This window comes from Streptomyces sp. NBC_00691, assembly GCF_036226665.1.
Taxonomy (GTDB): domain Bacteria; phylum Actinomycetota; class Actinomycetes; order Streptomycetales; family Streptomycetaceae; genus Streptomyces.
In genome coordinates, this window is the sequence record NZ_CP109007.1 from 6,005,343 (window position 1) to 6,466,715 (window position 461,373).

General features: G+C 71.7%; 389 protein-coding genes, 6 pseudogenes and 1 riboswitch (2 of these 396 running past the window's edge). Of the genes and pseudogenes, 200 read left to right on the forward strand and 195 right to left on the reverse strand.

The window, feature by feature from the left end:
- Window positions 1-916, reverse strand: partial view of an MFS transporter gene (locus OG392_RS27220; protein WP_329283776.1) — the 5' portion only. Its footprint begins 638 nt before the window's first position; only the first 916 of its 1,554 coding nucleotides appear in the window; the start codon lies at window positions 914-916; its stop codon lies off the left edge, out of view.
- Window positions 917-1,049: 133 nt separating this feature from the next.
- Between OG392_RS27220 and OG392_RS27225 the strand changes: the two genes are divergently transcribed.
- The 3 genes from OG392_RS27225 to OG392_RS27235 all read left to right on the forward strand — a co-directional run bounded on the left by OG392_RS27225 (window position 1,050) and on the right by OG392_RS27235 (window position 3,244).
- On the forward strand, window positions 1,050-1,667 hold the full coding sequence (locus tag OG392_RS27225) for a TetR/AcrR family transcriptional regulator (protein ID WP_329283777.1): 618 nt from the start codon (window positions 1,050-1,052) through the stop codon (window positions 1,665-1,667).
- Window positions 1,668-1,794: 127 nt separating this feature from the next.
- Complete coding sequence (locus OG392_RS27230) at window positions 1,795-2,505, forward strand: ribonuclease HII (RefSeq protein ID WP_329283778.1); 711 nt, start codon at window positions 1,795-1,797, stop codon at window positions 2,503-2,505.
- A gap of 106 nt (window positions 2,506-2,611) precedes the next feature.
- Entirely contained in the window at window positions 2,612-3,244 is a 633-nt protein-coding gene (locus OG392_RS27235; protein ID WP_329283779.1) for a hypothetical protein, read from the forward strand.
- Between the two features lie 59 nt (window positions 3,245-3,303).
- Here OG392_RS27235 and OG392_RS27240 read toward each other — a convergent pair whose 3' ends face one another.
- Window positions 3,304-3,933, reverse strand: a complete 630-nt coding sequence (locus tag OG392_RS27240; RefSeq protein WP_329283780.1) for a hypothetical protein — start codon at window positions 3,931-3,933, stop codon at window positions 3,304-3,306.
- Window positions 3,934-4,161: 228 nt separating this feature from the next.
- Complete coding sequence (locus OG392_RS27245) at window positions 4,162-6,345, reverse strand: RecQ family ATP-dependent DNA helicase (protein WP_329283782.1); 2,184 nt, start codon at window positions 6,343-6,345, stop codon at window positions 4,162-4,164.
- Between the two features lie 141 nt (window positions 6,346-6,486).
- Between OG392_RS27245 and OG392_RS27250 the strand changes: the two genes are divergently transcribed.
- From OG392_RS27250 to OG392_RS27280, 7 genes are all read left to right on the forward strand, one after another.
- A complete protein-coding gene (locus OG392_RS27250; RefSeq protein WP_329283783.1) occupies window positions 6,487-7,902 on the forward strand; it encodes a DUF4192 domain-containing protein in 1,416 nt (471 codons plus the stop codon).
- Window positions 7,903-8,017: 115 nt separating this feature from the next.
- Window positions 8,018-10,114 carry a glycogen debranching N-terminal domain-containing protein gene (locus OG392_RS27255; protein WP_329283784.1) on the forward strand — a complete coding sequence of 699 codons (2,097 nt, stop codon included), beginning with the start codon at window positions 8,018-8,020 and terminating at the stop codon, window positions 10,112-10,114.
- A gap of 109 nt (window positions 10,115-10,223) precedes the next feature.
- Window positions 10,224-11,072, forward strand: a complete 849-nt coding sequence (locus OG392_RS27260) for an NUDIX hydrolase (protein ID WP_329283785.1) — start codon at window positions 10,224-10,226, stop codon at window positions 11,070-11,072.
- Window positions 11,073-11,194: 122 nt separating this feature from the next.
- Window positions 11,195-13,048: an ABC transporter ATP-binding protein gene (locus tag OG392_RS27265; RefSeq protein WP_329283786.1), complete on the forward strand. Its 1,854-nt coding sequence runs from the start codon at window positions 11,195-11,197 to the stop codon at window positions 13,046-13,048.
- A gap of 160 nt (window positions 13,049-13,208) precedes the next feature.
- On the forward strand, window positions 13,209-14,096 hold the full coding sequence (locus tag OG392_RS27270; protein ID WP_329283787.1) for a FadR/GntR family transcriptional regulator: 888 nt from the start codon (window positions 13,209-13,211) through the stop codon (window positions 14,094-14,096).
- 379 nt (window positions 14,097-14,475) lie between these two features.
- Window positions 14,476-16,023 carry an RNA polymerase sigma factor gene (locus OG392_RS27275; protein WP_329283788.1) on the forward strand — a complete coding sequence of 516 codons (1,548 nt, stop codon included), beginning with the start codon at window positions 14,476-14,478 and terminating at the stop codon, window positions 16,021-16,023.
- Window positions 16,024-16,192: 169 nt separating this feature from the next.
- Window positions 16,193-17,011, forward strand: a complete 819-nt coding sequence (locus OG392_RS27280) for a S1 family serine peptidase (RefSeq protein WP_329283789.1) — start codon at window positions 16,193-16,195, stop codon at window positions 17,009-17,011.
- A gap of 114 nt (window positions 17,012-17,125) precedes the next feature.
- On the opposite strand, the gene OG392_RS27285 is transcribed toward OG392_RS27280, so the two are convergent.
- Entirely contained in the window at window positions 17,126-17,356 is a 231-nt protein-coding gene (locus OG392_RS27285) for a DUF7455 domain-containing protein (protein WP_015036683.1), read from the reverse strand.
- 432 nt (window positions 17,357-17,788) lie between these two features.
- Between OG392_RS27285 and OG392_RS27290 the strand changes: the two genes are divergently transcribed.
- From OG392_RS27290 to OG392_RS27310, 5 genes are all read left to right on the forward strand, one after another.
- The gene (locus OG392_RS27290; RefSeq protein ID WP_329283791.1) at window positions 17,789-19,906 is read left to right on the forward strand and encodes a DNA gyrase/topoisomerase IV subunit B; all 2,118 of its coding nucleotides are present in this window, start codon (window positions 17,789-17,791) and stop codon (window positions 19,904-19,906) included.
- 97 nt (window positions 19,907-20,003) lie between these two features.
- On the forward strand, window positions 20,004-21,218 hold the full coding sequence (locus OG392_RS27295; protein WP_329283792.1) for a sensor histidine kinase: 1,215 nt from the start codon (window positions 20,004-20,006) through the stop codon (window positions 21,216-21,218).
- Window positions 21,215-22,012, forward strand: coding sequence for a response regulator transcription factor (locus tag OG392_RS27300; RefSeq protein ID WP_329283793.1), 798 nt, complete (start codon window positions 21,215-21,217; stop codon window positions 22,010-22,012). Before OG392_RS27295 ends, OG392_RS27300 begins: the two co-directional genes overlap by 4 nt.
- A 98-nt stretch (window positions 22,013-22,110) precedes the next feature.
- Window positions 22,111-22,596: a DUF485 domain-containing protein gene (locus tag OG392_RS27305; RefSeq protein WP_443054894.1), complete on the forward strand. Its 486-nt coding sequence runs from the start codon at window positions 22,111-22,113 to the stop codon at window positions 22,594-22,596.
- Window positions 22,593-24,185 carry a solute symporter family protein gene (locus OG392_RS27310; RefSeq protein WP_329283794.1) on the forward strand — a complete coding sequence of 531 codons (1,593 nt, stop codon included), beginning with the start codon at window positions 22,593-22,595 and terminating at the stop codon, window positions 24,183-24,185. The genes OG392_RS27305 and OG392_RS27310 overlap by 4 nt, the downstream gene beginning before the upstream one ends.
- A gap of 125 nt (window positions 24,186-24,310) precedes the next feature.
- On the opposite strand, the gene OG392_RS27315 is transcribed toward OG392_RS27310, so the two are convergent.
- Both OG392_RS27315 and OG392_RS27320 read right to left on the reverse strand, forming a co-directional pair.
- Entirely contained in the window at window positions 24,311-25,000 is a 690-nt protein-coding gene (locus OG392_RS27315; RefSeq protein WP_329283796.1) for a DUF7342 family protein, read from the reverse strand.
- The gene (locus tag OG392_RS27320; protein ID WP_329283798.1) at window positions 24,997-26,721 is read right to left on the reverse strand and encodes a sensor histidine kinase; all 1,725 of its coding nucleotides are present in this window, start codon (window positions 26,719-26,721) and stop codon (window positions 24,997-24,999) included. The genes OG392_RS27315 and OG392_RS27320 overlap by 4 nt, the downstream gene beginning before the upstream one ends.
- Window positions 26,722-26,831: 110 nt before the next feature.
- On the opposite strand from OG392_RS27320, the gene OG392_RS27325 reads away from it, so the two are divergent.
- Window positions 26,832-27,917: a CobW family GTP-binding protein gene (locus OG392_RS27325; protein WP_329283799.1), complete on the forward strand. Its 1,086-nt coding sequence runs from the start codon at window positions 26,832-26,834 to the stop codon at window positions 27,915-27,917.
- 133 nt (window positions 27,918-28,050) lie between these two features.
- On the opposite strand, the gene OG392_RS27330 is transcribed toward OG392_RS27325, so the two are convergent.
- A complete protein-coding gene (locus OG392_RS27330) occupies window positions 28,051-30,510 on the reverse strand; it encodes a DNA gyrase/topoisomerase IV subunit A (protein WP_329283800.1) in 2,460 nt (819 codons plus the stop codon).
- 181 nt (window positions 30,511-30,691) lie between these two features.
- Here OG392_RS27330 and OG392_RS27335 point away from each other — a divergent pair, with 181 nt between their 5' ends.
- From OG392_RS27335 to OG392_RS27350, 4 genes are all read left to right on the forward strand, one after another.
- Window positions 30,692-32,050, forward strand: a complete 1,359-nt coding sequence (locus tag OG392_RS27335) for a M16 family metallopeptidase (RefSeq protein WP_329283801.1) — start codon at window positions 30,692-30,694, stop codon at window positions 32,048-32,050.
- A 26-nt stretch (window positions 32,051-32,076) separates the two neighbouring features.
- On the forward strand, window positions 32,077-33,444 hold the full coding sequence (locus tag OG392_RS27340; RefSeq protein ID WP_329287485.1) for a M16 family metallopeptidase: 1,368 nt from the start codon (window positions 32,077-32,079) through the stop codon (window positions 33,442-33,444).
- Window positions 33,445-33,644: 200 nt separating this feature from the next.
- Window positions 33,645-33,810, forward strand: a riboswitch (cyclic di-AMP (ydaO/yuaA leader).
- A 12-nt stretch (window positions 33,811-33,822) separates the two neighbouring features.
- On the forward strand, window positions 33,823-34,593 hold the full coding sequence (locus OG392_RS27345) for a M23 family metallopeptidase (RefSeq protein ID WP_329283802.1): 771 nt from the start codon (window positions 33,823-33,825) through the stop codon (window positions 34,591-34,593).
- A 212-nt stretch (window positions 34,594-34,805) separates the two neighbouring features.
- Entirely contained in the window at window positions 34,806-35,489 is a 684-nt protein-coding gene (locus OG392_RS27350) for a GntR family transcriptional regulator (RefSeq protein ID WP_329283803.1), read from the forward strand.
- Window positions 35,490-35,634: 145 nt separating this feature from the next.
- Here OG392_RS27350 and OG392_RS27355 read toward each other — a convergent pair whose 3' ends face one another.
- Window positions 35,635-35,916: an HPr family phosphocarrier protein gene (locus OG392_RS27355; RefSeq protein ID WP_015036698.1), complete on the reverse strand. Its 282-nt coding sequence runs from the start codon at window positions 35,914-35,916 to the stop codon at window positions 35,635-35,637.
- A 243-nt stretch (window positions 35,917-36,159) separates the two neighbouring features.
- On the opposite strand from OG392_RS27355, the gene OG392_RS27360 reads away from it, so the two are divergent.
- From OG392_RS27360 to OG392_RS27385, 6 genes are all read left to right on the forward strand, one after another.
- Window positions 36,160-39,279 carry a bifunctional acetate--CoA ligase family protein/GNAT family N-acetyltransferase gene (locus OG392_RS27360; protein ID WP_329283804.1) on the forward strand — a complete coding sequence of 1,040 codons (3,120 nt, stop codon included), beginning with the start codon at window positions 36,160-36,162 and terminating at the stop codon, window positions 39,277-39,279.
- A gap of 40 nt (window positions 39,280-39,319) precedes the next feature.
- Window positions 39,320-39,916, forward strand: coding sequence for a DUF5998 family protein (locus OG392_RS27365; protein WP_030325407.1), 597 nt, complete (start codon window positions 39,320-39,322; stop codon window positions 39,914-39,916).
- Window positions 39,916-41,121, forward strand: a complete 1,206-nt coding sequence (locus OG392_RS27370; RefSeq protein WP_329283806.1) for an alkaline phosphatase family protein — start codon at window positions 39,916-39,918, stop codon at window positions 41,119-41,121. The genes OG392_RS27365 and OG392_RS27370 overlap by 1 nt, the downstream gene beginning before the upstream one ends.
- Before the next feature lie 59 nt (window positions 41,122-41,180).
- A complete protein-coding gene (locus OG392_RS27375; RefSeq protein WP_055603965.1) occupies window positions 41,181-41,828 on the forward strand; it encodes a thymidine kinase in 648 nt (215 codons plus the stop codon).
- A gap of 103 nt (window positions 41,829-41,931) precedes the next feature.
- Window positions 41,932-42,369: a hypothetical protein gene (locus OG392_RS27380; RefSeq protein WP_329283807.1), complete on the forward strand. Its 438-nt coding sequence runs from the start codon at window positions 41,932-41,934 to the stop codon at window positions 42,367-42,369.
- A 220-nt stretch (window positions 42,370-42,589) separates the two neighbouring features.
- Window positions 42,590-43,006: a hypothetical protein gene (locus tag OG392_RS27385; RefSeq protein WP_329283808.1), complete on the forward strand. Its 417-nt coding sequence runs from the start codon at window positions 42,590-42,592 to the stop codon at window positions 43,004-43,006.
- 107 nt (window positions 43,007-43,113) lie between these two features.
- On the opposite strand, the gene OG392_RS27390 is transcribed toward OG392_RS27385, so the two are convergent.
- Window positions 43,114-46,161, reverse strand: a complete 3,048-nt coding sequence (locus tag OG392_RS27390) for an AfsR/SARP family transcriptional regulator (RefSeq protein WP_329283809.1) — start codon at window positions 46,159-46,161, stop codon at window positions 43,114-43,116.
- Between the two features lie 195 nt (window positions 46,162-46,356).
- On the opposite strand from OG392_RS27390, the gene OG392_RS27395 reads away from it, so the two are divergent.
- Both OG392_RS27395 and OG392_RS27400 read left to right on the forward strand, forming a co-directional pair.
- Window positions 46,357-47,745: a helix-turn-helix domain-containing protein gene (locus tag OG392_RS27395; RefSeq protein ID WP_329283810.1), complete on the forward strand. Its 1,389-nt coding sequence runs from the start codon at window positions 46,357-46,359 to the stop codon at window positions 47,743-47,745.
- Window positions 47,746-47,828: 83 nt separating this feature from the next.
- Window positions 47,829-48,752 (forward strand): ornithine carbamoyltransferase, encoded by a 924-nt coding sequence (locus OG392_RS27400; protein WP_329283811.1) that lies wholly within the window; start codon window positions 47,829-47,831, stop codon window positions 48,750-48,752.
- 88 nt (window positions 48,753-48,840) lie between these two features.
- Here the strand turns inward: OG392_RS27400 and OG392_RS27405 are convergent, their stop codons facing one another.
- Together OG392_RS27405 and OG392_RS27410 are read right to left on the reverse strand one after the other, a co-directional pair.
- The gene (locus tag OG392_RS27405; protein WP_329283812.1) at window positions 48,841-49,053 is read right to left on the reverse strand and encodes an MbtH family protein; all 213 of its coding nucleotides are present in this window, start codon (window positions 49,051-49,053) and stop codon (window positions 48,841-48,843) included.
- A gap of 157 nt (window positions 49,054-49,210) precedes the next feature.
- Window positions 49,211-49,480, reverse strand: coding sequence for a hypothetical protein (locus OG392_RS27410; RefSeq protein WP_329283813.1), 270 nt, complete (start codon window positions 49,478-49,480; stop codon window positions 49,211-49,213).
- Between the two features lie 261 nt (window positions 49,481-49,741).
- On the opposite strand from OG392_RS27410, the gene OG392_RS27415 reads away from it, so the two are divergent.
- From OG392_RS27415 to OG392_RS27470, 12 genes are all read left to right on the forward strand, one after another.
- Window positions 49,742-50,248, forward strand: coding sequence for a cobalamin B12-binding domain-containing protein (locus OG392_RS27415; protein WP_329283814.1), 507 nt, complete (start codon window positions 49,742-49,744; stop codon window positions 50,246-50,248).
- Window positions 50,245-51,630 carry a methylaspartate mutase gene (locus OG392_RS27420; RefSeq protein WP_329283815.1) on the forward strand — a complete coding sequence of 462 codons (1,386 nt, stop codon included), beginning with the start codon at window positions 50,245-50,247 and terminating at the stop codon, window positions 51,628-51,630. Before OG392_RS27415 ends, OG392_RS27420 begins: the two co-directional genes overlap by 4 nt.
- Window positions 51,627-52,649 (forward strand): asparagine synthetase A, encoded by a 1,023-nt coding sequence (locus OG392_RS27425; protein WP_329283816.1) that lies wholly within the window; start codon window positions 51,627-51,629, stop codon window positions 52,647-52,649. Before OG392_RS27420 ends, OG392_RS27425 begins: the two co-directional genes overlap by 4 nt.
- Window positions 52,646-53,941, forward strand: a complete 1,296-nt coding sequence (locus OG392_RS27430) for a glutamate synthase-related protein (protein ID WP_329283817.1) — start codon at window positions 52,646-52,648, stop codon at window positions 53,939-53,941. Before OG392_RS27425 ends, OG392_RS27430 begins: the two co-directional genes overlap by 4 nt.
- Before the next feature lie 137 nt (window positions 53,942-54,078).
- The gene (locus tag OG392_RS27435) at window positions 54,079-62,283 is read left to right on the forward strand and encodes a non-ribosomal peptide synthetase (RefSeq protein ID WP_329283818.1); all 8,205 of its coding nucleotides are present in this window, start codon (window positions 54,079-54,081) and stop codon (window positions 62,281-62,283) included.
- On the forward strand, window positions 62,280-72,632 hold the full coding sequence (locus OG392_RS27440) for a non-ribosomal peptide synthetase (RefSeq protein WP_329283819.1): 10,353 nt from the start codon (window positions 62,280-62,282) through the stop codon (window positions 72,630-72,632). The genes OG392_RS27435 and OG392_RS27440 overlap by 4 nt, the downstream gene beginning before the upstream one ends.
- Before the next feature lie 283 nt (window positions 72,633-72,915).
- A complete protein-coding gene (locus OG392_RS27445) occupies window positions 72,916-73,833 on the forward strand; it encodes a GHMP family kinase ATP-binding protein (protein ID WP_329283820.1) in 918 nt (305 codons plus the stop codon).
- Window position 73,834: 1 nt separating this feature from the next.
- Window positions 73,835-74,959 (forward strand): PLP-dependent cysteine synthase family protein, encoded by a 1,125-nt coding sequence (locus OG392_RS27450; protein ID WP_329283821.1) that lies wholly within the window; start codon window positions 73,835-73,837, stop codon window positions 74,957-74,959.
- Window positions 74,956-76,275: an ATP-grasp domain-containing protein gene (locus OG392_RS27455; RefSeq protein ID WP_329283822.1), complete on the forward strand. Its 1,320-nt coding sequence runs from the start codon at window positions 74,956-74,958 to the stop codon at window positions 76,273-76,275. The genes OG392_RS27450 and OG392_RS27455 overlap by 4 nt, the downstream gene beginning before the upstream one ends.
- Window positions 76,272-77,834, forward strand: a complete 1,563-nt coding sequence (gene argH / locus OG392_RS27460; RefSeq protein WP_329283823.1) for an argininosuccinate lyase — start codon at window positions 76,272-76,274, stop codon at window positions 77,832-77,834. Before OG392_RS27455 ends, argH begins: the two co-directional genes overlap by 4 nt.
- Window positions 77,831-79,282, forward strand: coding sequence for an MFS transporter (locus tag OG392_RS27465; RefSeq protein WP_329283824.1), 1,452 nt, complete (start codon window positions 77,831-77,833; stop codon window positions 79,280-79,282). The genes argH and OG392_RS27465 overlap by 4 nt, the downstream gene beginning before the upstream one ends.
- 55 nt (window positions 79,283-79,337) lie before the next feature.
- Window positions 79,338-80,138 (forward strand): 4'-phosphopantetheinyl transferase family protein, encoded by an 801-nt coding sequence (locus tag OG392_RS27470; RefSeq protein ID WP_329283825.1) that lies wholly within the window; start codon window positions 79,338-79,340, stop codon window positions 80,136-80,138.
- A gap of 101 nt (window positions 80,139-80,239) precedes the next feature.
- Here the strand turns inward: OG392_RS27470 and OG392_RS27475 are convergent, their stop codons facing one another.
- From OG392_RS27475 to OG392_RS27485, 3 genes are all read right to left on the reverse strand, one after another.
- A complete protein-coding gene (locus tag OG392_RS27475) occupies window positions 80,240-80,713 on the reverse strand; it encodes a hypothetical protein (protein WP_329283826.1) in 474 nt (157 codons plus the stop codon).
- Between the two features lie 7 nt (window positions 80,714-80,720).
- Window positions 80,721-80,975, reverse strand: a complete 255-nt coding sequence (locus OG392_RS27480) for a hypothetical protein (RefSeq protein WP_329283827.1) — start codon at window positions 80,973-80,975, stop codon at window positions 80,721-80,723.
- Between the two features lie 88 nt (window positions 80,976-81,063).
- A complete protein-coding gene (locus tag OG392_RS27485; RefSeq protein WP_329283828.1) occupies window positions 81,064-81,753 on the reverse strand; it encodes a TetR/AcrR family transcriptional regulator in 690 nt (229 codons plus the stop codon).
- A 134-nt stretch (window positions 81,754-81,887) separates the two neighbouring features.
- Between OG392_RS27485 and OG392_RS27490 the strand changes: the two genes are divergently transcribed.
- From OG392_RS27490 to OG392_RS27510, 5 genes are all read left to right on the forward strand, one after another.
- Complete coding sequence (locus tag OG392_RS27490; RefSeq protein ID WP_329283829.1) at window positions 81,888-82,772, forward strand: MBL fold metallo-hydrolase; 885 nt, start codon at window positions 81,888-81,890, stop codon at window positions 82,770-82,772.
- Between the two features lie 113 nt (window positions 82,773-82,885).
- Window positions 82,886-83,488: an isochorismatase family protein gene (locus OG392_RS27495; protein WP_329283830.1), complete on the forward strand. Its 603-nt coding sequence runs from the start codon at window positions 82,886-82,888 to the stop codon at window positions 83,486-83,488.
- A 221-nt stretch (window positions 83,489-83,709) separates the two neighbouring features.
- Complete coding sequence (locus OG392_RS27500) at window positions 83,710-86,352, forward strand: YfhO family protein (protein WP_329283831.1); 2,643 nt, start codon at window positions 83,710-83,712, stop codon at window positions 86,350-86,352.
- Between the two features lie 142 nt (window positions 86,353-86,494).
- Window positions 86,495-87,460 carry a glycosyltransferase family 2 protein gene (locus OG392_RS27505; RefSeq protein WP_329283832.1) on the forward strand — a complete coding sequence of 322 codons (966 nt, stop codon included), beginning with the start codon at window positions 86,495-86,497 and terminating at the stop codon, window positions 87,458-87,460.
- A 3-nt stretch (window positions 87,461-87,463) separates the two neighbouring features.
- Complete coding sequence (locus OG392_RS27510) at window positions 87,464-88,855, forward strand: polysialyltransferase family glycosyltransferase (protein ID WP_329283833.1); 1,392 nt, start codon at window positions 87,464-87,466, stop codon at window positions 88,853-88,855.
- Between the two features lie 110 nt (window positions 88,856-88,965).
- On the opposite strand, the gene OG392_RS27515 is transcribed toward OG392_RS27510, so the two are convergent.
- Window positions 88,966-89,739, reverse strand: a complete 774-nt coding sequence (locus tag OG392_RS27515; protein WP_329283835.1) for a VOC family protein — start codon at window positions 89,737-89,739, stop codon at window positions 88,966-88,968.
- 172 nt (window positions 89,740-89,911) lie between these two features.
- Here OG392_RS27515 and OG392_RS27520 point away from each other — a divergent pair, with 172 nt between their 5' ends.
- Window positions 89,912-90,739, forward strand: coding sequence for a sulfurtransferase (locus OG392_RS27520; RefSeq protein WP_329283837.1), 828 nt, complete (start codon window positions 89,912-89,914; stop codon window positions 90,737-90,739).
- 103 nt (window positions 90,740-90,842) lie between these two features.
- On the opposite strand, the gene sepH is transcribed toward OG392_RS27520, so the two are convergent.
- Entirely contained in the window at window positions 90,843-91,877 is a 1,035-nt protein-coding gene (gene sepH / locus OG392_RS27525) for a septation protein SepH (RefSeq protein ID WP_329283838.1), read from the reverse strand.
- A gap of 497 nt (window positions 91,878-92,374) precedes the next feature.
- Between sepH and OG392_RS27530 the strand changes: the two genes are divergently transcribed.
- Entirely contained in the window at window positions 92,375-93,277 is a 903-nt protein-coding gene (locus OG392_RS27530) for a hypothetical protein (RefSeq protein WP_443054897.1), read from the forward strand.
- A 3-nt stretch (window positions 93,278-93,280) separates the two neighbouring features.
- Here OG392_RS27530 and OG392_RS27535 read toward each other — a convergent pair whose 3' ends face one another.
- Together OG392_RS27535 and OG392_RS27540 are read right to left on the reverse strand one after the other, a co-directional pair.
- Complete coding sequence (locus OG392_RS27535; protein WP_329283840.1) at window positions 93,281-94,621, reverse strand: D-arabinono-1,4-lactone oxidase; 1,341 nt, start codon at window positions 94,619-94,621, stop codon at window positions 93,281-93,283.
- Window positions 94,560-95,822, reverse strand: a complete 1,263-nt coding sequence (locus OG392_RS27540; protein ID WP_329283841.1) for an MFS transporter — start codon at window positions 95,820-95,822, stop codon at window positions 94,560-94,562. The genes OG392_RS27535 and OG392_RS27540 overlap by 62 nt, the downstream gene beginning before the upstream one ends.
- A gap of 226 nt (window positions 95,823-96,048) precedes the next feature.
- On the opposite strand from OG392_RS27540, the gene OG392_RS27545 reads away from it, so the two are divergent.
- The gene (locus tag OG392_RS27545) at window positions 96,049-97,176 is read left to right on the forward strand and encodes a ferrochelatase (RefSeq protein ID WP_329283842.1); all 1,128 of its coding nucleotides are present in this window, start codon (window positions 96,049-96,051) and stop codon (window positions 97,174-97,176) included.
- A gap of 48 nt (window positions 97,177-97,224) precedes the next feature.
- Window positions 97,225-98,043, forward strand: a complete 819-nt coding sequence (locus OG392_RS27550) for an inositol monophosphatase family protein (RefSeq protein WP_329287486.1) — start codon at window positions 97,225-97,227, stop codon at window positions 98,041-98,043.
- 120 nt (window positions 98,044-98,163) lie between these two features.
- Here the strand turns inward: OG392_RS27550 and OG392_RS27555 are convergent, their stop codons facing one another.
- Complete coding sequence (locus OG392_RS27555; protein WP_329283843.1) at window positions 98,164-98,337, reverse strand: hypothetical protein; 174 nt, start codon at window positions 98,335-98,337, stop codon at window positions 98,164-98,166.
- Window positions 98,338-98,701: 364 nt separating this feature from the next.
- Here OG392_RS27555 and OG392_RS27560 point away from each other — a divergent pair, with 364 nt between their 5' ends.
- From OG392_RS27560 to OG392_RS27575, 4 genes are all read left to right on the forward strand, one after another.
- Window positions 98,702-99,355, forward strand: coding sequence for a response regulator transcription factor (locus tag OG392_RS27560; RefSeq protein WP_030146958.1), 654 nt, complete (start codon window positions 98,702-98,704; stop codon window positions 99,353-99,355).
- 5 nt (window positions 99,356-99,360) lie between these two features.
- Complete coding sequence (locus OG392_RS27565) at window positions 99,361-100,599, forward strand: sensor histidine kinase (protein ID WP_329283844.1); 1,239 nt, start codon at window positions 99,361-99,363, stop codon at window positions 100,597-100,599.
- Between the two features lie 396 nt (window positions 100,600-100,995).
- Window positions 100,996-101,292 carry a DUF4193 domain-containing protein gene (locus OG392_RS27570; RefSeq protein ID WP_003955561.1) on the forward strand — a complete coding sequence of 99 codons (297 nt, stop codon included), beginning with the start codon at window positions 100,996-100,998 and terminating at the stop codon, window positions 101,290-101,292.
- Between the two features lie 11 nt (window positions 101,293-101,303).
- On the forward strand, window positions 101,304-102,365 hold the full coding sequence (locus tag OG392_RS27575; RefSeq protein WP_329283846.1) for a hypothetical protein: 1,062 nt from the start codon (window positions 101,304-101,306) through the stop codon (window positions 102,363-102,365).
- A gap of 36 nt (window positions 102,366-102,401) precedes the next feature.
- Here the strand turns inward: OG392_RS27575 and OG392_RS27580 are convergent, their stop codons facing one another.
- Complete coding sequence (locus OG392_RS27580) at window positions 102,402-102,905, reverse strand: DUF3093 domain-containing protein (RefSeq protein ID WP_329283847.1); 504 nt, start codon at window positions 102,903-102,905, stop codon at window positions 102,402-102,404.
- A gap of 58 nt (window positions 102,906-102,963) precedes the next feature.
- Between OG392_RS27580 and OG392_RS27585 the strand changes: the two genes are divergently transcribed.
- The 8 genes from OG392_RS27585 (at window position 102,964) to OG392_RS27620 (ending at window position 110,578) form a co-directional block, all read left to right on the forward strand.
- Window positions 102,964-103,548 (forward strand): PaaI family thioesterase, encoded by a 585-nt coding sequence (locus OG392_RS27585; RefSeq protein WP_329283848.1) that lies wholly within the window; start codon window positions 102,964-102,966, stop codon window positions 103,546-103,548.
- Window positions 103,548-104,060, forward strand: coding sequence for a dUTP diphosphatase (gene dut / locus OG392_RS27590; protein ID WP_055601374.1), 513 nt, complete (start codon window positions 103,548-103,550; stop codon window positions 104,058-104,060). The genes OG392_RS27585 and dut overlap by 1 nt, the downstream gene beginning before the upstream one ends.
- A gap of 1 nt (window position 104,061) precedes the next feature.
- On the forward strand, window positions 104,062-104,826 hold the full coding sequence (locus OG392_RS27595; protein ID WP_329283849.1) for a DUF3710 domain-containing protein: 765 nt from the start codon (window positions 104,062-104,064) through the stop codon (window positions 104,824-104,826).
- 187 nt (window positions 104,827-105,013) lie between these two features.
- Window positions 105,014-105,766 (forward strand): ABC transporter ATP-binding protein, encoded by a 753-nt coding sequence (locus tag OG392_RS27600; protein WP_329283850.1) that lies wholly within the window; start codon window positions 105,014-105,016, stop codon window positions 105,764-105,766.
- A 122-nt stretch (window positions 105,767-105,888) separates the two neighbouring features.
- Window positions 105,889-108,435: a sensor histidine kinase KdpD gene (locus OG392_RS27605; RefSeq protein WP_329283851.1), complete on the forward strand. Its 2,547-nt coding sequence runs from the start codon at window positions 105,889-105,891 to the stop codon at window positions 108,433-108,435.
- Window positions 108,436-108,694: 259 nt separating this feature from the next.
- Complete coding sequence (locus tag OG392_RS27610; protein WP_329283852.1) at window positions 108,695-109,381, forward strand: response regulator; 687 nt, start codon at window positions 108,695-108,697, stop codon at window positions 109,379-109,381.
- 57 nt (window positions 109,382-109,438) lie between these two features.
- Entirely contained in the window at window positions 109,439-109,837 is a 399-nt protein-coding gene (locus tag OG392_RS27615; protein WP_073906407.1) for an OB-fold nucleic acid binding domain-containing protein, read from the forward strand.
- Between the two features lie 3 nt (window positions 109,838-109,840).
- Complete coding sequence (locus OG392_RS27620) at window positions 109,841-110,578, forward strand: DUF3159 domain-containing protein (RefSeq protein ID WP_329283853.1); 738 nt, start codon at window positions 109,841-109,843, stop codon at window positions 110,576-110,578.
- Between the two features lie 61 nt (window positions 110,579-110,639).
- Here OG392_RS27620 and OG392_RS27625 read toward each other — a convergent pair whose 3' ends face one another.
- Both OG392_RS27625 and OG392_RS27630 read right to left on the reverse strand, forming a co-directional pair.
- Complete coding sequence (locus OG392_RS27625) at window positions 110,640-111,317, reverse strand: potassium channel family protein (protein WP_329283854.1); 678 nt, start codon at window positions 111,315-111,317, stop codon at window positions 110,640-110,642.
- Window positions 111,317-111,985 (reverse strand): potassium channel family protein, encoded by a 669-nt coding sequence (locus OG392_RS27630; RefSeq protein ID WP_030321520.1) that lies wholly within the window; start codon window positions 111,983-111,985, stop codon window positions 111,317-111,319. The genes OG392_RS27625 and OG392_RS27630 overlap by 1 nt, the downstream gene beginning before the upstream one ends.
- Window positions 111,986-112,219: 234 nt before the next feature.
- On the opposite strand from OG392_RS27630, the gene OG392_RS27635 reads away from it, so the two are divergent.
- Both OG392_RS27635 and OG392_RS27640 read left to right on the forward strand, forming a co-directional pair.
- Entirely contained in the window at window positions 112,220-114,271 is a 2,052-nt protein-coding gene (locus tag OG392_RS27635; RefSeq protein WP_209497244.1) for an APC family permease, read from the forward strand.
- 109 nt (window positions 114,272-114,380) lie between these two features.
- Window positions 114,381-115,709 (forward strand): class I SAM-dependent RNA methyltransferase, encoded by a 1,329-nt coding sequence (locus tag OG392_RS27640; protein ID WP_329283855.1) that lies wholly within the window; start codon window positions 114,381-114,383, stop codon window positions 115,707-115,709.
- Between the two features lie 283 nt (window positions 115,710-115,992).
- Here OG392_RS27640 and OG392_RS27645 read toward each other — a convergent pair whose 3' ends face one another.
- The 3 genes from OG392_RS27645 to OG392_RS27655 form a co-directional block, all read right to left on the reverse strand.
- Window positions 115,993-117,075: a hypothetical protein gene (locus tag OG392_RS27645; RefSeq protein ID WP_329283856.1), complete on the reverse strand. Its 1,083-nt coding sequence runs from the start codon at window positions 117,073-117,075 to the stop codon at window positions 115,993-115,995.
- 674 nt (window positions 117,076-117,749) lie between these two features.
- Window positions 117,750-119,792 carry an ATP-binding protein gene (locus tag OG392_RS27650; RefSeq protein WP_329283857.1) on the reverse strand — a complete coding sequence of 681 codons (2,043 nt, stop codon included), beginning with the start codon at window positions 119,790-119,792 and terminating at the stop codon, window positions 117,750-117,752.
- A 253-nt stretch (window positions 119,793-120,045) separates the two neighbouring features.
- Window positions 120,046-120,429, reverse strand: a complete 384-nt coding sequence (locus OG392_RS27655; RefSeq protein ID WP_443055104.1) for an ATP-binding protein — start codon at window positions 120,427-120,429, stop codon at window positions 120,046-120,048.
- Between the two features lie 777 nt (window positions 120,430-121,206).
- Here OG392_RS27655 and OG392_RS27660 point away from each other — a divergent pair.
- The 7 genes from OG392_RS27660 (at window position 121,207) to OG392_RS27690 (ending at window position 141,828) form a co-directional block, all read left to right on the forward strand.
- Entirely contained in the window at window positions 121,207-122,085 is an 879-nt protein-coding gene (locus OG392_RS27660) for a DUF5655 domain-containing protein (protein WP_329283858.1), read from the forward strand.
- Window positions 122,086-122,849: 764 nt separating this feature from the next.
- Window positions 122,850-127,517, forward strand: a complete 4,668-nt coding sequence (gene pglW, locus OG392_RS27665) for a BREX system serine/threonine kinase PglW (RefSeq protein WP_329283859.1) — start codon at window positions 122,850-122,852, stop codon at window positions 127,515-127,517.
- 63 nt (window positions 127,518-127,580) lie between these two features.
- Complete coding sequence (gene pglX, locus OG392_RS27670) at window positions 127,581-131,306, forward strand: BREX-2 system adenine-specific DNA-methyltransferase PglX (RefSeq protein ID WP_329283860.1); 3,726 nt, start codon at window positions 127,581-127,583, stop codon at window positions 131,304-131,306.
- Between the two features lie 23 nt (window positions 131,307-131,329).
- Window positions 131,330-135,223, forward strand: coding sequence for a BREX-2 system ATPase PglY (gene pglY, locus OG392_RS27675; protein WP_329283861.1), 3,894 nt, complete (start codon window positions 131,330-131,332; stop codon window positions 135,221-135,223).
- Window positions 135,223-138,141, forward strand: a complete 2,919-nt coding sequence (pglZ, locus tag OG392_RS27680) for a BREX-2 system phosphatase PglZ (RefSeq protein ID WP_329283862.1) — start codon at window positions 135,223-135,225, stop codon at window positions 138,139-138,141. The genes pglY and pglZ overlap by 1 nt, the downstream gene beginning before the upstream one ends.
- 121 nt (window positions 138,142-138,262) lie before the next feature.
- Complete coding sequence (gene brxD / locus OG392_RS27685) at window positions 138,263-139,615, forward strand: BREX system ATP-binding protein BrxD (RefSeq protein WP_443054902.1); 1,353 nt, start codon at window positions 138,263-138,265, stop codon at window positions 139,613-139,615.
- A 53-nt stretch (window positions 139,616-139,668) separates the two neighbouring features.
- The gene (locus tag OG392_RS27690; RefSeq protein WP_329283864.1) at window positions 139,669-141,828 is read left to right on the forward strand and encodes a DEAD/DEAH box helicase; all 2,160 of its coding nucleotides are present in this window, start codon (window positions 139,669-139,671) and stop codon (window positions 141,826-141,828) included.
- A 370-nt stretch (window positions 141,829-142,198) separates the two neighbouring features.
- On the opposite strand, the gene OG392_RS27695 is transcribed toward OG392_RS27690, so the two are convergent.
- A complete protein-coding gene (locus OG392_RS27695; RefSeq protein WP_329283865.1) occupies window positions 142,199-142,609 on the reverse strand; it encodes an endonuclease domain-containing protein in 411 nt (136 codons plus the stop codon).
- A 353-nt stretch (window positions 142,610-142,962) separates the two neighbouring features.
- On the opposite strand from OG392_RS27695, the pseudogene OG392_RS37570 reads away from it, so the two are divergent.
- The 3 genes and pseudogenes from OG392_RS37570 to OG392_RS27705 all read left to right on the forward strand — a co-directional run.
- Window positions 142,963-143,042 (forward strand): annotated as a pseudogene (locus OG392_RS37570) (NUDIX hydrolase); the annotation flags it as partial.
- On the forward strand, window positions 143,039-143,452 hold the full coding sequence (locus OG392_RS27700; RefSeq protein WP_329283866.1) for an NUDIX hydrolase: 414 nt from the start codon (window positions 143,039-143,041) through the stop codon (window positions 143,450-143,452). The pseudogene OG392_RS37570 and the gene OG392_RS27700, both read left to right, overlap by 4 nt.
- A 169-nt stretch (window positions 143,453-143,621) precedes the next feature.
- Window positions 143,622-143,933 carry a DUF6087 family protein gene (locus OG392_RS27705; protein ID WP_329283867.1) on the forward strand — a complete coding sequence of 104 codons (312 nt, stop codon included), beginning with the start codon at window positions 143,622-143,624 and terminating at the stop codon, window positions 143,931-143,933.
- Window positions 143,934-144,041: 108 nt separating this feature from the next.
- On the opposite strand, the gene OG392_RS27710 is transcribed toward OG392_RS27705, so the two are convergent.
- Entirely contained in the window at window positions 144,042-144,869 is an 828-nt protein-coding gene (locus OG392_RS27710; protein ID WP_329283868.1) for an SDR family oxidoreductase, read from the reverse strand.
- A gap of 179 nt (window positions 144,870-145,048) precedes the next feature.
- Here OG392_RS27710 and OG392_RS27715 point away from each other — a divergent pair, with 179 nt between their 5' ends.
- Window positions 145,049-145,888 (forward strand): hypothetical protein, encoded by an 840-nt coding sequence (locus OG392_RS27715; RefSeq protein WP_329283869.1) that lies wholly within the window; start codon window positions 145,049-145,051, stop codon window positions 145,886-145,888.
- On the opposite strand, the gene OG392_RS27720 is transcribed toward OG392_RS27715, so the two are convergent.
- The 16 genes from OG392_RS27720 to OG392_RS27795 form a co-directional block, all read right to left on the reverse strand.
- Entirely contained in the window at window positions 145,876-146,685 is an 810-nt protein-coding gene (locus tag OG392_RS27720) for an aldo/keto reductase (RefSeq protein WP_329283870.1), read from the reverse strand. The two genes, OG392_RS27715 and OG392_RS27720, sit on opposite strands and share 13 nt — an antisense overlap.
- On the reverse strand, window positions 146,595-147,806 hold the full coding sequence (locus tag OG392_RS27725; protein WP_329283871.1) for a JmjC domain-containing protein: 1,212 nt from the start codon (window positions 147,804-147,806) through the stop codon (window positions 146,595-146,597). Before OG392_RS27725 ends, OG392_RS27720 begins: the two co-directional genes overlap by 91 nt.
- Window positions 147,807-147,815: 9 nt before the next feature.
- The gene (locus tag OG392_RS27730; protein WP_329283872.1) at window positions 147,816-147,992 is read right to left on the reverse strand and encodes a hypothetical protein; all 177 of its coding nucleotides are present in this window, start codon (window positions 147,990-147,992) and stop codon (window positions 147,816-147,818) included.
- A 251-nt stretch (window positions 147,993-148,243) separates the two neighbouring features.
- Window positions 148,244-149,533: a DUF317 domain-containing protein gene (locus OG392_RS27735; protein WP_329283873.1), complete on the reverse strand. Its 1,290-nt coding sequence runs from the start codon at window positions 149,531-149,533 to the stop codon at window positions 148,244-148,246.
- A gap of 13 nt (window positions 149,534-149,546) precedes the next feature.
- Window positions 149,547-150,692, reverse strand: coding sequence for a DnaB-like helicase N-terminal domain-containing protein (locus tag OG392_RS27740; RefSeq protein ID WP_329283874.1), 1,146 nt, complete (start codon window positions 150,690-150,692; stop codon window positions 149,547-149,549).
- Window positions 150,692-151,972, reverse strand: coding sequence for a DNA cytosine methyltransferase (locus tag OG392_RS27745; protein ID WP_329283875.1), 1,281 nt, complete (start codon window positions 151,970-151,972; stop codon window positions 150,692-150,694). Before OG392_RS27745 ends, OG392_RS27740 begins: the two co-directional genes overlap by 1 nt.
- Window positions 151,969-152,856, reverse strand: coding sequence for a hypothetical protein (locus OG392_RS27750; protein WP_329287490.1), 888 nt, complete (start codon window positions 152,854-152,856; stop codon window positions 151,969-151,971). Before OG392_RS27750 ends, OG392_RS27745 begins: the two co-directional genes overlap by 4 nt.
- Before the next feature lie 451 nt (window positions 152,857-153,307).
- Window positions 153,308-155,104: a type IV secretory system conjugative DNA transfer family protein gene (locus tag OG392_RS27755; RefSeq protein WP_329283876.1), complete on the reverse strand. Its 1,797-nt coding sequence runs from the start codon at window positions 155,102-155,104 to the stop codon at window positions 153,308-153,310.
- A gap of 34 nt (window positions 155,105-155,138) precedes the next feature.
- The gene (locus OG392_RS27760; RefSeq protein ID WP_329283877.1) at window positions 155,139-155,891 is read right to left on the reverse strand and encodes a DUF317 domain-containing protein; all 753 of its coding nucleotides are present in this window, start codon (window positions 155,889-155,891) and stop codon (window positions 155,139-155,141) included.
- Window positions 155,891-156,301, reverse strand: a complete 411-nt coding sequence (locus OG392_RS27765) for a hypothetical protein (protein WP_329283878.1) — start codon at window positions 156,299-156,301, stop codon at window positions 155,891-155,893. Before OG392_RS27765 ends, OG392_RS27760 begins: the two co-directional genes overlap by 1 nt.
- Window positions 156,302-156,502: 201 nt before the next feature.
- A complete protein-coding gene (locus OG392_RS27770) occupies window positions 156,503-157,321 on the reverse strand; it encodes a DUF317 domain-containing protein (RefSeq protein ID WP_329283879.1) in 819 nt (272 codons plus the stop codon).
- Window positions 157,322-157,347: 26 nt separating this feature from the next.
- Complete coding sequence (locus OG392_RS27775; RefSeq protein WP_329283880.1) at window positions 157,348-158,172, reverse strand: DUF317 domain-containing protein; 825 nt, start codon at window positions 158,170-158,172, stop codon at window positions 157,348-157,350.
- Window positions 158,169-158,324 carry a hypothetical protein gene (locus tag OG392_RS27780; protein ID WP_329283881.1) on the reverse strand — a complete coding sequence of 52 codons (156 nt, stop codon included), beginning with the start codon at window positions 158,322-158,324 and terminating at the stop codon, window positions 158,169-158,171. Before OG392_RS27780 ends, OG392_RS27775 begins: the two co-directional genes overlap by 4 nt.
- A 281-nt stretch (window positions 158,325-158,605) precedes the next feature.
- Complete coding sequence (locus OG392_RS27785) at window positions 158,606-159,007, reverse strand: hypothetical protein (protein WP_329283882.1); 402 nt, start codon at window positions 159,005-159,007, stop codon at window positions 158,606-158,608.
- Window positions 159,008-159,036: 29 nt separating this feature from the next.
- Window positions 159,037-159,777 carry a hypothetical protein gene (locus OG392_RS27790; protein ID WP_329283883.1) on the reverse strand — a complete coding sequence of 247 codons (741 nt, stop codon included), beginning with the start codon at window positions 159,775-159,777 and terminating at the stop codon, window positions 159,037-159,039.
- A 20-nt stretch (window positions 159,778-159,797) separates the two neighbouring features.
- Window positions 159,798-160,487 (reverse strand): hypothetical protein, encoded by a 690-nt coding sequence (locus tag OG392_RS27795; RefSeq protein ID WP_329283884.1) that lies wholly within the window; start codon window positions 160,485-160,487, stop codon window positions 159,798-159,800.
- Window positions 160,488-160,555: 68 nt separating this feature from the next.
- Here OG392_RS27795 and OG392_RS27800 point away from each other — a divergent pair, with 68 nt between their 5' ends.
- Window positions 160,556-160,846: a hypothetical protein gene (locus OG392_RS27800; protein ID WP_329283885.1), complete on the forward strand. Its 291-nt coding sequence runs from the start codon at window positions 160,556-160,558 to the stop codon at window positions 160,844-160,846.
- Entirely contained in the window at window positions 160,847-161,038 is a 192-nt protein-coding gene (locus OG392_RS27805) for a hypothetical protein (protein ID WP_329283886.1), read from the forward strand. It abuts the gene before it with no gap.
- A gap of 284 nt (window positions 161,039-161,322) precedes the next feature.
- Here OG392_RS27805 and OG392_RS27810 read toward each other — a convergent pair whose 3' ends face one another.
- The gene (locus OG392_RS27810; protein ID WP_121827781.1) at window positions 161,323-161,742 is read right to left on the reverse strand and encodes a hypothetical protein; all 420 of its coding nucleotides are present in this window, start codon (window positions 161,740-161,742) and stop codon (window positions 161,323-161,325) included.
- Window positions 161,743-161,870: 128 nt separating this feature from the next.
- A complete protein-coding gene (locus OG392_RS27815) occupies window positions 161,871-162,143 on the reverse strand; it encodes a hypothetical protein (protein ID WP_329287699.1) in 273 nt (90 codons plus the stop codon).
- A 60-nt stretch (window positions 162,144-162,203) separates the two neighbouring features.
- Between OG392_RS27815 and OG392_RS27820 the strand changes: the two genes are divergently transcribed.
- The 3 genes from OG392_RS27820 (at window position 162,204) to OG392_RS27830 (ending at window position 167,227) form a co-directional block, all read left to right on the forward strand.
- Window positions 162,204-163,739, forward strand: coding sequence for an ISL3 family transposase (locus OG392_RS27820; protein WP_443054903.1), 1,536 nt, complete (start codon window positions 162,204-162,206; stop codon window positions 163,737-163,739).
- Between the two features lie 484 nt (window positions 163,740-164,223).
- A complete protein-coding gene (locus OG392_RS27825; protein ID WP_329283888.1) occupies window positions 164,224-166,536 on the forward strand; it encodes a molybdopterin-dependent oxidoreductase in 2,313 nt (770 codons plus the stop codon).
- A 139-nt stretch (window positions 166,537-166,675) separates the two neighbouring features.
- On the forward strand, window positions 166,676-167,227 hold the full coding sequence (locus tag OG392_RS27830) for an EF-hand domain-containing protein (RefSeq protein WP_329283890.1): 552 nt from the start codon (window positions 166,676-166,678) through the stop codon (window positions 167,225-167,227).
- A gap of 647 nt (window positions 167,228-167,874) precedes the next feature.
- Here the strand turns inward: OG392_RS27830 and OG392_RS27835 are convergent.
- The 27 genes and pseudogenes from OG392_RS27835 to OG392_RS27965 form a co-directional block, all read right to left on the reverse strand.
- Window positions 167,875-169,155, reverse strand: a complete 1,281-nt coding sequence (locus OG392_RS27835; protein ID WP_443054904.1) for a low temperature requirement protein A — start codon at window positions 169,153-169,155, stop codon at window positions 167,875-167,877.
- 144 nt (window positions 169,156-169,299) lie between these two features.
- On the reverse strand, window positions 169,300-170,622 hold the full coding sequence (locus OG392_RS27840) for a cytochrome P450 (protein WP_329283891.1): 1,323 nt from the start codon (window positions 170,620-170,622) through the stop codon (window positions 169,300-169,302).
- On the reverse strand, window positions 170,619-171,599 hold the full coding sequence (locus OG392_RS27845) for a terpene synthase family protein (protein WP_329283892.1): 981 nt from the start codon (window positions 171,597-171,599) through the stop codon (window positions 170,619-170,621). Before OG392_RS27845 ends, OG392_RS27840 begins: the two co-directional genes overlap by 4 nt.
- 112 nt (window positions 171,600-171,711) lie before the next feature.
- Complete coding sequence (locus OG392_RS27850) at window positions 171,712-172,971, reverse strand: cytochrome P450 (protein WP_329283893.1); 1,260 nt, start codon at window positions 172,969-172,971, stop codon at window positions 171,712-171,714.
- 192 nt (window positions 172,972-173,163) lie between these two features.
- On the reverse strand, window positions 173,164-173,712 hold the full coding sequence (locus OG392_RS27855; RefSeq protein WP_329283894.1) for an EF-hand domain-containing protein: 549 nt from the start codon (window positions 173,710-173,712) through the stop codon (window positions 173,164-173,166).
- 608 nt (window positions 173,713-174,320) lie between these two features.
- Window positions 174,321-174,632, reverse strand: a pseudogene (locus tag OG392_RS27860) (hypothetical protein); the annotation flags it as partial.
- Between the two features lie 226 nt (window positions 174,633-174,858).
- Window positions 174,859-176,655 (reverse strand): hypothetical protein, encoded by a 1,797-nt coding sequence (locus OG392_RS27865; protein ID WP_329283895.1) that lies wholly within the window; start codon window positions 176,653-176,655, stop codon window positions 174,859-174,861.
- Window positions 176,652-177,794: an AAA family ATPase gene (locus OG392_RS27870; RefSeq protein ID WP_329287493.1), complete on the reverse strand. Its 1,143-nt coding sequence runs from the start codon at window positions 177,792-177,794 to the stop codon at window positions 176,652-176,654. Before OG392_RS27870 ends, OG392_RS27865 begins: the two co-directional genes overlap by 4 nt.
- 193 nt (window positions 177,795-177,987) lie before the next feature.
- Window positions 177,988-178,209, reverse strand: a complete 222-nt coding sequence (locus tag OG392_RS27875) for a hypothetical protein (protein ID WP_329287495.1) — start codon at window positions 178,207-178,209, stop codon at window positions 177,988-177,990.
- Window positions 178,210-178,246: 37 nt separating this feature from the next.
- Window positions 178,247-179,518 carry an MFS transporter gene (locus OG392_RS27880; RefSeq protein ID WP_329283896.1) on the reverse strand — a complete coding sequence of 424 codons (1,272 nt, stop codon included), beginning with the start codon at window positions 179,516-179,518 and terminating at the stop codon, window positions 178,247-178,249.
- 63 nt (window positions 179,519-179,581) lie between these two features.
- The gene (locus tag OG392_RS27885; RefSeq protein ID WP_329283897.1) at window positions 179,582-180,757 is read right to left on the reverse strand and encodes a hypothetical protein; all 1,176 of its coding nucleotides are present in this window, start codon (window positions 180,755-180,757) and stop codon (window positions 179,582-179,584) included.
- On the reverse strand, window positions 180,754-181,665 hold the full coding sequence (locus tag OG392_RS27890) for a hypothetical protein (protein ID WP_329283898.1): 912 nt from the start codon (window positions 181,663-181,665) through the stop codon (window positions 180,754-180,756). The genes OG392_RS27885 and OG392_RS27890 overlap by 4 nt, the downstream gene beginning before the upstream one ends.
- A gap of 142 nt (window positions 181,666-181,807) precedes the next feature.
- The gene (locus tag OG392_RS27895) at window positions 181,808-182,227 is read right to left on the reverse strand and encodes a hypothetical protein (protein WP_329283899.1); all 420 of its coding nucleotides are present in this window, start codon (window positions 182,225-182,227) and stop codon (window positions 181,808-181,810) included.
- Window positions 182,224-182,952: a hypothetical protein gene (locus OG392_RS27900; protein WP_329283900.1), complete on the reverse strand. Its 729-nt coding sequence runs from the start codon at window positions 182,950-182,952 to the stop codon at window positions 182,224-182,226. Before OG392_RS27900 ends, OG392_RS27895 begins: the two co-directional genes overlap by 4 nt.
- Window positions 182,949-183,230 (reverse strand): hypothetical protein, encoded by a 282-nt coding sequence (locus OG392_RS27905; protein ID WP_329283901.1) that lies wholly within the window; start codon window positions 183,228-183,230, stop codon window positions 182,949-182,951. Before OG392_RS27905 ends, OG392_RS27900 begins: the two co-directional genes overlap by 4 nt.
- A gap of 172 nt (window positions 183,231-183,402) precedes the next feature.
- Window positions 183,403-183,849: a hypothetical protein gene (locus OG392_RS27910; protein ID WP_329283902.1), complete on the reverse strand. Its 447-nt coding sequence runs from the start codon at window positions 183,847-183,849 to the stop codon at window positions 183,403-183,405.
- A gap of 22 nt (window positions 183,850-183,871) precedes the next feature.
- On the reverse strand, window positions 183,872-184,294 hold the full coding sequence (locus OG392_RS27915) for a hypothetical protein (RefSeq protein WP_329283903.1): 423 nt from the start codon (window positions 184,292-184,294) through the stop codon (window positions 183,872-183,874).
- A gap of 80 nt (window positions 184,295-184,374) precedes the next feature.
- Window positions 184,375-185,244, reverse strand: a complete 870-nt coding sequence (locus OG392_RS27920; protein ID WP_329283904.1) for a hypothetical protein — start codon at window positions 185,242-185,244, stop codon at window positions 184,375-184,377.
- A complete protein-coding gene (locus tag OG392_RS27925) occupies window positions 185,245-185,757 on the reverse strand; it encodes a hypothetical protein (RefSeq protein ID WP_329283905.1) in 513 nt (170 codons plus the stop codon). It abuts the gene before it with no gap.
- On the reverse strand, window positions 185,754-186,536 hold the full coding sequence (locus tag OG392_RS27930; protein WP_329283906.1) for a ParB/RepB/Spo0J family partition protein: 783 nt from the start codon (window positions 186,534-186,536) through the stop codon (window positions 185,754-185,756). Before OG392_RS27930 ends, OG392_RS27925 begins: the two co-directional genes overlap by 4 nt.
- Before the next feature lie 74 nt (window positions 186,537-186,610).
- Window positions 186,611-188,122: a VirB4 family type IV secretion system protein gene (locus tag OG392_RS27935; RefSeq protein WP_329283907.1), complete on the reverse strand. Its 1,512-nt coding sequence runs from the start codon at window positions 188,120-188,122 to the stop codon at window positions 186,611-186,613.
- Window positions 188,123-188,152: 30 nt separating this feature from the next.
- Complete coding sequence (locus OG392_RS27940) at window positions 188,153-188,563, reverse strand: DUF6238 family protein (protein WP_329283908.1); 411 nt, start codon at window positions 188,561-188,563, stop codon at window positions 188,153-188,155.
- Window positions 188,564-188,613: 50 nt separating this feature from the next.
- On the reverse strand, window positions 188,614-190,062 hold the full coding sequence (locus tag OG392_RS27945) for an SCO6880 family protein (protein WP_443054907.1): 1,449 nt from the start codon (window positions 190,060-190,062) through the stop codon (window positions 188,614-188,616).
- Window positions 190,063-190,170: 108 nt separating this feature from the next.
- Window positions 190,171-191,523, reverse strand: a complete 1,353-nt coding sequence (locus OG392_RS27950; RefSeq protein WP_329283910.1) for an SCO6881 family protein — start codon at window positions 191,521-191,523, stop codon at window positions 190,171-190,173.
- A gap of 26 nt (window positions 191,524-191,549) precedes the next feature.
- Window positions 191,550-192,239, reverse strand: coding sequence for a hypothetical protein (locus OG392_RS27955; RefSeq protein WP_329283911.1), 690 nt, complete (start codon window positions 192,237-192,239; stop codon window positions 191,550-191,552).
- Window positions 192,239-192,541, reverse strand: coding sequence for a DUF6112 family protein (locus OG392_RS27960; protein ID WP_329287497.1), 303 nt, complete (start codon window positions 192,539-192,541; stop codon window positions 192,239-192,241). The genes OG392_RS27955 and OG392_RS27960 overlap by 1 nt, the downstream gene beginning before the upstream one ends.
- A 156-nt stretch (window positions 192,542-192,697) precedes the next feature.
- Window positions 192,698-193,822 (reverse strand): C40 family peptidase, encoded by a 1,125-nt coding sequence (locus tag OG392_RS27965; protein WP_329283912.1) that lies wholly within the window; start codon window positions 193,820-193,822, stop codon window positions 192,698-192,700.
- Window positions 193,823-194,326: 504 nt separating this feature from the next.
- Between OG392_RS27965 and OG392_RS27970 the strand changes: the two genes are divergently transcribed.
- The 19 genes from OG392_RS27970 to OG392_RS28060 all read left to right on the forward strand — a co-directional run bounded on the left by OG392_RS27970 (window position 194,327) and on the right by OG392_RS28060 (window position 208,945).
- A complete protein-coding gene (locus OG392_RS27970) occupies window positions 194,327-195,082 on the forward strand; it encodes a DNA-methyltransferase (protein WP_329283913.1) in 756 nt (251 codons plus the stop codon).
- Between the two features lie 126 nt (window positions 195,083-195,208).
- Window positions 195,209-195,835: a DUF4913 domain-containing protein gene (locus OG392_RS27975; RefSeq protein WP_329283914.1), complete on the forward strand. Its 627-nt coding sequence runs from the start codon at window positions 195,209-195,211 to the stop codon at window positions 195,833-195,835.
- The gene (locus tag OG392_RS27980) at window positions 195,832-196,311 is read left to right on the forward strand and encodes a type II toxin-antitoxin system RelE family toxin (protein WP_329283915.1); all 480 of its coding nucleotides are present in this window, start codon (window positions 195,832-195,834) and stop codon (window positions 196,309-196,311) included. Before OG392_RS27975 ends, OG392_RS27980 begins: the two co-directional genes overlap by 4 nt.
- Window positions 196,308-196,691 (forward strand): hypothetical protein, encoded by a 384-nt coding sequence (locus OG392_RS27985; protein ID WP_329283916.1) that lies wholly within the window; start codon window positions 196,308-196,310, stop codon window positions 196,689-196,691. The genes OG392_RS27980 and OG392_RS27985 overlap by 4 nt, the downstream gene beginning before the upstream one ends.
- Window positions 196,672-197,397 (forward strand): hypothetical protein, encoded by a 726-nt coding sequence (locus OG392_RS27990; RefSeq protein ID WP_329283917.1) that lies wholly within the window; start codon window positions 196,672-196,674, stop codon window positions 197,395-197,397. Before OG392_RS27985 ends, OG392_RS27990 begins: the two co-directional genes overlap by 20 nt.
- 20 nt (window positions 197,398-197,417) lie before the next feature.
- Window positions 197,418-198,125 (forward strand): hypothetical protein, encoded by a 708-nt coding sequence (locus OG392_RS27995; RefSeq protein WP_329283918.1) that lies wholly within the window; start codon window positions 197,418-197,420, stop codon window positions 198,123-198,125.
- Window positions 198,126-198,266: 141 nt separating this feature from the next.
- Window positions 198,267-198,707 carry a hypothetical protein gene (locus tag OG392_RS28000; protein ID WP_329283919.1) on the forward strand — a complete coding sequence of 147 codons (441 nt, stop codon included), beginning with the start codon at window positions 198,267-198,269 and terminating at the stop codon, window positions 198,705-198,707.
- On the forward strand, window positions 198,704-199,123 hold the full coding sequence (locus tag OG392_RS28005) for a hypothetical protein (protein ID WP_329283920.1): 420 nt from the start codon (window positions 198,704-198,706) through the stop codon (window positions 199,121-199,123). Before OG392_RS28000 ends, OG392_RS28005 begins: the two co-directional genes overlap by 4 nt.
- Window positions 199,124-199,519, forward strand: coding sequence for a hypothetical protein (locus OG392_RS28010; protein WP_329283921.1), 396 nt, complete (start codon window positions 199,124-199,126; stop codon window positions 199,517-199,519).
- Window positions 199,520-199,551: 32 nt separating this feature from the next.
- Entirely contained in the window at window positions 199,552-200,397 is an 846-nt protein-coding gene (locus OG392_RS28015) for a winged helix-turn-helix transcriptional regulator (RefSeq protein ID WP_329283922.1), read from the forward strand.
- Window positions 200,394-200,819 (forward strand): hypothetical protein, encoded by a 426-nt coding sequence (locus tag OG392_RS28020; RefSeq protein WP_329283923.1) that lies wholly within the window; start codon window positions 200,394-200,396, stop codon window positions 200,817-200,819. Before OG392_RS28015 ends, OG392_RS28020 begins: the two co-directional genes overlap by 4 nt.
- 67 nt (window positions 200,820-200,886) lie before the next feature.
- A complete protein-coding gene (locus tag OG392_RS28025; RefSeq protein ID WP_329283924.1) occupies window positions 200,887-202,161 on the forward strand; it encodes an MFS transporter in 1,275 nt (424 codons plus the stop codon).
- Window positions 202,158-203,663 carry an ATP-grasp domain-containing protein gene (locus tag OG392_RS28030; protein WP_329283925.1) on the forward strand — a complete coding sequence of 502 codons (1,506 nt, stop codon included), beginning with the start codon at window positions 202,158-202,160 and terminating at the stop codon, window positions 203,661-203,663. Before OG392_RS28025 ends, OG392_RS28030 begins: the two co-directional genes overlap by 4 nt.
- Entirely contained in the window at window positions 203,660-204,538 is an 879-nt protein-coding gene (locus tag OG392_RS28035; protein WP_329283926.1) for a DUF317 domain-containing protein, read from the forward strand. Before OG392_RS28030 ends, OG392_RS28035 begins: the two co-directional genes overlap by 4 nt.
- Window positions 204,539-204,551: 13 nt before the next feature.
- Complete coding sequence (locus OG392_RS28040) at window positions 204,552-205,385, forward strand: hypothetical protein (protein WP_329283927.1); 834 nt, start codon at window positions 204,552-204,554, stop codon at window positions 205,383-205,385.
- A 56-nt stretch (window positions 205,386-205,441) separates the two neighbouring features.
- Window positions 205,442-206,428 (forward strand): MSCRAMM family protein, encoded by a 987-nt coding sequence (locus OG392_RS28045; RefSeq protein ID WP_329283928.1) that lies wholly within the window; start codon window positions 205,442-205,444, stop codon window positions 206,426-206,428.
- Window positions 206,429-206,876: 448 nt separating this feature from the next.
- On the forward strand, window positions 206,877-207,983 hold the full coding sequence (locus OG392_RS28050) for a hypothetical protein (RefSeq protein WP_329283930.1): 1,107 nt from the start codon (window positions 206,877-206,879) through the stop codon (window positions 207,981-207,983).
- 41 nt (window positions 207,984-208,024) lie between these two features.
- Window positions 208,025-208,564: a hypothetical protein gene (locus tag OG392_RS28055; RefSeq protein ID WP_329283931.1), complete on the forward strand. Its 540-nt coding sequence runs from the start codon at window positions 208,025-208,027 to the stop codon at window positions 208,562-208,564.
- 51 nt (window positions 208,565-208,615) lie between these two features.
- Entirely contained in the window at window positions 208,616-208,945 is a 330-nt protein-coding gene (locus OG392_RS28060) for a hypothetical protein (protein WP_158767763.1), read from the forward strand.
- Here the strand turns inward: OG392_RS28060 and OG392_RS28065 are convergent.
- Window positions 208,909-209,777 (reverse strand): IS5 family transposase gene (locus OG392_RS28065; RefSeq protein ID WP_401424179.1). Its coding sequence is split into 2 segments (ribosomal slippage): window positions 208,909-209,417 and window positions 209,417-209,777, totalling 870 coding nucleotides; the frame shifts between segments, so codons are not numbered across the junction. The two genes, OG392_RS28060 and OG392_RS28065, sit on opposite strands and share 37 nt — an antisense overlap.
- Window positions 209,778-209,896: 119 nt before the next feature.
- Here OG392_RS28065 and OG392_RS28070 point away from each other — a divergent pair.
- From OG392_RS28070 to OG392_RS28090, 5 genes are all read left to right on the forward strand, one after another.
- Window positions 209,897-210,460: a hypothetical protein gene (locus OG392_RS28070; protein ID WP_329283933.1), complete on the forward strand. Its 564-nt coding sequence runs from the start codon at window positions 209,897-209,899 to the stop codon at window positions 210,458-210,460.
- A 94-nt stretch (window positions 210,461-210,554) separates the two neighbouring features.
- On the forward strand, window positions 210,555-211,220 hold the full coding sequence (locus OG392_RS28075; RefSeq protein ID WP_329283934.1) for a hypothetical protein: 666 nt from the start codon (window positions 210,555-210,557) through the stop codon (window positions 211,218-211,220).
- Window positions 211,221-211,381: 161 nt separating this feature from the next.
- Entirely contained in the window at window positions 211,382-211,744 is a 363-nt protein-coding gene (locus OG392_RS28080; RefSeq protein WP_329283935.1) for a DUF317 domain-containing protein, read from the forward strand.
- A gap of 40 nt (window positions 211,745-211,784) precedes the next feature.
- Entirely contained in the window at window positions 211,785-212,060 is a 276-nt protein-coding gene (locus OG392_RS28085; protein ID WP_329283936.1) for a hypothetical protein, read from the forward strand.
- 73 nt (window positions 212,061-212,133) lie between these two features.
- Complete coding sequence (locus tag OG392_RS28090; protein ID WP_329283937.1) at window positions 212,134-212,811, forward strand: DUF317 domain-containing protein; 678 nt, start codon at window positions 212,134-212,136, stop codon at window positions 212,809-212,811.
- Between the two features lie 339 nt (window positions 212,812-213,150).
- Here OG392_RS28090 and OG392_RS28095 read toward each other — a convergent pair whose 3' ends face one another.
- The 9 genes and pseudogenes from OG392_RS28095 to OG392_RS28135 form a co-directional block, all read right to left on the reverse strand.
- Window positions 213,151-213,846, reverse strand: a complete 696-nt coding sequence (locus OG392_RS28095; protein ID WP_329283938.1) for a hypothetical protein — start codon at window positions 213,844-213,846, stop codon at window positions 213,151-213,153.
- 81 nt (window positions 213,847-213,927) lie between these two features.
- Entirely contained in the window at window positions 213,928-214,161 is a 234-nt protein-coding gene (locus tag OG392_RS28100) for a hypothetical protein (protein ID WP_329283939.1), read from the reverse strand.
- A 268-nt stretch (window positions 214,162-214,429) separates the two neighbouring features.
- On the reverse strand, window positions 214,430-216,139 hold the full coding sequence (locus OG392_RS28105) for a mobilization protein (RefSeq protein ID WP_329283940.1): 1,710 nt from the start codon (window positions 216,137-216,139) through the stop codon (window positions 214,430-214,432).
- 4 nt (window positions 216,140-216,143) lie between these two features.
- Window positions 216,144-216,662, reverse strand: a complete 519-nt coding sequence (gene mobC, locus OG392_RS28110; protein WP_329287498.1) for a plasmid mobilization relaxosome protein MobC — start codon at window positions 216,660-216,662, stop codon at window positions 216,144-216,146.
- 212 nt (window positions 216,663-216,874) lie between these two features.
- Complete coding sequence (locus OG392_RS28115; protein ID WP_041662999.1) at window positions 216,875-217,054, reverse strand: hypothetical protein; 180 nt, start codon at window positions 217,052-217,054, stop codon at window positions 216,875-216,877.
- A gap of 736 nt (window positions 217,055-217,790) precedes the next feature.
- A pseudogene (locus tag OG392_RS28120) lies at window positions 217,791-218,238 on the reverse strand (DUF2637 domain-containing protein); the annotation flags it as partial.
- Complete coding sequence (locus OG392_RS28125) at window positions 218,235-218,918, reverse strand: WhiB family transcriptional regulator (RefSeq protein WP_329283942.1); 684 nt, start codon at window positions 218,916-218,918, stop codon at window positions 218,235-218,237. The gene OG392_RS28125 and the pseudogene OG392_RS28120, both read right to left, overlap by 4 nt.
- 118 nt (window positions 218,919-219,036) lie before the next feature.
- Window positions 219,037-219,789, reverse strand: coding sequence for an ATP-binding protein (locus OG392_RS28130; protein WP_329283943.1), 753 nt, complete (start codon window positions 219,787-219,789; stop codon window positions 219,037-219,039).
- Window positions 219,786-220,826, reverse strand: coding sequence for a hypothetical protein (locus OG392_RS28135; RefSeq protein ID WP_329283944.1), 1,041 nt, complete (start codon window positions 220,824-220,826; stop codon window positions 219,786-219,788). Before OG392_RS28135 ends, OG392_RS28130 begins: the two co-directional genes overlap by 4 nt.
- Window positions 220,827-221,496: 670 nt before the next feature.
- Between OG392_RS28135 and OG392_RS28140 the strand changes: the two genes are divergently transcribed.
- A complete protein-coding gene (locus OG392_RS28140; RefSeq protein WP_329283945.1) occupies window positions 221,497-222,366 on the forward strand; it encodes a helix-turn-helix transcriptional regulator in 870 nt (289 codons plus the stop codon).
- A gap of 122 nt (window positions 222,367-222,488) precedes the next feature.
- Here OG392_RS28140 and OG392_RS28145 read toward each other — a convergent pair whose 3' ends face one another.
- From OG392_RS28145 to OG392_RS28200, 12 genes are all read right to left on the reverse strand, one after another.
- A complete protein-coding gene (locus tag OG392_RS28145; RefSeq protein ID WP_329283946.1) occupies window positions 222,489-223,118 on the reverse strand; it encodes an HAD-IA family hydrolase in 630 nt (209 codons plus the stop codon).
- 273 nt (window positions 223,119-223,391) lie between these two features.
- Window positions 223,392-224,627 carry an MAB_1171c family putative transporter gene (locus tag OG392_RS28150; RefSeq protein ID WP_329283948.1) on the reverse strand — a complete coding sequence of 412 codons (1,236 nt, stop codon included), beginning with the start codon at window positions 224,625-224,627 and terminating at the stop codon, window positions 223,392-223,394.
- A gap of 122 nt (window positions 224,628-224,749) precedes the next feature.
- Window positions 224,750-225,160, reverse strand: a complete 411-nt coding sequence (locus OG392_RS28155; RefSeq protein WP_329283949.1) for a hypothetical protein — start codon at window positions 225,158-225,160, stop codon at window positions 224,750-224,752.
- Window positions 225,161-225,778: 618 nt separating this feature from the next.
- Window positions 225,779-226,327 (reverse strand): NUDIX hydrolase, encoded by a 549-nt coding sequence (locus OG392_RS28160; RefSeq protein ID WP_329283950.1) that lies wholly within the window; start codon window positions 226,325-226,327, stop codon window positions 225,779-225,781.
- Window positions 226,317-226,682: a MazG-like family protein gene (locus OG392_RS28165; RefSeq protein ID WP_329283951.1), complete on the reverse strand. Its 366-nt coding sequence runs from the start codon at window positions 226,680-226,682 to the stop codon at window positions 226,317-226,319. The genes OG392_RS28160 and OG392_RS28165 overlap by 11 nt, the downstream gene beginning before the upstream one ends.
- 15 nt (window positions 226,683-226,697) lie before the next feature.
- On the reverse strand, window positions 226,698-227,498 hold the full coding sequence (locus tag OG392_RS28170) for a PIG-L deacetylase family protein (RefSeq protein WP_329283953.1): 801 nt from the start codon (window positions 227,496-227,498) through the stop codon (window positions 226,698-226,700).
- 29 nt (window positions 227,499-227,527) lie between these two features.
- Window positions 227,528-228,691: an NUDIX domain-containing protein gene (locus tag OG392_RS28175; protein ID WP_329283954.1), complete on the reverse strand. Its 1,164-nt coding sequence runs from the start codon at window positions 228,689-228,691 to the stop codon at window positions 227,528-227,530.
- A 31-nt stretch (window positions 228,692-228,722) separates the two neighbouring features.
- On the reverse strand, window positions 228,723-229,307 hold the full coding sequence (locus OG392_RS28180) for a class I SAM-dependent methyltransferase (RefSeq protein ID WP_329283955.1): 585 nt from the start codon (window positions 229,305-229,307) through the stop codon (window positions 228,723-228,725).
- Complete coding sequence (locus OG392_RS28185) at window positions 229,304-230,602, reverse strand: MFS transporter (protein WP_329283956.1); 1,299 nt, start codon at window positions 230,600-230,602, stop codon at window positions 229,304-229,306. The genes OG392_RS28180 and OG392_RS28185 overlap by 4 nt, the downstream gene beginning before the upstream one ends.
- Window positions 230,599-231,075, reverse strand: a complete 477-nt coding sequence (locus OG392_RS28190) for an NUDIX domain-containing protein (RefSeq protein WP_329283957.1) — start codon at window positions 231,073-231,075, stop codon at window positions 230,599-230,601. The genes OG392_RS28185 and OG392_RS28190 overlap by 4 nt, the downstream gene beginning before the upstream one ends.
- Window positions 231,072-231,956, reverse strand: a complete 885-nt coding sequence (locus OG392_RS28195) for a phosphotransferase enzyme family protein (RefSeq protein ID WP_329283958.1) — start codon at window positions 231,954-231,956, stop codon at window positions 231,072-231,074. Before OG392_RS28195 ends, OG392_RS28190 begins: the two co-directional genes overlap by 4 nt.
- 142 nt (window positions 231,957-232,098) lie before the next feature.
- Entirely contained in the window at window positions 232,099-233,868 is a 1,770-nt protein-coding gene (locus OG392_RS28200; RefSeq protein ID WP_329287500.1) for an ATP-binding cassette domain-containing protein, read from the reverse strand.
- A 413-nt stretch (window positions 233,869-234,281) separates the two neighbouring features.
- Here OG392_RS28200 and OG392_RS28205 point away from each other — a divergent pair, with 413 nt between their 5' ends.
- Window positions 234,282-234,833, forward strand: coding sequence for an NUDIX hydrolase (locus OG392_RS28205; protein WP_329283959.1), 552 nt, complete (start codon window positions 234,282-234,284; stop codon window positions 234,831-234,833).
- A gap of 157 nt (window positions 234,834-234,990) precedes the next feature.
- Here the strand turns inward: OG392_RS28205 and OG392_RS28210 are convergent, their stop codons facing one another.
- The 13 genes from OG392_RS28210 to OG392_RS28270 all read right to left on the reverse strand — a co-directional run bounded on the left by OG392_RS28210 (window position 234,991) and on the right by OG392_RS28270 (window position 244,998).
- A complete protein-coding gene (locus tag OG392_RS28210) occupies window positions 234,991-235,623 on the reverse strand; it encodes a mycothiol-dependent nitroreductase Rv2466c family protein (RefSeq protein ID WP_329283960.1) in 633 nt (210 codons plus the stop codon).
- Window positions 235,624-235,678: 55 nt separating this feature from the next.
- Window positions 235,679-236,341 carry a 3'-5' exonuclease gene (locus tag OG392_RS28215; protein ID WP_329283961.1) on the reverse strand — a complete coding sequence of 221 codons (663 nt, stop codon included), beginning with the start codon at window positions 236,339-236,341 and terminating at the stop codon, window positions 235,679-235,681.
- 88 nt (window positions 236,342-236,429) lie between these two features.
- Window positions 236,430-237,359 carry a phosphoribosylaminoimidazolesuccinocarboxamide synthase gene (locus OG392_RS28220; RefSeq protein ID WP_329283962.1) on the reverse strand — a complete coding sequence of 310 codons (930 nt, stop codon included), beginning with the start codon at window positions 237,357-237,359 and terminating at the stop codon, window positions 236,430-236,432.
- Window positions 237,360-237,429: 70 nt separating this feature from the next.
- Window positions 237,430-238,047 carry an HAD family hydrolase gene (locus OG392_RS28225; protein WP_329283963.1) on the reverse strand — a complete coding sequence of 206 codons (618 nt, stop codon included), beginning with the start codon at window positions 238,045-238,047 and terminating at the stop codon, window positions 237,430-237,432.
- A gap of 77 nt (window positions 238,048-238,124) precedes the next feature.
- A complete protein-coding gene (locus tag OG392_RS28230; RefSeq protein WP_329283964.1) occupies window positions 238,125-238,889 on the reverse strand; it encodes a dTMP kinase in 765 nt (254 codons plus the stop codon).
- Window positions 238,890-238,963: 74 nt separating this feature from the next.
- Window positions 238,964-240,076: a DegT/DnrJ/EryC1/StrS family aminotransferase gene (locus OG392_RS28235; protein ID WP_329283965.1), complete on the reverse strand. Its 1,113-nt coding sequence runs from the start codon at window positions 240,074-240,076 to the stop codon at window positions 238,964-238,966.
- A complete protein-coding gene (locus tag OG392_RS28240; protein ID WP_329283966.1) occupies window positions 240,073-241,107 on the reverse strand; it encodes a radical SAM protein in 1,035 nt (344 codons plus the stop codon). The genes OG392_RS28235 and OG392_RS28240 overlap by 4 nt, the downstream gene beginning before the upstream one ends.
- Window positions 241,097-241,822: a thymidylate kinase gene (locus OG392_RS28245; RefSeq protein ID WP_329283967.1), complete on the reverse strand. Its 726-nt coding sequence runs from the start codon at window positions 241,820-241,822 to the stop codon at window positions 241,097-241,099. The genes OG392_RS28240 and OG392_RS28245 overlap by 11 nt, the downstream gene beginning before the upstream one ends.
- Entirely contained in the window at window positions 241,819-242,640 is an 822-nt protein-coding gene (locus OG392_RS28250; protein WP_329283968.1) for a class I SAM-dependent methyltransferase, read from the reverse strand. The genes OG392_RS28245 and OG392_RS28250 overlap by 4 nt, the downstream gene beginning before the upstream one ends.
- Window positions 242,627-243,160, reverse strand: coding sequence for a phosphoribosyltransferase (locus OG392_RS28255; RefSeq protein WP_329283969.1), 534 nt, complete (start codon window positions 243,158-243,160; stop codon window positions 242,627-242,629). The genes OG392_RS28250 and OG392_RS28255 overlap by 14 nt, the downstream gene beginning before the upstream one ends.
- Window positions 243,161-243,194: 34 nt before the next feature.
- Window positions 243,195-243,818, reverse strand: coding sequence for a GTP cyclohydrolase I (folE, locus tag OG392_RS28260; RefSeq protein WP_329283970.1), 624 nt, complete (start codon window positions 243,816-243,818; stop codon window positions 243,195-243,197).
- Window positions 243,819-243,859: 41 nt separating this feature from the next.
- Window positions 243,860-244,591, reverse strand: coding sequence for a 7-carboxy-7-deazaguanine synthase QueE (locus tag OG392_RS28265; protein WP_329283971.1), 732 nt, complete (start codon window positions 244,589-244,591; stop codon window positions 243,860-243,862).
- Window positions 244,588-244,998, reverse strand: a complete 411-nt coding sequence (locus OG392_RS28270) for a 6-pyruvoyl trahydropterin synthase family protein (protein ID WP_329283972.1) — start codon at window positions 244,996-244,998, stop codon at window positions 244,588-244,590. The genes OG392_RS28265 and OG392_RS28270 overlap by 4 nt, the downstream gene beginning before the upstream one ends.
- Window positions 244,999-245,332: 334 nt before the next feature.
- Here OG392_RS28270 and OG392_RS28275 point away from each other — a divergent pair, with 334 nt between their 5' ends.
- Entirely contained in the window at window positions 245,333-246,742 is a 1,410-nt protein-coding gene (locus OG392_RS28275; RefSeq protein WP_329283974.1) for a Twin-arginine translocation pathway signal, read from the forward strand.
- A 293-nt stretch (window positions 246,743-247,035) separates the two neighbouring features.
- Here the strand turns inward: OG392_RS28275 and OG392_RS28280 are convergent, their stop codons facing one another.
- From OG392_RS28280 to OG392_RS28315, 8 genes are all read right to left on the reverse strand, one after another.
- On the reverse strand, window positions 247,036-248,340 hold the full coding sequence (locus OG392_RS28280; protein WP_329283975.1) for a M14 family zinc carboxypeptidase: 1,305 nt from the start codon (window positions 248,338-248,340) through the stop codon (window positions 247,036-247,038).
- The gene (locus tag OG392_RS28285) at window positions 248,337-248,657 is read right to left on the reverse strand and encodes a hypothetical protein (RefSeq protein ID WP_329283976.1); all 321 of its coding nucleotides are present in this window, start codon (window positions 248,655-248,657) and stop codon (window positions 248,337-248,339) included. Before OG392_RS28285 ends, OG392_RS28280 begins: the two co-directional genes overlap by 4 nt.
- Entirely contained in the window at window positions 248,654-249,091 is a 438-nt protein-coding gene (locus OG392_RS28290; protein WP_329283977.1) for a hypothetical protein, read from the reverse strand. Before OG392_RS28290 ends, OG392_RS28285 begins: the two co-directional genes overlap by 4 nt.
- Window positions 249,092-249,567: 476 nt before the next feature.
- A complete protein-coding gene (locus tag OG392_RS28295) occupies window positions 249,568-251,391 on the reverse strand; it encodes a glycoside hydrolase family 15 protein (protein ID WP_329287501.1) in 1,824 nt (607 codons plus the stop codon).
- 62 nt (window positions 251,392-251,453) lie between these two features.
- Window positions 251,454-251,651: a DUF5999 family protein gene (locus OG392_RS28300; RefSeq protein ID WP_329283978.1), complete on the reverse strand. Its 198-nt coding sequence runs from the start codon at window positions 251,649-251,651 to the stop codon at window positions 251,454-251,456.
- 52 nt (window positions 251,652-251,703) lie between these two features.
- Window positions 251,704-252,504 carry a helix-turn-helix domain-containing protein gene (locus tag OG392_RS28305; RefSeq protein WP_329283979.1) on the reverse strand — a complete coding sequence of 267 codons (801 nt, stop codon included), beginning with the start codon at window positions 252,502-252,504 and terminating at the stop codon, window positions 251,704-251,706.
- Complete coding sequence (locus OG392_RS28310) at window positions 252,501-253,073, reverse strand: GntR family transcriptional regulator (RefSeq protein ID WP_329283980.1); 573 nt, start codon at window positions 253,071-253,073, stop codon at window positions 252,501-252,503. Before OG392_RS28310 ends, OG392_RS28305 begins: the two co-directional genes overlap by 4 nt.
- Before the next feature lie 72 nt (window positions 253,074-253,145).
- Entirely contained in the window at window positions 253,146-253,730 is a 585-nt protein-coding gene (locus OG392_RS28315; RefSeq protein ID WP_329283981.1) for an ATP-binding protein, read from the reverse strand.
- A 482-nt stretch (window positions 253,731-254,212) separates the two neighbouring features.
- Between OG392_RS28315 and OG392_RS28320 the strand changes: the two genes are divergently transcribed.
- The gene (locus tag OG392_RS28320) at window positions 254,213-255,397 is read left to right on the forward strand and encodes an XRE family transcriptional regulator (protein WP_329283982.1); all 1,185 of its coding nucleotides are present in this window, start codon (window positions 254,213-254,215) and stop codon (window positions 255,395-255,397) included.
- A gap of 33 nt (window positions 255,398-255,430) precedes the next feature.
- A complete protein-coding gene (locus OG392_RS28325; RefSeq protein WP_329283983.1) occupies window positions 255,431-256,333 on the forward strand; it encodes a phosphotransferase in 903 nt (300 codons plus the stop codon).
- Window positions 256,334-256,609: 276 nt separating this feature from the next.
- Here OG392_RS28325 and OG392_RS28330 read toward each other — a convergent pair whose 3' ends face one another.
- Window positions 256,610-260,332 (reverse strand): hypothetical protein, encoded by a 3,723-nt coding sequence (locus tag OG392_RS28330; RefSeq protein ID WP_329283984.1) that lies wholly within the window; start codon window positions 260,330-260,332, stop codon window positions 256,610-256,612.
- A gap of 1,017 nt (window positions 260,333-261,349) precedes the next feature.
- Here OG392_RS28330 and OG392_RS28335 point away from each other — a divergent pair.
- Both OG392_RS28335 and OG392_RS28340 read left to right on the forward strand, forming a co-directional pair.
- Complete coding sequence (locus tag OG392_RS28335) at window positions 261,350-261,559, forward strand: helix-turn-helix domain-containing protein (protein ID WP_121827701.1); 210 nt, start codon at window positions 261,350-261,352, stop codon at window positions 261,557-261,559.
- A 312-nt stretch (window positions 261,560-261,871) separates the two neighbouring features.
- Entirely contained in the window at window positions 261,872-262,723 is an 852-nt protein-coding gene (locus OG392_RS28340) for a tyrosine-type recombinase/integrase (RefSeq protein ID WP_329283985.1), read from the forward strand.
- 420 nt (window positions 262,724-263,143) lie between these two features.
- Here OG392_RS28340 and OG392_RS28345 read toward each other — a convergent pair whose 3' ends face one another.
- Window positions 263,144-264,826, reverse strand: a complete 1,683-nt coding sequence (locus tag OG392_RS28345) for an SWIM zinc finger family protein (RefSeq protein WP_329283986.1) — start codon at window positions 264,824-264,826, stop codon at window positions 263,144-263,146.
- 226 nt (window positions 264,827-265,052) lie between these two features.
- Between OG392_RS28345 and OG392_RS28350 the strand changes: the two genes are divergently transcribed.
- Together OG392_RS28350 and OG392_RS28355 are read left to right on the forward strand one after the other, a co-directional pair.
- Complete coding sequence (locus tag OG392_RS28350) at window positions 265,053-266,978, forward strand: GmrSD restriction endonuclease domain-containing protein (RefSeq protein ID WP_329283987.1); 1,926 nt, start codon at window positions 265,053-265,055, stop codon at window positions 266,976-266,978.
- Between the two features lie 469 nt (window positions 266,979-267,447).
- Window positions 267,448-268,491 (forward strand): NAD(P)/FAD-dependent oxidoreductase, encoded by a 1,044-nt coding sequence (locus OG392_RS28355; RefSeq protein WP_329283988.1) that lies wholly within the window; start codon window positions 267,448-267,450, stop codon window positions 268,489-268,491.
- 56 nt (window positions 268,492-268,547) lie between these two features.
- Here the strand turns inward: OG392_RS28355 and OG392_RS28360 are convergent, their stop codons facing one another.
- From OG392_RS28360 to OG392_RS28380, 5 genes are all read right to left on the reverse strand, one after another.
- Window positions 268,548-269,150 (reverse strand): helix-turn-helix domain-containing protein, encoded by a 603-nt coding sequence (locus tag OG392_RS28360; protein ID WP_329283989.1) that lies wholly within the window; start codon window positions 269,148-269,150, stop codon window positions 268,548-268,550.
- A 166-nt stretch (window positions 269,151-269,316) separates the two neighbouring features.
- Complete coding sequence (locus tag OG392_RS28365) at window positions 269,317-270,477, reverse strand: acyl-CoA dehydrogenase family protein (RefSeq protein ID WP_329283990.1); 1,161 nt, start codon at window positions 270,475-270,477, stop codon at window positions 269,317-269,319.
- Between the two features lie 3 nt (window positions 270,478-270,480).
- A complete protein-coding gene (locus tag OG392_RS28370; RefSeq protein ID WP_329283991.1) occupies window positions 270,481-271,236 on the reverse strand; it encodes a thioesterase II family protein in 756 nt (251 codons plus the stop codon).
- Window positions 271,233-272,873, reverse strand: coding sequence for a GMC family oxidoreductase (locus OG392_RS28375; protein ID WP_329283992.1), 1,641 nt, complete (start codon window positions 272,871-272,873; stop codon window positions 271,233-271,235). The genes OG392_RS28370 and OG392_RS28375 overlap by 4 nt, the downstream gene beginning before the upstream one ends.
- On the reverse strand, window positions 272,870-276,193 hold the full coding sequence (locus OG392_RS28380; RefSeq protein ID WP_329283994.1) for a non-ribosomal peptide synthetase: 3,324 nt from the start codon (window positions 276,191-276,193) through the stop codon (window positions 272,870-272,872). Before OG392_RS28380 ends, OG392_RS28375 begins: the two co-directional genes overlap by 4 nt.
- A 264-nt stretch (window positions 276,194-276,457) precedes the next feature.
- On the opposite strand from OG392_RS28380, the gene OG392_RS28385 reads away from it, so the two are divergent.
- Window positions 276,458-277,051, forward strand: a complete 594-nt coding sequence (locus OG392_RS28385) for a flavoprotein (protein ID WP_329283995.1) — start codon at window positions 276,458-276,460, stop codon at window positions 277,049-277,051.
- 137 nt (window positions 277,052-277,188) lie between these two features.
- Here the strand turns inward: OG392_RS28385 and OG392_RS28390 are convergent, their stop codons facing one another.
- From OG392_RS28390 to OG392_RS28430, 9 genes are all read right to left on the reverse strand, one after another.
- The gene (locus tag OG392_RS28390) at window positions 277,189-277,596 is read right to left on the reverse strand and encodes a RidA family protein (protein WP_329283996.1); all 408 of its coding nucleotides are present in this window, start codon (window positions 277,594-277,596) and stop codon (window positions 277,189-277,191) included.
- A gap of 56 nt (window positions 277,597-277,652) precedes the next feature.
- Window positions 277,653-279,116: an NAD(P)/FAD-dependent oxidoreductase gene (locus OG392_RS28395; protein WP_329283997.1), complete on the reverse strand. Its 1,464-nt coding sequence runs from the start codon at window positions 279,114-279,116 to the stop codon at window positions 277,653-277,655.
- 125 nt (window positions 279,117-279,241) lie between these two features.
- Window positions 279,242-279,991 carry a methyltransferase gene (locus OG392_RS28400; protein WP_329283999.1) on the reverse strand — a complete coding sequence of 250 codons (750 nt, stop codon included), beginning with the start codon at window positions 279,989-279,991 and terminating at the stop codon, window positions 279,242-279,244.
- Between the two features lie 85 nt (window positions 279,992-280,076).
- Window positions 280,077-281,351 carry a Cmx/CmrA family chloramphenicol efflux MFS transporter gene (locus OG392_RS28405; protein WP_329284000.1) on the reverse strand — a complete coding sequence of 425 codons (1,275 nt, stop codon included), beginning with the start codon at window positions 281,349-281,351 and terminating at the stop codon, window positions 280,077-280,079.
- Between the two features lie 337 nt (window positions 281,352-281,688).
- Window positions 281,689-282,201 (reverse strand): group II truncated hemoglobin, encoded by a 513-nt coding sequence (locus OG392_RS28410; protein ID WP_329284001.1) that lies wholly within the window; start codon window positions 282,199-282,201, stop codon window positions 281,689-281,691.
- A gap of 74 nt (window positions 282,202-282,275) precedes the next feature.
- Window positions 282,276-283,262 (reverse strand): AfsR/SARP family transcriptional regulator, encoded by a 987-nt coding sequence (locus OG392_RS28415; RefSeq protein ID WP_329284002.1) that lies wholly within the window; start codon window positions 283,260-283,262, stop codon window positions 282,276-282,278.
- Between the two features lie 354 nt (window positions 283,263-283,616).
- Window positions 283,617-284,693, reverse strand: a complete 1,077-nt coding sequence (locus OG392_RS28420) for a class I SAM-dependent methyltransferase (protein WP_329284003.1) — start codon at window positions 284,691-284,693, stop codon at window positions 283,617-283,619.
- Window positions 284,690-285,547, reverse strand: a complete 858-nt coding sequence (locus OG392_RS28425) for a thioesterase II family protein (RefSeq protein WP_329284004.1) — start codon at window positions 285,545-285,547, stop codon at window positions 284,690-284,692. The genes OG392_RS28420 and OG392_RS28425 overlap by 4 nt, the downstream gene beginning before the upstream one ends.
- Window positions 285,544-286,152, reverse strand: coding sequence for a hypothetical protein (locus OG392_RS28430; RefSeq protein ID WP_329284005.1), 609 nt, complete (start codon window positions 286,150-286,152; stop codon window positions 285,544-285,546). The genes OG392_RS28425 and OG392_RS28430 overlap by 4 nt, the downstream gene beginning before the upstream one ends.
- Before the next feature lie 468 nt (window positions 286,153-286,620).
- Here OG392_RS28430 and OG392_RS28435 point away from each other — a divergent pair, with 468 nt between their 5' ends.
- Entirely contained in the window at window positions 286,621-289,644 is a 3,024-nt protein-coding gene (locus OG392_RS28435) for a BREX system ATP-binding domain-containing protein (RefSeq protein WP_329284006.1), read from the forward strand.
- Here the strand turns inward: OG392_RS28435 and OG392_RS28440 are convergent.
- Together OG392_RS28440 and OG392_RS28445 are read right to left on the reverse strand one after the other, a co-directional pair.
- Window positions 289,641-290,327, reverse strand: coding sequence for a response regulator transcription factor (locus OG392_RS28440; RefSeq protein WP_329284007.1), 687 nt, complete (start codon window positions 290,325-290,327; stop codon window positions 289,641-289,643). The genes OG392_RS28435 and OG392_RS28440 overlap by 4 nt on opposite strands.
- Entirely contained in the window at window positions 290,324-291,274 is a 951-nt protein-coding gene (locus OG392_RS28445; protein WP_329284008.1) for a HAMP domain-containing sensor histidine kinase, read from the reverse strand. Before OG392_RS28445 ends, OG392_RS28440 begins: the two co-directional genes overlap by 4 nt.
- Window positions 291,275-291,487: 213 nt before the next feature.
- On the opposite strand from OG392_RS28445, the gene OG392_RS28450 reads away from it, so the two are divergent.
- The 4 genes from OG392_RS28450 (at window position 291,488) to OG392_RS28465 (ending at window position 294,722) form a co-directional block, all read left to right on the forward strand.
- Window positions 291,488-291,958, forward strand: coding sequence for a cation:proton antiporter regulatory subunit (locus OG392_RS28450; protein WP_073906505.1), 471 nt, complete (start codon window positions 291,488-291,490; stop codon window positions 291,956-291,958).
- Window positions 291,959-291,965: 7 nt separating this feature from the next.
- Window positions 291,966-293,225, forward strand: a complete 1,260-nt coding sequence (locus tag OG392_RS28455; protein ID WP_329284009.1) for a cation:proton antiporter — start codon at window positions 291,966-291,968, stop codon at window positions 293,223-293,225.
- A 97-nt stretch (window positions 293,226-293,322) separates the two neighbouring features.
- Complete coding sequence (locus tag OG392_RS28460) at window positions 293,323-293,727, forward strand: BlaI/MecI/CopY family transcriptional regulator (protein WP_329284011.1); 405 nt, start codon at window positions 293,323-293,325, stop codon at window positions 293,725-293,727.
- Window positions 293,728-293,732: 5 nt separating this feature from the next.
- Window positions 293,733-294,722, forward strand: a complete 990-nt coding sequence (locus OG392_RS28465) for a M56 family metallopeptidase (RefSeq protein ID WP_329284013.1) — start codon at window positions 293,733-293,735, stop codon at window positions 294,720-294,722.
- A gap of 66 nt (window positions 294,723-294,788) precedes the next feature.
- On the opposite strand, the gene OG392_RS28470 is transcribed toward OG392_RS28465, so the two are convergent.
- Window positions 294,789-295,244: a tellurite resistance TerB family protein gene (locus OG392_RS28470; protein WP_329284014.1), complete on the reverse strand. Its 456-nt coding sequence runs from the start codon at window positions 295,242-295,244 to the stop codon at window positions 294,789-294,791.
- Window positions 295,245-295,317: 73 nt separating this feature from the next.
- Window positions 295,318-296,565: an SLC13 family permease gene (locus tag OG392_RS28475; protein WP_329284015.1), complete on the reverse strand. Its 1,248-nt coding sequence runs from the start codon at window positions 296,563-296,565 to the stop codon at window positions 295,318-295,320.
- Between the two features lie 189 nt (window positions 296,566-296,754).
- On the opposite strand from OG392_RS28475, the gene OG392_RS28480 reads away from it, so the two are divergent.
- Window positions 296,755-297,444, forward strand: a complete 690-nt coding sequence (locus OG392_RS28480) for a GntR family transcriptional regulator (protein ID WP_329284016.1) — start codon at window positions 296,755-296,757, stop codon at window positions 297,442-297,444.
- 37 nt (window positions 297,445-297,481) lie between these two features.
- Here the strand turns inward: OG392_RS28480 and OG392_RS28485 are convergent, their stop codons facing one another.
- Window positions 297,482-298,144 carry a maleylpyruvate isomerase family mycothiol-dependent enzyme gene (locus tag OG392_RS28485; RefSeq protein ID WP_329284017.1) on the reverse strand — a complete coding sequence of 221 codons (663 nt, stop codon included), beginning with the start codon at window positions 298,142-298,144 and terminating at the stop codon, window positions 297,482-297,484.
- A gap of 71 nt (window positions 298,145-298,215) precedes the next feature.
- Between OG392_RS28485 and OG392_RS28490 the strand changes: the two genes are divergently transcribed.
- Window positions 298,216-299,133, forward strand: a complete 918-nt coding sequence (locus OG392_RS28490) for a LysR family transcriptional regulator (protein ID WP_329284018.1) — start codon at window positions 298,216-298,218, stop codon at window positions 299,131-299,133.
- 144 nt (window positions 299,134-299,277) lie between these two features.
- Here the strand turns inward: OG392_RS28490 and OG392_RS28495 are convergent, their stop codons facing one another.
- Entirely contained in the window at window positions 299,278-299,763 is a 486-nt protein-coding gene (locus OG392_RS28495; protein WP_329284019.1) for a VOC family protein, read from the reverse strand.
- A 176-nt stretch (window positions 299,764-299,939) separates the two neighbouring features.
- Between OG392_RS28495 and OG392_RS28500 the strand changes: the two genes are divergently transcribed.
- From OG392_RS28500 to OG392_RS28515, 4 genes are all read left to right on the forward strand, one after another.
- Window positions 299,940-300,371: a cell division protein SepF gene (locus OG392_RS28500; protein WP_329284020.1), complete on the forward strand. Its 432-nt coding sequence runs from the start codon at window positions 299,940-299,942 to the stop codon at window positions 300,369-300,371.
- A gap of 250 nt (window positions 300,372-300,621) precedes the next feature.
- Window positions 300,622-301,872 carry an ATP-binding protein gene (locus OG392_RS28505; RefSeq protein WP_443054910.1) on the forward strand — a complete coding sequence of 417 codons (1,251 nt, stop codon included), beginning with the start codon at window positions 300,622-300,624 and terminating at the stop codon, window positions 301,870-301,872.
- Window positions 301,873-301,959: 87 nt separating this feature from the next.
- Window positions 301,960-302,352, forward strand: a complete 393-nt coding sequence (locus OG392_RS28510) for a nucleotide pyrophosphohydrolase (RefSeq protein ID WP_329284021.1) — start codon at window positions 301,960-301,962, stop codon at window positions 302,350-302,352.
- A 127-nt stretch (window positions 302,353-302,479) separates the two neighbouring features.
- Window positions 302,480-302,962, forward strand: a complete 483-nt coding sequence (locus OG392_RS28515) for a DUF6099 family protein (protein ID WP_329284022.1) — start codon at window positions 302,480-302,482, stop codon at window positions 302,960-302,962.
- A 166-nt stretch (window positions 302,963-303,128) separates the two neighbouring features.
- Here OG392_RS28515 and OG392_RS28520 read toward each other — a convergent pair whose 3' ends face one another.
- Window positions 303,129-303,365, reverse strand: coding sequence for a hypothetical protein (locus OG392_RS28520; RefSeq protein ID WP_329284023.1), 237 nt, complete (start codon window positions 303,363-303,365; stop codon window positions 303,129-303,131).
- A 249-nt stretch (window positions 303,366-303,614) separates the two neighbouring features.
- Here OG392_RS28520 and OG392_RS28525 point away from each other — a divergent pair, with 249 nt between their 5' ends.
- The 17 genes from OG392_RS28525 (at window position 303,615) to OG392_RS28605 (ending at window position 334,279) form a co-directional block, all read left to right on the forward strand.
- Window positions 303,615-304,538: an LLM class F420-dependent oxidoreductase gene (locus OG392_RS28525; RefSeq protein WP_329284024.1), complete on the forward strand. Its 924-nt coding sequence runs from the start codon at window positions 303,615-303,617 to the stop codon at window positions 304,536-304,538.
- Between the two features lie 13 nt (window positions 304,539-304,551).
- Window positions 304,552-305,469, forward strand: a complete 918-nt coding sequence (gene mmuM, locus OG392_RS28530; RefSeq protein WP_329284025.1) for a homocysteine S-methyltransferase — start codon at window positions 304,552-304,554, stop codon at window positions 305,467-305,469.
- An 81-nt stretch (window positions 305,470-305,550) separates the two neighbouring features.
- Window positions 305,551-307,134 carry a 3' terminal RNA ribose 2'-O-methyltransferase Hen1 gene (locus OG392_RS28535; RefSeq protein WP_329284026.1) on the forward strand — a complete coding sequence of 528 codons (1,584 nt, stop codon included), beginning with the start codon at window positions 305,551-305,553 and terminating at the stop codon, window positions 307,132-307,134.
- Window positions 307,131-309,701 (forward strand): polynucleotide kinase-phosphatase, encoded by a 2,571-nt coding sequence (locus OG392_RS28540; RefSeq protein WP_329284027.1) that lies wholly within the window; start codon window positions 307,131-307,133, stop codon window positions 309,699-309,701. Before OG392_RS28535 ends, OG392_RS28540 begins: the two co-directional genes overlap by 4 nt.
- A 517-nt stretch (window positions 309,702-310,218) precedes the next feature.
- On the forward strand, window positions 310,219-310,944 hold the full coding sequence (locus OG392_RS28545; RefSeq protein ID WP_030322889.1) for a Crp/Fnr family transcriptional regulator: 726 nt from the start codon (window positions 310,219-310,221) through the stop codon (window positions 310,942-310,944).
- Between the two features lie 92 nt (window positions 310,945-311,036).
- Complete coding sequence (locus OG392_RS28550) at window positions 311,037-312,095, forward strand: hypothetical protein (protein WP_329284028.1); 1,059 nt, start codon at window positions 311,037-311,039, stop codon at window positions 312,093-312,095.
- Window positions 312,092-314,524 carry a hypothetical protein gene (locus tag OG392_RS28555; RefSeq protein ID WP_329284029.1) on the forward strand — a complete coding sequence of 811 codons (2,433 nt, stop codon included), beginning with the start codon at window positions 312,092-312,094 and terminating at the stop codon, window positions 314,522-314,524. The genes OG392_RS28550 and OG392_RS28555 overlap by 4 nt, the downstream gene beginning before the upstream one ends.
- Entirely contained in the window at window positions 314,521-316,266 is a 1,746-nt protein-coding gene (locus OG392_RS28560) for a hypothetical protein (protein WP_329284030.1), read from the forward strand. Before OG392_RS28555 ends, OG392_RS28560 begins: the two co-directional genes overlap by 4 nt.
- Window positions 316,267-316,427: 161 nt before the next feature.
- The gene (locus OG392_RS28565; RefSeq protein WP_329284031.1) at window positions 316,428-316,874 is read left to right on the forward strand and encodes a Pycsar system effector family protein; all 447 of its coding nucleotides are present in this window, start codon (window positions 316,428-316,430) and stop codon (window positions 316,872-316,874) included.
- A gap of 8 nt (window positions 316,875-316,882) precedes the next feature.
- Window positions 316,883-319,330, forward strand: a complete 2,448-nt coding sequence (locus tag OG392_RS28570; protein ID WP_329284032.1) for a vWA domain-containing protein — start codon at window positions 316,883-316,885, stop codon at window positions 319,328-319,330.
- Window positions 319,331-319,351: 21 nt separating this feature from the next.
- A complete protein-coding gene (locus tag OG392_RS28575) occupies window positions 319,352-322,849 on the forward strand; it encodes a tubulin-like doman-containing protein (RefSeq protein WP_329284033.1) in 3,498 nt (1,165 codons plus the stop codon).
- Entirely contained in the window at window positions 322,846-325,545 is a 2,700-nt protein-coding gene (locus OG392_RS28580) for a hypothetical protein (protein WP_329284034.1), read from the forward strand. Before OG392_RS28575 ends, OG392_RS28580 begins: the two co-directional genes overlap by 4 nt.
- Entirely contained in the window at window positions 325,542-327,875 is a 2,334-nt protein-coding gene (locus OG392_RS28585) for a hypothetical protein (RefSeq protein ID WP_329284035.1), read from the forward strand. Before OG392_RS28580 ends, OG392_RS28585 begins: the two co-directional genes overlap by 4 nt.
- Complete coding sequence (locus OG392_RS28590) at window positions 327,872-330,205, forward strand: hypothetical protein (RefSeq protein ID WP_329284036.1); 2,334 nt, start codon at window positions 327,872-327,874, stop codon at window positions 330,203-330,205. Before OG392_RS28585 ends, OG392_RS28590 begins: the two co-directional genes overlap by 4 nt.
- A gap of 113 nt (window positions 330,206-330,318) precedes the next feature.
- On the forward strand, window positions 330,319-331,551 hold the full coding sequence (locus OG392_RS28595) for an arginine deiminase (RefSeq protein WP_329284037.1): 1,233 nt from the start codon (window positions 330,319-330,321) through the stop codon (window positions 331,549-331,551).
- 126 nt (window positions 331,552-331,677) lie between these two features.
- The gene (gene argF / locus OG392_RS28600) at window positions 331,678-332,721 is read left to right on the forward strand and encodes an ornithine carbamoyltransferase (RefSeq protein WP_329284038.1); all 1,044 of its coding nucleotides are present in this window, start codon (window positions 331,678-331,680) and stop codon (window positions 332,719-332,721) included.
- A gap of 118 nt (window positions 332,722-332,839) precedes the next feature.
- A complete protein-coding gene (locus OG392_RS28605; RefSeq protein WP_329284039.1) occupies window positions 332,840-334,279 on the forward strand; it encodes an amino acid permease in 1,440 nt (479 codons plus the stop codon).
- Here OG392_RS28605 and OG392_RS28610 read toward each other — a convergent pair.
- On the reverse strand, window positions 334,233-334,775 hold the full coding sequence (locus tag OG392_RS28610; RefSeq protein WP_329284040.1) for an ATP-binding protein: 543 nt from the start codon (window positions 334,773-334,775) through the stop codon (window positions 334,233-334,235). The genes OG392_RS28605 and OG392_RS28610 overlap by 47 nt on opposite strands.
- 246 nt (window positions 334,776-335,021) lie before the next feature.
- Between OG392_RS28610 and OG392_RS28615 the strand changes: the two genes are divergently transcribed.
- From OG392_RS28615 to OG392_RS28625, 3 genes are all read left to right on the forward strand, one after another.
- The gene (locus OG392_RS28615) at window positions 335,022-335,849 is read left to right on the forward strand and encodes an enoyl-CoA hydratase family protein (protein ID WP_229312937.1); all 828 of its coding nucleotides are present in this window, start codon (window positions 335,022-335,024) and stop codon (window positions 335,847-335,849) included.
- A gap of 260 nt (window positions 335,850-336,109) precedes the next feature.
- Window positions 336,110-338,344, forward strand: a complete 2,235-nt coding sequence (locus OG392_RS28620) for a bifunctional salicylyl-CoA 5-hydroxylase/oxidoreductase (RefSeq protein WP_329287504.1) — start codon at window positions 336,110-336,112, stop codon at window positions 338,342-338,344.
- An 89-nt stretch (window positions 338,345-338,433) separates the two neighbouring features.
- A complete protein-coding gene (locus tag OG392_RS28625; protein ID WP_329284041.1) occupies window positions 338,434-338,922 on the forward strand; it encodes an anthrone oxygenase family protein in 489 nt (162 codons plus the stop codon).
- On the opposite strand, the gene OG392_RS28630 is transcribed toward OG392_RS28625, so the two are convergent.
- Both OG392_RS28630 and OG392_RS28635 read right to left on the reverse strand, forming a co-directional pair.
- Complete coding sequence (locus tag OG392_RS28630) at window positions 338,919-339,854, reverse strand: PaaX family transcriptional regulator (protein ID WP_329284042.1); 936 nt, start codon at window positions 339,852-339,854, stop codon at window positions 338,919-338,921. The genes OG392_RS28625 and OG392_RS28630 overlap by 4 nt on opposite strands.
- 103 nt (window positions 339,855-339,957) lie before the next feature.
- The gene (locus tag OG392_RS28635; protein WP_329284043.1) at window positions 339,958-341,580 is read right to left on the reverse strand and encodes an AMP-binding protein; all 1,623 of its coding nucleotides are present in this window, start codon (window positions 341,578-341,580) and stop codon (window positions 339,958-339,960) included.
- A gap of 222 nt (window positions 341,581-341,802) precedes the next feature.
- Between OG392_RS28635 and OG392_RS28640 the strand changes: the two genes are divergently transcribed.
- From OG392_RS28640 to OG392_RS28650, 3 genes are all read left to right on the forward strand, one after another.
- Entirely contained in the window at window positions 341,803-342,960 is a 1,158-nt protein-coding gene (locus OG392_RS28640) for an acyl-CoA dehydrogenase family protein (RefSeq protein WP_329284044.1), read from the forward strand.
- Window positions 342,957-343,370 (forward strand): RidA family protein, encoded by a 414-nt coding sequence (locus OG392_RS28645; protein WP_329284045.1) that lies wholly within the window; start codon window positions 342,957-342,959, stop codon window positions 343,368-343,370. Before OG392_RS28640 ends, OG392_RS28645 begins: the two co-directional genes overlap by 4 nt.
- A gap of 97 nt (window positions 343,371-343,467) precedes the next feature.
- Window positions 343,468-345,018, forward strand: coding sequence for an MFS transporter (locus OG392_RS28650; RefSeq protein WP_329284106.1), 1,551 nt, complete (start codon window positions 343,468-343,470; stop codon window positions 345,016-345,018).
- A gap of 74 nt (window positions 345,019-345,092) precedes the next feature.
- Here the strand turns inward: OG392_RS28650 and OG392_RS28655 are convergent, their stop codons facing one another.
- Both OG392_RS28655 and OG392_RS28660 read right to left on the reverse strand, forming a co-directional pair.
- On the reverse strand, window positions 345,093-346,622 hold the full coding sequence (locus OG392_RS28655; protein WP_329284107.1) for a helix-turn-helix domain-containing protein: 1,530 nt from the start codon (window positions 346,620-346,622) through the stop codon (window positions 345,093-345,095).
- A 51-nt stretch (window positions 346,623-346,673) separates the two neighbouring features.
- A complete protein-coding gene (locus OG392_RS28660; protein WP_329284108.1) occupies window positions 346,674-347,030 on the reverse strand; it encodes a VOC family protein in 357 nt (118 codons plus the stop codon).
- Between the two features lie 432 nt (window positions 347,031-347,462).
- Here OG392_RS28660 and acnA point away from each other — a divergent pair, with 432 nt between their 5' ends.
- Window positions 347,463-350,180: an aconitate hydratase AcnA gene (acnA, locus tag OG392_RS28665; protein ID WP_329284109.1), complete on the forward strand. Its 2,718-nt coding sequence runs from the start codon at window positions 347,463-347,465 to the stop codon at window positions 350,178-350,180.
- 83 nt (window positions 350,181-350,263) lie between these two features.
- On the opposite strand, the gene OG392_RS28670 is transcribed toward acnA, so the two are convergent.
- Window positions 350,264-351,187, reverse strand: coding sequence for a VCBS repeat-containing protein (locus tag OG392_RS28670; RefSeq protein ID WP_329284111.1), 924 nt, complete (start codon window positions 351,185-351,187; stop codon window positions 350,264-350,266).
- A gap of 527 nt (window positions 351,188-351,714) precedes the next feature.
- Here OG392_RS28670 and ngcE point away from each other — a divergent pair.
- The 10 genes from ngcE to OG392_RS28720 all read left to right on the forward strand — a co-directional run bounded on the left by ngcE (window position 351,715) and on the right by OG392_RS28720 (window position 365,098).
- Window positions 351,715-353,160 (forward strand): N-acetylglucosamine/diacetylchitobiose ABC transporter substrate-binding protein, encoded by a 1,446-nt coding sequence (ngcE, locus tag OG392_RS28675; RefSeq protein WP_329284113.1) that lies wholly within the window; start codon window positions 351,715-351,717, stop codon window positions 353,158-353,160.
- Between the two features lie 100 nt (window positions 353,161-353,260).
- Window positions 353,261-354,190 (forward strand): carbohydrate ABC transporter permease, encoded by a 930-nt coding sequence (locus OG392_RS28680; RefSeq protein ID WP_329284115.1) that lies wholly within the window; start codon window positions 353,261-353,263, stop codon window positions 354,188-354,190.
- Window positions 354,190-355,128 (forward strand): carbohydrate ABC transporter permease, encoded by a 939-nt coding sequence (locus tag OG392_RS28685; protein WP_329284117.1) that lies wholly within the window; start codon window positions 354,190-354,192, stop codon window positions 355,126-355,128. The genes OG392_RS28680 and OG392_RS28685 overlap by 1 nt, the downstream gene beginning before the upstream one ends.
- 161 nt (window positions 355,129-355,289) lie before the next feature.
- Window positions 355,290-356,501: an ROK family transcriptional regulator gene (locus OG392_RS28690; RefSeq protein ID WP_329284120.1), complete on the forward strand. Its 1,212-nt coding sequence runs from the start codon at window positions 355,290-355,292 to the stop codon at window positions 356,499-356,501.
- Between the two features lie 122 nt (window positions 356,502-356,623).
- A complete protein-coding gene (locus OG392_RS28695) occupies window positions 356,624-357,688 on the forward strand; it encodes a sugar ABC transporter substrate-binding protein (RefSeq protein ID WP_329284122.1) in 1,065 nt (354 codons plus the stop codon).
- Between the two features lie 308 nt (window positions 357,689-357,996).
- On the forward strand, window positions 357,997-358,791 hold the full coding sequence (locus OG392_RS28700) for an ATP-binding cassette domain-containing protein (protein ID WP_030322939.1): 795 nt from the start codon (window positions 357,997-357,999) through the stop codon (window positions 358,789-358,791).
- Window positions 358,788-360,107 (forward strand): sugar ABC transporter permease, encoded by a 1,320-nt coding sequence (locus tag OG392_RS28705; protein WP_030322940.1) that lies wholly within the window; start codon window positions 358,788-358,790, stop codon window positions 360,105-360,107. The genes OG392_RS28700 and OG392_RS28705 overlap by 4 nt, the downstream gene beginning before the upstream one ends.
- Window positions 360,108-360,362: 255 nt before the next feature.
- On the forward strand, window positions 360,363-362,282 hold the full coding sequence (gene dxs / locus OG392_RS28710) for a 1-deoxy-D-xylulose-5-phosphate synthase (protein WP_329284125.1): 1,920 nt from the start codon (window positions 360,363-360,365) through the stop codon (window positions 362,280-362,282).
- 120 nt (window positions 362,283-362,402) lie between these two features.
- A complete protein-coding gene (locus OG392_RS28715; RefSeq protein ID WP_329284126.1) occupies window positions 362,403-363,917 on the forward strand; it encodes an amino acid permease in 1,515 nt (504 codons plus the stop codon).
- A 110-nt stretch (window positions 363,918-364,027) separates the two neighbouring features.
- Entirely contained in the window at window positions 364,028-365,098 is a 1,071-nt protein-coding gene (locus tag OG392_RS28720; protein ID WP_329284127.1) for a hypothetical protein, read from the forward strand.
- A 248-nt stretch (window positions 365,099-365,346) separates the two neighbouring features.
- On the opposite strand, the gene OG392_RS28725 is transcribed toward OG392_RS28720, so the two are convergent.
- Entirely contained in the window at window positions 365,347-367,485 is a 2,139-nt protein-coding gene (locus OG392_RS28725) for a 3-hydroxyacyl-CoA dehydrogenase NAD-binding domain-containing protein (protein ID WP_329284130.1), read from the reverse strand.
- The gene (locus OG392_RS28730; protein WP_329284131.1) at window positions 367,482-368,696 is read right to left on the reverse strand and encodes a thiolase family protein; all 1,215 of its coding nucleotides are present in this window, start codon (window positions 368,694-368,696) and stop codon (window positions 367,482-367,484) included. The genes OG392_RS28725 and OG392_RS28730 overlap by 4 nt, the downstream gene beginning before the upstream one ends.
- A gap of 307 nt (window positions 368,697-369,003) precedes the next feature.
- Between OG392_RS28730 and OG392_RS28735 the strand changes: the two genes are divergently transcribed.
- Window positions 369,004-370,128, forward strand: coding sequence for an alpha/beta fold hydrolase (locus OG392_RS28735; RefSeq protein ID WP_329284133.1), 1,125 nt, complete (start codon window positions 369,004-369,006; stop codon window positions 370,126-370,128).
- 53 nt (window positions 370,129-370,181) lie between these two features.
- Here OG392_RS28735 and OG392_RS28740 read toward each other — a convergent pair whose 3' ends face one another.
- The 3 genes from OG392_RS28740 to OG392_RS28750 all read right to left on the reverse strand — a co-directional run bounded on the left by OG392_RS28740 (window position 370,182) and on the right by OG392_RS28750 (window position 373,177).
- Window positions 370,182-371,465 carry a ribonuclease D gene (locus OG392_RS28740; RefSeq protein WP_329284135.1) on the reverse strand — a complete coding sequence of 428 codons (1,284 nt, stop codon included), beginning with the start codon at window positions 371,463-371,465 and terminating at the stop codon, window positions 370,182-370,184.
- Between the two features lie 82 nt (window positions 371,466-371,547).
- A complete protein-coding gene (locus OG392_RS28745) occupies window positions 371,548-372,213 on the reverse strand; it encodes a response regulator transcription factor (protein WP_015037008.1) in 666 nt (221 codons plus the stop codon).
- A 262-nt stretch (window positions 372,214-372,475) separates the two neighbouring features.
- Window positions 372,476-373,177 (reverse strand): DUF3000 domain-containing protein, encoded by a 702-nt coding sequence (locus tag OG392_RS28750; protein WP_329284137.1) that lies wholly within the window; start codon window positions 373,175-373,177, stop codon window positions 372,476-372,478.
- Window positions 373,178-373,268: 91 nt separating this feature from the next.
- Here OG392_RS28750 and hemE point away from each other — a divergent pair, with 91 nt between their 5' ends.
- A complete protein-coding gene (gene hemE / locus OG392_RS28755; protein ID WP_329284138.1) occupies window positions 373,269-374,345 on the forward strand; it encodes a uroporphyrinogen decarboxylase in 1,077 nt (358 codons plus the stop codon).
- Window positions 374,346-374,458: 113 nt separating this feature from the next.
- Here hemE and OG392_RS28760 read toward each other — a convergent pair whose 3' ends face one another.
- Both OG392_RS28760 and OG392_RS28765 read right to left on the reverse strand, forming a co-directional pair.
- The gene (locus tag OG392_RS28760; RefSeq protein ID WP_329284140.1) at window positions 374,459-375,832 is read right to left on the reverse strand and encodes an FAD-dependent oxidoreductase; all 1,374 of its coding nucleotides are present in this window, start codon (window positions 375,830-375,832) and stop codon (window positions 374,459-374,461) included.
- Between the two features lie 9 nt (window positions 375,833-375,841).
- Window positions 375,842-376,849 (reverse strand): DUF4349 domain-containing protein, encoded by a 1,008-nt coding sequence (locus OG392_RS28765; protein WP_329284141.1) that lies wholly within the window; start codon window positions 376,847-376,849, stop codon window positions 375,842-375,844.
- Window positions 376,850-377,014: 165 nt separating this feature from the next.
- On the opposite strand from OG392_RS28765, the gene hemG reads away from it, so the two are divergent.
- Entirely contained in the window at window positions 377,015-378,466 is a 1,452-nt protein-coding gene (hemG, locus tag OG392_RS28770; protein WP_329284142.1) for a protoporphyrinogen oxidase, read from the forward strand.
- A gap of 17 nt (window positions 378,467-378,483) precedes the next feature.
- On the forward strand, window positions 378,484-379,197 hold the full coding sequence (gene hemQ, locus OG392_RS28775; protein WP_030322961.1) for a hydrogen peroxide-dependent heme synthase: 714 nt from the start codon (window positions 378,484-378,486) through the stop codon (window positions 379,195-379,197).
- Between the two features lie 214 nt (window positions 379,198-379,411).
- Here the strand turns inward: hemQ and OG392_RS28780 are convergent, their stop codons facing one another.
- From OG392_RS28780 to OG392_RS28795, 4 genes are all read right to left on the reverse strand, one after another.
- On the reverse strand, window positions 379,412-380,155 hold the full coding sequence (locus OG392_RS28780; protein ID WP_329284145.1) for a TIGR04222 domain-containing membrane protein: 744 nt from the start codon (window positions 380,153-380,155) through the stop codon (window positions 379,412-379,414).
- A 48-nt stretch (window positions 380,156-380,203) separates the two neighbouring features.
- Entirely contained in the window at window positions 380,204-381,274 is a 1,071-nt protein-coding gene (locus OG392_RS28785) for a TIGR04222 domain-containing membrane protein (RefSeq protein WP_329284147.1), read from the reverse strand.
- Window positions 381,275-381,281: 7 nt separating this feature from the next.
- The gene (locus tag OG392_RS28790; protein ID WP_329284149.1) at window positions 381,282-382,727 is read right to left on the reverse strand and encodes a DUF692 domain-containing protein; all 1,446 of its coding nucleotides are present in this window, start codon (window positions 382,725-382,727) and stop codon (window positions 381,282-381,284) included.
- Window positions 382,728-382,864: 137 nt separating this feature from the next.
- The gene (locus tag OG392_RS28795; RefSeq protein ID WP_329284151.1) at window positions 382,865-383,572 is read right to left on the reverse strand and encodes a peptidyl-tRNA hydrolase; all 708 of its coding nucleotides are present in this window, start codon (window positions 383,570-383,572) and stop codon (window positions 382,865-382,867) included.
- Between the two features lie 71 nt (window positions 383,573-383,643).
- Between OG392_RS28795 and OG392_RS28800 the strand changes: the two genes are divergently transcribed.
- Genes OG392_RS28800 through OG392_RS28815 form a run of 4 tightly spaced genes read left to right on the forward strand, consistent with a single transcriptional unit; the run spans window position 383,644 to window position 386,052 of the window.
- Window positions 383,644-384,318 carry an AIM24 family protein gene (locus tag OG392_RS28800; protein WP_329284153.1) on the forward strand — a complete coding sequence of 225 codons (675 nt, stop codon included), beginning with the start codon at window positions 383,644-383,646 and terminating at the stop codon, window positions 384,316-384,318.
- Window positions 384,315-385,193: an ATP-binding cassette domain-containing protein gene (locus OG392_RS28805; RefSeq protein ID WP_329284154.1), complete on the forward strand. Its 879-nt coding sequence runs from the start codon at window positions 384,315-384,317 to the stop codon at window positions 385,191-385,193. Before OG392_RS28800 ends, OG392_RS28805 begins: the two co-directional genes overlap by 4 nt.
- Complete coding sequence (locus OG392_RS28810) at window positions 385,190-385,840, forward strand: ABC transporter (RefSeq protein WP_329284156.1); 651 nt, start codon at window positions 385,190-385,192, stop codon at window positions 385,838-385,840. Before OG392_RS28805 ends, OG392_RS28810 begins: the two co-directional genes overlap by 4 nt.
- 14 nt (window positions 385,841-385,854) lie before the next feature.
- On the forward strand, window positions 385,855-386,052 hold the full coding sequence (locus tag OG392_RS28815; protein ID WP_329284157.1) for a hypothetical protein: 198 nt from the start codon (window positions 385,855-385,857) through the stop codon (window positions 386,050-386,052).
- 25 nt (window positions 386,053-386,077) lie between these two features.
- Here OG392_RS28815 and OG392_RS28820 read toward each other — a convergent pair whose 3' ends face one another.
- The 5 genes from OG392_RS28820 to zapE form a co-directional block, all read right to left on the reverse strand.
- Window positions 386,078-386,965, reverse strand: a complete 888-nt coding sequence (locus tag OG392_RS28820; RefSeq protein ID WP_329287506.1) for a polysaccharide deacetylase family protein — start codon at window positions 386,963-386,965, stop codon at window positions 386,078-386,080.
- Window positions 386,966-387,083: 118 nt separating this feature from the next.
- Entirely contained in the window at window positions 387,084-387,986 is a 903-nt protein-coding gene (locus tag OG392_RS28825) for a PPK2 family polyphosphate kinase (RefSeq protein ID WP_443054915.1), read from the reverse strand.
- Between the two features lie 98 nt (window positions 387,987-388,084).
- On the reverse strand, window positions 388,085-389,458 hold the full coding sequence (locus OG392_RS28830; protein ID WP_329284158.1) for an alkaline phosphatase PhoX: 1,374 nt from the start codon (window positions 389,456-389,458) through the stop codon (window positions 388,085-388,087).
- 129 nt (window positions 389,459-389,587) lie between these two features.
- A complete protein-coding gene (locus OG392_RS28835; RefSeq protein ID WP_329284159.1) occupies window positions 389,588-390,019 on the reverse strand; it encodes an OsmC family protein in 432 nt (143 codons plus the stop codon).
- Between the two features lie 34 nt (window positions 390,020-390,053).
- Window positions 390,054-391,139: a cell division protein ZapE gene (gene zapE, locus OG392_RS28840; protein WP_329284161.1), complete on the reverse strand. Its 1,086-nt coding sequence runs from the start codon at window positions 391,137-391,139 to the stop codon at window positions 390,054-390,056.
- Between the two features lie 36 nt (window positions 391,140-391,175).
- On the opposite strand from zapE, the gene OG392_RS28845 reads away from it, so the two are divergent.
- The 4 genes from OG392_RS28845 to msrB all read left to right on the forward strand — a co-directional run bounded on the left by OG392_RS28845 (window position 391,176) and on the right by msrB (window position 394,523).
- Complete coding sequence (locus tag OG392_RS28845) at window positions 391,176-391,961, forward strand: pyrimidine reductase family protein (protein ID WP_329284162.1); 786 nt, start codon at window positions 391,176-391,178, stop codon at window positions 391,959-391,961.
- A 106-nt stretch (window positions 391,962-392,067) separates the two neighbouring features.
- Window positions 392,068-392,550 (forward strand): indole-3-glycerol phosphate synthase, encoded by a 483-nt coding sequence (locus tag OG392_RS28850; protein ID WP_329284164.1) that lies wholly within the window; start codon window positions 392,068-392,070, stop codon window positions 392,548-392,550.
- Between the two features lie 157 nt (window positions 392,551-392,707).
- The gene (gene murC, locus OG392_RS28855; RefSeq protein WP_329284166.1) at window positions 392,708-394,099 is read left to right on the forward strand and encodes a UDP-N-acetylmuramate--L-alanine ligase; all 1,392 of its coding nucleotides are present in this window, start codon (window positions 392,708-392,710) and stop codon (window positions 394,097-394,099) included.
- Window positions 394,100-394,115: 16 nt separating this feature from the next.
- A complete protein-coding gene (msrB, locus tag OG392_RS28860; RefSeq protein WP_329284169.1) occupies window positions 394,116-394,523 on the forward strand; it encodes a peptide-methionine (R)-S-oxide reductase MsrB in 408 nt (135 codons plus the stop codon).
- A gap of 97 nt (window positions 394,524-394,620) precedes the next feature.
- On the opposite strand, the gene OG392_RS28865 is transcribed toward msrB, so the two are convergent.
- The 3 genes from OG392_RS28865 to OG392_RS28875 form a co-directional block, all read right to left on the reverse strand.
- Window positions 394,621-395,406 (reverse strand): SDR family NAD(P)-dependent oxidoreductase, encoded by a 786-nt coding sequence (locus tag OG392_RS28865; RefSeq protein ID WP_329284170.1) that lies wholly within the window; start codon window positions 395,404-395,406, stop codon window positions 394,621-394,623.
- An 83-nt stretch (window positions 395,407-395,489) separates the two neighbouring features.
- Window positions 395,490-395,669 (reverse strand): DUF397 domain-containing protein, encoded by a 180-nt coding sequence (locus OG392_RS28870; RefSeq protein WP_329284171.1) that lies wholly within the window; start codon window positions 395,667-395,669, stop codon window positions 395,490-395,492.
- A complete protein-coding gene (locus tag OG392_RS28875) occupies window positions 395,666-396,511 on the reverse strand; it encodes a helix-turn-helix domain-containing protein (protein WP_443054917.1) in 846 nt (281 codons plus the stop codon). Before OG392_RS28875 ends, OG392_RS28870 begins: the two co-directional genes overlap by 4 nt.
- A gap of 150 nt (window positions 396,512-396,661) precedes the next feature.
- Between OG392_RS28875 and OG392_RS28880 the strand changes: the two genes are divergently transcribed.
- A complete protein-coding gene (locus tag OG392_RS28880; RefSeq protein ID WP_329284173.1) occupies window positions 396,662-397,099 on the forward strand; it encodes an ATP-binding protein in 438 nt (145 codons plus the stop codon).
- Between the two features lie 42 nt (window positions 397,100-397,141).
- On the forward strand, window positions 397,142-397,651 hold the full coding sequence (locus OG392_RS28885) for a DUF3592 domain-containing protein (RefSeq protein ID WP_329284175.1): 510 nt from the start codon (window positions 397,142-397,144) through the stop codon (window positions 397,649-397,651).
- A 46-nt stretch (window positions 397,652-397,697) separates the two neighbouring features.
- On the opposite strand, the pseudogene fusA reads toward OG392_RS28885, so the two are convergent.
- Window positions 397,698-399,715: pseudogene (gene fusA / locus OG392_RS28890) on the reverse strand (elongation factor G).
- 63 nt (window positions 399,716-399,778) lie between these two features.
- Complete coding sequence (locus tag OG392_RS28895) at window positions 399,779-399,910, reverse strand: hypothetical protein (protein ID WP_329284177.1); 132 nt, start codon at window positions 399,908-399,910, stop codon at window positions 399,779-399,781.
- A gap of 269 nt (window positions 399,911-400,179) precedes the next feature.
- Between OG392_RS28895 and OG392_RS28900 the strand changes: the two genes are divergently transcribed.
- Both OG392_RS28900 and OG392_RS28905 read left to right on the forward strand, forming a co-directional pair.
- A complete protein-coding gene (locus OG392_RS28900) occupies window positions 400,180-400,833 on the forward strand; it encodes a DUF6232 family protein (protein ID WP_329284179.1) in 654 nt (217 codons plus the stop codon).
- A complete protein-coding gene (locus tag OG392_RS28905) occupies window positions 400,830-401,168 on the forward strand; it encodes a hypothetical protein (RefSeq protein ID WP_329284182.1) in 339 nt (112 codons plus the stop codon). Before OG392_RS28900 ends, OG392_RS28905 begins: the two co-directional genes overlap by 4 nt.
- Before the next feature lie 70 nt (window positions 401,169-401,238).
- On the opposite strand, the gene OG392_RS28910 is transcribed toward OG392_RS28905, so the two are convergent.
- Entirely contained in the window at window positions 401,239-401,655 is a 417-nt protein-coding gene (locus OG392_RS28910) for a VOC family protein (protein WP_329284184.1), read from the reverse strand.
- 200 nt (window positions 401,656-401,855) lie between these two features.
- On the opposite strand from OG392_RS28910, the gene OG392_RS28915 reads away from it, so the two are divergent.
- On the forward strand, window positions 401,856-402,497 hold the full coding sequence (locus OG392_RS28915) for a nucleoside/nucleotide kinase family protein (RefSeq protein WP_329284186.1): 642 nt from the start codon (window positions 401,856-401,858) through the stop codon (window positions 402,495-402,497).
- A 69-nt stretch (window positions 402,498-402,566) separates the two neighbouring features.
- Here the strand turns inward: OG392_RS28915 and OG392_RS28920 are convergent, their stop codons facing one another.
- Window positions 402,567-403,298, reverse strand: coding sequence for a CTP synthase C-terminal region-related (seleno)protein (locus tag OG392_RS28920; protein WP_329284188.1), 732 nt, complete (start codon window positions 403,296-403,298; stop codon window positions 402,567-402,569).
- Between the two features lie 95 nt (window positions 403,299-403,393).
- Between OG392_RS28920 and OG392_RS28925 the strand changes: the two genes are divergently transcribed.
- The 4 genes from OG392_RS28925 (at window position 403,394) to OG392_RS28940 (ending at window position 407,087) form a co-directional block, all read left to right on the forward strand.
- A complete protein-coding gene (locus tag OG392_RS28925; protein ID WP_329284190.1) occupies window positions 403,394-403,939 on the forward strand; it encodes a tetratricopeptide repeat protein in 546 nt (181 codons plus the stop codon).
- A 19-nt stretch (window positions 403,940-403,958) separates the two neighbouring features.
- Complete coding sequence (locus tag OG392_RS28930) at window positions 403,959-404,840, forward strand: LysR family transcriptional regulator (RefSeq protein WP_329284191.1); 882 nt, start codon at window positions 403,959-403,961, stop codon at window positions 404,838-404,840.
- Window positions 404,841-404,889: 49 nt separating this feature from the next.
- Window positions 404,890-405,849, forward strand: coding sequence for a hypothetical protein (locus OG392_RS28935; protein WP_329284194.1), 960 nt, complete (start codon window positions 404,890-404,892; stop codon window positions 405,847-405,849).
- A gap of 74 nt (window positions 405,850-405,923) precedes the next feature.
- On the forward strand, window positions 405,924-407,087 hold the full coding sequence (locus OG392_RS28940; protein WP_329284195.1) for an aminopeptidase P family protein: 1,164 nt from the start codon (window positions 405,924-405,926) through the stop codon (window positions 407,085-407,087).
- A 21-nt stretch (window positions 407,088-407,108) separates the two neighbouring features.
- On the opposite strand, the gene treZ is transcribed toward OG392_RS28940, so the two are convergent.
- Window positions 407,109-408,860, reverse strand: coding sequence for a malto-oligosyltrehalose trehalohydrolase (treZ, locus tag OG392_RS28945; protein WP_329284197.1), 1,752 nt, complete (start codon window positions 408,858-408,860; stop codon window positions 407,109-407,111).
- Between the two features lie 61 nt (window positions 408,861-408,921).
- The gene (locus tag OG392_RS28950) at window positions 408,922-409,839 is read right to left on the reverse strand and encodes a GNAT family N-acetyltransferase (protein WP_443055105.1); all 918 of its coding nucleotides are present in this window, start codon (window positions 409,837-409,839) and stop codon (window positions 408,922-408,924) included.
- 237 nt (window positions 409,840-410,076) lie between these two features.
- Between OG392_RS28950 and OG392_RS28955 the strand changes: the two genes are divergently transcribed.
- The 4 genes from OG392_RS28955 to OG392_RS28970 all read left to right on the forward strand — a co-directional run bounded on the left by OG392_RS28955 (window position 410,077) and on the right by OG392_RS28970 (window position 413,488).
- A complete protein-coding gene (locus OG392_RS28955) occupies window positions 410,077-410,625 on the forward strand; it encodes a DUF1707 and FHA domain-containing protein (RefSeq protein ID WP_329284200.1) in 549 nt (182 codons plus the stop codon).
- 37 nt (window positions 410,626-410,662) lie between these two features.
- Entirely contained in the window at window positions 410,663-411,595 is a 933-nt protein-coding gene (locus OG392_RS28960; protein WP_329284202.1) for a hypothetical protein, read from the forward strand.
- Window positions 411,596-411,763: 168 nt separating this feature from the next.
- Window positions 411,764-412,897, forward strand: a complete 1,134-nt coding sequence (locus OG392_RS28965) for a cytochrome P450 (RefSeq protein ID WP_329284203.1) — start codon at window positions 411,764-411,766, stop codon at window positions 412,895-412,897.
- 102 nt (window positions 412,898-412,999) lie between these two features.
- Window positions 413,000-413,488 (forward strand): hypothetical protein, encoded by a 489-nt coding sequence (locus tag OG392_RS28970; RefSeq protein ID WP_329287512.1) that lies wholly within the window; start codon window positions 413,000-413,002, stop codon window positions 413,486-413,488.
- A gap of 47 nt (window positions 413,489-413,535) precedes the next feature.
- Here OG392_RS28970 and treY read toward each other — a convergent pair whose 3' ends face one another.
- Entirely contained in the window at window positions 413,536-415,917 is a 2,382-nt protein-coding gene (gene treY / locus OG392_RS28975; protein WP_329284205.1) for a malto-oligosyltrehalose synthase, read from the reverse strand.
- 90 nt (window positions 415,918-416,007) lie between these two features.
- Between treY and OG392_RS28980 the strand changes: the two genes are divergently transcribed.
- The gene (locus OG392_RS28980) at window positions 416,008-417,240 is read left to right on the forward strand and encodes an MFS transporter (RefSeq protein WP_329287514.1); all 1,233 of its coding nucleotides are present in this window, start codon (window positions 416,008-416,010) and stop codon (window positions 417,238-417,240) included.
- Here the strand turns inward: OG392_RS28980 and glgX are convergent.
- A complete protein-coding gene (gene glgX / locus OG392_RS28985) occupies window positions 417,209-419,329 on the reverse strand; it encodes a glycogen debranching protein GlgX (protein WP_329284207.1) in 2,121 nt (706 codons plus the stop codon). The genes OG392_RS28980 and glgX overlap by 32 nt on opposite strands.
- A 138-nt stretch (window positions 419,330-419,467) precedes the next feature.
- On the opposite strand from glgX, the gene OG392_RS28990 reads away from it, so the two are divergent.
- The 4 genes from OG392_RS28990 (at window position 419,468) to OG392_RS29005 (ending at window position 423,986) form a co-directional block, all read left to right on the forward strand.
- Window positions 419,468-420,334 (forward strand): Tat pathway signal sequence domain protein, encoded by an 867-nt coding sequence (locus OG392_RS28990; protein ID WP_329284209.1) that lies wholly within the window; start codon window positions 419,468-419,470, stop codon window positions 420,332-420,334.
- 74 nt (window positions 420,335-420,408) lie between these two features.
- Window positions 420,409-421,779: a copper amine oxidase gene (locus OG392_RS28995; RefSeq protein WP_329284210.1), complete on the forward strand. Its 1,371-nt coding sequence runs from the start codon at window positions 420,409-420,411 to the stop codon at window positions 421,777-421,779.
- A 110-nt stretch (window positions 421,780-421,889) separates the two neighbouring features.
- Entirely contained in the window at window positions 421,890-423,173 is a 1,284-nt protein-coding gene (locus OG392_RS29000) for an SAV2148 family HEPN domain-containing protein (protein WP_329284212.1), read from the forward strand.
- Window positions 423,174-423,260: 87 nt separating this feature from the next.
- The gene (locus OG392_RS29005) at window positions 423,261-423,986 is read left to right on the forward strand and encodes a 3'-5' exonuclease (protein WP_329284214.1); all 726 of its coding nucleotides are present in this window, start codon (window positions 423,261-423,263) and stop codon (window positions 423,984-423,986) included.
- 10 nt (window positions 423,987-423,996) lie between these two features.
- On the opposite strand, the gene OG392_RS29010 is transcribed toward OG392_RS29005, so the two are convergent.
- A complete protein-coding gene (locus OG392_RS29010; RefSeq protein WP_329284216.1) occupies window positions 423,997-424,821 on the reverse strand; it encodes an alpha/beta fold hydrolase in 825 nt (274 codons plus the stop codon).
- 47 nt (window positions 424,822-424,868) lie between these two features.
- A complete protein-coding gene (locus tag OG392_RS29015; RefSeq protein WP_329284217.1) occupies window positions 424,869-425,726 on the reverse strand; it encodes a phosphotransferase in 858 nt (285 codons plus the stop codon).
- A 148-nt stretch (window positions 425,727-425,874) separates the two neighbouring features.
- On the opposite strand from OG392_RS29015, the gene OG392_RS29020 reads away from it, so the two are divergent.
- The 5 genes from OG392_RS29020 (at window position 425,875) to OG392_RS29040 (ending at window position 430,361) form a co-directional block, all read left to right on the forward strand.
- Window positions 425,875-426,819, forward strand: a complete 945-nt coding sequence (locus OG392_RS29020) for a carbohydrate ABC transporter permease (RefSeq protein ID WP_329284220.1) — start codon at window positions 425,875-425,877, stop codon at window positions 426,817-426,819.
- The gene (locus OG392_RS29025; protein ID WP_329284222.1) at window positions 426,816-427,658 is read left to right on the forward strand and encodes a carbohydrate ABC transporter permease; all 843 of its coding nucleotides are present in this window, start codon (window positions 426,816-426,818) and stop codon (window positions 427,656-427,658) included. Before OG392_RS29020 ends, OG392_RS29025 begins: the two co-directional genes overlap by 4 nt.
- Window positions 427,655-428,950, forward strand: coding sequence for an ABC transporter substrate-binding protein (locus OG392_RS29030; RefSeq protein WP_329284225.1), 1,296 nt, complete (start codon window positions 427,655-427,657; stop codon window positions 428,948-428,950). Before OG392_RS29025 ends, OG392_RS29030 begins: the two co-directional genes overlap by 4 nt.
- A 152-nt stretch (window positions 428,951-429,102) precedes the next feature.
- Window positions 429,103-429,660, forward strand: coding sequence for a DUF1697 domain-containing protein (locus OG392_RS29035; RefSeq protein ID WP_329284227.1), 558 nt, complete (start codon window positions 429,103-429,105; stop codon window positions 429,658-429,660).
- Between the two features lie 74 nt (window positions 429,661-429,734).
- Complete coding sequence (locus tag OG392_RS29040) at window positions 429,735-430,361, forward strand: mycothiol-dependent nitroreductase Rv2466c family protein (RefSeq protein ID WP_329284228.1); 627 nt, start codon at window positions 429,735-429,737, stop codon at window positions 430,359-430,361.
- A gap of 106 nt (window positions 430,362-430,467) precedes the next feature.
- On the opposite strand, the gene OG392_RS29045 is transcribed toward OG392_RS29040, so the two are convergent.
- The 18 genes and pseudogenes from OG392_RS29045 to OG392_RS29130 all read right to left on the reverse strand — a co-directional run bounded on the left by OG392_RS29045 (window position 430,468) and on the right by OG392_RS29130 (window position 447,772).
- Window positions 430,468-431,337: a D-alanyl-D-alanine carboxypeptidase family protein gene (locus OG392_RS29045; protein WP_329287515.1), complete on the reverse strand. Its 870-nt coding sequence runs from the start codon at window positions 431,335-431,337 to the stop codon at window positions 430,468-430,470.
- Between the two features lie 633 nt (window positions 431,338-431,970).
- A complete protein-coding gene (locus OG392_RS29050) occupies window positions 431,971-432,450 on the reverse strand; it encodes an RICIN domain-containing protein (protein WP_329284230.1) in 480 nt (159 codons plus the stop codon).
- A 455-nt stretch (window positions 432,451-432,905) separates the two neighbouring features.
- On the reverse strand, window positions 432,906-433,421 hold the full coding sequence (locus tag OG392_RS29055) for an RICIN domain-containing protein (RefSeq protein ID WP_329284232.1): 516 nt from the start codon (window positions 433,419-433,421) through the stop codon (window positions 432,906-432,908).
- A gap of 490 nt (window positions 433,422-433,911) precedes the next feature.
- A pseudogene (locus OG392_RS29060) lies at window positions 433,912-434,071 on the reverse strand (transposase); the annotation flags it as partial.
- Between the two features lie 37 nt (window positions 434,072-434,108).
- Window positions 434,109-434,852 (reverse strand): sirohydrochlorin chelatase, encoded by a 744-nt coding sequence (locus tag OG392_RS29065; RefSeq protein WP_329284234.1) that lies wholly within the window; start codon window positions 434,850-434,852, stop codon window positions 434,109-434,111.
- 11 nt (window positions 434,853-434,863) lie between these two features.
- Window positions 434,864-435,751 (reverse strand): ABC transporter permease, encoded by an 888-nt coding sequence (locus OG392_RS29070; RefSeq protein ID WP_329284236.1) that lies wholly within the window; start codon window positions 435,749-435,751, stop codon window positions 434,864-434,866.
- Window positions 435,738-436,532 (reverse strand): ABC transporter ATP-binding protein, encoded by a 795-nt coding sequence (locus tag OG392_RS29075; RefSeq protein WP_329284238.1) that lies wholly within the window; start codon window positions 436,530-436,532, stop codon window positions 435,738-435,740. The genes OG392_RS29070 and OG392_RS29075 overlap by 14 nt, the downstream gene beginning before the upstream one ends.
- 53 nt (window positions 436,533-436,585) lie before the next feature.
- Window positions 436,586-437,695: an aliphatic sulfonate ABC transporter substrate-binding protein gene (locus OG392_RS29080; RefSeq protein ID WP_329284240.1), complete on the reverse strand. Its 1,110-nt coding sequence runs from the start codon at window positions 437,693-437,695 to the stop codon at window positions 436,586-436,588.
- Window positions 437,696-437,891: 196 nt separating this feature from the next.
- A complete protein-coding gene (locus OG392_RS29085) occupies window positions 437,892-439,235 on the reverse strand; it encodes a sulfate adenylyltransferase subunit 1 (RefSeq protein WP_329284242.1) in 1,344 nt (447 codons plus the stop codon).
- Window positions 439,235-440,170, reverse strand: coding sequence for a sulfate adenylyltransferase subunit CysD (gene cysD, locus OG392_RS29090; protein ID WP_055600886.1), 936 nt, complete (start codon window positions 440,168-440,170; stop codon window positions 439,235-439,237). The genes OG392_RS29085 and cysD overlap by 1 nt, the downstream gene beginning before the upstream one ends.
- Entirely contained in the window at window positions 440,167-440,700 is a 534-nt protein-coding gene (gene cysC / locus OG392_RS29095) for an adenylyl-sulfate kinase (protein WP_063886607.1), read from the reverse strand. The genes cysD and cysC overlap by 4 nt, the downstream gene beginning before the upstream one ends.
- Window positions 440,701-440,729: 29 nt before the next feature.
- A complete protein-coding gene (locus OG392_RS29100) occupies window positions 440,730-441,437 on the reverse strand; it encodes a phosphoadenylyl-sulfate reductase (RefSeq protein ID WP_329284246.1) in 708 nt (235 codons plus the stop codon).
- Window positions 441,434-441,613 (reverse strand): hypothetical protein, encoded by a 180-nt coding sequence (locus tag OG392_RS29105; protein WP_078944884.1) that lies wholly within the window; start codon window positions 441,611-441,613, stop codon window positions 441,434-441,436. Before OG392_RS29105 ends, OG392_RS29100 begins: the two co-directional genes overlap by 4 nt.
- Before the next feature lie 28 nt (window positions 441,614-441,641).
- Window positions 441,642-443,339, reverse strand: coding sequence for a nitrite/sulfite reductase (locus tag OG392_RS29110; RefSeq protein WP_329284250.1), 1,698 nt, complete (start codon window positions 443,337-443,339; stop codon window positions 441,642-441,644).
- A gap of 136 nt (window positions 443,340-443,475) precedes the next feature.
- Window positions 443,476-443,559, reverse strand: coding sequence for a putative leader peptide (locus OG392_RS29115; RefSeq protein ID WP_310591794.1), 84 nt, complete (start codon window positions 443,557-443,559; stop codon window positions 443,476-443,478).
- 209 nt (window positions 443,560-443,768) lie between these two features.
- Window positions 443,769-444,338 carry a GNAT family N-acetyltransferase gene (locus OG392_RS29120; RefSeq protein WP_329284252.1) on the reverse strand — a complete coding sequence of 190 codons (570 nt, stop codon included), beginning with the start codon at window positions 444,336-444,338 and terminating at the stop codon, window positions 443,769-443,771.
- A gap of 125 nt (window positions 444,339-444,463) precedes the next feature.
- A complete protein-coding gene (locus OG392_RS29125) occupies window positions 444,464-445,774 on the reverse strand; it encodes a helix-turn-helix domain-containing protein (protein WP_329284254.1) in 1,311 nt (436 codons plus the stop codon).
- Between the two features lie 309 nt (window positions 445,775-446,083).
- Window positions 446,084-447,772, reverse strand: a complete 1,689-nt coding sequence (locus OG392_RS29130; RefSeq protein WP_329284255.1) for an acyl-CoA dehydrogenase family protein — start codon at window positions 447,770-447,772, stop codon at window positions 446,084-446,086.
- A 17-nt stretch (window positions 447,773-447,789) separates the two neighbouring features.
- Between OG392_RS29130 and OG392_RS29135 the strand changes: the two genes are divergently transcribed.
- Window positions 447,790-448,914 (forward strand): YihY/virulence factor BrkB family protein, encoded by a 1,125-nt coding sequence (locus OG392_RS29135; RefSeq protein ID WP_329284257.1) that lies wholly within the window; start codon window positions 447,790-447,792, stop codon window positions 448,912-448,914.
- A 13-nt stretch (window positions 448,915-448,927) separates the two neighbouring features.
- Window positions 448,928-449,722: a helix-turn-helix domain-containing protein gene (locus OG392_RS29140; protein WP_329284260.1), complete on the forward strand. Its 795-nt coding sequence runs from the start codon at window positions 448,928-448,930 to the stop codon at window positions 449,720-449,722.
- Here the strand turns inward: OG392_RS29140 and OG392_RS29145 are convergent.
- On the reverse strand, window positions 449,650-450,060 hold the full coding sequence (locus OG392_RS29145; protein ID WP_329284263.1) for a VOC family protein: 411 nt from the start codon (window positions 450,058-450,060) through the stop codon (window positions 449,650-449,652). The two genes, OG392_RS29140 and OG392_RS29145, sit on opposite strands and share 73 nt — an antisense overlap.
- Window positions 450,061-450,437: 377 nt before the next feature.
- On the opposite strand from OG392_RS29145, the gene rsgA reads away from it, so the two are divergent.
- Together rsgA and OG392_RS29155 are read left to right on the forward strand one after the other, a co-directional pair.
- Window positions 450,438-451,547, forward strand: a complete 1,110-nt coding sequence (rsgA, locus tag OG392_RS29150) for a ribosome small subunit-dependent GTPase A (RefSeq protein ID WP_329284265.1) — start codon at window positions 450,438-450,440, stop codon at window positions 451,545-451,547.
- A gap of 118 nt (window positions 451,548-451,665) precedes the next feature.
- Window positions 451,666-453,072, forward strand: a complete 1,407-nt coding sequence (locus OG392_RS29155) for a bifunctional transcriptional activator/DNA repair enzyme AdaA (protein WP_443054922.1) — start codon at window positions 451,666-451,668, stop codon at window positions 453,070-453,072.
- On the opposite strand, the pseudogene OG392_RS29160 reads toward OG392_RS29155, so the two are convergent.
- The 3 genes and pseudogenes from OG392_RS29160 to OG392_RS29170 all read right to left on the reverse strand — a co-directional run.
- Window positions 452,993-453,373: pseudogene (locus tag OG392_RS29160) on the reverse strand (PPOX class F420-dependent oxidoreductase); the annotation flags it as partial. The gene OG392_RS29155 and the pseudogene OG392_RS29160 overlap by 80 nt on opposite strands.
- Window positions 453,374-453,467: 94 nt before the next feature.
- On the reverse strand, window positions 453,468-453,950 hold the full coding sequence (locus tag OG392_RS29165) for a DUF456 domain-containing protein (protein ID WP_329284269.1): 483 nt from the start codon (window positions 453,948-453,950) through the stop codon (window positions 453,468-453,470).
- Between the two features lie 169 nt (window positions 453,951-454,119).
- Entirely contained in the window at window positions 454,120-455,103 is a 984-nt protein-coding gene (locus OG392_RS29170; RefSeq protein ID WP_329284272.1) for a helix-turn-helix domain-containing protein, read from the reverse strand.
- Between the two features lie 233 nt (window positions 455,104-455,336).
- Between OG392_RS29170 and OG392_RS29175 the strand changes: the two genes are divergently transcribed.
- The 3 genes from OG392_RS29175 to OG392_RS29185 all read left to right on the forward strand — a co-directional run.
- Window positions 455,337-459,098: a S8 family peptidase gene (locus tag OG392_RS29175; protein ID WP_329284275.1), complete on the forward strand. Its 3,762-nt coding sequence runs from the start codon at window positions 455,337-455,339 to the stop codon at window positions 459,096-459,098.
- Window positions 459,099-459,221: 123 nt separating this feature from the next.
- Complete coding sequence (locus OG392_RS29180; RefSeq protein ID WP_329284278.1) at window positions 459,222-460,682, forward strand: protein phosphatase 2C domain-containing protein; 1,461 nt, start codon at window positions 459,222-459,224, stop codon at window positions 460,680-460,682.
- Between the two features lie 41 nt (window positions 460,683-460,723).
- Window positions 460,724-461,373 carry the beginning of a pyruvate dehydrogenase gene (locus tag OG392_RS29185; RefSeq protein WP_329284280.1) on the forward strand. Its footprint extends 1,093 nt past the window's final position, so 650 of the gene's 1,743 nt are visible here — the first part of the coding sequence; the start codon lies at window positions 460,724-460,726; its stop codon lies off the right edge, out of view.

Consider the following 461,373-nt stretch of genomic DNA (forward strand, 5'->3'; position numbering starts at 1 on the left):
GGACGTTCTGCACCCAGAGAACGATGAAGAAGAACATGCCGAACATGGCCGCCGCCAGGCTGAGCATGATGACGTACGTGCCCGAGCGGTTGCGGTCCGCGAACATCCGGAGCGGGGTGATCGGTTCCTTCGCACGGGACTCCACGACCGCGAAGGCCACGAGCAGGATGACCGCGGAGACGAAGGAACCGATGGTCAGCGCGTCCTCCCAGCCTTTCTCGGACGCGCGGATGAACCCGTAGACCAGCGCCGCCATACCGAGGGTCGAGGTCGCGGCTCCGGCGATGTCGAACCGGCCGGGGTGGCGCTCGGACTCGGCGATGTAGCGCGGGGCGAGGAAGGCGATCAGCAGACCGATCGGCACGTTCACGAAGAGGACCCAGCGCCAGTCCAGCCACTCCGTGAGGACGCCGCCCGCGAGCAGACCGATCGCGCCGCCACCGGCGGAGACGGCGGCGAACACGCCGAACGCCCGGTTGCGTTCGGGACCTTCGGGGAACGTCGTGGTGATCAGCGCGAGCGAGGTGGGCGAGGCGATGGCCCCGCCGACCCCCTGCAGGGCCCGGGCGGCGAGCAGCTGCCAGGGCTCCTGGGCGAAGCCGCCGAGCAGCGAGGCGAAGGTGAAGAGCAGGATGCCGGCCATGAACACCCGGCGCCGCCCCAGGATGTCCCCGGCCCGTCCGCCGAGGAGCAGCAGACCGCCGAAGGTGAGCGTGTAGGCGCTGAGCACCCACGACAGGTCGGTGGTCGAGAAGGAGAGCGCGTCCTGGATGTGCGGCAGGGCGATGTTCACGATGGTGGCGTCGAGGACGACCATCAGCTGGCAGGCGGCGATGACCGTCAAGGCGATACCCGGCCGTCCTCCGGCGCGAGCTGGTCCGTCCTTGGTCTGTGTGTCGACCGGAGAAGTTGTCACTATGGATCCCCCACGGAAGAATTAGTGAACGCACCCGTTCACTGTTCATCACGGTAGTGAGTCCCCCTCAGTGAACGCAACCGTTCACTGAGCACTGCCGACGACATGACACCGCCTCAACGGAGAGATCCTGATGGTTACTTCGCGCTCCACGGCCGCCGCCCGGCCGGCAGGGGTGGCACTGCGACGCCGCGGCCCCGTGCTAGAACGGGCCATCCTGGAGGCCGCGCTCGAGCAACTGGGAAGCGTCGGCTGGAACGGTCTGACCATGGAAGGTGTCGCGGTCGGCGCGCAGACGGGCAAAGCCGCGGTGTACCGGCGATGGCCGTCGAAGGAAGACCTCGTCGCGGACGCGCTCCAGGCCGGACTTCCGGCCCTCGACGAGGCTCCGGATCTCGGGAGCGTGCGCGAGGAGCTCTACGAGCTGTGCCGCCGCGTCCGGGACGTCATGTACTCCAGGCCCGGCTTCGCCTTGCGTGCTGTTCTTCACGAATGCGATGCCGAGGCTGCCGAGAGGTTCCACGGTCTGATCGTCACGGGGGTGGTCGAGCCCTCGGCCCGACTCTTCCGGGAGGTGCTGCGCCGTGGAATCGAAAGGGGTGAGGTGCGCGCGGACGCAAACAATGATCTTGTGCTCGATGTCGTACCCGCGATGATGATGTATCGCTCGAAGGTGTGCGCAAGCGAATGGCCGGACCATGAGATCGCGGATCTGATCGACCGGATCATGGTGCCGCTCCTGCGTGCCTGACCCGGGCCGACCGGTCCCCGAGGGGTGGCGCGCACGGGCCGGGGGGTGCGCCGCGACCGCCCCTCGGGCGTCCGACGGGAATCCGGGTATCGCACCCGGCGCCGAGCGGCGTAACCTGTCAAGCGCCATGCCGTACGAACCACCCACCCACACCGTCGAGCGATCGCTCCGAGCCACCACCGGCGCCAAGATCGTTGCCGGAGTCGACGAGGTCGGACGCGGAGCATGGGCCGGCCCCGTCACCGTGTGCGCCGCCGTCACCGGACTGCGCCGGGCGCCCGAGGGGCTCACCGACTCCAAACTGCTCACCCCCAAACGCCGCACCGCGCTCGCCGCGGAGCTGGAGCACTGGGTCACGGCGTATGCCCTGGGCGACGCCTCGCCGCAGGAGATAGACGAACTCGGCATGACCGCCGCGCTGCGGCTCGCGGCGGTCCGGGCGCTGGAAGGCCTCCCTGTGCGGCCCGACGCCGTGATCCTCGACGGCAAGCACGACTACCTCGGCAGCCCTTGGCAGGTCCGTACGGTGATCAAGGGCGACCAGTCCTGTATCGCCGTGGCCGCCGCCTCCGTGATCGCCAAGGTCCGGCGGGACGCCGTCATGGCGCAGTTGGGCTTCGGCGGCGAGGACTACGCGGCGTACGCCTTCGGTGCCAACGCGGGCTACCCTTCGCCGGTCCACAAAGCGGCGCTCGAAGAGCTGGGGCCCACCCCGCACCACCGTCTCTCCTGGTCGTACCTGGACGCGATGCCCAGGTGGCGCCACCTCAAAAAGGTCCGCCTCTCCGCCGAGGCGGTCGCGCTGGAAAGCGGGGGCCAACTCGGCTTCGACTTCTGAACTTCCGGTCGCGGGAACCTGTCCATGGGTCTCCCACGCGACCGGGGCGCACATGTGTGCCCACCCGCCGGTGCCTCGCGCAGCGGCGTTTGATAGACATCCACCCATGCCTCTCATCCCCGAGGAGCCTCAGATTCACGAGAGCGCCCAGGGTCCCCGCGCCACCGCGGCCGCCGGCCGCCCCGCGTCGACCCCCCGTCCCGTACCCGGCCCGCGTACCGCGGCCTCACCGCGTCCCGGACGCCCCGTTCCCGGCCCTGCCAGGCCCGCGGCGCCGCGCCCGCAGCCCGGTCCCGGGCCGTCTCCGGCGAAAGCCCAGGAGAATCGTTCCGATCAGCGGTCCACGCCGGAACTCCAGCTGATCACGGCCGCCGCCGACGGCGCGCTCGACGCCGCCGAAGAGGCCCTGGACCTGCTCCTGGAGAGTGGCCGGGCGCCTGGCGAGGTCCTGGTGCTGACGACCGGCGACCCGCACCCGTGGGCCACGCACGAGCTGACCTTCGGCGAGGCGTCCTACTGGGCCCAGCAGGACACCGGCGACGACGTGTTCTTCGCGCACGGAGCCGCCGTGGAGCGGGCGGCCGCCCGCCCGGTGGTCATCGTCGCGGTCAACGGCGGGGACGAGGAGACGGCCGCCAAGGCTCTTCCCTCGGCCCTGGCCCGTGCCGGTGCCCTGCTCGTCGTCTGCGGTGACCCGCAGCACGTCACGGCGCTGCTCGGAGCGGGCGCCGGAGTCTGAACGACCGCCCCTCCGCCGGACCGCACCAGGTCCGGCGGGGGCCGACGTCGTCCGCGCGATCAGCGCGCGGCGGCCCGGCGCAGGGGCTCGGTGGCCCCGCTCGCGGTTCTCGGCGTGAGCCGCCCGAGTTCGGCCTGCCCCTCGCCGAGCGGCAGGGGAGTCGAGTCGGAGCTCGGACGCCGTCCGCCGCGGCCGTCACCGAGCACCTGCCAGCCCGCTCGGGTCAGCGTGATGTACGCGCCGCAGCGGAGCCCGTGCAAGGTGCAGGCGTCCCGGAGCCCCCACATCCAGGCTCCGTCCTCCTCGGTCCACCGTTCGTCGCCCTCGCGGCAGTACATCAGCACCGCGGTCCGAACGGGCGTGCGCCTGCGAAGGTCGTGCGGAATGACCCGCCGCAGATGCGCGAGGAGTGCGTTGCGGAACTCCCAGCCGTCCGCCGGGGTCGGGCGACGGACGAACGAGGCGCTGGCAGCGATCCGTTCCTCGTGGTCCAGGATCGCCAGGACCGCCATCGAGGGAGTGGGCGCGTGGCGCGAGTGCAGTCCGCCGACGACCTCGCGCGGATTGGTCAACAGGGGGATCCCCGCCGAAGACCACTCGGCAGGTTCGAGTATCCGAGCGAGGCGGTTGGTGGACTCGGACGACGATCTGAGCGAGGCGGCTGTGGGCGGAGCGAATCCGAGGGTCACGGTCCTCCCTTCGGATACACGCCCGCGAGGCGGGCAAGGTCGGGTGAGGGCGCAGCACAGCACAACCCGTCCGGACCGCTGGCGGGGCGTGCGAGGCGGTTTCCCAATTCTTGCTGCCCCGTGGGCGAGCGGCAACGAGCAATTGAGGCCGCTGACGGGATTGCGTCGGTATGCCTTTCATATCCCTGCCCAGTTGCCCATTGTTCACTCCCCGTTTCCCCTCCTGTTTCACCCCTGGACGGCAAGTACCAGCGGATACACCCCTTCCGCTCCCGCCCGTCGCAGCAGCCGGGCCGCCACCGCCAAGGTCCAGCCGCTGTCGGACAGATCGTCGACGAGGAGGACCGGCCCGCCCGCCGAGGTCAGCCGCCCGCCCAGTTCGGCGGAGACCGTCAGGGTGCGCTGCAGCCCCACCACCCGCTGGGCGCTGTTGGTCCGGGACAGTCGCACATCCTCCGCCTCGGGCGCGTACTCCACCGCTCCGAGCAGGGGCATCCTGCCGATCTCGGCGATCCGCTGACCGAGTGAACCCACCAGGCGGGGCCTCCGGTGGGAGGCGACCGTGACCACGCCGGCCGGCCGGGCGAGCGCGTCCGGCGCCCCGGAGGCCCAACCGCCGGGCCCCTTCGCCCAGTCGGCGAGCACATGCACCACCGCCTGCACGACATCGTCCGGAACCGGACCGTCGGTGGCGGTGTCGGCCAGCAGCGGACGCAGCCGGTTGCCCCAGCCGATGTCCGAGAGCCGGCCGAGGGCACGGCCCCCCGAGGCCTGCTCGCCCGCCGGGATACGACCCTTCAGATCGACCCCCACGGCCGCGAGTCCGGTCGGCCACATCTTCCGCGGCTCGACCTCCACACCGGGCCTGCCCAGCTCGCCCTTGGCCGCGTCCAGCGCCGCGTCGGAGACCTTCGGATCGAACCGGCTCCCCGCGCAGTTGTCGCAGCGGCCGCACGGCGCTGCCTCCTCGTCGTCCAACTGGCGGCGCAGGAACTCCATCCGGCAGCCCGACGACGCCGCGTAGTCGCGCATCGCCTGCTGCTCGGCCGCCCGCTGCCGCGCCACCCAGGCGTACCGTTCTGTGTCGTAGACCCAGGGGCGGCCCGTGCTCTCCCAGCCGCCCTTCACCCGACGCACCGCGCCGTCCACGTCGAGGACCTTGAGCATCGTCTCCAGACGGGTCCTGCGCAGCTCCACCAGGGGCTCCAGCGCCGGCAGGGACAAGGGCCTGCCCGCCTGGGCGAGCACGTCGATCGTGCGGCGCACCTGCTCCTCCGGAGGGAAGGCCACCGAGGCGAAGTAGCGCCAGATCGCCTCGTCCTCCTGCCCGGGCAGCAGGAGCACCTCGGCGTGCTCCACACCTCGCCCGGCACGGCCGACCTGCTGGTAGTACGCGATCGGCGAGGACGGCGACCCCAGGTGCACCACGAAACCCAGGTCGGGCTTGTCGAAGCCCATGCCGAGGGCGGAGGTCGCCACGAGCGCCTTGACCCGGTTTGCCTGGAGATCGTCTTCCGCCTGCTGCCGGTCGGCGTTCTCCGTACGGCCCGTGTACGAGGAGACCGTGTGCCCGCACTGACGCAGATAGGCCGTGACCTCGTCCGCCGCGGCGACCGTCAGCGTGTAGATGATGCCGGAGCCGGGCAGCTCGCCGATGTGATCGGCCAGCCAGGCGAGCCGGTGGGCCGCGTCCGGCAGCCGGACCACGCCCAGGCTCAGGCTCTCCCGGTCCAGCGGGCCGCGCAGCACCAGGGCGTCCGTGCCCGCGCCCGTGCCGAGCTGCTCGGCCACGTCCGCCGTGACCCGGGCGTTCGCCGTGGCCGTGGTGGCGAGCACCGGAACCCCGGACGGCAGGTCCGCCAGCATGGTGCGCAGCCGGCGGTAGTCGGGCCGGAAATCATGCCCCCAGTCCGAGATGCAGTGCGCCTCGTCGACCACGAGCAGCCCGGTGGCGGCGGCGAGGCGGGGAAGTACCTGGTCACGGAAGTCCGGATTGTTGAGCCGCTCGGGGCTCACCAGGAGCACGTCCACCTCGCCGGCGGCCACCTCCTCCTGGACGGTGTCCCACTCCTCCGTGTTCGACGAGTTGATCGTCCGGGCTCGGATGCCTGCCCGCGCGGCCGCCTCCACCTGGTTGCGCATCAACGCGAGCAGCGGGGAGACGATCACGGTCGGGCCGCTGCCACGCTCCCGGAGCAGCGAGGTCGCCACGAAGTACACGGCCGACTTGCCCCAGCCCGTCCGCTGCACCACCAGGGCCCGGCGCCGGTCGGCGACCAGGGCCTCGATGGCCCGCCACTGGTCCTCGCGCAGTCTCGCCGTGCCGGTCGGGTCCGAGACGAGACGGGCGAGCACGGCATCGGCGGCGGTCCGGAGCGCGGCGCGGTCTTCCTGGGGGTCTGCGTGGGTCATGACTCCATGCAACCCGATGCCTCGGACATCGCGCGAATGAGCGCCGAACCTGTGGACAACTCGACAGGCCGACGGAAGCCCCGTTCCGGGAGTTATCCACAGGGGTTTCGGATTTCGGGAGATCACGAGACCGTCCTGACCATGAACGCGAATCACCACGAATCCAGCGACCTCTCCCGTACCCGGATCACCCTGCGCGGCCCGGCGGAACTGGCCGACGCCCTGCCGTTCGTGCTGGGCTTCCACCCCACCGACTCCGTTGTCCTGGTCGCCCTCCACGGCGAGCACGGCCGCTTCGGAGGACGGGTCAGGCTGGGCATTCCCCGCTCGCCCCGCGAGTGGGCGTCCACCGCCGACCACCTCGCCGAATGCCTCGTCGAGGGAGGCAGCAGGAGCGGCGACCGACCTGACGGCATCGTCGTCTTCCTCTGCCAGGACCCGGCGGCGGGCGAGACGGGCCGCAGGGTCATGGAGCGGCTGCGTCCCTTCGCCCAGCGGCTGCGCACAGCGTGCGGCGCTCTCGACATCCCGGTCTACGAAGCCCTGTGCATCTCCGACGGTCTCTTCTTCTCCTACTGCTGCCCCGACGCCCGCTGCTGCCCGCCCGACGGCACGCCGCTCGCCCTCAGCGGTACGACGGTGATGGCGGCGACCGCGGCGTACGCCGGAGTCCAGGTGCGGGGGTCCCTGCGGGACATGGAGCGGCGGTTCCAGCCCTCCGGCGGCCCCCGCGAGGAGGAGCAGCGCGCGGCGCTCGACGCGAGCGCCGCCGCGCTCGTCCCTCGGATCCTCGAGGACGCCGAGGGCGAGGGGCGGGCCGCGGTGCGCGAGACGACGCTGAGCCTCGCGCGGGCGGTCCTCCGCCGGTTCGCCCGTCCGAAGGGGGAGGCCGGGCCGACCGGCGGGAGCGGCGGTCCGACCGGGCCGAGCGCCGTGAGGGGCGGCGTCGCGGGCACCGTCGAGAGCGACGCGGCCGACGACGCTCTGGTCGAGACCGGTGAAGCTGCCGCGCTGATCCTCGGCCTCCAGGACCGCGTCACCCGGGACCGTGCCGCCGAATGGATGGAAGGCTGGGAGGGCACCGCCGCCCTGCGCCTCTGGCGGGTACTGGCCCGGCGCTGCGTCGCCCCCTACCAGGAACACGCGGTCGCACCACTCACCCTCGCGGGCTGGACGGCCTGGTCCACCGGCGACGAGCCGACCGCCCGGGTCGCCCTCGGACTCGCGCTCGACATCGACCCCGAGTACGTCTTCGCCAGGCTGCTGCACCAGGCGTGCAACGAAGGGCTCGACCCCGAGTCGCTCCGCTCCTGCCTGCGGACCGAGCGGGACAGCCGGACCGCCACGGACGAGGCCCCGGGAGCGTCCCCGCGGGTCCGGACGCGCCTCGCACGCCCGCAGAGCAGCCGGCAGACCCTCCGGAAGGCCGGGAGCAGGACCGGCGGAGCGGAGCGCCGCTCCTCGGCCGGAGTCCGACCCGGTGGGCCCGCCGCGGGGAAGCCGCGGAGCGGCAGTCCGAGCCGCGGCGGGCAGCGGGGCACCAGGAGCGGGCGATGACGACCGTGACCCGGCCACCCGTCGGCGCGTTCAGCTCTCTGGCGGAGTCGTCCGAGCCGTGCCGCCGACACATCGCCGGCCGCCCGGTCCGCACAGAGAGCACCCCGTACCCGCCATGGCCCTCAGCCCTGTCCCGGCCTCCGGCCGCCCCACCGGACCACCCAGCGGCCACGTGCCCGGCCGTCCCACCGGGCGTCAACCCGGTACCGGCGCCGGTACCGGCGTCGCGCCACCGCGCGAAGCCCGGCCCATGGAGCTTCCCTCGGTGCACGACGCGCTCCTCTGCGTCGCCCTGCCCGCCCTCGCCGTCTGCTCCGCACACGGCCAGCTCACCGGCGAGGGACCCGAGGGCGTGTACGTGGCGGGGCGACGGCTCCTCTCCCGCTGCGTCCTGCGCGTGGCGGGGCGCGAGCCGGTCGCCCTCCAGGGCCGCATGGCCGCATCGGACCGCGCGGCGTTCCTCGGAGTCCTCCGGGTCCCCGGGGACCCGGGACCCGATCCTGGACTCACCGTCGAACGCACGCGGAGCGCCGACGGCAGCGAGCGGATCACCCTCCGCAGCGCCGTCGCCCGCCCCCTCCGCCTCCCCGTGGAAATCGCTCTGGGGTCGGATCTCGCGCACCTCGGCGCGGTGGCGTCCGGCCGGCCAGGACCCGAGCTCGCCGCGAGCGTCCACGGCACCGGCCTGCGCTGGACAGGCGACGGCGGACGATCCGTCACTGTCACGGCGGACCCGCCGCCCATGGACGCCCTTGCGGCGGCGGGCGTCCTCCGCTGGGAGGCCGAGCTGGCGCCCGGGGGCACGTTCACGGTCCTGCTGCGGGTACGTGACGGTGCGCCGGGCCGCCCCACCGGCTCCCCGGGCGGCGCCGGACGGCCTGGAGGCCACGTCCTCGCCGAGGGCCTCGCAGAGGGCGACGACCCCCGACCGGGGGAGCTCCTCCGCGCCTCCGTCCAGGACCTGCGGGCCCTCCTCCAGCGCGACCCGGCACACCCGGCGGACGTCCACCTCGCCGCAGGCGTCCCCTGGCGCTGCGGACCCGTCACCGCCGAGGCGCTCTGGGCCGCCCGGATGGCCCTGCCCCTCGGCACCCGGCTCGCCGTCACCACCCTGCGCGCCCTCGGGCGCACTCAACTCTGCGGCGATGGAGCCGAGTCCGGCCGCATCCCGGGACCCCTCAGGGACGCCGGCCCGCACCTGCCGCCCCGCTGCACCGGCATCGAGGCCACCCTCGCCTATCCGGTCGTGCTCGCCGAGGCGCGCCGCTGGGGGCTGTCGGCGGCGGACCTGGAAGAGCTGCTGCCCGTGGCGGAGCGCTGCCTCGACTGGCTGCGCCGGACGGCTGGCGCGAGCGGGCTCGTGCCGGACCCGGGCCCCGCCGGACCGTGGCGCGCCGAGACGCAGGCACACGCGCATCGCGCGGCGCTGCTCGGAGCGGACCTGCTCGACGCCTGCGGCAGACCCGGAGGAGACGCACTGCGCGATGTGGCGGGGACGCTGCGCCAGAGCTTCCGGCGGGAGTTCTGGCTCGACGACCTGGCCGGCGGCCGACCGGCCGTCGCCCGCGGACCGGACGGACGGACCTGGCCCCAGCTGGGCGGCTGGGCGGCGCATCTGCTCGACACCGGGCTGCTCGGTGGCGGACGCCTCGCCCCCGGACTGCTGGACAGGACGGAGACCGAACAGGTGGCGAGACTGCTCGGCACCCCCGCCCTGGACTCCGGCTGGGGGCTGCGCGGTCTCGGTGCCAAGGAACCGGGGCACAACCCCTTCGGCCACCGTGCCGGTGCCGTGCGCGTGCACGAGACGGCGGTCGCCGTGGCGGGACTCGCCGCCCTCGGTCACGAGAAGGAGGCCTCCGCCCTGCTCCGTGGCCTGCTCGACGCGGCCGAGGCCTTCACATACCGGTTGCCCGAGATGTACGCGGGGGAGCAGCGCACGGCGGGCGGCCGGCCGGTGCCGCACCCCGCCGCGTGCCGGCCGGCGGCGGTGGCGGCCGCCGGGGCCGTCCACACTCTGCTGGCCCTCGCCGGGATCCGGCCGGACGCGCCGGGCCGGTCCGTGTCGACGCACCCCCTGCGGTCGGCGCCGCTCGGAGCGGTCCGGTTCTCGGGGCTCGTGGTCGCGGGTGAGCCGTTCGCCGTACGGGTCGGCAGGCTCGGTCTCGGTATGGTCGAGGAGGCCGCAGAGGGCCTTCAACTGGGGGTGTGACGGGATGCCGGGCACAGACACGACGGAAGCCTCGCGGCAGGGCGCGGAAGTCAGCGCGGATGCTCCCGAGGGGCGTGCTTATCGTCAGGAAGACGACTATGATCGCGGCATGCCTCCCTACGACCCGTCGGCCTTTCCGCCCTTCGCCGTGACCGTCGATCTGGTCGTGCTCACCGTGCGCCGACATGCGCTCTGCACCTTGGTCGTACGGCGGGGGGAGGCGCCGTACCAGGGGCGTTGGGCCCTGCCCGGCGGCTTCGTGCGCGAGGACGAGGACCTCAGTGGTGCCGCCGCGCGTGAGCTGGTCGAGGAGACGGGCCTGTGCGCCCAGGATCCGGCCGCCCCGCCGCCCGTACCCAGTAACGGCGCGCACCTGGAACAGCTGGCGACGTACGGGGCGCCCGACCGGGACCCCCGCATGCGGGTGGTCAGCGTCGCGCATCTGGCGCTCGCCCCGGACCTTCCCGCGCCGCGGGCCGGTGGCGACGCGAACAGCGCCCGTTGGGCACCCGTCGAGGAGCTGCTCGGTGAGGACGCGCTCGCGGGGGCGGCGCAGGCCGCCGGAGCGGCCCGCGGCGTCGGCGGTGCCGGGGAGCCGTGGCGCGCCGGTGACGCGGCGGGTGACGAGAAGGAAGGCGGCCCGGCGGGGCTCGCCTTCGACCATGCCCGGATCCTCGCCGACGGAGTGGAGCGCGCACGCTCCAAGATCGAGTACTCGTCCCTGGCCACGGCCTTCTGTCCGCCGGAGTTCACGGTCGGAGAGCTGCGACGCGTCTACGAGGCCGTCTGGGGCGTGGCCCTGGATCCGCGCAACTTCCACCGGAAGGTGACCGGCACGCCCGGCTTCCTCGTTCCGGCCGGCGGTACGACGACTCGTCAGGGCGGGCGCCCTGCACAGCTCTTCAGGGCGGGTGGGGCCACTCTCCTCAACCCGCCGATGCTGCGCCCCGAAATCTGACCGACCGGTGCCTCCGGCACTCCTGGAGACCAACCCTGCGCTGAAAGTCCGAAATGTAGCGTTATCTTGCTGCGGTAGCGCCGCCCTGCCGCGGAGCGGTGTCACCTACCGCGAGAGAAGCGATGCTCCAGGCAATCGGACTGACCAGCACTCCCCGCCGCGATCGCCCGCCCGCCGTGGACGATCTGACCTTCGAGGCCCGGCCGGGCACTGTGACCGCTCTCCTCGGCTCCGCGGGCTCGGGCAAGACCACGGCGCTCCGGCTCATGCTCGAACTCGAGCCGGGCCGGGGGATCACCTACTTCCGGGGCCGGCCGCTGCACCGCATCGCCCACCCGCCGCGCGAGGTCGGCGTCCTCCTCGGGGACATCCCCGGGCACCCCTCCCGCACGCTCCGGGGTCAGTTGCGGATGCTCTGCGCCGCCACGGGGGTCCCCGCCGCCCGAGCCGGGGAACTCGCCCGGGCCGTCGGCCTCGACGGCCTGGAGCGCCGACGGATCGGCACCCTGTCGATCGGGGCGGATCGCCGACTCGGCCTCGCCTCAGCACTGTTGGGCGACCCTCACACCCTGCTGCTCGACGAGCCGGCCGCGGGACTCTCCGTACCCGAGAGCGCCTGGCTGTACGAGCTGCTCCGGGCGCACGCGGACGACGGGGGAACCGTGCTGTACACCACGGCGGACCCCAAGGACGCGGCCCGCAACGCCGACCGGGTCGTCGCGCTCGACGGCGGGCGACTCGTCGCCGACCAGGACGCCACCGAGTTCGCCCGTACCCGGCTGCGCCCCCGCGTCGCCGTCCGCACCCCGCAGGCCGCACGGCTCGCCGCCGTCGTGACCCAGGAGGCACGGGCCGCCCGGCGGCCGGTCGAGGTCGTCGCCGAGGACGGCAACCGGCTGTCCGTCTACGGGAGCGACTGCGCGGCCGTCGGTGACACGGCGTTCCGTCATGGCGTACCGATCCACCGGCTCGCCGCCGAGACCGGGGACACCGCTGACAACCGGCCTGCCCGGCGTACCCCGGCGGGAGGCGGCGGCAACGGTTCCGGCCCGGGGAGGGATGCCGTGCCCGGCGGTCCTGTGCCCGGCGGTCCCGTGTCCGGTGATGCCGCGCCCGGCGGCTCCGCGCCCGATGACGCCGCGTTCCGCGCCCCCGTGCCGCGCGAGGGCGTGGCCGGGGAGCCGGGTGGGGCACGGAGGCCCGCTCGCTCGCCCCTGCGGCCCTTGCGGTACGAGATTCATCGGCTCCTGGGGGTGCCGTCCACCCCGCTCGTCGTGGCGGCCGTCCTGATCGGCTCCGTCGCCATCGCCCTGCTGCTCGGGCGGGGCGGGCGCGCCGCCCTGCCCGCCGTCCTGGCCGGCTGGCCGGCGCTCTCGCCGCTGCCGCCCGCGGCGCTCGGCGCCGGCCTGCTCGGCGCCTTCTCCTTCGGAGAGGAGTACCGCTACCCCGCCCTCACCACGGGCCGGGGAGCCGTGCCGCGCAGGCCCGGGCTGCTGCTGGCGAAACTGGCCGTGGCGGCGGCCGTGGCGCTGGTGCTGGGGGCCGCCGTGGTCGTGGTGGATCTCGAGGTTCTGCGGTTCGTCTACGGCCGAGAGTTGATCTCCGTACCGAAGAACTGGCCTACTCTCTGCGCGAGTTGGCTAGGACTGATCGTCGGGTGCGCCTGGGCCGGAGTCCTCGGTGCCGGGGTGTTCCGGGCGGCAGCGGCCGGAGCGGCGGCGGTTCTCGCGGTGCCGGTCGCCCTCGTCCCGCTGCTCCAGAAGGTGCTGAAAGGACCTTCTGTGCGGTCGGCCGCCGGACTCCCCTCGCGACTCCGGGAGTTCGCCGGTCCACAGTGGTCCCCGGCGGTGGATCGCTGGCTGGCGGGAGCGTTGCGGGTGCTGGGGCAGCCCGCGGGAGTGGCGCTTTCGCTGACGTTGACCGGGTTGCTCTGCGCCTATGTGTTCACCGGCCTTCGCCGTAAGGCGCGTTGGTGATCACTTGCGGACCGAAAGGCTCCGTTTCGCGGCCAACTCCCTTGAGAAGTGACTGTTATGTCCGATTAATCGTCAATTGTGTAGGGGGTGCCGATCACCCTTTCGTGTGCTTTTCACCAAAGACCTCAAGGGTCACGGAAGCAACGCCGACAAAGGATGCGTGAGTACCCTTGCGCACACCATGATGACCGCCGCCCGCTCCGTCGACTCCGGCCTCGGCGCCACGGGCGATCTCGACCGCTACCCCTACGCGGAGGCGCCCGTCGCGGGCCGCGTGGGCCCGCCCTCCTGGGAGGGGGTGGACACCGACCTGGGCCGCGTCGGCCGCAGGAGCACCGGCAACCGGGGGCGCGGGCTGCACGGGCAGCTCGTCCAGCAGCTCGGTCAGATGATCGTCTCCGGCGATCTCGGGGCGGACCGCCCGCTCGTCCCCGAGGAGATCGGCCAGCGGTTCGAGGTCTCGCGCACCGTCGTGCGCGAGTCGCTGCGCGTGCTCGAGGCCAAGGGGCTCGTGAGCGCCCGCCCGAACGTCGGCACCCGCGTCAGGCCCGTCAGTGACTGGAACCTCCTCGACCCGGACATCATCGAGTGGCGGGCCTTCGGTCCTCAGCGCGACGACCAGCGCCGTGAGCTGAACGAGCTGCGCTGGACCATCGAGCCCCTGGCCGCCCGCCTCGCCGCCGGACACGGCCGTGAGGACGTGCAGCAGCGACTCGCCGACATGGTCGAGATCATGGGCCACGCGTTCGCCCAGGGGGACGGCATCACGTTCTCCCGCGCCGACACCGAGTTCCACTCGCTCCTGGTCCAGCTCGCCGGGAACCGCATGCTGGAGCACCTCTCCGGCATCGTCGGCGCGGCGCTCCAGGTGTCCGGCGGTCCCGTCACGGGCTGCGACCGTCCGAGCGAGGCCTGTCTCACGCATCACGCGCGGATCGTGGAGGCGCTCGCCGCGGGCGATGCCCTCGGCGCGGAGACGGCCATGCGGGCCCTGCTCACGGTCCACCCCGAGGTCGAGCGCGTCGTCCCCGCCCCCCGCGAACACTGACCCGCGGGCCGTGGCCGGGAGCGTGGAGGCGCGGGCATCGCGTGCCGCCGGGGCCGAGCGGCGCCCGGGGAGCCCGGAAGGGTTTCCCCGGCCGGCGCCAGGATTCCGGCAGAGTGAATGTACGCTTATATATCCCTCTGCGTTGATTTGTCGCACATGAGGTGTGACTCGGGCCACGAAGATTGGGCGTAACACTCCTCCGAGCCGTGCGATGACCTAAGAGGTGACAGCCGAGGAAGGAATACAGCAGCCGATGGAGGCGCTGTGCAGTTCCCCGGTCCAGCCCGCGCCGTCGGCACATTCCCCGTCGACGGTCGTCGGCTCCAGCCCGATCCAGGGCGGGGCCGGAAGCCGTTTCCATCGTTCCGAGAGGTTGTTCGTGTCGGCCAGCACATCCCGTACGCTCCCGCCGGAGATCGCCGAGTCCGAGTCTGTGATGGCGCTCATCGAGCGGGGAAAGGCTGATGGGCAGATCGCCGGCGATGACGTGCGTCGGGCCTTCGAGGCTGACCAGATTCCGCCAACCCAGTGGAAGAATGTTCTGCGCAGCCTCAATCAGATCCTCGAGGAAGAGGGTGTGACGCTGATGGTCAGTGCAGCGGAGTCGCCGAAGCGCGCCCGCAAGAGCGTCGCCGCGAAGAGCCCGGCCAAGCGCACCGCCACCAAGACCGTCACCGCCAGGACGACCGTGACGAAGACGACCGTCACGGCCGCCACGGCCTCCGCGGCAGAGGGCGCCGACCCGGCTGACGAGGCCGGATCCGCCGCCAAGAAGGCGGCCGCGAAGAAGACCGTCGCCAAGAAGACGGTGGCCAAGAAGACCGTCGCCAAGAAGACGGCGGCCAAGAAGACCACGTCCAAGAAGGACTCCGACGAAGCCGTCGAGGGCGAAGAGCTGCTCGAGGACGTCGCGACCGGCAAGGGCGAGGAAGAAGAGACCGAGGGCGAGAGCAAGGGCTTCGTCCTGTCCGACGACGACGAGGACGACGCTCCGGCGCAGCAGGTCGCCGTCGCCGGTGCCACCGCCGACCCGGTCAAGGACTACCTGAAGCAGATCGGCAAGGTCCCGCTGCTCAACGCCGAGCAGGAGGTCGAGCTCGCCAAGCGCATCGAGGCCGGTCTGTTCGCCGAGGACAAGCTCGCGAACTCGGACAAGCTCGCGCCGAAGCTCAAGCGCGAGCTGGAGATCATCGCCGAGGACGGCCGCCGGGCCAAGAACCACCTCTTGGAGGCCAACCTCCGTCTGGTGGTCTCGCTGGCCAAGCGCTACACCGGCCGCGGCATGCTCTTCCTGGACCTGATCCAGGAGGGCAACCTGGGTCTGATCCGCGCGGTCGAGAAGTTCGACTACACCAAGGGCTACAAGTTCTCCACGTACGCCACCTGGTGGATCCGTCAGGCGATCACCCGCGCCATGGCCGACCAGGCCCGCACCATCCGTATCCCGGTGCACATGGTCGAGGTCATCAACAAGCTCGCGCGTGTGCAGCGTCAGATGCTCCAGGACCTGGGCCGTGAGCCCACCCCGGAGGAGCTGGCCAAGGAACTCGACATGACCCCTGAGAAGGTCATCGAGGTCCAGAAGTACGGCCGAGAGCCGATCTCCCTCCACACCCCGCTGGGTGAGGACGGCGACAGCGAGTTCGGCGACCTGATCGAGGACTCCGAGGCGGTCGTCCCGGCCGACGCGGTGAGCTTCACGCTCCTCCAGGAGCAGCTGCACTCCGTCCTCGACACGCTCTCCGAGCGTGAGGCCGGCGTCGTCTCGATGCGTTTTGGTCTCACCGACGGCCAGCCGAAGACGCTGGACGAGATCGGCAAGGTCTACGGCGTGACCCGCGAGCGGATCCGTCAGATCGAGTCCAAGACCATGTCGAAGCTGCGTCACCCGTCGCGTTCGCAGGTGCTGCGCGACTACCTCGACTGATCACTGCCTCGACGGTCCGTGAGCGTGACGGGCGCGAGGCAGGAGCGGTACGCGGAAGGGCCCGGTTCCCCCAGGGGGAACCGGGCCCTCCGGCTGTGTGCGGGGTGCACGGCGCGGCCGCGTGCTGGACTCTGGGTGAAGAGACATCACCGGAGAGTCAGGAGGCTCCATGCGTGGTTCCCTCACCCGAGCGTTGACGGGTGCTCTGGGCCTGATCACGGCGGCGGCGGGGCAACTGGCCACCGCTCCCCCCGTGGCCGCCGACAGCGTCGTGGTGGGCGGCCGACAGGCCCAGATCACGGACGCGCCGTGGGTCGTGGCGCTGTCCAGCCGTGACCGGTTCGGGGGTACGCGCGCGGGCCAGTTCTGCGGGGGCGTGCTCGTGGCGCCGACCAAGGTGCTCACGGCGGCCCACTGCCTGGGTCGTGAGGTCCTCGGTGGTGAGCCGTGGGAGGTGCGCGACTTCGTGGCCATCGCGGGCCGTGCCGCGCTGCGTGGACAGGGCGGGCAGGAGGTGCGGATCTCGGACACCTGGGTCAATCCCGACTACGACCCGACGACGAACTCGGGCGACCTTGCGGTACTGACGCTGGTAAGCGCGCTGCCGCAGTCGTACGTGATCGGCGTGGCCCGCACGGGAGACGCGGCGTACGCGCCCGGCACGGAGGCGGACGTCTACGGCTGGGGCGACACGACCGGCAACGGGTCCTATGCGTCCTCGCTGCGGACGGCGCGGGTCCAGGTGCTGCCGGACAGCGCGTGCGAGCGGGCGTACCCCGGCGGCTTCGGCGTCCCCTACCGGGGCGAGACGATGCTGTGCGCGGGTGACCCGCGCGGCGGCAGGGACGCGTGCCAGGGCGACAGTGGAGGCCCGCTCGTGGCGAACGGGCTTCTCGTCGGCCTGGTGTCCTGGGGCAGTGGCTGTGGGCAGGCCGAGAACCCGGGGGTCTACACCCGCGTCTCGGCGGTGCTGCCGGAGAGTTTCTGATCCACGGCGGACAGTGGCGGTACGAGAACGGGCGGCCACCCCCCTGGGAATGCGGGGGTGGCCGCCCGTTGCCCGGTCATTGGCCGGATCTGGGCTCGTCGTGGATGCGAGACGTCAGTGGTCGTCGCCCTGCGTGCGGGCCGGCACGTCCGTCAGGCGGTCCGTCTCATCCTGTATCTCAACGGCGATCTTCTTGAGTTCCGGCTCGAACTTACGTCCGTGGTGGGCGCAGAAGAGCAAGTCACCTCCGCTGGTCAGGACGACACGCAGGTAAGCCTGGGCGCCGCAGCGGTCGCAACGGTCAGCGGCCGTCAGGGGGCTCGCGGGGGTCAGAACAGTAGTCACGTCGCCTCTTCTCTAGCTCGACGAGCTGTCGTACCAGGGTCAACATCCAACCAGGCCGAAAACGTTCCCGCTCGCGGCTTTTCCTTCAAACATCTTCGCAGGTGGCTGTCTGCTGCCGGTTGGCGGCGAATGAGCCGTATTGCGTCGCACTACGGATTTCGCGTTGCTTGTGTCGGTCCGTCCTCCCGGCGTGGTTGCCGGTTGTTGATGAGGACGTGCCCGGAGCCTAAATGGTTCATGCCTGGAAGGGAACGTGATGTTCGCGTCACCCCATCGAGGGATCGAACATCCATGCGAGGCTGGACTAGCATGAGGAATCGGGGAGGGTGGCGTAACAACGGCTCTACCAGGCATCGGTACCCTCTGACGGGTGACCGACGCCGGGCCTTACCCCACTGGGCCAGATTTCAAATTCAGCGAGGAGCGAACCGCGTGACCGCCGAAACGTCCGTGCCGTCCAGTGCGCTGCTGACCGCAGACCGTGACGCTTCCAATTACACCGCGCGGCACCTGCTCGTACTCGAAGGGCTCGAAGCGGTCCGCAAGCGCCCCGGTATGTACATCGGGTCCACCGACAGCCGCGGCCTGATGCACTGCATCTGGGAGATCATCGACAACTCCGTCGACGAGGCCCTCGGGGGCTACTGCGACCACATCGAGGTCGTCCTCCACGAGGACGGCTCCGTCGAGGTCCAGGACAACGGCCGGGGCATCCCGGTCGACGTCGAGCCGAAGACCGGACTCTCCGGAGTCGAGGTCGTCATGACCAAACTGCACGCCGGCGGAAAGTTCGGCGGCGGATCGTACGCGGCGTCCGGCGGTCTGCACGGCGTCGGCGCCTCCGTGGTCAACGCCCTGTCGGCCCGCCTCGACGTCGAGGTCGACCGGAGCAGCGCCACCCACTCGATCAGCTTCCGCCGCGGTGTGCCGGGCATCTTCACCGAGCAGGGCCCCGACAGCCCCTTCGACCCGGGCAACGGCCTGCGCAAGGGCAAGCGCGTCCCCAAGACCCGTACCGGCACGCGCGTGCGCTACTGGGCGGACCGGCAGATCTTCCTCAAGGACGCCAAGCTCTCCCTGGAGACGCTGCACCAGCGCGCCCGGCAGACCGCCTTCCTCGTGCCCGGCCTCACGATCGTCGTCCGCGACGAGCGGGACCTGGCGGGGATCGGCAAGAGCGAGGAGACCTTCCGCTTCGACGGCGGCATCAGCGAGTTCTGCGAGTACCTCGCGCAGGACAAGGCCGTCTGCGACATCCAGCGCCTCACGGGCCAGGGCACCTTCAAGGAGACCGTCCCGGTCCTCGACGAGCGTGGCCACATGACCCCGACCGAGGTCACCCGTGAGCTCGCCGTCGACATCGCCCTGCGCTGGGGCACCGGCTACGACAGCACGGTGAAGTCCTTCGTCAACATCATCGCCACGCCCAAGGGCGGCACCCACGTCTCGGGCTTCGAGCAGGCCGTGACCAAGACGGTGAACGAGGTGCTGCGCTCCTCGAAGATGCTGCGCGTCGCCGAGGACGACATCGTCAAGGACGACGCCCTGGAGGGGATCACGGCCGTCGTGACGGTCCGCCTCGCCGAGCCGCAGTTCGAGGGCCAGACCAAGGAGGTCCTCGGCACGTCCGCGGCCCGCCGGATCGTGGCGAACGTGGTCGCCAAGGAGCTCAAGGCCTTCCTCACCTCGACCAAGCGGGACGCCAAGGCGCAGGCCCGTGCCGTCCTGGACAAGGCCGTCGCCGCCGCCCGGACGCGCATCGCCGCGCGCCAGCACAAGGAGGCGCAGCGCAGGAAGACGGCGCTGGAGTCCTCCTCGCTGCCGGCGAAGCTGGCCGACTGCCGCAGCGACGACGTGGAGCGCAGCGAGCTCTTCATCGTCGAGGGCGACTCGGCCCTCGGCACGGCCAAGCTCGCCCGCAACAGCGAGTTCCAGGCCCTGCTGCCGATCCGCGGCAAGATCCTCAACGTTCAGAAGTCGTCCGTCTCGGACATGCTGAAGAACGCCGAGTGCGGGGCGATCATCCAGGTCATAGGAGCCGGCTCGGGCCGCACCTTCGACATCGACGCGGCCCGCTACGGGAAGATCGTCCTCCTGGTCGACGCCGATGTCGACGGCGCCCACATCCGCTGTCTGCTGCTGACGCTCTTCCAGCGCTACATGCGGCCGATGGTGGAGGCCGGGCGGGTCTTCGCCGCCGTGCCCCCGCTGCACCGGATCGAGCTCGTCCAGCCCAAGAAGGGCCAGGACAAGTACGTCTACACGTACTCGGACAACGAGCTGCGCCAGACCCTGCTGGAGTACCAGCGCAAGGGCGTCCGCTACAAGGACTCCATCCAGCGCTACAAGGGTCTGGGCGAGATGGACGCCGACCAGCTCGCGGAGACCACGATGGACCCGCGTCACCGCACCCTGCGCCGGATCAACATCGGCGACCTGGACGCGGCCGAGCAGGTCTTCGACCTCCTCATGGGCAACGACGTGGCGCCCCGCAAGGAGTTCATCACCGGCTCCGCGGCGACCCTCGACCGCTCGCGCATCGACGCCTGAGGCGCTCCACCCGTGGGTGGAGCCGTCCGCTCCACCCACGGGCCGATCACACGGCCTTCGACCCTCCGTAGCATTGTTGTGACGGAGGGGGACGGGCATGAACGAGAAGCACGAGCGGGCGGACACGGGGAGCGGCGCGGCTCAGGAAGGCTCCTGGAGCGCCTGGCCGTCGCGGGAGGCACTCACCCGCCTGGGTGTGCCCCGCGGCCGGATCGTCCTGGACTACAGCATGCTCACGGCCCTGAGCGTCTTCCTGCTCGCCGGCTGCTACAGCTCGGGAGGGTTCGGCGGCTGGCACGCGCTGTTCCCTCCCCTCGGTTTCGGGCTGTGCGCGGCCGCGGCGCTCGGGTACCACCACACGACCCTCGACCACCGGGCCGCAGCCTCGATGGGTCTCCTCGGGGTGATCGCCCTGTGCGGTCTCGGGGCCTACGCGGCCGGGGCTTCGACGCCCGCGACCGTGATGTGGATAGCCGTCTCGATCACGGCGATGGAGCGGCTGCCGCTGCCCCTCGGGCTGGCCACCGTGGCCGTGCTCGTCCCCGGCTTCGTGGAGGCGGACGACACCGGGGTCCTGGGAGCGGCCCTCACGACCGGGGCCGTGCTCCTCGCGGGCTACTCGCTCCGGCTCGACGCCCAGGCCCGCGGGGCCGGGTTCCAGCTGCTCGCCCAGGAGCGGCTGGCCCGGGAGGCCGAGGCCGCGTCGGCTGCGCTGGCCGAGAGAGCCAGGATCGCCCGCGAGATACATGACGTGCTCGCCCACAGCCTCTCCGCCCAGATGGTGCACCTGGAGGTCGCACGGCTCCAGATCGAGGCGGGTGCCGACCGGAGCGAGGTCCTCAAGCTGGTGACCTCGGCCCGCTCCATGGCCAGGGAGGGGCTCGCCGAGACCAGACACGCGCTGTCCGCGCTGCGCGGGGACATGGTGCCCGTCGAGGAGTACCTGCGGGAGCTGGCCCGGGAGGACCGCGCCGAGGTGGACGTCCGTGGAGAGCGTCGGAACCTGCCTGCCGAGGCCTCCCAGGCGGTGCGGCGGGTCGCGCAGGAGGCTCTGACGAACGTGCGCAAGCACGCCCCCGGCGCCCGGACACGGATTCGGTTCGCCTACGAGGCGCATGCGATCTCCCTGGAGATATGCGATTCGGGGCCACCTCCCACAGCCGAGGGTGGCGGGGAGGAGTACGGGCTCGGCTCGTCAGGCTCCGGGTACGGGCTGGTCGGCATGAGGGAACGGGCCGAGCTGCTCGGCGGGAGTCTGGACGCGGGGCCGGACGGGCCGGGATTCGCCGTGCGGCTGCGGGTGCCGGCATGAGCGTGGAGAAGAGGCCCGTGGGGCTGCCCCCGGCGGAGGACGTCGATTCCCAGGAGGAGGATCGGGCGGTGCGGGTGCTGGTCGCCGATGATCAGTCCGTGGTGCGCGAGGGGATCGTGATGCTGCTCGGGCTGCTTGCCGGGGTCGAGGTGGTCGGATCCGCCCGGGACGGGGAGGAGGCGGTCGCGCTCACCGCCGAACTCGCGCCCGACGTGGTCCTGATGGACCTGCGCATGCCGCGCTGCGACGGTGTCGAGGCCACGCGCAGGATCCGTGAGCGGCACCGAGGGACGGAGGTCGTGGTGCTCACCACCTACGCCGACGACGACTCGCTGTTCCCGGCCCTGCGGGCCGGGGCGCGGGGGTACCTGACCAAGGACGCGAGCGGGGAGGAGATCGTGCGGGCCCTGCGGGACGTGACCGACGGGCGGGCGGGACTTTCCTCCGCGGTGCAGCGGCGACTGCTGGAGCAGCTGTTGGAGAGGGGGGAGGGGGTCGAGAGGACGGGGCCCTCGGGTGGGAGCGGATCGGGGGCGGTGGAGGTGATGGCGACCGCGGGGTTCGTGGTCCCGGAGGCCGACGGGCTCACCGAGCGGGAGACGGAGGTGCTCGTGCTCGTCGCCGAAGGGCTCTCCAACCAGGAGATCGCCGGGCGGCTGAGGATCTCCACGGCCACGGTGAAGACCCATATCAACAACCTCTTCGCCAAGACGGGGGTGCGCGACCGGGCGCAGGCCGTGCGGTACGCATATCAGCACGGTCTGGTCAGGGCTCCTGGGCGGAAGGTCACCTGATGGGGTGAACAGGGGGAGGAGAAGAGTCCGGGATCTTCCCGCTCTGTCCATCCTTGGGACGCGGCCGAAACGGTTCGCTTGACAAGGAGAGTTGGCCGGTGGAGCAGGTGGACAAGCAGGAGGGGCTCGACGCTTCGGCGGTGCCCTTCGACGACCCCTGGTACGACGCGACGGCCTCCGGCCGGGACGGGCGCGTGGGGGCCGGGGCTCCCGGTGACGGACGCCCCGACGCGGTGCCGCGACAGCGGGTCCACTGCGCGGCGGAGATCTATCTGGAAGTGCAGCGGAGTCCTGCCTTCCAGGAAGTGCGGAGCCGCTACCGGCGGTTCGTCTTCCCGGCCGCCCTGGCGTTCCTGCTGTGGTACCTGGCCTACGTCGTGGCGGCGACCGCCGCTCCCGGCCTCATGGCGCGGCCGGTGGCCGGGGTGGTCAATGTGGCGATGGTCGCGGGGCTCGGACAGTTCCTGACCACCTTCCTGCTGACCTGGGCGTACGCGCGCCACGCGCGGCTGCGCAGGGACCGGGCCGCGCTCGACCTGCGCTGGGACACCCAGGAGATGACCCGAGGGATGGCGCAGCGGTGACCGCGAACCACCAGACCCTGGCGCTCGTGCTGTTCAGCGTCTTCATCGCCGTCACCCTGGGGATCACCACCTGGGTGAGCCGCAACAGGCGCGGTTCGGCGGAGGAGTTCTACGCCGGGGGCAGGCTCTTCTCGCCCCTGGAGAACGGCTTCGCCATCGCCGGCGACTACATGTCGGCGGCCTCCTTCCTCGGCATCTCCGGGCTGATCGCCCTCTACGGCTACGACGGCATGCTCTACTCCGTCGGATTCCTGGTCGCGTGGCTGGTCGTGCTGCTGCTCGTGGCCGAACTGGTCCGCAACTGCGGGCGGTTCACCCTCGCCGACGTGGTCGCCGCGCGGATGGCCGAGCGGCCCGTGCGGATCGCGGCGGGCACCTCCTCGGTGGCCGTGTCCGTGCTGTACCTCGTGGCGCAGATGGTGGGAGCCGGAAGCCTGGTCGCGTTGCTGCTGGGCGGCACCAGCGAGGCGGCCCGCTCCTGGACGGTGATCGGCGTCGGCGCGCTGATGGTGATCTACGTGTCGCTCGGTGGCATGCGGGCCACCACCTGGATCCAGATCGTCAAGGCGGTCCTGCTCATGGCGGGCACGATCGCGCTCACCGTCCTCGTGCTGCTGCGGTTCCACGGAGATGTGAACAGCCTGCTCTCCACGGCGGCCGAACGCAGTGGCCACGGCCTCGACTTCCTCGCCCCCGGTCTCCGCTACGGCGGCGACTGGACCTCCCGGCTCGACTTCATCAGCCTCGGCCTCGCCCTGGTCCTGGGCACGGCGGGACTGCCCCACATCCTGTCGCGCTTCTACACCGTGCCGACCGCCCGTGCCGCCCGCCGCTCGGTCGTCTGGTCCATCGGGCTCATCGGCAGCTTCTATCTGATGACCATCGTGCTCGGCTTCGGCGCGGCCGCCCTGATCGGCCCCGACGAGGTCCGCGCGTCCAACGCGTCCGGGAACACGGCCGTGCCACTGCTCGCCCTCGACCTCGGCGGCGGTTCGGGCTCCACGGGCGGCACCGTCCTCTTCGCGATCGTGGCCGCCGTGGCCTTCGCGACGATCCTCGCCGTCGTCGCGGGGATCACCCTCGCTTCCTCGGCCTCCGTCGCCCATGACCTGTACGCCTCGCTGCGCCGTCGGCACGCGAAGCAGTACAGCGAGGTGACCGTGGCCAGGGTCGCCGCCGCCGGGATCGGTGCCGCCGCGATCGGCCTGGGGCTGCTCGCCCGTGACCTCAACGTGGCCTTCCTCGTCGGGCTCGCCTTCGCCGTCGCGGCCTCCGCGAACCTGCCGGTGCTGCTCTACTCGCTGTTCTGGCGGAGGTTCACCACTCGGGGCGCCGTCTGGTCGGTGTACGGCGGTCTGATTCCGGCCGTGCTGCTGGTCCTGGTCTCGCCGGTGGTCTCCGGCAGTCCCGAATCACTCTTCCCCGGGGCCGACTTCCACCTGTTCCCGCTGCAGAACCCGGGAGCGGTCTCCATCCCGCTGGGCTTCCTCGCCGGGTGGCTCGGGACCGTGACGTCGACCGAGCCGCCCGACGAGGCGCGCCACGCCGAGACCGAGGTCCGGTCGCTGACCGGCGCGGGCGCCGTCTGACCGATCTCGCGCATCCGATCTCGTGACCGGCCTCGGGAACGGGGCCTTCGGGAACCGGCCTCGGAAACGGGGGCCTCGGGAACCAGGCCTCTGTCGTCCGATGGGCAGGCGTCGTCCGACGGGCCTCAGCCCGTTGAGGGTGAGGTCGCCCAGACGTAGCGGTGTTCCGGGCGGCCCGTCTCGCCGTAGCGGAGCGAGAGGCGGACCCTGCCGGTGCGTTCGAGGAGCTTGAGGTAGCGCTGGGCGGTCTGGCGGCTGACGCCGGACCGCTCGGCGATCTCCTGGGCGGAGAGCGGTCCACCGGCGGCGAGCAGCACCTGGCGGACCAGCTCGGCCGTCGTGGGGGAGTGTCCCTTGGGCAGGTCCGGGGCCACGGAGCCCGCCGACAGGACCCCGAAGATCCGGTCGACCTCGGCCTGTTCTGCCTCGCCCCCGCTCTCCAGGGTGTGGCGGAGGGTCGCGTAGGCCTCCAGCTTGGCGCGCAGCCCGGCGAAGTTGAACGGCTTGACCAGGTACTGGAGGGCTCCGTGCCGCATCGCGGCCTGGACGGTGGCCACGTCCCGGGCGGCCGTCACCATGATCACGTCGCACTGGTGGCCACGCGCGCGCAGCTCCCGTACCGCGGCCAGGCCGTTCTCGTCGGGCAGGTAGTGGTCGAGGAGGATCAGGTCCACCGGCCGCTCGTCCAGGGCGGCGAGCGCCTCGGCGGTCGTGTGGGCGAGGGCGGAGACGCGGAAGCCGGGCACCTTGGCGACGTAGGCGGCGTTGATCCGGGCGACCAGCACATCGTCGTCGACGACCAGGACGTCGATCATCGGGCCTCCTCGATCGGCTCGGAGAGTGGCGGCCGCGGCCTCCGCACGGTCGCGTCGGGCTCGGGTTCCGGTCCTCGTACGGCCGCGTCCGGATCGGGCTCGGTCAGGGCGTCCGGGAGGACGACGGTGAACTCCGCGCCCCCGTCGAGCCCGTCGGCCACCCGTGCGGTGCCGCCCCGGCGCTCGGCGAGCCGGCGCACCAGGGGGAGGCCGAGGCCGCGCTTCCCGTGCGAGGGAAGCGCCTTCGTCGACCAGCCCTCGGTGAAGATCAGCGCGCGGCGCTCCTCAGGAACCCCCGGGCCGCTGTCCGTGACCCGCAGCACGACCGTACGCCCCTCGGTGCGGAACGCGACGTCGATACGGGCGCCCGGGGTGCCGGCGAGGGCGTCCAGGGCGTTGTCGACCAGGTTGCCGACGACGGTGACCAGCTCGCGGGGGTCGACGAGCCGGTCCGGCAGCAGCGAGTCGGGGGTGAGCCGCAGCGAGGCGCCCCGCTCGGCGGCGACGGTCGCCTTGCCGACCAGGAGCGCCGCGAGGAGCGGGTCGTGGACCTTCTCCGTGACCTGTTCGGCGGTGGCCCGGTGTACGCCGACCACCTCGGTCACGAACTCCACGGCCTCCTCGTGCATCTCCAGCTCCAGGAGCCCCAGGAGGGTGTGCATCCGGTTGGCGTGCTCGTGGTCCTGGGCGCGCAGGGCGTCGATCAGGCCCCGGGTGGAGTCCAGCTCGCGACCGAGCCGCTCCAGCTCGGTGCGGTCGCGGAGGGTCGCCACGGCGCCGCCGTCGTCGGTCGGCATCCGGTTGGCGATGAGCACCCGTTGCCCGCGGACGGTGAGCAGGTCCTCGCCCGTCACCCGGCCGGCCAGGACGTCGGCGGTACGGCCCCGGCCGAGGACCTCGTCGAGCGGCCGGCCCGCCGCCTCGGGGCCGAGACCGAGGAGCCGCTGGGCCTCGTCGTTCATGAGCCGGACGGAGCCGTTGCGGTCCAGGGCCACGACGCCCTCGCGGATGCCGTGCAGCATGGCCTCGCGTTCGGCGAGCAGCGCCGAGATGTCGGAGAAGGCCAGGTCGTGGGTCTGCCGCTGCAGACGCCGGGAGATCAGGTACGCCGCCAGGGCGCCGGCCGCGAGCGCCCCGCCCGCGTAGGCGAGGAGGCCGGGGATCGCGGCGAGGAGACGGTCGCGGACGCTGTCGTACTCGATGCCGACCGAGACCGCGCCGACGATCCGCCCGTCCGCGTCCCGCAGCGGCGTCTTGCCGCGCGCCGAGCGGCCCAGGGTGCCGCTGTCGATCTCCATCACCTCGTGCCCGGCGAGGACGTCCGTCGGATCGGTGGAGACGCGCCCGCCGATCGCGGCGGGATCCGTGTGCGACCAGCGCACCCCGCGCGTGTCCATCACGACGACGTACTCGGCGCCCGTGGAGGTCCGGATCCGCTCGGCCTCCGTCTGCACCGGCCCGCGCGCCGACGGAGCCGTGCTCGTGAGATCCGCGGCCAGCCGGGGCGACGCCGTGGTTCCCGCGATGGCCAGGGCGCGCCGCATCGCCTGGTCGTCCAGCTGGGCGCTGAGCGGGGCCAGGAAGAGGCCGGTGGCGAGGACGGTGACACCGGTCGCGATGGCCAGCTGCATCAGCAGGACCTGCGAGAAGACCCGCTGCGGCCAGCCGAACCGCCGACGGCGCGCACGCGGGCGCGGGGGGCTGGTCTGTGCGGGGCTCATGCCGGAAACGGTAAGGGGCCACGCGCCGGGACCGGAAACGTCGACGGCCCGGATGCCTATCCTGGGGGTTTCCCACGACCGTGGGTCCGAAGGAACCGGAGGCACGTCCCTTGACCACGCAGCAGATCCCCGTCGTCGTCCTGGCCGGGTTTCTCGGGGCCGGGAAGACCACACTCCTCAATCATCTGCTGCGCGGTTCCCGGGGCACCCGCATCGGCGTCATGGTCAACGACTTCGGCGACATCGGCATCGACGCGATGAGGATCGCCGGCCAGGTCGGCTCCACCGTCTCCCTCGGCAACGGCTGTCTGTGCTGCGCCGTCGACGCGAGCGAACTCGACGAGTACCTGGAGGTCCTCACCCGCCCCGAGTCGCGCCTGGACGTGATCGTGATCGAGGCGAGCGGCCTCGCCGAGCCGCAGGAACTGGTCCGGATGGTCCTCGCCAGCGAGAACGAGCGGATCGTGTACGGCGGGCTCGTCCAGGTCGTCGACGCGGCGGAGTTCTCCGCCACGCGGGAGCGGCACCCCGATACCGACCGGCACCTGCCGATCGCCGACCTCGTGGTCGTGAACAAGGCCGACCGGGTCTCCGCCGCCGAGCTGCTCGACGTCCACGAGGCGGTGCGGGGTCTCGCCGGGAAGGCCGTGGTCGTCGAGGCGACGCACGGGCGGATCGACCCGGAGCTGCTCTTCGACCGGGTCGTGCCCGAGGGGGAGATCGAGGGACAGATGTCCATCGAGGACATCCTTTACGGGGACGGGGACGGGGACGACGGAGGCGCGCACGGGGGCGGGGACGCGCGGGCCCACACCCACACCGCGTACGAGACCGTCTCCCTGACCGCAGCGGATCCGCTCCACCCGCGCCGTCTGATGGCCTTTCTGGACGCGCGGCCCGAGGGTCTCTACCGGATCAAGGGCTTCGTGGACTTCGGCGCCGCCGATCCGGACAACCGTTACGCCGTGCACGCGGTCGGCCGTTTCCTGCGCTTCTACCCCGAGCGGTGGCCCGAGGGTGAGGAACGGCTCACCCAGCTCGTCCTGATCGGCTCCGGCGTGGACGCGGCCGGTCTGCGCAAGGAGCTCGCGGCGTGCGAGCGGAACGGGCCGGGGGACATCCCCGACGAGACGAGCATGTGGGGTGTCCTGCGGTACGTGCAGCGCACGGAGGACGAGCCGGAGGCGTCCTCCTAGGACCCCTCCGCACGCCCCAGGCCGATCCCTCGCCACCAGAGTCACCAGAGTCACCGGGGCACCAGCGACCCCGGGGCCACCAGCGACCCCGGAGGCGTCCTGGTCGCCCAGGACGCCTCCGGTGCGGCTCCGGTCAGACCGCCGGGCTCGCCAGCACGTCCACCGGGTGGGCGAGCGGGGTTCCCGAGCCGTCGCGGCGGGGATCGATCTCCGGGAGTTCCACCGGGGTGCCGGTCTTCTGCGCGGCGCGGGCCGGGGTGGTGCCCGCCCAGGCCAGGATCAGGACGTCCTCGCCCTTCAGGAAGCGCTGGCAGCGGACGCCGCCGGTCGCGCGGCCCTTGCGCGGGTACTGGTCGAAGGGCGTCAGCTTCGCCGACGTGGCCGCCGAGGAGTCGAGCGTTCCCGTGGATCCCGCGACGGTGAAGACCACGGCGTCCGCCGCCGGGTCGACCGCCGTGAACGAGATCACATCGGCGCCGTCCGCCAGTTTGACGCCCGCCATACCGCCGGCCGGCCGGCCCTGGGGCCGTACCTGCGCGGCCGGGTAGCGCAGGAGCTGGGCGTCGGAGGTGATGAAGACCAGGTCCTCCTCGCCCGTCCGCAGCTCGGTCGCGCCGACGATCCGGTCGCCCTCCTTGAGGGTGATGACCTCCAGCTCGTCCTTGTTCGCCGGATAGTCCGGGACCACGCGCTTCACCACGCCCTGGAGCGTGCCCAGGGCGAGCCCCGGCGAGGCCTCGTCGAGGGTGGTCAGGCAGACCACGGTCTCGTCCGCCTCCAGGGACAGGAACTCGGAGAGCGGCGCCCCGCCCGCCAGGTTCGGTGCGGACGCGGTGTCCGGGAGCTGCGGCAGGTCGATCACCGCGATCCGGAGCAGCCGGCCGGCCGAGGTCACCGCGCCGATGTCACCGCGCTGGGTGGCGGCCACCGACGACAGGATCACGTCGTGCTTGACGCGGGTGGCGTCCGGGTCGACCGGGGGCAGCTCCGCCGTCGCCGTGCGGGCGAGGAGCCCGGTCGAGGAGAGCAGCACGCGGCACGGGTCGTCCGCGACCTCCAGGGAGACGGCCGCGACGGGCGCGCCCGCCGACTCGAGCAGGACCGTACGCCGGTCGGTCGCGAACTTCTTCGCGACCGCCGCCAGTTCCGCCGAGACCAGCTTGCGCAGTTCCGCGTCGGAGTCGAGGATCCCGGTCAGCTCGTCGATCTCGCCGTTGAGCCGGTCCTGCTCGGTCTCCAGCTCGATGCGGTCGAACTTGGTGAGGCGGCGCAGCGGGGTGTCCAGGATGTACTGCGTCTGGATCTCGCTGAGCGAGAAGCGCTCGATCAGGCGCTCCTTGGCCTGCGCCGAGTTCTCGCTCTCCCGGATCAGCCGGATGACCTCGTCGATGTCGAGCAGGGCGACGAGCAGGCCCTCGACCAGGTGGAGCCGGTCGCGCTTCTTGGTGCGGCGGAACTCGGAACGGCGGCGGACGACCTCGAAGCGGTGGTCGAGGTAGACCTCCAGGAGCTCCTTGAGGCCGAGCGTCAGCGGCTGGCCGTCCACCAGCGCCACGTTGTTGATGCCGAAGGACTCCTCCATCGGCGTCAGCTTGTAGAGCTGCTCCAGGACGGCCTCGGGCACGAAGCCGTTCTTGATCTCGATGACCAGGCGCAGGCCGTGGTTGCGGTCGGTCAGGTCCTTGACGTCCGCGATGCCCTGGAGCTTCTTGGAACCGACCAGGTCCTTGATCTTGGAGATGACCTTCTCGGGGCCGACCGTGAACGGCAGCTCGGTCACGACGATGCCCTTGCGGCGCGCCGTCACCGTCTCCACGCTCGTCGTGGCGCGGATCTTGAACGATCCGCGGCCCGACTCGTACGCGTCCTTGATGCCGGAGAGGCCGACGATCCGGCCGCCGGTCGGCAGGTCGGGGCCGGGCACGAAACGCATCAGCGTCTCCAGGTCGGCGCCCGGGTGACGGATCAGGTGACGGGCGGCCGCGACGACCTCGCCGAGGTTGTGCGGGGGCATGTTGGTCGCCATGCCGACCGCGATGCCCGACGCGCCGTTGACCAGGAGGTTCGGGTAGGCGGCGGGCAGTGCCACCGGCTCCCGCTCCTGGCCGTCGTAGTTCGGCGAGAAGTCGACCGTGTCCTCGTCGATGGACTCGGTCATGAGCAGGGCGGCCGGGGCCATCCGCGACTCGGTGTACCGCATGGCGGCCGGCGGGTCGTCGTTGCCCAGGGAACCGAAGTTGCCGTGGCCGTCGACCAGCGGGACACGCATGGAGAAGGGCTGTGCCATGCGGACCATGGCGTCGTAGATCGACGCGTCGCCGTGCGGGTGGAGCTTGCCCATCACCTCGCCGACGACGCGGGCGCACTTGACGAAGCCCCGGTCGGGCCGGAGCCCCATCTCGTTCATCTGGAAGACGATGCGTCGTTGGACGGGCTTCATGCCGTCACGGGCGTCCGGGAGGGCACGCGAATAGATCACCGAGTACGCGTACTCGAGGAAGGAGCCCTGCATCTCGTCGACAACGTCGATGTCGAGGATTCGCTCCTCGAACGCGTCGTCCGGCGGCGGTGTCTTCGTGCTGCGGCGGGCCATCGCGGCTGCGGCTCCTTCACCAACAAGGTTGATCTGACGCGGACCATTGTGGACCGTGCCACCGACAACGCCGACCGCGACCCGGAAGAGGGACATCTCCGGGGGGCGGGAACTTCGCCAGGTGTCGGCGCGCTTGCATACAGTGGCAGGACTTTTTCACATCGCGATCGAAGGGACGTACATGCCCATGGGTCACACGGCCACGGCCGAGGCCGGCTCCGGCGGCCTGACAGCGACCGAGCACCGGTTGGCGAACGGCCTGCGTGTGGTGCTCTCGGAGGACCACCTGACCCCGGTCGCCGCGGTCTGCCTCTGGTACGACGTCGGCTCGCGGCACGAGGTCCCGGGCCGCACGGGCCTCGCCCACCTCTTCGAGCACCTGATGTTCCAGGGCTCGAAGCAGGTCCACGGGAACGGGCACTTCGAGCTGGTGCAGGGCGCGGGCGGCTCGCTCAACGGCACGACGAGCTTCGAGCGCACCAACTATTTCGAGACCATGCCCACGCATCAGCTGGAGCTCGCGCTCTGGCTGGAGGCCGATCGCATGGGCTCGCTGCTCGCCGCCCTGGACGACGAGTCCATGGAGAACCAGCGGGACGTCGTCAAGAACGAGCGCCGCCAGCGCTACGACAACGTGCCGTACGGCACGGCCTTCGAGAAGCTGACCGCCCTCGCCTACCCGGAGGGGCACCCGTACCACCACACGCCGATCGGGTCGATGGCCGACCTGGACGCGGCCACGCTGGAGGACGCGCGGAACTTCTTCCGCACGTACTACGCCCCGAACAACGCCGTGCTCTCGGTCGTCGGCGACATCGACCCGGAGGAGACCCTCGCCTGGGTCGAGAAGTACTTCGGCTCCATCCCGGGCCACGACGGCAAGCCCGCGCCGCGCTCCGGCGGCCTTCCCGAGGTCATCGGCGAGCAGCTGCGCGAGGTCGTCGAGGAGGAGGTCCCGGCCCGCGCGCTGATGGCCGCCTACCGGCTGCCGCACGACGGCACGCGCGCGTGCGACGCCGCCGACCTGGCCCTGACGGTCCTCGGCGGCGGCGAGTCCTCCCGGCTGCACAACCGTCTGGTCCGCCGTGACCGTACGGCCGTAGCCGCGGGCTTCGGCATGCTGCGGCTGGCCGGCGCGCCCTCGCTCGGCTGGCTCGACGTCAAGACCTCCGGAGGCGTCGAGGTCCCGCAGATCGAGGCGGCCGTCGACGAGGAGCTCGCCCGGTTCGCCGCCGAGGGCCCCACGCCCGAGGAGATGGAGCGCGCGCAGGCCCAGTTGGAGCGCGAGTGGCTGGACCGGCTCGGCACCGTCGCGGGCCGCGCCGACGAACTGTGCCGGTTCGCCGTCCTGTTCGGCGACCCGCAGCTCGCGCTGACCGCCGTCGACCGCGTCCTCGCGGTCACCGCCGACGAGGTGCGGGCCGTGGCCGCGGCCACCCTGCGCCCCGACAACCGCGCGGTGCTGGTCTACGAGCCCCTGGCGACCGAACAGAGCGACACCGCCGACGGCGACGACGAGGAAGAGGGAGCGGACCAGTGACCGACGCCGCCGCGTCTTTGACGAGCATGGACTTCCACCCGCAGCCGACGCCCGGCGTCGCCCGCCCCTGGGCCTTCCCGGCCCCGGACCGCGGCGCCCTGGACAACGGCCTGACGGTCCTCACCAGTCACCGCCCCGGCCAGCAGGTCGTGGCCGTGGAGATCTTCCTGCCGGCCCCGCTGGACGCCGAGCCCGCCGGGCTCGACGGCGTCGCCACCATCATGGCCCGCGCGCTCTTCGAGGGCACGGACCAGCAGAGCGCCGAGGAGTTCGCGGCCGAGCTGGAGCGCTGCGGCGCCACGCTCGACGCGCACGCCGACCACCCGGGCGTGCGGGTCTCCCTGGAGGTTCCCGTCTCCCGGCTGCCCAAGGCGCTCGGTCTGGTCTCCGAGGCCCTGATCGCGCCGGCGTTCCTCGAGACCGAGGTCGAGCGCCTGGTGCGCAACCGCCTCGACGAGATCCCGCACGAGACGGCCAACCCGGGCCGCCGCGCCGCCAAGCAGCTCTCCAAGGAGCTGTTCCCGGCCGAGGCCCGGATGTCCCGGCCGCGCCAGGGCACCGAGGAGACCGTCGAGGCGATCGACGCCGCCGCGGTCCGCGCCTTCTACGAGGCGTACGTCCGGCCCGCCACGGCCACCGCCGTGGTCGTCGGCGACCTCACGGGCGTCGACCTGGACAAGGTCCTCGCCGAGACCCTGGGCGCCTGGACCGGTGAGCCGGCCGAGGCGCTCCCGATGCCGCCGATCACCGCCGACGACACCGGAAGGGTCGTCATCGTGGACCGTCCCGGGGCCGTCCAGACCCAGTTGCTGATCGGCCGGGTCGGACCCGACCGCCACGACAGCGTCTGGCCGGCCCAGGTCCTGGGCACGTACTGCCTCGGCGGCACCCTCACCTCGCGGCTCGACCGGGTCCTGCGCGAGGAGAAGGGCTACACGTACGGCGTGCGTGCCTTCGGGCAGGTGCTCCGCTCGGACGGCCGGGGGAACGGCGCCTCGATGCTCGCCATCAGCGGTTCCATCGACACGCCCAACACCGGTCCGGCTCTTGACGACCTGTGGAAGGTGCTGCGGACGCTGGCCGCGGAGGGTCTCACCGACGCCGAGCGGGAGACGGCCGTGCAGAACCTGGTGGGCGTCGCGCCGCTCAAGTACGAGACCGCCGCCTCCGTCGCCGGGACGCTCTCCGACCAGGTCGAGCAGCACCTCCCGGACGACTACCAGGCCCAGTTGTACGCCCGGCTGGCCGAGACCGGCACGGTCGAGGCGACCGCGGCCGTGGTCAGCGCCTTCCCCGTGGACCGGCTCGTCACCGTGCTCGTCGGCGACGCGGCGCAGATCGCGGAGCCGGTGCGCGCGCTCGGGATCGGTGAAGTGACCGTCGTGACCGGCTGATTCAGGCCGCCGGCACGGCGACGGAGGACCCCGACGACATGGTTCGTCGGGGTCCTCCTGTTTGTCCGTATTGAGATTAAGGATGGTTGTATGCCCTGTGGCATGTCTTACAAAATGCGTGTCCGGTTGGTGATTGAAAGACGATCCGCATAGCGTCAGGCCGTCTGTTCGTCAGTTGCACGTGCCGCACCCGCGGCATCGGACAGACATCGCCGAGTCCCCGTCAGGCGCGAGCCTGGGGAGCCGGGGACCCACACGTAGTCCCTGGGGTGAATCGGGCGCCTTCGTCTCGTACGGAGGGGCTCGTAGGAGACCTTCCTGCTCCGAACCCGTCAGCTAACCCGGTAGGCGAGAGGGAAGGAAAGGATCAGCCCCTACATGGCGTTCACCCGTGCCACCGGGAAGCATCGTGCTCCGAGCCGGATGGCGCGCCGCGGCGTGGGCTTCGCCGGCGCGGCGACGCTCGCCACCACCGGCGTCATCGGAACCCTCGCTTCCCCGGCGCTCGCCGCCGACACGGACCACCGCTCTCCCGAGGACACCGGTATCACCAAGGTGATCACCGAGGACGACCTCGCCGAGCGGATCGCCGCCCAGGCCGCCGCCCAGGAGCAGGAGGCCTTCGAGGTCGCCGCCAAGGCGAAGGCCAAGGCCGAGGCGAAGCGCAAGGCCGAGGCCCGCGCCAAGGAGATCCGCGAGGCCGAGCAGCGCGCGGCCCGTGAGGCCGAGCGCCGTCGTCTGGCCTCCTTCCAGCTGCCCGTCGAGGGCTCGTACGTGTCCACCGGTTACAAGACCGGCGGCTCGCTCTGGTCCTCCGGCAGTCACTCCGGCATCGACTTCCACGCCGCCTACGGCAGCAGCGTCGTCTCCGTCGGCTCGGGCACCGTCGTCGAGGCCGGCTGGGGCGGCGCGTACGGCAACAACATCGTCATCCGGATGAACGACGGCACGTACACCCAGTACGGTCACCTCTCCTCCATCGGGGTCTACGTCGGCCAGAGCGTCGAGCCGGGTGAGCGGATCGGCATCTCGGGCTCGACCGGCAACTCGACCGGCCCGCACCTCCACTTCGAGGCCCGGACGACCGCCGAGTACGGCTCCGACATCAACCCGGTCGCGTACCTCCGCGCCCGCGGCGTCAACGTCTGATCCAGGACGCCCCTCGCGCGGGGCCGGCGGTCGTCCCGCCCCTCCCTCGCAAAAGCCCCGGCTCGTACAGAGCCGGGGCTTTTCGTCTGTCGCTGCACACCGATATTCCGTCGGGGCATCGGAAATTCCGGCGCGCTGCAATAGAGTCGCAGATCGGGCGCAGAACAGGCGCCGTCGGAATTGACTCGCGCGGACCAAGGCGGAGGTCGGACATGCGCATTCCCGCGCACTCGGTATGCACGGCGATCCGGGACGACATCGTCTCCGGCGTCTACGAGCGGGGCAGTCGGCTGACCGAGGACCAGCTGGCCCGCCGGTACGGGGTCTCCCGCGTCCCGGTCCGCGAGGCCCTGCGCACCCTGGAGTCCGAGGGCTTCGTCGTCTCCCGCCGCCACGCCGGGGCGCATGTCGCCGAGCCCACCGAGCAGGAGGCCGCCGATCTGCTGGACATGCGGGCGCTGCTCGAACCGCTGGGGGCTGCCCGCGCCGCCCAGCGGCGCACGGAGGCCCATCTCAAGGTGCTGCGCGGCCTGGTCAGGCTGGGGCAGGAGCGGGCCAGGCGCGGGCAGGGCGAGGACCTGCGATCACTCGGCGGCTGGTTCCACGAGACGCTCGCGCAGGCTTCCGGGAGTCCGGCCCTGACGGCGCTGCTGACCCAGCTGCGGCACAAGATCGCCTGGATGTACGCGGTCGACCAGCCCGAGCGGCCGGTGGACGCCTGGGCCGAGCACGGCGCGATCGTGGACGCCGTGGCGCGCGGTGACGCCGAGCGGGCGCGGGCGCTGACCGCGCAGCACGCAGAGCGCTCGCAGTCGCTGCACCGCCTCAAGAGGCCGGACCGTTCCCGTGTGAGGGTTTCGCAACACGCAGTCAACACGGCGAGTTCCCGGAATTAACGCACGCATCGTATACATGGAATAGGAATTCGATGCCGCCGCTTCGTGCTGCCCTGAAAGAGGGTGCCGGAAAAGCGAAAGGCCGTGACCTCCGGAATTCCGGCGGGCACGGCCTTTCGGTGTGCTGAGGGGTGTCGACCCCGGGTCAGACGGTCTCGGGAAGCTCGTCCAGGCCCTCGGCGACGAGCTTCGCCAGACGGTCCAGAGCGGCCTCGGCGCCGTCGGCCTCCGAAGCGAGGACGATCTCCTCGCCGCCCTGCGCGCCCAGGCCGAGCACCGCGAGCATGGAGGCGGCGTTCACCGGGGTGCCGTCGGACTTGGCGATCGTCACCGGAACGCCGGAAGCCGTGGCGGCACGGACGAAGATGGACGCGGGGCGGGCGTGCAGGCCCTCGGCCCAGCCGACGTTGACGCGGCGCTCAGCCATGGTGTTGCCCTTCAAGTCTCAAGCGGGTTGTCTAGACCAGTCTCTCACGTGCTGCCACGTGCTCGCGCCGACCTTCGGCCCGGATCGGACCGCCGTTCGGCCCTCCCTCGCCGTGCCCGGCGTGCTCCCTACCTTGCACGGCGGACCCCCGCCGCGCGAGCGGTGTCGCCCCCGTGTCGCGGCCCGTGCCGTCGCCCCGGCGCGACCCGTGCCACCACCGCGCCGCGGCCGTAGGCTGACCCCATGCAGAGCGCGTCGGACCAGCTGCCGGAGCACGACTACCCCGACCACTGGGAAGCGGACGTGGTGCTCCGCGACGGCGGCACCGCGCGCATCCGGCCCATCACGGCCGACGACGCCGACCGCCTCGTCAGCTTCTACGAGCAGGTATCGGACGAGTCGAAGTACTACCGCTTCTTCGCCCCCTACCCTCGGCTGTCCGCCAAGGACGTGCACCGCTTCACCCACCACGACTTCGTGGACCGGGTCGGCCTCGCGGCGACCGTGGGCGGCGAGTTCATCGCCACCGTGCGCTACGACCGGATCGACGACCGGGGCCTGCCCGCCTCCGCCCCGGCCGACGAGGCCGAGGTCGCCTTCCTCGTCCAGGACGCCCACCAGGGACGCGGTGTCGCCTCCGCCCTGCTCGAACACATCGCGGCCGTCGCGCGCGAGCGGGACATCCGCCGCTTCGCCGCCGAGGTGCTCCCCGCCAACAACAAGATGATCAAGGTGTTCACGGACGCCGGCTACACCCAGAAGCGCAGCTTCGAGGACGGATCCGTCCGGCTCCACCTCGACCTCGAACCCACCGACCGCTCCCTCGCCGTGCAGCGCGCGCGGGAGCAGCGGGCCGAGGCCCGCTCCGTACAGCGCCTCCTCACCCCCCGGTCCGTCGCCGTCGTCGGCGCCGGACGCGCGCCGGGCGGAGTCGGCCGCACCGTCCTGCGCAACCTCCTCGGGGCCGGGTTCACCGGACGCGTGTACGCGGTCAACGCGGCGCTCGCCGAGAACGACGGGTCCGTCACGTTCGACGGCGTCCCCGCCCACCCCTCCGTCGCCGCCATCGGCGAGCCCGTCGACCTCGCGATCGTCGCCGTCCCCGCCGAACGGGTGCCTGAGGTCGTCGCCGACTGCGGCGAGCACGGCGTCCAGGGACTGGTCGTGCTCTCCGCCGGATACGCCGAGAGCGGCGCCGACGGGCGCGAGCGGCAGCGCCAGCTGGTCCGCCAGGCCCGCTCGTACGGCATGCGGATCATCGGGCCCAACGCCTTCGGGATCATCAACACGGCCGCCGACGTCCGGCTCAACGCCTCCCTCGCCCCGCAGATGCCCGCCGCCGGGCGGATCGGGCTCTTCACCCAGTCCGGCGCCATCGGCATCGCCCTCCTCGCCGGACTGCACCGGAGGGGCGCCGGGCTCTCCTCCTTCATCTCGGCCGGCAACCGCGCCGACGTCTCCGGCAACGACTTCCTCCAGCACTGGTACGACGATCCCGGCACCGACGTCGTCCTGCTCTACCTGGAGTCGATCGGCAACCCCCGGAAGTTCACCCGGCTCGCGCGCCGCACCGCCGCCGTCAAGCCGGTCGTCGTCGTCAAGGGCGCACGGCACAGCGGCAGCGCGCCGCCCGGACACCGTGTGCCCGTCACCCGCATCCCGCACGCCACGGTCTCCGCGCTGCTCCGCCAGGCCGGCGTCATCCGCGTCGACACGGTCACCGAGCTGGTGGACGCCGGACTGCTGCTCGCCGCGCAGCCGCTGCCCGCCGGGCCCCGGGTCGCGATCCTCGGCAACTCCGAGTCCCTCGGCCTCCTCACGTACGACGCCTGCCTGACGGAGGGGCTGCGCCCGCTGCGGCCGCTCGACCTCACCACGGCGGCGGAACCGGCGGACTTCCGGGACGCCCTCGTGGCGGCGCTCGCGGACGAGACCTCCGACGCGGTCGTCGTGAACGCGATCCCGTGGGTCGGCGAGAACGGCGCCACCGAGTTCGGCGACGGAGAGGTCCTCGCGGCCTCTCTCCGCGAGGCCGTCGCCTCCGCCCAGGCCCCCACGAAGCCCGTCGTCGTCGTCCACGTCGAGATGGGCGGCCTCGCGGAGGCCCTCGCGGTCGCCACGAGCACGCGCCCGGCGGCACCGGGACGGGGCGGGGCCGCCGCCGCTCCGGGATCCCGGCCGGCAGCCGGACTCCCCGCCGGCCCGGTGGCCGGGCCGACCCGGCCCCCGGCCGCGCCCAGTGGCCGGCCAGGGTCCGGACCCCTCGGCCTCCGGCCAGAGGCCCGGACCGCGGGTCCCGGACCGTCCGGCCCGGGAACGGGCGGCGGCATCGTGTCCGCTCCGGGCGACCAGGGGACGACCCCGGCCGCGGCGGCACAGGCCTTCGCGACCGGCCCCGGGGCGGTCCCCGCCGACGAGCACCAGGCCTCCGCGTCCGGCGTCGAGGCCGCCGACGGTGACCCGGCCGCCGCGCCCGTCGCCGTCCCGCCCGCCACCATCCCCTCCTACCCCGCCGCCGAACGGGCCGTGCGGGCGCTGGCCGAGGCCGTGCGGTACGGGCAGTGGCGGCGGCAGGCCGCCGACCCCGGCCGGGTGCCCGAGTACGACGACATCGACGAGGCGGGGGCCGCCGCGCTGATCGAGCGGGTCCTCGGCGCCGGCGACGCCGACCCGCGCGGTGTGACACTCGACACCGCGCAGGCGGGGGAGCTGCTCGCCCGGTACGGCATCGCCGCCCTGCCCACGCAGCCCGCGCCCACCCCCGACGCCGCCGTCGAGGCCGCCGGCCGGCTCGGCTACCCGGTCGCCCTCAAGACGACCGCGCCCCACCTCCGCCACCGCCCCGACCTCGGGGGCGTACGGCTCGATCTCGCGTCCGAGGAACAGCTCCGTACGGCCTACTCCGAGCTGACCGCGGCCCTCGGCAAGCCCGAGGAGCTCCAGCCGGTCGTCCAGGCGATGGTGCCCCGGGGGGTCGACACCGTCGTCCGCTCCGCCATCGACCCCGCCGTCGGCGCCGTCCTCTCCTTCGGCCTCGCGGGCGCCGCGTCCGAGCTGCTCGGAGACACGGCCCACCGGCTGGTGCCGGCCACCGACCGGGACGTCGCCGACCTGGTCCGTTCCCTCCGCACCGCCCCGCTGCTGTTCGGCTGGCGCGGCTCCGCCCCCGTGGACACCCCGGCCCTCGAAGAGGTCCTGCTCCGGGTGTCCCGCCTGGTCGACGACCACCCCGAGGTGGTGGCCGTCTCCCTGGAGCCGGTGGTCGTGGCACCGCGCGGCCTGTCCGTCCTCGGCGCCACCGTCCGGCTGGCCCCGCCGCCGCCCCGCACCGACCTCGGCCCGCGCAGCCTGCCGAGCTACTGAAGGGCCTGAGGGGGCCCCACAGCCCCGTAGGATGGATTCCATGGCGAAGACCGGTACGACGACCCAGGGGCTGCGCGCGGCGATCGAGCGCAGCGGCTACTACCCGGCCCTCGTGGCCGAGGCGGTGGAGGCCGCCGTCGGCGGCGAGGCCGTCGCGTCGTACGTCGTGCACCAGGAGACCACGTTCGACGCCAACGAGGTCCGGCGCCATGTCACCGTCCTCGTCCTGACGCCGCACCGCTTCATCGTCAGCCACACCGACGAGCAGGCCGCCGACACCAGCTCCCCGACGCCGTACGCCACGACGTCCACCGAGTCCGTGAAGCTCGACCGGATCTCGTCCGTCGTCGTCAGCCGGGTCGTCGCCAACCCGGAGTCGTACACCCCGGGCACGCTGCCCCGCGAGGTGGTCCTCACCATCGGCTGGGGTGCCGTCTCCCGCATCGACCTGGAGCCCGCCGCCTGCGGCGACGCCAACTGCGACGCCGACCACGGCTACACGGGCAACGCCACCGCCGACGACCTCAGCCTCCGGGTGAGCGAGGCCGGGGACGGCCCGGACACCGTCCGGCAGACCCTCGTCTTCGCCCAGGCCCTGTCCGAAGCCATCGCGGCCACCGCCGCGCCCACCCGCTGATGGCGCAGCCGACCGCCGTGACGCACGGCTGGCCCGACGACCCGGTTCCGCTCGCCCCGGACACCGCGCCGGTCCCCGAGTACACCTTCGGCTCCCTCGGCGACGTGCTGCCGACGCTCGTCGCCGGCCAGGGCGTGCCCGGGTTCGAAGCCCGGATCGCCGAGCTCTCCCCGGCCGACCGGAACTGCGTCTTCCTGATCGACGGGCTCGGCTGGGAGCAGATCAAGGCCCACCCGGACGAGGCCCCCTATCTGACCTCGCTCCTCGGCTCCTCGCGCGGGGGCACGGGCCGCCCGGTCACCGCCGGCTTCCCCGCCACCACGGCGACCTCGCTCGCCTCGGTCGGCACCGGCCGCTACCCCGGTACGCACGGGCTGCCCGGCTACACCGTGCGCAACCCCGACACCGGCGAGCTGATGAACCAGCTGCGCTGGAAGCCGTGGACCTCGCCGCACGTCTGGCAGCCGTACCCCACCGTCTTCCGGCTCGCCCACGAGGCCGGGATCCACACCGCGCAGGTGTCCTCCCCGATCTTCGAGCAGACCCCGCTCACCAAGGTCGCGCTGAGCGGCGGAACGTTCCACGGGCGGCTCTCCGGCGAGGAGCGCATGGACTTCGCCGCCGAGCAGCTCGGTGCCGGCGACCGCTCGCTGGTCTACACGTACTACAGCGAACTCGACGGCGCCGGACACCGCTTCGGCATCGACTCCGACGCCTGGCGCGGCCAGCTGATGTTCGTCGACCGGCTCGTGCAGCGGCTCGCCGAGCAGCTGCCGCCGCGCTCGGCGCTGTACGTCACGGCCGACCACGGCATGGTCGACATCCCCTTCGACGAGCAGCACCGCATCGACTTCGACGAGGACTGGGAGCTCCGCGCGGGCGTCGCCCTCCTCGGCGGCGAAGGACGCGCCCGGCACGTCTACGCCGTGCCCGGCGCCGAGGCGGACGTCCTCACCTGCTGGCGCGAGGTGATCGGCGAGCAGTTCTGGGTCGCGAGCCGCGACGAGGCCATCTCGCTCGGCTGGTTCGGGGACGAGATCGACGAGCGCGTGTACGGGCGGATCGGCGACGTCGTCGCCGCGGCCCACGACGACGTGGCGATCACCGCCTCCGTGAACGAGCCCCACGAGTCCGCGATGGTCGGCATGCACGGGTCCATGACCCCCGCGGAGCAGCTCGTCCCGCTGCTCGAAGTCCGCTCCTGAACCCTCCGGACATCCCGGACCCCTTCCTCCTCCCTGACCTGAAAGGTCCCCGTCCCGTCATGCCCGAGCTGGTCTTCTTCTCCGGAACCATGGATTGCGGGAAGAGCACCCTGGCACTCCAGATCGCCCACAACCGTGACGCGCGAGGGCTGCAGGGCGTGATCTTCACCCGTGACGACCGGGCGGGCGAGGGCAAGCTCTCCTCGCGGCTCGGCCTGGTGACGGAGGCGGTCGAGGCGCCGCAGGGCATGGACCTGTACGCGTATCTCGTCGCCCAGCTCTCCCAGGGCGGCAAGGCCGACTACGTGATCGTCGACGAGGCCCAGTTCCTCGCCCCCGAGCAGATCGACCAGCTCGCCCGGGTCGTCGACGACCTCGGTCTCGACGTCTTCGCCTTCGGCATCACCACCGACTTCCGGACCAAGCTCTTCCCCGGCTCGCAGCGGCTCATCGAGCTGGCGGACCGCATCGAGCAGCTCCAGGTCGAGGCGCTCTGCTGGTGCGGCGCCCGCGCCACGCACAACGCCCGCACGGTGGGCGGCGAGATGGTCGTCGAGGGCGAGCAGGTCGTCGTCGGCGATGTGAACCGCCCCGCAGAGGAGATCGGTTACGAGGTGCTCTGCCGCCGCCATCACCGGCGCCGGATGACCTCCGCCTCCGCCCGGGCGGGGGCCCTCTCCCCGGACGTGCTGCCGGTCACCGGCTGAGCCTTCGCGGGACCGGGCCCGTACGGCGGGACCGGAGCGGGAGAGAAACGGTATCGGGGCGCCCGACTCTGGCGGAGTAGTTCTCTGCAGGAGGAGTCTTCCGATGAAACATCCCCCGGACCGGATCGACGTGGCCGAGGGGCTGCGCCACATCCTTCATGAGCTGTCCGCCATCGAGCGGTCGGTCGAGGGTGGACGCGCGGGCCTGACGGATGCCCGTACGGACGGAGAGGGGCCCTGGGACGGGCCCGAGTTCACCGTCGAGACCGTCAGCGACAACAGCATGCACACCGTGGTGGACATCAGGGCGCTGCGCGGTCCCGGCCAGCCCCTGCCCGACCGCGCCTCCGGGCCCGACGAGGAAGAGGTCGCCGCGCTGCGCGCGACCGTGCGCGCGCTGCTCGATCTGGCGGACATCGGGTCCGGGCGGGCGTGTACCACCGTGGCCCTCACCAAGCGGGGCCCACGGGTGGTCAGTTGCCGGCTGGGCGGCGGCGCGACGGTGTTCGCGCGCGAGCCGGGAGCGGGGGCGTCCGGCTGAGGGGGATCCACGGGAGGAGAAGGGCCGCCGGGGTCGTCCACGGCCTGCCGGGCGGGCTGCGGCGGAGTGGGTCGTACCCGGGCTGACCTGGCGTTCCCGGGTGCGTTCCCGTGCGGTACCGAAAGGCGGTATCGGTGCGGGAACGGTCCGGGAACGGGTCGCCGGAGAGTACGTGGTGTCGGGAAGCAGAACCGGATAAACCACGTAAAGGGGATACGCCATGGGACGCAAGTCGACTGGACTCGCCGGGATCGTCGTCGTCGCCGCCCTCGCCCTCGGGTTCGGGGCCACGATGGAGGCCGGTCACGAGCAGAGCCGCCCGGTCGGCGTGCAGGTCCAGGCCGACGACCAGGGTCCGACGGTCATCGGTAAGGGCGGGGTCGTCCAGGCGGGTGCCACGGACGACCAGGGTCCGACCGTGATCGGCAAGGGTGGCGTGGTCCAGGCCGGCGCGACCGACGACCAGGGCCCGACGGTGATCGGCAAGGGTGGCGTGGTCCAAGCCGGTGCCACCGACGACCAGGGCCCGACCGTCATCGGTTCCCGGATCGTCCAGGCCGGTGCCACCGACGACCAGGGCCCGACCGTCATCGGCAAGGGCGCGCCCGCGGCCGGTCTGACCGTCTTCGCCGCCTGATTCCCGCTCCGTGCCCCGGCCCCGTCGGCTCCGTCCGCCGCGCGGGCCGCGAGCGTACGCAGGCCGTGAGAGCCGCGCAGCCAGGCCAGATGAGCCGCGACGTCACCTCAGCTACGACGGTGCTCCGCCGGAACGCCCATCTCGCCGAAGAGGTCCTCCGCCGAGCGCTCGTTGCGCGCCGCCTCCTCCGAGAGACCGAGGGCCGCCTGGGCGCGGGCCATGCCGGAGAGGGCGTAGGCCATCTCGATGCGGAAGTCGAGGGAGTGCGCGACCTCGTGGGCGCTCTCGTGCAGGCCGAGCGCCGCCACATACTCCTTGCGCTTGTAGAGATAGCGGCCGACGGTGTTCTCGACCTTCGCCCGGCGCAGTGGAGAAACGTTTGGCCCGATGGTTTCCATGGCCCGGTCGGCGTACCGGACGGCCTGCTCGTCCCGGCCCAGACGCTGGGCGACCTCCGCGAGGAGCGCGAGGGCCAGGGCCACCTGCCCCGGGTCGCTGTTCTCGGTGCACAGTGCCCGCGCCCGCGCGAGACTCGTGTCGGCGGCCTCGTTGTCGCCGAGGCAGGCATGGGCGAACGCCAGGTCCGTGAAGGCGACCAACTTGTTCTCGTGCTGGCCGAGTTCGTCGCAGAGCGCGATCGCCCGACGGGCCGCCGACGCCGCCTCCTCGTGCCGCCCCCACTGCTCGTACAGGGTGCTGAGCAGGGTGAGGCTCTCCGCCTCCGCCCGGCTGGCGCCCAGCTCCCGCTGATGTGCGATCGACTTCTCCAGATGCGACAGCGCCTGCGGGAACCGGCCGAGCAGACTGTTCAGCTGGCCGAGGGCCCCCTCGCTGTGGGCCAGCGTCTGTACGTCACCCAGCCGTTCGGCGACGTCCCGGCCCTCCGTGGCGACCTCGATGCCCTCGGCGAAACGGCCCAGCTTCCAGCACGCCACGCCCAGGTTGGACAGGCTCACCCCCAGCAGCGGCAGTTCGCCGAGCCGGCGCGCGGCGGCCACCGCCAGGAGCCCCATCGAGCGGAACTCCTCCAACTGGCCCCGCGCACTGAGCTGGAAGGCCAGATTGCGGCTCAGGAACACGATGTGGCGGTCGTGCCCGAGCCGGTCGGCCAGGCCCACCGCCCCCAGCAGCGAGCCCTGCTCCCGGGTGAACCACTGCTCCGCCTGCTCGCTCTCCGGGAACCGCGGCAGCCGTGCGGTCCACGCGTCCGTGTCCTCCACCGCCGCCACCCCGGTGGGAATACGGCGGCGGCCAGGGAACATCACCTGGCAGGCCGACTCCGTCGCGGCCAGGTAGTAGTCGAGCAGCCGACGGGTCGACGCGGAGTCGTCCTCGTCCGTCGCCGCCGACCTGAGGCTCTGCGCGAAGCTGCGCACAAGATCGTGGAAGGTGTACAGACCGATCTCCGGCTGCTGCAGCAGATGCACGTCCAGGAGGAGTTCGAGGAGGTCCTCGGCATCCGCCGGACCGGTCTCCAGAAGAGCGGCCGCCGCGTACACGTCGAGGTCCCCGCCGGGGTGGAGCGCCAGACTGCGGAACGCGGTCCGGCAGTCCTGCTCAAGGGCCTGGTACGACAGACGGAGGGTGGCGGCGACACTGCGCTGCCCCGAACTCAGCTCGTCCAGCCGCCGGGTCTCGTCGCGCAGCCGGTCGGCCAGGTAACGCAGCGTCCAGCGCGGTCTGTTGCGCAGTCGGGCGGTCGCGATCCGCAGCGCCAGGGGAAGATGGCCGCACAGCCGGGCCAGCTCTGCCGCCGCCTCCGGCTCCGCCGCGTACCGCCGCTCGCCCAGCGTCTCCGCCATGAGCGCCGCGCACTCCGCGGGCGACATCACGTCGATCGAGATCCACTGCGCCGAGTCCAGGTCCACCAGCCGGGCCCGGCTGGTGACGAGGACCAGGCAGCCGGGGGTGGTCGGCAGCAGCGGCCGTACGCCGTCGGCGTCGGCGGCGTTGTCGAGGAGGAGCAGCAGCCGCTTCCCGGTGACGGTCGACCGCCACAGCGCCGTACGGCCCGCGAGGTCCTCCGGGATGCGCGCGCCCGGCACACCCAGGGCACGTAAGAGGCTGTCGAGCGCTCCGCCGGCGGTCACCGGCTGCTCGCCGGGCGTGTAGCCGCGCAGGTCGATGTAGAGCTGGCCGTCGGGGAACTCGGAGGCCAGCGAGTGCGCCGCGTGCACGGCGAGGGAGGTCTTGCCGCTGCCGCCCATGCCGTCCAGGGCCACGATCCGGGAATGACGCGCGCAGTCCCGGCCGGCCGAGTCGAGCAGCTCCCGCAGCTCGTCGCCGCGGCCGGTGAAGTCCGCCAGGTCGTACGGCAGGGTGCACGGGGCCTCGGTGGGCGCCGTCTCCGACGGGGCGACCGGGGCCGCGACGGGCGGGGGAGCGGGGGCGGCGAGTTCGGGGCTGTCGCGCAGGATCCCCTCGTACACCTTGGTCAGCCGGGGGCCCGGGTCGACGCCCAGCTCCTCCACCAGGAGCTCGCGCACCCGGCTGTACTCCTCCAGGGCCTCGGCCTGCCGGCCCGAGCGGTACAGGGCGAGCATCAACTGGGCGCGCAGTGATTCGTGCAGGGGGTGGGCCTGCACCAGGTCCCGGAGATCGACGACGAGTTCCGCCGTCTCGCCGAGACCGAGGCGGAGGTCGAAGAGCTGCTCCGCCGCCGCGAGCCTGCGTTCCTCGAGCGCGGTGGCCGCCGCCTCGATCACGGGGCCGCCCGCCCCCGACAGGATGGGACCCCGCCAGAGGCCGAGGGCCCGGCGCAGCGCCTCCACCGCGTCGACCGTCCGGCCCTCGCCCGGGGCGTCCCGGGCCTTTTTCACAAGTCCTGCGAACTCCGTCAGGTCGAGCTGCTCCGGAGCGAGCACGACGCGGTATCCGGGGCCGTCGGTGACGATGACCTCGCTGCCCGCGGGGATGCGCCGACGCAGGTCCGCGACCGCCTTGCGGACCTGGTGCGAGGCGGTCGCCGGCGGGTCCTCGGCCCAGGCCGACTCCACGAGCCGGCCGATCGTCAGCACCCGTCCGGGCTCCAGGAGCAGCGTACCGAGCACGCGTTCCTGGATGAGGCCCCCGAGCCTCAGCCGGGAGCCGTCGGCCCAGCCCTCCAGAGGGCCCAGCACGTTGAATCTCAGCCCTTGCTCCTCGGCATCGGTCATGTGCCGCGAGCACCCCCCCAGGTCTCCCGCCCACGCCCTCGGCGTCGGTGTTTGCGGATCCTAGCCCGTTCCCGTGACCCCCGGGAACGAGGCGGTACGGGATCGGTAATCGGCCCCGGCACCGTATGACCCACGAGGCCGACTCCTTCACGGCCCTCGCGACTGAGGACCCCCCATGCAGCAAGGAGACTGGTCATGACCGAACAGGCATCGCCGGACGGGCTCGCCGAGCAGCTGCGGGCGGCACGGCAGTGGGCCGGCATCACCCAGGAACAGCTGGCCGGCCTGTCGACCGTCAGCGTGCGGGCCATCCGGGACCTGGAGCAGGGCCGGGTGCGGCATCCGCGCCGGGAGACGCTCCGGCTGCTCGCCGGGGCCATGCGGCTGAGCGACGCCCGCCGCGCCGCCCTCGAGCTGGCCGTCGAAGGGGCGGAGGCCGGCACGGTGATGCGCGAGGCGTACGGCGCCGAACTGGCTCCGCCGCCGATGCCGTTGCGCAGACTCGTCGGCCGCACCGAGGAACTCCGCTCCCTGACCGCGCTGCTGGCCACCGAGCACGAGCGGCTCCTCAGCGTGGTGGGCCTGGCCGGTGTGGGCAAGACCCGACTGGCTCAGGAAGCGGCCCTGCTGCTCCACGGCCGAGACCGGACCCCCGTCGTCTGGGTCGACATGACCGAGACCACGCCGCCGGTCACCGGGCCCGCCGGGACCCGCAGCCCGCGGTCCGCGCTGACGGGCTGGGCCCGCTCGCTGGCCCTCGGCGGCCGCGGCCTGGACGAACTCGCCTCGGTGATACGCGGCCGGGCCACCCTGCTGGTCCTCGACGGCCATGACACCGGCCCCCACCTCACGCCCCCGCTCCTCGAACTGCTCCACGTCTGCGAGCGGCTCAAGGTCCTGATCACCACGCGCGAGCCGCACCGCACCCCGGGCAACCGGATGCTGCCGCTCGGCCCGCTGCCCGTACCCGACGCGGAGCACGGAGCGTCCGCGGGCACGGCCGGAGCGCCGGGTGCCTCCCTGACGGCCGGGCAGCCCGCCGTCGAGCTCATGCTGTCGTACGTCGGTCACATGCGCCCCGACCTGATGCCCGGCGACTCGCTGGTGCGCACGGTGGCGCGGATCAGCCGGGCCCTCGACGGGGTGCCGCGGGCGATGGAGGCCGCCGCCTCCTGGCTGTTACTGCGCTCGCCCGCGGAACTGCTGCGGATCGCACAGGCCACGCCGCTCGACGTCGTGGACGACGTGACCGCGGGGGACACCGGCGGTGACGCGGACGGCGAGGGACTCGCCGCGCTGCTCTCGGCGGCCGTGACCCGGCTCGACGACGGTCCCGCGGCGCTGCTGGGCGACCTGAGCCTGCTGCCCGACGGCTGGAGCGCCGACCAGGCCGCCACCGGTCTGTCCGCGACGCCGGCCGCCGTGGTGCGCGACGTCCACGCACTGATGCTGCGCGGCCTCGTACGACGCCTTCCCGGTGAGGAGGAGGGGGCCCCGCGGTTCGGGGTGCTCAACCTGGTGCGGCAGCTCGCCGCCGAACGCGCCGCCTCGCTCGTACCGGCGACGGCCCTCGTCCCCTCCTGAACAGACCCCGGCCTCCCGCTCCTTCCCGCTCCTCCTCCTCTGTCGTCTCCTCTTCCTCCCTCCCGATGAAAGGCCCGTCCGCCATGCGCAATCTGATCTCGCTCGCCGACCTGAAGCCCGAGCAGCTCGCCCGTATCGTCGCCCGCGCCGTGGAGTTCGGCACCGGCGGCGTCGACGACAAGCCGCTGGCCGGACGCCAGGTCGGTGTCTACTTCCGCAAGTCCTCCACCCGGACCCGGACCTCGTTCTGGAGCGGCGCCACCCGGCTGGGCGCCGACGTCATCACGTTCGGCCCCGACGAACTCCAGCTGACCACCGGCGAGACCGTGGAGGACACCAGCCGGGTCCTCGGCCAGTACCTCGACGCGCTCGTCGTCCGCACCAACGGCGACGTGGCGGAGATGCGCCGCCTCGGCGGCAGCCCGGACCTCGCCGTGGTGAACGCCCTCAGCCTCGACGAGCACCCGACCCAGGCGATAGCCGACCTGACCACCCTCGCCGAGCACTTCGGGAAGCTCGCCGGGCTCCATGTGCTGGTCGTCGGCGAGGGCAACAGCTCCGGCGCGGCGCTCGCGCTGGCCGGCGCGCTCACCCCCGGGCTGCGGATCACGCTGCTGAGCCCCGAGGGGTACGAGGTGCCCAAGAGCACCATGGACCTCGTCGACGAACTGAGCGGCGGCGACCACCAGGTGCGCCGCATCACCGACCCGGCCGAGGTCGAGGGCCCCGTCGACGCGGTCTACACGAGCCGCTGGCAGACGATGGGCGTATCGAAGGCCGACCCCGATTGGCTGGCGTCGTTCGAGGGCTTCGCCATCGACCGCGCGTTCTTCGAGCGGTACAGCGGCCCGGACACCGTCTTCCTGCACGACCTGCCCGCCGTGCGCGGCCAGGAGGTCACCGACGAGGTCCTCGACGGGGAGCGCAGCCTCGCCTGGCGGCAGGCCCACCACAAGATGACCGCGGCGATGGCCGTACTGGAGTGGTGCGTCGTCGGCGAGAACTGAGGCGCTGGTCCGAAACGGACGGGGGCGGCGTCGGTACGGGTTCGGGGAACCCGGTACCGACGCCGCCCCCGCGTGTGAGCGACGGTCGTCAGCCACCCATCGCGGCGACCACCGAACGGGGCCGCAGATCCGTCCAGTTGGCCTCGATGTAATCGGCGCACTCCTGCTTGCCGCCCTCCTCGCGGACCAGCTGCCAGCCCTCCGGACGGCGGATCCGGGCGGGCCACAGCGAGTGCTGGCCCTCGTCGTTGGCCAGGACGACGAAACGGCCGTCGGCGTCGTCGAACGGGTTGGTTGCCATGGCTTCACCTCTGTGGGTTCCGTGGAACGGGGATCCGGTGCCGCACCGGTCCCTCGACGCTACGAGACCGGGTTCGCCGGTTCGGGCAGCCGGGGCGGCAGTTGGGCGGCAGCCCGCCCGAGGCTCGTGCGCGGCGGCCGGCCCCGCGCGCGAGGTCCTATACGAGGACGCGCGACACGTCGTTGGCGCGCGTGACGGCGATGCCGGTGGCGACCGCGGCGGCCCGCACCGAGCCGAGCGCCTCGCGCAGCAGCTCCGTGCGCAGCTCGGGCCGGTCCGCCAGCTCCGGCCGGTCGGCGTCGATCAACTGCACCGCCGCCTCCAGTACGGCGAACGTGGCTTCGCCCAGGGGCTCGTGACGGTCGGCGTCGGTCATGACGTCGCGCAGGGCCGCGGCCAGTTCCGCGGCGGGGGCGATCTGGGACATGGGTCCACTCCTCAGGGTTCTCGGACGCGCGTGCTCCCGCGTTCCGCTCCGGCGGACGGTGCTTCGGAGCGGCGGATCCCGACTGTAGGGCGGGCCGGGAGGGCGGCGGCGACAGGCAGCGGCAACTGCCGCCCGGCTGCCGCCCGGGGCGCCGGTCGGCGGGGTTCCGCGTTCCTACGATCGATGCCGAAGGGATGTTCCGAGCGATCCAGGACCTCCTTCTCCCACTTGTCATCCCACGATGTGGACGAAGAAGTGATGATGCAGACTGCGGAATGGGCGTCCCGAGAGCGATCAGGGCCGCTGGACGTCGTTGTCACCGGACTGCCGTCCGATGCGCACACCTGGAACCTCGTATTCATCCAGCTGCTGATCGAGGACCTGGGACACCACGTCGTCAACCTGGGCCCGTGCGTCCCCCGGGACGAGATCGTCGAATCCTGCGGCAAGCACCAGCCCGACCTGCTGGTGGTCAGCACGGTCAACGGCCACGGCTACAACGACGCCGACCAGCTCATCCGGGCGATCCGCTCGCGCTGGGAGCTCGCCGGACTGCCCGCCGTCATCGGCGGCAAGCTCGGCGTCCTCGGTGCCGAGGGCCGGGCCGGGCACGGCCGCCGGCTCCTGGAGGCCGGCTTCGACGCGGTGTTCCAGGAGGGCGAGGGCGAGGACCAGGGCCTCGGCGCCTTCGCGGCGTTCGTCGACCGGCTCGCCGCCGAGCGCGTGCCGGTGGCGTCGGCCTCCCCGCTGGAAGGGGTGGCACGGTGACCTCCACCGGACGCGCGACCTCCTTCGGACGGTTCGTGGCCGCCGCCGGGGCCCGCGGGGCCCTCGTGGTCCAGCCCCGGATGGGCTTCTCCGACCCCGCCCGGATGCGGGCCGGACTCGCCGCCACCAAGGGCGCCGCCACGGCGGTCGCCGGCACGCTCACCATCGACAGCTACACCCGGGTCGGCGACGAGCCCTCGGCCGTCCGCGCCCTGGGCGGCGGGGTGCCGCTCAACGGCTACCCCATCACCTCCTACAGCCCGGACACCTCGCGCTGGGTCCTCGACGGCCTCGCCGACGCGGACTTCCCCGTCCAGGTCCGGCACGGTTCGGCGAGCCCGCAGCGGATCGTCGCCGCGCTCGCCCGGCTCGGCCTCACCGCGACCGAGGGCGGACCGGTCTCGTACTGCCTGCCCTACGGCCGCACACCGCTCGTCGACTCGGTCCGCAACTGGCAGGAGACCTGCGAGCGGCTGGCCGCCCTGCGGGCCGACGGCGCGGAGCCGCACCTGGAGAGCTTCGGCGGCTGCATGCTCGGCCAGCTCTGCCCGCCGGGACTGCTCGTGGCCATCAGCGCCCTGGAGGGAGTCTTCTTCCACCGGGCCGGGCTGCGGTCCGTCTCGCTCAGTTACGCCCAGCAGACCAGCCCCGAGCAGGACCGCCAGGCGGTACGCGCACTGCGCCGGCTCGCGGCCGAACTCCTGCCGGACACCGACTGGCACATCGTCGTCTACACCTACATGGGCGTGTACCCGAGGACCACGCCCGGCGCCCACGCCCTCCTCGCGGACTCCGCCGAACTGGCGGTCCGGGCGGGCGCGCAGCGCCTGATCGTCAAGACCGCCGCCGAGGCCCACCGCATCCCGACGGTCGCCGAGAACGTCCGGGCCCTGCGCATCGCGGCGGCCGCGGCCGAGCGCGCCGCGGCGGCGGGCACGACGGAGGCGGACGACGCCGACGACACGGCCGGCAACCCCGTCTACGCCGAGGCCCGCGCCCTCGTCGACGCCGTGCTCGACCTGGACGACGACCTCGGCAGCGCCCTGCTGAAGGCCTTCGAGCGCGGCTACCTGGACGTCCCCTACTGCCTCCACCCCGACAACGCCGGCCGCTCCCGCAGCCACATCGACGCGACGGGCCGGCTCAGCTGGTCGGACATCGGGGCCATGCCCATCGGGCGGGTCACCGGACGGCGCGGCGCCCGGCTCACCGCGACCGGACTCCACGACGCGCTGACCTTCGTCCAGCGCCGCTACGACCAGCCCGAAGCGCGGCTCGACGGCCACCCCGGAGAGCCCGCCGCCGTACACCACCACCGCTACGACCACCCCGAGGACGCCGGCCGGACCCCCGCCGACGCCCTTCTCCTTCAGGAGGTATGACCGTGACCGTCATCATCGCCGAGGCCGTGGACGAGGCACTCCTGCCGTTCCCGGCGTCGCCCGACGCGCATCTGACCGATCCGCTGACCCGGGCCACCCTGCGGGTGCAGAGCCACATGCTCACCGCCACCCGCGCCTTCCTGACCTCCCGCGGATTCCAGGAGCTGCTGCCGCCCATCATCGGCCCGGTCACCGACCCCGGCATCCGCGGCTCCAAGCAGGTGGACGTCGACTTCTACGGCCACAAGTACAAGATGATGACGAGCGCGATCCTCTACAAGCAGGCCTCGCTCCTCGCCTTCGACAAGATCTTCTACATCGCGCCCAACGTCCGGCTGGAACCCCTCGAGACGGCCGTCACGCACCGCCACCTCGCCGAGTTCCACCAGATCGACGTCGAGATCCGCGACGCCCGCCGCGAGGACGCGATGGACCTCGCCGAGCAGCTCGTCACCCATGTCGTCGCCGAGGTCCTCTCCCGCATGCCGGCCGAGCTCGACCTGCTCGGCCGGGACACCGCCGCCCTGCGCGAGATCTTCGCGGCTGCCTTCGGCCGCGTCGGCCACCAGCGGGCCACCGCCGAGCTGATCGGCCTCGGCCACCCCCAGGACCCCGCCGCCGAGATCGACTGGCAGGGCGAGGAGATCGTCTCCGCCCGCGCGGACCGCCCCTTCTTCATCACCGACTACCCGAAGGGCTCCCGCGGCTTCTACGACAAGGAGAACGCCGAACAGCCCGGCGTGCTGCGGAACTTCGACCTCATCGCCCCCGAGGGGTACGGCGAGCTGGCCAGCGGCAGCGAGCGGGAGCACGACTACGCCACCCTCGTCACCCGGATGCGGGAGACCGGCGAGAACCCCGCCAAGTACGGCTGGTACCTGGACCTGGCACGTCGCGGCATCCCCGCCAGCTCCGGCTTCGGCATCGGCCTGGAGCGCTTCACCCGCTACGTCACCGGTCGGCAGGCCGCCTGGCAGGCCAGCGCCTACCCGAAGCTCCCCGGGGTGGTGTCGGCGTGAGCACCGCACTCGTCGCGGACGGCTTCCCCGAGGAGCAGGTCCGGCAGCGCGCCCGGCACGGAGCCGGGGCCGTCTTCCCCGCCGAGGCGGACTACGGCACCGGGCTGCTCGGCGCCGTGCCGTCCTCGTCCCCGGAGGGGGCCGGGCACGACCCGGACGACGTCCTCGAGCGGATCCGGATCGTGCCGCCGGTCTTCATGCCCGAGCGGCTGAAGAAGCTCATCGACCTCGCCCGCGAACCCCTCTACAGCGATGTCGCGCTCGACACCGTCATCGGCGGGTTCACCAGCCGCCTGCCGCTCTACGTGTCGGCGTTCGGATCCACCCGGGTCGCCAGCCACGACCTGGGCGAGGCCGCCGGACGACAGGCCGGGGCGCTCGGCATCCCGCTGGTCATCGGCGAGAACGTCGTCCCCGTCAACGGCTACCGCAGCGCCGGCGAGGCCGGTGCCTCCCCGCTGCTCGGCCGGATCGCCGCCTACGCCGAGGCGGCCGACGACGAGCACGGCGGCGTGGTGGTCCAGCAGTCCACCGAGGACGCCGACGCCGAGGTGTGGAACCTCGTCTACAGCGACCCGGTCACGGAGCCCCTGCTCGCCACCGGCCGCCTCGCCTTCGAGCTCAAGGTCGGCCAGGGCGCCAAGCCCGGCCTCGGCGGGCTCACCCTGCTCGACCGTGAGACCGCGGGCCAGGTCGCCGAGCAGTACTCCCTCGACGAGGTGTTCGGCGCCGGCAGCGGCCAGGTGCTCCGGGTCGCCAGCCCCGGCACCTTCACCGAGGAGATCCTGCGGCAGCAGATCCGCCTCATGCGCAACAACTTCCCCCGCGCCCGGGTGTGGGTGAAGCTCCACCCCGGCCGGGACGTGGCCCACGCCGCGGCCACCGCCTGGGCGGCCGGCGCGGACTCCGTCACCGTCGACGGCGCGGAGGGCGGCACCGCCTGGGCCCCCACCGGCTTCCTCGGCCATGTCGGCCTGCCTCTCGCCGACTGCCTGCGCCGCGTCGGGCGCACCGACCACTGCCTTCTCGCCAGCGGACGCATGTGGGAGGGCACCCGCGCCGTCAAGGCCCTCGCTCTCGGCGCCCGCGCCGTCGGCCTGGGACGCGCCGCACTGCTCGCCGTCGACGAGGACCGCGAAGCGGGTCTGACCCGGCTCGTCGAGGCCCTCGCCCTCGAACTGCGGATGCTGACCAGCGCGGTCGGCAAGTACCACGTGAACGGCTTGGCCCCGGAGGACCTGCTCCTGCCGGACCGGTGGGAGCGGGAGTCGGCGCCACCCGGCGCCGCCTAGCCGGCCCGGCCGGCCCCCGGCCCCGCGCCCAGCGCGCCTCAGCACCACCTACGCGATTCCCAGTCGTGGCCGTACGGGATGTCCGGCACGCCGCGAGACCCGTATCCGCCCGAACCTTCGAGAATGGTGTCGAGAAGATGTCTCACCAGCACTCCGTCCAGGCTCCCGCCGTCGACATCGACGCGTACAACAGCACCGCCGTGCGGCTCCCCGAGGGCGCGCTGCACGAGTTGTTCGCCGCCCAGGCCGCGCGGACGCCGGACGCCGTGGCGCTGGTGTGCGGGGAACGCGAACTCTCCTACCGCGAGCTGGACGTGGCCGCCACGGCCCTGGCGCACCGGCTGCGGGACCGGGGCGTACGGCCCGGCGACGGCGTCGGCCTCTTCCAGGACCGCTCCCTCGCCTACGTCGTCGCGATGCTCGCGGTCCTCAAGGCGGGGGGTGCCTATGTGCCGCTCGACCCGCGTCAGCCGGAGGAGCGGAGGGCGTTCATCCTCGCCGACACCGGGGCCGTCCTCCTCGTCACCGACCGCGAGGAGCCGGAGGTGGCCTTCGCGGGCGGCCTGCCGGTGCTGCGGCTGACGGAGGACGTGACGGTTCCGGAGCGGCACGAGCCGGCCGCCCTCGATGTGGCCGTGCATCCGGACCAGTTGGCGTATGTGATGTACACGTCGGGTTCGAGTGGTGTGCCGAAGGGTGTGGCGAACACGCACCGGAACGTCGTGGAGCTGGCGCTGGATCCGTGGTGGGGTGTGGGTTCGGGGGATCGGCACCGTCGGGTGCTGGCGTATTCGCCGCTGGCTTTCGACTCGTCGACGTATGAGTTGTGGGTGCCGCTTCTGAGTGGTGGGACCGCGGTGGTGCTGCGGGCGCCGAAGGTGGACATCGGTGAGCTGGCGCGGGCGATCGTGGAGCAGCGGATCTCGGCGGTGTACTTCACGACGGCGCTGTTCGACGCGATGGCGTCGGAGGCGGTCGAGTCGCTCGCCGGGCTCGCGGAGATCTGGACGGGGGGCGACGTGCTCTCCGCTCCGGCTCTGCGCCGGGTGCTCGACTCGTGCCCGGACACGTCGGTGGTGCATGCCTATGGTCCGACGGAGTCCACGGTGTTCTGCAGCTATCAGGCGTTCGGTCCTGGTGAGCGGGTGGTGGAGCGTCTGCACCTCGGGGTGCCGATGGCCAACACGTGGATGTACGTGCTCGACGAGGAACTGCGGCACGTCCTCCCCGGGACCGTGGGCGAGCTGTACGTCGCCGGCAGCCATCTGGCCCGGGGGTATGTGGGCCGCCCGGCGCTGAGTGCGGAGCGGTTCGTGGCGGATCCGTTCGGTCCGGCCGGTGAGCGGATGTACCGGACGGGTGATCTGGCCCGGTGGAACGAGTTCGGTGAGGTGGTGTTCGAGGGTCGTGCGGACCAGCAGGTGAAGCTGCGTGGCTTCCGGATCGAGCTGGGTGAGATCGAGACGGTGCTCCTCGCCCATGACTCGGTGGCGCAGGCCGCGGTGATCGTCCGCGAGGACCGGCCCGGCGACAAGCGCCTCGTCGCCTACGTCGTCCCCGCCGTCGACGCCCGCGTCGACACCGACGCCCTCCACGGGCACAGCACCGAACGCCTCGCCGAGTACATGGTCCCCTCCGCCTTCGTCGAACTCGCCGAACTCCCCCTGACCGCCAACGGCAAGCTCGACCGCCGCGCCCTGCCGCAGCCCGTGCTGACCGGCGAGGGCGACGGCCGCGCCCCGCGCAACCCCGTCGAGGAAGTGCTCTGCGGACTCTTCGCCGACGCGCTCGGCGAGCCCGCCGTCTCCATCGACGACGACTTCTTCCGGCTCGGCGGCCACTCGCTCCTCGCCACCCGGCTGGTCGGCCGCGTCCGCACCGCCCTCGCCACCGAACTCTCCCTCCGCGACTTCTTCCTGTACCCGACCGTCGCCGGGCTCGCCCGGCTGATCACCGCCGGCGCCGGGCAGGCCACCCGCCCCGCGCTCACCGCCGCCGGCCGGTCCGACGACGACCTCCCGCTCTCCGCCGCCCAGCGCCGCCTCTGGTTCCTCGACCAGATGGAAGGCCCCTCGGCCACGTACAACATCCCCCTCGCCGTCCGCCTCAGCGGCACCGTCGACCCGGAGGTGCTGCGACAGGCCCTCGGGGACGTGATCGCCCGCCACGAGGTCCTCCGGACCAGCTACCCGGTGCACGAGGGCGAACCGCGCCAGCACATCGCCGCCCCCGAGCAGGTCACCGTGCCGCTCACCGTCGCCACCGTCACCGACGACGAGCTGCCCGCACGGCTCGCGGAGGAGACCGCGCACCTCTTCGACCTCGCCGCCGAACTCCCCCTGCACACGGTGCTCCTGGAGCAGTCGCCGACCCGCAGCGTGCTCGTCCTGGTCGTCCACCACATCGCCTCCGACGGCTGGTCCCACACCCCCCTCATGCGGGACATCGGCGCCGCCTACACCGCCCGCAGCCAGGGCACGGCACCCGAGTGGGAGCCGCTGCCCGCCCAGTACGCCGACTACTCCCTCTGGCAGCGGGACCTGCTCGCCGACCAGGAGGAGAGCCAGCTCGCCCACTGGCGGGAGGCGCTCGCCCAGCTGCCCACCGAGGTCACGCTGCCCACCAGCCGGCCCCGTCCGGTCGTGGCCTCCTACCGCGGCGCCACCCACACCGTGCACTGCCCGGCGGAGACCCACCAGGCCCTCAGCACCCTGGCCAGGGAGCACGGCGTCACCCTGTTCATGGTGGCGCAGGCGGCCACCGTGGCCCTGCTGTCCCGCTCCGGGGCGGGCACCGACATCCCCCTCGGCTCACTCGTCGCGGGGCGGACCGACGAGGCGCTGGAGGACCTGGTCGGGTTCTTCGTCAACACCCTCGTGCTCCGCACCGACGCCTCCGGCGACCCGACCTTCCGCGAACTCCTCGACCGGGTCCGGGAGACCGACCTCGGCGCCTGGGCCCACCAGGACCTGCCCTTCGACCGGCTCGTGGAGACCCTCAACCCCGAGCGCTCCGCCGCCCGCCACCCGCTCTTCCAGGTCATGCTCACCCTGGCCGAGGCCGCCGAGGCCACGCCCAGGCTGCCGGGCGTCCGCGCCGAGACCCGGCAACTGAGCGCGGGCATCGCCAAGTTCGACCTCACCGTCAACTTCTACGAGCACCGCGACCGCGTCGGCCACCCGAACGGCCTCGACATCGTCCTCGAGTACGCCACCGACCTGTACGACCCCGACACCGTCGAGGCGGCCGGCGAGCGGCTGGCCCGGGTCCTGGACGCCGTCGTCGCCGACCCGGACGTCAAGGTCGCCGACATCGAACTGCTCTCCTCGGCCCAGCGCCACGCGCTGCTCGCCGACTACAACGACACCGCCGTGGAGCTCCCCGAGGGCGCGCTGCACGAGCTGTTCGCCGCCCAGGCCGCGCGGACGCCGGACGCCGTGGCACTGGTGTGCGGGGAACACGAGACGACCTACCGCGACCTCGACCGTGCCTCCGGCGCCTTCGCCGCCCGGCTCGCGGCGCGGGGAGTCCGGCCGGGTACCGCCGTGGGCCTCTACCTCGACCGGTCGGCGGAGTTCGTGGTCGCCGCCCTCGCCGTGCTCAAGTCGGGTGGCGTCTTCGTGCCGCTCGACCCGCGTCAGCCGGAGGAGCGGCTCGCGTTCATCCTCGCGGACACGGGCGCGCCTCTTCTCGTCACCGACCGCTCCGCCGAGGACGTGGGGTTCGCCCGGGACCTGGACACGCTGCCGGCTCCCGACCTGCGGGCCCTCCTCGCGGAGACGGGTACCCCGTATCCCGAACCGGCCGTGCATCCGGACCAGTTGGCGTATGTGATGTACACGTCGGGTTCGAGTGGTGTGCCGAAGGGTGTGGCGAACACCCATCGGAACGTCGTGGAGCTGGCGCTGGATCCGTGGTGGGGTGTGGGTTCGGGGGATCGGCACCGTCGGGTGCTGGCGTATTCGCCGCTGGCTTTCGACTCGTCGACGTATGAGTTGTGGGTGCCGCTTCTGAGTGGTGGGACCGCGGTGGTGCTGCGGGCGCCGAAGGTGGACATCGGTGAGCTGGCGCGGGCGATCGTGGAGCAGCGGATCTCGGCGGTGTACTTCACGACGGCGCTGTTCGACGCGATGGCGTCGGAGGCGGTCGAGTCGCTGTCCGGTCTGAGTGAGATCTGGACCGGGGGCGACGTCCTGTCCGCTCCGGCTCTGCGCCGGGTGCTCGACTCCTGCCCGGACACGTCGGTGGTGCATGCCTATGGTCCGACGGAGTCCACGGTGTTCTGCAGCTATCAGCCGTTCGGTCCTGGTGAGCGGGTGGTGGAGCGGCTGCATCTGGGCGTGCCGATGGCGAACACCCGGATGTATGTGCTGGACGAGGGGCTGCGGCCGGTTGTTCCCGGGGTGGTCGGTGAGCTGTATGTCGCCGGGAGTCACTTGGCCCGGGGGTATGTGGGCCGCCCGGCGCTGAGTGCGGAGCGGTTCGTGGCGGATCCGTTCGGTCCGGCCGGTGAGCGGATGTACCGGACTGGGGACCTGGCCCGGTGGAACGAGTTCGGTGAGGTGGTGTTCGAGGGGCGTGCGGACCAGCAGGTGAAGCTGCGTGGCTTCCGGATCGAGCTGGGTGAGATCGAGACGGTGCTCCTCGCCCACGATTCGGTGGCGCAGGCCGCGGTGATCGTCCGCGAGGACCGGCCCGGCGACAAGCGCCTCGTCGCCTACGTCGTCCCCGCGCCGGGAACCCGGATCGACACCGACGCCCTGCGGCGTCACGCCGCCCACCGGCTCGCCGAGTACATGGTCCCCTCCGCCTTCGTCGAGCTCGACGTCCTTCCCCTGACCGCCAACGGCAAGCTCGACCGCCGCGCCCTGCCCGCGCCCCGGCTCGGCACCGGACCCGGCGGCCGGCAGGGCCGTACCCCCGTCGAGGAGGTGCTGTGCGGGCTCTTCGCCGACGCGCTCGGGCTGCCCGCCGTCTCCATCGACGACGACTTCTTCCGGCTCGGCGGGCACTCCCTGCTCGGTACGCGGCTGGTCAGCCGCATCCGGCACACCCTGGGGGCACAGGTGTCCGTCCGCGACCTCTTCCGCTGCCCCTCCGTCGCCGGCTTCGCCGAGTTCCTCGCCGACCCCGGCGCCGACGGGGGACGCCGGCCGGTCCTCGTGGCGGGCGAGCGGCCCGAGCGGGTGCCGCTGTCCGCCGCGCAGCGCAGGCTCTGGTTCCTGGCCCAGATGGAGGGTGCCTCGGCCACGTACAACATCCCCCTCGCCGTCCGGCTCACCGGCGTCCTCGACGCCGACGCGCTGCGGCTCGCCCTGGGCGATGTCGTCGGGCGGCACGAGGCGCTGCGCACCGTCTTCCCCGCCGAGCAGGGCACGCCCCACCAGGTGGTCGTGCCGGCCGCCGGGGCGCGGCTCGACCTGCCGGTCATCCCGGCGACGCGCGACGCCCTGCCCGCGGTCCTGCGCGACCTGTCCGCCACGACCTTCGACCTGTCCCGCGAACTGCCCGTCCGCGCCGACCTGGTACGGATCGCGGACGACGAGCACGTGCTGCTCCTCGTGACCCACCACATCGCCTCCGACGGCTGGTCCAACACGCCCCTCATGCGGGACCTCGGCGCCGCCTACACCGCCCGCGTCGAGGGCGCGGCGCCCGAGTGGGAGCCGCTGCCCGTCCAGTACGCCGACTACGCCCTCTGGCAGCAGGCCCTCCTCGCCGCCGACGAGGAGCGACAGCTCGACCACTGGCGCACGGCTCTCGACCGGCTCCCGGAGGAGGTGACGCTGCCCGCCGACCACGCCCGGCCGGCCACCGCCTCGTACCGGGGCGCCTCCCTCACCGTCCAGTGCCCCGCGGACCTGCACACCGCGCTCACCCGGCTGGCCCGTGAGAACGGCACCACGCTCTTCATGGTCGCGCAGGCGGCCACGGCGGTCCTCCTGTCGCGCTCCGGCGCCGGCCCGGACATCCCGCTCGGCTCACCGGTCGCCGGACGGACCGACGAAGCCCTCGAAGACCTCGTCGGCTTCTTCGTGAACACGCTGGTGCTGCGCACCGACGTGAGCGGCAATCCGACCTTCCGGGAGCTCCTGGAGCGGGTCCGGGCCACTGACCTGGCCGCCTGGGCCCACCAGGACGTGCCCTTCGACCGGCTCGTGGAGACCCTCAACCCCGAGCGCTCCGCCGCCCGCCATCCGCTCTTCCAGGTCATGCTCTCGGTCACCGACGCGGCCGGACCCGTGCCGCACCTGCCGGGTCTGCGGGCCGAGTCGGAGTTCACCGCGCTCGACATCGCCAAGTTCGACCTCACGTTCACCTTCCACGAGCACCGGGCGGCCGACGGCGGTCCGGCCGGCCTCGGCATCACCGTCGAATACGCCACCGACCTCTACGAGGCGGCCAGCGTCTCGGCCGTCACCGCTCGCCTGGTCCGGCTCCTCGAAGCGGCGGCCGGCGCCCCCGACGTCCCGATCGGAGACCTCGATGTCCTGGCGGCCGACGAACGCGCCCAGCTCCTCGACACCTGGCACGGCACATCGCGGTCCCGTCCCGCCGCCTCGCTGCCGCAGCTGTTCGCCGCGCAGGTCGCCCGCACCCCGGACGCCGTCGCCGTCACGCTCGGCGGAGAGCGGCTGACGTACGCGGAACTGGACCGGCGCGCCAACCGGCTGGCCCACCGGCTGATCGCGGAGGGTGTGCGGCCGGGGTCGCGCGTGATCCTCTTCCTGGAACGCTCCCTGGAAGCCGTCGTGGCGATCCTCGCCGTGGTCAAGGCGGGCGCGGTGTACGTACCGCTGGACACCCGCTACCCGGCCGACCGCATCGAGCTGATCGTGCGGATGTCCGGCGGGAGCCTGTTCCTCACCGACCGGGTGCCCGGCGACCTCGAACTGCCGGCGGGCTCACGCACCATGACGATCACCCAGGACGGTTCGCCGGACCTTCCCGACACCGCCCCCGAGGTCGACGTCCACCCCGAGCAGCTCGCCTACGCGATGTTCACCTCGGGCTCGACCGGTGTGCCGAAGGGCGTCGCCGTCACCCACCGCAACATCACCGAGCTGGCCGCCGACACCCGGTTCACGGGCGACGCCCACCGCCGTGTCCTGCTGCACTCGCCGCTCGCCTTCGACGCGACGACGTACGAGCTGTGGGCGCCCCTGCTGTCCGGCGGCACCCTCGTGGTGGCCCCGCCCGGCCTGCTCGACACGGCGGCGCTGGCCTCGGTCCTCGCGGCGGAGTCCATCACCGGTCTGTGGCTGACGGTGGGCCTCTTCCGGCTGGTCGCGGAGGAGGACCCGGGCGCGTTCGCCGGGCTCGGGGAGGTGTGGACGGGCGGCGACGTGGTGCCCCCGGAGGCCGTACGACGGGTCATGGACGCCTGCCCGAACCTGACCGTGGTCAACGCCTACGGCCCCACCGAGACCACGACGTTCGCGACCTCGCACGAGATCCACCGGCCCTTCGACTACCAGGGCGCACTGCCCATCGGCCGCCCCATCGACAACACCCGGCTCTACGTCCTCGACGAGCACCTGGGCCTGCTGCCCGCCGGCGTCCAGGGCGAGCTGTACATCGCGGGGACGGGACTCGCCCAGGGCTACCTCGACCGGCCGGCGCTCACCGCGGAACGGTTCGTCGCCGATCCCTACGGACCGCCGGGCTCGCGGATGTACCGGACCGGTGACCTGGTGCGCTGGTCGCGGGAGGGCGAGATCGAGTACCTGGGGCGGGCGGACCAGCAGGTGAAGCTGCGCGGGTTCCGCATCGAGCCGGGCGAGATCGAGTCGGCGCTCGTCGCCCACGACTCGGTGGCCCAGGCCGCGGTGATCGTCCGCGAGGACCGCCCCGGCGACAAGCGGCTCGTCGCCTACCTCGTCGGACACGGCGGCGCCGCCCCCGACCCCGAGCTGCTCCGCACCCACGCCGACGGCCTCCTGCCCGACTACATGGTCCCGTCCGCCTTCGTCGTCCTGGACGCCCTGCCCCTGACCTCCAACGGCAAGCTGGACCGCCGGGCCCTGCCGGCACCCGCCGCCACACCCGTCAGCAGCGGCCGGCAGCCGCGCAACCCGCGCGAGGAAGTCCTGTGCGGACTCTTCGCCGACGTCCTCGGCGTCCCCGCCGTCACCATCGACGACGACTTCTTCCGGCTCGGCGGGCACTCCCTGCTCGCCACCCGGCTGATCAGCCGGATCCGCACCGCCCTCGGGGCCGAACTCCCGGTCCCCACCCTCTTCGAGAACCCGAACGTGGCCGCCCTGGCCGAGCGACTCGACCGCGCCGAGACCGCGCGACCCAAGCTGCGGCCGATGCGCCGGATGGGAGCCTCCCAGTGATTCCCCTGTCATACGCCCAGCAGCGCCTGTGGTTCCTCGCCCAGCTCGAGGGTCCGTCGGCCACCTACAACATCCCGCTGGCCCTCCGCCTCACCGGCACCCTCGACACCGAGGCGCTGACCCTGGCCCTCGGCGACGTGCTCGCCCGCCACGAGAGCCTGCGCACCGTCTACCCGGAGCGCGACGGCACGCCGTACCAGGAGATACGCGAGGCCGCCGACGTACGGCTCGACCTGCCCGTCCTCGCGGCGACGGAGGAGACCCTCGCGGCCGTCCTCGCCGCCGAGTCGGCCCATGTCTTCGACCTGGCCGTCGACCTGCCGGTCGAGGCGCGACTGATCCGCCTGGACCGGACGGCGGCGCCGGCCGGGGCCGACGCCCCCGCACCCGCCGACGACGAGCACGTCCTGCTCGTCGTCATGCACCACATCGCCTCCGACGGCTGGTCCATCGCCCCGCTGCTCCGCGACCTCTCCCACGCCTACCGGGCCCGCCTCGCCGGCCGCGCCCCCGAGCAGGACCCGCTGGAGATCCAGTACGCCGACTACACCCTCTGGCAGCACGAACTGCTCGGCGAGGCCGAAGCCGAGGACAGCGTCATGGCCCGGCAGATCGCCTACTGGCGCGAGCGGCTGGCCGGACTCCCCGCCGAGGCCACCCTCCCCGCGGACCGGCCGCGTCCCGCCGTCGCCTCGTACCGTGGCGACACCCGCACCCTGCACTGCCCGCCCGCGACCCACGCGGCCCTCGTCGAGCTGGCCCGGGGGAGCGGCGCCACCCTCTTCATGGCGGCCCAGGCGGCGCTCGCCACCGTGCTGGCCGCCTCCGGCGCCGGGACCGACGTCCCCGTCGGCTCCCCGGTCGCGGGCCGCACCGACGAGGCGCTCGACGACCTCGTGGGCTTCTTCGTGAACACGCTGGTGCTGCGCACCGACGTGAGCGGCGACCCGACCTTCCGGGAGCTCCTGGAGCGGGTCCGGGCCACCGACCTGGCCGCCTGGGCGCACCAGGACCTGCCCTTCGACCGGCTCGTCGAGGCCCTCAACCCCGAGCGCACCGGCGACCGGCACCCCCTCTTCCAGGTCATGCTGACCCTGGTGCAGGCGGGAGCGGCCGAAGCGGGGACCTCGTCCGACGGCGCGGACTTCCCCGGCCTCACGACACGCGCCGAGTACTCGCCCACCAGCACCGCCAAGTTCGACCTCACCGTCGGATTCGACGAGCACCTCACCGACGACGGCCGCCCCGGCGGTCTCGACATCACCGCCGAGTACGCCACCGACCTGTACGACCCCGAGACCGTGGAGGCCCTGCTCGCCCGGCTCGGCCGGCTGCTCGCCGAGGCCGTCGCCCACCCCGACACGCCCCTGTCCGGGCTCGACCTGCTCGACCCGGCCGAGCGCACCCTGCTCCTGGACACCTGGACGGGCCGCGCCACCCCCGTGCCGGACGCCTCCCTCGCGGCCCTCTTCGCCGAGCAGGCGGTACGCACCCCGGACGCGGTGGCCCTCACCCAAGCCGGCCGCGGCTACACCTACGCCGAGGCCGACGCCCTCACCAACCGGTTCGCGCACCGCCTCGGCTCGCTCGGCGTGGGACCCGAGACCGTCGTCGCCGTCCTGATGGAACGCTCGGTCGACCTGGTCCTGACCCTGCTCGGCATCACCAAAGCCGGCGGTGTGTACGCCCCGCTGAACGCCGTCGACCCGGCCTCCCGGCTCACCCGCATCCTCGCCGACACCGCCGCGCCCGTCCTGCTCGTCGACCCGGCGCTCGCCGACCACGAGATCCTCACCGCGGCGACCGGCGTACGGACCGTCCTGGTCGACGGGCTCGACCGGGACCCGGAGCTCGACGCCCACCCGGAGACCGCCCCCGAGGTGGTCACGCACCCCGACCAGTGGCTGTACGTGATGTTCACCTCGGGCTCGACGGGGGTGCCGAAGGGCGTCGCCATCACCCACCGCGACGTCGCCGAACTCGCCCTCGACCACCGCTGGACCCGGCCCGCCCACGCGCGCGTGCTCTTCCACTCCCCGCACACCTTCGACGCCACGACCTACGAACTGTGGGCCCCCTTGCTGAGGGGCGGCACCGTCGCGGTCGCCCCGCCCGGCGTCCTCGACACGGCGGCGATGGCCGCGGTCCTCGCCGAGGAGTCGATCACCGGTCTGTGGCTCACGGCCGGTCTGTTCCGGCTGGTGGCCGAGGAGGACCCGGGCGCGTTCGCCGGGCTCGGCGAGGTGTGGACCGGCGGGGACGTGGTGCCGCCCGAGGCGGTGCGCCGGGTCATGGACGCCTGCCCGGACCTGACCGTGGTCAACGGCTACGGCCCCACGGAGACCACGACGTTCGCGACCTCGCACGAGATCCGCCGGCCCTTCGACTACGACGGCGCTCTGCCCATCGGCCGCCCCCTGGACAACACCCGGCTCTACGTCCTCGACGACCACCTCGGCCTGGTCGCTCCCGGAGTCCCCGGCGAGCTGTACATCGCGGGCGCCGGACTGGCCCGCGGCTATCTGGGCCGCCCGGCCCAGACCGCCGAGCGGTTCGTCGCCGACCCGTACGGCTCCGTCGCCGGCTCGCGGATGTACCGGACCGGTGACCTGGTGCGCTGGTCGCGGGAGGGCGAGATCGAGTACCTGGGGCGGGCGGACCAGCAGGTGAAGCTGCGCGGGTTCCGCATCGAGCCGGGCGAGATCGAGTCGGCGCTCGTCGCCCACGACTCGGTGGCCCAGGCCGCGGTGATCGTCCGCGAGGACCGCCCCGGCGACAAGCGGCTCGTCGCTTACCTCGTCGGCAACGCCGGTGACTCCGGAACCGCGAACACCGACGTCGACACCGCCGCCCTGCGCCGGCACGCCGTCGACGCCCTGCCCGAGTACATGGTGCCGTCCGCGTTCGTCGTCCTGGACGCCCTTCCCCTGACCGGCAACGGCAAGCTCGACCGCCGCGCCCTGCCGCAGCCCGTGATGGCCGGCGAGAGCGACGGCCGCGCCGCGCGGGGCCCCGTCGAGGAAGTGCTCTGCGGCCTCTTCGCCGACGTCCTCGGCCGGTCCTCCGTCACCGTCGACGACCACTTCCTGCGGCTCGGCGGGCACTCCCTGCTTGCCACCCGGCTGGTCAGCCGCATCCGCGCCGCCCTCGGCGCGCGGATCACCGTGCGCGACATCTTCCAGCACCCCACCGTGGCCCAGCTCGCCGAGCTGGTCGCGGCGGGCAGCGGAGAGCCGGCCCGTCCCGCACTGACGGTCCAGGACCGGCCCGAGCGGGTGCCGCTGTCGTCGGCGCAGCAGCGCCTGTGGTTCCTCGACCAGCTGGAAGGCCCCTCGGCCACCTACAACATCCCGCTGGCCGTACGGCTCACCGGCCGTCTCGACCCGGACGCCCTGCGCCTCGCGCTCACCGACGTCGTCGTCCGCCACGAATCGCTGCGGACCGTCTTCCGGACCGCCGACGGCGAGGCCCACCAGCACGTCCTCGCCGCCGACGGGATCGACGTACCCCTGACGAGGACGCGGGCCACCGAGGAGGACCTCGCCGGACTGCTCGCCGAGGAGAGCGCGCAGGTCTTCGACCTCACCACCGAACTGCCGATCCGTGCGGCCCTGTTCGAGCTGGCGGCCGACGAGCACGTCCTCATGGTCGTCACCCACCACATCGCCTCCGACGGCTGGTCGAACGCCCCCTTCTTCGCCGACCTCGGCCGCGCCTACGAGGCCCGCGGCGCGGGCGCCGCCCCCGAGTGGGCGCCGCTCCCCGTCCAGTACGCCGACTACACGCTGTGGCAGCGCGACCTCCTGGGCGCCGAACAGCTTCCCCAACTCGACCACTGGCGGGAGGCGCTGGCCGGCCTCCCCGAGGAGGCCACGCTGCCGGCGGACCGGCCCCGGCCGGCCGTGGCCTCCTACCAGGGCGCCACCCTCACCGTGTCCTGCCCCGCCCCGGTCCACCGGGCGCTGACCGGGCTCGCACGGGAGACCGGCACCACCGCCTTCATGGTGGCCCAGGCCGCCGTGGCCACCGTGCTCTCACGGTGCGGTGCCGGCACAGATGTCCCGATCGGTTCGCCGGTCGCGGGGCGGACGGATCAGGCTCTCGACGATCTCGTGGGCTTCTTCGTCAATACGTTGGTCCTGCGTACGGATGTGGGTGGTGATCCCACCTTCCGTGAGGTGTTGGGCCGGGTGCGGGAAACGGATCTTTCCGCGTGGGCTCATCAGGACCTTCCGTTCGACCGGCTTGTCGAGGTGCTCAACCCGGAGCGTTCGGCTTCCCGGCATCCGTTGTTCCAGGTGATGCTCACCGTGGGTGACACGGCGGTGGGCGCACCTGGACTCGGTGATCTGCGGGCGGAGTTCGTGGCTCCGGAGCTGCGGATCGCGAAGTTCGACCTGACGTTCGCGTTCGGTGAGCGGCGTGCGGCCGACGGGAGTCCCGACGGGCTCGACATCACCGTCGAGTACGCCACCGACCTCTACGAGCGCGCCACGGCCGAGGCCGTCGCGCACCGCCTCACCCGCCTCCTCACGGACGCGGTGACCGACCCCGACCGGCCGGTCTCCCGGCTGGCGCTCCTCAGCGACGAGGAGGACGGGAGGCTGGCCGAGTGGTCGGGACCGGCCACCGACGCGCCCCGACTGGGTCTCGACGGTCTGTTCGCCGGGCAGGCGGCGCGGTCGCCGGAGGCGACGGCGCTGGTCTTCGAGGACCAGGTGGTGTCGTACGGGGAGCTGGACGTGTGGTCGAACCGTCTGGCGCGTCATCTGACGGGCCGGGGTGTGCGTCCGGGGGATCTGGTGGCGGTGCATGTGGAGCGTTCGCCGCAGATGGTGGCCGCACTCCTCGCCGTCCTGAAGGCGGGGGCCGGGTACACGATGCTGGACCCGCTGTTCCCCGTGGAGCGGCTGAACGGCGTCCTTGAGCAGGTGGCGCCGGCCGCGCTGATCACCCAGACGCATCTTCCACGACTCGCCACGGAGGCCGTGGTCGTCGACCTGACGGCCGAGACCGCCGAGGTGAGCGGGCTCTCCGGGGCCGCCGTGGAGACCGGCGGGTCGCCCGAATCCGTCGCGTGTGTGATGTTCACGTCGGGCTCGACGGGTCTGCCGAAGGGCGTGATGGCCTCCCACCGGGCGCTGGCCGCGACCTTCGTCGGGCCGGACTACCTGGCCTTCGGCCCGGAGCAGACCTTCCTGCAGTGCTCGCCCGTCTCGTGGGACGCCTTCGCCCTGGAGGTCTTCGGCCCGCTGCTGCACGGCGGAGTCTGTGTCCTCCAGCCCGGCCAGCACACGGACCCGTACCTCATCGCGGAGCTGGTGGAACAGCACCAGGTGACCACGCTCCAGATGTCCGCGAGCCTCTTCAACCACATGCTCGACGAGTACCCGGCGGTGTTCAGGGGGATCCGCGAGGCCATGACAGCGGGCGAGGCGGCCTCACCCGCGCACGTCACCCGCGCCCTCACCGACCACCCGCAGCTGCATCTCCTCAACGGTTACGGTCCGGCGGAGAGCATGGGGTTCACGACGGTGTTCGTGATCGAGCCGGGGGTGGCCGCGGGTGCGGCGAGCATTCCGGTGGGTGGTCCGCTGGCGGGCAAGCACGCGTATGTACTGGATGTGAACCTGGAGCTGGTGGCTCCGGGGGTGCCGGGTGAGCTGTATGTCGCGGGGCATGGTCTCGCGCACGGCTACATCGGGCAGTCGGCGCTGACGGCGGACCGTTTCGTGGCGAACCCCTATGGTCCTGCCGGGGCGCGGATGTACCGGACGGGTGACCTGGCCCGCTGGAACAAGCAGGGTGCGCTGGAGTACCTGGGGCGTGGTGACGAGCAGATCAAGCTGCGTGGTTTCCGGATCGAACCGGGTGAGATCGAGGCGGCGCTGATGGCGCACGGCTCGGTGGTGCAGGCCGCGGCGGTCGTGCGGGAGGACCGGCCCGGCGACAAGCGCCTGGTCGCGTACGTGGTCGGGGAGGCGGTGCCGGAGGAGCTGCGCCGGCACGTCGCCGCCCGGCTGCCCGAGCACCTGGTGCCGTCCGCGTTCGTCGTCCTGGACGCCCTGCCCCGTACCGTCAACGGCAAGCTCGACCGCCGGGCGCTGCCCGCACCCGACGACACCACCGCCTCCGAAGGCGGACGAGCGCCCCGCAACCCCGCCGAGGAGATCCTCTGCGGACTCTTCGCCGACAACCTCGGCCTCGACTCCGTCAGCATCGACGACAACTTCTTCCACCGCGGCGGACACTCCCTCCGCGCCACCAAACTCACCTCCAGGATCCGTGAAGCCTTCGGCGTGCGGATCGGGGTGCGGGAGATCTTCCAGCACCCGACGGTGGCGCGGCTCGCCGAGCTGATCGCGGTGAGCGGCGGCGGCGAGGAAGAGCGCCCCGCGCTGATGGCAGGGGAGCGGCCCGAGCGGCTTCCGCTGTCCTCCGCTCAGCAACGTCTGTGGTTCCTCGACCAGTTGGAGGGGCCCTCTCCCACGTACAACATTCCGCTGGCCGTACGGCTCACCGGCCGCATCGACGTGGAGGCCCTGCGTCTCGCGCTCGTCGACGTCGTCGTACGCCACGAATCCCTTCGGACTTCCTTCCCCTCGGAGGGGGGCTCGCCGCACCAGGCGATCCGCCCTCTCGCGGCGACCGACCTCGCGCTCCCGGTGACCCCGGTGACGGAGGAGTCGCTGCCCCAGGTGCTGGCCGGACTGTCCGGCACCACGTTCGACCTCTCCACGGATCTGCCCATCCGCGCGGATCTGCTGGAGCTGTCCCCCGGGAAGCACGTGCTTCTGATGGTGATGCACCACATCGCCTCCGACGGATGGTCGAACGGCCCGCTCCTGCGGGACCTCTCCACGGCGTACACGGCCCGCTCCGCGGGCGCCGCCCCCGAGTGGGCGCCGCTCCCGGTCCAGTACGCCGACTACACCCTGTGGCAGCGGAGTCTCCTCGCCACCGATGAGGAGCGCCAAGTCGCCTTCTGGCGAAAGCAGTTGGCCGAACTGCCCGAGGAGGCGACCCTGCCCGCGGACCGGCCCCGGCCGGCCGTCGCCTCCTACCGCGGGGCCACCCACGAGGTGACCGCCCCCGCGCGGACGCACGCTGCCCTGACCGGGCTGGCGCGTGAGACCGGAACCACCCTGTTCATGGTCGCTCAGGCCGCTGTCGCCACCCTCCTGTCACGGTGCGGTGCCGGCACAGATGTCCCGATCGGTTCGCCGGTCGCGGGGCGGACGGATCAGGCTCTCGACGATCTCGTGGGCTTCTTCGTCAATACGTTGGTTCTGCGTACGGATGTGGGTGGTGATCCCACCTTCCGTGAGGTGTTGGGCCGGGTGCGGGAAACGGATCTTTCCGCGTGGGCTCATCAGGACCTTCCGTTCGACCGGCTTGTCGAGGTGCTCAACCCGGAGCGTTCGGCTTCCCGGCATCCGTTGTTCCAGGTGATGCTCACCGTGGGTGACACGGCGGTGGGCGCACCTGGACTCGGTGATCTGCGGGCGGAGTTCGTGGCTCCGGAGCTGCGGATCGCGAAGTTCGACCTGACGTTCGCGTTCGGTGAGCGGCGTGCGGCCGACGGGAGTCCCGACGGGCTCGACATCACCGTCGAGTACGCCACCGACCTCTACGGTCCCGGGACGATCGCGCGTCTGCTGGACCGCATGCTGCTCCTCCTGGAGTCCGCTGCGACGGAACCCGACGCCCGCGTCGGCGCGATGGCGCTCCTCCAGGAGGACGAGCGGGAACAGCTCACCGCGTGGGCCGGAGCCCCGACCGACAGTCCGGAACTCGGTCTCGACGGTCTGTTCGCCGGGCAGGCGGCGCGGTCGCCGGAGGCGACGGCGCTGGTCTTCGAGGACCAGGTGGTGTCGTACGGGGAGCTGGACGTGTGGTCGAACCGTCTGGCGCGTCATCTGACGGGCCGGGGTGTGCGTCCGGGGGATCTGGTGGCGGTGCATGTGGAGCGTTCGCCGCAGATGGTGGCCGCACTCCTCGCCGTCCTGAAGGCGGGGGCCGGGTACACGATGCTGGACCCGCTGTTCCCCGTGGAGCGGCTGAACGGCGTCCTTGAGCAGGTGGCGCCGGCCGCGCTGATCACCCAGACGCACCTGTCGGCCCTGTCCACCAGCGCGGCGGTCGTCGACCTGACGGCCGACATCGCCGAGGTGAGCGGGCTGTCGGGCGCGGCGGTGGAGACGGGCGGCTCACCGGAGTCGGTGGCGTGTGTGATGTTCACGTCGGGCTCGACGGGTCTGCCGAAGGGTGTGATGGCCTCCCACCGGGCGCTGGCCGCGACCTTCGTGGGGCCGGACTACCTGGCCTTCGGCCCGGAGCAGACCTTCCTGCAGTGCTCGCCCGTCTCGTGGGACGCCTTCGCCCTGGAGGTCTTCGGCCCGCTGCTGCACGGCGGAGTCTGTGTCCTCCAGCCCGGCCAGCACACCGATCCCCATCTGATCGCGGAGCTGGTCGAGCGGCATCGGGTCACGTCGCTCCAGATGTCCGCGAGCCTCTTCAACCACATGCTCGACGAGCACCCCGAGACCTTCGCCCACGTCAAGGAGGCCATGACCGCAGGAGAAGCGGCGTCCCCGACCCACACGGCGAGGGCGCTGGCCGACCACCCGCGGCTGCGCCTGCTGAACGGTTACGGTCCGGCGGAGAGCATGGGGTTCACGACGGTGTTCGTGATCGAGCCGGGGGTGGCCGCGGGTGCGGCGAGCATTCCGGTGGGTGGTCCGCTGGCGGGCAAGCACGCGTATGTACTGGATGCGAACCTGGAGCTGGTGGCTCCGGGGGTGCCGGGTGAGCTGTATGTCGCGGGGCATGGTCTCGCGCACGGCTACATCGGGCAGTCGGCGCTGACGGCGGACCGTTTCGTGGCGAACCCCTATGGTCCTGCCGGGGCGCGGATGTACCGGACGGGTGACCTGGCCCGCTGGAACAAGCAGGGTGCGCTGGAGTACCTGGGGCGTGGTGACGAGCAGATCAAGCTGCGTGGTTTCCGGATCGAACCGGGTGAGATCGAGGCGGCGCTGATGGCGCACGGCTCGGTGGTGCAGGCCGCGGCGGTCGTGCGGGAGGACCGGCCCGGCGACAAGCGCCTCGTCGCGTACGTGGTCGGGGAAGCGGTGCCGGAGGAGCTGCGCCGGCACGTCGCCGCCCGGCTGCCCGAGCACCTGGTGCCGTCGGCGTTCGTCGTCCTGGACGCCCTGCCCCGTACCGTCAACGGCAAGCTCGACCGCCGGGCGCTGCCCGCACCCGACGACACCACCGCCTCCGACGGCGGACGAGCGCCCCGCAACCCCGCCGAGGAGATCCTCTGCGGACTCTTCGCCGACAACCTCGGCCTCGACTCCGTCAACATCGACGACAACTTCTTCCACCGCGGCGGACACTCCCTCCGCGCCACCCGCCTCATCAGCCGCATCCGCGCCGTCTGGGACACCCGCATCACCATCAGCGACCTGTTCCGGAGCCCCACCCCGGCCCTCCTCGCCGAGCAGATCGCGGCCGGCAGCGGCGACGACCCCCTCGGCACCGTGCTGCCCATCCGGGCCGTCACGGAGGCGAACTCCGCTGAGGCGCCCCTGTTCTGCGTCCACGCCGTCTCCGGGATGAGCTGGGGGTACGCCGGTCTGCTGCCCCACCTCGACCAGGACCGGCCGGTCGTCGCACTCCAGGCCCGCAGGCTCGGCGGCCCGCACCAGGCGCCGTCCTCCATCGAGGAGATGGCCGACGACTACCTGGCCGAGATCCGCAGGATCCAGCCGCACGGCCCGTACCACCTGCTCGGCTGGTCGTTCGGCGGTCTGGTCGCGCACGCCGTGGCGGCCAGGCTCGAAGCGGCGGGGGAGGACGTGGCCCTGCTGGCGCTGCTCGACTCCTATCCGCTGCCCGACGGGTTCCGCGCGCCGGAGATCGACGGCCGGCACGTGCTGACCGCCCTCCTCGGCTCCGCCGGTGAGACGGTGGAGGTGCGCTGCGCCGACACGACACCGGACATCGGCGAACTCGCCGACGCGCTGCGCCGGTCGGACCCGGTGCTCGGCGCCCTGGAGCACGCGCAGGCGGCGGCCGTCGTGGCGGCCACCCTCGACAACCTGCGGATGCGCTACCGGTACGTGCCCGACGTCCGGTTCGGCGGGGACGCGCTGTTCTTCGACGCCACCGGCACGCCCGCTCCCACCTCGGGCGCCGAGGCCTGGGCACCGTACGTGAGCGGGCGGGTCGAGGAGTTCGCCGTCGACTGCGAGCACGCCCGGATGACGGAGGCGGAGCCGCTGCGGGCGATCGGAGGTGTCCTGGCCCGGCGCCTGCGTCCTGCCCGTACCGCCCGCATCTGATCTCGGACGACCGCCCGCCCGGGGCCCGTACGGCAGCCACATCGCCGTACGGGCCCTGCCGCGTCCTGGGGCCTCCGCTCCCCGTCACGTCCGCCCCCACGCGCCGGCCCCACCGCGTCGGCCCCCCTCGCGTCCCCCGGCGGCGGGCCGTGCGCCTAACTGCCCGCATACTGCCGCCCGACCAGCCGGATCCGGGCCCCCGCGCTGCCTAGCGTGTGGGTGTCCGCACGATCGGCCAGGCCCTGTGAGTGGTGCGGTCCGGCCCCCAGAGGAAGTCAAGGACATGGTGGATCATTCCGGTTGGCGGGTCGGCGTCGCCTCGGCCCCGATACATCACGGCGAAATTCTCCAGGGCGTCTTTCCGCACCAGGGCCAGCTCACCCGGGGACTGGTCACCCTGCCGTGCACCGTCTACACCACCCGGGCCTCGTTCATCCCCGCGCGAGGCGAGGAACTGACCGTCCACCCGGCCTGGAAGACCAAGGCGCGGCGGGCGGCCCAGCTCACCGCCGAGGCCTGCGTCCCGCCCGGGGAGGGACCGGTGGGCGGGCATCTCGAACTCACCGGCGACGTACCGCTCTGCCGCGGCTTCGGCTCCTCCACGAGCGACGTCCTGGCCGCGGTCTGGGCCGTACAGGACGCCCTGGTGTCCCCGCTGCCCCCCGAGGAGATCGCCAGGATCGCGGTGCGGGCCGAGACGGCCTCCGACTCCCTCATGTTCAACGAGAGTTCGGTGCTGTTCGCGCAGCGCGAGGGCAAGGTCATCGAGGACTTCGGGTACCGCATGCCGGCCGTGCGGGTCCTCGGCTTCGGCTCGCGGCCCGAGAACGAGGGCAGGGGCGTCGACACGCTGGCCTTCCCGCCCGCCGAGTACGGCAGCGCCGAACTCGAACTCTTCGCCGAACTCCAGGTGATGCTGCGCGAGGCCATCCACACCAAGGACGTCGCCCTCGTCGGCGCCGTCGCCACCGCGAGCACCGACATCAACCAGCGGCACCTGCCCATCTCCCGCCTCGACGGCCTGCGTTCCATCGTGCGCGAGACCGGCGCCCTCGGCATCCAGGCCGCGCACAGCGGGGACATCGCCGGGCTCCTCTACGACCGCGACGATCCCGAGGTCGAGGCCCGCACCGCGCACGCCCAGCGACTCCTGCACAACATCGGCATCCACGAGCAGTGGATCTTCACGACGGGTGACTGACATGACTACGACCACGATCGCGGGCGTCGGCAGGCTGCACGACTCGGTGGTGGACGCCACCGAACTGCCCCGCATCATCCAGGTGACCGACAACCTCTACGCCGCGGCGTTCAGCCTGATGAAGCTGCTGCCGGCCCGTTTCATCATCGACCGGGCCGAGGCCGCCGGAGTGCTGCGGCCCGGCAGCCGGGTCATCGAGACCTCCTCCGGCACCTTCGCGCTCGGCCTGGCGATGGTGTGCCGGCTGCGCGGCTACGACCTGACCATCGTCGGCGACTCCGCCATCGACCGCGACCTGCGCAACCGGCTGGAGATGCTGGGTGCCACCGTCGAGATCGTCGAGTACGCCGGGCAGAGCGGCGGCATCCAGGGCGCCCGCCTCGCCCGCGTCGAGGAACTGCGCCGGCTCCACCCCGACAGCTTCGTGCCCGGCCAGTACGACAACCCCGACAACCCCGGCGCGTACGCCGTGGTCGCCGACCTCATCGGAGAGACCGTCGGCTCCGTGGACTGCCTGGTGGGACCGGTCGGTTCCGGCGGGTCCACCGGCGGCCTCGCCGCCGCCCTGCGCCCGGCCGACCCGGCGCTGCACCTCGTCGGGGTGGACACCCACGGCTCCATCATCTTCGGCTCGCCCGACGGCCCGCGCACCCTGCGCGGCCTCGGCAGCAGCATCCACCCGGGCAACGTGCGCCACAGCGCCTACGACGAGGTGCACTGGGTCACCGCCCCCGAGGCCTTCCACGCCACCCACGAACTCTTCCGCAACCACGGCCTGTTCATGGGCCCCACGAGCGGCGCCTCCTTCCAGGTCGCCTCCTGGTGGGCCGCACGCAACCCGGACAGCAAGGTCGTCATGGTGCTGCCCGACGAGGGCTACCGCTACCAGTCCACCGTCTACCACGCCGAGTGGCTGCGCGAGCAGGGCATCGAGCCGGCGCCGGCCCCCGGCGGCCCTGTCACCGTCGACCACCCGCTGGACGCCCCGTCCTCGTGGAGCCGGCTCGTGTGGGCGCGCCGCGGCTTCGACGACGTGATGACGCCGGAGGTCCACGACCTCGGCGACATGGTGACCCCGGAGGTCCACGACCTCGGCGACGTGACGACGCCGGAGGTCTTGTCGTGACCACCCCGCTGCTCCTCCTCGTCGAGTCCAACACCACAGGCACGGGACGCCAGTTCGCCGCGCGGGCCCGCGACCTCGGGGCCGATCCCGTCCTGCTGAGCGCGGATCCCGCCCGCTACCCGTACGCCGCCGAGGACGGGCTGCGCACCGTCGTGGTGGACACCGCGGACGAAGACGCCCTGTGGGCCGCCGTGACCGGCCTCGCCGCCGTCGCGCCGGTCGCCGGGGTGCTCTCCAGCTCCGAGTACTACGTCGCCACGGCCGCCGGACTCGCCGCCCGCCTCGGGCTTCCCGGCCCGTCCGCCGACGCCGTCCGCGCCTGCCGTGACAAGGCCGCGCAGCGCCGCACCCTCGCCGAGGCCGGGGTGCCCGTGCCCCGCTTCTCGGCGGTCGGCGACGCCGCCGAGGCGATCGCCGCCGCCCAGTGGCTCGGCGGCCCGGTCGTCGTCAAGCCGGTGCAGGGGTCGGGGAGCCTGGGCGTGCGCCTCTGCCGTGACCGGGACGAGGTGGCCGACCACGCGAAGGCCCTGCTGGCCGCCACCGTCAACGAACGCGGGCTGCGCACCCCGGGTGTGGTGCTCGTCGAGCAGTACCTGACGGGGCGCGAGTTCTCCGTGGAGGTCTTCGGCGAGGAGGCCGTCGTCACGGTCGCCAAACACGTGGGCGCGCCCCCGGTGTTCGTGGAGACGGGGCACGACGTGCCCGCCGTCCTGCCCGCCGCCCAGTCCGCCGCGCTCGTCGACACGGCCGTCCGCGCCGTCGGGGCCCTCGGTCTGGGCTGGGGCGCGGCCCATGTCGAGCTCCGGCTCGACGGTGATGTCGCCCGCGTCATCGAGGTCAATCCGCGGCTGGCCGGCGGCATGATCCCGGAGCTCGTGCGCCGGGCCCGCGGCGTCGACCTGGTCGGCGCCCAGGTGCGGGCCGCGCTGGGCGAGCGCGTCGACCTCGGTGGTACGCCGGACGCCGCGGGCGCGGCCTCGATCCGCTTCCTGACGGCCGCCACCGACAGCGTCCTCGCGGACGTCGCCGCCGCCGAGGCGGCGGCCCGCGCCGTGCCCGGTGTCGTCGACGCCGCCGTCTACCGCCCGGCCGGCACCACGGTGGTACCGGCCGAGGACTTCCGGGGACGGGTGGGCCATGTGATCGCGGCCGGTACGGCTCCGGAGGAGTCGGCCGAGTCGGCGGAGACCGCGCTCACCCTGGGACTCGCCACGGCGCTGGCGCCGGTGACGCCCATGACGGCGAGCGTGCCGGAGGCCGATGCGTCCGGCGTGCCCGCGAGCGACGCGCCCGCGAGGGAGGCGGTTCCGGTATGAGCGGCACCCAGGACGCGGGCGTCCGCACCGGACGGCTCCGCACCGGGCTCGACCCGCGCGCCCACCGCATCGTCTACGACCAGTACCGCACCGACGACGGCGACCCGGTGGGCGACGAACTCCGGCTGATCAGCGAGGTCGACCGGGCCCATCTGGTGATGCTCGCCGAACGCGGGATCGTCGACGCGCACCGCGCCGCCGCCCTCCTCGACACCGTCGACGCCCTGCGGGCCGAGGACTTCGCCCCCGTACGGTCCCGCCCCATGCCGCGCGGCCTGTACCTCGCGTACGAGGGCTGGCTCGTCGACCGGCTCGGCCAGGAGACCGGCGGGGTGCTGCACACCGGCCGCTCCCGCAACGACCTCAACGCCACCACCGTACGGCTCAAGGTGCGCGGCCCCTACGGGGAGCTCCTGGACGAAGTGGCCGAGCTGGCCCGGGTCCTGCTCGACAAGGGGGAGGAGTACCGGGACGTCACCATGCCCGCGTACACCCACGGCCAGCCCGCGGTGCCCATCAGCTACGGCCACTATCTGACCGGGGTCGCGGGCGGTGTCCTGCGCTCGCTCGCCGGACTGCTCGACGCCGGACGGGAGATCGACGTCAACCCGCTCGGCGCGGGAGCCGTCGGCGGCACCTCGGTGCCGGTCGACCCAGCCCGTACCGCGGACCTCCTCGGCTTCACCGCCGCCGTGCCCAACTCGGTCGACGCGGTCGCCTCCCGCGACTTCGTGCTGCGCATGCTCTCCGCCGCCGCCGTCCTCGGCGTCCTCATGGCCCGGGCGGCCCGCGACCTGACCTGGTGGACGACGGAGGAGTTCGGACTGCTGCGGATGGCCGACGACCTGGTCGGCTCCAGCTCGATGATGCCGCAGAAGCGCAACCCCTTCCTGCTCGAACACATCCAGGGCCGCTCGACCGCCGCCCTCGCCGGGTTCACCGGCGCCGCCGCGGCCATGTCGACCGCCGGCTACACCAACGCCATCGCCGTCGGCACCGAGGCCGCCCGCCATCTGTGGCCCGGACTCGCGGACACCACCCGGGCGGTGACCCTGCTCCGGCTCGTCGTCGACGGGGCGGAACCCGACCGCGAGCGGATGCGCGACCGCGCCCGCGAGGGGTTCACCTCGGCGACCTACCTCGCCGAACGCCTCGTCGTGGACGGCATTCCCTTCCGCACCGCCCACCACCTTGTCGGCGAGACCGTCCTCGGCGCCCTCGACAGCGGTACGCCGCTGTCCGAGGCGGCCCGCGTCCAGCCCGACGTGGCCGCGGCCGCCGCCGGATACCCGGCCGACTGGCTCGACCCGGAGACCGTGGCCGCGGCGTGCGCCCACGGCGGCGGCCCCGGCGGTGCGGGACCGGCCGAGGCCCTGGCCCGGGCGCGGACCGAACTCGACGCCCTCACCGCCGAGTCGGCCGCCCGCCGCGCACGCTGGGCCGACGCCGCCGCACGCCTGTCGGCCGAGGCCGCCAAGGTGGTCGCCGGCACGTCGGGCGACGCGCCGGGCGAGGTGCCCGACCCCGAGGCCGCCACCAGGGTGGTGGCCGCCCGATGACCGTGCGGCGCCGGGACGGGCTGCTGCGGCAGCGCGACTTCCGGCTCCTGTGGGCGGGAGAGACCACCAGCCGCTTCGGCAGCAACATCACCGGTGTCGCCATGCCGCTGGTGGCCGTGGTCACCCTCGACGCGAGCACCTTCTGGGTGAGCGCCCTGGCGGCCGCAGCCTGGCTGCCCTGGCTCCTCCTCGGACTGCCCGCGGGCGCCTGGGTGGACCGGCTGCCGCGCCGCCCGCTGATGGTGGCCTGCAACGTGGGATCCCTGGTGCTCCTGCTCAGCGTGCCGGCCGCCGCCTGGCTCGACGTGCTGACCATGACACAGCTGCTCGTGGTCTCCCTGCTCACCGGGGTCGCGAACGTCTTCTTCTCCATCGCCTACCGGGTGTACGTGCCGTTCGTCGTCCCCCGTGAGCATCTCACCGAGGCCAACGCCAAGCTCCAGGGCAGCGAATCGGCCGCGCAGCTCGCCGGGCTCGGCGGCGGCGGTGTCCTGGCCGGCGCGTTCGGGGCGGTCAACGGACTCCTCGCCGACGCCGCGACCTTCCTGGTCTCCACCCTGTGCCTGCTCGGGATCCGCGGGAAGGAACCGGCGCCGGAGCGACCCGAACGGCCCCAGGCCCTGCGCAAGGACGTCGCGGAGGGCCTGCGGCACACCGTGCGCGACCCGTACCTGCGGGTGCTCACCACGTACGGCACCGTCACCAACCTGCTGCTCACCGGCTACCAGGCCATCCTCACCGTGTTCCTCGTGCGGGAACTCCACGTCGGCGAGGCCACGATCGGCTGGCTGCTGGCCGGCAGCAGCGTAGGCGGACTGCTCGGCGCCGTCGTCGCCACACCCATGGCACGCCGCTTCGGCACCGCCCGCGGCATGCTGCTCTGCAAGTTCGCCACGGCCCCGTTCGGGCTTCTCATCCCGCTGGCCGAACCGGGCTGGCGGGTCGTGCTGTTGCCCGTCGGCGGGGCCGTCCTCGCCCTGGGCGTCGTGTCCGCCAACGTCATCCAGGGCGCGTTCCGCCAGCAGTACTGCCCGCCGCAGCTGCTCGGCCGGATCACGGCCAGTGTCTCCGTCGCCAACTTCGGCGCCATTCCCGTCGGTTCGCTCCTCGGCGGCGTACTCGGCGGGGTGCTCGGACTGCGGCCCGCGCTGTGGCTGCTCACCGCCGGTCTCGCGGTCAGCTCCGCACTGCTCCTCGCGGGCCCCCTGCGGGCCCTGAGGGACCTGCCCACCGAACCGCCCACCGAACCGCCCACAGAGCCCCCCGCCCCACCGCCCGCCCCGTCGCCGACCCGGCTCCCCGTCCCACCGTCCGCCGCGTCACCGACCCGACTCCCCGGCCGGCCGACCGCAGGGTCGGCGGGGCCGGGTGATGCACCCGAGCCGGCGGATCCACCCGATCCGGCCGACCGGCGCGCCCTCCGGTACGCCGTTCCCGAACAAGGCTGATCCGTCCCGACGGCCACCCGCGTCCGCGCATCCGTCATCGAACAGGAGGGGTCCCGTGAGTGATCCCAGAAGCGGTCCCTGGAGTTCCGCGAGCGGCACCCTGCTGCTCGCCCCCCTGCCGCCCCCGCGCGCCCTGCCCCGGCCGGGTTCCCTGGACCTGTGGCTGCTCAGGGTCTCCGACGCCCGGGGCACCGGCCTCGACGCCGGGGTCCTGGACGCCACCGAACGGCAGCGCGCCGCCGGACTAGCGCACGCGGAGGACCGGGTCCGCTTCACCGCCGCCCATCTGGCGCTGCGCCGGCTGCTCGGCACGTACCTCGACACGCTGCCGCAGGACATCCGCTACGGCCGGGAGACCTGCCCCTGCTGCGGCGGCCCGCACGGCAGACCGACCGTCCTGGGCGCCTCGCGCGGGCTGCACTTCTCGCTCTCCCACCGGGGGGACCTCGTCCTCGTCGGGACGGCGGTGGCGCCCATCGGCGTCGACGTCGACCTGGTCGCGGATCCGGGCGGCGCCGCGGAACTCGCCGCGATGCTGCACCCGGCCGAACAGCGCGAGATCGAGGCGCTGCCACCCCCGCGCCGCCCCCGGGCGCTGGCCCGGCTGTGGACCCGCAAGGAGGCCTACCTCAAGGGGCTCGGCACCGGTCTGGGCCGTGATCCGGCGGCGGACTACGTGGGTTCGGGCAGCCCCGACGGGGCGCTGCCGCCCGCGGGCTGGACGCTGCTCGACATCCCCGTAGACCGGGGTTACGCGGCGGCGGTGGCGGTCCACGGCGAACTGACCACGCCGTCGCCCCGGGTGAACCGACTCTCGGAGCGGGACATCAGGGGAGACCCGCCGGGCCGCGGGTGAGCGGCCCCGGCCACCGGCACACACGCGGAAGGTCCCCGGACGATCTGTCCGGGGACCTTCCGCTTGTGCGCGTTCGACGACCGACGACCGGACGACCGGAATCAGCCGGCCACCGCGATCCACTCGTCGAGCTGCTCCTGCGTCGTGGCCGGATCCGCCACCAGCTCGGCCAGCTCGTCGCCGGCGTGATGGCGGGTCGAGACCGCGGGGCAGCGCGCGCACGCGGCGACCCCGGTCTGCTTCCACCACTGGCACCGCGCCCTGAGGTGACACCGCGGGACGGGACCGTCCTCCTGCGCGGCGGGCCGGGAGAGCACCCGCTCGACGAGCGTGCAGTCGTCGCCCCTGCGGTTGACGCAGTCGCTGACGCAGTGCGACGCGAACCGCAGGACACGCCGCGGCTCGATGCCCTCCGGCACCTCGCCGAGCACCTCGGCCGCCGGTACGGGATCGGCCAGGTACACCACGTGCCCGTCCTGCCCGGACCGTACGCCCAGGACGACGGACTCCGGCGCGTGCGCCTCTCCACTGGGGCACCAGGTCTGCGAGGAGCCGCCCTCGCCCACGGTGGTCACCTCGGCCTCAGCAGGTGCCGGACTGAACGCCGACGACCTGCGTCACCCGGCCGCCGACGATCTGGCTCAGCCCCTGCTCCCCGGCCCGCTCCTCCTGGGCGACGGCGAGACGGATGCTGTCCTTGAGCTGGGCGGCCGAGGTGATGCGCTCGGCCGGGCCGGTCTCCGACGCGCTCGCCGCACCGGCACCGGCGACGGCGAGTCCCGCGGCCAGCAGTGCGGCGGCTCCCGCCGCGACCACCTTACGAGTCGGGTTCTCCATGGCGTACTCCTCCTCCTGGTATGGGAGTTGCGAGCGTAGGCCGGTGGAGAGCCATGGCCGGAACTTTGCGGCGGCAGTCGACCGGCGGTTACGTCTCCGAGGGCGGGACCTGCGGCAGGAGGTCCTCGGTCAGCCGGTCGAGGGCGGCGCCGCTCGGGGCTCCCGTCCCGGTGAGGGTGCCGAGCAGGGCCTGGGCGAGGACGGTCGCCGTACCGATCCGGGTGTCCTCGCGCTCGTCGCCGGTGACCTTCCCGATCACCGCGTCCCGTACGGCCGGAGAGGTGTCGGAGTCCCCGAACAGGTCCGGGTACGACAGCGCCATCATGCACACGCCCACGTTGGCGGAGAGGATCGAGCGCCCCGCGAGCTCCGGGGCCGTCCGGAGCCGTCCGGCGTCACGGCAGCGCTCCACCGCCTTCAGGAGGATCGCCTGCGCCTCCTTGACGGCCCCCGGCCTGGTGTCGCCGGTCGGTGTGAACATCAGCCGGTAGAGGTGGGGGTTGCGGAGGGCGAAGGCGACGTGGCTGTCCCAGGCCGTGCGCAGGTCGGCCACCGGATCGTCGGTGAGCGGGTTCTTGCGCTTCTCGGCGAGGAAGCGCTCGAAGCCGAGGTCGGCGACGGCCGTGAGCAGGCCGTGCTTGTCGCCGAACTGCCGGTAGATCTCGGGCATGCCGACCTTCGCCCGGTCGCAGATGGCGCGGGTCGAGATCGCGAGCGCGTCCTTGGTGGCGAGGAGTTCCTCGGTGGCTTCCAGGATGCGCGCGCGTGCGGTCGACATGCCGCCCACGATAACAGCGCTCACACCCTCTCGTAATCGATGATTACAAGCTGTGTTAGCGTTGAAAACGTCTCGGGGGTCGGCGCCGCCTCCGGGCCGTCCGACGTCGGCAACGAGAGAGCTGGTGTTCCCGCATGAACCGTTCGACGATCCGTCGCCTCGCCACCGGGGCCGTGGCGGCCACCGTGGGCGCGACCCTCCTCACCGCCTGCGGCGGCGAGGGCACCGCCGCCCCCGCGCGGCCGTTCACCGCGACGCACATCGGCGGGCCGACGACGATCCTGGAGATCGGCGGCGCGCGCATCCTGCTCGACCCGACCTTCGACGGGCCGAAGAAGTACCGGAGCGGCCTGGAGAAGCTCCGCGCCCCCGCCTTCGGCACCGGCGAACTCGGCGCGATCGACGCCGTACTGCTCTCGCACGACCAGCACGACGACAACCTCGACGACTCCGGCCGGGCCCTGCTCGCGGACGTGCCCGTCGTGCTCTCCACGCCCGGCGCGCGCAGGCGTCTCGGTGACCACGTCACCGCCATGAAGAGCTGGGAGTCCCAGGAGCTGAGGACCTCCGGCGGCACCCTCAAGGTCACCGCCGTGCCCGCCCTGCACGGCCCCGACGGTGTGGACCGCGGCGCGGACGGCGAGGTCACCGGTTTTGTGCTCAGCGGCGAGGGCGTCCCCACCACCTACGTCTCCGGCGACAACGCCTCGGTCAAGGTGGCCGAGGAGGTCGGTGACCGCGTCAGGAAGGACATCGGCCCGATCGACACCGCCGTCCTCTTCGCCGGCGCCGCCCGCACCCCCGCGATCCTCGACAACGCGCCGCTGACCCTGACCTCCGCGAACGCCGCCCTCGTCGTGAAGGCGCTCGCCCCGCGCAAGGTCGTCCCGGTGCACACCGACAGCTGGGACATCTACACCGAGGACCTGCCGTCCCTCGTGAAGGCGTTCGAGGGCCTGGGGATCGAGGACCGGCTCGTCGACCTCGCGCCGGACGGCACCCCGAAGGACCTGTCGTGATCCCCGATCACCCCGATCACCCCGATCACCCCGGTCGCCCCGATCTCCCTGACGACCCCGATCGCCCCGACCACCGCGATCTCCCTCTGCTCCCCCCTGCGAAAGGACCCGCCATGACCGCCTCCACCACCCTCCGTGATGTGATCGGCCTGCCCCAGGACCTGCCCCGCCTGAGCGGGTCGGCCCTGATCATGATCGACTTCCAGAACACCTACCGCACCGGCGTCATGAAGCTCGACGAGGCCGAGAAGGCCGTGGCCGCCGGCGCGCGCCTGCTCGCCGCCGCCCGCGCCGCGGGCGCGCCGGTCGTGCACATCGTCAACGACGGCGGCGAGGGCACTCCGTACGACATCCGGGCCGAGATCGGCGCGATCAGCGACGAGGTCGCCCCGATCGAGGGCGAGAAGGTCGTCGTCAAGAAGTTCCCCGACGCCTTCCACGCCACCGGCCTCGAAGACACCCTCAAGGAGCTCGGCGTCACCGGTGACCTGGTCATCGTCGGTTTTATGACGCACATGTGCGTCCTCTTCACCGCGCAGGGCGCGTTCAACCGCGGCTACCGCCCGACCGTCGTCGCCGAGGCCACCGCCACCCGCTCCCTGGAGGCCCCGGACGGGACCGTGACGACGTCGGAGGCGCTCCAGGCCGCGAGCCTCACGACGGTCACGGACCTCTTCGGCACGGTGGCCCGCACGGTCGACGAGCTCGTCGCGTAAGGGCCTCGCCCGGTCGGCAGGGGAGCCGCCCCGCCGGGCGGCCCCCACCTGGGGCCCGCCCCCTCGTGTCGTCTCCCGGCCCCCGGCACCGGGAGTTCACCCGAGGTGTACCGGAACACCGCCTGGTGATCGGTTACGGGTCGCCCGACTCGGCGGTAATGGCGATCGGCCCGTGACGGATCACCCGGGCGCTCCTGTTCCGTACGCCCCCTGGAGGACGTGTGCCCCCCGCCGCCGACGCCGTGCTCGACGAGGTCGACGGCGAGGAGGGGGCGGGCGGCCCGAAGCCCCCGCCCGGTTCCCCGCGGCGCCGTCCGCCCTCCCCGGCCGTCGCGGGTCCGCTCGCGGCCGCGCTGCTCACCGCCGTCCTGCTCGCCCTCGCCACCCGGCTCTCGCGCAGCTACCCGTTCGGCCCGGTGACCAGGAACATCGTCGACCTGGGCCAGCAGTACCTGCCGTTCCACGCGTACTGGCGCTCGTTCCTCCTCGGTGAGACCCACGGAGACGCCTTCCTCAACTGGAACTCCGGCTTCGGCGCCAACTTCCTTGGCGACATCGGCACCTATCTGAGCAGCCCCTTCGACCTGCTCGTCGTGCTCTTCCCGGCCGACCGCGTCGAACTCGCCCTCTACGTCGTCACCGCCGTCAAGATCACCGCGGCCGGGGCGGCGATGGCGCTGCTGCTTCTGCGGATGCGCCCGGGCCCCTGGCCGGTCGCCGCCGTGCTCGGCAGCGCGTACGCCCTCTCGGGCTGGACCTTCAACTTCGGCGCGACCGTCCCGATGTGGCTCGACGGACTCGTCGCCTTCCCGCTGCTCTGCCTGGTCGGCGAGTGGGCCCGCACCGGGCGCCGCCCCGTGCTCGGCCCCGTCGTGGTCGCCCTGGCCTGGACCGCCAACTTCTACACGGCGTACATGGCGACGATCGGTGCCGCCGTCGTCCTGCTCGTACGTCTCCTCACCGCCGAGGAGACGGCCGGAGCGCGGCAGCGCCTCGCCGGAGCGGTGCGTGCCGCGCGCGGCGTGCTGATCGGCATCGGTCTCGCCGCGCCGCTCGTCGTGGTCGTCTTCCTCGGCACCAAGGTCGCCGACCCCACCCCCGAGGCCACCTTCGCGCCCGCCGCCTGGGCGGAGGTCCTCGCCCGGTTCCTGCCGGCCACCGCGAGCCTCGCGAGCCCCGCCCTCTTCATCGGTACGCCCGCGCTCGCGCTCGCCCTCACCCTGCCGTTCAACGGCGGCGTCGCCCCGCGAGTCCGGGCCGGCTGGTCGGCCGCGGTGGTCCTGGTGACGCTCTCCCTCCAGTGGGAGCCGACGCATCTGCTCTGGCACGCGGGCGCCTCGCCCAACGGCGGACCCTACCGACAGGCCTTCGTCCTGTGCGGGCTGCTGATCCTCGCCGGCTGGTTCTCGGCCGCCCGGGGCGTGCCGCGGCCGCCCGCGCTCCTCGCGGCCGGCGCGCTGCTCGGACTCCTGGCGTGGGCGGCGCACGGCAGCATCGACATCGACCGCTGGACCTACCCGGCCTTCGGTGTGGCCGCGGCCCTCGCCCTCGCCGCCGCCCTGGCGGCCCTCCCGCGCCACCGCGGGGCCACGGCCGGCGCACCGCCCGCTCCCGCCGCTCCCGCGCGGGCCCGCACCGCCCCGCGCCTCCTGCCCGTCCTCGCCGTCGTCCTCCTCGTCGCCGCGCAGGCCGGCGAGGCGGCCGTCACCGGGAAGCGGATCGAGGAGCAGCAGCGCGCCGAGGTCGCCTGGTCCCCCCGGATCGGCCCCTGGCACACCGCCGTGGCCGACGAGGTGGCCCGCGCGGACGCCTGGCCGACGTACCGGACGGAGCCGGGAGAGGTGCCCGGCGGCAACGACGTCCTGTTCGTCGGTGGACAGGGCGCCGACTACTACAGCAGCCTCACCGCCGAGGTGACCTCCCGCACCCTGGCCTCCCTGGGCTTCGGCTACTACGCGAAGGGCCGCCACCCGGTCACCCTGGACAACCCGGTGGCCGACGCCCTGTTCTCCGTCGGCACCCGGGTCCGGTCGGCCCCCACCGAGCCGGTACGCCAGGACGCGCCGCCCCGGGCCGCGGTCTCCGTCGCCACCACGCCCGTACCGCCGCTGGTCACCGTCCGTCCGGCGAGGCCGCCGGCCACCCACCCCGGGGACTCCGCCTTCGCCGAGCAGGAACGGCTCCTCGGCTCCGACGTGTACGAGCTGCCGCCCGTCACCCGTACAGGACGGACCGTCAGCGCCCGCTGTCCGGCGGGCTCCCAGGCCTGGTTCTGGGCCCCCGAGTACCGCGGCGGCGCGACCCTCGCGGGGGAGCCGCGCGTGGACTTCGAGGGCAAGCCACCCGCCGTCCGGGCTCCCATGCGGGCTCTCGGTACGGTCCCCGCGTCCGGCGACGTACGGATCGAGCTCAGCCCCGAGCGGGCGGTCCGGCTGCCCCGGCAGCCCGTCGGCTGCCTGGTGCGCGCCCGCCTCGACTCCGCCGTGCGGCAGCTGACCGCCACCGGTGCCACCGAGGTGCGTGCCACCGGACACACCGTCACGGCCGTGCTGCCCCCGGGCAGCACCGGGACCGCGGTGCTCGCCGCGCCCCGCATCTCCGGCTGGCGCTGTGCCGCCGGTGACGCGGAGCCCCGTCCCGCGCGCGCGTACCGGGGACTCGTCGCGATCCCGCTCGACGGCCGGGCGGACACGGTCACCTGTTCCTTCCGCCCGCCGGGCCTCACGCTCGGCGGCGCCGTCGGCCTGACCGCCCTCCTCGCCCTGCTCGCGACGGGAGTCCTGCACCGACGGGCCGCCCGGCGGCCGGAGCGTGAGGCCGACCGGACGGACGGGCAGCGGACGGGCCGGCCGGCCGGAGCGTGAGGCCGTTTCCGCACGGACTTTCCACGGGGGACGCCAAGAGTTCACCCGGAGTGCACGCGCGGATCGTTCACCCGGAAAAGTGGGGCGTTACCGTACCCGCCGTAGCGGCGTTCAACTGTTCGATTCAGTATGGGGATTCCGAGTGCCGAAACTGTCCGTCGTCGTACCGTTCCACAATGTCGGTGCCTATGCGCCCGACACCCTGCGCAGTCTCGCGAACAACGCGGATCCGGAATTCGAGTTCCTGCTGATCGACGACTGCTCGACGGACGACACCCCGGAAATCCTCGACCGCTGGCGGGACCGACTGCCGAACGCCACCGTCATCCGGCACGAGACGAACAGCGGTGTCGCCCAGGCGCGCAACACGGGAATCGACGCCGCACGCGGGGACCACATCACCTTCCTCGACGGCGACGACTGGTACGCGCCCGGCCACCTCAAGGCCATGGTGGCCGGTATCGAGCGCCTGGACTGCGATTTCGCCCGTACCGACCACGTCCTCTCCGAAGGCCGTAAGCGGAACATCCGCTACGCCCCGGCCAAGCGCCGCGACACCGTGATGGACCCCCGTGACGGAATCTCGCCCGCCAGCATGGTGACGATGGTGGACTATCCCTTCGTCCCCTTCGGCATTTACAGCTCCCGTCTCTTCCAGAACGGCGAATCCCGTTTCGAGACGTCGTTGAGAACGGCCGAGGACCGCCTCTGGGTCTGGCGCCTCCACCTCAAGGCACGCACGTTCGCGGCGCTTTCCCTGCACGGTGTCTTCTACCGCCGGGGCGTCACGACCTCGCTCACCCAGATCACCGACAACCGGCAGCTCGACTTCATTCCGTCGTACGACACCCTGCTCACCGACGTGTCCCGCGACCCGGAGGCGGACCGGTTCCTGCCGAAGGCGGTCCGCACCTACTGCGCGATGATCGCCTTCCACATGGGCAAGGTCGACACGTACGAGCCCGCCGTCGCCGAGCGGCTCCGCGTCGACGTGCGCGACGCGCTGCACCGGATGCCGCAGCAGGTCCTCGAAGAGACCCTCTCCACCATGGACACCCCCCGCAGCACCCTCCTCCGGAGCCTGCGCGACACCGTAAGGACCGCCTGACCCATGGCCCCCGCCCCCGCCGCCGACAAGGCACCGGCGCCCGTCCCGGCCACCGACGGCCGCCCGGTCCAGATCTTCCAGGTGTCCACCCTGTACGGCGCCGCCACCCTCGCGGCCTCGCTGGACGCCGGACAGTTCGGCCCCCGTGCGGAGCACCGCCGGCTCCTGCTGATCTCGCGCAACGCCGAGATCCCCGAGACCGCGCCGCGCATGGAGACGATGACCGGCTACGAGCGGATCGCCGCCCGCTTCGACGGTGTCCTCGACTGGAACGAGACGATCCACCCGTACCACCCCGCAGCCTGGGCCCCCCGCCCCGAGGACGCCCCCCTCTGGCAGCGCGTGATGCGCACGGCGTGGCACCTCGGGACCGCCCCGGTGGAGCTGGCCGTCGAGTCCATCCAGGTCAATCCCGCCAAGGCGCTGGCCGGCTGTTTCCCCGAGAGCGCCGTCCACGTCTACGCGGACGGCCTCATGAGCTACGGCCCGACCCGCAACGACCTCGCGCAGTCCCTCGCCTGCCGCGTCCGGCGGGTCCTCCACCTCGACCTGGTGCCGGGCCTGCGCCCCCTCCTCCTCAGCGAGTACGGCGTGGAGCCGGAACTCGTCCCGGACGAGGCGTTCCGCGCGGTCCTCGCCGAGATCGCCGAGGAGGCGGCCGACGATCCCGAGATCGTCCGGGCGGCCGCCGCCGGGCCCACGGTCCTGATGCTCGGCCAGTACCTGGCCGCCCTCGACCTCCTCACCGCCGAGGAGGAGGAGGAACTGCACGTACGGATGCTCCGCGGCGCCACGGCGGCCGGCCACCGCTCGGTGGTCTTCAAGCCGCACCCGAGCGCGCCCGCCGGCTACTCCACGGCGCTCCAGGAGGAGGCGGAGCGCTCCGGCGTACGCCTGACCGTCCTCGGCGGACCGCTGCTCGCCGAGACCTTCTACGAGCTGTGCAGGCCCCGGCTCGTCGTCGGCTGCTTCTCGACCGCGATGTTCACCGCCGCCGTCTACTACGGCGTCCCCATCGCGCGCGTGGGCACGGCCGAGGTCCTCGAACGGCTCACCCCCTTCGAGAACAGCAACCGCATCCCGCTCACCGTCGTCGACCACCTGGTCGCGGACCTGGAGCAGGGCGAGGAGCCCGCGGTCCCCGGAGCGGCCCCGGACTCGCTCACCCCGCTCGTCCGCGCCGTCGGCTACTGCATGCGGCACAAGAGCCACCCGGGGATGCGCGAGGAGACCGCCCTCTTCCTGGCCGAGCACCATGCCGACCCGGGCACGGCACACCTCTTCGACGGGGAGCGGCTGGCCCAGCTCGGTCTGCCGGGCGGCACGGAGACGCCGACGCGGGGCGGCATGCAGGCACGGCTCCGCCGAAGTCTCGTACGGGCCCGCCGGGGCTGAACGGGCGCCCGGGCCCCCGGGCCTCGACGGGCCACCCGGTCCCGGCCGGCCGGGTTCCACCGGCGGGAGGCCACCGCGTGACCTGTACGGGTGACGGCGGCCTCCCCGCGTCACACGGCGGGCGACGTGACGAGGGTGAAGACCGCGCCCTCCGGATCCGTCACCAGGGCGAGCCGCCCCGCCGTGGCGTCACGCGGCGGGCGCAGCACATGACCGCCGAGCTCCAGGACGAGCCGGGCGGCCGCGTCCGTGTCGGCGACCTCGAAGTACGTCATCCAGTGCGGGCCCCGGTCCCGGGGGAGCGCGGTGCCCACGCCGTGCAGCGAGGCCACCGGGAGTCCGTCCAGGACGAGCGTGGCGTAGTCGTGATCGGAGGACTCGACTGGCTCCACCTCGAAGCCGAAGACCGACCGGTAGAACTTGGCGACCGAGGACGTCTCGAAGGTGAGGAGCTCGTTCCACACGGGGGTCCCGGGCGGTCCCGCCGTCGCCGTGCCGTGGTGCGCCTCCGCCTGCCAGACGCCGAAGACCGCGCCCACCGGGTCGGAGCAGACCGCCATCCGGCCGGCCTCGCCCGCGTCCAGCGGGCCCACGGCCACGGTGCCGCCGCAGCAGCGGATGCTCTCGGCGGTCTCGTCGGCGTCGCCGGTGGCCAGGTACGGGGTCCAGGCGATCGGCAGATGCCGATCGGGCGGGAGCCGGCCGATGCCCGCCACCTCCCTGCCGTCGAGCAGTGCGCGCACGTACGGGCCGAGCTGCTGCGGACCGGGTTCGAACTCCCAGCCGAAGAGCGCGTGGTAGAACTCCTGCGTGGCGTCAAGCCCGTGCACCATCAAGCTCACCCAGCAGGGTGTGCCGGGTGTGTGCCGAGTCGCCTCGGTCATCGTGACTCTCTCCTCGGACCATCGTCGTGCCCGTGTCCCCGTCCGATGGTGTCACCGACGGGGCCGTGGCGCGCCCCGGTCGCACCAAAGAGTGGCGCGATCCCGCTGCGGTGACGCGGGAGGACGCCGGGATCGTCCCCCACGGCCGTGCGGCTGCGCGAGGATGGCACCCATGAAGCCCATCATCGCCGTGAGCGAACTGCTGAGCGAGTCGGCCGGGGCCCGGCCGCCGGTTCTCCTGGACGTCCGCTGGACGCTGGGCGGCCCGCCCGGACGTCCGGCGTACGAGGCCGGACACCTGCCCGGCGCGGTCTACGTCGACCTGGACACCGAACTGGCGGGCCCGCCCGGCGCCGGCGGCCGCCACCCGCTGCCCGACCCTGAGGTCTTCGGGGCCGCGATGCGCCGGGCGGGCGTCTCCGCGGACACCCCGGTCGTCGTCTACGACGGCGGCCTCGGCTGGGCCGCGGCCCGCGCCTGGTGGCTGCTCCGCTGGGCCGGCCACCCGGACGTCCGGGTCCTGGACGGCGGTCTCGCGTCCTGGACGGGGGACCTCACGGAGAAGGTGCCCACGCCGGAGCCGGGCGACTTCCGCCCGGAGCCGGGCACGCTCGGGCTGCTCGACGCGGACGGAGCCGCGGCGCTCGCCCGCGCGGGGCTGCTCCTGGACGCGCGGGCCGCCGAGCGCTACCGCGGGGACGTGGAGCCGATCGACCGGGTCGGCGGTCACATCCCGGGCGCGGTCTCGGCCCCGACGACGGAGAACGTGGACGAGGAGGGGCGCTTCCTGGGCTCCGACGCCCTGCGGGACCGGTTCGTCTCGCTCGGCGCCGCCGAGGGGACCCCGGTCGCGGTCTACTGCGGCTCGGGCGTCTCCGGTGCGCACGAGGTCCTGGCGCTGGAGATCGCCGGCATCCCGGCCGCTCTCTACGCGGGCTCCTGGTCGGAGTGGTCCGCCGACCCCACCCGCCCGGTGGCCACGGGCCTGGAGCCGCAGTAGCCCCTGCGCACGCGGAAGCCGTACGGGTCCCGCGTACAGGAAGCCCACGGAGGAGGGCCCGAACCGATCCGGTGCGGGCCCTCCTCTCGTACGGCCGTGGCCGTCAGTCCTGCTTCTTCCTGCGGGTGCCGAAGACGATCTCGTCCCAGCTCGGCACCGCCGCGCGGCGGCCCGGGCGGACGCCGTCCGCCTCGGCCTGCCGGTCGGTGGTGCCCGTGAGCCGGTCCCGGTGGCCCGAGACCGCGCGCGGCATGAGGACGTCGGCGTACGCGGAACCGGCGCCCGCCGAAGCGGCCGGAGCCGGCGGCTCCTCCGCCTCGGCCTCTTCCGAGGGCTCCGAGTCCGGCTGCTCGGGCACGACCATGTCGCCGCGGAAGCTCGGCACGGCCTCCAGGAGGCTGGTCAGGGAGTCCCGCTCGTCCTCCGGCTCGGCGGACGCGGACGCCCGCTCCAGCTGGCGGTGGTCGAGCTGGCGGTCCAGGGCACGGTCGAGCGGCCTGTCCCGGGGCAGCCGGGCGATACGCGGCACGAACGGGAAGCTCGGCTCCGGCGCGGCGGCGATCGTGTCGTCCGTCTCGCCGATCAGGGCCCGGGCCTCGTCGTCCACGGCCTGGACGAGCCGCCGGGGCGGGTCGTACGTCCAGCTGGCCGTGTGGACCTCGCCGGCGACGCGGTAGACGAGCAGCACCTCCCAGGTGCCGTCGTCGCGGCGCCAGGAGTCCCACTGCACGGTGTCCTTCTCGGCACCGCGCAGCAGCAGCCGCTCCTGCACCGCCTCGCCGAGCTGGGGACCGCTGTTCTCGCCGGGCCTGCGGACCGGGGTCTTGCGGGCCCGCTCGGCCATGAAGGCGCGCTCGGCGAGTACGGGGCCCTCGAAGCGGCGCACGCGGTCGACGGGGATCCCCGCCATCTGGGCGACCTCCTCCGCGGAGGCACCGGCTCGTATCCGTGCCTGGATGTCGCGGGGGCGGAGGTGGCTCTCCACCTCGATCTCGATCTGGCCGAGGCGCGCACGGTCGTTGCGGACGGCGGCGCGAAGCCGCTCGTCGATCGGAAGTGTGTACTCCGTGCTGTCAGCAGCCTTCAGCACCAGTCGTGTGCCGTCGTTGGAGACGGCCACGACACGCAGTTCGGGCATGGGGACCTCCCGGGTGGTGCCTGCCGACGTCACGTGCGTCGCTGCTTCCGCTAGTCGAGTGTGGCCTGCCCGGGTGCAGCCTGCCACTACCTTGCCGAGTTGCCCGGCGTGTCGGGCGTGGACCCTGGGACGCCGTTATGACACGGTTACCGGTTGGCTACCCGGAGTGACGGGCTGTCACTCTGTGCAGTCGGTTCCCGTGCGTTGCCGCGGCACCGCCGGTCGAGCGCCGTGTCCGGCCCCCTCCCCTTGATCCCGGGCACCCGTGAAGGCGTCCGGACCCAGGGTTCGCCAATGTACTCCATTCGGGCCACCTGGGTGGACCGGCGCGCCGCCCAACTTCTCGGGCGGTACGGGAGTTGAGTGTCCGCGATCTTCCCCCGTACGTGTCGCTCTTCACAGAAAGAGCGGAAACGGAACTATTCCCTTCGCCCATTTGTCCCTTCTGGGTGAAAGGCGAACGGATGAGCCGTCAGGGGCTGGAGCAGGGGTTGGAGATGCGTCAGAGGCCGGATGCCGACACGGACGAGCCGGAGGAGACCGGAAGCGGGAGGAGAAGGATCGACCTGAGTGTGGCTCAGGTCTCGGGCAGCGCCCTGGCCGCGGTCATCGCCGCCAAACTCGCCTCCACCCTCGGTGTGTACGGCACGATCCTCGGCGCGGGTGTGATCAGTGTCATCGCCACCTGCGGAGGCCCGCTCTTCCAGCACCTCTTCCGGCGCACCGGCGAGCAGGTCCGCGACGTGACGGTCGCCGCCAAGCCGAGGGCCCGTCAGGTGCCGCTCGCACCGGGGCCGCGGGACGGCCGCACCCTGATGCCGGGCACGATCCCGGCACCCGCCCCGTACACCGAGGCGTCCGACGAGGAGTTCGGCGCGGCGACCACCCACGGCACCCGGGTCCGCGGCTGGAAGCGCCCGGCGATCGCCGCCGCGCTCGTTTTCGGCGTCACCATGGGCGGCATCACCACCTACGAACTCGTCTCGGGGCAGGACTTCGGCGGCAGACAGGGCACCACCACGTTCGGATCGGTCGTCCGCGGCGACGGCGGTTCCGGCCGGGAGACCCCGCCGGCCGGGGACCAGGACCCCTCGACCACACCCTCCGGACCCACCGACGGCACCGGGCGGCCGGACGACGGGGCCGGCAGTCCCTCGACGGGCGCCACCCCGGCCCCGGGTGACCGGGACACCGGAGAGAGCGGCACGGGGACCCCCTCGCCCGAGCCGACGCCCTCCGGCCCGACCGGCGGACCGACGCCCACCCCGACGCCCACGCCCCCGACGACGGAACCGACCGCGCCGACCCAGGACCCGACCACCGGGACGGTCGCGCCGGAGACCCCGTCGGCGCCCGCCCCGGCGGCGGCCGGGGGCGGAGCCGGTGCGGCGGCCGAGTGACCGTCAGTCGCCCAGGACCCGGCGCAGATAGTCGTTGGCGAAGAGCCGGTCCGGGTCGAGCCGGTCCCGCAGCGCCGTGAACTCGGCGAAGCGGGGATAGACCTCGGAGAAGTAGGCGGCGTCACGGGTGTGGACCTTGCCCCAGTGGGGGCGGCCCCCGTGCGCCGTCATGATGCGCTCCACCGCCGTGAAGTACGCCTGGTGGGGCGTGCCCTTGTACAGGTGGACGGCGATGTACGCGGTCTCCCGGCCCGAGGCCGTGGACAGCGCGATGTCGTCCGCCGGAGCCGTCCGCACCTCCACCGGGAAGCTCACCTTCAGCGGCGAGCGCTCGACCATCGCCTTGAGCTCGCGCAGCGCGGCCACCGCCGCCTCACGCGGCAGCGCGTACTCCATCTCCAGGAAGCGCACCCGGCGCGGCGAGGTGAAGACCTTGTACGGGATGTCGGTGTACGTACGGGCCGACAGCGCCCGGCTGGAGAGCTTGGCGATCGAGGGGATGACCGGCGGGACCGCGCGGCCCAGCGAGCAGGCCACCTGGAAGAGCCCGTTGGAGAGCAGCTCGTCCTCGACCCAGCCGCTGACCCGGCCGGGAGGGGCGGCGGGGCCCGCGCTGCGGTTGTTGCGCTTGGTGTTGCAGTTGTCCGTGTGGGGGAACCAGTAGAACTCGAAGTGCTCGTTCTCCGCGTGCAGCGCGTCGAACTCCGAGGTGACCCGGTCGAAGGTCATCGGCTCCTCGCGCGCGGTGAGCAGGAAGACCGGCTCGACCGCGAAGGTGATCGCCGTGACCACGCCCAGGGCGCCGAGCCCGATGCGGGCGGCCGCGAAGACCTCCGGATTCTCCTTCTCCGAGCACGTGAGCAGTTCGCCCGAGGCCGTGACCAGCTCCAGCTCGCGGATCTGCGCGGCTATCGAGGCCGAGTCGCGGCCCGTGCCGTGCGTCCCGGTGCTGGTGGCGCCGGCGACGGTCTGCTCCATGATGTCGCCCATGTTCGTGAGCGACAGGCCCTCCCGGGCGAGCGCCACGTTGAGCCGCTTGAGCGGGGTGCCCGACTCGACCGTCACGGTCATCGACTCGCGGTCGATCCGCCGGATCCCGGTCAGCAGACCGGGCCGGATGAGGACGCCGTCGGTCGCCGCGATCGAGGTGAAGGAGTGGCCGGTGCCGACCGTCTTCACCCGCAGTCCGTCCTCGGCCGCCCTGCGCACCGCCTCGGCGAGCTCCTCGGCCGAGGCCGGGCTCACCTCCCGCACGGGGCGGGAGGTGACGTTCCCCGCCCAGTTACGCCACGGGCTGTCCGCCGTCCTGGTGCTGCCCGACCCCGCTGTTGTCGTCCCGCTCACGCTGCCCCTCCCGGTTCGGCACCGGCCTGCGCAGCCGGCGGTGTCCGAGGAGACCCACCGCGACCGCGAGCGCACCCGAGACGACGGGCACCACGTACCCCGCCTCGGCCCCCGACGCGTCCACCACCCAGCCGGCGGCCGCGGAGCCGAGCGCCACGCCGATCGCGAGGCCGGTACCCGTCCAGGTCATGCCCTCGGTCAGCTTGGTGCGCGGTACGTGCGCTTCGACGAGGGCCATGGTGGTCACCATCGTCGGTGCGATGGACAGGCCCGCGACAAAGAGCGCCACGGCCAGCAACGGCAAGTTCCCGGCCAGTAGGAGGGGGATCATACTCACGGCCATCGCGCAGATGCCCAGCAGCCAGCGCCGGGACGGCTCGCCCTTGAGGTGGAGCAGTCCGAAGACGGCGCCCGCCAGGCCGGACCCCAGCGCGTAGACGGCCAGCACGAGGCTCGCCGCGGCCTTGTGGCCCTGCTCCTCGGCGAAGGCCACGGTCACCACGTCGACCGAGCCGAAGATGGCGCCGGTGGCGACGAACGCGAGGGCGAGGACCTGGAGGCCGGGGGAGCGGAGCGCGGAACCGCCGCTGTCGCCCTGGTGGGGGTGCGGGACCGGCTCGGTGGCGCGCTGCGAGGTCAGCCAGAAGACACCGACGGTCAGGAACACCCCGGCGAACAGCGGACCGGCCTCGGGGAACCAGGCCGTCGACAGACCGATCGAGAGGATCGGTCCGAAGATGAAGCACACCTCGTCGACGATCGACTCCCAGGAGTACGCCGTGTGCAGGCGGCGCTCGTCGCCGCGGTAGATCTCCGCCCAGCGGGCCCGGGTCATCGCGCCGACGCTCGGCACACAGCCGATGACCGCGGTGAACACGAAGAACGTCCAGTCGGGGGCCTGCTGCTGCACGCAGAGGAGGAGCCCGGCGGCCGCCACGAGCGAGACCAGGGTCACCGGGCGGAGCACCCGGCGCTGCCCGTGCCGGTCGACGAGCCGGGAGACCAGCGGGCCGAGGACGGCGGCCGACATCGCGAGCGTCGCGGAGAGGGCGCCGGCGAGCCCGTACCGGCCGGTGACCTGGGAGATCATGGTCACGATGCCGATGCCCATCATGGACAGCGGCATCCGGCCGAAGAAGCCGGCGACGGAGAACGACGCGGTGCCGGGCGCCTTGAAGATCGCGCGGTAGGGACTGGGCAAGGGGTTCTCCGGATCTCCGTGCTTCGGAGCGGGCTCCGCACGACGACTCAACACGTGTAATTAATAGCTAAAGCCTACGGTGTTGAAGTCGATGGGTCATCCCCCTTTTTCGGACGGTCCGCCGGGCGCCATCGCCGGGCCTGACCACCGGCCACCGGCCGCCGGCCGGGACGCGTCGGACGGGCCGCGACCCCCGGCGCCGGAGGCGGGTGGCAGGATCGGTGCCATGTCCGATCAGCACGATCCCGCCCCGTACGACGCCCTGCTGCTGCTCTCGTTCGGCGGCCCCGAGGGCCCGGACGACGTGGTCCCGTTCCTGGAGAACGTGACGCGCGGCCGAGGCATCCCGAAGGAACGGCTCAAGGAAGTGGGGCAGCACTACTTCCTCTTCGGCGGCGTCTCCCCGATCAACGACCAGAACCGCGCGCTCCTCGGCGCGCTACGGACGGACTTCGCCGCCGCCGGCCTGCAGATTCCCGTCCACTGGGGAAACCGGAACTGGGCCCCGTACCTCACCGACACCCTCCGCGAGATGATCACCGACGGCCGACGTCATGTCGCCGTCCTCACGACCAGCGCGTACGCCTCCTACTCCGGCTGCCGCCAGTACCGCGAGAACCTCGCCGACGCGCTCGCCACCCTCGAAGCGGAGGGCCTCCCGCTGCCCCGCGTCGACAAGCTCCGGCACTACTTCAACCACCCCGGCTTCATCGAGCCCATGATCGAGGGCGTCCTCGCCTCCCTCGCCGAACTCGACCCCTCCGTCCGCGCCAAGGCCCACCTCGCCTTCACCACCCACTCCATCCCCGACTCCGCCGCCGACTCCTCGGGACCGGTCACCGAACACGGCGACGGCGGGGCCTACGTCCGCCAGCACCTCGACGTCGCCCGGGTGATCGCCGACGCCGTCCGCGAGCGGACCGGGAACGACCACCCCTGGGAGCTCGTCTACCAGTCCCGCAGCGGCGCCCCCCACATCCCGTGGCTGGAGCCCGACATCTGCGACCACCTGGAGGCGCTGCACGGCGCCGGGGTGCCTGCCGCGGTCATGGTCCCCATCGGCTTCGTCTCCGACCACATGGAGGTCCTCTACGACCTCGACACCGAGGCCACGGCCAAGGCCGCCGAACTCGGCCTGCCCGTGAGGCGCTCGGCCACCGTCGGCGCCGACCCGCGCTTCGCCGCCGCCGTCCGCGAACTCCTCCTGGAGCGGGCCGCGCACGAGCGGGGAGCCAGGGCCGAGCGGTGCGCGCTCGGCGCCCTCGGCCCCTCCCACGACCTCTGCCCGATCGGTTGCTGCCCGGCCAGGGCGGAGCGCCCGGCGGCGGCCGGCGCCGACAGCCCGTACGCGTAAGGAACCCCCGTGACCGAGATGGCCGACGACGTGACCGAAGGGACCGACGTGACCGACCCGCTGCTCACCGAACTGCTCGACCTCGCCCTGGAGGCCGCACGGCGGGCCGGAGCGCTGCTGCGTGACGGCAGGCCGGACGACCTGGCCGTGGCGAAGACGAAGTCGAGCTCCATCGACGTCGTCACCGAGATGGACATCGCCGCCGAGAAACTGATCACCGGCTTCCTCGCCGACCACCGCCCGCAGGACGGTCTCCTCGGCGAGGAAGGCGCGTCCAGCCCCGGCACCAGCGGGGTCCGCTGGGTGATCGACCCGCTCGACGGCACCGTGAACTACCTCTACGGGCTGCCCACCTGGGCGGTCTCGATCGCCGCCGAACGGGACGGCGAGACCGTGGTCGGCGTCGTCGAGGCCCCGATGCGCGGCGAGACCTACCGGGCGGTCCTCGGCGGCGGCGCGTACGCGGAGGGCGGCGCGTACCCGCAGGAGCGGCGCCTCGCCGTCCGCCCCTCGCCCCCGCTCGACCAGGCACTCCTCGGCACCGGCTTCGGATACGTCCAGGCCCGAAGGGCCCACCAGGCCGACGTCGCCCGGCGGGTGATCCCGCGCGTCCGCGACATCCGGCGCGGCGGCTCGGCCGCCATCGACCTCTGCGACGTCGCCGCCGGCCGGCTGGACGCCTACTACGAGCGGGGTCTCAACCCCTGGGACCTCGCCGCCGGCGCCCTGATCGCCCGCGAGGCGGGCGCGCTGACCGGCGGCCGCCCGGGGGAGCCGGAGTCCGGAGAACTGACCCTGGCGGCCTCTCCCGGCCTCTTCACGCCCCTCCAGGGGATCCTGGAGGAACTCGGCGCCTGGCACGACTGACGGACGCGCGAGGGCCCCGGTGCCGGGAACGGCGCCGGGGCCCTCACACGTGTACGGGTCGGATCGGTCGAACCGCCCGGTCCGCGGGTCGGTCGGGGTCGGGTCGGGCAACGGGTCGGGTCAGACGGCCTGCGCGGCTACCTCCACGCCGTGCTCGGCGGCCAGCCGGTGCAGGTCGTCGAGCTCGGCCTGCTCCACATCCGCCAGGTAGTCGTCGCCCGTCTCACGAGCCCGCGTGAGGTCCGTCTGCGTGGTCCTGATGCGGTGCAGCAGGCCTGCGGTGAAAGCGTCCATCGTGCGCCCCCTCGTCATGGGTCCGGTGGCACGGGGGTGTGCCGAGGGTGGGTCGATCACACGCTGCGGTCTCTGGGGGACAGAGAGCGGTAGGTGGCGCGCCACATACAGGGCGTGATCACGGGGTGTGCAGTCGTCCTCCCCAGCCCCTTCCTCAGAGAAACCTCAACTGGCCCGTGAATCCGGTGAATTCTTCGATCCCGCCCACGGGCCCCGCCCCGCGCCCCCGCCCGCCCCGGGGCCCCGCACCGCCGCCTTACAGCCGGTTTACGCGCGTACGGGGCAGGATGGACACGCACAGTCAGTGCTCAGGTCTTCAGCCGGTCCGCCTCAGGACCGCGGTTCAAAGGGAAGGATGTACGACGTGCGCGTACTCGTCGTCGAGGACGAGCAGCTGCTCGCCGATGCGGTGGCCACCGGACTTCGCCGGGAGGCCATGGCCGTCGACGTCGTGTACGACGGCGCCGCGGCCCTGGAGCGCGTCGGGGTGAACGACTACGACGTCGTCGTCCTGGACCGCGACCTCCCCCTCGTCCACGGTGACGACGTCTGCCGCAAGATCGTGGAGCTGGGCATGCCCACCCGCGTCCTGATGCTCACCGCGTCCGGCGACGTCAGCGACCGGGTCGAGGGCCTCGAACTCGGCGCGGACGACTACCTCCCCAAGCCCTTCGCCTTCACCGAGCTCACCGCGCGCGTGCGCGCCCTCGGCCGGCGGACCAGCGTGCCGCTCCCGCCCGTCCTGGAGCGCGCCGGCATCAAGCTCGACCCCAACCGCCGCGAGGTCTTCCGCGAGGGCAAGGAGGTCCAGCTCGCGCCCAAGGAGTTCGCCGTCCTGGAGGTCCTCATGCGCAGCGAGGGCGCCGTCGTCTCGGCCGAGCAGCTCCTGGAGAAGGCCTGGGACGAGAACACCGACCCGTTCACCAACGTCGTCCGTGTCACCGTGATGACCCTGCGCCGCAAGCTCGGCGAGCCGCCGGTCATCGTCACCGTTCCCGGTTCCGGGTACCGGATCTGAATCCGATGCCCACCACCTCAGTGCCCCACCCCCACGCGCCCCCGAAGCCGGCCTGGGACCCCCGGGACCCGGTCCGGCCGCTGCTGCGCCCGACCATCCGGATACGTCTCACGCTGCTGTACGGCGGGATGTTCCTGATCGCGGGCATCCTGCTCCTCTCGATCATCTACCTCTTCACCGCGCAGGCGCTCACCCACAGCGTCTCGGAGCTGCCCTTCAAGGTCGTCGAGGGCAAGGTCCAGCCCACCACCTCCTGGTGCGAGCTGCCCGCGCAGGGCACCGGGGAGCAGCTCAACCAAGCGGTCTCGGTCTGCCTCCGGTACCAGAGCGACCAGGCTCTGGACGACCTCCTGCGCCGTTCGCTCTTCGCCCTGCTCGGGCTGAGCATCATCGCCTTCGCCTTCGGCTACGCCATGGCGGGGCGGGTGCTCTCGCCGCTCGGCCGGATCACCCGGACCGCCCGCCAGGTGGCCGGCTCCGACCTGTCCCGCCGGATCGAGCTGGACGGCCCCGACGACGAGCTCAAGGAGCTCGCCGACACCTTCGACGAGATGCTGGACCGCCTGGAGCGCGCCTTCACCGCCCAGCAGCGCTTCGTCGCGAACGCCTCGCACGAGCTGCGGACCCCGCTCGCGATCAACCGCACCCTCCTGGAGGTGCACCTCTCCGACCCGGGCGCGCCGGTGGAGCTCCAGCAGCTCGGCAAGACGCTGCTCGCCACCAACGAGCGCAGCGAACAGCTCGTCGAGGGTCTGCTGCTGCTCGCCCGGAGCGACAACCAGATCATCGAGCGCAAGCCCGTGGACCTCGCCGAGGTCGCCTCGCGCGGCGTCGACCAGGTCCACGCCGAGGCGGCGGCCAAGGGCGTCGAGCTGCGGGCCGAGTGCGCGCCGGCGGTCGTGCAGGGCAACGGCGTCCTGCTCGAACGGATCGCGCTGAACCTGGTCCAGAACGCCGTCCGGTACAACGTGGCGGAGGGAGGCTGGGTGGAGGTGACGACCGCGGCCGAGCACGGTCAGGCGGTCCTGACCGTGTCGAACACGGGTCCCGTGGTCCCCGCGTACGAGATCGACAATCTTTTCGAGCCGTTCCGGCGGCTCCGGCAGGAGCGGACCGGCAGCGACAAGGGCGTCGGCCTCGGCCTGTCGATCGCGCGGTCCGTGGCCCGTGCCCACGGGGGCCGTATCATCGCGGAGCCCCGCGAGGGCGGTGGTCTCGTGATGCGCGTCACTCTGCCGATCTGACACACTGCACGAGCCGACCCGGTTCCGTTCGCTTTGCGCGGAATTCCGTGGGCCCGATTCTGAGACGCTCATGTGTGATCGATCACAGGAGAGGGTGTCCGGACATCCACTCTCCGTAACGGAGAAATCCCCGTGAAAACCCGGAAAAGTCCGGGTTTCCCGGGCCTGGATTGACGGGAAGTACACGGGGTGGCGCCTGCAAGGGTCGCCCGTAGGACCGTGTACGGTCCGGTTCGCCACCCGAAGCCGATCACTCGCGAGAGGACGGAACGGGTGTCGATTGAGTAACAGACCTTGATGTGAGGCAAAATCTCCGCCTCAGGTCGGGCACAAGTCCGACCTCTCACGCGTTACGTGCGCTGGAGACACCGCAACCACCCAGAGGGGGAGAGCGACATGGCAACGGATTACGACACCCCACGCAAGACCGATGACGACGTCGATTCGGACAGCCTTGAGGAACTGAAGGCCCGCCGGAACGACAAGTCGACCTCGACCGTCGACGTCGACGAGTTCGAGGCCGCCGAAGGCCTGGAGCTTCCCGGCGCCGACCTCTCGAACGAGGAGCTGGCCGTCCGGGTCCTGCCCAAGCAGGCCGATGAGTTCACCTGCATGAGCTGCTTCCTCGTGCACCACCGCAGCCAGCTGGCCAGGGAGAAGAACGGCCAGCCCATCTGCCGCGACTGCGACTGAGACCCTCGGTCGTGGCAGGCGACACACCGTCCCGGAAGCGGCGTCTACGGCTCCCTGGGAGCCCGAAGACGTACAAGGGCGGCTCGGACCCGGCAGAAGGCGCCCAAGAGGCTCCTGAGGCCGAGAACGCCGCCTCCCCGCCCTCCCTCGGCGTACGTGACGACGAGCGAGGCCTCCCGGCCTCGCTCGAGGCCGTCACCGAGCCGGACCCGGCCCGTCTGCCGGCGGCGCGGGAAGCGGGACGGAGCGACGCGCTGGACGAAGCGGGGAACGACGAGACGCGACAGGACGGACGCTTCGGCGCCGTCAGGCGGCTCGCCAATCCCGCGCGCGCCCAGCTCGACAAGATCAAGATCGACTCCGACCGGATCGACGCCGTCCGGCGCGGCGTCGCGCAGGGCGTCCGCCAGGGCGTGAAGCGTGGCGGAGACAGCGCGAAGGCCGGCATCGGCCATCTGGCCGACCGGCTCATCGACCTCGCCCCGCGGATCCCCGTCCGCGATCTGGCGACCCTGCGCAAGCAGTTTCCCGGGCTCGGCCCCGAGGAGCTCGCCGACAAGCTCGTCGCGGGTGCGGCGAACGCGAGCTCGACCGTGGGCGCCAGCATCGGTGCCGCCGCCATGCTCCCCGTACCCCCGGCCATGCCGGCGGAGCTCGCGGCCGAGATCACCGGCGTCGCCGCCGTGGAACTCAAACTCATCGCCGAACTGCACGAGGTCTACGGGCTGCGGCCCCCCGGCCGGCTCACCCAGCGCTCTATGGCCTATCTGACCTCCTGGGCCGAGGAGCGGGGCATCGACCCCACCAAGCCCACCACGGTCAACGCGGCGCTCGGCGGACAGCTCAAGCGCGAGCTGCGCCAGCAGATCATGAAGCGCATGGTGCGCAACCTCCCGAACCTCACGCCCTTCATGGTGGGCGCGGCGGTCGGCGCGGTCATGAACCGCCGCGACACCAAGAAGCTCGCGAGCCACATCCGCAAGGACCTGCGCGGCCGCCAGGTCCCCTGGGACTCCCTCCGGGAGCTGCCCCCGCTGGAACAGCCGGAGAACCCGAAGGAGCTCGGCTTCTAGCCCGAAGGGGCCCGGGTTCCGGCCCGCCCGGCCCGCTCAGTCCCGGGCGCCCGCACGCACGGCGTCCAGGGCCGCCACCAGCTCCTCCGGCTCACGGCTGGAGAGGTACACGTACGGCGTCGGGTCCGCCGGGTCCATCACCTCGATCCGCACCGCCCGGGTCACATAACCGCGCATCACCATGAAGGCGCGGGGGTCCGCCTTGTGCGTGCGCCACGCGCGCGCCTCCTCCGCGTCGAGCACCTCGGCCTCGCCGAGCGCCGAGACCGGGATCCGCGCGTCGCCCGCCACCAGCGAACCGGCCACCACCCGGATCCGGGCTGAGCCGTACGAGGAGACCGCCGCACCGGCGAGCACCGCCACCACGATCAGGCCGCCCAGCATCGGGACGGTACCCAGCGGGACCATGATCAGACCGCCCGAGAGACCGAGCAGACCCGCGATCAGCCACCAGGAGCGGGGCGCCGTCAACCGCTCGTCGAAGAGCGGCGCTGCGGAGGGCGCGGGAGAGGGGGCGGGGGACGACGCGGAAGGCTGCATGCGTCCAAGCTTGGCACGGCGCGACCCGCGCCCATCCGCGCGGGTAAGGTCTGCGGCTGTGACTGCAACATCTGCCGCCCTCACCCCGCCGGCCGACGCCATACCGCCGGTACGCCACCCCGACGCGCCGGCCCCCGGCGAGCTGCTCGGTTCGCACTACGAGTACTGCTTCGGGTGCGGCGGCGGGCAGCCCCACGGCCTCCACCTGGAGGCGCGCGCGGGCGAGGGCGTGACCGTCACCGCCGAGTTCACGGTGACCCCCGACCACCAGGGCGCCCCCGGCCTCGCGCACGGCGGCGTGCTCGCCACCGCGCTCGACGAGACCCTCGGCTCCCTGAACTGGCTGCTGCGGGTCATCGCCGTGACCGGACGGCTGGAGACGGACTTCGTCCGGCCCGTCCCGGTGGGCACCGTGCTGCATCTGGAGGCCGCGGTCACCGCCGTGCACGGCCGCAAGATCTTCTCGACCGCCGTCGGCCGGATCGGCGGGCCCGAGGGCCCCGTCGCCGTCCGCGCCGAGGCACTCTTCATAGAGGTCAAGGTCGACCACTTCATCGACAACGGCCGCCCGGAGGAGATCCAGGCCGCCATGTCCGACCCCGACCAGGTCCGGCGCGCCCGCGCCTTCGAGGTGAACCCCTGATGAGCAACCCTGTCGACGTACTGATCCGGCGCGTGGACCCGGACGTGCCGATCCCGGCCTACGGCCACCCCGGTGACGCCGGGGCGGACCTGGTCACCACCGAGGCCGCCGTGCTGGCCCCCGGGGAGCGCGCCGTGCTCCCCACCGGGATCTCCATCGCGCTCCCGGACGGGTACGCGGCCTTCGTGCACCCGCGCTCCGGACTCGCCGCCCGCTGCGGAGTGGCGCTCGTGAATGCCCCGGGGACGGTGGATGCCGGGTACCGTGGAGAGATCAAGGTGATCGTGGTCAATCTCGACCCGCGCGAGAGCGTGCGGTTCGAACGATTCGATCGGATTGCCCAACTTGTCGTCCAACAGGTCGAGAAGGTGCGCTTCCACGAGGTGGCGGAGCTTCCCGGCTCGGCGCGGGCCGAGGGGGGCTTCGGGTCCACCGGCGGTCATGCCGCCGTGGACGGCACAACGGGTGGGAATCGATACGCTTCGGTCGTATCCGACCGGGAAGGACAGTGACGTGTTCGGACGTCGCAAGAAGAGCGGTGCCGCAGAGGACGCGGCGGGCGAGGCCGAGCAGGTCGTCGACGCGGTGGACGGCGAGGACGCGGACGGCGCGGCCCCGCGCCGTGTGAACCTTCCGCCGGCGCCCCGGCCCGACGGACCCTGGGACATCTCCGAGGTCGGCAAGCCCGAGGACGGCCGTGTCGACCTGGGCGGCGTCTTCGTCCCCGGGGTCGAGGGCATGGAGCTGCGGGTGGAGGTGGCGGGCGACGCGATCGTCGCGGCCACCGTCGTGCTGCGGGACAGCGCCGTACAGCTGCAGGCCTTCGCCGCCCCCAAGAACGAGGGCATCTGGGGCGAGGTCCGCGACGAGATCGCCACGGGCATCGTCCAGCAGGGCGGGGTCATCGACGAGGTCGAGGGCCCGCTGGGCTGGGAGCTGCGCGCGCAGGTCCCCGTGCAGCTGCCGGACGGCAACCGCGGTGTGCAGCTCGTCCGCTTCGTGGGTGTCGACGGACCCCGCTGGTTCCTGCGCGGAGTGATCTCCGGGCAGGGCGCGGTCCAGCCCGAGGCGGCAGGTCTCCTGGAGCAGATCGTCCGGGACACCGTGGTCGTCCGCGGTGACGGCCCGATGGCCCCGCGCGACCCGATCGTCCTCAAGCTGCCGAACGACGCGCAGATGGTGCCGGACGGCGTGCAGCAGGAGGAGCAGGAGAACTCCCGCTTCTCCGGCGGCATGGGCCAGCTCCAGCGCGGTCCGGAGATCTCCGAGATCCGCTAGTCCGCGCCAGGACCGGTCACCGGTGACCGGTCCCCGGTGGGCCTCCGGGCCCGCCGCCTATCCGCCAGGGCCGATGGGCCGCTTTCCGTACGAACACGTACGGAAAGCGGCCCATCGGTCGTTCTCCACAGGTTCCGCCCGCGGGCTCTGGCCCCGGGACCCGGCCGCGGACCATACTGGCGGGCACATGTTCGAGGAGGGGGAGCACAGGGTGAGTGAGAGCAGCACGCGGTCCGCGACGGCCGTCGCCGAGGACCCGGCGGGCCTGCCGATGGTCCGCGTGGAGAACCTGCGGCGTTCGTACGGCACCGGGGAAGCGGCCGTCCACGCCCTGCGCGGGGTCTCCTTCGACATTCCGCGCGGCGAGCTCGTCGCGCTCAAGGGCCGCTCCGGCTCCGGCAAGACGACCCTGCTCAACCTGGTCGGCGGCCTCGACAGCGCGGACGGCGGCTCGATCGTCATCGACGGCGTCGACCTCGCCACCCTCGGTGAGAACGGACTCCTGGAGCTGCGCCGCGACCGCATCGGCTTCATCTTCCAGTCCTTCGGACTGCTCCCGATCCTCTCCGCCGCCGAGAACGTGGGCGTGCCCATGCGGCTGCGCAAGGCCGACCCGAAGGAGCGCGACGAGCGGGTGGCCCTGCTCCTCGGCCTCGTGGGCCTCGCCGACCACGCGAACCAGCGGCCCGGCGAGCTCTCCGGCGGGCAGCAGCAGCGCGTCGCCATCGCCCGCGCGCTCGCGAACAAGCCGGCGCTGCTCATCGCCGACGAGCCGACGGGCCAGCTGGACCAGGAGACCGGCCTCGCCGTGATGCAGCTGCTGCGCGCGGTGGTGCGCAGTGAGGGCTGTACGGCTCTGGTCGCCACCCACGACCCGCAGCTCCTGGGCCTGGCCGACCGGGTCCTGGAGCTCAGCGACGGCGAGATCATCGAGCACTGACCCGGCACGGCCGGTCCCCACCGCGGCGGGCGGCGCGGTCCCGACATCAGAAACACGTCAAGACCGCCCCGGCCCGCTCTCCGCGTACGGAATGTCCGATTGGCTGGACGTATGGTCGTCCCATGGGACGCGGCAAGCTTCGGATATACCTCGGCGCTGCGCCGGGCGTCGGCAAGACCTACGCGATGCTCTCCGAGGGCCACCGGCGGGTCGAGCGGGGCACGGACTGCGTCGTGGCGTTCGTGGAGCACCACGGACGGCCGCGCACCGAGGTCATGCTGCACGGTCTGGAGCAGGTGCCGCGCCGCACCCTGGAGTACCGGGGGACCGCCTTCACCGAGATGGACATCGACGCCGTCCTGGAGCGGCGGCCCGCCGTCGCCCTCGTCGACGAGCTCGCCCACACGAACGTGCCCGGCTCCCGCAACCCCAAGCGATGGCAGGACGTCGCCGAACTGCTCGCGGCCGGCATCGACGTCGTGTCGACCGTCAACATCCAGCACCTGGAGTCGCTGGGCGACGTGGTCGAGGCGATCACCGGCGTACGGCAGCGGGAGACCGTCCCCGACGAGGTGGTGCGCAGGGCCGACCAGATCGAGCTGGTCGACATGTCCCCGGAGGCCCTGCGCCGCCGGATGGCCCACGGCAACGTCTACACCTCGGACAAGGTCGACGCGGCCCTCTCCAACTACTTCCGCCCCGGCAACCTCACCGCCCTGCGCGAGCTGGCCCTGCTCTGGACCGCCGACCGGGTCGACGAGTACCTCCAGCAGTACCGGGGCGAGCACAACATCCGCTCCACCTGGCAGGCCCGTGAGCGGATCGTGGTGGGCCTGACCGGCGGTCCCGAGGGCCGCACCCTCATACGGCGCGCCACCCGGCTCGCCGAGAAGGGCGCGGGAGGCGAGGTCCTCGCCGTCTACATCGCCCGCAGCGACGGCCTCACCGCCGCCTCGCCCAAGGAACTGGCCGTCCAGCGCACCCTGGTCGAGGACCTGGGCGGAACGTTCCACCATGTCATCGGCGACGACATCCCCTCCGCGCTCCTGGAGTTCGCCCGAGGCGTCAACGCCACCCAGATCGTCCTCGGCTCCAGCCGCCGCCGCACCTGGCAGTACATGCTCGGCCCCGGCGTCGGCCAGACCGTGGCCCGCGAATCCGGGCCCGACCTCGACGTCCACATCGTCACCCACGGCGAGGTCGCCAAGGGCCGCGGCCTCCCGGTCGCCCGGGGCGCCCGCCTCGGCCGCTCCCGGATCCTCGGCGGCTGGGTGGTCGGCGTCGCGGGCCCCGTCCTCCTCGCCCTGCTCCTCACCCACGTCGACGCCGACCTCGGTCTCGCCAACGACATGCTGCTCTTCCTGGCCCTCACCGTCGCGGCGGCCCTGCTCGGCGGATTCCTGCCGGCGCTCGCCTCCGCAGCGGCCGGCTCCCTCCTCCTCAACTGGTTCTTCACCCCGCCCGTCCACCGGCTCACCGTCGCCGACCCCAAGAACATCGTGGCGATCGCCGTCTTCCTCGGCGTGGCCATGTCGGTCGCCTCCGTGGTCGACCTGGCCGCCCGGCGCACCCACCAGGCCGCCCGGCTGCGCGCCGAGTCCGAGGTGCTCTCCTACCTCGCCGGCAGCGTGCTGCGCGGCGAGACCAGCCTCGACGCCCTCCTCGAACGGGTCCGCGAGACCTTCTCCATGGAGTCCGTCGCCCTCCTGGAGCGCGTGGACGACATCGAGCCCTGGACCCGGGCCGCGAGCGTCGGCCCCCACCCGGCCGCCCGGCCTGAGGAGGCGGACGTGGACATGCCGGTCGGCGACCATCTGGCCCTCGCCCTGTCCGGCCGGGTGCTGCCCGCCGAGGACCGCCGCGTCCTCGGCGCCTTCGCCGCCCAGGCCGCGGTCGTCCTCGACCGCCAGCGGCTCGTGGGCGAGGCCGAGGAGGCCCGCAAGCAGGCCGAGGGCAACAAGATCCGCACCTCCCTGCTCGCCGCCGTCAGCCACGACCTGCGGACCCCGCTCGCCGGGATCAAGGCCTCCGTCTCCTCCCTCCGCTCCGACGACGTCGAGTGGTCCGAGCAGGACCGCGCCGAATTCCTGGAGGGCATCGAGGCGGGCGCCGACCGTCTCGACCACCTCGTCGGCAATCTCCTCGACATGTCCCGGCTCCAGACCGGCACCGTCACCCCGCTGATCCGTACCGTCGACCTCGACGAGGTCGTCCCGATGGCCCTCGGGGGAGTGCCCGACGGAAGCGCCGAGCTCGACATCCCCGAGACGCTCCCGATGGTCGATGTCGACAAGGGCCTCCTGGAGCGGGCCGTCGCCAACATCGTCGAGAACGCCGTCAAGTACAGCCCCGAGGGCATGCCCGTGGCCGTCGCCGCCAGCACCCTCGGCGACCGCGTCGAGCTCAGGGTCGTGGACCGCGGCCCCGGCGTCCCCGACGAGGCCAAGGACGGCATCTTCGAGCCCTTCCAGCGCTTCGGCGACGCCCCGCGCGGCTCCGGGGTCGGCCTGGGCCTCGCGGTCGCCCGAGGCTTCGTCGAGGCCATGGGCGGGACCCTGGGCGCCGAGGACACACCGGGCGGCGGCCTGACGATGGTGCTCACCCTCAAGGCCGCGCGGGGCGGTCCGCCGGTCCCGGCCCCCGACCTCCCGGCGCACGCCGTGACCTGAACCGGCCCCCCCCCGACGCGTGGCACCCGCACGCCGCCCCGAGCCGGGGCACCCGTACTCCGCCCGAGCCGCGGCACCCGTACTCCGGATCGAAGCGCGGGTGCTCGTACCCGGGCCCGAAGCGCCTCCGAAGCGCGGCACCCGACCCGTCCCGCAGCGCGCGGCCCGTTCGTCCCCGTACTCCGCGCGCCGCGCCCTCCGCTCCCGTACTGTCTTGCTCCCGCCCGCACGGGCGACCGAAGAAGGAAGGTCCCCCTCCATGACCCGGGTCCTCGTGGTCGATGACGAGCCGCAGATCGTCCGTGCCCTGGTGATCAACCTCAAGGCGCGGAAGTACGAGGTCGACGCCGCGCCCGACGGCGCCACCGCCCTCCGGCTCGCCGCCGAACGCCACCCCGACGTCGTCGTCCTCGACCTCGGCCTCCCCGACATGGACGGTGTCGAGGTCATCAAGGGCCTCCGCGGCTGGACCCGGGTGCCGATCCTCGTCCTCTCGGCCCGGCAGACCTCCGACGAGAAGGTCGAGGCGCTCGACGCCGGCGCCGACGACTACGTCACCAAGCCCTTCGGCATGGACGAGCTGCTCGCCCGGCTGCGCGCCGCCGTCCGCCGCGCCGAGCCCGTCGGCGGCGCCGAGGACGGGGTCGTGATCGTCGAGACCGAGGGCTTCACCGTCGACCTCGCGGCGAAGAAGGTCCACCGCGACGGCCGGGACGTCCGGCTCACCCCCACCGAGTGGCACCTCCTCGAGGTGCTGGTCCGCAACAGCGGCCGCCTGGTCAGCCAGAAGCAGCTGCTCCAGGAGGTCTGGGGGCCCTCGTACGGCACGGAGACCAACTACCTCCGGGTCTACATGGCGCAGCTCCGCCGCAAGCTGGAGAGCGATCCCTCGCACCCGCGGCACTTCGTCACCGAACCGGGCATGGGCTACCGCTTCGAACGCTGAACCGGTCGCCGTTCGGGGGCAGGACCCGGTGACGGCCGTGGCCGGTACGCTTTCTGTATGAGTGCTGCACCACGTACAGAGAAGCCGGCCGGTAGGTTCCGCCGGATGCTCGACCGGCTCTCCTCCTCGCCGGAGGACCTGGAGTCGGAGGAGCTCCAGGAGGACGCCGAGGCGTCGGGGTGCACACGGATCTGTGACTGCTCCGACCGCCAGATAGTCAAGGTGACTGGTACCTTGCGCACGGTCACGCTGCGTCCCCGGGCCGGTGTGCCCGCGCTGGAGGCCGAACTCTTCGACGGCACGGCACCGCTCGACGTCGTGTGGCTCGGCAGGCGCTCCATCGTGGGCATCGAGCCCGGCCGCAAGCTGATCGCCTCCGGCCGGATCTCCATGAGCCACGGCCGGCGGGTCCTCTTCAACCCCAAATACGAGCTCCGACCGCTCGGACAGGAGTAGCCGGTGACGTCCCTCGACAAGCCGACCACCACGGACCAGGACGCCCAGGCAGCCAAGGAGGTCACCGAGGCCGCGCTGTTCGAGGCCTTCGGAGGCCTGCGGGGCATGGTCGAGACGGTCGTGCCGGGCCTGTTGTTCGTCACGATCTTCACGATCAACAAGAACCTGCAGATCTCGGCGATCGCCGCCCTCGCGGTGTCGCTGGTCCTGGTCGCCGTCCGGCTCATCCGGCGGGACACCGTGAAGCACGCCTTCAGCGGCGTCTTCGGCGTCGCCTTCGGTGTCGCCTTCGCGATGATGACGGGCAACGCCAAGGACTTCTACCTGCCCGGCATGCTGTACACCCTGGGCCTCGCTCTCGCGTACATCGTCACCGCGCTCGCCGGGGTCCCGCTGATCGGTCTGATCCTCGGCCCGGTCTTCAAGGAGAACCTCTCCTGGCGGACCCGTAACCCCGGCCGGAAGAAGGCGTACACGAAGGCGAGCTGGGCCTGGGGCCTGATCCTGCTCGGCAAGTGCGCGATCCTGTTCCCGATGTACTGGTGGGCCGACACGACCAAGTTCGGCTGGGTGCTCGTGGCGCTGAAGATCCCGCCGTTCCTGCTCGCGGTCTACCTCACCTGGGTCTTCCTCGCGAAGGCTCCGCCGCCGATCGACGTCTTCGCCGAGATGGAGGCCGAGGAGCTCGCCGAGAAGGAGCGCAAGGCGGCCGCCGCGGCGCGGACCCACCCGGAGGCCTGACACACACGGAAGGGCCCGGACCTGTTCGTCAGGTCCGGGCCCTTCCGCGTACAGCGCCGGCTCAGGACTCGGTGGTCTCCCGGCGGACCTGCAGCAGGTCCTCCAGCTGCTCCTCCCGGGCCTGCGCGGCCACGAACAGCAGCTCGTCGCCGGCCTCCAGGGTCTCCTCGGCGCTCGGCGTGAGCACCCGCGAGCCGCGGATGATCGTCACCAGCGAGGTGTCCTGCGGCCAGGCCACGTCCCCGACCGCCGTGCCGGCCACCGCCGACTCCGGCGGGAGGGTCAGCTCGACCAGGTTCGCGTCGCCGTGGCTGAAGCGCAGCAGCCGGACGAGGTCGCCGACGCTCACCGCCTCCTCCACCAGGGCCGACATGAGACGCGGGGTGGAGACGGCGACGTCCACGCCCCAGGCCTCGTTGAACAGCCACTCGTTCTTCGGGTTGTTCACCCGGGCGACGACCCGCGGCACGCCGTACTCGGTCTTGGCGAGCAGCGAGACGACCAGGTTCACCTTGTCGTCGCCGGTCGCCGCGATCACCACGTTGCAGCGCTGGAGCGCCGCCTCGTCGAGCGAGGTGATCTCACAGGCGTCGGCCAGCAGCCACTCCGCCTGCGGCACCCGCTCCACCGAGATGGCGGTCGGCGCCTTGTCGATGAGCAGGACCTCGTGGCCGTTCTCCAGGAGCTCGCCCGCGATGGAACGGCCCACCGCACCCGCGCCCGCAATAGCGACACGCATCAGTGACCGCCCTCCTCGGGACCCTCGGCGAAGGCCTCCTCGACCTTCGCGATCTCGTCCGTACGCATCATCACGTGCACCAGATCACCTTCCTGGAGCACCGTCTGCGAGGTCGGCAGAATCGCTTCGCCCAGCCGGGTGAGGAAGGCGACACGGACACCGGTCTCCTCCTGGAGCCGGCTCACCTTGTGCCCGATCCACGCGGGGGAGGTGTGCACCTCCGCGAGCTGCACACCGCCGCTCGGGTCCCGCCACAGCGGCTCCGCGCCCGAGGGCAGCAGGCGCCGCAGCATCTGGTCGGCGGTCCAGCGGACCGTCGCGACCGTCGGGATGCCGAGACGCTGGTAGACCTCGGCGCGCCGCGGGTCGTAGATCCGCGCCGCCACGTTCTCGATGCCGAACATCTCGCGGGCGACCCGCGCCGCGATGATGTTCGAGTTGTCGCCGCTGCTCACCGCGGCGAACGCCCCCGCGTCCTCGATGCCGGCCTCACGCAGCGTGTCCTGGTCGAAGCCCACGCCCGTGACGCGCCGACCGCCGAAACCCGACCCCAGACGACGGAAGGCCGTCGGGTCCTGGTCCACGACCGCGACGGTGTGCCCCTGCTGCTCCAGGGTCTGCGCGAGAGCGGCTCCCACTCGCCCGCAGCCCATGATGACGATGTGCACGTCCCCTTACCCCGCACTCCTGATCGCCTTACTGACCTGCGAAAACACCCTGCTCACAACTTTCCTCACCCGATGCGCCCGGGTCGCGGCGGGCAACACCCTGCCGGGTCACCCGGTCCGAGCTTAAGCGGCAACGCTGGCCGGGACCGCATCCGAGGTGGTACTGAGGGAGATTCGGTGCCGATCGGGGGTGCCGGTGCGCGTGGCTGTTTTCGAACGCTTACGATCCTCTCCGTGTCCAAACTGACCGACCTTCCCAAACGGATCCTGATCGGGCGGGCCCTGCGCAGCGACAAGCTCGGAGAGACTCTCCTCTCCAAGCGCATCGCCCTCCCCGTCTTCGCCTCCGACCCGCTGTCCTCGGTGGCGTACGCACCGGGCGAGGTGCTGCTCGTCCTGTCCGTGGCCGGTCTGTCGGCCTACCACTTCAGCCCGTGGATCGCGCTCGCGGTCGTCGTCCTGATGTTCACGGTCGTCGCCTCGTACCGGCAGAACGTCCACGCGTACCCGAGCGGCGGCGGCGACTACGAGGTCGCCAACACCAACCTCGGCCCCAAGGCCGGACTGACCGTCGCGAGCGCCCTGCTCGTCGACTACGTCCTGACCGTCGCCGTGTCGATCTCCTCGGGCATCGAGAACCTCGGTTCGGCGATCCCCTTCGTCGTCGAGCACAAGGTGGCCTGCGCGGTCGGCGTGATCGTGCTGCTCACCGTGATGAACCTGCGCGGAGTGAAGGAGTCGGGCTCGCTCTTCGCGATCCCGACGTACGTCTTCGTCGCCGGTGTCTTCATCATGATCGCCTGGGGCGCGTACAAGGGGATCGTCCTCGACGAGACCATGAAGGCGCCCACCGCCGACTTCGAGATCAAGCCGGAGCACCAGGGTCTGGCGGGCTTCGCGCTCGTCTTCCTGCTGCTGCGGGCGTTCTCCTCCGGCTGTGCCGCGCTCACCGGTGTCGAGGCCATCTCCAACGGCGTCCCCGCCTTCCGCAAGCCCAAGTCGAAGAACGCCGCCACCACGCTCGCCCTCATGGGCGGCCTGGCCGTCACCATGTTCTGCGGCATCATCTTCCTCGCCATGGCCACCGACGTCCGGATGGCCGAGAAGCCCGCGGAGGACCTGCTCGTCAACGGCGTGCCGGTCGGCGCGGGCTATGTGCAGGACCCGGTGATCTCCCAGGTCGCGGCCGCCGTCTTCGGCGACGGAACGTTCTTCTTCGTGCTGCTCGCCGCGGCCACCGCGCTCGTCCTCTTCCTCGCCGCCAACACCGCGTACAACGGCTTCCCGCTCCTCGGCTCGATCCTCGCCCAGGACCGCTACCTGCCGCGCCAGCTGCACACCCGCGGCGACCGCCTCACCTTCTCCAACGGCATCGTGCTCCTCGCCGGCGCCGCCGCCCTTCTCGTCTGGGTCTACGGAGCCGACTCGACCCGGCTGATCCAGCTGTACATCGTCGGCGTCTTCGTCTCCTTCACCCTCAGCCAGATCGGCATGGTCCGGCACTGGAACCGGCACCTGACGACGGAGCGCGACCCCGCCAAGCGCCGCCACATGATCCGCTCCCGCGCGATCAACGCCTTCGGCGCCTTCTTCACCGGCCTCGTCCTCGTCGTCGTCCTCGCCACCAAGTTCACCCACGGCGCCTGGGTCGCCCTGCTCGGCATGGTGATCTTCTACGGGACGATGTCCGCGATCCGCCGGCACTACGACTCGGTCGCGGCCGAGATCGCCGCCGCCGAGGAACGCCCCGACGAGTACGTACGCCCCTCCCGGGTCCGCTCGATCGTCCTGGTCTCCAAGCTGCACAAGCCCACCCTGCGCGCCCTCGCGTACGCCAAGCTCATGCACGCGAACGAGCTGGAGGCGCTCACCGTCAACGTCGACCCGGTCGAGACGAAGGCGCTCCGGGAGGAGTGGGAGCGACGCGGCATCAACGTCCCGCTCAAGATCCTCGACTCGCCGTACCGCGAGATCACCCGCCCGGTGATCGAGTACGTCAAGAGCATCCGCCGCGAGAGCCCGCGCGACGCCGTCTCCGTCTACATCCCGGAGTACGTCGTCGGCCACTGGTACGAGCACCTGCTCCACAACCAGTCCGCGCTCCGCCTCAAGGGCAGGCTGCTCTTCACGCCCGGCGTCATGGTCACCTCGGTCCCGTACCAGCTCCAGTCCTCCGAGGTCGCGAAGAAGCGGGCCAGGAAGCGCCAGGAGTGGAACGCGCCCGGCTCGGTCCGCCGCGGCCCGGTGGAGAAGGGCCACAAGGAACCGGCGGCGAAGAACCACTAGCACCACCGGGAACACCGGGCACAGAGAACATCGCAAAAAGAACAACTAGACTGGTGGGCTGCCGTCCAAACGGCAGCCCACCGTCGCGTCCCCTTGGAGCTTCCCCACCATGCAGAACACCCCTGTTTCGTCGTTGGTCGGGGAAGAGTACGAGGTCGAGGTCGGTCCGGTCGCACACGGCGGTCACTGCATCGCCCGTACCGAGGCGGGCCGCGTCCTCTTCGTCCGCCACGCGCTGCCCGGCGAGCGGATCGTCGCCCGCGTCACCGAGGGCGAGGAGACCTCCCGCTTCCTGCGCGCCGACGCCGTCACGATCCTCGACCCCTCCAAGGACCGCGTCGAGGCCCCCTGTCCCTTCGCGGGCCCGGGCAAGTGCGGCGGCTGCGACTGGCAGCACGCCAAGCCCGGCGCCCAGCGCCGCCTCAAGGGCGAGGTCATCGCCGAGCAGCTCCTGCGGCTCGCCGGCCTGACCCCCGAGGAGGCCGGCTGGGACGGCACGGTCATGCCGGCCGAGGGCGACAAGCTCCCGCAGGGCGAGGTCCCCCAGTGGCGGACCCGCGTCCAGTACGCGATCGACGCCGACGGCAACGCGGGCCTGCGCAAGCACCGCTCGCACGAGGTCGAGGTGATCGACCACTGCATGATCGCGGCACCGGGCGTCTCGGAGCTGGGCGTCGAGAAGCAGGACTGGCCGAACATGGCGTCGGTCGAGGCCATCGCCGCCTCCGGCTCGGGCGACCGCCAGGTCATCCTGACCCCGAAGCCCGGCGGCCGCCTCCCCCTGGTGGAACTCGACAAGCCGGTCTCCGTCCTCCGCGTCGACGAGAAGGACGGCGGGGTCCACCGCGTCCACGGCCGCGCCTTCGTCCGCGAGCGCGCCGACGACCGCACCTACCGCGTCGGCAACGGCGGCTTCTGGCAGGTCCACCCGAAGGCCGCGCAGACCCTGATGCTCGCCGTCATGCAGGGCCTCACCCCCCGCAAGGGCGAAACGGCCCTCGACCTCTACTGCGGCGTCGGCCTCTTCGCGGGCGCCATCGCCGACCGCGTCGGCGACCAGGGCGCGGTACTCGGCATCGAGTCCGGCAAGCGCGCCGTCGAGGACGCCCGCCACAACCTGGCCGCCTTCCCGCGCGTCCGCATCGAACAGGGCAAGGTCGAGTCGGTCCTCCCGCGCACCGGCATCACGGAGGTCGACCTCATCGTCCTGGACCCCCCGCGCGCCGGCGCCGGCAAGCAGACGGTCCATCACCTCGCCGGCCTCGGCGCCCGCCGCATCGCCTACGTCGCCTGCGACCCGGCAGCCCTGGCCCGAGACCTGGCCTACTTCGCCGACCGCGGCTACAAGGTCCGCACGCTGCGCGCCTTCGACCTCTTCCCGATGACCCATCATGTCGAGTGCGTCGCGATCCTTGAGCCTGCTGAAAAGGGCCGCTGACCTGGCGTTTCTCCGAGTGTGCGTTATGGGCGTTACGTGCGTTAGGTGCGATATCTTGACGCATATTCGACGCACGTGACGCACGTTTGACGCACGAACGGCACGGATTCTGATGGGTCGTCATGCAGCCTTGGCGACCACCGAGTGGAGCCCTCAGCTGTCTGGTGTTAGACACCTTGAGGTGGTTGGGGCTCGGGTTGCTGAGCTGTTGGCGGCCCCTGCCCCATCCGCTTCTCGGTAGTGACGCTCCGTGAGGCTAGGTGGGGGTCAGGGCCATGCTGAGTCAGGGGCCGTATGGGCTCCAGTGCCCGAGAAAGGGCCTGAGATCGTCGGCTCGCGGTTCGGGGATGTCGGGCAGCCGGGGCGGTGTGTTCAGCGGGTCGAGGCGCTCCACGCGTGCTGCCGCCCAGTCGATCCACGTTTCGGCTTCTCTCCTGGCCTGACCTGGGGGCATGGTCTCGACCCGGGTGCGTACGGCGCTCACGTACTCCGTCAGTCGGATGGCGTGGCGCCATGCCGTTTCCTGTGCTTCGAAGTGCCTGACGCGATACGCCTCGGCGTACTGGACACGTGCTTCATCCATGGCGGCTTCCCAGCGGATGCGCTTCTGGCGGGCTGCTTCGATCTCGTCGAGCCGTTTGCGTTCGGCGGCTTCGCCGCGGAGGGTGATCTCCTGCGCGATCTCGGCTAGCTGGGCTTCGAGTGAGCGGCCAGGGGTGTCGGCCCATTCGCTCGCCCGGTGTGGCTGGCCGCCGCTGAGGACGAAGCGGAGGCGTTCGGATGGGGTGTAGTCGAAGCGGGGGATCCTGATCCAGGAGTTCTTCTTGGCCTCGGCGAGTTCCTTTTCGGTGGCGACGTGCTCGGTCCGGTCCTGCTCCTGGAGGACGAGGAACTCCACGGTCTGGCCCTGCGCGGTGATGGTGAAGTGGGGAGACGCCCTGCGGCGCCGATGCGGCGGGGGCGCGGAGCCGGTCTGCCCTGCCGCACTGGAGTGCCCTGCGTTCTCGGTGGCGGTGATCAGCGCCTGGATAAGCCTGAGGGCACGTCCTTGGACCGGCTTGGCCAGGCCCAGCGGCTGAGGTTGGTTCTGCATGGCCCGTACCACGCTGTGTGGCCGCGTGAGCCGCGAGGGGACAGGGACGGGGTTAAGGGCCGCGAGGCGCCAGGCGGGGATGTCGACGAGCTTGATCTCGTACCCGCCGCGGCACCAGCCCCCGTACAGTTCCTTCGTCTCCGGGATCCTTCCGGATCTGCGCGCTGCGGCAACGCGCGAGGGCCACTTCTCCAACTCCGGACCGCTGCCGGTCTTCACGATCCGGCCGCCCGCCTCCGCAAGCTCTTGCAGCAGTTGCTCCGTGAGCGTCACACGAGGCTGTGGGGGAGGGCTTGGCTTTCGCCCGGCGGCCGGAGTTTCCCGGGCTCGGCTGGGCAGCGGTTGCGGAGTGGGGACCTGGGTCTTCGGCGGGCATGACCCGCGGGGAGGGTAAGTGCCGTGCGTCAGGTAGTACTGGCCAGCGGTCGTCAGGGCGACGCTCCACTGGCCGCCTTTCCGGGAGACCGTGACCAGACCTCGGTTCTGCAGCGCCTGGGACGTGGTCTTGTAGGAGCTGCTCTCCCAGACGCCAGCAGGGCACCCGGCCCCCACCCATTGCAGCACTGAGAGTTGTTGCTCATTGACCTGTCGCTCCAAATGATCCACCTGCGACTCGAGGAAAACGTATGACGGAAGAATTCAGATCTGACAGCCAATGTTTGGTACCTGTGGCAGATGCGCCCGCAGGGGCATGTGGCGCCTTGTTCTGCCTGCGTCAGCACTACCGGCGCCATGTCGCTCGTTCACCCCGAGGCCCGGCATCTGGGCGGGCCCGCAACTGCCGGTGCTCCAGCGCATCGAGCTGCCTCGCTCTGCTGCCCATCCTGCGGATGGTCACCTTCGGCGAGGGGGCGTCGTGCATGAGCTGGCTGCCGAGGCTGCCTTCGCAGCCCAGAGCAACAACACCGGCTGAAACCGACACCCAAGCGGGGTGCCCCGTTGGCTGATCAACTGGAGGGGAGCCCGAGTTTGTCGAAGAACGCCCGGTTGCGTTCGGTAGCGGCGTTGACGAGGCGGTCGAAGCTCACCACTTCGATGTATGCCTTGAGCGGTTCGTTGAAACCGAAGTAGCCCATGCCGTCGTGGGTGGGCCGCAGAGTCGCGTACTCGCATCTGTCCACCATCGTCTTCGTCAGATCGGCGAGGACGTAACAGAAGGCAGGTGCTTCACGCGTAGGGGGGATCGGCCGCCCGAGCGCAGTCTTCACTCCGCCGGCGCGCACACGCTTGACGTAGTCCAGGCACTGCTGGATGGGGTCCTTGTCCTCCGAGGCGTCATTGCGCATCGGCCGCTTGACTTCGACCACGACGATGGACGGCAGCGGCAGCGATTGCCCCTCCGAGGCCAGGACCGGCGAGCCGACGAGCCGGGTCGCGAGGAGGTCGGGCTCCCTCGTAGAATCGGAACCCGTGATTGGCATGCTTTTGAGGGTCTTGTCCGAGGCGAGGTAGTCGTGAAACGCGAGCCGCTCGTCGATGATCCACAGGTTCGAGGCGTCGGTGCCGACCTCATTGGAGTCGGTCCGCATCGGCATGAGCAGCGAGTGGATCGCATCCTCTCTGCTGTACCTGCCTTGGTCGTCCACCTCGACCAGCCGCTGGAGCACGTCGAGGATCGCCCGTCGACGTGAGACGTAGGCGGCCAGGTCGGACTGGTTGATGTCGGTCACCGTATTCAGGTACCGGGCCAACCGGTCGTCGTACCCCTCCGGTGGGGCGGAATTTGCTTGGCCCAGGACCGCGTGGCCCTCGGCGAGTGCGGACGCTTCGAGCTTCTGGAGGTTGCTGTGAAGCAGCAGTTCCAGTTCCTGGTCCTTGATGGACGGGTCCACGGTTAGGCCGAGCGGCTCCAGCCGCGAAAGTACGGGCCGGTACCGCGGGGCACGGTTGCTGACGAACTCGTGGACCCGGGCCTTGCCCTCCTCGCGCGCTGCGCTGAGCGGTCCGGCGAGGATCCGCTCGACTTCCTTCAGCGCGCTCTCCCTGATGTCGTCCATCGACACGTCCTCGATAAGAGGGGTGTCCGGTGCTTGTTCGCTGATGTCGAAGGCCGTACGGTCGGCGCGCACGTGGCTGTCCAGGAAGTCTGAGGACAAATAGCAGACGTACGTGAACGGGGAGGACTCCGAGTCCTTGAGCCTCCCATAGAGCCCGGGCACCTTGCTGGTGAGGTTCTCCTCCAGCACCACACGGTTCGCAGCGCACCAGTACAGCCGTGGCGCGTGATTCCGCGGCGAGGACTTCAGGCGGAGGCTTACCATGTCGAACCTCTCGCCCTTGACGTCTATCGAAGTCCTTTGCAGGTCGGAATAGACGAAGTCGTTCATGAGGCTGTTGAGCGAGACCGCCCCGTCGTCGTCGGACACCATGATGTGGGGCGCGCCGCCGGGGCGTAGGAAGTACCAGATGCAGTGCTCGAATACCTCACGGGCGATGGCTTCTACAGACTTCAGCCCGCTCTGTTGGTAGGGCTTCTTGAACCCATCGAGGCTCACGGCCGCGCCGACCTCGGCGGGCAGTTCCGCCTCCGGGTCCAGCTCGACCTCTCCGTGGACGGAGAAGCGGAACTGCCGCCCGTCGATGCGTCCGGCTTCGTCCTCGTAGGCGCTGCGAATCGTGACCCTGTCGAATGCCTTCAGCCAGAGCAGGCGCCCCACGCCGCGGCAGCCCATGTCGGCCTTGTGGTCGCTGTCCAAGGTCTCGAACGATGTCATGTTCTCTGGAGTGAAGCCCACCCCGTTGTCCTCGACGGTGAAGCCCACGATGGGTTTCAGGGCCGTACGCCCCGGGCCGACGTGGCTGAAGTCGAGTGCTTCCTGTGGGCTGCGGTGGATCCTGATCCTCAGACGACCGGACTCGGTATCGTCACCGAACCGCGCGTCGATTGCCTGGATCGCGTTGACGACGGCCTCTAGGAGCGGCAGCAGGGCATGACTTTTCGGCAGGCTCGTGTTCCGGACTCTGCCGGCCAGTGACGTGGTCAGCGCCATGGTCTTCCTCCTCGCTCCGGGGCCGCCCACCCTATCCGCGGGTATGGCCCAAAGCGTGCTGGACGACCAAGACTCCCAGGAATTGGTCTTCCTGCGATGCCCGCTTTCGGATCGGCAATCTGCAGGCTCGGCAGTCCGAGCGAGCCTGACCGACCCCAACACAGCTCGGGATCTTGTCCGATTCGGTGACAGAGCGGGAGACAGGAACTCCCCGAAGGCTATTCCCGCGATGGAGCGCACCCTCGCCTGCGGCTCAGCGCTCGGCCTTGGCCGGAGGAGGCGGGTGGGGAAGACGCAGTTGGAAGCATGCGCCGGTGTCGGAGGGGACGAAGACAAGGATGCCTTGGCGGTGGGCGAGTTCGCGTGTGATGGGCAGGCCCAGGCCGGTGCCCCCGCGGTCGCGGGAGCGGGCGTCGACGAGCCGGACGAAGAGTTCGAAACGCGTTCGGCGTTCTCGGCGGGTACGCCCGACCCGGCACCGTGGACGGACAGGATGACGTGCTGGTCCTGGTTCCGGACGGTGACCTGGACGCAGCTTGTGGCATGGCGCGTGGCGTTGTCGACGAGGTTGCGCTGTGCACGTAGGAGGGTCTGGTGGCGTCCGTGGTGAGCGCCGGCGGGCGGTCGGGAGGCTGATCGTACCGTTCGGTCAGCTGGGGGACGACGCGGCGATCTGGTCGGTGACGGTGGCGACGACGGCGCTCGCGTGGATGGGGTGGGTATCGAGCAGGACCCGGGCGTCGGGTGCGGGGCCAGGGCTGCGGCCTAATCTGTGCAGTCGTGCCGCCCTGGGCAGCGGCTACCGCCGACTGGAACCCTAACGGCCGCTCGAGTGCGATGGGCGGACTGGTTTCGTGAGGGACTGCCTGGGGCCCAATGTTTGAATGGCACGCTGGGTGCCTCGTGCGTCAAGAAGCCGCACGTAACGCACACAGCGCACGTAACGCACGCAAGCGTTTTGCCTGGAATGTCCGCCACGGAGTGCTGACCTGCGGCTACTCCAACGCTTTTGCGCTCCACATGTTTCGCGATGACCCAGCATGTCGAGTGCGTCGCGATCCTTGAGCCTGCTGAAAAGGGCCGCTGACCTGCGGCTTTGCCAAGTGTGCATTATATGCGTTACGTGCGTTAGGGGCGATATCTTGACGCATATTCGACGCACGTGACGCACGTTTGACGCACGCCTGACGCGCGCCCGGCTCATACGCTGACTACCCGTCAGCAACAGAAAGCCGCCCTTCCGGCCGGTGTGACAACCCGGTCGGAAGGGCGGCTTTCTGTTGTGCGCGCCCCAGGGCGCCATCGCTCTCGCCTCGCTTGCCTGTATCGGCGGTCGAACACGCTCCGTAGCTGCACGTCGGCCTGGAAATATGCCTGCAGCCTTATGCGTTGGAGCCGACCACGGAATGGGGAGGTGTGGGAACTGCGGTTGTTCAAGACCATGGACAGGGGCGTGAGCGAGCTCGCGCCCCGGCTCGCCGCTGCCGAAGTGGACGTGCAGCGCCTTGTCGAGACAGGCATGGAGGCGTTGTTGGGCGTCCGGTTCCTGGCATCCGAATACAGCACGGGGCCTGTTCACGCCGGCCGAATCGATTCGCTGGGGCTCGACGCGAACGGGGCACCCGTCGTGGTCGAGTACAAGCGCGGCACGGATCCGGGCGTGATCAACCAGGGGCTCTTCTACCTGAGCTGGCTCGTCGATCACCGCAGCGAGTTCGAGCACCTGGTCGGTGACAAGCTCGGGGCGAACGCCGCGGCCCAGGTGCTCTGGAGCGGACCCCGATTGATCTGTGTGGCCGGCGACTACACACGCTACGACCTCCACGCCGTGCGTGAGCACCGACGCAGCATCGATCTGGTCCGCTACCGCTTCTTCGGCAGGGACCTTATTGGCCTTGAGACCGTGGCCACGGTCGCAGGACGGCCGACGCAAGGCAGGCGAGTGCAGCACAAGGGACTGGCCGGCATGGGACCGGAGCGTCTTGTGGAGCTGGCGGCAGCGGCGGATGAAGTGCTCCTTGGCCTTGGCGACGGCATCACCAAGGTGCAGCGCAAGCACTACAGCGCCTACCGGCGGCTGCAGAATTTCGCGAGCATCTGCCCGCCCCAGCGGACCAAGGTCCACGTGTACCTGTCGCTTGACCCGGCCGATATCGACCTTGTCCCGGACTTCACTAGGAACGTGACCGGCTTGGGGCACCATGGCACGGGCGATCTGGAGGTACGGCTGCGCACAGAAAGGGACCTTGAGCGTGCTCAAGACCTCTTTCGCTCCAGCTACACCGCGGCGTGATAGTTCAAGGTCACGTGCGAGCGAATCTGCAGTCGTAAGGGCGTCATTCGGGGGCGTAGTCGTGAGTGTCCCTCTCGATGGGCGGGCAGATGGCGGCGGTGGAGATATCCATCTTCCGGAGATTCCCCGGTTAGGCTAACCGGGGAATCTCGGCTACATTTCGCCGCGCATGCCGCTCCGGCACCGTCCATCGCGTACATCCAGGTCAGCCATTTTCCGCGGGGGCACCGTCCTGAGGCCGGCCGCGGGCTGCGGGTTGCGACCCGGCTTCAGCGGGAGTAAGCGTGGGGCACGGGCGTGCGATCGAGGGCAGGATCAACCACCTGGTCGGCTGCAGGTGTCGGCCTCCGCCAGTACCTGTGCGGATGAGGCGAGGTCTCGCCGACGGGGGATACGGCGAGACCTCGCAAACGACGCTACGTCGTAGGCATCCTTCCGGTCCAGCTCTCCGAAGGGACGCTGCTCTCTGCTCGCAGAGCGGCGGGCAACCGGGTGGGGGCCAGGCCGCCCCGTCGGTCGACAGGCGACATCTGAGGCCGCCAGCGCGACCACCTCGTCCATGGTGTGGCCGAATCTGCACCTGACCAGCAGAAACCTGGTGATCACGCTAGAAGGGCAAAGACCTCCAGGACGCCCACTTTGCCTCTTGCTGTCAGTCCTGCCCTCTAAGATTCATTCAGCGGGGGCAGCCCGACGTTCTTGCGAACGGCGGCAGGATCGCGGTACGCGCAAGTACGCGCAAATGGACACAGGCGGGGAGTCGCATGCTGGAAGGTCGGTGGACGACGGTCACCGAGTCCGAGCACGAGCACGAGCGCCGCGGCCTGGAAGCGATCCGCAGGCGTCTGCCGGACGAAGAGCCGTGGCGAGCCTGGTCGAATTTCACGTTCACCGCGAACAGCGGCCATGTCCGGGAGATCGATCTTCTGGTGACCTCACCGGCCGGGGTGTTCCTCCTCGAGCTGAAGGACTGGCACGGCTCGGTACAGGGCGGCGGTAACGACTGGGTGCAGACCACGCCCGGCGGGACCCAGCGGCGACACGGCAACCCCCTGCACCTGGCGAACCGGAAGGCCAAGGAGCTGTCCGGCCTGATCAACGACATCTCCGGCCAGCCCGGAGGCCGGCCGAAGATCTGGGTGGGCGAGGCGGTCTGCTTCACCGATGACAAGCTCCGGGTGAACCTTCCGGCCGCCGATCTGAACGGCGTTTTCACGGTCAAGCAGCTCGTCGACATGTTGGCCGAGCCGCCGGCAGACGCCCGGCGCCGGATAACGGCCGAGACGTCTCGCCGCGTCGACGTGGCCCTGAAGAAGCTCGGCATCGCACCGATCCGCCGCCAGCATGAGGTGGGCTCCTATCTCCTGGATGCGAAGGCGTTCGACTCCGGCCCTACCTGGGCCGACTACCTGGGCCGTCACTCCCAGCTGCACGATCTGGCACGAGTGCGGGTCTTCCTCAGCGAGCGCGGTGCTTCAGACGCCGAGCGGCGTTCCGTAGAGCAGGCCGCTGGTCGCGAGGCACTCGTGCTCAGCCGGTTCCGGCACCCAGGTGCGGTACAGCTGAAGAGTTATCTGCCGTCGGGGCATCCGGCCGGCCCGACGATCCTGTTCGATTACCACCCGGAGACTCTGCGCCTGGACGACTTTCTGGTGCAGCACGGGAAGCATCTGGACCTGCGGGGCCGCCTCGCGCTCGTACGACAACTTGCGGAGACGGTGCGCTCCGCGCACTCACGCCGTGTCCATCACCGCACGCTGTCGGCGCACGCGGTGCACATCATTCCGCGTGATCGCGGCCCGCGCGGGCGGGAGCTCAGCGAGGAGCAGCGCTGGCTGGGCCCTTGGCCGCAGATCGCGGACTGGCAGATCGCTACAGGCCAGAGCGCCAGCCGTGGCCGACCTCTGACCCTGGCTCCTACAAATGTGTCCGGGTTCCACGTCTCGGAGCAGGCTGATCCGTATCTGGCGCCGGAGCTGAGGATCCCGAAGGCCGACCCGGTGCGCCTCGATGTGTACGGGCTCGGTGTCCTCACGTATCTGCTGGTCACCGGGCAGGCACCAGGCGCAAGCCAGAGCGAGGTCATGGCCCGCCTGGAAGCCGGTGAGAGCCTGCGCCCGAGTGCCTTGGTCGACGGGCTCAACCCGGACATCGACGACCTGGTGGAGGCATCCACCGCGTACGAACCGGGTCGGCGCCTGTCCACGGTCGACGACTTCCTGGAGATGCTGGAGTACGTCGAGCAGGCATTCACCGAGAAGGATTCCGTCGGCTCGGCCACAGCCGCAGGCACCGGCGGGGACGGCGGGTCGGGGTCGGAAGCGGACGAGGATCGGGGCGAGCCGGAGAAGGACCCGCTGGAGGCCGTGGCCGGGGATGTACTGGCCGGGCGCTGGGAGGTTGTTCGCCGGCTCGGCACGGGCTCGACCTCTCGGGCGTTCCTGGTGAGGGATCTCGCGGGTGAGCCGCGGCGTAGCGGCACCCTGCCGGTGGCTGTGCTGAAGGTCGCGCTGAGCGAGGCCAAGCACGCGGTCCTCGACCGGGAGGCCCAGATTTTGGGCCGCATCCACCGGGATTCCAGCATCATCGCGCTGTATGAGCGGGAGCCGATGACTCTCGCGGGTCGTCGGGTGCTCGCTCTCGAATACGTCGGCGACAGCCGAGAGCTGAAGGAGCAGGACCGTGGTGACGGGAAGGGCCCGAGGCGGCGTGAGGACACCGTCGCCCGTCAGCTGCGGGACAACGGCCGCCTGGGCATGGATCAGCTGGAGGCGTACGGGAAGTACCTGTTCGGCGCGGTGGAGCACTTGGAGGCGGAGGGAATCTGGCATCGGGACCTGAAGCCGGACAACATCGCGATCCGGATCCGTCCCAACGGCACCCGACAGTTGGTGCTGATCGACTTCTCGCTTGCCGGATACCCGGCGAAGGAGATCGATGCGGGCACCGAGGGCTATCTCGACCCGTTCGTGGGAGTCATCACGCGCGGCTCGTACGACGGTCATGCCGAGCGGTACGCGCTCGCTGCGACATTGCACGAGATGGCGTCGAACGAGCTGCCCCGATGGGGTGACGGTGCTGTCACAGCCCGGCAGACCGATCCGAAGGAGTGGCCGTACCCGCAGCTCGCCGCCGACGCTTTCGAGCCGGCGGTCCGCGACGGCCTGGTCGCCTTCTTCCGCAAGGCTTTGGCGCGGGACGTGAAGGACCGATTCTCGGACCTGAAGCCGATGGAGCGTGCCTGGCAGGCACTCTTCCTGGATGCGCAGCGGACAACTGCTCCGAGCTCCGGGCACGGTACGGCGGAAAGCGTAGGGACCAAGCAGGAAGACGGGCCCCAGATCGGCCGCGAGGACGACGATGCCTCCGTCGAGCAGGTTCGTGACCAGCAGGCGGCGAGGGCTGACCGTACGACGCCTCTGTCTGTGGCAGGTCTGACGCTTTCCGCGCAGTCCCAGCTGTTCGCCATGGGGCTGAACTCCGTTGGGGACGTACTGGATTACTCGGCGAGGAAGTTCCTCACTGCGCCGGGCATGGGCTCGCGCACCCGGGAGGAGATCCAGCGCCGGCAGAAGGAGTGGAACCTCCGCCTCGGCAAAGCGGCCCCCGCACCACTCAGCGCGGAGGCCCGCAAGGCAGCCGGCCAGGAAATCACGGAGCTGGAGCAGGCGGTAGCCGAGTCGGTCGCTGCCGGCGGCGGGAATGTCACTGACCCGCAGCTGCTGGGCGCACTGAGCCTGGACGCGCTGGCCGCTCGCCTGGTCCCGAAGCCATCCAGCGGCAATGCCCGATCCAACGCCAAGGAGCGCGAAGCGGTCCGGCTGCTACTGCGGCTGCCCAACGAGACCGGCAAGCTGCCCGAGGGCCTGGCATGGGTTCGGCAGCGGGACGTCGCTGACGCGGTGGGCCTGACCGCGGGCCGTATCCCGCAGATCGTGAAGAAGGCGCGCGAGCGATGGTACGAGGACGCCGCCCTTGGACTGCTGCGCGAGGAGGTAGTGGAGCTTCTTGCCGAGCGCGGACGGGTGGCCCCGGTGATCGAGCTCGCCGACGCGCTGATCGCCCGGCGCGGCACCCAGCACGTGGAGCGTCGCGACCGGCGCGCGCTCGCACTGTCGCTCCTCCGCGCGGTGGTCGAGCGAGAGAGCTACAACAACGAGTCCCCTCCGCTCTTCCGCTACTTCCATGCCCGGATGCCCAAGGGCGCCGATCCGGTGCTCGGCCTGCTCGCCATCGATGTCCGGGAGGGCGTGGACGGCCCGGATACCCCGACGCTGCCCGCTCTGCAGGAATACGCGCTCAACCTGGGCGCGCGAGCCGACCGACTCGCGGACCTGGAATCCCTGCCGACTGCCGGCACCGTCCTTACCGAGCTGGACGCAGTGCGACGGCCGCCGGGAAACCTGGGCTGGGACGAGCGGCGCACCGCCGAGATCGCGGCGGCAGCTTCCAACCGAGCCGCTCTCACCCCCCGACTGGAGATCTACCCGCGCGACCTGGACCTGGTTCGCGCGCTGAGGATCACCCAGGCCGGTGTGGTGGCCGTCCAGCCGGGCGTCGAGGAGGAGCGACTGCCGGGTCTCACGGTTGACGCCCTGCACAAGCGAGTTACGACCCGCTTCCCCGACCTGGGCACAGACCCGCTGGTGCCACGCGAATTGCCCACCGGCAGCGCACTGGTCCGTTACCTGAAGCAGGCCGGCTTCGAGCTGAAGCTGGCCACGCGTTACGACAAGGTGCTCCGCCTCATCCCGGACCGGCCGGCCGGGGACGCCACCGCCGGCCTGACCTCGGCGAGCTGGGGAGCCTCGGCGGCCCGTCGATCCGCCCCCACCCAGTACGACGCGGACGCGGCCGTCGCCGCCGCAGTCAAGGCCGAACAGCGGCTCAGCCACTCGGCGCGACAGGACGGCTTCCGGGTCCTGACGGTGCCCCACCGGGGTGCTGAGGACGCGGTGGGGCACCTGGCGGACGAGCCGTACGGTGTGCGGTCGGTGTCATTGACCGGGCTCTTCGTGAAGGAACTGCGCGGTGTGATCGGCGAGGCGGCCAGACCGACCTGGGAGACCGTCCTCAAGGCGGACGCCGCCGAACCCGGAAGCCGGGCTCACCAGCAGCTGCGCATCCGCACAGACAAGGCTTGGGGGCGCATCGAGCCGCAGCTGCGAGAGCGACTGCGGCAGGCGCAGGGACCGCTGCTCCTTACCGACACTGCGGTGCTCGCCCGGTACGACGCGCTGGACCTGCTCGTAAGACTCGCGGAGGAAGCGCGGCAAGGTGGCAGCCCGCTGTGGCTGCTCGTCGCCCAGTCCGACCCAGCGAAAGCACCACGGCTGGCCGGGCAGAGCGTGCCGTACCAGGCAGGGTTCGACGAGTGGATCGTCGTGCCCGATGCCTGGGTCGCGCGCAAACACCTCGCACCGGACGCCTGACCCTCTTCCACTCCTGAACCGGCCTTCTTCCGCCCACTCCGTTTTCTCTACAGGAGCCGTTCCGTGATCGACCGCAAGAGCCTCCTCGCCGACCTGCAGAAGCAGGTCAAGGCGGCCGAGACCGACCTTGAACAGCAGGTCAAAGCTGTCCCCGAGGTAGGGACGCGGCTGCGCGGTGAGTATGAGCAGGCCCGGAAGCTGGGCCGTACGGCGGCGACGTGGAACGCCTGGGTCGGGGAGCGGATCACCCAGGTCGCGGTGGCCTGGGTGCTCGGCACCGTCTTCGTCCGCTTCAGCGAGGACAACCGGCTGATCGCTGAGCCGTATATCACCGCGCCGGATGTGGCTGGGCGTGAGACCGCGCAGGCGCGGTACGAGGAGTTCCTGGAGAAGGACGCCGACCCGACGTACCGAGGCTGGCTGGAGACGGCGTTCGCAGAGCTGGGCGCCGGGCAGGCCGGCCGACTGCTCTTCGACAGCGACCACAACCCGCTCTACCAGATCCCCCTTTCGCACGACGGGGCCGGCGCGCTCCTCGCGTTCTGGCGGGAGCAGCGCGCCAGTGAGAATGAAGCCGACGGCCCGGTACTTGTCCATGACTTCAGCGACCCGCTGAGAGAGGCCGGCACTGAGGGCTGGAGCACCCGGTTCCTAGGCGATCTGTACCAGGACCTTAGCGAGGCGGCCCGTAAGACGTACGCGCTGCTGCAGACGCCGGAATTCGTGGAGGAGTTCATTCTCGACCGGACGATGACCCCGGCGGTACGGGAGTTCGGGTTCGAGGAACTGAAGATGATCGACCCGACCTGCGGGTCCGGTCACTTCGTGCTCGAAGCGTTCCGACGGCTGGTACGGATGTGGGCGGAGCAGCGTCCAGAGGTGGGCTCGTACGAGCGGGTGCGAGCCGCCCTCGACTCGGTGCACGGAGTGGACCTCAACCCTTTCGCGATCGCGATCGCCCGCTTCCGGCTCCTGGTTGCGGCGGTGGCCGCAAGCGGAATGCGGACTTTCGAGGAGGCCCAGCACTACGAGTGGCCGATCCAGCTTGCTGTGGGCGACTCCCTCATCAAGGATCGCCAGCTGGAGCTTCAACTGGGGCTTGGCTTTGCGGACGAGGGCGGCGCGGCCGGTGACCCGCTCGCTCAGTTCTCATACGCCACGGAGGACGTGGACGAGTACCCCGGGATCCTGGACCAGGGGCGCTACCACGTAGTAGTGGGTAACCCTCCGTACATCACGGTCAAGGACAAGCAGCTCAACCAGCTGTACCGAGAGCTATACAGCGCGTGCGCGGGGACGTACGCACTGTCCGTTCCCTTCGCCCAGCGGTTCTTCGAACTAGCCAAGCAGGGTGGGGCGGACGGGCACGGCTACGGCACGGTCGGTCAGATCACAGCGAACTCCTTCATGAAGCGTGAATTCGGCACCAAGCTCATCGAGGAGTACTTCGCGCACAAGGTCGAGTTGACGGAGGTCATCGACACCTCAGGGGCGGTCATCCCGGGGCACGGGACGCCGACAGTGATTCTCATCGGGCGACCTAGGGAGGGAGTAAAGCGGCAGGCGACGATCCGCACGGTGCGGAGCGTGCAGGGGGAGCCGTCGGCGCCGGAGGAGGGGAAGGAAGCGGAGGGGCTGGTGTGGCGGGCGATCGTCGAGCTGATCGACCGACCGGGGAGTGCGGGACAGTGGGTTTCAGTGGACGATCTGGAGCGGGGTCGGTATTTCGGCAAGCAGCCGTGGATCCTGGCTGATGGCGGACTTGAGATGGTTGAGACGCTGAATTCTGGATCGCGTGCCCAGCTCCGATCAGTTGCTCAGGAAATTGGCGCTGGTGCAGTAACGCGTGAGGACGACGCATTCATGGTGGGTGCTGGAGCCTTGCGCCGTTCAGGCGTCACGGACGACGAAGCGCGCCAGCTTGTGGACGGTGGCTCCGTCCGCGATTTCACCATCAGCGGAGCGACGACCTCAGCGTGGCCATATGACGAGAAGACTCTCAAGGCGACGGCATCGCCGGAATTGAGACGCTTCCTGTGGCCGTCCCGTCGCTACCTCATCGACCGCGTCGCCTTCGGCAAGTCGCAACTGGAGCGTGGGCTTGCCTGGTTTGAGTACTCCATGTTCTTCAAGAACAGGTATAGGCCGAAGTTCACGATCGCTTTCCCCTTCGTTGCTACGCACAATCACTTTGCGCTGAACCGTGCGCGGCGCGTATTCATCCGCACCGCTCCCGTCGTCGCGCTCAACAAGGGGGCGAGTGAGGAGGAGTATGTGCGGCTGCTCGGGTTGCTCAATAGCTCCACGGCTGGTTTCTGGCTCAAAATGGTTAGTCACGACAAGGGTAGCCAGGGCGTAAACGAGGGCTACAAGTCGCAGGTCTGGGAGCGCTTTTACGAGTTCACCGGCACCAAGCTCCAGGAATTTCCTCTTCCCGCCGAGTACCCCGCCGCACTCGCCACCGCCCTCGACACCCTCGCCCAGCAGCTCTCCGGCGTCACCCCTGCCGCCCTCGCAGCCAAGACAACCCCCACTGCCTCCGCCCTCCGCGAAGCCGAAAGTCGTCACGCCTCCCTCCGCGCCCGCATGATCGCCCTCCAGGAGGAGCTGGACTGGCAGGTCTACTCCCTCTACAACCTGCACTCCGAAGACCTACGTCTCTCTGACCCCGATGCGGTGCCCGACCTTGCCCTCGGTGAGCGCGCCTTCGAGATCGTGCTCGCGCGCCGTGTCGAAACCGGCGAGGCCAGCGAGGAGTGGTTCAACCGGCACGGATCGGAGCAGATCCGAGAGATCCCCGACCACTGGCCCGCCGACTATCGCGCCCTCGTCCAGAAGCGCATCGACGCCATCGAGTCCAACCGAGCCATCGGCATGGTAGAGCGCCCCGAGTACAAGAGGCGTTGGGCGACCGAGGGTTGGGCCGCAATGCGGCAGAAGGCGTTGAGGACCTGGCTGCTCGACCGGATGGAGGATCGTGCGTATTGGTTTGACGCCAACGGCAACCCGACCGTCATCACTCTCGGCCGCCTCGCTGAAGCGCTCTCCGCGGACGAGGACTTTACGTCTGTTGCCGATCTCTACGCCCCCCAGCAGGATCTCGCCAAGACGGTCCGTGAGCTGCTGTCAGAGGAGCATGTGCCGTTCGTTGCCGCGCTCCGCTACAAGCCCGTCGCGCTGAAGAAGCGGGCGGACTGGGAGCACGTGTGGGACCTCCAGCGCGAGGAGGACGCCGCGCCGGACGAGCTCGCCAAGCGGAAGGTCCGTGAGCGGACGCCCGTGCCGCCGAAGTACACCGCGGCAGACTTCCTGAAGCCGAGTTACTGGCGTGCGCGTGGCAAGCTCGATGTACCCAAGGAGCAGTTCGTCTCGTACGGCACGGCCAACGCACAGTCGCCAGAGCTGTACGGGTGGGCCGGCTGGGACCACTTGGAGCAGGCCCTCGCGCTCGCCTCCCACATCCAGCAGGCCGGGCTCGGCGAGGACGACCTCGTGCCGTACCTGGCCGGGCTGCTTGAGCTGCAGCCGTGGCTGGAGCAGTGGCATGGCGAGTACGACCCGGAGTTCGGGGCGTCGCCGGCCGCCGAGATTTTGGCCTTCCGGCAGCAGAAGCAGGGCGAGCTCGGGCTGACTGACGACGCGCTACGGGCCTGGCGCCCGGTTGCGGCCACCCGCGGTGGCGCGAAGAAGGCAGCCGCGCCCAAGAGGCGAACGAGCACGAGGGCCGCCGTGCAGATGTCCGTCACGGACAACGTCACCGATGCCGTCGCCGGCGCAGAGTCCGACTGATCAGGGCGAGGAGCTTAAACACCATGGCGTTCATGAGTAGGAACAACTCTCGCCCTGAGGACCGGCCGCTTCTGCGGGAGCTGATCGACATCCCGGAGTCGGTGTCCACCTCCGACTTCGTGCTGAAGCTGAACGAGGCGGTCACCCCCGAGGGGGCTGAGGCGGCCCTGAAGGACTACGTCGTCACCGACCGGCTGCTGGGCAACTTCGACGAGGCCCTGGACCTGATCAAGTCGGCGCTCGACAGTCACTCGTCGAAGGCGGCATATCTGCACGGTTCGTTCGGTTCCGGTAAGTCGCACTTCATGGCGGTGCTTTACGCGCTGCTCTCGCGCAACCAGGCCGCTCGGAACCGTAGCGAGCTCGATCAGGTTCGGGCCCGGCACTCCTGGCTGGACGCGGACGATCGCAAGTTCCTGCTGGTGCCGTACCACATGCTCGGCGCCAAGTCTTTGGAGCAGCGGGTGCTCGGCAAGTACGTGGAGCACGTACGCAAGCTGCACGAGGATTGCCCGCTGCCGCAGGTCTATCGGACCGACGGGATCTTCGAGGACTTTGCCGAGCAGCGCCGCCGTAACGGCGACGACTGGGTGATCGCGCAGCTCGCCGATGCCGGTGGTCAGGAGGACGAATGGGGTGATTCTTTCTCCTGGGCCAGCAGCCTTCTCGACGAGGCCATGGACGCGGTGGAGGAGCACGAGAACACCAAGAGCCTCGATCTGGACAATCCCTCCACGCCGAGGGAACTGCGTGCCCGCCTCGTGCAGGACCTCACAAGAACGCTGTTCCCCGCCTTCGCGCGCAATGCTTCCGAGGACGTCAGCGGCTTCATCTCCCTCGACAGGGGGCTCAGCGTCATCGCGGCGCACGCCAAGGCGCTGGGCTACGACGGGCTCATCCTGTTCATGGACGAGCTGATCCTGTGGCTGGCTACTCTCATCCACGACCAGAAGGTGCTGGGCAGGGAATCCAGCAAGGTGACGAACTTCGTGGAGGGCGGTGACGAGCGGCGTGCCATTCCGGTGGTGTCGTTCATCGCCCGTCAGCGCGATCTGCGTGAGCTCGTCGGTGAGGAAATGTCGGGTGCCGCCGAGGCGGCAGTGCAGGACACCCTGAAGCTCAACGGCGGGCGTTACGACGAGATTGTCTTGGAGGACCGCAACCTTCCTCAGATCGCGCAGGCTCGTCTGCTCAAGCCCGTGCCGGGTGCCGAGGCGAAGGTGGACGCGGCGTTCGCCGAGGCCAAGAAGCTCGGTCCGGACGTGTGGGACACCCTGCTGGGTCACGACAAGTCCACCACCGGCGCGGACGAGGACGCTTTTAGGCGGACCTACCCGTTCCCGCCGGCGTTCATGGACACCCTGGTGCACATCTCTGCCGCGCTGCAGCGCTCCCGCACTGGCCTGAAGTTGATGAGCCAGCTGCTCGTCGACCATCGTGACGACTGGCGGCTCGGACAGCTCGTGCCGCTCGGCGATCTGTATCCGGCGATCGCGGGCGGCGGCGACAAGGCGTTCAGTGGGGAGACCAATGTCCACTTCGAGGCTGCCGACAAGCTGTACCGGGACAAGCTGCGCCCGTACTTGCTGAAGACCAACCAGGTCACCGAGGACCAGGTCGAGGCGTACCGACGCTCTCCCGAGAGCTTGGGCGACCCGCAGCTCGCGGCCCGTTGCCGCGACTTCACCGGCGACAGCCGGCTCCTGCAGACCCTCTTGCTGTCGGCGCTCGCGCCCAGTGTGCCCGCGCTCGCCGACCTCACGTTGGCGCGGCTGCACGCTCTCAACCACGGTTCCATCACCACCCGCATCGCGGGAACGGAGGTTGGCCGGCTGGAGCAGAAGGTGAAGGAGTGGGCGGCGACCTTCCCTGAGATCAAGGTCGCCGGTACCGGGCCGGGGTCGGTGGTCCGTCTGGAGCTCACCGGCGTCGACTTGGACGCCGTCCTCGCCAACGCACAGGTTCACAACAACCTGGGCAACCGGCGTGCCAAGATGCGCAGCCTGCTCAAGGACGCGCTCGGGGTTGGTGACGGGCCCGGCGGCTTTGACGCATACGACGTGCTGGACCTTGTGTGGAAGGGCACGGAACGACAGATCGAGGTGGTCTTTGGCCACGTCGCCGACGTCGACTCGCTGTCAGAGGCGACTTTGCGGCCCAGCCAGGACGACGCTTGGCGGCTCGTCGTCGATTTCCCTTATGACGAGGGCGAGTTCGGTCCGATGGACGACCTGCAGCGGCTGCGTGCCCTGCGGGAGAAGCCGGGCGGCGACTCGCGCACCCTGGCCTGGCTGCCCACGCACCTGACCGACGCCTCCCGCAGCGACTTCGAGCGTCTCGTCGTCATCGACAAGGCCCTCGCCGACGAGGCACGATTCGACTCCGAATTCGCACGCAGCCTCAACGCTGACGACAAGGCGCGCGCCAAGAGCATGCTGCAGTCACAGCGCAACATCCTCACCGAGCGCGTCACCCAGGCGCTGCGGCAGGCGTACGGGCTCGCACAAAAGCAGGAAGGGGTCGTCGACCTCGGCTTCGACACCCACTTGGTCGCCCAGCAGGATGTACCTGAGCTTCGACTTCCGCTCGGTGCAGCGCTGGACGCTGCTGCCCGCGACCTGGCTGGCAGGCTGCTTGCCCACCAGTACCCTGCCCACCCCGACCTGGACCCCGATGGGGCCGGCAAGTCTGTGAAGCCTGCCGAGATCAGGACCGTCTTCGAGTACGTGCGCAAGGCTGCCGAGGACCGCGATGGACAGGTCGAGGTCGATGGCAAGGACCGCAAGATCATGGCGCGGATCGCAGGCGGCCTCGGGCTCGGCACCATGCGGGAGGCGTACTACCGGCAGTCCACCACCTGGCCTGACCACTTCACCAGCCAGGCCCGCCGGGACGGTACGGCCGAGCCGACTCTGGTGAAGCTCTCCGACTGGAGCGACCTTCCCGAGCCGCGCGGACTGTCCGAGCCGCTTCGCCGGCTGCTCGCCGCCGCCTACGCGGAGACGACCGACCGGGTGTGGGTTCGCGGGGGTGTCCCCGTCGAACCGGCGCCCGCACCACATGAGTTGAAGCGGGACTACGCCCTGCGTGAGCAGGCTCTGCCCAGCGAGGAGGACTGGACCGAGGCGCGCAAGAGGTACGAGACCGTGCTCGGGGACCGGGCGCCGCAACTGCGTCGCGGGCGGATCGTCAACCAGTTCGCCGGACAGATCAAGCAGGCCGCCACCGCGCTTGCCCAGGACGCAGGACGGCTCGTCGGGGAGCTGGAGAAGCACCGTTCCTTCCTGCGCCTCGATGACGCCTCGCCTCGCCTCGTCCTCGCCCGGCGGGCGCAGGAGCTGGTGAAGTCGGTGACGGAGGGCGGCATAGACGCCAAGAGCGTCGTTGACCGGCTCGCACGCTTCGACCTTGGCGACTTCACCGCACACCGCTACGCCATGTCCCTCAAGGGCGCGGGGAAGGTTGCTGCCGCGCTGCAGAACACCAGCTGGGACCAGCTGGGCCTGGCCGACACCCTCGGTGTGGACGGCGCGGCTGTCCTGGAGCGGGTGCGAGATGCTGCCGTCGGCGATCCGGGGGATTACCCCGACCTGCCGGGCGTGTTGCAGGCCAGTGGCCGGGAGGTGTTGTCCCTGCTGAGGTCCCGACAGACCACCGCCGAGCAGCCTCAAACCCCCGTTATCCCGTCGCCGAGTTCGGACGACGTGGACCTGATCGGCGGCTCTGCCCACCCACAGGTTCTGCCGGAGCCGGTGGCGCAGCCGGGGTCCCGCACGCCGTCTCGGTCCGTTGTCCGCTCCGGCGGTGGGCGGACCACCGCCTCGCGGGCTGCCGCCGAGTTGCAGGCGGAGATCGCGGCGCTCGCGGCCGAGAACCCCAACGCCACCGTCGAGGTCGTCTGGAAGGTTGTCGACTGATGTCCGAGACCGTCATCGCAGCGCCCGCGTCCGCTGGTCTTGCCCGGCTGACGGCGGGTACCGTCCGCCAGTACCTGGCCGCGCGCAGCCGGCTCGGTGACGGCACGGTCCGCGTCCTGCTGCTGCGGGCCGATCCGGCCTGGGACGGGCCCGCCGTGCTACAGACTGCGGGCGTGCTGCGGGCGCGCGTGGCCGTCGGTCCCTCGGTATTGGCCGTACATGAGCAGATCCTGGGCCACCTCGACGCGGCAACTGCCCCCGACCCCAAGGTCCTGGTCGTCCTCACCGACCGCGAGGACACCGACCTCGACCCCGGGCTGCTTGCCCGCGTCTACGGCGGCAGGATCCGGTCCGTCGACAACTGGGAAGTCGTGCAAGAGGCGTTCGACGCACGCGGCCTCGACGGGCGACTGCGCAGCGAGACCTGGGCGGCCGAAGCGCTCCTGGACGCGGCGGCCACCCGCGGCTGGCCCTCGTTGGGCAAGGGAGTGCTCTCCCGAGACGAGGCACTCACCCGACTGGCCAGGCGCCGTCTCAGGCTCGGCCGCCACGACACGGATGCGCTGGGCGGGCCGGCCGCACACGACGACGGAGACCGCATCGACCCCGTCGCCCTGTTCCGATGGGCCCTTACCCCTGGCGGCCCCGACCTCCTGCGCGAACTGCGCGGACCGGAACGGGCAGGCTTGGCCCGCTTCCTCGCCGAACCCGAACAAGGCGGCTCGACCGGAAAGATCATCACCGCCTTGGTGAACGCCGAACACGGGGCCGACGCAGCCGCGTACGCGGTCGTCTGCGCCGCCCTGTGGGGGCACGCGGAGGCCGACCACGACTTGTACCGGGCGCGAGGGCGCGCCGAGCGGTGGCTCGGTGAACAGCCTCCTGCCCAGGGCGACGACCTCGACAGACTTCTGGCCTCCTTCGGATCCAGTGGCGAGGCGTTCGTCCGCGGGCTTGTCGACCGAGGCGAGCACCGGCTCGCCGACCCGGTTCTGACTCGGGCCGCACAGCTCGTGGCACAGTTCGGGGCACAGGCTGCCGCGACTGCCAGCCCGCTGCTCTCGGCTGGGCTCGATGCCCGCTTCACTGCGGCTGGTCGTGCCCTTGCCGAGGGCGGCACCGACACGATCACCGCTGCCGTCATCGCGCTGGCCGACCATGCTCTGGCCGCCGACGGCGCCACCCGCGCGCGAATCGAGCGGGTGAGGATGGCGGCGCGGTTGCGGCAGTGGCTTGCCGGCTCGCCTGAGGCCGATATCGCCTCGGTCGCTGACGGCACCGCCCGCCAGATCTGCGAGCTCGGCTGGGTAGACCGGGCCTTGGAACACCTCGAAGCGGGCGGCGACCCGGACGACGTTCTCGCCGACGCGTACAGCCGGATCGGCGCGCAGGTGCGGGACAAGCGCCGCGAGCTGGACCGTGCATTCTCCGAGCGGCTCGCGGTGTGGACCGCGGGTGGCACCGCCCCCGGCGCCATGCTCACCGTGGAGAGCTTGCTGGACCGTGTTGTTGCACCCGTCGTGGCCACCCCCGGCCGACGGGTCCTGCTCCTGCTCGTGGATGGGATGAGCGCGGCGATAGCTGCGGAGCTTGGCGAAGAACTCCGGGGACAGTGGGCGGAGTTCGACCCGCTGCCCACCGTGGCCGGACCGCCCGTCCGGCGTGCCGTGGCTGCCGCGCTGCCCACCCTCACGACCGTATCCCGGACCTCGTTGTTCGCGGGCACCCTGATGAAGGGCGACCAGAACGACGAGAAGCGGCTCTTCCCCCAGCACTCCTGCTGGAACGGGGCACCGGCGGTCGTATTCCACAAGGATGACCTGCGCGGCCCGGACACCGGCTCGCCCTTCTCCACTGCCCTCACTGAAGCCCTCGCCGACGACCGGACCCATGTCGCGGTCGTACTCAACACGGTCGACGACCGCCTCGGCAAGGAGCAGAAACTCGGCGACGGCGCGTGGCAGGCCAAGGAAATCGGCGGTCTGGAACCGTTGCTGCGCGCTGCCCGCGCGTTCGGCATGACCGTGCTACTCACCTCCGACCACGGACACGTAGTCGAGCGGCGCGGCACCAAGCTCGACGCGGCCAGCGGCACGATCGGCTCGGCCCGCCACCGCACTCCTGGTGGACCCGTCGCCCCGGCCGAGATCGAGCTGTCCGGACCTCGGGTGGTCTGGCCGGAGCCCGGATCGCGAATCGTCGCGCTGCGGGACCACGACACCCGGTACACCGCGCTCAAGGCGGGCTACCACGGCGGGGCGACCCTCGCCGAGTTCACCATCCCCCTCCTCGCCCTCCTTCCCTTCGGCGCCGAGCCGCCGATCGGATGGCGGGAGCTTGGCGACCCGACACCCTCCTGGTGGACGGAGGACGCCGAGGGCGGTGGCGTCGTCGAGGCCGGTGCCAAGAACGAAGCGGGCACAGGTGGCGTGCCCGAAGCCGCCGTGGCGAGCCCGCGCCGCAAGCAGAACAGGAAGGCTGCCCCGCCCGCGCCCGAGGGCGCCATCAGCCTGTTCGGCGAAGAGGAGGTGGCACCCCCCGTAGCGCAGGAACCCGCCGAGCCAGCGGCCGAGCCCGAGACCGCACCCACCTCCAACCAGTCCGAAGACCCTGCTGTTGCCCTGGTCGAGCGGCTCATGGCGACCGAGCTGTACCAGGCACAGCTGGACCTGCTCGCCCGTAAGCCACGCGACAAGACCGTCCTCCCGAGGGGACTGGTCGCGCTTGTCGAGGCCGGCACCCTGCCGATGACCGCTCTTGCCGAGCGAGCGGGCCAGCCCGCCACGCGTGCACCCGGTTTCGCAGCGACCCTCGCCCAGCTCCTCAATTACGACGGTGCCCAGATCCTGGAGATCCTTCCTGACAACCGCACCCTGCGCCTGCACCGTGCCCAGCTGATCGAGCAGTTCGGGCTGTGAACCAGTGCAGTACGCCTGCGTCGGGCGGGCCGGTCTCCCGGCCCGCCCGGTCCGCGTGCTGGATGTCAGGCGTTGGCATCGGTATCCGGCCAGGTGGGCGGTCGGATGGGAGACTGTTCGGGTGAACGCGTTTGGATCTTCAGCATCAGGGGCTGCCGCCCCGGTCGGCGTCGTGCGACGTCGCGCCGTCGTGGATGCGCTGCGGCGCGGCGCCGTCCCCGAAAGCGGCCTCGACCTGCTCGCGACCGGCCTGGGCCGCTTCGAAGGGGCAATCGACGAGGAACTGGACGCCGTCGCCGGCGGCGGCTCGGTATTCAAGGCCGTGCGTGGCGAGTACGGATCCGGCAAGACCTTCTTCACCCGCTGGCTCGGCGAACGCGCCAAACGACGCACCTTCGCCGTGGCCGAAGTACAGGTGTCGGAGACCGAGACCCCCCTGCACAAGCTGGAGACCGTCTACCGGCGGCTCACCGAACGCCTGACCACCGTGAGCTTCCCGCCGAGCGCACTGCGGCCGGTCGTCGACGCGTGGTTCTACGCGCTGGAGGAGGACGCACTCGCCGACGGCGCGAGCGAGACCGAGCTGCCGCAGGCCGTGGACCGGCTTCTCACTGCCCGGCTTGCCGAGGTCTCCCGGCATGCCCCCGCCTTCGCCACCGCCCTACGTGGATACAAGCAGTCCCTGGACGCCGGAGACGAGGCCACCGCCGCCGCGGTCATGGCCTGGCTCGGCGGCCAGCCACACGTCGCCGCAGCCGCCCGGCGCAGCGCAGGTGTCCGCGGCGACCTGGACCACTTCGGAGCCTTCGGCTTCTTGCAGGGCCTCCTCACCGTGCTCCGGGACGCCGGGCACGCCGGACTCGTCCTCGTGCTGGACGAGGTGGAGACCCTCCAGCGGGTTCGTTCCGACGCACGCGACAAGGCACTCAACGCGCTGCGACAGCTCATCGACGAGGTTCACTCCGGCCGCTTCCCTGGCCTCTACCTCATCATCACCGGGACGCCCGCCTTCTACGACGGACAGCAGGGTGTACAGCGACTCGCACCACTCGCCCAGCGCCTCGCCACCGACTTCACCACCGACCCCCGCTTCGACAACCCACGGGCCGTCCAGATCCGGCTGCCCGGATTCACCGAGCAGTCACTGACCGGCCTGGGCGCCACCATCCGCGACCTATACGCGGACGGCTCCCAGTCCCCGGACCGGATCAAGCAGCTCGCCGACGACGCGTACCTCACCGACCTGGCACGGGCCGTGGGCGGCGCTCTTGGCGGAAAGGTCGGGGTAGCGCCACGGCTGTACCTGAAGAAACTGGTCGGAGATGTGCTCGACCGGATCGACCAGTTCCCCGACTTCGACCCGCGCACGCACTACAAGCTCACGGTCTCCAGCGGCGACCTCACCGCCACAGAACGGAACTTCGCCGCGCCCACTCCGGCCACCTCCGCGGACGACCTCGACCTCGAGCTCTGAAGAGCCCTTCCTCGAAGTTCCGAACTCTGACGACCAGCGCAGGAGCCATAGACGTGCAGGATCAGCCGCGCGCCACCGACCCGGTGGAACGTCTCGACCCGGTAGTCCTGCACCACATCGTCAACACGCTCGGATGGCCGGACCTGCGCCCCCTGCAGAAGGCGGCCGTGCACCCGCTGATGGACGGCGAGGACGCGATCCTGCTCGCCCCGACCGCCGGTGGAAAGACGGAGGCGGCCACCTTCCCGATGCTGTCCGCGATGCGGGAGAAGCACTGGACCGGCACCTCCGTCCTCTACCTGGCCCCCCTCAAGGCACTCCTGAACAACCTGGTGCACCGGGTCGACAGCTACGCCCAATGGCTGGGCCGTCGAGCCGCGCTCTGGCACGGCGACACCCCCGAGTCCGTACGCCGCCGCATCCGCACCGAGTCCCCCGACTTCCTGCTGACGACGCCCGAGTCCCTCGAGGCGATGCTCATCAGCGTCAAGACTGACCACATGCACATGCTGAGCCGAGTACGCGCCGTCGTCGTCGACGAGGTGCACGCCTTCGCAGGGGACGACCGTGGTTGGCACCTGCTCGCCGTACTCGAACGACTGGAGCGACTGGCCGGCCAACGGATCCAGCGCATCGGCCTCTCCGCCACCGTCGGCAACCCCGACACTCTGCTCACCTGGCTCCAGGGCGCCAGCCCCGCCGACCGCCCCGGCCGAGTCGTCGCACCCGGAGTGACCCTGCCGGGCAGCGGGACCTCAGCAGCCGACGCCGAAGATCTCCCGCGTCCCGCAGGAGAGGTGGAACTCGACTACGTCGGATCCCTCGCCAACGCTGCCAAAGTAATTGCCGCCCTGCACAAGGGCGAAAAACGGCTCGTCTTCTGCGACTCCCGCAGGCAGGTTGAAGAGCTCGGCGCGGCACTACGAGCCCGAGACGTCACCGTGTTCCTCTCTCACGCCTCCCTCTCCACCGACGAACGTGCCCGCTCGGAGCAGGCATTCGCCGAAGCACGCGACTGCGTCATCGTCTCCACCTCAACCCTCGAACTCGGCATCGACGTCGGCGACCTCGACCGCGTCATCCAGATCGACTCACCCAGCACGGTGGCCTCCTTCCTGCAACGCATCGGCCGTACGGGACGCCGCAGCGGCACCTCCCGCAACTGTCTGTTCCTCGCCACCCGGCCCGACGCCTTCCTCCAAGCCGCCGGCCTGCTCACCCTGTGGTCCCGAGGTTGGGTCGAACCCGTCACCCCGCCTCCCTCACCCCGTCACCTCGTCGCACAGCAAATCCTCGCTGTCACCCTGCAGGAACACCGTCTCGGCGACCGCCTGTGGCCCGAGCAATGGAACGGTCTGGCTCCCTTCGACCGCTCCGCCGCACCCCTCGTGTCCCACCTCGTCGAAGGCGGCTTCCTCGACAGCGACGGAGGCATGCTGTTCATCGGCACCGAAGCAGAGAAGCACTTCGGCCGACGTCACTTCATGGAGCTGACCGCTTCCTTCACAGCACCGCCCGAGTTCACCGTGCTAGCCGGACGCAAGGAGATCGGGACCACCGACCCCACCGTCCTCACAGAGGAACGCCCAGGCCCGCGACGCCTACTCCTGGCCGGCCGCAGCTGGCAGGTCACCTTCATCGACTGGGCTCGACGTCGCGCCTTCGTCGAACCCGTCGAAGACGGAGGCATCGCCAAATGGCAGGGAAGCGAAGCCCGCGGCCTCTCCTACGCCCTCACCCGCGCCATGCGCGACGTCCTCCTCGGCACAGACCCCGACGTCCGCCTCACCCGCCGCGCGACTGCCACGCTTGCCGAACTCCGCATGGACCGAGCACCCCACGAAGTACACCCGGCGGGCACCCTCCTGGTCCGCAATGCCGATGCCACCCGCTGGTGGACCTGGGCCGGCTACCGCGCCAACGCAACGCTCGCAGCCTCCCTCGGCAACCTCGCCGACCCCGTTCAGCGTCCCACCGACACTCATGTCCGTCTTCGCCAGGACCTCGCCCCTGACGACTGGAAGATCGTTCGCGCTGAACTCCCCGACTCCCTCACCCTGCCCAGCGTCGACCCGCGCGCCGTCCGCGGCCTCAAATTCTCCGTCGCCCTCCCGCCCCGACTTGCCAGCACCACCCTCGCCGAGCGCCTTGTTGACCTCGACAGCGCCCTGGCCGCCGCCCGCGAGCCCGTGCGACTGGAATGGGGCGGCTGAGACCAAGATCCAGGCCAGCGGCGCACGTGCGGGATACGAACCGCCTCAACGGTCGACGCGCCTCCATAAAGGGGCTGATCCGCGGCGCGGGAGCCCACGGGGCCTGTTACGCATGTCCAGTACCCGACCATCGGCCAGAGTGCCGGTCAGACTCTGTGCCCGGGCGGCGCGAGTAGGCGCGAACACTGGCGTCCCTGGCGAAGGCTCACCTTCTAGGTGCTTCCGCTGATCGCGACAGGCGCCGGCCGGCAGGAGGTCGCCCACGCATTCGAATGCGACCAGCTCGATCCGAGCCATGTCTCCCATGCCCGGGTTCTGGCGCTCGTGTTCTGCCATGGCGCGCATCATCGCGGCGGGATCCGACGGGTCATCAAGCAGAATGAGGTCGTTGACCCCAGGACACCAGGCGGAGGGAATGCTCAGGTAGCCGAGGTAACGATCGCATCGGTATGAGTACGCACGATCCCCTGGGCGGTACGGAAGTGTCACACCGATGATCGCCGTGGGCGGCAGGCGGCGGTAGGAGGCGAACGGTTCCTCTTCGGGTCCCTTCCTTCCTTCCTTCCGTCGTGTTGCAGGCGGAGCACAGCAGTCCCCGCACAAGCCCAGTGGCGTGGTCATGGTCCACCACGCACCCAGTGGCGGATCTCCCGCACATCGCACATCGGTCACGCTGCCACGAGATCAGCTTCCCCAGCGACGGCGATTTCGGGTCCAGATCTGTCGGTGACTTCCAGCGGTGGCATGCCGGTTCGGGGTTCAGGAACACAGCGTCATACATACCTAACGTTTATCAGTCATCACTGACAGTGGGTTCCATCCCTCTCGTTGCCGCCAATCACCACGGTGCGCCCCAGAACTGGGCTCGGAATGCGTGATTTGTCCCGCGGTGCGATGTTCCTGTGCGCGTCCCGGCATAGCGGCGTACGTGGCGGCAGTCGTTCGGCCTCGAGGCGGGCGGGTCATGCTGACGCCCCGCTCAGAGCTGGGTGTGCGATGGTGTCAGATGGTTGCCGGGGCTAGGTCGTCGCGCAGGGCATCGGGTGTGAGAGGCGGTCCTCCAAGAGGCTTCTCCGCCACCCTCTTGAGCGAACTCGGCACCCGTACGGTCGGCGAACGACCAGGACATGATTCCCCAGAAGCTCGGTGCCCCGCTTCATCCCGTCGATACGATCTTCCCACCCAACCTGGCCGTCCTGGAGGAGCAGACGTGACGCAGCAGAACACGGCGGAGCGACCTGGCATCGCCGCGGCCATCGTCGTCCACGAGGGGCGGGTGCTCATGGTGCGTCGCCGGGTCAGCGAGGGACAGCTCTCCTGGCAGTTCCCGGCCGGTGAGGTCGAGCCTGGCGAGGCGCGCGAAGACGCCGCCGTGCGGGAGACCCACGAGGAGACCGGCCTGGACGTGGCCGCCATGAAGCTGCTCGGCGAGCGTGTCCACCCGAAGACGGGCCGGCTGATGTCGTACACCGCTTGTGAGGTGTTGGGCGGCACTGCCCACGTCGCGGACACCGAGGAGCTGGCCGAGCTCGCTTGGGTCGCCCATGGGGAGATCCCGCAGTATGTGCCGTACGGACTGTTCGGGCCAGTGCAGGACTACCTCGACGCAGCACTGACTGGCTGAGTGCTCCCGCCTTCGGCCGTTGCTGTGGGCCACGCTGTCAGGAGGAGCAGAGATCGGCCACGAGACGCGCGGATGCCTTCCAGGTCGGTTCCTGGCTGGCTGGTCTGCCTTACCTCGGCAGTGCCGGGCCCGCGACCGATACTCTGCCGCCGGATGAACGGGGAGGCCCATGATTGAGGACGAGCCCTTCGGCGAGTGGGCTGAGCGGTGGCTTAGACGCCGGGCCCAGCGCGTGGGTGAGATGGACGCGGTTCCTCTCACCCGGGGCCCGAGGCGTGCCGCCCACGTCAACCCGGACAAGCCGAGGGTGATCGTGAGATGGGACGGCTACCAGTGGCAGCCCGTCACGATCACGGACGACTACGCGGCGGCGCAGCGTCACCTGAACCCTTCTCCGCAGACCGATCCTGCTCCTCCTGTCGAGACTCCGATGCCGAAGCCGGCTGGTCGCCACCGGAAGCCACCCGCCGGCTCAGGCTGAAACCCAGAGGGTGAGGACGAGCATCAATCATCCAGCCGAGGCGATCGTGCCGGAGCAGAAGATGCTCTCCACTCTTACCTCCAGTTGTGTACGGGGCTGACCGTCTCGTCAGCTCGTCCCCAGGAACTCTCGTGCTCCGCGCAGCCGGGCGTTCAGCCGCTGTTGAGTGGCGCAGCTGTCGAGACGCACGTCGAGGGCGCCGGGCAGGTGGCTGTCCGCCCGACGGCCAGCAGGCAGCAGTGCGGGGTCTATCCCGTCGCGTCGGGCGATGAGCACGCCCATGGCGTAGCGGCTGAGGGCATCCGCGCCGGCCACGTGGAAGATGCCAGCGGCGTTGGACTCCACGAGCTCCCAGAGGGCGGCTGCCAGGTCAGCGACGTACACAGGGCAGCGCACGTCATCGGTGAAGAGCGCACCCTTCCGTGTCCCGGCTGCCAGCGCGTGCACCATGCGTTCGTGTTCGGACTGTCCGTGTCCGATGATCAGTGAGGTGCGGACGACCGCCGCATCCGGGCAGAGGAGCCGGACAGCCGTTTCGGCGGCAGCCTTCGCGGCCCCATAGGGTGTGAGTGGGTCCGGGGTGCAGTACTCGTCGTATTGGGCGCGGCCGATGCCGGAAAACACTGCGTCGCTCGAGACGTGCACCAGGCCGATGCCCAGCTTCGCGGTGGCCATGGCGACATGGATTGAGCCGTCCGCGGTGACTGTCCAGTCGGACTCGCCGCTCGTCACATCGAGCACCGTCTGTGGGGCCACCGTGTTCAGCAGTGCCTCGATGCGTACAGGGTCGCGGATGTCGAGCTGGTGCCAGGTAGTGACAGCAGGGTCGCCGGGGCGTGAGTGAAATGTCGCGGCCGTGCTCCGGCCCTTCAGGTGGGCCTGACGTAGCAGCTCCGTCCCTAAGAACCCGCTGCCGCCGATGATCAAAGCAGTCATGCCGTAACACGCTAGGGCACGCCTGCTGTGGTCTGAGGGTTAATCGAGACCCCGGTACGAGACCAGCGAGACCAGGCTGGTTCGGCGCGAGCATCTCTCCAGAGAACGGAGCATCGGCCGTTCGCTCAGTTGGGTGCGGGCTGGGCGCGCTGCCGCAAGGTCTTGGTACGTTCTTGCGTATGACGCTGCGTTCGGTGGATCTGCGCAAGGTTCCCGTGGAAACCGTTCTGGATCGTGTGGAGCAGGCGCTGGGGGTATGCCTGGACCAAGGGACCGTGGTGCGCAAGCGCCGCTCTGTGGGCGCGCGCACGGACCGTGGTACGTGGGTGCGGATTGAGCGGCGGGGGCTCGATCGGATTGGGGTCCAGGGCGGGGACGGCACCGCATCCGCGGAGGCTCTGCGCGGGATCGCCAAGCCGGCCTGGATCGCCGGCCTTGCGTGGCGAGATGCGGTGGAGCCGGTGATGTGGCGGGCGGACGAGACGGAGCTGCTGCCAGGTACACCAGCGGGCAGCGCTGTGGTGGCGGAGGCCCCGAAGTTGTCCGATGAGTGGTGGGCGTCTCTGAGTGCTTCGCTGGACGCTCTTGCCTCGCAGCACACGAATCGGATTGCGACACCGGATACTGAGACCCTCACGCAGGAACTGGTCGGGGAAACGATCCACAACGTCTTCCCTGATGTCGATGCGACGGTGACCGACTGGCGGCCGGCTCATGCGGATCTCAACTGGGCGAATGTGACGGCGCCGGTGTTCTGCGTGTTCGACTGGGAAGACTGGGGCATGGCCCCGCGTGGTCTGGATGCGGCGAATCTTTGGGGGGCCTCGCTGGCAGTCCCCGCCCTGGCCGAACGCGTCCGCCGCGCGCGGCGTGACGATCTGGAAAGCCGGGACGGCAAGCTGATGACGCTGTTCGTCGCCGCGAAGATCCTCGGCCCCTACGCCGATCCGGACGACTCCCGGCTGGGGGCCGCCCGGGAGACGGCGGAGCGAGTGGTGAAGGAACTTCAGACGGCCTGACGGCGGTCCTGAAGGAGTCGCTTGTACTCCGAAATCACCTGGTCGTTGACCTCGTAGGCCAGTGCGGCGACCAGTTCCCGCAGGTGGTCGACGTTGTTCGTGCCGACCGCGATCGCGTCGACTTGGGGTAGGCCGTAGGCGGAGCGGAACGCCGCCTGGATCCGTGTGGCCGAAGTAGAGTCCCGAAGGAAAATCCGTGGGTCGAACTTCTCCCACACTGCCTCGGTCGTGCTACCGCCGAAAGGGCTCATTCCCCACACCTGCGATGGACGCCACCGCGTCACCAGGTCCTCGGCTGCTTCGAGGATGTCGACGCCGACCAGTAGCCCTGTCCGGACCATGAGGACGTCAGGACGGGGCGCATCGAGGTCCACGAGTGGGCGTGGGTCCCAGGTCGATATGCCCCATCCCCTGCATAGTCCCGCCCTCGTGGCGTCGGTCAAGACCGCGCACGCGCGCGTGAGCGTCTCGGCGTCCGGGCGGGAGTGCTCAGGGTTGTGGAGGAGTACGGTGTCCGGCACCCGGCCCAGGTCTTTTGCGGCCCGCTGGACTGCGGCGTGCAGCCGGGCAGGGTCGAGGGAGTGCTCCCCGGGGAAATATCCGACCTTGGTGGAGACGGAGAACCTCGGCAAGAGGTCGCCAGCCAGCGCGTTCAGCACCTCATGTGAGCGATGTCCGAAGTAGTTCGAGGCGGTGTCCAGGCGAGCTACGCCCAGTTCGGCGGCTTCTTCGAGTACGTCACGGGCGTGACCAGACCGGTATAGCCCGAGGATGACATCTCCGTCAGTGGTTCGCACAGCCCCTCCGCGATGAGCAGTTCGGCCAGGGCCAGGGTGTCCTCGGCGGCGCCGTCGAGGTAGACCGGGTGACCCGACAGGAGTGCACGTAGGCCCGGCTCCGCGCGCTCGTGGAAGGTCAGCCGCTTTCCCCCACCGAAGACTTGGACCGTGTCGCCGGAGCGGACGAGGGAGGGGGCGAACTCGGTGGCGGCGGCAACCCCCTCCGGCCGACCGAAGGCGGCCACATAGGGCAGATGGCGTGCGGGTGGGGTGCTGGAGCGGAGTTCGTCCAGGTACCGCTCGGGGCTGTAGGCGGCGGCCAGAGTGCTGAGCTTGTCCGCCAGCGCCTTGTGGGCGGTTCCTTCGGTGCCCTCCAGGTCGCGGCGGAACGTCTCATCCGCGCGGGCGGCGTCAGACAGGAAGTTGGCCCACGTGACGCCGCTCCGTTTGGTGAACCCGAACGTCACGTGCAACGAGTGGCCGTCGCTGCCGGAGCCGAGTCGGGTGGCGGTGTGCCAGAAGCCGCGAGGGATGTGCATGACGTCGCCGGCCCGCATCGTGCCCTTCCACAGCACTTCCTCGGAGGGCGTGCGGTTGCGTTCGGCGTCGCGGTACATCGGTGCCGGCCGGGACGGGCCGCGTACCTCCCACGATTTCTCGCCGGAGAGTTGCACGGCGATGACCTCGTGGTCATCCCAGTGAAGGTGGAATCCGTCGGTGTCGCCGACCGCGAGGTAGGCGTTAGCGGAGGTCAGTTCGCCCGACCACCAGCCGAGGGCCCGGCAGGCGACTTCCAGTGTCGGGTCGAAGAAGTCCACGTGGTCCAAGACCACGGTGCCGTTGTCGTTGAGGATCCGCCCGAGGGCCGCCATGTCGGCCTGACTCACAGCCTGCCTTCGCCGGTTGACGTTGGTGGACAGGAACGTGGACGGGTGTATTTCATCGCCCTCGGCATAGCAACGCAGCTGCGGATTGGCCAGGTGGCGGCGCTTGATCAGGTCCAGCAGCTTGTGCGGCGTCAACAGCCGAGCGGGCAGCTCCGGGTCCGTGAGACGGCCGCGCGCGAACGCGGCCCCTACGGAACCCGGCCCGTCCCAGCCGAGAGCCTTCTCGATGTGAGTGACGAGCCGGTGCTCCAAGGGTTCCCCCTACGCTTTCGGGAGGTTCAGGTCGCGGTTCTCGCCGTCATCGCCCGCGCTGTTCTGCGAGCTGGTGATGTCTGACCGCTCGGCCTCACTGCGGTCATGCGCGGTCGCCAGTTCCTCCACGGCGATCAGAAGCGCGGGGCTGGTCCCTGCTCCCTGCGTGGACGCCCTGTCTGCCATCTACGCTCTCCCCTCAGTCGCTACCGCCCTGATTCGGGCGAAGGTTTGAGTTAACCCGCGTCCAGCAGAAGGGAGTAGAGCTAGATTCGGACATATGTGCGGGCGTGCGTCTTGTTCATCAGCGACACCGCACCTGTGTCCGAGGAGGGGGTGGCAGCCCTTCGGGCTTCGCGAAGTTCAGGAGGGTGTCGAAACGCCGATGAGACGCGCCGACACTCCGCGCAGCCGATGTGGTTGGTGGTAGCGCATCTTCAGCGGCGATAAGCGCGCGGCTGAGCGGCAGTGGGCGGGAGCCGACGAGCGGGCATCTCACTGGGGATCGTGGCGGCTGTGGGGGCAGGAACGAGAGCCGTGGCGGTGGCGACCAACTCGGCCAGGAGGTCCTGGCTGGCGCCGGCGGAGAGCCGTATCGTCCACGCGGCATGGTCGAGGATGTCCCCGCCGTACAGAACCCAGCAGTCGGCCATTACGTGCGGGGCGTGCTCGACCGTGATCGCGTGACCCGCAGACGTCCAGGTGGTGCGTGCGGGGTGGCTGGTGGGATGCCACCTGGCGGCTTGGAGGATCTCGTGCGGTTCCCCCAACGGCACGTGGGCCGGGGCATCGAGGTGGTGCAGGATCGCGTGGATCAGAGGGACAGGGGCGCTGGCGGTGATGGTCGTGTGCCAGAGGCGCTCGCCGACCGGGCCGTTGTATTCGGCGATCGTCCAGGCGACGTCGGTGCGGTGACGGGCCTCGTGATCGAACTCGGCCCGGGCGACGAGGGATTCGTGGACGGCGATCGTCGTATCGTCGAACGGCCGATACCTCTCCCACTGCGGGAGGCCGTCGAAGAGGGCCTGGAGGAATGCTTCGTGCTCGCCAGGTCCCGCGGTAGGTGGCTCGGCTGTGGGGGCCACGGTCCTCCGGTGATCGGCCTCTTTGGCTCCCGTAAGGACTTGGCGGACGGTGCGTTCGAGGTCGGTCAGCGGGGCGGGGCCGGGGCGGACGGCGATGGAGTACAGCCGGTGGAACTCGGCGATGGCCTCCGTCTCGCTCTCGAACGTGGAGGTGACCTGCCGGACATGGTTCTCGCCATGGAGGTGGACGTGGCGCCGGACGCCGGTGGTGTAGCTGGCGACGGCGACGGTGTTCTGTCCGTCGTCGGCGTGCAAGTGGACGACGAGGCGGCCGTCGGCGATGTCGTCGTGGATGCGCTGGGCTTCAGCGCTCACCTCGCGGACTACCTCCGTCGTGCACCAGGGGAAGGGGTAGTTGCTCGATTCCCACTCGGTGTTGATCTCGTCCTGGAGGCCGGGTGTGATGTCCACGGTGAAGCCGTATCGCTTCAGCTGTTCGGCCGCGGTGTTGGCGTAGTGGGGCTCGTCGCGATCGATGCGGGCGAGCGCCATGGTGGTGGGGCTGGTGCTGCGCCAGCCGAAGTCGTGGAGGTGGGAGCGTGCGGCGTCGGCCGTGGGGCCGCTGGTCGTGGCGATGACGCCGGGGTGGTGGTCGGGGTGGAGGGCGAATTGGATGTGGGCGTAGGCAGGGGCGGGAGGCATCGGGGTCCTTCGGCTAGGGGACTCGCCCGGCGGTGGGTTGCCGGGCGGGGGGAGGGACTGGGGCGCGCTGGGTGGTGAGGGGACCGCGCGGACCGGCTCGTGGACTGGTGGATTCAGCGGATGAAAGGGGAGCCGGTAGCGGTCGAGTGGCGTTCTGCCAGCGGCTGCGGACGGCGTGCAGGTCGGCGAGTGCGCGGCGGCTGCCGGTGACGAGCTGGTGCACGGTATTGGCCGGGTCTGCGATGTAGGCGGTGATCTGCCGGGCCGCGAGCAGGGCTCGGGCGAGCAGGTTCCGTTCGAGCAGCCGCTCCCCCCAGTAGTCCGCGGAGCCGACGGGCTCCGACAGCAGGGCGATCACGGCAGCCGGGGCAATGCCGGTGGCCAGGAGGCCGCGCTGCTGGGCCTCCCACAGCATCGTGACCGGGTCCACGGGATCTCCGCGGTGGACCAGCGCGGTCACGGCCTGCCACAAGCCGGCGCGGACAGGGTCGAGGAAGTCGTCAGCGGTCAGCCAGCGCATCTCCCGGACCTGTTCCGGCCGGGACACGGCGCAGGCGAGCAACCACTGTTCGGCCTCCCGGTCTTCGTGCCCCTCGGTCAGCCGAGGGGTCGGCGGTAGAGGAGTGCGGGGCAGAGGGCGGGCGTGGGAGGGGAACCGTTCGGCCAGGTGATCGAGGTGCCGGGCGAGGGTGTCGGCGGCGGAGAGAGCGTGGCGGGGCCGGTCCGGCACGGTGGTGTCCGTGGCGGCCTGCGCGAGTTGCTCGGCGTGGAGGCCGATGGTGCGCCGGGCGTGCTCGGCGTGGATGACGACGGCGTACGCGGCCACGTGCTGGGGCTGGGGGCAGGCGGAGATGAGGGTGTGCATGTAGGAGGGGGTCAGGCCCGGCGCCTGCGGCCTGGCCTTGGCCAGGACCGCCGTGAGCCAGGCGAGCCCGGTGCTGCTGGTCATTTCCTCCGGCGTGGGGACCTCCCGCATCGCGGCGAAGACGGCGGCGTGGACGGGGCTGTCGAAGAACGAGGGGCTGAGGTCTTCCACGGTCGGTAGGAGCGCCGGCTGGAGGAGGACGGCGCCGAGCAGGGCCTGCTCGGCGTAGTGGAGCGGGGGGCGCTCGGTCGGTTCGTACAGATCCTCGGCATCGGTGTCGGGGGTGGGGTGCATCAGGCGGCCAGGGTGAAGTCGTCGGCGGTGAGCGTGCGGTCGAGGTGCGGGGCGAGGAGGTGGGCGGCGAGCCGGGGCGGGACGGCGTTGCCGATCTGGGAGAACCTGGCGCCCTTGGTGCCCTGCCAGGGGTAGTCGGCAGGGAAGGTCTGCAGGGTGCCAGCCTCGGCGGCGGTGATCCGGATCGGCGCCGGCGTCTCCTGGGCCTTGACGTTGTTCGGGTGGGCGACCCAGGTGCATTCGTTGGCCCTGTGCCCAAAGAACAGCGTGCCCGCGGGCTCTGACACCGGTCGGACGGTCGCGTTGGACTGGCTGTTGCTGCGCAGGGCCCAGGTCCAGTGGGTGGCCTTGCTGGTGCACGTCGGGGCCGGGCCGGAGGCTGGGCTGTTGCCGCGCGTTCCGTACCGGGCCGTCCAACCCGCGCCGCGGGTCTGGGGCTTGAGGACGATGTCTGAGGGCGCCGGGGGCTCCGTCCATGTCCCGCGGTCGCGCGCGTCGGCCAGTGTCTTGCGGGCGCCGGAGGGGAAGGGCTCGGGGCCGCCGCCGGGTCCACCACCGGCACAGACGGTCGGCACGGGGCGATCGGTGGCGCCCCAGCCGAGTGCCTCGGCCATGGACACCCACCGTTCGCGGCCGGGACCGAAGAGGGTCTCCGGCTCAGCGAAGCGGGCGTGCGTCGGCGGCGGGGGTTCGGCGGTTCGGACGCGCGAGGCGAGGAGGATCGCTCGCTTGCGCGTCTGCGGGACGCCGTAGTCAGCCGAGTTGAGGATTCCGGTCCAGGCGGAGAAGCCCCAGGACCGCAGGATCGCGGCGTACTGCTTCCACAGGGGGAGGACGTCGGGGACCTCCTCCATCGCCACCCAGTCCGGCTCGCCCGCCGAGGCGAGGGCGCGGAGGTAGCGCATCGGCTCGGCCGCCAGGAGGGAGCGCTGGTCCCGGCAGGCGCCGAGGAGCTTCTCGCGGGTGTCGCGGCCGGCGGCGAGATCGGTGACCGCCTGGTGCACGAGTGGCTGGTCGACCAGCCCCAGACGCTTCCCCGCCATGCTCCACGCCTGACACGGCGGGGAGGCGATGAAGCCGCGCGTGCGCCCGGCGAAGATCCCGGCCGGATACATCGCGACGTCCGTGCGGATTGTGAGCAGTCCGGCGGCGGCCCGCGTCTTGCACGCCCACTCGTCCCACTCCAGTCCGATGTCCCGGATCCCGAAGCGGCTCAGGGGGACGCTCCAACCGCCCGGGCCGGCGAACAGGTCGATCACGAGGTCGCGGCCCGTGATCACGCTGTCAGCCCGAAGTCGTCCTGGACCGGGTCGGCTTCGCCACGGCACGACCAGGGAGAGCAGCCGTTGACGACCCCGTCTTCCAGCGCGGAGGCGGCCTCGTCGCCCAGTGCCGCACGTTCCGCGGCGGTGACATGGTCGATCGGTGCCTGGTCGAGGGGGACGCGAGAACGGTGGAGGAAGGCTTCGCCGAGCAGCTGGTTCCCGGTGGCGTTGGCCCGTGCGTTTCCCTGGCGGATGGCGGCGTCGAATTCCACGACGTCTTCCCATTCGGCAGGGGAGGTGTCGCGTATGTGCCGCCACTGGGCATTTCCGTGGAATGGGCAGCCGAGGCAGCTGGACTTCGGGGTGTCGGCGAGGCCGAGAGAGGTGAGATAGCGGACGCAGTCCGAGCGGGACCAGTCCATCTCGATCAGCGGATGCAGGTTCCGCATGTACTGGACGTCGGCGTCCTTGGCGCGGTGGAATTCGTCGGTGGATATGCCGATCCACTGCTCGACGAATACACCCTTCGGTACGCGGGTCGGGTACGGGTAGCCGAGGAGCTTCCGGATCGTCTGCTTGATGGGCTTGACCTTGTATTCCCCGGTGCACTGGCGCCTGGTCATCCCAGGTCGGCCGTCCCTGTTCAGGATGTAGAGCGGCATCGAGGCGAAGCGGTGATCGGGATTAAGGGCGTCGTCGCGAATATTGCCCGAGGAAACGCGAAGGATCGGTATCCCGGCAGGGGTTGCTATCTCTTCTTCGAGGCGGTCGAGGTGGCGGTAGACGGATTCGGGTTCCCAGCCTGTGTCGGCGAATATCGCGTAGTCGACCTTGGGGATGACCCCTTCCGCGGAGAGCGCGAGGAGCGTACTGGACTGAACTCCGGCGCCGAGGGACAGAGCGCGGAACTGGGGGGTGGGGGAGGGCGAGCGAGAAATGGAAATTCCTTGGGCAAGGTGAAGGAGGGGCGCGATGTAGGGGCGCGAGCGGGGGAGAGTCGGTGCGGGGTGAGGAGCCAGGGAGGCGAGGAGGCGCAACTGGGCGCCGGAGGGGCCCTCGGCGGTCAGCGGGTGCGTGCCCGAACGGGCCGGACAGCCGTCGCGCGAGGACGCATGTCGGCAGGGGCCCTGCCGAGGCGCGATGCGAGGGCGAAGCATCCGGTGCCGGGTCAGGTGGAGGCGGACCGGCCGAGAGCCGGGTACGGGGCGGCGCGCTTCGCGCAGGACCCAGCCGCGAGATTCCAGGGACCGGACGGTGGCCACCGTGATCGAGATCCGGTTGTGTCGGGCTTCACTGGTCTCCAGGAAGAGGGGATGTGCGGACAGGGCTGGGCCGGTCAGGGGGAGTTCTTTACGCGGCCTGGTCGAAGTCGCCCTGGGTCGGCTGCTGTTTGGCGATGGCGCGGGCGGTGATGGCCTTCGATGCGCGGGCAGAGGCGGCTGCGAGTTCGTCGGAGCCGGGCTCGGCGTACCAGGGGCGGAGGGCCAGCATGGCGACCCTCATGCCGGTGGCCAGGCACAGGGCAGAGCCCTTGGGCAGTGCGCGGATCGCGTCGGCGGGCAGGATCCGTTCCTGCCGCATCGACACCGAGGTGGACTTCCCGGACTCGGAGGTCGAGGTGGATGTTGTCTCGACGTCGTGGTCGCCGACCATCCGGCTCAGCTTGTCGGCGAAGTCCGGATCATCGATGCCGGAACCGATGATCTTCACGGTGGCCGCGCTCCACATGGCGTCCATGCCCGCGTCGCCCCACACCTTCTGGCCCTGGCGGTAGGACTGCAGGATGGTGATCGGGATGATCCCGCGGCTGCCGAGGTGCGAGTACAGGTCGGGAAGATCGCTGATCTTGCAGACATTTGCGGCCTCGTCGAGGATCGCGAGCATCGGCGGGTCCAGTCGCCCGCCGGCGCGCTCGGCCTGGGCGGTCGCGGCCCGCATCACCGAGTCCGCGCACGCCGCGATCAGCGCGCTCGCGCCGCCTCCACCGTCCTTCGACAGCAGGAACAGGGAGTCGGTGGAGGTGACGAAGTCGGCGGGGCGGAACTCGGCGACGCTGCTCTGTGGGGTGACCCAGGCCGCGATGTCCTGGTTGAGCAGGGCGGCGGCGTACTGCCTCGCGGTCTCGTAGATCCCGTCACGGGTTTCCGGCGGGCCTTCCACGGTCCCCTTCAGCTGGGAAGCGACCGCGGTGAACTTGTGGTCTCGCAGGATGTCCAGCGGGGTACGGTCCGCCGGGAAGGCGAGCCATCCCATCACGTCCGTGATCGGCCGCTCGTCCAGGGCGGCAGCCAAGAAGAGCTGCGCCAGGATGTTGGATCCAGCCTTCGACCAGAAGTCGCCCTGCTGACTCGCGTCGACGCTCGCGGCGAGGAAGTGCCCGGCGAGCCGTCCCGCGCCGTCGAGAGTCTTGGCGTCGGCGAGCGGGTTCCACCACATCGTCCGCTCGGCGTGGGCGATCTGCTGAGGGTCCATCGACCACACCCGCCCGACCTGGCAGCGGGCGTCGAAGCACGCCGTATAGGCGTCGCCGGCCGCCTTGTTGGACGTGAGCAGGACAGGCCCAGGGGCGGCCAGGATTGACGGGATGGCCAGGCTGGTGGTCTTTCCGGAGCGCGGGGCCATGATCGCGACGGCCACATCCTCGAAGCCCATGCGGACCTCGTGGCGGGTCCCGGCGAGGTTGCCGACCAGGATGCCGGCGTCGCGGGGGGCGATGTGCTTGGCCTGTTTCAGGCTCGGACGCAGGGAGCGGGCCTTGGCCTCCACGGCCTTGGCGAGCAGGGGCTGGATGTCGCGGGCCGTCGCCATCCCGGCGACGGTCTTCTTCCTGCCGCCGCCGGCCCGGTTCTTGTACCGCATCCACATGAGGCCGGCTGCGACGGCGAGGAGCAGGGTCAGCAGGACGGGGATGACGCGGGTGGTCAGGAGCAGGGACGTTTCTCCGGCTGCTGGCCAGAGTTGTTCGGGGCGAAGGAGGGCGTCTCCCGGGCGGTAGGGAGCCCAAGGGCCGGTGCCTGCCGCCCGGGCGGCGATGTTGCTGCTCAGCCAGGCGATGGAGGCGGCGGGAAGGCCGACGGCGAGGGCGGCGAGGAGCACCTTCAGGGCTATGTCGTAGCCGTCGGAGCTGGAGGAGGGGGCGGATCGCAAGCGGAGGGTCCTTGTACGGTGCGGGCGGGGAGCGTCAGCGGGTGCGGCGGCGCCGCGATGGGGGCGTCGGCGGCGCGGGCGGCGTGCTCGCGCGGCGGGCGGCGAGTTGCTCGATCCGCTCCGGCAGCACCCGGGACACGCTCTCCGCCGGCTGTTCCTGCCACTGCAGGGCGACCCGGTGGAGGGAGAGGCCCTGGGTCTGCTCGGAGGAACGGCGCACCGGCTCGGGGTCGGCGAGAGCCACGAGGAAGGCGGCCACGAGCACCCGGGGCATGGCGCCGGAGAACCGGGCCTTCCACACGGGGGCGTCCGTGTAGAGGCTGGCCGTGACGCGCCAGTCGGTGCTGCCGGAGTAGTTATGGCGCTCCCCCCGGACACGGCTGTCCGGGGAGCGGAAGTCGCTGGTGGAGGCGACGTCCCATCCAGCCTGCGTGAGCACCCTGTACGGCTCGGCCATCGCTGCGGCGTTGTAGCCGGGGTGGCTGAGCGCGTCGGTGACCGCAGCGATCAGCTCGACGGGGGTGGCGCCGTCGAACGACGCCTGCCACTGCGCACCAGTGCGGCCGTCACGGTGGGAGAGGTGCCACCACGGCTCGTTGAGGGCCGGTTCCAGGCGGAGCATGGACTTGTGGTCCGGGCTGGTCAGGATGACGCGGGGCATGAGCGGGTCCTGCCCGTGGCTCCATCCGGCGCCGGCGTGCAGAGCCGCGGTCACCCACGCCGGGTCGCCCGGGCCGGCGAGGTAGCGGGGGGAGACGAGCGCCTGCGCGACCTTCGGGGTCTTCATCAGCGCCTCCCCGCCGGTCGGGCGGGCGTCGGAGCTGGAGCCGGGACCGGTATCCACCGGGCGGGCGCCTTGTGCGCGGCAGCGTGGATGTCGAGGAGGGTGTGGCCGGCGGTGGCCCACGTGTCGAGGTAGCCCCATGCCTCCTCGTTGCGCTCGGCGACGGAGTCGACGAACTTCTCCGGCGAGACGGGTGCGACGCGGTGGGCTTCGCGGACCTCGGCGTGCTCGCGGCGCAGTTCGTCCAGCCGGTCCAGCGCTCGGTTCAGCTCGCGCAGCTGGTAAGCCCATTGAGGCGAGATGTCGCCCGCGGGGAGGTGCTGCAACTGGACGGAGGCCGTGGCGAGGAGCTGGCGGGCGCCGGGCCGGACGGGCAGGAACGCTCGCCAGGTCTCGGAGTCACGCTGGACCATGCGCCAGCCGTAGGCGACTTCATCGATCGCACGGCCTTCGGCATCAGAGTGCTCATCGGAGTAGGCGTCCCAGGCGGCGAGGACGGTCTCGCTCTCCGCCAGAAAGGTCTTCAGCTGTGCGAGCAGGAGGGGGTGGGAGTAGGAGGGCGTGCTCAGGGCGGATCCTTCGGTGCGGGGTGGGGCAGGCAGGCCGACTTCGGGTCAGCGCCGGCGTGCGGGGGCGGCTGCCGGTGAAACGGGGCCCGTAGGGGTGGTGATCGTGGGGAGCGCGGGCCGGTAGCTGCGGGCCTGGGCGAGGCGATTGCGGTGTGCGGTGACGATGCGGGTGCCGATCCCGACTTCCCGCCCAACGTGAAGGTGGGGGCCTTCGTCGATCTCGAAGCGGGGACGCAGCACGGGAGCCGGGTCGCAGAGCGCGGTGGCGATCGCGTTCAGCACGTGGCCAGGGGCGCGCGAGTCCAGGGCCACTCGCCACAGGAATCCCTCGGGGCCGTAGGGCCCCCAGTTCCGGGCGGCCTCGACCTCCCAGCCGCACAGGCCCATGGAGGGCGAGACGCGCCGCTCGGCCACGGTGGTGCGGTCGGGGGAGACGACCTTGTGCCCGCCATCGCCGTCGGCTGTGTGCTTCCAGCCCTGCTTGGCGAGGATGCCGGCCAGGTCATCGGAGGCGCTGTCTGGCGTAGGGCGCACGAGAGCGTCGGTGAGTCCGGCGATGATCTCCACGGGCGCGTCCCCGCTGAACGAGGCGTACCAGTTGTCTCCGAGCGTGCTGTGGACCTTCCACCAGCCGTGGAAGTGGTGAGGCGATGGCTTGAAGACGAGCTCGTGCTCACGGTCGGGGCTCTTCATGCGGATGACCGGGTGCAGGGGATCGGAGTGCACGGTCCAACCGGCGGCGTACAGAGCGTGGGTGATGTGCCGGGGATCGCCGGGGCCGGCCAAGTAGCGGGGTGAGACCGGCGAGCCGAGCTTGCTCAGGTAGTCGTCGTTGAAGGCATCCAGCTGACGCGAGTCGATCACGGAGGAGCTGCTCCTTCAGATGGCATTCATCGGGTTCGGGCTCCGCCGCTCGCTGCGTACGGGCGGGCGGGAGCGGGCTTGCGGGTGCGGGCGCGGGCGGCGGCCCAGGAGTTCCGCCCCCAGGTGGTGGCGCGGGCGGCGGTGATCCGGGCCTGCTGCCATGCGTTGAGTTCCGAGGGCCGTACGGATACGGAGGTGACCTGGATCCACTTCGAGGGCGGGACGTGTCCGCGGGGCCGCATGGCCGGTTGAGGGTCGGCGAGCGCGGCGGAGAACCCCTCGATCAGGTGCATCGGGGTTGTGGAGGAGAAGACCGCGTCCCAGGTCCGGCCGTGCTCGGTGCGGGCGCCGGCCCACCAGTGCGCCTGACCTGGCTCGTTCTGGTGGAACTGCAACCAGGCGTTGCGGTCGGGGCTGATGGCGGTGAAGTGCTGGTCGCGCTCGGTTTCCCACTGCTGCTGCTGGAGCGGCGACCACGGGTTGGGGGCGTGGGCCGAGCGGTCTCGGGTGAGGGCGTCGGTGAACCCGGCGACGATCTCCACCGGCGTCTGCCGGGTGAAGGTGACCCGCCACGCCGCCTCGGTCGCGGTGGCCTGGCCCTGGATGTGCCAGCCGCCCGGGTGCTGTCCGCCGGGGTGTTCGATGGGGTCGTAGACGACGCGCACCAGGTGGTCGGCGCGGTCGAAGACGAGCGGCCCGCCGGTAACGGAGCGGTCCGTCCAGCCGGAGGCGCGCAGGAACTCGGTCACGTGCCGGATGTCGCCGCCGCCGGCCAGATGCCGGGGCTCGACGAGGTAGTGCTGCTCGGCCTGGTCACCGGCCCCCCAGGTGGGGTGCTGTCGAGGGCTCACCGGTGCCTCCGTACGACGAGGGGAACTGGCACGGGCGGCTTGACGGGCGTGGTGGCGGGGGTGCGGGCGGCGGCCAGGGTGTCGAGGTGCTCGTCGAGGTCGAGGCCGATGTCGTTGAGCTCGTTGGCGGCTCGCCCGAGGGCGAGCCACACCTCCGGCGGCAGTAGTCCCAGCGTGGCCTGCTGTTGGGCGAAGCGGCTGGCGGTCGCGGCCAGAGTGGTGAACGCGCCAAGGGCGCCGTGCTCGGGGTCGAAGACGTCGGCCAGGACGGCGATTGTGTCCGGTGGAGTGCCGGGCCGGGTCAGGTACTCGTTGAGGTGGTCGAGCCGGGCGGCGATGCTGCGGGCCTGGTAGGCGCCGTAGGTACGGGGGGTGGGCTGTTGGTTCAGGGCGTGGCTCCAGTAGCGGGGATCGGTGCGAGCCGGGGGTGCGGTCAGCGCCGGGGACCCGGCGGGCCGGCGGCCGGGGGCGGAGGAGGCTGGGAGGGATTCGCGGGCGGCTTCTGCGAGGTGCGGTGGGCGAGCATGCTCTGGGCCCAGGCGGTGACGTCGAGTTCGTCGGGGTCGATGTTGACGTTGAACCCTGCGATCAGGAGCGGGAGGATCGCGCGGGTGGCGAGCTGCCGCTGGGCTCTCTGGCCCAGGCCGTCGGGGGTCTCGTGCCAGGTGTAGACGGGCCCGGCTGTCACCTCTTGCCGGCGCTCCAGACCGAAGGCGTCGAGCCGGGCGAGGAGTTCCTCGGGGGCGCCTGTCCTGGTGACGATGTGGAGGCGGTCGGGGTGGTCGGCCTTGCGGTAGATCTCCACGTCCGTGTTGTTGTCGTCCGCGAGGTTCAAGACGTGCTCCATGGGGTCGGCGGCGGAGCTCATCGGCTGCGCGCGGCGGAGGTCGTCGGCCGGGCGGGCAGCGGCCGGGTCGTGGCGGGTGCCGGCGGTGCGGGGTGCCGCATTCCGACGCCGACACCGAGTTCGGCGAGCAGGGCTCCGACGGCCCGGACGTACCAGGCCTGGAGGGCGGTGTCATCGCCGGGCAGTACGAGCAGGTCCTGACGGGTGTCGTGGACGAAGCCGTGGTCGGTCAGGAGCCGGGCCAGCGCCACGGAGTCGGGGACCGGGGTGGTCAGGGCGTCGGCGGCCCAGGTGAGGTCGACCTGCTCGGGAAGCGGGGCGTCGAGCGCGGCGGCATTGCGGCGGGCGTGTGCCAGGGCGTCCGCGTAGCGGGGGAGTAGGTGCAGGGTGGTGGCCTCGGCGGCGTGGAACGGGTCGGCGGGGACGGCGAGACCGTCGGGTTCGTGGACTCCCGCGTACGCGGCGTCGGGGAGGTCGGCGGGGGCCAGGGCGGCGACGAGGAAGCCTTCGGCCTGGCCGAGGTGGTCGATGACGAGCAGGCGGGTGTTGTCGTCGGTGCGGGTGAGGACCGCGCAGTGGGTCACGGCGTGGGAGGCGATGGCGTGGGCTGTCTGGTCCATGTCCCACACGGCGGTGGTGAGGTGGTCGTAGTCGGTACCGCCGTGGTCGGGGTGGTACTGGCTGGTCCACCGGCCGGGCAGTTCGCCGGCGAGGATGGTGGCGAAGGATTCGAGGTCGCTGGGGTCGGTGTCGTGCAAGGCAGTCCTTGGTGCGTGGGTCAACGGCGTCGGGCCGGTGGCGGGGCGGCTGGCCGGGGCGGCAGTGCGGGGACGGGGCAGGGGCAGTGGACGGACGCTTCGCGTTCGTGGTCTGCGACTTCGCCGGGGCAGGGGTGGCGTGCGGGGTGGTCCTCGTGCCGGTCGGTGAGTTCGTTGCGCAGCTGGTGGAGCTGGGCGGCGATGACCGCGAGGTGGTGTCCGCTCGGGCCGCGCACGGTGGCGGCGGTCTGCCGGTCGGAGTCCTGGTCGAGGGTTTCGAGGAACTCGTCGACGGAGGCCAGGACCTGGGCGAGACCGGCGAGGACGCCGTCGTGGGAGGCGGTCAGCTCGGTCAGGACGGCTGCTGCGTCCTGGGTGGTGGAGGCCCGCCGCAGCTGGTCGGCGAGGGCGGCGACCTGAGCTCCGAGGGGCAGATAGTGGGAGGTGCGCTGGTCGGTGTCGAATTTGGCGTCGCAGGCGACCCAGTAGCCGACTGAGCGGAGTGCGGACACCGCGGCGGTGGCGAGGGTTTCCTCGGCGGCCTGGTCGAGGCCGGTGGGGAGGCGGTGGTACTGCTCGTGTCGGCGGAGGACATGGACGAAGCCGGTGCGCTGCAGGACGCTGTGGGCCTCCGGGGCGCCTCCGTGTGCGAGGACTTCGCCGGAGTCCGGATCGCGCCGTAGTTCGATGTGGCGGTCGCTGAGCGCCAAGCAGGAGTCTCCTTACATAGGGGGCCGTGCTCCCGTTCGTGCCGCCGGGACCGCGGCCGGGAGGCTCGGTGCCACGGCGCCCGGGGGTGCCGGCGGCCGACGGAGTTCGCGGCAGTGGTGGTGAGGTCTCGCTCGAGGTCGAACAGGCGGCGGGCGAACCACTCCAGGCGGTGACCCGCCTCGCGAAGGGGGGCCTGCGGATGCCCGGCGAGGAGCTGAGCGTGCAGCTCGACGACGCGGCGTGCGTCGGCAAGCGGGGCGGTCACCTCCGCCAGGGGAGCGCTGCGGTCGGTGGGAGTGAGCGCGCCGGGGGTGAGCAGGCCGAGGTCGCTCTCCAGGCGGCGGGCCTCGGCGGCTAGGTGACGGCGGAAGCCAGCGGGCTGGCGCTGCCAGGTGCCGTCGAGCCGGATCAGGCTGGCGATCAGGCTGAGGTGGTGTGGACGGACCTGGAAGGCGACCCATCGGCAGCCCTGTTCGTCGGCGGGGATCTCGATGCCGGCCGCGCGGGCGATGCGGTGAGCGACCTCGGACCACTCCTGCCCGGTCAGTGACCGGTCTTCGGGCGCGAGGCGGACGTCCAGGTGGAAGACCGAGCGCCGGTCCTGGCCGGGGCTCACCGCGAAGGGATACTCGAACAGCGGATCGTTGATGTGCTCCGCCCAGTCCAGCACCGTCCACGACCCCGGTTCTCCGACGGCCGTGTACGCGTCCAGCCCCGGCCAGTAAGCCACCACCATGTCCGCGGGGAGCTTCTCCTCGTAAGAGAGCGGGGTGTCGAAGACGTCGTCGGCCAGCACAGGTCCGACGTCGCCACCCCGCTGGTGGACGCGGATGATCACCGCCCGGCCGCCTTCCCGTCCGTGGCGTGGACGAGCTGGCCGAGGTCGGTCACCCGGTACCAGCCGAGGTCGACCTCCTGCGTGCCGACGACCTTCGGGAGGAGGAAGTCCTCCAGGGCCCGCAGGTAGATCAGGCAGTCGGGGCACCGCTTGGAGAGGTGGACGAGGTAACGGGGGTGGGCGGTGATGAACGACTGAGCGCCGCCGAGCGGGTTGCGTACCCGCCACCCGTCCTCGTCGGTCGGGGTGTGCCAGGAGGGCGCCACGACGGTCATCGACTCGCCCCACAGTTCGCCGTCGGCAACGCCCTTGATCACCACGATCTGGTCGCCGGGGGCGAAGTGGGCGTGGGTGATGTCGCGGTCGGAGGTGATCGTGTCGACGGGGGCGAACACGGGGCGGGTGGGTTCGGGCACGGTGGGTCCTTCCGCAGAAAGCCGCAGGTGGCGTTGGGGGCAGGACTCCATGGTCTGGAAATCGGCCGGTTAGGCTAACCGGCGAACGTGCGCTATATATGTGCGATTTCGCGTCGGTGCGCAGGCGGTCAGCGGTGCGGGTTCTCGGTGCCGATGTCGGCGCTCGTGGCAGCGTCGAGCAGCTCGGGGAGGTCGGTGCCGTCGGTGTCGCGCTGGTCGATCCACCACCCGGCGCGGCTGATCGAACGGATCTTGTCCTCCAGGACGGCCCAGTCCGCCTCGTCCCAGGTGTCGTCTTCCCTGTTGGATCGACGTGTTGAAGCGGATCGAGCAGGGGTGGATGCGTGCTGAGGTGGCGTACGTTCTGGGTTCCGAGGGATCGTCTGGTGGGGGTCTGTCAATCGAACGGGTCTGTTCCGTAGTCGGTGGTGACGGTGAGTGCCCGCCTGTGATCATTGGGCGTGCACGATGCGAACACGCTTGTGGGAACGGTGTTTTCGGGGTTGTCGGCGTTGGTCATCGAGGATGTGGCGGACGGTGGTGAGATAGTCCGGGTTTCGGCTCGGACCCGGGATATGCCCGTTCCCTGTCCGCTGTGCGGGGTGGTGACGGGGAGGGTCCACGGGTATCACGGCCGGACGGTGCGGGATGTGCCGGTCGACGGCCGACAGGTCGTGGTCCGGGTGAGGATACGACGGCTGATCTGTCCGGTCCTGGGCTGCAGGCGGCAGACCTTCCGAGAGCAGGTCCCCGGGCTCCTGGAGCGCCATCAGCGCCGCACCACACGTCTGACCGCCCAGCTCGCCGATGTGGTCAAGGAGTTATGCGGCCGGGCGTCCGCCCGGCTCACCCGGTCACTGGCCGTGCCCCTCTCGTACGCCTCCGCCCTGCGGCTGCTGCGGCGGGTTCCCTTGCCGACGGTGCGGATCCCGCGGGTGATAGGGGTCGACGACTTCGCTCTGCGGCGCCGGCACAGCTACGCCACGATCATCATCAACGCCGAGACCGGCCAGCGGATCGAGGTACTGCCCGGCCGCGAAGCCGCCACTCTGGAAGCCTGGCTGCGCGGGCATCCGGGCATAGAGGCCGTGTGCCGGGACGGATCGGCCACCTATGCCGAGGCGGTCTGCCGCGCCCTGCCCGATGCGGTCCAGATCAGCGACCGCTGGCACCTGTGGCACAACCTCGCCGAGGCCGTCCGCAAAGAGGTCGCCGCGCACAGCACCTGCTGGGCGAAGGCGGGCCCGCCCCCGGCCGACGGCCGGCAGGCCGCCACCACCCGCGAGCGCTGGCAGCAGGTCCACGCCCTGCGCGAGCGCGGAGTCGGCCTGCTGGAGTGCGCGCGCCGCCTCAACCTCGCCTTGAACACCGTCAAGCGCTACGACCGCGTCGCCGAGCCCGAGCGCCTCATCCGCGCCCCCAAGTACCGGCCCACCCTCGTGGATCCCTACCGCGATCACCTGCGCCGACGCCGGCTGGAGAACCCGGCCGTCCCCGTCACCCATCTCCTCCAAGAGATCAGGGAGCTGGGCTACACCGGCAGCTCGAACCTGCTCGTCCGCTACATCAACCAAGGCCGCGTCGAAGCCGACCGGCCCGCACTCTCGCCCCGGCGCCTGGCCCGCTACCTGCTTACCCGCCCCGACTGCCTCAAGGACCACCAGCGAGAACGTATCGAGGCCGCCCGCGCCGCCTGCCACGAGATGACAGCTCTGGCCGACCTCATCCACCACTTCGCCGCGCTACTGGACCCCGCCGACGGCAATGCCGCCCTGCTGAGTACCTGGATCACCTCGGTCCAAGCCGAGGACCTGCCCCACCTACATGCCTTCACCCGAGGCCTCGAGAAGGACCGCGCCGCAGTCGACGCCGCCCTCACCCTCCCGCACCACAACGGCGGCACCGAAGGCGTGAACAACAAAACCAAGCTGATCAAGCGCCAGATGTACGGCCGCGCGAGCTTCCCCCTCCTCCGCCACCGCATCCTTCTGGGCTGACCACACCCTCCGTCACCACCGACTACGGAACAGACCCGAACGTTTTACAGTCCCGCGGTGGACCAAGTGCCAAGTAGCTCACGGGTACCGCGTCGGAGAACATCGGTACAGCGCTCGACGCTCCGTGGATGATCTGCAGCATCCAGCACAGGCGGCCGCTCCGTTGGCAGGGTTCGACGGAGGGATCGGCAAGGCGGAGTGGGGCGGAAGTTCCGTAAGTTCCTGCACTGCCGGGCGCCGAGGGGCCGGTGGCGCTGTTCGACCGAGCGGCGGGCTACGGCGGTGGGTCGGACGAGGTGCAGCAGCATGTCGCTCCTCCTTGACACGCCACGTCGAAGGGGGGTGCTGCCGAAGAGCACCCCGGGGATTGGGCAGCAGACCGCAAGGGAAGTCTCTGCCCCGCGGAGCTCCACTGCAGTGGGGCCCCTGCGCCGTAGGCAACTCTGCCCGAATGCAGGGAAAGCTTCAGGGACGGAGTCGATGCATGGTGGAACGACGCATGTCGGTTGCGACCCACTGGGGCAGTTTTGTCGCGGTGGTCGACTCCGGTCGGCTGGTGCGCATCGAGCCGAGGGGCGATGACCCGGCGCCGTCCCCCATCGGCCCCGGAATGGTGACAGCCGCCGATGACCACGCTCGCGTGTTGCGCCCCGCGGTGCGCAAGGGCTGGTTGAACGGCCTGCCGCGCGCCCACGACACGGCCAGAGGCGCGGACAGCTTCGTGGAGGTGAGCTGGGACGACGCTCTCACCTTGGTCAGTGATGAACTGTCTCGGGTGCGTTCGCAGCACGGGGACAGCGCGGTGTTCGGCGGGTCCTACGGCTGGGCGAGTGCGGGCGCGTTCCACAACGCGCAGGGGCAACTCCACCGGTTCCTGGCTTTGGGCGGTGGATACACCGACTCGCGCAACACGTACAGCACTGCGGCTTTGGAGGTGATCCTCCCGCATGTGATCGGCGGGCATCCGTGGAGCTACCAGTCGCGGATGCCGATGTGGGACGAGATCGCCGAGAACTGTGAGCTGGTGGTGGCGTTCGGAGGGCTGGCCCTGAAGAACAGCCAGATCAACCCTGGTGGGCTGGCCAGGCACCAGACGCAGGACCTGCAGCGCCGGTGCCGTGAGGCCGGGGTGCGGTTCGTGAACGTCAGTCCCATCCGCAGCGACGTCGCCGGGTTCCTCGACGCCGAGTGGCTGCCCGTCGTCCCCAACACCGATACCGCCGCGATGCTCGGCATCGCCCACACGATGCTGGTCAACGGGTGGCACGACGAGGACTTCCTTCGCCGGTGCTGCACCGGGTTCGACCGCTTCGCCTCCTACCTGCTCGGCGCGCTCGACGGCACCCCCAAGGACGCTGCCTGGGCGGCGGAGATCACGGGCATCAGCCGTGACGCGATCATCGACCTCGCTCGGCGCCTGACCACCCAGCGTTCGCTCATCATGGTCAACTACGCGGTGCAGCGGGCAGACCACGGCGAACAACCGATCTGGATGTCCGTCGTGCTGGCCGCCATGGCGGGCTCGATGGGCCGGCCTGGCGGCGGCTGGGGCGCGGGTTACGCGACGATGGACGCGACCGGCGTCGCCCCGGGCCGCCCCTCGGTGGCGACGATACCGGCGGTGTCCAACCCCGTTCCGGACTTCATCCCGGTCGCGAGGATCGCCGACACCCTGCTGCATCCGGGGAAGACCATCGACTACGACGGACAGCGGCTCACCTTGCCCGAGCTGCGCCTCGTGTATTGGTGCGGAGGAAACCCGTTCCACCACCACCAGGACCTGCACCGGTTGACCCGTGCCTGGCAGAGGCCCGACACGGTGGTCGTTCACGAAGCCTGGTGGAACACCACGGCCAAGTTCGCGGACATCGTCCTACCTGTTGCCACCGGCCTGGAACGCGACGACTTCGCCGCCGGATTCTCCGCCCCCCACCTCGTCTCGATGCCGAAGGTCCGCGAACCAGAAGGCGAGTCGCGCACCGACCACCACATCTTCGCCGCCTTGGCCGCCCGGCTCGGATACGAGAAGGAGTTCACCCAGTCGCGTTCCGAGATCGAATGGGTCCGGCACCTTTACGAGCAGACGAAGACAGGGCTCGGCGACGAGGCCGCCTTGCCAAGCTTCGAGGACTTCTGGCGCAGCTCCACTGCTGAGCTGCCGGCGCTGGCCGGACCGTTTCCCGGGAGCTTCGAGGCGCTCCGCTCAGATCCACAGCGTTTCCCTTTGCCGACGCCGTCGGGCCGGATCGAGATCTTCTCCGAGGAGATCGACTCGTTTGGCTACGACGACTGCGCCGGGCATCCGACGTGGTTCGAACCGACGGAGTGGCTTCACGCTGATCTGGCGGACCGATTCCCGCTGCACTTGATCTCGAATCAGCCCGCCTCACGCCTGCACAGTCAGTACGACAACGGCGGCCACAGCCTCAGCTCAAAAATTCGAGGGCGTGAGCCCGTGACGCTCAATGCGGCGGACGCCGCGTCGCGCGGCATCGAAAACGGCATGATCGTACGGGTCTACAACGACCGGGGGAGTTGTCTCGCGGGCGCGGTGATATCGGACGACGTCATGCCAGGCGTCGTACAACTGTCCACCGGAGCGTGGTGGGATCCGGTCCAGCCGGGCCTGAGCGGAACCTTGGACCGCCACGGCAATCCGAACGTCCTCACGGCGGATCGACCGTGCTCGCGCCTGTCCCAGGGGCCGAGTGCCCTCAGCGCACTGGTCGACGTCGAGCTGTACGGCGATCCCCCTCCCGAGGTGCTCGCCTTCACACCCCCCGATCTCGAACACTGACACGAACCCCTTCGGCCTCTCTTCGGGATGGCTTCGTCCCTGCATCGTGGCGTGTGCAGCACAGGCTGCCCGTGTCCCGTCGAGAGGCTCTCGGCTTGCCGTTTGCGCTTGCGTAACGGCATGAATACTGTGCGCGTTCGTGACTGCACTTCAAGACCTCAAGTACGGCCAGTGGTTCAGGGGCGCCGACGTCGACGGCGACGGATTCATCACGCAGCAGGACGTCCGCATGATGAGCGAACGCTACGTCGCCGCCCGCCGCACCACGCCGGACTCTCCGGCCGCCCACCTGCTCACCCAGGGGATGGACGGGTTCTGGACGAACGTGATCGCCCCCATGGACCAGGACGGTGACGGGAAGGTCGATCTGCGGGAAATGACCGAAGGGTTCAAGCGGGTCCTGACCGACCCCGCCCTCTACCCGGAACAGATCGAGCCGGTCACCAACTGCTTCTTCGACCTCGTCGACCTCAACGGAGACGGCAAGATCGACCAGGCGGAGTTCCAGCAGATGTTCGACGCGGTCGCCGGCGTGCCCGGCGAGGACTGCGCCGCGGTCTTCGCCGCCTTGGACCGAGACGGCTCCGGCGCACTGGACCGGGCGGAATTCCACCAGGCGCTCACCGAGTTCTTCTACGGCAACAACCCGAACGCCCCTGCCAACCACCTGTTCGGGAAAGTCGCCGCCTGACGGCTATGAGTACGGCCTGGGACCTGCACGCCCACAGTAATACTGGTGTGGGCGTGCAGCGTGAATACCTCTGGCCAGGACAGCTCCACTGGAGTCGATCTTCAGCGAGCTCGCGCCGAGCAGGGGGAGACGGCCGGGCACCTGGTGGCGGGCCGGCGGATGAGGGGTGGACGATCCTTGCCCGCCGCTACCTCTGGCCCAGCCGCTGACCCACCCCGAGACTCCGTCGCGGCATTGTTGCCACGCTTCCCGGCTGCCGGATCGTCACCGTGGTTGGGCCCCGATCCGGCAGCCCCCACCACTCCCGGCCGACACCCCACAGCGCCATGAGTACGAAGGGCCCCGACCGCTCGGGAGGCCAGGGACCTTCGCCTCGGGGGAAATAGCGCGTCTCCGACGCCGCGCAGGAATCGGAGCCGCGGACCGCACAGGACCCAACGTGAGGGTCCAGCCCTGTGCGTGCGTCACGCCCTCAACGCGAACGGGCGCGGCAAGGACACGGCGCAGATGCGCTCGTGGAGGTGGGCTTCGAGGAGGGCCTGTCGGGTACCCGGCGTCCGGCTCAGCGAGCGGGCCCGGGGAGGGCCGAGCTGCGACGGCGGCCCGAACCACCGGTCACCTGAACCAATCGGGGTCCCCGCCGGCGTCTACTGCCTACTGAGCTCGTCGAGCATCTGCTGTTGATGGCGGTGGCCGATCGCCTCGTAGCCGATCACGGTGACGAACGGCGCGAGCATGACCACGAGCAGGCATACCGCGATGGCCACGCCGGCGGCGGCCAGGAGGACGGCCGTGAGCAGGACGGCGATGGTGAGGGCGATGAGAAGGATGTGGAAGCGGTCGGCCGTGGAGAGCAGCAGGGTGTGCAGGAGGTAGATCATCAGCATGTAGAGGCCGACGGGGAGAGCGAGGGCGAGGACGACGGCGGTGCCGGAGATCTTGGCGTGGTGTTCCATGTACAGGCCTGCCACGTGCAGTCCGGCGCCGGCGCCGGCGACGCCGATGAACAGGGGGATGTGGCCGTAGCCGAAGAGGTATCCGCGGCCGCGGCGGTGCGCCAGGATGTCGCCGAACGGCGTCAGGAAGTACATCCACCACATGCCGAAGGTCAGGCCCACGCCGGCGATGACGACGGCGATGGCGTTCCAGGTCCAGTGCGTGCCGTCCCCGCCGCCCAGGAGGTCGCCGGAGGAGGCCACGGTACCGACGACGCCCTCGCCGAGGACGATGATCGCGAAGAGTCCGTACCGTTCGGCGACGTGGTGCGGGTGCCAGGGCGTACCGCCCGCAGAGCCCTGCGTCAGCACCGGCAGCACGAGTTCGAGAGCGCCCAGGACACCGAACGCTACGAAGACGACGGCGATCGGCATGTGCACGAAGGCGACGACGAGCCAGCCGGCCTGGACGATCACCGTCCAGCGGATGTTGGCCATGCCCACGTCGTGGAACGACGGGGACTGCCGGGCGGCGCGCCACCACTGGAGCACCATCGCGATCCGCATCACGACGTAGCCGACGACCATGGCGCGCAGTTCGAGGTGGCCGCCCTCCTCGACGGAGTGGAACATCGCGGGCAGGCCGAGCGAGAAGACGACGACGCCGATCATCTGCAGCATCGTCAGGGCCCGGTAGAGCCAGTCGTCGGTGGCGAAGGCAGAGGCGAACCAGCTGAAGCTGATCCAGGCGATGCTGATCGCGAACATCGCCAGGACGAACGCGACGACCGCCGGCCCGGCATGCCCCTCTGCGATCATCTCGGCGAACTGGAAGGACGCCGTGCCGACGGCGACCACGAAGGTCAGGTCGAACAACAGCTCCAGCGGTGAGGCGGTTCGTCCGTGCTCTTCCGGGTCACGGCCGGTCATGGGGACCAGCCGTCGCGACAGTCCGAGCTTGCCGGACGTGCTGGTGGGTCGTGGTTCATTCATGTGCAGCAGTATTTCTGACGCTGCCCGGCCCGCCCGACCGCACTGCCGGGGCAGCGGCGAAGTTGTGTACCGGCCGGGCCCGCGGGCCGCGGGCTGATTCTGTTCATCCAGGACTGTCTGGCCCACGACGCCGATGTGTAGCTGTCAGTGCTCTCGCCGCGTGATGCGCATGTGAAGGTCCTTGGGGCGCAGAGTGGCGGCTGCTGCTGCCTGGGGGCGTTGGAGTGGGGCGGTGAATTCCCAGCTATCGACGAGGGTGGCGAGGGTTAGGACCACCTCGGTAACGGCGAAGTCGGCGGCCATGCATTTGCGGGCGCCTGCCATGAACGGGATGAAGGCATCCCGTGGCCGGCTCAGGCCGGGGCTGGTCCACCGGTCGGGGTCGAAGCGGTCGGGGTCCGGATAGATGTCAGACCGGTGGTGCAGCAGGTACGGGCTGATGAGCAGGTGAGTACCGGTCGCGATGAGGTGGTCCCCCAGCTGTGTGTCCGCGGTGGCCACCCGGGTGGTGATCCACAGGCCGGGGTACATGCGCAGGGTCTCGTTGACGATGGAGGCGGTCAGTTTCAGGTCTGGCAGGTGTTCCCCTTGCGCGGGTCTCCCGCCGAGGACTTCGGCCGTCTCTGTGCGCAGCCGGGTCAGGACCTCGGGGTGCTGTACTGCCAGGCAGAGGGCCCAGGCCATGGCCTCGGCCGTTGTTTCCATGCCTGCCAGGAGGAACGACACCGCTTGGTTGAGAATGTCGGCGTCGGAGAGGGGTCCGTCGGCCCAGTTGTCGGCGGTCAGGATGTCGAGCAGGGTCTCGGGACCGGAGCCTCCGGTGGGTGCGCGACGACCCTCGTCGATGAGCCGTTGGACGATGCCCCGGATGGTGGTGTTGGCCCGGTAATAGCGGACGTTGCGGGGTGTGGGCAGCCTGTCCAGTGGGGCGGGCAGGAACATCCGGGCGTGCATGCCGGCGGTGATGTCGTCGATGCCCCGGCTGATCTGCTCGATCTCCTGGTCGGACAGGTCGGTTCCGAAGAGCGAGCGGGTGAGGACCCTGACCGTGATCTTCTTGGTCTCTGCCATGACATCGATGCTCTGGCCGTCGCGCCAGGCGCGGGTCACCACGGCAATCTGATCGGTCATCGTCCGTGTGTAATGCGGGAGTTTGGAGGCGTGGAACGCGGGCTGGAGATGTCGGCGCTGCTGGCGGTGGCTGCTGTGCGGGCAGGTGGAGAGGCTGTCGCCCAGGAACTCACGCGCCCGCTCGTAGGTGGGTCCGCCCTTGTCGAACAGGCGGTCGTTGAGGAGGGCCTGGCGGACCAGGACGGGGTCGCAGAGGACCAGGACGGTGACCGGTCCGAGCCTGACTTTGACGACGTCTCCGTGCGGTGCCAGGGTGCGCAGGAAGGCGAGGGGGTTGCGGATGATGGAGTGGGTGTGGCCTGCGAGGGGCAGGGCGCCGGGTGCCAGGGGGATCATGCGCCGAGTTCCTCCAGGTAGCCGAGGCGTCCCGCAGGAATCGCGTACTGGGGCGAGTAGCGTCCCGAGCGCCGGTGCCAGTCGTAGGCTCCGCGGATGAGCGCGCGGATCCCGTCGTTGAGGAACGCGCCGGCGGTGGCGCGTTCGGCAGCGGACAGGCCGTAGGAGTCGTAGACCTTCGGCAGGCAGTGCTCCAGTGTCAGGAACTGTTCGAGGCGTGTGCGCACCTCGTCCTGCAGGTGCGTGATGCAGCGCGGGGCGGACCAGCCTTTTTCGCGCTGGAGGACCAGGACAATGTTGTTCTGCTCTCCCCGGGCCTCTTCCTTCTCCAGCGAGGCGATGTCGTTGTCGATCAGGTTGGTATCGATGGCGATCCGCAGCAGCGCGGCGATGACGGCACTGTCGAAGAGGCCTTGGTGCACTTCGTAGTGGCCCACTCGTTCGGCGAGGTCGACGGTGGGCTGTGCCCCGATGGTGTGGCGGCGCATGGCCAGGTACTCGGCCATTGAGGCGCAGGGCACCTGGTGGTGGCGGCTGGCGGCTTCGTCCACGTGGCCGGCAAGGTAGCCGCGCCAGGTCCGGGCGGTTCGTGCGCACCACGCCGGTGACATTCCCTGGCGGGTCCGCCGCCAGAGGTCGGAGAATCCGTGAGCGATGGCCGGTGCGTCGGCGGGCAAGGGGCCGTCGAGCGCCGCAGCCACGGCGTCGGTCAGCGTGCGCGCTGCGTTGGGGTTTTCACCGCGCGGGCCGTCGAAGAGGTCGTCGAACAGGAAGAAGAAGGTCATCAGGTCGACGCCCAGGTCCGCGTCCGGTCCGGTGGCGGACGGGTAGAAGCGGGCGGCCAGGTCGGCGTAGTCGGCCTGGAGGTGGCGCTGTTCGGCGGCTTCGGAGTTGATGAGCCCGAGCGCCCGGGGCCAGGCCAGGTGGTGGGCTGAGGTTCGTGGGTAGTCCTGGCTGCGACGGGACGGGATCGGCATGAAGAATTCGATGTCCTGAGGGATACCTGGTCCCCTTTCCGGTTCCGGGAGTGGTCCGAGGGCGTGGGGCACTGGGTGGGTTTGCCACCGGGATGGCGGCCCGGCGGGGTGATCACGCGGAGCGGGCCGGAGCGGCTCCGTGCGGGGCGGTGACGATCGCACCGCGCAGTACGGGAGTGAAGGTGATCGGGAGGCGTGTGAGATTGCGGGTGAAGATGCCTGTCTCGATCAGGTTGACGCCTTCGGCCAGGCAGAGACCGGGGAGCGCGTCGAGCAGCTGGTTGACAGCGGTATGGACGGTGATGCGGGCGATATGCGCGCCGAGGCAGAAGTGCCGGCCCCTGCCGAAGTGCAGGATAGAGCCGCCCGGAGTGAAGTCGCGGGCCGGATCGATCTCCGCACGGTGGGGTCTGAAGACATCGGGTTGCCCGAACCGTTCGGGGTCCCGATGGGCGGCCCCCACCATGCAGGCCACCGTCGACCCGGCGGGAACGTGACCGCTGGGCAGGTCCACGTCCTTGGCGGCGAAGCGCAGGAGCATGTGGACCGGCGGGTTGAGGCGGGCTGCCTCCAGGTGCACACGGTCGATCAAGCTCCTGTCGCCCCGCGCGGCCTGCAGGTGTTCGGGTCGCAGGAGCAGCTCTTTCATCGTGTACACGATCGTGGCGCTCGTTCCGTCTCCGTTCGCCGCGATGAGCGTTGAGCAGTGTGCCTGGATCTGGCCCTCGTTAAGAACGACGCCGTCGATCTCCGCGTTGCAGAAGGCCGAGAGCAGGTCGTCGCGGGGACGTGCTCGCCGGTCCACGATGAGAGGGCGCAGATACTCCGTCATCTCCGCGCTGGCGGCCAGCCCGGCGGCGGTGACGGCAGGGTCATTCTCGAAGTTGGACATGAACGCGTTGATACTCACGAACCAGCGCCGGAATGTCGGCCGGTCCTGTGCGGGCAGGCCTAGCAGAGCGGACACCACGTCGCAGGGCAGCACATCCGCATAGTCCGCCCGCAGATCTGCCCTGCCGCGCTCCTGGAATTCCTCAATGAGTCCGGCCGACATGCGCTCGATCTCCGGGACGATCCACTCGCGGAAGTTCGCTCCTCGCAGCGGGGCACCCATCAGCCGCCGGTAATAGGTGTGCTCCGCGCCGTCCATCTGCACGATGGTCCGCCCGCCCGCGACGGGTTCGAGCTGCCAGGCGTAGACCTCGTTGGTGAAGGGCGGCTCCTGCAGCACCCGGGTCACCTCGGCATGACGACTGACGAGGTAGAAGCCGGTCGCCGGGTGTAGGTAGAGAGGGAAGGAGGTGAGCATCTCCTGGTAGTACGGATAGGGATCAGCTGCGTACTGCGCGGAGAGAATGTCGGGGCCGGTCAACTGTGTCACCTTGCGAACTGGGCTTGGACGGGTACGGGCGGCAGCGGCCCGCACCCCGGCCTCCGGCACACCACAGGTTCCGTTGCCGTTTTCGCACTGCCGCCGGAGCTGCCTCGAACTGCTGTGGCATCGCGCGCTGTCACGAACGCCTGCGGGCCTGAGGCGCCTTCTTTGAGCGTCAGAGGCTCGGGATCACTCGAAGGGGCCGAACAGCCAGTTGCCGCGCGCTGCGGGGTCATTGCTCGTCCAGTACTCCAGCGATGCGGCCCGGACCTCGTCATGGCTGATTACACCGTTTCCGTCGCGGTCCATTCTCGCGAAGCCGGCGGCGAGTTCGTCGGCGGTGAGAGGGAACAGCGATCCGTACAGCTTGGCGTACTCGTCCTTGTCGATGACCTGGTCGTCATTGCTGTCGGCCACGGCATACCAGCACTGGGCGACCTTCCCGATGTCGGAGAGAAACGCCGTGGGTTCAGTGTCGAGGGCGGAGGTGATCGCGGACGTGAATCCCTCGCCGGTGAGGGTTCCGTCGGCGGCCGACCTGTGCACGAGATAGCGGTCCCAGAACGTGGTGAACGATGCCTCAAGATCCTCGATCTTCGCGGCGGGAGTTCCCGGGAACGTCGCCGCCTGGAGATGCGCCAGGCCGGCGAAGTAGGACCGGTCGACCGGGGCGGACTTGTCCTCACCCTGGAACAGGGCGAAAGCCCTCTTCAGCTTGCGGTCCAGGACGTCAGGCATAAGGTTTCTCCTTCGACGTGAGTACACGGGGTAGCTGGTTTCGGTTGCCCCAGTGGCTCTGGGCTCCGGCTTACCGGTGGCAGAGATCAGCGGCGAACGCAGGAAGGACCGTGTCCTGACGAGGTGGCACTGGCATGCGGCGCCATGGTGGCAGCGCGATCGTCGGCACCTGGACTGTGGACCTCTCTCCCTACAAGTCAGTTGAGGCGCGTGCTGAATAGCGAAGACAGCCGACCGCCGCGTCTCAAGATCGGCAGATGTACCGTCACATTCCAGCGCTTCAATACGCCACCCAGGGACTCAACGAGCATCACTTCGGGTGATATCCGCGCTTCCTGTGCATGAACGGAGGAAGAGCGGCCCAGGGAGGGCTACAGAAAGCACCGGGAGAGACCTCTGTCAGTTGGGCCTGGGGTGAAGCGACCGGGGCGTCCTCGTGGTGTCTGGGCGGCCAAGAGGACTCCCGGAGACACTGCTGTCGTCGCGACGAACTTGGCGACCGAAACCAACGGTGCCCAAGTGCCTAGCCTCGGGCTTTCACGTGGCTGAGGGCGGAGGCGAATGGCCCCTGCCCCAGTTCAGCTCAACATGCTGAACTTGACAGAGAAGCCTTCGCTGACCAGGGCCGTGTATGCGGCGGTGACGAGCTGGAACCGGGAGCGCTCGCCCCAGGCCAGGGCCCGCTCGGACCCCTCCAGTGGAGGCATGTCGAACCGCTCGGCCCACTCGACGGCCGCGGCCTGTTCCTCCGCGCGGCGGGCGGCGAGCCACTGGTCCTTCGCGACGGTGTCGGCGTCGCGGGCGGCCTTCCAGCAGTCGGTGCACTCCCGGCCGGCGAGCCAGCGGGCGAACCCCGCCCGGCGGTCGGCCGCCCGGTCGGAGAGGTTGTGCATTACCTCGTGTCCACAGCTGTGGATCACGGTCCAGACGGTCTTGACCCCCGGGGAATTCCGGTTGCTGGCAGTTACGTTCGAGGTCGGGCTGCTGGTCTGGGGCTTCAAATCCTGTGCCTTTCGTCGGCGGTTGGGGTGGTGGCCTGTGTCGCTGCGGAGGGTCGTGCATCAGATGCACGATCGGGCGGCGGACGGAGGTGGTCCGGGGTGCTCGGCGGTGGTCTCGGGGGACGCTTCCGCCTTCTGCGTCGTCTCAGCGTGTCCTGCGGATGGCGTCGGTGGCCGCCGAGGCGATGGCGGCGGGAGCGCTGGAGGGCTTGGGCAGGTGCAGCAAGGTGGTACCCGGCAGGTGCAGGGACTTGGCGGTGAGGGTGAGTTGGAGTACGGCGCAGCCGGCGGTCGTGAGCCGCTTGACGCGGGTGACGGCCGCAGCGGTTTCGTCGCTGCGGTACTGGGCGTCGGTGACGATCACGAGGAGGCGGCCGGCGCCGGGGAGGCTGAGTGCGAGGCCGTGGTCGAGTGCGTCGATGGCATCGCCGAGGTTGTGGGCGCCGCCGTTGGCCTCGAACGTCGTCACGCGCTCCGGTGCCCGGTGGGTGGGCCGGGTCAATGCGGTCAGGTGCCTGTCGTAGGCGATGGTGGTGGTAAGGGACTCGGGGTCGGTCAGCGCTGCTGCGCGTGCCACGATCCAGGCAGCGGACGCGACGGGCGCACAGGCGGCACGCATGGAACCGGAGACGTCCACCGCGATCCCCACCCGCAGCGGCGGGGTGGGGGAGTTCCGGCGGCGGGTGTGCGTGAACGGCTCCGCGGTGGGGACCGACCCGGCCGCGCGCTGAGCGTCACGGGCGAGGGCCGCGCGCATGTTGAGGCGGCCGGGCGGGGTCGGGCTGGTGGTCCGCTCCTCGGTCCGCTCGCGGTAGGCGGCGGCACGCAGGGCGCGGCTCAGGCGCGAGGCGGCACTCTGCTCGGCTGCGGTGGGCCGGCGGGTACCGGTGACCGGGTTGCTGCGGGGCTCCGGTGTGCCGTCGGGGCTGACGGTGCCGCGGGCGCTGAAGACCGACTTGGCGGTGGCGGCGGCTTGGCGTCGCTGGCCGGTCCGCTGGGCGCGGTCCTGGGCCCGCGCCTTGGACTGTGCGGCCATGGCGTTGTTCGCTGCTGCCTGTTTCGCGAGGTCGGCGGCGTCGGTGGCTGCCGTGCAGTCCATGACGACCCCCACGGCGCCGGACAGCAGATCGGTGAGGTTCTCCGGCACGGGCAGGGCGGGAGCCGCGACGTCCAGAGCGTCACACCACTCCTGGGCGTGCCCGAGCATGGTCGTGGCGTCGTGGTCGGCGCACTGGTGGGCTGCGGTCCAGATGCGGGTGAGTGTGGTCAGCAGGTCTGCGCCCAGAACCTTTTCGCACAGATCGGCGACGGCCTTGGTCTCGCCGGCGTCCAGGATGCCGACGTCGCGGCGGCCGAGGATCAGGGCCGCCACGGAGGCAGCGTGCTCGATGCCCTGGAGGGTGGGGTGGGCGATGTCGGGCATGACCAGGGTTCGGGCACTGGTGCGCAAGTACGTGCGGTCGGTGGGCCGCCTGGTCAGGTGTGCGCCTTCGGCGCGGCTCTCCTCCAGCAGGAACGCGGCCTCGACGACACGGGGGGCGGCTCCGGCAGGCGGTGTCCAGACGGAGTGGGCCGCGTGGGCGGCCTCGTGTACGAACACTCCCCAGGCGGCGGGATACCGCTCCTCGTCGCCCACGATCCGCGGATGGATCTCGTGGGCCTGGAGCGGGGCGAACAGGCCGGCGTCGAACTCGACCTCGCCCAACGTGGGGAAGAACGCGGCCGGTGCCCCGCTGCGCGTGCCGGGGCGGCAGGTGACGAGGAGGTCCTGGCGGCCGGAGAGGGCGACCAGCCGGTCTCCGAGCTCGGCTCCCACGCGCAGCCACGCGTCCGGGGAGGAACGCGGCTGCGCGGGCGGGGCGCCGTCGTCGTCCCATCGCGCGAGGTCAGCTTCGTCGTTCGGTGTCGTGGCGGGGTACTGGACGTGGTGGTGGGCGCTCATCGCGAGCGGCCCCGGTGCGCGGAGACGGTGCTGCCCGGAGGCTTTCGGGCGGCTGAGGCGGGAAGCTGCTTGCCGAGGGTGAGGGGCGCGATCTTCTTGACGCCGACAGCCTTGATGACGGCGTCGGCGACAGCGTCGCGATCCTCCAGAGGAGCGATGCCGACCAGGTTCGCGAGCGCGGCGTTGGTGCCGAGGACGGCCTCGGTCTTCTGGTAGCTGAGCAGTTCCCGCAGTTGGGGGGCCCAGCCCAGCTCGCCGAGGTCGACCTGGCGGGAGAGGTGTCGGGCGACCCGGACCACCCGGGCATCGATCTTCAAGGCCAGGGCGAGGTCATAGTCCGTGCCGATCTGGATCTGCACGCTGAACCGGGACGACAGCGCCTCCGTCAGAACCGCACCGTGGACGCCGGGATTGTGGCCCGCCACCACGTAGAAGCCCGGCTCGGCCTTGATGGTCTCGCCCTTGTGGGCCTTGACCTGGATCTGCCTGCGCCCGTCCATCGCGGGATACAGCGCCGCCAACACCTTCGGCGAGATCAGAGTGGCATCGTCGATCAGCAGGGCGCGGCCCTCGGTCATCGCGGTGACCAGCGGACCGTACTGGAAGACGTAACCTCCGCCGTCGGCCTGCGTGTACTCGCCGATCAAGTCGCCGACCGTGGTGTCGCCGTCACCGGCGACGGTCAGCAGGTCCGGGAACGCCGCCTCCACCAGCGACGTCTTGCCGGTGCCCGGAGGACCGTAGAGCAGCACCGGCACATCGGCGTCACGCAGGCGATTCAGCGCCTCGACGTCGGGCAGATCGGCCAGCTCCCGGGGATGGTAGAGCTGGCCCCCCGCGCGGCGGATCGGGCCGGTCTGCCTGGGCGTGGCTGCGGCGGGAGTGGTCGTGCGGGCCGTGGCCGCCTGGGCGCGGGGGGCGTGGGTGCCCGGTGGGCTGATCACAGCGGTCTGCGCGGCTGCGGCGGTCTTCGCGTTCGCACGGAACTCCGGCTGCCCCGTCCCGCTTTGGTCGGCCTCGCCGCGTCGCACCAGGGTCAAGGAGGCGTTGCGGACGGCGCCGTGGGAGTGGCCCAGCTGCCGGGCCATGTCCCCGATGGTGAGCTTGTCCGCCGGCCGGTCGGCCAGCAGTCGGGCCACCTTGGCCCGTAGTTCGCCGCCCTTGGTCCGTGCTGGACTGGTAGGCGTTCCGGGTGTCGTCAAAACGAGGGTCCTTCAACAGGTACGGGAGCGGGCGGGGTTGGCGATGCGCCGGAGGGGCTGGCCGCTGGCGGAGCGGATCATGGAATGTGCCGACATCGGCGACCGGGCCAGCCGGGGCGTATGTCGGCGCTCACCGGCCGACCGGGGGCTCGGTGCAGGTGTAGGGGATGGCCGGCGACGAGCAGCTCGCTGGCTGCCGAGCAGACCCGTGCGCCTGCTCCGTACCGGGTTCCGTCGCGTGGCAGGCGCAGCCTGGTGCCTCTTCGAAGCCGTCTTGGAGCAGGATCCGCCGGGCGGCGGCGTTGTAGCCGGTGGTGGTGATCTCACCGGTGATGCTGTGCCGGATCGGCATGAACGGCTCGGCTGGTGATTCGGGCAAGGCGGGAGTCCTATCGGCGGTGGCGGGGACGCGGTGGGGTGGAGGTGCGGCGGTGCCGGCCCGGCCGGCGGCGGGGGCCGAGCACGGGCCGGGAGAGTGCGAAGACGGTGGTGGCGATGGCGGCGCCGGCGGCGGGGAGCGCGGACAGTCCGAGGAGGTGGTCGGCGAGGGTGCCGGCGAGGACGGTGCCCGCGGCCTGGCCGGTGCCGACGGCGAGGATCAGCCACGAGTACGCCTCGGTGGTCCGCGAGGCGGGGGCGAGGGCATCGATCGTCTCGAAGCCGCAGGTGATGACCATGGTGAGGAAGAGCCCCGGTAGAGCGGCGGTGACGATCGCCGCGTGCGGGCCCGGCTGGGTCAGCAGTGCCAGCCACCCGACTGTGAACAGGGCTGCTGTGCAGCTGAGTTGGGTGGCGGGCGCGGCGCGACGGACGAGGCGTGCGAAGAGCAGTCCGCCGAGGAACGATCCGGTGGAGAACGCGGCGGGCAGTACGCCGGTCAGCCAGGCGGCTTGATTGGTTTCGGCGGTGGCCGCAGCCCAGACTCCCAGCCCACCCAAGGACACCCCGAGTGCAGCGAGCCCCATGCACAGCAGCACCATGCCGCCGCTCACGAGCCGGTGTCGTTTCGTCGGCCGGGCGGACTCGACCGCTTCCTCTCGGTGGGGGCGCCAGGTGCGCGAGGGCGCGGAGGTGAGGACGGTGGCGGTGCCGACGAGTACGAGCGCGGAGGCCGCGGTCAGCGCGGCGTCGGCTCCGAACGTGGTGGCGAGCCAGGTGGCCAGGAGCGGGCCGGCGACATACATCAAGCCCTGGGCGCCGGTGTCGAGGGCCTGGATGACCTTTCGCTGCCCCGGGTCGGTCACGACGCTCGGCCACAGTGACCTCAGACCGGATTCCAGTGGCGGGGCGGAGAGGCCGGCGAGCGCGACAGCAGCTCCGATCAGCCACGTGCTGCCGCCTGGACCGATGACGGGCAGGGCGAGCAGGCTGCTGCTGGAAACGATGGCGGCGGGCGCGCTCACACGGGTCTGCCCATGCCGGTCCATGAGCCTGCCCTTCACCGGCTGGGTGACGCTGGCGGTCAGCCCGTAGATGGCGGCAAGTGCGCTGGCCGTCGCCAGGGACCCTCCGCCGCCCGTGACCCACAGGACCAGGGAGACGGCGACCATGCCGCTCGGCATCCGGCCGGTCAGGGTGCCGGCGAGCAGGCGCAGGACGTGGCGCGTGCCGAGAACGGCCCGGTAGGTCACGGGCGGTGAGGCGAGGGGGCGTTCGGCCAAGAGCAAGGAGGGCGGAGACTTTCCGGGAGGTGGCCGAGGCTCGCCCGCGGCCTCGTGCTGGAATCAGAGGCGGCGCGGGACGCGGGGCGGGGCGGCCTGGGCAGGCGGAGGCGGCGGGGTGGACCGCACGGCGGGCGGGGGTATGAGGTGCCGTGGCTGCGGGGTGCGGTGCGGCGGCAGGACGGCGATCGTGTCCTGGAAGGCGATGAGCGCATGGCGGAGCTGCCGGTCCAGGACGTCGGTCTGGACCATGAGCCCCCGCAACCGCACCGACAGATCCCGACCGGTGACGGTCTCGGTGGCGAGCGCGAAGTCGGCGCATTCGGCCAGGAGGTCGGAGAGCTGGGAGAGGTGGCGGGGGCCGGCGCCGTCGCTCACGACGTAGTCGAGAACCTCGGCGATCTCCTGGCTCTGCGTGGCGCCGGCGATTTGCTCGATGAGGTCGGCCAACGGCGGAACCTTCCCCGCTCGGCGGGGAAACCTTCCGCGGGGGTGCAGCACGCCGGGCTGAATGGCCGCAGGCAGGTCGGCCTGCGCCTGGTCGAGCGTGTCGTAGCGGCCCAGGACGCGCATCGTGGCGCTGTCGACGTCTCCGGCGACGACGAGTACGCAGTCCTCGGTGGGCTGGTCGAGGTCAGGGACCTCGACGACGGTGATCTGCCGACCAGCCGCGTCGTACCTGCTCTCGTACAGGTACATCATGTGGCGTCGGCGGACATCGTGCGCGTGGGCGGTCCACCGTGCCTCTTCGGCAGCGGGCAGTTCGGGTCCGGGAGGCGGCGGGCCCTCCTGTACGGCGAGGTCGCGCAGGAACCGTGCCCGGTCGGCCCAGGTGACGTGGCACTGCCGCGAGGTCGACCGGTCGGCGATCGACTGCTCGGAGAGGTGGCGGGCATGGTCTGCGGCGGCTTCGAGGTCGTCCACGAGCAGGTTCCACCCGGCTACGTGCCGGGCGGATGGCTGGAACTCCAGGGCGGTACGGGCCCGGTCGATGAGAAGGACCGTATGGGGCAGGAGCGCGGCGAACTCCATCTCCTGTTCCCGGTGTTGTTCCGCCACGATCGCTCGCTCCATGGCGACGTGCTCGGGCCACCCGGTGCTCGCCCGCACACGAGCGACCGCGTCGTCGCCGCGCGCCTGGATGGAAGCGAACCGTTTGGCGTAGGCCGCCAGAGCGTCGAGCGCCGCACGGACCGCGGGCGAGCCGGACTCGCCAGAGTTGTTGCGAGGTTGCGTCACCGGCGTCTCACCGTGAGCTCCGCCAGGGCAGGCGCCGGTGCCGGAGCCAGCGTTCGGCTCCCGGCGCGGTGCCCTCGTTCGAGGGGCGGCGGCACGCTGGCGAGGGCACGCAGGGAGAGGTCGACGAGCTCGTCGCCGCCTTCCACGAGCCACCAGCCGAGCGGGTTGGGGTGCGCCGTGACAGGCTTCGGCCCGGTCGCATCGGTCGGCGCCGTGACGATGACCTCCACCCGGTGGAGGAAGTCCGCTTCGTACCCGGTGGGGGCGCCCAGGGTCCGGATCGCCGCTATGACGAGCGGCGCGGAGGCGGTGAACCGGACGTAGGCATCGACGAGGTCGGCCGGGGCGGGGTCGGGGATGGTACCGGCCTCGTAGGTCTCCCGTGCCCAGGTGAGATCGTCCGACAGATCGGCGGCGTGCGCCTGCAGGACCGAGCGGGTGTAGGGCGGGAGGAGCCCGGTGCGGATGACGTGGGCGGCGGCCGAGGCGGTCGGCTGCACCGTCACGCCGGGTGGGGCGGTGGCATTCGTCGGGCCCGGGACATGGCCGGGCCGGAGGGCTCCGACGTGGTAAGTGTCGAGGTGGGGGTCCTTGACGACGGCGAGTTCCGTTCCGTCGTCGCGCTTCAGAATGGCGGCCTGCCGTACCCGGTCGGCCGCCAGAGTCTGGGCGATGGGCCCGGTGCTCCACAGGCCGCCGGCGAGGTCCTCCTGCCAGACACGGAGCGAGTAGTTCTCGACCCTCGCGGTCCACTGTTCGGGCAGGTGCTCGGCCACGTCGAGCGCGATGTCCCCGATGTACCGCTCGCTGCTGGGCGTGAGCTGCAGACCGAGAGTCCGCTCGGCGACGGCGCCGAGGGTGATCAGGGCCTGGCGGGCATGGGCGAGATCGGACAGTGGCAAGACCATGTCGCCGGAGTCGTTCTTATCGAACCCGGACAGCTCCATGGCGGTGCGGGCCCACTGCCAGGCGTCACCGTCGACGAGGCCGACGATGCCATCGCGGTCGCTGGTGAACAGAGTGATCCGGGTGACGGAGCCCGCGGCTGGTTCACGGGAGTTCAGGTGCAGGGTCCTCTCGGTGTGGGTGCCCGGGCGGGCACGGTTCGGTGTGGAAGGCGGTGAGGTGGTCGATGCCGAGCTGGTAGAGCTGACGGTCGGCGATGTCGAGGAGGTCGGCGGCGCGCAAGTACCGCTCGGCGAGAACGGGCTGACCGTGCTCGCGGCACCAGCCCCCTGTGGTGCGCAGCGCGTCACGGAGGGCGAGGAGCGGGCTGGTCGCGGTGCCGGTCAAGGCGTCGACGATGACGTGGACCTCGGCGGCGCACCGCTCGTCGCCCAGGTGCTGTGTCCAGGCCCGGACGGACTCGGCGGGATCCGGCAGCGCGAGGGCGGCCAGGTAGCGGAGCGTCTGTGCACGGGCGCGGCGGCGTAGCTCCGTGCCGGCCGGAGTCTGGTCGGCGACGGTCACCGGCTTCGTCCCGGCTCACCAGGTGCTGCCGGTACGGGGAGATGGGCCTCGTACTCGCGTACTCGGGCGTGGCCGAGCCGGTGGATGAGGCTCTGCAACTTCGCCGGGACCTCGACGGCGGCCTGCTTCGTACGGCCTGCGGACGAGGTGACGTCGGGTGCGGCGCGCAGGCGAAGGGCGATGCGGTCGACCTCGGTTTCCACGACCCGTAGGACACCGCTGAGCTCGGCCAGACGCCGGGCGTCGCGGTCGTGAGCCGGGCCGGGGAGGCTCGAGACGGCAGTGGCGACGGTAAGGAGCACGTCGGCGGCGGGCCGCAGGAGACTGTCCTCGCCCTGGGCCAGAGCGGCCAGCGCGCGTCCCGCTTCGTGCGGCTGCTGGAGGTCCGGCCCGCCCGCAGCCCGAGCCTTCAGGGTCTGGGCCGCCGCTGCCACGGACGGCGGGACGTCCACACCGTCCGCCGACGGGACGGACACTGGCGCCAGAGCCGGGTCGAGGCGCACGGGGTAGCGGGCGGCGCGCAGCATCTCCGCGGCCCGGGAGGCGTGCTCCTTCTCCCACTCCACGCCCATGTCGAAGGGGAGACGGTGCCAGATGCCGCGCAACGTGTACTGCCTGACGAACCCCGCACGCGCGAGCAGCTCGGAGGCCAGGCTGTCCATCGGCCCCTCCGCCTCCACCTCGCCGCCCTGACCGCGGACGATCGTGATCAGGTCATCGGTCACCGGCCACGCCCCTGGCCCGAGACCGGGATGGAGCCCACCGGCCGTGAGGGTGCCGGCGCGGCCTGGGCGGAGACTGTCGGCCGGTACTGCGCCGAGCGGATTCCGGCGGCCTGCGCGATCCGGGAGCGGCGCTCCATCAGCCCGGCCCGGGGCTGGACACGGGGCGGACCGGCGCTCTGGGACGGGTCGAGGGTGTAGTCGGCGTAGACGTCGAAGCCCCGCTGGCGCAGGTCATGGACGGCTTGCCGCGCACGGCGCACTCCGTCGTACTCCGGCATGGCCAGCCGGTACAGCCCCGGCTGCTCGGGGACGGGCTCGAACTGCTCGGCGGTCAGGTACCAGTGCGCCAGATGAGGCGGTGTATGGGCGGTGGCGGAAGCGACGAACCCGTGGTCGGGGTGCCGGCCGAAGGTGAAGTGCTGGTTCAGGAGGACTCCTTGAAGAGAGCGGTCAGCGGCGTGGTGGTCGAGTGGCGGTCCGTGCAGGAGCTGCTGGCGGGGTGGGAGTGAGCTTGGGCAGATCGCGTGGCAGGGACATCGGCGGCGGAGTGCCGGGCACCCACAGCGCCATTGCCTCGCTGAAGTGGGTTCGGGGGTCGGTGTTCCAGGAGATGACCGGGCCGTGAGCGTCCATCTGGCGGCTGACGACCTCGCCGGTCAGCCGCTGGAGCAGGCCCGGGGGCGCTCCGTCGAGGAGGTCGGTTCCGATCTCCTCCCAGGCGAAGACGACGTCGTCCACCAGGTATCGGCTGAGGGCTTCGAGGTCCCGGCCGAAGCGGAAGCGGTAGGCGGCGAGGATCAGCGGCACCATGTTCGGAGGGCTGCTGTCGTACTGGAGGTGAACGCCGGTGTAGCCGCCGTCCGGGTCGGGGCGGGCGATGAAGGCAGGGGATCCCAAGAAGGCTCCAAGGGAGAAGGGACTACGGGGCGAGCCTGTGCTGGGGTGCGGAAGACACGGGCGGCAGGGGCGGGGCTGCCGCGCGAGGGTGGTGGCGCGACGGCGGAAGCGGGGAAAGGCCGGCTATGCGCTCGGGGACGACGTGGAGGTCTTCACCGAGCCGCCGTACTTGGACGGCAGCGTCGGCGAGGTCCTTCGCCAGGTAGAAAGCGTCGTCGTCCCCGTCGTCGCGGTCGTACGCGCGGGCCCGGTCGGCTGTGGCGTCGAGGAGTTCCGCGAGCCGGGTGAGCAGGCCGTCGGTGCCGTCGACGAGCTGGTGCAGCACCGCGGCGGCCTCCCGCACGTCCGTGCTCGCGAGGACGGCGTTGCTCAGGGCGTTCAGCAGGTTGCCGTAGGGGAACCGAGCGTCGGGCAGATCGGCGCGGTCGAGGCTCGAGCCGTGCACGCCGGCCGTCGCCGGACCGTGGTCGGCAGAGTCGGTTCGGGAAGGCAGGGAGCCTTCTGTCTGCAGCGGCATGGCCTGGGTTACCGCGCGCGGCCCGACGAGCGCGGGGCGGCGGGGTGCAGAGCCGCCCCGGTAGCGACCCGGCTCGCCTGGGGTGCGTTGGTGCGGCCCGTCGTGACCACGGCGGTGCCCGATACAGCTGCGGGATGCCGGTAGTTGAGCCCGATCCCGAGCCTGGCCAGCCGGTCGGCGAGGACCTGGATGCGTACGGCCGTGGCGACGGGCCCGGACTCGGAACGCAGGAGGAACGCACCCTGATTCGGGACGTACTGGAATCCGGTCAGGTACAGGGTGTCTCGGGCTTCAGCGGGGACGTGTCCGTACGGGGCGCCGAGGAGCCCGTCCTCGTAGCGGACGAGCGTGACCGCACTGGTCTCTGCCGGTGCCTGTCGGTGGGCCGGAGGGGCAGGCCGTTTTCGCGCTTGCTCGCGCACGGCCTCCGCGGCCCGGGCGTATCGGGGGAGGAGTCGGCGGGTGATCGCGGCGGCGGCGCGGACGGGATCAGCGCTGATCACTATCCCGTTCGGCTCGGGTGCGCCATGGAAGTGGTGCGGCAGGAAGCCGGGCGGCTCCAGCGCGGCGACGAGGAACTGCTGGGGTTTGAGGGGCCGGTCGATGATGTAGATCTCTTGTCCGGCCGGGCCGGTGAGGACCGCGTCGTGGCCGAGGACGAACTCGCTGACCGCCCAGTCGACGTGACCGTTGTCCCACAGCCGGTCAGCGGTCGGGAACTGATCGCTGTAGGAGGGGTGAAGGTGATACGCGCTTGTCCAGCCACCCGGGAGCCGATCTGCGATCTCCAGGGCGAAGGTTTCGAGTGGGGGTGAATTCCGCAGCATGGTCTCCGATATGTCGTGGGCGTGGCCAGTCGAGGTACGAGGCTGGGGCACCTACAGGTCCTCGTGGTCGCGGTCCCAGTCGGCGTCGTCGAGGGTGTCCTGCTGGTACTGGAAGACGGCTTCCTCCAGCGGGTGGAGGCTGGAGATTCCGGGGTGGGAGCGGAAGGCGTCGGTGCGCTCGTGGATGTACTGCTGGGTGTCCGCGGCGGCGGTGATGGTGCGGACGGTGTTCCGCGAGGAGATCAGGCCCCACTGCGTCATGTCCGTCGGGGTGGTGTGCTTCATCCACACCCAGATCCCGTTGCCGAGCTTGATGATGCTTTCGGGGTGGTACAGGCCGCCGGTCCTCTTGTTGCGGCGAGGGCTGCGGCGCTCGCCGAGGTCCCGCATCAGGCCCTGGGCGGCCTTCCTCAGGACGGCGCCCTCCAGGTCGTCGCGCTCGCGGATCCGGGCACACAGGTCGTCGAGGAAGTCGTCCTTGTGCATACGGCCGGCGTCGGTGGTGACGTGCTGGGCAGCTTCGAGGGCGAGCTGGCGCAGCTGGGGGTCGGAGGAGTACTTCACGGGAGGTCGCGGTCCTTCCAGACGGCGGCGATTTCGGCCAGGGCGGTTGCGGCGTGCTCGATCACTTCGCGGGTGACGGCGCGGCCGGGCGGGGCGAGTTCGGGGTCGTACTGGGCGAAGGTGCGGCTGCCGCGTATCTGAGCGAGGGCGGGGAGAACCTCGCAGAGCAGGTTGGTGGCAACCCGGCGCTGCCGCAGGTCCTCTTCGAGTCGGGCTTTCCGCTCCGCCCAGGCACCCTGGACGGTCAGTTCGCCCTCGACCACACGATCAGCGAGCTGAGGGTCCTCGACGCGCAAGCGGGCGAGCTGAGATTCTGCTGAATCTGCCTGGGCCTTGGCCTCACGGGCGGCCTTGTAGGCATCGTCCAGGGAGACCGCACCGGAGATCACACCGTCCACGAGGTCCGGTGCATGACGCAGCACGGTCCTGGCCTGTCCGATCCGCCCAATGGAGAGGCCGGTCTGTTCAGAAACTGAACGCGCGGTCTGTTCAGTCTCTGAACGCCCCGGATGTTCAGAAACTGAACATGCCGAGGCCGCGATCATCGCGAGCTGCCCCTTGGTCAGATGACGCCGACGGCTGTTGACAGACAGCACGTAGGCTCGGGCATCGTCTCCCTCGTACGTGATGTACGCGGGTTCGACACCGGCGATCTCGCAGGCGCGCAGACGGTTCTTGCCGTCAAGGATTCGGCCTGTGGCGTCCAAGACGACAGGCTGACGAAGGCCGTGCTCGCGGATGTCCTCCGCGAGGGCATGGAGCTCTTCCTCATCGAGCATGGGGAAGAGTGCGGTGGTCGGGTGTAGGTCGATGGTGTTGTCCTGTCGATGTGCAGTGCTGGTCGGTTGGGCACTCAGTGCATGCGGGCGTCGGTGTCGAAGAGCGACTTCTCTGTGGGGTGGAGGAGGTGCTGGACGACGAAGCTCCGGCCTGCGACGCGCCACAGGCCGCGTCCGCGGGTGAGTTGGGAGATGGCCTCGGTCTCGACGGCGGTGAGGCCGAGGAGGGTGGCGGCGGCCTGGATCTGGTCGGTTTCCTGGCGGTAGATGATGCGGGTGGAGCAGTCGGCCAGGAGTCCTTCGGCGAGGGCGCGGCCCTGTGATCCGGCGTCGCCCGCGGTGAGCAGGTCGGACAGCCGGTGGATGACCATGAGGTTGGCGATGCCGAGGCCGCGGCTCAGCTTCCACTGGGCCTGCATGCGCTGGAGGAGGCCGGGGTGGCGCATCAGCCTCCACGCCTCGTCGTAGACGATCCAGCGCCGGCCGCCGTCGGGGTCGGTGAGTGCTGCCTCCATCCACGCCGAGGCGCAGGTCATGGCCAGTACCAGCGCGGTGTCGTCGCCGGATCCCCCGAGCCGGGACAGGTCGATGGAGAGCATCGGGCTTGTCGGGTCGAAGGCCACCGTGGAGGGGGCGTCGAACATGCCGGCGAGGTCGCCGTGGACGAGGCGGCGCAGGGCGTGGGAGAGGTCGCGGGCAGCGTCGCCGAGGTGGCCGGAGACGGTGCCGGCTGCGGCGTCGAGGAGGTGGGGCTGGGCGAGGGTGTGGGCGATGTCGCCGAGCAGCGGCGCTCGGCCAGCGGCGGTGGCGGCCTGGACGACTCCGTCCAGAGCGATGTCGAGGGCGGTGTGCTCCATGGGGAGCAGGTCGCGGCCGAGGACGGTGCGGGCGAGGGAACCGAGCAGGAGCAAGCGGCGTTTGCGGACCTCGCCGGCCCAGCCCGCGTCCGAGATGGACGGAGGCTTCGGGGCGGCGTCAAGAGGGTTCAGCCGTCCCGGGAGCCCGGGGCCGAGGGCGATGGAAGTGCCGCCGAGCGCGGTGGCGACCGGCGTCCATTCGCCCTTCGGATCGCACGGGACGTAGACGCGGTAGCCGAAGGCGACCGAGCGGAGCGCGAAGGACTTCGCGAGGGCGGACTTGCCCTGGCCGATGACCCCGGCCAGAAGGATGTTCGGGTTGGTGAAGCCCTCGACTTTCCCGTACAGGGAGAAGGGGTCGAAGACGAAGGACCCTTCGGCGTGGACGTCGCGGCCGATGTAGATGCCCTCGGCGCCGAGGCCACCTTCGGCGAGGAAGGGGTAGGCGCCGCTCGCGGTGGCTGTGGTCATGCGGTGGGCGGGCAGGCGCAGGCGTTTGCCGCGGGCGGAGGCGGTGCCGGGGCGGCCGGCGGGAGCGTAGAGCGGCGCGGGCATCTCTGCCTCCGCCGCCGTGGCGCCGGTGGTCTCCACGGCGGCCTGCGCTTTGGCGCGGGCTTCGGCGAGCTGCTTGCGGGCTGCGCGCCGGGTGGTGCGGTCGGCGCCGTGCGGGGTGAACAGGGGGCTGGCCGAGGCGCGGCGAGCCCGTCGTCCGGGGCGGTGTCGGGACATGGCTGGGGGATCGTTTCTGCGCGAGGTGGCTCAGGCGGTGCCGTGGTCGGCCGGGGTGGTCTTGCGGCGGACGGCGTGGCCGGAGGCGAGGTGGCGCTGGCAGATGGTGAGGACGAGCGGGCCGTCGGGGAGCCGGTCGGGGGTGCAGGCGGGGGCGGCGGGCAGGGTGTGGAAGGCGTCGTGGAGGCTGGCGGTGGCCTGCCAGAGCCGCAGGTGCGCGGTGGCCAGATGCCGTCCTGACGTGGGGTGTTCGGGGCGCACAGTCTCGGCAAGCTGGTCGAGGAGCAGGTGCAGGCGGGTGACGTGCTCGTGCAGGTTGTCGAGGTGGCGCCGGTCGGCCGGGGTGCCCCGGCCGATGGACCGGGCGTGGTGGCGGATGCCGGCGGTCGCGGCCCGCAGGTACGGGTGGGCGTCCGTCGGGTCGGTCGTGGTGGTGGCCAAGAGGGTGGGGGTCTTTCTGCGGTGGCCTGGATGGATCAGGCGGCGGGGCCCTACTTCTCCTGGGCGGTGCGGGCGAGGGGGAGTGCGGCGAGGGCGAACGCGTCGGGCTGCTGGTAGTCGAGGCGGCGCAGGTCGACCTGGGCGGTGACGGCGGCGGTCTCGATCTGAGCGCAGGCGGCGTCCAGGGCCTGGTCGGTGTCGGCGGAGACGGTGAGCAGGCCGGTCATGGCGACGTCGGCGTGGCCGGCGATGAGCTGCCTCTCGCGTTCCTTGACGTCGCCGTACTCGACGACGTCGGCTTCGGAGTCGACCTGTCCGCGGCGGGCGCGCTCGTTGGCGTCGGCGATGATCGTCGCCTTGGTGCGCTGGACGTCGCGGATCGCAGACTCGAAGCCCTGGGGGACGTAGATGAGGGAGAAGGAGCGGCGCACCCCGGCGGTGAACAGCAGCTGGTGGAGGAAGCCCGCGAGGACTTCGGTCCGCGGCCAGTTCTCGACCCAGTAGGTGGTGTGGCGGGCCGTGTCGGTGATGAGCCGGTCGGGCTCCTCGACCTGGACGACGGGGCCAGCGGCGGCGGGGTCGGCTTCGGCGCGGCCGGTGTCCGACCACTGCTGCAGCGCGGCCAGGGCCTTGGGGTCGTAGGCGGTGCGGATGACGGCTGCGATCTCCCGCGCGTTCAGCCAGCCGTTCACGGTCAGACCGGCGGTGCGGGCGGCCTGGGTGAGGGAGGAGGTGGCCTGGCCGAGGACGGTGAAGGCTCCGGGCAGCCCGCCGCCGGCCTGGCTGATCAGGCGCTTGGCGGCCTTCAAGTCGAGGGAGATGGCCAGGTACGTTTCGTGCGGGGCGGCGGCCGGGCCGGCGGAGGCGACGAGATCGCTGTAGATCTGGCCGGCGAGCTGGGTGCCGGGCCGGCCGTGGGTGTTCCAGTGCCGGGTCAGGGTGTCGCCGGAGTCGGGGACGGTCCGCTCCAGGACCTGGACGGTGGCGACGTGCCCGGTGCGCGCGATCCCGGCCAGGGCCCGCCCCCACGCCTGGACGTGAGAGTTCTGGGTGGCGGGGTCCAGCAGGGCGAAGGCGCGGCTGGTCACCCGGGCGACCGCGGTGAGGGTCTGCTGGTGGGGATCGTGCAGAGCCGCTGCCTGGCCGTCGGCCGGGGTGACCACCTTGATCGAAGCGGCTGTTCCCGGCAGGTGAAGGGTTCCTTCGGCGCGGGGGCGGGACACCGGGCGGGCGAGCCACAGGGTCTGCCCGGTGCGGCGGCGCTGCGCGTAGCGGGCGACGATCGGCGCCCAGTCGATCAGGGACCGGCCCCGGCGGCGGACGGCGACGAGGGCGGCGACCGCCGCCCACAGCGGGGTGAGGATCAGGGCGCCGGGCAGGCCGGTGGTCACGACGGTGACCAGGAGCAGCGCGAGCGCTGCGGAGGTGAGGACGAGCTGGGGCAGCGAGAGGCCGAGCAGGATCCCGCGGCGGGACCTGGTCGGGAACTTCACCGTCATCGGGGTGATCGTGAGGTCAGACAAGGCAAGGGCTTTCCGAAGGAGGCGGCCCCCGGGACGGGACACAGCGTTCGTGTCCCGCCCCGGGAACCAGGGGAGTGTCGGGTGTCAGGAACCGGCGGGGGACTGCGGCGTCGTGAACGGGCTGCCGCCCGTGCCGGACTCGGAGCCCTGCGCGGCACCGACGACGCCGGCGCTCGGAGGCGCTCCGTCCTGCGTGCTGCGCGGTGTGGCACCCGCGGGAGGTCCGCCGGGGGCGCTGTTGCCGGCCCCGACGGAGTTGCCCGAGTCCTGGGCCACCGGGTTGGTCGGCATGGAGCTGACTGCCTCGTTCAGGCCGCTCTGGACCTTGTCCATGGCCGGTGATGCTCCGGTGCCGCCACCGCTTCCGGAGGGGCTGGAGGCGATGTCACCGGGGAAGGCGCCGGATCCTGCGGCCGGGCCCTGCGGCGATGCAGCTCCGGCCCCGGCGGCGGCGCCGCCGGTTCCCGCGGTGGCTGCTGCGGCTGCCGCCTTGCGGGTCGCGTTCTCGGCGTGCTGCTTGGCGAGCTGGGCACCAGCCCCGCCGGAGCGGTGCAGGGTCTCACCGTCGGTGGACTCCGCCGCCCAGTGCACGAACTTGAAGGTCGCGTAGGGGCAGAGCATCACCAAGAGCATGATGACGATGCCGGCCATGACGTCGGCGAGCGCGGCGATCCCGCCGTCCGCGTCGGTCTTGCCCATGGCGGAGATGCCGAGGAGGAAGACCACGGTCATCAACAGCTTGGAGACGATCAGGGTGGCGGTCGCCTCAATCCAGCCCCGCCGCCAGCGGCGGGCAGCCTCCCATCCGCCGCCCGCTCCGGCGAAGACCGCCAGGGTCACGAGCACGAGGATGCCGACCTTGCGGACCATCATGACGCACCAGTACATGACGGCGCCGACGGCGGCGCCGAGGGCTGCGAGGGCGGCCACCAGCCAGCCCAGCGGGGAGATCGCCGCGATCTGCGAGACCTTCACCATGCGGCGGACAGCATCGTCGATCGAGGTGCCGGCTGCCGCGAACAGCGAGTCGGACAGGGCGTCGACGACTTCGATCGCGACGGTGGTCAGGGCGATGGCGGCGAAGCAGAAGATCACGCCGCCGGCGGTGCCGGTGAACGCCTGGCCGAGTGCCTGTCCGTCGCGCTTCATCGCGGCCCGGACAAGCTGGGCGCAGAAGGTGGCGACGAGGATGGTCAGCCCGATCGGCAGCAGCATCTCGTAGTTGTCGCGGAACCATCCGGCGCCGAGGTCGATCTTGGTGGTGGTGTTGACGGCCTCGGCGGCCAGGTCGGCTGCTGCGGCGGCGAGTTCGCCGCAGGATTTGGCGATCCAGTTGCCGATGCCTTCGGTGATCGCCTTGCCCGGGTCGGAGACGAAGTCGATCGCGTCGGCCGCGTCGCAGAGCTTGCCCGCGACCGGAAGAGCGCAGAAGTCCACGACGGACTCCTCCTATCTGTTGCGGGTCAGGGGGCGGTGTTCGGCGCGATGGCGACCAGGGCGCAGTCGGCGCTAGGCCGGCACTGCACGGCGAGGGTGACCGAGCGGTCCTCGGCGCCGCCTCCGCCGTCCTTCCAGGCGATGGCCTGCTTGCCGGTGACGGTGACGGCGTAGATGTACGCCTCGGTCAGGGCGGCCGGGTTCTCGGCCAGGGCCTGCTTGAACGCCGAGGGGAAGACGGACTGGCTGACCGTCGCGGTGGCGTGCTGGCCATGGTCGTGCATCCGTGACCACAGCAGCGGGTCGGGTACCTGGGCCTGGATGGAGGTCCAGTCGGTGTACTTCGTCTCGGTCGTCATCCAGGCGTGCATGCCGGCGAGCTGCTGGTCGCGGGTGGTGGCCCGGGTGTCGTAGGACCAGAGCATCACCGCCGCGGCGCGGCCGTAGGCGAGGGGATCGGACAGGCGCGGCGGCGGGGAGACGGTACCCGTCGCAGCCTCCGCGACGGGTACGGGCGTGCCCGGACGGGCGGTCGGATTGCTGACGGACGGCTTGCCGGAGGGTGCCTTGCCTCGGCCGCCGCCGGTCGTGAGGTAGGCGGCAAAGCCGGCGCCGGCCAGGAGCAGGGCCAGGACCGCGGCGAGGACGGCGACGCGTCGGCCGGTGGACCAGTGGGCGGTGGCGGCGCGGACGCGTGGGCGGGAGCGCTTGCCCATCAGCGGACCTGCGTGCCGAGCGTGGAGAAGAACGCGATGATCCCGTTGGCGGCACCGAGACCGAGCGCGGCGCCCGCGGACACGAGGGCGCCCTTCTTCCCGTTGGCCTCGGCCTGGTGGCCACCGGTGTGGTGGCCCCAGGCCCACACGCCGAGGGAGACGGCGAGGGCGCCGACGACGGCGATGATCGCGGCCATGTTGATGGAGCTGACGACGTTGCGCAGCAGGTCCAGGCCCGGCAGGAAGCCGCCCTTCGGGGAGACGCCGGGGTCGTAGGCCAGGATCGTGACGCGGTCGGCTATCTGCTGGAGGTGAGCGAGGGTGGGGATGGTCGAACTCCTTGCGAGCGCAGGACAGATGGCCCAGCGGGAAAGAGGAAGAGGGGAAGGCACGCGGCGGCATGCGGCTCGCGGCGGCCGGGGGAAGCGGCCCGTGGCCCGGGAAGCGGGCGGGGAGCGCTAGGAGCTGAGGGCGGGGATGCGGCGGACGGCGAGGATCTGCCAGTCGGCGACCTTCTCGATCCGCACGGGGCGCCCGGTGCGCGGCGCGTTGATCACGAGACCCGCGCCCATGTACATCCCGACGTGCTCGGGAACGGCGGCGGTGCCGCGGGTGAAGAGCAGGTCACCGGGCTTGAGCGCGGTGACCGGGACCGGGACGCCCTCCTTGACCTGGGTGTACGTGGTGCGGGTGAGGGTGACGCCGGCCTTCGAGTAGGCGACCTGCATCAGGGAGCTGCAGTCGCAGCGGCCCATCGGATCCGGTCCGTGGGAGTCCTTGCAGGTACCGCCCCACTGGTACGGGGTGCCGAGCTGGTGCATCGCCCAGTCGATCGCCGTGCGGGCCTTCGGGGAGGCGTCTGCGGGAATCTTGTAGCCCGCGGGGACGGTGCCCTGGGGGATCTCGCCCCACTGCGTTCCGTCCTCACCGGGTCGGCAGCCGCCGCCCGCCGGGCCGCCCGGAGCCCCGGTTTCGCCTCCGCCCTGAGGGAGGGTCTTGACGATCGCCTCCTGCAGAGCACGGGCGAGCGACTCCCACTGGGCGTACGCGTCGGGATAGCCGGATATCTGGACGGCCTGGGCGGCCTGGGTGATCGTCATCTGCTGCCAGCCCGCGACCTTGAGGAGTCCCTCGTAGAAGCGGGTGGAGGCGTGGACGGGGTCGAGGATCTCTTCGGCGGTGCCCCAGCCCATGCTGGGCCGCTGCTGGAACAGGCCCAGGCTGTCGCGGTCGCCGTAGCGGAGGTTGCGCAGGCGGGATTCCTGTATCGCGGTCGCGAGGGCGACGACTTGGCCGCGCTCGGGGACCTTCATGGCGATCCCGGTGGCGATGATCGTCTTGGCGTGAGGGATCTGCTCGGCGGGTAGCTCCAGGCCCTTGATCTGGATGCCGGGGGTGGCGCCGGAGCCGCCGAGGATGCCTGCGACCTGCTGGGCGACGGCGTTGGCGTCGACCGAGTTGTCGACGCCGCACTGCGTGGCGCGGGAAGCGGAGCTGCTGGCGGCAGCCGCTGTGGCGGCTGCGCCGGCCAGGAGGAGCGGAGAGAGGACGACGACGCCGACGGCTGCGGCTATGCCCTTCAATCCGCTGAGCCTCCCGAGGGGGCGAGGGTTCTACGCAGGGTTGAAGGCAGGGGAGGGTACGGCTGTGTCACGAGTGGTCCTTGGGGTGAAGTCCGGCCGCGCTGGTCCGAGGTGAGAAGGGCGCGAGGGCCGGGATGAGGTGATCGGAGAGCCTGGGAGGAGTGGCCGCGGGGCGAGTTGCCTCTCGCCGGTCGGGCGTCCTCGGGGGCGTCGGGAGCGGGGTCAGGACAAGGCTGTGCCTCCAGAAGGGCAGGGGGAGGGGTGGCCGTTCGGCAGCTGGGGCCGGGCGGTGGTCAGACTGTAGGTGCCGATTCCCGGTTGACCTAATTTCTCGCCTCGCAGGGGTCAACCGGGAATCGTGTCCTACAGTGTGGCTTCCCCCGCTTGCCCGCCGCTCTCCTTCGGCATGCCGGCCTTCCGTGCCTGTATTCGCCGCCGCGGCGCCCGCATTCAGTGCGAGGCGGGATTCCCACTCTCTTTCGTGACCCGAATCGGGGTACCCCTTTGCCTTTTTCCCTTCACCACGGCGACGCGCTCGGCGTCCTGGCCGGCCTTCCGGACGACTGCGTGGACGCGGTCATCACCGACCCGCCGTACAACTCCGGCGGGCGGACCGCGAAGGAGCGCACCTCCCGTACCGCCCGACAGAAGTACACCTCCGCCGACGCCGGCCATGAGCTGGCCGACTTCCCCGGCGAGAACATGGACCAAAGGAGCTACGGCTTCTGGCTGACGCAAATCATGACCGAGGCACACCGGCTGACCAAGCCCGGCGGTGCGGCGCTCCTGTTCACCGACTGGCGGCAGCTGCCGGTCACCACCGACGCGATCCAGGCGGCCGGATGGCTGTGGCGCGGCGTCCTGGCCTGGCACAAGCCGCAGGCCCGCCCGCAGAAGGGCAGGTTCACGCAGAACTGCGAGTTCATCGTGTGGGCGTCGAACGGTGCGATCGACGGCTCCCGCAACCCCGTCTACCTGCCCGGCCTCTACTCTGCGTCGCAGCCGTCGGGCAAGGTCCGGCAGCACATCACGCAGAAGCCGGTCGAGGTGATGCGCGAGCTGGTGAAGATCTCCCCGCCCGGCGGCACCGTCCTTGACTTCACCTGCGGCTCCGGCTCCACCGGCGTGGCCGCTCTCCTGGAGGGCCGCGACTTCATCGGCGTCGAGAAGACCCGGCACTACGCCGAGATCGCCTCCGACCGCCTCACCGAAACGCTCCACCACACCGTCGGGCAGGACGACCTCACCCTGACGGCCTGACCCGGATGCGCGCAACCGCGAGTTACTGGCGGTTCGTTATCCGCGCCTGCGCGCATTCGGGCCCTGCCGTCCCATCACCCGTTCTTGATTTTCCGGCTGCCGCGTGCGCCGGAGGAGGAGATTTCCTTGGAGCCTGACCCTCTGGAGGAATTCGGCGCCGCCGGGGAATTCGACCCGGTGCGCCTTCCGGAAGGCGACCTGGACAGCATCCAGGCCACCGTCCGCAAGCTGCTCGACCGCTCCGCCGAGCAGGCGCGGCAGCTCGACCACCTCGCCGCCGCACCGGGACCGGCGTCGCTGCCCGGCTTCGGCCTGCCGCCGATGCCGTCCGCGGCGATGATGCCGCCGGAGCCGCGTCCGATTCTGGAGCTGGACGGCGAGGAGTACGAGAGCGAGCTGGACCTGCTCACCGACTGGGTGGAGGACTTCCTCATGCCCACCTACGGGAGCGAGGTCACGACCGCCTCCCCATGGTGCGACCAGTGGCAGGAACACCTCGACGTCGTCGCCTGGCTCCACGCCCTGTGGATGGCCTACCTGCAGCACAAGGACCCCGAGGCCGGACCGGCCGGTCCCTTCGTATGGCACCGGGACTTCCTCACCCACTGCATGGCCGCCATCCGGGCCGCCGGCGGACCGCTGTCCGCCTGCCAGACCGACCCCGAGCGACCGTCGCACCGCCTCCTTCGCGGCCCTGGCCGCTCCGTGCGCGCCGTGGCCCGCGACGCTGAGACGGCGCAGGCGGAGGAGTGATCGCCGAGGGCCGGCCGCCCGCCTTCGGCCTCACCTTCGACCCTCGCGCCCTCACCGACCTGCTCCAGGCCCCCAGCCACATCCGCGACCTGTCGCTCGCGCTGCTCCAGGAGGTCGTCAACGCCGACCGGCACGGGGGCAAGCTCACGGCCGAACTCGCCGGACTGCGCAAGCTCTACGTCGACCGCCAGGCCGCCTGGCGGATCGTCTACGCGCTGCGGCCGGCCCCGTCGGCCTCGGCCTACCCCATGGAGATCCACGTCGTGGCCGTCCGCCCCCGGGCCAACCACGACATCTACGACACCGTGGCCCGGCGCCTCGGCATCGACCACCGTCCGGTCGGCGCCCGCGCGCACGCCGCACGCACCCGCTCACCCCAGATCGACGCCTACCGCGAGATCCCGAAGCCCGGCCCACCCCCCGGCCTTCCCCGCTCCGCCCAGCCCACCGTCCTCACCACGAAAGCCGTACGTTGACAGCCTTCCCGAACTTCCTTGGCCACTTCGGCGAGAACCTCCTTGAGCTCCCGGCCGAGCCGGAGAACCCCCACCACCGCGCGCTGCTGGAGACCTACATCGAGGTCCAGCAGCTGGAGCGCCGCCTGCTGGAGACCCTGACCAATCCGCACCCGGACATCACGCCGGACGGCTTCCACGCCTGCACCGAGATCCTCATCGACCGCATTGCCGCCGGTCAGGAACTTGCCGTCCTGCTGTCCGCCCCCTGCTGCTGCGCTCCCGCAGAGGAGTCCTCCTGCGAGAAGGACCCCGACAGCTGCTCCCCGGACTGCTACGAAGCCGTCGACCACGCCGGCGACGAGGACGCTGCGGGGCGGCGTGGCTGCCGACGGCAGTGACCGGGGCCGCGCGAACGTGCCCCGGTCCACGACGACGCCCGTCCGCAAGGCGCTGACGTCCCTAGACCACCGCGTCGAGCTTGCCGTCGGCTACACCGTCGACCGGCTCTGGCGCGACCACGACCGCGGCCTGCTCGACGAGCAGACCGAGAGCATCGCCGCCGCCCACCGATCCCTGTCCAGCGCCGAGCAGTCCGTCACCTTCTACCGAGTGCTCCTCCAGCGCCTCGCCAGCGGCGAGTACCCCGTGGACTCCGCACTCTTCGACCGCATCGGCCGCACGGTCAAGCAGCTCCAGGAGGCGGTGCACATCCGCGGCGTTCGCGAGACGGAGCTGTCCGACGTCCTCGAGCCCATCGAAGCAAACGCCGCCCGCACACCGGCCGGCCACGCCGACCTGAAAGCCCACGACATCGCCCTGCTCCTGGCGATCGGCCAGGGCGCCAAGCTCCGCGAGCACCTGCTCACCCAGCGGCTCTCCGTCGTGACCGCCTCCGGCACCAGGATCGGCCAGCATGACTTCGCCCGGCTGGAGACAGCCGGGCTCGTCGACCGCGACACCAGCCACCCGCTGCACGCCGGACAGCCGGTCGCCCTCACCGACGCAGGCCGCGCCGCGCTGGCCGCTCGTCCTTCCAGCCGTGTCACGAGCCGCCCCGCGCCACGCCCCGGTGCCTGGCCCGACGCCGCCACCCGCACGCGCTGAACCGAAGTCCCAGGAAACCCTTGTCCTCTTCCGCCTACGAACCCGCCTTTCGCCTTCAGGGCTACCGACCGGCCTCAGCAGCGGTGGAGCGGGAGTTCGGCGACCGCATCGCCCTGAGCGAGACCGACCTGACCACGCTGGCTCAGCACCACACCCCCGACGGCCGGCAGAGCTTCTTCGTCTTCCACGACACCTCCGCCATGTACGGGCTGCCCGGCGAACCACAGCTCCTCGCCCTGCACCTCACCCGCGACACCGAGGCACGGACCTTCACCTTCGCCAGCGCACGCCTCCCGCTGTACGCACTCGCGCAGTCCTGGCTCATCCAGCGCCACTGCCCGGCCTCCGCCATCAGCCGGTCCGATGACATCGGCACCAGCCCCGCCGACACGATGACCACCGGGCTGGAGCAGCGCTTCCGCGACCACGGCAACCAGTTCTCGATCGTGATGAGTTACACCGGCGAGGGATACCCGACCCAGGAGACCGTCGTCCTCCTGGAAGCCGCGGACCGCACAGGGCCGCAGCCCTACCGGCTCCTGCTGGAAACCACCGACCTGCGGGCCCACACCCACCAGCTGCGCGAGGGCGCCTTCGGCACCGCGGACGCGGCGCTCGCCTGGCTGGACGACCGCAGCACGCCGCTGCCCAGGCCCCGGGCCACCACCTCCCCGCGGTCCCCGGCGAAGCCCGCCGGCCCGACGGCTGCCCCGGGCCGGAAGCGGTGACCACCCGGCGAGAGCGGCGAAAGGTACCAGCAAATCGCCGGTTAGGTGAACCGGGGATTCTCCGGATCCTAGAGATCACCCGCCCGGAGCGACAGCTTCCGGACCTTTCCCCCTGTCCGTGTCAAGGAGAGGAGTCTGCCCGTGACCGACGAACCCGACGATGTCCTGCGCGCCGTCGCCCGCGAGATCGAGGACCGCTTCGGCGTCCCCGTGGACGAACTGCGCGAGGCCGTGGCCGCCGCCCGCGGCACCATCTCGTTCCTGCCCAGCGCGGTCGTCCGCTGGTACGACGACCTCGAGGAGGCCCAGCGCCTGCTCACCTCGGCCGAGGACGAGCTGCTCGGCGCTCTGCAGTCCGCCCCCGCCGGCGAGCTGGACGAACAGGTCATGACGCTCGCGCAGCGCGTCGACACCGCGCTGACCATCCGCGACGGCCGGGCGCTGACCGTGCGCCACCTCCTGGAGGACTACCCCCGGCCCGAGCAGCCGGCCACCAGCCGTGCCGCCCGGAGAACCGGACCCGTACTCACCACCACTCCGGTCCCGCAGCCCGTCCCCGTATCCGCAAGGACCCGCCGATGAGCACCACCATCAAGCCGAGCAGCCGGGACGAGCGCTTCGCCGAGGTCTTCGGGGCCCCGCTCGACCAGCTCCTCGCCGCCCCCAAACACACCCGGCACCTGCGCGAAGCCCTGGAACTGCGAGCGTTCCTCGCCGTGGCCGAGCAGCACGTGGCCCGGATCCGCGACCGCGTCCACGACCGCAGCGCTCCGGACCGCCCGATGGACGAACTGTCCGAGGACGACCTGCGCATGGACGCCCAGTGGATGGAGGCCGCACTCCAGGCCCGACGCGGCTACCTGACGGTCCTCGACAAGGTCCTGCGATCCGAACCACCGCCGGAGCACCAACGCACAGTGACGTTCAGCCAGCCGACGATCACTGCCCGAGCTGTACCTGCGGAACAGGCACCGGTCCCACGGACGAAGGGACGTTGATTGCCCCACCCCGTAGCCGACCAACTCGCCGAGCGGATCGAATCGCTCTACGGCAGGCCCCGGGCCGAGCTCGCCGCCATCGCCACCACCGACCGGCCGAACATGCTCGTCACGCTCCTCGACGCACTGACCACCGTCGAACTGGCAGAGAAGAACATTCAGTTCCAGCGCGAACGGCTTCTCCAGCTCGCCGACCAGGGCCGTGACATCGGCCCCGCCACCCCCGGCCACCTCCTCGACTGCAGCCGCCGGATCGCCGAATCGGTCGCCACCCGCGACAGCCAGGCCCGCTTCGCCTCCGCCGTGATCCAGAGCCTCTACCGCGCCCCGGTCCCCGCCGCCACGCCCGTCGCCCAGAAGCCTGCCCCGGCCGCGACGACCGCGCGAACCCGCTGAACACCCCACCACCACGCCTCAGGAGTACCTCCATGCCCGCATCCGGCCTGCCCGCCCCCGCACCCCGTGACATCGACCTGGTGGTCCAGGCCCTGGAGGCGATCTCGCCGAGGTGGAACGCCTGGGTGCTGATGAGCCTCACAGAGCCCGCCCGCTACTCCGACCTCAAGGCACGGATGCCGTGGATGGCCGACGGCCAGCTCCACCCGAAGGTCCGCGAACTGCAGGCCGTCGGCCTGGTGCGGCGCACCGAGCACACCCGCCGCCACGTCATCTACACGCTCACCGACCGGGGTGCCGCTCTGCTGCCCGTGCTCGACCATTTCGCCGCGTGGGGGAGCAAGCACCTGGAGCGGCCGACCGTGAAGGACCCCGTCACCAAGAAGAACACGACCCGTCCGGCGGCCAAGGGCGAGGAGATTGAGGACGCCCTCCACCTGATCTCGCGACGGCACGCCACCACGATTCTGTGGGCGCTCCGCGACCGCGGCGCCACCACCGGCGCGGCCCTCGCCTCTTCCGTACTCGTCGACGCTCACCCCACGGCCGTCTACCACCCGCTCAAGCATCTGTCGGACAAGCGCCTCGTGACGCGGGACCACGAAGGGAAGTTCGTGCTCACCGCCGCCGGCCGGGGCCTGACCCCCGCCTACGAGGCGCTCACCGCCTGGGCAACCTGCCAGCCCACCGCCCGCCGTGCCCCGGCCCGGCCGCCGGCGGTGCCGACCCAGCACACCTCGCAGACAGTGGTGGCCGGCGCCGTGCTGAGGACGGCCCCTGCCGTGGCCTCGTGGAAGTCGGGCGATCTCTTCTCCCACCCGCCGGTCGCCCGCCCGGTCAAGGCAATGGTGCCTCCGGCGGGAGGCATACGCCGGTGAGCGAGGCCGCCGAGCCGCGGCCGGTGGTGGCCCTAGGGACGAAGACCGTCCGCGACGCCCTTGCCGCCCGCGGCCTCGTCCTCCGCTCCCACCAGCCCGGCACCGCCCTCGCCACCGTCGCTGACCTGATCCGCGAGACCGCGGACAACGTCGATGAGGTGCAGCAGACGCTGCTGCAGCGGGCGGACATGGCCATCAGCCAGCTCCAGTCCGTGACGCAAGGCCGCGACCGCTACCGACTCGGCTCCACCGACGGCCTCTTGCAGTCCCTCGGCAGCGAGATCGACGCGCTCGTCGCCCGCAGAGGCGAAGGCATCCAGCTCCTGCGGCTGCTCACCACCAGCTACGCCGACTTGAACGGCGCGCCCAAGCCGCCCCCGGCACCTTCCCGTCTTCCGTCGCCCCGCCGCGGCGGACGGTAGCCGCTCCTTCTTCTTCGTCTTCCACCCGCTTGCGGCGGGCGCCGCTCCTGATCTCCGACGAAAGCACATGACCGACTTCGTGATCGCCGGACCCCGGCACGCTCTGCCGCCCCAGCTCTCCCTGCTGCGGCGGATCTACCTCCCCCGTACGGCCGATGCCGGCGCCTTCGCGATGTCCACGTACGGCATCCCGTTGATCGTGCTGGCCACCACCCAGTCCGCCACCCTCACCGGCATCGCCTTCGCCCTGGAGTGGCTGCCCAGGCTCGCCGCTTTCTCGCTCGCCGGACAGGTCGTGGACCGGCACGGCACCAAGCGCGTTTTCCGCATCGCCTCGGTCCTGCGCGCCATGGTCGTCGTGGCCGCCGCCTTCATCCTGCCCACCCAGGCAGGCGGGACAGGAGCCACCATCACCGTGATGGCGCTCGCCGCGATCACCGGAGTCGTCACGGAGTTCTCCTACATCGCCGCCGAGACCGCCGGCGCGACCGCGAGCAAAGACGCCGGCGACCGCGCCCACCGGGTGCAGTCCGTTCTCCTCGGCATCGACCAGACCGCCACCCTCGCCGGCCCCGCGCTCGCAGGGTTCCTCCTGCACGCCGTCGGCGTCACCGGCACCCTGCTGACGATGGCCGCCTGCTCACTGCTCGGGGCCCTGCTCGCCCCCTGGCACCGCGAATCGCGCCTCGTCCCGCCACCGGCGCCCGCACTCGCCGGACTGCGCACCGGCTGGAAGACCCTCGTCTCCATCCCGGCACTGGCCTGGCTCATCACCGGCCTGACCGTCTCCAACATGGCGACCGGCGTCCTGCAGGCCGCCGCCCCGGTCATCGTCGTGCAGCACCTCGGACAGTCCAGCGCCGCCGTTGGCCTGATCTGGTCCGCTGCCGCAGCAGCCTCCCTGCTCGCCGTCGCCCTGTGCCGGTTCGCGATCGACCGCCTCGGCCTGTGGCCCGCGGGCGCGGCAAGCGCCGCCGTCGCCGCCCTGGCCGGGCTCGCCGTCTCCCAGGCGGGCGACTACACCTCCTTCCTCGCCCTGACCGCCGTCCTCATGGCCGGCGAAGGCGGCATGACCGTCGTCCTGCGCACCCTGCGCTCCCACCTCATCCCCGAGCCCGTCTTCGGCGCCACCCTCGCCGTCACGATCCTCGTGATGCTCACGCCCTTCCCGCTCGCAGGAATCGTCGTCGCCCTCACCCCCGCCGCCGCACTCGGCCACGTGCTGACGGCCTGCGCCGGCCTCCAGGCCGCCGGTCTCGCGTGCGCGTTCTGGCGCCTGCGACGCGAGCCCGCCATGCGCAGCTCCCGTACCACCCAGCCCGGAGCACCCACCACCCCATGACCACCCCGCACCTGTCGCGATTCAGCGCCGACCAGGCCCTCGCCGCCGCCTCCCTCGTCCGCGGACTCACCGACCGCCTCGCCGCCCTCACCTCCGCCGAGGCGACCACGCTCGCCGGTCACCTCCTGGCCCCTGGCGGCCTCGCCACCGACCTTCGCCGCCTCCTCGACGCCGCCACCCGCCACCACCCGACCACCCGTGAAGACAAGGACCGCCCCGTGACCGTCCCCCCGACCTCTCTGACGCAGACCACCAGCCGCCCCACGGTCCTCGTCGTCGCCCCCGGCGACGAGGTGTACCGCGGCTACTGCCTCAGGCAGGTCGCCGCCGCCTACGACGTCGCCGTCATCACCCCGCAGCCGCTCACCTGGGAAGCCGAGCACATCGTCGACCACGAAGTCGCCGACCCGTACCAGCGTGACCAGCTCCTCGCAGCCGGACAGGCGATCAGTGCCCGCCGAACCATCGCGGGCGTCCTGACCTGGAACGAGAACCTGCTCGTCCACACCGCGCAGCTCGCCGAGGACCTCGGCCTGCGCGCCAATCCGCCGGCCGTGATGGAGAACTGCCGCGACAAGCACGCGACCCGTCGGCTCCTCGCCGCCCACCAGGTTCCCTCGGCACGCTCCGGCCGCGTCCGCGACCTGATGGAGGCCACCATCCTGGCCGAGGACATCGGATACCCGATCGTCCTCAAGCCCGCCGGCCAGGCCGGAAGCGTCGGCGTCATCCGCGTCGACACCAGCGAAGACCTCGCAGCCGCCTTCGACTTCGCCGCCGCCGGCGCTGCCCTGGCCGGAGGCCAGAACACCGACGTCCTGGTCGAGGAGTACCTCGACGGCCCCGAGATCAGCGTCGAGTGCGTCACCCAGAGCGGCCACACCCACGCGGTCGCCGTCACCCGCAAGAAGCTCGGCTTCGAGCCGTACTTCGAAGAGGTCGGCCACACCGTCGACGCCACCGACACGCTGCTCGACGAGGTCGCCCCGATCGCCGCCGCCGCCATCCGTGCGCTCGGCATCGACCACGGCATTCAGCACGTCGAGATGCGCCTCACAGCCACCGGCTCGCGGATCATCGAGGTCAACGCGAGGATCGGCGGCGACCTCATCGGCCACCTCGTCTGCCTCGCCACCGGCCTCGACCTGCCCCGCATAGCCGCCGACCTCGCCTGCGGCGCCAGCCCGAACCTGGAGCACTCCCGCCTGCGCGCCGCCGGGGTCACCCTGCTCTACCCGGAGACCTCCGGCACCCTCACCCACCGCTCCATCGACCGCGCCTTCGCCGAACGGACCCGGTGGCTCGACCTCGTCCAGTGGATCGGCGCCGCCGGCGATCGGATCGTCCTTCCCCCGGAAGGCGACGTCGACGTCGCCCGCGCCGGCCTCTACGTCGTCACCGGCTATGACGCCGCCAAGGTCGAGGAACGCCTCGCCGAGACCGCGCAGCACATCACCCTCACCGTCCGGCCCGGCGGCCCTGGGACGGAAGGCGCCGCATGACGTACATCCCCGAAGGGGACGTGTATGTCTTCCCGCGCTACCTCGCGGGGGCCGACTGGTGCGGCGACGCGGGCTTCGTCCCCGTGAAGCACTGGCCCACCGTCCACCTGGAGGACGGGCCCTGCCAGATGCTGATCACTTCGCCCGACCAGCGCATCCGCATCGGCTGGTACGGCGACGACTTCGACGTCTACAAGATCTCCGCCAGCGAGGACGCTTCGTCCCCGACCCGCTGGTCGGCGGCCTTCAACAACGAGTTCCCCGCCGAGATCGTTGCCGCCTTCACCACCGCGCTCGAACGCGACTGGGATGCGGGCAAGGACCAGGAACCCTTCGTTGAAGCCCCCTCCCCGTACTGGGCAACACGAGTGCAGCCGCTGCTCGACGCGGGCTGGCAGACCCAGCGGCTTCCGGGGGCGACAACCCTCGGGGCTGGGGGCCGCCCCGGCAGGGTGCACGGCCCGTACGTCGAGATCACGGCCCCAGACGGCACTGCGGGGGTGTCCATCGACGTCGGCAGCGACGACCTCGACGAGGAGACGGTCCTGCTGTGGGCCGGACCCTCCGGATGGCACCGAGCCGAAGCCCGCTTCACCTCCCGCACACCCGCCCACCTGATCGCGGCCACTGCGCAGGCCCTGCTCGACCCGACCCCGGTCCTGCGCTACCGCGACGCGCTCGCCTCCGAACTCGCAGCCCTGGCGAACCTCACCCCGCTTACCCCGCCGAAGCCCCCCGCACCGACCCCGCTCGATGTCCAGCGTGTCCAGCGCCAGCCCCCGGCGATCACCACGCGCAGCGTCCCGCGCTGGAGCACCGCCACCCGGCCCCCGGCGACCGCCTCACTGCCCGTCGGCCGCCCGGCCAGCCGCTGACCCAAGGAGCCTCTTGCCCCTGTACGCGCAGGAATTCTTCGACCGGCTCGACCTTCCTCTCCCGTTCGGCACCGTCGTCGGCGACGTCTACTACGCGAACCCGACGGACTCGTCGATCCGCCTGCGTATCGAGTTCGCCCGCACGATCATGGACCGTCAGTACGACGGCCTGCGCCTGGCCGTCATCGACACCGAGCGCGGCACCCTGGACACCGCACACCTGCGCTTCAGCGAGCACGGCACGTTCATCCGCCGCGACGCCGAACGAAGGTCCGGTGACGGACGCGGTGTCATACGCGACTGGCACCAGGACGGCCTGCCTCCCTGGGCCGGAGCCGACCTCACCGGCCTGCGGACCGCGATCGTCACCTTCGTTCAGGTCTCCTGCCCTGTCCTCACCGCTCCCCGGAGCTTCGCCGAACCCGGCCCGTGGACCGATCGCCGGCACACGACGCTCTGGGCGACCGACACCGTCGTGCTCACCCGCCTCCACGAAGCGACCCAGGCCGTCCTCGACCTCGCCGAGAGCGGCACCCACGACGACCTGCCCATCACCCAGACCCTGTGCAACGCCCGCTACTACGTCATGGACGTGCTCGGACTCCCGCTGGACCAGGGCATGCTCGCCGAAGCCGCGGCTGTCACCCAGCTCACCGGCCGCCGCCTTGGCCCCGACACCGCCGAAGCCCTCGAACGCATCGCCAGCCTGCCGATGGACCGGCAGCGCTCCCTCGTCCAGGCCGCCTCCCGACGGCACGCGGCCACCTCCACACCACTGCGGACGAGCCCACCAGCCGTACGAGCAGTCCGAGCCTCCGGCCCGACGCCGGCTGCCCGCTCCCACTGACCTCCGCCTCCGACGCGACCCCCACCACACACCTGACCGAGGAGACCCCCTTCTTCATGCGTGCCACCCGCCGTACCGCGGCCACCCTCGCCGCGACCACCCTGGCGACCAGCTCCCTGATCTGGGCCCCGACCGCCTTCGCCAACGCACCCGAGATCCCCCCGGGCGCCGTCGAGATCACCAAGAAGGACCCGGACGGCACCCTCCTCGCCGGCGCCGTGTTCTCCCTCCTCGACACCCTCAACGGCACCAAGGCCCTGACCGGCAAGACGAACGCCGAGGGCATCCTGCGCTTCGAGAACGTCCACCCCGGCACCTACCGTCTCAAGGAGACCGACTCCGGCAGCCCCCTCCACGACCTGGCCCCCGACCAGGACGTCATCGTCACCCCCGAGCGCACCGCGAAGCTCACGATCATCGACGCCTTCAAGCCCGCCGAGCTGCTGGTGAAGAAGACCGACAAGAAGACCGGCACCCCCCTGGCCGGCGCCGTCATCAACATCACCCCCTCCACCGGCACCGGCAAGGCGATCACCCTGACCACCGGCAAGGACGGCACAGCCACCACCAAGCTCCCCGTCTCCTCCCGCAACGGCACCGCCTACACCGGCACCGAAATCACGGCCCCCACCGGCTACGAGCTCGACACCACCCCGGTCAAGATCACAGCCAAGCCCGGTGAGAAGACCACCGCCACCTTCACCAACAGCAAGAAGGACAAGCCGACCCAGCCGCCCACCACCCCGCCGACCACTCCGGCGACGACCCCGCCGACCACGCCGCCGGTCACCCCTCCCACCACTCCGGCGACCACCCCGCCGGCCACCCCGACCCCGAGCCAGTCCACCTCCACCGCACCGGTGCCCCCGACCGACACCCCGAGCACCCCGCCCGCAAAGGGCTCCCTCGCACACACCGGCGCTGACTCCAACGCGTGGTTCCTCGTCGGCGGCGGCCTCCTGATCGCTGCCGGCGGCGGTGCCCTGATCGCCGCACGGCGCAAGAAGACGGAAGACGAGGAGGAGACCCCGGTCACCAACTGACCAGGGACACGGTCCCCCGGCCGGCACCCCAGTAGGAGACTCCCAGCCCGAAGGGCCCCGGGAACCATCATGGTTCCCGGGGCCCTCGACGTATTGGCGACGGCCGCGCCGAAGCCGCGGGAGTCAGACCCGCATGACCGCCACCGAAGCGAGGAAGCCGGCCGCCCACGCGAGCAGGAGGCCCTGTTCCCTGCTCAGGCCATTCGCGTTGGCCCACCGCTTCGCGAGTACACGAACCGCCATTCCGGTCACGGCCGCTACCTGATTCCTGGACATAGAACAGTCCTTTCGAGAGGGAGGAAAGACGCCTGAGTCGGCGCCGCCCACTCACAGAAGCAGCGCGAACCCGCTGGTGACAACGGCCGAAGACCCGTTTGCAAGTTAGAGCGGCCCGGCGCGGGAGTACATGGCTCGCCCGGCGGCCGATCGCCCCCCTACGCTGCCCCGCATGGCAGTTGAACCCCGTGTCCTGCAGCGCGATGACCTTCTTCGTGCCGCCACATCCGCCGGCTTCAGCGCGATGAACGAGAGACGGTTGGAGGACTTCCGGCGTGACGGCCTGATGCCCCGTCCCGTCCGCGTCGGCAACGACGGTCGCCGCCCGGTCTGGGTCTACCCGCCGGGCAGCGACCGCCAGCTGGTCCGCCTCCTACGGTGGCGTGAGTGCACCTCGAACGTGGACGTGCTGCGCGTCGTGCTGTGGGTCGAGGACTTCCCCTTGGCCCTCGCCGTGGTCCGCGCCTCCGCGGCCGTCGTGATCGACGGGCTGTCGCAGGACCTGCAGCAGCTCCTGCGGACCGAGACGTGCCGCCGGAACCTCGGCCCCGGTGACAGCCTGGACACCGTCGTGGGCGCCGTCGCCGCGACCATGGCCGCGAAGCGAGGCGGGAACGCTCTGCCCCGCCCGATCCGCGTCCCGGCAGGCGAACGGGCCGCCGCAGTCTCGCACCTGCTGCAGATCTTCGCCCTCGGCACGCAGCCGGACGTGACGGAAGACGAGGCGGAGACGATCGAGAAGGTCCTCGGCGTCTCCCCGGGAAGACGCCAGCGCATGGAGAACGCCGCCCCCTGGCTCACCGGTCCGGCCAGCGTCCTCGTCGGCGCTGCCGACTTCGTCTCCCTGCCGCGCTTGGCCGAGGCACTCAGCCAAGCAACCGATGCCGAATGGGAAGAAGCCCGACCGGCCGCGGCGGCGCTCTTCCTCCAGCTCCCGGTCTTCACTCGGGCTGTTGTGGCCATGACCGGCAAGGAGAACCCGGCCGGTCTGGGCGGACACGCCACCCTCGACAGCGAGCCCCTCATGGCCGTTCTCCTGGTCGCCTTCGTCCTGGGAGCACGCCGGGCAGACTGGTCCGCCAACGTGGACGAACTGACTGACTCGCTGGCAGGCTGGCCCGCCCTGATCGGCGAGATGAAACAGGTACTCGACATGCCGCAGAGCGAACTCGCCCAGAACCTCGCTGGCCATGGACCTGAGCTGAAGGCACGAACGGAGAGGATCGTCCGAGCACTCCTGGACGGTGAGCTGGACCCTGGCCCCAGGGCTGCGCACTGACGGGCGAAATCACCAGGGAAACCGGACCGTAGTCTTCTCCTATGAGTAGGGTCCGCGCCCGAGTGTGGCGCTTCACCGTTGAGAAGGGGAAGACCGGCGCGGAGGCCGTCCAAGCCCACGAGATCGGGCAGGGCCCGCTCCCGGTCTCCCTGGCCGCCATGGTCAACGTGAACGCCCTCGCCTGCGACCTGCGCAAGAAGGTCGACAAGAGCGTGCGCGCCCACGAGATCAGCTTGCTGCTGAGCTACATCACCGGCGACCAGACCAAGGACCCGCTCGGGGTCAAGTGCTCTGCCCTGGACTCCAGCGCAGGACACATCCAGCGCTTCGTCAGCGAATGCACCGGGCTCGGCGTGATGAGTGCCGCCAGCGAGGTTCTGTTCGACTGGATCCACACCACCGACCGGCTCAGCAGTTTCGACGTGCTCCCCGGCAAGCTCCAGGGCGTATACGGCAAGGCGGGAGTACGGCCCGATCTCCTGTACGACCTGGCCGATGGGCCGATTGCGGGGGAAGCACGCGGGCGGCGGAGGCGTGCCAAGCAGATGTTCCCGGCCGGCAAGGGCACTAAGAACTCCTAACGGAATGACCTCATAGCGCCTGTTGGTGAGCACGGTTGGTACTGTCCGACCGTGACTTTGACTGACCTGCGGGATGGCTTTCGCGATGATGACCAGCGGCAGTGCGTCCAAGCAGTCGTTCACAGTCGACTCGCGGATGACCGGGAGCCGCAGGAGTGTCGCTACCTGATGCGCTTCTGGTGGCAGCTGAGCATGCCGTACCAGGAAGTTTCGCTTGAGGAGCTGTGCCTGAACGTCGGCCGGCAGAAGCTGGACGCCCTCATGGAGCTGATCAGCGCCATCCGGTCCTCCCACGACGAGATCGATGCGTGGCTTGCCGATGCGGAGAAGACTTTTCCGGTGGTTCAGGACCGCGGCTTCAGCTCGGACCGCGGCGACTGAGGCACGAGCTTCGTCAGGCGCCGCCAGCAGATGATGCAGCAGGCAAGCTTGAGGAAGGCTTCATGGATGTCGTCGCGGATCTCCCACCGGATCCGCAGGCGACGGAACCAGTGCAGATGGGCGAATGCGCGCTCCACGACCCAGCGGTGGGTGCCGAGCCCGGAACCGTGTTCGGTCCCGCGGCGGGCGATCACCGGTTTCACCCCAAGCTCCCACACGAGACGGCGGTACTTGTCGTGGTCGTACCCGCGGTCACCGAGCACGACGTCCGGGCGACGCCGGGGCCGGCCGCGCTTGCCCCGCACCGACGGAACGGCTTCGAGCAGCGGAACGAGCTGGGTCACGTCATTGCGGTTGCCCCCAGTCAAGGTGACAGCGAGCGGGATGCCGGTGGCATCGGTGATCAAGTGGTGCTTGCTGCCCGTTCTACCCCGGTCGACAGGGCTTCGTCCGGTCTTGGAGCCCCCTTTAACGCCCGGATGTGAGAGCCGTCGACGGCTGCCCAGGAGAAGTCCAGGGCGTTCACGCTGCGGAGCTTGGCCAGGAGGACCTCGTGCAGCCGGGGCCACACACCGGCCTCCGTCCACTCGGCCAGGCGGCGCCAGCAGGTCATGCCTGAGCCAAAGCCAAGTTCCTGCGGCAGGTGTTCCCAGGCGATCCCGGTATGCAGGACGAACAGGATGCCCTGGAACACCAGCCGGTCAGGATGCCGCTTGCGCCCCGGATGACGGGCACGACGCTCGACCTTCGGCAGCAGCGGCTCGATCACCGCCCACAGTTCGTCGTCGACATCCCCTGGCTTCGGCCGAGCCACCCCACACCCCCGGATCATCAGTCCCGGAGTGATCCAACCACCTCGAAGATCATTTCGTTAGGAGTTCTAAGGAACAGAAGGAGCGCCTGGAGACGCTGGCCCGCTGGTCTGCCAAGTTCCAAGATCACGCCTACTTCATGAGCTGGGTGTGGCTCGGTGAAGGCGGCGTCTACGTCGACATCTTCCTTCCGGATGGCTCCGCCGCTTTGTCGGGCCTCAAGACCGGGTGGATCGAGGTGCCCGGATCCACCAAGCCTTGGCACTTCCGAGTTCCGCCGCCCGACCGTCGCCGGGTGATGGAACCGCCCCTTGCCGAGGACCTTGTCGTGACGCTTCCTGGGGTCGGCGGGCAGGCCGCGACCAAGGAGGCCATCCGAAGGGTGGGGCCGGCCGCCGAGGCCGCGATGAACCGGGCTTTCGAGCGTGAGGAGACCCAGCTCGGCACGCTCGCCGGCGTTCCCGTCCGAGGGCAGTGGATCCGCGGAGACGTCCTTGGACCGGCGCGTTACGAGGTACTACTGGGAGTCCTTGGCGAGCGGGTCGAGGTGGACCGCCGCGCACAGCGCGACCGACTGGCCTCCTTGACGGGAGACCGACTCGATGCCTTCCTCGACGGTCGCCTGCTCACAGTCGTACGCCCGGTCGACGGCCCTAAGCCGAGTTGGGACCGGATCAGCGCAGAGCTGCTGGAGCAACCCTGACTCCGAGACCTCGCGCGGCGAGAATCCAGTCGGTAAGCGGAACCCCGCCTCGACTGCCGCGCCGTCTGCCCGAGCGTCTCGCTAGGCTGCAGCGGTGAAAGCACTGTCCCTGCTCCCCGGCGATCCCTCCGAGCTGAGTCTGCGTCTCTGCTACACCGACGAACTCACCGACAGCCCGCAGGCCGACACCATGGAGCGGTGGGACGTGGCCGTCCTGCACGAGGAGACGACGGCGGGGTCGATCACCTTCTACCGGGTGAACCTCGATCGGGGCCTGAACGCGTTCCGGGTCATGGAGCAGGAATCCGACGAACTCGACGAGATCGCCCAGGCCCTGCTGGATCCGGACACGGGGAACTTCACCGAGGACGCCAGCGGTCAGCTCTCGTGCGTGGGCTCCTCGCTGCTCGTCATGGACAAGGTGACCCTGGACGAGCCGTGGCGCGGGTACGGACTCGGCGCCATCCTCGCCATCGAAGCGATCCACCGGCTCATGGCCGGCTGCCGTGGCATCGCGTGCTCGCCGGGCGTCACCGACTTCAGCAGCGACCGTCTGAGAGATCAAACGGAGTGGGACCGGGTGAACGACAAGATCGCCCGGGGCTGGGAGCGCATCGGCTTCCGTCTCCACCAAGGCAACGTCTACCTGCTCTCGCCGGTCTCCACGCAACTGGAGGAGCAGCGGGGAGCAATGCGACAGCGGCTCGCAGAACTTGGCACCTCTTGGAGAACCGCCCAGGACGAGAGTCCGGCGCCCTGACCCACGGCCCGTCCTGTCGCGTCGGGACGCGTCCAAGGGCCCAATCCGAGAGTTCGCCCCAGGCAGACAGGAAGAAGCGGGGAAGGACTGGTGGACAGCGGTGAAGGGATGTCAACGTGGACCCCTTCCCGAAAATGTCCAGGTCAGAGAGGTGTATGCCCATGACCGTCGATGCCGCGAGGCCAGGTTTCTCCACCACTGTCGCCGACCTGAGGCTGCGGACGTGGCTGCTCGGCCCAGGGCAGCCGGTGGACGTCATCGACCTGTTCACCGACGCCGACTTCAAGGTCGTCGTCGACGACCGCGCCGATGTCCACATCAACTCCCGGGACGGGCGGCTCTACCTCGGCTGGTTTCCCGACGGCCGGCCCGGCACCGACGGAGAGGGCTGGAAGCTCGCCGTCACCGGCACCGCAGATGTGCCTGGCTACTGCGTCTCCTTCCGCAAGGAGACCCCCGCCGCCGTTGTCGCCGCCGCAGTCCGCAGCGTGCTGGCCACGTCCGCCCCCGCTGCCCCTTGCTGACCTAGGGACCCTGTTCCGCTCGATTCTCCAGGAGCTGCTGTTGTCCTCCACCCTCACCGCTCAGGACCTCATCGACCGGCTGTCCGCGGTCGACCCCGACACCCCGGTCTGCCTCGCCATCAACCCCCTCTTCCCGTTCCGCCACGGCATCGCCGACGTGATCGCCGTACAGGACGCGCTCGGCCGTACGACGGTCTACCTGACGGAGAACGGGGATCAGCAGGGCCCCGTCCCGCCAGAGGTCACCGTCGCCGCTGGCTGGCACGAGCCGACCGAAGCCCTCCGCCGCTCGCGCACCGTCATCGCCGCGCAGTAGCCCCACCCCCCATCGCCTGGAGGCGCCCCTGAACCCGAACCACCCCTTCCGCTCCTCCCGCCCGGCCTACTGGGTGCGACCGCGCCACCTGGCCGGAGACGACGACGAACTCGCCGACCGTGTGGCCGTTCCTCTCGTGGACGCCGGCTGGTCGACCTGGACGACGGCCCGCTCCACCCTGCTGCACCTCAGTCCTCGCGGACTCGCCGGGGCCGAGTGGGTGCGCGGCTCTCATGACTTCCTCCTCGGCGACCTTCAGGTCGCCTGGCACGTCTCGGCCCGTCAGCACCCGGCCAGTGCCGTGATGGAGTGGACCGCCTGTTTCACCACCGGTACACCTCCCGAAGCCATCGCCGACTTCCTCCTCGCCGTCGAGGCGCGCACCGACCCGGCCGTCAACTACGACGGCCGTGAGCGCGTCCTCGACGCGCTGTGTGCGCAAGGCTGGGCCCGGGACATCGACACCCCCGACACCCGGGCCTGGGACCCCGGCATGTCCGCGGGCTTCGCCTGGGCCGAACTGCCGGAACTGGTTCGCGATGGCGACCCGCGCCCTGGTCTGCCCGGCTGGCAGGCGTGGGCCGAGCCGGTGATCGGCGATCCGTACCAGTGGACTGCGGTCTTCAGCGCCAGCGCCCCGCACGACCTCGTCGCGGCCTTCGCGACATCGCTCGCCTCGCCCGCCCCGGTGTGGCGCCGCAACCCACCGGAGAGCGCCGCCGGCCGACTCTTCACCACCCCGGCAACCTGACCGGGCCCCGCGACGCCGATCGCGCATCCCCAAGGAGGCTCTCGTGCCACGTCGTCTTCCTCGTCTCACCGCCCACCACCCGGACGGCACCCTCTGCCCGACCACCGGGCCGACGCGACACCTGGTGTCCACGAGCGGCGTGCCCCGCACACCGCAGTGCACTGGTCGTGCTCGATGGCGCGCTGTCTGCGCGTGCGGGTGGACTCACACCGCCACGGCGAAGGTGATCACTGACGGCGAGCGCCGTCGCCACACCTGCGGCTGAGATCCCCGACGGAAACGATGACGGCCCCTGGGCTCCGAATGCGGAGCCGAGGGGCCGTCATCGTTTCGGCTCGGTCAGCCTCGAGCCTTGTCGACCGCACGGGTCAGATGCGTATCGACCAGGGCGGGGGACCCGGACAGGACGACGAGGACGGAACCGGAGCGCACGGCGGTCTGCTTCATCACGGTGTCGCGCCCGCCCGCGGTGAAGGTGAGCAGCTGGCTCCAGGCTTCGTCGCCGAGAGCGGGAGCGGGCAGTTTCTGGGTCGCGACGGCGATCGGGGCGTCGCCCACGACGACCTGGTACAGCGGGCATCCCGTCATGGCCTCGAACACGGTCCTGGTGTTCGGGCCCAGCTTGTCGACGGTGTCGCTGTAGAGCTCCTCGGCCACCTCGGAGCCCGAGCCACGTGCGTAGGAGAACGTGACCTCCGCGCTGTTGGGGAAGTCCAGCTCTCCGCCGGCGGCGCCGTTGCCGCCGAGCTTCTCCAGCGCCGGGCAGCCGATCACGGTGACATCGTCACGTTCGCTGTTGCCGGACTTCGCCTGGCGCGTGTAGCCCTGGCCGAGGTCGGATTCCTCGAGCAGCCGCGCAGTGAGAGCCGCCGAGGTGAGCGGGCCTGCGGCAGGTTCCGTGGTGTGAGTCGGCTTCGCTGTGGCGGCCGGTGCTGCATCGGAGGGAGCGGATGTGGAGCTGTCGTTCCCGCAGCCCGTAACGGCGAGGGTGACGAGGGCGGTGAGGGACAGAGCAGCGGAGGCACGACGGTGCACGGTGGGTCCTTCGGTGGTCGGGGGTCTGACGGCGCCGGGCCCGAAGCGGGCTCTCCTCCGGCGGGATCGTACGGGGGTGGGTTAGTGGCCGAGGTCCCGCAGGCCGTCGTCGTAGGTGTCGTGCCGCTGGGTGACCGGCCCGCTGTGCCGGTCGTACCAGGCGGTGTCGAGGCCGGGTTCGTGCTGCTCGTGGCCGGCGGGGCAGCGCAGCCACACCTCGTCGCGGATGCTGATCACGACCCAGCCGCGGTAGGACCCGCACGTCCCGCAGGCCCGCACGTCACCGTCGACGACCAAGGGGTGGGGGTGCGTCATCAGGAGCCCCTCCACCTCCTGGCGCACTACAGCAGGTGCGTTGAGTGGGGGGTCGACGTGCGTCGTGCTCACGTCCTCCGCCCACTTCCACGCTCCTCGCTGCTGACGACTCACACGCCTGCGTCCGAACATGTCTCCCCCTCCTACGGCGTTCGTCGGACGGCGATAGTGCCGCGCAGCGCCAGGCTGCTTCAACTCTGGATATGCCAATGTCATGTCCACCACGGCGGGCCTTGCCTGCTGCTCGCCGTGGTGGAGGGCTGACCATCTACCGGCGCCGACGGTCGCGCTGTTCCCTGTCCTGAGCCGTTCCTTTGAACGGCGTCTTGCCCAGCCGGGCAGCGCCTGGCATGCCGGTCGCGTCGGCGGGGAGCCCCGCAGTGCGGCGCAGGCGCCAGACGAGGACATCGCTGACCGACTCGGCTGTGCCCAGCTCGCGGCGGCCGGCAGCGTCGGCGAGCAGGGCACCGGGGTCATGGCCCGCGGCCTCGGCCTCGGCGAGCGTGGCCGCCAGGGCGTACCAGCCCTCCTCGGTGAGGATGTGCTCGGCGAGGTGGGGGACCGCCTCGCGCAGGACGGCGGTCTGCCGCAGGAGCAGGGGACGGGAGAGGCGTCGGCCTCGCTGATGGAGCACGGCGAGCGGGTGGCCAGCGGCGGCGCGGTAGGCGGCGCGAAGGTGCTCGGCGGCCTGCTGGGCGGCGTCGGCCTGCTGCGCGTGGCCCTTCCTTGAGTGCCAGTGTGCAGCAGCGGTGACCAGGAAGAACAGCATGTCGATCGCCATGGCCGTACTCGCGCCGTCTTCGCCGCGTCCGAGGGCCGGCCCGCCGCGAACGAGATCGCGGGCGGCCTGACGCAGGGCGCGGTCGTGGCCTCGTACGGTGCGGATGTGTGAGCGGGAAGCACGCTCGAACGCTGAGGCCGCTTCGTGCAGTTCGCGCCGCGTGTGTGCGGCGGACGTCTTCGCGAGGGCGTCGAGGACTTCGCCGGCCGCGGCGATGTGCGCGGCGGCGAGGCCGTCCTCGCCATGCTCGACAACCAGGACGGCCTGCCAGGCGACGGTCGCCGTGTCCCGCCGGGCCGTGGCAGGGGCAGCAGGAACCGGACGCAGCGGCTGGACCGAGCCTCCGTCCTGGGCGGCGGTGTCCGCGGACCAGCGCTCACGGATGCGGGGCAGGGAGAGGTCGGGAGCGAGGCGGGCGCCGGGGTAGTACACGGGCTCACCGTCCTTGTTGCGGTCGTCGGGCAGCGCGACCTTGTAGCCCAGGAGGTCACCGGAAGGGGCCACGCGTGTCTTCACCAGGAGGCCGGCGGCGGCAAGGCGGCCGAAGAACTCGTCCTCGCTGACCGCGCCGGCCACGGCTCGGCGTACGGTCTCGCGCAGCTCCTCGCGGGCAGTACGCTCGCGGCCCTGGCGCACGGCCTTGTGCCGCTCGGCGCTGGTGGGACGCTGGGCGGCCGTGCCGTCACCTGGCTTGAGTCGGCGCAGCCCGAGTTCCTGTTCCAGGAGGCGGGCCTCGGCCTGGACGCGGACGGCGTCGCGGTCGAGGTCGGGCCGGTAGCCGTCCTCGCGGGCGAGGGTGGCGAGGATGTGGATGTGGTCGTCGGCGTGCCGGACGGCGACCCAGCGGCAGCCCGCGCCCTGGTCGGGGTCGTCGATGCCTGCGGCGGCGACCATGCGCCGGGCGATGTCGCCCCACTCCGCGTCGGAAAGGATCCGGTCGGTGGGGCCGTTGCGGACGGACAGGTGCCACACGTGCGGTCGTGCCCTCTGGGCGTCGGTGAGGAGGGCGAGGGGCTGGTCGAGGAGCTGCTGGAGTTCCTTGTACGTGGACTCGCCGTCGCGGCCGGGGTCAGGAGCGGCGTGGTCCCAGGAGGCCACGAGGTGCGGGTCGACGTGTTCCTCGGCCTTGCCCGGTCCGTACAGGTAGTAGAGCAGGCCGATGGTGCGCTTCCCGCGCTTGTGGATCTTCGGGACCATGTTCCTAGCGGCTTTCGAGGAGCTTGTCGGTGGCGGCCTGGACGCGCTCGGTCGCCCGGCGGACGGCGTTGAGCACCGCGTCGAGCTGAGCGTCCGCCGGGCGGTCGCCCAGGTTGATGGCCCTTGCTATCTGGTTGACGTTGTTGCCGACCTGCCCGAGGTGCCGGCGGGCCGCGAAGACTTCCGCGATCAGCTCGCGCTCGCCTGCGATCGACGCGGCGGCAAACTCCGGATTGCGGGCGGCGGCGAGGCCGGCACGGGCGAGGAAGGCGGGAAGGCTCGTACGAGCGGCAGCGGCGGCGTCGGCGAGCTGCTGCTTCTCGATGTCGTTGAGACGGACGCTGCATACGTAGGCGCGCTTGTCAGGGGTGGTCTTGGGTGAGCGCTTGCGCGAAGTGGTCTTCGTGGCACGGCGCTTGCGGCGAGGCTCGAGCTTCTCCGGCTGCGATCCGCCCTCGGTCGCCGCCCCGTGGTCCAGCACCCCCCGGTGCTGGACCACCCCCGCCCCCTGCGGGGCGGGCATGGCCAAGACGCGCTTCCCCGACGGGGAAGAGTGTCTTGGCCGATAACTTGCTTCGTCTGGTGATGAGTTGGTCCTCGGCTGGCTGGCCGAGGGGAGGGGCGGTTCCTGCGAGTCCGGCATGATCTCTGCGTTCTTGAGTCAGGGAGGAAGCGGGACCGCTCCGGACAGAATCCGGAGCGGTGGGGGTCATTGGCAGTCCTGCCGGCGCGGGACTACCCGCATTCGAGGCACCGGGCGACGTGCCCGGACAGGTCCCGTGCCATTCGGTGCTTGCTGCTCTTGGCCAGCCCCGCGCTGCCCCTGGTGGTCGAGCGAGCAGCGTGGTTGAGCAGGTAGGTGGTCTCCTGCTCGTACTTGGCCCGGATGCGGGCGAACTTCGGGCATGTATTCATCGGGTGCTCCTAGCAGCGGCGGGCTGTGGTGTCCTCAGGCGGGCCAGAATCGGGGTCAGCCGCTCGTTTCGGATCGGGATCGCGTGTTCGCGCATGATTCCCCGGAGCTGTACGCGGGTGACCGCTTCATTGCCGTCCCGCGCCAGGGCGTCCGGGACGTGGGGCCGGATCAGGTCGACGATCTCGTCGTCGGTCAGCTTGGGGCGTCGCCCTCCTGGTCCCGGTGACGCCCCCTGGCCGCCCCCCGTCCCGGTGTCGGTCCCGGTCCCGTCCCCGGTCCCGTCCCCGCTCTCGGCGTCGGTCCCGGTCCCGTCCCCGGTGTCGGAGTCGGTCCCCGTCCCGGTCTTGGCCTCGGCTCCCGTCCCGTCCCCGTCCCCGGTCCCGGTCCCCGTCCCGGAGTCGGTGTCGGTCGCGGTCCCGTCCCCTGTCGCGGTCGCGGTCGCGGTCTCGGCGTCGGTCCCGGTCTTGGCCTCGGTGTCGGCTCCCGTCCCGTCCCCGGTCCCGGTCCCAGTCCCGGTGTCGGAGTCGGTCCCGGTCCCCGTCCCGGTCGCGGTCGCGGAGTGGGTCCCGGTCCCCGTCCCGGAGTCGGTCCCGGTGTCGGTCGCGGTGCCCGTCCCGGCTGCGGTCCCGGAGTCGGTCCCCGCCCCGGTCCCGGTCTCGACGTCGGTCCCGGTGTCGGTCCCGGTCTCGACGTCGGTCCCGGTCTCCGAGGCCGCCCCGCCATTACCGCTGTCCGGCGGCGCGACGAGTTGGTGGATCTGCCGCATGAGGACTCCGAAGGCCAGTAGGGCAGCGGTCGGCGGGACAGCGGCGACGATGTAGTCGAGCACCGGGATCGCCCCCTCGCTGCCACCGCGGACGCCGGCCACATTAAGGGCGATGGAGCCCACAGACCCGGTGACCGTGAGGCCGATGGCCCACCAGTCCGTGACCCGTCTCAGCCCTGCCCGCAGCATGAGCAGCTCGCCGGTCACGATGAAGGCATCCACCGTCCCCGGCCACGCCCACTGCCGAGCACGGGCGTTGCCCAGTCCGTGCTGGCCGGCGACTTCGGCCAGGTGAGCGTAGGACAGCCAGAAGGATGCGATCGTCAGGGCCAGGATGACGGCGCCTGCGGCGATCAGGACGTACCGCTCAGCCGCCCTCTGCGCGGGGCGGCTGACCGGGTCGTGAGGGTGAGTCATGCTGCCTTTCGGAAGGTGTCGAGGATGACGGGGGCGTGGACGTGCCGGTCCACCGGGACCACTTCGTCGCTGGGGCGACCGGTGTCGGGGCTGTCCGCGTCCTGGACGCTGGTCAGGGGCGGTTCCGCCGCGCTCGACTCGTCTCCCTGGGCGTCGGCGGCCGGGGCGGGGTCAGCGTGCACGTTGTGCCGGTCGCGGTCCTCGATGGCGCGGGCTTCCTCGCTCATCACGTCGCGGGCCCACTCGACCGTGACGCCCAGGACGTGGGCCAGGCGGGTCGTGCTCCAGCCCCGGGCGCAGGCATACCGAACGACCGCCTTGCGCTCCACACTGCTGAGGTGGACATCCCGCCCGTTGATCGCGGCGCGCACCCGGGCGTAGTCGAGGCGGTTGTCCAGCTTCTTGCGCCACGCGGCGCGTTCCTTGAGGGTCAGGCCGCCCCACATGCCGTGCTCGACCTTGTTCTCCAGCGAAAAGTTGAGGCAGTCCCGCTGCACAGGGCAGGCCGCGCAGATCTGCTTGGCCTGCTGGCGGTCGCGGAAGTTGCGGGGGCCGTGGAAGAACAGCCGGTCGGCTTCCTTGGGGTTGATCCCGTAGCAGGCGGCGCGGGAGTGCCAGCTGTGGTCGGCGATCGAGCGGATGGTCGGCTGCGGACCGGTGTTGGTGGTGATGTAGCGCATCAGGGTGTCTTTCGGGTGCGCCTCGGCCTCCCTCGACGCCGCGTGGCGGCGGAGGGGCAGGGGTGAGGCGGAGGGATGGGCCCGGCTGCGGCGGCGGGCCGAGGAGAGGAGGCGCGTGTCAGCGCCGGAAGCGGCGGTCGGGGCCGGTGAAGCGGACCGGGGTGCACATGCCGGACATACGGCTCAGCACGCGGTCGCCGACCAGGTCACGCAGGACCGGCTGGCTGGGCGAGTCGGCCAGGTCGCGGACCGGCGGCAGGTTCGTGGTGAAGATCGTCGGCAGCTGGTTCTGGCAGCGCCAGTTCACCAGCCGGAAGAGGACCTCCTCGGTCCACGCCGAGGTCTTCGCCGCGCCGACGTCGTCCAGGAGCAGCAGCGGCACCCGGACGATCCGGCGGAGCTGGTGCTCCAGGTCCACGCCAGCCTGCGGGCGGGTATCGCCGTACAGGTCGGCGGCGGTCGTCGCGTGCCAGGAAACCCCGCACCCGGAGGCGGTCAGGGCCCGGATCGCGGCGTACGCCTGGTGCGTCTTGCCGGTTCCGACGTTCCCCCAGAGCAGCAGCGACGGCCCGTGCATGATCCGTCGGCGTCCGGCAGTGCCGAACTGCGGGTTCAGTCCGCTGGCGGACGGGGCGACCGCACCGTCGGAGACCTTCCGCGCCCAGGCTGCGACATCGGGGTGCTCCACCAGGGCTTCGCGGTAGGCGACCGGGATGCGCAGCTGGGCGGCCTCCAGGGCCGGGATCGACTCCGGGGTGTCCGGCAGCTCTGCGGCGGGGTTGATCCCGCGCTCGGAGAGCTTGGCCTCCAGGCGGGCTCGCAGGCGCTCAGGCACCGGCGGCTGTGGGTCGTCGAGGCGGTAGCGGGTCACAGTCGGCCTCCGAATCCGGTCGGCTCGGACGTGGGGTCGAGGTAGGGCAGGTGGCTGGCGGTGGCCCAGGGCCCCGCGCCGGAGGCGCCGACTGCGGCCGGAGACCGTGCGGCGTTCAGTGCCTCGTTGACCAGGCTCGGCAGCACGCTCCCGTGCAGGCCCTTGAGGCGCAGCCGCTTCAGGGCGCTCCGGATGACCTCCGGGTCGAAGCCCTCGTCCAGCAGGAGCTTCACCTGGCGACCGACCAGCCCCACGACGTCCCTCGGAGGCTTGTGTGCGGACTCCCGCACATACTCGGCCACCAGGGCCTTGGCCGAGGTGCCCGCCGGGCTGGTCTGCGGTGCGGGGGCCTCGCCCCCCTTGGGGAAGGATCCAGGATCCAGGATCCTAGATCCAGCCGCTTCACCCTCGCGAGGCTTCGCCGAATCGTTCACGAATCCCTCCTGACCTGCGGGTTCGTCGGACGGTGCCGAGTCGGCCCGGGCAGGCTGCCCGCTGTTGCTCACCCGCACCTGCCCGCCGCTCACGGCCTCCTCCGAGATGGCCGTGAGCGGCGTGGGCGTGGCGGAATCCTGCGTATCGAGCATTCGACGAGGTTGCGGAGAAGTGCGCGGGAGGGTGGTGAGCGAGCTGTGGGTGGGCCCGGCCGTCGGGCAGGCGTCCTTCGTGCAGGCGCCGCACTTCTGATGGCCCTGGTGAGCCGGGCACCGCGGGCGTCGCGAGGCGGAGGGTCGGTCGATCTTCTGGTGCTTCTCCCACGTCACCACATGGAGGTAGGAGTGCCCGTCACAGCCGGTGTAGCGGCAGATCAGGCCGGCCTCGGCGAGCTGCTCAAGGTCGATGGCCACGTTCGCCGGTGTGTGGTCGGCGCGCAGGGCCCAGAGCCGTCCCGCGATGATCGCGGGGTGGTCGCGGAAGCGGCCGGAGTCGTCCGCCTGGGTGAGCAGGCCGAAGAAGGTGACCATCGCGGTGACACCGACCGCGGCGAGGTCCTCGGACTCGAACGCCTCGGGCTTGATGGTGCGGATGCGGGCCATCAGGCAGCACCCCCGCGGGCGGGGTTGCGAGTGGGGGCCGTTGCCTCGTGGGCCGAGGGACTTGGTCTTTTGCGCTGGGCAGCAGACATGCGACAATCTCCTGTGCAGTGAAGCCGCACCGGCGGTCCCGTGAGAAGGATCGGTGCGGATGAAGGTGATCTCCGCCCTTGCCTGGGCGGGAGCATCGTGAGCGTCCGGCGTCTGAGAGTTGCCTCTCTCAGGCGCCGTCGCTGTTTCTGCCGTCTATCCGGTGCTGTGGCTGCCGCTGTTCATCAGGTCCCCCTCCGTTCCCCCCTGGGCCGGGCGGGCTGCCCGGCGAGCGACGACGAACATACGAGGACGTTGCCGAAAGGTCTAGACATAGCTCTACAACCTCGTACAAGTTCCCGTGAGGCCCCGCCAACCGGCTGGCGTCCATGGAGCGCCGGATCGGCGCCCCCGCCTTCGGCAACGACTTCGTATCGGTGCCGATGGCGCGTTGCGCACACGGCGACGCAGAAGCAACATGCATGGAGGGTCCTCCCCGGGGGCTGGCACCATGAAAGGGCGAGGCCCGGCCACCAGGTGCGATACGGAAACTTACGCCAGTTTCCCAGATGCATCAAGCCTGGCTTACAGTAGGCCCAGAGGCCGCACCCACCGGCCGTATCGCGACCCTGCAGGAGTTCACGTGCCCCCTCGTCAGTTCGACGGCAGACGCCTCCGTGCTGCCCGGCGGGCTAAAGAGCTCAGCCAGAAGGATGTGGGCGCGGCTGTAGGCGTCAAGGGGCCGGCTGTCTCGCGGTGGGAGGACAACCAGGAATTCCCCAAGGGCGAGAAGCTCCCTGCGCTTGCCAAGGCTGTCGGCGAGCAGCTTGACGATCTCTTCCCTAATGACGGTCCGGCGGACCTTCAGCTGCTTCGCTGCGACGCTGGCCTCAGCATCGCGCAGGCCGCTGAGGTCATCAGCGCGAGCCGAGTTCCGGTGAGCAACGCCGAGAGCGGCCGGCGCAGGCTGAATGATGCGTACGTGCAGCCGCTCGCGCAGGCATACGGCGTGACCGAGGAGGAGCTGCTCGCGGCCCAGGAGGTGAGTTTCGGGCTGCGTCCGGAGAGCTCGCACAACGGCCCGGCCGCGCCGCGGACGGTGGGGGAAAAGATCAACTATCTCGTGCGGCACGGCTACTTTGGACAGGAAGCGCCCTCCGACGAGGAGATCGCGCGACGGGTCAACGAGTACGCCGGGACGGCTGTCACAACCGACGGCATCGTCGGCCTTCGCGCGGGTGCGACGACCGAGGCTTCCGACGCTGTGCGCGCCGGCCTTGCCCACGCCCTCCAGGTCCCTCTTCGCCTCTTCCAGGACGATGCAGAGCTCGGCCGCGATGAGCGCCAGATTCTGGAGTCGCTGGTGTTTCTCGGCTCGATCAGCCGAGGGCAGATCCTGGGCCTGGCCGCCCGCGGCAACGGAGAGGGCCTGTCCGTCGAGATGATGGCCAAGATCAACGAGGTGGTCGGAGAACTGCGGCACAAGCTGCCAGAGGCCCCGAACGGGGCGTAGGGCCCCTTGCGACTGGGTCTCGCGAGCTGGAGACCGAGGTGCTCTGAAACGCGAAGGACTCTGGCCCCCTGCAGGGGGCCAGAGTCCTTCGCGTTTCAGGCTATGCCAGGCAGGCTGGTGGATCAGGCCGCGGCGAGGTTCACGCCGAACAGCTCGGAAAGGGCGGCCACCGTCTGCTTGGGGTCCTCGTTGTGCACGCCCGTAATGCCCAGTTTCTCTGCTGCCTCGGTGTAGGCGACCGTGTCGTCTACGAAGACGCACTCGTCGGCGGGCAGGTCCATGAGCTTGAGGGTGATCTCGAACAGCTCGGGGTCGGGCTTGCGCAGCAGATGGTGCTCGGAGATCACGACGACGTCGTAGAGTCGGTCAAGCTCGTAGCCGTCGTACAGGTCCCACGGGGCGAGCCCCACGCTGTTCGACAGGATGCTCACCTTGATCCCTGCCCGCCTCGCTGCAGCAGCCGCGTCGATCAGCAGAGGCTCGGGGCGGAGGTCTCCGAAAATCCGGCCCATGAGGTTCTCGGGGGAGACGCCGAGCATCTTGCCGGCGAACTCATTCCACTCGGTCTGAGAGACCGCTCCACGCTCCAGGTCACTGGTGATCCGGACGCCTTCGTCGTCCTTGTAGAGCGCTGCGAGGCAGGCGCCCTGCGGCAGGCCCTCGCGCCGCTCGAAAGCCAGCACTGCGGGCAGCAGCGGGGTGGTGAGAACGCCTCCGAAATCGAGGATGAGGCCCTTGGGGCGGTTGGACATGCGAGAACTCCAGGTTTGCTGAGATTTCGGACGCCCATCCGGACCGGATAGGGTCGCGGCCCGGCTACGTGTGGCGACGGGAGGAGGAGTGCGTCGCAGGCCGGAGTGCATTTGCGGGGTGGAGGAAGAGCCATCCAGTCCCCATCAACCACGGTACCAGTCGTGTTCACGGGGGCGCGGGTGCGAAATCTCACCCGCCAGGACGGGAATTTGTACCCCCCCCATGGCCGCGCGTCACCCACGGCGAGTAGTGCGTGCGCCCGTGGAAGTGGCTTATGGGCGCGGATCCGCTTCAGCCGCGATCGACCTCCGGAGAAGATCTTGTGCTTGTTCCGGGGTGACGTGTGAATAGGCCGTGCTGACTCGCGCCAACCACGCCGCCTCGCCGTCGGTGTCGACGAACGGCTTTTCACTCAGGGCGGCAGCCGCGTACGTGTTTGCCGGCGTCGACTCGGCGGCCTGCAGGGCGGCCTTGATCCAGTAAGCCTCTGCTGCCAGCTCGGGGTCTGGATGTGAGGCAGTGACATCCTCTGCGGCGAACATCAAATCGCGCGGTGCGTAGTAGCGCAGCCTCTCGCACGCGTCAGCAATATCCTGCGTCCACCGGTCCAGGCGGACTTCGATGGGAACCCGGACGTGTCTGAGTTCTGAGAGTCGGCGACCTGGAGGGTAGAGGCTGGTCCCCGGAAATGCCTGCACCAGGTCAAACCAAAGCGGATAGATCTTGTACAGGGTGCGCCAAGTTTTCCAACGTGCCACCGCCGCGCGGGTTGTCGGAATACTCGCCCCGATGGCGACGATCAGGAAGAGAAGGTTCATCCACATTGACGTCGCGTCGACGAGCAGTCGCATTGTGGAAGGGCTCAGCGGGAACGCGACATCAGCCCAGAGCATCGTGATGCGGGCCGTCGTGTGGGTCAGCCCCATCCACATGGCTACGCCCATCAAGCTCAGTCCGATTCGCATGCTGGTGCACTCGGCCTGCCGTGCTGCTCTCGTCCACTGATAGCCGCAAACAGCCGTCGTGACGAGAGGGAAGAAATAGAACACGGTCATGTAGACCGCTGTGCCCCATTGCCCAGCGTGATCGATCAGGAAGTTCTCGCTCGGCTTTTCGCGCTCCACGACGGTGAAGAAGAGGACCGTCAGCAGTGTGACGCCCACCGCTCCCGCCCTGTAGGAGGCCCGGGCTATCCAGCGGGAGACGGCCACGTGCCGCGGCACCACTGCCTCTGCGCTCTTCCCGTAGCTGGTAGCGACGTACGTCAGAGCGGCGATGATTGCCGCCGTGCTGGCGAAGTGCCGGAGCAGGGCGCTGAGGTCCACGACCGGGATGCGATCCACAGCATCCATCGCCGCCGGCGTGTAAAGCCATAGCGCTACAGCGAATCCCGCGTAGCCACCCCAGAGGGCTCGTCGGTGAGCGTCTCCGTATCGCACCGCGGGGAAACGCCACACGGCGATGATGGTCATCACTGCCGCAGTCAGGTATTTGAAGTAGTCGAACACGGAACCAGGGGGGTATGCGGTCGAGTCTCGCACCGACCAAGTCGGCTCTTCTCGTCCTTGTTTCCGGCAGGTGGATGGTGTGGTCGTGTGAAGTTCCTGGAGCTGGCGGAGCCGGAAACTTACTAGCGGTTAGGGCGACGTCGTGGTGGGGCGACCGGGTGGGCGAGCGAATGCTCAAGAAGACTGACCATGTCATCTCCCGTGACCGACAGCCTCCGCCCCAACCGCTTTATCAAAGAGGCCGAAAGCTCGGCCTGCTTTTCCTCGAGGCTGTCGAAATCGACGCGACCCTGGACCAGCGCTCCAGGGAAACGGCGGAGCACTTCCTCGCGAATCCGCTTAGGGACGTACTTCTTGACCTGCTCATCCGTCAAGGATGTGCCGTGGTCCAGCCATTCGTGCGAGAGCTCGTGAAGGATGATGTGTACGGTCTGATTGCGACTTGAGCGGCGGCGGTAAAGGATCAGCGTGAAGCCCGGCGCCTTGACTCGAAGGCCGCATGCCGTACCTAGGCCGCCATCCCGATCGTCCATCGGTATAAGTCGAATCTGACGCCCTAGTGCTTCCTCCATGTTTCGTACCAGCGCCTCAACGCTGAAAGGGGAGGGGATGGGGAGATCGGCGAGTAGCCTTTCGCATTCCTTCACGAGGGCGCGCCGCGAGGGGTCTCTACGCCAAGCGAATAGCCCCTCGTGTTCCCTCGCGAGGGCGCGTCGCAAAAAGTCCCTACGCCAACGCATGGTTGCTCCATTGATGCCACTGAGGTGATTACTGTCAGCCTCGTCCCGCTTACTTCCACGCGAGGCGCTAGTAGCCAGGAGCCTGTGGGGGTGGGCGGCGGTCAACCGTCGCACCCTGGTCTTCCCTAATCGTACAAGCAGGTAACCGTGATCCATATGGGGGCAGCGTGTTGTGAAGGTCACCTAAGGGTCAGAGTCTCGCAATCTGGAATTCCAAGATCGAATTTCAGGGCGAGTGCCTCAATTGATCTTTGACTTGTTCCAGTGGTTCATGAGCGCCCCCGGAGCGGTTACGCCGCCTTGGGATCGTTAGCGGCCAGGCTGCGGTACAGCTCGTCGATCGCGCCGTGCCGGTCGAGTGTGCTGTGCATCGGCTGCCTCCCTGTACGGGTCGAGGCGAAGGGCTGGGGGTCAAGCCTCCAGGAGCCCGAGCAGCGCGCCCTGCCCGGACTGGAGCACGTGCGCGCTCTCCAACTTGATCCAGAAGCACTCGAGCCGGGTCGGCTCCTGCTCGCCGTCGTGGTCCTCCTGGCTTGGCCACCGCTCGGGGGTCGGCTCGGCCACCTCCAGGTGGAAGACGTGCCGCTCCTGGATCTCGGCCCGGTACGGGCCCATGTCGTACGTGGTGACGCCAAGCTTGCGCACAATCTTGAAGTCCTGCAGGCCGGTCTCCTCACGGGCCTCGCGCAGCGCCGCTGCCTCGGGCGCCTCGCCCTGGCGGATGCTGCCAGCCGGGACCTGGACGCCGACCTCCTCCCAAGGGAAGTCGACGTGGCGGTGGACCAGCAGCATGCCGCCGCGGACGACGTAACACGGCGCCTTGCTTTTGGTGATCTTCTCGGACGTGGGGGTCTCCTCGGGAGTCGTCGTTCCCGCCTTCCGCCAGGTACGGACAGCCGGAGGCGTCGAGAGTTCCTGGCCCTGAGCGCTGGCGGTCCGCCTCCGCCGTTCACGCCTCATCGACGGGTCCTGTGCTGGACTCATCGCCCATGGCGAGGAACTTCGCGGCCTTCTGGGCGAGCAGGGCTTCGAAGAAGGCCGGCGCCTTGTCACCGAGCATCCGCTGCAGTGTGACCAAGCTGGTGATCGCAGTATCGCCGACCTCCTCTTGGACGTCTTGCCACGTGTGGCTTCGCCCCTTCCGGGGGTTTGTGGCCCACGTACCGATCACAGCCTGGGCTGACTCGCCGACCTCCTCGGAGAGTTTGAGGACCTGCAGAGTCCACTGCTGCTCTGCGGGGATTCCGCGTGCGGTATCGAGCCGGGTGAAGAGCTCGGCCAGCCGGCCGATGGTCTCCCACGGGACGGTGCTCAATCCAGACTCCTCGGTCTAAACGGTCAGTGCTGACAACGGAGTCACCGCCGGCCCGGCGGAGAGGCGGGTGAAGTACTCGGTCTGGATGATCGACTCCCGCTCCGCGGCCGAGAGGCGCGAGAGGATACCCGGCAGGGGACGCTCCTTGGCGACTTCGCTCCTGTGGGCGAGGATGGCGCGCTCCTTCTGGACGAGCCAGGGGGTGACGTCGACAGCGGCGGTGATGTGCGCGTCCGGAACGGTCAGCGTCCTCTTGCCGACCTGCTGCAGACGCCTGCTGAGCACGACGGCGCCCGAGTCTGGATGCGTGGCTGCGTACAGGGCCTGAGGGCGCCAAGGCGCCCCCGCGTCGGGGTAGCGATATTCGAGGCCGGCGGCGTGGACAGCGAGCACGGTGGCCTCATGCGTGCGGAGGTGAGCGGGATGACCAGTCATCTGGCCATACGCGTCGTGGGTGACGACGACTTGAGGACGCACGGCACGGATGTGTTCGACGATCCCCTTCACCACGTCATCCATCGGTACTTCGCACAACCGGGGACGACCAGGTGCGGAGTCGGGGATGCGGTCGTCGGCGAACCCGAGCAGCCTGGGCGTCCCCGCGCCCAGGATCGCGAGTGCGTCGGCCAGTTCTCCCGCACGGTGGGTGCCGGACGCCCAGGTCGCAGTGACCACTGCGGTCGCTGCACCTGCGGCGGCATGCTGGGCGAGGACGCCGCCGGCCAGGAGCGCCTCGTCGTCGGGGTGGGCGAAGACACCGAGGAGAGAGGGGAGGAACGAGGCTGGAGAAGTAGGGGACACGGTGGCACCTTCCAAGCGGACACGGTTGGAGGAAGTTCGAAGGTCTACGCGTGCTCAGTCATGTCGTAGCGCTGGAACTGAGCGGGCGGATGGTCGAGTGGGAGGGTCGGATTCCACGCCGCCAGACACTGGGAAGACGGAACGAACAGAGGCTGAGGCAGAGCGTCTTGGGGCCAGAAGCGCCACGATCCGATGGTGTCCTCACACTGCTGCGGGGCTCCCGACCAGCGAGAGAGGAGGACCGGCACCGTCATGCGGACGATATCGCCGACGCGGTCGAGGAGCGTGCCCAGCACTCGTGCGTCGGTGGGCTCTGCGACGAGACCGGCTTCCTCGGCGAGTTCCCGTACCGCGGCCTCGGCGAAGGTCTCTCCCGGCTCCACGGTGCCGCCGGGGAGCTCCCAGGTGCCAAGGCGGTGTTTCCCCAGTAGTAGACCGCTCGGGCCATGCACGATCACTCCCACCCCTGCGGCGGCGTGCGGCGAGGGCGGGTTGTTCGAGCGGGGACGGCTCGGCACCCGTTCCGGGCGGCGGGCCGTGTAGAGCCGGTACGACAGCGGCTGGCCGGCGTGTGGGGAGTCGATCGTCGTGACCGTCTCCACGACGAGGCCGTGGTCGACGAGAAGGTCCTCCCACAGCTGGGGTTCGAGGACCCACATGTGCATCTGGTGCTCGATGTCCGTGCCGGGCAGCCGCAGGACCTCGGGACGTGCGGTGACGGAGTCGGACGGCCCGGCTCCGGCCGAGTTGGTGTGCAGGGCGGTGAACAGCAGTCTTCCGCCTGGCTTGAGGCCGGTTGCCAAGGCGGGCAGAAGGCGGTGCGGATCCAGGAAGGGGACGCCGCTGACGGAGTAGATGAGGTCGTACGGGGCGGCTTGCCGCAGGTGGTCGACCGCGTCGGCGCACACCAGGTGCAGGCCGGGGGCGTCGGGGTAGCGGGCGAGGGCGCGCTGGTGCTGGGTGGGGGAGGCGTCGACGGCGGTGACGTCGGCGCCGAGGGCGGCCAGGTGAGCTGCGTGTCGGCCAACTCCGGATCCCAGGTCCAGAACGCGCAGGCCGGAGACCTCGCCGAGCACGCTGATTCCGGGCCCGGCCTGCGACATATCCCAGGCCCATGCGCCCAGCTCCGGCAGGTCGAACGAGCGGCCGAGCTGATGACGGCCGTAGAGGGTCCAGATCTCGCCGATTTCCTTCTCGACGTCCAGCACGATGACGTCCTTCCGTTCGCGGGGCGGATGATCAGGGGCGCAGGGCGTAGCAGCGCAGGACGTCAAGGTCGGCGGTCCGCGCGACGGACCAGCCGGCCGTGAGCAGTTCGGCGTCCGCGGGCGAGATCCCGAGGCCGAGGACAGCCGGGCTGGTGATCGTGCGGCGGCCGGCGATCTCGGTGACGACCCAGAAGGTGCCGCCGGGCGCGAGGAGGCGCCGGACACGGCTGAGGAAGCCGGGCTTGTCGTCCATCCACCGGTAGACCAGACGGCAGGTGATGAGGGCGTAGGCCGCGTCCGGGAGCGTCGTGAGGTCGCCGGTGGCGATGTCCAGGCACTGCCACGTCGGTTCGGACCCGGTGTCCTGGGCGGAGGCGAGGGTGATGGCGCTGGGGGAGCAGTCGATGCCGGTCGTGCGGTAGCCGAGCTCGTGGTGGAGGTGGCGGGCGAGGCCGCCGTCGCCGCTGCCGATGTCGAGGGCGGGGCGGCCCTCGCCGGGGCCGAGGTACTCGGCCATCAGCTGTTTCTCGGCCAGGCACAGCGGCCGGTAGCGGCGGCGGCTGTGCCAGAGCGGCTCCCAGTAGGCCGGGGTCGCGGTGGATGCGGTGGCGGTCACGAGGTTCCCTCTCGGGCGGGCGGTACGGCCGCGGGGGTGGGCGGGGTGGGCATGGTTCGGAGAGCGAGTACGGGGGAGGCCAGCAGCAGGAGAACCGGCACGATCTGGAGGAGAGTGCCGATGGCGAGGACGGCCGGCACGTGCAGGACGAGTGCGAGTGCGCCGGCGCTCGCGGCGGCCAGGGGGCGGCTTCCGGCGGTCACGGTGGTGCTGACCGCCTGCATCCGGCCCTGAAAGGCCGGGGCGCACAGGATCTGCCGCAGGGTGCGCTGGCTGACTCCCGCGGCCGTCGCCCAGAACAACTGGGCGGCGAGTGTCGCGGCCAGGACGATCTGCCAGCCGCGGCCGGGCCCTGCCAGAAGGAGCGGCACCTGGGCGAGGGGGCTGACCGCGAACCCGATGATGATCACCGGGCCCACGCCGAACCGGTCCGTCATCCGTGAGGTGAGCAGCGCACCGGCCAGACTGCCCATGCCTCCGGTGCCCATGATCACCCCGAACGCGGTCGGGGAGACACCGAGCGCGGTGAGCAGGTAGTACGCCCAGAAGGTGTTCATCAGCGCGAGGCCGAAGGACAGCACGGCCAGGGCCGCGATCACCGTGCGGATCGTCGGTTGCCCGATCACGTAGCGCACGCCGGCGGCGATGTCCCGGATGAGGCCGCGCGACTTCTCGGCCCCGACGGGGGACACGTGAGGCTCGGGCGCGCGGATGCGCCAGACCAGCCACGCGGAGGCGAGGAAGGAGCCGGCGTCGACGAGGAGTGACCGCGCGGCGCCGACGGTGCCCACGAGCGCCGCACCGACGTTGCTGCCCGTGCTGTCGGCCACCGAGGAAGCCGCGCCCAGGCGGGAGTTGGCGTCGTGCAGCAGGTGCGGGGCGACGATGGCCGGCAGGAGACTGATGGCCGCGGCGTCGCGGACCACCTTGGCCGCGCCCACCGCGAGCGTCACCCCGTACAGCTGGCCGATGGTGAGCACCCCGGCCAGAGCGGCGGCCGGGATCGTGGTGAGCACCGCGGCGGCCACCACGTCCGAGACGAGGAGCTGGAAACGCTTGGCGTGCCGGTCCGACAAGGCCCCGGCCCAGAGAGCGAGCGTGCTGGGAAGCTGGCCGAGGAACGCCAGCGTCGCCACCTGCCCGGCGGTGGCGCGCAGTTCCAGGACCGCGAGCGCGGGCAGAGCGACGGCGCTCACCCCCGACCCGGCCAGGGTCACGGCCTCGCTGCCGAGCAGGTACCGGTAGGCCGGCAGCGCCCAGGCGGTCGTCTTACGGGGCCCGGCGGCGACCGTCACCGGGGTTCACCCCCCACGGCCAGCTCGGGGGCGACCACGTTGGCGTACCGGCGCCCGGCGGCGAAGAAGCGGAGGATCTCGCGGGTGAAAGGGTGGCAGTCGTCGGGCGGGCGGGCGGGATCGACCCAGACGAGCTCGCTGTGGGTGTCCGGCTCCCTGTTGTACGGCTCGCCCTCCCACTCCCTGGCCAGGAAGACGACGCCGGTCACCCGTTCCCCGTCCGCGGCGTGAAGGTGGACCAGCTGGCAGAACTCGAGACGGCCCGGGGTGATGAGGATGCCGGTCTCCTCAGCGAGCTCGCGTGCGGCGCCCTCGTCGAAGAACTCGTCGGCTTCGAGCCGACCGCCGACGACGGTGAGCAGCCCGGGGGAGTGCCACGACCGCGGCTGGTGCCGGACGGTGAGAACCCGGCCGTCGGCTGGATGGCGCAGCAGGACCATGACGTGCGTGATGTTGCGATGGACGTTGCTCACGGCCGGTCCTCCTTCATGAGCCGCTCCAGGGTCCGCCGGCCTCTGACGGTGACCTCGGGATGGCCGTTATCCGGGCCCCAGGCCAGGCAGTTGACCGCGTCCAGCGCGGTCAGGCAGCGCAGTACGTGCCGTTCGGCGCCGGTGAGGTCGCGCCCGTACGCCTGGAGGAACGCTTTCTCGCGGTCTGGGTGGTCGAGCCACTCGGTGACGGCGAGGATGACGAGGTCCTGCACGCGGGCGGCCGGGCGGGTGCGCTCGAAGTCGACGAGCGCGATCCCCGCCTCGGACCACAGCCAGTTCCTCGGCTGATTGTCGCCGTGGATGTAGCCGAGCGGCACCGGCCCGACGCGGCGGAGCTGAGCCGCGTAGTCGCGGACCAGCTGCTGCTCGTCCGCGGTGAGCCCGTCCCCAGCGCGGCCCAGGTACTTCTCCGCGCCATCGGCTGCGGCCACCAGCGACGCTTCGGCTTCCGCGCGGTCGCAGGGGCCGAGCGCACCGGCGTCGTGGAGCCGGGCGCACAGCATGCCGGCCTGCGCGTGCACTGCCCGCCACTCGGCGGCGGTCAGTCCCAGCCCAGGTGCCGGGCCACCGGGCGCCACGGTGAGCAGCAACGCCAAGTCGTCCGCGCGGCTGGCGAGGAGACGGGGCGCCCGGCTGTGCCCGAGCGCGGGAACGACTCCTCGATAGGCCCGGGTCTCACGGGCGAAGAATTTCCCCGAGGGCGAGACCTTCACGTACCAGCGGGCCCCGCTCTCGCCGGTGAGCTCCCACACGCGGGAGCGGTGCCAGTCGTGCGAGGCGTCGCGCACGGTCACGACCGGCCCGGTGAACTGCTCCGCCCAGCGCTGCACGGCGATGGGCAGGGATTTCGTCTGCCTCACGCCGTGGACCTCGCGCTCGGGTGCGACGGGTATGAGGAGCGCAAGTCACAGGTGGCGCTGGTGGCGGGGGACGGGGGCATGGGTCCTCCTTGATGTGGCCTGTCCGCCTGGCGGGGCGCGACAGGGGGCGCGGTGAGGTCGGTCAGCGGTCCTGGGAGAGTTCCAGGAGTTCGGCGAAGGTTCCGCCGCCGTGGGTGAGGTCGTCGTACCGGCCCTGTTCGGTGATCCGGCCGTGCTCCATCACGATGATGTGGTCGGCGATCTTGGTGTTCTCCAGGCGGTGGGTGACCACGATCGTGATGCGGTCCGCGGCGATGGCCTTGATCTGCTCGAAGATCTGGTGCTCGCCCCGGGGGTCCATCTGGGAGGTGGGCTCGTCGAGGATCAGCAGTTCGGGCCGGCGGTACAGGGCCCTGGAACACGCGATGCGCTGCCATTGACCTCCGGAGAGCTCCGTGCCGCCCCACAGGTCCCGGGCGAGGAGGGTGTCGAGACCGGCGGGGAGGTCTTCGACGGCGTCGCGCAGGCCGACCGCGTCAATGGCCTCCCACACCGGGGCGTCGTCGTGGGTACGCGGCTGGCCGAGGGTCACGTTCTCGCGCAGGCGCAGCGGCCACTGCCCGAAGATCTGCGGCACCAGGCCGGTCAGGCGCCAGACCGAGGCCGGGTCGGCGTCGGCGAGGTCGGTGCCGTTCCACGAGACCGTGCCCTTGTCCGCCAGGTAGATGCCGGTCAGCAGCCGGGTCAGGGTGCTCTTCCCGGAACCGTTCGCCCCGACGATCGCGAGGATCTGACCGCGCCGCAGGGTCAGCGAGACGCCGTCGACGGCGGGCTTGTCCTTGCCCGGGTACTGGTAGACCACCTCTTCCAGACGGATCTCGTCTACCGGCGCGGCCAGACGGCAAGGACCCCGCTGGGGAGCGCGGTCGGCGGCCTCGTCAAGGAAGCTCTGCATGTCGCCGAGGTACAGGCTGGTGTGGAAGACCGCGGCGCCGCCGGTGACGACCTGGGTCAAGGCGGCGAGCATGGTCTGCACCGCGATCACGGCCGTCGCGGCGACCGCGAGGTCGATCCGGCCGGAGACCGCCAGCCACGCCAGTGCACCCCACGTCGCCGCCAGGCAGATGCCGCCGGCGAGCGCGGACAACAGAGCGATCCGCAGGGTTCGTGGCGCGGCGGCCAGGGTGCGCCGATCGCACCGGTCCGACAGCGCCCGGTACCAGTAGACGAGATAGTCGACCATGGAGTTCGCGCGGACCTCGTCGCTGTACTTGGACTCGGTGGCCCACCAGCGCATCATCCCGCGTACGTTGCGATTGGCGATGTTGCCGTAGTGGATCTCGTAGTCCACCCGCGCGCTCAGCACGGCCCCGACACCGGCCGGCAGCACGGCGAGCAGGAGCAGCGGCAGCATCAGCGGGTTCAGCACCGACAGCACGCCTCCGGCGGTGACCATGCGGATCACTGCCGACACGAACTGCTGCGCGTCGGCCACCATCACGTGGGTGCGCATCACCCCCATCTCGGCCGCCTCGCGCCGGTCGGAGAAACCGTCCTCCGCGTACGCAGCCGCCTCCACTCGGCACACCGCCTCGACCAGCGCCGAATCCATCTCCGTCGTCAACCGCGGCGTGATCCGCCGCCCCGCGTACGAGGCCACCGCTCTCGCTGTCCGAGCCACGGCGGCGGCGACCGTCACCACGAGCAGCGCCGGCAGGGCGCCCCGCAGGCGGTCTCCGGCGGACCCGGCTCCGAGCACGGGTTCCATGGCGCGGGCGGTGGCCGTCAGCAGCACGGCGGCCGAGACGCCAGTGACCAGCTGGCAGCCGAGAAGCAGCTGCACGGCCCCCCGGTCGATCCGCCAGGACAGCCGCGCGATCCGGCCCAGGACGGCGGGGATCTGCGCGCACATCCGCCGGAAGGACACCTCGGCGAGGGGGTTGATGGAGTACTGCCCGGTGTAGGTGATCTCCGCCGGCGGCGGAGGAGGCGGTGTGGTCTTGTGCTGATCGTTCACGGGAGTCGAGGTCAACGGCGGTTCCTCCTGGACGGTCGTGTGGGGCGGTCGGGTAGCTCAACGACCGCGCCGGGATATCGAACTGGTGTCTTTCGGTCTCAGTGGGATCCCCGAGATTCGGCGCGTGTCGGAGCGTGGTGGATGCATCGACCCGGGTCTTCCAACGGCGTTGACAGGTAAGGAGGTTGGCCGAATCGCCGAGGGCGACACCCTTTAGCGCGAGACCGGGCGCGTTGTGGAACAACAGCCCCCGCCGGACTTGTAGAGTGCGAACCCCCCCCGCACGAACACCTCGCTGGAGCCGCTTCGTGGCCATCACTGATTCCGATATCTCGGACGCTCTCGGTGCTTACCTGGAGCGCCATCCGGACGAGGCCGAGCAGCTGTCCAAGCTCCTGCAGCTCCTCGCGGAAGGCAGGAACTTCGCCTCTCGGCGCAGCTTCCCCATGCACGTGACCGTCGGAGCCCTGCTCGTCCGCGACGGCGCCGAGATCCTGCTCATCGAGCACCTCGCATACGGCCTCACCCTTCAGCCCGGCGGTCACCTTGAGCCGACCGACACCTCGCTGGTCGAGGCGGCGGTGCGCGAGCTGACGGAGGAGACCGGCATGGACCCCCGGCAGGTCTGCGTGGTCTCGCCGACGCCTGTCTACGTCGAGTACGGCAAGGTGCCGGCCCGACCCGAGAAGGACGAGCCGGAGCACTACCACCTGGACATCGGATACGCCTTCACCACGGTCCGCGGTGATGTCGGACGCATTCAGGAGTCCGAGGTGACCGGCGCCGGCTGGTACCCGCTGGAGGCGGCCGAGCGTCTTGTCGGACACCGCATCAGGCGAGCGGTCACGGCACCGGCCTAGTCGGGCTGTACCGGAGCACCGGTGGTCCCGGGCTCTCGTGCCAGAGGCGCACCAGTCAGCACGCTGGCGGCCCTGCTCGCCTCGGTGCCGGACCACAGGTGTCAGCCTCCATGCTCGGGGACGGTCGGGGTGTGGTTCCTGCCAGGGGCGGATTCGCTCATTCGAAGGAGGGCTTGCTGTCCCGGCTTCGCTTGATCTCGTAGAACCCGTCCGTCGCTGCGACGTGGAGCAGGCCGTCCCAGAGCTGGCCGGCGGCCTCGCCGCGGGGGGCCTGCCGGAGCACCGGGCCGAACAGGGCTGTGCCGGCGATGCGGAGGACGGGGGTCCCGACATCGAGGCCGACCTCGTCGAATGCCTCGTGGTGCGAGTCCTTGATGAGGCGGTCGAACTCCGTGCTGGTGGCGGCGGAGGCCAGCGAGGTGGGCAGGTGCGTTTCGGCGAGCGCCTCCGTGATCACAGTGGGGTCCTCGCGGCGCCGCTGGTTGTGCAGGCGGGTTCCGATGGCGGTGTACAGCGGGCCGAGTCTTTCCTGGCCGGCGTACTCGGCGGCAGCCGCGCAGACCCGGACCGAGCCCCATGCCTTTTCCATCAGCGCGCGGTAGTCGTCGCTGAGTCCCTTCCCCTCGCGCTGTTCGAGGTTGAGATAGGCCAGCGACATGATCCGCCAGTCCGCGCGTACGGGCCGGACCGTCTCGACCTCCAGGAGCCATCGGGAGGTCACCCACGCCCAGGGGCACAACGGGTCGAACCAGAAGGGCACTTCGGTCAGTCCTTGCTCTTTTTTCGTCATCGAGTTGAGCACGTCCTTTCTTGGGTCGGTCGTACAGCGGTTCGTGCACCGGCGGTCAGACGTCGAAGAGACCGGCCTGCACAGGGAGGTTGGCCTTGGCGGTGCGGCCGGCGGTCTTCACCAGTGCCGCGAGGCTGGCGACCCTCGGGTCTTCGTCCGCGGCGCTGATGAGGCGCAGGAAGACCTTCGCGGTGACGTCGACGTCGGCCGGGGCCCGGTGCCGGTCCGTGGGTTGCGGGATGCCGAAGTGGGCCAGCAGCGTGTCGAGTTTGTAGTTCGGCAGGTTCGGGATCAGACGTTTGGCCAGCGGGATCGTGTCGAGGAGGTCCGTCCTGGCCAGCGTCGGGCTGTGTTCGGCCTGGTGGTGAAGGACGTTCGCCTCGGTGGCCGCGTGCTGGGCCACCAGCAGATACGGGGTGCCGGCCGTGAGCCGCTGGTCCAGCGCCCCCAGCGCTTCGGCCGGGGTGGGAGCCTGCTGGAGCTGCTCGGCGGTCAGCCCGGTCTGAGCGGTGTCCGCAGGGGTCACTGGGGCGAACTCGGGCGGCCGGATCAGGGACGTGTAGCGCCCGGTCTCCGTCCACGCGCCGTCCTCGAACCGCAGGGCGAGCGCGGCGACCTCGATGGGCTGGGCCGGGTAGCCGGTGGGGGTCGTCGTCTCGAAGTCGATGACGACGAACGTCGTGGCCCGGAAGGCGGGGTCCTGGGTCAAGCCGCCCATGAGTTCTCCTTTCGCGTATGTCCCGCCCTGCCCCGGCCCGCGGCTGCGGTGAGGAGACGGCTGGGGCTCCGGCCGGCGTGGCGCGCGGTCATCGGCCGACGAGGTCGGTGACGGCCCGGGTCGCGGTCTCCAGATCCGGTGCGCTCCAGGGCCGCTCTCCCGTCCAGGTCTCGCTCAGGGACTGGTACAGGTGCGTCATCACCGCCACGTACTCGGGCGGTAGCGAGGCGGGCTGCGGCCACCGGTCCCTGGGCACACCGGCGGCGATCAGCCTGCCGACCGGCACCTCGTTGCCCGAATTCACGTACCAGTCGCGCAGGATCTGCTTGCCGCAGTGGACACCGGCGAACATCAGGCGGCTCTCGTCCGGCGTGCCGGGGCTGTCGGCGAGTACCAGCTGCTGGTCGCTGGTCACCAGGTACTCGGCCTTGCCGTCGCAGTGGCTCAGCCCGACCTTGGCGGCATGGTCGGTCAGCACCGCGTTGACCTTCCGGGTGATCTCCCGCAGGGCCGCGAACTGCTCGTCGTCCAGACCCGCGAGGCGCTGGGCCTCGCCGGGGGCGATGAAGCGGTTCACGTCGTCCCGGGTCGTCGCGTACTCGATGAGCGGTCGCTCCAGCTTCGCGCCGGCCGCGGGGACAGCGTCGAGACCGACGTCGGCCGGGGTGATTTCGCCGGCGGCGAGGCGCCGGTGGACGGAGCTTCCCGGCGGGAGCTCGTTGCGGAAGATCACCTGGAGGGGAAGCAGGTAGCCGCCGCGAGCGGGCGTGAGGGGCTGGCGCACCTGCTCCGGAAGGCGCGCGAGGGTGAACTCGATCCGGTTCGGTGCGATGAACCGGCGGAAGTGCGTCCGCACTCCGGCCTCCTCCAGCAGCGCGAAGTTGAAGGCGGCCATCCGGGAGGTCGCCTCGCCCTTGCCGGGGATCGGATCCGGCATCCGGCCGTAGTGAAAGACGGTGTAGTGGTCGGTGTACTCGAAGACGCCGACGCCTTCACACGTCGCGGTCGGCTCCTTCATGACGTGCAGGTTCTTGGTCGAATGCAGGACGGGCATCATGCTCCCGGGGTCGGACGGCGTCCTGCCGTCATCAGATGGGCTCGGTCTGCTGGCGCGATGCGAAGGGCTGCGCCGGCTGTTCGCCGACGGGCGTCAGGTGGCCGCCGACCACCGTGATCACCTGCATGCCGGCGGCGCGGGCGGAGGCGATGCCGTCGGGAGCGTCGTCGACCGCCAGGCAGCGGTCCGGCGCGACGCCCAGACGTCGGGCGGCGGTGAGGAACAGCTCCGGATCCGGCTTGCCGTGGACGACGTCCTCACGCCGGACCACGGACCCGAACGCCTCCTTCAGGCCCAAGGCGTCGAGCCCCGGGTCGACGAGCAGCCGGCTGGCGCCCGACGCCACGGCGCACGGCACCCCGGCACGCCGGGCCTGCCCCAGCAGCTCCACGACGCACGGGATCGGCGTGATCGTGTGCACTGAGGCCAGCAGGTGACCGCGGCTGCGCTGGACGATCTCGTCGTGGGGAAGCGACCGGCCACCGGGCAGCGCTGCCAGGAGGTCGTGGATGGAAAGGCCGACGTGCCCGCTGTACCAGCCGGAGTCCAGGGCGACACCGTACGGCTGCAGAGCCGCGCGCAGAGCGGCCTCGTGCCGGCCGACGGTGTCGGCGAGGACGCCGTCGAAGTCGAGGATCAGAGCCTCCACCCCCTCGGGGACCGTCGGGGAACACCGGTTCCCTGTGGACCGGCCGGCCGGGCAGAGCGGCAGACGGGCAGCCGTGCTCACGCCGCCTCGGCCTTCGTGGACTGCCCGCAGCACATACAGCCCGCGCCCGGACCCTGCCACGGCTCCACCAGACAGGCGAGATCACCACCGGCGCCCTCGATCCACTCTCGGATCAGGTCGGCAGCCTCGTACTCGTCGACGTGGCGCCGGTCCACGACCCGGTAGCGGACCGGATCGGTGGCGGCGAGACGCTCGAAGAGCACGCACGCCTTGCGCATGAACTCAGCCTGCTCGTCGGTGAAGACGCACCTGTCACGCCACTGCGCACGCTCCAGGGCCTTCGAGGCGTCGTCGGTGACGAGGATCGTGAGGTCGGGCAGCGGCCGGTAGGAGGAGGCGAGGCCCAGCAGGTCGACCGCCGTCTTCAGGGCCGCGTCCGGGTCGTCGGGGTGCAGCAGCAGAGCCTGGCACACGGCGGTGGTGTCCACGCTGCGGCCCTCGACGACGGTCTGCCCGCGGGCCAGGTCGGGCAGGACGGTGTCGAGGTCGTGCCGCTTGATGGCCATGAGGAGCAGAGCCTCGGCCATCGGGGTGCCGCCGCGCAGGAACGGGTCCCCGGTGCTGGCCTCGCGCAGGGACTGGAGGAGCGCTTCGCCCAGGCCCGGGCGTCCGGTCGCCCGCTGGGAGAACTCGTCCAGCATCAGCGGCTTCGTCTCGATGGCTTCGACGGCGCGGTTGGTGAGGTAGGTCTTGCCGACGCCGTTGAGGCCCTCGGCGGAGATCAGCGGGCCACGGCTGCACAGCGAGCGTGTGGTGGTCATGCGGTTTCCGTTCACAGACGAGGACGGCGGGCCACCGGCGGGAACGCCGCCAGCGGATCGGTTCGGGGCGCCGGTCATGAGCGCCATGCGGCAGCCTCCCGGGTGAGGACGGTGGCGTAGTGGTCGAGGACCGTTTCGTCGTCGCGCTCGGTGAGAACGAGGGCGAGGGTGCGGTCCAGGATCTGGGCGGTCCCGCGGCACAGAGTCCGGTCGCCGGCGGCGAACATGGGCCGGGTGTCGCAGGGCACGAGCCGGAAGGTGCCGGTGGAGCTCGGCACTCCCTGCCGGGCGAGGCGCTCGGCGAAGGCCCGTGGCTCCGGCAGGCTGATGTGCAGGAGCGGGGCGTAGTGGTTCCACGCCTCGTCCTTCGCCGGCATCAGCGGCGTGAGACCCCGGGCACCGGCCAGCGCCTGGAGCAGGTAACCGGTTTGGGCGCGGCGGCGCTCCAGCAGGTCCGGGAACCTGCGCAGGTTGGCCTGCGCGAGCGCCGCGAGTGGCTCGGCCAGGCGCCCGTTGACCGCGAGCCGTTCTTGAGGGCGGCCACCGGGAGGGGGCGTCAGCCAGTGGCTGCGGAAGGCCCGGACATGGGAGGCGAGAGCCGAGCCGTCGGTCAGGACGTACCCGCCCTCCCCGCTCCAGAGGATCTTGCCGTCCTTCATGCTGAAACACCCGGCTTCGCCGACCGCGCCGGCCGGAACGCCGCCGCGCGACGAACCGGCGGCCTGGGCGGCGTCCTCGACCACGGCCAGCCCGTGCTGCGCGGCGAACGAGCGGAGGCCGACTGGGTCGCCCATCCTGCCCCACAGGTGGACCGGGACGATCGCTTTCGTCCGGGCCGTCACCTTCGCGGCGGCGTCGTCGTAGTCCAGGTCGAGGGTGTCGGGGTCGCTGTCGACGAAGACCGGGGTGGCGCCGAGCTGGGCGATCGGCGCGGCGGTCATGACGACGGTCAGGGCCGGTACCAGGACTTCGTCGCCGGTCCCGACGCCGACGGCGGACAACGCGGCGTGCAGCGCCGTCGTGCCGGAGGACACCGAAACCGCGTGCCGGCTGGTGAACCTCTCGGTGAGGTCCTGCTCGAACCGGTCTGCGAACGACGCTCCGGTGGGGTCGGGCATGCCGGCCAGCGCGGCCAGCATGCCCTCGCCGAGACCTTCCGTCGCAGGGACCGGTGGCAGGGCGGTCACGTTGCCTCCCGGGCGAGGAGGCGCGGCATGCCGAGCACGAGCGGGCCCATGTTCACGCAGTCCCTGGAGAAGTGCGAGCAGTCCGTGCACGCCGGGCGGTCGGTGAACAGGGTCCTCGCGTCGGCGCCGGCGATGCTGCGCTGTTCGGAGGCGGCGGTGGCGGCGATCCGGCGGTCAGAGGGGCAGTCCCACAGCGACCCGTCGGGCTGGATGAAGAACAACTGCGCTCCGCCGAAGCAGTCCTCGACTCGACCGCTGTCCTGGGTGGCGATCGAGGCGAGGAACTGCCGCGTGTAGGAGGGGCCGGGGAGGGTGAGCCCGCGCGGGTCCTCCTGGAGGCGACGCAGCTGGTCCTCGACGGCGGGGACATCCTCGGCGGTGTGACAGCGCTCGGCGAAGAGCTTGTGATCGGCCGGGAGGGAGATGGGCTGCGGCACGTAGTAGTCGACGCCGACGTCCGCCGCGAGATGGGCGACGTCGGTGATCTCCTGAGGGCGGTCGCGCATGACCACGGTGTAGATGCCGACCCGGGGCCCCGCACCGGAGCCCCGCTCTTTGAGCAGGGTGCGGATGCCGGCCAGGACCTCGCGGTGTCCGACCCGTCCGGACCGCGAGGGCCGCAGCCGGTCGTTCGTGGCCGCATCCGCGCTGTCCAGGGAGACCGAGACCCCGTCGACGCCGAGGTCGACGAGCCGTCGGGCGATGCCGGGCCGGGTCAGCGGCACGCCGTTGGTCGCCACGACGACCTCACACCCGGCGTCCTTGATCGTCTTGATCAGACTGAGGGTGGGCAGCCAGTCCAGCGGCTCGCCGCCGGCGAGGACGACCCGCTCGACCGGCGAGTCGGCCAGCGTCCGCGCGAACGCCTCCAGCACGGTGCGGTCGAGGTCGCGGACGGGGATGTGGGACAGCACGCCGAGTCCCTCGGGAAGGGCCTTCTTGTGCTCCTCCAGCTCCCCGAAGTAGCAGTGCGGGCAGGCGAACGAGCAGGGGGAGCGCAACGCCCACAGCAGGGTGATGTCACGAGGCACGATCGACCTCCCGGCGCTCCACGATCGCGCGGACGGCGTCCTCGACAGCCTTTCCGGTCTCCTCCGGGGCGTAGCCGGTCACGTCGATCACCGTGTACCGCTCCGGCTCGGCGGCGGCCAGCTCCCGGTAGAGGTGCTCGGTCTGCGTGATGATCTCCCTGGCGTCGGGCGGGACGGCGCGGCCGATCCGGGCACCGAACCGGGCCAGGCAGGTCTCCTGGTCGCCGGTCAGCAGGAGGGTGGCGTCCGGCATCGGGCGCCAGCGGCGGGCGGTGGCCAGGATTTGGTCGGCCACCGCCCGGGCGGGCGTGGCCGGGTGCTCGGTGTGCAGGATCGCCCCCTGGCACACGGCCACGCTGTCCACGCCCCGGTCCTCGACGATCACATCGACGCCGGCCAGCCGCTCGGGCGTGAGGTGCTCGACCTCCCGGAACTTCAGCGCCAGCAGCGCCAGCGTCTCCACGACCGGGTGCCCGGTGCGCAGACAGACGTCCTCCGCTGCAGAGAGGGCCGTGATCACCCGGCCGGGCAGCGTGTCGGCGGCCTGGTCGGTCAGCTCGTCCAGCAGCAGGCACCGCGAACCCAGGGCGGCGGCCGTGGCACGGGCTGCGGTGGTCTTCCCGACCCCGTTGATGCCCTCCACGCTCACCCACAGCGGCCGGCCCCGCTCCTCCCCGGCCGCCTGTCGGGGCGCCGGAACCGTAATGGCGGTCATGCCGGCCTCCGGCACACGAAGAGCAGCTCGGTCGCCCGGTCGGGCACCATCACGGACGACACCGTGTCCAGCAGCGCCTTCGGCACCCGGGCAGCCAGGTCGCGGTACCAGTCGACCGCGCCCGTCCCGTACCGCTCGGCGAGCTCGGTGACCACCTCGTCCGACTCGGGCGGCAGCAGCCCCATCACGTCCTCCACGACTAGGCCGGCGTCCTCGACCGCGCTCACGACTTCCTCGCACGACCACTCGTAGACGTGGACGCGGTACTGCAGCGGACGCGGCGGCGGACCGAACGCCTGCGGGGTCGACAGGTACAGCACCCCGCCCGGGGCGAGCGCGGCGCCGGTGGCGGCCAGGCTCTTCACCCCGAGCTCGTACGGCAGGTGCTCCAGCGCGGAGGTGTAGATCGCGACGTCGAACGGCGGCAGCTGCGGCCACGGCTCGGACACGTCGCACTCGACGAACTCGAGCGGGAACAGGACGCCGTACTCCCTCCGCAGCTCGACCAGCCGCGCACGGGCCTCGGCGAGGTTGGCCGAGCTGATGTCGAGGCCGACGTAACGGCCGATCTTCGGCGCGTAGCGGTGCAGCAGCGGGAGGGCCAGCCCGCGCCCGCAGCACACGTCGAGCACGTTCGCGCCCTCCGCGCACCGCTCGGCGGCGATGAGGTGCTGCATCAGGTTCATCAGACCGGACGGCTTGGCCTCACCGCGGGCGAGCGCGGCGTAGAAGTCGTCCATCTGGTTGGTGCTGTACGGGCCGATCATCGGGGTGCCGGGCCGCGTGCGGTACTGCTCGTCCAGGTCAGAGCTGGTCATGCTGTTCCTCCCAGGGGAAGACGACCCAGGTGGTCGTCAGTCGGGCGATGTGGTCGATCCGGTCGTGGGGCTCGGACCCCGCGGGCCAGTTGGCCCGGTTCACGGCGAGCACCGCGGTACGCACCCGGGCGGGCCCGAGGTCGCGAACCATCTGGGCCGTGTGGGCGAGGGTGGTCCCGCTGCCGGCGATGTCGTCGACGAGCAGCACGTCCAGGCCGGTGAGGTTTCCGATCGACGCGGGGTTCCGGACGGTCGGCAGGGGGGTCTTGGCGGCGTTTACGGCGTCGCTGGTGGTGCGGGTGACCTCGATCGTCCGGACGTCGTGGACGCCGAGCCGGTGGGCGATCCACACGGCGGGGATCAGACCGCCGCGCACGATCCCCACCACGGCCTGCGGCACACCGGCGGCCAGGGTCTGCTGGGCGAGCTCGGTCGTCGCGAGGCCGATGTCGTCCCAGGTCAGGTACAGCGGGCCCGCTTGGTCGGCGCCCTCGGGCGTCGGCGCGGGGGATGCACTCATGGCTTACACCTCCTTCTAGGTCCGCTCGCAGGGGTCAGGCCGCGTGCAACTGGCTGGTCGCGAGGAGGAGAAACTGCTGGCTGAGGATCGGGTCCGTGGCGAAGCGCCCACCGGAGTGCAGGGTCGTGGTGCGGGCTTCCTCCATCCGCACCCCGCGCATGCTCATGCACAGGTGCAGGCCCCGTACGGCGACCGCGATGTCCTCGCTGCCGATCACCCCGGCGAGGTGCTCGGCGACCTCGAGGGTGTAGCGCTCCTGGACCTGCAGCCTGCCGGCGTAGTGCTGGGCGACGCGGCCGAACTTGGACAGCCCCACCACCTCGTCCTCCGCCAGGTAGCCGACTGCGACCTGTAGGTTCATGGGGATCATGTGGTGCTCGCAGAGCGACCAGACGCTCATGCCGCCCACCACGACCAGCTGGCCACCCAACTGCGACTCGGTAAAGCGGGTGGCCGCCGGCGCGCTGCCCGGGGAGAGGAAATCGTTCCACCAGGCTGCGACCCGCTTCGGCGTCTCGGCCAGACCGTCCCGCTGCGGGTCCTCGCCCAGCTCGACCAGCAGCTGGCCGATGAGGTCGGCGACCCGGTCGGTGTCGATGCCGGGCCGCTGCTGGCGGGGTACGGCCGGCGTCGGGCGGGCGACGGTGGTACTCGTCATGTGAGATCTCGCTTTCGCAGGGGAAGAGGGGGGCCGGGCGGTCAGCGGCCCTTGGGATCGGCGAAGGCCAGGACGTGGAGCCTGGTGGTGAGGTGCCAGTGCCTGGAGGCGACCGCGTCCGCGAGGACCCGGGTCGTCGACGTGATCGCCTCGGCGGTCGTGCCCTCCGGCATCACCCACACCGGCGCCAGACCGTGCTGGTCCGCCAGTTCGGCGATCCGGTCGATGTCGGCGACGGAGGAGGCGACGAACTTGAACGCGGCCCGCCCGGAGGCGGCGAACACTCGGAGTGCGGACGGCACGATGCTCTCGGCCTCGTCCATCCCGAAGCTCGCTAGCTTCGGCGATACGTTGAACCGGACACCGTCGACCAGCAGCGCGGGGTCGGGCATGAACGTGCCGTTGGTCTCGAACTCGACCCGTCGGCCCTCATCCAGTAATCGCCGCACCAGGGGGACCAGGTTCCGCTGCTGGATCAGCGGCTCTCCGCCCGTGATGACCACGAGCTCGACCGGCGACTGCAGCGCCCACGCCACGAGGTCCGACACGGACTGGCGCGTCGAGACTTCCTGGGGCTTGAACTGGCTCCAGTCCCAGGTCTCCTTCGTGTCGCACGCCGTACAGCTGAGGTTGCAGCGGGACAGCCGGATGAAGATCGCCGGGTGGCCACAGCTCGGTCCTTCGCCCTGGACCGTGGGCACCTCGACACCGAAGCGCTCGGCGACGATCAGCTGCCCCAGAGGCGCGCGCGGGGTTGCAGCGGTGCCGGTCACGTGGCAGCCACGTCGAACCGGGCCCAGCTCCGCTGGGTCTCGCGGACGCGGACGGCGGCCAGCTGCCCGGCGATCCCCGGCGGCATGTTCGCGATGAACCAGCCCGCCAGGTACTGCGCCAGCAGCTCGGACGTCGGTTCGAAGTCGAAGACCTCGTGCAGGTTGTGGTGGTCGAGCTCGTTGTCGAGGTACCGCTTGAACGGGCTGAGGTCACCGAAGTCCGTCACGAATCCCGGCCCCTGGAGGGAGGCGGCGGAGAGCACGACCTCGACCTGGTAGGTGTGACCGTGCTGCCGGGAGCACTTGTGCTCGGGCGGGAGGGTGGCGAGGCGGTGACCAGCCTCGAAGTCGAACGTCTTGCCGATGCTGAACCTGCCGGAAGGCAGCGGAACAGGGGCAGTCTCCACGGGAGTCCCTTTCTCGTGACGGAGGGGGCGAGGGCGCCTGCAGCCCTCTCTGACGCCTTGCTCGGGAAGCGCTACGGAATCTCGGGGGCGCCGGTGGACCCCGCGCGGGCGGAAGACGCGTCCCGACGGTTGCGGCCAGCACGATCCGCCTGCGGCCATGGGCTGGTTCGGCGAAGTGGTGTCGTTCAGGGCAGTTGGAGCGCTGGCTCCTACGATGCGCCTCGTGCTGAAGCAGCGTCATTGACCGTGTGCTGTAGGAACATTGACTGCTGCGGTCAATGCCTGTCCGCATCCCAAGGGCTGCGGACGTGGCAGAGCGACGAGGGGGCGGACGGTGGGGAAGGTATCGCGAGCGCGTCGTGCGGAGATCCAGCGTGAAGCGATCCGGCTGCGGGCTCAGTGCCAGCGGGCCAGCGACAGCCAGGAGCGGACCGTCACCGTGCTCCGGGCGGCGCTTCCCGAGCTGACGGCGCTGGAGGCTTGGCGCTTGGCTCTGGGGTGGTCCCGAGCGCAGGCGATCCGGGAGGTCGCCCAGGTCTACCTGGCTGACGGCCTGCTGCCGCCGGCCCTGTCGCAGGCCCTGCTGTGCCGGTACGAGCACGGGCAGGCGCACCCCGGCGACGAGTACAGGATCATGATCTGCCGGGCGTATGGGGCAGACCCCGAGCAACTCGGGCTCGCCACGACCCACCTCTGGTGCAGTACGTGCGCGGCCCCACTGCCTGTCGACTACGGTCGGCGGCAGCGCGAGGAACAGGGCATCGAACGAAAGGCATCCATGACGACCGCGAGCGGACTGCCCGCCATCCGTGAATCCGTTCAGTGGGCCGTCCAAGACGCGCCCGAGGGCTCGCCGTCGCTCGTGGCACTCGCCGAGGCGGCAGTGGAGCACTACGCCCTCAACTACAGCAAGCACCCTCCGGCCAGCTTGCACGACGAGGTGCGCGCGACCCGTAACCTGCTCTCCACCGTGGTGCCCGCCGCTGACCGCGCCACCGCACGCGACCTGCGCCGACAGGTCGGATGGCTCTCCGCGCTCCTCGGAAACCTCGCCTTCCACCTCGACGACCGCGCCGGAGCCCGCGCCCACCTGACCCTGGCCGGAGCCATCGGCGACTCCACCGGAGAGGCCGCCCTCACCGCCTGGTCCAGCGGCGCCCTGGCCATGGTTGCTACCGCCCGCCAGGACTGGGACCACGCCCGCGGACACGCCGAACACGGACTCCAACACGCCCCCGCCGGCCTGCGCCGCGCTCAGCTCCTGGGCTGGGCCCTGCTGCCCACAATCGCCGCTCTCGGACACGCTTCCCGGGCGGACGACGTCGTCAGCGAGAGCGACGAGATCATGCAGTCCGCCACCGAACTGCCCGGACGCTTCGGCTACGACCGCGCCGAACACCGCCTCCACGTCGCCGAGGCCCACTTGACCCTGGAGCGCTACGATCGCGCCGCCGAAGTCGCCCGCACCTCCATCGCCGCAGCACCCGAACACACACCGGGATGGGTGGCCGCCACCCTCGTTCTCGCCCTCGCCGAGGCCCGCGACGCTCCCGAGCAGGCCGCCGACCGCGCGCTGGGCGTCCTGGACCTCATCCCGCCCGCACGACTTCGCGCCACGGCACGCACCCGCCTCGCTCGTCTCGCCCGCGGTCTCGACCAGGCGGCGAACGGGGCGGGCGCCGAGCTGGTCGAGCGTCTGCGCGTTCTGCCCGCGCCGATTCGCACAGACGGCACTGCCGCGTAGGCAACCGGCTGGCGAAACCCTCCACCGTTGAGAGGCGTTGCCTTTCACTGGGCCCCCTCGTTCATGGCGGGCAGGCGCCAGACGGGCCACAGTGTCCACACGGGCATCGGGAGGATGAGCACGCCGACCGTCGTGACGGTGGGGATGCTGAGCACGGCCGAGGAGAGGCGGTCTCGGGTGGATCTCGGGTGCCGCTGTCACAGAAGGAGCTCCGGGAGAGAGGGGGGTGGTCAAGGGCACAGGCAGGCCAGCCCCGGTGTGAGCCGGGCACCGGTGAGTGGTGCGGCGGCCGGTCAGCGAGTGGCGCTGCTGGCCGCGTCGATGCTGGCCGCACGCCCCGGCAGAAGCGTCCTGGCCATGGTCAGGACGAGGTCCGCCTGGTAGCCAGCCGTACGGAACAGCGGCAGGGGCTGGGGACGGAGGGCCTTCTCAGCACGGTGGCACCAGGCGAGCAGGACGGCTTCGGTCTTCGCTCGCGCCTCGTGCAGCTGGTCGCTGTACGGGTTGGTCGCGAGGAGCTGGTCATAGTGCCGTAGGAGCATGCCCGCGGCGCGTACCGGGACGAGAAGGACGAGGTCCTGTCCGCTTCCGGATACGGGCTGGTGCTGGACGTTCCTGATCATGACGGGAATGATCGAGCGGATCTCTTCCGCGGCCGTCAGGAATCCGGCTTCTACGTTCAGGGCCTGGGTCTGTTCGGCGATGAGGTCCCCGAGCACGTGCCGCGCGTCCTCGAGGACGCCGATGGCTTCCTGGGGCGAGAGCCTGAGGGGAGTGGACGCCCATATCGGGACCTCCGGGAAGAGGCCGAGGCCGTGCTTGGCGGTGTAGTGGGCGCTGCTGGCGCCGGCCGGCTTCCACTCGTGCTCGCTGTCCGCGCCGCTGTCTCCGACCACTTCGGCGTCGAGAGGAGGTGCCAGGAGGTAGGCGCCGGTCCCGATGGAGGGGAGACCGATGCAGTCTGAGGGCGTCTCCTCGACGGGCAGGCCATACCGGGCTGCGATGTCTGCCATGACTGGGGGGAGAGCGGGCTCGTCGTGGGAGGCCATCGCCCACACCCCGCCCGTGTCGCTCCCGTGGAGCGAGACGGTCAGTGCCGGCAGCACGCCGTCGATCACGGCCATAAGGGCGCGGGTCTCCGGCAGAGTCGAGGTGAACGACTCCGTGGGGAAGGTCCACTCGGGCTGCTCGGCGGCCGGGGGCCGGTACATGCCGCGGTGGTACGACTCCATCGTCGGCGGCCATGTCGACGACCACCAGTCCTCGTTGGCCGCGACTCCGTCGGGGTCGGCGCACCCCACGAGGTGCCAGGTGAGCGTCTCGCGGTCCTCAGGGTGTTCGGCGAGGTACCGGGCGAGCGCGGGGATCACCGCGAGGCCGATCGGTTCGTTCGGGTGCGGGGCGCCGACGACGAGCACGTGCTTGTGGCCGCCGGGGATGGTCAACATAGTCATGGGGCGGCCGGCGCGGGAGCGGCCGATCTCGCGCAGCGTGGAGACCTGCGGGTGCTCGGCGGCGATCTTACGCAGCTCCCGCTCCAATTCCTCCAGCGTGGGCGGCCGGTCGCCGATGAACGGGGCGAACGTCTCGGGGGTCACGACCAACCCTCCTCGCGGTTGCCGCGACCGGTCAGCGGGGCGGTCTGGGCCGGGTCCGGTGCGTGGGGCGCGTAACGGTAGGTGTGGGTGCTTGCCGTGGCGATGGCTGCGTCGCGCAACTGCTCTTCGGCCTGCTGGTCCAAGTCCGGAACGGAGACGGCGGAGAGTCCGCGGGTGCTGTCGAACTCGTCGGTCACCAGGGTTCCGGTCAGGACGAGGCCGGTCGCGTTCATGCCGAGGAGCACGAGGCCCGGGATGGACTCGGCGTCGAACCGCCCAAATCTGAAGGGGGCGGGTAAGCGTGCCTTGCGGATCACGGCTGCTCCTTTGCGGTGGCGAGGCTGGTGAGGGTGGGCAGGAGGCCCCAGGCGGCTGCCAGAGCGATGAGATGCGCGTCGGTCCGGGCGGCGCACCGCTCCCGGAGTTCGTCGACGTGGTCGAGGAACGGGCCGGTCGGCCGCAGCTCGACGGGGAGTTCGGCGTCCCGGCTGACGCCGGCGAGGACTCGCAGCACGGCGAGGTCGACCGAGGCGAGGTCGGGGGCGGTCATCTGGACCGCTGGCAGCGGCAGATGACCGCCAGCGAGCAGCGCGGCGGCCTTCAGAGCCTGGTTGGGGGCGTTGAAGAGGTTGCCGATCTGCCGCAGGTGCGTCCGAACCGTGGTGACGGTCCGGGACAGCTCCTTGGCAATCTGTGCGTCTGAGTGACCCGTAAGAAGGAGTTCGCCGACCTTCAGCAGGGCCGGGGACAAGGGACGCGGGCGTCGAGGCGGGGCCGCGGCCGGGCTGGTGGCGGAGGATTGTCCGCCGGACCTGTGGGCCGGAGCGGTTGGCGGAAGAGGGCCGGTTAGGATCCGCTTCAGGTCGGAGGCGCAGGTAGTGCCCTGGCCCGGGGGTACGGCCCAGTGGATGTCCCGGCCGCCGGTCGCTCCGATCGGGGGGATGCCTATGGCAGCGCCGTGAGGCATGACCCGCACTCCCAAGGCCCACCGCCCAGGCGAAGCGGAGCCCGGCGGTACCAGGAAGACCCAGGTACGCGTCGTGTGGTTGGCGAGGACCGGTCCCGTGTACGGCCCGAGGGCGGCCAGCGCCGGCGCGGCCAGGTCGGCAGCGACGCGGACGGCGTCGAAGTCCACACCACAAGCGCGGCGGACGGTCTCGCCGTTGGTCGGCATCCAGTGCGGCGTGTCCCAGTCGCCCGGGACGGATCGGGTGCGTGTCCTGGCAGTCACGATCCCGCTCCCGCCAGGCGGAGCGTGCTGAAGGCGTTGGGGCCCGCGATTGCGGCGGTCGCGCCCAGGTGACCGACGTGACTGAACCCCTGCGGGAAGTTTCCGAGGTGGCGGCCGGTTCGCGGGTCGTACTCCTCGGCGAGCAGGCCGAGGCCGGTACGGATGGCGAGAAGGCTGTCGAGGACGGTGCGAGCATCACCGGGACGTCCAATGAAGACGAGGCCCTCGACCAGCCACCCGCTGCAGAGCAGGAACCGTCCTTCGTTGCCCGGGAAGCCGTCGAGCCCGATGTCGTGACCGGCGGTGCGGTATCTGAGGACGAGCCCGTCGTCGGTGGTGAGTTCTCGCTGGATGGCCTCCACCGTGCCGATGACCCGCTTGTCATCGGCTGGCAGGAATCCGGAGAGCAGGGCGTGAAGGAGGGAGGCGTCGAGCTGCTGCGACCCGTAGGACTGGGTGAAGGAGTTGAGGTCGTTGTCGAAGCCGTTCTCGCACACCTCGGCGTGGATGGTGGCGCGCAGAGTCCGCCACCGCTCCAGCGGCCCGTCGGCGTGGCCGGCCTCGATGGTGCGGATGGCCCGGTCGATGGTGGCCCATCCCATGATCTTGGAATGGACGAAGTGGCGGGCGGGACCGCGGATCTCCCAGATGCCCGAGTCTGGCTGCTCCCAGACCTGCTCCAGCTCCTCGGCGAGCGCGACGATGACCGGGCCGAGCCGCCGGGCGGAGCTGCTGTCCGCCTGGATGAGGTCGTAGAACTCGATGGCGAGTTCGCCGTAGGTGTCGACCTGGAGCTGGTCTGCGGCGGCGTTGCCGATGCGGACCGGAGCCGACCGCTCGTATCCGGGCAGCCAGCCCAGTTCCATCTCCGGGAGCTCGGTTTCGCCGCCGACTCCGTACATGATCTGCCGCCGGCCTGTCCCGCTGTGGCTGGCCTGAATCGCCCAGCACGCCCAGGCGATCGCCTCGCGCAGGTAGCCGTACTTGCGCAGGACGCCGGCGGTGAGGGCGCCGTCCCTGAGCCAGGCGTAGCGGTAGTCGTAGTTGCGGACGCCGCCGATCTCTTCGGGCAGTGAGGTGGTCGGCGCGGCCACGATGGCACCCGTGGGTGCGTAGATGAGGGCGCCCAGGGTGAGTAGGGAGCGGACGACCGCCTCGCGGTCCGGGCCGGTGTAGGTGCAGCGGGCGGCCCATGCCTCCCAGAAGTCCAGGGTGAACTTCAGCAGACCATCGTCGATCGGCCTGGGCGGTGGGATGTCCACGCCCTCCCGCCAGGAGAGGGCGAAGGCGACAGTCTGTCCGGCGGTGACGGTGAAGTCCGATACGAGGTCAGCCCACTCGAGGTGCACGGGGGTGTCGGCGTCGAGCCACAGCCTGCCGCCGTCGCCCTCCGGGAGGTCGATCGCGTGGAGCCGGTCGACCTTGGTGATCCGGGGCACGGTGCTTCCGTAGTCGGGGCGGGCCCGCAGCAGCGACCGCATGGTCATCGTGCCCGAGAGCCCGGTCACGACCCGCACCAGGCGCGGAGCGCCACCGCCGGGCACCATGAAGTCGCTGACGACCGCGCTGTCGCTGCCCCAACTCCACGCGGTCTGAAGGATGAGCGAGTCGCCCGCGTACTGGCGGCCGGAGGCGGGGACGGCGATGCCGTCCATGAGCATCGTGGGAGCGATCTGCCAGAACCCGTGCTGCTCGGTACCCAGGAGACTGGTGAAGACGGCGGCGGAGTCGAACCGCGGCAGGCACAACCAGGGAATCGAGCCGTCGCGGCGGACCAGGGCACCGCCCCTTTGGTCGCCCACGTACCCGTGATCCTCGATCCACGGGCCGGCGGCGGGTTCGCGGTCGGCCGTGTGCTGCTGAAGGGGGGTGGGGAAGAGGGTCACGCTGCCACCGCCGCGGGGGTGGGGCGGTGCGGGGCGATGATCTGGCCGTCGGGCAGCAGCTCACCCGTGTCCTCGAAGAGCAGGACCCCGTTGCACAGGAGGGTCCACCCTTGCTCGTAGTGGGAGGCGGTCGGCTTGGCCGCCTCCCTGTCAGGGGAGTCTGCGCCCGGGCAGGCGATCGGGTGCTCGCACATGGTGGAGTCCTCGCTGGAGATGGTTGGGGGAAGGGATGCGGCCGGGCGTCGGTCAGGCGCGGTGGGCGAGATAGAACTCGGCATCCCGCGACGGCGGGATGGGCCCGGCGCTGGGCCACGAGCGGAGTGCCGAGTGTGGTCGGCCCCAGCTGACGCGGACCGGGTCGCCGGGGTTCGCGGGCTGCGTGATCCACAGCGGGGCGAAGCCCGGACGGCCGGAGATGAACCGGCCAGCAGCGTCGGCCGCCTCCTGGTCGGGGACATCGAGGTGCCTGGTGGGCTGGGGGCCGCCGGCCGGGGCTGCGAGGCGATAGCCGCTCAAGAGCGGCACGATGACCCAGCGCCCCGCTTCCGGCGGCTGGGTGCCTTCGACGTGCAGGCCGGCCAGGTCCATGGCGAACTGCGTCGGGCCCAGGACCTGCCGCTGCCACGCCCGCCGGATCATGGATGCCCGCGACGTGGCATTCAGCCTGGCGCGGGTCTTCTTCAGTAGGTACTGGGCCTGGTAGGGCTTCAGACCCCGGAGCCGGGCATAGGCGTTGACCGGCCTGCCAGCGGCGAGCGTGCGGACCAGGCCGTACGCGTTCGCCTCCAGAAGCAGTGGATGGAGAACGGCGGGAGCGGCCAATGCGCCGTGGGTGTAAGCGTGGTCCACGAGCTGAGGCCGGGCGACAGCGCCGAGCCGGAAGCGGCGCGCGATCCGGGCCAGCCGGTACTGCACGTGCCTGTCGGTGCCCAGGCCGAGCCGGGATGCGATCTCCGGATCCTCGTAGCCCTCAGCAACTAGCTCCAGGACCTGTCGCTCCAGATGTGGCAGCGCCGCCTCGGAGAGCGGGGGTACGCGGGCGCTCATGCGGCACGCATCTCGGTCGCGCATATGGTGATCGCCTGTTGCTGGCTGTGCCGACTCACGTGTGCACTGACGGCCACGACGGCGAAGCATCCGTTGGCGCTGACCTCTACCAGCCCGGTCGTGGCGAGGTCCGCGAGCGCCAGGCGGACGGACGAGGCCGGTACCCGCAGAGACCTCGCCAGCCTCCGCTCGCGGAGCCGGGAAGGCGGGGCCAGGGCGCCGCTCGCGATGCGCTGCTGGATCTCCTGGGAGATGGAGCCGACCGAGCGGCCGGGCACGAGGGCTTCAATCAAGGCCCACAACATGTCGCGGCCCTGGCCAGCGAGGAGACACGCCTTGGCCCAGGTGCCCCGGATCCCGTGGGGAGACGGGGTGAGGGCCGCGATCCAACCTTCCCATCGGAGTTGATCGGCCGGGGAGTCGCTCGCGGTGCGTTGTGTTCGGGCAAGGCCGAGCCACGGCTGGGTGGAGGAGTACACGAGGTGGTACGCGTCCTCGACGGACTTGGCCGGCACCACGGTGCGTCGGATCTTGAGTGACTGGAGCCTGTTGATGTCCCGCTTCAGCATGCTTGCGGTCCGTGAGGCGGAGGCTGCCGGAGGACGGCGGCGGATCAGGAGGAAGGCGGTCTTATCCACGGTTCAAAGCCCCCTCACGCCGACAAGCACTCGGCCGAGGAGAGTGGGGTCGACCTCACTCGTACGGGGCAGCGCACTGCGTACGGTCTCCGAAGGCTGAGCCGGACGCGACTGAGCCCGTTCGTGCCTCCGGGGTTCGGCCGCAGGCACGAGGCTGACCTGGGCCCACACAACCTTTCCGGTCTTGTTGCCGTTGCGGACGGGGTAGTGCCCCCACCTGCTGCTCACGGCAGCGACGAGGAGAATCCCCCGGCCGCTCGTTGCGTCCGCCCCGGGCTGCTTCAGGACGGGCGCCTGCTCGTCGTTGTCGAACACCGACACGCGGACCGCCCCGTTGCCGATCTCAAGCACCAGCTCGAAGGTCCTCAAGGTCGACAGCAAGGAGTACGGCGAGACCTGCTCGCCCTCCTTGGAGTGCTGCACCGCGTTCGTGGCCAACTCGGAGACGATGAGTTCCATCGTCTCGATGACTTTGGCCGGCACCCGCCAGCGAGAGAGGATGTCGGTGGTGTGCAGCCTCGCCCAGCGCACGGCGTTCGGCGTGGTCGCCAGCGTGAGGCTGTCGCTCAGGGGTGGTGCCTGGGACACGATGTGCCTCCCGAGTTGGGAGAAGGGACCGTCGAATGGCCGGGCCGACGAGCAGCGTCTGAGCTCGGGACCGCGGGGAGGGCAACGTTCGCTCTCCGAGCCCAGGAGCAGCAACCGCGACGGTGCACGTAAACGTGACGGGCGTACGTGACCCTTCACGTATTTCCAGGCCCTTGGCCGATGGAGTCACGCTTTTCTCTCACCGGCCGGTCAGCAGGTCAGTACGCTGGCGACTGAGTCGGAAGGGGATCGTCTTCATGAGAAGTGGCCTTGAACCTCACGGCCCGTCCTGCGCACGCCGGTTACGCGAGAGCGGCGTCGAGCGAGGACGCTCGATCGACGAAATCGCCCACTCGATTCATACACATTGCTCGGTATCTCGATTGCGTTCCCAGCGTCTGGCCAGGGGCCTCACTCTTGTCGACGCTGCGGAGCAGCTGCGCCGTCTTGTCACCGAGCGGGAAGGAGCCCCGCGGGTCACCGTGGAGCAGCTACGCCTGTGGGAGACAGGAAAGCACCGGCCACTTCGCTCGACAGTTCTCGTACTGGCCGCCTTCTACGCCTGCGCACCAGGCGATTTGGACTTGGACGACACCCGGGCGGTCGAGGGAATCGTTCTTCAGGTACGGCCCCCGCACACGCCTCGCACCGATCAGTACAGCGTGCCCGATCTTTCCGAACGTGTTCCGGCTACTGCAGGATCCCTCGTCGACAGGGTCGATGTCGTACGCCTAGCCGTGGACCGCACCCTTGCCTCGGCCACGGTCACCCCCACCCAGCTGGACCACATTGAGGAGATGGTCCTTTGGGCCAGCCAGGAGTACGTCTCCACGCCGCCGACCTTGATGCTCAGCCGTCTTCTGGACTTGCTCGCGGAGGTCCAGGGACTGGCCGCGTCCCGGCAGCCGGCAGCCGTTCAGGTCCGCCTCTCTGAACTAACCGCCATGATCTCCACGTTGACAGCGGACGCGCTCATGAAGCTCGGCGACCTGGCGCGGTCACGGTCCTGGTACGCCACGGCACGCACCGCCGCGGATGACAGCGGGAACGTCGAGCTTCGCGCCCGTGTCAGGGCTCAGGCCGCGATGCTGCCCTTCTACTACGGTCCGATCACCAGCGCGGTGAGCCTCTGCCGAGAGGCCAGGGTGATCAGTAGCAGAGTCCGGGCTTCTGCCACGCACGCCTTCGCGGCAGCAGCGGAAGCGCGGGCTCTCGCCAAGCTCGGTGCCCAGACCGAGGCCGAGGAGGCGCTGCGGTACGCGGCCAAGGCGTTCGAGCACTTCGGAGGGGACTCGTCCAACGACGCCTTCGCCTTCCCGGAGCGCCGCTACCTGCTCTACAAGAGCGGCACGTTGACAGCACTGGGCCACACCCGCGAGGCACGCGTGGTCCAGGAGGAGGCTCTTGCCCTTTACCGGGACAAGAGCGGAATCGACCCGGCGCTCCTCCGGCTTGAGGCCGCGATCTGCTTCGCGCGGGATCGCAGTCCTGACGAAGCCTGCCAGCTAGCCGGCAGCACCTTCCTGCGGATGGACCCCGCCCACCGCACGCCCATCGTGGAGGAAAGGGCCCGTGAGGTCGTAGAGGTCCTCCCGCCGGCGATACGCGCAGGCCGGGCGGCACGCGAGCTTCTTGAGATCATCGAGCTTCCGCCCGGCCGGATGTGACAGGACGGGCCTTCGTCGGTCAGCCTGTGTGGCATGACAATCACGCCGGCCCCCGGTGGGTTCGACGATTTCGAGATGTACCAGGTGCTGGAGCGGGCCTGCGAGAAGGCTGGCCTCGACAGCCGAGACGCGCGTCTCCTCCGCGGCCACACCAATGCGGTCCTCCTTCTGGAGAAGGAGCAGGTGGTAGCCAAGATCGCACGGAAGGGGACGGACGTCGATAGCGTCATGCGCACGGTCTCCTTCGTACGCTGGCTCATCGAAGCAGACTTCCCCACAGTCCCTCTTCACCCTTGCGATCAGCCGCTGATCATCGACGGACACGCTGTCACCTTCTGGACCTACCTGCCACAGCCGGAGAGCCCGGTGCCGGCATGGCAACTGGCGGGGCCCCTGAAGACGCTCCACACCCTGCCTCGACCCCCGATCGCCCTCGCCGAGCACAACAACATCCGCGCGATCCGCCGCTCGCTGAGCGCGATCACCTGCCTCCCTATCGCTCGAGTCCGCTATCTGGAGCATGAGGCGGACCGGCTCGAAGAGGCGCTGGAGGGAGTCCCGTTTGCTCTGGCTTCAGGACTGATTCAGGGCGACCCGCAACACCGAAACGCGCTGCACACTGCCGATGGAACTGCGGTGCTGTGCGACTGGGACACGATCGCCCAAGGCCAGCCGGAATGGGATCTCGTCACCGTCGAAGTCCACTGCCGTCGGTTCGGGTACGGCGAAGCCCACTATCAAGCGTTCGTGGACGCCTACGGGTTGGACATTAGGGAAAGCGCCGGCTACTCAGTTCTCCGCGACATCCGTGAACTGCGCATGGTTACGACAAATGCCCGGAAGGTGCGGCATGCCCCCGAATCTCTGAGTGAGATCCAGCGCCGGGTTGACGGACTGTGGAGGCGAGACGAACAACTTCAATGGAACATCCTCTAGCTGCCAGGTTCCTCGCCGAGGCCAACCTCACCACCGGCGGCCACCAGTTCGACAGCCCCATCCTGAGCAGCCCCGCGTCCCCGTGCTGGCCGAGGACTGCGACTGCGCCCGCTATCACCATGCTGCTGAGGCTCGCTGAGGTGTACGGGGGCGGTTTCATGCCGCCAGGCGGGACGGGCGAGCGGACCCAGGTGCGGCATCGCCCCCAGCGTATGGCTGCGATGCCTGGTGCCCTGCGGCGGGCTGCTGGTCGCTGCCCGCCGCAGGTGGTGGTCGCTACCAGGCCGTGGCACGTTCTACGTCGTTGGCGTAGCGGCCAAGGGCCTGTCCGAGGTCGGCCCGGCCCTCGGTCCCGGGTTCGGAGGTGCCGACGGCGTCCTGCCCGGCTCGGATCACGGCGTGGGCCCGGTAGTCGATCTGGCCTTGGCTCCTGCCGGTGCCGGCCACCAGCGTGGTCAGGATCCGTAGGGCATCCGGATTCTGGGCGCTGCGGGCGGCTCGCTGCGCGACCCGGTCGGGGTACTTGATGTCTGGGGTGGCGGCGACGGTGCGCAGGGTCCGGGTCAGCCACTGGTGCTGGTCGGTTCCTTCGGCGAAGGCGAAGTGGCCGATACCTACGAGGGCAGGTGCGAGGTCGGGGTCTCCGTCGACGAGGTCCAGGGCCTGGTCCCAGAGCTGCAAGGCGCGCTGGTGCAGAGGGTGGGGACCGGCGACCTCTTCGAGGGGCAGTGCCCGGGCGATGTCGCCGAGGAGCGTCGAGACGGCCGCTGGGCCGCCGTCACCGCTGATCAACGTGGCGAGGAAGTCGGAGTCGAAGGTGCCCGGGGAGTGGAGCAGGGTGGCGGCGAACCGGTCGAACACCTCCTCGGGTGCACCGGCGCGCAGGTAGTCAGTGACCTTGCCGGGGTCGAGGTCGCCGAGCACCGCGAACTCGTCGGCGCCGAGGCGGCGCAGCGAGCGCAGCCAGGTGTGAATCGGGGCGGACGGTGCGGCGAGGTCGAGCAGGGGGGCCTCGTGGTCGGTGTACCAGGGCAGGGCGTAGCGGCGCAGCGGGGTGAGGGCCGCGCCGATGGCGGCCAGGGCGCGGTCGTCGCGGCCGTCGGTGACGAGCTGGGTCAGTTGGGTGGCGGCTTCGGCGGGCAGCTCGCCTTGGTCGGCTGCGCGGCGGACAGACCACTGGAGGAAGGCGACCAGGGCGAGGCCGCCGGAGGTGGCGCTCGCGGCGACGTAGGGGTTGTCCGGGACCGAGGCGGGCGCGGTCCAGGCGCGGACGCCGGCCATCAGCCAGGTGACGGCCGCGGCCTCGTCCACGCCGGGGCCGACTCCGAGTGCCCAGGCATGGCGCAGCAGCTGGGCCACGAGGTAGCGGGCGCGTTCGTCGATGTCCGGGTCGGCGCTGCCTTCACCTGCTTCGAGCTGGTTCTTCAGGTCCCAGGCGGCGGTGCATGCGTTGGTAAGCAGTCGTCCGCCGTCGTCGGTGAGGCCGGCCTGCTGGTCGGTGTGCAGGGCCTGCAGGTAGACCGTGCGGAGGTCGAACGAGCTGAGGGTGGCTGCGACGGCCGAGATGTCGGCCGCCCAGGCTGCGGGGTCCGCGTGGATGGCGGCTTCCAGCATCCGCAGGTCCGTTCGCTTGTAGTAGTCCCCCTGCGAGGGAGTGCGTGCCGAGAGCTCAGAGGCGCCCTCAAGGACACCGTGCTCCTTGCAGCGGGTGACGAAGTCCGCCACCGTGCTTTCGCCGTGGTCGGGGTACGGCCCGATTTTGATCAGCGGTTCGGTGAGGGCCGGGGGCGGCCCGGTGAACTCGGCCAGCAGGTCCAGCACCGGGCCCCAAGGTGCCAGCACCGACGCGGGCGCCACCTCCGAGAGGCAGTAGACGGTCCGCCAGACGGGCTGGAGAGCGGACTCCCACTCCAGCTCCGGCATGTCGGTCGCATCCTCGCCGAGGAGCTCGGCCAGCGCTTCCGTGCCGCCGAGCACGGAGACGAGCGTGCGGGCGATACGGGCGCCGTCGTCTGCCAGCTCGGCGCGGGCGGCCCGCAGTGCGTCCGGGCCGGGCACCGGACCGAAACCCTCGGTCAGGGCCGCCTCGAGGTCGACCTGGTCCGCCGGATCGCAGGTGCCGATGACCACCTGGACGAACCGGCCGACGTCCGGGGTGAGGTAGGTCATGGCGCCCAAGCGGGCGAGCACCGCAAAGGCAGCCTTCCACCACGAGACGTCCGTCGGCGCGATCTCGGCGGCGTCCACCAGGTGGACTGCGATCAGCCGCTCCCGCTCCCAGCCGCCCAAGGTCTTGGCCGTCCAGGCACCGGCCCGTGCGGCCAGGCTGGTGCCGGCCTCGCTGAGCTCGACGCGAGCGAACTCGATGCAGGCCGCCGCCGCGAGCCGGGCCCCTGTCAGCGCCCGCCCCCCGGCCATGCTCGGCGCACGCAGGTCGTCGCTGATCTGCAGCTGGTCCCGGACGCCTTCGACCGCGAGGTGGGAGGCGAGTACGGCCGCGAGTCCGGTGCGGACCCGCTGAGCCAGTTGCGCGCCACCCGTTCGGCCGGTCTCCAGCAACTGGGCCAGCACGGTACGGATGTTCCAGGAGTCGGCCGCGGAGCCGTCCGACCCAACGGACAATGCCTTGACCGCCGCCTCCACCCACGCGGCGTTCCGGTGTGCCGGCAAGGTCTCCTGCGCCCAGTAAACCGCCATGGTCCGAACGCCGTCGACGGAGTGTTTCTTCAACGCGTCGGTGACCAGGGCCGCGCCGTGGCTGCCGAGATGCCGGCACAGCATGACGAGCTCGGCGGTGGCTCCGGGGCCGGACTGCCAGATCGTCTCCAGGCGCTTGTCCTTGGTCAGCCACTCCACCAGACGCGCGGGATTCTCGGCAGCGAGACGCTCGAAGTAGTGCCTGGCCGGCCACCGGCCCTCCTCCGGTAGGAGCCGGACAGAGTCCAGATTCTCCAGCCACTCCCAGCCGGTGAACCGCGTGAACAGGTAGGGGGCGGCAGCGGGGTTGTGCAGCTTGTTGACCTTGTGGATCTGCGCGGGAGCCGGGGAAGCGACCGCGCCGAGGGCCACCCACTCGGGAGCCTGGTCGACGACCGTGGCGACGAGCTCCTGGATCAGGGCCAGGCAGTCGTGCAGCATCGCGACCGCCGTCACCGCGCTCGCCTCGCGACCAGGGTGTACGACCCCAGACCCGATGCTGTACTGGTCCGTCCAGAGCTTGAATGCCGCCATTTCTGCCTTGCCCGGCCGCTGGCCGGTCGCGTCGTGGACCACGGTGGTCAGCTGCATGATCCGGTAGGAGCCCTGTTGCTCCTCCATCTCGCGGAGCCGCGCGTAGGCCGCACCGACCGCTTCGAGGCGCCGGTCGAGCACCGCCCGACGGCGGAACTCCTCATCCGACCGGATCTTGTGGAGCTTGCGCAGCGCGACTGTCAGAGGGTGTCCGACGGTCAGCGTCTGGGACACCGTGGAACCCAGCCCGTCGACGGCGTCCAGCACCTCCTGGGTCGCGCCGAGCGCCGAGATCAGTGGGTGCCCGGCTTCCGTAGCCGCGGTCCGGGAGCGGAGCAGCTTGACGATGGCCTCCCCGAGAGCACTGTCCGCGTCCACCCTTTGAGGGAACGCCGGCAGGGAGTCCAGGGCCTCGATCAGGCCGTCCACCGGAGTCGCGGCCTTACGCGAGCCGTCCGTGTTGAAGACCGTACCGAGGGACTTGGAGACCTCAGCCTGGGCCGCCTTCAGCCCCTTGTAGTTGTTCCCGCCGATCTCCATCAGGCGCTCGATCGCAACCCGGCACATCGCCTGCGCGGTGACGTACGGCTCTTCGCGGCCTTCCGGCTCGCACAACATGGCGCAGATGTCGCGCAGCAGGCCAAGCGCGACCGCGCCTTCCTGCTTGGGCCCGAAGTTCTGCAGCCGCAGGGCGAACAGGGAACCTTCCGCCAGCAGCGCTACGTCATTCGCCGATGGCCTGGTCCGGTCAGCCTCGAAGATGGTCACGGCGGCACGGTACCGGCGCGTCGGCCGGCGCTGCGATCGGTTTCCGGGGATGTAGCCCCCGCAGGCCGTCGAGGCCGTTTGGTCAGGCCGCCTCTTCGGCCGCCCCGGACTCCTGGTGGGCCTGCCGCACGCGGCGCAGGGTCTCGACGACTGCCCGCTGGCTATCCCCACGTGCGTGATCACCGCCTAGCGGCCCGTGCAGGTTAAGAAGCGTGCAACTTCGCGGTCGTCGTTTTGAACGCCGGGTTCCTTCGACTGGGTGCTCGGTATTGCCGGTGAGGCGAGGGTTCGCGCTTTGGTATCGCTCACGGCAGACGAGACTTCCCATTTTGGAGTGGAAGCCAGCGTGGAAGCATGTCAATCTACACCTCCGTACCACTGGAATTGGCGCAGTGGTGGATCTTTGGGAGGACTTCTGTCGAAGGTTTCGTTGTCTGTCTGAGTTTCATCCCCCTTGCTAATCGCCCTCGGCGCGTCGCAGGCCGCGTTGTCCCAGGAGCGCAGTGATTTCGGCGGAGTATCGACTGGGTTGTGTCTGTGCGCGTGTGTGCTGCTGGGCTGTTTGGAGAGGATCTCCTGCAACGTGACTACCGTCGAGACCGACTGGTCCTTGCCTATGTGGCCAGGTACCCCGGAGTCGAGGCTCGACAGGTGGCTCGTGCCATCGAGGGTCCCGAGCGTGTTGCTTCGCGAAGCCTCACTCGACTCACGGAGGGACGGCCTCCTCGCTTGTGTTGTGGACCTCCAAACGCCAGGCAGAAGGGCACACCGACTTGCACGCTGAAGAGGCTCGGCCGCGTCGAGGAGTCATCGGCGGCCCGAAGCGGAGCGCAACATAGCCCATGAACGCCGGTTAGCCTAACCGGCGATTCTGGGGACCATGGATATCGGTCGCGCCGACTACTTGGCGGTGGGTGGTGCTGGCCTTCCTGTCCATTCCTGTGAGCCGCTCTGCTTTGGCAGTCAAATTCCGATCGTGCTCATGGGGCTTGCTGTGCGAGGCGAAAGGTCCCAACTGTGTGCGATTCCCTGCTCTCGGTTCCGCGAGTCGCAGCGATGCTCGACATCAGTCGCAGGTCTGTATATCGCTACATCGAGCTGGGAGAACTGTCGGTCGTCGACCTCCGTACCGGAAATGGACGCTCGCGGGTTCGGATACCTAGCCGCGATGTGCGTGAATTCGTGGGGCGACGTACATCAACAACTTCGTGCAGGCGTCCATCCTAGCTGCGCTCCCTATTTTCGATCGCGCAGATCACATCGCAGAGAGAGTGAATGGCCTACCTTCGTAAACTCCCGTCCGGAAAGTGGCAGGTAACTGTCAGAAGCCGGGCCGGTGATCGGTATAGCGAAACGTTTCCCCTGAGGTCTCAGGCTCACGCATGGGGCCGGGACGAAGAGGCGAAGGTCAGTAGGTCCGCCTACCGCGATCCTCTTGCTGGAAAGATCAAGTTTGGTGCCTGGCACGATCGATGGTGGGAGGCGCGTGTCGTTGAACCACACACCCGCCGAGGTGACGAATCGTCCATCCGCAACCACGTGACTCCCCACTGGGTCGACTGGGAGCTGCGTGACATCGCGCGACTCGACGTGCAATCTTGGGTCCGCAAGATGACGGTGGCAGGTACTGGTGCCTCGGCGATCCGCAGGGCCTACAACCTGACATCGTCCATCATGAAGGCAGCGGTCGAGGAAGACCTCATATCGGTCACTCCCTGCCGCGGTATCGATCTTCCCAAGGAAGCGGTCAAGCCACCTCAGTGGTTCACGGTGCCGCAGGCACAGGCGATCATCGCGAAGCTGGACCAGCCCTGGCAAACCATGGCCTTGCTGGCCTTCTACACCGGACTGCGGTGGGGGGAGCTCGCGGGGCTGCATGGCCATCGCATCGACTGGCGCCGCAGTCGCCTGTTCGTTGTGGAGGTCAACACCAAGTCCGGGATCAAGGAATACCCGAAGAGTTCCAGGAGCCGCCGGGAGGTCCCCATCCCTGATCACGTGCTTGAGGCACTGGCGCGCCACATGCACGGACGTGAGAAGGACGGTGTCGTCTTCACGACCGTCACGAAGGGGCGGGCAGGTCGGCTGCTCGACGATGGCAACTGGAGGACGTACGTCTGGTGGCCGGCGGTGAAGGAAGCAACGTCCCCCGATTTCGCCGGGGACCTGCGCCCGGTGCCGCACTACCCCCCGCACTCCATGCGCCACACGTGCGCTTCGTGGCTGGTCCAGAATGGGGTCTCGCTGTACGAGGTGCAGCACCTGCTCGGCCATGAGAGCTACCAGACGACGCAGCGATATGCCCACCTTGCCCCGGACGCCCATCAGGCAGTGCTGGGTGGCTGGACGCGTCTGGAGTCCCAGCTGATCATCCCCGCGGCAGCGGCTTGATCGTCACAACGACTAACCGAACGTAGTCGTGGCCGAGGCGAGTGGACCTTGTACGCCATGCCTTCTCAGCGTCGGAGGGCGCACCCGTTGTGGGTGCGCCCTCCGACGCTGCTGCGTTTCCGGTACGGTCGGCAGTACTGGTTCGATCGATGATCGGCTTAAGAGCGGGCAGCGAGCCTCTGACGCACACCTTTGGGCGTGACGCACGTTTGACGCATGGCGCTCCGTTCGTCACGAGGATTCGCCTCTGACCTGCACGTTCTCTCATGGTGAGGTGTCTCTACGCGTTCCCGATGACGCACCATGTCGAGTGCGTCGCCATCCTGGAACCGGTGAAGAAGGACGCGTGACCTGGGGCTTCCCGGGTTCTGTCGTCTGCTCGGGCTCCTTTCGGGCGAGCGATGCAGGAAGGCTCGGGCGTCACAGCCCGTGCTGGTCGAGCAGAGTCATCAGCTTGCGCTTGCGTCTCTGGACGGCGCGCAGGGTGGTCGTGTAAGCGGTGAACGTGTCCCGTGTGCCCAGGGCGATGTGGCAGGCGCGGGCGCTGAGCAGCAGCGCGGTCAGCTTCTCGTAGGTGGCGTCGCCCGTCAGGGCGAGGAGCGGGGTGATCAGGCGCAGGTACACGGTCAGCGCTTCGGCGGGGCGGCGGTCCCGGACACGGTCGGCGAGGGTGAGCCACTGGCGGCTGTCGGCGTGGCCGTCGACGGCCGCCTCCCAGGCGGCGTCGAGGTCCCCGTCGTCCAGCAGGGCGTCGACCAGGGCCGAGCCCGAGTGGCCGAGGCCTTGGTGAGGCCGGGCGGCGGCACGCAGGACGTCGAGCGCTGCCGAGCGTTGCGGCGCGTCCCAGCAGCCGGCCGCGCGGGCCGCCGTCCGCAGATCCTGGTACGCGGCCAGGGAGGGGCGTCGCCGTAGGACGTCCCGGCGGACCGTGATCACGTCTGCACGGCGGTCGGCCAGGGCATAGCGCTCACAGGTGAAGTCCACGAGGCGGGCGTCCGGGCCGCGGTCCGGATCGGCCTCACGCAGCCCGCGCTCGGCCCACTCCAGGGCATCGGCGGGGCGTCCCGCCCGCTCCAGTTCACGGGCGATCACCAGGTGTGTGGCGCCTGACCGGGCGAGGTCCGCCGCGTGGACGGCGATCAGCGCGTCCACACCGCCGTCCAGCTTCGCCAGCTGTTCCATGAGGTGCTTCTCCGCCCGGCCCTTCGGGTGGGCACGCCAGGCGGGCACCACCCGTTCGTACGCCCGCGCCAGGCCCACGGCGCCCAGCACGTCCTCGTAGTCGGACAGCGTGACGTCGGTGACGTCGTTCAGGTCGCTCAGGAGATGGTCCACCAGCCAGTCGGCGGTCTGCGCCGGGTCGGGGCGGGCCGCCCGGCAGGCGTCCAGATGCACCTCGGCGAGCGCCTCCGCCACGTCGCCGACGGCTCCGTCCGAGTCGTCGATCTCGCCGTAGTTCCTGCCCAGGACCGTCACGGCCTCCCGGGCCGCCTCCATCGCCTCCGCCGCCCGGCCGGACCGCACCAGGGCGCGCAGAGCGGAAACGGCTTCGGCGGCCTGGAGGCCGTAGGCGCGGGCGTCCGCGTACTCGATGGAGCCGTACCGGGCGAAGGGCCGGGTGTCGAGCTGCCCCAGGACGTGCTCGCGGACGGCATCGAGATCGTCCCCCGCGACCGCCGCGCGCAGTTCGAGCCGACGGCGCAGGGCGCGGTCGTCCGCGAGCTGTTCCCTTACCAGGGACAGGAGTTCGTCCCGGCTGCGGGCCTCGAGCCAGGCATCGAGCCGGCGGCCGCGGGACGCGGCGGTGGCCCGTCGAGCGGGGACCGAATCCGCCCGAGACAGTACGGTCAGGCCCACGGCCACGCAGTGCTTGCAGAAGTTGCCCTCCTGCCCGTACGGGCAGGAGCACCATCCGGTGAGACCTCTCTCGTGCCCCGTCAGTTCCACTTCGTAGACGTCGGTGCCGTCGACGGTCGCGGTGATCGTCGTCTCCGAGATCTCCAGCGCGGACACGGAGGACAGGTAGTCCCGACTCCGCTCGAACGAGCCCGGTCCCGCCAACCGGCGCAGCTCGTCCTCGTCGAAGCCCAGTGTGCTCTTCATGACCCTCATTGAAGTGCACCCGCTGCGTGGAAGTCCTGCGCTTCGCTCTCCTCCGGCGCTGGCGGTGTCTGCGGCTCCGCGAGTTCGCGCCCGTCCTTCGGGCGCGCGTCCGCCGGGCGGGAAGTCGGTGCTCTCGCTGGTCGGATCTCGTCGCTTTTCGCGTTCCTGACGCTGTGTCACTGATGATCGGTAGCATGCCCAGGGCCGACGACGAGCTGGGGGGACCATGGGGCTGGCGAACGAGAAGATCATCTCTCAGGTGGAGGACCTGCTGACCGGCAGGGTCGTGATCCCCTCCATCCAGCGCGACTTCGTATGGATGCGGCCGGACGTTCGAGACCTCTTCGACTCGCTCTACCGGGGATACCCCGTCGGCGCCCTGCTGCTCTGGAAGACGAACCTGACCGTTCCCTTCAAGACGGCCGCCGTCGTCCAGACCGCCGCATCGCAGCATCAGCCCCTCTATCTGCTGGACGGCCAGCAACGGCTGACTTCCCTGGCCTGGGTGTACCGGCCCGCGTCGAAGGCCGACGGCCGTCTCATCGACCTGCGCTTCGACGTGCGTACCGAGGAGTTCGTCAATCCGAGCGCGGTTCAGCGCAAGGACCCTCTGCTGTTTCCCGTGTCGCTGCTGCTCCAGGAGAACGCGCAGTTCTACCAGGTTCTGCGCGATGCCGGTGTGCCGTTCGAGAGTCCGGATTTCGACGCCTGGACGCGGCGGCTGCAGAAGGTGAACAACATCCGGCACCACCAGATCGCTGTCATCACCCATGAGTCCGACGACTACGAGGAGGTCGCGGAGCTCTTCGCTCGCCTGAACAAGGGCGGTCGCCGGCTGTCCAAGGGCGATCTCGTGTACAGCGCCATCGCGGCACGGTGGTCCGACGGCCTGGACACCATGGATGCCTTCCACCAGGAGCTCCAGGACAGCGACTTCGCGCTGAACAGGGAGGCCGTACTCCGCCTCATGAGCCTTCTCGCGGGGACCGGCGCACACCACATCAAGCTCATCGGGGCGGAGATCGGCGAAGCCGCGCTGAAGGAGGCCTGGCAGGCCACCGAAGGGGCGTTGCGTCTGGCCATCGACTTCCTGCGGGCGGATTGCTGGATTCCGCGGTCCGAGATCCTCTCTTCTCCCAACCTCACCATCGTGCCGGCGCTCCTGCTGCACGAACGAGGTGGCAAGCTGCGTCCGGGCGAGGCGGAGGCGCTGCGCCGGTGGGTCTATACGGCGATGGCGTTCAGCCACTACTCGCTGCAGGTCGAGGGGAAGCTGGAAGCGGAGTACAGGCTCATCCGGGCACGGGGCGGAGACGACCTGTTCGTCGAACTCATCCGCCGGGCCTCAGGACCCCGCTCCGCCGACAGCTCCCTCCACCCCAGGGACCTGGAGCAGAAGTACTCCACTCATCCCTTCTTCAGGCTGCTGTACATCGCCGCGCTGCGCGGCGGGGCGCGGGACTGGGCGACCAACATCACGATCAGCGACCAGCCGATGAACACCGGCGCGAAGATCGAGTTCCATCACGTGTTCCCGCGAGCGCGAGTGCAGCCGGTGTATGCCAAGGAGGAGTGGAACAGCCTGGCCAACCTGGCCTTCGTCACCGGTCGGACCAACAAGATGATCTCGTCGAGGCTCCCCGCCGCGTACATGCAGGACATCGCGACCGAACGGCTGGCCGAACAGTGGATCCCCGGCGATCCGGAGCTGCGGTCTCTCGATCGGTTCCCGGACTTCCTCGCCGAGCGCAGGACTCTGCTCGTCGACGTCCTCAACAGGATGCTGGAGCTCCCCGCACACACCGGGCGAACAGCTCACCAGGACACCGACGAACTGCCGGACGACGAGGCGGTGATCGCAGAGGACGGAGCCACCCCCACGCTCCTCCGGGCGCAGGTTCAGGAGCTCAGGACCGAGCAGGGCATCGAGGTCCACGCGGTCTATGAGGGGCAGAGTGCCCGAGCCTTCTACGATCCCTCGTCCCGCGTCGTGACGGTTCACTCCGGGCCCGGCCGGGGCGAGTACGAGTCGCCCAGCGGGGCGGCGGTGGCTGTGGTGCGAGCCGTCAACCCGCATGTCAACCCCAACCGCAACGGGTGGAGCTTCTGGACGGTCACCGCCACGGGGAATCTGCTGCAGAGCATCCGCTAGGCCCTGCCGGCGCACTGCCGTCCGCCCCGACACGGGCGGCGGCCCGGGGACTTCAGTGGTCGGGTTCGGGTGGCAGGTCCCGTGCCCACGCCGCTCGGCGGGTGCCCGCCGGGTAGGGGAGGGACGCGGCCGACGACTCGGCGCGGGTCAGCTCCCTGGTGCCCTCGGTTGCCCGGCCGAGGTGGGTTTCGGCCAGGGCGAGTGCCCGGGTTCCGGGGCGGACGGCCTCGTGCAGCCGGCCGGCTCTCCGCGCGCGCCTGGTCGAGGCGGCCGGCGAGTCCCGATCTGCGCAGGGGCGAACGTGGCAGGTGCATCGGGATGCTCCTCGGGGAAGGTTCGGGGAGCCCGGACGCTAGACAGCCGCCGTCATCCGGGAATTGCAGCCCCTCGGGCGGGCCGCCCGGCCCGCACCGGTGTGCCCCTCGCCGGCCGTCCCGGAAACGGCAACAAAGATTGTTCTGGTTTCGGGGTGGGCCGCACCCTGGCGGCGGAGGTGATCGCCATGACCGGCGCCCACAAGGAAACCAGTGTCCGAATCTCGTACGACGTGATCGTCATAGGCGGCGGGGCGGGTGGGCTCAACGCCGCGCTCGTGCTCGCGCGGGCGCGGCGCAGTGTCGCCGTCGTCGATTCAGGGGAGCCCCGCAACGCTCCCTCGGCTCATATGCACAGCTTCCTCTCCCGTGACGGAGTGTCGCCGCTGACCGTGCTCGAGACCGGGCGCGCCGAGATCGCGCGCTACGGAGCCGTGCGGATCGAGGGGCGGGTCGACCAGGTCGAGGCGCGTGACGAGGGCGGCTTCGTCGTGCGGCTCGACGGCGGTGCCTCGCTCGACGCACGGCACGTCGTGCTCGCCACCGGGCTGCGCGACCAGCTGCCCGAGATCCCCGGTGTGCGGGCGCTGTGGGGCGGGGACGTGCACTTCTGCCCCTACTGCCACGGGTATGAGGTGCGTGACGAGCGGATCGTCGTGCTCGGGGTGCATCCGGCCTCCGCCGGGCAGGCGCTGCTGCTGCGGCAGTGGTCGCACGACGTCGTGTACGTCTCCCACGACCGGCCGCTGAGTGAGGACGAGCGTGAGCTCATGGACGCCCGCGGGGTTCAGGTGCTCGACGGGTCCGTGGCCACCCTGCTCAGCAAGGACGGGCGGCTGCACGCCGTCGAGCTCGCCGACGGGCACACCGTCGACTGCGCCGGTGTCTTCCTCTTCCCGAAGATGAGCCCGAACGACTCCGCCTTCGACGGGCTCGGCTGCGACCGTGACGAGCAGGGCTGGCTGGTCACCGACCGCGCCGGGCGCACCAGCCGTCCCGGCCTCTGGGCCGTCGGCAACGTGGTGGACTCGCGCGCCCAGGCCGTCACCGCGGCCGGCATGGGAGCCGCGGCCGCGTTCGCGCTCAACCACGACCTGGTGGACGAGGAGATCCAGCGGGATCTCCGGGCTCACCGGGCCTCCGCCGACACCGCCGGGGGCCGTTCCCCCGGGGCCGAGGAGCCCGTTCCCGCCGCCTGATCCGGCCTGCCGGCGTCCGTCCCCGCGCCGCCTCCCCCTCCTCGCCCGTCTCCGGCTCAGTCGCCGGAGGCGGGCGTTCGGCCTGTCGGCCTGGCGCGGATGTGCATGCGCTCGCCCTGGCGTCCGAAGAGGCTGAGGACTTCGACCGATCCCTGCCCCGTGCTGCCGAACCAGTGCGGCAGCCGGGTGTCGAACTCGGCGACCTCGCCCGGGTCCAGGACGATGTCGTGGTCCGCGAGCACGAGCCGGAGCCGTCCGGAGAGCACGTACAGCCACTCGTATCCCTCGTGGGTGCACAGCTCCGGGTTGTCGCGGCTCGCCGGGAGGACCATCTTGTAGCTCTGCAGCGGGCCGGGCTGCCGGGTCAGCGGCAGCACCGTGTTGCCGTTCACCGCGTGCGGCTTGAGCCGGACCCTGGGGTCGCCCACGTCGGGGGCCCCGACCAGTTCGTCGATCGGGACCTGGTGGGCCTGGGCGATGGGCAGCAGCAGTTCCAGGCTGGGGCGGCGCTGGCCGGCCTCCAGGCGCGAGAGGGTGCTCTTGGAGATCCCGGTGACCTCAGACAGGGCGGCGAGGGTGACACCGCGGGCGGTGCGCAACCGCTTGAGTCGGGGACCGACGGCGGACAGGGCCTGGGCGATGGACGAGGGCTGCTCCACGCCGTCATTACATGCACTTGTTCCGGAATTTGCAAAGAGAGGTGCTGTTTTCGGACGCCGCCTTCCCGTCGCCCACACGCGACCGCCCCGTCCCTCGCGCGTCGGGGGTGGTGCGCGCGGGGGACGGGGCCGGCCGTGCGGAGGACGTCCTGCGCCTCGGGGCGCGTCAGAGGCCCAGCGAGCGCCCTATCAGTTCCTTCATCACCTCCGTCGTCCCGCCGTAGATGGTCTGCACCCGGCTGTTGGCCCACTCGCGGGAGATGGCGCTCTCCTTGAGGTAGCCGAAACCGCCGTGGATCTGGAGGCAGCGGTTGGCGATGTCCACCTGGAGCTCGGTCGTCCACCACTTCACCTTCGCGGCGTCCGTCACCGACAGCCGGCCCGCGTCGAGTTCGGTGACGCAGTGGTCGAGGAAGACCTGGGCGATCGTCAGTTCCGTGTCCATCGTGGCCAGTTGGAAGCGGTTGTGCTGGAAGGTGCCGATCGGCTGCCCGAAGGCCTCGCGGGTCTTCGCGTACCGCAGTGTGTCGGCGAGCATCCGTTCCGCCGCCCCCACCGCCACGGTCGCGATGCTGAGCCGTTCCCGGGGCAGTCCCGCCATCATGTAGGCGAGGCCGGCGTTCTCCTTGCCGATCAGGTTCTCGGCCGGCACCCGGCAGTCGTCGAAGAACAGTTCGCAGGTGTCGCTGGCGTGCCAGCCGAGCTTCTCCATGCGCCGGCCGCGGGTCAGGCCGGGCGTGCCGCGCTCCACCACCAGCAGGCTGATCCCCTGGGCGCCGCGGTCGGGGGCGGTCTTCGCGGCGACCACGACGACATCGGCGTTCTCGCCGTTGGTGATGAAGGTCTTCTGCCCGTTGAGGACGTACGTGTCCCCGTCCCGTACCGCGGTCGTACGGATGTCGGCGACGTTGGAGCCGGCGTCCGGCTCGCTCATCGCGATGGCGGCGATCAGCTCGCCCGCGCACAGTCCGGGCAGCCAGCGCGCGCGCTGCTCCTCGGTGGTCCGCTCGGCCAGGTACGTGGCGATGACGTCGTTGTGCGCCACGAAGCCGGGCGCGGTGGCCCGAGCCCACATGATCTCCCGCTGGAACACCGCCGGATAGCGGTAGTCCGGCTCGCCGCCCCCGCCGTACGCGGGGTCGACGCCGATGCCGAGGAGCCCGGCCTTGCCGGCCGCCCGCCACACCGAGCGGTCGACGATGCCCTCCCGCTCCCAGCGGGCGTGGTGCGGGACGACCTCACGGTTCAGGAACTCCCGGCAGGTCTCCCGGAACTGCTCGTGCTCCGGCCCGTATCGCGACCGGGGGCCGTCCGTGTTCCGTGCCATGGCTCAGGCCCTCCCGGGGTCGGTGGCGTCGCCGATGATCGACAGCGTCTCCTCGGGGTGCTGGACCGCGGCGAAGTGGCCGCCCTCGATCTCCACCCGTTGGACCGGGGCGGTGCTGTGCTCCGACCATGGCCAGACCCGCTCCGGCGGGGCGTGGACGTCCTCGCGCGCGGCGATCAGGGTGAGCGGGAAGTCCACCCGCAGGCCCGCCGCCTCCCGGGCGAACTCCGCCCGCACGCAGTCGTCCTCGCGGAGCATCCGCAGGAGGATCCGGCTCATCGTCGGCTCGGCGAGCACCGCGGGCGGGGTTCCGCCGTCGGCCGCCGTACGGGCGAGCAGCTCGTCGTCGGGGACGGCTGCGAGCAGCGCCCCCGGCCGCTGGAGCGCGGGCGGTACCGCCCCGGAGAGCACCGACCGCACCGGTGCGAGTCCGGTCTGGCGGGCGACGTGCTCGGCCACCGCGAGGCTCATCGTTGCGCCGAAGCTGTGGCCGAACGTCGCCCAGCGCAGCCCGGGGGTCCGCTCGCGCTCGGCGAGCAGATCGGCCACCACCTGCTCGGTCATGGCCCGTACCAGACCGTGGTAGTTGACCGCCTTGCGCTCCTGACGGCGCGCGCCGCGGCCGGGCGCGTCCACGCCCCGGAGCCGCAGCCGCGGCTCGCCGAGGGTCTGCCAGCCGCGGTAGACCTGCGAGGTCGCCCCCGCGTGCGGGAAACAGTAGAGCCGCACCGGAGGGCTCGTGACAGGGTGCACGGTCATTCCTTCATGCTCCGGGCCAGCTTCTCGGCCAGCATCAGGGTGGTCAGATTGGTGGGGGCGCTGGGGATGACGGGGAAGAGCGAGGCGTCGGCGATCCGCAGGTTCTCGGTGCCGTGCACCCGGCCGATCTGGTCGGCGACGGCGTAGGGGTCGGAGTCCGGGCCCATCCGGCACGAACCGGCGGCGTGCCAGCCGGGGTTCATGATGTGCCGGACCCCGCTGCGCAGCACGCCGTCGTTGGCGACCATCCGGTCGCTCCAGAACTGGGTACGCGTCAACCGGGCGGACAGGCCCGGTGAGCGCAGGAACCCCCACGCCCTGCGGACGCCGTGGCAGAGGCGCTCGACGTCCTCGGGGTCGGTGCCGAGGCCGAGTTCGATGACGGGTGAGGCCAGCGGGTCGGCGCTGTCGAGGAAGACCCGGCCGCGGGAGCGGGGGCGCAGCAGCATCACGGACATGCCGACGACCAGGGGCCAGCCGAGCCGGTCGACGAAGCCGGGGATGGTGTGGCTCTCCACGTTGTTGAGGAGCCCCATCTGGACGTCGACGTCGTCGTCGAATCCGCTGCTCATCCGGGCGGCCACCTGCCGCCAGGGCAGTCCGGGCGTACACACGCCGTCGGCCGGCCGTGACCAGATGACGACGGAGGGGTGGTCGACCAGGTCGCGGCCCACGCCGGGCAGGTCGGCGACCGGGTCGATGCCGAGCGCGCCGAGCAGGGCCGCGTCGCCGACGCCGGAGCGCTGGAGGATCACGGGGGTGCCGACGGCCCCGGCGGCGAGGACCACGTGCCGGGCCCGGACGGTGTCGAGCCGCCCGTCCCGTTCGGTCTCCACGCCGACGGCACGGCCGCGGTCCTTCGGGTCGAACAGCACCCGGGTGACCCGTACGCCGGGACGGACGTGGAGGTGGGGCAGGCCGCGGGCCCCGGAGAGGAACGCGGTGGCGGCGTCGATGCGCTCGCCGTCGACCGTGTTGCCGGGGATCGGTCCGATGCCGGCCTCCTCCCCGGAGTTGAGGTCGGGGAGGTCGGTGACGCCCTGGCGGTTGCACTCCGCCCAGAAGGCGGCGTCCAGGGGGTGGACCCGCTCGCGCGGCGTCCGGCGGATCGGGAGGGGTCCGCTGTCGCCGTGCGGGGGCCGGTCGGGGTAGTCGGCGTCGTTCTCGACGGCCCGGTAGAAGGGCAGCACCTTGTCCCAGGACCAGTCGGTGTTGCCCCGCGCCGCCCAGGCGGCGAAGTCCCGGGGCAGCCCACGCAGGGCGATGGCCCCGTTGACGGCGGAGCCGCCGCCGACGACCTTGCCGAGCTGATAGGGGAAGCGTTCCCAGAGGGCGCGGGCCTGGGTGCCGGTGCCGTCACCGCCCTTGAGCAGCTCCTCCAGGCGGCCGCTGCTGCGGAGGTTGGCCCGGTAGTCCCAGTTGAACCCGGCGAGGACGAGCCGGCCGGCGTCGGCCAGCGGGTGGGCGCGGTCGCGGGGGCTCGGCTGGTCGGGCCCGGCCTCCAGGAGCAGAACGGTGCCGGAGTCGCGGGCGGCGAGCCGCGCGGCGACGAGCGCCCCGGCGGAGCCGCCGCCGACGACGACGTGGTCCCACTCGGCCACGGTGGGGTCCGGGGGCGCGGAAGACGTCGTGGTCATGCCGCGGACCCCTTGGACTCGACGGACCCCTCGGACCCTTCGGACTCCGCGGACCCCGCCGCCGGAGCGATCAGTTCGGCGAAGGACGAGATCGACGCGTTCATGAAGAGGCCCTCGACCATCTCCTGCTCCATGTCCGCCTCGATGCCGAACTCCGCGCGCAGCACCGTGAGCAGACCGACCGCGTGCAGCGAGTCGCCGCCGATGTCGAAGAAGCCCTCCTCGACGCCGAAGTCGCCGTGGCCGAGCTGCTGGGACCAGAGCGCGAAGAGCCGCTCCTCGACCCGGCCGCGCGGGGCGACCCGGGTGCCGGTGGTCTCGGCGTCGTCGTTCCACGGGGTGGGCAGCGCCTTGTGGTCGATCTTCCCGTTGGTGGTCAGCGGCAGGGTCTCCAGGGTGAGGAAGCGGCTCGGCACCATGTAGCCGGGCAGGACGGCGGCCAGTGCCTCGCGCAGCTCGGCCGGGTCCGGCACGGCGCCCGCCTCGGGCACCACGTACGCCGCGATCTGCCGCTGTCCGGTACGGGCGTGGGCGGGCGCGGTGACGAGGGCGGTGCGCACCTCGGGCCGGCGCAGCAGCGCGGCCTCGATCTCGCCGAGCTCGACGCGATAGCCGTTGATCTTCACCTGGAAGTCCTCGCGGCCCAGGATCTCGATGTCGCCGCCGGGCAGGTAGCGGCCGAGGTCGCCGGTCCGGTAGATCCGCTCCCCGGTGACGGGGTGGACCGGGAACCGTTCGGCGGTGCGCCCGGGGTCGCCGAGGTAGCCCTGGGCCACGCCGACGCCGCCGATGTGGATCTCGCCGGTGACCCCGACGGGCGACGGCTCCTGCCACTGGTTGAGGACGTGCATCGTCTGGTTGGCGAGCGGCTTGCCGTACGGGATGCTCGACCACTCCGGCCGGACGGTCTCGACGGGGTGGTGGATCGACCAGATGGAGCCCTCCGTGGCGCCGCCGAGGCTGATCACCCGCATCGCCGGGAGCTTCTCGCGGATCCGGGCCGGCAGGTCGACGGGGATCCAGTCGCCGCTGAGCAGGGCGAGCCGGAGCCGGCAGCCGCGCGGCACCGCGCCGTCGCCCAGCGCGTCGATCCACATCCGCATGGGCGCGGGCACGCTGTTCCAGATGGTCACCCCGTAGCGGCCGACGAGCTGGGACCAGTGGGCGAGGTCGTTGCCGCGCGCGGGGTCGGGGACGACGACGGTGCCACCGGCGCCGAGGACACCGAAGAGGTCGTACACGGACAGGTCGAAGCCCGCCGGGGCGAGGGCCATCGTGCGGTCGTCCGGGCCGACGCCGAAGCGGCGGTTGATGTCCTGGACGGTGTTGGCGGCGCTGCGATGGGTGATCATCACGCCCTTGGGCTCGCCGGTGGAGCCCGAGGTGAAGATGACGTAGGCGAGGTCGTCGGGTCCCTGGCGGCGTCCGGGGGACCACTCCGGGCAGGCCAGGGTCTCCGGGTCCTCCGGGGTCAGGACGGTCACACCGTCCGGCCAGGGCAGCGACGCGCGCAGTTCGGGGTCGGTCACCACGGCCCGTACCGAGCAGCGGGCGAGCAGCTTCAGGCGCCGCTCCTCGGGCAGTTCGGGGTCGATGGCCACGTACGCGGCGCCGGTGTGCAGGACGCCGAGCAGCGCGGCGAACTGGGCGGCGCCGGGCCGCATCGACACGGCGACGATCTCGTTCGGGGCCGCGCCGGGGGCGCGGAGCAGCCGGTGCGCGATCCGGTGGGCGGACTCGGTCAGCTGCCGGTACGTGGTCTCCGCGCCGGGCGTGATCACCGCGGGCGCGTCGGGGCTGCGCAGGGCCGCCTCGGCGACCAGTTCGTGCAGGAGCGCGGCCGGGATGTCCTGGGTGGTGGCGTTGGCCCGGGTGCGCTCCTCGGCCTCCGCGGCCGGCAGCGGCACGATGCCGCGGGTGGCGTCCCAGAGCGCGGGCTCGTCGACGAGGCGGTCGAGCAGCGTGGTGTACGCGGCGAACATGGCCTCCAGGATGCCGGCGGGGAACAGACCCTCGACGGCGTTCCAGTTGACCGAGAGCCGGCCGTCGAGCTCCAGGATCTGGTTCTCCAGCCAGACCTGCGGCGTACGGCTGTGGTCGTGGACCAGCGGCCCGAAGGACTCCAGACGGCCGGCGCCGGGCGCGCCGCCGCCGCCGGCCCCGAGGGTGCTGGAGAAGACCACGGGCAGCGAGGCCCGGCCGTCGTCCTTGCGGCGGGCGAGGTCGCGCAGGACCCGGATGCCGCCGTGCGGGTGCGCCAGGTCCTCCAGGAGACGCAGTTCCAGGTCACGGGCGCGTCGTCCGAAGCTCTCCTCCGGGTGGCCGCCGACGGCGAGCAGGCTCGGGTCGAGGAAGTTCCCGATGAGGTCCTCCACCCGCGGGTGCAGACCGAGCCGGTGGAACTGGGTGACGGTGAGGGTGAACTCCTGCCGTCGCGACCAGGTCCGGAGGACCTCCGCGTAGGCGGCGAGCAGCACGCCGGACGCGGTGAGGCCGTGCCGCTCGGCCGCCGCCCGCAGCGCCGCCCACCGTTCGGGGGAGAGCCGCGCCCGGTGCCGTACGAAGCGGGGGGTGCCGAGCTGCTCCGGCGCGGCGGCCAGCGGCAGTTCGGGCGCGCCCGGCAGGGAGTCGAGACGGTCCGCCCAGTAGGCGGCCGACTCCCGGCCCAGGGCGTCCCCGCGCAGCTCCTCCCGTGCGAGGACGTAGTCGCGGAACGACAGCTCGGGCGGCTCGGGCCGCCACGCCGGGTCGTCGTGACATCGACGCCACTCGTCCATGAGCCGGTACAGCCCGCGCATGTCGAGGAACAGCAGGTCCACGGCGACATGGAGGCGCAGCCGGTCGTCGTCGAGACGGGTGGCCCGGACGTCGAGGAGTGATGTCCGGTCCAACGGCATGACCTCGCCGGTCAGTTCGGCCCGTATGCGCTCCAGCTCCGCCGTCCGCTCCGGCTCGGGCCGGCCGCGCAGGTCGGTGACACGGATGTCGTACGGGACGACCTCGGCCGCCGGGACGACGCGCTGGGTCTGGTCGGTCCCCGCGACCGTGCGCAGGGCCTCGTGGCGGGCGATCACGGTGCGCAGGGCCTCGGTGAGCCGGTCGGTGTCGAGAGCGGGACAGTCGAACTCCAGGTAGTACTGGCTGGAGATGCCGCCCAGTTCGAGTCCCTTGTGGCGGCCGATCAGATACGCCTGCTGGATGTCGGTCAGCGGGAAGGGTTCGTGCCGGTGCTCCGGCCGCGGCTTGAGCTCGAGGAGCCGGTCCTCGTCCAGGCGGGGGTGACCGGCACCGCCGCGCAGCCTTGCGAAGAGATCCTCCATCGTCGTCCGTCCCTTTTCCTCGGATGCCCTGCCGGGCTTTCGGATGCCGTGCCGGGGTCCTCGCACGCCCTGCCGGGCTTTCGAATTCCCTTGCGGGAAGCGACGTTAGGCAGGGGGCCAAAGGGTCTCAATACGGTGGGACCGTAGGGACGACCGAAGGATTTCGGTGCCGCTGGACCGCTGCTGGACCGGCCCTGGATCCGCTCTGGAGTGCCCTGCCGTACCTCTTGACCTGCGGTGGGACGGCGGCGACATCATCGGCCCATGGGAATTCGAAACTCCCCGGAGTCGACCGGGAAACGCATACTCATCGGTGCCACCGGGTCCATCGCGGTGACCGGACTTCCGGCGTATGTCGCGGCGATGCGCCGGCAGATCGAGGGCAGCACGTTCACCGTTCTGATGACCCACACGGCGACCTCCTTCCTTTCCCCGGAGAGCGTCGCGCTCTTCGCCGAAAGGGTGGTGAGCGGGGAATCCCCGGCGGACTGGCCGACCGACAAGCCCTCCCGGCTCGCCGCCGACCACGACATCCTCGCGGTGCTGCCGGCCACCGCCCACACGCTCGCGTCGGCCGCCGCCGGCGCCGCGCCCAACCGGCTGCTGACGGTCGCGCTGTCGGTGGACTACCCGGTGATCCACTTCCCGGTGATGGGCGCCAGGATGTGGCACAAGCCGGCCGTGCGGCGGAACATCGCGCGGATCCGTGAGGACGGCGGTCTCGTCAACGAGCCGGAGTGGCACGACGGGTTCGACCCGACCACGGGAACGGTCAGCCGGCACCCGGCCCTGCCCGCGCCGGAGGCCGTGGCCACGGTGATCGAGGACCTGCTGGCCAAGCGGCGGCCGTCGTCCTGACGGCGTTCCGTCCCGCACGAGGGCGGCCCGCCGGCCGCGCGGCCGCCCTCGTCCCGACCGCCTCCCGTCACGCGTGAGGGCCCCGCCGGATCGGCGGGGCCCTCGTGCGTGCGTCGTGCGGGACGGTCCGGGAGCGGTTACTCCGCGATCGCCGTGGCCTCGATCTCGATCAGGAAGTCGGGTTCGGCGAGGGTGGTGACCCCGACGAGCGTGGTCGGCCGGACGATGTCGGCACCGATCTTGGCGGCCGCGCGCTCGGCGCCCGCCGTGATCGCGTCCCACTTGTCCAGCGACCAGTCCACCGCGTAGATGGTCAGCTTCACCACGTCGTCGAAGGTGGCGCCGGCCGCCGCGAGACCGGTGGCGATGTTGAGGTAGACCTGCTCGGTCTGCGCCGCCAGGTCGCCCATGCCGACCGGCTCGCCGTCGGCGGTGCGCGGGGTCTGGCCGCTCAGGAAGATGACGCGGCTTCCGGTGCCGACCGCCAGCTGCCGCCAGCCGTAGGGCTTGGTGAGTCCGGGCGGGTCGATGTTCTCGACGGCCATGGGGTGTCCCTTCTGGAGGTAGGGGTGCGGGGTGAGGGCCTGGGGCGACGGGGCGGTCAGCGGTGTTCGCGGCAGGTGGCGTAGTACTTGCGCAGCAGGCTGACCAGCTCCGGGTCGAAGCGGGAGGCGAAGAGCAGCTCGGCCGGCGGGGTGAACTCGGGATCGAGCTCGTCGGCCCAGGCGAGGGTGGCCGGGCGCAGGTCCATCTCGATCCACTGGTGCCACTCGACGGGGATCGTCCAGTCCTGCTCGTACCCGATTCCCATCTGGTGGTCGATGAGGAGGTCGACGATCTCCTCGCGCGTCCCGGTGCGGTACGGCTGTCGCAGCGGTGCGAAGCGGTCCAGGTCGGCCCGCGGCTCCTCGCCGAGGATGCGGGCGGCGAAGTCCTGGGCGAGCAGCGGCGACAGGTGCAGTCCGTCGCGGTAGGTGCCGGTCATGATCGTCAGGCCCTGCATGCCGCCGTCGCCGAGCAGCGGGAAGCCGTCCATGGAGACCGGGCGGTTGCCGACCTGGACCTTGGTGACCTCGCTGTTCCAGAGGTTGCGGCGGACCTGGCGGTGGGCGCACTGGAGCAGGAAGACCAGGTCGCGCATCTCGGCGGTGTCGCGCGGCTCGACGGCGATGACGTTGGTGGCGCCGACGTAGACGTGGCCGTCGCCGCGGGGCACGACGTGCAGGCCGCAGGCGAAGGAGCGGTTCGGCGTACGGATGACGCTGTCCGGGCTCGTACCGTCCTGCGTCTTGATCAGCGAGGAGACCCCGTAGCCGCTGACCAGGCGCGGGATGCGCGGGCCGACGGGCAGGCTGTCCAGGAGTTCCTGGGTGCGGGCCCCGGCGGCCAGGGTGATGTGGTCGGCGGAGACCGTGCGGCCGGAGGCGAGCACGACTCCGGTGACCCGCTCGCCCCGGTACTCGACCCGCGTGGCGAACTCGGGGACGAGGGTGACGCCGGCCCGTACGGCGGCCGATTCGAGCCGTTCCAGGAGGGCGGCCGCGTTGACCGCGTGCTCGCCGGGTATGTGGAAGGCCTTCAGCGGGCGGGAGATGGGCTCGGCGTCCACCCAGTCGAGGTCGGCGGGCTCCACGTCCTCGAACGGCTCGTCGTAGTGGGTGAGTTCGGCGCGGATGGCGTTGTAGTTGGCGTCGTCGATCTCGGCGGTGCCGATGGTGTTCAGGACGACGGTGGTGCCCTGGGCGGTCTTGACCGGCGAGCCCTCCGTCTGCTCCTCCAGCTCGTCGATCCACGGTCCCCACATCTCGGTCGCCTTGATGCCGAGTTCGAGTTTGTGGCGGCCGTGCTCGGTGGCCAGCAGAGAGGTGGTGACCTCGCCGAAACAGCCGAGCATGGCGCCGGCCGCGGCCGATCCCGCCCAGGGGCGGTGGGGTTGGCCGAGCACGGCGACCCGCTGCCCGCGTCGTGCCAGGACCCAGGCGAGCGACAGTCCCAGGACTCCGTTTCCGGCGATGACGGTGTCGTAGCCGGTACCGTCCGCGTCTGCGTTCCTGTTGGCGTTCATCAATGTCCAATCTCCCGGGGCGTCGTCAGGTCGCCCCGATGGGTGTGGGTGGGTCGATGGCGTCGGAACTGCTGGTGCGTGTGGTGCGTGTGGGGCCTTGGCGCGGGGAGGGCGCGTGGGGAGGGTCAGCGGAGCCGGAACTCGTAGAGCGTGAAGTCCATGTGGACGATGCCGCGTTCGTCGGTGTGCGCCTTGACCACGGGGGAGTCGCCGAACTCGGCGGCGGGCAGCTCGACGGACTCGGTACGGAGCCGCTTGCCCTCGAATCCGGCCTCGTCGGCGGCGCGCAGCATCTTGAACGGGTTGCCCATGGCCTCGCTGGTGCCCAGGTAGACGCGGCCGTCGGCGGCCAGATGGCGCACCACGTCGCGGAAGAACCGGTTCACCAGGCCGTACCCGGGGTCGAAGACCGCGCGCTCGATGTGCCCGGCGTACGGGCGGTCGGCGGGCGCCTCGATGAACGGGGTGTTCCAGAACACCGTGTCGAGCTGCTCGTCGGGGTCGAGGGCGTCGAAGAGATCGCTGGTCAGCGCGGTGAAGCGGTCGGACACCCCGTGCCGCTCCGCGTTGCGCCGGGCGTTCAGCACGGCGGCCGGGTTGATGTCGGTGGCGAGCACCCGCTCCGCCCCGTGCTGCGCGGCGAGGACGGCGGCGATGCCGGCGCCGCAGCCCAGCTCCAGGAAGCGGTCGCCCCGCTCGTACGGCACCCAGGAGGCGAACAGGCCGGGGCCGGGATCCGTGTAGGGCGGGAACACCTCGGGCAGCAGGTCCCATTCCCTGCCGAGCAGCGAGAACGTCGACTGCGTGGGTCGGTCGGGGCTCTGGATCTGTGACACGACCCAGGTGCCGAGTTCGTAGCCCAGCTCGTTGTCCATGAGGTCCTCCCTGTGGGGGAGCCGGCGGAGAGTTCCGGGGGGACGGAGCTCTCCGCGGCTACCGGTGATGTGTCATGACGGTGGATCAGTTGTCCGCGACCGCCGGGGCGCCGCCGGTGACGGTCGGGCTCGTCGCGTTCGCGGGCGCGGCGTCGCGGGCGGCCCGGTTGCGGGCCATCGTGCGCTCGACCAGGACGACCGGGATGGTGAGGACGGCCAGTCCCGCACCCAGCCACGGGATCGAGGTGAGACCGGCACCGGCGCCGAGCGCCACGCCCGCGAGGACGGGCACCACGCTGATGCCGAGCTGGAACATGGAGACGGCGGTGGCACCGGCGAGCGTCGGCGCGCCCGACGCCACGGTGAACACCCGTCCGTAGACCGCCGGGTTGAGGACGAAGCCGGCGACGCCCAGGAGCAGCACCAGGGGGACGACCGCCACCGCGTAGTCGGCGAGGAGCGCGAGCAGGACGGAGCAGACCAGGATTCCGCCGGCCCCGATGAGCAGGGCGTGGTGCGGGCGCCCGTCGGCGATCCGGCCGCCGATGGAGAGGCCGATGAAGGCCCCGACGCCGAAGAGGACGAGGATGGCCGGCACCCACACGGAGTCGACGCCGGTGACGTCGGTGAGGAAGGCCGCGAGGTAGTTGTACGAGATCATGTACGCGGCGGTGCTGAGCAGCGTCGCGGCGTACACCACCCACAGCTGCGGCTGGCGCATCGTCCGCAGCTCGCGCTTCACGCTCGGCTCCTGCGCCGCCTTGGTGGCGGGCACGGCGACGATCGTGGCGACCGCGCTCAGCACGGTGAGCGCGACGACCGCCCAGAAGCCGCCCTGCCAGCCCGTGAAGTGGCTGAGGAAGGCGCCGGCCGGGCCGCCCGCGACCATCGCGATGCTGAGGCCGCTGACCACCACGCCGGAGGCGCGGGCGGTGCGGTCGGGGGTGACGAGGGAGATCGCCGTGACCGCCGCGACAGCCCAGAACCCTGCGTACGCCAGGCCGATCAGGAATCGGGTGACGAGCAGGACGGTGAAGTCGTCGGTCAGCAGACCGACGGCCACTCCGGCGGCGAACACGGCCTGCGAGATCACCAGGGTCGTACGGCGCGGCCAGCGCAGCGTCAGCACCGCGAGCGGCGGGCCGCCGATCACCACGCCGATGGCGAAGGCCGAGATGAGAGCGCCGGCGGAGGACAGCGAGATGTCGAGGTCGTCGGCGATGTCCGGGAGGACACCGGCGAGCAGGAACTCGGCGCTGCCCATCGCGAACAGGCTGAACGCGAGCAGATAGACGGCGAGCGGCAGCCTGCCGTTGGCCTTCGGGGCGGCGGCTTCCTGGGGTTCGGTCTGGACGCTCATCGGTGGCCACCTCCCGGCTGCGTGACGGCGAGGAACGGGTTCGGGGTGACGGGCGGGACGGCGGTGGGGCACGGGGTGGCGGCGGGGCGCGGGGGGACGCGTCGCACAGCCCCGGGGGTGGCCAAACGCATGAGCGGACTCCTCGTCGTGACGGTTCGGGCATACGGATCAGGGCGGGTGCGCGCCGGTCTGCCGGCCTCGGCGGTCCGCCGGATCGTGGTGATCACCAGTGCCGCCCATGCTGGAACCGGGGTCCGCGGACGGACAACATTTGTTGCCGATACCGGGACGCGGAGGGGGTGCGGGGGAGCGCCGGTTCCGGAGGGCGGACCATGGATCACTCCTCACCGGGCACGCCCTCGCCCCAGCCCCACTTCTTGATGGTGGTACGACGGGCGGGGCCGACGTCCGGCTGGGAGTTGGCCATCGCGCGGCGCGAGCCGAACTCGATGTAGCCGACGAAGGCGGAGCGGAACTCGGCGTCCTCGGGCAGTCCGACCTCGTCCATCGCCGTCAGCATCAGCTCCACCCAACGGGCCCGCTGCTCGGGCTTGATGGCCCGGTTCCGGTGGCGGGAGACCATGTGGGGGTAGCCGCCGTGCTGCTCCGTGTAGTGCGTGGGGCCGCCGAGCACCTCGCCGAGGAAGGTCGCGACGTGCTGCGGGTGGTCGTCGTCCATGTGGGCGAAGAGCGGGGCGAGGAGCTCGTCCTTGCGGACGCGGGCGTAGAACGCCTCGGTGAGCCGTTCCAGCGCCTCGGTGCCGCCGATCCATTCGTAGAGGGTGGGTACCTGGGTCTCGTGCGGGGCCTCGTCCTGCTCCGGGGCCTGGTCCTGGGCCTGGTCCGTCACTGTGTCGCCTCTCTGGGGGTCTCGCGCGGTGGGGGCCGGGGCCTGTGGGGCCCGGGGTGCGGTAGGGGCGGCGGTCAGGCCGCGTAGAGGTCGAAGGTCGGGGTGGGCCGGCCGCCGTGGGCCGGGGTGTCCAGGCGCGGATCGACCGAGAGCATCGCCTGGTGCAGCCGCTGGAGCTGCGGGGCGGGCTCCAGACCCAGCTCCTCGACGAGCCGGCGCCTGAGGCCGCGGTACAGCTGGAGGGCCTCGGACTGCCGTCCGGCGCGGTAGAACGCCACCATCGCCTGGGCGTGCAGTCGTTCGTTGGCGGGGTGGAGGCGGGTCAGTTCGACGAGTTCGGCGAGGAGTTCGCCGTGCAGGCCGAGGCGGAGTTCCGCGTCCAGCCGGCGTTCGGTGGCGAGCAGCCGGCTCTCCTCCAGGCGCGCCGCGTGGATCCGGAGCGCCGCCCCGGCCCGCACGTCCACCAGGGCCGGTCCCTTCCACAGGGCGAGGGCCTCGCGGAGCAGCCGGGCGGCGCGGGCGCTGTCGCCGTCGGCGAAGGCGGTGTGTCCGGCCTGCGCGGCGCGCTGGAAGGCGAAGGCGTCGACGTTCTCCTCGGAGATCCGGAGGAGGTAGCCGTCGTGACCGGTGGCCAGCAGATCCCGGGCCCGGGCGGGACCGGTGGCACGGGCGGTGGTCCGGCGGGTCTCGGTCGACGTCCCCTGTGTCTCGGTCGTCCGGTTCGACGTGCCACGGGCCTCGGTCGTCCGGTTCGACGTCCCACCCGCCTCGGTCGTCCCGGTCGTCGCCCCACCCGCCTCGGTCGTCCCTTCCGACCCGTAGGGTCCGCCGAGTGCGGCGGCCAGCGACCGTCGCAGCCGCAGGATGTAGGTCTGCAGGGTGCTGTGAGCGCTGCACGGCGGCAGCGGACCCCAGAGTTCCTCCTTGAGGGTGGCCACCGGGACGGGCCGGCCGGGATGGAGCGCGAGGAGCGCCAGGATCTGTCGTGTCTTCGCCGCGCTCGGGACGACGGGAACTCCGTCCGTCTCGGCGTGCAGCGGGCCGAGAATCCGTATCTTCACGCGTCCTCCGTCCTTCGCCCGACTACCGTCCGGATCGGTCCCTTTCCGGATCGGCCGTTCTGGGAAGGAACGTAGGAGTGCGGGGGCGAGGGCCTCAATACGGTGGGACCGTAGGGCTGACCGAAGAATCTGCGCAGGGGGTGTCCCTACGGGTGCCGGGTGACATCGCGGAGGGCATGAGAGGTAACGCGTAAGGGGCGCGGATTCCGGGCATGCTGAAGCCCCCGAGGGCGAGGGGGACGCGCTTCGGGGGCATTACGGGAACGGCAGGGGCTGCTAATCTCCTTAGTTAATTCGTTCTTCTTTCCTTTTCGGGTCCGCTTTTCGCCAAGGTGACAAATTCACCGGCCGGAATCAGGCGGGCGTGTGGGGCCGGCACAACCGTGCGGTGTGCACCGTGACGGCGGTCAGATAGAAGGCGTCGGGGCGCCAGAGGACACCGGTGCAGGCGTCTCCGTCGAGGAGCTGCTCCACGGTGAGCCGGTCCACGAGGTCGAGCCGCTCTCCGAGGTCGCCGAGCAGCTCGTGCAGCCGGGTGTGGAGGTGCCGGCGCACCGGCACGTCGAGGGGGGCCGGGAACTCGATGAGGAACGTACGGGTCCCGGCGGGCACGAGCCCGGCCGAGGCCAGCAGACAGGGCCAGTCCTCGACGACGGAGGTGGCGCCGGGGAGCCGGGACCGCCGGGCGGTGACCTGCTCCTCGACGGCGGCGTCCAGGCGGGCCTGGAGGCCGGGCCGGCCGATGCCGATGTCCCGGGGCAGGAAGCGCGGCGGCAGGCCCCGCTCGGCGACGGCGAGCAGCCCGCCGGGCCGCAGAGCGGAGGCCAGGCTCCGCAGGGCTGCCTGCTGGTCGCCGAGGTGGCGGCAGACGTTCCCGGTCCAGATCAGGTCGACGGGGCCCGACCGGGCGAACTCCTCGGGCCGTTCGGCCCGCTGCGTGGTGATCCGGTCGGCCAGCCCGTGCTCGGCGGCCCGGGCCTCGGCCCGGGCGAGCAGGGCGTCCGACCGGTCCACGGCGAGCACGTGGGCCTCCGGGAAGACGTCGGCGAGGGCGTGGGCGGCCACGCCCGGGCCGCTGCCGACGTCGAGGATGCGGCGGACGGCCGCCGTGGCCCGGTCCGCGGGGCCGAACAGTCCGTGCAGCCAGCGGGCCGCCTCGGCCAGGAAGCCCGCGTGCAGTTCGGCCTCCTGCTCGGCCGGGTGCCCGGCGCCGTCCGCCGTCTCGTACGCGGCTCCGGGGCCGCCCTCGGACCCGTCTCCGGTTCCGCGGTCGTCGGCCCGTCCGCCCGCGGGTTTCCTCGCCTGTCCGCCCGCGTGTCCGCCCGCGTGTCCGGCCGCGGGTCCGGCTCCGTGCTCGTCTCGGTGCTCGGCTTCGCCGGCTGCGCCGAGGGCGTCACCGGCGAGGCCTCCGGTGCCCTGTGTGGGTGTCATACGGTCACCTCCGCCGGCCAGGATGGGGACGCCGGGGACACCGGACAACTCTTGTTGCCGGTTCCGGGACCGGCCCCTGGATCGCAGGGAGGCGAACCGGCCGTCGCGGGCGGGCGGGCGCCGCCGACGGCGCGCGGCGCACGGACCCGGGGGCGCATCAGGTCCCGGCTGAAGGTGTCGAGCAGCTCCCACCGCGCGGTCAGCGGGAAGTAGTGGCCGCCGGGGAAGCTGTCCACCCGCAGGGACCGTCGGGTGCACCGGCGCCACCCGGCCAGATCGGCCCCGCTGACACTCCGGTCCTCGCTGCCGCCCATGGCGGTGACCGGGCAGTGCACGACATGGCGGGGATCGCGCCGGTACGACTCGAGGACGGCGAGGTCGGCGCGGAGCGCGGGCAGGACCCGGGATGCCCGCGTCGGGTCGAGGGCGCCCGGGGGGATCCGGCCCCGCCGGGCGAGCCGGCGCAGCAGCTCGGCGTCCGGCAGCTGGGAGACGGCGTGCTCCGGGGCGTGCCGGTACGGGACGCCCGCCCCGGAGACGTACAGCCGCTCGGCCACCGCGTCGAACTCCCACTCCAGACGGGCGGCGATCTCGTACGCGAGGAGGGCGCCGAAGCCGTGCCCGTAGAGCGCGAACGGGCGGTCACGCATGCGGGCCACGTACGGGATGATCTCCGCGAGCAGCGGTTCGAGCCGGCCGCGGGGGCGGCCGCGCGGATGGCGGCCGCGGCCCGGGAGCTCGACGGGGGTGACGACCACCGAGGTCCCGAGGGCCTCGGCCCAGGGCAGGTAGACACCCGCGGAGGCGCCCTCGAAGGGGAGGCAGAACAGCCGCACCGAGGTGTCGCCGGTCATCGGGCCACCGGTCCCGGGGTCCGTACGCCGACCATCCGTACGCCGACCAGGGGCCCGCCCGGCGACGCCGATACGGGTGACACCGTGCCCGCCGGGGCCGGTCCGGGAGACGCCGTGCCCGGTGAGGCCGTGCGCGGCCGGGACGTCGTGGCCGGGCGCCGCGGGGTTCCGCCGCGCAGCAGGACCGCGTACGCGTCCGCGGCCTCCTCCAGGATCCGCAGCCCCGCTCGCCGGTCCATCAGCTCGCGGGCGTACCGCCAGGCGAATGTCCAGTCGCGGTCGGAGCGCCGGATGAGGGTGGCGCACATCAACGGGGCCCGGTCGAGGGGGAGCCCGGCGGCGGACTCCCCGGCCAGGCGTTCGGCGAGCCGGGCGTCCTGCACCTCGGCCCGGGTGGCCCGCCAGTCCACGGTCTGCAGCCGGAAGCGGGCCTCGGGCCGCAGCGTGCGGCGCAGCAGGCCGTCCGGCCCGCGGTGGAGCGCGGTGCGGGGCAGGGGAGTGCCGTCCAGGACGGACTGCCAGGCCTGCTCGTACACGTACGGCACGACTCCGCGCAGGGACATGACGAACTGTTCGGTGCGGAGCTCCTCGCTGATCGCGGACACGCGGGTACCGCTCCCTCCATCAGATTTGGCCAATTGGCCGGTGGTGGACCACCGGACGGGGCAACCGCTTTCGGGGCCGTTCACTGGTCACCGCCGCACATCGGTGCCGACCGTACCCGTGCGGTCCCCATTCACCTCAATACGGGAGCACCGAAGCAATGGCCGAAGGAATACGTTCGGAATCCGTGCGACGAGATCCGCTGTACAAATATCGCGGCCCCCGTGTTAGCGTCGGGATCCTCGGAGGTGTGGGCCGTTCACCGGTGTTCGGGGGATCGGCGTGGAGGAGTTCGACCGGTCTCCACGTCGTCTGAAGAAGGCATTTCCAGCTTGACGGCGACAGTTCGGGCCATGACCTGAAAAGGGCCTTGACGGCGCCGGCTCCACAGCTTTTCCGCATGACCTCCCCCTGCCGAAGTGGCGATCTCGTCCGAGTCATTCCACTGTTCGGCAGGGAGGTGTGGGGCGGTGCCCAAGGAGCTGTTCGGCAGGAGCGAGGAATCGAAGACCATCATCGAGATATTGGACGACGCGAGAGCGGGTGCGGGCGCCGTCGCCCTGGTGGAGGGCATCATCGGCACCGGCAAGACCTCGCTGCTGCGCTGGGCCGAGGAGACGGCCCGCGACCGGGGCATGATCGTCCTCTCCGCCACCGCCTCCCCGGCCGAGCAGCGCTTCCCCCTCGGGGTCGTGCACCAGCTGCTCGGGACGCTGCCGGAGACCGCGCACGACTGGGACCGCACCTTCGCCGCCTACGGCGCCCCGCACGGTGACGGCCGGACCGAGCCCGACTACCCGCTCCTCGCGGAGCTGTGCGCGAGCGTGGGCCGGGCCGCGCGACGCACCCCGATCCTGCTGACCGTCGACAGCGTCCAGCACGTCGACTGCCCGTCGCTGTTGTGGCTGGGCTTCCTGAGCCGCCGTCTGGAGAACCTGCCCGTCGTCCTGCTGGCCACCAAGCGCTGCGGCGAACCCGCCAGCGACCAGCACCTTCTGGTCGAGTTCATGGAGGGCCTGCGCCCCGACCGCCACATCCATCTGAGCGACCTCAGCCCGAGCGCGGCGCTCGATCTGGCCACCTCGCTGTGCGGCCACGGCCACGGTCACGAGGCCGTCGACGCGCTGGTCGCCGGGACCGGCGGGAACCCGTATCTGCTCACCGAGCAGATACGGACGGGCCCGACGGGCCGCTCCGCGCCCCTCGTCGCCGCGGGCACAGGACACATCGGGGGGCTGCCGGGACTGCCCGGCGCCTCCGGTCTGCCGGGTCCGCCCGGTCGTTCCGCGCCACCCGGACACCACCGGTTCCCCACCTCTCCCGGATATCCCCGCCGCCCCGGCGCTTCCCTCGCGGACCCCGGCGCGGCGCGCGCCGGGCTGGCGCCGGGCGACCCGCCCGACGAGCGACTGGGGCTCCAGGCCGTCAAGGAGCGCATCCTGTGCATGCTCCGGAGGATCGACCCGTACGGACTGGAGATCGCCCGCGCCGCCAGCATCCTGTGCGGGCCGGTCGACGCCGCCCTCCTCGCCGACCTCTGCGGCGTTCCCACCGAGGACGCGTGTCGATGTATCAGCAGACTCACGGAATCCGGACTGCTCTGCCCCCATGACATGAAGTTCCGCCACCCCCTCCTCGCGGGGCTGCTCTACCAGGACATCCCGTGCGCCGAGCGCGCCGAACTGCACCGGCTCGCCGCCCGCAGGATGCGCCACCGCGGCGATCCGAGCGAGGACGTCGCCGCCCATCTGCTGCGTTCCCACCGCATGGACGAGCCCTGGATGGCGCAACTCCTCATGGAGGTCGCCCAGGGCGTCGTCGAGCACGACCCTGCGGGCGCCCGCAGGCTGATCGAGAAGGCCGTCCTGCACGGTGTGCCGGAAGGCCACGAGGACCGCGCGGAAGCCCTGCGGATCCAGGCCCTCAGCGGCCTCGACCTGCCCGCCGCGGCACGCGCGCTGACCGCGCACACCTCCACCGTCACCGCACCGGCCGAAAGGTTCCGGCACGCGCTGCGGCTCTCCGACCTCCGGCTGCGCCTGGACGACACCGCGGGCGCGCTGGAGATCCTGGAGGAGGCCCGGCGGGAGACGGCGGGGACCCTCGACCCGGCCGCCGCGGCACACCTGCGCGAGGCCATGGCGCAGATACGGTTCCACGACGGCGGCACCCACGGCGACGCGGGCCACCACTCCCACCACCCCCGCCACGGGGGTCACCCCGGCGAGGAGGACCGCCTGCTGCGGGTCCTGCTCCTGCGGACGGCCACCGGCGACTCGGCGGCCGCGGCGCGGCGGATCGCGGACCGGCTGCTGTCCGTCCCCCGCGCCCCGTACGGCTCCGCCCGCTGGTACCAGGCACTGCTGGCCCAACTGTGGGCGGGCGACGTGGAGGAGGCCCGGCGGCACATCGACACCGAGGTCGGACTCGCCCGCGCCGACGGCAGCACGACCCGGATCGCCGAGGCCCTGGCCGTACGCGGTCTGGTGCACCTGCACCGCGGTCAGCTGGTCCCGGCCGAGGACGACGCCCGTGAGGCGCTCGGCCTGCTCGACCGGATCCGCGCCGGCCGCTTCCACGTGGGCCCGCTCGCCCGCAGCGTGCTCATCGACGTCGCCCTGGAACGGGACGACATCACCGCGGCCGGGGCCCTCCTCGACGAAGCCCCGCCGATGCCCGGCGACCGGCCGGTCACCTGGTGGCGGCTGCACCTCCTGCACAGCGCCGGCCGGGCCCTCGGCCGGCTCGGCGAGGCGCGCCGCGGACTGGTGCTGCTCGCCCACTGCGAGGAGGAGCTGGCCCGGCGCGGGATCGTCAACCCGGCGATCCTGCCCTGGCGTTCCACCCGCGCCGCGCTCCAGCTGGCCCGGCGCAACGTGACGGCCGCCCGCCGCGCCGCCCAGGACGAGACCACGCTGGCCCATCGCTGGGGCGCCCCCTTCGCGCTGGGCCGGGCCCTGGTCGCCGAGGCCGCGGCGAGCTCGGGCCGCGAGGCGCTGCGGCTCGCGGACCGGGCCGTGGAACTGCTCGAACCCACCCCGGCGCCCCTGCTGTTCGCCCACGCCCTGTACGCGGCGGGGCGCGCCCACCGGCAGAGCGGCACGCCCCGCAGGTCCCGCGAACTGCTCCACCGGGCCAACGAGGTCGGCATCTCCCTGGGCGCCGACGGACTGGTGGAGGCGGTGCAGCGGGAGCTGCGGGACGCGGGCGGCCGCCCCGACCCCCGCAAGGACTCGACGGAGTCGCTGCTCACCCCCACGGAACGACAGGTCTCCGAACTGGCCGCGCGCGGTCTGAGCAACCGCGACATCGCGCGGCTGCTCCAGGTGAGCCTGCGGAACGTCGAGTCCCATCTCACCCACTCGTACCGGAAGTTACGCATCAGCGGCCGTCATGAGCTGGCCCGCTTCTTCCCGGCCGAGGAACCCCCGGATCCGGCCCCGGTCCTCCTCTACCAGCACCGGACCGCCCTCACCCCGACCGCCAATCCCTAGGGCTCGATCAGGCCCACCCGGATCGCGTACCGGGTCAGCTCCAGGCGGTCCCGCATGCCGAGCTTCTGGAGGAGGTTGGCACGGTGGCGTTCCACCGTCTTCGGGCTGATGACGAGGAGGTCGCCGATCTCCTTGGAACTGTGGCCCTCCGCGACCAGCTTGAGGATCTCCTCCTCGCGCTCCGTCACGGCCTTGTCCGGCAGGGGCCTGCCCTGCTCGGCGCGGTCGAGGTACGTGCGGATCAGTGCCGTCTCCGCGCCCGGGTAGATGAACGGCTCGTCGCGGACCGCCGCCCGGCAGGCCTCCACCAGGTCGCGGTCCGCCACCGACTTCAGGACGTAGCCGCTCGCACCGGCCTTCAGGGCCTCGAAGAAGTACTGCTCGTTGTCGTACATCGTGAGGATCAGGATCCTCAGCTCCGGCTGGAGGCGGCTGAGTTCACGGGCCGCCTGGAGGCCGGTCATCCGCGGCATCGAGATGTCCAGGACGGCCAGGTCGACGGCCTCGGAGCGGGCCAGGGCCACGGCTTCCGCGCCGTCCGCCGCCTCCCCGACGACCGTCAGGTCCGGCTCCGCGTCCAGGATGAGGCGCACTCCTCCGCGGACCAGCGCGTGGTCGTCCGCGAGGAGGATCCGGGTGGGGGACGGGGTTTCCGGGGCGGTGGGGGGCATGGGGGCAGTCATGGCATCGCCTTACCGCTCGGTGTGCTCAAGTGGACTTCCGTACCGCCGCCTTCGCCTTCGCGGACCGTCAGCTCCGCGCCGATCAGCAGGGCCCGTTCCCGCATCCCGCTGAGACCCGCGCCGTCCGGCGCCCGGCCGATCCCCCGGCCGTCGTCCTTGACCAGGAGGCCGACCCCGCCGTGGGGCCGCCGGCGCAGCCGCAGATCCACCCGGGTCGCGCCCGCGTGGCGGGCCGTGTTGGTGAGGCCCTCCTGCGCCACGCGGTAGAGGACAAGCTCCGTCTCGTGGTCGAGCTTCGGGAGACCGGACTCGATGTGGGCCCGTACCGTCAGGCCCGGCGTCGAGAACTCCGAGGCCAGCGACCGGAGCGCGCTGTGCAGCCCCAGCTCCTCCAGCACCCCGGGGCGGAGCCGGCGCGCGATGCGGCGGATCTCGTCCAGGCTCGTCCGGGTCGTCTCCTGCGCCTGGTGGAGTTCGGTCCGCAGCTCCTCCGGAGCGTGGTTCGCGGCGTGTTTCAACTGGAGCAGCACCGCCGTGAGGGTCTGCCCCACCTCGTCGTGCAGCTCCTGCGCGATCCGCCGCCGCTCCTCCTCCTGCGCGGACAGGACCCGGGCGGTGCTGGCGGCCCGCTCGGCCTCCAGCCGGTCGAGCATCGTGTTGTACGTACGCGTCAGGTCGGCGAGCTCGCCGCGCCCCGTCACCACCGCCCGCCGCCCCGGCCTCAGCAGGTCCGCCGTCCGCATCGCCCGGGTGAGGCGCTGGAGCGGCGCCAGACCGAGCCGCAGCAGGAACGCGTTCGCGAGGAGCAGTACGGCGAGGCCCGCCACGAGCACGACCGCCTCCCCCAGGAGGACGGGCGTGGAGACGGTGACCGGGCCCAGCAGCAGCAGGACGGCGACCACCAGCACCGAGGCGTCGAGAAGGAAGATGCGCCAGTACAGCGACACTTGTGCCACTCTCTCCCTTTGCCCACTCCGGGCCTCTGACCTGCGACGGGATCCATGTCCCCGCCTCATCCTGATCAGTTTCCGGTGGCTTGTCCATCCGTGCCGACACCCATGTTCCGGGGCTCCCGCCGAGTGGCACCATGGCCCCCGACCAACGATCCGATCACCCTTTGACATGACAACAGAAGGGACGGGCCCTTGCCTGCTCCGCGGATGAGAACGACACCCCTGCCCGGCATAGGCGTCCAGTACGACCTCACCACCCGGGAGCACCGCCAGCTGTCGGTCATCGCGCACCGCGACGGAACCCGGACCGTGAACGTCTACCGGGGCGACGACCCCGACGCGTGCGCGCAGTCGCTCCACCTCACCGAGGCCGAGACCGCCTCGCTGATCGACGCCCTGCTCCCCGCACACCACAGCCCCAACGTCCTGCACACCACCGACCTGGGGCTGGTCGCCGAACGCATCGAGCTGTCCGCCCACTCGTACTGGAACGGGCGACTGCTCGGCGAGACGCGGATGCGCACCGACGCCGGGGCCTCCATCGTCGCCGTACTGCGCCGCTCGGGGGCCGTACCGTCCCCGACGCCCGCCTTCCGGTTCGCCGGCGGCGACACCCTCATCGTCATCGGCACCCGCGAGGGCGTCGACGCGGCCGCCGCGATCCTCGGCCGGGAGTGAGGGCGGCGTGCATTCCGCGGTCTTCCTGATCGAATTCGGCGCCATCATCCTCGGTCTCGGCCTGCTCGGGCGGCTCGCCGGCCGCTTCAGCTTCTCCCCGATACCCCTCTACCTCCTCGCCGGCCTCGCCTTCGGCAAGGGCGGCCTGCTGCCGCTCGGCACCAGCGAGGAGTTCGTCGCCATCGGCGCCGAGATCGGGGTGATCCTTCTGCTCCTGATGCTCGGCCTGGAGTACACGGCGAGCGACCTGGTCTCCAACCTCAAGACGCAGTACCCGGCCGGCCTCGTCGACTTCGCGCTCAACGCACTGCCCGGCGCCGCCGCCGCGCTGCTCCTCGGCTGGGGGCCGGTCGCGGCCGTCGTCCTGGCGGGCGTCACCTGGATCTCGTCGTCCGGAGTCATCGCCAAGGTCCTCGGCGACCTCGGGCGTCTCGGCAACCGCGAGACACCCGTCATCCTCAGCATCCTGGTCCTCGAGGACCTCGCGATGGCCGTCTACCTCCCCATCATCACGGCCCTGCTCGCCGGGGTCGGGCTCGCGGCCGGCAGCGCCACCCTCGCCATCGCCCTGGGCGTGGCCGGCGCCGTCCTGTTCGTCGCCGTCCGCTACGGGCGGCTGATCTCACGGTTCGTCTCCAGCGACGATCCGGAGAAGCTGCTCCTCGTCGTCCTCGGCCTGACGCTGCTCGTGGCCGGAGTCGCCCAGCAGCTGCAGGTCTCCGCGGCCGTCGGCGCGTTCCTCGTGGGCATCGCCCTCTCCGGGGAGGTCGCCGACGGAGCCCACGCCCTGCTGAGCCCCCTGCGCGACCTCTTCGCGGCGGTGTTCTTCGTCTTCTTCGGACTGCACACCGACCCCGCCAGCATCCCGCCGGTGATCCTTCCGGCGTTCGCCCTGGCCGTCGTCACCGCGCTCACCAAGATCGCGACCGGGTACTGGGCCGCGCGCCGCGCGGGCATCGGGGTCAAGGGGCGCTGGCGGGCGGGCGGCACGCTGGTGGCGCGCGGCGAGTTCTCCATCGTCATCGCGGGACTCGCCGTCACCGCCGGGGTGCAGCCCCAGCTGGGGCCCTTCGCCACGGCGTACGTGCTCGTCCTGGTGGTGATCGGGCCGCTGACGGCCCGCTACACGGAGCCGGTCGCCGCGTACCTCCTCGGACGCCGACGGCCGAAGCCGTCGGCCTCGGAGGGCAGGACCGTAAGGGAGCCGGGGACGGGACCCGAGCCCGTGCGCGTACCCGAGTCCGGGTCCGCCTCCGACCGCGTGTGAGCCTGGACCGGACATGGCTGCCGGCGCCCGTCGATTCTCCTGAGCGGCCAGACCGTTCAGTACGATGGGCTGCTGTTCTTCGGTGGAGGAGGGTGTCGTGTCGGACCGGAGCGAGGGCGGAGCGGAACCCTCCGCGCGCAGGCGCGGGCAGGGCGAACTGGAGTCCCAGGTGCTCGCCGTGCTGCGGGAGGCGTCCGAGCCCGTGCCCGTGGCGTGGGTGCGGGAACGCCTCGGCGGCGGTCTCGCGTACACCACCGTCATCACCATCCTCACCCGCCTCCGGGCGAAGGGCGCCGTCGAGCGCGAGCGCGCCGGCCGTTCCTTCCGGTGGACGGCGGTCGCCGACGAGGCCGGGCTCGCCGCGCTGCGGATGCGGAAGGTGCTCGACGCGGAGGCGGACCGCCAGGCGGTCCTCGCCAGTTTCGTCACCGGCCTCTCGTCGAACGAAGAGCGACTCCTTCGTGAACTGCTCGCCAAGGCCGCCGAGGAGGAGGAAGGCTAGCCGCCATGGGAGTCTTCGTCTTCCTTCCCCTGGTCCTTCCGCTCACCGCCTGGCCGGTCGCCCGCCTCGCCGAGCAGCGGCTCCACCCCCGTACCGCGACGCGGCTGCTGGCCGCCGTCGCCGGTGTCTCCGCCGTGTGCAGCACCCTCTGTCTGGGGCTGCTGATGATCGTGGGCACCGCGCAGCTCCCCGGCAATCCGCTCCCCGACAGCTGGTCGGATCCCGATGTGCGTGCGGCCCTCCCGTACGACGAGATCGCCGGCCGGGCGGCCATCCCGGCGCTGCTGGCCGTCCTGCTCTCGTGCGGGGCGGCGGCCTGGCGTCAGCTGCGGGTACGCCGCCGGGTCGTGGCGGCGCTCGGCGGGCTGCCGCCGACGCCCGTCGCGGTGCTGCCGGACCGCACGCCGTACGCGTACGCCGTGCCCGGCGGCCGGGTGCGGGGCGGGGCGCGGGGCCCCGGAAGGAGGGCGCAGCCGCACGGCCACGGGCGGGTCGTGGTCAGCACCGGGATGCTCGCGGGCCTCGCCCCCGCCGAAAGGCGTGCGCTCTTCGCCCACGAGCGGGCCCATCTGGCAGCGCGTCACCACCGGCACCTCCTGACGGTCCATCTCGCGGCGCGCGCCAACCCGTTCCTGCGGCCGCTGCGGACCGCCGTCTCCTACACCGCCGAACGCTGGGCCGACGAGGAGGCGGCCGCCGAGGTCGGCAGCCGCCGCTCCGTCGCCCGCGCGATCGGCAAGGCGGCCCTGCTCGCTCCACGCGCCCCGGCCGCCACCCTCCCCGCACTGACGGGCGGGGACGCCGGTCCGGTGCCCCGTCGGGTCGCGGCTCTCATGCGCCCGGCTCCGGCGGCCCGTGCCTGGCCGCCGGCCGGCACGGCCGTGGGCCTCGCCGCCTGGTGCGCCGCCTTCGGTGTGACCGTGTCGGCCCTGTCCTCGGCGAACTCGGCGGTCATGCTCTTCCTGGTGCTGCGCGGGGCCGCCTCACCGATGTAGCCGCCGACCGGGTCGTCCCTTCCGGAGCCCGCCGGTCGGGCGAGACCCGGAGGGGAACGGCAGGCCCTAGAGGTCGAACTCGTGCGGCGGCAGGTCCAGGGTGAAGCAGGCCTCGCGGACCACGGCCTGCTCCGTCTTGTCGAAGTCGCCGTCGGCGCCGCCGATGACGATGCCGATCTGGATGACGGCGCGCGCCTCGGCCGGCTTCTTCTTCGCCTTGGCGATCTCCTGGAGCACGCTCACCTTGCCGAAGTCGAAGTCGGCCGTCAGCTTGTCCAGGTTGTCGTCGAAACGGCGCTGGAGGTCGAGCGCGTCGAAGTTCTGCAGGACCTCGTTGGTCGAGATGAGCTGGGCGACCCGGCGGCGCTCGGCGGGGTCGATCGTCCCGTCGGCGGCGGCGACCAGCGCGCACATGGCCATGCTCGCGTCCCGGAACGCGCCGCTCTTCAGGTCGTTCTTCCTCGCCACCAGCTGGGTCTGCATCGTCGATGCGGATTCCTTGATGCGGTCCCACAGGGCCATGAGCACTCCAGACGTCGATTACTTCTACGGTCTTGTAGAACGTAGCAGTGGGGCGCGGAGTTCCCGGGGACCGTCACACGCCGAGGAGCTGGAGGGAGGCCCACAGCGCGACCGTCGAGGCGACGAGGGTGGCCGGGACCGTCAGGAGTCCGAGGCGGGTGAACTCTCCGAGGGCGACGGGGTGGTCGTGCTCGTGGGCGATGCGGCGCCAGAGGAGGGTGGCGAGGGAGCCGGCGTACGTGAGGTTCGGGCCGATGTTCACCCCCAGCAGCACGGCGAGCACCGCGCCGGGTCCCGAGGCCGCCGCGAGCGGGACCAGGGCCAGGGTCGCCGGGAGGTTGTTGATGAGGTTGGCCAGGATCGCGGCCACGGCGGCGAAGCCCAGCAGGGCCGGGAGCGTGGTGCCGTCGGGCAGGACATGGGCCAGGGCGGTGCCGAGCCCGTTCTCGACGACGGCCCGGACGACGATCCCCAGCGCCAGCACGAACGCGAGGAACGGCAGCGCCGCCGAGCCCACGAGCGCGCGCGGGGTGGTGCCGCGGCGGATCAGGGCCCGTACGGCGAGCACGCCGGCGCCCGCCGCGGCCGCCCACGCCGGGTCCACACCGGTCGCCGAGGCGAGGGCGAAGCCGCCCAGGGTCCCGGCCACGGTGAGCAGGGCGAACAGTGGGACGGCCACGGGCGCCGGGGGGGTCGTGGGGGAGGCCGGGGCGGCCAGGTCGCGCGCGAAGAAGCGCCGGAAGACGCCGTACTCGACGGCGATCGCGACGAGCCACGGGAGCAGCATCAGGAGCGCGAACCGGGTGAAGCCGAGCCCGGTGGCCGTGAACGCCAGCAGGTTCGTGAGGTTCGAGACCGGCAGGAGCAGCGAGGCCGTGTTGGACAGATGGGCGCTCGCGTAGGCGTGGGGCCCGGGCCGGGCCCCCATCCGCGTGGCCGTCGCGAACACCACCGGGGTGAGCAGGACGACCGTCGCGTCCAGGCTCAGGACCGCGGTGATCAGCGAGGCGAGGGCGAAGACGGCGCCGAGCAGCCGCTGCGGGCGCCGGCGGGACCAGCGGGCCATCCAGGAGCCGCAGGCGTGGAAGAGTCCTTCGTCGTCGCAGAGCTTCGCGAGGACGAGGACGGCCGCCAGGAAGCCGATCACCGGTCCCAGCCGCTCCGCCTCCTCGCGTACGGCTTCGGGCGTGAGCGCGCCCACGGCGAGCACGGCCCCGGCGGCGGGCACGGCGAACACCGCCTCGGGCAGGCGGAACGGACGGACGACGGCGCAGATCAGCACCACTGCCAGGGCGAGCACGGAAACGGACGGAGCGAGCATGCGTTCGATGATGCGGGTCGGCCCCAGAGGCTTCTCAGGGGGGTGCCCGGTGGATCCCCCCCCACGACCTCGTCTGGTACGAGAGGCGGCCTCGCGGCGGAGGCTTCCGGAATCCCGAGACTCTCGCGTCACGGCAGGAGAAACGTGACATTGTACGATGCTCGCCCGTGACTTCTCGGAGGACGCACGATGGGTGACCTGAAACAGTACGGCCTCGTCAGGGCCCAGGAACGGCTCCGCGACCAGGTCGGGCACGCCCTCCGCGCGGCCCTGATCGCCGGCGAGCTGCGCCCCGGCCAGGTCTACTCGGCCCCCGGACTCGCGAGCGACCTCGGCGTCTCCGCGACCCCGGTCCGCGAGGCCATGCTCGACCTGGCCCGGGAGGGCCTCGTCGAACCCGTACGCAACAAGGGATTCCGTATCACCGAGGTCAGCGAGCGGGACCTCGACCAGTACACCGAACTGCGCACCCTCATCGAGGTGCCCACCATCGGCCACATCACGAGGAAGGCCGACCGGGAGGGGCTGGAAGCACTGCGTCCGATCGCCGAGGAGATCGTCTCGCGCGCCCGGGAGCACGACCTCGTCGGCTATCTGGAGGCGGACCGCCGCTTCCACCTCGCGCTGCTCGCGCTCTCGGGCAACGACCGGCTGGTGGAGACCGTGGGGGAGCTGCGCAAGCGTTCCCGGCTCTACGGGCTGACCGGTCTGGACGAGGCAGGCAAGCTCGTCTCCTCCGCCGAGGAGCACATCGAACTCCTCGACCTGATGATCGCAGGCGACGCGCGGGGCGCCGAGGCGTGCATGCGGCGTCACCTCGGGCACGTACGGTCGCTGTGGGCCGAGGCCCGCGACGAACCGGTGGGGCGGCGGGGGTAGGGCCGGCGATGCCGTGGCGGCGGCGGGATCCAGCGGATCAGACGTCGTCGGCAGGGCGGGTGAAGCGGCCGCTCGGCTCCCCCCGGAGTCGCCCGGCCGGAAGCCTGCGGCCGTAGGCCAGCAGCAGGAGGTCCTGGGCGGTCCCGTACAGGGGACTGCCCGAGCCGTACGACCAGTCGAGGTCCTCGGCGCACAACCGCACCGCGTCGAGATCGGCGCCGAAGAACCTCAGGCCGCTGGGCCGGATCTGGTCCAGCAGGACCCGCAGCCGCTCCTCGGGGACCCGCCGTTCGATGCCGAGGGCGACGGTGACGTCCAGGCCGTGCACCACGTCGTGGCCGAGCGCCGCCGCGATCCCGCCGACGGGAGGTGTCCACGGATGATCGGCGTTGTCCCTCAGGAACGCGGCGAGCGCGGTGGGGGAATGAGCGGCCGCGTCCCCGCGCGCGACCCGGTCGGTCATGCGGTGGAGGTTCCCGCGCGCCCTGACCAACGCGCCGAGCGTCGCGGGCAGGGAGAGCCGGAACCCCATCGACATGTGCGCCGCGACCTCGCGGACCCGCCAACCCGCGCACAGACTCGGCTCGTTCCACTGCTCGGCCGACAGGCCGTCGAACAGGTCCGCCAGCTCCCGGCGTTCGGCCGCGATCGCGGCCCTGACCTCGCTGCTGTTCCCCGTGCGGGCAGTCGCTTTCTCCATGGCACCCACCCTGCGGTGCGCGCGGCCATAACGCCAATAGATGGTTCTGCTGCGCTCTAGAATCAACGCTTATGGAGCTTCGTCAGCTGCGCTACCTCGTCTCCGTGGTGGACGAGGGCGGCTTCACCCGGGCCGCGGCCCGGCTGCATCTGGCCCAGCCGGGCCTCAGTGCCCAGATCCGGCAGCTGGAGAAGGAGTTGGGGCAGCCCCTGCTCGACCGCTCCGGCCGTTCGGTCACGCCGACCGAGGTGGGCCGGGCCGTCCTGCCCTACGCCCGCGCCGCACTGGCCGCCGCGGACGCGGTGCGGCAGACGGTGGACGCGTACACGGGACTGCTGCGCGGTCGCGTCACGCTCGGTCTCGTCTCCGGCGCCACCGCGCACGCCTTCGACATCGCCGGCTTCCTCGCCGACTTCCACGAGGACCACCCGGCGGTGGAGGTGGCGCTCACCGAGGACACCACGGAACGGATGCGGGCCGCGCTCCTGGCCGGTGAACTCGACATCGCCCTCCTCGGGACCGCGGTGGAGGCGCCACCACCGGGAGCGGCCTTCCAGCTGGTGATGGACCTCCCCCTGGTCGCCGTGGTCGCGACCGGCGATCCGCTGCTCGACCGCTTCGACGGCACGACCGTCCCGCTCGCCGAGCTGCGCGACCGGCCGCTGATCTGCCTCCCGCGCGGCACCGGGGTGCGCGCGGCACTCGAACGGGGCTGCGGACAGGCGGGGTTCCGGCCCCGGGTCACCTTCGAGGCGGCCGCACCGGACGTGCTGGCGCGGCTCGCCGCACGGGGCCTCGGCGTCGCCGTGCTGCCGGCCGGAGAGGGCGAGTCGCGCCCCGGCGACCGGCTCCGCACCCTGCGGATCGTCGAACCCGAGATGCGCGGCCGTCTCGCACTCGCCTGGCAGGCCACCGGCCCCGCGAGCCCCGCGGCCCGGGCGCTCCTCGACCGTCTGCGCGAAGCGCTCCCGAAACCGGCTGCTCCGTAGTCCGGATCCGGTCCCGGCCGTCCTGTCCCGCCGGGAAGTGACGCCTCGCCTCGACGGCGAGAGCCGGATACACCGGGTTTCACCGCGAGCCGTCCCGGCGGCCGGCCGACAACGGCCGGCGCGGCCTGGACGTCTTCCCCGGCGTCAGTCCCGGCCCGGGAAGAAGTCGGCGCTCTGGACGTACTCCATGGCCTTGACGAACTCCGGCTCACCGAGACGGCGTTCCATCTCCTCCGGGCTCACCTCCTCCACGCGGGTGTGGATCCAGTACAGATTGCCCAGCGGGTCGCGCACGCGCCCGACCCGGTCGCCGAAGAACAGATGCGTGACCTCGGTGACCGACGTGCCGCCGGCCGCGACGGCCCGCCGGTGCGCGGCGTCGGCGTCGTCCACGTACAGACGGAGGAAGCCGGGGGTCGCCGGCCACTCCGGTCGGGAGTCGAACATCATCACCACCGAGTCGCCGATCCGGACCTCCGCGTGCTGGACGCTCCCGTCCTCGCCGGTCAGGCACGAGAGCTCCTCCGCGCCGAAGGCCCGCTTCAGGAAGTCGATGAGCCGCAGGGAGTCGCGCGAGATGATCCATGGCGTCACGGTGTGATAACCCTGGGGAACGGGGTGGGCGGACATGCGGCTGCCTCCTGGGATGCGAGTGCCTCGACGTGCTGACGACGCTAGCTCCGATCTAGGCCGGTCCATGACCTAGAAGGGCCTGGTCCCGCGAGTGAAGGGGCCCGGCACCGCCACCGCGCCTTGACCTCGTGTCGTTGTTGGGCCGAACGGGTGAGGAGCGGGAGGATGTGTCCATGAGTAGGTACGAGAGGTACGACGTCACCGACGAGCAGTGGGAGGGCCTCGCCCAGGTCGTGCCCCTGCGCGGCCGTGACGAATGGCCGTCCAGGGTCGACCACCGCACGATCCCCGAGCAGTACGAATCCGCCGAGCAGCGCCGTATGGTCGTGCTCCGCGTGCAGGTGTTCGCCGACGCCCGCGAGGTCGCCGACTACCTCATCGCCCAGATCCCGGTGCTCCTCGATCTGACGAGCGCCGACACCGAGGTCGCCAAGCGCATCCTCGACTTCAGCAGCGGTGTGGTCTTCGGTCTCGGCAGCGGGATGCACCGCGTCGACCGGAACGTCTTTCTCCTCGCCCCGGCCGGTACGGAGGTCGAGGGCGCGGAGGGCGAGGACGAGGAGGGTGTCGTGGGCGGCCGGGCCGCCGGCGTCCCCCGATCGTAGGAAGGTCATCTAGCCGTAACGGTTCGTCAGGGAATGGACTGCGTACGGTCCGGGCATGGACCTCACCGGTGGCTTCACGCTCGACGACCCCTCCTCCACGGCTGCCCCTTCCTCCGGCGCTCCGTCCCTGAGAGCACCGTCCACCGCCGCGTCCTCCGCGGTGGCGGCTCGCTCCACCGGGACCTCCACCGCCGGTGCTGCCTCTGCCGGGTCTCCCTCCGCGGGGACGTCCCCCGTGAGGCCTGCCACCGTGGGCACTTCCACCGTCGGCTCCTCCGCGGGGACTCCCTCCGCGGAGGCCGTGCCCCGGTTGCCGTCCCAGGGCGGGGCCGGGCGGAGGGCCGGGAAGGGGGCCGCCGGCGGGGGAGGCGGCGGGGGACTCCGGGCGCGGCCCGCCGTCACCGAGCTGCGGTTGTCCGCCTTCGCCGGTCACCGATCCGCCGCGCACGCCCTGGGGCAGGTCACCCTCTTCACCGGTCCCAGCGGCAGCGGAAAGTCCACCACCCTGCGCGCGTACGAGGCCCTGGCCCGGCTCGGCGCGGGTGACACCCTTGGCGAGGTGTTCCCCGACGCCGCCGACTGCGTCCCCGAGCGCGCCCGGCCCGACGCCCAGGGACGGCGCGGCTTCCGCATCGGGTGCACGGTCGACGGACCCGAGGGGCCCGTCCATCTGGACCTCGCCGTGCAGGCCGAACCCCGGCTCCGTATCGTCGGCGAACGGCTCACCGGCCGGGGCCGCACCCTCCTCGCCACCGCGCTGCGCGACCCGGGCCGCCCCACCGTCCAGGCCGAATGGCACACCGCCGGCAGCACGCCCGTCACCCGGGCCCCCTTCCCCGACGACCTCCTCGGTACGGCCCTGCTGCCGCTGCGCGTCGCGGGCAAGACCCCCGGGCAACTGGAGGTCCTGGCCGCCGCCGAGCAGGTGGTCGTCGGACTGCGGTCCGCCTTCGCCTGCGACCCCCGGCCCGAGCGGATGCGGGCGCCCGTGCCGACGGGGGAGGGGCGGCTGCGGCGCGACTGCGGCAATCTCGCCGAGGTCCTGCACCGGACCCACACGGACTGCCCGCGCCGCCACCAGCGCCTCGCGGCCATGGCCGCGGCGGGCTGCGGGGGACCCGTCACCGGGCTCGGGGTGCGGGAACTCCCGGAGGGAACCGTCCGGGCCGTACTCGAACGGGGCGGCAGGCCCGCGACCCCGCTCGCGCGGCTCGGGGACGGCGAATTGCGCTACCTCGCCCTCGCGCTGACCCTGCTCACCGGGCCCGGCGTCCTCGCGATGGACCGGATCGCCGAGGTGCCCGAGGCCATGCAGTCCCTCACCCTGCTCGCCGACGGTCTCGACCGCTCGCTCGACGACCGGCAGGTCGGCGAACTGCTCGGGCTCGCCGCGGGCATCGCCGCCGACGGGCACATCCGGGTCGCCGCCACGGTCGGGGCGCGGGCGGCGGCACAGGCACACCGGACGCCCGGGGTGACGGTGGTGGACCTGGGCGGGTGACGGCCGTGGGCGGGTGACGGTGGTGATCCGCGGTGGGGGCGGTGCTGGACCCGAGCCGGATACGTGCCGGGTGGTAGACCTGAGCGTGTGACGGACAACGACGTAGCGGGACTGCAGCGCAGGCTGGCCGAGTTCGCGGCCGCCCGCGACTGGCGGCCCTACCACACGCCCAAGAACCTGGCGGCGGCGCTCAGCGTGGAGGCGGCCGAACTCCTGGAGATCTTCCAGTGGTTGACGCCCGAGCAGGCGGAGCGGGTGATGGACGACCCGGAATCGGCGCACCGGGTCGCCGACGAGGTGGCGGACGTGCTCGCCTACCTTCTCCAGTTCTGCGAAGTGCTCGGGGTCGATCCACTGACCGCGCTCGCGGCCAAGATCGACCGGAACGAGGTCCGTTTTCCCGTCCGGAAGCGGGGCGGGAAGCGGCGGGAAGGGGGTGAGGAAGGAGATCCGAGCAGAGATCGTCACTCTTCGGAGTGATCGACTTCTCCCCGTCAGGCCTCCTGTCCACAGATTTCCGAATTCCCCTGGTGTTGGGGCTCAGGCCGCCTCACTCTGGGTAGTGGAGTGAGTGGGTAGATAAGTCGTACGAACGGGGGCGGCGTTGATGGAAGCGGAACGACTCGTCGCGCTTGGCCGGCACGCGCTGGCGGAGAGCGGATCGGCACAGGACATCGTGGCGGAGGCCTGGCAGGCGCAGGCGCTCGCCCAGGCCATAGGGAATCTCCTCGCGCTCTGCGGGCCGCAGGAACTGCGCGGCGAGGCACGGGGGTTGAGCGAGATCGGGGAGTACCCGGCCTGGGGTGCCGGTGGGCCGCGTGCGGCCAGGTTGTCCGAGGTGGCGGACCCGCGCGGGGCGTTGACCGCGCTCGGGGAGCTGCTCGGGGAGGTGGGCATCGCGCTGGTGGGCGTGGCCTGCGCCACCGACGACGAAGGGCTCTACTGGCAGTGCATCGAGGCCATCGACGCCGCCGACGAGTCGAGCGACCGGGTCCGCGGGATGCTGCGGCGCCTCGCCGTGCGGGACGGAGAGCGGGCCCGCCCGCCCGACGCCGCCCGGGGCCGCGCGGGGCCCGGACGGGGCCGGTGATGAACGGCGTACGGCGCGGTCCGCGCGGTTCCTTGTTCCCGGGGTGCGGTCCGCGCGGAGGCGGGGCCGGTGGGGCCTGCCCTGCTCGGGCTCGCGATCCCGGTGCTCGGCCTGTTCGGGGCGGGGCGGGGCGGGGCCGACGGGAGGAGGGCTCCGGCTGCAGGCCCTAGAGCTGGGGCTGGTGGGGATCGGGCTGGTCGTCGGGAGCCCGGTCCGGAACGAGACGGTCGGACGTGGACTGCAGGTCGGCGTCCAGCTGGTTGAGGTCGGCCGAGAGCGCCGCCATCAGTTCCTCCATCTGCTGGAGCAGGCCCTTGGGGGCGCCGGCGCCCTTCTGCTCGGGCACGGACGGCGGCGCCGACCGCTCGGGCACGGCCTGCTCCGGCGCGGCTTCCTGGGACATGGGGGCCTCCTCGGCCCGGACCCCGCCGCCGAGGGCGGGACCACGAGAGAGAGCGACGCACCGGCAGCGGCCGCCGGCACGCGGGCCGGGCGGTCCGGCTCCGCACGAGCCAACGACGGGTGCCGGGCCCCGGTCACTGGCCGGGGCGGACGCAGCCCGCCGCAGGGCCGGATATTCACCCGACAGAGCCGGGGCACGCGAGGAGCTGACGGAGAGGTTGACACGCACCTCACGGTGCAGGATGGAGGCATGGATCTCCGTATCTTCACCGAACCCCAGCAGGGGGCCGACTACGACACCCTCCTCACGGTGGCCCGGGCCACCGAGGAGCTCGGATTCGACGCCTTCTTCCGTTCCGACCACTACCTCAGCATGGGCTCCGCCGACGGGCTGCCCGGACCGACCGACGCCTGGATCACCCTGGCCGGGCTCGCCCGGGAGACCAAGCGGATCCGCCTCGGCACCCTGATGACGGCCGGGACCTTCCGGCTCCCCGGTGTGCTCGCCATCCAGGTCGCCCAGGTGGACCGGATGTCCGGCGGGCGGGTCGAACTCGGTCTCGGGGCGGGTTGGTTCGAGGAGGAGCACAAGGCCTACGGCATCCCGTTCCCGAAGGAGAGGTTCGGCCGGCTGGAGGAGCAGCTGGCGATCGTCACCGGTCTGTGGGAGACCGAGGTCGGCAAGACCTTCACCTACGAGGGGGAGTTCTACCGGCTCGGTGACTCCCCGGCGCTGCCGAAACCCGCGCAGGACAGGATCCCGGTCCTGATCGGCGGCCACGGCGCGAGCCGTACGCCGCGGCTGGCCGCGCGGTACGCGGACGAGTTCAACATCCCGTTCGCCTCTATCGAGGACAGCGAGCGGCAGTTCGGCCGGGTCCGGGCAGCGGCCGAGCAGGCCGGGCGGGCACCCGACGACCTGGTGTACTCCAACGCCCTGGTCGTCTGTGTCGGCAAGGACGACGCCGAGGTCGCCCGTCGGGCGGCCGCCATCGGGCGGGACGTGGACGAGCTGAAGGCGAACGGACTGGCGGGTTCGCCCGCCGAGGTCGTGGACAAGATCGGGCGGTACGCGGCGATCGGATCCTCCCGGGTCTACCTCCAGGTCCTCGACCTGGACGACCTGGACCACCTGGAGCTGATCTCGGCGCGGGTCCAGTCGCAGCTGGGATGAGCGGGGAGATCCGATGAGACCGGTCCGTACGCTCGCCGAAGCCCTCGGAGCGGGGGCCCTCGTCCTCGACGGCGGGCTGTCCAACCAGCTGGAGGCGCAGGGCTGCGACCTCTCGGACGCGCTCTGGTCCGCGCGGCTACTGGCCGACGGCCCCGAGCAGATCGAGGCGGCCCACGCGGCGTACGTACGGGCCGGTGCGCGGGTGCTCATCACCTCCAGCTACCAGGCCACCTTCGAGGGCTTCGCCCGGCGGGGCGTGGGCCGGGAGGAGGCGGCGCGGCTGCTCGCGCGGAGCGTCGAGCTCGCCCGGGCCGCGGCGGCGGGGGCGGGGGAGGAGGTGTGGGTCGCCGGGTCCGTCGGGCCGTACGGCGCGATGCTCGCGGACGGGAGCGAGTACCGGGGACGGTACGGGCTGTCCGTGCGGGAACTGGAGGCCTTCCACCGGCCCCGGATCGAGGCGCTGGTGGCGGCGGAGCCGGACGTGCTGGCCCTGGAGACCGTGCCGGACGTGGTGGAGGCGGAGGCGCTGCTGCGGGCGGTCGAGGGATGCGGGGTGCCGGTATGGCTCTCGTACACGGTCGAGGGTGGGCGGACCCGGGCCGGGCAGGACCTGGCGGAGGCCTTCGCGGTCGCCGGGGGGAACGACGGGGTCGTCGCCGTCGGGGTCAACTGCTGCGACCCGGCGGAGGCGGGGCCCGCCGCGGAGCTCGCCGTCGCCGTGACCGGGAAGCCGGCCGTGGTCTACCCCAACAGCGGGGAACGGTGGGACGCCCGCGCGCGAGGCTGGCGCGGCGACAGCGCCCTCGACCCGGCCAGGGCCGCCGACTGGGCCGCGTCCGGCGCCCGGCTCATCGGCGGCTGCTGCCGGGTCGGCCCGACGACGATCGCCGCCCTGGGCTCGTCCCTGGTGGCCGGCGGGGACGGGCGCTGAGCCCGGCGCCGCCCCACCGCAGGGACCGGCGGCGGGGAAAATGCCTGGTCGGGAGGGGGCCGGCGAACCATACTCGGAAGCGTGTTCCTGACGATCAGTACGACCGGCAACCCGGAGCGTCCCGCGACCGATCTCGGTTTTCTGCTGCACAAGCATCCCGAGCGGGCGCAGACGTTCTCGACTTCGCACGGCACGGCGCACGTCCTCTACCCCGAGGCGAGCGCCGAGCGGTGCACGGCGGCACTTCTCCTGGAGGTGGACCCCGTGGCGCTGGTGCGCCGCGGCAAGGGCAAGGGCCGGGGCGGCGCCCCGGACTCCGCACTCGCCCAGTACGTGAACGACCGGCCCTACGCGGCGTCCTCGCTGCTCGCCGTCGCGCTCGCGAAGGTCTTCAAGACGGCGCTGCACGGCGTCTGCCAGGCGATGCCCGAGCGGGCCGCGGCGCCGCTGCCGCTGCGCGTCGAGGTACCCGCGCTGCCCGCGCGGGGCGGCGCCGAGCTGGTGCGCAAGCTGTTCGGACCGCTGGGCTGGGACACCGTGGACGCCGAACCGGTGCTCCTGGACGGGCAGTTCCCCGAGTGGGGCGCCTCCCGCTATGTGCGTCTGGTCCTGGAGGGCGAGCTGCGGCTCGCGGACGCCCTCAACCACCTCTACGTCCTGCTGCCCGTGCTCGACGACGCCAAGCACTACTGGGTCGCGCCCGACGAGGTCGACAAGCTGCTGCGCGCCGGCGACGGCTGGCTCGCCGGTCACCCCGAGCGGGCGCTGATCACGGCGCGCTATCTGTCCCGCCGCCGGGGCCTGACGCGTGAGGCGGACGAGCGGCTCGAACTCGTGCGGCTCGCCGAGGCCGACGGCCTGGACGTCGACGACGTCGACAACGCGGTCGACGAGTCGACCGACACCGAGGAACGGCCCGTGCCGCTCGCCGAGCGGCGCCGGGCGGCGATCCTCGCCGCCCTGGAGCGGGCGGAGGCGAGCCGGGTCCTCGACCTGGGCTGCGGTCAGGGCCAGTTGGTGCAGGCGCTGCTCAAGGACACCCGGTACACGGAGATCGTCGGTGTCGACGTGTCCGTCCGCGCCCTGACCGTCGCCGCGCGACGGCTGCGGCTGGAGCGGATGAGCGAGCGGCAGGCGGCCCGCGTGACGCTGTTGCAGGGCTCGCTCGCGTACACCGACAAGCGGCTGACCGGCTATGACGCCGCGGTGCTCAGCGAGGTCGTCGAGCACCTCGACCTGCCGAGACTGCCGGCCCTGGAGTACGCGGTGTTCGGCTCGGCCCGGCCGCGCACGGTTCTGGTGACCACGCCGAACGTCGAGTACAACGTGCGCTGGGAGTCGCTGCCGGCCGGGCACGTCCGGCACGGCGACCACCGCTTCGAATGGACCCGTGAGGAGTTCCGGAGCTGGGCGGCCTCGGTCGCCGAGCGGTACGGGTACGGGGTCGGGTTCACCCCCGTCGGCCCGGACGACCCCGAGGTGGGACCGCCCACCCAGATGGCCGTCTTCACCCGGACCCCGGACCAGGAGCAGGAGCAGGAGCAGGACAAAAGGCGGGACCGGGACGGAAGGCAGGGCCAGGACCGGAAGCGGATGCCGGCCCCGACCGCCGCCGAGAAGACCCGCACCCCCGCCCCGACCGCCGCGAAGGAGGAACAGGCATGAGCACCGAGACCATGGTCCCGGCCGGCACCGGCCCTGCCCGCACCCTGCCCGTCACCGACCTGTCCCTCGTGGTCCTCGTCGGTGCCACCGGCTCCGGCAAGTCCACCTTCGCCAGGCGCCACTTCAAGCCGACCGAGATCGTGTCCTCCGACTTCTGCCGGGGGCTCATCGCCGACGACGAGAACGACCAGTCCGCGAGCAGGGACGCCTTCGACGTCCTGCACTACATCGTGGGCAAGCGCCTCGCGGCCGGCAGACTCGCCGTCGTCGACGCGACCAACGTGCAGCAGGAGGCGCGGCGTCAGCTCGTGCAGCTGGCCCGCTCGTACGACGTGCTGCCCATCGCGATCGTCCTCGACCTGCCCGAGGCGGTCTGCCGCGACAGGAACGCCGCGCGTCCCGACCGCGCGGACATGCCTGCGCACGTCATCCAGCGCCACCGCCGCGAGCTGCGCCGTTCGCTGCGCGGGCTGGAGCGCGAGGGCTTCCGCAAGGTGCACGTGCTGAGGTCCGTCGAGGAGGTCGACGCCGCCCAGGTGGTCCTGGAGCGCCGCTTCAACGACCTGCGTCACCTCACCGGCCCCTTCGACATCATCGGTGACATCCACGGCTGCCGTTCCGAGCTGGAGACCCTGCTCGCCAAGCTCGGCTACGTCGACGGGCACCACCCCGAGGGCCGTACGGCGGTCTTCGTCGGCGACCTCGTCGACCGGGGGCCCGACTCGCCCGGCGTCCTGCGCCGGGTGATGGCGATGGTCGCCGCGGGCGACGCCCTGTGCGTCCCCGGGAACCACGAGAACAAGCTGGGCCGCTGGCTCAAGGGCCGGAAGGTCCAGGAGACCCACGGCCTCGCCGAGACCATCGAGCAGCTGGGGCACGAGAGCGAGGAGTTCCGGGCGGAGGTCGGACGGTTCATCGAGGGGCTCGTCAGCCACTACGTCCTCGACGGCGGCGACCTCGTCGTCTGCCACGCCGGTCTGCCCGAGAAGTACCACGGCCGGACGTCGGGGCGGGTGCGCTCGCACGCGCTGTACGGGGACACCACCGGTGAGACCGACGAGTTCGGGCTGCCGGTGCGCTACCCGTGGGCCGAGGAGTACCGGGGGCGGGCCACCGTCGTGTACGGCCACACCCCCGTGCCGAACACCTCCTGGATCAACAACACCCTGTGTCTCGACACCGGAGCCGTCTTCGGCGGCAGGATGACCGCGCTGCGCTGGCCCGAGCGCGAGCTCGTCGACGTACCGGCCGAGCGCGTCTGGTACGAGCCGGCCCGGCCGCTCGCGACCGAGGCGCCCGGCGGGCACCAGGGGCGCCCCCTGGACCTGGCCGACGTGCGGGGACGCCGGACCGTGGAGACCCGGCACCTGGGCAACGTCGCCGTCCGCGAGGAGAACGCGGCGGCCGCCCTGGAAGTGATGAGCCGGTTCGCGGTCGACCCGCGGCTGCTCACCTATCTGCCGCCGACGATGGCTCCCACCGCCACGTCCAAGGAGGAGGGGTACCTGGAGCACCCGGCCGAGGCCTTCGCCCAGTACCGGGCGGACGGTGTCGAACGGGTCGTGTGCGAGGAGAAGCACATGGGCTCCCGGGCGGTGGCCCTGGTCTGCCGGGACGCCGACGCGGCCCGCGAGCGTTTCGGCGTGGACGCCGAAGGGGTCACCGGCACGCTGCACACCCGTACCGGACGGCCGTTCTTCGACGACCCCGCCGTCACCGAGCAGGTCCTCGACCGGCTGCGGACGGCGATCGGCGCCGCCGGGCTCTGGGACGAGCTCGACACGGACTGGCTGCTGCTCGACGGCGAACTGATGCCGTGGTCGCTCAAGTCGGCCGGGCTGCTGCGCGCGCAGTACGCGGCGGTCGGCGCGGCCTCGGGCGCGGTCTTCCCCGGTGCGATCTCCGCGCTCGAACAGGCGGTGGCGCGCGGGGTCGAGGGCATCGACGGGCTGCTCGCGAAGCAGCGGGAGCGAGCGGTGGACGCGGAGGCGTTCACCGAGGCGTACCGCAGGTACTGCTGGCCGACCGAGGGCCTGGAGGGGGTGCGGTTCGCGCCCTTCCAGCTCCTGGCGGCGCGCGGGCGCTCGCTCACGGCCGTCCCGCACGACGAGCAGCTCGCCTGGCTGGACCGGCTCGTGGAGCACGACCCGACCGGGCTGATCCAGATCACCCGGCGGCTCGTCGTCGACACCGGTGACGAGGCCTCGGTCCGGGCCGGGGTCGACTGGTGGCTGGACATGACAGGCGCAGGTGGCGAGGGCATGGTCGTCAAGCCCTTGGCGGCACTCGTCCGCGACCGCGGGGGCCGGCTCGGTCAGCCGGGCGTCAAGGTGCGCGGCCGGGAGTACCTGCGGATCATCTACGGCCCCGAGTACACCCGGCCGGAGAACCTGGAGCGGCTGCGGCAGCGTTTCCTCGGCCACAAGCGGTCGCTGGCGCTGCGCGAGTACGCGCTCGGCCTGGAAGCCCTCGACCGCCTGGCGGACGGGGAGCCGCTGTGGCGGGTCCACGAGGCCGTGTTCGCGGTCCTGGCACTGGAGTCGGAGCCGGTGGACCCGAGGCTGTGAGCCGGTGACGAGCCGCGGGCCCCGCGTCGGAGACGCCGTGGGGGCCTCGCGGCGGTGCGGCCTCGCGGCGGTGCAGCGGTGCGGCCGTGCGCCGGTGCGGCCGTGCGGCGGTGAGTCCGTGTCGCCATGGGCCCCCGTCGCAACGAGTCGGTGAGGTCCTGGTTCCCGGGAGCCCTCGCGGAGATCGCCACCCCTTCGGACGGGGTGGGGCTCCGTGAGGGCTTCGGCGTGTGACCGTCACGTCTCCGCAGGGCCTTCGCACGGTCTTCGCGAGGTCTTCGCCCGGCCCCGACGGGGGCGCAGGGCTGTCGGGTCCGGCGCTCCCCTGCGCCCCCCGTGCCCGTTGACGCATTTCTTCCGCACCCTCTAGCGTTCTTCACCCCATGACGTGACACAGCGTCAACAGTGTGACGAGACACGTCACTTGAGGTGGGAACACGCACACGAATACGCCGGTCGATCACCGGCGGCCGGTCTTCCCCGGAGGGCCCGAGGACGGTACGGGGGTGAGCGCGCGGTGAGTCTCTTCGGACAGGACCGCTCCTTCCTCCACGCCCTCCCGGCGGCCGACCGTCGGTCCCTCATCGCCGAGGGCGCCCGGCGCGTCTACGAACCGGGGGAGGTGATGATCCGCGAACGCGACACCACCGCCTTCGTCCTCGCGCTCCTCTCCGGCTGGTCCGTCGTCTCCGTGGGCACCGAGCGCGGCTCGCGCCTCATCCTCGCCCTCCGGGGCGCCGGCGAGGTCGTGGGCGACCTCGCCGCCGTCGACCGGCGCCCGCGCAGCGCCAGCGTCACCGCACTCGGCAGGGTCGAGGCGGTGGCGATCTCCGGCGACCGGTTCCGGCGCTTCCTCGCCGCCAGGCCGCACGCCACCTCGCTGATCATGCGCCAGCTCGCGACCCGGTTGCGGAGCGCCGACGTCGAGCGCCGCGCGCTCGCCTCCGAGACCGTCCTCCAGCGCCTCGCGGCCCGCCTCGTCGAGCTGGCCGAGCGCGCCGGGCGGCGGGCCGAGGCCGGGACCGTACTCGAACTCCCGCTGCCCCAGCACGACCTGGCGGCGGCCATCGGAGCGACCCGGGAGGCGGTGGCCAAGGCGCTGCGCCTGCTGCGGGAGCAGGACGTGGTCCGCACCGCGAACCGCACCGTCGTCGTGATCGACATGCGGGTCCTGGTGCTGCTCGCGGAGGGGCGTGCGCGCCCCGGCGGAGAACCGGCGGACGAATCTCCGCCGGGTGTGTAAACGGCTACATCGCCGGTCGCGGAACGCGGCCAGTCTGGACACGCATCACCACGGCACCAACGGCACCGGGGCAGCACACAGGGAGTCCGAGAGTGAGCAGTGCGGGAGTGAACGGGGAAGTGGGCGGAGACGTGGTCGGAGCAGCGGGCGGCATCCACCGGTTCGTCGTCTTCGGCGACATCTGCGGCTCCGGGACGCTCGACCTGGCCGAGAAGAAACACCAGCGGGCGGCGATGTACGCCGCCTTCGACGACGCGTACAGCTCCGTCGGCGTCGAGCCCGGCACCTTCCACCAGGAGGACCGGGGGGACGGCATCCTCGCCGCCCTGCGTCCCGACGTGCCGCCGACCCTCATGGTCGGCCGGTGGATCGACACGCTGTACGAGAGCCTGCGCGCCCACAACCAGGGCCGGGTCCGGCCGCTGCGGCTGCGGATCGGGATGAACGCCGGCCTCGTGACCCAGGACCGGCACGGGCTGGTCGGCCGCGCGGTGGACCTCGCCGCCCGGCTCTGCGACAGCCCCCCGGCCAAGCGGATCATGAACGAGACGCCGGAGATCGCCCTCGTGGTCGTCGTCTCCGACTGGCTGTACGGGAACGTGGTCGCCGAGGGCGGGCGGTACGTCGAGCCGGACCACTACCGGTCGGCCCGCATCCGGTCCAAGGAGACCGACGAGGCCGCCTGGTTCCACGTACCGCGCAGGCCCGCGCCGCCGCTGATCGGGCGCGACGGGGAGCTGCCGCCCGAGGGGGAGCCGGCGCCCGGCGGGGGGCCGGCGGTCGCGGGGGAGCGGCCGTCGGCGGGGGCGGCACGGACCGGCGTTGGGCCGTCGCGGGGGGACGGCCCAACGCCCCGGCCCGTGGGAGGGAACCGTGAGTACCACGTCGGGGGCGACCTCCTCGACATCCACGGCAACACCATCCACGGCGGGTTCACCGGAATCCGCAAGGACTCGCCCAGGGACTCGCCGCGGGGCTCGCGACGGGATGCGGCCAAGGGCTCGGCCGGGGATCCGGCCGGAGGCCCGGTCGAGGACTCCGACTCCTGGCCGGGTTCCGGTCCCCGCTCCAGGAGCGGGCCGGGCTCGGCCCCCGGCTCCGGTACGGGCGCGGATTCCGGCGCGGTCTCCGGGACGGGTGAGTCGGAGTGAGCGACCAGGAGGACTCCTCGCCGCCGAGCGACTCCCCGGACGCCGGGCACGGCGACCGGGCGGACGGACCGGACCGGGGCGGCGATCGCGGTGGCGACCGTGGCGCGGACCGCGCCGGCCGGGGTCCCGACCGGGGTTCCGACCGGGACCGGGATCGCGACAGGGACCGGGATCGCGACAGGGACGGGTCCGAGCGCGGTGACGGCGCCGAGCAGCCCCGCGAGCCGAGCGTCTTCGAGGCCGCCGACCGGGGGCCACTGGGCGGCGAGAGCGAGACCGGCGGGGCCGCCACGGCACGCCGGGCCGTCCGCACCTGGGCCGGCGGCGGCGCCGACCGCCTCACCACCATCCACGGCGACGGCACCGTCTTCGAGGGCAACCAGATCTTCGCCCTGTACGGCTCCGACCGCACCGCGCACTTCGTCCAGGGCCCCGTCCCGCCCGAGACCCTCGACCACCTCGGCCGTGTCTACTGCGCCACCTCCGGCTACCGGCGGATGCGGGACCGGCTCCGCGACCACCGGGTCCTCGTCCTGTGCGGCGAACCCGGCAGCGGCCGCAAGGCCACCGCGCTCGCCCTCCTCGACGAACTGACCGGCGGCAAGGTCTTCCGGCTCGACCCGCGCCACGGCGTCGACGAGATCACCGAGGAGGTCCTCCAGGAGAGCGGCGGCCACCTCCTGGAACTGCTCACCGAGGACGTCCGCGAGGCCGAGGGCGAGCCGCGTGCCGCCCGCTCCGGCCGGGGTGAACACACCGCCGCGGCCCGCCGTTCCGTCACCCGCCTCTCCGAACTGCACCTGGACCGCTTCGGCGACCTGCTGCGCGGCCGGGACGCGTACGGGGTCGTCCTCGTCGAGAACGGGGAGCTCGCCGACCGGCTGCTGCGCGGCCGGTACGGGATGTACTGCGCACCGCCGCCGGCCGACGAGGTCCTGCACCGCCACCTCTGGAACCAGCTGCGCGCCGAGTCGGACCAGGCACTCGGCGACGCCCGGGCGCGCGGCGCGCGGCGGGACGTCACCGAGGCGCTCGGCCTGGAGGAGCTGCGCCCCCGCGAGGCCGCGCGGCTCGCCGACCACCTCGCCAGGCACTGGCGCGGGGAGGTGACGGACGAGGAACTCCTGGCCGAATGCGCCTCCTTCGTACGCTCCCAGGCCCGTGAGTGGTTCGCCGGGGCCGACCGGCCGGGCGTCGTCCCCGAGGCCCTCCCGGCCCTGAACGCCGGCGCGTTCCGCATCGCCGTCGCCGTCTTCAACGGCTCCGCCTACAGCCTCGCCGCCGAGGCCGCCGAACTCCTCGCCTGGGAACTCGCGGTCACGCTCGACCCCGAGCACCCGCCGGGCCGGCGTCTGTTCGGGACGCATGCCGAGCACAGGCCGGTGCAGGCGCGGGCCGTCCTGGAGGACGGCGAACTGGACCTCGGCCCGGCCAAGGTGCCCGTACGGGCCGTCCGCTTCCAGGGCGAGGCGCTCGCCGGGGCCGTCCTCGGCGAGATCTGGCACGGCTACCACAACGTCCGTGGTCCGGTCGCCCGTTGGCTGCGCTCACTCTGCGACGACCCGCGCCCCGAGGTGTGGGTGCGGGCCTCCATCGCGGCCGGGGTCCTCTGCTCCTGGGACTGGATCCACGGCTTCCGCGAGCTGGTGGTGCCGCTCGCCGTGACCGAGGACCCGGTCGCCCGCATGGCGGCCGCGACCGCGCTCGCCGAGTCGGCGCGTGACCCGCGCGTCCGGCCCGCGGTCGCCGACGTCCTCAAGAACTGGGCCGCGTCCGGCGACGAGATGCTCGTCAGTACCGCGTTGCTCGCCCACGGCTATGTACTGGCCGCCGGTGGCGTCCCCGGTTCGCTCGACGCGATCGCCCGGGTCGTCAGGGCCCGTGAGGCGACCGACGTCGAGGTCCTGGTGCCCGCCGCGTTCAGCGTGGCGCGGCTGCTCGCCTGCGGCGAACCCGCGCCCGTGCTCAGGCGGCTGCGGCAGTGGCTGGAGGACGGCCGGCTCAACCTCGCCAACCTCGTCCACCTCGCCGTCATCCGTGCCCTGAGCACCCGCACCACCCATCTGTGGGGGCTGCGGGAGGTCCCGGAGCTGGACGGGCACGCGGCCCGCCCGCTGCTGATCGCGCTCCTCGCGACCCGGCCCGAGCTGGCCCCCGAACTGGCCGCGCTCCTGCGGTCCACGCTCACCACGGCCCGCTCGGGGGAGTCGGCCCTGGAGGCCCTCGGAGGGATGCTCCGGCGGGCCGCGAAGGACCCGGAGTCGCTCGGGCTCGTCTGCGGCCTCCTGCCGCGCCTCGCGGTGGAGCGGCGCGACCGCGACCGGCTCAGGGGCCTGCTGAACGAACTGGTCCGGGACCGTGACCGGCCCCTGGACAGAGGCGCGGCGCGCCGGATGTGGGACGCCGTGACGGAAGGAGCGAACCGATGACCGGGCCCGAGCAGGACAGGAACCCCCGGCCCGACGAGCGGACGCGCTGGGTCGACCGGGACCGCGACGACCGCGGCCGCGACGGCGGGGGACGGGACGGGCAGGCGCGCGACGATCGGGTCAGGGCCGAGCGGCCCAGGGCGGAGCAGGCCCGTGACGAGCGGGCGCGGGGCCGCGACCGGGACGACCGGGAGCGGCAGGGGTACGGGGGCCGGCCCGGCGACCAGCACGGCGGGCAGCGGTACGACGGGCAGAACGGCGGTGGCCGGCACGCCGGCGGCCGGGACGAGGACGAGGACCTGGACATGGACCCGGACGAGGAGCTGGACCGAGAGCAGCGGCAGCGGCAGGGCGGCGGGGGCCGCGACCGGGGCCAGGGCGGGCGCCCGGGGGACGGCGGCGGCGGGTCCGGCACGGGGTCCCGCTCCGCCGACCGGCCGCGCGGGCCGCTGATAGCCGAGTACGCGCCCCCGTACCGCCGCCGGAGCGGCAAGGTCGCGGCGGTGCTCCTCTACCGCAACGGCGGCCACCGGGTGGTCTGGCCGGACCGCACCGAGGACGTCAACAAGCCGCTGCTCGGCTCCGCGTACACCGTCTTCGAGGTGCGGCTCGGCCGCAACGTCACCGAGTTCCGGCTCCAGCTGCCGGCCGCGGGCGACGGCGTCTTCTTCGAGGCCCTCGCCAGGGTCCAGTGGGTGGTGACCGACCCCCACCTCGTCGTTCGCGAACAGGTCGAGGACGTCGCCGAGCTGCTGCACGACGAGCTGCTCGACGGGTTGCGCAGGATCTCCCGGCGGTTCCGCATCACCGAGGCGCAGCGCGCCGACGAGGCCGTGCGCGAGGAACTCGGCACCGGCCGCCTCAGGTTCGGCGCGGACATCGGGCTGCGGACCCGCGTCCATGTCTTCGTCGACCTCGACGACTCCGTCAAGGCCGAGGTGTCCCGCCGGGACCGGGTCGGCGTCACCATGGAGGCCGACGAGCGCGTCGCCGAGGCGGAGCGGCGCAGGGACGCCGCCGACCGCGCCCTGGTCGCCGACCGCGCCCGTGAGATGGAGGCCCTCTTCCGGCGCGGCGACCTCGCCCAGATCGCCCACCACATGGCGATGCACCCGGACAAGCAGTGGGAGATCCGCAGCCAGCTCCAGCGCGAGCGGCGCGAGGGCCAGGAGGACTACCTGGCCGTCTTCAACCGGCTCCTCGACACCGGTGTCCTCGAACGGCACGACATCGGCGAGCAGATGTACCAGGTGCTCATGTACCTGCGGACGCAGACCGGCACCGTCCTCGACGGCATCACCAACCGGGTGCTCAACCCCTCGGGCGACCCGCCTCCGCACCGCCTCGCCCTGGGCGACGCGGCGCCGGAGCCGAACCGCCCCGACTGGTACGAGGAGCAGGAGCGCGGGGACGCGCAGGCCCCCCACGGGCCGCGCGTCTACGAGCCGACCCGTGTCGAGTCCGGCTCCGAGCGGGAACGGGAGCGGGGCAGGGCGCGGGAGCGGGGCGCCGACGGCGACGACCGCGAGCGCGCCCGCTCGCGGGACCGGGGAGACGGCGGCTACGACGACGGACACGACCGGTACGAGGACGGCGACCCGTACCGGCGCGGCGACTCCTACGAGCGGAACGACCGGTACGACCGCGACGACCCCTACGACAGGGAGGCGCGCGACCGCGCCCGGCGGCCCGCCCGTCCGGCCCGGCCCAGCTCCGAGTTCACCGACTGGGACGACGAGTGACCACCGCCCCGGGGCGCGGGCAGGACCCGGCACGGCCGACGCGCCCCGCGCCGGGTCCCGGTCCCGTGTCGGGTCCCGGCCCCGCGCCGGGTCCCGGTCCCGGGCCCGTACCTGTCCCCGCACCCGCGCCCCTCCCCGTACCCGCCGAAGAACTCAGGTTCATGGCCGAACGGCTGCTCTCCACCGTCCGGGAGGACATCGGCCGCGCCGACACCAAGGCCGCCATCCTGCTCTCCGGCGCCCTCGCCTTCCTGGCGGTCGTCTTCTCCGGCGACCGCGCCCTGCTGCCCGACTCGGGACCCGGGCTCGTCCTCCTGCTCCTCGCGGGCGCGCTCTGGACGGCCGGTGTCCTGATGCTCGTCTCGGTGGTGCTGCCCCGCACCCGGATCGGGGCCGACCGCACGTTCCTGCGCGAGCTGACGGGCGGACCGTCGGAGACCGCGCTGCGCGAGCGGCTCTCCGCGCCCGGCGCGGACGCCACCGGCTGGCTCCTCGAACAGGCCAGCGTGCACGGCCTCGTGCTCGCGGCGAAGTACCGGTGGCTGCGCCTGGGCGTGTCCGCCCTCGCGCTCGGCGCCCTTCTGGCCCTCTTCAGCGAACTGTGGTGAGAGAGAACATGCAGTGGACCCACAAGGGGAGCGCCCTGCTCCTCGCCGGAGCGCTCCTCGCGCTCGCCGGCCCGCTCGCGGCGACGACCGCCTCGGGCGCGCCCGGCGTCCCCGGGGCGCGGGCGGTCCCCCGTACCGCTCCCGCAGCCCCCGCCGACCCCGCCGAAGGGCCCGACCCCATCGACTTCGCCGTCGTGGTCGACCAGTCGGCGAGCCTCGCCGACAAGGATCTGGCCCGCGAGACCGAGGCCGCGGCGCTGCTCGTCCAGGGCGAGATATCGGAGCGCTCCCGGGCCGCCGTGATCGGCTTCGGCAGCTCGGAGAAGCGCGGCCAGTCGCCCGTACGCGAGGTGTGCCCGCTCACCGCCGCCGACGCGTCGGGCCGCGAGCGGCTCAGCGAGTGCGTCCAGGAGCTGGGGCGCCGCGACACCGCGCGGATGGGCCCCGGCACCGACTTTCCGGCCGCCGTCCGGCAGGCCGTCACCCGCCTCACCGGGACCGCGGCCGGACCCGGCGCGGACACCGGCACCGGCGGAGCCGGGAAGCCCGGCACCCCCAAGGTCGTCTTCCTGCTCACCGACGGCAAGCTCGACGTCGCCGACAGCCCCGAGTACGGCACCGACCGGGAGAGCCGCCAGTCCAACGGGGCGAAGCGGCTCGTCGAGGAACTCGCCCGCGCCCGGGCGGCCGGCGTCCAGATCTGGCCCCTCGGCTTCGGCGGCGAGCTCGACCGCGCCGCCCTCACCGCGATGGCCGAGGGCGGCTACCGGGGCGCCTGCTCCGAGATCCCCGGCTCCGCCCCGCGCATGCGGGTCGTCGGCACCTCCGCCGAGATCGACAAGGCCCTCCAGGAGACCTTCGCCGCCGCCCGCTGTGCCCGGATCGCGCACGGCACCGTCGGCAAGCCGCCCGCCGACCTGACCGTCACCATCCCGCCGATCGCCACCGACGGCTCCCTCACGGTCGCCAAGCACGACCCCGAGGTGCGGGTCACCTACTACGACCCGGCGGGCCGCAAGGTGCCCGTCCGGGGCGAGTTCGACGGTTCCTCGTTCGAGGTCAGCGGAGTGGACGGCCCGGTCGAGGCGCTGCGGGTGAGGAACCCGCTGCCCGGACCCTGGCGGGTGCACATCGAGGCGCCCGCCGGCCACGGCGACCGCGAGGTCGCCGTGCGGGCCATCTGGCAGGGCCGGCTGCGCTCCGCCGTCGTCCTCGACCCGGCGTCCCCGCGCGCCGGCGAGCAGGTCAGGATCGAGGTGCAGATGCAGACCCGGCGCGGCGTCGTCATCACCGACCCGCGCCAGCTGGAGGACCTCTCCGTCGCGGCCGACCTGAGCGGCGAGGGCTTCGAGCCGGTCAGCTTCCGGCTCGCCGACGACGGCAAGGCCCCCGACGCCAAGGCGGGTGACGTCCGGTTCACCGGCACGCTCACCGTCCCCGCGAGCGCCACCGGCGCCCTGGAGCTCGTCACCCGCATGGAGGCGCCCGGGATCACCTCCGACCGGCGCCCGCTGCACGCTGTCACCTCCCAGGGCGCACCGCTGGTGACCGCCGCCCTCTCCGTCGACGGCGACTCCGTGCGCCCCGGTGCCACCGTCCGCGGCACCCTCGACGTCACCAACAACGACTCCGTGCCGCACACCCTGCGCCTGGGCCTCGCCGACCAGACCCCGGGCGCCGAACTCGCGGTCGCCCCTGGCACCGTGACGGCCCCGCCGAACGGCAGCACCCGGATCCCCTTCACCGTCACCGTCGGCAGGCACACTCCCTTCGGCGTACTCGGCGGCCAGGTCACCGTCGTGGACGCCGCGGACGGCCGCACCCTGCGCGGCGCCCTCCTGGACGTCCGGGTGGTCGAACCGCCGACCTGGTGGGAGCGCTGGTGGAAGGCCGTGGTCGGCGGGGCCGTCGTCGTCCTCCTCGTGGGCACCTTCGTCGGCATCCGGTTCGCGTTCCGGCGCCGCCGCCGCGACCTCACCGGCGTCACGCTCGAACTCTGCCAGGACGGCCGCTCGCTCGACTCGCTGACCGTCCGCCACGGGCAGAGCCCCGGCGGCAGCTTCGCCTTCACCGTCGACGAGCCGTACGGGACGCCGGCCACCCTCCGCCGCGTCCCCGGCGGCGGTTCCGCCGCCCATGTGCTGCGCCGCACCGGCGCGGGCGAGCTGCTGCTGCGCCCCCGCGGCGGGGCCCAGGTCCCCGTGCGGACCGGCGAGCCGGCCGGGCTCGGCGAGCACGAGCTGGTCGTACGGGGCGGCCGCGCGGCGCCGGCCGGCGGCGGCCGGGGCACACCGACCCGTGGTGGCCGGGGCATGCCGTGGTCCCGCGGGCCCCGGCGTACCGGCGGCGGAGCCGGAGGCGGCGGGACGGACGGCTCGGGCGCGGGTTCCGGTTCCCTCGCCGGAGCGGGCCGGGACGGTTCGCCCGGCGCGACCGAACACGACGACAACTTCTGAACGGGTCCCGAGGAGAACGACATGAAGATCTATCAGCCCATGCTCTTCGTCGGACTCGGCGGCACCGGCGGACGCATCGGCACCGAGCTCGAACGCAGTCTGCGCCGGGAGCTGTGCGGCCCCGACGGCACCGACATGGTCGACGGCGGCCGCCGTCTGCCCTTCCAGCTGCCCGACTGCCTGCAGTTCGTCTACGCCGACTTCAGCGAGGCAGAGCTGCTCAACTACCCCCAGTTCAAGGCGAAGGGCGCCGAGGGCGCCGCCTTCGCCCGTACCTCCCGGATCGTGCGCGACCTGCTGCCCACCGACTTCGACTCCTCGCCCGAGGTGACCCGCATGCTGCGCGTCTCCGTTCCCGGGGAGACGCGGCTCTGGCTGCCGCCGAAGGCCAGGGAGCCGCGCGTCGCCCCGCTCAACAGCGGGGCGGGACAGCTGCCGACCGTCGGACGCTCCGCGCTCTTCGCGACCGTCCGCTCCGGACTCGAACCCGTCCTGCGTCAGCTCCGCGAGGCGATCGGCGCCATCGGCCAGGCCGCGGGCGATCTGCGGCGGGTCGGCGGCGGGAAGATCCGGGGCTGCGACGTGTTCGTCGCCTTCTCCGTCGCCGGCGGCACCGGGGCCGGCATCTTCTACGACTTCATCCACCTCATCGGGCACGAGTTCCGCAACGCCCGGGTGCCCGGGGTGAAGATCTACCCGCTCGTCGTCATGCCCTCCGCCTTCCCGCCCGAGGCCGGCGGCGGACGCGAGGCCGAGCTCAACTCGGCCCGCGCCCTCGTGGACCTCTCGCGGCTCGTCGACGACCAGAACGTGCCCGACGCCATCGACCAGGTCGGTGACGTCGAGGACCGCGGGCGGCTCAGCGTCACGTACCCCGGCGACGGCGTCGTCGCGCTGCGTCCCGCCACCATGCAGACCGCCTTCCTCTTCTCCAAGCCCTCCGTCATCAACGGCGACGACCTGCGCCGCTCCATCGCCGCCATGGTGATGTCGCTGATCGGCACCGATCTCGGCGTGGACACCGGCTCCGCGACCCGCGCCGAGGAGGACTACCAGTCCTTCGCCGCCAGCTTCATCAACAAGAGCGTGGAGCGCTCCACCCCGGCCCGTACCGGCATCGGCTACCGCGGCATGTCCACCAGCCTCGCCGCCGCCCTCACCGTGCCCGTCGACGACCTCGCCGAGATCGTCGCCGCCCGGCTCCTCGCCCAGGCCGTCCGCGGCATGACCGACCGGGCCCGGCGCCCCGACCGGGAGGGGCAGAACCACGTCAGGGAACTGTTCAACCGATCCGGCATCGGCCGCCTCTGGACCCGGGACGCCCCGGACGTCCCCCTGCCCGAGCAGCTCCCCCGGGGGAAGACGAAGATCACCCAGGAACTGCGGAACCGCCTCGGGGACATGGAGGAGGCCCTGCGCCGCCTCGACACCGGTCTCGCCCGCGAGATCCCGCGCCTCACCGAGGACTTCCGGCCGAGCGCGGGGGTCCGCGAACTCCTCGGCGCCATGGACCCGTTCCAGATCAAGGTCATCCTGACGGGCCTTCCGGGCCACCCCGACCGGGTGGCGAGGGAAGGCTTCACCGGCATGATCGACAACCGGCGGAACGAACCCGAACGGCCCCCGAACGTCCACACCGCCGCCCCCGGCATCCCTCCGATCAAGGGCCCGGTCGGCGGGGTCGTACCCGCCCGGTGGAGCGACCCCGACGTCCAGGACGCGCTCGGCGCCCAGCAGGCCTGGTACCAGTGGCGGGCCCGCACCCTCTGGCACCACGGCTGGCAGAACGGCGAGGCACAGTGGCGGCCCTCCCTGCACAAGGCGAGCTCCGAGATCGCCGAACTCGTCAAGGCGCTCCGCGACCACGAGCAGGACGAGGGGAAGGCCTTCGCCGACAGCCGGCGCGACCTCTACCGCGACGACCGCGCCGGGATCGCCTATCTGCTGCCGCCGCAGAACACCCTGCGTGCCTTCTACGACGACGTCGTCGACCGGCTCGCCCAGAGCGAGGGCCTTCCCGAGTCCTCCGACGCGGCGACCCTGCTCGGCCGGATCGTCGGCCCCGACGACTGGCGCCGGGCCCTCGACGCGGTCCGGCGGTCGTCAGGCGCGGCGGTGAAGGAGATCAAGCAGGTCGTCGAACGACGGGTCAAGCGGCTCTTCGGCGAGGCCAACGAGGACGCCTTCGCCCGCCCCCTGCTGCCCTCCATGGAACTGCTGCTCCGGGCCGCCGCGGGCGACGAGACCGCCGAGGCGAAGATCGACCCGCGCTGGCTCGACCAGTTCCGCTCCCGGCTCGCCGGGCTCATCCCGGTGGGCTTCGTCCCGGACGGCAGCGGACCGCTCAAGATCCTGATCGTGCATCCGGCGAGCGAGTCCGACGGCCGGGCCCGCGAGTACCTGGAGCAGGCGCTCAACCTGCCCTCCCGGGTGACCCCGGAGAGCCGGGCCGGGGACACCGACTCCATCACCGTCGTCTTCTTCCGCAGCGGAATGAACCTCACCGACATCTCCGAGGTCCGCAACGTCCTCAGCCTGTGGTCCGAGGCCCGTGACTCGGCGGGCGAGGACGACTTCCTGCACTGGCGCCAGCGGCTCGGCTACGAGGACGACTGGCTGGTCTCCACCGAGCACGACCGGCAGCGCATCCTGCACCGGCTGCTCTGCGCCATGTGGAACGGGCACATCGACGCCGAGGGCCCGGCCGGCTCGCCCCACCGCGTGCGCATCCGGCTGCAGGACGGCGAGTCCGCGACCATGTCCCTGCGTCTCGAGGAGTTCGACGGCTCGCTCACCAGCTGGGCGGGGCTGCTGCGCGCGTACGAGCGGTGGGCGCTGCTCGACGAGGGACAGATCATCGAGCAGTTCTGCGAACGTCTCATGCAGGCGCTGCCCAAGGGCCTCGCGCAGGTCCCCGCGCCGCCGTCGCCGCTCTTCACCCATTTCGTGGAGGAGGTGGCGCCGCGCCAGCTCGCCCTGATCGACGAACTCGTCGCCGAGTACGGGGAGTACGGCGAGTCGGACATCGAATGGCTGGCCCCGCTGCGCCACTTCTGGGAGGTCACCTTCCCCGGCGCCCTCGACATGCGCTTCCCGAGGGCGGCCCGGGCGACCCGGTCGAGCCTGCGGGCCCTGTTCGAACGGCACGCGCCACGGGCCGGCGGGGCAGCGGGCCGGAGACAGGGGCAAGGCCAGACACAGACACAGACACAGGCACAGGGCTCGGGCCAGGGGGATCACGGTCACGGCCAGGACGGCGGCCCGCAGGGGGCGCGGCGCCCCCGGTCGTACGAGAACGGCTTCGTGCCCGATCCCCGTACCGCCTACGGGAACGGGGACGGCCCCGGCCCGGGCCCCGAAGCACCGCCGCCCCGGCGGAACTCCTTCTTCGGGGACGACTGGGAGAGGGAGCCCGAGCCCGACTTCGGGCCCGATTTCGGCCCTGACCCGGATCCCGACTTCGGTCCCGACTTCGAGGACGAGCCCTACCGCCGCGACCGGGCCGGGGAGGCGGAGTGAGCGTGCGCGTCCTCCCCGAACGGCCGCTGCCCGGCCACGCCGTCTGCATCGACCTGCGGACGGCGGGGGCGTACGACCCCGACGCCGTCGTACGCGGGGCACTGGACGCCCCGCAGCCCGGCGGCGAGCGCCGCTTCCTCGTCCTCGACGAGGCCGACCGGCTCGTCTCCCACCAACTGCTGTACGAGCGGCTCTCCTCCTACGGCCCGGCGCGCATCGTCTGCCTGGCCGTCGGGGTCCGGGGCGAACGGACCGTCCGCCGCACCCTCACCCTCCGGCCGCCCGCCGCCGGTGTCCTGTGGGTGTTCGACACGACGGAGGACGACGTCCCGGCCGAGGCGGTGCTCCGTCCTCTCGTCGACGTCCTGTCCACACCCGAGGTCTTCGACGCGGTGCTGCGCGCGCTCGGCGAGGTGGTGCACGGCGTCGCCGTGCCCGCCGTGCGCGTCCTGGAGCACGACCTCACCGACGAGGCCCGGGCGCGCGCCTGGCGGCAGGCGGTGGAGGGGCTCACCGGCCCGGAGGTCCCGGCCGGCACCGCCTCGGCCGACCAGGTGCCGCCCGCGCTCGCGCTGCTGCTCGACGAGGGCCTGCCGCGCTCGCTCGCCGACCACCGCTGGCTGCCCGCCCAGGGCCGGGCGGGGCTCCGCCTCGCCACCTGCGACGAGGCGGTCCAGGACGCCGTCGACGGCTACCACCGGGTGCGCGGCGCGGCCGGGTTCCTCGGCGGGGCCGGCCGCACGGTCGACCTGCCGGGGGACATCGAGCGGGTGGTCGGGGAGCTGGAGCGTCTCCGGCTCGCCGTCGCGGACGCGTTCGCCGCCGCGGGCGGCAGCCGGCTCACCTTCGAGCACCGGGGCGCGCTGCGGGAACGGGGCATCGAACTGCCGGAGCTGCCGAGGGAGATCTCGCGGGCCGGGATCGTCCCCGCGCTGCGCGACCACACCCATGAACTCATCGGCAGGGGGCTGCCGTTGCGCTCCGTGGCGGCCCGGCTCGCCGCGCTCGCCGCTCGTACCGCCCCCGTCGGCAGTGCCTCCCGGCTCGCCCGGCTCGACGCGGTCTGCGGGCCGGAGCGGCTGCGGCGGCTCGGCGGCCGGTACCCGTTCACGGCCGGCGGTTCGCGGCCGGTCGCCTTCGCGGTGACCGGTCTCCTGGCCCTGCTGGCGGGGATCTGGCCGGTCCTCGGCTGGGTCCTCGGCCCCGCCGTCGGTGTCCTCGCCGCCGGGCTCGCCCATCTGATGCTGCGGCGCAGGCCGAACCGTTCCCCGGACGGGCGGATCGACGGAGGCGGTGCCACGGGGGCGGCGCCCCGGCTCTTCGGCGGTGTGGCCGGCGGCCTCGTCGGGGCGGGCCTCGGCCAGGTCCTCGGCCTGCCGGCGTGGGCGGGGGCGGCGGCGCTCGCGGTGTCCCTCGTCGCGGTCGTCCTCCTCGCGCTGCGCGACTGGAGCCGGGCCGTGGACGACTGGTGGGCCCGGGCGGACCCGGAGGACGCCTGGCGGATCCTGCGCGAGGTCCAGAGCCTGGTGGTCACGACCGCCGTGCACGACTGGCTCTTCGCCGAGGTACGGCACCACTGCTCGGCGGGAGCCGGCGCCGTGGCCCGACTGCTCCGGGGCCTCGCGGACACGGCCGACGTCCACGGCCGGGGGCCGTCCGCCGCGAACGGGCCGGTGTACGCGCACGTACCGCCGGTCGGCTCCGCCGACGCTCCGGAGGGGGGCCACCGGAGGGGGACCGCCGGGCGCGCGGAGCCGGACAGCGGTACCTCGTCGTGGAGTTGGGAGGACTGGGGGGACGGCGGCGCGGACGACGTCTGGTCGGACATGGACGAAGAGCCCCCGTCGCGGGTACGGACGCCCGCACCTCCGGCCCACGGGTCTCGGCACCCGGCAGACCCCTTCGGCTCCTCCGATCCGTTCGGCCCCGCCGGGGAGTACGAGGCCGCCGACCCGTTCGGCCCCTCCGGTCCGGCGGACCGCCCGGGGCGGTCCGGGAGCTCCGTACCCTCCGGCCGGAGCCCCGCCGGCCCCGGCGCCGGGGCGGACCGGGCCGGACCGGGTGCCGGCTCCGGGCCCGCGCCCGCGTGGCTGGAGCGGCGGTACGGCGACGGCGGCCCCCTGCTCGTCGACACGCTCGTCGGTGACCTGGTCGCCGGGACCCTCATGATCCTCGACCGGTGCTGGGCGGGCATCGAGCGTGACCCCGCCGCCGTGGTGCCGGCGGTGCACGAGGAGCGCATCGCCGAACTCCTGGACGAGACCCGGGTGCGTCTGGAGCGCGATGTCGCCGCCTCGCCGCCGCCCCGGTACGACGGTCTCCGCGACCAGGACGCGCTCTCCGGGCTCGCCGCCTTCACCGATCGCTCCGACCGGCCGGACGCCGCCCGGCTCACGGGTGTCGCCCCGGACGCGGTGGCCCGGCTGGTGCTGGCGGAGGACGACCCCGCCGGGACGGTCGCGCTCTGCGGTCCGGAGCACATGCGCCTGCTCTCCCACGACCCGCTCGCCGCCCGGCAGGTCCGGTTCGTGCCGGAGGCGATGCGGCGCGGGGCCGCCGGGGACGACATCTGGCGGGGCATCGCCGAGGACGTCGTATGGACCGGTGCGGGACGCCACGCCGGAATCCTCCGTCTCGTACCACTGCGCGCGGACGTCGTGCACACCGTCCGCGCCGAGGAGGCGGGAGAACCGTGACCGACCCGAACCATCCGAACGACCGGCGCGACCCGGACCATCCCGACGACCGGAACCAGGGCCCGGGCCCTGGTGGTCGGGGTCAGGGCGCCGGTCCGAGCGGGCCGATCGGCCCGGACCACCCCGACCATCTGGCCGAACCGAGCCCACCGCCCCATCCGTACTACCAGGAACTGGAGTTCCTCACCCCGAAGGAGGCGCAGAGCCGCTTCGCCGTGCGGTACGGGGAGGACCACAGGCCCCCCGGACGCCCCGGGTTCCTCGCGCGCCGGGCGTTCCTGGGGGCCGGTGGCGTGCCCGTCGTGCAGTACCGGCTCGCCTCGTCCGCGCAGGGCGATCCCCAGGCGTACGGCCTCCTGGAGCGGGAGGTGGCGGCCTCCGTCGCCCTCGAACGCCGTTACGGCGGCGACAAGTTCGTCGGCATCCTCACCCGGATCGTCGGTTTCGACCTGACCGCCGCCGAACCCTTCGTGCTCTACCGGCCGCCGAGCGGGCGGCCGCTCTCCGACTGGGCGGGGCGGCTCGGAGCCGAGGACCAGGAGCGGATCACCGGCCAACTCGCCATGGCCGTCCGGCTCCTGGGTGAACTGGGCCTCGTCCACCGGGCCATCACGCCCGAGAACGTCCGCTGGGACGGCGCCCGCGTGCGGCTCTGCGAACCGTACGCGGCACTGCGCGCGGGGGAGGCGCGCGAGCCCTTCGGGGTGGCTCCGTGGGCCTCGCCCGAGCAGCGCGCGGGGCGCGGCACCGTCGATCCGCGCGACGACCTGTGGTCCGTCGCCGAACTCGCGTACTACCTGCTCTCCGGCCGCCCCGACCGCGGGGAGGGTCCTCCCGCGGACCTCGCCGACTACCGGCGCCTCGCCGCTCTCCAGTCCGGTGGTCTCTACTCCCCGTACGCCGCCGAACGTCCGCGTCCGGACGAGCTGTTGAGACTCCTGTACGTGCCCGACCCGCTCGCGGCCGGGACCGACGCGGCCGATGTGCTCGAACCGTTCCGCACCCAGTACGACGTCCAGCTCGCCCGCAAGCACGTCCTGTCCGGGGGGAGCCGGCCGGGCGCGGGTCCGGCCGGCGCGACCCAGGAGGCGGCCACCCGGGATCCGCGCCCTTCGCGCACCTCCCTGATCAGCAAGATCTTCGGCGGCGGCGAACCGCCCCGCTCCGCTCCGCCCCGCCACGCCGTCCCGCGCGCCGCCGAACCGCCCCGCGCGGCCGCCCCGCCCTCCGAACTCCTCCACGCGCCGCCGTCGCGCAGCCGGATGTGCCCGCACTGTCTGCTCCCCGTCGAGTACGACGAACGCCTGCTCGTCACCATCGACGCCAAGGGCAACCGGATCCCGCTCGACCTCAGCACCGAGCGCCGGCCCGCCCACCGCGCGGACGCCCTCCGCAAGGCGTACCACCTGTGCCCGCACACGGTGGACGGTGACGAGGGGCACGAACTGCCCCTGCCCTACCTCGTCAACGGCGAGCCGCTCTCCATCGCCCTGGTCGGCAGTTCCTCCGTCGGCAAGACCCACCTCCTCGCCGCCATGCTGGGCGAGGTCGAACTCGGCGGCCTGGAGCCGTACGGCCTCAAGTGCCTGCCGCTGAACCCCGAGGCCCACCGCGCCTATCTGCGCGAGCGCGTCCAGAGCCTGCAGCAGGGACGGCAGCTGGGCCGCACGGGGCAGCAGACGTTCGCCCGGTTCGCCGACGGACTGCTGGTCTCGGCGGGCGGAGCCGTACCCCGGCCCGTCGTCTTCTTCGACCTCGCGGGCGAGGACCTCGCCCAGGACAGCGAGGTCGGCCGCTTCCTCATGGGCGTCGACGCCTTCATCTTCGTCCTCGACCCGCTGCGCGCGCTCCGGCTGCCGTCCCTCGAACCGGTACGGGAACAGAGCGGACTGCGGCTGCGCGAGCTCGGCGACGAGGCCTTCGCCACCGTGCTCAACCGGATCCCCCGGCAGCGCGGCGGACTCGTCGCCGCCCCGGCCGCGCTCGCCGTCAACAAGAGCGACCTGGTGCGCTTCGAGCCGGTCGTCGACCGCTGGCTCGGCCGGGCCCTGCCGGGCCGCCTGGACCCCGTCGCGGTACGGGCCGAGAGCCGGGACGCGTACGCCTTCCTGGCCCACGGGGCCAGCCCCGCCTGGCTCAAGCCGTTCGACGACTGCGCCGACTGCACCCTGCACTTCGTCGCCGCCACCGGTGGACAGGCGCGCGGCGACCGATTTCCGCACGGGGCCCGGCCGCGCCGGGTCCTCGCGCCACTGCTGTCGCTCTTCGCCCTGTGCGGGCTGCTGCCCGGGGCGGAATCCGCGGGACCTATGGAGGGGATCGACCGATGACACGGTCGGAGAACGAGGTCGACCAGATCGTGTTCCGGTGGGACAGCGAGAACCTCACCGGCAGCACCGGCTTCGGACCGGTGGCCTGGTCCGGGCCCCGCGAGGAGGCCGAGAACCTCTTCCGGACCTCCGGGCCCGTGCTGCGCGCCAGCGGCGACGAGACCCGGCCGGCGCTGATCCGGCTCCAGCGGCGCTCGGAGGTGATGCTGATCCACCGCGCGCCCTTCACCGACGCCGACGGCGGGACGTCCGTGCTCTGCCACGCCCTCGTCGGCTCGCCCGAACTCCTCGAACCCGCCACCTGCCTCGGGCTCCACGCCTGGAACTGGGAGGGCGCGGCCATGGACGGCGGCCGGGTGCGCGGACAGCTGCCGGTCATCCCGGAACGCGTCCTCGTCCCCGCCACCGGTACGGGGCAGGGGGAACTCGACAGCGCCCTGGAGCGTGTGTCGGGGGAACTCACCGGAATGGTCGCCGAGTTGTTGCGCCACCCGGACGGGCGCTTCACCGTCCTGGACGAGCGCGGCGACACGGCGGCTCCGGTGCTCTGGGGGCTGCACAGCATGTTCGGCGGGCTCACCGGCCGCCGGTGGACCTTCGCCACCCATGACACCGTCGAACTCACCGCGCTCCGCTTCGTGTTCGTCGGCCGCTGGTCGGGAGCGGCAAGCCGCAACACCGACCGGCGCCGCGTCGACCCGCGCGAGCGCGTCGGCGACCGGGCGGAGGAGATCGCGGCCGGGCTCGTCCGCCACCACCTGAGGGGGGTCGCGGAGGAGGAGGGCCGGGAGTACGCGGTCGGCAGTGCCCTGCACGGGGCCTCCTCCGCGCGGGGCGCCTCACTCCTGGAGACGGCCGTGCGGGCGCTGGACGTCCTCGACCGACGCCACCCCGGCGGGTACGCGCCCGCCCCGGGGCCGGCCCACCGGACCTCGTCGCCCCCGGACCCGGAGGACTCCCGCACCCAGGCGCCGCCCGTACCGGAACCCCGGAAGGCGCCGGGCCGGAGATGGGGCTGGGGGCTGGGGGGTCGTTCCGGCGACGACGCCCCACCGGCGGCGGCCGACACCGCGGCCGACCGCCCCGGGACCCGGGACACGGCACCCGCGGGGGGCGACCCCCGAGGCGCGGGCCGCCCCGGTCCGTACGAGAGCCCCGACGACTGGTTCCGCCCGGAGCCGGAGCAGCCGGCGCCGGCCGCTCCGAGGGCTCCGGCGACGCCCCAGGACGGCCCCCCGCCCAGACCGGCCCGCCGCCCGGACCCGACCTCCGAGCCCACTCCGTACCGCCGCCCTCTCCCGGCCCCGGAGTCCGACCCGTACGGCGAATCGCCGCGTCCGGCCCCGGAGTCCGACCCGTACGACCGTGACACCGCCGAGCGCGAGGCCCGTACCGTCCCGCCCGCTCGCTCCGACCGTCCCGTCCCCGCCGACCGTCCCGCCACCCCGCCGCCCCCGGACCCGCCCCGGCCCGCCGACGTCCCCCCGCACCGTCCCGGTCTCTCCAAGGGGCCCGCCGAGTCCGGCGTCCGCCTGCCCCGGGCGGCGGCCGCCGACGCGTATCCCCGCCCCGCCCTCCCCCTCGTCGCGCCCGTGTGGACCGGGCCCGGGTCGCCCTCGGGGCGGACCTGGGCGGCCGTGCGGGGCCGTGGACGCGAGCGGGAGGCCGAGACCGGCCTTGTGCACAAGCTGCCCGGCGCGCGCACCGTCGACGAGGCCCGCGAACTCGTCGAGCGCGGAGGCGACCGCGAGCTGCTCGACTCGCTGCGGCGCCCGCAGGCCTACGTCGTCCTCACCCTCCTCCTCGGTGAGTCCGCCCGGCGCCTGCCGTCCTGGGAGCACGCGCTGCGCCGGGAGCTCTGCGAGGTGGCCATCGGCCAGGAGTTCTGGGCGGTCGCACCGTCCGGCGCCTCAGCCGACCCGTCCGACCCGCCGGAGGAGCAGCGCGCGGCCAACGCCGCCGAGGTGCACCGCTGGGCCGTCCGCCCGCTCCTCGCCGGCGGCGACGCCCCGGTCGGCACCGTGGGGGAGCTGCTCGCCCGGCTCCGTACGAGCACGGTGCCGTCCGCCCGCGAGACCTTCTGGCTGATCGTCGACGACGAGCGCCCCGGCCTGCCCGAGGCGGTCTGGCTCACCCTCCTCAAGGACGCGTACGGCCTGCCCCGCACGGCGCGCCGTGCGGCGCCGTCCGTGCCCGGCGCCGTCACCGGCCACCCGGACGATCCCGGCAACGGCTACACGCGTCGTTTCCTGCGCCGCGCCGGGCTGCTGATCGGCGGCATGGTGACGGCGATCGTCCTGCTCGTCGCCGTACGGGCGTGGTGGGGCTGACCGGGACCGCCGCCGAGGGGCGCGGGGACTCCGGCGTGGGCCGCTCGACGCGTCCCGGGCCCGCCTGCCCCGAAACACGGGCCACGGGCGCCCCGCTCCGTCAGGATGGACGCATGGGATTCCACGTCGATTCCGAGACCGGGCGGCTGCGCCGCGTCATCCTGCACCGGCCCGATCTGGAGCTGAAGCGGCTCACCCCGACCAACAAGGACGCCCTGCTCTTCGACGACGTGCTCTGGGTGCGCAGGGCCCGGCAGGAGCACGACGGTTTCGCGGACGTGCTGCGCGACCGGGGCGTGGAGGTGCACCTCTTCGGGGACCTCCTGAGCGAGTCCCTCGACGTGCCCACCGCACGGGCGCTGGTGCTCGACCGGGTGTTCGACGAGAAGGAGTACGGGCCGCTCGCCGCCGACCATCTCCGGGCCGCCTTCGACTCGCTGGACGCGGGCGCGCTGGCGGAGGTGCTCATCGGCGGGATGACGAAGCGGGAGTTCCTGGCGGCGCACCGGGAGCCGACCTCGGTCCGTTTCCACGCCATGGACCTGGACGACTTCCTCCTCGGCCCGCTGCCGAACCACATCTTCACCCGGGACACCTCGGCCTGGATCTACGACGGCGTCTCGATCAACGCGATGCGCTGGCCGGCCCGGCAGCGCGAGACCGTGCACTTCGAGGCGATCTACAAGCACCATCCCCTCTTCACGGGGGCGGAGGCGGGCGCCTTCCACCACTGGTCGGAGGGGCAGGCCGACTACCCGTCGACGATCGAGGGCGGGGACGTGCTCGTCATCGGCAACGGTGCCGTGCTCATCGGGATGAGCGAGCGGACGACGCCGCAGGCGGTGGAGATGCTGGCCCGGGGCATGTTCGCGGCGGGTTCGGCGCGCACGATCATCGCGCTCGACATGCCGAAGCGGCGTGCGTTCATGCACCTGGACACGGTGATGACGATGGTCGACCAGGACACGTTCACGCAGTACGCGGGGCTCGGGATGCTCCGCTCGTACACGATCGAACCGGGTGACGCGCGCCAGTCCCTGCGGGTGACCGATCATCCGCCGGAGCAGATGCACAGCGCCATCGCGGCGGCGCTCGGGCTCCAGGACATCCGGGTCCTGACGGCCACGCAGGACGTGCACGCGGCCGAGCGCGAGCAGTGGGACGACGGCTGCAACGTGCTCGCAGTGGAGCCGGGGGTGGTCGTGGCGTACGAGCGGAACGTGACGACCAACACCCATCTGCGGAAGCAGGGCATCGAGGTGATCGAGATCCCCGGCAGCGAGCTGGGCCGGGGGAGGGGCGGCCCGCGCTGTATGAGCTGCCCGGTGGAGCGGGACGCCGCCTGAGAACGGGGGACGGGGAGCGCGCGCGGGGGTGACGAGAGGGGGGCTGTATATAAATGTTGAAGTGCGTATACACTTCCAGCGTCCCCCGCTCGCCGCCCCCCGACCGTACCCACAGGAGCGCGTCCCATGGCCACAGACCTCATCGGCCGCCACTTCCTCAAGGAGCTGGACTTCACCGCCGAGGAGTTCCGCGGCCTGATCGCGCTCTCCGCCGAGCTCAAGGCCGCCAAGAAGGCCGGCGTCGAGGTCCAGCGGCTGCGTGGCCGGAACATCGCGCTGATCTTCGAGAAGACCTCGACCCGCACCCGCTGCGCCTTCGAGGTCGCCGCCGCCGATCAGGGTGCCACCACCACCTACCTGGATCCGTCCGGCTCCCAGATGGGTCACAAGGAGTCGGTCAAGGACACCGCCCGCGTCCTCGGCCGGATGTTCGACGGCATCGAGTACCGGGGCGACGGCCAGGACATCGTCGAGGAGCTCGCCGCCTTCGCCGGCGTCCCCGTCTTCAACGGGCTCACCGACGACTGGCACCCCACCCAGATGCTCGCCGACGTGCTCACGATGACCGAGCACACGGACAAGCCGCTGGACGCCGTCTCCTTCGCCTACCTCGGTGACGCCCGCTTCAACATGGGCAACTCCTACCTGGTCACCGGTGCCCTGCTCGGCATGGACGTCCGGATCGTCGCCCCGCGCGCGTACTGGCCGTCCGAGGGGATCGTCGCCGCCGCCCGCACACTGGCCGCGACCAGTGGAGCCACGGTCACCCTCACCGAGGACGTGGCCGAGGGCGTCAGCGGCGCCGACTTCGTGGCCACCGACGTCTGGGTCTCGATGGGCGAGCCCAAGGAGGTCTGGGACGAGCGGATCGCCGCCCTCGCCCCGTACTCCGTGACGATGGACGTGCTGCGCGCCACCGGGAACCCCGGCGTCAAGTTCCTGCACTGCCTGCCGGCCTTCCACGACCTCGGTACGGACGTCGGGCGGGACATCCACGCCCGGCACGGTCTCACCGAGCTGGAGGTCTCCGACGAGGTCTTCGAGTCGGCGCACTCGGTCGTCTTCGACGAGGCGGAGAACCGGATGCACACGATCAAGGCCGTCCTGGTCGCGACGATGGCCGGCGGCGTGCTCCCCGCGCTGATCCCCTCGGCGGTTCCGGCGGCATAGCTTTACGCCCGATTGGGTGAATATGCGCGGTGCGGTTTACGATCGCACCCTTACAGGGGGTTCGGGCGTACATGCCCGAACCCCCTGACGCGTGCCCATGAGAGATGAGAACCACCGCATGTCCCCGTCCGCCGCGCGGATCAAGACCCCGCAGCAGCTCCTCGCCGAATCCGGTGCCGACCTCGAAGGCCACGGCCTCAAGCGCACCATGGGCCTCTTCCAGCTCGTGTGCTTCGGCGTCGGGGCGATCGTCGGCACCGGCATCTTCGTCGGCCTCTCCGACAGCGTCGCCGAGGCGGGCCCCGCGGTGGTGATCTCCTTCGTCCTCGCCGCGATCACCTGCGTCTTCACCGCCTTCTCCTTCGCGGAGCTGGGCGGCGCGATCCCGGTCTCGGGCTCCTCGTACTCCTTCGCGTACGCGAGCCTCGGCGAGCGGGCCGCCTTCCTCGTCGGCTGGTGCCTGCTCCTGGAGTACGGCGTCTCCGTCTCCGCGGTCGCCGTCGGCTGGAGCCAGTACCTCAACGAACTGCTGGAGAGCCTCACCGGCTGGCAGCTGCCGACGGCGCTCTCCGCCGGGCCCGGCGACGGCGGGGTCGTCAACGTGCCCGCCGTGGTCGTGATCGCGCTCGCCGCCACGCTGCTGGTCCGCGGCGTCCGGGAGAGCGCGCGGGCGACCGCCGCCATGGCGATCCTCAAGATCGGGATCCTGATCGTCTTCTGCGCCGTCGGCTTCTCGGCCTTCCGGGCCGGCCACCTCTCGCCGTTCGCCGAGCACGGCACGGCCGGGATCACCGCCGGCGCCTCGGTGGCCTTCTTCTCGTTCATCGGCTTCGACGCGATCACCACGGCCGGCGAGGAGGTCAAGAACCCGCGGCGGAACATCCCGATCGCGATCCTCGTCTGCATCGGACTCGTCACGCTGCTCTACTGCGCCGTCGCGCTCTCCGCGATCGGAGCCCTCGGGGCCGGCGCCGTGGCGGACCGGCCGGCCGCGCTCTCGCTGGTCGTCGACCAGGTCACCGGATCGTCGGTCGGCGGCGGGATCATCGCGTTCGGCGCGGTCGTCGCCATCGCCTCCGTCGTCCTCGCCGTGATGTACGGGCAGACCCGCATCCTGATGTCGATGTCCCGCGACGGCCTCGTACCCCGTGTCTTCGAGCGGGTCTCGCCGAAGTCCGCCACTCCGGTGGCCAACACATGGATCGTGGCCGCGGTCTTCGCCGTACCGGCGGCGTTCGCCTCGCTCGACGTGGTCGTCGGCCTGACCACCATCGGCACGCTCGCCGTCATGGCGGCCGTCAACCTCGCGGTGATGGTGCTCCGGCGCCGGAACCCCGAGCTGCCGCGCTCGTTCCGGGTGCCGTTCTTCCCCCTGAGCCCGATCCTCGGCATCGGCTTCTGCCTCTACCTGATCTGGGGCACGGGCTGGACGACGTGGCTGCAGTTCGCCGGATTCCTGGTCGTCGGGACGCTGGTGTACGCCGTCTACGGACGCCGCCACTCGCGTCTGGTCACCGCTCCGAGCGAGGTCGCTGCGCCGGTATCCCGGGCAGGGTGAACCAGACCGCCTTGCCGTGCGCGGTGGGGCGGTGGCCGCAGTCGCTGCTGAGGGCCCGGATGAGGAGCAGGCCCCGGCCGTGCTCCTGCCAGGGGTCCACCTCGCCCGGCTCGGGGCAGACGAGAGCGCCCGGACGGGCGGGCTCGGAGTCGTGGACCTCGATCTGACAGCCGCCGGGGGTGGCGAGCAGCTCGACGACCAGCTCGATGGGGCCGAGGCCCGTGGTGTGCTCGACGGCGTTGGCGACCAGCTCGGCGGTGAGCAGCTCCGCGGTGTCGCTGTCGGGGTGGCCGGCGGTCCCGGGGCCGACGCCGGTGAGCGCGGTACGGATCAGGGCGCGGGCGATCGGCACCGCGGCGGTGGTGTGGGGCAGCCGGAGGCGCCAGGAGGCGGCGGGTGAGGTGGTCCGGGGTGCGGGGTGTTCGTTCGCGGCGGGTCCGGCCGGTCCGGCCGCTCCGGCGGGTGCGCCGGCTGGGGGTCCGGTGGCTTCGGGCATGGGGCAGGCTCCCTTCACCGAGTGGGGGTGGGCGAGTGGGGTGGAGGCATCCCGAGACGTCCTGGTTTCAACCTTACGAGGCGCGCGATCTTTCTCCAGAGGCGCCCCTCCCTGAGAGGCAGGGACTTCCGCCATCGAATGCCCGGGCCCTTCTCCGGTGCACACTCATCTCCTCCTTATCGCGTACTCGTGACGATGGTCACAAGTGAGTGATACCCTCCGAGCGGAGGAAGGAGGCCGTTCCGGATGAGCCCCTTTACCGGCTCCACGCCCCGCACGGCACGCTGGCACCATCTGCGCGTCGACATCGACCGGGGCGTCGCCACCGTCACGCTGGCCCGCCCCGCGAAACTCAACGCCCTCACGTTCGGTGCCTACGCCGATCTGCGCGACCTCCTCGCCGAGCTCTCCCGCGAGCGGTCCGTCCGTGCCCTCGTCCTCGACGGCGAGGGCCGCGGCTTCTGCTCCGGCGGCGACGTCGACGAGATCATCGGTGCCACGCTCGCGCTCGACACCGCCCAGCTCCTCGACTTCAACCGGATGACCGGCCAGGTCGTCCGGGCCCTCCGCGAGTGCCCCTTCCCGGTCGTCGCCGCCCTCCACGGCGTCGCGGCGGGCGCCGGGGCCGTACTCGCCCTCGCGGCCGACTTCCGGATCGCCGACCCCACGACCCGCTTCGCGTTCCTCTTCACCCGGGTCGGACTCTCCGGCGGCGACATGGGCGCGGCGTATCTGCTGCCCCGGGTCGTCGGCCTCGGCCACGCCACCCGGCTCCTCATGCTGGGCGAGCCCGTCCTGGCCCCCGAGGCCGAGCGCATCGGCCTGCTCTCCGAACTCACCGAGGAGGGCGGGGCGGGGGAGCGGGCGGCCGAACTCGCCCGACGCCTGGCCGACGGTCCGGCACTGGCCCTCGCCCAGACCAAGGCGCTGCTCACCTCGGAACTGGACATGCCGCTGGCCGCCTCGATCGAACTCGACGCGGCCACCCAGGCCCTCCTCATGAACGGCGAGGACTACGCGGAGTTCCACGCCGCCTTCACGGAGAAGCGCCCGCCGAAATGGCGGGGGTGCTGACGATGCCGGCCCCCGGGAGGGACCCGTCGGCCACCCCGGGCCCGACGACCGGACGGCACCCGCCCGCGCCCCCGGCCGCGCTTCCGGAACCGCCCCCGGCCGCGCTTCCGGAACCGCCCCCGGTCGCGCTTCCGGAACCGCCCCCGGCCGCGCCCTCGGACCCGCCCCCGGCCCAGGTCGCCGCCGTGCCCCTGGAACCGCCCCCGGCCCCGGTCACCGCCACGACCCCGGACCCGGCCCGCCGCCCCGCCCTCTCCCGTATCGCCGTCGTCGGTGGCGGGCCCGGTGGTCTCTACGCCGCCGCCCTCCTCAAGCGGCTCGACCCCGCCCGCGACGTCACCGTCTGGGAGCGGAACGCCCCCTCCGACACCTTCGGCTTCGGCGTCGTCCTCTCCGACGAGACGCTCGGCGGCATCCGTGACGCCGACCCCGTCGTCTACGAGGCGCTCGGCCGCGACCTCGTCCGCTGGGACGACGTCGACGTCGTCCACCGGGGCCACCGGACCACCTCCACCGGCCACGGCTTCGCCGCCCTCGGCCGCCGCCGGCTCCTGGAGATCCTGCACGCCCGCTGCGCCGACCTGGGCGTCCGGCTCCGCTTCCGCACCGAGGCCCCGCCCGCCGACGTCCTCGCCGCCGGTCACGACCTGGTCGTCGCCGCCGACGGCGTGCACAGCCGGACCCGCGAGGCCCACGCCGCCCACTTCCGCCCCCGGATCACCACCCACCGCTGCCGCTACATCTGGCTCGCCGCGGACTTCGCCTTCGACGCCTTCCGCTTCGAGATCGCCGAGACCGAGTACGGCGTGATGCAGCTGCACGCCTATCCCTACGAGGCCGGCGCCTCCACCGCCATCGTCGAGATGCGCGAGGAGGTCTGGCGGGCCGCCGGGTTCGACGAACTCGACGAGGCGGAGTCCACCGTCCGCTGCGCGAAGATCTTCGCCGAGGCGCTCGGCGGCCGGGAGCTGCGCTCCCACCGATCCGCCTGGACCGCCTTCCGTACCGTCGTCAACGCCCGCTGGTCCTACGGCAACACCGTGCTCATCGGCGACGCCGCCCACACCGCTCACTTCTCCATCGGCTCCGGCACCAAGCTGGCCGTCGAGGACGCCCTGGCCCTGGCCCACAGCCTCCGCGACCGCCCCACCCCAGCCGAGGGGCTCGCGGCCTACGAGGCCGAGCGCCGGCCCGTCGTCGAGTCCACCCAGCGCGCGGCCACCGCGAGCCTCCAGTGGTTCGAGGACCTCGCGGGCCACGTGGACCGGCCGCCCCGCCGCTTCGCCTTCGATCTGCTCACCCGCAGCCGCCGCGTCACCCACGCCAACCTGCGGCTCCGTGACCCGGCCTTCACCGCCACCGTCGAGCGCGACTTCGGCTGCCCGCCCGGCACCCCGCCGATGTTCACGCCCTTCCGGCTCCGCGGACTGACCCTGCGCAACCGGATCGTCGTCTCCCCGATGGACATGTACGTCGCCGAGGACGGCGTCCCCGGCGACTTCCACCTCGTCCACCTGGGGTCCAGGGCCCTCGGAGGCGCCGGACTCGTCATGACCGAGATGGTCTGCGTGAGCCCGGAGGGCCGGATCACCCCCGGCTGCACCGGCCTGTGGACCGATGAACAGGCCGCCGCCTGGAACCGGATCACCGCCTTCGTCCACGGCCGGGCACCCGGCACGGCGATCGGCGTCCAGCTCGGCCACTCCGGCCGCAAGGGCTCCACCCGGCGCATGTGGGAGGGCATCGACCAGCCCCTGACCGAGGGCAACTGGCCGCTCGTCGCCGCCTCGCCGCTCCCGTACCGGCCCGGCGTCAACCAGACCCCGCAGGCCCTCGACCGTGCCGGACTCACCGCCGTGCGCGAGGAGTTCACGGCCGCCGCCCGCCGTGCCGCGCACGCCGGCTTCGACCTCCTCGAACTGCACTGCGCCCACGGCTATCTGCTCTCCGGCTTCCTCTCCCCGCTCACCAACCACCGGACCGACGGCTACGGCGGCGACCTCGCCGCCCGGCTCCGCTTCCCGCTCGAAGTCTTCGACTCCGTAAGGGAGGTGTGGCCCGACGACCGCCCCATGACCGTCCGCGTCTCCGCCACCGACTGGGCCGAGGGCGGGACGACCGGCGAGGACGCGGTCGCGATCGCCCGCGCCTTCGCGGAGCACGGGGCCGACGCGATCGACGTCTCCACCGGCCAGGTCGTGTCCGACGAGACCCCCGCCTACGGCCGCTCGTACCAGACGCCGTACGCCGACCGGATCCGCAACGGAGCCGGCGTCCCCGTGATCGCGGTCGGCGCGATCTCCTCCTGGGACGACGTCAACTCCCTGCTCCTGGCCGGCCGCGCCGATCTGTGCGCCCTCGCCCGCCCGCACCTCTACGACCCGAACTGGACCCTGCACGCCGCTGCCGAGCAGGAGTACGAGGGCCCGGCGGCCCCCTGGCCGGCCCCGTACCGCGCGGGCAACCGCCCGCCCCCGACCGGCCGTCGGGGCTGAGGGCCGGCCCGAGGTCCGTGGACGCCCGCGTATGCGGGGGCGACGCGCGGGTATGTCCCGCGCACCGCTCGCTGTTCTTGAATGGGGACATGACAGAGCAGCGGGGTGGGAAGGGTGCCGGGGCGGTCCTCGGCGCGGCGACGGTGGCGACGGGGCTGATCGCGGGGGTGTGGTTCGCGTACGTGTGCTCGGTGATGCCGGCACTGGCACGCAGCGACGACCGGGTCTACGTCGACGTGATGCGGAACATCAACGAGGTGATCCAGAACCCGGTCTTCTTCACCCCGTTCTTCGGGTCGACGGTCCTCGCGGCGGTGGCCGCCTGGCAGCACCGTGCCACCCGGGCGCGGGTCTGGACGCTCGCCGCGCTCGTCCTCTCGGTGGCGGTCTTCCTGGTCACCTCGGCGGCGAACGTACCCCTCAACGACGCGCTCGCCGCCGCCGAGGACCCCGCGGCCGCCCGCGCGGCCTTCGAGGGGCCCTGGGTGGTCTGGAACCTGGTCCGCGCGATCCTGACCACGGTGGGCTTCGCCTGCCTGCTCCGGGCCCTGGCGGTACGGTCCCGGCCCCGGGACTAGTCCCCGGACCCGGACCCGGACCCGGACCCGGACCCGGACCCGGACCCGGACGCGGGCCGGGTCCCGGGCCCGCCGCCCGCCCCGGACACGTACGGCCGGACGAACTCCGCGCCGCGGTCCCGCAGCAGCTCGTGCAGGGCCGCGAAGACCTCCGCCGAGCGCCGGCCGGGCCAGTCGTCGGGCAGCAGCTCGGCCGGGAGCACCGGGTCCGCGTACGGCAGACGGCGCCAGGAGTCCAGGGCGAGCAGATAGTCCCGGTAGGCCTCCTCGGCGCCTCCCGGGGCTGCGCCGCCCTCTGGGCCCCCCGCGCCCGCCGGAGCCGCCCTCCAGGCCCGCAGCACCGGTTCGTGGGCCGCCAGGAACTCCTCGTGGAGCCGGGCGATGGCGGGCAGGTCCCACCAGCGGGCCACCGCCCCCGCCGTCGCCGCGTACCCCAGGTGGTCGCCCCGGAAGAGGTCCACGTACGGGGACAGCTCCAGGCGCTCCAGGGCGTTCCGGGTCTCCTCGTACAGCCGCGCGGGGCCGATCCAGACACCGGGCGCCGCCGTGCCGAAGCCCAGGCGGGCGAGCCGGGAGCGCAGCAGGTGCCGCTTGTGGCGCTCGGCCTCGGGAACCGAGAAGACGGCCAGGACCCAGCCCTCGGAGAGCTTGGGCTCGGTACGGGCGTAGATCCGGCGGTCGCCGTCGTCCAGGAGCCGGCGGGCGTCGTCCGAGAGGGCGTATCCGGCGGCGCCGTCGGCCGTCCGGCCCGGCAGCAGCAGTCCGCGCCGCTTGAGCCGCGAGACCGAGGACCGCACCGAAGGCGCGTCCACCCCGAGGACCGCGAGCAGCCGGATGAGCGCGGCCACCGGCATCGGCGACCCGTCCGGGCCACGGCCGTACGCGCCGTAGAGGGAGACGATCAGGGATCGGGGGGTGTGCTGCTCGGCCACGTGATCACTTTAGAGGGTGGGGCGCCGGTCGGTCCGGGTCGGGCGGGCGAGCGGGGGAGGGGTGGCCCGCGCGGGCGGGCCGCCGCGCGGGCCGGGGCGGCCGTCACACCGGGTCGCGCAGCCGGAAGCGCTGGAGCTTTCCCGTGGGGGTGCGCGGCAGCGCGTCGAGGAAGACGATCTCGCGGGGCGACTTGTACGGTGCGAGCCGGGCGCGGACGAAGGCCCGCAGCGCGGCGGCGGTGCCGGCGTCGCGCGGCACCCCGTCCCGCACCACCGTGTAGGCGACGACGACCTGCCCGCGCAGCTCGTCGGGGCGGCCCACGACCGCCGTCTCCACCACGTCGGGGTGGTCGAGGAGCACCTCCTCCACCTGGGGCCCCGCGATGTTGTACCCGGCCGAGATGATCATGTCGTCGGCGCGTGAGACGTAGCGGAAGTAGCCGTCGGGCTCGCGGACGTACGTGTCGCCCGTGACGTTCCACCCCTCCCGTACGTACTCCGCCTGGCGGGGATCGGCCAGATAGCGGCAGCCGACCGGGCCGCGCACCGCGAGCAGGCCCTCCTCCCCGTCCGGGACGTCCTTGCCCTCGCGGTCGACGATCCTGGCCTGCCAGCCGGGGACGGGGCGGCCGGTGGTGCCGGGGCGGATGTCGGCGTCGGCGGCGGAGATGAAGATGTGCAGGAGCTCGGTGGCGCCGATGCCGTTGATGAGGCGCAGTCCGGTGCGCGCGTACCAGGCCCTCCAGGTGGCCTCCGGCAGGTTCTCCCCGGCCGAGACGCAGCGTCGCAGGGAGCCGAGATCGGGGGCCGTGCCCTGGGCGAGTTCGTCGAGCATGACCCGGTAGGCCGTCGGCGCGGTGAAGAGCACCGAGATCCGGTGGCGTTCGATCGCGGCGAGCAGCTGCTTGGGTCCGGCCTGTTCGAGAAGGACCGCGCTCGCCCCGGCCCGCAGGGGGAAGACGACGAGCCCGCCGAGGCCGAACGTGAAGGCGAGCGGCGGCGAACCGGCGAAGACGTCGTCGGGCAGCGGGCGCAGGACGCGCGCGGAGAAGGTGTCGGCGACGGCCAGGACGTCCCGGTGGAAGTGGACGCAGCCCTTGGGCCGCCCGGTCGTGCCGGAGGTGAACGCGATGAGGGCCACGTCGTCGGCGGCCGTCTCCACCGCCGCGTACGGGCCGGGCCGGCGGGCCGCGAGGGCGAGCAGGTCGTCCGGGCCCTCCCCGCCGAAGGGGGTGACGCGGAGCCCCGGGATCCGGGCGGTGAGGAGTTCGTCGAGGGAGTGGACGTCGCAGAGGGCGTGGGTGCAGTGGGCCGCGTCGGCCATGGTGGCGAGCTCGGGGGCGCGCTGCTGGGCGAGGACCGTGACGGCGACCGCGCCGGCCTTCATCACGGCGAGCCAGCAGGCTGCCAGCCAGGGGGTGGTGGGGCCGCGCAGGAGGACCCGGTTGCCGGGCCGGACCCGCAGGTCGGAGGTGAGGACATGGGCGATGCGGTCGACCCGGTCCTGGAGTTCTCCGTAGGTCCAGACACCGCCGTCGCCGTCGTGGAAGGCGGGCCGTCCGGCGCCGAACCGTTCCACCGTGCGGTCGAGGAGCTCGGCGCCGCAGTTGAGCCGGTCGGGGTACGCCAGCTCGGGGAGGTCGAAGAGGAGACGCGGCCACCGGTCCGGCGGAGGCAGCCGGTCACGGGCGAAGCTGTCGAGGTGGGCCGAGGGTGTCAGCTCCATGAGTCCGTCCCCCTGTCGTGGTGGGGTCGCCCGTCGCTCCACGAGCGTATCGTGTTGGTGACGGCAGTCAACGGTTCGCGACAAGGGTGCTTCCGGGCGCCCTGACGAAGGCACCGGACGGCGCACGGACGCCGCCCGGCGCAGGGACGCACGCACCGGGCGGCACAGCGAAGCCGCCCGGTGCGGGGACGAAGACGCCCGAGGGCGTCAGAGAGGGCCCACATGCCCGCATTCTCGCTCGATCCGGCACAGATCACCTGGTGTGCGGAGCTCCGTACCCTCGCCGCCGAACGCCTGAAGCCCCTCGCCGACAAGGGCCGACCGGGCCGGGTCAACCGCCCCCTGGTGGCCGCCCTCGGCGAGCTCGGCCTCCTCGCCCGGCTCTTCGACGCAGGCGCCCTCGAACTCTGCCTGCTGCGCGAATCCCTCGCCAGGACCTGCACCGAGGCCGAGACCGCCCTCGCCCTCCAGGGCCTCGGCGCCCATCCCGTCGCCGCCTTCGGCACCCCCGCGCAGCGCGCCCGCTGGCTCCCCGAGGCCACCGCGGGACGCGCCGTCGCCGCGTTCGCGCTCTCCGAGCCGGGTGCCGGCTCCGACGCCGCCGCGCTGGCCCTGGAGGCCCGCCCCGACGGAGCGGGCGGCTGGCGGCTGTACGGCGAGAAGCGCTGGATCTCCAACGCCCCCGAGGCCGACTTCGCCACCGTCTTCGCCCGCACCACCCCGGACGCCGGAGCCCGCGGGGTCACCGCCTTCCTCGTCCCCGGCGACCGGCCCGGACTCGGCGGCGAGGCCCTCGACATGCTCGCCCCGCACGCCCTGGGCACCCTCACCTTCGACGGCGTCCCCGTCGGCCCCGACGACCTGCTCGGCGAACCCGACCGGGGCTTCCGGGTCGCGATGCACACCCTCAACCTCTTCCGGCCCAGCGTCGGGGCCTTCGCCGTCGGCATGGCCCAGGCCGCCCTCGACGCGGCCCTCGCCCACACCGCCGACCGCCCCGCCTTCGGCGGACGCCTCGCCGACCTCCAGTCGGTCGCGCACCTGATCGCCGAGATGGCCACCCGCACCGAGGCCGCCCGCCTCCTCGTCTACGCGGCGGCCGGCGCGTACGACGACGGCGACCCGGACGTGCCCCGTCGCTCCGCCATGGCGAAGCTCCTCGCCACCGAGACCGCGCAGTACGTCGTCGACTCCGCCGTCCAACTCCACGGCGCCCGCGCCCTCCAGCGCGGCCACCTCCTCGAACACCTCTACCGTGAGGTCAGGGCACCCCGTATCTACGAGGGGGCGACCGAGGTCCAGCGCACGATCATCGCGAAGGAGCTGTACGCGTCCCACCACAGCGCCCCCGGCACGCACCGGCAGGAGCCGCGTCCATGAGCCTGCACCGCCACAACCCCGCCGAACTCGCCCCGCCCACGGGCTTCTCCCACGCCGTCACCGCCACCGGCACCCGGCTGGTCTTCCTCGCCGGACAGACAGCCCTCGACAGCGAGGGCGCCGTCGTGGGGGACACCCTGACCGAGCAGTTCACCACCGCGCTCGCGAATCTGCTCACCGCCCTGCGTCACGCCGGCGGCACTCCGGCCGACCTCGCCCGCGTCACCGTCTACACCACCGACGTCGACGACTACCGCGCGCACGCACCCGAACTCGGGCGCGTCTGGCGGAGGTTGGCGGGCCGCGACTACCCGGCGATGGCCGTGATCGGAGTCGTACGGCTCTGGGACGAGCAGGCCCGGGTGGAGCTGGACGGCTTCGCGGTCCTGGACGAACCCGCCCACGCTTGATCAACTGGTCACCCGCGCGGGCCGGGCTTAATGTCGAAAGGTGGACTGACCGGCCCACGGACCCGTCAGGTGAGGGCGCGATGCGCCATGAGAAGCCATGAGTAGAACACCCGAGACTCCGACGGCGACAGCCCCCCGCAAGAGCGGCAAGGACGGCAAGGGCATCGCCCTTTTCGTGATCGCCTCGTGTCAGCTGATGGTGGTCCTCGACATCACCATCGTGAACATCGCGCTCCCCCACATCCAGACCGCGCTGGACTTCTCCACCACCAGCCTGTCGTGGGTCGTCAACGCCTACACCCTGACCTTCGGCGGTCTGCTCCTGCTGGGCGGACGCGCCGGCGACATCCTGGGCAGGCGACGCGTGTTCATCTTCGGCGTGCTGCTCTTCGGGCTGGCGTCACTGTTCTGCGGACTCGCGCAGAGCGAGTGGCAACTCCTCGCGGCCCGCGCCCTCCAGGGCGTCGGCGGCGCGATAGCCTCCCCCACCTCGCTCTCCCTCATCACCACCACGTTCGACGAAGGCCCGGAACGCAACCGGGCCTTCGGCGTCTTCGCGGGCGTCTCGGCCGGCGGCGGCGCGATCGGCCTGGTCGCGGGCGGCATGCTCGTCCAGTGGCTCGACTGGCGCTGGATCTTCTTCGTCAACGTGCCGATCGCGCTGCTCATCGCCTTCCTCACGCCGCGCCACGTCAAGGAGTCCGAGCGGCATCCCGGCCAGTTCGACCTGGCCGGCGCGCTCACCTCCACGCTCGGCATGGTGGCCCTCGTCTACGGGTTCATCCGGGCCGCCCAGGAGGGCTGGAGCGATCCGTACACGATCGGCTCGTTCGTCGCGGCGGTCGTCCTCCTGGCCACCTTCATCCTGATCGAACGGCGCTCCCGGCAACCCATCACGCCCCTGCACATGTTCGCCGACCGCAACCGCTCGGGCACCTACGTCATCATGCTCTGCCTGGCGGCGGCCATCTTCGGGATGTTCTTCTTCCTCACCCTGTTCGTCCAACAGGTACTGGGTTTCAGCCCCTTGGCGACCGGACTCGCCTTCCTGCCCGTCAGCGCGATCATCGGCGTCGGCGCCGGGCTCACGTCCAACCTGCTGCCCCGGTACGGCCCGAAGCCCTTCATGGTGACGGGTTCGGTGCTCGCCGCCGCGGGACTGTCCTGGCTGACCCTGACCGACGTCGACTCCACGTATCTCGGCAGCATCCTCGGGCCGATCCTCGTCTTCGGCCTCGGCATGGGCCTGATGTTCGTCTCCCTGACCATCATGGCGCTGTCGAACGTCGAACCCCAGGAGTCGGGCGCCGCGTCCGGTCTGCTCAACGCCATGCAGCAGGTGGGCGGTTCGCTGGGCCTGTCGATCCTGGTGACGGTCTTCGGCACGGCCAGCCGCAACGAGGCGGACACCCAGGTCCCCGCCTTCCTCGCCCAGGCGACGCCCCTGCAGAAGGCCGAGTTCGCCAGAACGGGCCAGCTCCCCGCCCCCTGGGGCGACCAGGTGCTGACCTCCGGCGTCTCCGCGGGCTTCGTCACGGCGGCGATCTTCGCCGTGGTCGGCGCGCTGGTGGCCCTCTTCGTGATCCAGGTCCGCCAGTCGGACATCGACCGCCTCAAGGGCGGGGTGGGCCCGGGCGTGGGCGTCTGATCCGGCGACCGTGAGGCCCCCTCGCTCCTCCCGAGCGAGGGGGCCTCGGGCGTGGCCGGTTTCCTCGGGCGTGCTCAGATGTCCCGGAAGATCTCGATCTGCGCGCCGATCGAGTTCAGCCGCTCCGCCAGGTCCTCGTAGCCGCGGTTGATCACGTAGACGTTCCGGAGGACCGATGTGCCCTCCGCCGCCATCATCGCGAGGAGGACGACCACCGCCGGGCGCAGGGCCGGGGGGCACATCATCTCGGCGGCGCGCCAGCGGGTCGGGCCCTCCACCAGGACGCGGTGGGGGTCGAGGAGCTGGAGGCGGCCGCCGAGGCGGTTGAGGTCCGTGAGGTAGATGGCGCGGTTGTCGTAGACCCAGTCGTGGATGAGGGTCTTGCCCTGGGCCGTGGCCGCGATGGCCGCGAAGAAGGGGACGTTGTCGATGTTCAGGCCCGGGAACGGCATCGGGTGGATCTTGTCGATCGGCGCCTCCAGCTTGGAGGGGCGGACCGTCAGGTCGACCAGGCGCGTCCGGCCGTTGTCCGCCGGGTACTCGGCAGAGCGGTCGTGGTCGAGGCCCATCTCCTCCAGGACCGCGAGCTCGATCTCCATGAACTCGATCGGGACCCGGCGGATCGTCAGCTCCGACTCGGTGACCACCGCGGCGGCGAGCAGGCTCATCGCCTCGACCGGGTCCTCGGAGGGGGAGTAGTCGACGTCCACGTCGATCTGGGGCACACCGTGCACGGTGAGGATGGTGGTGCCGATGCCGTCCACCCGTACGCCCAGGGCCTCCAGGAAGAAGCACAGGTCCTGGACCATGTAGTTCGAGGAGGCGTTGCGGATGACGGTGACGCCGTCGTGGCGGGCGGCCGCCAGGAGCGCGTTCTCGGTCACGGTGTCGCCGCGCTCGGTCAGCACGATCGGGCGGTCGGGGGAGACGGAGCGCTCGACCTGGGCGTGGTAGATGCCCTCGGTCGCGGTGATGTCGAGGCCGAAGCGGCGCAGCGCGATCATGTGCGGCTCGATCGTGCGCGTACCGAGGTCGCAGCCGCCGGCGTACGGCAGCTTGAAGCGGTCCATGCGGTGCAGCAGCGGGCCGAGGAACATGATGATCGAGCGGGTGCGGATCGCGGCGTCGGCGTCCATCGAGTCCATGTCCAGCTCGGCCGGCGGCACGATCTCCAGGTCGACGCCGTCGTTCACCCAGCGGGTGCGCACGCCGATGGAGTTGAGCACCTCCAGGAGCCGGAAGACCTCCTCGATGCGGGCGACCCGGCGCAGGACCGTGCGGCCCTTGTTGAGAAGGGAGGCGCAGAGCAGTGCGACGCAGGCGTTCTTGCTGGTCTTGACGTCGATGGCGCCCGAGAGCCGGCGGCGGCCGACGACCCTGAGGTGCATCGGGCCCGCGTAACCCAGGGACACGATCTCGCTGTCGAGGGCTTCGCCGATCCGGGCGATCATCTCAAGGCTGATGTTCTGGTTGCCGCGCTCGATCCGGTTGACGGCGCTCTGGCTCGTGGCCAGTGCGTCGGCGAGCTGCGTCTGCGTCCAGCCGCGGTGCTGGCGGGCGTCACGGATGAGCTTGCCGATGCGTACGAGGTAGTCGTCTGCCATGGCGTCACGTTATCTCAGATATGAGATGGTGCCTGTAGTTGGGGTAGGCCGTCAGAGTGACAGGCTGTGCGCGGTCGGGTGACGCGGCTCGTACAGGGGGAGTTCGGTCCCGCTCGGCAGCCGTACGGCGGCGAGCAGGCCCCAGCCCTGGTCGGTGATGGCGCGTGAGATCTCCGCGCCCCGGTCCTCCAGGTCCTTCAGCGTCGCGGCGAGGTCGTCGCACATCAGGTAGAGCTCGTGCTTCGGCTCCTCCGTCGTCGGGTGGACGGCGACCTCGGCGGGCGGCAGCGCGAAGACGAGCCAGCCGCGCCCGGCGTCCACGTGCGGGAAGCCGGCGACGTCCTTGAGGAAGGCCCGGTCGGCCTCCGCGTCCCGCGTGTAGAGGATCACGTGCGCGCCACTGAACATGTCCCGATCGTCCGCCGCCCGTACGGCCGCGGCAATTCGTCCGCGGCCGTACGGGCGGATACGGGGGATGCGGGTCTCGGTGCGCCGCGCGCGGGCCGCCACGTCCGGTGGGGTGACATGCCGCCCGTCCGCGCCGACGAGGGTCACCGCCGGGGGAGCGGGTGGGGGCGGCCGTCAGTCGGGGGTGCCGCCGGAACGTCCGGCCCCGACCGCCGGACGGCCGTCAGGATGACGGCCGTCACAGGCATGCCGGGCATGACCGAGGAGCGGGGATGCACTAGAGTTATCTCGACATCGAGATAACTGCTTACGGCGCACCGCGGCCGCCCACCCGGTAAGGGTTACCTAACTAAGCCTTACCTTAGCGGATCGGCGAGGGAGTCGTGGCGGCAGCATGGCGGTAATACGCGCACATTGATGAAGGAGACTGTCGTGTCGGCGAACAGCTTCGACGCCCGCAGCACGCTGCGCGTGGGCGACGAGTCGTACGAGATCTTCAAGCTGGACAAGGTCGAGGGCTCCGCGCGCCTCCCTTACAGCCTGAAGGTCCTCCTGGAGAACCTGCTCCGCACCGAGGACGGCGCGAACATCACCGCCGACCACATCCGGGCCCTGGGTGGATGGGACTCGCAGGCCCAGCCGAGCCAGGAGATCCAGTTCACGCCGGCCCGCGTGATCATGCAGGACTTCACCGGCGTTCCCTGCGTCGTCGACCTCGCCACCATGCGTGAGGCCGTCGCGGCCCTCGGCGGCGACCCGGCGAAGATCAACCCGCTCTCCCCGGCCGAGATGGTCATCGACCACTCCGTCATCGCCGACAAGTTCGGCACGAACTCCGCCTTCGCGGAGAACGTCGAGCTGGAGTACGGCCGCAACAAGGAGCGCTACCAGTTCCTGCGCTGGGGCCAGACCGCCTTCGACGACTTCAAGGTCGTCCCCCCGGGCACCGGCATCGTCCACCAGGTGAACATCGAGCACCTGGCCCGTACGGTCATGGTCCGCAACGGCCAGGCGTACCCCGACACCCTCGTCGGCACCGACTCCCACACCACCATGGTCAACGGCCTCGGTGTGCTCGGCTGGGGCGTCGGCGGCATCGAGGCCGAGGCCGCGATGCTCGGCCAGCCGGTCTCCATGCTCATCCCGCGCGTCGTCGGCTTCAAGCTGACCGGCGAGCTCCCGGCCGGCACCACCGCCACCGACCTGGTCCTCACGATCACCGAGATGCTGCGCAAGCACGGCGTCGTCGGCAAGTTCGTCGAGTTCTACGGTGAGGGCGTCGCCGCCACCTCGCTCGCGAACCGCGCCACCATCGGCAACATGTCGCCGGAGTTCGGTTCCACCGCCGCGGTCTTCCCGATCGACGACGAGACCCTGAACTACCTCAAGCTCACCGGCCGCTCCGCGCAGCAGGTCGCGCTCGTCGAGGCGTACGCCAAGGAGCAGGGCCTCTGGCTGGACCCGGCCGCCGAGCCCGACTTCTCCGAGAAGCTGGAGCTCGACCTCTCCACGGTCGTCCCCTCCATCGCCGGCCCGAAGCGCCCGCAGGACCGCATCGTCCTCGCGAACGCCGCCGCGCAGTTCGCCCAGGACGTCCGCAACTACGTCGACGAGGCCGACGAGGCGGGCAAGGAGTCCTTCCCGGCCTCCGACGCCCCGGCGAACCACCCGAACGGCGCCCCGTCGAAGCCGGTCCAGGTGACCGCCCCCGACGGCACGACGTACGAGATCGACCACGGCGCCGTCACCGTCGCCGCGATCACCTCCTGCACCAACACGTCGAACCCGTACGTGATGGTCGCCGCCGCGCTCGTCGCGAAGAAGGCCACCGAGAAGGGCCTGACCCGCAAGCCGTGGGTCAAGACCACCCTCGCCCCGGGCTCGAAGGTCGTCACCGACTACTTCGACAAGGCGGGTCTCACCCCGTACCTCGACAAGGTCGGCTTCAACCTCGTCGGCTACGGCTGCACCACCTGCATCGGCAACTCCGGCCCGCTGCCGGAGGAGGTCTCCAAGGCCGTCAACGAGCACGACCTGGCCGTGACCTCGGTGCTCTCGGGCAACCGCAACTTCGAGGGTCGCATCAACCCCGACGTCAAGATGAACTACCTGGCCTCCCCGCCGCTGGTCGTCGCGTACGCCATCGCGGGCTCCATGAAGGTGGACATCACCAAGGACGCCCTCGGCGTCGACCAGGACGGCAAGCCCGTCTACCTGGCCGACATCTGGCCGTCCGAGGCCGAGGTCAACGACGTCGTCGCCAACGCCATCGGCGAGGACATGTTCAACAAGTCCTACCAGGACGTCTTCGCGGGCGACGCCCAGTGGCAGGCGCTGTCGATCCCGACCGGCAACACCTTCGAGTGGGACACCGAGTCCACCTACGTGCGGAAGCCCCCGTACTTCGAGGGCATGACGATGGAGACCACCCCGGTCACCGACATCGTCGGCGCCCGCGTGCTGGCCAAGCTGGGCGACTCGGTCACCACCGACCACATCTCCCCGGCCGGTGCGATCAAGGCCGACACCCCGGCCGGCAAGTACCTCACCGAGCACGGTGTGGAGCGTCGTGACTTCAACTCCTACGGCTCGCGCCGTGGCAACCACGAGGTCATGATCCGCGGCACCTTCGCCAACATCCGCCTGCGCAACCAGATCGCGCCGGGCACCGAGGGCGGCTTCACCCGCGACTTCACCGTCGAGGGCGCGCCGGTGTCGTTCATCTACGACGCCTCGCAGAACTACCAGGCCGCCGGCACCCCGCTGGTCATCCTGGGCGGCAAGGAGTACGGCTCCGGCTCGTCCCGCGACTGGGCCGCCAAGGGCACCGCGCTCCTCGGCGTCAAGGCCGTCATCACCGAGTCGTACGAGCGCATCCACCGCTCGAACCTCATCGGCATGGGCGTCCTGCCGCTCCAGTTCCCGGCCGGCCAGTCGGCCGACTCGCTGGGCCTGACCGGCGAGGAGACCTTCTCCATCGCGGGCGTCACGGAGCTGAACGAGGGCACCACGCCGAGCACGGTCAAGGTCACCACCGACACCGGTGTCGAGTTCGACGCGGTCGTCCGCATCGACACCCCCGGTGAGGCGGACTACTACCGCAACGGCGGCATCATGCAGTACGTGCTCCGCAACCTGATCCGTGGCTGACACGATCTGATCCGGTAGTACGGAAAGGGCCCCGCTCCTCGGAAGAGGAGCGGGGCCCTTGCGTCGTGCCTCGCGGCCGTGGATCAGAACATCTCGCGGAAGCCGTTCCAGCCGGACGTACCGATCTTCACTCGGCCGGAGTACGGGGTCGTGGCGCTGCCCCGGCCCTTGTACAGCCAGAGGGCTCCGGAGGCGTCGCGGGCGACGAGGTCCGCCTTGCCGTCGAAGTCCAGGTCACCCGAGGACACGATGGCGTTGTAGGCGTTCCAGCCGCTGCCGATGCGGGTGCGGCTGGTGAACGGCGTCCGGTAGTTCCCGGTGCCCTTGTACAGCCACAGCACACCGGAACCGTCGCGAGCGACGATGTCGGGCCTGCCGTCACCGGAGACGTCGCCCTTGCCGGCGATCTGCGTGTAGGCGTTCCAGCCGCTGCCGATCCGGGTGCGCTGGCTCAGCGCGCCGTTGCCGAGGCCCAGGTAGTGCCACAGCACGCCGGAGCTGTCGCGGGCGAGCAGGTCGTCGGCCACGGCGCCGCCGGTGTTGGAGGCGGAGATGATCTCGTTGTAGATCCCCCAGCCGGCCCCGATGTTCCGGGGAGAGCCGCCGAAGGGCGTGTAGTGCAGGCTGCCGTCGCGGACGGCGTAGAGGCCGTTGGACGAGCCGTTGCCGTCCAGGTCGGCCTGCGTGAAGTGCTTGTGGTAGTTCCAGCCCGTGCCGGAGCTGTCCGCCAGGCGCTGGATGGCGCCCCCGCCGACGGGCTCGTAACGCCAGATGACGCCCGCGCTGTTGACGCCGTTGAGGTAGTTCACCGGGGCCGCGGCGGCGGCGGTGGCGGCGGTCGCCGCGAAGGCGGTCGCGTTCGACGTCCGCTCGGGAGCGGAGACGGAGGGCTGCGGCGCGTCCGCCGCGACCGCGGCGGTCGAGGTGCCGACGAGGGCGGCGGTTATCGCGGCGACCGTGACACGGGACAGGAGACCCGAGCGGTTCAGGCCAGAAGAGTGGGCCACGTATGACTCCATGAGGGAGAGGGACAAAGAAGTCCCGCCGGACACTCGAACGCACGGACGAGGTCGGCGGTCCCCCTATGATCCCCGGTCATCCTCACAGGATCCTTACTTTTCGGGGTGTCTGTGACACGACTGTTTCGATCCCGGCCGTATGCCGCCTTTGTCTGCCCATGCCCCTGTAGCGTCCAGAATCTCCCCGTCAAGGTGCCCCACTACGGGGAGGTCTGAGGGACTGTCAAGGGCATTGACGGACGAATGGTTGGACGAAACGCCGCAGATCCAGCGTGCTTATCCCGGAGGTCTCAACTCGGGAAAGATGGCCGTGAAAACCTGCTTTCGATCTTGCTCAGGCGAAGGGAAGTGGACTATACCTGTCGGCGTCCAGCCAGTCGGTTCCACGCACGACGGCCCGACGCCTGCACGACCCGGCTGCAAATGACCGCGGTGGCGGGGCCCTTCGCCTGTGGCGAGTGAGTACGGGCGACCGGTACACCGCCTGAGTCCTGAATGAAGGCGAGGACTTGAGCATGGGATCCACCTCCGCTCAGACCAATGAGGGCCTTGGCCGTCGCGATCTGATCAAGCGTTCCGCCGCGATCGGCCTGATTTCGGTGCCGACCATGGGCTTCCTCTCCGCCTGCGCGAGCAGCAGCGGCGACGGAAACGCGAAGGTCGAGAAGGGGACGAAGTCCGACAAGAACCCGCTCGGGGTGAACGAGTCGGCGCCGCTTGATTTCGTCCTCTTCGACGGCGGATTCGGACAGCAGTACGCCAAGGACGCGATCAAGGTCTACGAGACGAATTACCCCAAGGCCAAGGTCAAGTTCACGCCGACCCAGAAGATCACCACCGAGCTCCAGCCGCGCTTCAACGGCGGCAACCCGCCGGACCTCATCGACAACTCCGGCGCCGAGCAGATGGACATGGGCGTCCTCGTCGGCCAGAAGCAACTGGCCGACCTCACCGCGCTCCTGGACTCGGCCTCCGTCGACGACCCGAGCAAGAAGGTCCGCGACACCCTGCGGCCCGGCATCGTCGAGATGGGCCAGTTCGACGGCGCCCCGGTCTGGATCCTCTACTACGCGTACACCGTCTACGGCGTCTGGTACTCCCAGAAGCTGCTCGACTCGCTCGACGCCAAGTACCCCGAGACCTGGGACGAGATGCTGGCCGTCTGCGAGAAGGCCAAGAAGAAGGGCATCGCGGGCTGGACGTACGCGGGCAAGCACCCGTACTACCTGCCGTTCTCGCTCTACCCGATGATCGGCAAGGTCGGCGGCCGCGAGGTCCTGGACGCCATCGACAACCTGGAGCCGAAGGCCTGGGAGCACCCCGCGGTCAAGGCCTGTTTCGAGGCCTACTACGAGCTCGTCCAGAAGGGCTACATCCTCAAGGGCACCCCCGGCCTCGACCACATCCAGTCGCAGACCGCCTGGACCGAGGGCAAGGCGCTGTTCATCCCGAACGGCTCCTGGGTCGAGAACGAGGCGGCCAAGACCATGCCGGCCGACTTCAACCTGGCCGTCTCCGCCCCGAGCGGCATCGACGCCTCCGACAAGATGCCCTTCGGCACCATGTGGGCCTCCGGCGGCGAGCCCTTCATCGTGCCGGCGAAGGCGGCGAACCCCGAGGGCGGCATGGAGCAGCTGCGCATCATGCTCAGCGAGGCCTCGTCCAAGAACTTCACGCAGTCCGTGAAGTCCCTCTCGGCGTACAACGGCGGCACCGACGGCATCGAGCTGACGCCTGGCCTCAAGTCCGGTGTCGCGGCCCTGGAGAAGGCGGGCCAGAACGTCGTCAACCCGCGCCTCCAGGACTGGTACGTCGCGCTCCAGAAGGAGAAGATCGGTGTCGCGGGCATCGGCGAGATGATGGCCGGCCGCGCGACCCCGGCCGAGACGATCAAGAAGATCCAGAAGTTCGCCGACGAAGCGGCCAAGGACTCCTCGATCAAGCACTACAAGCACCAGTGAGCAGCGCCGGGGCCCCTTCCCGCCGACCGGGAGCGGGCCCCGGGTCCTTCGCGCGCGGCACCCGCGGCGCGCCTCCGCGGGAAGATCGGGGTCGGTAGGAATGCAGCACGGCAAGTACCGTTTCATCGTGGGGTTCCTGGCGGCACCCCTCGCGCTCTACGCGCTCTTCGTCATCTGGCCCTTCGTCCAGTCCATCTACTACTCGCTCACGGACTGGAGCGGGCTGAGTCCCGAATTCGGATTCGTCGGATTCGACAACTACAGCAGAATGCTGGACGACGAGATCTTCTGGAAATCGCTCCAGCACAGTCTGACCCTCGCGGTGGTGCTGCCGCTGGTGACCGTCGGACTCGCGCTGTTCTTCGCGTTCATGCTCAATGTCGGCGGCCGGCGCCGCCGCGGAGCGGCCATCGCCGGCGTACGCGGATCAGCCTTCTACAAGATCGTGTACTTCTTCCCGCAGGTGCTGTCGATCGCCATCGTCGCGCTGCTCTTCCAGTTCGCCTACAACCCGAATAGCGGAGCCATCAATTCCGCTCTGAAGCTGATGGGCCTCGGCAGTATTCAGCCAGACTGGCTGGGCGATCCGAAACTCGCCCTCATCTGCGTCATGGCGGTTCTCGTCTGGTCCACGGTCGGCTTCTTCGTCGTGCTCTTCTCGGCCGGCATGGCGTCCATTCCCCGGGACTTCTACGAGGCCGCGCTGCTCGACGGCGCCAACCGCTTCACCACCTTCTTCAAGATCACCCTGCCGCTGCTCTGGGACACCGTGCAGTCCGGCTGGATCTACATGGGCATCCTGGCGCTCGGCGCGGAGTCCTTCGCCGTCGTCCAGATCATGACCGTCGGCCCCAACGGCGGCGGGCCCGACTACTCCACCGTCGTCCTTCCGCTGTACGTGTACCAGAAGGCGTTCCGGGACGGTCAGGCCGCCTACGCAACGACCATCGGTGTCGCGCTCCTTCTCGTCACCCTGGCCTTCGCGGCCGTCGTGATGAAGCTGGGCCGGCGCGAGCGGCTGGAGTTCTGATGAAGACGACCGACACTGCCACCCCCGGCGTCGAGACCCCCGGCCCCTCGGGCGGCTCGGGGCCCGTGGTCACCAAGACGGTGCCGCCCGCGCCCCGCAAGGAGTCCAAGAGCGAGGGCTCGGTCCTCAACGTCTTCTCGCACGGCGTCCTGATCATCTGGGCGATCATGGTCGTCATGCCGCTGCTCTGGGCGGTCATGACCTCGTTCAAGACCGACCGGGCGATCTTCACCTCCCCGTGGTCGCTGCCGGACAGCCTCCACTTCGAGAACTGGTCGCGCGCCTGGTCCCAGGCGCACATGAGCGACTACTTCATGAACACGATCGTGGTCGTCGGCGGCTCGCTCATCGGCACTCTGCTCCTCGGCTCGATGGCGGCGTACGTGCTGGCCCGCTTCGACTTCCCCGGGAACCGCTTCATCTACTTCCTCTTCATCGGAGGAATGAGCTTCCCGATCATCCTCGCGCTCGTGCCGCTCTTCTACGTGATGCAGAACATGGCCCTGCTCAACACCCCGCACGGCCTGATCCTGGTCTACATCGCGTACTCGCTGCCCTTCACCGTCTTCTTCCTGACGGCCTTCTTCCGCACCCTGCCCACCTCGGTGGCGGAAGCGGCCTTCGTGGACGGCGCCTCGCACACCAGGACCTTCTTCCAGGTCATGCTGCCGATGGCCAAGCCGGGTCTCATCAGCGTCGGCATCTTCAACTTCCTCGGACAGTGGAACCAGTACCTGCTGCCCACGGTGCTCAACACCGAGCAGGACGAGAAGGTGCTCTCCCAGGGCCTGGTCCAGCTCGCCACGAGCCAGGGCTACAAGGGCGACTGGTCAGGCCTTTTCGCCGGTCTGGTGATGGCGATGCTCCCGGTGCTCGCCGCGTACATCATCTTCCAACGACAGGTGGTGGCCGGTCTGACCGCCGGTGCCGTGAAGTAACCCGTTCCCGCTGCCTCCAGGGCCCCCGGCGCACCCGCGCCGGGGGCCCTGCGCGTCGTGTGACACAGACCCTCCCCCACTCAAGGTCTTGACGGGGAGCAAGCCGAAAGCGTCCCCTTAGAGTTCACATGTTGGAGAAAACGGTGGGAGTGAGTGAGTCGATGGAGACTCCGGGATCGCAGACGTCTCTGCACAGGGCCAATCTCGAACGGGTCGTCCGGGCGGTGCGCATGGCCGGCTCGCTCACCCAGGCGGAGATCGCCCGCGCGACGGGACTGTCCGCCGCGACGGTCTCCAACATCGTCCGGGAGCTGAAGGACGGCGGCACCGTCGACGTCACGCCCACCTCGGCGGGCGGCCGCCGGGCCCGCAGCGTCTCGCTCTCCGGTGACGCCGGCATCGTGATCGGCGTGGACTTCGGCCACACCCACCTCCGGGTCGCCGTCGGCAACCTGGCCCACCAGGTGCTCGCCGAGGAGGCGGAGCCGCTCGACGTGGACGCCTCCGCCGCCGAGGGCTTCGACCGGGCGGAGCAGCTGGTCAAACGGCTGATCCTGGCCACCGGGATCGGCCCGGACAAGGTGATCGGGGTCGGGCTCGGCGTGCCGGGCCCCATCGACGTCTCCTCCGGGACCCTCGGGTCGACCTCGATCCTGCCGGGCTGGAGCGGGATCAACCCCGCCGACGAGCTCTCCGGCCGCCTCGGCGTCCCCGTGCACGTCGACAACGACGCCAATCTCGGCGCGCTCGGTGAACTGGTCTGGGGCAGCGGGCGGGGCGTCAAGGACCTGGCGTACATCAAGGTGGCGAGCGGCGTCGGCGCCGGCCTCGTCATCGACGGGCGGGTCTACCGGGGCCCCGGCGGCACCGCGGGCGAGATCGGGCACATCACGCTCGACGAGTCGGGGCCTGTCTGCCGCTGCGGCAACCGCGGCTGCCTGGAGACCTTCACGGCCGCCCGGTACGTGCTGCCGCTGCTCCAGCCCAGTCACGGCCCCGATCTGACCATGGAACGGGTCGTCCAGCTGGCCCGCGAGGGCGACCCGGGCTGCCGCCGGGTCATCGCCGACGTCGGGCGGCACATCGGCAGCGGCATCGCCAACCTCTGCAATCTTCTGAACCCGAGCCGGGTGGTGCTCGGCGGCGACCTCGCGGAGGCCGGGGAGCTGGTCCTGGCGCCCATCAGGGACTCCGTCTCGCGGTACGCGATCCCCAGTGCCGCCCGGCAGCTCTCGCTGGCCCAGGGGGCCCTGGGGGGCCGCGCGGAGGTGCTCGGCGCGCTGGCCCTCGTACTGAGCGAAATGGGCGATTCGACCCTGTTGGAGAGTGCCCTGCCGACGGCTGCTCCGGTCTCACGCCTTGCGTTCACTTAGATAACGAACACCACCGTTGTCATCTCGTTAAGAATTTACTTCTTGACGGCAACCTTGCGGCCGAGTTGACTTCGGGACACCTCGGCCGCAACGTCGCGGCCTCGTCAGGGAGGCAACCCCAAATGAACGCAGTGACGCGTCGCGCCGTCATAGCCACGGCCGCGGTCTCGATGGCCCTCTCGCTCGCCGCCTGTGGCCAGGCCGGCGGCGACGACAGCGGTGACAAGGGCAGCTCGACCAAGATCGGTCTGCTCCTTCCCGAGAACAAGACCTCGCGCTACGAGGCTCTCGACAAGCCCCAGTTCGAGAAGGCCGTCAAGGCCGCGTGCGGCGACTGCGAGGTCGTGTACAACAACGCGGTCTCCGACGTCGTGAAGCAGAAGCAGCAGTTCGACCAGCTGATCGCCGACGGCATCAAGGTCATCGCGCTCGACCCGGTCGACGCCACCAAGGCCGAGGGCTGGATCACCGAGGCCAAGGCCAAGGGCGTCAAGGTCGTCGCGTACGACCGTGCCGTCAAGGGCGCCGACGCCTACGTCAGCCACGACAACAACAAGGTCGGCGAGCTCCAGGGCCAGGCGCTCCTCGCCGCCCTCGGCGGCAAGGCCGCCTCCGCCAACGTCGTGATGATCAACGGCGACGAGAAGGACCCGAACGCCGGTCTCTTCAAGAAGGGCGCCCACACCGCCCTCGACGGCAAGGTCGGCAAGATCGCCTACGAGGCCTCCGGCGAGTGGGACCCGAAGATCGCCGGCGAGAAGATGTCCGCCGCGATCTCCTCGGTCGGCAAGGACAAGATCGGCGCGGTCTACTCGGCCAACGACGGCATGGCCGGCGGCGTCATCACCTCCCTCGAGAACGCCGGCATCAAGGGCATCCCGGTGGGCGGCCAGGACGCCGAGGTCGCGGGCATCCAGCGCATCATCGCCGGTTCGCAGACCTTCACCATCTACAAGTCGCCGCTGCAGCTGGCCCCCGAGGCCGCCAAGTTCGCGGTGAACCTGCTCCAAGGCAAGGAGCTCGGCGCCCAGGGCGCGACCGACGGCGTGCCGTCGACGCTGTTCCCGCCGGTCGTCGTCGACAAGACCAACATCCAGACCACGGTGATCCAGGACGGCATCTACAAGGCCGCCGACCTCTGCACCTCGGACCTGGCCGCCAAGTGCACGGAACTGGGCGTCAAGTAACCCCTGAGCCGAGCCCGCCGGGCCCCTTGAGAGCCCGGCGTCACGGATCACGACACCGGCCCGCGTACAGAGGCTGAAGCCCCGGAGACGGGGCGAGAGCCCCGCCGAGGGTGGCACCCCCGCCAAAGGGTGAGACCCCCGGCCGAACGCCCGGCGCCCGTCGACACGATCCGTCCCCCTGCCCGTCCGGCCCCCGGCCGACCCAGACCCCGCTGTCGGTCCGGGGGCCGGACGAGCTCAGCCCCCCCCTCGAACTTTGGCGCTGCACCGGCGGCGCGACATGCCGCCGCCCGCGGGCGGCGAAGGAGTTGGTTCACGTGTCCCAGACGCAGGCGCCCGTGCTGGCGTTGCGCGGGATCTTCAAGCGGTTCGGAGCGGTTCAGGTCCTCTCCGGTGTCGATCTCGAAGTCCACGCAGGAGAGGTCGTCGCGCTCGTCGGCGACAACGGAGCGGGTAAGTCCACCCTGGTCAAGACCATCGCCGGTGTGCACCCGATCGACGAGGGCGTCATCGAGTGGGAGGGCGAGCAGGTCGAGATCCAGCGCCCGCACGACTCCCAGAACCTCGGCGTCGCGACCGTCTACCAGGACCTCGCGCTCTGCGACAACCTCGACGTCGTCGCCAACCTGTTCCTCGGCCGCGAGATCAAGAAGGGCGGCGTCCTCGACGAGGTCGCCATGGAGAAGAGGGCCAAGGACCTGCTCTCCACGCTCTCGATCCGCATCCCCAGCGTCCGCATCCCCGTCGCCGCGCTCTCCGGCGGTCAGCGCCAGGTCGTCGCCATCGCGCGCGCCCTGGTCGGCGACCCCAAGATCGTGATCCTCGACGAGCCGACCGCCGCCCTCGGCGTCGAGCAGACCGCCCAGGTCCTCGACCTGGTCGAGCGGCTGCGCGAGCAGGGCCTGGGCGTCATCCTCATCAGCCACAACATGGCCGATGTGAAGGCCGTCGCCGACACCGTCGCCGTGCTCCGCCTCGGCCGCAACAACGGCACCTTCCCGGTCGCCACCACCACGCACGAAGAGATCATCGCCGCGATCACCGGTGCCACGGACAACGCCGTGACCCGCCGTCAGGCCCGCAACGCGGAGGTAGCGAAGTGAGCAACACCCCTCCCACCGCGAGCGAAGAGGCAGCGGTGCCCGAGCCCCGTACCCCCGACGAGACGACCCCGGTCAGCGAGGTCCCGGCCGCCGCCGCGATACCCGCCGTCGACCCCCGCCTCCTCGTGCGCGAGCAGGGCTTCAAGGGTTACGTCGAGGAGTTCAAGCGCAAGATCCGCTCCGGCGAGATCGGCTCGCTGCCCGTCGTCGTCGGCCTGATCGTCATCGGCATCGTCTTCCAGGCGCTCACCGGCAACTTCATCACCTCGTACAACCTCGACCAGATCACGCTGTACGCGGTCGGCCCCGGCATCATGGCCGTCGGCATCGTCTTCGTGCTGCTGCTCGGCGAGATCGACCTCGCCGTCGGCTCCGTGGCGGGTCTGGCCGGCTCGGTCTGGGGCGTCCTCGGCACCGACATGCCGGACGGCCTCGCGATCCTCCTCGGCATCCTCTCGGGCACCCTCCTCGGCGCCTTCCACGGTCTGGTCTTCGCCAAGATCGGCGTGCCCGCCTTCGTCGTCACCCTCGCCGGCTTCCTCGGCTGGGCCGGCCTCCAGACCTGGGTGATGGGGGACAAGTCCACGATCCCCACCCCCATCGGCAGCTTCGTCGCCGACCTCACCAAGTACTACTTCTCCGACGTCGCCGCCGCCTACGGCCTCGCCGTGGCCGTCGTCGCCGCGTTCTACCTCGCCCAGCTGCGCGACTCCCGCCGCCGCAAGTCCGCCGAGCTGCCGCACCGCCCGCAGAGCGAGATCATCCTGCGCACCGCCGTCCTCGCGGTCCTGGTCCTCGTCGCCGCGTACGGCTTCAACCAGGAGCAGGGCCTGCCGCTCTCCCTGGTGATCTTCCTGGTCATCCTGCTCGTCACCGACTTCGTGCTGCGCCGCACCACGTACGGCCGCCAGGTCTTCGCCGTCGGCGGTGGCATCGAGGCCGCCCGCCGCGCCGGTATCAACGTCTCGTGGATCCGGATCTCGGTGTTCATGATCTCCGGCACGATGGGCGCGATCGGCGGTCTGTTCCTCGCCTCCGCGACCGGCGGCGCCGACCGCTCCCTCGGTGGCGGCAACCAGCTGATGATGTGCATCGCCGCCGCGGTCATCGGCGGTACGTCCCTGTTCGGCGGACGCGGCAAGGTCTGGTCGGCGCTCCTCGGCATCCTGGTCATCCAGTCGATCGTCCAGGGCCTCAACCAGATGAACCTGTCCTCGAACGCGATCCAGTACATGATCACCGGAGCGGTCCTGCTCATCGCCGTGATCATCGACTCGGTCTCCCGCAAGACGCAGAAGACGGCGGGACGCGCCTAGGGACCCCGTCCCGCGCGCGTAACGCTCGCCACACCGCCCGGCGCCGTGAAACCGGCGCCGGGCACTGCTGCGTCCGGAGCAGTGCCCCGACCGGCGGGGAAGCCGTACACATCAGCGCTCAGAGCCGTACAGATCAGCGACATGTAGGCCGTGAGGGTGACGCGTCACCCCCCGGCCCGATGCCCACGATCCAAGACGGAACATTAGACTCGACAAATCGGCAAGCTCGACCAGCTCAAACGCAAGGAGGCACGGGTGGCTCTGCTGACCCGTATCAGGGGACCGCGAGATCTGGACCGGCTCTCCCCGGAACAGCTGGACCAGCTGGCCGACGAGATCAGGACGTTCCTCGTGGACGCCGTCTCCAAGACCGGCGGGCACCTCGGGCCCAACCTCGGCGTGGTCGAGCTGACCATCGCCCTGCACCGCGTGTTCGACTCCCCGAAGGACAAGGTCCTCTGGGACACCGGCCACCAGAGCTATGTCCACAAGCTGCTCACGGGCCGCCAGGACTTCTCGAAGCTCAAGATGAAGGGCGGCCTCTCCGGCTACCCCTCGCAGGCCGAGTCCGAGCACGACGTCATCGAGAACTCGCACGCCTCCACGGTCCTCGGCTGGGCCGACGGCCTCGCCAAGGCCAACGAGGTCCTCGAGAAGGACGACCACGTCGTCGCCGTCATCGGCGACGGAGCCCTCACGGGCGGCATGGCCTGGGAGGCGCTGAACAACATCGCCGCCGCCAAGGACCGCCCGCTCGTCATCGTCGTCAACGACAACGAGCGCTCCTACGCGCCCACCATCGGCGGCCTCGCCAACCACCTGGCCACCCTGCGCACCACCGACGGCTACGAGCGCTTCCTCGCCCGCGGCAAGGACATCCTGGAGCGCACCCCCGTCGTCGGGAAGCCGCTCTACGAGACCCTGCACGGCGCCAAGAAGGGCCTCAAGGACTTCATCGCCCCGCAGGGCATGTTCGAGGACCTCGGCCTCAAGTACGTCGGCCCCATCGACGGCCACGACATCGAGGCCCTGGAGTCCGCCCTGACGCGCGCCAAGCGCTTCGGCGGCCCCGTGATCGTCCACTGCCTCACCGAGAAGGGCCGCGGCTACCAGCCGGCCCTCCAGGACGAGGCCGACCGCTTCCACGCCGTCGGCAAGATCCACCCCGACACCGGCCTGCCCATCGCCTCCTCCGGCGCCGACTGGACCTCGGTCTTCGGCGAGGAGATGGTGAAGCTCGGCAAGGAGCGCGCGGACATCGTCGCCATCACGGCGGCCATGCTCCAGCCCGTCGGTCTCGACAAGTTCGCCAAGGCCTTCCCCGAGCGGGTCTTCGACGTCGGCATCGCCGAGCAGCACGCCGCGGTCTCCGCCGCCGGCCTCGCCACCGGCGGTCTGCACCCGGTCTTCGCGGTCTACGCGACCTTCCTCAACCGCGCCTTCGACCAGGTCCTGATGGACGTGGCCCTGCACAAGTGCGGCGTCACCTTCGTCCTCGACCGGGCCGGCGTCACCGGCACCGACGGCGCCTCCCACAACGGCATGTGGGACATGTCGATCCTCCAGGTCGTCCCCGGCCTGCGGCTCGCCGCCCCGCGCGACGCCGACCAGGTCCGCGCCCAGCTGCGCGAGGCCGTCGAGGTCACCGACGCCCCCACCGTGGTCCGCTTCTCCAAGGGCGCCGTCGGCCCCGCCGTCCCCGCTCTGCGGCGCGTCGGCGGCATGGACGTGCTCCGCGAGCCCGGCTCGGACCGCCCGGACGTCCTCCTGGTCTCCGTCGGGGCGCTCGCCCCGATGTGCCTGGAGATCGCCGACCTGCTCGACCGGCACGGCATCTCCACCACGGTCGTCGACCCCCGATGGGTCAAGCCCGTCGACGAGGCCCTCGCCCCGCTGGCGGAGCGGCACCGGGTCGTCGTCACCGTCGAGGACAACAGCCGCGTCGGCGGCGTCGGCTCGGCCGTCGCCCAGGCGCTCCGCGACGCCGGGGTGGACGTGCCGCTGCGTGACTTCGGCATCCCGCCGCGCTTCCTGGACCACGCCTCCCGCGGCGAGGTCATGGCCGAGATCGGTCTGACCGCTCCGGACATCGCCCGGCAGGTCACCGGTCTGGTCTCGCGTCTCGACGGCAGGTTCGAGAGCAGCGCGCAGGCCGTGGAGCCCGCCCGCGACTGACGGTCACCGTCACCCCGTGTCACCCCAGGGCCGATCGGCTCACTCTTCGGAGTGCCGATCGGCCCTTTCGCGTGCATTCTGGCCACAGGACGGCAGCTCCATGGCAGGGAGGTACGACGAGTGAGTACGGACCAGCGGCCACGCGCCAACAACGGCATCTTCCGGACCAAGACGGTCGAGCAGTCGATCCGCGACACGGAGGAGCCGGAGCACGCACTCAAGAAGTCCCTGTCCGCCTGGGACCTGATGGTGTTCGGCGTCGGCGTCATCATCGGCACCGGCATCTTCGTCCTCACGGGCAAGGTCGCCAAGGAGAACGCCGGCCCGGCGACGGCCCTCGCCTTCGTCGCCGCCGGCATCGTGTGCGCCCTCGCAGCCCTGTGCTACGCCGAGTTCGCCTCGACGGTGCCGGTGGCGGGATCGGCGTACACCTTCGCGTACGCCTCGATCGGCGAGCTGCCCGCCTGGATCATCGGCTGGGACCTCGTCCTGGAGTTCGCCCTGGGTACGGCGGTGGTCGCCGTCGGCTGGTCGGGCTACGTCCGGTCGCTCATGGACAACATCGACTGGCACCTGCCGGCCGCGCTCGAAGGGCCGGACGTGCCGGGCGGCACCTTCGACATCCTGGCCTTCCTCCTCGTCCTGGTGCTGACCGTCGTCCTCGTCCTGGGCATGAAGCTCTCCGCCCGGATCACCGCGATCGTCGTGGCGATCAAGGTGACCGTGGTGATGATCGTGATCGTCGCCGGTCTGTTCTTCATCGTCGGCGACAACTACAAGCCCTTCATCCCGCCGGCCGTGACCCCCGAGGGCGGCGGCTCCAACTGGGACTCGCCACTCGTCCAGCTGCTCTTCGGGTACGAGCCGACCAACTTCGGCGTCATGGGCATCTTCACCGCGGCCTCCGTCGTCTTCTTCGCCTTCATCGGCTTCGACGTGGTGGCCACCGCCGCCGAGGAGACCAAGCTGCCGCAGCGGGACATGCCCCGGGGCATCCTCGGTTCGCTCTTCATCTGCACCGTGCTCTACGTGGCCGTCGCGCTGGTCGTCACCGGCATGCAGCACTACACCGAGCTGTCCGTCAGCGCCCCGCTCGCCGACGCCTTCAAGGCCGCCGGGCATCCCTTCTACGCGGGCGTGATCAGCTTCGGCGCCGCCATCGGCCTCACCACGGTCTGTCTGATCCTGCTCCTCGGCCAGACCCGCGTGTTCTTCGCGATGAGCCGCGACGGCCTGCTGCCGCGCTTCTTCTCCAAGACGCACCCGCGGTTCAAGACCCCGTACCGGCCGACGATCCTGCTCGGTGTGATCATCGCCATCGTCGCCGGTTTCACCAGCATCAACGAGCTCGCGACCCTGGTGAACATCGGCACGCTCTTCGCCTTCGTCGTGGTCGCCGTCGGCGTCATGGTGCTCCGCCGCACCCGCCCCGACCTGCCCCGCGCCTTCCGCACCCCCTGGGTGCCGGTGCTGCCGATCCTCTCCATCGCCGCCTCGTTCTGGCTGATGCTCAACCTGCCCGGCGAGACCTGGTTCCGGTTCGCGGTCTGGATGGTGATCGGCTTCGTCGTGTACTTCCTGTACGGGCGCGGTCACAGCCGGCTCGGGAAGGCGGGCCAGGGCGCGGAGTACTGAGCGGGCCGCGGGACGGCGATGTCCCGGGTGCGGAAGGGACCGTTCGGCAGGGCGACTACAGTCGGCTCGTACCCGAACTCCTTCCGACGACCGGAGTGCTGGATCCCCCCATGGCTAATCGATCCCAGGCCCCCGCCGCCCCTTCCACCGCCCCCCTGCTCCAGGGTGCCTGGCTGACCCGAGGGACGGAGGGCCGGTTCAGCGCCTACCTGCCCAGGGACGGAGAGGTGGTGCGCTGGACCGAGGAGCCGGACGGGACATGGAGCGGACCCGTCTCGCTCGGCGGCGACGGCCTGACCTCCTTCCTCGCGGTCGGCCAGGGCGCCGACCGCTACGTCCACCTCGTCGGTCTGCGGCCCACGACCGGCGGCGAGGACCACGTCGAGCTGGTGCACAGCGTCCAGTTCCAGACCGGCCGCCCCGCGGTGGCCTGGCGCTCGATCGGCCACTCCAACGGCAAGGCGCCGTGGACCGGCAACCCCGCCGTCGCGGTGGACGGCCAGGGCCGTGTGTACGCCTTCATGCGCAACGGCGGCGGCGGGCTGAGCGTGCGGGCCCAGAAGGACGCCGGCGGCTGGCACCCCTGGTGGGACCTGATGGGATCGAAGACCGACCCCTCGCCGGTCGCGCTCACCAACGGCTCCGGCTTCGTCGAGCTGTTCAGCTCGCACGCCAAGGGCCTCGTCCGCTACGTACAGCGCGAGTCCGGCGCCCGGCCGATCCGTGAGGAGCTGCTCCCGGCGTCGGTGACCATGGGCACCCTGGCGGCCACGACCGGCCCCTCCGGGCACGTCACGCTCTTCTACCTCGACCAGGACGGCCAGGTCCGCGCCTGGTCGCCCGAGCGCTCCCTGGAGCCGACGGTGCTCAGCAAGGCCGTCGGTACCGGGCGGCTCTCCGCCACCCGCTGTCTCGTCGACGGCGAGGAGCACACGGTCCTCGCCCAGCGGTCGGCCGACGGCCGGCTCGCCCTCGCCTCCTACCCGAGCGAGCGGGAGACCGAAGGCATCCAGTGGTCGGAGACGGGGGAGCGGCACGCGGATCTCGCCGCCGTCCTCACCCGCGGCCCCGAAGGGCGTCTGGTCGCGATGGCCCGCGTCGGCGGGGGCGCCCCGCTCGTCACCCGCCAGAAGGCCTCGGCGGAGGGTCTGGTCCTGGAGGGCTGGCGCTCCATAGGGTGACGCCCCGACGGGCGTCCCAGGCACTCCGGCGCTGCCCGGGACCTCCGCCTGTTCGCACCTCGGCGTGCGGCCGGCTCGTGCCTCGGCGTGCGGCCCCGGGAGGCCCGCGGCCCCTTGACGCGCGGCCCCGGGAGGCCCCGCGAAGCTCTCGCTCTCCGGGCGGCCGCCCCGGCGGTACGCGAACGGCCCCGGCACCTTCTGAAGGTGCCGGGGCCGTTCACGTACGCCCTGGGGCGCGAGGCCGGGTGTTACGCCGGGACGCTCGCCACGCCCTGCGCGAGGAAGGGCTTGCCGTTGACGCGCTCGGAGACGCCCTCACGGTCCAGGTACGGCGTGATGCCGCCCAGGTGGAAGGGCCAGCCCGCGCCGGTGATCAGGCAGAGGTCGATGTCCTGCGCCTCGGCGACGACACCCTCCTCCAGCATCAGGCCGATCTCCTGCGCCACCGCGTCCAGGACGCGGTCGCGGACCTGCTCCTCGGTCAGGACGGTGTCGCCCTGGACGAGGAGGGCGGCGACCTCCGGGTCGAGCTCCGGCTTGAAGCCGTTCTCGGCCTTGTAGACGTAGAAGCCGCGCTTGCCGGCCTCGACGACGCGCTTGAGGTTCGGCGAGACGGTGAAGCGCTCCGGGAAGGAGCGGTTCAGGGTCTCGGAGACGTGCAGACCGATGGCCGGGCCCACGAGTTCCAGGAGGACCAGCGGCGACATCGGCAGGCCGAGGGGCTCGATCGCCTTCTCGGCGGTCTCGACCGACGTGCCCTCGTCGATGACGTTCTGGATCTCGCCCATGAAGCGGGTCAGGATGCGGTTCACGACGAACGCCGGGGCGTCCTTGGTGAGGACCGCGGTCTTCTTCAGCTTCTTGGCGACACCGAACGCGGTCGCCAGCGAGGCGTCGTCCGTCTGCTCGCCGCGGACGATCTCCAGGAGCGGGAGGATCGCGACCGGGTTGAAGAAGTGGAAGCCGACCACGCGCTCCGGGTGCTGGAGCTTGGAGGCCATCTCCGACACCGACAGCGAGGAGGTGTTGGTGGCGAGGATCGCGTGCGCCGGAGCGACCGCCTCGACCTCCGCGAACACCTTCTGCTTGACGGACATCTCCTCGAACACGGCCTCGATGATGAAGTCCGCGTCCGCGAAGCCCTCGGCCTTGTCCAGGACACCGGAGACCAGGCCCTTGAGGCGGTTGGCCTTGTCCTGGTTGATGCGGCCCTTGCCGAGCAGCTTCTCGATCTCGGCGTGGACGTAGCCCACACCCTTGTCGACGCGCTCCTGGTCGATGTCGGTCAGGACGACCGGCACCTCGAGGCGGCGCAGGAAGAGCAGGGCGAGCTGGGAGGCCATCAGACCGGCGCCGACGACACCGACCTTGGTGACCGGGCGGGCCAGCGACTTGTCCGGGGCACCGGCGGGGCGCTTGCCGCGCTTCTGCACCAGGTTGAAGGCGTAGATGCCGGAGCGGAGCTCGCCGCCCATGATCAGGTCCGCGAGGGCCTGGTCCTCGGCGTCGAAGCCCTTCTGCAGGTCGCCGTCCTTGGCGGCCTCGATGATGTCGAGGGCGCGGTAGGCGGCCGGCGCGGCGCCGTGGACCTTGGAGTCGGCCACGAGACGGCCCTTGGCGACGGCCTGGTCCCAGGCCTCGCCGCGGTCGATCGCGGGGCGCTCGACGGTGACGGAGCCGTTGAGGACGGACGCCGTCCAGATCAGCGACTGCTCCAGGAAGTCGGCGCCCTCGAACAGGGCGTCGGCGATGCCGAGCTCGAAGACCTGCTTGCCCTTGAGCTGACGGTTCTGGTTCAGCGAGTTCTCGATGATGACCGAGACGGCCTTCTCGGCGCCGATCAGGTTCGGCAGGATGGCGCAGCCGCCCCAGCCGGGCACCAGGCCGAGGAAGACCTCGGGCAGCGAGAAGGCCGGGAGGGCCTTCGACACGGTGCGGTAGGTGCAGTGCAGACCGACCTCGACGCCGCCGCCCATGGCCGCGCCGTTGTAGTACGCGAAGGTCGGGACGGCGAGCGCGGACAGACGCTTGAAGACGTCGTGGCCGCCCTTGCCGATGGCGAGCGCCTCGTCGTGCTTCTTGAGCAGCTCGACGCCCTTGAGGTCGGCGCCGACGGCGAAGATGAACGGCTTGCCGGTGATGCCGACGCCGGTGATCTCACCGTTCGCGGCCTCGGCCTCGACCTGGTCGATCGCCGTGTTCAGGTTGGCGAGCGACTGCGGGCCGAAGGTGGTCGGCTTGGTGTGGTCGAAGCCGTTGTCCAGCGTGATCAGGGCGAACCGGCCCGCACCCGCGGGCAGTTCGAAGTGCCGTACGTGGGCGCTCGTGACGACCTCGTCGGGGAAGAGCTCCGCGGCGCCCTTCAGAAGCTCGGCGGTGGTGCTCACTTGCCCTCCCAGTGGGGGTTTTCCCAGATGACCGTGGCGCCCATGCCGAAGCCGACGCACATCGTGTTGAGGCCGTAGCGGACCTGCGGGTTCTCCTCGAACTGGCGGGCCAGCTGCGTCATCAGACGGACGCCGGAGGAGGCGAGCGGGTGACCGTAGGCGATGGCGCCGCCGTACTGGTTGACGCGGGCGTCGTCGTCGGCGATGCCGTAGTGCTCCAGGAAGGCGAGGACCTGGACCGCGAAGGCCTCGTTGATCTCGAAGAGGTCGATGTCCTCGATGGACAGACCGGCCTTCGCGAGGGCCTTCTCGGTCGCCGGGATCGGGCCGTAGCCCATGACCTCGGGCTCGACGCCGGCGAAGGCGTACGAGACGAGGCGCATCTTCACCGGGAGGTCGTTCTCGCGGGCGAAGTCCTCGGAGGCGATGATCGAGGCGGTGGCGCCGTCGTTGAGACCGGCCGCGTTGCCCGCGGTGACGTTGCCGTGGACGCGGAACGGCGTCTTGAGGCCGGCCAGCGACTCCAGGGTGGTGCCCGGGCGCATCGGCTCGTCGGCGGTGACCAGGCCCCAGCCGGTCTCACCGGTGGAGGCGTCGGTGCGGCGGACCGAGATCGGCACCAGGTCCTGCTGGATCTTGCCGTCGGCGTACGCCTTGGCGGCCTTCTCCTGCGAGCGCACGGCGTACTCGTCGGCGCGCTGCTTGGTGATGCTCGGGTAGCGGTCGTGCAGGTTCTCGGCGGTCATGCCCATGAAGAGGGCGGACTCGTCGACCAGCTTCTCGCTGACGAAGCGCGGGTTCGGGTCGACGCCCTCACCCATGGGGTGGCGGCCCATGTGCTCGACGCCACCGGCGATGACGGCGTCGTAGGCGCCGAAGGCGATCGAACCGGCGACGCTGGTCACGGCCGTGAGCGCACCGGCGCACATGCGGTCGATGGAGTAGCCCGGCACCGACTGCGGCAGCCCGGCGAGGATGCCCGCCGTGCGGCCGAGCGTCAGACCCTGGTCACCGATCTGCGTGGTCGCGGCGATGGCGACCTCGTCGATCCGCGCGGGGTCCAGACCGGGGTTGCGGCGCAGCAGCTCCCGGATGGCCTTGACGACGAGATCGTCGGCGCGGGTCTCGTGGTAGATGCCCTTCGGGCCCGCCTTGCCGAACGGGGTGCGGACGCCGTCGACGAAGACGACGTCCCTGACGGTACGAGGCACGATGGCTCTCCTCCAGGGTGCGGGATGGCACTGCTGCGGCACACGCCTAAGCGTGCGCTTGCTTCCCCCATGCTACTTGTGGGTAACCAGGCTGCCCAGCCCCTGGGCTCCAAGCGGCGAAGGTCACATTCCGAGGATGCCACCGACGCGACCCCACGCCCCCCGCGCACGCCCGTCCGATCGGAGGGTCCCGCAACCCGATGGGCCCACGGCGGCGGCCGTGTCACGGCCCGGACGCCCGTCGGCGGGCGGAGCCTGACACCGGTCCGGGGCGCGAGGCTCCGGACGCGCGACGGAAAGGACTCCCATGGCGATCGTCACCACCGACCACAAGGTCACCCACACCTCCACCGTCCCCGCGAACAAGGACGAGGTCGTCAAGCTCTTCGTCCGGGAGCGGAACGGCACGCCCCCGGGTCAGCCCCGCAGACCGGTCCTCATGCTCCACGGCAGGAGCGTGCCCGTGCTCGCGGGCTTCGACCTCCGGTACAAGACGTACAGCTGGGCGGAGACTCTGGCGAAGGCCGGATACGACGTCTTCATGATGGACCTCCAGGGCTCCGGACTGTCGCCGCGACCCCGGATGGACGACCCGCGCAACGTCAACCCGGCTCAGCAGAACCTGCTGACACCCCGCCCACCGGGATTCACGCCGGGGCCGCCGAACTACCCGTTCCAGCTGACGAACTCGAACAGTGACCGGGACGAACTGGACACCGTCGTGGAGTTCATCCGCGACGAGTGCGACGTGCAGAAGGTCGCCTTCATCGGCTGGTCCGCCGCCGCGTTCACGATGGGACCGTACGCGGTCAAGAACCCCCAGAAGGTGTCGAGCCTGTTCCTGCTGGCACCGATCTTCCCGCCCGAGGGAACGTCGAACCCGCCGGCCACGCTGCCGCGACCGGGCTTCCCGACCTATCTCGGCACCAAGGCGGGGTTCGACAGCGGCTGGAAGGGCGAGGTGCACTGCGACGGACAGCGGGAGGACGCCGTCGTCGGGGAGGCGTGGGACGCGATCATGAAGAGCGACCCGGTCGGCAGCACCTGGGGACCGCCGGCGGAGGGGCGCAACCGGATCAGGAACTTCTGGCGGTGGGGATGGAACAGGACCACCGCGGCACAGGGCGGGGTGCTCGGCGGAAGCGTTCCCGTGCTGATGGTCTACGGGGAGTACGACCGCCAGGTGAACACCTCGCCCCCCAACCCGGACCCGGAGCTCGACTTCTCCGTACCCGCCCTCTACGACGCCGTCACGGGCGCCCACAAGCTGATGGTCAAGCTCGCGTGCGCGGGGCACTCGGTGGTGTGGGAGATGCAGCACAAGAACGTCCACAACCTCTCGAAGCACTGGCTCAAGCAACTCAAGGTCGACGGCAAGACCCAGGGCGTCTTCGACATGGACACCGACGGAAACCTCAGCCCGGCCCCGTAGGCACGGCGGAGCCCCTGGCGGTTCTCACCGTCCAGGGGCTCTCCGAGCGGGGGTCACGCCGTGGCCGTCAGCGCCTTCACCAGGAGCGGGGTCACCAGGCCGACCTGCCAGGGGCGTGCGCCGTGGCCCGTGAGGGCGGCGGCGACGGAGTCCGCGTCGGCCGGGGACGGCGGCTCCCAGCAGACCCGGCGCACCGTGTCCGGGGTGATCAGGTTCTCCTGCGGCAGGTTCAGCTCCTCCGCGAGGGCCGAGACCGCCGCGCGCGCCGCCGAAAGCCGGGCCGCGGCGACCGGGTCCTTGTCCGCCCAGGCGCGCGGCGGGGGCGGGCCGGCCACCTGCTGGCCCGGCTGGGGGAGCTCGCTCTCGGGCAGGGCGCGGGCGCGGTCGACGGCCGCCTGCCACTGCTCCAGCTGACGGCGGCCCATCCGGTGCCCGAAACCGGGCAGAGCGGTGAGTGCGGTCACGTTCACCGGCACCGCGAGTGCCGCCTCCACGATCGCCGCGTCGCTCAGCACCTTGCCCGGGGAGACGTCCCGTCGCTGGGCGACCGCGTCACGGGCCGTCCACAGCTCCCGTACGACCGCCATCTGGCGACGGCGCCGCACCTTGTGCATACCGGAGGTGCGCCGCCACGGGTCCTTGCGGGGCGGGGCGGGCGGGGCCGAGGCGATCGCGTCGAACTCCTGGTGCGCCCAGTCGAGCTTGCCCTGCCGGTCGAGCTCCTTCTCCAGGGCGTCCCGGAGGTCGACGAGGAGTTCCACGTCGAGGGCCGCGTACCGAAGCCAGGGCTCGGGCAGCGGCCGGGTGGACCAGTCGACGGCGGAGTGGCCCTTCTCCAGGGCGTAGCCCAGGACGGACTCGACCATCGCGCCGAGGCCGACGCGCGGGAAGCCCGCGAGCCGCCCGGCGAGCTCGGTGTCGAACAGGGAGGTCGGGAGCATGCCTATGTCGCGCAGGCACGGAAGGTCCTGCGTCGCGGCGTGCAGGATCCATTCGGTCCCGGCGAGCGCGTCGCCGAGTCCGGAGAGGTCGGGGCAGCCCACCGGGTCGATGAGGGCGGTTCCCGCGCCCTCGCGGCGGAGCTGGACGAGATAGGCGCGCTGGCCGTACCGGTAGCCGGAGGCGCGCTCGGCGTCCACGGCGACGGGGCCGCGGCCGGCCGCGAAGGCGGCGACCACCTCGGCGAGGGCGTCCTCGGTCTCGACGACGGGCGGAATCCCCTCGCGGGGCTCCAGCAACGGGATCGGAAGCCCATTCGCAGGGACATCGTCGTCCGGGGGGCCGCCCCCGGTGGTGCGCAGTGCTGTGTCTGCTGCGGTCTCTTGGGCGTCGGTCACCTGTCAAGGGTATCGGTGAACGGCAAGCGCCTGTCGACGGAACGTTCCGTCGACAGGCGCCGGCTTCTTGTCGAGCGCTCCGTCAGTGGATGATCCCCGTCCGAAGGGCCACCGCGACCATGCCGGCGCGGTCCCCGGTGCCCAGCTTGCGGGCGATCCGGGCGAGGTGGCTCTTCACGGTGAGGGCAGAGAGGCCCATGGAGACGCCGATCGCCTTGTTCGACTGGCCCTCCGCGACGAGCCGGAGCACCTCGACCTCACGGCCGGAGAGCTCGCGGTAGCCGCCCGGGTGGCTCGGGGCACCCGGGGGGCGGCGGTGGCCGAGCCGCGCGGCCGCGGCGCCGATGGGGGCGGCGCCGGGTCGGGTCGGGTGGCCGATGTTGGTACGGGTGCCGGTGACGACATAGCCCTTCACGCCGCCCGCGAGGGCGTTGCGCACGGCGCCGATGTCGTCCGCCGCGGAAAGGGCGAGGCCGTTGGGCCAGCCCGCGGCGCGGGTCTCGGACAGCAGGGTCAGGCCGCTGCCGTCGGGCAGGTGGACGTCGGCAACGCAGATGTCGCGCGGGTTGCCGACGCGGGGACGTGCCTCCGCGATGGAAGAAGCCTCGATCACGTCGCGTACTCCGAGGGCCCACAGGTGGCGGGTCACGGTGGAGCGGACGCGCGGGTCGGCCACGACGACCATGGCCGTCGGCTTGTTCGGGCGGTAGGCGACCAGGCTTGCGGGCTGCTCGAGGAGAACGGACACCAGGCCTCCTGGGGGGAAGGATGCGGGACGGAGCCGGCTCGGGGAAGAAGCCGGGGGCGAACCCGTGCTGTGAAGGGGTCACTGGTTCCTTCGGCAGCTGGGCCGCCCGCCTTTAGGGAAAGATCACGATTTGGTGAGTAACAATTGGGGCAATTCGGACGCGTGATCGATCATCCTACGAGCGGGCCCCCGCGCGTCACCCCTGAGGGGGAGTCCCGGGGTCACCGTTCGAACCCTCCGAAGGTTGGCTTGATCCCGACCCTCAGGCCTGCTGCGGCCCCCGCCGCTGCGGCAGCGAGACGATCCCCGCACCCGAAACCGTCCCCGCCGCGCCCGTCGCCGGATCGACCGACGCGGGCGGCAGCCCCGCGATCTGGCAGAGCAGATCGCACCAGGCCGCCAGATGCGCCCCGGTGTCCGGCACTCCGGCCAGACCCTCGCGCGGCGTCCAGGACGCCCGGATCTCGATCTGCGTGGCGGGCCTGCGGTCCGCGAGCCCGCCGAAGTAGTGCGAGCCCGCCATCGTGACCGTGCCGCTCGCCTCCCCGTACGCCAGCCCCCGGGCCTCCATGGCCCCGGTCAGCCAGGACCAGCACACCTCGGGCAGCAGCGGATCCGCCGCCATCTCCGGCTCCAGCTCCGCCCGGACGAGCGTCACGAGCCGGAACGTGCCCTTCCAGGCCTCGTGGCCGTCCGGGTCGTGCAGCAGCACGAGCCGCCCGTCCGCGAGGTCCTCCTCGCCGTCCACGACGGCCGCCTCGACCGCGTGGGCGTACGGGGCGAGGCGCTGCGGGGGCCTCGTCGGTTCGATCTCGATCTCGGGTCGCAGCCGCGCCGCGCGCAGCGCCTCCACCGCCCGCCGGAACGCGAGTGGAACCGGGTTCGCCTCCGTACTGTCCGCTGTTTCGTCCGTCCCTCGATCGCCGTCGGAATGATCGGAAAAATGTCCCTGAGCCGCAGCCATGCGGGGAAGAGTAGGCGGAACGGGCCCTCCGTGCAGGGAGGGACACCCTGCCCGGACGAGCGGCTTCCCGCCACATGCGAAGATTCTGGGCGTGAGCGCCAACGATCGCCCGACGGGCCAGCAGACGAAGCAGCAGTCGCGGACCTACGACTCCGCGTTCCTCAAGGCATGCCGGCGGGAGCCCGTGCCGCACACCCCCGTCTGGTTCATGCGGCAGGCCGGGCGCTCGCTCCCCGAGTACCTCAAGGTGCGCGAGGGCATCCCCATGCTCGAGTCCTGCATGCGGCCCGAGCTGGTCACCGAGATCACCCTCCAGCCGGTCCGCCGCCACAAGGTCGACGCCGCGATCTACTTCAGCGACATCGTCGTCCCCCTCAAGGCCATCGGCCTCGACCTCGACATCAAGCCCGGCGTCGGCCCGGTCGTCGCCGACCCCATCCGCACCCGCGCCGACCTGGACCGGCTGCGCGACCTGACCCCTGAGGACGTCCACTACGTCACCGAGGCCATCGGGATGCTCACCGGGGAACTGGGCGACACCCCGCTCATCGGCTTCGCGGGCGCGCCGTTCACCCTCGCGAGCTACCTCGTCGAGGGCGGACCCTCGCGCAGCCACGAGCGCACCAAGGCGATGATGTACGGCGACCCGCAGCTGTGGGCCGATCTGCTCGACCGCCTCGCCGGGATCACCTCGGCCTTCCTCAAGGTCCAGATCGAGGCCGGCGCCTCCGCCGTCCAGCTCTTCGACTCCTGGGTCGGCGCCCTCGCCCCGGCCGACTACCGCCGCTCGGTGATGCCGGCCTCCGTGAAGGTGTTCGACGCGGTCGCCGGGTACGGCGTCCCGCGCATCCACTTCGGCGTCGGTACGGGCGAGCTGCTCGGCCTCATGGGCGAGGCCGGCGCGGACGTCGTCGGCGTCGACTGGCGCGTTCCGCTCGACGAGGCCGCCCGCCGCGTCGGCCCCGGCAAGGCCCTCCAGGGCAACCTGGACCCGGCCGTGCTGTTCGCCGGGCGCGAGGTCGTCGAGGCCAAGACGGACGAGGTCCTGGCCGCCGCGAAGAACCTCGAGGGGCACGTCTTCAACCTGGGCCACGGCGTCATGCCGTCGATGGACCCGGACGCCCTGTCGCAGCTCGTCGAGTACGTCCACACCAGGACGGCCGTCTGACGCACCCGCGAAGCCCGTCCGACGGCCGCCGGGGGACACCCCGGCGGCCGTCGCGCCGTCCCAGGCCGCCCGCGCGGCCCCCGGGCGGGGGCCGCCCGCGCGGAGCGCCGTCGTCAGCCCGCCGCGCGGACCGCCGCCGTCGCCTTGCGGGCCGCGATCAGGACCGGGTCCCACACCGGTGAGAACGGCGGCGCGTACCCGAGGTCCAGGGCGGTCATCCGCTCCACGGTCATCCCCGCCGTCAGCGCCACGGCCGCGATGTCCACCCGCTTCGCCGCACCCTCCCGGCCGACGATCTGCACCCCGAGCAGCCGGCCCGTGCGCCGCTCGGCCAGCATCTTCACGGTCATCGCCGCGGCCCCGGGGTAGTACCCGGCCCGGCTCGTCGACTCCACGGTCACCGTCACGTACCGCAGGCCCACCTCCCGGGCGTCCTTCTCCCGCAGACCGGTCCGGGCGAGCTCCAGGTCGCAGACCTTCGACACCGCCGTGCCCACGACCCCCGGGAACGTGGCGTAGTCGCCGCCGACGTTGGACCCGATGACCTGGCCGTGCTTGTTGGCGTGCGTCCCCAGCGGCACGTGGCGTTCGCGGCCCGAGACCAGGTCCAGGACCTCCACGCAGTCACCGCCCGCCCAGATGTCCTCGTGGCCGCGGACCCGCATCGCCAGATCGGTGAGCAGCCCGCCGTGCGCCCCCAGGGGCAGCCCCGCCGCGCGGGCGAGCGAGGTCTCCGGCACCACGCCCATGCCCAGGACGACCACGTCCGCGGGGTACTCGGCCTCGTCCGTCGCCACCGCCCTGACCCGGCCGTTCTCGCCGGTGAGGATCTTGGTGACCTCCGCCGAGGCGACCGTCGTGATCCCCAGACCGTCCATCGCCCGGTGCACCAGTCGGCCCATGTCCGGGTCGAGCGTCGCCATCGGCTGCTCGCCGCGGTGCAGGACCGTCACCTCGTAGCCCCGGTTGAGGAGCGCCTCGGCCATCTCCACGCCGATGTAGCCCGCGCCGACCACCACGGCCCGCCGTCCCGGCGTCGCCTCCAGCGAGTCGAGCAGCGCCTGTCCGTCGTCCAGGGTCTGCACCCCGTGCACCCCGGGGGAGTCGATCCCGGGCAGTGCGGGCCGCTTGGGCCGGGCGCCCGTCGCGACGACCAGCTTGTCGAAGCCGGTCCGGGTCTCCGTACCGGTCTCCAGGTTCCGTGCGAGGACCTGCCGGCCGGGCACGTCGATCGCCGTCACCTCCGTCCGCATGCGCAGGTCGATGGCGCGGGCCCGGTGCTCCTCGGGTGAGCGGGCGATCAGCTCGTCGCGGGTGGCGACGTCACCGCCGACCCAGTACGGGATGCCGCAGGCCGAGTACGAGGAGAAGTGACCGCGCTCGAACGCGACGATCTCCAGCTCCTCCGGCCCCTTGAGCCTGCGTGCCTGCGACGCGGCGGACATCCCCGCCGCGTCGCCACCGATGACCACCAGTCGTTCGCTCATGGGACGACGCTACTTCTCGGGAGTCTCCGGAGTCGCCGGCGAGGTCACCGCCCCGGCGGCGTTCCGCTCCGGGCCGCTCTCCCCGGGCCGTGGCACCGGCACCGGCCCCGGCGTGCCGCCGGCCCGACGGGCGGCGCGCGGGCGGATCAGACGGTGCCAGACGAGGAAGACGATCAGGGCGACCGCGAGCCACGGGGCGAGGGCGGCCAGCACGATCACGACCCAGGTCACCACACCCACCAGGGCGTTCCAGCCGCCGGAGAGGGCGTCGAGGAAGCCCGGACGGCCCTCCTCGGACTCCTTCGCCCGCGGTTCCCTCTCCTTCTCGCTGAGCTGCAGGGTGATCGTCGCGAGCGAGGTCCGGTCCCGCAGCGAGGACCGCTGCGCGAGCAGCGCCTCCAGGTCCGCCTGACGACGGCTCAGCTCGCCCTCCAGCGTCACCACGTCGGTGAGCCGCTCCGCCCGGTCCATCAGCGCCCGCACCCTCGCCACGCTCGCCCGCTGGGTGGCGATCCGGCTCTCGACGTCCACCACCTCACCGGTGACGTCCTTCGCGTCGGCCTTCCGGGACAGCAGCTTTCCGGTACCGGCGAGTTCGGTGAGGACGGCGTCGTACCGCTCCTGCGGCACGCGCAGCACGATGCGGGAGGCGACGTCCCCGTCGTCGGCCCGCTCCGTCTCCTCGTTCTCGACGTGCCCGCCCGCGCCGGCCGTCACCGTACGGGCCGCGGCCAGCGCCTTCGTCACATCGGCGACCTCCACGGAGAGCGAGGCGGTACGGATGACGTGCTGCTGCCGCGCGGGGGCCTTGGAGGGCGCCGACGGGGCCTTCTCGGCGCCCGCGTAGCCGTCGGCGGCGCCCCGGGCGTCCGCGGGCTTCGCCGCGCTCAGGTCCCGCTTGTCCGCCGCGCCCGTGTCGGTGCCGTTCGCGCCGCAGCCGGTGAGGACCAGCGCGGCCGTGAGCAGGACGCCGCCCGCCGCCGCCCGCGTTCTTGCCGTCGTACGTGCACTCCGCATCGCGTTCCCCCAGGGGTGGTCGGTGTCGCCGGTTCGACGTACCAGCCCACCCGATGGGTTGCCCTCCGGCGGTAGCGATGCGGTCACGGTCCGGCCTCGGAACGGGAGCGGGCGGGAGGGGAGCCTCGGAACCGGAGCCGATGGGCGATTTGAGAGAGTGGTTCCATGAACGCGGACACCACGGGACCCCATGTCGTCGTCGCCGGAGGCGGTATCGCCGGACTCGCCGCCGCCCACCGGCTGGCCGTCGCCGGCCACCGGGTGACGCTCCTCGAAGCGGGACCGCGGCTCGGCGGCAAGCTGCTCGCCGGGGAGATCGCGGGCGCTCCCGTGGACCTCGGCGCCGAGTCGCTGCTCGCCCGCCGCCCCGAGGCGGTCGCCCTCGCCCGGGCCGTCGGTCTCGGCGACCGGCTCCAGGCCCCCGGTACGACGACCGCGTCCGTCTGGTCCCGGAGCGCACTCGTCCCCATGCCCAAGGGCCACGTCATGGGCGTCCCCGGTGACGCCCGCGCCGTCGAGGGGCTCCTCTCCGCCGAGGGCGTGGCACGGATCGGCCTCGACGCGGAACTGCCGCCGACCGAGGTCGGCGACGACATCGCCATCGGCGCGTACGTCGCCGCCCGCATGGGCCACGAGGTCGTCGACCGGCTCGTGGAGCCCCTCCTCGGCGGGGTGTACGCCGGTGACGCCTACCGCATCTCGATGAAGGCCGCCGTCCCCGCCCTCTTCGAGGCCGCCCGCACCCGGCCCACCCTCACCGCCGCCGTCCGCGCCGTACAGCAGGCCGGGGCGGCCGTGCCCGCCGACGCGGCGGGCGCCGCGACCGGCCTCGGCGGTTCCGTCTTCCTCGGCGTCGACGGCGGTGTCGGCACCCTGCCCGGAGCCGTCGCCGCCGCGATCCGGGCCGCCGGCGGCGAGGTCCTCACCGACGCCCCCGTGACCGGGCTCCGCCGCACCGGGGCCACCGGCTGGCAGGTCGTCGTCGGCGGCCGGGTCCTGACGGCCGACGCCATCGTCCTCGCCACCCCCGCCGGGCCCGCCGCCGCGCTCCTCGCCCCGCACGCGCCCGCCGCGGCCGCCGAGCTGGACGCCGTGGAGTACGCCTCCATGGCCCTGGTCACCCTGGCCTTCCGCCGCGCCGACGTGCCCGCCCTGCCGGGCTCGGGGTTCCTCGTCCCTCCCGTCGACGGCCACACGATCAAGGCCTCCACCTTCTCCTCGCAGAAGTGGCGGTGGGTCGCCGACCGCGCCCCCGGCCTGTTCGTGCTGCGCACCTCGGTCGGCCGCCACGGCGAGGAGGACCAGGTCCTCCGTGAGGACGCCGACCTCGTCGCCGCGTCGCTCAAGGACCTCGCCGCCGCCACCGGGCTCTCCGCCCGGCCCGTCGCCACCGCGGTCACCCGCTGGAACGGCGGCCTGCCGCAGTACCCGGTCGGCCACCTCGCCCGGGTCGCCCGGGTCCGCGAGGCCGTCGCCGCCCTTCCCGGAGTGCGCGTCGCGGGCGCCGCGTACGACGGTGTCGGCATCCCCGCCTGCATCGCCTCGGCCCATCGGGCGGCCGACGAGATCATCGCCACGTCGAAAAGGACCGACCCCGGTGCGGGGCACTCCCTGTGACGGGCGAGAATAGGCGTATGAGTGCGCCCGAAAAGATCCCGAACGCCGGTAAGAAGGCGAAGGACCTCAACGAGGTCATCCGCTACACCCTGTGGTCTGTCTTCAAGCTGCGCGACGTTCTCCCCGAGGACCGCGGCGGCTACGCCGACGAGGTCCAGGAGCTGTTCGACCAGCTCGCGGCCAAGGACATCACCGTCCGCGGCACGTACGACCTCTCCGGTCTGCGCGCCGACGCCGACGTGATGATCTGGTGGCACGCCGAGACGAGCGACGAGCTCCAGGAGGCGTACAACCTCTTCCGCCGCACCCGCCTGGGCCGCGCCCTCGAGCCGGTCTGGTCGAACATGGCGCTGCACCGCCCGGCCGAGTTCAACAAGTCGCACATCCCGGCCTTCCTGGCCGACGAGAACCCCCGCGACTACGTCTCGGTCTACCCCTTCGTGCGCTCCTACGACTGGTACCTGCTGCCGGACGAGGACCGCCGCCGGATGCTCGCCGACCACGGCAAGATGGCCCGTGGCTACCCGGACGTCCGCGCCAACACGGTCGCCTCCTTCTCCCTCGGCGACTACGAGTGGCTCCTCGCCTTCGAGGCCGACGAGCTGCACCGCATCGTGGACCTCATGCGTCACCTGCGTGCCTCCGAGGCGCGGATGCACGTCCGCGAAGAGGTCCCGTTCTACACCGGTCGCCGCAAGAGCGTGGCCGAGCTGGTGGCGGGCCTGGCCTGACGGCCGTACGAAAACCTGGTGGTGGCCCGGCTCCCGGTCGGGCGCGCCACCCCTCGACCCGGAAGATCAGACGGCAGGCGTGACCATGGCCTGCCGCTCCAGCGACACCGGGTCCGGCTCCGGGTGCGGCGCGCATGACGCGCGCCGCACCGGCGTCATTTCCAGGGTCTTCTCGCCCTGATGCCTCCGCCCCGTGGCCTTCGCCGAGGGCCCCTCAGCCCCGGCCGCGGAGCGCGGCGCGGAGCTCCGGTTCCAGCACCCCCGGCCCGCGCGTCGCGAGGGCGGTGAGGGGATCGGCGGGGGAGACCCCCGCGAGCAGCCGCTGCCCGGCGGGCGACGCCCAGCGGGTGTACGGGTACACCTCGATCCGCCCGATCAGCAGACAGAGCACCGACGCGAGCAGCGGCAGCGCGAACCCGGCGAGGACCGGGGCCCGTTCGGCGGCCGGCACCAGCAGCGCGGACACCGTCCCGAGCAGCAGGCTCAGCAGCAGGCCCGCCCGCACCGCCCGCAGCCCGGCGGCGACCTCCCGCCGGCCCGCCGGGGACACGGCGAGCCCTCGCTCGACGAGCCGGTCAGCGAGCAGACGTACGGGGTCGGCGGCGGCGACCCGGGGACGCACGGCGGGAATCGGCGCCTGCCCCTCGGGCCCCAGGGCACCGAGCACCGCCCGCTCCAGCGCGTCCCCCGCGCACGCGTCGGCGTCCACGACCGTCGCCCAGCCGGTGCGGGCGAGGAAGAGCCTCCGGGCCCGGTGCATCGTCACGAGCGTCAGATCGGTGACCCGCAGCGGGCCGCCGGCGAGATACGCCGCCTCGCCGACGGTGAGTTCCGGTGCGCTGCCCGGAAGGGCCTCGGCGCGCGCGGGACGGGCCGCCGCGAGCGCCGCCCGGCAGAGCCGCGCACAGCCGACGGCGGCCACGACACAGGCGACGAGCAGCAGCGGAACCCAGACCATGACCGAGTTGTACGGGAGGCCGGGCGGGCCCGCCACCCGAACGGGTGATCAGCTGCTGGAGCTGGAACACGAACTCCCGCTGGAGCTGGAGCACGAGCTGGAGCTGGAGCTGGAGCAGGAGCTTCCGCCCCCGCCGCAGCTGGAGCCGCCGCCGGAGCAGGACCCGGACGAGCAGGACGAGCCGGACCCGCCGCCGGAGCAGGAGCTTCCGCCCCCGGAGCAGGAGCTTCCGCCGCCGCCCCCGCCGCCACAGGCACTGGTCCCCGCGCACCACACGACCGGCGCCGCGAAGAGGGCGTCGTCCGAGTGCGTGGTGGCGTACGCGTGCGGAACCGGGCGCCTGCCGCCGCCCCTGCGCCGCCGGGGCGGCGGGTAGATCCGGGCGGCGGCCACGAGCTGCTCCCGCAGCACCGGATCGGGCAGGGCCCGGAGCCCGTGCAGGGCCACGAGCAGGGCCGCGTCCGGGACAGTGGCGTGGTCCCGCCCGTACGCGAAGACCGCGCGCCGGCCGGCCGGGGTGACCTGCCGGGCGGTGAGCGAACCGCAGACGATGGCGGTGACCAGGGCGGCGAGCAGGATCGGCACCACCTTGAAGATGAACGGGACCGTCATCCCCGAGCCGCTGTCCAGATCCGTCGCGAAGCCGACGACGGTGAGGACGATCGACACCGGGAAGAGGGCGAAGGCCGTCACGGCGAACACGCCGCACCAGCGGGCCGTGGAGCGCCGGACCGCCGGATCGACGACGAGCCCGCGCGCGGCGAGCCCGTCGCCGATCTCCTGGACCGCCGGGTGCCGCATGACGGTCATCCGCAGGTGGTGCAGGGCCCCGTGCGGGGCGGCGGCGTGCGCCTGGAGCACGGCGCGCTCCACCGGGTCGTACGCGACGGGACGGACGACGGCCACGATGCCGGGGCCGCCGATCGCCAGCCTGCCGTCCGCCTGGAGGGCGGTCAGGGCGGTGTCGACGACCCTGGCCGGGCCGCCGTTGAGGAAGGCGGCCTCGTACCGGTCGTGGACCGGTCCGCCGGGTCCCCGGCGGGTCCGGACGACCCGGGTCACGAGCACCGCGATGCCCGTGATGCCGGCGATGTAGTAGAGCGCGACCAGAACGTTCACGAGCACCTCACTTCCGTACCAGTGCGTGCCGGGCGGCCCGCACGAGCCGGGCGGCGCGGCCCGGCGGGCGGCTGCCGGAACGGTCCTGCCACCACTCCGTGAGCCGTCGGCGCGCCGCCGGGTCCTCCGGCCGCCCGGCGACCAGCAGATGCTCGGCGAAGTCGAGCGCGTCGCGGCGGTAGCCGCCGTTCATGGGCCGGGACCGGGCGTACGCGAGGAAGGCCGGCCGGTAGTCCTTGCCCAGGATCCCGGGGAGTTCCGGCGCGACCTTCGCGACGACCCCGGCCCGCTTGGCCGCGAGTGCCCGGCTCTGCACGCCGAGCCGCCGGCTGTCGAAGCCCTCGGGCACGGGGGTCCCGGCGACGAGCGCGGAGAGCAGCGCGGCCTGGGCCACGGCGACGCGCTGCCTGGCGCCGGGCCGGGGGCAGGGCGCGGCCCCGGGCCCGCCGTCGGAAGCCGGGGCGTCGTCGGTGGCGTCGGCGACGGCGTCGGGCGAGGCACTGGGCATGAACCCGCCGGAGACCCGGGCCCCGGCGCCGATGAGCAGCGGCTGCGTCGCCACCGCCGCACCGCGCGGCGCCCGCACGCCGTGACCCGGACCCCCGCGACCCGCGGTCTGTGCCCCGGCCCCGGCGCCGGTCAGCGTCGCCCGGATCGCCCGGAGTTCGTCCGCCAGCTCCTCCGCGGGCGGGAAGTCGTCGTCCCGCTCCAGCAGCACACCGGGCGGCGCGACCCGGGACGCGAGGTCCGCCAGGACGTCGAGCACCGCCGCCGGCACGGGATGCGCGTGCGTGTCGTGCCAGACCCCGTCCCGCTCGACGCCTCCCGCCACGTGCACGTACGCGATCGCCTCCACCGGCAGCTCCGACAGGGCCCGCGCCGGATCCTCGCCCCGGTTGACGTGGTTGGTGTGCAGGTTGGCGACGTCGATGAGGAGCCGTACCCCCGTACGCTCCACGAGCTCCGCCAGGAAGCGTCCCTCCGACATCTCCTCGCCGGGCCACGAGACGAGCGCGGCGATGTTCTCCAGGGCGAGCGGTACGGGCAGCGCGTCCTGCGCGATCCGTATGTTCTCGCAGAGCACGTCGAGCGCGTCCCAGGTCCTGGGTACGGGAAGCAGGTGGCCCGCTTCGAGCTGCGGGGTCGCGGTGAGCGGCCCCCCGGCCCGGACGAACGCGATGTGCTCCGTGACCAGCGGCGCCCCCAGCGCCACCGCCTTCTCGCCGAGCGCGGCGAGCCGCGCCGGGTCGGGGCGGTCCGCGCCCCCGAGCCCCAGCGAGACGCCGTGCGGCACGACGGTGACGCCGCGCTCGCGCAGCCGCGTCAGGGAGTCGGGAAGGTGGTCGGCGCAGATGTTCTCCGCGACGACCTCCACCCAGTCGATTCCGGACAGTCCCTCCACCGCGTCAGCGATCTCGGGACGCCAGCCGATGCCGATGCCGAGTTCCGTCATGTCCCCCTCCTTCGGTCCTCAGTCACCCACGTGATGGCCCCGGCGGGAGCGTTCGAATCCCTGGAGGGTCACGTTCAGAGGTTGATTTGAGGTTCCGTTCGGTCACGGCGGACGGCGGGGGTGTCGGCCGGTGACGGCTACGGCCGCGGCAGCCGCAGCGCCGGGGCGAAACGGTCGCTTCCCTCGGCCACCACGGTGGGGCCGGGGGCGATCTCCGTGAAGCCCGCGTCGCGGACCAGCGGGAGACCGCTCGCCGTGAGGGCGGGCCACTCCTCGGCCGTCGCGGTGCGGACCGCGAGCGGGAAGCCCGCCTCGTGCCAGGCCTTCCGGTCGGCGTCCCCCATCGCCCACCACAGGAGCTGCGCCCCGTGCCCGGTCTGGGCCATCGTCTTGCCCGCGGACATGTCGAGCTCCGGGTTGATCCACAGCACCACCGCGCCCTCCGGTACGGGGCCGGGCACGGCCGGGTCGTCGAGGTCGGTGCCCGAGACCTGGAGCTTGGCCAGCTCCTTGGGCCAGCCGTCGAGCGGGACCGGCGGGAAGACCCGTACCTCCGACTCCAGGCCGTCGACCGTGATCCCCGGCAGCGCGCCCGCGCGCCGCCACTCCGCGCCGCGCGCCCGGCGCACCACCTTGCGGATCCTGGCGTCCTGCCAGTCGGTCATGGCCTGCGCCCACTCGCCCTCGCCGAGCGAGCGGTCGTCGGTGAGGATCTCCAGGACGGCGCGGGCGGCGGTCTCCAGGGCGTCGGTACGGGACGGCGGCGCGTCCCGTTCGATCCGTACGACCAACGGCAGGACGAACTGGGGCTTCTCATCGCGAAGATCGGTCTCATTGCTGCTCACCGGGCAAGTCTGCCACTGCCCTCAGAAGCGTTTCTTGTGGGAATGAGCAGTTCCGGGCCAGGATGCCCCTCATGAAGAGTGATCTTTTCACCGGCGAACACCTCGCCGAGACCGCGGATTTCCCGGGGATGACCCTCCAGAACGCCAAATCCGTCAAATACACCGTCAACGGCGAGATGCACGCCCGTCAGGGATCGATGATCGCCTTCCGCGGCGACCTCCGGTTCGAGCGCAAGGGTCAGGGCATCGGCGGCCTGCTCAAGCGGGCCGTCACCGGCGAGGGCCTGGCCCTGATGGCCGTGCGCGGCCAGGGCGAGGCGTGGTTCGCGCACGAGGCGCAGAACTGCTTCATCGTCGAGATCGAGCAGGGCGACGCCTTCTCGGTCAACGGCCGCAACGTGCTCTGCTTCGACGCCACACTCCACTACGAGATCAAGACCGTGAAGGGCGCCGGAATGACCAGCGGCGGCCTCTTCAACTCCGTCTTCTCCGGCTACGGCAAGGTCGCCCTCATGTGCGAGGGCACCCCGATCGTCATCCCCGTCAGCCCGCAGGCCCCGGTCTTCGTCGACACCGACGCCGTCGTCGGCTGGAGCGAGCAGCTGCACACCTCGCTCCACCGCTCGCAGTCCGTCGGCTCGATGATCCGCGGCGGCTCGGGCGAGGCGGTGCAGCTCAAGCTGGAGGGCCAGGGCTTCGTGGTCGTCCGGCCGAGCGAGCTGACCCCGCAGAAGACCTCGAATTGAGGCTGGAGCGGGTCGGGCGCCGGCACGGCCTCCGGGGGGCGTGGGTGCTCCGTGAGGTGGACCTCGACCTGCCCGCCGGGACCCTCGTCAGAGTCGTCGGCACGAACGGCACGGGGAAGTCGACCCTGCTGCGGCTGGTGGCGGGCGTCGACGCGCCCACCGCGGGACGCGTCACGGGCCGCCCGCCCCGCACGGCGTACGTCCCCGAGCGCTTCCCGGCCGCGCTGCCCTTCACGGCCGTCGAGTACCTGGTCCGTCTGGGGCGGGTGCAGGGTCTGGCCCCGGGGGCGGCGCGGGCGCGGGCGGGGGAGTGGCTGGAACGTTTCGGGGCGGGTGAGCACATCCGTACGGCCATGGCGGAACTCTCCAAGGGCACGAGCCAGAAGGTCGCCGTGGCCCAGGCCTTCCTGGCCGACCCCTCCCTCCTGGTCCTCGACGAGGCCTGGACCGGCCTCGACACGGGGGCGCGTGCGGAACTGGACGCGGCGGTCCGCTCACGCAGGGCGGCGGGCGGAACGGTCGTCTTCGTCGACCACGACCCGCGGCGGCTGGAGGGAGAGCCGTCCGCGGTGTACGAGGTACGGGAGGGACGGGTCCGGGAGGCGGAGGGCGCGTTCCGTGCCCCTGCGGGCCCGGTGGGCCCGGTCCCGGACGCCGGGGCGCGGCCGCGTGTGCGGATCGTCGCCTCGGGCGGCCCGCGCGCCCTCCCGCTCCCGGAGCGGCTTCCCGGTCGCCCCGCCGTCGCGCCCGGACCCGACGGCGACGGCACCACCGTGCTCACCGTGGGCGCCGCCCACTCCGACGCCCTGCTGGGCGTCCTCCTCGCCGCCTCCTGGCACATCCACCACCTCGGCCGTGAAGGCGTACGCGTATGACGGCGCTCCTGCGCTACCAGACCGGCCTGCTGCTCCGCTCGCAGCGCTGGCTCGCACCGCTCCTCCTGTACGCGGCCGTCCTCGGCGTCGGCGTCGAGGTGGGCGAACCCGTCCTCGGCGCGCTCGGTGTCACGGCCGGCGCCCTGCTCCCCGTCACCGCCTGGTCCGTACGGATCTGTGTCACACAGGAGCCGGCCGCCGCCCGGAACGTCGTCGCGGCGGCCGCCGGCCGGGGCCGCGCGCATCTCGCGGCGCTCGTCACCGGGACCCTCCTGCCCGCCCTGGTCGGCGTGGTAGCGGCCCTCGCGGTGACGGCGACCGGCGACCGTCGCGGGGTGACCGCGCCCGCCGCCCTGACGACGGGACTCCTGGCGGTACTGGCCTGCGCCCTGACGGGCGCCGCCGTGGGCGCGCTGACGTCCCGCCCCTTCGTCCGGGCCCCCGGCTGGTCCGTCGCGGCCCTGGTCCTGGGCTCGCTGCTCGCCCTGGTGACCACCGGCTCACCGGCGAAGCACGCGATGACGGCCCTGGTCACCGGGGCCCGCACGGTGAGCGCGGACCCGCCGTGGCTCGCCTGCGGGGGAGCCGTGCTCCTCGCGGCGGTGTGCGCGATCCTCGCGTGCGGGGCCACGGCCCGGCTGGAGTGAGTAGGCTCGAAGGCATGACCGACACGACCGAGTCCACGTCGTACTGCGCCACCCCGGAGTCCGGTCCGAAGCCCGAACCCGCGACCGAGGGCCCCTTCGCCGCCTGTGTGCTGTGCCAGGAGCCGACCGAGTACCCGGAGTCCACGAAGGGCATCACCCTGTGCCCGGTGTGCGAGTGGCAGGAGGCGGAGCGCACGGCCTGCTCGGGCTGAGCGTCCGCGCGTCCGCCCCCCCGGCTCACCCGCGCATCAGCTCCGAGACCTTCACGAAGCGATAGCCGCGGGCCCGGAGTTCCGGGACGATGCGGCGGATCGCCTGCTCGGTGACGGGGGCCGCGCTGCGCGTGCAGTGCATGACGACCAGGGAGCCCGGCTTCACCCCGTCGAGGACCTGCTCGGCCACCGCGTCCTCGTCCTGCGCGAAGGCGTCGCCGCTGACCACGTCCCACTGGACCGCCGTCACCCCGGCCGGGGCGAGCGCGCGGCGGGCCGCGTCGTCGTAGCAGCCGCCGGGGAAGCGGAAGTACGGGACGACGTTCACGGCCCCGGCGTCGCGGAAGGCGTCGAAGGCCCGCTGGACGTCGTCCGCCATGTCGGGCGTGGAGACGGTCGGGAGGCCGTAGCAGGGGGACGCGAAGGCGTAGTGGCTGTAGGAGTGGTTCGCGATCTCGAAGAGCGGGTCGCGGCCGATGGACCTCGCCTGGTCCGGGTACTCCTCCGCCCAGCGGCCCGTCATGAACACGGTGGCGTCCACCCTCAGCCGGCGGAGGGTCGCGATGAGCTGCGGGTTGTCGAAGTGCTCGCCCTCCGCGGCCCGGGGCCCCTGATCGGCCGTCATGTCGGCGTCGAAGGTGAGTGCGACGACCTTCTCCGCGCGCTTCGCCGTGGTCTTCCCCGCGCCCTTCGCCCGGCGCGTGTACACGGGGGTGAGGCCGCCGGGACCCGGAGCCATGGTGGGCGGTGCGGCGGGGACGCGCGCGGGCTTGGGTCCGGCCGCCGCGGCGCTCGCCCGGGGCGAGGGGCTGGTGGTGGCGGCCGGTTCCTTCGCCGGCGGGGCCGGGGGTGTGTCGACGGCTTCCCGGCCGCATCCGACGAGGACGGCGCCCAGAAGACCGAGCGCCGCCAAGTTCCGTACAGAAATGTTCACGATCGGAAGTTAACTGATCAAAGTGTCTAACGCTCGCGACTCGACAGCTGCAGCACGCGAGTCCACGCGGTGAGCTGACGCACCATCGCGGCGCCGCTCACGTGGCCAGGAGCCGTCGTCGGCTCTCGGCCACGTCGAAGTCCCCCGGCGGGTACGCCGGGTCCAGTGCCTCCAGGTGTTCCAGCAGCAGGGTGCTGATCGCCCAGTTGCGGTACCACTTGCGGTCCGCCGGGACCAGATACCAGGGGGCCTCGTCCGCCGAGCAGCGTTCCAGGGCGATCTCGTACGCCTCCTGGTACGCCGGCCACATGCCGCGCTCCTCGATGTCGCCCACGTTGAACTTCCAGTGCTTCTCCGGGTTGTCCAGCCGTTCGAGCAGCCGGTCGCGTTGTTCCTCGTACGAGATGTGGAGGAAGACCTTGACGACCGTCACGCCGTCGTCGGCGAGGGACTTCTCGAAGTGGTTGATCTGGCCGTACCGGCGCCCGAGCTGGGAGCGCGGGACCAGCTCCCGTACCCGGGCGATGAGCACGTCCTCGTAGTGGGAGCGGTCGAAGATGCCGATCTCGCCCGGATGGGGCAGCGCCTTCGTGATCCGCCAGAGGAAGGGGTGGTCCAGTTCCTCCGGCGTCGGGGCCTTGAAGGCGCGGATGCGGCAGCCGGAGGGGTTGAAGAGGCCGATGACGTGCTTGACCGTGCCGCCCTTGCCGCTGGTGTCCATCCCCTGGAGGACGAGCAGGACACGGCGCCGGTCGCCCGCCGTGCTCGCCGCGTACAGGCGTTCCTGCAGGTCCGCGAGGCGCGGCCCGAGGGCGGCGGTGGCGGCCACGCCGGCCGCCTTGTCGGCGGGTCCGGCCGGGGTGGCGGAGGCGTCGTACGAGCCGAGGTCGACGCGCTCGCCCTCGGGGACGCGGAGCAGCTCCCGCAGGGGGGCCGTCCGCTGCTTCCGCTTCTTCTTCCCGTCCTTCCCGCTCTCCTTCTTCCCGTCCTTCTTCGCCACTGCGTGCCCCTTCCGCCGCCCCGCGCGTCCGTCCTCACCCGATCCTGCGACGGAACCCGGCCGCCCGCGAGCGCGGACGACCGGGCACCGCGCTCAGCTCAGCACCAGGGGCCCGTCACCGCGAAGGTCGTCCCCGGGGTGTAGCAGTTGACGTACATGGTTCCCCGGTCCGGCGAGAAGGTGACGCCCGCGAACTCGCCCCACTCCGGCGCCTCGGGCGTACCGATGTTCTGCGCGCCCCGGGCGAGGGCGTACACCTCGCCCCGCTCGCTCACCCCGAAGACGTGCTGCGCCCCGTCGCCGTCCTCGCAGACCATCAGGCCCCCGCTCGGCGCCAGACAGATGTTGTCCGGCGACTCGCCGGGGAGCTGGATGTCGGTGTCCGGGCCGAAGACGACGACGAGGGTGAGCCGGCGCCGGTGCGGCTCGTACTTCCAGACCTGGCCGAAGTGCGTCGCCCCGGAACCGTCCTTCACCCGGGCGAAGGAGGAGACGAAGTAGACGGCCCGGCCGCCCCAGTAGCAGCCCTCCAGCTTCTGGGCGTGCGTGATGCCCCGGGGGCCGAAGTCCTGGAACCGGATGGGGGTCTCCGCCGCCTGCGGGTCGGGAACGGGGACCCACTCGATCCCCTCGAAGCGGGTGCCCGCCTCCTGGATCACGGAGAGGTCGGCGACGCCCGGTACCCGCATGGCCTCCAGAGCGCCCCCCGCGCGCAGCGAACCCGTGCCGCCGAGCGGCCGGTGGGGGAGGAAGCGGTAGAAGAGGCCGAAGGGGCGATCGAAGGCGTCCTCCGTCTCGTAGACGATCCCGCTGGTCGGGTCGATCGCGATCGCCTCGTGCTGGAAGCGGCCCATGGCGGTGAGCGGGACGGCGCCGGTGCGGCGCGGGTCGGCCCCGTCGACCTCGAAGATGAAGCCGTGGTCCTTGGTGTAGCCGTTCGTGCCGGCCCTGTCCTCGGTCTCCTCGCAGGTCAGCCAGGTACGCCAGGGGGTGGGCCCGCCCGCGCAGTTGACGGCGGTACCGGCGATGGCGACCCGCTCCCCGAGGACGTTGTTCCGGCCGTCGAGCTCCAGGGCCGTACAGCCGCCCTTGCCTGCCGGGTCGTACGTCAGACCGGGGACGGTCGGGACGCCGATCTTGCCGGTGACCCGGTTCTCGTGGTTACGGACCAGGTGCACGCGGCCGCGGCGGCCGGCGAAGGCACCCATGCCGTCGGGGTTGCTGGGGACGGGGCCCTCGCCGGAGCGGAGCGGATCGCCCTGCCGGGAGAGGACCTGGTAGCGGAAACCGGCCGGGAGGTCGAGCAGGCCCTCGGGGTCGGGGATCAGCGGGCCGTAGCCGGCCCGTCCTGTGTGACCTCCGGTGGCGGCGCTCGCGCTGCCGGCGAAGAGTTCGGAGAGGGCGCCGGTGAAGGCGATCCCGGCGGCGGTGCCGCCGGTGCGGGACAGGATCTGACGTCGTGTCGCGGACATAGAGGCAACAACTCCCTGTTGGCGGACAGGTGTGTGACGCGTGACCCGCATGTGTGTACCACGCACTGTGGTGACGGGTGAACCATGCGGGCCACAACTGCCTCATGTGGCGCGTTTTCTGACCCGGGGTCAGGAACCGACGAGCTCGGCCGTGAGGGTGATCTTCGTGCCCGTGAGCGCCTGGCTGACCGGGCAGTTCTTCTTCGCGTCCTCGGCGAGCTCCTGGAACTTGTCCGCGTCCACGCCCGAGACCTCGCCGCGCACGGTGAGGTGGATGCCGGTGATGCCCTCGCCCGGCTGGAAGGTGACGTCGGCCTTGGTCTCCAGGCGGGTCGGCGCGTGGCCGGCGCCGGCCAGGGCGTGCGAGAAGGCCATGGAGTAGCAGGAGGAGTGCGCGGCCGCGATGAGCTCCTCGGGGCTGGTCTTCCCGTTGGCCTGCTCGGCGCGGGACGGCCAGGAGACGTCGTACGAGCCGATACCGGAGGAGTCGAGCGAGACGACGCCGGAGCCCTTGAGGAGGTCGCCCTCCCAGACGGTGTGGGCGTGACGCACGGTGGCCATGGTGAATCCCTTCGATCGGGTAACGGCCTCCAACCTACTGCGCCACAAGCCCCTTGGCGTCGCGGGCGAGCGCGGTGAGCCGGGAGATCGCCCGGAAGTACTTCTTGCGGTAGCCGCCGTTCAGCATCTCGTCGCTGAACAGCCGGTCGAAGGGCAGTCCGGAGGCGAGCACGGGTATCTCGCGGTCGTACAGCCGGTCGGCCAGCACGACGAGCCGGAGGGCCGTCGACTGGTCCGGGACGGGCTGGACGTCGGTGAGGCAGACGGCGGCGAGGTCGTCGGTGAGCGCGCCGTACCGGCTCGGGTGAACCCTGGCCAGGTGTTCGAGCAGGTGCGGGAAGTCGTCGAGGGAGGCGCCCGGCGTCGCGTACGCGGTCTCCGTGACGACCTGGTCGGAGTACGGGGACGGCGCCTCGGGCAGCCCGCGGTGGCGGTAGTCCTCGCCGTCGATCCGCAGCGGCCGGAAATGGGCCGAGAGGCCCTGGATCTCGCGCAGGAAGTCGACGGCGGCGAAGCGGCCCTCGCCGAGCTTGCCGGGGAGCGTGTTGGAGGTGGCGGCGAGTGCCACGCCGGATTCGACCAGCTTGCCGAGCAGGCTGGAGACGAGGACGGTGTCGCCCGGGTCGTCGAGCTCGAACTCGTCGATGCAGAGGAGACGGTGCCCGCCGAGGGTCTTCACGGTCTGCTGGAAGCCCAGCGCGCCGACCAGGTTGGTCAGCTCGACGAAGGTGCCGAACGCCTTCAGCGCGGGCTCCGCCGGGGTCGCGTGCCAGAGCGAGGCGAGCAGATGGGTCTTGCCGACGCCGTACCCGCCGTCCAGGTAGACCCCGCGCGGCCCGGTGGGGGCGGCCGGCTTCCGGGCGAACCAGCGGCGCTTCCCGGCGCCTGAGGCGTGCGCTCCGCCCAGGCCCTCGGCGAAGGCGCTCAGCGCCTTGACGGCGTCCGTCTGGCTGGGCTGGTTCGGGTCCGGGAGGTACGTGTCGAACCGGACGGAGTCGAAGCGCGGTGGCGGCACCATCTCCGCGACGAGTCGGTCGGCGGGGACGTGGGGCTCTCGGGAGCAGAGCGAGAGCGGGGCCGCTGAGGTGGATGCGGCTTCGGTGAGGGCACGGGTCGACACAGTTCCCCACTGTAAGCGCCATGTCAGACTCGAAGGATGCGACGCCTGTTCCCTGTGACGGACATGACAGCCCACGACACCGCGGCGGGAGCCGGCCAGGAGTGGTCGCTCGACGCGCTCGCCGACGCCTACGCGTACCCGGAGCTTCCCGCGGGGGAGGGGGCCTGGCTGCGGGCCAACATGGTCTCCTCGCTCGACGGGGCGGGGCAGCACGACGGGCGCTCCCAGCCGCTCTCCTCCGAGACCGACATGCGGATCTTCGGCACTCTGCGGGGTCTCGCCGATGTGGTGGTCGTCGGTGCGGAAACGGTACGCCTGGAGGGATACCGCCCCGCACGCGCGCGTGAGGCCTTCGCGGCCCGCCGCGCCGCCGCCGGACAGGGGCCGGCCCCGGTGATCGCGGTGGTCAGCGCCTCGCTGAGCCTGGACTTCTCACTCCCGCTCTTCACCGAGCCGCTGGTGCCGACGCTGGTCCTCACGGGCGCCGCCGCGCCCGCCGAGCGGGTCCGCGCCGCGCGGGAGGCGGGTGCCGAGGTGCTGGTGGCCGGCGAGGGGGCCGGGGTGGAGCCGGCCCGGGCGAAGTCGGTGCTCGCGGAGCGCGGGCTCCGTCGGCAGCTGACCGAGGGCGGGCCCCGGCTGCTCGGCCAGTTCGTGGCCGCGGAGGCGCTCGACGAGCTGTGTCTGACGGTCTCGCCCACGATGACGGCGGGTGACGCCCAGCGGATCGCCGGGGGTCCTCCGGTGGCCGTCCCGACACGCTTCGCCGTGGCTTCGCTGCTGGAGCAGGACGGCTTCCTCTTCACCCGCTACCGTCGGATCTGACAATCGGCGGAATTTGTCGTTCCGCTTACCGTCCGCTGGGCACACTTACTGTCGCAGACCCCGTGCGGGCACGGGGAAGGATGGTTTCCGCAGAAGGGCTCCTGAGGTGTTCACAAGCGTTCTGATGATCGAGAAGCCCCTGACGTCCGTCGACGTGGAATTCGTCACCACCCTGCACGGCGACGAGGGCGTGTCCTTCATCGTTCTGATGCAGCCGCGTGGTGACCAGGCCGATGTACTGCTGCGTGCCATCGACGACGTGGCCATGGGTGAACTGAAGGAAGCCGCCCGCGAGGGCGACGAACCGGAGGGCAAGGAGGCCAGGCGCCCCGCCGAGCAAGCACTGGAGCACTCGCTCCGGGCACTGAGAGACGCCGGCTGCGAAGCGGTCGGCCAGGTCGTCGAGGACCACCCGCTCACCAAGATGAAGGCGGTGGTCGAGGAGTCGGAGGCGGACGAGGTGATCGTGATGACCGCCCCGCACTACGTGGAGGAGTTCTTCCACCGCGACTGGGCCTCCCGCGCCCGCCACAAGGTGGGTGTCCCCGTTCTGAAGCTCTTCGCCCACAGCGAGGAAGCGGCCGAGTAGGCGGTCGGCCGGGTCCGCGCCCCGTGCAGGGGGCGCGGACCCGGCCGGGCCCGCCCGCCCGCCACGCACCGGGCCCCGCAGCTCCCGCCCGGCCCATCCGGCCGGAGCCACTAGGCTGGGGTCTTCCACGCACGACGCACCCCGGGGAGAGATCCGCATGGCACCCGCCATCCCTGCCGCCATGGAACGGCCGCACTTCATCGGCATCGGCGGTGCCGGAATGTCGGGCATCGCGAAGATCCTCGCCCAGCGCGGCGCCAAGGTCGCCGGCAGCGACGCCAAGGAGTCCGCGACCGCGCAGTCGCTGCGTGCCCTCGGCGCCACCGTGCACATCGGGCACGCCGCCGAGCACCTCGCCGACGACGCCTCCGCCGTCGTCGTCTCCAGCGCCATCCGCGCCGACAACCCCGAGCTGGCCCGCGCCGCCGAACTCGGCATCCCCGTCGTCCACCGCTCCGACGCGCTCGCCTCCCTCATGGACGGCCTGCGCGCGATCGCCGTCGCCGGTACGCACGGCAAGACGACGACCACCTCGATGCTGGCCGTCGCGCTCACCGAACTCGGCCTCGACCCCTCGTACGCCATCGGCGGCGACCTCGCGGGTCCCGGCACCAACGCGCTGCACGGCGACGGCCAGGTCTTCGTCGCGGAGGCCGACGAGAGCGACCGCAGCTTCCAGAAGTACGACCCCGAGGTCGCGATCGTCCTCAACGTCGAGCTGGACCACCACGCGAACTACGCCTCCATGGACGAGATCTACGAGTCCTTCGAGGCCTTCACCGCCAAGATCCGCCCCGGCGGCACCCTGGTCGTCGGCGAGCACGCGGGCGCCCGCGAGCTGGCCCGCCGGGTCGCGGACCGCGACGGGCTGCACATCGTCACCGTGGGTGAGACCGAGGGCTCCGACGCCCACATCCTGAAGATCGTCCCGAACGGGATGAAGAGCGAGGTGACGGTTGCCCTCGACGGCGCCGAGCACACCTTCACCGTCTCCGTGCCCGGCCGTCACTACGCGCACAACGCCGCCGCGGCCCTCGCCGCCGGCGCCCGCGTCGGCATCGACCCGGCCGAGCTCGCCCAGGCCCTCACCGCCTACACCGGTGTCGGCCGCCGCCTCCAGCTCAAGGGCGAGGCGAACGGCGTCCAGGTCATCGACTCGTACGCGCACCACCCCACCGAGATGACCGCCGACCTGGAGGCCATGCGCGGCGCCGCCGGGGCCTCCCGCCTCCTGGTCGTCTTCCAGCCGCACCTCTTCTCCCGCACCCAGGAGCTGGGCAAGGAGATGGGCGACGCGCTGGCCCTCGCCGACGCGTCCGTCGTCCTCGACATCTACCCGGCCCGTGAGGACCCGATCCCGGGCATCACCAGCGAGCTGATCATCACCGCCGCACGGCAGGCGGGCGCCGACGTGACGCCCGTCCACGACAAGGCGACGGTGCCGCAGGTCGTGGCGGGAATGGCCGGACCCGGCGATCTCGTTCTCACCATGGGGGCGGGCGACGTCACGGACCTCGGCCCGCTGATCCTGGACCACCTGTCGAAGTAGCAGAGGGAGCGAGCTGATGGCGTACGACGTCGAGAAGCCGGACGAGCAGTGGCGTGCGGAGCTGTCCCCGGCGGAGTACCAGGTGCTGCGCCAGGCGGGCACCGAGCCCGCGTTCCGCGGTGAGTACACGGACACGACCACCAAGGGCGTGTACTCCTGCCGGGCCTGTGGCGCGGAGCTGTTCACGTCGAACGAGAAGTTCGAGTCGCACTGCGGTTGGCCGTCCTTCTTCGACCCGAAGGACAGCTCCGCCGTCGAGCTGATCTCGGACACCTCCCACGGCATGGTCCGCACCGAGGTCCGCTGCTCCCGCTGCGGCTCGCATCTGGGCCATGTCTTCGAGGGCGAGGGCTACCCCACCCCGACGGACCAGCGGTACTGCATCAACTCGATCTCGCTGCGGCTGGAGCCCGGCGAGAGCTGATCGGCCGAGCGGAGCGGCGGCGGCAGGGGACCCTTCCCCCGCCGCCGCCGTGCTGTTCCAGACGTCCTGCGCCCTGGCCGTCGCCGCGGACCGACGCTCAGTGGACGGAGAAGCCGCCGTCCACGAAGAGGGACTGGCCCGTGACGTACGCGGAGGAGGCACTCGCCAGGAACACGGCCGCGCCCGCGAAGTCCCCGGCGAGACCGTTGCGGCCGACCATCGTGCGCGCCGCCAGCGCGGCCACCTTCTCCGGGTCGCCGGAGAGACGCTGGTTGAGCGGGGTCATCACGAAGCCCGGGACCAGCGTGTTGGCGGTGACGCCATAAGGGGACCACGCCTCCGCCTGCGAACGGGCGAGTGACTCGAGGGCGCCCTTGGACACCCCGTACGCACCGCTCTGCACGAACGCGCGGTGAGCCTGCTGGGACGTGATGTGGATGATCCGCCCGAATCCGCGCTCCGCCATCCCCGGGCCGAACCGCCGGCCCAGGAGGAACGGCGCCTCCAGGTTCACCGTCATCGTCGTGTCCCAGACCTCGTCGCTCAGCTCGCCGAACGGGGGACGGAGGTTGATGCCGGCCGAGTTGACCAGGATGTCCGGCTCGCCGAACACGGCCGCCGCCTCATCGGCCCCCGCCCTGATCCCCCCGCGCGTGCTCAGGTCGGCGCTCACCCACGCCGCCCGGCAGCCGTCGGCGGTCAGCTCGTCGACGGTCGCGACGAGTTCGGTCTCCTTGCGCGCCACCACGACCACCCGCGCCCCGGCACGGGCCAGGGCCCCGGCGATGGCCCGGCCGATCCCGGAACTCCCGCCGGTGACGAGGGCGGTGCGCCCTTCGAGGGAGAAGAGGCCGGAGAGGTATCCGCCGGGGGTGGTGCTCATGGAAGTCGCTCCTCGCGTCGCGCGGGTACCGGCCGCTCCACGCGCGGATGGAGGGCTGGTACACGCATCCTGTCAGACGCGGTTCAGGCGAGCTGGGCGAGGAACCCCGCCCAGGTGGCGGGTGCGACGGTGAACTGGGGGCCGTCCGGGTTCTTGGAGTCGCGGACGTGAACAGTGGTGGGGCAGGCGGCGACCTCTACGCAGTCGTCGCCGCTGCCGCCGCTGTAGCTGCTCTTGAACCAGGCCAGGTCTGTGGTGCTCATGGTGCTCCTCGCATCTCCCGCAGCAGACTCACGGACTCCTCGAAGGAGAGAGCCTGTGCTCGCATCCTGGCATACCGCTTCTGGAGGATGCTGACCACTTTGGGGTCGGAGATGAGGAGCCCGTTCTCCTGGCCTTCGCAGTAGGCGTACCACTTGTTCTCTGGGGTTTCCAGGAGCCGCATGGGGCCGTCGAGGCCCGAGTGATGCCCCCTTGTCTGAGGCATGATCTGGAGGTCGATGTTGCGCCGCGCGCTGATGTCGAGGATGTGCGCGGCCTGTTCACGCATGACCCCAGGGCCACCCACCTGACGGCGCAGCACATGCTCCTCCACGATGAAGCTGTAGATCGTGTGAGGGCGGTCGGTAAGCAGCTTCTTCCGCTCCACGCGGGCGATGAGCCTCGACTCGATCTCCTCGTCCCCCAGAGCCGGGATCTGCTTCTCGAACAGCGTCTTCGCATACGCAGGCGTCTGTAGCAGCCCCGGCACCAGCCGGTTCTCGTACGTGTAGAGCGTGGCCGCGTCCGCCTCCAGCCTGGCCCACTGCCGGAACCACTTGGCCAGCCCCGGCTTCCGTGCCACATGCTTCGCCGCGCCCCTGATCGTCCCGAACGCGTCGAGCACCTCCTCCGCCCGGTCCACGAAGGCGACCGGTGGTAAACGCCGACCCTGTTCGATCGAGGCGACCGTCGGCACCGAGTACCCCACCATCGGCGCGAAGCGCTCCTGTGTGAGGCCCGCCCGCTTACGGAAGGCCTTGACCACCTCCCCGAAGGCCTTGAGGCTGTCCGACATCTCCGGCTCGTTGCCGCTCTGCCCCTCGTCCGGTACCTCGTCCGTCACCCCGGCCACCTCCCGCACCCGTGCACTCGCGTTGAACGCCTCCATGCTCACGGGTGGTTACCGGTACCGTCCAGAGCGTGAACCCGTACGCTGCGCAGCGTACGAGTTTCTGACCTGGCAACCCGCCCTCAGCGACGTCACATTGGCCCCATGACCACCCCCATGACCCGCCAAGCCGCCGTCACCGTACGTGTGTTCACCCAGCGTTTCAGCTCGACCCCGCGCGGCGCGCGTCTCGCGCGTCGCCTCGCGCTCCACCAGCTCGACCGCTGGAGCGTGCCGTACGGCTCCGACGCCTCCGACGCCGTCGGGATCCTCGTCGCCGAACTCGCCGCCAACGCCGTCACCCACGGACGCGTCCCCGGCCGGGACTTCGAGCTGGCGCTCTCGTACACGCCCGGACTGCGGATCCGGATCGACGTCTCCGACACCCGGGGCGAACGCCGCCCGGCGTCCGTCGCGCCGGGACCCCTCGACGAGGGCGGGCGGGGCCTGCTGCTCGTCGGGGCGCTGGCGACCCGGTGGGCGGTGCTCGACCGCGTACCGGTCGGGAAGACGGTACGGGCCGAACTGGACCTCGGCTCCTGACGTACCGTGACCGGGAGGCAACGATCCAAGGGGGCGGGCGACATGGATGTCGGGACGAACGCGGGCAAGGGGACCCTCGGACCACGCGCGGCGACCGTGTTCGCGCTGGTGCTCACCTTGCTGCTGGCGGCCCTGTCGGGCCTCGTGATGTATCCGGCGGCCCAGCACCTGCGCTCCCTCCAGGACGGGCGACAGGCCGACGCGACGCTGGTGGCCGCCGGCTCGGGCTGCTTCCTGGGGGGCTGCAAGGTCAGGTTCGAGGCCGAGGGGCGGACCGTGGTGGCGAACCTGCCGGTGGGGAGCAGCCACGGAAAGGACACGGCCGGTGAACGTCTCACCGTCCGGTACCGGGAGGGCGACCCGCGGGAGGTCGCCTCCCAGGACGATGTCGGTGGCGGTGGGCCGGCCGTCTTCACCGTGGTGTCGGGCGCCGGCGCGCTGCTCTTCCTCCTGGCCTTCGTCTGGTCGGCGGTCGCTCTCGTGCGGCAGCGGCGCGCGGCGGCCGTCCACGCCCCGGTCCCCGGGACCGGGGCGACGACGAGCGGAGTCTGAACGGGTGTCCGGGCCGTGGGACCGCCACGGCCCGGACACCCTTCACTCAGCCTGCCCGGCCCCGTGGCGCGGGGGCGTATCCCGCCGGGCGGGTCGTGAACGTGCCCCGGCCCTGGGTGCGGCCGCGCAGGCGGGACGCGTAGCCGAAGAGTTCGGCCAGTGGCACCGTCGCCTCCACCACCGCCGTACCGGAGCGGGTCGTCTGGTCCGTGACCCGGCCGCGGCGGGCCGCGAGGTCGCCGAGGACCGAGCCGACGGACTCCGCGGGGACGGTGACCGTCACGTCGGTCACCGGCTCCAGGAGGGTCATCACGCTCGCCCCGAGCGCCTCGCGCAGGGCGAACCGGCCGGCCGTGCGGAAGGCCATCTCCGAGGAGTCCTTCGGATGCGTGGCGCCGTCCGTGAGGGTGACCCGGACACCCGTCACCGGGTGGCCGCCGAGGGGGCCCTCGACGAGCGCGTCCCGGCAGCCGGCCTCGACCGCGCGGACGTACTCCTGCGGCACCCGGCCGCCCGTGACGGTCGACGTGAACGCGAACTCCTCTCCCTCGCCGAGCGGTTCGACGTCGATGACGACGTGGGCGAACTGGCCCGCGCCGCCGTCCTGTTTGACGTGACGGTGGAGGAGCCCGGTGACGCCCTTCGCCACCGTCTCGCGGTACGCGACCTGCGGACGGCCGACCGTGACCTCCAGGCCACGGTCGCGCCCAGCTTCTCCACCGCGACCTCCAGGTGGAGTTCGCCCAGGCCCGACAGGACGGTCTGGCCCGTCTCCGGGTCGGACCGCACGACGAGCGACGGGTCCTCCTCGGACAGCCGGGCGAGGGCCGTCGCCAGGCGGCCGGTGTCCGTGCTCCGGCGGGCCTCGACCGCGACCGAGACCACCGGGTCGGCGGTCGTCGGCGGTTCGAGGACGATCGGCGCGTCCCGGGCGCACAGGGTCGCCCCGGCGCGGGCGCCCTTCGGGCCCACGACGGCGACGATGTCCCCGGCGCGCGCCACGTCGACCTCGGTCGCGCGGTCGGCCTGGACCCGCAGGATGCGGGAGATCCGCTCGGTGCGGCCGCTGACGGCGTCGAGCACGGTGTCCCCCTTTCCGATCGTGCCCGCGTAGACGCGGACGTACGTCATCCGGCCGGTGGCCGTCGCGCTCACCTTGAAGGCGAGCGCGGTGAACGGTGCCGCCGGGTCCGCCGGCACCTCGCCGCGTACCGGAGGCATGTCCGAGGGCGCCGGGAGGTACGCGACGACGGCGTCGAGCAGCGGCTCGACACCCCGGTTGCGGTACGCCGAGCCGCAGAGCACGACCACGGCCTCGCCGCCGAGAGTGAGGTCGCGGAGCGCGCCCGTGAGGGTCGCCGCGGAGAGTGCGCCCTCGGCGCAGAACTCCTCCAGGGCACCCGGATGCAGCTCCGCCACGGTCTCCTCCAGACGTCGCCTGCGGTGCCGGGCCTCGTCGCGGAGGTCGTCGGGGACCGGCCGGTCGGTGTACGTGTCGGCGCCGTCGGCCCACACGTACGCCCGCATCCCGACCAGGTCCACGACGCCGGTGAAGCCGTCCTCGCGCCCGATGGGCAGCTGGACGGGCAGGGGGACGGTTCCGAGACGGGTCCGGATCGACTCCACGGCACGGTCGAGCTCCGCGCCCGCGCGGTCCAGCTTGTTGACGAACGCGATGCGCGGGACGCCGTGCCGGTCGGCCTGGCGCCACACCGTCTCGCTCTGCGGCTCGACGCCTGCGACGGCGTCGAAGACGGCGACGGCGCCGTCGAGGACGCGGAGCGAGCGCTCGACCTCGTCGGAGAAGTCGACGTGCCCCGGGGTGTCGATGAGGTTGATCCGGTGCCCGGCCCAGTCGCAGCTGACGGCCGCGGCGAAGATCGTGATGCCGCGGTCGCGCTCCTGCGGGTCGAAGTCGGTGACGGTGGTGCCGTCGTGGACCTCGCCGCGCTTGTGGGTGGCGCCGGTGAGATACAGGAACCGCTCGGTGACGGTGGTCTTGCCGGCGTCGACGTGGGCGAGGATGCCGAGGTTGCGGACGCGGTCGACGAGGTGGGTACGCACGGTGTCGTGCCTTTCGCTGCTGCTGGATGAGGACAGGGCAGCGCGATTCCCGTACGCGGGCCGTCAGACGGACGGCGGCAGCGTCAGGGGTCGGCGATGGCGGGCGCGCAGCCGCCACCGGCCGGAGGGAGAGGCGAGGATCACGTCGTACCGGGCACGGGAGGGGGGCACGGCGACGGCACGGTGGCTGCGCACGGTCTTCTCCCCTCGGCTGACGTCTCACGGCACACCGGTCGGTGTGCCGTGAGACGTGAGTGTAGGGAGGGGGACGGGCCGGGCGACAGCGGTTTTGGCGGACGGCACGTCGGCGGCGCCTGCACCGGCGCAAGCGGGGATGCACGGCAAGGTACCGGCCAGAAAGGAGAGTTGGCGGTTTCTCATCTGCCTCGTGACCTTCGGCAAGCGCTTAATGGTGGTCCCCCGCGCGCGGGGTGGCAGTGACCGACCGGACGACGGGGGAACGCATGGACGCCACAGGACCCGCAGGACCGCCGCCGCCGGAGCCGCCGCGGGCGTCTTCGGTGCCGCCGCCGCCCGGGCCGCCACGGGCCTCCTCGCCGCCGCCGCCCGAGCGGCCGTGGGCGTCCTCGCCGCCGCCATCGCCCGCGCCGTCGGTGCCGCGCCGGGACGGCACCCTGGTCCTCAAGGTCAGCCGCCGGATCCTGTGGGTGGGGTCCGCGGCCCTCCCGCTGCACAACATCACCCGCGTCGAGGCCTTCATGCTCAAGGCCGACCGGGGCGCGGTCTTCGTCCGGTTCCTGAGGTGGCTCCTCGTCGCCGCCCTGATCTATGCCGCGATCAACTACGCGAGCGACGGCGAGGTCGAGGGCAACCCCGTGCTCATCATCGTCGGGATCGCCCTGTTCCTGTTCCTCCTCAAGGAGCTGTTCCAGTCGCCGACGCCGGTGCTGACCGTGGAGACGGCCGGCGGCTCCACGGTGCTCGTGACCTTGCCGACCGTGAACGAACTGCTGGACATCGCCGGGCGGATCGCGCACGCGATCGACAACCCCGAAGCCGAGTTCACCGCGGTCGTGCAGCAGTACCACCACACGAACAACTACGGCCCGGTCGTCAACATGAACGGCGGCCGGAACAACAGGGGGATCAACCTGTGAGCGACACGACGAACAACTACGGGCCCGTGGTCCACATGAACGACGGCCAGGGCAACGTCGGCATCAACTACGGAACCGTCGGAGGCACCCCGGACGACCGGCTCCGCGCCGCCGTCGACGAACTCACCCGCCGCCTTGAGGTCCTGCGGCCCCACCTCACCCCGGAACAGGCGCAGACCGTCGACGAGGCGCTCCCCGAACTCACCCCCGACCGCGCCGCTCTGCGGCAGCGCGGCCTCGTCCTGGCATCCGTCGCGCAGATCGCCGCCGCCGTCGGCACCGTGGGCCAGCCCGTCGTGGACGCCCTGGGCCAGCTGATCGCGCTGCTTGGCTAGGGAGTGTCCCGCCGATCAGGCCGGATCAGCGCCGCGAGCTCGGCCTGATCGGCAGGACACCGCCAGGCCCTTACGCGGCCGGGTCCGCCGGCTGGAGGAGGTCCCAGCGGTTCCCGTACAGGTCCTCGAAGACGGCGACCGAGCCGTAGGGCTCGTGCCGCGGGTCCTCCAGGAACGTGACGCCCGCCTCCGTCATCCGCGCGTGGTCGCGGGCGAAGTCCTCGGTGTGCAGGAAGAAGCCGACCCGGCCCCCCGACTGGTTGCCGACGGAGGCCTGCTCGGAGTCGTTCTTGGCCCGGGCCAGGAGGAGGCCCGCGTTCCCGAGGCCGCCGACCCCGGCCACCCCGCGCGGGCGGACGACGACCCAGCGGTTGCCCTCGCCCCGGTCGGTGTCCTCGACCAGGTCGAACCCGAGGGCGTCGGTGTAGAAGGCGATGGCCTCGTCGTAGTCACGGACGACAAGGGTCACAAGTGCGATGGACGGCATTACCCCAACGTAATACGTGGAAGCGGCAGGAATCTACCCGCGTCAACCCGTGTCGACCCCGGCACGACCCTCGCCGATGGGAGGGTCCGAACGAGGGTCCGGAGAGGGCCGGACGAGGGTCGGGGCGGGGCCCGGGGGCGGGAGCCCGCGGTCCGGGGCGCGCCCGGGGCCGGGCCCGGGGCCGGTGCGAGAATGCCCCCATGGACGCGCACCGGTTCGACCGCCTCGCCGCACGGGCGCGAGCCCTCGCCGAGCGCCCCGGCGACAGCGGTCCGCGCCGCCGCGTCCTCGGGCTCGCCGGTGCGCCCGGCGCCGGGAAGTCCACGCTCGCCGCGCGGCTCGTCGCCCGGCTCGACGGGCTCGCCGTCCTCGTCCCCATGGACGGCTTCCACCTCGCCCACGCCGAACTGGAACGCCTCGGCCGGGCCGGCCGGAAGGGCGCCCCCGACACCTTCGACGCCGACGGGTACCTCGCGCTCCTCGCCCGGCTGCGCGCTCCCGCCCCCGGCACCACGGTCTACGCTCCCGCGTTCGACCGCGCCCTGGAGGAGCCGGTCGCCGGGGCGATACCCGTCGGCCCCGAGATCCCGCTGGTCGTCACCGAGGGCAACTACCTGCTGCACGACGAGGGCGCGTGGGCCGCTGTCCTGCCGCTCCTCGACGAGGCCTGGTACCTCGACCTGGACGCCCGGCGGCGGGTCCCCCGGCTCGTCGAACGCCACGTCCGCTTCGGCAAGGACCGGGCCCGCGCCGAACGCTGGGTCCAGGAATCGGACGAGGCCAACGCCAAGCTGGTCGCCCGCGGCCGCGACCGCGCCCATCTCGTGGTGCCGATGGACTGACACCGGCCCCTCCCCTCGTCACCGCGCCGGCCGACCCCCGTACGACCGGCACGGACGGACATCGACCGGTCAGCCCGCCGCGTGCCGCGCCGCAGCCACCGCGAGCGCGCGGACCAGCGGGTGCGGGCGCGTGCCGTCACCGGCGAGTTCCGGCTGGAAGAGGGTCGCCAGGAAGAAGGGGTGCGAGGGGAGTTCGGCGATGCGGACGCCCCCCTCCTCGTCCGCGCCCGTGAACCGCAGGCCGTGCGCCCGCAGGGTGTCCAGCCGGCGGCTGTCGGGGCCGTAGTCGCAGTGGTAGCGCTCGGTGGTCCGCTCCGCGCCCAGGGCCTGCTCGGCGAGCGATCCCGGAGTGACCCGTACGACTCCCTCGTGGCCCACCAGCGAGCAGGCCAGCGGCGCGATGAGCAGATCGCCGTCGTCCGCGGACGGGTCGTTCTCCGCGTGCGCCGCCCCCGTCAGACCGCAGACGTTCCGCGCGTACTCCAGGAGCGCGTGCTGGAAACCGCCGCAGGTGCCGAGGAAGGGGATGCCGTCCTCGCGGGCCGTGCGGATCGCGGCCAGCGCCCCCGCCTCGCTCGCGTACGGGCTCCCCGGCAGCACCCACACCGCGTCGAAGCCCTTCACCGCGCCGGGTCTCCCGGCGTCCCCGGTCGGGATCCAGTACGCGTCGAGGGCGAGGCCGTCGCGCTCCGCGAGGGCGTCGAGGAGGACGGGGATCCGGACGTGGGAGCGGACGTGCGGGGAGCGGTCGCCGACCAGGGCGATCCGGGGGGTGCGGGGAAGGGCGTTCACGCTGTTCATGGGAACCATCCTTGGCGTGCCGCCCGTTCACGTCCAACGATGATCACTGCACGGTCCATCAGGAACGCTGATACCACGCTGGTTAGGGTGGCCGCATGACCACCGACATGACCCCCGATCAGGAACAGCCCGACTGGGAGCGCCGCGTCGCCGCCCTCTGGGAGCGGCTCGACGCCCACGAGCCCGCCGACTTCCGCGCCCGGGTCGCCGCCCTCGCCGCCGAGCGCCCCGCCGACGACCCGGCCGCCCTCTTCGAACGGGGCGCCGCCCACGACTCCACCGGAGAACCGGAGGAGGCCGTACGCCTCTACCGGCGGGCCCTCGACGGCGGCCTCACCGGACTGCGCCGCCGACGGGCCGTCATCCAGCTCGCCAGCAGCCTGCGCAACCTCGGCCGCCCCGACCGCAGCGTCGAACTCCTCACCGCCGAGCGCGCCGTGCCCGCGGCCGAGCTCGACGCCGACGAGAGCGCGCTCTCCGGCGCCGTCGACGCCTTCCTGGCCCTCGCCCTCGCCGACACCGGCCGCGACCGCGAGGCCGCCGCCCTCGCCCTCGGCGCCCTCGCACCCCTGCTGCCCCGCTACAACCGCTCCCTCGCCCACTACGCGCAGGCCCTCCTCACCGCCCCCGACGGCTCCTGACAGGCCCGGCCCGCACCCCATGGACCCGCACCTCCTCCGTACGTACGTCACCGTCGCCCGGCTCGCCTCCTTCTCCGCGGCCGCCCGCGACCTCGGCTACACCCAGTCCGCGGTCTCCCAGCACATCGCCGCCCTGGAGGCCGACCTCGCACTGCCGCTGCTCACCCGCCGGCCGGTCGCCCCGACCCCGGCCGGGGAGCGGCTCCTCGAACACGCCGGGGCGCTGCTGCTCCGCCTCGACGCGGCCCGTGCCGACCTCGAACGGTTCGCGGCCGCGCCCCTCGCCACCCTGCGTGTCGCCGCCTCCCCGCTCGCCCTGCACACCCGTACGGTCGCCGCGCTGCCCGCCACCGGCGTCACCCTGCGGGCCCTGCCCCGCGAGGCGGTGCCCGCCGCCGTCGCCACCGGAGAGGCCGACGCCGGGCTCGTCGACGGCATCGCCGCCCCCAGCGACCCGCTCTGGCTGCCCGACATCGCCCCGCTCGCCGCGACCGGCGTCGCCGAGGAACCGCTCGCCGTCGTCCTGCCCGCGACCCACCCGCTCGCCGGGCGCTCCGGGCTGCGCCTCGACGACCTCGTCGACGCCCGCTGGCTCGACGCGCCCGCCGCCGGCGTCCCCCTCGACCGGCTGCGGGACGCCCACGGCGGACCGGCCGGCCGGGGCTTCCGTACCGCCCTGCGCTACGAGGGCACCGACACCCGGGCCCTGGCCGCGCTGGCCGCCGCCGGACACGGCCTCGCCCTGCTGCCCGCGCCGCTCGCGGCGGACGTCCCCGGCGCCACCGCGGTCCCGCTGATCGCGCCCCGCCTCGTCCACCGCACCGAACTCCTCCTCCCGGCCGGCGCGCGGACCGAACCCACCGGCCCGGTGGCCGAGTTCACCCGACGGCTCAAGAGCTGACACCGGCAGTCGCTACCCTGTGCGCAACGGCGACGGAAGGCGGGCAGGCGTGGGGTGGCTGCGACGAGGACCCAGGCGGGACGGCGACGACGCACCGAGGGACCCCGAGTTCGCGTACTTCTCGCAGCGCGAGGCCGCGCTCTTCCGCGGCCGCGTCCGGGAGACCTTCGCCGAGCTCGGCCTCGAGGTCAGTGTGTACGCCGACCACGTCGTCGACGACAAGGGCCGCCGCTTCGGCCTCGGCAACCTCGCCGCCGTGTGCCACCAGGACCGGCGCGGCCCCCGCGTCTGGCCCGGCATGATCAACCGCCACATCGGTCTGGTCGTCCGCGCCATGGACGGCCCGTCCGCGCTCGACACCCTGCCGCCCGAGCAGATCCGCTCCCAGCTCTACCCCCGGGTCGTCAGCGGTGACGGCATCGACGCCGCCGCCTTCGGGTACGCGCGGACCGTCGCCCCCGGCCTGTACGAGATCCTCGCCCTCGACCTGCCCGAGAGCGTCATGATGCTCACCGACGAGGCGCTCGAACGGCTCGGCGACCACGCCCAGCTGCGCGACCGTGCCCTGCGCAATCTGCGCGGGCTGCCCGTCGAGGAGCACGAGACCGTCCGCGACGCCGACGGCATGTGCTTCGAGATCATCCTCGGCGACTCCTTCTACACCGCCAGCCGCGTCCTCGACCTGGACGGCGTCGTCCGGCGGGTCACCGGTCTGCCGATAGGCGAACACGGCGCCCTGGTCGCGATGCCGTTCCGGCACCAGCTCGCCTTCCACCCCATCCGCGACACCTCGATCATCCCGGCCCTCGGCGCGATGGCCTCCTTCGCCGCCTCCGGGTACGAGGACACACCGGGTGCCATCAGCCCGTACGTCTTCTGGTGGCGCGGCGGCACGCTCACCCAGCTGAGTGAGCACGACGAGGAGCGGGGGGACCTGCGGATCGTCGTCGGCGACGACTTCCAGGAACTCCTGGAACGGCTCATCGCGCAGGGCCCGGACCTCCGCTGAGCGGTCGCGGCCCCGGTCCCCGCCCGGCAGGATGCTGTACGTCCAGGTTGCAGCGGAGCCGAGAAGGAGACCCCATGTCGAGCACCCCCGCCCCCGAAGCGGCCGAGGAGCGCGGCGAGACCCCCGTCCCGTTCACCGCGGACGACTACCGCGCCCGGATGTCCCGCGCCGCCGAGTCCGCCGCCGACGCGGGACTCGCGGGCGTGATCGTCGCCCCGGGCCCCGACCTCGTCTACCTCACCGGCTACCAGCCGACCGCGATCACCGAGCGGCTCACCGCCCTCGTCATCGCCCCCGGACAGGAACCGGTCCTCGTCGTCCCGACCCTGGAGGCCCCCGACGCCGAGAAGGCCGTCGGGGCCGCCGCCCTCACCCTGCGGGACTGGACCGACGGCAAGGACCCGTACGCCGTCACCGCGCCGCTCCTCGACGTCGACGGCCGGTTCGGTGTCAGCGACAACGCCTGGGCCATGCACCTCCTCGGCCTCCAGAAGGCCCTCCCGGGGACCTCGTACGTCTCCCTCACCGAGGCGCTGCCGATGCTCCGCGGCGTCAAGGACGCGCACGAGCTGGCCCGGATCGCCGCGGCCGGGGCCGCCGCCGACCGGGCGTACGGCGAGATCCTGGAGGTCCGCTTCGCGGGCCGCAAGGAGACCGACGTCGCCGCCGACCTCGCGGCACTGCTGCTGCGCTTCGGGCACTCGCAGGTCGACTTCACCGTCGTCGGCTCGGGCCCCAACGGCGCCAACCCGCACCACGAGGCGGGCGACCGGGTCATCCGGCGCGGCGACATGGTCGTCCTCGACTTCGGCGGCCTCAAGCACGGCTACGGCTCCGACACCACCCGCACCGTCCACGTGGGCGAACCCACCGACGAGGAGCGGCGCGTCCACGACCTCGTACGGGAGGCCCAGCAGGCCGGCTTCGAGGCGGTACGGCCCGGGGTCGCCTGCCAGGAGGTCGACCGGGCGGCCCGCAAGGTCATCACGGACGCCGGGTACGGCGAGTACTTCATCCACCGCACCGGCCACGGCATCGGCGTCACCACCCACGAACCGCCGTACATGATCGAGGGCGAGGAACTCCCGATCGTGCCGGGCATGTGCTTCTCCATCGAACCCGGCGTCTACCTGCCGGGCCGCTTCGGCGTCCGGATCGAGGACATCGTGACGGCGACGGAGGACGGCGCGGGGCGCCGCTTCAACAACACCCCGCACGAGATGGCCCTCGTGGACTGAGCGCAGGCGCAGGCGCAGGCGTCAGCCGTCCGTCAGGACGACCGCCGACTCGCCGGGGAGCCGCAGGACCCCGTCCCCCGCCGGGGCTCCGACCGGCTCCCACGCCGCCAGAACCTGGTCGCGGCCGTTGGAGCCGAGCGGGATCACCGCCGGCTCCCCGCCCAGGTTGACCGCCACCCGCAGCACCCCGCGCCGGAACACCAGCCAGCGGGCCTCCTCGTCGAAGGCCGCCTTCACACCCGCCAGATCCGGGTCCGTCAGGTCGGGCAGGGTGCGGCGCATCGCGATGAGCTGGCGGTACCAGGCCAACAGCCGCTTGTGCGGGTCCCGCTCGCGCTCGCTCCGGTCGAGGACGGAACGGTCGCGGGTGGCGGCCTCCTGCGGGTCGGGGACCTCGTTCTCGTCCCAGCCGTGCTCCGCGAACTCCCGCCGCCTGCCCCGCCGTACGGCCTCCGCGAGCTCCGGGTCGGTGTGGTCGGTGAAGTACTGCCAGGGCGTCGTCGCCCCCCACTCCTCGCCCATGAAGAGCATCGGCACCGAGGGGCCGGTGAGCACGAGGGTCGCCGCGCAGGCGAGCAGGCCGGGGGAGAGGGAGGCCGAAAGCCGGTCGCCCAGAGCCCTGTTGCCGATCTGGTCGTGGGTCTGCGCGTACCCGAGGAAGCGGTGGGCGGGGGTGCGCTCGCGGTCCACCGGGCGTCCGTGACGCCGGCCCCGGAACGCCGAGTACGTGCCGTCGTGGAAGAACACATGGGTGAGGGTCTTCGCGAGCGCGGCCATCGGGGCCCGCGCGAAGTCCGCGTAGTAGCCCTGGGACTCGCCGGTCAGGGCGGTGTGCAGGGAATGGTGGAAGTCGTCGTTCCACTGGGCGTGGATCCCGAGGCCGCCGAGCGCGCGCGGGGTCGTCGTGCGCGGGTCGGCGAGATCGGACTCGGCGATCAGGAAGTGCGGGCGGCCCTGCTCCTTCGCCAGCTCGTCGACGGCAGCCGACAGCTCCTCCAGGAAGGTCAGCGCCCGGGTGTCGGCGAGCGCGTGCACGGCGTCGAGGCGCAGCCCGTCGATCCGGTAGTCCCGCAGCCAGGCGAGCGCGCTGCCCCGGAAGTACGCCCGGACCTCGTCCGATCCGGGCGCGTCCAGGTTCACCGCGGCGCCCCACGGTGTGTGATGGGTGTCCGTGAAGTACGGCCCGAAGGAAGGGAGATGGTTGCCGTCGGGGCCCAGGTGGTTGTGCACCACGTCCAGGACCACGCCCATGCCGAGCCCGTGCGCCGTGTCCACGAACCGCTTGAGCGCCCCGGGGCCGCCGTAGGGCTCGTGCACCGCCCACGGGTCCACCCCGTCGTACCCCCAGCCCCGCACCCCGGGGAACGGACACAGCGGCATCAGCTCCACATGGGTGACGCCGAGGCCCGCGAGCTCCCCGAGGCGGGCGGCCGCCGCGTCCAGCGTTCCCTCCGGGGTGAAGGTGCCCAGGTGCAGCTCGTACAGGACGGAGCCGCGGAGCCGCAGCCTCGGGGACTCGTTCCGCCAGGTGTGGGCGGAGTGGTCGACGACGGCGCTCAGCCCGTCGGGCCCGTCGGGCTGCCGGCGGGAGCGCGGGTCCGGCAGCAGGGGCCCTCCGTCGAGCGAGAAGCCGTACCGGTCGCCGTCCCCGGCGGGTACGACCCCCGTCCACCAGCCGTCCCGCTCGGCGTCCCGTTCCAGGGGATGCGCGGAGCCGTTCAGCTCCAGCGTCACCCGGTCACGGGCGTTCGGCGCCCACACCTCGAAGAGCACGGGAATCCCCTCGTCGACGGACCAGCCGCTCCACGACTGACTACCGCGACCATCCTGGCAGTCAGGACCCCGCCACGCCCGGTGTGTCCCACACGTAGTTGATCGCCCGCTCGAAGTTGATGTAGCCCGCGCGGGCGAACGACGCCGCCATCGGCACATTGCCCAGATCCGTCGCCGCCCGGATCCGGGGGACGTCGAAGGCGGCCAGGACGCGCGTGCCCTCCGCCAGGATGTCGTCGATGTAGCCGTGGCCGCGGTGGGCGGGCAGGACACCGATGTACGCGATCGTGTGGTGGTAGTTGTTCCGCGCGGGGACGACGAAGCCGACCGGCTCGCCGGTCTCCGGGAGCTGGGCGACCCGCCACCACTCCTGCGGCGAGGAGTAGTGCGCCAACTCCTCGTCGAAGTGCAGCTCCGCGGCCTCGCGGACCGACAGGCCGGAGGCGAGATCGGCCTGGCCGTGCGCGTCGAGCGTGCCCTCCATGACCGGCGTCATCAGCGCGACGAGGTCCTCGCGGTCCCGCACCTGGCGGAACTCCAGACGGCCCTTCGGCTCCGGTACGGGGGTGCCGGGCCGCCACTCCAGGCGGAGCCGCTCGACGAGCGGACGTGCTCCCGCCGCCACCAGGACGCCGAAGACGGACTCCAGGAGCGACCGGGTCTCCGGCACCTCGCGCCAGTCCGCCGGCATGAAGCGGCTGAACTCCGGGGGCCGTGTGCCCGCCGGGACCACGGCGGCCGTGGCGGTCCGCAGGAGGCGCAGACCGATCTCGGCGCGCTCCTCCTCGGACAGCTCCGGAGCGAGGTCGAAGAAGTCGAGCGACTGCGGGGCGGAGCCGGCCGCGCCCGTCCACCAGGAGAGCCGGCCGAGGAGCCGGTCGCCGTCGAGGGCGACCCACATCCACTCGGGGAGGCGGCGGCCGGTGGCGAGGTCGTCGGCGAGCTCGTGGTCGAGCGAGTAGGTGAGGCGGAGGAACAGGTCGAGTTCCCCGGGTCCGGCGAGCGGACGTATGACGAGGTCGTGCGCACCGGTGGTGCCGGTGCCTGCCGTGCTGGTGGTGCTCGAAGAAGACGTGGTCACGTCGTGTTTCCCCCTGGGGATCCGTGGTGTGGAGACGGGAGACCGTAACAGTGAGCGCCGACCAGGGGGTACGGGGTTTCCGGGGACGGGGGCCCTTCTGGACACCGCGGGCCCGACGGACCGACAATCACAGATGTGACGACCCCTTTCGAGCTTCCGGCGAACACCCCTCGGCTGACCGACGCCGAGCGGGACCGCGCGCTGGTGCTGCTCCGGGAGGGCGCCGCTCAGGGCCGCCTCTCGCACGACACGTTCGTCTACCGGATGGAGCGCGCGCTCCAGGCCCGGCGTGCGGAGGAACTCGCCCTGCTCACCGCCGACCTGAGGACCGAGGGCACCTGGACCCGCCGGGTGGTGGGCGCGGTCGAGCGGATGTCCGCGTTCACGGCCAGGCTGGGACGGGCCTGGTCCGCGGAGCGCCTCCCGAAGCTGCTGCTGCCCCTGCCGGGCCCGCAGCCCCTGCGCATCGGCCGCGACCCGGTCAACGGCCTCCGGCTCAGCCACGAGACGGCCTCCCGGCTGCACGCCGAGCTGTCGATGCAGAGCGGGATGTGGATCCTCCGCGACCTCGGCTCGACGAACGGCACGACGGTCAACGGCCGCCGGGTCACCGGTGCGGTGGCCGTGCGCGCGGGCGACGTGGTCGGCTTCGGCCAGATGTCGTTCCGCCTGTCGCACGGCTAGGCCGTCTCCGAGGCGTGCTGCCGTCTACGCTCTCGGGATGCGGCGCGAAGAGGTCACACGGGAAGACGGCACATGGGAGGGTCTGGCGCTCGACGTGCGGGACCGCCCCAGGCCGGGGCTGGGCGTGTTCGGCGCCGGGCAGCGGCTGCTGTTCTCCCAGGGGTCGCGGACGGTCCTGCTCGCCGTCGTCGGCGAACACCGTCAGGGAGTGGACTTCTGGCGCACCGACGCGTACCGCTCCGCCGTCCCGCCGCTCCGCGCCGAGACGGCGCGCGCCCTGGCGGGCAGCCCGCGGCGGTGGGCCCACCGCATCGCCCAGTACCTCGTCGCGTCGCCGGAGAGCCCGCTGCACACGGGCAGGTGGCTCCTCACCCGTGAGAGCCCGCTCTCGCGCTGGCGCCCGGCCGACACCTCGCACGCCGAGTACTGGAGCTCGATGCTGGGTGAAGGCCATCCCGACGGATACATCGACTGGTACGAGCATTCCGTCACGTTCGAGGTCTTCCCGCTGCGCCCGATGCCTTCCGCCGATGACAGCAGGGTCAAGGCGTACCGCAAGCAGGCCCGTGAGGGGACGCTCCCGCCCGTCCTGCTGTGGTGGGTCAGCGGCCTGGACTGCCATCTGATCCTGGACGGCCACGCGCGGCTCGCCGCGGCGATCGCCGAGTCCGTCGAGCCTCCGCTGCTGCAGCTGCACCGCACGGCCCCGAGCGACGACCTGGCCGCGGGCACCCAGGACGCCGTCGGGGTCTACGCGAGCGAACTGGCACGCTTCGCCGGGCTCCGCGCCGTCCACGGCCCCACCGTCCCCGACGGCGCCGCCGGCGCGGGCCCGCGGCTGGCCCGAACCCTCCACGGCCTGCGCACCCGGGGACGACCGACATGGTGCCTGCCCTTGCCCGGCGGGGAGGCCGAGTGGCATCGCCTCACGCACGAGGCGACCGCCGGCCGGGACTGGCCCGTGGGCTGAGCCCCGCGCATCGCCCCGTGCCGTCGGCTCGTCCGCTGGACAACCGCGGCAATGTTCACTCGTTCGGCGGTATGCGGCGGGCGGTGCCGCTCCGGGGGTGGTGGGCTGTGGGGAACGCGCGCCACGATCTTCGGCCGCGGCAGCCACCGCCGATCGACAGGGGGCGCGATGAGCCACGAGCAGAACCGCGAGCCGGGCCGAGGCATAGGGGACGGCCGGCCGGAGACGCCGCCCGGGGACCCCTGGACCCGGCTGCCGTCCATGGCACCGGCGACACCCCCGGCCGACGGCCGGTCCGGTCCGGGCACGGGTGCCGTGGTCCGCGGTGGTCCCGCCGCGCTACCGGGGCGCTTGCGGACCCTGCCCGGCGGCGGAGCCGCTCCCCGGGTCCGGGTCGTCGCGCCCAGCCCCCTCGACCCCGGCGCCTCGCGCGACCCGCACCCGACCCACCGGACCCTGCGCGAGGAGTTCCCGCTCACCTACGACCCGCTGCTGCGGGCCTGGGTGCTCAGCCGATACGCGGACGTGGCCACCGCCCTCACCGACAGCCGTTTCACGCACGGGCACCGGCCCGGTGACCCGCCCTGCGCGCGGGCCCATGTCGACGTCGACGTGGCGGCCCTCCGCTCGGTCACCGAACGGACGGCGTACGTCCTGGCCCGCCGGATCGCCGAGCGGCCGCAGGCCGACCTGGTCGCCGACTTCTGCCACTGGCTGCCCGCCGGAACCGTCGCCGCCGCCGTCGGCGTGCCCTACCGCGACATGATGCGGCTCGTCCGCGGCCGGGCCGCCGGAGCCCTCGCCGGGGAGTGCGGTGGCCAGATCGCCGTACGGGAGAAGGCCCTCGCCTCCTTCCTCGGCAACGTCCTCTCGGACCCGGACCAGGTCGCCGCCCTGCGGGACGCTCCCGCCGACCTCGTGGGCCGGGCCTGGACGGAGTCGCTGCGCCGTGACCCGCCCGTCCAGATCGCCGTCCGCCGCACCGCCGCCGACGTCCCCGTCAGCGGCGGCGTCCTTCCCGCGGGCGCGTCCGTCGCCCTGCTCGTCGGCTCCGCCGGCCGCGACCCGGAGCGCTTCCGCGAGCCCGACCGCTTCGACCCGCTCCGCGACGACCCGGGCCAGCTCACCTACGGCAGCGGCTTCTGCCCGGCGGTGATCCTGGCCGGGCTGGAGGCCGAGTACGCCCTGCGGGCCCTGTTCGCGGCGATGCCCCGGCTCCGCCTCGCCGACGGCTTCCGGCCGGTGTGGACCGGCCTCATCACCCGGGCGCCGCGGAGCCTGATCGTCCGTCCCGGTGGCTGATTCCCGCGTGGGGAAGGGCGCGCCCGACCGCTGCTAGGGTGACGTGCGCTCGTCAAGAGCGGCTTTTTCTTTACCACTTCCAACGGGGATTCAAACGTGAAGATGCGTCATGTCCGCGCGATCGCGGTGTTCGGCATCGCGGTCGTCGCCCTGACCGGTGCCCGCGGCTCGCACGGCGGCAGCTGCGGCGGAAGCAGCAGCTCCGGCAGTTCGAGCAGCAGCAACCACAACAGCGACAACGACAGCACGTCCGGCGGCACCTCCGGCGGCTCCCTGCCGGGCGGCTCCAGCAGCGCCGACAAGGCGATCCGCGACGTCACCATCAACGAGTGCGCGTACGACGCGGCGACCAAGAACCTGGTCGCCCGCGTCACCGTGAAGAACGACGGTGCGCTCGACTACGACTACAGCGTCACCATGAAGTTCACGGGCGACACCGGGGGGACCGCGAGCCCGGCGACCGCGACCAAGACCGCCATCGCGGTCGCGGCCGGCGCCTCCGTGAAGGCCGAACTCGCCACCTCGTACCCCGGCACCGGCGACGGCTCCGAGTACACCAAGTGCGAGGTCACGCGAGCCTCCCGCTCCTGACCCTCCGGGGGCCCGGGATCACACCCCGGGCCCCTCGGCCTCCGGCGTCAGTCCCGCAGACGGGCCAGCAGCGCCACCGGCCGCTCCGCGAACAGCTCCGCCAGTTTCAGCTCCGTCGCCGGGCCGCCGATGAACTCCCTCACACCGTCCAGGACATCGGCCCAGCGGCCCTCCGGGAGCACCAGCTCCGTGTCCTGCCAGCCGCCCGCCTCCCCGAGCCGCAGCGGCAACCGGGTGACCGCGGTGATCACCTCGTCGGAGCGGCTGAACGCCAGGCAGTGGGCCGCCGTCGGGCCCTCGGCCGCAAGCGGGGTGTACGCCCCCCGGGAACCGAAGGCCGCCGGGCGCTCGCGCCGCAGCCGCAGGGCGGCCCGCACCAGGACCGTCCGGTCGTCGTCCGCGCCGACCGCGAACGGGGCCCGGTTGTCCGGGTCGACCAAGGCCCGGTACTCCCGCTCCGTGTTCTGGTACAGCTCCGGCACCCCCGGCATCGTCAGCTGGGTGAGCAGCGCGCCCAGCGCATGCGCCCGGATGTGCGGCTCCAGGGCGAAGGCCGCCTCCGAGGCCGAGCGGAGCGGGATGCGGCCGGGCCCGGCCGCCGTGAACTCCTCCACCGCCCGCTCGTACTCCGCGTCCGGCTCCGTCCAGCTGGTCCGGAGCCCCGCCTCCCGTACGGACTTGAGGATCGCGGGTCCCAGCCGGTCCGGGTCCGGGACGCCGAAGCCGAACGCGGTCTGCCAGGCGGTCCAGGCCACGTGCGGGTCCGGCGCCGGCACCCCCGCCACCTCCCCCAGGAGATCCGCCCACACCTGCGGGCACTGCGAGAGCACCGCGATCGCGGCCCGGACGTCGGCACTCCGCTTGGTGTCGTGCGTGGACAGGACGGTGCCGGTGCCCGGCCAGTCCCGCGAGATCCGCCGGCAGTACGCGTGGAACTCCTCCACCGACACCGCCGGGCGCCCCGCGTCACCGCCCACCTCGTTCGCCGAGAGCAGCGGGGTGTACCGGTAGAAGGCCGTGTCCTCCACGGACTTGGCCCGCAGCGCCGACGAGGTCTGCGCGAACCGGGCCCGGAACGCCCGGTGTTCGGGTCCGTCGCCGAGTGTCCCCAGCGCCAGGTCCCGTACGACGTCGACCGCCGAGGCCTCCTCCGGCACCGCGAAGGCGGCCTTCGCGCCGCGCGCCGCCTCCGGGGTCAGCACCTCCTCGCCGCCGGTCCGGTAGGGGCGGTAGACCGGTACCCGGACGAGGAGCTCGCGGACGGCGGTGCGCAGCGCCCAGGGCGCGTGGTCCCGCAGGGCGGGATCGGCGGCGCAGATCCGCTCGGCGATCCGGGTCAGGACGGCCGTCTCGGCGGCCAGGTCGTGGCCGACGACCTCGTACGCGGCGCGTCGCTCGGTCGCCTCCCAGCGGCCGCCCCTGTCGCCGGCCCTGCAGACGAACTCGCGGTACAGGTCGGTCAGTTCATGGGCGCCCACCGGGTCGGTGAACACCCCGTCGACGTGCCGCAGGGCGTCGTACCCGGTAGTGCCGGCGACGGGCCAGTCGGTCGGCAGTGTCTCCGGACCGGTGAGGATCTTCTCGACCACCGTCCAGCAGCGCCCGCCGGTCGCCGCCGCGAGCCGCTCCAGATAGCCCTGGGGATCGGCGAGTCCGTCCGGGTGGTCGATCCGCAGTCCCTCGATCACCCCGTCCCGGACCAGCTCCACGATCTTCGTGTGGGTCGCCCCGAAGACCTCGGGGTCCTCCACCCGTACCCCGATCAGATCCGAGATCGTGAAGAACCGGCGGTAGTTGAGCTCGGTGCGGGCGAGCCGCCACCAGCCCAGCCGGTACCACTGGGCGTCGAGCAGCTCGTCGAGCGGCAGCCCCTCCGTCCCGGGCCGCAGCGGGAAGTCCTGGCCGTCGAAGTGCAGCGCCCCGTCCGCGACCCGCAGCCGGTCCCGTACCTCCGGGAGCCGCGCGGGCAGCACCGGGAGCAGCGGCCGGCCGTCCCCGGCGGACCGGTCGATGTCGAACCACCGGGCGTACGGCGAGGCGGGGCCGTCGCGGAGCACCGCGCGCAGCGCGTGGTTGTGCCGGGCGGAGGCCGCCATGTGGTTGGGCACCAGGTCGACGACGAGGCCGAGCCCGTGTGCCCGCGCGGTCGCGGCGAGGGACCGCAGCCCCTCCTCGCCGCCGAGTTCGGCGCGCACGGACCGGTGGTCGGTGACGTCGTACCCGTGGGCCGAGCCGGGGACCGCCTCCAGTACGGGGGAGAGGTGGAGGTGCGAGACCCCGAGCCCCGCGAGGTGCGGCACGGCCCGCTCGGCCGCCGCGAACGGGAACTCCGGCTGGAGCTGGAGCCGGTAGGTGGCGGTGGGCAGCGCGGTGAGGGTCGGGGCGGAAGGGGACGGGAGGGAGGTCGAGCCGGACGGGAGGGAGGTCATGCGAACGTACGTACCCCGCCAGAGGGCTTCTGTGTCATCGCCTCATGCACCCGTTCGTGTGCATCGCGTTACCTTCGCCCGATGCTCCGGATGTATCGCGACACCCTCTCGCTGCTCGGTCCCGCCCTGCCGGTCGTCTCGTTCCTGGGCCGGCTGCCCACCGCCATGTGCCAGCTGGGCAGCCTGCTCCTGGTCGCCGAGACGAGCGGCTCCCTCGCCACGGCGGGTCTGGCGGGCGGGGCGCTCGCGGCGGGGCAGACCGTCGGCGGGCCGGTCATCGGACGGCTCACCGACCGGCACGGCCAGCGCGGGATCGTCCTCGCGGCCTCCCTCGCCAACGCCGTCGCCGTCACCGCCCTGGTCCTCGCCGCGCTCGGTCACGCGCCCACCGGCTGGCTGATGGCCCTCGGCGGACTCGCCGGGGCGACCGTCCCGCAGGTCGGGCCGCTCGCCAGGACCCGCTCGGTGGCCCTCGCACGCCGCTCCGGCGCCGACGACCGGACCGTCGGCACGGTGCTCTCCTTCGAGGGCACCCTCGACGAGGTGTCCTTCGTCCTCGGCCCGGCGTTCGTCGGCCTCGCCGCCGCCCTCGCCCACCCGGCGGCCGCGCTCCTCCTGGCGGCCCTCCTGCTCGTCGTCTTCGGCACGGCGTTCGCCCTCCACCCGACGGCGCGGGCGACCCTTCCGGCGCCGACGGCGTCCACCCGTACGGGCGCCGCCGAACGGACGCGGCTGCCGGGATCCGCGTACGCCCTGCGCGGCACGATGGTCCTCCAGGGCGCCATGTTCGGCGCCTCGCAGGCCGGGATCACCGCGCTGACCGAGAAGCTCGGCGCGCCGGCCCAGGCCGGTCTCGTCTACGCGGCGATGGGCGTCATGAGCGCCGCCGTCGGTCTCTCCATGGCGGCCGTGCCCGCCCGGATCGGGCTGACGACCCGCTGGCGCGCGGCGACCGCCGCGCTCGTCGTCCTCTCCGTGCCGCTGCTGTTCGTCGGCTCGCTCGGCGCCCTGTACGCGGTCGTGGTCGTACTCGGCGCCGCCTACGCCCCGCACCTGATCACCGTCTTCGGGCTCACCGAGCGGACCGTGCCGGCCGCCCGGCTCGCCGAGTCCATGGCCTTCCTCACCAGCGGGGTCGTGGCCGGTCAGGCCCTCGCCCTGGCCGTCTCGGGCCGCCTTGCCGAAGGCCACGGCGCCCCCGCCGCCTTCGCGGTGGCGGTGGGGGCGGCCGCGGCCTGCGCGCTGCTGTCCTGGACGATACGGGCGACGGTGCCCCGTCCCGTACGGGAACTCAGGCCGGCCGGCGCAGAACGGTCAGGCTGAGCGGCGCGAGGGTCACCCGCTCGCCGCCCACCAGCTCCGGGCCCTCCGCCGGTGGCATGCCCTCCGGGTCGGAGGTGTCCACCACCGTGCGCCAGCGGGCCCCGTGACTGTCGGGGACGGCGAACTCCAGCTCCTCCGAGGAGGCGTTGAACATCAGGAGGAAGGAGTCGTCGGCGATCCGCTCGCCCTGGGTGCCCGGCTCCGAGATGGCGTTGCCGTTGAGGAAGACGGTCAGCGCCTGGGCGTGCGCCGCCTGCCAGTCGCGGGAGGTCATCTCCTCGCCCTCGGGCGTGAACCAGGCGATGTCGGTGAGCTCGTCGTGGGTGCCCTCCACCGGCCGCCCGTGGAAGAAGCGGCGGCGCCGGAAGACCGGATGGTCCCGGCGCAGCCGCACCATGGCCCGGGTGAACCGGAGCAGCGTGGCCTCCGCCTCGCTGTTCTCCTTCGGCCAGCGTACCCAGGACACCTCGTTGTCCTGGCAGTACGCGTTGTTGTTGCCGCCCTGGGTGCGGCCGAACTCGTCCCCGTGACTGAGCATCGGCACGCCCTGCGAAAGCATCAGGGTGGCGAGGAAGTTGCGGGTCTGGCGGGCGCGCAGCTCGGCGATCCCGACGTCCTCGCTCTCGCCCTCCGCGCCGCAGTTCCAGGAGCGGTTGTGGCTCTCGCCGTCCCGGTTGCCCTCGCCGTTCGCCTCGTTGTGCTTGTCGTTGTACGAGACGAGGTCCCGCAGGGTGAAACCGTCGTGGCAGGTCACGAAGTTGACCGAGGCGAGCGGCCGCCGCCCGTCGTCCTGGTAGAGGTCGGAGGAGCCGGTCAGCCGGGAGGCGAACTCCGCGAGGGTGCGCGGCTCGCCCCGCCACAGATCCCGCACGCAGTCCCGGTACTTGCCGTTCCACTCGGTCCACAGCGGCGGGAAGTTGCCCACCTGGTAGCCCCCCTCGCCGACGTCCCAGGGCTCGGCGATCAGCTTCACCTGGCTGACCACCGGGTCCTGCTGCACCAGGTCGAAGAACGAGGACAGCCGGTCCACCTCGTGGAACTGGCGGGCCAGGGTGGCCGCCAGATCGAAGCGGAAACCGTCCACGTGCATCTCGGTCACCCAGTACCGCAGACTGTCCATGATCAGCTGGAGCACGTGCGGGGAGCGCATGAGCAGCGAGTTCCCGGTGCCCGTGGTGTCCATGTAGTAGCGGGGGTCGTCGGCGAGCCGGTAGTACGAGGGGTTGTCCAGGCCCCGCATGGAGAGGGTCGGGCCGAGGTGGTTGCCCTCGGCGGTGTGGTTGTAGACGACGTCGAGGATGACCTCGATGCCGGCCTGGTGCAGCGCCCGCACCGCCGACTTGAACTCCAGGACCTGCTGGCCCCGGTCGCCCCACGAGGCGTAGGCGTTGTGTGGGGCGAAGAAGCCGATCGTGTTGTAGCCCCAGTAGTTGGAGAGCCCCGCGTCGACCAGCCGGTGGTCGTTCACGAACTGGTGAACGGGCATCAGTTCGAGCGCTGTGACGCCGAGTTCCTTGAGGTGTCCGATCACCGAGGGGTGCGCCAGCCCCGCGTACGTCCCGCGCAGCTCCTCCGGAAGGTCCGGATGGAGCATCGTCAGGCCCTTCACATGGGCCTCGTAGATCACCGTGTGGTGGTACTCGGTACGCGGCCGCCGGTCGTCGCCCCAGTCGAAGTACGGGTTGACCACGACCGAGGTCATCGTGTGCGGGCCCGAGTCGAGGTCGTTGCGCGCGTCCGGCTTCCCGAAGGGGTAGCCGTACACCGCCTCGCCCCACTCGACCTGCCCCGACACCGCGCGCGCGTAGGGATCGAGGAGCAGTTTCGCCGCGTTGCAGCGGAGCCCGCGCTCCGGGGCGTACGGGCCGTGCACGCGGAACCCGTACCGCTGACCGGGCATCACGCCCGGCAGGTAGGCGTGCCGCACGAACGCGTCGGTCTCGCGCAGCTCCACCGCCGTCTCCGAGCCGTCGTCATGGAGCAGACACAGCTCGATCCTGTGGGCGGCCTCCGAGAAGACCGCGAAGTTGGTTCCCGCACCGTCATAGGTGGCGCCCAAGGGGTACGCCTGTCCCGGCCAGACCTGCATGGATACGACTCTTCCTCATCTGTCCGGGTTTTGTGGATGTTCTTCGGCCGAATCCTGCCCGAAAGAGGTGCAACCTCCTAGGACTTCGCCCCGTCCTACCGGGTGACCGCAGACCTAGAGGGGGAATGAGGGGGAAGTGTGTACGAAATAGCGCGCCGCCACCTGGGGAAGGTGGTGGCCGGAGCGGCCATGGCGGTGACGGGAACCGCCGTCGCGGTCGCGATCAGCCTGCCGGGTCAGGCGGGAGCGGACGACACGCCGGGCGGCCGCGCCGCCGTCGGGGCGGAGGCGGCCGGAGCCGCCGGATCGAACGGAGCCTCCGGTGGGACCGGAGAGCAGGGCGCGGACGGGACGCGGGACGGCGACGCGCGGGCCCAGGGGGCCACGCCCCCGCCGGCGACCGTGGCCCCCGCGGCCGCCGAGGGGGAGAAGGGCGTGGGGAGCGACCCGCTCACCGACGACGAGCTCGCCCGGGCCGAGGCGCTGGCGCTGACCCCGGCCGGTGCCGCCGCCCAGCAGAACGTCGAGGGCGGCCGGGGACCCCAGCATCTGGGCACCGGCCTCGCCGACCCGCTGCCGGGGGACGCCACGCGCCGCGCCGAGGTCCGCTTCTACGACTACGGGCGCGACGAGCTCATCACCCGGACCGTCAACCTCGCCACCGGGAAGGTCGAGAGGTCCGCCGCGCAGCGCGGGGTCCAGCCCTCCGCCCACCCCGAGGAACTGCGCGAGGCCCTGGAGCTGATCCTCGCGAGCCCGCTCGGCAAGGGCGTCAAGGAGGACTACAAGGACGCCACCGGCAAGGAGCTCACCTCCACCGCCCAGTTGTGGTTCAACGGCGACCTCTACCGCACCTACCGCGAGGCGAACGTGCCCGCGCAGCTGACCCGCTGCGGTGAGCACCGCTGTGTACGGCTCGTCACCAAGGTCCTCAACGGGGCCTGGATCGACACCCGCAACCTGATCGTCGACCTCTCCGCGAGGACCGTCACCCGCGTCGGCTGACCACCGCCGCAGGTCCTCTCCCGCCGCCCCTCGCGGGACGTCGGGCCGATCTCCGTACGAGGGAGTACGTTCCCATGTCCACCCAGCACAGCCAGACCACCCGGCGACAGCGGCGCACCCGCGGCGCCGTCCTGACCGCGGCCGTCCTGCTCGGCACCGCGACCGCCGCCACCGGCCCGGTCACCGGGGCCACCGCCGCCCCCGTCCCGGGCCCGACGCGCACCCCCGCCGTGCCGCCGCCGTCCCCGACGCGCACGCCCGTCACGCCCGAGGCCGACTGCTCCGACGCGTACCGCATCACGCAGAAGCTCGACGGCGGCGCCACCTGGCGCATGTGCTGGCGGTACGACACGGACGCCGGGCTCACGCTCGACAAGGTGACCTACCAGCCGCCCGGCACGGCCGCCCCCATCAAGGTCCTCGCCAGCGCCCGGCTCGCCCAGATCCACGTGCCCTACGACGACGGGGTCGCCGAGTACGACGACCTCACCGGCGCGGGCTTCGGCTGGGGCCTGCAGAACCTCAAGCCGGCCGAGTGCCCCGGCGGCACCCTCACCACGGTCAAGGTGCCCGAGATCGGCCAGATCAAGGGTCTGTGCACCACCACGCGGGCGCGCGGCCACGCCTACCGCATGGCCAGCGACACCGGCGCCAAGGTGTACCAGGCGCAGGCCAAGGACCTGCTCGTCTACACGGTGAACAAGGTCGGCTGGTACGAGTACATTTCCGAATGGCGCTTCTCCGCCGACGGCACCATCGGGGCCAACGTCGGTGCCACCGGCAGCCTCTCGCCCGTCGACTACAACGCCACCGACGGCCGCGGCTGGCCCATCGGCAAGGGCTCCCGCTCCTACGCCACCAGCCACGCCCACAACGTCTTCTGGAAGCTGGACTTCGGTCTCGACGGCTCCACCAAGGACCGCGTCGAGCAGTTCGACTCCACCGTCACCGCGCCCGCCCCGGGGGCCGGCGGACCGACCGTGAAGACCCAACGCACCGTCGTCACCAAGGAGCTCGCCGGCGACGCCAGGAACATGCGCTGGTGGCGGGTGGTCAGCGGCACCGGCAAGAACGCCGACGGCCACGCCCGCTCGTACGAGATCGTCCCCGGTCACACCGACACCCACGCGGGGCGCGGCTTCACCAAGCACGACGTGTACTTCACCCAGGCGCGCGCCTGCGAGAAGTTCGCGAGCAACAACATCGGCGGCTGCGCGGCCAACGCCGGCGACAGCGTCGACAGGTGGGTCAACGGCGAGACCCTGACCAAGCCGACGGTCTGGGTCAACATCGGGTTCCACCACATCGCCCGGGACGAGGACCAGCAGCCCATGCCGGTCCACTGGCAGGGCTTCCAGCTCGCCCCCAGGGACGTAACCGCTATGAATCCGCTCACTCCGTCCGATCTCGCCTCCCAGAACGGGCAGCCCGATCTGGGGAGTTGAGGAAGGAGCCTGACGATCCTGCTGCACCGCCTCCCGCTCGCGGAGTACCCTTCCTTGATCGTTGTCGGACCGGTCGACACGGGCGTCCACATGTAGAAGGCGGTGCGCGGGTGAGCTCGGGAGGTCTGGAGCTGCCCCCAGGGGACGCGGGTCAGGAGAAGGGTCCCGCAGGCCCCGCCGAGGCCCCGCCGGGCGCCGTCGCGCCGCCCGGCGCCGTGCCCCCCGGCACGGTCACCGTGGCCCGGCCGGTGGAGATAGGCGCCGAGCTCGACTGGGACGCCGAGGCCTGGAGCGAGGTCCGCACCCGCGCCCAGCGGGCCGGACGGGCCTACATCTGGCTGAACCTGGTCGAGCAGCGGCTCCGCGCCGTGGTCGCCGCCGTCCTGCGCCCCGTGTACGAGCCCGTGCACGGCGAGGAGTGGGTGGTGGCCGCCGCGGGCCCGGCGGGCCAGGAGTGGGTGCAGCGGGCGGTCGCCGTGCGCGAGGTGTCGCGCCGCAAGGGCTATCTGCTCGACCCCGCCGACGACAACGTCCTGAGCTTCCTCACCCTCCCGCAGCTACGGGAGCTGATGGTGCAGCACTGGCCGTGCTTCGAGCCCTACTTCGACGACCGGCGGGAGGTCGAGCTCGCCCTCGACGAGCTGGAGGTCACGCGCAACGTGGTCTCCCGCAACCGGGCGCTCTCGCTGACCGTCCTGGCCCAGTCGGAACGGGCCTCGGCCCGCATCCTGGAGATCCTCGGCAGTGGCGCCGGGGTGCCCTCCGCCGACCGGCTGCCGGTCGACGCGGTCGAGGACCTCGTCGGGGACCGGTACGCGGACGTGGTCTCCGTCCACCCCGACCGGGTCCGGCTCCAGCGGCAGCTGCCCGCCGAAGACCTCTTCGGCGGGGCCCGGCGCCTCGACGCCACCGGCATAGGTCTCAACCTGCTCGTGCAGAACTTCTCCGGCCGCCGGATGGTGCGTCTCGCCGAGTCCGGCTGCCGCACCCGGCTGCTCTTCCTCAACCCGGCGAGCAGCGCGGTGAAGCGCCGGGAGCGCGAACTCGGTCTCAAGAAGGGCGAGCTGAGCCGCTCGGTCGAGATGAACATCCTGCACATGCGGCGGGTCCGCTCCAAGCTCCGCGACCCGGGCGCCTTCCAGATCCACGTCTTCGACGAGACGCCCCGCTTCACCGCCTACCTGGTGGACGGCGACGGACCGGACGGAGTCGGCGTCGTGCAGTCCTATCTCCGCCGGGCGCGGGGCATGGAGGCGCCGGTCCTGGTCCTGCGCGGCGGCGGCCGGAACGTGGTGCGCCACGGACAGGGCATCCGTGACGGCGATCACGGACTTTTCGAGACATACCGGGAGGAATTCGAGTCGGTCTGGCTCGACTCCCGCCCCGTCTCCTGACTCTTCGACGGGGGAGGCGGGGGGCGTTGTCAGTGGTGCGTGCGAGGGTGGTCAGCACCACGGGGGAGATCACGTAAGGAGGACCCGATGGCTTGGCACGGCGAGACGCTGGTCGGCTTCGACCTGGAGACGACCGGCACCGAACCGCTGGAGGCCCGCATCGTGACGGCCTCGATCATCGAGGTCGACGGCGGGAGACACGTCACACGCCGGCGGGACTGGCTCGCCGATCCGGGCATCCGCATCCCGGAGCAGGCCTCCGCGATCCACGGCATCAGCACCGAGCGGGCGGCCGCCGAGGGCCGGCCGGTGCGCGAGGTCGCCGACGAGATCGCGAAGGCCCTCGCCGAGTACTGGGAGGAAGGCGTCCCGGTCGTCGCGTACAACGCCTCGTTCGACCTGACGCTGCTCTCCGCAGAGCTGCGGCGGCACGGACTGCCCTCGCTCAGCGAGCGGCTCGGCGGCGTCCCCATCGGACCCGTCGTCGACCCGTACACCATCGACCGGGCCGTCGACCGCTACCGGCGCGGCAAGCGGAACCTGGAAGCGGTCTGCGGGGAGTACGGGGTGGTGCTCGAAGCCGCCCATCAGGCGGCCGCCGACGCGCTCGCCGCCGTCCGGGTCGCCGTCGCGATAGCCGAGCGGCACCGCCAGGTCGCCGAACTGGACCCGGCCGAACTCCATGAGCGCCAAATCGTCTGGTACCGCGCCTGGGCCGAGAACTTCCAGGCCTTCCTGCGCCGCAAGGGCGACGCGGAGGCGGTCGTCGACTCCACGTGGCCCCTGCGCGAGACGGTCGCGGCGGCGGTCTAGCGAGAGCGCGTCAGGAGTTCTCCTTCAGGAAGGAGAGCAGCAGGTCGTTCACCCTCTCCGGCTGGTCCAGGGGGAACCAGTGGCCCGCGTCCTCCACGCGCTCGTAGCGCCAGGGACCGGAGACATGCCCGCCGGTGTCCACCATCTGCCGCTCGTCGAGGAAACGGTCGCCGGTGGACCAGACACCCATGGCCGGGACGGACAGCGGAGGAAGCACCGGGGGCTCGCCCAGCTGGGTCTCGATGGACAGTCCCGACCGGTAGATCTGGAGGGCGGCGGTCAGCCCGCCCGGAGCGCGCAACGGCTCCAGGACGGCCTCCGCCTCCGCGTGGTCGTCCAGCATCTCGCGCAGCCGCGCGAAGTCCTCGCGGGAGAGCCACTCCTCGGCGAGTCCCTCGTGCTGGAACATCGACAGGTGCCACAGGCGCTGCCGCTGCTCCCAGCCCGCGGCCAGGATCGCCGCGAGATCGCCCACCGACATGAGGGTCACGCTCGCCACCCGGTCCGGCACGACCTGCGCGATTCCCTGCGACAGCCCCGACCCCCAGTCATGGCCGACCAGGTGGAACCGGTCGATCTCCAGCCGGGCGAGCAGTTCCAGGAGGTCGCCCACGTGCTTGGCCGGGGCGTACGCCTCCGGACCGCCCTCGGGACGGTCCGAGGCGCCGAAGCCCCGCAGCGTCGGAGCGACCGTCATGAACCCGGCCGCGTTCAGCGCCGGGATCTGATGACGCCACAGAGCGTGGCTGTCGGGGAAGCCGTGCACGAGCAGCACGGCCGGTCCCTCGCCGCTCACCTCGACGTCGAGCGTCACCTCGGACAGTTCCACGCGCATCCCAACACCCCGCTCTCGGAACCCGGTTCGGTCAGGACCTCATCATGTCAGAACGGGTACCAGCGAACCTCGGGGTCGCCGTCCCGCAACGAGGCCACCCGCCGCTCGAATTCGGCCAGAGCCTTCGGGTTCGTCGGGGCGTGCTGCGCCACCCACGCGCAGCTCGCGGTCTCCCGGGCCCCGCGCAGCACCGCGCACCCCTCCCACTCCCGCACGTCCCAGCCGTACGCCTCGGTGAAGGCCTCGTACGCCGCCGGATCCAGGCCGTACCGGTCCCGGGAGAGGGCCAGCACCACGAGGTCGTGCTCGCGCAGATCGGAGGAGAAGGTCTCCAGATCCACCAGGACCGGGCCGTCGGGGCCGACATGGACGTTCCGGGGGAGGGCGTCGCCATGGATCGGGCCCGGCGTCAGACGCGGCGTCAGCGCGGCCGCCGCCGGGGCGAAGGCATCGCGCCGCTCCCGCAGGAAGGCCGCGTCCGCCGGGTCGATCGCGTCGCCCGCGAGCCGCAGCCACCGCTCGACCCCGCCGAGCAGCTCCCGGCGCGGCAGCGTGAAGGCCGCCGGCTCGGGCAGCGCGTGGATCCGCCGGAGCAACGGCGCCAGATCGCGGGGCTCCGCGGGCCGTACGGCCTCGGGCAGCCGATGCCAGAACGTGAGCGGATGCCCCTCGACCAGCCGCGGCTTCTCCTCGGCGGCCCGCACCGCCGGGACCTCCGCCTCGGCCAGCCAGGCGGCCAGCGCCAGCTCCCGCTCCGCACGCTCGAACAGCTCGGCGTCCCGGCCCACCTTCACGGCGAGATCGCCCACGGCGAAGACCGCGTTCTCCCCGAGGGCCAGCAGCCGCGCCTCCGCGACCGGCACCCCCGCCGCGGCCAGGATCTCCCGCGCCCGCGCCTCGTCCATCGACCTCTCCCTTACCTGTGTGATTGCGCCAAAGTCTCCCATCCGCGCTGCTCACCGCGCAGGCCGCCTTGACGCTGCCCCGGGCCGTCAGGACCATGGCCAGATTCCCGCGGCGGCGGCCGGGGGCGGACGGACGGGGGTCGGATCGGTGAGCTCGCTGACCGCGACGAAGCGGCCCGGCCGGACGCGCGCGCCGCGCGCCGCCCACCGGACACGCCCGCGCGGCCCCGACCTCGGGGCCTGGTTCCTGGTGCTCCCGGCGCTGCTGCCGATCCTGGTCCTCAGCGTCGGACCGCTCCTCTACGGCATCGCGCTCGCCTTCACGGACGCCCAGTCCGGCCGCACCCGGGCGACCGGCTGGGTGGGCACCCTCAACTTCCAGGACCTGCTGCACGACACCCTGTTCTGGGACTCGTTCCGCATCGGCGCGGTCTGGGCCGTCGGGGTCACCGTCCCCCAGTTCCTGCTCGCCCTCGGCCTCGCCCTCCTGCTCGACCAGAAGCTCCGCTTCCGCTGGCTGGCGCGCGCCCTCGCCATCGTTCCCTGGGCGATGCCCGAGGTCGTCGTCGGCATCATGTGGCGGCTCGTCTACAACCCCGACGCCGGCGTCCTCAACGAGACCCTCCGGAACCTGGGCCTCGGCGAGGGCCGCGACTGGCTCTCCGGCCTCGCCACCGCCCTTCCCGCCGTGATCGTCGTCGGCGTCTGGGCCGGGATGCCGCAGACCACCGTCGCCCTGCTCGCCGGACTCCAGAACACCCCGCACGAACTCCACGAGGCCGCCGCCCTCGACGGCGCCGGAGCCTGGCGCCGCTTCCGCGTCGTCACCTGGCCCGCGCTCCGGCCGGTCGCCCTCGCCATCACCGCCCTCAACCTCATCTGGAACTTCAACTCCTTCGCCCTGGTCTATGTGCTGACCAACGGCGGACCGGGCGGCCGGACCCGGCTCCCCATGCTCTTCGCCTACGAAGAGGCCTTCCGGTACGGGCAGTTCGGCTACGCCGCCGCGATGGGCTGCGTGATGATCGCCGCCGTCTCGGTGCTCATCGCCCTCTCCCTCGTACGACGGCTGAAAGGGGACCAGGACCGGTGAGCGCCCTCCGGACGAGCCGACCCGCGCGATGCGGCCAGTACCTGGCCCTCCTCGCCTATCTGGTCTTCCTCGCCCTCCCCTTCCTCTGGCTGGTCTCCACCGCCTTCAAGCCCGCCCCCGAACTCGCCTCGCTGCACCCCACCTGGATCCCGAAGGACCCCACGCTCGACAACTTCCGGCAGGCCTTCGACGAACAGCCGCTGCTCAGGGCCGCCGGGAACAGCCTGGTCGCCGCGGTCGCCGCCGCCGTGATCGCGGTGGCCGTCGCGACCCCGCTCGCCTATGTGACGGCCCGCCACCGGGGCAGGCTCGCCTCGGCCGCGACCGGCTGGGTGGTGATCAGCCAGGCGTTCCCGTTCGTCCTCGTGATCATCCCGCTCTTCCTGATCCTCAAGAACCTGCACCTCGTGAACAGCGTGTCCGGGCTCGTCCTGGTCTACGTGGTCTGGTCGCTGCCCTTCGCCCTCTGGATGCTGACGGGGTACGTCCGGGCCGTCCCCGCCGAACTGGAGGAGGCCGCGGCCGTCGACGGCGCGGGCCGGCTCCGTACCCTCGTCTCGGTCACCGCCCCGCTGCTCGTCCCCGGCATCGTCGCCACCGCCCTCTTCGCCTTCGTCACCGCGTGGAACGAGTTCTTCTTCGCGCTCGTCCTGCTCAAGACCCCGGAGAAGCAGACCCTGCCGGTCGTCCTCACCCACTTCCTCGGCGCCGAGGGCGTCGCCGACCTGGGCCCCCTGGCCGCCGCCGCCTTCCTCGCCACGCTGCCCTCCCTCGTCGTCTTCGGCCTCCTCCAACGGCGGATCACCGGCGGGATGCTGGCCGGGGCGGTGAAGTCATGAGACGACGGATCCTCGCCCTCACCGCCGCGTTCGCCCTGCTCGCCACCGGCTGTACGGCGGGGGACGACGCTCCCGAGGACGGGGTCGTACGGCTCCGCTTCCAGTCCCTCGCCTGGCAGAAGGAGTCCGTCGACGCCAACCGGCAACTGGTGAGCGAGTGGAACGCCACCCACCCCGACGTCCAGATCGACTACGTCCAGGGCAGCTGGGACTCCGTCCACGACCAGCTCCTCACCTCCTTCGAGGGAGGCGAGGCGCCCGACATCATCCACGACGCCTCCGACGACCTCGCAGACTTCGCCTACGGCGGCGACCTCGCCGACCTCCGCACCCTGCTGCCCGCCCGGCTCCGCGCCGACATCCCCGCCCGCAGCTGGGAGACGACCACCTTCGGCGAGGGGATCTACGGCGTGCCGTTCCTCCAGGAACCGCGCGTGCTCATCGCCAACCGGAAGATCCTCGAAGCCTCCGGCGTCCGCCTCCCGACCCCGGAGGAACCCTGGACCTGGAGCGAGTTCCGGCAGATCGCCCAGGACCTCACCCGCACCCTGGGTTCCGGCCGGTACGCCGTCGCCTGGCCGCTCAAGGAGCCCGTCTCCGTCAGCCTCAACCTCGGACTCTCGGCGGGCGGGCAGCTGTTCCACCGGGAGGCCGACGGCCGGGTGACCGTCCGCTTCACCGAGGCCGACGCCGTCGTCCCCGGCACGATCCACGAGCAGGTCGTCACCGACCGCACCGCCCCGCGCACCACCCTCGGCAGCGGCGGATCCGACACCCTCCCCGGCTTCTTCGCCGGCAGGTACGCGATGGTCCCGCTGGGTTTCGCCTACCGGCAGCAGATCGCCCAGCAGGCCCCCGAGGGCTTCGAGTGGACCGTCCTGCCGGCCCCCGCCGGAGACGCGGGGCTCACCCAGGGCGTCTCCCCGCAGACCCTGTCGATCGCCGAGGACAGCCCGTACAAGAAGGAGGCGGCCGCCTTCCTCGACTTCTTCCTGCGCCCGGAGAACATGGTGCGGCTCGCGCGCGGCGACTGGATGCTGCCCACCGGAACGGCCGCGCTCGCCGACCCCTCCCTGCACACCGCCCGGGACGGCTGGGCGACGGGAGCCGCGGTGGCCGAACGGCTGCGGCCCGCCCCGGCGCAGTCGGTGCGCGGCTACCCGGAGTGGAAGGACAAGGTGGCGACCCCCGCCTTCCAGGAGTACTACAGCGGCGCCATCGACGGCGCCGAGCTGCGCCGGCGTCTGGTGACGGACGGCAATCGGGTGCTCGCCCGCTATCAGCGCAAATGACGCCTTCACCAAGGGTTCGGCATTACGAAAGTTTGTTGGATAAGTCACAGATGGGTGAAGGGTCTTCTCGCGGATCCCCCTGATCGGACAGTGTTCGAACCGGTCACCGCGCCGCCCCCCACGAGGCGCGGTGGCCCGCCTAGATTTGACCCATGACGAAGAAGACGTACGCGGCCCTGCTCCGCGGCATCAACGTGAGCGGACACCGCAAGGTCCCCATGGCGGAACTCCGCCCCCTGCTCGAAGGCCTCGGGCACACGGACGTCCGCACCTACCTCCAGAGCGGGAACGCCGTCTTCACCACCGAGTCCGGCGCCGGGGAGGACGCGCTCGCCACCGCACTCGAGGACGCGATCGAGGAGCGGTTCGGCTTCCGCGTCGACTGCCTCGTCCGCGACGGCGCCTACCTGGCCGCGGTGGCCGAGGCCTGCCCCTTCCCGGCCGCCGAGCTCAAGGGCAGGGAACTCCACGCCATCTACTACTCCGGGCCCGCGGACCCCGAGCGCTTCGCCTCGATCGACCGCGAGGCCTACCTCCCCGAGGAGTTCGCCCTCGGCGACCGGGTGCTCTACCTCCACGTCCCCGACGGCCTGGGGACCTCCCGGCTGGCCGACGTGGTCAGCCGCCCGGCCGTCGTGAAGGGGCTCGTCGCCACCGCCCGGAACTGGAACACCGTGGTCAGGCTCATCGAGATGACCAGGGAGGACTGACCGGGAAGTGGCCCAGTGCAGAGGTGCTCGATTGGACCACGGGGGCAGGCCAATGGCTGGCTAGATTTCACGGTATGACGAGCATCGCGACCGCGCCCCGCCCCACCGTCGACTTCTACTTCGACCCCGCCTGCCCCTTCGCCTGGATCACCTCCCGGTGGATCCTGGAGGTCGAGCGCGAGCGGGACATCGAACTCCGCTTCAAGGTCATGAGCCTCTACCTGCACAACGAGGGCAACACCCTGCCCGACTGGTACCGGGAACTCGTCGACGCCTCGATCGGACCGGTCAGAGTCGCGGCGGCCGCCGCCGAGCGGCACGGCGAGGAGGTCCTGCGCCCGCTCTACACGGCGTACGGAACCCGCATCCACGAGCAGAAGCGGCGGGACTTCGACGCGGTGGTCGCCGAGTCGCTCGCCGAACTCGGCCTGCCCGCCGAACTCGCCGGGGCCGCCCACGACCCGGCCCGCGACGAGGCCGTCCGCCGCAGCCACGACGCCGGCAAGGACCCCGACGCCGACGCGTACATCGGCACGCCCACGATCCATGTGGACGGCACCGTGTGGTTCGGCCCGGTGCTGCGGGCCGTCCCGCGCGGCGCACGCGCGGCCGAACTGTTCGACAGCTTCCGGGTCCTCGCCGGGCACCCGGACCTCTTCGAGCTGAAGCGGACCCGTACGGGCGGCCTCGACTTCAGCTAGCCGCCGTCCGCACACCCGGAGGGGGCGCGGTGCGGGGACTGCCTCCCGACGAGCGGGAGGCAGCCGGGGGCGGCCCCGGCACCGTGGTGGGCCGGAGGCCGCCGCGTCACCTGCGGAAGCCGTAGTCCAGCAGCTTCTTCACATCGGCGGCCCTGTTCGTCTCGTTCGACGAGGCGAGCACGGTGCCGATGACCGTCTTGCCGTTCCGGGTGGCCGCGAAGACCAGGCAGTACTTGGCCTGCGGGCCCGAACCGGTCTTCACGCCGATCGCACCGCTGTAGGTGCTCAGGAGCTTGTTCGTGTTGGTCCACGACATGTACCGGTAACCACCGGACTTCGTGGTCACCTTCTGCTTCGTGGACTTCGTCGCGACCACCGTGCGGAACGTGGAGTTCTTCATCGCACTGCTCGCGAGCTTCGTCAGATCGCGCGGGGTCGAGTAGTTGCTCCCATTGCTTATTCCGTCGAACGAGTCGAAGTGGGTGTTCCGCATGCCGAGGTTCCTCGCCTCGGTGTTCATCTTCCCGATGAACGACTTGATGCGGGCCGCCCGCGTCGTGCCGGTGCCGAACTTGTCGGCCAGCGCGTAGGCCGCGTCACAGCCCGACGGCAGCATCAGACCGTAGAGGAGCTGACGCACCGTCACCTTGTCGCCGACGATGAGCCGGGCGGACGAGGCGTTCTTGGAGACGATGTAGTCGCTGTACGCCTTGTCGACGGTGACCTTGGCGTCCAGGTTCAGACCCCGCTGGGCCAGCACCACCTTCGCGGTCATGATCTTGGTGGTCGAGCCGGTCGACCGGCGGATGTCCGCGGCCTTCCCGAACAGCGTCGCGCCCGTCCCGTTGTTCATGACGAAACCGCCCGCGGCGGTGATCGACGGGGCGGGCGGCGGCGCGGCGTACGCCTGGCCCGTGAAGAGGCCGCCGGCCAGCACGGCCGAGGCCGTGAACGTGACGGTGACGGCTCTGCGCACGCCGAGTGTCGAAGTGATCAAAGTCTTCTGCCCTTGGTAGGAACCGATGTGCGCCGGGTCCGTGCGGACCCGGCGCACAGAAGACGCTTGGGACGGGTCCATGGATGCACGGCCTGGCCATGAAGTTCATCGCATCCGTTGCCCAACGAGCGGGGGCGCCAAGGGGAACGGCACCGCCGCTCCTGCTCCGGGGCGTCGAGGCCGTGACCGGAAGGATCCGGAAGGATCCGGAAGGGACGACTTAGGTGTATTGAGCACGAGCGTTGTTGACACTGGCGGGTCTTGAACATGGCGAAGACCTCCGGTGTGGTGGGAGCTGTCTGGGAACTCACCTCACGGAGGTCTTCGTGGCCCACCGTAATGCCCGGCCGCACCGCATCCCTACGGTCCACGCGTGGTTCTCGGCCCGGCCGCGGGACTGGCGTAATGAGGCGTGGGAGACCGACCACGTACAGGCGCCGGTGCTGGTCGATGTGGACGGCCATGCCCGCAGCCCGTGGGTCACGTGGTTCACCGATTGCGCGGCGAACGCGATCACGGGGGTGGCGGTCACGCCGGGGCATCCGTCACGGGAGTCGGTCATGACGGGTGCGGGGTGAAAGCGTGGACCGCCCACACCCCGCCGCGGAATCGTCAGTAGACCAGGCCCCACGCCTGGGCGGTGTTGAACTCCGGGTTGCAGGTCCACAGGGTCAGCCAGGTTCCGTTGGCCGAGGAGTTGCCCTTGTTCGTGATGCACTTGCCCCCGAACTGGGTCCACGTCCGCCCGGAGTTGCCGATGAACACCTGCGGGCTGGTGTCGCTCCAGTCGCAGGTCCACAGGGTCAGGACCGTGCCGTTGGTGGCGGAGGCGTTGCCGCGCGGGGTCAGGCACTTGCCGCTGACGTCGTGCACGATGTGCTGGTTGAGCCAGTGCCAGTTCTGCAGGTTGCTGCCCGTGCAGGACCAGACGGTGATGACTGTGCCGTTGGCGGTGCTGTTGCCCTCGGGTGTGGCGCAGCTGCCCAGGTTGTAGAGCCGGTTGCCGGCGGCGTTGGCCGTGCCGGTCGACAGGACACTGACGCCGAGCGCGGTGAGCAGTGCGATGAGTAGGGCGGACGCCTTGCGTATCATCTCGGTCTTCCTCGAAGGTTGCCGGCCCCGCGGGCGGGGGCGGCGGTGATGTGATGGTTGCCGGCCGGAAGGGCGGGGTCGCCTGTCGGCGCCGCGCGGCCATGAGCGCAGATCATGAGGATCGACGCGGTATGGCGGCGTTCGTCGCCCGGGCGGGTGTCCGGCAACAGTGACTCTAAGGCCGGACGGAACGTCAGGGTGTGCGGAGCACGCAGCGTTTCTGTGCAACGGGTGCAGCTCGACAGAGGCCCGTGTCGCTTCCCGCGGACGTTCACGCCTCACCGATCCTGCCAGGGGCCGCGTCCTCGTTCTCGGCGCCGGTGACGCCGGGCCTACCGAACGTGGCGTGGCTCCGCACGCGTCGTCGCGTGCGGAGCCACGTTCATCTCCGCGCGGATCCGCACAGGGCGGACATCGGCACTACCATCTGGGACCCATCAGCCCCAAAGGGGCTACTACGCGTAGTTGAAGACCCACTGCTGCTCGGTGGGGTAGTCGTCGGCGCAGCGCCACAGGGTGAGGTAGGTGCCGTTGGCGTGGCTGCCGCCCTTGTTCGTCAGGCAGCGGTAGTCCGGGCCCGAGTACGCGGTCCAGGTCCAGGCCTGGCTGTAGTCGAACAGCTGCGGGTAGTTGGTGCTGCTGGTGTCGCAGTCCCACAGGGCCAGGACGGCGCCGTCGGTCTTGTAGCCGTTCCCGTACGGGGTCAGGCACCTACCGCTCGCCCTGTTCACGATCTGGTAGCTCCCCCCATCCATGCGGATCTCCCAGTGCTGGAGCGGGGAGCCGGTGCAGTCCCACAGGGTGATGATCGTTCCGTTGGAAGTGCCGTTGCCCTTCGGAGTGGCGCACTTCCCCGAGTACTTGTTCTTCAGCACGTGGTACGTCGCGGCGTCCGCATCAGCGGCGGTCGAGACGTTCATGGTGAACACGACCAGGAGGGCCGCGAAGACGGCCAGTATGGACTTACGCATGATCAGCTTTCTCAAATGAAGCACGTAGTCGTGCTTCCTTCCACGTGGCGCACGAAGCGCCAGCACGACGGCCTGCGGCCGACTCCCCTGTCCGCGCCGCGCGGCCATGAGCGCAGATCATGAGGATCGACGCGGCATGGCGGCGTTCGTCGCCCGGGCGGGTGTCCGGCAACAGTGAATCTAGGGCCGGACGGAACGTCAGGGTGTGCGGAGCACGCAGCCTTTCTGTGCAACGGGTGCAGCTCGGCAGAGGCCCGCGTCGCTTCCCGTGGGGGATGTCCGGAGTGCCGGGGGTCCAGAGTGCGGGCATCGGCAGGCTTGCCGGCGCGGTGTCCCTGGACGGCGTCCAGGGACAGGTCCAGCCGGCCGGGACCCTGGCGCGGCGGTTGGCGCCGTCCCATGTCGGGATCATCGTGGTGAACGCCGAGCCGGAGTTCGTGCAGCGGTTGCCGCTGCACCGGCTCGCGGCCGGTCAGGATGAGGTGGACTCACGCTCGGGCAGGTCACGCCGCGCGGCACCGGGACAGCTTCCACAAGATCCCGTTCACGACCTGGCGCCGGTCCCGCACAGGCCTGCCCATCCGGCCCGGCGTCGGCAACGGAGCGATCAACGCCCGCGACACATCCGTCAGTTCATGTCGACGCACCACGAACGGAGCACCGACCGACCGACTTTGCGGATACGTCCTAGGCCGAGTGGGCCACGGCGACACGGGCCGCGCGGGAGGCGTCGAAGCGCTCCAGGAGCAGCCGGGCCAGTTCCGGGGCGGGGCCCAGGACGTCCGCCAGGACGTCCGCCTCCGCCGCGCCCGCCGCGATGCGGTCCGGGAGACGGCCGGGGGCGATCACGTACGGGGCGACGGCCACCCGCCGGACACCGGGCTCGGCCCGCAGGGCCCGTACGGCGTCCTCCGTACGGGGCAGAGATGCGGAGGCGAACGCGGGCCGCACGGAGCACCAACCGGTGCGCCGCAGCTCCCGCGCCGTTTCTGCGATCACCGCGATCGCCTCCGGGTCCGTGGAGCCCGCCGAGGCCAGGACGACCCCGGTCGTGCTCCTGTCGCCGGGCGTCAGCCCGGCCTCGTACAGCCGCCGCTCCACCGCTGCCACGAGCAGCGGCGAGGGGCCGAGGACCTCCGCCTGGCGGATCCGCAGCGACGGCGGCGCCTGGCGCAGTACGGCGGGGACGTCGGCCTTCGCGTGGAAGGCCCGGGTCAGCAGCAGCGGCAGCGCCACCACGTCCCGGACGCCCTCGGCGGCGAGCCGGTCGAGCACTCCCGGCACCGACGGCAGGTTGAAGTCCAGGAACGCCGTCTCCACCCGCAGCCCAGGCCGCAGCGCGCCGGCCCGGCGCACCAGCGCCTGGACGGTCGCCGCGTGCCGCGCGTCGCGGCTGCCGTGGGCGATGACGAGGAGGACGGGTCGGTTCATGGGGGATCGGCTCACTTCACCAGCAGGCCGCGGCTGCGGAGCACCCAGCGCTCCAGCGGGCTGAAGATCAGCAGGTCGATCGCGATGCCGACGACCAGGATCAGCAGGATCGCCAGGAACACGCCGGGCAGGTCGATGTTGTTCCGGCCGTTCTCCAGCAGCTGGCCCAGGCCCAGGCCCAGATCGGGGGAGGAGGCGATGATCTCGGCGGCCATCAGCGAGCGCCAGGAGAACGCCCAGCCCTGCTTCAGGCCGGCCAGGTAGCCGGGCAGCGCGGCCGGAAGCGTGACGTGCCAGGTGCCCTTGAGGCCGGTGGCCCCCATGGTGCGGCCGGCCCGCAGGAACAGCGGCGGGACCTGGTCGACACCGGAGACCAGACCGTTGGCGATGGACGGGACGGCGCCCAGCAGGATCACCGTGAACATCATCGCGTCGTTCAGGCCGAACCAGAGCACCGCCGGCGGCACCCACGCCACCGAGGGCAGCGACTGCAGACCCGACAGGATCGGACCGATCGCGGCGCGCACGAACTTCACCCGGGCGACCAGCAGGCCCAGCGGGGTGCCGATGGCGAGGGCCAGCAGGAAGCCGGCCAGCCCCCGGGACACGCTGGTCCAGATGACCTCGAGCAGGGTGCCCTGCAGCCACATGTCGGTCAGGCCGTCCCACACAGCGGACGGCGCGGGCAGCTTGGTCTCCTCGGTGATCTTCGCGGAGACGAGGATCTGCCAGACCGCGAGGACCAGGACGACGGCGAGGGTGGGCGGGAGGACCTTCTTGAGGAGGACCTCACGGACCGGCGTACGGCGGATCTCGACCGCGTCCAGGGCGTCGAGACCGGCCTCCAGACCGGCGAGGTCGTCCTTCTTGACCGTCGCGGCGGTGTCAGTGCTGGCCATGGCGGCGGATCTCCCCACGCAGGTGTTCAGTGATCTCAAGGGACAGCTCGGCCACGTCCGCGTCCTCGATGCGGCGCGGCTGCTGGATGCCCACGGTCCACTCCTTCGCGACCCGGCCGGGGCGGGAGGAGAGGAGGACGACCCGCTGCGCGAGGCGCACGGCCTCGCGCACGTTGTGGGTGACGAACAGGACCGAGAGGTTGGTCTCCTCCCAGATCCGGGTCAGCTCGCCGTGCAGCACGTCACGGGTGATGGCGTCGAGGGCCGCGAACGGCTCGTCCATCAGCAGCAGCTGGCTGTCCTGGGCCAGCGCCCGGGCGAGGGCCACCCGCTGCCGCATGCCGCCGGACAGCTCGTGCACCCGCTTGCCGTACGCGCCGCCGAGCCGGACCAGTTCGAGCAGCCGCTCGGCCTCCGGCCTGCGCTCGGCCTTGGACACCCCGCGCAGCCGCAGGGCCAGTTCGATGTTCTTGCCCGCGGTCAGCCACGGGAAGAGGGCGTGCTCCTGGAACATCAGGGCCGGCCGGCCGCCCGGGGTCTCGATGAACCCCTGGGTCGGCCGGTCGAGCCCCGCGACCAGGTTCAGCAGGGTGGACTTGCCGCACCCCGACGCCCCCAGGATGGTGACGAACTCGCCGGGCGCGACGTCGAGACTGACGTCGTCCAGGACGAGCTGGGTACCGGCCGGGCCGGAGAAGGACTTCGAGACGTGCTCGATCCGGGCGGCGTGCGTCTGCTCCGCTACGGTGCCCTCGGCAGCCTTGGCGAACGTCGTGGCCATGGTCGTCACCTCCTGGGGTTACGGATTCGCGGTCTGTTTCGTCGGCTCGGCGGTTACTTGACGCCGAGACCGGCGTCGGAGACCTCGGGCTTGCCGGCGGCCTTGAGCACCTTGTTGAGGAGCTTCAGGTCGTAGATGCCGGCCAGGTCGGGCTGCTTGATCAGCTCGGCCTTGACCGCCCATTCGGACTGGGTCTTCAGCGTCGCGGCCAGCGGGTCGTCGGTGATCGCGATGCTCGGCCACGCCGGGTCGATGACCTTGGCGTCCAGAGCCTTCCCGCCGAGGGCCTTCAGCGCCGCGTTCGCGGACGTCTTCGCCTTGTCCGGGTTGGCGTTGATCCACTCGTTGGTCTTCACCGTGCCCGTCAGCACGGCCTCGACCACGTCCGGGTGCTCCGTGAGGAACTTCTGCGACACGATGATGTTCGTGATCACGAACTTCTTGTCGGGCCACAGGGAGGTCTCGTCGAGGAGGACGGTGCCGCCCTGGGAGACCAGCTTGGAGGCGGTCGGCTCGGGCACCCAGGCGCCGTCGATGGAACCGGACTTGAAGGCGTCCGGGGTCACCTTGTTGTCCGTGCGGACGACGGAGACGTCACCCTTGCCGGACTCCGGGTCGACCTTCCAGCCCTTCTCGGCGATCCAGTTGAGGAGCGCGACGTCCTGCGTGTTCCCCTTCTGGGGGGTGGCGATGCGCTTGCCCTTGATGTCGTCCAGGGTCTTGATCTTGTCCGGGTTCACCACCAGCTTGACGCCGCCGGAGGCGGAGCCGGAGATGATCCGCAGGTTCGAGCCCTTCGACTTGACGTACGCGTTGATGGACGGCGAGGGGCCGATGAAGCCGATGTCCAGCGAGCCGCCGTTGAGCGCCTCGATCTCGGACGGGCCCGCGTTGAAGGTCTGCGGCTTGAGCGTGGTGCCGCCGAGCTCCTTCTGGATCAGGCCGTCCTGGACGCCGATCAGCGCGGTCGCGTGGGTGAGGTTGGGGAAGTACCCGAGCCGTACGGTGTCGGCGGAGAGCTTCTTGCCCTCGGCGGCCACCTTCTTCTCGTCGTTCTTGGACTCTGAGCCGTAGCCGCAGGAGGCCAGCGCGCCGATCAGCAGCGGCAGGGCGGCGGCGGCGGCGAGACCGCGGCGCAGGGTGGTACGGGTGGTGGCAGGCACGGGAGGTTTTCCCCTCGATTCAGCGTTTTCGAAGTCTGCGTCTATGTCGTTCGGGGTGGAGCGGGGTCGCGCCGCGCATGCGGCGCGTCGAGGTCAGCACGCACATCGCGCGACGCCTCCCATGCCCGCACCGAGGGCGCCGGAGCCCACCCGGCCGCCTTCCTTCGCGAAGGTCGCGTAGACGTTCTCGCTCATCTCAGAAGTCCCACCCTTCCTCGTCCTCGACGACCGCGACGGCCTTGGCGGTGGCGAAGGACTCGCCCGCCATGCCCGCCGCGAGCGTGGTGCCGTCCGCCGGGTCGATCAGCAGGAACGAACCGGTGCGGCGCGAGTCGGCGTACGCGTCGAGCGCGAGCGGCTCGGCGGTGCGCACCACGACCCGGCCGATGTCGTTGGTGACCAGCTGCCCCGGGTTCGGGTGCTGCGAGAGGTCGTCCAGGGTCAGCCGCGAGGGGATCTCCTTGACGATCGCCTTGACCGTGCGGGTGGTGTGCTTGAGCAGCACCCGCTGGCCGACGGCGAGCGCCCGGTCCGCCACGTGGCAGACGGTCGCCTCGATGTCCTGCGTCGTCGGCGGGGCGTCACCGCTCGGGGCGAGCAGGTCGCCGCGCGAGATGTCGATGTCGTCGGCGAGCCGGATGGTGACCGACTGCGGGGCCCAGGCGATGTCCACGGACTCGCCGAGCGCGTCGATCCCGGTGATGGTGGAGGTCTTCCCCGACGGCAGGACGGTGATCTCCTCGCCGACCCGGAAGGCGCCGGCCGCGATCTGACCGGCGTAGCCCCGGTAGTCGGGGTGTTCGGCGGTCTGCGGGCGGATGACGTACTGCACGGGGAACCGTGCGTGGCAGGCCGTCAGGTCGTGGCTGACCGGGACGGTCTCCAGGTGCTCCAGGACCGTCGGGCCGCCGTACCAGTCCATGTTCGCGGACGGCTCCACGACGTTGTCGCCGGCCAGCGCGGAGATCGGGATCGCGGTGATCTCCGGGACGCCGAGCTCGGAGGCGTACGTCGTGAACTCCTCGGCGATCGCGGCGAAGACGGGCTCCCGGTACTCGACCAGGTCCATCTTGTTCACGGCCAGGACCACGTGCGGGACGCGGAGCAGGGCGGCCACGGCGGCGTGCCGGCGGGTCTGCTCGACCACACCGTTGCGGGCGTCGACGAGGACCACGGCCAGCTCGGCGGTGGAGGCGCCGGTCACCATGTTCCGGGTGTACTGCACGTGCCCGGGGGTGTCGGCGAGGATGAAGCGGCGGCGGGGCGTCGCGAAGTAGCGGTACGCCACGTCGATGGTGATGCCCTGCTCGCGCTCGGCCCGCAGGCCGTCGGTGAGGAGCGCCAGGTCGGGGGCCTCCTGGCCGCGGGAGCGCGAGGCGTGCTCCACGGCCTCCAGCTGGTCGACCAGGACCGACTTGGAGTCGTGGAGGAGCCGGCCCACCAGGGTGGACTTGCCGTCGTCGACGGAGCCGGCGGTGGCGAAGCGCAGCAGGGTGGTGGCCGCCAGCTGTTCGGTCAGCTGCTCGGTGGACGTGCTCATTAGAAGTACCCTTCGCGCTTGCGGTCTTCCATCGCGGCCTCGGACATCTTGTCGTCGGCGCGGGTGGCGCCCCGCTCGGTGAGCCGGGAGGCGGCGATCTCGGCGATGACGGCGTCCAGCGTCGTGGCGTCGGAGTCGACGGCACCGGTGCAGGACATGTCGCCGACGGTGCGGTAGCGGATCAGCCGCGTCTGCGTCGTCTCGGACTCCTTCGGGCCGCCCCAGTCGCCTGCCGTCAGCCACATCCCGCTGCGGGCGAACACCTCGCGCTCATGGGCGAAGTAGATCTCCGGGAGCTCGATCTTCTCGCGCTGGATGTACTGCCAGACGTCCAGCTCGGTCCAGTTGGACAGCGGGAAGACCCGGACGTGCTCGCCGGGGGCGTGCCGGCCGTTGTAGAGCTGCCACAGCTCGGGGCGCTGGCGGCGCGGGTCCCACTGCGAGAACTCGTCGCGCAGCGAGAACACCCGCTCCTTGGCGCGGGCCTTCTCCTCGTCGCGGCGGCCGCCGCCGAAGACGGCGTCGAAGCGGTGCTGCTGGATCGCCTCGGTGAGCGGGACGGTCTGCAGCGGGTTGCGGGTGCCGTCGGGGCGCTCGCGCAGCTTGCCGGCGTCGATGTACTCCTGCACGGAGGCGACGTGCAGCCGCAGTCCGTGCTTGGCGACGGTGCGGTCGCGGTACTCCAGGACCTCGGGGAAGTTGTGCCCGGTGTCGACGTGCAGCAGCGTGAAGGGGATCGCCGCGGGGGCGAAGGCCTTCAGCGCCAGGTGCAGCATGACGATGGAGTCCTTGCCGCCGGAGAAGAGGATCACCGGCCGCTCGAACTCGCCCGCCACCTCGCGGAAGATGTGGACGGCCTCGGACTCCAGGGAGTCGAGGTGCGACAGCGCGAACGGATTGTCGGTGCTGTCGTGAACATGAGCGACGGTGGTCACAGCAGACCCCTCTCGGTGAGCAGCGCGTGGAGCTGCGCCGCGGACTCCTGCACGGTCTGGGTGTGGGACTCGATCCGCAGATCCGGGTTGCGCGGCTCGTCGTACGGGTCGTCGACGCCGGTGAGACCGCTGATCTCGCCGGCGGCCTGCTTGGCGTAGAGACCCTTCACGTCGCGTACGGAGCAGACGTCCACCGGAGTGGCGACGTGCACCTCGACGTAGGGGGTGCCTTCGGACGCGTGGCGCTTGCGGACCGCCTCGCGGCTGTCCTCGTAGGGGGCGATGACGGGGACGAGGGCCTTCACGCCGTTGGAGGCGAGCAGTTCCGCGACGAACCCGATCCGCTGCACGTTGGTGTGCCGGTCCTCGCGGCTGAACCCGAGGCCCGCGGAGAGGAACTCGCGGATCTCGTCGCCGTCGAGCACCTCGACCCGGTGGCCCTCCTCGCGGAGCCGGCCTGCCAGCTCGTACGCGATGGTGGTCTTGCCGGCGCTCGGCAGGCCGGTGAGCCAGATGGTGGCACCCGTCACGTGCTTCTCCTGAACTTCCTGAGTGTCCGTCATCCGTGCAGCCCGCATTCGGTCTTGCCGCGGCCCGCCCAGCGTCCGGCGCGGGCGTCCTCGCCCTCCAGGACGCGGCGGGTGCAGGGGGCGCAGCCGACGGAGGCGTAACCGTCCATCAGGAGCGGGTTGGTGAGGACGCCGTGCTCCGTGACGTACGCGTCGACGTCGTCCTGCGTCCAGCGGGCGATGGGGGAGACCTTGACCTTGCGGCGCTTCTCGTCCCAGCCGACGACCGGGGTGTTCGCCCGGGTCGGGGACTCGTCGCGGCGCAGCCCGGTCGCCCAGGCGCTGTACCGGGTCAGGCCCTCTTCGAGGGGCTTGACCTTGCGCAGCGCGCAGCACAGGTCGGGGTCGCGGTCGTGGAGCTTCGGGCCGTACTCGGCGTCCTGCTCGGCCACCGTCTGACGCGGGGTCAGGGTGATGACGTTGACGTCCATGACGGCGTCGACGGCGTCACGGGTACCGATGGTCTCCTCGAAGTGGTAGCCGGTGTCGAGGAAGACGACGTCCACGCCGGGCCGGACCCGCGAGGCGAGATGGGCGACGACCGCGTCCTCCATGGAGGAGGTGACGCAGAAGCCCTCACCGAAGGTGTCCACGGCCCAGCGGAGGATCTCCAGCGCGGAGGCGTCCTCCAGATCGCGGCCGGCCTGCTCGGCGAGTGCCTTGAGGTCGGCCGTGGTGGTGTCCTGAGTGAGCGTCATATCTCTTTCCCTCCAGGGGTGTTGCCCGAAGTACCGGGGGCGAGCAGCCCCAGGAACTTCAACTGGAAGGCTCGACTGCACGCGGCGCATTCCCAGGCGCCGTGACCCTGCTCGTTGGGGCGCAGGTCCTCGTCGCCGCAGTAGGGGCAGTGGAACGGTGCGGCACGCTCGCTCATGACCGCTCCTCTCGGCGCTCGCTGTGGCTCACGACAGTGCCTCCTCCGAGGCGCGGGCCGCCCAGGTGGCGAAGCGCTCACCGGTCTCGCGCTCCGCCTGGAAGCGCTTGAGGACCCGCTCCACGTAGTCGGGGAGCTCGGCCGCGGTGACCTTGAGGCCGCGGACCTTGCGGCCGAAGCCGGCCTCCAGGCCGAGGGCGCCGCCCAGGTGCACCTGGTAGCCCTCGACGCGGTTGCCGTCGTCGTCCAGGACCAGCTGGCCCTTGAGCCCGATGTCCGCGACCTGGATGCGGGCGCAGGCGTTGGGGCAGCCGTTGATGTTGATCGTCAGCGGCTCGTCGAACTCCGGGACGCGGCGCTCCAGTTCGTCGATGAGCGAGGCGCCGCGGGCCTTGGTCTCGACGATCGCGAGCTTGCAGAACTCGATGCCGGTGCAGGCCATCGTGCCCCTGCGGAACGGGGTCGGGTTCACCCGCAGGTCGAGGGCCTCCAGAGCGGCGACCGCAGAGTCGAGCTGGGCCTCCTCGACGTCGAGCAGGATCATCTTCTGGTCCGCGGTGGTGCGCAGCCGGCCGGAGCCGTGCTGCTCGGCCAGACCGGCGATCTTGGTCAGGGTGGCACCGTCGACCCGGCCGACGCGCGGGGCGAAGCCGATGTAGAACCGGCCGTCGTTCTGCCGGTGCACGCCCATGTGGTCGCGCCACTGGCCGGCGGGCTGCTCGGGAGCGGGGCCGTCGTTCAGCTTGCGCTGGAGGTACTCGTCCTCCAGGACCTGGCGGAACTTCCCCGGGCCCCAGTCGGCGACGAGGAACTTCAGCCGGGCGCGGTTGCGCAGCCGGCGGTAGCCGTAGTCGCGGAAGATCGAGATGACGCCCTCGTAGACGTCCGGGACCTCGTCGAGGGAGACCCAGGTGCCGAGGCGGACGCCCAGCTTGGGGTTGGTGGAGAGGCCGCCGCCGACCCAGACGTCGAAGCCGGGGCCGTGTTCGGGGTGGTTCACGCCGACGAAGGCGATGTCGTTGATCTCGTGCGCCACGTCGAGCTGCGGCGAGCCGGAGACCGCGGACTTGAACTTGCGGGGCAGGTTGGAGAAGTCCTTGTTGCCGACGATCCGACGGTAGATCTCGTCGATCGCGGGCGTGCCGTCGATGATCTCGTCGGCCGCGATGCCGGCCACCGGGGAGCCGAGGATGACACGCGGGGTGTCGCCGCAGGCCTCGGTGGTGGACAGGCCGACCGCCTCCAGGCGGTTCCAGATCTCGGGAACGTCCTCGATGCGGATCCAGTGGTACTGGACGTTCTGCCGGTCCGTGATGTCGGCGGTGCCCCGGGCGAACTCCTCGGAGATCTCGCCGATGACCCGGAGCTGCTCGGTGGTCAGTCGGCCGCCGTCGATACGGACGCGGAGCATGAAGTACTCGTCGTCCAGCTCCTCCGGCTCCAGGACACCCGTCTTGGTGCCGTCCAGACCCTGCTTGCGCTGGGTGTAGAGGCCCCACCAGCGCATGCGTCCGCGCAGGTCGTTGGGGTCGATGGAGTCGAATCCGCGCTTCGAGTAGACCGTCTCAATACGTGTCCGTACGTTGAGACCGTCGTCGTCCTTCTTGAACTGCTCATTGCCGTTCAGGGGGGTGAAGTGCCCCACGGCCCACTGACCCTCGCCACGGTGGCGCCCGGTCTTGCGGCGTGCGGCGGCGGGAGTGGGGTTTTCCGGGGTGGCGGCCATGGCGTCTTGTCCTTCGGGACTGCGAGAGGGCGGCTCTGACCTGCACACTGGCGCTCAGGTCAGAGGGTGGCGCGTCAGTGCGCAGCAGGGTCGGGCAGAGTCGTGCTGAAAAGAGATCGCGGCGGTGCTGGTTCTCTCAGCGCGCCGGACAGATGGCGCTGGACATGCGGCCTAGGTCGACGTGCCGCCGACTCACCAAGGCAATTCCAGTTCCAGACATGACGGAAGCGTGTCACGGGACTTTGGACCCAGTCCAGCATCGTCCAGAATGCGGACGTAGTCGTCTCGCTTCATGAGATGGTGTGGTCTGGGTCACGCGAAAGGGGCCCTGATCAGGGCCCCTTCACCGGTCTGCGGTACGACGCACCGGTCGGCACACGGCGTGCGGCCTCCCCGGAGTGGCGTGCACCGGCGGCACGCCCGGCGGCGTCAGGCGTGGGCGCCCGGCCAGGGCCCCGGCGTCTCGCTCTCCTCGACCTCCTCCACCTTGGTGTCGAAGAGCCGGAAGCCGCGGCGCTCGTAGTTGGCCATGGCGTGCGGGCCGTCGAGCGAGCAGGTGTGCAGCCAGACGCGCTTCGTCGCCTCGCGGTCCGGCCAGCGCTCGGCCAGGTCCCAGGCCCGCGCCACCCCGTACGACAGCAGGTGACCACCGATCCGGCGCCCCCGGAAGGCCGGGATCAGGCCGAAGTAGACGATCTCCACGACACCGTCGTCCTGAGGGTCCAGCTCGACGTAACCGGCCGGCGTCCCCTTGTCGTACGCCACCCAGATCTCGGCGCCCGGCTTGTCGACGATCTCCTGCCACTGCTTGTACGTCAGCGACAGCCGGTCGTTCCAGCGGATGTCGCCGCCGACCGCCGTATAGAGGAAGCGGCTGTACTCCGGCGACGGGACCGCGGCCCGCGCGATCGTGATGTCGTCACCCTCCGGGACGGGGGAGGGGCGGAGATCGGACGGCGAGGTCTGTTCGAGGGACCAGGTGGTGAGAGTGATGCGCATGGGTTCATCGCATCACGACCCCGTCCGGCGGGGCGACCGGGGGCGGGGAGGGGGAAGCCTACGGTCCGGGTGTCCGCATGCTGGACGGCTGTGACCTGCCGAGACCCGGCCTGACCCCGTACGCGCTACGCCCCCCGCGCGCTCGTGCCCGTGCGGGGGCCCCGTACCGCCGGCGCCAGGGAGTGGGGCAGCAGGTCCGCCGGGCGTTCCGGGCGGAGGACCTCCACCGCGACCTCCTCGCTGAAGCGGTACGGACGGTGCGCGAGGACTCCGGCCAGGTTCCGGCGCACCCGGGACATCTCCGCCCGTACGGTCACCGTCCGCGTACGGTCCCCGAACACGTCGTCCGCCAGCTCGGCCGCCGTCCGGCCGTCCCGGTGCAGCGCCAGGACATAGAGGAGCTCCGCGTGCCGGGGGCTCAGCTCCTGCTGCCAGCTGCCTGCCGCACCCGAGACCGACACCGTCCACCGGCGCGGTCTGCTCAGGTCCAGGACCACCCTGCTCGCCGCCGCCGTGCCAGGCTCCTCCGCGGGCGTCTCGTCCTCGACCCGGAGCAGCCAGCCGCCCGGCAGCGGCTCCACCGCGCACACGCCGAGCGAGGGCAGCCACATCCGGCCGGACCGGAAGGACTTCGGCAGCGTGATCCGGTCCACCGGCGCGAGCCCCGTCACCGCCGCCGTCCAGCCGTGGGTGTCCACCGCGACGGCCCGGCCGCCCACCCGGCACAGGATCGGCGCGGCCACCGCCCGCAGCCGCTCGACCGAGCGGCGGTGCCGCTCCCGCATCTCCGCCTCGGCGAGCTGGGCCACCGAACCGACCAGGGCCAGCATCGCCGGATGGAAACTGGACGCCGGGCCGCTGACGTCCAGGATGCCGAGCAGCCGCCGGTCGCGCGGGTCGTGCACCGGCGCGGCGGCGCAGGTCCAGTTGTGGAGCGCCTGGACGTAGTGCTCGGCGGAGTGCACCTGGACCGCCCGGCCCATGGCGAGGGCGGTGCCGACCGCGTTCGTCCCGGTGGTGCGCTCGGTCCAGGCGGCGCCCTCCTCCAGGCAGATGCCGTTGGCCTGCCGCATCACCGACAGGTTCCCCTGCCGCCACAGCACCCGGCCGTGCTCGTCGGTGACCACCATGATCTGGAGGGAGGTGTCGGCGATGCCGGCGAGACCACAGCTGAGCGTCTGCATGACCTCGGAGAGGAGCGTGGTTCTGCGCCGCTCCTCCAGCTCGTCGCGCTGGAGCAGCACGCTGTTCGTGCCCTGGTCGGGGTCGAGCCCCAGCCGGGCCATCCGCTGCCAGGACGCGTCGATCACCGCGCGGGGCGCGATCGGCGGCCTCCGGCCGGCGAGCGTCTCCTCGCGGACCCGGTGGAGCAGCCGGGTGGCCTGGGCGGCGTCCATGGCGGCGAGGCGCTTCATGTCGAGCTGCGTGTTATTCATCGGTCTCTCCCAGCCACCCGGGGTGCTGTATCGGTTCTGCACGGGGCAGATGTCCGGAGTGTCGGTGCCCATCGTGCCGTTCGGAACGGTCCGGCGAGGCCCGGTTCGGGTAATCCTGCAACCCTTTGCAACTCTGGTCGCCGACCGGACCCCTGGGCGAAGCTGGTGAGAGCGGCGGGTGGTGCCGTGTCGGCGCAGCACCACCCCCGCTTTTCCGCGCGTGCCGACCCTTGTGGTCCACCCCTGGTACGCGCGGCGAACTTCCCCGGCCGCGCGGTGAACTCCCCCCCCCCGGGTGCACGGAGCCGCTCAGACCTCCACGCGTGCCCGCTCCACGAGCGCCCGCAGGTCCAGCGTGTGCGGCAGGGTCCCGAACGCCGCACCCCCGTCCCCGCCCAGCCGCGCCGCGCAGAACGCGTCCGCGACCTCCGGCGGCGCCCACCGCACGAGCAGCGCCCCCTGGAGGACGAGCGCGAGCCGCTCCGTGAGCCGCCGCGCCCGCGCCTCGATCCCGTCCAGGTCCGCCAGTTCGACGAGCAGCCCCCGGATCGCCCGGTCGAGCCGGTGGTCGGCGCCCCGCGCGGCGCCGACCTCCCGCAGGAACGCGTCCAGCGCGGCGGGCTCCGTCCGCAGCGCCCGGACCACGTCGAGCGCCTGGACGTTCCCCGAACCCTCCCAGACCGAGTTGAGCGGCGACTCCCGCAGCAGCCGGGGCATCCCGGACTCCTCCACGTACCCGTTGCCGCCCAGGCACTCCAGCGCCTCCGCCACCATCGGCGTGCACCGCTTCGTGACCCAGTACTTCGCCGCCGGAACGGCGATACGGAGCAAGGCCCGCTCACGCTCGGCGTGGTTGCCGCCGTCGGTCTCGCCGGCGCGATCGGTTGCGGTGCCGCCCCCGGCGGCGTCGTAGGCCGCCGCGAGACGCATGCCCAGGACCGTCGCCGCCTCCGACTCCAGAGCCAGGTCCGCGAGGACGTTGCGCATCAGCGGCTTCTCGATCAGCGCCCCGCCGAAGGCCTCGCGGTACGCGCAGTGGTGCACGGCCTGCGCCACCGCCTGACGCATCAGCGCCGCCGAACCGAGGACGCAGTCGAGCCGGGTCGCCGCCACCATGCCCATGATCGTGCGGAGCCCGCGCCCCTCCTCGCCGATCCGGCGCGCCCAGGTCGTCCCGTCGAACTCCACCTCGGCGGAGGCGTTCGAACGGTTGCCCAGTTTGTCCTTGAGGCGCTGGATCGCGAACGCGTTGCGCGAGCCGTCCCCGAGGACCCGCGGCACCAGGAGACAGGTGGGGCCCGCCGGGGCCTGCGCGAGGACCAGGAAGGCGTCCGACATCGGCGCCGAACAGAACCACTTGTGCCCCGTCAGGACGTACTCGCCGTCGGCCGCCAGCGGGTGCGCCTCCGTCGTGTTCGCCCGGAGGTCGCTGCCGCCCTGCTTCTCCGTCATCGCCATCCCGAGCAGCACGCCCGGCTTCTCCGCGACCGGGCGGAGCTCCCGCTCGTACACGTGCGAGGTCGCCGCCGGCTCCCACACCTCGGCGACCTCCGGCTCGGCCCGCAGCGTGGGCACGGCGGCGTGCGTCATCGACAGCGGGCAGCTGTGCCCCGCCTCCGCCTGGGACACCACCAGGAGCCCGGCGGCCCGGCGCACATGACCACCCGGCCTGCCCCACGCGTCCGTCAGGCCGGCCCCCACCGACTTGCCGAGGAGCCGGTGCCAGGCCGGATCGAAGTCGACCTCGTCGACGCGGTGGCCGTACCGGTCGTGGGTCCGCAGCCGCGGCGGGTTCGCGTTCGCCCGCTCGCCCCACTCCCGGACCTGCGCCGAACCGGCCGCCCGGCCGAGCACGACGAGGTCCTCGCGCACCTCCGTCCGGAGCTCCGGCGCGAGGTGCCGTTCGACCGCCTCCGTCAGGACGTGATCGGTCAGGAAGACGTCGTACCCGACCAGGGGCGGAGCCTGGTTGGTCACGGTGTGGGTGCTCGCTGCCATGCCGATACGGTAAGCAGGTGCAGGCAGCAAGCGAAACACCCGAACGGCCCGAGCGGCGGCCCTGGAGCAGGCTCCACCGCGCGCGCGTCCTCTACCGCAACGTCTCGAAGCGGAAGATGGTCTGGCTGCTCCTCAAGGACACCGTCAACTCGTGCATCGAGTACCGGATCCTCGGCCTCGCCGCCGAGGCCGCGTTCTTCACCCTGCTGTCGCTGCCGCCGCTGCTCCTCGGCCTGATCGCCCTGCTCGGCTACGCCGACGACTGGACCAACACGGACACCGTGGCGAGCATCCAGGAGAACATCCTCCGCGCCGCCGGAACGGTCCTCTCGGACCGGGGCGTCGAGGAGATCGCCAAACCGGTCCTCGACGACGTGACCCAGGGCAAACGCCCCGACCTGATCTCCCTCGGTTTCGCGATCGCCCTCTGGTCCGGCTCGCGCGCGGTGAACGTCTTCATCGACACCATCACCGTCATGTACGGGCTCGACGGCCACCGGGGCATCGTGAAGACCCGGCTCCTCGCCTTCCTGCTCTACATCGTGGCCCTGCTCATCGGCGCCGTCGTCCTGCCCCTCGCGGTGGTCGGCCCCGACCGGGTCGTCGAACTCGTCCCCTGGGGCACCGAGGTCGTGTCCGTCCTCTACTGGCCGGCCGTCATCCTGCTCTCCATCGCCTTCCTCACCACGCTGTACCACGTGTCCGTGCCCGTCAGATCGCCGTGGATCGAGGACATCCCGGGCGCCCTCGTCGCGCTCGGGATGTGGGTCCTGGGCAGCTTCCTGCTGCGCATCTACCTCACCAGCCAGGTCGAGGGACCGACGATCTACGGCTCCCTCGCCGCCCCCATCGCCGTCCTCCTCTGGATCGGCATCTCGGCCTTCGCCGTCCTGGTCGGCGCCGCCGTGAACGCCGCCATCGACCGCGTCTGGCCCTCCGTCGCCACCGCCGCGGCCCGCGAGGCCAACGAGCGGGCCCGCGCCGTCCAGGCGGCGGAACTCGTCGCACGCGTGCGTGCGGAGGCGGAGGACGTCGACGAGGACGACCCGGACATGCCGTCCGAGTTCCCCGAGCGCTGGTCCAGGTTCCTGCCCCCGGACGACGTGAAGTCCCGCCTCCACTCCGGCTGGGAGAAGGAATGACCCGGGAGGGGGAATGACCCGGGAGAGGGAACGACGGACCGGCGGGGCTTATTTTCGAGGTGTGTACGAGGAGCGCCCCGCCCTGCTCGACGGAGCCGTCCTGTGGACCCGGACCGCCGGCCCCGCCACGGACGCCGTCCGGCCCGTCCTGCCCGACGGCTGCATGGACCTGATCTGGGCCGACGGACGGCTCCTCGTCGCCGGACCTGACACACACGCGTACGTACCGGGGGAGGTCGCCGCGCGGTACGCGGGAATCCGCTTCGCCCCCGGTGACGCGCCCGGGTTCCTCGGCGTCCCGGCCCATGAACTCCGCGACCGGCGTGTCGCCCTCGGCGCGCTCTGGGGCGAGGCCGAGGCGCGGCGGCTCGGCGAGCGGATCACCGACGCCCCCGACCCGGCGCGCGCCCTGGACGAAGCCGTCCGGCTCCGGGCCGCGGGCGCCCCGGCGTCCGATCCGGTGCTGCGGGCCGTGGTGGCGCGCCTCGCGGCCGGCCGGTCGGTCGCCGAGACCGCCGACGCGGTCGGGATCGGCGCCCGGCAGCTGCACCGGCGCTCCCTGGACGCCTTCGGCTACGGCCCCAAGACGCTCGCCCGCGTCCTCCGGCTCCAGCGGGCCCTCGCCCTGGTCCTGGCAGGGGCGCCGTACGCCGAGGCGGCCGTTCGCGCGGGCTGCGCCGACCAGGCGCACCTCGCCCGCGAGACCAGGGCGCTGGCCGGGACGACGCTCGGTGCCTACGTGGCGGGCGCGGCGGAGTCGGCGAACAGCGAGACGCCCGAACCGTCCGGGTCGAGGACCACGGCGTAACGCTGTCCCCAGACCGCGTCCCAGGGCTTCAGATGGCCCCGGTACCCGGCGGCGACCAGCTCGTCGTAGGCCGCGTCCACGGCCTCCGGCGTGGCGCAGCGGAAGGCGAGCTCGATGCGGTTGCCGCCCTCGGGCCGCCGCCATCCGGGGTCGAAGGAGCGCACGACGTCCTCCGTGTCCCAGGCGATCCGCGGTCCGCCGGGCAGCGCGATCTCCACGTGCGGGGCCGACTCGGCCCCGTCCGGGATCTCCAGGCCGAGACGGCGGTAGAAGGCGAGCGAGGCGGCCATGTCGGAGACGACGACGCCGATGAGGTCGAGGCGGAGTGCTGTGTTCATGGGAGCACGGTAGGCACGCGGCTCCCGCCGGGTCTTGTACGAATCGGACGCGGACTCCGGCAGGGAACGGCGCGGGCGCCGGGTCACGCGCCCCCTCCCGCCCCTGCTCGCAGTGGCCGGAAAGCAGGTTCACGGTGGCCGGAAAAAACCTGTGGTGCTTGCCGGTGCGATCCGGCTACGGTCTCACCCGTACACGGTCGCGACAGCGCGAGCGTGACGAGATCGCGCGAAAAGACGCACAGGAGGTGTGACCGATGGCTGTCATCACGACGGGCCTTGCCCTCACGCAGAAGTTCATCCACACCACCTCCGTGGCCACCGGCTGACCTCACCGTTCCGACACACAGCGCCGGGGCCACCCCTGTGAAGGGTCCCCCTTGTCTTTCCCGCTTTCCCGCCCCACCTCTTCCTCCTCCCTCGACGCCCACGGCTGGGACTCCGGCTGGGCCGACGGCTTCGCCCCGTACACCGCCCAGGGACTCGTCCCCGGCCGGGTGATCCGGGTCGACCGCGGTCAGTGCGACGTCGCCACCGCCGACGGGATCGTGCGCGCCGACACGGCGTTCGTGACCCCGCACGACCCGCTCCGGGTCATCTGCACCGGCGACTGGGCCGCCATCGACCCCGAGGGCGCCGGCGACCCCCGCTACGTACGGGCGTGTCTCCCGCGCCGTACGGCCTTCGCGCGGTCCACCTCGTCCAAGCGGTCCGAGGGCCAGATCCTCGCCGCCAACGTCGACCACGCCGTCATCACCGTCTCGCTCGCCGTCGAGCTCGACCTCGGCCGCATCGAGCGCTTCCTCGCCCTGGCCTGGGAGTCCGGCGCCCAGCCGACCGTCGTCCTCAGCAAGGCGGACCTCGTGCCCGACCCCGTCGGGCTGTCCTACCTCGTCGAGGACGTCGAGACGGTCGCCCCCGGCGTCCAGGTCGTGCCCCTGAGCTCGACCACGGGAGAGGGCCTCGACGTGCTGTCCGCGGTGATCGCGGGCGGTACGACCGTGCTGCTCGGCGTCTCCGGCGCCGGGAAGTCGACCCTCGCCAACGCCCTGGTCGGCGAGGACGTCATGGACGTCCAGGCCGCCCGTGACATCGACGGCAAGGGCCGTCACACCACCACCACCCGCAACCTCTTCGTCCTCCCGACCGGAGGAGTCCTCATCGACACCCCCGGACTGCGCGGAGTCGGCCTCTGGGACGCCGAGACCGGCGTCGGCCAGGTCTTCTCGGAGATCGAGGAACTGGCCGGGAACTGCCGCTTCCACGACTGCGCCCACGAGTCGGAGCCCGGCTGCGCGGTGGCCGCCGCGATCGAGGACGGCTCCCTGCCGGTGCGCCGCCTGGAGAGCTACCGCAAGCTGATCCGCGAGAACCAGCGGATCGTGGCCAAGACCGACGCCCGCGTGCGCAGCGAGATCCTCAAGGACTGGAAGCGCAAGGGCGCCGAGGGCCGCCACGCCATGGAGATGAAGCGCGGGCGCGTCCGGTAACGGGCCGGGGTGCGCGGGCACGGGGGAGTGGGCGCCGGCCGGCCGCCCTCCCCGCTCCCGCAACGCCCTGTCCGAAAACCGCGAGCCGGGGGTCGTCGGCCGTCGCACACTGGGAGACGTGAAGGACGACGACACCCGCTACGAGGCGGTCAGCAGCCGGGACGCGCGGTTCGACGGAGAGTTCTTCTTCGCCGTCCGCACCACCGGCATCTACTGCCGCCCCAGCTGCCCCGCCGTCACCCCCAAACGGCAGAACGTCGCGTTCTTCCCGACGGCCGCCGCCGCCCAGGGCCACGGCTTCCGGGCCTGCCGCCGCTGCCGTCCGGACGCCGTGCCCGGCTCCGCCGCCTGGGACGTCCGGGCCGACGTCGTGGGACGCGCCGTGCGAATGATCGGCGACGGCGTCGTCGACCGCGAGGGCGTACCCGGCCTGGCCGGACGCCTCGGCTACAGCACCCGGCAGGTGCAGCGCCAGCTCACCGCCGAGCTGGGTGCCGGGCCCGTCGCGCTCGCCCGCGCCCAGCGGGCGCACACCGCCCGGCTGCTCCTCCAGACCACCGGGCTGCCGGTGACCGAGATCGCCTTCGCGGCCGGCTTCGCCAGCGTCCGCCAGTTCAACGAGACGATCCGCGCCGTCTACGCCCGCACCCCCAGCGCCCTGCGCGCCGAGGCGGGCAGCGGTGCCGGAGCGCGTACCGCGCTCGCCGCCGGGGTGCCCCTGCGGCTCGCCCACCGGGGTCCCTACGCGGCCGACGAGGTCTTCGACCTGCTCGCAGCCGAGGCCGTGCCCCGCGTGGAGGAGGTCGTCGGCACCCCTGGCGGCCGTACCTACCGGCGCACCCTCCGTCTCCCGTACGGCACCGGGATCGTCTCCGTCGACGAGCGCTCCGCCGGGCGCTGGCTGGAGGCCCGGATCCACCTCACCGAGCTGCGCGACCTGACCACCGCCGTGCACCGGCTGCGCCGCCTCTTCGACCTGGACGCCGACCCGTACGCGGTCGCCGAGCGGCTCGGCGCCGCGCCCGGGCTCGCCGCCGAGGTGGCCGCGCGGCCCGGCGTACGGTCCCCGGGAACGGCCGAGCCGGAGGAGTTCGCCCTGCGGACACTGCTCGGCGCGGCGGAGTCCGCCCGGGTCGTCGAGGCGCACGGCACCCCGCTGGCCACCGGCTGCGGCAGCCTCACCCATGTCTTCCCGGAGCCCCGGGCGCTGGCCGGCCACCCGGTCGCGGGCGCGCTGGCCCGCGCGCTCGCCGACGGAGCCGTACGCCTCGACCCCGGCGCCGACCGCGACGAGGCCGAGTCCGCCCTCCGTGCCGTCCCCGGAGTGACCGCCGAGGCCGCGGCCCTCATCCGGATGCGGGCCCTCGGCGACCCCGACGTACCCCCGGCGGGTGTCCCGGCCACGGAGGAGTGGCGGCCCTGGCGCTCGTACGCCGCCCGCTACCTCAGGACTCCGCTCCCGGGGACTCCTCGAGACCCCAGCTGTGGATCCGGCGCGGACGGATCCGGATCACCTCCTCGCTGAAGTGCGCGCCCAGCGCGTGCGGGCCGACCAGGAGCTCCGCCTCGCCCCGGATCTCGACGCCCCGCACCCGCCAGGGGCGGACGCTCGCCAGATCGTCCACGACCAGCGCCACCTTCGGGTTCTCCCGCAGATTGCGCCACTTCTTCGTCCGGCCCATCGCGAGGCCGCCGACGAGGACGGTGCCGTCCTCCTGCGGGAAGAAGCCCACCGGATTGACCTGGGGCTGACCGGAAGGGTCGACCGTGGCCATCCGGGCGAGCTGCCGGCCGCCCGTGAGATAGGCGCGTTCCGCCGCACTGAAGCCTCGAAATCCCTCATGGGACCAGCATCGTGCAGCCGGACCCGGCGCGGATCGGCGGCCGGGCCCATCCCTCCTCCCCCCTGAGACCTAGGTCTCAGCCCCAGAGCACCGCCCCCGCCCACGCCCCGACGACGAGGAGGCAGGCGAACAGCTCCACGAGGACGCTCGTGCCGGCCGCCCGCATCACCGTCCGGGTCGCCGCCCCGGCCTGGCCGTGGCCGCCCAGCCGGAGGCGTTCCGAGAGGTAGATCCCTCCGACGAAGCCGGGGATCGCGCCGAGCACCGGCACCAGGACGAAGCCCAGGAGCGCGCCCGCACCCGCGTACGTCACCATCCGCCGGGTGATGCCCACGCCCCGGAAGCGACGGGGTGGCAGCTGCCAGACGACCACCTGGGTGAGCAGCAGCAGACCGGTCGTGGAGGCGAGCAGGAGCCAGGCGAGGTCGGTCCGCTCGTGCAGGGACCACCAGAGCATCGCGGCCCACACCAGCCACGTCCCCGGCACGCCGGGCGCCAGTACCCCGAACACGCCGAGCAGCATCACCGTCGCGATCATCAGGAGCTGCCACACACCCACGCGCCCAGGGTCCCCCACAACCGGCGTCCGCGCAGGTCGCGGCGGGCATCCGGGGAGGGCTCGGGGGACCGGCACGCGGGGCGGGGCGGGCGCGGGGCGCGGGGCGCGGGGCCGCGGTGCGGGGCGGGGCGGGCGCGGTGCGCGGGGCGGGCGGCGCCGTCCCGCCCGCTCAGCCGCGCGCCACCCAGCCCTTCTCGTACGCGTGCCAGCCCAGCTGCAGCCGGGTCGTCACCCCGGTCAGCTCCATCAGGCCCTTCACCCGGCGCTGCACCGTCCGGAGCCCCAGGTCCAGCTGCTTGGCCACGCTCGCGTCCGTCATCCCGGCGAGCAGCAGCGACAGGATCTCCAGGTCCATGACGTCCGGGCCGGGCGCCTCCTCCTCGGTGATCTGGGCGCCCGCCCCGAGTCTCAGCGGCAGCGCCTCCCGCCACACCGACTCGAACAGGCCCATCAGCGATTCCAGGAGCCCGCTCGCGTGCACGACGATCGCCGCCGGTTCCGCTCCCCGCCCGGTCAGCGGCACCATCGCCAGGTTCCCGTCGGCGACCACCAGCTTCGTCGGGACCCGGTCCGCGACCCGGATCCGCTCCTCACGGCCGAGCGCCGCCGAGAGTTCGAGCAGCCCGGACGGGAGCGTCAGCACATCCCGCTCGATCACCACCCGGTAGCGCACCCCCCGCCCGGCGGCCTGCTCCTCCGCGTCGTTCTCCATGCCGGAGACCGCGATCGGCTTGCCCGTCACCAGGGCGCAGACCTCCTCCTGCGCGCCCAGCTGGAGCTGGAGGAAGCGGTGGGTGACGGCGCTCGCGCCGGTCACCACCTCCACCAGATCGTGCACGGCCGCCTCCGCCGCCTCCGCCCGGTACTCCTCGGCCAGCAGCGCCGCCGCCAGCTCCGCCTGCTCCAGCTCGTGCCGCTGCTGGGTGAGGAGGGCGCCCAGGGCCACCCCCGGCGGCGCCGCCACCCACCGTCCGGTCCTGGCCGAGGACTGTGCGGCGAGGCCCTGCGACTCCAGGCGGCGCAACGCCCGCTCGGTGTCCTGCTCGGGCAGCGCGAGCCGGTGCGCCAGGTCGGTCACCTCGGCCGCGCCCAGCGCGACCAGCGCCCGGTACGCGGACTCCTGGCGCTCATCGAGTCCTATCGCTCCCAGCATGGATGCCCCACCCCTCGCCCTACCTCCGGCGACGCGCCCCGGATCTTCCCAGGACCTTCACCGGAGGCATTCGTTCCGTTGGTGACCTGGCGGGAAACGGCCACGGCGTATTCCCGCCTCGTCCATCATCCCTGTACCGCCCTCACCTCTGCCAATGTGGCGCCACCGCAGCACCAACAGCCTCCGGAGACGGGTGTCTTGTGCCCTTTTTCCGGAATCAGATGGGGAGAGCGATGCGTCCGATTTCGCGTACGGCCCTGGGAGCGGCGACCGCCGTCGTCCTGGCCGTCACCGCGGTCGCGCCGTCCGTGGCGAACGAGCCGCAGGACGACACGGCCGGCAAGCGACCGCTCGTGGGGAGCGAGGCCGCGGCCCGCGCCGGGGACCGTCCCGTCACCGTGACCCTGGTCACCGGGGACCGTGTCCTCGTCAGCCGCGACGCGGACGGCAACTCCTCCGCCACCGCCCTGCCGCGCGAGGACGGGACCGTCCCCCTGGTCCAGACCCGTCGCTCCGGCCAGGACCTTTACGTCTACCCCGAGGCCGCCGCCGACGCGCTCGCGGCGGACCGCGTCGACCAGGAGCTCTTCAACGTCACCGGCCTCGTCCGGCAGGGCTACGACGACGCCGCCACCACGACACTGCCCCTCATCGCGGTCTACGGCTCCGACCTCGCCCGCTCCGTCCCCACCGCCCCGCGCGGCGCGCGGCGCGGCCAGGTCCTCAGGGCCGTCGACGGCGTCGCGCTCAAGGCGGAGAAGAAACAGGCCGCCACGTTCTGGGCCGAGGTGAACACCCCCACGGCCCGCTCCGCCTCCGGAATCAAGAAGCTCTGGCTCGACCGCAAGGTCCGGGCCTCCCTTGAGCGCTCGACGAAGCAGGTCCACGCCCCCGAGGCCTGGGCCGCCGGCTACGACGGCACGGGCACCAAGGTCGCCGTACTCGACACCGGCGCCGACGCCGAGCACCCCGACCTCAAGGGCCGGATCGCCGCCTCGGAGAACTTCACCGACTCCGACTCCACCGACGACCGCCAGGGCCACGGCACCCACACCCTCTCCACCGTGGGCGGCTCAGGAGCCGCGAGCGACGGCAAGAAGAAGGGCGTCGCCCCCGGCGCGGCCCTCCTCAACGGCAAGGTCCTCAACGACTCCGGCTCCGGCGCCGCCTCCTGGATCATCGCCGGCATGGAATGGGCCGTCGCCCAGGGCGCCGACGTCGTCTCGATGAGCCTCGGCAGCCCCGAACCGACCGACTGCACGGACCCGATGAGCCTCGCCGCCGAACAACTCGCGCAGAGCAAGGGCACGTTGTTCGTGATCGCCGCCGGCAACTCGGGTCCCACCCTCAACACGGTCTCCTCGCCCGGCTGTGCGCCCGGCGTCCTCACCGTCGGCGCCACCGACCGCGACGACTCCACCGCGTACTTCTCCAGCCGCGGCCCCACGATCGTCAACCACACCCTCAAGCCCGAGATCGCGGCGCCCGGCGTCGGCATCTCCGCCGCCGCGGCCGGCGGCCGCGGCGTCTACGCCTACCAGTCCATGTCCGGTACGTCGATGGCCACCCCGCACGTCGCGGGCGCCGCCGCCATCGTCAAGCAGCGCCACCCCGACTGGACCGCCCAGCAGATCAAGGCCGCGCTCGTCGCCTCCGCCGAGAGCTCCGTCCCCGGCGACGTCCGCGAGGTCGGCGGCGGTCGCCTCGACGTCAAGGCCGCGATCGACCAGACGGTCCTCGGCTCGCCCGCCGTCCAGGGCGGCACCTACGACTGGCCGCAGGACAGGACCGACCGCACCACGGTCTCCGTCCCCTACACCAACACCTCCGGCGGCCCGGTCACCCTGAACCTGGCCGTCGAGAAGGTCACCGGCAACGACGGCTCCACCGTGCGGAGCACGGTCGCCCGCCTCGGGAAGCGCACCGTGACCGTGCCCGCCGGCGCCACCGTCCAGGTCCCCCTCGACCTCGACCCCACGGCCCGCCTCGACCGCGCCCAGTACGGCGACGTCACCGGCCGGGTGATCGCCACCAGCAGGGGCGGCATCCACGTCTCCACACCGTTCTCGCTCTACGTCGAGCCCGAAACAGTCACCCTCCGCGTCAAGTTGATTGACCGTCAGGGAAATCCCGCGGACGGAGCCTCCTCCCTCGACGTCATCGGCACCGACGTCGCCAGCGGTGAGCGACGCTTCAACGACGGAGCCGTCGACCAGGTCTACCGGGTGCGCCCCGGCAGCTACTTCCTCTCCTCCTTCGTCGCCACCCCCGACGCGGGTGAGACCGCCACGCTGAACGACTCGCTCAGCTACCTCGGCCGCCCGCAACTGGAGGTCAAGAAGGACACCACCGTCGTCCTCGACGCCCGCAAGGCCCACAGGCTGGCGGTCGCGACCGACAAGCCGTCCGAACTCCGCGGCGCCACCCTCGCGTTCGCCCGCTCCTGGGACGGCTTCTGGATGCACGCCGGAACCGCAGCCGGTCCGCGCACCATCCGCGGCTACTACGCCTCGGTCGAAGGCGGCGCCGACGAGGGCGACTTCGAGTTCGGCAGCTACTGGCGCACCGCGGCCCCGCAGATCACCTCGCTGCGCACCACCGACGGTCTGACCCTGCACCCGCTCACCGCGTCCACCGGCTCCGACAACCTCGACGGCACCGGCTCCGCCCGGCTCGCCGACGCGGGGACCGGCACCCCGGACGAGCTGACCGCCGCGGGCGTCAAGGGCCGCATCGCCCTCGTCCGGCTGCCCGACGACTCCACCAACGCGGGCGCCCTCGCCCGGGACGCCAAGGCGGCCGGCGCCGTCGGCGTGATCGTCCACCACACGACACCCGAACGCTGGTACCCCGGCGGCTCGTTCACCGGCCTCGGACTGCCCGTCCTCTCCGTCCCCCCGGGAGAGGCGGCGGCCCTCCGCGGCAGGCTCGCGGCCGGCGAGGTCACGCTCGGCTGGAAGGCCACCGCGAAGAGCCCGTACTCCTACAGCCTGGCCTTCCCCGAGTCCGGCTCCGTCCGCGACGCCAGGACCTACCGCGTCCGGGACGACCGCCTCGGCCGCAAGGACGCCCGCTTCGGATCCGCCGGAATCGGCACCGACTTCCTGTACTTCGCGGACGCCCACCGGCCGAACGGCACCCGCGTCTCCTTCGGCTCGCTGGAGACCGTCCCCGCGCCCGGCAGCCGCACCGACCTCTACACGACCGGCGACACCGCCTGGAGCGAGATGGTCGGCAGCAGCTTCCCCTTCGGTGAGCTGATGATCGGCGCCCCCCACACGTACCGGTCCGGCGAGAAGCGCACCGAGAACTGGTACGACGGCGTCATCGCCCCCACCGCTCCCCGCGACTCCGAGGGCGAGCCGGTGCTCGTCTCCGAGCGCCAGGGCAACCTGATCGGCTTCGCGGACGCCATGTGGGGCGACAGCACCCACCATGCCGAGCCCGGCTCCTTCGGTGACATCGGCAGCCTGAGCCTCAGCCGCGACGGTGAGCTCCTCGGCCGGACCGGATGGCCGTTCGGAGTCTTCGAGGTGCCGGCCGAAGCGGGGACGTACACGCTCGAACAGAACACCATGAAGATCGGCAGCAAGGTGTGGGCCCGCTCCACCTCCGTCAACTCGGTATGGAAATTCACCTCCAAGCTTGACGAGAGCGTCTATTCTCAGGGCATCCCGATTCTCTTCCCCCGGTACGACCTTCCGGAGGACGGACTCAAGACCCTCGCCGCGACCGACGGCCAGCACATCGGCCTCACCGCGACGGGTCACGCGGGCTACACCCCCGCGGCGCTCACCTCGGCCAAGCTCGCGTACTCCTACGACGGAGGCGCGACCTGGACCGAAGCGCAGGTCTCTCAGCAGGGCGGCCACTGGACCGCGACCGTGAACCACACGGGAGCGACCGGTGAACAGGTCACCCTGAGGACCGAACTGACGGACGCCAACGGCAACTCCGTCACCCAGACCGTGGTCCGCGCCTACGACGTGCGCTGATCACGCCGGTCCGCCGGGCGTCCTTCCCGTGGGGGGTGGGGCCGCCCGGCGGACCACTCATTCGCGGCGACGGTTTTCCTGATGTCCCGTTTTCGGGCGCCCCGTGCGGTGGACAATAAGGGCATGACTCAGCAGGGGGACGACAACTGGTGGGACAAGCTCTACGACGAGTCGGCGCCGGACACGGCCCCGACGGCGTCGGGTGACACCCTCGACGACCACTTCACCACGGCGACCCGGGCCACCACGGGCCCGCCGGGCACGGCTCGGGCACCGAAGCCCGAGGACACCCCGGGCCCCCTCGGCCCGCCGCCCGGCCCCGCAGCACCCCTCGTGCCCGGGCCGGCGCCCTGGGAGGCGCGCCAGGAGGGCCCGCAGACTTTTCCCGCCCCGCCGCCGCCACCTCCGCCCGCCCCGCCGGCCGAGACGCCCACGGTGCAGGTCCAGATGCCCGCGGGCCTGGACGACCGGGAGACGGCCGGGACCGAGCCCGGGGACGACTCCGGGTACGGGGACGAGGCGTCGGCCGAGGGTCCCGGCTCCGATTCCGGGTCCGGCCCCGGCCTCACCGTCGAGGTCTCCGTACCCCGGCCCCGTACCGGATACGTCGGGAGCCGGCCGCCCACCTACGAGTCCGAGCCGACGGCGCTGCCCGTCGCCCGGCCCGGGGAACTCGGCGAGCTGGTGGCCGACACCGTGCTCGACGGCGCCCGGTACGGCACCTGCACCCTGCGGGCCGCCTCCGTGCGCGGCGACTCCGCGCGGTACCGGGGCGAGCCCCGCCGCGACGCCCTGCTCACCGCCCGTTTCGGCCACGACGAGACCGCGCTCGTCCTCGTCGCCGTCGCCGCGGGCTCCCGCGCCGCCGAGGACGCCCACCTCGCCGCCGCCGACGCCTGCCAGTGGATCGCCGAGGCCGTCTGCCGCAGCCATGCCCGGCTCTCCGAGGACATCAGGTCCGGCCGCCGCGGCGACCTCAAGTCGGGACTGCACCGGCTCACCGACCGCACCTACGGCAAGCTCCGCAGCCGCGCCGCCGAGCGCGGCCTCGCCCCCGACGAGTACACCGCGACCCTCCGCTGCCTGCTGGTCCCCGCCGACCCCGACTGCCGCACCCGCGTCTTCTTCGGCATCGGCGGCGGTGGCCTCTTCCGGCTCCGCGACGGCTCCTGGCAGGACATCGAACCGCTCCTGCCCGAGCCGGCCGCCGTCACCGGCGCCCCCGTGGTGGGCTTCGGCTCGCCGCCCCCTCCGGACGTCGCCGCCGAGACCGAGGAGGGCGACCGGCTCACCATGGACCTCGGCATCACGACCGCTCCGGGACCCCTCGTCGAGGAGCCCGTACCGCCGCCCGCCGAGCCGTTCCGCTTCCGCGCCTCCGTCGCCCGCCCCGGCGACACCCTGCTCCTCGCCTCGCCCGGCCTCGCCGAGCCGATGCGCGGCGAACCCGCCCTCGCCCGCGAGCTCGCCGCCCGCTGGACCGACGCCGAGGCGCCCGGCCTGGCCGCCTTCCTCGCCGACACCCAGCTGAGGGTCACCGGCTACGCCGACGACCGCACGGGGGTGGGTGTCTGGGAGGCGTAACCCACCGGGCGAGACCCGCCACGCCGTGGGTTGATGGACTCATGGCCAAACAGAACGTGGCGGAGCAGTTCGTCGACATCCTCGTCCGCGCGGGAGTCCGGCGCCTGTACGGCGTCGTCGGTGACAGCCTGAATCCGGTCGTCGACGCGATCCGCCGTACGCCCTCGCTCGACTGGATCCAGGTGCGGCACGAGGAGGTCGCGGCCTTCGCCGCCGGAGCCGAGGCCCAGATCACCGGCGGCCTCGCCGCCTGCGCCGGCTCCTGCGGCCCGGGGAACCTGCACCTCATCAACGGCCTCTACGACGCCCACCGCTCGATGGCCCCGGTCCTGGCCCTCGCCTCGCACATCCCGTCGAGCGAGATCGGCCTGAGCTACTTCCAGGAGACCCACCCCGACCAGCTGTTCCGCGAGTGCAGCCACTACAGCGAACTCATCTCCAACCCGCGCCAGATGCCCCGGCTGCTCCACACCGCGATCCAGCACGCGGTCGGCCGCGGCGGCGTCAGCGTGGTCTCGCTGCCCGGCGACATCGCCTCCCAGCCGGCCCCGGAGAAGGCCGTGGAGACCGCGCTCGTCACCTCCCGGCCGACCGTCCGACCGGGGGACGCCGAGATCGACGCCCTGGTCCGGATGATCGACGCGGCGGACCGGGTGACGCTCTTCTGCGGCAGCGGGACGGCCGGGGCGCA

Bases quoted from the DNA above. Each gene is read 5' to 3' on its own strand.
- OG392_RS27225 (WP_329283777.1), top strand. From the start codon at position 1,050: ATGGTTACTTCGCGCTCCACGGCCGCCGCCCGGCCGGCAGGGGTGGCA.
- OG392_RS27230 (WP_329283778.1), top strand. From the start codon at position 1,795: ATGCCGTACGAACCACCCACCCACACCGTCGAGCGATCGCTCCGAGCC.
- OG392_RS27235 (WP_329283779.1), top strand. From the start codon at position 2,612: ATGCCTCTCATCCCCGAGGAGCCTCAGATTCACGAGAGCGCCCAGGGT.
- OG392_RS27245 (WP_329283782.1), bottom strand. From the start codon at position 6,345: ATGACCCACGCAGACCCCCAGGAAGACCGCGCCGCGCTCCGGACCGCC.
- OG392_RS27250 (WP_329283783.1), top strand. From the start codon at position 6,487: ATGAACGCGAATCACCACGAATCCAGCGACCTCTCCCGTACCCGGATC.
- OG392_RS27255 (WP_329283784.1), top strand. From the start codon at position 8,018: ATGGCCCTCAGCCCTGTCCCGGCCTCCGGCCGCCCCACCGGACCACCC.
- OG392_RS27260 (WP_329283785.1), top strand. From the start codon at position 10,224: ATGCCTCCCTACGACCCGTCGGCCTTTCCGCCCTTCGCCGTGACCGTC.
- OG392_RS27265 (WP_329283786.1), top strand. From the start codon at position 11,195: ATGCTCCAGGCAATCGGACTGACCAGCACTCCCCGCCGCGATCGCCCG.
- OG392_RS27280 (WP_329283789.1), top strand. From the start codon at position 16,193: ATGCGTGGTTCCCTCACCCGAGCGTTGACGGGTGCTCTGGGCCTGATC.
- OG392_RS27295 (WP_329283792.1), top strand. From the start codon at position 20,004: ATGAACGAGAAGCACGAGCGGGCGGACACGGGGAGCGGCGCGGCTCAG.
- OG392_RS27300 (WP_329283793.1), top strand. From the start codon at position 21,215: ATGAGCGTGGAGAAGAGGCCCGTGGGGCTGCCCCCGGCGGAGGACGTC.
- OG392_RS27315 (WP_329283796.1), bottom strand. From the start codon at position 25,000: ATGATCGACGTCCTGGTCGTCGACGACGATGTGCTGGTCGCCCGGATC.
- OG392_RS27320 (WP_329283798.1), bottom strand. From the start codon at position 26,721: ATGAGCCCCGCACAGACCAGCCCCCCGCGCCCGCGTGCGCGCCGTCGG.
- OG392_RS27330 (WP_329283800.1), bottom strand. From the start codon at position 30,510: ATGGCCCGCCGCAGCACGAAGACACCGCCGCCGGACGACGCGTTCGAG.
- OG392_RS27335 (WP_329283801.1), top strand. From the start codon at position 30,692: ATGCCCATGGGTCACACGGCCACGGCCGAGGCCGGCTCCGGCGGCCTG.
- OG392_RS27340 (WP_329287485.1), top strand. From the start codon at position 32,077: ATGGACTTCCACCCGCAGCCGACGCCCGGCGTCGCCCGCCCCTGGGCC.
- OG392_RS27345 (WP_329283802.1), top strand. From the start codon at position 33,823: ATGGCGTTCACCCGTGCCACCGGGAAGCATCGTGCTCCGAGCCGGATG.
- OG392_RS27350 (WP_329283803.1), top strand. From the start codon at position 34,806: ATGCGCATTCCCGCGCACTCGGTATGCACGGCGATCCGGGACGACATC.
- OG392_RS27355 (WP_015036698.1), bottom strand. From the start codon at position 35,916: ATGGCTGAGCGCCGCGTCAACGTCGGCTGGGCCGAGGGCCTGCACGCC.
- OG392_RS27360 (WP_329283804.1), top strand. From the start codon at position 36,160: ATGCAGAGCGCGTCGGACCAGCTGCCGGAGCACGACTACCCCGACCAC.
- OG392_RS27365 (WP_030325407.1), top strand. From the start codon at position 39,320: ATGGCGAAGACCGGTACGACGACCCAGGGGCTGCGCGCGGCGATCGAG.
- OG392_RS27370 (WP_329283806.1), top strand. From the start codon at position 39,916: ATGGCGCAGCCGACCGCCGTGACGCACGGCTGGCCCGACGACCCGGTT.
- OG392_RS27375 (WP_055603965.1), top strand. From the start codon at position 41,181: ATGCCCGAGCTGGTCTTCTTCTCCGGAACCATGGATTGCGGGAAGAGC.
- OG392_RS27380 (WP_329283807.1), top strand. From the start codon at position 41,932: ATGAAACATCCCCCGGACCGGATCGACGTGGCCGAGGGGCTGCGCCAC.
- OG392_RS27385 (WP_329283808.1), top strand. From the start codon at position 42,590: ATGGGACGCAAGTCGACTGGACTCGCCGGGATCGTCGTCGTCGCCGCC.
- OG392_RS27390 (WP_329283809.1), bottom strand. From the start codon at position 46,161: ATGACCGATGCCGAGGAGCAAGGGCTGAGATTCAACGTGCTGGGCCCT.
- OG392_RS27395 (WP_329283810.1), top strand. From the start codon at position 46,357: ATGACCGAACAGGCATCGCCGGACGGGCTCGCCGAGCAGCTGCGGGCG.
- OG392_RS27400 (WP_329283811.1), top strand. From the start codon at position 47,829: ATGCGCAATCTGATCTCGCTCGCCGACCTGAAGCCCGAGCAGCTCGCC.
- OG392_RS27405 (WP_329283812.1), bottom strand. From the start codon at position 49,053: ATGGCAACCAACCCGTTCGACGACGCCGACGGCCGTTTCGTCGTCCTG.
- OG392_RS27410 (WP_329283813.1), bottom strand. From the start codon at position 49,480: ATGTCCCAGATCGCCCCCGCCGCGGAACTGGCCGCGGCCCTGCGCGAC.
- OG392_RS27415 (WP_329283814.1), top strand. From the start codon at position 49,742: ATGCAGACTGCGGAATGGGCGTCCCGAGAGCGATCAGGGCCGCTGGAC.
- OG392_RS27425 (WP_329283816.1), top strand. From the start codon at position 51,627: ATGACCGTGACCGTCATCATCGCCGAGGCCGTGGACGAGGCACTCCTG.
- OG392_RS27435 (WP_329283818.1), top strand. From the start codon at position 54,079: ATGTCTCACCAGCACTCCGTCCAGGCTCCCGCCGTCGACATCGACGCG.
- OG392_RS27445 (WP_329283820.1), top strand. From the start codon at position 72,916: ATGGTGGATCATTCCGGTTGGCGGGTCGGCGTCGCCTCGGCCCCGATA.
- OG392_RS27450 (WP_329283821.1), top strand. From the start codon at position 73,835: ATGACTACGACCACGATCGCGGGCGTCGGCAGGCTGCACGACTCGGTG.
- argH (WP_329283823.1), top strand. From the start codon at position 76,272: ATGAGCGGCACCCAGGACGCGGGCGTCCGCACCGGACGGCTCCGCACC.
- OG392_RS27465 (WP_329283824.1), top strand. From the start codon at position 77,831: ATGACCGTGCGGCGCCGGGACGGGCTGCTGCGGCAGCGCGACTTCCGG.
- OG392_RS27480 (WP_329283827.1), bottom strand. From the start codon at position 80,975: ATGGAGAACCCGACTCGTAAGGTGGTCGCGGCGGGAGCCGCCGCACTG.
- OG392_RS27485 (WP_329283828.1), bottom strand. From the start codon at position 81,753: ATGTCGACCGCACGCGCGCGCATCCTGGAAGCCACCGAGGAACTCCTC.
- OG392_RS27490 (WP_329283829.1), top strand. From the start codon at position 81,888: ATGAACCGTTCGACGATCCGTCGCCTCGCCACCGGGGCCGTGGCGGCC.
- OG392_RS27495 (WP_329283830.1), top strand. From the start codon at position 82,886: ATGACCGCCTCCACCACCCTCCGTGATGTGATCGGCCTGCCCCAGGAC.
- OG392_RS27510 (WP_329283833.1), top strand. From the start codon at position 87,464: ATGGCCCCCGCCCCCGCCGCCGACAAGGCACCGGCGCCCGTCCCGGCC.
- OG392_RS27515 (WP_329283835.1), bottom strand. From the start codon at position 89,739: ATGACCGAGGCGACTCGGCACACACCCGGCACACCCTGCTGGGTGAGC.
- OG392_RS27520 (WP_329283837.1), top strand. From the start codon at position 89,912: ATGAAGCCCATCATCGCCGTGAGCGAACTGCTGAGCGAGTCGGCCGGG.
- sepH (WP_329283838.1), bottom strand. From the start codon at position 91,877: ATGCCCGAACTGCGTGTCGTGGCCGTCTCCAACGACGGCACACGACTG.
- OG392_RS27530 (WP_443054897.1), top strand. From the start codon at position 92,375: ATGCGTCAGAGGCCGGATGCCGACACGGACGAGCCGGAGGAGACCGGA.
- OG392_RS27545 (WP_329283842.1), top strand. From the start codon at position 96,049: ATGTCCGATCAGCACGATCCCGCCCCGTACGACGCCCTGCTGCTGCTC.
- OG392_RS27555 (WP_329283843.1), bottom strand. From the start codon at position 98,337: ATGGACGCTTTCACCGCAGGCCTGCTGCACCGCATCAGGACCACGCAG.
- OG392_RS27565 (WP_329283844.1), top strand. From the start codon at position 99,361: ATGCCCACCACCTCAGTGCCCCACCCCCACGCGCCCCCGAAGCCGGCC.
- OG392_RS27570 (WP_003955561.1), top strand. From the start codon at position 100,996: ATGGCAACGGATTACGACACCCCACGCAAGACCGATGACGACGTCGAT.
- OG392_RS27580 (WP_329283847.1), bottom strand. From the start codon at position 102,905: ATGCAGCCTTCCGCGTCGTCCCCCGCCCCCTCTCCCGCGCCCTCCGCA.
- dut (WP_055601374.1), top strand. From the start codon at position 103,548: ATGAGCAACCCTGTCGACGTACTGATCCGGCGCGTGGACCCGGACGTG.
- OG392_RS27600 (WP_329283850.1), top strand. From the start codon at position 105,014: ATGTTCGAGGAGGGGGAGCACAGGGTGAGTGAGAGCAGCACGCGGTCC.
- OG392_RS27605 (WP_329283851.1), top strand. From the start codon at position 105,889: ATGGGACGCGGCAAGCTTCGGATATACCTCGGCGCTGCGCCGGGCGTC.
- OG392_RS27610 (WP_329283852.1), top strand. From the start codon at position 108,695: ATGACCCGGGTCCTCGTGGTCGATGACGAGCCGCAGATCGTCCGTGCC.
- OG392_RS27615 (WP_073906407.1), top strand. From the start codon at position 109,439: ATGAGTGCTGCACCACGTACAGAGAAGCCGGCCGGTAGGTTCCGCCGG.
- OG392_RS27625 (WP_329283854.1), bottom strand. From the start codon at position 111,317: ATGCGTGTCGCTATTGCGGGCGCGGGTGCGGTGGGCCGTTCCATCGCG.
- OG392_RS27640 (WP_329283855.1), top strand. From the start codon at position 114,381: ATGCAGAACACCCCTGTTTCGTCGTTGGTCGGGGAAGAGTACGAGGTC.
- OG392_RS27650 (WP_329283857.1), bottom strand. From the start codon at position 119,792: ATGGCGCTGACCACGTCACTGGCCGGCAGAGTCCGGAACACGAGCCTG.
- pglW (WP_329283859.1), top strand. From the start codon at position 122,850: ATGCTGGAAGGTCGGTGGACGACGGTCACCGAGTCCGAGCACGAGCAC.
- pglY (WP_329283861.1), top strand. From the start codon at position 131,330: ATGGCGTTCATGAGTAGGAACAACTCTCGCCCTGAGGACCGGCCGCTT.
- pglZ (WP_329283862.1), top strand. From the start codon at position 135,223: ATGTCCGAGACCGTCATCGCAGCGCCCGCGTCCGCTGGTCTTGCCCGG.
- OG392_RS27695 (WP_329283865.1), bottom strand. From the start codon at position 142,609: ATGTATGACGCTGTGTTCCTGAACCCCGAACCGGCATGCCACCGCTGG.
- OG392_RS27705 (WP_329283867.1), top strand. From the start codon at position 143,622: ATGATTGAGGACGAGCCCTTCGGCGAGTGGGCTGAGCGGTGGCTTAGA.
- OG392_RS27710 (WP_329283868.1), bottom strand. From the start codon at position 144,869: ATGACTGCTTTGATCATCGGCGGCAGCGGGTTCTTAGGGACGGAGCTG.
- OG392_RS27715 (WP_329283869.1), top strand. From the start codon at position 145,049: ATGACGCTGCGTTCGGTGGATCTGCGCAAGGTTCCCGTGGAAACCGTT.
- OG392_RS27730 (WP_329283872.1), bottom strand. From the start codon at position 147,992: ATGGCAGACAGGGCGTCCACGCAGGGAGCAGGGACCAGCCCCGCGCTT.
- OG392_RS27735 (WP_329283873.1), bottom strand. From the start codon at position 149,533: ATGCCTCCCGCCCCTGCCTACGCCCACATCCAATTCGCCCTCCACCCC.
- OG392_RS27740 (WP_329283874.1), bottom strand. From the start codon at position 150,692: ATGCACCCCACCCCCGACACCGATGCCGAGGATCTGTACGAACCGACC.
- OG392_RS27760 (WP_329283877.1), bottom strand. From the start codon at position 155,891: ATGAAGACCCCGAAGGTCGCGCAGGCGCTCGTCTCCCCCCGCTACCTC.
- OG392_RS27765 (WP_329283878.1), bottom strand. From the start codon at position 156,301: ATGGTCCAGCGTGACTCCGAGACCTGGCGAGCGTTCCTGCCCGTCCGG.
- OG392_RS27825 (WP_329283888.1), top strand. From the start codon at position 164,224: ATGGTGGAACGACGCATGTCGGTTGCGACCCACTGGGGCAGTTTTGTC.
- OG392_RS27835 (WP_443054904.1), bottom strand. From the start codon at position 169,155: ATGAATGAACCACGACCCACCAGCACGTCCGGCAAGCTCGGACTGTCG.
- OG392_RS27840 (WP_329283891.1), bottom strand. From the start codon at position 170,622: ATGATCCCCCTGGCACCCGGCGCCCTGCCCCTCGCAGGCCACACCCAC.
- OG392_RS27845 (WP_329283892.1), bottom strand. From the start codon at position 171,599: ATGCCGATCCCGTCCCGTCGCAGCCAGGACTACCCACGAACCTCAGCC.
- OG392_RS27855 (WP_329283894.1), bottom strand. From the start codon at position 173,712: ATGCCTGACGTCCTGGACCGCAAGCTGAAGAGGGCTTTCGCCCTGTTC.
- OG392_RS27865 (WP_329283895.1), bottom strand. From the start codon at position 176,655: ATGAGCGCCCACCACCACGTCCAGTACCCCGCCACGACACCGAACGAC.
- OG392_RS27875 (WP_329287495.1), bottom strand. From the start codon at position 178,209: ATGCCGATCCGGCACAGCATCACCGGTGAGATCACCACCACCGGCTAC.
- OG392_RS27890 (WP_329283898.1), bottom strand. From the start codon at position 181,665: ATGGTCTTGCCACTGTCCGATCTCGCCCATGCCCGCCAGGCCCTGATC.
- OG392_RS27905 (WP_329283901.1), bottom strand. From the start codon at position 183,230: ATGCCGGAGTACGACGGAGTGCGCCGTGCGCGGCAAGCCGTCCATGAC.
- OG392_RS27930 (WP_329283906.1), bottom strand. From the start codon at position 186,536: ATGCTCGATGAGGAAGAGCTCCATGCCCTCGCGGAGGACATCCGCGAG.
- OG392_RS27935 (WP_329283907.1), bottom strand. From the start codon at position 188,122: ATGTCCCGACACCGCCCCGGACGACGGGCTCGCCGCGCCTCGGCCAGC.
- OG392_RS27945 (WP_443054907.1), bottom strand. From the start codon at position 190,062: ATGACGGTGAAGTTCCCGACCAGGTCCCGCCGCGGGATCCTGCTCGGC.
- OG392_RS27955 (WP_329283911.1), bottom strand. From the start codon at position 192,239: ATGGGCAAGCGCTCCCGCCCACGCGTCCGCGCCGCCACCGCCCACTGG.
- OG392_RS28005 (WP_329283920.1), top strand. From the start codon at position 198,704: ATGAGCACCACCATCAAGCCGAGCAGCCGGGACGAGCGCTTCGCCGAG.
- OG392_RS28015 (WP_329283922.1), top strand. From the start codon at position 199,552: ATGCCCGCATCCGGCCTGCCCGCCCCCGCACCCCGTGACATCGACCTG.
- OG392_RS28025 (WP_329283924.1), top strand. From the start codon at position 200,887: ATGACCGACTTCGTGATCGCCGGACCCCGGCACGCTCTGCCGCCCCAG.
- OG392_RS28030 (WP_329283925.1), top strand. From the start codon at position 202,158: ATGACCACCCCGCACCTGTCGCGATTCAGCGCCGACCAGGCCCTCGCC.
- OG392_RS28035 (WP_329283926.1), top strand. From the start codon at position 203,660: ATGACGTACATCCCCGAAGGGGACGTGTATGTCTTCCCGCGCTACCTC.
- OG392_RS28045 (WP_329283928.1), top strand. From the start codon at position 205,442: ATGCGTGCCACCCGCCGTACCGCGGCCACCCTCGCCGCGACCACCCTG.
- OG392_RS28050 (WP_329283930.1), top strand. From the start codon at position 206,877: ATGGCAGTTGAACCCCGTGTCCTGCAGCGCGATGACCTTCTTCGTGCC.
- OG392_RS28055 (WP_329283931.1), top strand. From the start codon at position 208,025: ATGAGTAGGGTCCGCGCCCGAGTGTGGCGCTTCACCGTTGAGAAGGGG.
- OG392_RS28070 (WP_329283933.1), top strand. From the start codon at position 209,897: ATGAGCTGGGTGTGGCTCGGTGAAGGCGGCGTCTACGTCGACATCTTC.
- OG392_RS28080 (WP_329283935.1), top strand. From the start codon at position 211,382: ATGACCGTCGATGCCGCGAGGCCAGGTTTCTCCACCACTGTCGCCGAC.
- OG392_RS28100 (WP_329283939.1), bottom strand. From the start codon at position 214,161: ATGACGCACCCCCACCCCTTGGTCGTCGACGGTGACGTGCGGGCCTGC.
- OG392_RS28105 (WP_329283940.1), bottom strand. From the start codon at position 216,139: ATGGTCCCGAAGATCCACAAGCGCGGGAAGCGCACCATCGGCCTGCTC.
- mobC (WP_329287498.1), bottom strand. From the start codon at position 216,662: ATGCCCGCCCCGCAGGGGGCGGGGGTGGTCCAGCACCGGGGGGTGCTG.
- OG392_RS28115 (WP_041662999.1), bottom strand. From the start codon at position 217,054: ATGAATACATGCCCGAAGTTCGCCCGCATCCGGGCCAAGTACGAGCAG.
- OG392_RS28125 (WP_329283942.1), bottom strand. From the start codon at position 218,918: ATGCGCTACATCACCACCAACACCGGTCCGCAGCCGACCATCCGCTCG.
- OG392_RS28135 (WP_329283944.1), bottom strand. From the start codon at position 220,826: ATGGCCCGCATCCGCACCATCAAGCCCGAGGCGTTCGAGTCCGAGGAC.
- OG392_RS28145 (WP_329283946.1), bottom strand. From the start codon at position 223,118: ATGTCCAACCGCCCCAAGGGCCTCATCCTCGATTTCGGAGGCGTTCTC.
- OG392_RS28155 (WP_329283949.1), bottom strand. From the start codon at position 225,160: ATGGACGATCGGGATGGCGGCCTAGGTACGGCATGCGGCCTTCGAGTC.
- OG392_RS28160 (WP_329283950.1), bottom strand. From the start codon at position 226,327: ATGAGGCGTGAACGGCGGAGGCGGACCGCCAGCGCTCAGGGCCAGGAA.
- OG392_RS28200 (WP_329287500.1), bottom strand. From the start codon at position 233,868: ATGTGCGCGCAGATCCCCGCCGTCCTGGGCCGGATCGCGCGGCTGTCC.
- OG392_RS28210 (WP_329283960.1), bottom strand. From the start codon at position 235,623: ATGACGAAAAAAGAGCAAGGACTGACCGAAGTGCCCTTCTGGTTCGAC.
- OG392_RS28215 (WP_329283961.1), bottom strand. From the start codon at position 236,341: ATGGGCGGCTTGACCCAGGACCCCGCCTTCCGGGCCACGACGTTCGTC.
- OG392_RS28220 (WP_329283962.1), bottom strand. From the start codon at position 237,359: ATGAAGGAGCCGACCGCGACGTGTGAAGGCGTCGGCGTCTTCGAGTAC.
- OG392_RS28230 (WP_329283964.1), bottom strand. From the start codon at position 238,889: ATGACCACCACACGCTCGCTGTGCAGCCGTGGCCCGCTGATCTCCGCC.
- OG392_RS28245 (WP_329283967.1), bottom strand. From the start codon at position 241,822: ATGACCGCCATTACGGTTCCGGCGCCCCGACAGGCGGCCGGGGAGGAG.
- OG392_RS28250 (WP_329283968.1), bottom strand. From the start codon at position 242,640: ATGACCAGCTCTGACCTGGACGAGCAGTACCGCACGCGGCCCGGCACC.
- OG392_RS28255 (WP_329283969.1), bottom strand. From the start codon at position 243,160: ATGAGTGCATCCCCCGCGCCGACGCCCGAGGGCGCCGACCAAGCGGGC.
- folE (WP_329283970.1), bottom strand. From the start codon at position 243,818: ATGACGAGTACCACCGTCGCCCGCCCGACGCCGGCCGTACCCCGCCAG.
- OG392_RS28300 (WP_329283978.1), bottom strand. From the start codon at position 251,651: ATGTGCGAGCACCCGATCGCCTGCCCGGGCGCAGACTCCCCTGACAGG.
- OG392_RS28305 (WP_329283979.1), bottom strand. From the start codon at position 252,504: ATGAGCGCCCGCGTACCCCCGCTCTCCGAGGCGGCGCTGCCACATCTG.
- OG392_RS28310 (WP_329283980.1), bottom strand. From the start codon at position 253,073: ATGCTGAAGCGGGACATCAACAGGCTCCAGTCACTCAAGATCCGACGC.
- OG392_RS28325 (WP_329283983.1), top strand. From the start codon at position 255,431: ATGACAATCACGCCGGCCCCCGGTGGGTTCGACGATTTCGAGATGTAC.
- OG392_RS28345 (WP_329283986.1), bottom strand. From the start codon at position 264,826: ATGAAGAGCACACTGGGCTTCGACGAGGACGAGCTGCGCCGGTTGGCG.
- OG392_RS28350 (WP_329283987.1), top strand. From the start codon at position 265,053: ATGGGGCTGGCGAACGAGAAGATCATCTCTCAGGTGGAGGACCTGCTG.
- OG392_RS28365 (WP_329283990.1), bottom strand. From the start codon at position 270,477: ATGGCACGGAACACGGACGGCCCCCGGTCGCGATACGGGCCGGAGCAC.
- OG392_RS28370 (WP_329283991.1), bottom strand. From the start codon at position 271,236: ATGACCGTGCACCCTGTCACGAGCCCTCCGGTGCGGCTCTACTGTTTC.
- OG392_RS28375 (WP_329283992.1), bottom strand. From the start codon at position 272,873: ATGACCACGACGTCTTCCGCGCCCCCGGACCCCACCGTGGCCGAGTGG.
- OG392_RS28380 (WP_329283994.1), bottom strand. From the start codon at position 276,193: ATGGAGGATCTCTTCGCAAGGCTGCGCGGCGGTGCCGGTCACCCCCGC.
- OG392_RS28385 (WP_329283995.1), top strand. From the start codon at position 276,458: ATGGGAATTCGAAACTCCCCGGAGTCGACCGGGAAACGCATACTCATC.
- OG392_RS28390 (WP_329283996.1), bottom strand. From the start codon at position 277,596: ATGGCCGTCGAGAACATCGACCCGCCCGGACTCACCAAGCCCTACGGC.
- OG392_RS28395 (WP_329283997.1), bottom strand. From the start codon at position 279,116: ATGAACGCCAACAGGAACGCAGACGCGGACGGTACCGGCTACGACACC.
- OG392_RS28400 (WP_329283999.1), bottom strand. From the start codon at position 279,991: ATGGACAACGAGCTGGGCTACGAACTCGGCACCTGGGTCGTGTCACAG.
- OG392_RS28405 (WP_329284000.1), bottom strand. From the start codon at position 281,351: ATGAGCGTCCAGACCGAACCCCAGGAAGCCGCCGCCCCGAAGGCCAAC.
- OG392_RS28420 (WP_329284003.1), bottom strand. From the start codon at position 284,693: ATGACACCCACACAGGGCACCGGAGGCCTCGCCGGTGACGCCCTCGGC.
- OG392_RS28425 (WP_329284004.1), bottom strand. From the start codon at position 285,547: ATGACCGGCGACACCTCGGTGCGGCTGTTCTGCCTCCCCTTCGAGGGC.
- OG392_RS28440 (WP_329284007.1), bottom strand. From the start codon at position 290,327: ATGACTGCCCCCATGCCCCCCACCGCCCCGGAAACCCCGTCCCCCACC.
- OG392_RS28450 (WP_073906505.1), top strand. From the start codon at position 291,488: ATGAGAACGACACCCCTGCCCGGCATAGGCGTCCAGTACGACCTCACC.
- OG392_RS28465 (WP_329284013.1), top strand. From the start codon at position 293,733: ATGGGAGTCTTCGTCTTCCTTCCCCTGGTCCTTCCGCTCACCGCCTGG.
- OG392_RS28470 (WP_329284014.1), bottom strand. From the start codon at position 295,244: ATGGCCCTGTGGGACCGCATCAAGGAATCCGCATCGACGATGCAGACC.
- OG392_RS28475 (WP_329284015.1), bottom strand. From the start codon at position 296,565: ATGCTCGCTCCGTCCGTTTCCGTGCTCGCCCTGGCAGTGGTGCTGATC.
- OG392_RS28480 (WP_329284016.1), top strand. From the start codon at position 296,755: ATGGGTGACCTGAAACAGTACGGCCTCGTCAGGGCCCAGGAACGGCTC.
- OG392_RS28485 (WP_329284017.1), bottom strand. From the start codon at position 298,144: ATGGAGAAAGCGACTGCCCGCACGGGGAACAGCAGCGAGGTCAGGGCC.
- OG392_RS28490 (WP_329284018.1), top strand. From the start codon at position 298,216: ATGGAGCTTCGTCAGCTGCGCTACCTCGTCTCCGTGGTGGACGAGGGC.
- OG392_RS28495 (WP_329284019.1), bottom strand. From the start codon at position 299,763: ATGTCCGCCCACCCCGTTCCCCAGGGTTATCACACCGTGACGCCATGG.
- OG392_RS28500 (WP_329284020.1), top strand. From the start codon at position 299,940: ATGAGTAGGTACGAGAGGTACGACGTCACCGACGAGCAGTGGGAGGGC.
- OG392_RS28515 (WP_329284022.1), top strand. From the start codon at position 302,480: ATGGAAGCGGAACGACTCGTCGCGCTTGGCCGGCACGCGCTGGCGGAG.
- OG392_RS28520 (WP_329284023.1), bottom strand. From the start codon at position 303,365: ATGTCCCAGGAAGCCGCGCCGGAGCAGGCCGTGCCCGAGCGGTCGGCG.
- OG392_RS28525 (WP_329284024.1), top strand. From the start codon at position 303,615: ATGGATCTCCGTATCTTCACCGAACCCCAGCAGGGGGCCGACTACGAC.
- mmuM (WP_329284025.1), top strand. From the start codon at position 304,552: ATGAGACCGGTCCGTACGCTCGCCGAAGCCCTCGGAGCGGGGGCCCTC.
- OG392_RS28540 (WP_329284027.1), top strand. From the start codon at position 307,131: ATGAGCACCGAGACCATGGTCCCGGCCGGCACCGGCCCTGCCCGCACC.
- OG392_RS28560 (WP_329284030.1), top strand. From the start codon at position 314,521: ATGACCGGGCCCGAGCAGGACAGGAACCCCCGGCCCGACGAGCGGACG.
- OG392_RS28565 (WP_329284031.1), top strand. From the start codon at position 316,428: ATGGCCGAACGGCTGCTCTCCACCGTCCGGGAGGACATCGGCCGCGCC.
- OG392_RS28570 (WP_329284032.1), top strand. From the start codon at position 316,883: ATGCAGTGGACCCACAAGGGGAGCGCCCTGCTCCTCGCCGGAGCGCTC.
- OG392_RS28575 (WP_329284033.1), top strand. From the start codon at position 319,352: ATGAAGATCTATCAGCCCATGCTCTTCGTCGGACTCGGCGGCACCGGC.
- OG392_RS28590 (WP_329284036.1), top strand. From the start codon at position 327,872: ATGACACGGTCGGAGAACGAGGTCGACCAGATCGTGTTCCGGTGGGAC.
- OG392_RS28595 (WP_329284037.1), top strand. From the start codon at position 330,319: ATGGGATTCCACGTCGATTCCGAGACCGGGCGGCTGCGCCGCGTCATC.
- argF (WP_329284038.1), top strand. From the start codon at position 331,678: ATGGCCACAGACCTCATCGGCCGCCACTTCCTCAAGGAGCTGGACTTC.
- OG392_RS28605 (WP_329284039.1), top strand. From the start codon at position 332,840: ATGTCCCCGTCCGCCGCGCGGATCAAGACCCCGCAGCAGCTCCTCGCC.
- OG392_RS28610 (WP_329284040.1), bottom strand. From the start codon at position 334,775: ATGCCCGAAGCCACCGGACCCCCAGCCGGCGCACCCGCCGGAGCGGCC.
- OG392_RS28615 (WP_229312937.1), top strand. From the start codon at position 335,022: ATGAGCCCCTTTACCGGCTCCACGCCCCGCACGGCACGCTGGCACCAT.
- OG392_RS28625 (WP_329284041.1), top strand. From the start codon at position 338,434: ATGACAGAGCAGCGGGGTGGGAAGGGTGCCGGGGCGGTCCTCGGCGCG.
- OG392_RS28635 (WP_329284043.1), bottom strand. From the start codon at position 341,580: ATGGAGCTGACACCCTCGGCCCACCTCGACAGCTTCGCCCGTGACCGG.
- OG392_RS28640 (WP_329284044.1), top strand. From the start codon at position 341,803: ATGCCCGCATTCTCGCTCGATCCGGCACAGATCACCTGGTGTGCGGAG.
- OG392_RS28645 (WP_329284045.1), top strand. From the start codon at position 342,957: ATGAGCCTGCACCGCCACAACCCCGCCGAACTCGCCCCGCCCACGGGC.
- OG392_RS28650 (WP_329284106.1), top strand. From the start codon at position 343,468: ATGAGTAGAACACCCGAGACTCCGACGGCGACAGCCCCCCGCAAGAGC.
- OG392_RS28655 (WP_329284107.1), bottom strand. From the start codon at position 346,622: ATGGCAGACGACTACCTCGTACGCATCGGCAAGCTCATCCGTGACGCC.
- OG392_RS28660 (WP_329284108.1), bottom strand. From the start codon at position 347,030: ATGTTCAGTGGCGCGCACGTGATCCTCTACACGCGGGACGCGGAGGCC.
- ngcE (WP_329284113.1), top strand. From the start codon at position 351,715: ATGGGATCCACCTCCGCTCAGACCAATGAGGGCCTTGGCCGTCGCGAT.
- OG392_RS28680 (WP_329284115.1), top strand. From the start codon at position 353,261: ATGCAGCACGGCAAGTACCGTTTCATCGTGGGGTTCCTGGCGGCACCC.
- OG392_RS28685 (WP_329284117.1), top strand. From the start codon at position 354,190: ATGAAGACGACCGACACTGCCACCCCCGGCGTCGAGACCCCCGGCCCC.
- OG392_RS28690 (WP_329284120.1), top strand. From the start codon at position 355,290: ATGGAGACTCCGGGATCGCAGACGTCTCTGCACAGGGCCAATCTCGAA.
- OG392_RS28695 (WP_329284122.1), top strand. From the start codon at position 356,624: ATGAACGCAGTGACGCGTCGCGCCGTCATAGCCACGGCCGCGGTCTCG.
- OG392_RS28720 (WP_329284127.1), top strand. From the start codon at position 364,028: ATGGCTAATCGATCCCAGGCCCCCGCCGCCCCTTCCACCGCCCCCCTG.
- OG392_RS28735 (WP_329284133.1), top strand. From the start codon at position 369,004: ATGGCGATCGTCACCACCGACCACAAGGTCACCCACACCTCCACCGTC.
- OG392_RS28750 (WP_329284137.1), bottom strand. From the start codon at position 373,177: ATGGCTGCGGCTCAGGGACATTTTTCCGATCATTCCGACGGCGATCGA.
- OG392_RS28760 (WP_329284140.1), bottom strand. From the start codon at position 375,832: ATGAGCGAACGACTGGTGGTCATCGGTGGCGACGCGGCGGGGATGTCC.
- OG392_RS28765 (WP_329284141.1), bottom strand. From the start codon at position 376,849: ATGCGGAGTGCACGTACGACGGCAAGAACGCGGGCGGCGGCGGGCGGC.
- hemG (WP_329284142.1), top strand. From the start codon at position 377,015: ATGAACGCGGACACCACGGGACCCCATGTCGTCGTCGCCGGAGGCGGT.
- hemQ (WP_030322961.1), top strand. From the start codon at position 378,484: ATGAGTGCGCCCGAAAAGATCCCGAACGCCGGTAAGAAGGCGAAGGAC.
- OG392_RS28780 (WP_329284145.1), bottom strand. From the start codon at position 380,155: ATGGTCTGGGTTCCGCTGCTGCTCGTCGCCTGTGTCGTGGCCGCCGTC.
- OG392_RS28790 (WP_329284149.1), bottom strand. From the start codon at position 382,727: ATGACGGAACTCGGCATCGGCATCGGCTGGCGTCCCGAGATCGCTGAC.
- OG392_RS28800 (WP_329284153.1), top strand. From the start codon at position 383,644: ATGAAGAGTGATCTTTTCACCGGCGAACACCTCGCCGAGACCGCGGAT.
- OG392_RS28810 (WP_329284156.1), top strand. From the start codon at position 385,190: ATGACGGCGCTCCTGCGCTACCAGACCGGCCTGCTGCTCCGCTCGCAG.
- OG392_RS28815 (WP_329284157.1), top strand. From the start codon at position 385,855: ATGACCGACACGACCGAGTCCACGTCGTACTGCGCCACCCCGGAGTCC.
- OG392_RS28830 (WP_329284158.1), bottom strand. From the start codon at position 389,458: ATGTCCGCGACACGACGTCAGATCCTGTCCCGCACCGGCGGCACCGCC.
- OG392_RS28835 (WP_329284159.1), bottom strand. From the start codon at position 390,019: ATGGCCACCGTGCGTCACGCCCACACCGTCTGGGAGGGCGACCTCCTC.
- OG392_RS28845 (WP_329284162.1), top strand. From the start codon at position 391,176: ATGCGACGCCTGTTCCCTGTGACGGACATGACAGCCCACGACACCGCG.
- murC (WP_329284166.1), top strand. From the start codon at position 392,708: ATGGCACCCGCCATCCCTGCCGCCATGGAACGGCCGCACTTCATCGGC.
- msrB (WP_329284169.1), top strand. From the start codon at position 394,116: ATGGCGTACGACGTCGAGAAGCCGGACGAGCAGTGGCGTGCGGAGCTG.
- OG392_RS28865 (WP_329284170.1), bottom strand. From the start codon at position 395,406: ATGAGCACCACCCCCGGCGGATACCTCTCCGGCCTCTTCTCCCTCGAA.
- OG392_RS28870 (WP_329284171.1), bottom strand. From the start codon at position 395,669: ATGAGCACCACAGACCTGGCCTGGTTCAAGAGCAGCTACAGCGGCGGC.
- OG392_RS28880 (WP_329284173.1), top strand. From the start codon at position 396,662: ATGACCACCCCCATGACCCGCCAAGCCGCCGTCACCGTACGTGTGTTC.
- OG392_RS28885 (WP_329284175.1), top strand. From the start codon at position 397,142: ATGGATGTCGGGACGAACGCGGGCAAGGGGACCCTCGGACCACGCGCG.
- OG392_RS28900 (WP_329284179.1), top strand. From the start codon at position 400,180: ATGGACGCCACAGGACCCGCAGGACCGCCGCCGCCGGAGCCGCCGCGG.
- OG392_RS28910 (WP_329284184.1), bottom strand. From the start codon at position 401,655: ATGCCGTCCATCGCACTTGTGACCCTTGTCGTCCGTGACTACGACGAG.
- OG392_RS28915 (WP_329284186.1), top strand. From the start codon at position 401,856: ATGGACGCGCACCGGTTCGACCGCCTCGCCGCACGGGCGCGAGCCCTC.
- OG392_RS28920 (WP_329284188.1), bottom strand. From the start codon at position 403,298: ATGAACAGCGTGAACGCCCTTCCCCGCACCCCCCGGATCGCCCTGGTC.
- OG392_RS28925 (WP_329284190.1), top strand. From the start codon at position 403,394: ATGACCACCGACATGACCCCCGATCAGGAACAGCCCGACTGGGAGCGC.
- OG392_RS28930 (WP_329284191.1), top strand. From the start codon at position 403,959: ATGGACCCGCACCTCCTCCGTACGTACGTCACCGTCGCCCGGCTCGCC.
- OG392_RS28940 (WP_329284195.1), top strand. From the start codon at position 405,924: ATGTCGAGCACCCCCGCCCCCGAAGCGGCCGAGGAGCGCGGCGAGACC.
- OG392_RS28960 (WP_329284202.1), top strand. From the start codon at position 410,663: ATGCGGCGCGAAGAGGTCACACGGGAAGACGGCACATGGGAGGGTCTG.
- OG392_RS28965 (WP_329284203.1), top strand. From the start codon at position 411,764: ATGAGCCACGAGCAGAACCGCGAGCCGGGCCGAGGCATAGGGGACGGC.
- OG392_RS28970 (WP_329287512.1), top strand. From the start codon at position 413,000: ATGCGTCATGTCCGCGCGATCGCGGTGTTCGGCATCGCGGTCGTCGCC.
- treY (WP_329284205.1), bottom strand. From the start codon at position 415,917: ATGACCTCCCTCCCGTCCGGCTCGACCTCCCTCCCGTCCCCTTCCGCC.
- OG392_RS28980 (WP_329287514.1), top strand. From the start codon at position 416,008: ATGTATCGCGACACCCTCTCGCTGCTCGGTCCCGCCCTGCCGGTCGTC.
- glgX (WP_329284207.1), bottom strand. From the start codon at position 419,329: ATGCAGGTCTGGCCGGGACAGGCGTACCCCTTGGGCGCCACCTATGAC.
- OG392_RS28995 (WP_329284210.1), top strand. From the start codon at position 420,409: ATGTCCACCCAGCACAGCCAGACCACCCGGCGACAGCGGCGCACCCGC.
- OG392_RS29005 (WP_329284214.1), top strand. From the start codon at position 423,261: ATGGCTTGGCACGGCGAGACGCTGGTCGGCTTCGACCTGGAGACGACC.
- OG392_RS29010 (WP_329284216.1), bottom strand. From the start codon at position 424,821: ATGCGCGTGGAACTGTCCGAGGTGACGCTCGACGTCGAGGTGAGCGGC.
- OG392_RS29015 (WP_329284217.1), bottom strand. From the start codon at position 425,726: ATGGACGAGGCGCGGGCGCGGGAGATCCTGGCCGCGGCGGGGGTGCCG.
- OG392_RS29030 (WP_329284225.1), top strand. From the start codon at position 427,655: ATGAGACGACGGATCCTCGCCCTCACCGCCGCGTTCGCCCTGCTCGCC.
- OG392_RS29035 (WP_329284227.1), top strand. From the start codon at position 429,103: ATGACGAAGAAGACGTACGCGGCCCTGCTCCGCGGCATCAACGTGAGC.
- OG392_RS29040 (WP_329284228.1), top strand. From the start codon at position 429,735: ATGACGAGCATCGCGACCGCGCCCCGCCCCACCGTCGACTTCTACTTC.
- OG392_RS29050 (WP_329284230.1), bottom strand. From the start codon at position 432,450: ATGATACGCAAGGCGTCCGCCCTACTCATCGCACTGCTCACCGCGCTC.
- OG392_RS29055 (WP_329284232.1), bottom strand. From the start codon at position 433,421: ATGCGTAAGTCCATACTGGCCGTCTTCGCGGCCCTCCTGGTCGTGTTC.
- OG392_RS29065 (WP_329284234.1), bottom strand. From the start codon at position 434,852: ATGAACCGACCCGTCCTCCTCGTCATCGCCCACGGCAGCCGCGACGCG.
- OG392_RS29070 (WP_329284236.1), bottom strand. From the start codon at position 435,751: ATGGCCAGCACTGACACCGCCGCGACGGTCAAGAAGGACGACCTCGCC.
- OG392_RS29075 (WP_329284238.1), bottom strand. From the start codon at position 436,532: ATGGCCACGACGTTCGCCAAGGCTGCCGAGGGCACCGTAGCGGAGCAG.
- OG392_RS29085 (WP_329284242.1), bottom strand. From the start codon at position 439,235: ATGAGCACGTCCACCGAGCAGCTGACCGAACAGCTGGCGGCCACCACC.
- OG392_RS29100 (WP_329284246.1), bottom strand. From the start codon at position 441,437: ATGACGCTCACTCAGGACACCACCACGGCCGACCTCAAGGCACTCGCC.
- OG392_RS29105 (WP_078944884.1), bottom strand. From the start codon at position 441,613: ATGAGCGAGCGTGCCGCACCGTTCCACTGCCCCTACTGCGGCGACGAG.
- OG392_RS29110 (WP_329284250.1), bottom strand. From the start codon at position 443,339: ATGGCCGCCACCCCGGAAAACCCCACTCCCGCCGCCGCACGCCGCAAG.
- OG392_RS29115 (WP_310591794.1), bottom strand. From the start codon at position 443,559: ATGTCTGGAACTGGAATTGCCTTGGTGAGTCGGCGGCACGTCGACCTA.
- OG392_RS29120 (WP_329284252.1), bottom strand. From the start codon at position 444,338: ATGCGCATCACTCTCACCACCTGGTCCCTCGAACAGACCTCGCCGTCC.
- OG392_RS29125 (WP_329284254.1), bottom strand. From the start codon at position 445,774: ATGAATAACACGCAGCTCGACATGAAGCGCCTCGCCGCCATGGACGCC.
- OG392_RS29130 (WP_329284255.1), bottom strand. From the start codon at position 447,772: ATGGCAGCGAGCACCCACACCGTGACCAACCAGGCTCCGCCCCTGGTC.
- OG392_RS29140 (WP_329284260.1), top strand. From the start codon at position 448,928: ATGACCCGGGAGAGGGAACGACGGACCGGCGGGGCTTATTTTCGAGGT.
- OG392_RS29145 (WP_329284263.1), bottom strand. From the start codon at position 450,060: ATGAACACAGCACTCCGCCTCGACCTCATCGGCGTCGTCGTCTCCGAC.
- OG392_RS29170 (WP_329284272.1), bottom strand. From the start codon at position 455,103: ATGCTGGGAGCGATAGGACTCGATGAGCGCCAGGAGTCCGCGTACCGG.
- OG392_RS29175 (WP_329284275.1), top strand. From the start codon at position 455,337: ATGCGTCCGATTTCGCGTACGGCCCTGGGAGCGGCGACCGCCGTCGTC.
- OG392_RS29180 (WP_329284278.1), top strand. From the start codon at position 459,222: ATGACTCAGCAGGGGGACGACAACTGGTGGGACAAGCTCTACGACGAG.